The organism is Halomonas sp. M1 (assembly GCF_029581375.1).
Classification (GTDB): Bacteria; Pseudomonadota; Gammaproteobacteria; order Pseudomonadales; family Halomonadaceae; genus Vreelandella.
The window spans coordinates 1,208,063-1,669,435 of sequence record NZ_CP121119.1; the positions used below are offsets into that span (position 1 = coordinate 1,208,063).

Annotated in this window: 412 protein-coding genes, 9 tRNA genes, 4 pseudogenes and 1 riboswitch (2 of these 426 only partly in view); of the genes and pseudogenes, 180 read left to right on the forward strand and 245 right to left on the reverse strand. The window is 54.3% G+C overall.

Features of this window, described 5'->3' with window-relative positions:
- From miaB to lnt, 5 genes are all read left to right on the forward strand, one after another.
- Positions 1 to 987, forward strand: partial view of a tRNA (N6-isopentenyl adenosine(37)-C2)-methylthiotransferase MiaB gene (gene miaB, locus P8S54_RS05395; RefSeq protein WP_009096895.1) — the 3' portion only. It extends 357 nt beyond the left edge of the window; 987 of the gene's 1,344 nt are visible here — the last part of the coding sequence; its start codon lies beyond the left edge, outside the window; its stop codon occupies positions 985 to 987.
- An 85-nt stretch (positions 988 to 1,072) separates the two neighbouring features.
- Positions 1,073 to 2,149, forward strand: a complete 1,077-nt coding sequence (locus tag P8S54_RS05400) for a PhoH family protein (RefSeq protein WP_281443544.1) — start codon at positions 1,073 to 1,075, stop codon at positions 2,147 to 2,149.
- On the forward strand, positions 2,149 to 2,619 hold the full coding sequence (ybeY, locus tag P8S54_RS05405) for an rRNA maturation RNase YbeY (RefSeq protein WP_281443545.1): 471 nt from the start codon (positions 2,149 to 2,151) through the stop codon (positions 2,617 to 2,619). The genes P8S54_RS05400 and ybeY overlap by 1 nt, the downstream gene beginning before the upstream one ends.
- Before the next feature lie 60 nt (positions 2,620 to 2,679).
- Positions 2,680 to 3,564, forward strand: coding sequence for a transporter associated domain-containing protein (locus P8S54_RS05410; protein WP_281443546.1), 885 nt, complete (start codon positions 2,680 to 2,682; stop codon positions 3,562 to 3,564).
- A 36-nt stretch (positions 3,565 to 3,600) separates the two neighbouring features.
- On the forward strand, positions 3,601 to 5,058 hold the full coding sequence (gene lnt / locus P8S54_RS05415; RefSeq protein ID WP_281443547.1) for an apolipoprotein N-acyltransferase: 1,458 nt from the start codon (positions 3,601 to 3,603) through the stop codon (positions 5,056 to 5,058).
- A 104-nt stretch (positions 5,059 to 5,162) separates the two neighbouring features.
- Here lnt and phaC read toward each other — a convergent pair whose 3' ends face one another.
- From phaC to P8S54_RS05430, 3 genes are all read right to left on the reverse strand, one after another.
- Positions 5,163 to 7,013 carry a class I poly(R)-hydroxyalkanoic acid synthase gene (gene phaC, locus P8S54_RS05420; RefSeq protein ID WP_281443548.1) on the reverse strand — a complete coding sequence of 617 codons (1,851 nt, stop codon included), beginning with the start codon at positions 7,011 to 7,013 and terminating at the stop codon, positions 5,163 to 5,165.
- A gap of 99 nt (positions 7,014 to 7,112) precedes the next feature.
- A complete protein-coding gene (locus P8S54_RS05425) occupies positions 7,113 to 7,523 on the reverse strand; it encodes a phasin family protein (protein WP_281443549.1) in 411 nt (136 codons plus the stop codon).
- A 290-nt stretch (positions 7,524 to 7,813) separates the two neighbouring features.
- The gene (locus tag P8S54_RS05430; protein ID WP_281443550.1) at positions 7,814 to 8,218 is read right to left on the reverse strand and encodes a VOC family protein; all 405 of its coding nucleotides are present in this window, start codon (positions 8,216 to 8,218) and stop codon (positions 7,814 to 7,816) included.
- 87 nt (positions 8,219 to 8,305) lie between these two features.
- On the opposite strand from P8S54_RS05430, the gene P8S54_RS05435 reads away from it, so the two are divergent.
- A complete protein-coding gene (locus tag P8S54_RS05435) occupies positions 8,306 to 8,605 on the forward strand; it encodes a putative quinol monooxygenase (protein WP_281443551.1) in 300 nt (99 codons plus the stop codon).
- Between the two features lie 174 nt (positions 8,606 to 8,779).
- Here P8S54_RS05435 and P8S54_RS05440 read toward each other — a convergent pair whose 3' ends face one another.
- From P8S54_RS05440 to prmB, 3 genes are all read right to left on the reverse strand, one after another.
- A complete protein-coding gene (locus tag P8S54_RS05440; RefSeq protein WP_281443552.1) occupies positions 8,780 to 9,172 on the reverse strand; it encodes a hypothetical protein in 393 nt (130 codons plus the stop codon).
- 61 nt (positions 9,173 to 9,233) lie between these two features.
- Entirely contained in the window at positions 9,234 to 10,325 is a 1,092-nt protein-coding gene (aroC, locus tag P8S54_RS05445) for a chorismate synthase (protein ID WP_281443553.1), read from the reverse strand.
- A gap of 13 nt (positions 10,326 to 10,338) precedes the next feature.
- Positions 10,339 to 11,298 carry a 50S ribosomal protein L3 N(5)-glutamine methyltransferase gene (gene prmB / locus P8S54_RS05450; protein WP_281443554.1) on the reverse strand — a complete coding sequence of 320 codons (960 nt, stop codon included), beginning with the start codon at positions 11,296 to 11,298 and terminating at the stop codon, positions 10,339 to 10,341.
- A gap of 209 nt (positions 11,299 to 11,507) precedes the next feature.
- On the opposite strand from prmB, the gene P8S54_RS05455 reads away from it, so the two are divergent.
- Positions 11,508 to 12,071: a Smr/MutS family protein gene (locus P8S54_RS05455; protein WP_281443555.1), complete on the forward strand. Its 564-nt coding sequence runs from the start codon at positions 11,508 to 11,510 to the stop codon at positions 12,069 to 12,071.
- Position 12,072: 1 nt separating this feature from the next.
- On the opposite strand, the gene P8S54_RS05460 is transcribed toward P8S54_RS05455, so the two are convergent.
- Positions 12,073 to 13,125 (reverse strand): patatin-like phospholipase family protein, encoded by a 1,053-nt coding sequence (locus tag P8S54_RS05460; protein ID WP_281443556.1) that lies wholly within the window; start codon positions 13,123 to 13,125, stop codon positions 12,073 to 12,075.
- Between the two features lie 10 nt (positions 13,126 to 13,135).
- Positions 13,136 to 14,047: an alpha/beta hydrolase gene (locus P8S54_RS05465; protein WP_281443557.1), complete on the reverse strand. Its 912-nt coding sequence runs from the start codon at positions 14,045 to 14,047 to the stop codon at positions 13,136 to 13,138.
- A 347-nt stretch (positions 14,048 to 14,394) separates the two neighbouring features.
- On the opposite strand from P8S54_RS05465, the gene P8S54_RS05470 reads away from it, so the two are divergent.
- From P8S54_RS05470 to P8S54_RS05480, 3 genes are read left to right on the forward strand one after another with little or no spacing between them, the layout of a single operon-like run.
- Positions 14,395 to 14,838: a S24 family peptidase gene (locus P8S54_RS05470; protein WP_281443558.1), complete on the forward strand. Its 444-nt coding sequence runs from the start codon at positions 14,395 to 14,397 to the stop codon at positions 14,836 to 14,838.
- A complete protein-coding gene (locus P8S54_RS05475; RefSeq protein ID WP_281443559.1) occupies positions 14,835 to 16,133 on the forward strand; it encodes a Y-family DNA polymerase in 1,299 nt (432 codons plus the stop codon). Before P8S54_RS05470 ends, P8S54_RS05475 begins: the two co-directional genes overlap by 4 nt.
- 41 nt (positions 16,134 to 16,174) lie before the next feature.
- A complete protein-coding gene (locus tag P8S54_RS05480; RefSeq protein WP_281443560.1) occupies positions 16,175 to 17,281 on the forward strand; it encodes a hypothetical protein in 1,107 nt (368 codons plus the stop codon).
- A gap of 4 nt (positions 17,282 to 17,285) precedes the next feature.
- On the opposite strand, the gene P8S54_RS05485 is transcribed toward P8S54_RS05480, so the two are convergent.
- Both P8S54_RS05485 and P8S54_RS05490 read right to left on the reverse strand, forming a co-directional pair.
- Complete coding sequence (locus P8S54_RS05485; RefSeq protein WP_281443561.1) at positions 17,286 to 18,749, reverse strand: sodium-dependent transporter; 1,464 nt, start codon at positions 18,747 to 18,749, stop codon at positions 17,286 to 17,288.
- Between the two features lie 88 nt (positions 18,750 to 18,837).
- A complete protein-coding gene (locus P8S54_RS05490; RefSeq protein WP_281443562.1) occupies positions 18,838 to 20,061 on the reverse strand; it encodes a YbfB/YjiJ family MFS transporter in 1,224 nt (407 codons plus the stop codon).
- A gap of 184 nt (positions 20,062 to 20,245) precedes the next feature.
- On the opposite strand from P8S54_RS05490, the gene P8S54_RS05495 reads away from it, so the two are divergent.
- The 5 genes from P8S54_RS05495 to P8S54_RS05515 all read left to right on the forward strand — a co-directional run bounded on the left by P8S54_RS05495 (position 20,246) and on the right by P8S54_RS05515 (position 26,864).
- The gene (locus P8S54_RS05495; RefSeq protein ID WP_281443563.1) at positions 20,246 to 21,523 is read left to right on the forward strand and encodes a M20/M25/M40 family metallo-hydrolase; all 1,278 of its coding nucleotides are present in this window, start codon (positions 20,246 to 20,248) and stop codon (positions 21,521 to 21,523) included.
- Between the two features lie 306 nt (positions 21,524 to 21,829).
- The gene (locus tag P8S54_RS05500; protein WP_281443564.1) at positions 21,830 to 22,627 is read left to right on the forward strand and encodes a MipA/OmpV family protein; all 798 of its coding nucleotides are present in this window, start codon (positions 21,830 to 21,832) and stop codon (positions 22,625 to 22,627) included.
- Positions 22,628 to 22,720: 93 nt separating this feature from the next.
- Positions 22,721 to 24,370 (forward strand): alpha/beta-hydrolase family protein, encoded by a 1,650-nt coding sequence (locus P8S54_RS05505; protein ID WP_281443565.1) that lies wholly within the window; start codon positions 22,721 to 22,723, stop codon positions 24,368 to 24,370.
- Between the two features lie 92 nt (positions 24,371 to 24,462).
- On the forward strand, positions 24,463 to 24,627 hold the full coding sequence (locus tag P8S54_RS05510; RefSeq protein ID WP_281444067.1) for a metallothionein: 165 nt from the start codon (positions 24,463 to 24,465) through the stop codon (positions 24,625 to 24,627).
- Between the two features lie 470 nt (positions 24,628 to 25,097).
- Positions 25,098 to 26,864, forward strand: coding sequence for a GGDEF and EAL domain-containing protein (locus P8S54_RS05515; protein ID WP_281443566.1), 1,767 nt, complete (start codon positions 25,098 to 25,100; stop codon positions 26,862 to 26,864).
- A 684-nt stretch (positions 26,865 to 27,548) separates the two neighbouring features.
- Here P8S54_RS05515 and P8S54_RS05520 read toward each other — a convergent pair.
- Positions 27,549 to 28,379 carry a 3-keto-5-aminohexanoate cleavage protein gene (locus tag P8S54_RS05520; protein WP_281443567.1) on the reverse strand — a complete coding sequence of 277 codons (831 nt, stop codon included), beginning with the start codon at positions 28,377 to 28,379 and terminating at the stop codon, positions 27,549 to 27,551.
- Positions 28,380 to 28,791: 412 nt separating this feature from the next.
- Here P8S54_RS05520 and P8S54_RS05525 point away from each other — a divergent pair, with 412 nt between their 5' ends.
- Positions 28,792 to 29,595: an SDR family oxidoreductase gene (locus P8S54_RS05525; protein ID WP_009096944.1), complete on the forward strand. Its 804-nt coding sequence runs from the start codon at positions 28,792 to 28,794 to the stop codon at positions 29,593 to 29,595.
- 85 nt (positions 29,596 to 29,680) lie between these two features.
- Here the strand turns inward: P8S54_RS05525 and P8S54_RS05530 are convergent, their stop codons facing one another.
- From P8S54_RS05530 to P8S54_RS05580, 11 genes are all read right to left on the reverse strand, one after another.
- A complete protein-coding gene (locus tag P8S54_RS05530; RefSeq protein WP_281443568.1) occupies positions 29,681 to 31,444 on the reverse strand; it encodes an extracellular solute-binding protein in 1,764 nt (587 codons plus the stop codon).
- A gap of 33 nt (positions 31,445 to 31,477) precedes the next feature.
- Entirely contained in the window at positions 31,478 to 32,215 is a 738-nt protein-coding gene (locus P8S54_RS05535; protein ID WP_281443569.1) for a sulfite exporter TauE/SafE family protein, read from the reverse strand.
- Between the two features lie 115 nt (positions 32,216 to 32,330).
- On the reverse strand, positions 32,331 to 32,921 hold the full coding sequence (locus P8S54_RS05540; protein WP_281443570.1) for a malonic semialdehyde reductase: 591 nt from the start codon (positions 32,919 to 32,921) through the stop codon (positions 32,331 to 32,333).
- A gap of 59 nt (positions 32,922 to 32,980) precedes the next feature.
- Positions 32,981 to 33,844: an intradiol ring-cleavage dioxygenase gene (locus P8S54_RS05545; protein WP_281443571.1), complete on the reverse strand. Its 864-nt coding sequence runs from the start codon at positions 33,842 to 33,844 to the stop codon at positions 32,981 to 32,983.
- Complete coding sequence (locus tag P8S54_RS05550; RefSeq protein ID WP_281443572.1) at positions 33,837 to 34,784, reverse strand: NAD(P)-dependent oxidoreductase; 948 nt, start codon at positions 34,782 to 34,784, stop codon at positions 33,837 to 33,839. Before P8S54_RS05550 ends, P8S54_RS05545 begins: the two co-directional genes overlap by 8 nt.
- Positions 34,781 to 36,166, reverse strand: coding sequence for an amidohydrolase family protein (locus P8S54_RS05555; protein ID WP_281443573.1), 1,386 nt, complete (start codon positions 36,164 to 36,166; stop codon positions 34,781 to 34,783). The genes P8S54_RS05550 and P8S54_RS05555 overlap by 4 nt, the downstream gene beginning before the upstream one ends.
- Positions 36,163 to 37,242, reverse strand: a complete 1,080-nt coding sequence (locus P8S54_RS05560; RefSeq protein WP_281443574.1) for a maleylacetate reductase — start codon at positions 37,240 to 37,242, stop codon at positions 36,163 to 36,165. The genes P8S54_RS05555 and P8S54_RS05560 overlap by 4 nt, the downstream gene beginning before the upstream one ends.
- An 83-nt stretch (positions 37,243 to 37,325) precedes the next feature.
- Complete coding sequence (locus P8S54_RS05565; protein ID WP_281443575.1) at positions 37,326 to 38,870, reverse strand: sugar ABC transporter ATP-binding protein; 1,545 nt, start codon at positions 38,868 to 38,870, stop codon at positions 37,326 to 37,328.
- Entirely contained in the window at positions 38,867 to 39,826 is a 960-nt protein-coding gene (locus P8S54_RS05570) for an ABC transporter permease (RefSeq protein ID WP_281443576.1), read from the reverse strand. The genes P8S54_RS05565 and P8S54_RS05570 overlap by 4 nt, the downstream gene beginning before the upstream one ends.
- A gap of 16 nt (positions 39,827 to 39,842) precedes the next feature.
- Positions 39,843 to 40,853 (reverse strand): ABC transporter permease, encoded by a 1,011-nt coding sequence (locus P8S54_RS05575; protein WP_281443577.1) that lies wholly within the window; start codon positions 40,851 to 40,853, stop codon positions 39,843 to 39,845.
- A gap of 172 nt (positions 40,854 to 41,025) precedes the next feature.
- On the reverse strand, positions 41,026 to 41,964 hold the full coding sequence (locus tag P8S54_RS05580) for a sugar ABC transporter substrate-binding protein (RefSeq protein WP_281443578.1): 939 nt from the start codon (positions 41,962 to 41,964) through the stop codon (positions 41,026 to 41,028).
- A gap of 500 nt (positions 41,965 to 42,464) precedes the next feature.
- On the opposite strand from P8S54_RS05580, the gene P8S54_RS05585 reads away from it, so the two are divergent.
- Complete coding sequence (locus P8S54_RS05585) at positions 42,465 to 42,617, forward strand: hypothetical protein (protein WP_281443579.1); 153 nt, start codon at positions 42,465 to 42,467, stop codon at positions 42,615 to 42,617.
- Positions 42,618 to 43,339: 722 nt separating this feature from the next.
- Here P8S54_RS05585 and P8S54_RS05590 read toward each other — a convergent pair.
- The 24 genes from P8S54_RS05590 to P8S54_RS05705 form a co-directional block, all read right to left on the reverse strand.
- Positions 43,340 to 44,326 carry a hypothetical protein gene (locus P8S54_RS05590; RefSeq protein ID WP_281443580.1) on the reverse strand — a complete coding sequence of 329 codons (987 nt, stop codon included), beginning with the start codon at positions 44,324 to 44,326 and terminating at the stop codon, positions 43,340 to 43,342.
- Positions 44,327 to 44,849: 523 nt separating this feature from the next.
- Complete coding sequence (locus tag P8S54_RS05595; RefSeq protein ID WP_281443581.1) at positions 44,850 to 45,206, reverse strand: hypothetical protein; 357 nt, start codon at positions 45,204 to 45,206, stop codon at positions 44,850 to 44,852.
- Positions 45,203 to 47,050, reverse strand: coding sequence for a replication endonuclease (locus P8S54_RS05600; RefSeq protein WP_281443582.1), 1,848 nt, complete (start codon positions 47,048 to 47,050; stop codon positions 45,203 to 45,205). Before P8S54_RS05600 ends, P8S54_RS05595 begins: the two co-directional genes overlap by 4 nt.
- Entirely contained in the window at positions 47,047 to 47,241 is a 195-nt protein-coding gene (locus tag P8S54_RS05605; RefSeq protein WP_281443583.1) for a hypothetical protein, read from the reverse strand. The genes P8S54_RS05600 and P8S54_RS05605 overlap by 4 nt, the downstream gene beginning before the upstream one ends.
- Positions 47,231 to 47,485, reverse strand: a complete 255-nt coding sequence (locus P8S54_RS05610) for a hypothetical protein (RefSeq protein ID WP_281443584.1) — start codon at positions 47,483 to 47,485, stop codon at positions 47,231 to 47,233. The genes P8S54_RS05605 and P8S54_RS05610 overlap by 11 nt, the downstream gene beginning before the upstream one ends.
- Positions 47,482 to 47,913, reverse strand: a complete 432-nt coding sequence (locus tag P8S54_RS05615; protein WP_281443585.1) for a hypothetical protein — start codon at positions 47,911 to 47,913, stop codon at positions 47,482 to 47,484. The genes P8S54_RS05610 and P8S54_RS05615 overlap by 4 nt, the downstream gene beginning before the upstream one ends.
- Positions 47,910 to 48,206, reverse strand: coding sequence for a hypothetical protein (locus tag P8S54_RS05620; RefSeq protein WP_281443586.1), 297 nt, complete (start codon positions 48,204 to 48,206; stop codon positions 47,910 to 47,912). Before P8S54_RS05620 ends, P8S54_RS05615 begins: the two co-directional genes overlap by 4 nt.
- Positions 48,203 to 48,328 carry a hypothetical protein gene (locus tag P8S54_RS05625; protein ID WP_281443587.1) on the reverse strand — a complete coding sequence of 42 codons (126 nt, stop codon included), beginning with the start codon at positions 48,326 to 48,328 and terminating at the stop codon, positions 48,203 to 48,205. Before P8S54_RS05625 ends, P8S54_RS05620 begins: the two co-directional genes overlap by 4 nt.
- On the reverse strand, positions 48,325 to 48,531 hold the full coding sequence (locus tag P8S54_RS05630) for a hypothetical protein (RefSeq protein ID WP_281443588.1): 207 nt from the start codon (positions 48,529 to 48,531) through the stop codon (positions 48,325 to 48,327). The genes P8S54_RS05625 and P8S54_RS05630 overlap by 4 nt, the downstream gene beginning before the upstream one ends.
- A 275-nt stretch (positions 48,532 to 48,806) precedes the next feature.
- The gene (locus P8S54_RS05635; protein ID WP_281443589.1) at positions 48,807 to 49,028 is read right to left on the reverse strand and encodes an AlpA family phage regulatory protein; all 222 of its coding nucleotides are present in this window, start codon (positions 49,026 to 49,028) and stop codon (positions 48,807 to 48,809) included.
- 94 nt (positions 49,029 to 49,122) lie between these two features.
- Positions 49,123 to 49,830: a hypothetical protein gene (locus P8S54_RS05640; protein ID WP_281443590.1), complete on the reverse strand. Its 708-nt coding sequence runs from the start codon at positions 49,828 to 49,830 to the stop codon at positions 49,123 to 49,125.
- Entirely contained in the window at positions 49,823 to 51,106 is a 1,284-nt protein-coding gene (locus P8S54_RS05645) for a site-specific integrase (protein WP_281443591.1), read from the reverse strand. The genes P8S54_RS05640 and P8S54_RS05645 overlap by 8 nt, the downstream gene beginning before the upstream one ends.
- Positions 51,107 to 51,267: 161 nt before the next feature.
- A tRNA-Ser gene (locus tag P8S54_RS05650) sits at positions 51,268 to 51,355 on the reverse strand.
- Positions 51,356 to 51,447: 92 nt separating this feature from the next.
- On the reverse strand, positions 51,448 to 51,954 hold the full coding sequence (locus P8S54_RS05655; RefSeq protein ID WP_281443592.1) for a YiiD C-terminal domain-containing protein: 507 nt from the start codon (positions 51,952 to 51,954) through the stop codon (positions 51,448 to 51,450).
- Positions 51,955 to 51,985: 31 nt separating this feature from the next.
- Positions 51,986 to 52,546, reverse strand: a complete 561-nt coding sequence (locus P8S54_RS05660; RefSeq protein ID WP_281443593.1) for a nitroreductase family protein — start codon at positions 52,544 to 52,546, stop codon at positions 51,986 to 51,988.
- Positions 52,547 to 52,596: 50 nt separating this feature from the next.
- Positions 52,597 to 53,430, reverse strand: coding sequence for an NADPH-dependent 7-cyano-7-deazaguanine reductase QueF (gene queF, locus P8S54_RS05665; protein ID WP_281443594.1), 834 nt, complete (start codon positions 53,428 to 53,430; stop codon positions 52,597 to 52,599).
- 33 nt (positions 53,431 to 53,463) lie between these two features.
- Positions 53,464 to 54,237 carry an ABC transporter permease gene (locus tag P8S54_RS05670; RefSeq protein WP_009096974.1) on the reverse strand — a complete coding sequence of 258 codons (774 nt, stop codon included), beginning with the start codon at positions 54,235 to 54,237 and terminating at the stop codon, positions 53,464 to 53,466.
- Positions 54,234 to 55,196 (reverse strand): ABC transporter ATP-binding protein, encoded by a 963-nt coding sequence (locus P8S54_RS05675; RefSeq protein ID WP_281443595.1) that lies wholly within the window; start codon positions 55,194 to 55,196, stop codon positions 54,234 to 54,236. Before P8S54_RS05675 ends, P8S54_RS05670 begins: the two co-directional genes overlap by 4 nt.
- A 187-nt stretch (positions 55,197 to 55,383) precedes the next feature.
- Positions 55,384 to 55,458 (reverse strand) — tRNA-Gly (locus tag P8S54_RS05680).
- 42 nt (positions 55,459 to 55,500) lie between these two features.
- Positions 55,501 to 55,576: transfer RNA gene (locus tag P8S54_RS05685), tRNA-Glu, on the reverse strand.
- Between the two features lie 20 nt (positions 55,577 to 55,596).
- Positions 55,597 to 55,671: transfer RNA gene (locus P8S54_RS05690), tRNA-Gly, on the reverse strand.
- A 26-nt stretch (positions 55,672 to 55,697) separates the two neighbouring features.
- Positions 55,698 to 55,773 (reverse strand) — tRNA-Glu (locus P8S54_RS05695).
- Positions 55,774 to 55,777: 4 nt separating this feature from the next.
- Positions 55,778 to 55,852, reverse strand: a tRNA-Gly gene (locus P8S54_RS05700).
- Between the two features lie 25 nt (positions 55,853 to 55,877).
- Positions 55,878 to 55,953: transfer RNA gene (locus P8S54_RS05705), tRNA-Glu, on the reverse strand.
- 327 nt (positions 55,954 to 56,280) lie between these two features.
- On the opposite strand from P8S54_RS05705, the gene msrB reads away from it, so the two are divergent.
- The 4 genes from msrB to htpX all read left to right on the forward strand — a co-directional run bounded on the left by msrB (position 56,281) and on the right by htpX (position 60,027).
- Positions 56,281 to 56,679, forward strand: a complete 399-nt coding sequence (gene msrB / locus P8S54_RS05710) for a peptide-methionine (R)-S-oxide reductase MsrB (RefSeq protein ID WP_281443596.1) — start codon at positions 56,281 to 56,283, stop codon at positions 56,677 to 56,679.
- A gap of 95 nt (positions 56,680 to 56,774) precedes the next feature.
- Positions 56,775 to 57,728: a ribosome biogenesis GTPase YlqF gene (ylqF, locus tag P8S54_RS05715; RefSeq protein WP_281443597.1), complete on the forward strand. Its 954-nt coding sequence runs from the start codon at positions 56,775 to 56,777 to the stop codon at positions 57,726 to 57,728.
- A gap of 57 nt (positions 57,729 to 57,785) precedes the next feature.
- Positions 57,786 to 59,033, forward strand: coding sequence for a pyridoxal phosphate-dependent aminotransferase (locus P8S54_RS05720; RefSeq protein ID WP_009096982.1), 1,248 nt, complete (start codon positions 57,786 to 57,788; stop codon positions 59,031 to 59,033).
- Between the two features lie 88 nt (positions 59,034 to 59,121).
- On the forward strand, positions 59,122 to 60,027 hold the full coding sequence (gene htpX, locus P8S54_RS05725) for a protease HtpX (RefSeq protein ID WP_009096984.1): 906 nt from the start codon (positions 59,122 to 59,124) through the stop codon (positions 60,025 to 60,027).
- A 113-nt stretch (positions 60,028 to 60,140) separates the two neighbouring features.
- Here htpX and pdxB read toward each other — a convergent pair whose 3' ends face one another.
- Positions 60,141 to 61,286 carry a 4-phosphoerythronate dehydrogenase PdxB gene (gene pdxB / locus P8S54_RS05730; protein WP_281443598.1) on the reverse strand — a complete coding sequence of 382 codons (1,146 nt, stop codon included), beginning with the start codon at positions 61,284 to 61,286 and terminating at the stop codon, positions 60,141 to 60,143.
- Positions 61,287 to 61,370: 84 nt separating this feature from the next.
- Between pdxB and P8S54_RS05735 the strand changes: the two genes are divergently transcribed.
- Positions 61,371 to 61,652, forward strand: a complete 282-nt coding sequence (locus tag P8S54_RS05735) for a hypothetical protein (protein ID WP_009096987.1) — start codon at positions 61,371 to 61,373, stop codon at positions 61,650 to 61,652.
- Between the two features lie 83 nt (positions 61,653 to 61,735).
- On the opposite strand, the gene P8S54_RS05740 is transcribed toward P8S54_RS05735, so the two are convergent.
- Both P8S54_RS05740 and rlmKL read right to left on the reverse strand, forming a co-directional pair.
- The gene (locus tag P8S54_RS05740) at positions 61,736 to 62,071 is read right to left on the reverse strand and encodes a glutaredoxin family protein (protein WP_281443599.1); all 336 of its coding nucleotides are present in this window, start codon (positions 62,069 to 62,071) and stop codon (positions 61,736 to 61,738) included.
- Between the two features lie 23 nt (positions 62,072 to 62,094).
- A complete protein-coding gene (gene rlmKL, locus P8S54_RS05745; protein WP_281443600.1) occupies positions 62,095 to 64,308 on the reverse strand; it encodes a bifunctional 23S rRNA (guanine(2069)-N(7))-methyltransferase RlmK/23S rRNA (guanine(2445)-N(2))-methyltransferase RlmL in 2,214 nt (737 codons plus the stop codon).
- Positions 64,309 to 64,710: 402 nt separating this feature from the next.
- Here rlmKL and rmf point away from each other — a divergent pair, with 402 nt between their 5' ends.
- Positions 64,711 to 64,920 (forward strand): ribosome modulation factor, encoded by a 210-nt coding sequence (rmf, locus tag P8S54_RS05750; RefSeq protein ID WP_009096993.1) that lies wholly within the window; start codon positions 64,711 to 64,713, stop codon positions 64,918 to 64,920.
- Between the two features lie 100 nt (positions 64,921 to 65,020).
- Here rmf and P8S54_RS05755 read toward each other — a convergent pair whose 3' ends face one another.
- The 5 genes from P8S54_RS05755 to P8S54_RS05775 all read right to left on the reverse strand — a co-directional run bounded on the left by P8S54_RS05755 (position 65,021) and on the right by P8S54_RS05775 (position 73,827).
- On the reverse strand, positions 65,021 to 66,037 hold the full coding sequence (locus tag P8S54_RS05755) for a quinone-dependent dihydroorotate dehydrogenase (RefSeq protein WP_281443601.1): 1,017 nt from the start codon (positions 66,035 to 66,037) through the stop codon (positions 65,021 to 65,023).
- Between the two features lie 153 nt (positions 66,038 to 66,190).
- Complete coding sequence (locus P8S54_RS05760) at positions 66,191 to 71,014, reverse strand: NAD-glutamate dehydrogenase (protein ID WP_281443602.1); 4,824 nt, start codon at positions 71,012 to 71,014, stop codon at positions 66,191 to 66,193.
- A 174-nt stretch (positions 71,015 to 71,188) separates the two neighbouring features.
- On the reverse strand, positions 71,189 to 72,301 hold the full coding sequence (trmA, locus tag P8S54_RS05765) for a tRNA (uridine(54)-C5)-methyltransferase TrmA (protein ID WP_281443603.1): 1,113 nt from the start codon (positions 72,299 to 72,301) through the stop codon (positions 71,189 to 71,191).
- A 60-nt stretch (positions 72,302 to 72,361) separates the two neighbouring features.
- On the reverse strand, positions 72,362 to 73,165 hold the full coding sequence (murI, locus tag P8S54_RS05770; protein ID WP_281443604.1) for a glutamate racemase: 804 nt from the start codon (positions 73,163 to 73,165) through the stop codon (positions 72,362 to 72,364).
- Between the two features lie 116 nt (positions 73,166 to 73,281).
- Entirely contained in the window at positions 73,282 to 73,827 is a 546-nt protein-coding gene (locus tag P8S54_RS05775) for a hemerythrin domain-containing protein (RefSeq protein ID WP_281443605.1), read from the reverse strand.
- Positions 73,828 to 74,135: 308 nt separating this feature from the next.
- Between P8S54_RS05775 and P8S54_RS05780 the strand changes: the two genes are divergently transcribed.
- Positions 74,136 to 75,470, forward strand: coding sequence for a replication-associated recombination protein A (locus P8S54_RS05780; protein ID WP_281443606.1), 1,335 nt, complete (start codon positions 74,136 to 74,138; stop codon positions 75,468 to 75,470).
- Between the two features lie 41 nt (positions 75,471 to 75,511).
- On the opposite strand, the gene lolA is transcribed toward P8S54_RS05780, so the two are convergent.
- Positions 75,512 to 76,165 carry an outer membrane lipoprotein chaperone LolA gene (gene lolA / locus P8S54_RS05785; RefSeq protein ID WP_281443607.1) on the reverse strand — a complete coding sequence of 218 codons (654 nt, stop codon included), beginning with the start codon at positions 76,163 to 76,165 and terminating at the stop codon, positions 75,512 to 75,514.
- Positions 76,166 to 76,340: 175 nt separating this feature from the next.
- A complete protein-coding gene (locus P8S54_RS05790; protein WP_281443608.1) occupies positions 76,341 to 79,601 on the reverse strand; it encodes a DNA translocase FtsK in 3,261 nt (1,086 codons plus the stop codon).
- A gap of 116 nt (positions 79,602 to 79,717) precedes the next feature.
- Between P8S54_RS05790 and aat the strand changes: the two genes are divergently transcribed.
- The 3 genes from aat to infA all read left to right on the forward strand — a co-directional run bounded on the left by aat (position 79,718) and on the right by infA (position 81,601).
- Positions 79,718 to 80,464, forward strand: coding sequence for a leucyl/phenylalanyl-tRNA--protein transferase (gene aat, locus P8S54_RS05795; protein ID WP_281443609.1), 747 nt, complete (start codon positions 79,718 to 79,720; stop codon positions 80,462 to 80,464).
- Positions 80,465 to 80,498: 34 nt separating this feature from the next.
- Positions 80,499 to 81,233: an arginyltransferase gene (locus P8S54_RS05800; protein WP_281443610.1), complete on the forward strand. Its 735-nt coding sequence runs from the start codon at positions 80,499 to 80,501 to the stop codon at positions 81,231 to 81,233.
- A 149-nt stretch (positions 81,234 to 81,382) separates the two neighbouring features.
- A complete protein-coding gene (gene infA / locus P8S54_RS05805) occupies positions 81,383 to 81,601 on the forward strand; it encodes a translation initiation factor IF-1 (RefSeq protein ID WP_007111068.1) in 219 nt (72 codons plus the stop codon).
- A 216-nt stretch (positions 81,602 to 81,817) separates the two neighbouring features.
- Here infA and clpA read toward each other — a convergent pair whose 3' ends face one another.
- From clpA to P8S54_RS05820, 3 genes are all read right to left on the reverse strand, one after another.
- A complete protein-coding gene (gene clpA, locus P8S54_RS05810) occupies positions 81,818 to 84,094 on the reverse strand; it encodes an ATP-dependent Clp protease ATP-binding subunit ClpA (RefSeq protein ID WP_281443611.1) in 2,277 nt (758 codons plus the stop codon).
- 138 nt (positions 84,095 to 84,232) lie between these two features.
- Positions 84,233 to 84,541 carry an ATP-dependent Clp protease adapter ClpS gene (gene clpS / locus P8S54_RS05815; RefSeq protein WP_035540483.1) on the reverse strand — a complete coding sequence of 103 codons (309 nt, stop codon included), beginning with the start codon at positions 84,539 to 84,541 and terminating at the stop codon, positions 84,233 to 84,235.
- A 280-nt stretch (positions 84,542 to 84,821) separates the two neighbouring features.
- Positions 84,822 to 87,056: an NADP-dependent isocitrate dehydrogenase gene (locus tag P8S54_RS05820; RefSeq protein ID WP_281443612.1), complete on the reverse strand. Its 2,235-nt coding sequence runs from the start codon at positions 87,054 to 87,056 to the stop codon at positions 84,822 to 84,824.
- A 254-nt stretch (positions 87,057 to 87,310) separates the two neighbouring features.
- On the opposite strand from P8S54_RS05820, the gene P8S54_RS05825 reads away from it, so the two are divergent.
- From P8S54_RS05825 to P8S54_RS05865, 9 genes are all read left to right on the forward strand, one after another.
- Positions 87,311 to 87,910 carry a pseudouridine synthase gene (locus tag P8S54_RS05825; RefSeq protein WP_281443613.1) on the forward strand — a complete coding sequence of 200 codons (600 nt, stop codon included), beginning with the start codon at positions 87,311 to 87,313 and terminating at the stop codon, positions 87,908 to 87,910.
- Positions 87,907 to 88,347 (forward strand): NUDIX hydrolase, encoded by a 441-nt coding sequence (locus P8S54_RS05830; RefSeq protein WP_281443614.1) that lies wholly within the window; start codon positions 87,907 to 87,909, stop codon positions 88,345 to 88,347. Before P8S54_RS05825 ends, P8S54_RS05830 begins: the two co-directional genes overlap by 4 nt.
- Before the next feature lie 88 nt (positions 88,348 to 88,435).
- Positions 88,436 to 89,578 carry a tRNA 2-thiouridine(34) synthase MnmA gene (gene mnmA, locus P8S54_RS05835; RefSeq protein ID WP_281443615.1) on the forward strand — a complete coding sequence of 381 codons (1,143 nt, stop codon included), beginning with the start codon at positions 88,436 to 88,438 and terminating at the stop codon, positions 89,576 to 89,578.
- Complete coding sequence (gene hflD / locus P8S54_RS05840; RefSeq protein ID WP_281443616.1) at positions 89,575 to 90,213, forward strand: high frequency lysogenization protein HflD; 639 nt, start codon at positions 89,575 to 89,577, stop codon at positions 90,211 to 90,213. The genes mnmA and hflD overlap by 4 nt, the downstream gene beginning before the upstream one ends.
- Positions 90,214 to 90,272: 59 nt before the next feature.
- Positions 90,273 to 91,658, forward strand: a complete 1,386-nt coding sequence (gene purB / locus P8S54_RS05845; RefSeq protein WP_281443617.1) for an adenylosuccinate lyase — start codon at positions 90,273 to 90,275, stop codon at positions 91,656 to 91,658.
- Positions 91,659 to 91,739: 81 nt separating this feature from the next.
- Positions 91,740 to 92,918 (forward strand): cupin domain-containing protein, encoded by a 1,179-nt coding sequence (locus P8S54_RS05850; protein ID WP_281443618.1) that lies wholly within the window; start codon positions 91,740 to 91,742, stop codon positions 92,916 to 92,918.
- Positions 92,919 to 92,920: 2 nt separating this feature from the next.
- Entirely contained in the window at positions 92,921 to 93,343 is a 423-nt protein-coding gene (locus tag P8S54_RS05855; protein ID WP_281443619.1) for a GNAT family N-acetyltransferase, read from the forward strand.
- A 410-nt stretch (positions 93,344 to 93,753) separates the two neighbouring features.
- A complete protein-coding gene (locus tag P8S54_RS05860) occupies positions 93,754 to 95,352 on the forward strand; it encodes an isocitrate lyase (RefSeq protein WP_281443620.1) in 1,599 nt (532 codons plus the stop codon).
- 327 nt (positions 95,353 to 95,679) lie between these two features.
- Positions 95,680 to 96,147, forward strand: coding sequence for a glycine zipper 2TM domain-containing protein (locus P8S54_RS05865; protein ID WP_281443621.1), 468 nt, complete (start codon positions 95,680 to 95,682; stop codon positions 96,145 to 96,147).
- An 89-nt stretch (positions 96,148 to 96,236) separates the two neighbouring features.
- Here the strand turns inward: P8S54_RS05865 and P8S54_RS05870 are convergent, their stop codons facing one another.
- On the reverse strand, positions 96,237 to 96,518 hold the full coding sequence (locus tag P8S54_RS05870; RefSeq protein WP_009098767.1) for a hypothetical protein: 282 nt from the start codon (positions 96,516 to 96,518) through the stop codon (positions 96,237 to 96,239).
- 183 nt (positions 96,519 to 96,701) lie between these two features.
- Here P8S54_RS05870 and P8S54_RS05875 point away from each other — a divergent pair, with 183 nt between their 5' ends.
- Positions 96,702 to 97,184: a peptidylprolyl isomerase gene (locus P8S54_RS05875; protein ID WP_009098769.1), complete on the forward strand. Its 483-nt coding sequence runs from the start codon at positions 96,702 to 96,704 to the stop codon at positions 97,182 to 97,184.
- Between the two features lie 115 nt (positions 97,185 to 97,299).
- Here P8S54_RS05875 and nikR read toward each other — a convergent pair whose 3' ends face one another.
- Positions 97,300 to 97,701: a nickel-responsive transcriptional regulator NikR gene (nikR, locus tag P8S54_RS05880; protein WP_281443622.1), complete on the reverse strand. Its 402-nt coding sequence runs from the start codon at positions 97,699 to 97,701 to the stop codon at positions 97,300 to 97,302.
- A 118-nt stretch (positions 97,702 to 97,819) separates the two neighbouring features.
- Here nikR and P8S54_RS05885 point away from each other — a divergent pair, with 118 nt between their 5' ends.
- From P8S54_RS05885 to P8S54_RS05905, 5 genes are read left to right on the forward strand one after another with little or no spacing between them, the layout of a single operon-like run.
- Positions 97,820 to 99,409 carry an ABC transporter substrate-binding protein gene (locus P8S54_RS05885; protein ID WP_281443623.1) on the forward strand — a complete coding sequence of 530 codons (1,590 nt, stop codon included), beginning with the start codon at positions 97,820 to 97,822 and terminating at the stop codon, positions 99,407 to 99,409.
- The gene (locus P8S54_RS05890; RefSeq protein WP_281443624.1) at positions 99,400 to 100,380 is read left to right on the forward strand and encodes an ABC transporter permease; all 981 of its coding nucleotides are present in this window, start codon (positions 99,400 to 99,402) and stop codon (positions 100,378 to 100,380) included. Before P8S54_RS05885 ends, P8S54_RS05890 begins: the two co-directional genes overlap by 10 nt.
- The gene (locus tag P8S54_RS05895) at positions 100,377 to 101,177 is read left to right on the forward strand and encodes an ABC transporter permease (protein ID WP_009098776.1); all 801 of its coding nucleotides are present in this window, start codon (positions 100,377 to 100,379) and stop codon (positions 101,175 to 101,177) included. The genes P8S54_RS05890 and P8S54_RS05895 overlap by 4 nt, the downstream gene beginning before the upstream one ends.
- 46 nt (positions 101,178 to 101,223) lie before the next feature.
- Positions 101,224 to 102,051, forward strand: a complete 828-nt coding sequence (locus tag P8S54_RS05900) for an ATP-binding cassette domain-containing protein (protein ID WP_281443625.1) — start codon at positions 101,224 to 101,226, stop codon at positions 102,049 to 102,051.
- Positions 102,044 to 102,658 carry an ATP-binding cassette domain-containing protein gene (locus P8S54_RS05905; protein ID WP_281443626.1) on the forward strand — a complete coding sequence of 205 codons (615 nt, stop codon included), beginning with the start codon at positions 102,044 to 102,046 and terminating at the stop codon, positions 102,656 to 102,658. The genes P8S54_RS05900 and P8S54_RS05905 overlap by 8 nt, the downstream gene beginning before the upstream one ends.
- Here the strand turns inward: P8S54_RS05905 and P8S54_RS05910 are convergent.
- The 4 genes from P8S54_RS05910 to P8S54_RS05925 form a co-directional block, all read right to left on the reverse strand.
- Positions 102,655 to 103,842: an MFS transporter gene (locus P8S54_RS05910; RefSeq protein WP_281443627.1), complete on the reverse strand. Its 1,188-nt coding sequence runs from the start codon at positions 103,840 to 103,842 to the stop codon at positions 102,655 to 102,657. The genes P8S54_RS05905 and P8S54_RS05910 overlap by 4 nt on opposite strands.
- A 52-nt stretch (positions 103,843 to 103,894) precedes the next feature.
- On the reverse strand, positions 103,895 to 104,530 hold the full coding sequence (locus P8S54_RS05915) for an NlpC/P60 family protein (RefSeq protein ID WP_281443628.1): 636 nt from the start codon (positions 104,528 to 104,530) through the stop codon (positions 103,895 to 103,897).
- A gap of 107 nt (positions 104,531 to 104,637) precedes the next feature.
- The gene (locus tag P8S54_RS05920) at positions 104,638 to 107,103 is read right to left on the reverse strand and encodes a YbeU/YbeR family protein (protein ID WP_281443629.1); all 2,466 of its coding nucleotides are present in this window, start codon (positions 107,101 to 107,103) and stop codon (positions 104,638 to 104,640) included.
- A gap of 181 nt (positions 107,104 to 107,284) precedes the next feature.
- Entirely contained in the window at positions 107,285 to 107,527 is a 243-nt protein-coding gene (locus P8S54_RS05925; protein WP_009098790.1) for a GlsB/YeaQ/YmgE family stress response membrane protein, read from the reverse strand.
- 158 nt (positions 107,528 to 107,685) lie between these two features.
- On the opposite strand from P8S54_RS05925, the gene P8S54_RS05930 reads away from it, so the two are divergent.
- The 4 genes from P8S54_RS05930 (at position 107,686) to P8S54_RS05945 (ending at position 111,317) form a co-directional block, all read left to right on the forward strand.
- Entirely contained in the window at positions 107,686 to 108,555 is an 870-nt protein-coding gene (locus P8S54_RS05930) for a D-hexose-6-phosphate mutarotase (RefSeq protein WP_281443630.1), read from the forward strand.
- Positions 108,556 to 108,642: 87 nt separating this feature from the next.
- On the forward strand, positions 108,643 to 108,834 hold the full coding sequence (locus tag P8S54_RS05935; RefSeq protein WP_009098794.1) for a hypothetical protein: 192 nt from the start codon (positions 108,643 to 108,645) through the stop codon (positions 108,832 to 108,834).
- 54 nt (positions 108,835 to 108,888) lie between these two features.
- On the forward strand, positions 108,889 to 110,277 hold the full coding sequence (locus tag P8S54_RS05940; RefSeq protein WP_281443631.1) for a YcjX family protein: 1,389 nt from the start codon (positions 108,889 to 108,891) through the stop codon (positions 110,275 to 110,277).
- Positions 110,274 to 111,317 carry a TIGR01620 family protein gene (locus P8S54_RS05945; protein ID WP_281443632.1) on the forward strand — a complete coding sequence of 348 codons (1,044 nt, stop codon included), beginning with the start codon at positions 110,274 to 110,276 and terminating at the stop codon, positions 111,315 to 111,317. The genes P8S54_RS05940 and P8S54_RS05945 overlap by 4 nt, the downstream gene beginning before the upstream one ends.
- Positions 111,318 to 111,329: 12 nt before the next feature.
- On the opposite strand, the gene P8S54_RS05950 is transcribed toward P8S54_RS05945, so the two are convergent.
- Entirely contained in the window at positions 111,330 to 112,136 is an 807-nt protein-coding gene (locus tag P8S54_RS05950) for a Cof-type HAD-IIB family hydrolase (protein WP_281443633.1), read from the reverse strand.
- A 181-nt stretch (positions 112,137 to 112,317) separates the two neighbouring features.
- Between P8S54_RS05950 and P8S54_RS05955 the strand changes: the two genes are divergently transcribed.
- The gene (locus tag P8S54_RS05955; protein ID WP_281444068.1) at positions 112,318 to 114,267 is read left to right on the forward strand and encodes an exoribonuclease II; all 1,950 of its coding nucleotides are present in this window, start codon (positions 112,318 to 112,320) and stop codon (positions 114,265 to 114,267) included.
- A gap of 94 nt (positions 114,268 to 114,361) precedes the next feature.
- Here P8S54_RS05955 and rfbC read toward each other — a convergent pair whose 3' ends face one another.
- The 16 genes from rfbC to sdhC form a co-directional block, all read right to left on the reverse strand.
- Complete coding sequence (gene rfbC, locus P8S54_RS05960) at positions 114,362 to 114,910, reverse strand: dTDP-4-dehydrorhamnose 3,5-epimerase (RefSeq protein WP_281443634.1); 549 nt, start codon at positions 114,908 to 114,910, stop codon at positions 114,362 to 114,364.
- A 3-nt stretch (positions 114,911 to 114,913) separates the two neighbouring features.
- Positions 114,914 to 116,260 (reverse strand): NAD(P)-dependent oxidoreductase, encoded by a 1,347-nt coding sequence (locus tag P8S54_RS05965; RefSeq protein ID WP_281443635.1) that lies wholly within the window; start codon positions 116,258 to 116,260, stop codon positions 114,914 to 114,916.
- A 7-nt stretch (positions 116,261 to 116,267) separates the two neighbouring features.
- Complete coding sequence (rfbF, locus tag P8S54_RS05970; RefSeq protein WP_281443636.1) at positions 116,268 to 117,044, reverse strand: glucose-1-phosphate cytidylyltransferase; 777 nt, start codon at positions 117,042 to 117,044, stop codon at positions 116,268 to 116,270.
- The gene (locus tag P8S54_RS05975; RefSeq protein ID WP_281443637.1) at positions 117,041 to 118,159 is read right to left on the reverse strand and encodes an SDR family oxidoreductase; all 1,119 of its coding nucleotides are present in this window, start codon (positions 118,157 to 118,159) and stop codon (positions 117,041 to 117,043) included. Before P8S54_RS05975 ends, rfbF begins: the two co-directional genes overlap by 4 nt.
- A 54-nt stretch (positions 118,160 to 118,213) precedes the next feature.
- The gene (locus P8S54_RS05980; RefSeq protein ID WP_281443638.1) at positions 118,214 to 119,242 is read right to left on the reverse strand and encodes a glycosyltransferase; all 1,029 of its coding nucleotides are present in this window, start codon (positions 119,240 to 119,242) and stop codon (positions 118,214 to 118,216) included.
- A 460-nt stretch (positions 119,243 to 119,702) separates the two neighbouring features.
- Entirely contained in the window at positions 119,703 to 120,920 is a 1,218-nt protein-coding gene (locus P8S54_RS05985; protein WP_281443639.1) for a PHB depolymerase family esterase, read from the reverse strand.
- Between the two features lie 38 nt (positions 120,921 to 120,958).
- Positions 120,959 to 121,375 carry a CopG family transcriptional regulator gene (locus P8S54_RS05990; protein ID WP_009098818.1) on the reverse strand — a complete coding sequence of 139 codons (417 nt, stop codon included), beginning with the start codon at positions 121,373 to 121,375 and terminating at the stop codon, positions 120,959 to 120,961.
- 254 nt (positions 121,376 to 121,629) lie between these two features.
- Positions 121,630 to 122,502, reverse strand: a complete 873-nt coding sequence (gene sucD / locus P8S54_RS05995) for a succinate--CoA ligase subunit alpha (RefSeq protein WP_009098820.1) — start codon at positions 122,500 to 122,502, stop codon at positions 121,630 to 121,632.
- Positions 122,502 to 123,668, reverse strand: a complete 1,167-nt coding sequence (gene sucC, locus P8S54_RS06000) for an ADP-forming succinate--CoA ligase subunit beta (protein ID WP_009098824.1) — start codon at positions 123,666 to 123,668, stop codon at positions 122,502 to 122,504. Before sucC ends, sucD begins: the two co-directional genes overlap by 1 nt.
- A gap of 150 nt (positions 123,669 to 123,818) precedes the next feature.
- Complete coding sequence (lpdA, locus tag P8S54_RS06005) at positions 123,819 to 125,258, reverse strand: dihydrolipoyl dehydrogenase (RefSeq protein WP_009098826.1); 1,440 nt, start codon at positions 125,256 to 125,258, stop codon at positions 123,819 to 123,821.
- 110 nt (positions 125,259 to 125,368) lie between these two features.
- Complete coding sequence (odhB, locus tag P8S54_RS06010; protein ID WP_281443640.1) at positions 125,369 to 126,946, reverse strand: 2-oxoglutarate dehydrogenase complex dihydrolipoyllysine-residue succinyltransferase; 1,578 nt, start codon at positions 126,944 to 126,946, stop codon at positions 125,369 to 125,371.
- A gap of 38 nt (positions 126,947 to 126,984) precedes the next feature.
- Positions 126,985 to 129,819 carry a 2-oxoglutarate dehydrogenase E1 component gene (locus tag P8S54_RS06015; RefSeq protein WP_281443641.1) on the reverse strand — a complete coding sequence of 945 codons (2,835 nt, stop codon included), beginning with the start codon at positions 129,817 to 129,819 and terminating at the stop codon, positions 126,985 to 126,987.
- Positions 129,820 to 130,159: 340 nt separating this feature from the next.
- On the reverse strand, positions 130,160 to 130,870 hold the full coding sequence (locus P8S54_RS06020; RefSeq protein WP_009098832.1) for a succinate dehydrogenase iron-sulfur subunit: 711 nt from the start codon (positions 130,868 to 130,870) through the stop codon (positions 130,160 to 130,162).
- Between the two features lie 27 nt (positions 130,871 to 130,897).
- Positions 130,898 to 132,670 (reverse strand): succinate dehydrogenase flavoprotein subunit, encoded by a 1,773-nt coding sequence (sdhA, locus tag P8S54_RS06025; RefSeq protein ID WP_009098834.1) that lies wholly within the window; start codon positions 132,668 to 132,670, stop codon positions 130,898 to 130,900.
- A 3-nt stretch (positions 132,671 to 132,673) separates the two neighbouring features.
- Positions 132,674 to 133,021 (reverse strand): succinate dehydrogenase, hydrophobic membrane anchor protein, encoded by a 348-nt coding sequence (gene sdhD / locus P8S54_RS06030; RefSeq protein ID WP_009098836.1) that lies wholly within the window; start codon positions 133,019 to 133,021, stop codon positions 132,674 to 132,676.
- Positions 133,015 to 133,392, reverse strand: a complete 378-nt coding sequence (gene sdhC / locus P8S54_RS06035) for a succinate dehydrogenase, cytochrome b556 subunit (protein ID WP_202813486.1) — start codon at positions 133,390 to 133,392, stop codon at positions 133,015 to 133,017. The genes sdhD and sdhC overlap by 7 nt, the downstream gene beginning before the upstream one ends.
- 488 nt (positions 133,393 to 133,880) lie before the next feature.
- On the opposite strand from sdhC, the gene gltA reads away from it, so the two are divergent.
- Positions 133,881 to 135,167, forward strand: a complete 1,287-nt coding sequence (gene gltA / locus P8S54_RS06040) for a citrate synthase (RefSeq protein ID WP_281443642.1) — start codon at positions 133,881 to 133,883, stop codon at positions 135,165 to 135,167.
- A gap of 122 nt (positions 135,168 to 135,289) precedes the next feature.
- The gene (locus P8S54_RS06045; RefSeq protein WP_281443643.1) at positions 135,290 to 136,171 is read left to right on the forward strand and encodes an NAD(P)-dependent oxidoreductase; all 882 of its coding nucleotides are present in this window, start codon (positions 135,290 to 135,292) and stop codon (positions 136,169 to 136,171) included.
- Positions 136,172 to 136,540: 369 nt separating this feature from the next.
- Here P8S54_RS06045 and P8S54_RS06050 read toward each other — a convergent pair.
- The 3 genes from P8S54_RS06050 to gltX all read right to left on the reverse strand — a co-directional run bounded on the left by P8S54_RS06050 (position 136,541) and on the right by gltX (position 138,324).
- Positions 136,541 to 136,616, reverse strand: a tRNA-Glu gene (locus tag P8S54_RS06050).
- A 36-nt stretch (positions 136,617 to 136,652) separates the two neighbouring features.
- Positions 136,653 to 136,728, reverse strand: a tRNA-Ala gene (locus P8S54_RS06055).
- 117 nt (positions 136,729 to 136,845) lie between these two features.
- Positions 136,846 to 138,324, reverse strand: a complete 1,479-nt coding sequence (gene gltX / locus P8S54_RS06060; protein ID WP_281443644.1) for a glutamate--tRNA ligase — start codon at positions 138,322 to 138,324, stop codon at positions 136,846 to 136,848.
- A gap of 301 nt (positions 138,325 to 138,625) precedes the next feature.
- Between gltX and P8S54_RS06065 the strand changes: the two genes are divergently transcribed.
- Positions 138,626 to 139,150 carry a helix-turn-helix domain-containing protein gene (locus tag P8S54_RS06065; protein WP_009098845.1) on the forward strand — a complete coding sequence of 175 codons (525 nt, stop codon included), beginning with the start codon at positions 138,626 to 138,628 and terminating at the stop codon, positions 139,148 to 139,150.
- A 20-nt stretch (positions 139,151 to 139,170) separates the two neighbouring features.
- Here P8S54_RS06065 and P8S54_RS06070 read toward each other — a convergent pair whose 3' ends face one another.
- Positions 139,171 to 139,752 (reverse strand): hypothetical protein, encoded by a 582-nt coding sequence (locus P8S54_RS06070; protein ID WP_009098846.1) that lies wholly within the window; start codon positions 139,750 to 139,752, stop codon positions 139,171 to 139,173.
- A gap of 334 nt (positions 139,753 to 140,086) precedes the next feature.
- On the opposite strand from P8S54_RS06070, the gene P8S54_RS06075 reads away from it, so the two are divergent.
- From P8S54_RS06075 to P8S54_RS06085, 3 genes are all read left to right on the forward strand, one after another.
- Positions 140,087 to 140,269 (forward strand): type II toxin-antitoxin system HicA family toxin, encoded by a 183-nt coding sequence (locus tag P8S54_RS06075; protein WP_281443645.1) that lies wholly within the window; start codon positions 140,087 to 140,089, stop codon positions 140,267 to 140,269.
- Between the two features lie 39 nt (positions 140,270 to 140,308).
- Entirely contained in the window at positions 140,309 to 140,728 is a 420-nt protein-coding gene (locus tag P8S54_RS06080) for a type II toxin-antitoxin system HicB family antitoxin (protein WP_281443646.1), read from the forward strand.
- 119 nt (positions 140,729 to 140,847) lie between these two features.
- A complete protein-coding gene (locus P8S54_RS06085) occupies positions 140,848 to 140,997 on the forward strand; it encodes a hypothetical protein (protein WP_281443647.1) in 150 nt (49 codons plus the stop codon).
- A gap of 96 nt (positions 140,998 to 141,093) precedes the next feature.
- Here the strand turns inward: P8S54_RS06085 and P8S54_RS06090 are convergent, their stop codons facing one another.
- Genes P8S54_RS06090 through P8S54_RS06100 form a run of 3 tightly spaced genes read right to left on the reverse strand, consistent with a single transcriptional unit; the run spans position 141,094 to position 143,270 of the window.
- Positions 141,094 to 141,759, reverse strand: a complete 666-nt coding sequence (locus P8S54_RS06090) for a hypothetical protein (protein ID WP_281443648.1) — start codon at positions 141,757 to 141,759, stop codon at positions 141,094 to 141,096.
- A complete protein-coding gene (locus P8S54_RS06095; protein WP_281443649.1) occupies positions 141,749 to 142,153 on the reverse strand; it encodes a hypothetical protein in 405 nt (134 codons plus the stop codon). Before P8S54_RS06095 ends, P8S54_RS06090 begins: the two co-directional genes overlap by 11 nt.
- Positions 142,154 to 142,157: 4 nt before the next feature.
- Positions 142,158 to 143,270, reverse strand: coding sequence for a hypothetical protein (locus P8S54_RS06100; protein ID WP_281443650.1), 1,113 nt, complete (start codon positions 143,268 to 143,270; stop codon positions 142,158 to 142,160).
- A gap of 554 nt (positions 143,271 to 143,824) precedes the next feature.
- Here P8S54_RS06100 and dusA point away from each other — a divergent pair.
- Positions 143,825 to 144,856 (forward strand): tRNA dihydrouridine(20/20a) synthase DusA, encoded by a 1,032-nt coding sequence (gene dusA / locus P8S54_RS06105; protein WP_281443651.1) that lies wholly within the window; start codon positions 143,825 to 143,827, stop codon positions 144,854 to 144,856.
- 48 nt (positions 144,857 to 144,904) lie between these two features.
- Here dusA and P8S54_RS06110 read toward each other — a convergent pair whose 3' ends face one another.
- Positions 144,905 to 146,353 (reverse strand): catalase, encoded by a 1,449-nt coding sequence (locus P8S54_RS06110; RefSeq protein ID WP_281443652.1) that lies wholly within the window; start codon positions 146,351 to 146,353, stop codon positions 144,905 to 144,907.
- A gap of 163 nt (positions 146,354 to 146,516) precedes the next feature.
- Positions 146,517 to 147,548 carry a succinylglutamate desuccinylase/aspartoacylase family protein gene (locus P8S54_RS06115; protein WP_281443653.1) on the reverse strand — a complete coding sequence of 344 codons (1,032 nt, stop codon included), beginning with the start codon at positions 147,546 to 147,548 and terminating at the stop codon, positions 146,517 to 146,519.
- Between the two features lie 235 nt (positions 147,549 to 147,783).
- Here P8S54_RS06115 and P8S54_RS06120 point away from each other — a divergent pair, with 235 nt between their 5' ends.
- Positions 147,784 to 148,395 (forward strand): TetR family transcriptional regulator, encoded by a 612-nt coding sequence (locus tag P8S54_RS06120; RefSeq protein ID WP_281443654.1) that lies wholly within the window; start codon positions 147,784 to 147,786, stop codon positions 148,393 to 148,395.
- Between the two features lie 67 nt (positions 148,396 to 148,462).
- Positions 148,463 to 149,389 carry an alpha/beta hydrolase gene (locus P8S54_RS06125; RefSeq protein WP_281443655.1) on the forward strand — a complete coding sequence of 309 codons (927 nt, stop codon included), beginning with the start codon at positions 148,463 to 148,465 and terminating at the stop codon, positions 149,387 to 149,389.
- Between the two features lie 10 nt (positions 149,390 to 149,399).
- Here the strand turns inward: P8S54_RS06125 and P8S54_RS06130 are convergent, their stop codons facing one another.
- The 5 genes from P8S54_RS06130 to P8S54_RS06150 form a co-directional block, all read right to left on the reverse strand.
- The gene (locus P8S54_RS06130; protein ID WP_281443656.1) at positions 149,400 to 150,080 is read right to left on the reverse strand and encodes a hypothetical protein; all 681 of its coding nucleotides are present in this window, start codon (positions 150,078 to 150,080) and stop codon (positions 149,400 to 149,402) included.
- Between the two features lie 203 nt (positions 150,081 to 150,283).
- Positions 150,284 to 153,469 (reverse strand): efflux RND transporter permease subunit, encoded by a 3,186-nt coding sequence (locus P8S54_RS06135; protein ID WP_281443657.1) that lies wholly within the window; start codon positions 153,467 to 153,469, stop codon positions 150,284 to 150,286.
- The gene (locus P8S54_RS06140; protein ID WP_281443658.1) at positions 153,469 to 154,743 is read right to left on the reverse strand and encodes an efflux RND transporter periplasmic adaptor subunit; all 1,275 of its coding nucleotides are present in this window, start codon (positions 154,741 to 154,743) and stop codon (positions 153,469 to 153,471) included. The genes P8S54_RS06135 and P8S54_RS06140 overlap by 1 nt, the downstream gene beginning before the upstream one ends.
- 136 nt (positions 154,744 to 154,879) lie before the next feature.
- The gene (locus tag P8S54_RS06145) at positions 154,880 to 156,340 is read right to left on the reverse strand and encodes a TolC family outer membrane protein (RefSeq protein WP_281443659.1); all 1,461 of its coding nucleotides are present in this window, start codon (positions 156,338 to 156,340) and stop codon (positions 154,880 to 154,882) included.
- A gap of 192 nt (positions 156,341 to 156,532) precedes the next feature.
- Positions 156,533 to 158,440, reverse strand: coding sequence for a sigma 54-interacting transcriptional regulator (locus P8S54_RS06150; RefSeq protein WP_281443660.1), 1,908 nt, complete (start codon positions 158,438 to 158,440; stop codon positions 156,533 to 156,535).
- 302 nt (positions 158,441 to 158,742) lie between these two features.
- On the opposite strand from P8S54_RS06150, the gene P8S54_RS06155 reads away from it, so the two are divergent.
- From P8S54_RS06155 to P8S54_RS06175, 5 genes are all read left to right on the forward strand, one after another.
- Positions 158,743 to 160,155 (forward strand): ABC transporter substrate-binding protein, encoded by a 1,413-nt coding sequence (locus P8S54_RS06155; RefSeq protein ID WP_281443661.1) that lies wholly within the window; start codon positions 158,743 to 158,745, stop codon positions 160,153 to 160,155.
- Positions 160,156 to 160,157: 2 nt separating this feature from the next.
- Positions 160,158 to 161,015 (forward strand): nitrate ABC transporter permease, encoded by an 858-nt coding sequence (gene ntrB / locus P8S54_RS06160; protein ID WP_281443662.1) that lies wholly within the window; start codon positions 160,158 to 160,160, stop codon positions 161,013 to 161,015.
- Positions 161,016 to 161,082: 67 nt separating this feature from the next.
- Positions 161,083 to 162,018, forward strand: a complete 936-nt coding sequence (locus P8S54_RS06165; RefSeq protein WP_281443663.1) for an ABC transporter ATP-binding protein — start codon at positions 161,083 to 161,085, stop codon at positions 162,016 to 162,018.
- Positions 162,011 to 162,451 (forward strand): cyanase, encoded by a 441-nt coding sequence (cynS, locus tag P8S54_RS06170; RefSeq protein WP_281443664.1) that lies wholly within the window; start codon positions 162,011 to 162,013, stop codon positions 162,449 to 162,451. The genes P8S54_RS06165 and cynS overlap by 8 nt, the downstream gene beginning before the upstream one ends.
- Before the next feature lie 163 nt (positions 162,452 to 162,614).
- Positions 162,615 to 162,926, forward strand: coding sequence for an NGG1p interacting factor NIF3 (locus tag P8S54_RS06175; protein ID WP_281443665.1), 312 nt, complete (start codon positions 162,615 to 162,617; stop codon positions 162,924 to 162,926).
- Positions 162,927 to 162,931: 5 nt separating this feature from the next.
- On the opposite strand, the gene P8S54_RS06180 is transcribed toward P8S54_RS06175, so the two are convergent.
- Entirely contained in the window at positions 162,932 to 163,543 is a 612-nt protein-coding gene (locus P8S54_RS06180) for an NUDIX hydrolase (protein ID WP_281443666.1), read from the reverse strand.
- Positions 163,544 to 163,635: 92 nt separating this feature from the next.
- On the opposite strand from P8S54_RS06180, the gene P8S54_RS06185 reads away from it, so the two are divergent.
- The 4 genes from P8S54_RS06185 to P8S54_RS06200 are packed head-to-tail and all read left to right on the forward strand — an operon-like array spanning position 163,636 to position 167,238.
- Positions 163,636 to 164,295, forward strand: a complete 660-nt coding sequence (locus tag P8S54_RS06185) for a CoA pyrophosphatase (RefSeq protein ID WP_281444069.1) — start codon at positions 163,636 to 163,638, stop codon at positions 164,293 to 164,295.
- On the forward strand, positions 164,292 to 164,960 hold the full coding sequence (locus P8S54_RS06190; protein WP_281443667.1) for a 2OG-Fe(II) oxygenase: 669 nt from the start codon (positions 164,292 to 164,294) through the stop codon (positions 164,958 to 164,960). The genes P8S54_RS06185 and P8S54_RS06190 overlap by 4 nt, the downstream gene beginning before the upstream one ends.
- The gene (locus P8S54_RS06195; RefSeq protein WP_281443668.1) at positions 164,961 to 166,517 is read left to right on the forward strand and encodes an ATP-binding protein; all 1,557 of its coding nucleotides are present in this window, start codon (positions 164,961 to 164,963) and stop codon (positions 166,515 to 166,517) included. It abuts the gene before it with no gap.
- Positions 166,518 to 166,560: 43 nt separating this feature from the next.
- Positions 166,561 to 167,238, forward strand: a complete 678-nt coding sequence (locus P8S54_RS06200; protein WP_281443669.1) for a response regulator — start codon at positions 166,561 to 166,563, stop codon at positions 167,236 to 167,238.
- Position 167,239: 1 nt separating this feature from the next.
- On the opposite strand, the gene P8S54_RS06205 is transcribed toward P8S54_RS06200, so the two are convergent.
- Positions 167,240 to 168,208, reverse strand: a complete 969-nt coding sequence (locus P8S54_RS06205; protein WP_281444070.1) for a L,D-transpeptidase family protein — start codon at positions 168,206 to 168,208, stop codon at positions 167,240 to 167,242.
- Between the two features lie 630 nt (positions 168,209 to 168,838).
- Between P8S54_RS06205 and P8S54_RS06210 the strand changes: the two genes are divergently transcribed.
- A complete protein-coding gene (locus P8S54_RS06210; RefSeq protein WP_281443670.1) occupies positions 168,839 to 169,267 on the forward strand; it encodes a PRC-barrel domain-containing protein in 429 nt (142 codons plus the stop codon).
- 135 nt (positions 169,268 to 169,402) lie between these two features.
- On the opposite strand, the gene P8S54_RS06215 is transcribed toward P8S54_RS06210, so the two are convergent.
- The 3 genes from P8S54_RS06215 to P8S54_RS06225 form a co-directional block, all read right to left on the reverse strand.
- Positions 169,403 to 169,828: an OsmC family protein gene (locus P8S54_RS06215; RefSeq protein WP_281443671.1), complete on the reverse strand. Its 426-nt coding sequence runs from the start codon at positions 169,826 to 169,828 to the stop codon at positions 169,403 to 169,405.
- Between the two features lie 108 nt (positions 169,829 to 169,936).
- On the reverse strand, positions 169,937 to 170,782 hold the full coding sequence (locus P8S54_RS06220; protein WP_281443672.1) for a flagellar motor protein MotB: 846 nt from the start codon (positions 170,780 to 170,782) through the stop codon (positions 169,937 to 169,939).
- 3 nt (positions 170,783 to 170,785) lie between these two features.
- Positions 170,786 to 171,574, reverse strand: a complete 789-nt coding sequence (locus P8S54_RS06225; RefSeq protein WP_281443673.1) for a MotA/TolQ/ExbB proton channel family protein — start codon at positions 171,572 to 171,574, stop codon at positions 170,786 to 170,788.
- A gap of 239 nt (positions 171,575 to 171,813) precedes the next feature.
- Here P8S54_RS06225 and P8S54_RS06230 point away from each other — a divergent pair, with 239 nt between their 5' ends.
- Positions 171,814 to 172,719, forward strand: coding sequence for a DMT family transporter (locus P8S54_RS06230; RefSeq protein ID WP_281443674.1), 906 nt, complete (start codon positions 171,814 to 171,816; stop codon positions 172,717 to 172,719).
- On the opposite strand, the gene P8S54_RS06235 is transcribed toward P8S54_RS06230, so the two are convergent.
- The 6 genes from P8S54_RS06235 to P8S54_RS06260 all read right to left on the reverse strand — a co-directional run bounded on the left by P8S54_RS06235 (position 172,673) and on the right by P8S54_RS06260 (position 178,316).
- A complete protein-coding gene (locus P8S54_RS06235) occupies positions 172,673 to 173,521 on the reverse strand; it encodes an MOSC N-terminal beta barrel domain-containing protein (RefSeq protein ID WP_281443675.1) in 849 nt (282 codons plus the stop codon). The genes P8S54_RS06230 and P8S54_RS06235 overlap by 47 nt on opposite strands.
- 79 nt (positions 173,522 to 173,600) lie before the next feature.
- Positions 173,601 to 174,596, reverse strand: a complete 996-nt coding sequence (gene gntR / locus P8S54_RS06240; RefSeq protein ID WP_281443676.1) for a gluconate operon transcriptional repressor GntR — start codon at positions 174,594 to 174,596, stop codon at positions 173,601 to 173,603.
- Positions 174,597 to 174,724: 128 nt separating this feature from the next.
- The gene (locus tag P8S54_RS06245) at positions 174,725 to 175,249 is read right to left on the reverse strand and encodes a gluconokinase (protein WP_281443677.1); all 525 of its coding nucleotides are present in this window, start codon (positions 175,247 to 175,249) and stop codon (positions 174,725 to 174,727) included.
- Between the two features lie 12 nt (positions 175,250 to 175,261).
- Positions 175,262 to 176,542, reverse strand: a complete 1,281-nt coding sequence (locus tag P8S54_RS06250; RefSeq protein ID WP_281443678.1) for a TRAP transporter large permease — start codon at positions 176,540 to 176,542, stop codon at positions 175,262 to 175,264.
- 2 nt (positions 176,543 to 176,544) lie between these two features.
- Positions 176,545 to 177,171, reverse strand: coding sequence for a TRAP transporter small permease (locus P8S54_RS06255; RefSeq protein WP_281443679.1), 627 nt, complete (start codon positions 177,169 to 177,171; stop codon positions 176,545 to 176,547).
- A gap of 71 nt (positions 177,172 to 177,242) precedes the next feature.
- The gene (locus P8S54_RS06260; RefSeq protein ID WP_281443680.1) at positions 177,243 to 178,316 is read right to left on the reverse strand and encodes a TRAP transporter substrate-binding protein; all 1,074 of its coding nucleotides are present in this window, start codon (positions 178,314 to 178,316) and stop codon (positions 177,243 to 177,245) included.
- Between the two features lie 246 nt (positions 178,317 to 178,562).
- On the opposite strand from P8S54_RS06260, the gene P8S54_RS06265 reads away from it, so the two are divergent.
- Positions 178,563 to 179,012, forward strand: coding sequence for a MarR family transcriptional regulator (locus tag P8S54_RS06265; protein WP_281443681.1), 450 nt, complete (start codon positions 178,563 to 178,565; stop codon positions 179,010 to 179,012).
- A gap of 128 nt (positions 179,013 to 179,140) precedes the next feature.
- On the forward strand, positions 179,141 to 179,566 hold the full coding sequence (locus tag P8S54_RS06270) for an organic hydroperoxide resistance protein (RefSeq protein ID WP_281443682.1): 426 nt from the start codon (positions 179,141 to 179,143) through the stop codon (positions 179,564 to 179,566).
- On the opposite strand, the gene P8S54_RS06275 is transcribed toward P8S54_RS06270, so the two are convergent.
- Positions 179,563 to 180,258 (reverse strand): aspartate/glutamate racemase family protein, encoded by a 696-nt coding sequence (locus P8S54_RS06275; RefSeq protein ID WP_281443683.1) that lies wholly within the window; start codon positions 180,256 to 180,258, stop codon positions 179,563 to 179,565. The two genes, P8S54_RS06270 and P8S54_RS06275, sit on opposite strands and share 4 nt — an antisense overlap.
- A gap of 155 nt (positions 180,259 to 180,413) precedes the next feature.
- Here P8S54_RS06275 and yghU point away from each other — a divergent pair, with 155 nt between their 5' ends.
- A complete protein-coding gene (gene yghU, locus P8S54_RS06280; RefSeq protein WP_281443684.1) occupies positions 180,414 to 181,274 on the forward strand; it encodes a glutathione-dependent disulfide-bond oxidoreductase in 861 nt (286 codons plus the stop codon).
- 197 nt (positions 181,275 to 181,471) lie between these two features.
- Here yghU and P8S54_RS06285 read toward each other — a convergent pair whose 3' ends face one another.
- From P8S54_RS06285 to P8S54_RS06330, 10 genes are all read right to left on the reverse strand, one after another.
- Complete coding sequence (locus tag P8S54_RS06285) at positions 181,472 to 181,798, reverse strand: hypothetical protein (protein ID WP_281443685.1); 327 nt, start codon at positions 181,796 to 181,798, stop codon at positions 181,472 to 181,474.
- Between the two features lie 155 nt (positions 181,799 to 181,953).
- The gene (locus P8S54_RS06290) at positions 181,954 to 182,493 is read right to left on the reverse strand and encodes a YaeQ family protein (RefSeq protein ID WP_281443686.1); all 540 of its coding nucleotides are present in this window, start codon (positions 182,491 to 182,493) and stop codon (positions 181,954 to 181,956) included.
- Positions 182,494 to 182,571: 78 nt separating this feature from the next.
- On the reverse strand, positions 182,572 to 183,267 hold the full coding sequence (locus P8S54_RS06295) for a glutathione S-transferase family protein (protein ID WP_281443687.1): 696 nt from the start codon (positions 183,265 to 183,267) through the stop codon (positions 182,572 to 182,574).
- A gap of 106 nt (positions 183,268 to 183,373) precedes the next feature.
- The gene (locus P8S54_RS06300) at positions 183,374 to 184,147 is read right to left on the reverse strand and encodes an enoyl-CoA hydratase-related protein (protein ID WP_281443688.1); all 774 of its coding nucleotides are present in this window, start codon (positions 184,145 to 184,147) and stop codon (positions 183,374 to 183,376) included.
- A 110-nt stretch (positions 184,148 to 184,257) separates the two neighbouring features.
- Positions 184,258 to 185,106, reverse strand: a complete 849-nt coding sequence (locus tag P8S54_RS06305) for a 3-hydroxybutyryl-CoA dehydrogenase (protein ID WP_009101063.1) — start codon at positions 185,104 to 185,106, stop codon at positions 184,258 to 184,260.
- Between the two features lie 16 nt (positions 185,107 to 185,122).
- Positions 185,123 to 186,754, reverse strand: coding sequence for an acyl-CoA synthetase (locus tag P8S54_RS06310; RefSeq protein WP_281443689.1), 1,632 nt, complete (start codon positions 186,752 to 186,754; stop codon positions 185,123 to 185,125).
- A 49-nt stretch (positions 186,755 to 186,803) separates the two neighbouring features.
- Positions 186,804 to 188,177: a solute carrier family 23 protein gene (locus P8S54_RS06315; protein WP_281443690.1), complete on the reverse strand. Its 1,374-nt coding sequence runs from the start codon at positions 188,175 to 188,177 to the stop codon at positions 186,804 to 186,806.
- 182 nt (positions 188,178 to 188,359) lie between these two features.
- Positions 188,360 to 190,150: an acyl-CoA dehydrogenase gene (locus P8S54_RS06320; RefSeq protein WP_281443691.1), complete on the reverse strand. Its 1,791-nt coding sequence runs from the start codon at positions 190,148 to 190,150 to the stop codon at positions 188,360 to 188,362.
- Positions 190,151 to 190,275: 125 nt separating this feature from the next.
- The gene (locus P8S54_RS06325) at positions 190,276 to 191,649 is read right to left on the reverse strand and encodes an MFS transporter (RefSeq protein WP_281443692.1); all 1,374 of its coding nucleotides are present in this window, start codon (positions 191,647 to 191,649) and stop codon (positions 190,276 to 190,278) included.
- A gap of 136 nt (positions 191,650 to 191,785) precedes the next feature.
- Positions 191,786 to 192,424 carry a class I SAM-dependent methyltransferase gene (locus P8S54_RS06330; RefSeq protein ID WP_281443693.1) on the reverse strand — a complete coding sequence of 213 codons (639 nt, stop codon included), beginning with the start codon at positions 192,422 to 192,424 and terminating at the stop codon, positions 191,786 to 191,788.
- Positions 192,425 to 192,463: 39 nt separating this feature from the next.
- Here P8S54_RS06330 and P8S54_RS06335 point away from each other — a divergent pair, with 39 nt between their 5' ends.
- From P8S54_RS06335 to P8S54_RS06350, 4 genes are all read left to right on the forward strand, one after another.
- Complete coding sequence (locus tag P8S54_RS06335) at positions 192,464 to 192,868, forward strand: VOC family protein (RefSeq protein ID WP_281443694.1); 405 nt, start codon at positions 192,464 to 192,466, stop codon at positions 192,866 to 192,868.
- Positions 192,869 to 192,967: 99 nt separating this feature from the next.
- Positions 192,968 to 193,384, forward strand: coding sequence for a DUF4870 domain-containing protein (locus P8S54_RS06340; protein ID WP_281443695.1), 417 nt, complete (start codon positions 192,968 to 192,970; stop codon positions 193,382 to 193,384).
- Positions 193,385 to 193,387: 3 nt separating this feature from the next.
- Positions 193,388 to 194,323: a lysophospholipid acyltransferase family protein gene (locus P8S54_RS06345; protein ID WP_281443696.1), complete on the forward strand. Its 936-nt coding sequence runs from the start codon at positions 193,388 to 193,390 to the stop codon at positions 194,321 to 194,323.
- A gap of 12 nt (positions 194,324 to 194,335) precedes the next feature.
- Complete coding sequence (locus tag P8S54_RS06350; RefSeq protein WP_281443697.1) at positions 194,336 to 194,686, forward strand: hypothetical protein; 351 nt, start codon at positions 194,336 to 194,338, stop codon at positions 194,684 to 194,686.
- A gap of 35 nt (positions 194,687 to 194,721) precedes the next feature.
- Here P8S54_RS06350 and P8S54_RS06355 read toward each other — a convergent pair whose 3' ends face one another.
- Together P8S54_RS06355 and P8S54_RS06360 are read right to left on the reverse strand one after the other, a co-directional pair.
- Positions 194,722 to 196,131: a mannose-1-phosphate guanylyltransferase/mannose-6-phosphate isomerase gene (locus P8S54_RS06355; RefSeq protein WP_281443698.1), complete on the reverse strand. Its 1,410-nt coding sequence runs from the start codon at positions 196,129 to 196,131 to the stop codon at positions 194,722 to 194,724.
- A complete protein-coding gene (locus tag P8S54_RS06360) occupies positions 196,128 to 197,726 on the reverse strand; it encodes an alkaline phosphatase (RefSeq protein WP_281443699.1) in 1,599 nt (532 codons plus the stop codon). Before P8S54_RS06360 ends, P8S54_RS06355 begins: the two co-directional genes overlap by 4 nt.
- A gap of 252 nt (positions 197,727 to 197,978) precedes the next feature.
- Here P8S54_RS06360 and P8S54_RS06365 point away from each other — a divergent pair, with 252 nt between their 5' ends.
- The 4 genes from P8S54_RS06365 to P8S54_RS06380 are packed head-to-tail and all read left to right on the forward strand — an operon-like array spanning position 197,979 to position 203,059.
- A complete protein-coding gene (locus tag P8S54_RS06365) occupies positions 197,979 to 199,508 on the forward strand; it encodes a glucan biosynthesis protein G (RefSeq protein ID WP_281443700.1) in 1,530 nt (509 codons plus the stop codon).
- Positions 199,501 to 201,471, forward strand: a complete 1,971-nt coding sequence (mdoH, locus tag P8S54_RS06370) for a glucans biosynthesis glucosyltransferase MdoH (protein ID WP_281443701.1) — start codon at positions 199,501 to 199,503, stop codon at positions 201,469 to 201,471. Before P8S54_RS06365 ends, mdoH begins: the two co-directional genes overlap by 8 nt.
- Positions 201,471 to 202,283, forward strand: coding sequence for an FkbM family methyltransferase (locus P8S54_RS06375; RefSeq protein ID WP_281443702.1), 813 nt, complete (start codon positions 201,471 to 201,473; stop codon positions 202,281 to 202,283). The genes mdoH and P8S54_RS06375 overlap by 1 nt, the downstream gene beginning before the upstream one ends.
- Positions 202,280 to 203,059: a creatininase family protein gene (locus tag P8S54_RS06380; protein ID WP_281443703.1), complete on the forward strand. Its 780-nt coding sequence runs from the start codon at positions 202,280 to 202,282 to the stop codon at positions 203,057 to 203,059. The genes P8S54_RS06375 and P8S54_RS06380 overlap by 4 nt, the downstream gene beginning before the upstream one ends.
- A 5-nt stretch (positions 203,060 to 203,064) precedes the next feature.
- On the opposite strand, the gene ribA is transcribed toward P8S54_RS06380, so the two are convergent.
- On the reverse strand, positions 203,065 to 204,171 hold the full coding sequence (ribA, locus tag P8S54_RS06385; protein WP_281443704.1) for a GTP cyclohydrolase II RibA: 1,107 nt from the start codon (positions 204,169 to 204,171) through the stop codon (positions 203,065 to 203,067).
- A gap of 316 nt (positions 204,172 to 204,487) precedes the next feature.
- On the opposite strand from ribA, the gene P8S54_RS06390 reads away from it, so the two are divergent.
- Positions 204,488 to 205,111 (forward strand): RibD family protein, encoded by a 624-nt coding sequence (locus tag P8S54_RS06390; RefSeq protein ID WP_281444071.1) that lies wholly within the window; start codon positions 204,488 to 204,490, stop codon positions 205,109 to 205,111.
- Positions 205,112 to 205,228: 117 nt separating this feature from the next.
- Here P8S54_RS06390 and P8S54_RS06395 read toward each other — a convergent pair.
- From P8S54_RS06395 to P8S54_RS06410, 4 genes and pseudogenes are all read right to left on the reverse strand, one after another.
- Positions 205,229 to 206,098: pseudogene (locus tag P8S54_RS06395) on the reverse strand (lysylphosphatidylglycerol synthase transmembrane domain-containing protein); the annotation flags it as partial.
- Between the two features lie 3 nt (positions 206,099 to 206,101).
- A complete protein-coding gene (locus P8S54_RS06400; RefSeq protein ID WP_281443705.1) occupies positions 206,102 to 208,057 on the reverse strand; it encodes a glycosyltransferase in 1,956 nt (651 codons plus the stop codon).
- Positions 208,054 to 208,452, reverse strand: coding sequence for a 6-carboxytetrahydropterin synthase (locus P8S54_RS06405; RefSeq protein ID WP_281443706.1), 399 nt, complete (start codon positions 208,450 to 208,452; stop codon positions 208,054 to 208,056). Before P8S54_RS06405 ends, P8S54_RS06400 begins: the two co-directional genes overlap by 4 nt.
- Before the next feature lie 42 nt (positions 208,453 to 208,494).
- Positions 208,495 to 209,475 (reverse strand): zinc-binding alcohol dehydrogenase, encoded by a 981-nt coding sequence (locus P8S54_RS06410; protein ID WP_281443707.1) that lies wholly within the window; start codon positions 209,473 to 209,475, stop codon positions 208,495 to 208,497.
- Positions 209,476 to 209,750: 275 nt separating this feature from the next.
- Between P8S54_RS06410 and P8S54_RS06415 the strand changes: the two genes are divergently transcribed.
- The gene (locus P8S54_RS06415; protein WP_281444072.1) at positions 209,751 to 210,563 is read left to right on the forward strand and encodes a CDP-alcohol phosphatidyltransferase family protein; all 813 of its coding nucleotides are present in this window, start codon (positions 209,751 to 209,753) and stop codon (positions 210,561 to 210,563) included.
- Positions 210,564 to 210,601: 38 nt separating this feature from the next.
- Here the strand turns inward: P8S54_RS06415 and P8S54_RS06420 are convergent, their stop codons facing one another.
- From P8S54_RS06420 to fabV, 10 genes are all read right to left on the reverse strand, one after another.
- On the reverse strand, positions 210,602 to 211,630 hold the full coding sequence (locus P8S54_RS06420; protein WP_281443708.1) for a methionine synthase: 1,029 nt from the start codon (positions 211,628 to 211,630) through the stop codon (positions 210,602 to 210,604).
- A 27-nt stretch (positions 211,631 to 211,657) separates the two neighbouring features.
- Positions 211,658 to 212,635, reverse strand: coding sequence for a DUF1852 domain-containing protein (locus P8S54_RS06425; protein ID WP_281443709.1), 978 nt, complete (start codon positions 212,633 to 212,635; stop codon positions 211,658 to 211,660).
- Positions 212,636 to 212,847: 212 nt separating this feature from the next.
- The gene (gene astB, locus P8S54_RS06430; RefSeq protein ID WP_281443710.1) at positions 212,848 to 214,206 is read right to left on the reverse strand and encodes an N-succinylarginine dihydrolase; all 1,359 of its coding nucleotides are present in this window, start codon (positions 214,204 to 214,206) and stop codon (positions 212,848 to 212,850) included.
- Entirely contained in the window at positions 214,203 to 215,675 is a 1,473-nt protein-coding gene (gene astD / locus P8S54_RS06435) for a succinylglutamate-semialdehyde dehydrogenase (protein WP_281443711.1), read from the reverse strand. The genes astB and astD overlap by 4 nt, the downstream gene beginning before the upstream one ends.
- A 64-nt stretch (positions 215,676 to 215,739) precedes the next feature.
- Complete coding sequence (gene astA, locus P8S54_RS06440) at positions 215,740 to 216,771, reverse strand: arginine N-succinyltransferase (protein ID WP_281443712.1); 1,032 nt, start codon at positions 216,769 to 216,771, stop codon at positions 215,740 to 215,742.
- Complete coding sequence (locus P8S54_RS06445; protein WP_281443713.1) at positions 216,771 to 217,835, reverse strand: arginine N-succinyltransferase; 1,065 nt, start codon at positions 217,833 to 217,835, stop codon at positions 216,771 to 216,773. The genes astA and P8S54_RS06445 overlap by 1 nt, the downstream gene beginning before the upstream one ends.
- A gap of 35 nt (positions 217,836 to 217,870) precedes the next feature.
- Positions 217,871 to 219,085: an aspartate aminotransferase family protein gene (locus P8S54_RS06450; protein WP_281443714.1), complete on the reverse strand. Its 1,215-nt coding sequence runs from the start codon at positions 219,083 to 219,085 to the stop codon at positions 217,871 to 217,873.
- A gap of 100 nt (positions 219,086 to 219,185) precedes the next feature.
- Complete coding sequence (locus tag P8S54_RS06455) at positions 219,186 to 220,160, reverse strand: GlxA family transcriptional regulator (RefSeq protein WP_281443715.1); 975 nt, start codon at positions 220,158 to 220,160, stop codon at positions 219,186 to 219,188.
- A 290-nt stretch (positions 220,161 to 220,450) separates the two neighbouring features.
- Complete coding sequence (locus P8S54_RS06460; protein WP_281443716.1) at positions 220,451 to 220,666, reverse strand: hypothetical protein; 216 nt, start codon at positions 220,664 to 220,666, stop codon at positions 220,451 to 220,453.
- A gap of 69 nt (positions 220,667 to 220,735) precedes the next feature.
- Positions 220,736 to 221,938, reverse strand: a complete 1,203-nt coding sequence (fabV, locus tag P8S54_RS06465; protein ID WP_009101129.1) for an enoyl-ACP reductase FabV — start codon at positions 221,936 to 221,938, stop codon at positions 220,736 to 220,738.
- 159 nt (positions 221,939 to 222,097) lie between these two features.
- Here fabV and P8S54_RS06470 point away from each other — a divergent pair, with 159 nt between their 5' ends.
- Positions 222,098 to 222,481 carry a hypothetical protein gene (locus tag P8S54_RS06470; protein ID WP_281443717.1) on the forward strand — a complete coding sequence of 128 codons (384 nt, stop codon included), beginning with the start codon at positions 222,098 to 222,100 and terminating at the stop codon, positions 222,479 to 222,481.
- A gap of 19 nt (positions 222,482 to 222,500) precedes the next feature.
- On the opposite strand, the gene P8S54_RS06475 is transcribed toward P8S54_RS06470, so the two are convergent.
- Both P8S54_RS06475 and P8S54_RS06480 read right to left on the reverse strand, forming a co-directional pair.
- On the reverse strand, positions 222,501 to 222,986 hold the full coding sequence (locus P8S54_RS06475) for a glutathione peroxidase (RefSeq protein WP_281443718.1): 486 nt from the start codon (positions 222,984 to 222,986) through the stop codon (positions 222,501 to 222,503).
- 72 nt (positions 222,987 to 223,058) lie between these two features.
- Positions 223,059 to 223,676: a LysE family transporter gene (locus P8S54_RS06480; RefSeq protein ID WP_281443719.1), complete on the reverse strand. Its 618-nt coding sequence runs from the start codon at positions 223,674 to 223,676 to the stop codon at positions 223,059 to 223,061.
- A 186-nt stretch (positions 223,677 to 223,862) separates the two neighbouring features.
- On the opposite strand from P8S54_RS06480, the gene P8S54_RS06485 reads away from it, so the two are divergent.
- Positions 223,863 to 224,594 carry a YebC/PmpR family DNA-binding transcriptional regulator gene (locus tag P8S54_RS06485; protein WP_281444073.1) on the forward strand — a complete coding sequence of 244 codons (732 nt, stop codon included), beginning with the start codon at positions 223,863 to 223,865 and terminating at the stop codon, positions 224,592 to 224,594.
- 4 nt (positions 224,595 to 224,598) lie between these two features.
- Here the strand turns inward: P8S54_RS06485 and P8S54_RS06490 are convergent, their stop codons facing one another.
- From P8S54_RS06490 to P8S54_RS06500, 3 genes are read right to left on the reverse strand one after another with little or no spacing between them, the layout of a single operon-like run.
- Positions 224,599 to 225,357, reverse strand: coding sequence for a DUF429 domain-containing protein (locus tag P8S54_RS06490; protein WP_281443720.1), 759 nt, complete (start codon positions 225,355 to 225,357; stop codon positions 224,599 to 224,601).
- Positions 225,354 to 226,184: a mechanosensitive ion channel domain-containing protein gene (locus tag P8S54_RS06495; RefSeq protein WP_281443721.1), complete on the reverse strand. Its 831-nt coding sequence runs from the start codon at positions 226,182 to 226,184 to the stop codon at positions 225,354 to 225,356. The genes P8S54_RS06490 and P8S54_RS06495 overlap by 4 nt, the downstream gene beginning before the upstream one ends.
- An 8-nt stretch (positions 226,185 to 226,192) precedes the next feature.
- A complete protein-coding gene (locus P8S54_RS06500) occupies positions 226,193 to 227,386 on the reverse strand; it encodes a hypothetical protein (RefSeq protein WP_281443722.1) in 1,194 nt (397 codons plus the stop codon).
- A gap of 154 nt (positions 227,387 to 227,540) precedes the next feature.
- On the opposite strand from P8S54_RS06500, the gene P8S54_RS06505 reads away from it, so the two are divergent.
- Positions 227,541 to 227,813 (forward strand): hypothetical protein, encoded by a 273-nt coding sequence (locus P8S54_RS06505; RefSeq protein WP_281443723.1) that lies wholly within the window; start codon positions 227,541 to 227,543, stop codon positions 227,811 to 227,813.
- A gap of 64 nt (positions 227,814 to 227,877) precedes the next feature.
- Here the strand turns inward: P8S54_RS06505 and P8S54_RS06510 are convergent, their stop codons facing one another.
- The 9 genes from P8S54_RS06510 to P8S54_RS06550 all read right to left on the reverse strand — a co-directional run bounded on the left by P8S54_RS06510 (position 227,878) and on the right by P8S54_RS06550 (position 236,996).
- A complete protein-coding gene (locus tag P8S54_RS06510) occupies positions 227,878 to 228,411 on the reverse strand; it encodes an NUDIX domain-containing protein (protein WP_281443724.1) in 534 nt (177 codons plus the stop codon).
- A 93-nt stretch (positions 228,412 to 228,504) separates the two neighbouring features.
- Positions 228,505 to 229,512, reverse strand: a complete 1,008-nt coding sequence (locus P8S54_RS06515) for an NAD(P)-dependent alcohol dehydrogenase (RefSeq protein ID WP_281443725.1) — start codon at positions 229,510 to 229,512, stop codon at positions 228,505 to 228,507.
- Between the two features lie 104 nt (positions 229,513 to 229,616).
- A complete protein-coding gene (locus P8S54_RS06520) occupies positions 229,617 to 231,488 on the reverse strand; it encodes an ABC transporter ATP-binding protein (protein ID WP_281443726.1) in 1,872 nt (623 codons plus the stop codon).
- Positions 231,489 to 231,550: 62 nt separating this feature from the next.
- Positions 231,551 to 232,582, reverse strand: coding sequence for an AbrB family transcriptional regulator (locus P8S54_RS06525; RefSeq protein WP_281443727.1), 1,032 nt, complete (start codon positions 232,580 to 232,582; stop codon positions 231,551 to 231,553).
- Positions 232,583 to 232,707: 125 nt separating this feature from the next.
- Positions 232,708 to 233,565 (reverse strand): PA4780 family RIO1-like protein kinase, encoded by an 858-nt coding sequence (locus P8S54_RS06530; RefSeq protein WP_281443728.1) that lies wholly within the window; start codon positions 233,563 to 233,565, stop codon positions 232,708 to 232,710.
- A 72-nt stretch (positions 233,566 to 233,637) separates the two neighbouring features.
- Positions 233,638 to 235,035, reverse strand: coding sequence for an ATP-dependent RNA helicase DbpA (gene dbpA / locus P8S54_RS06535; RefSeq protein ID WP_281443729.1), 1,398 nt, complete (start codon positions 235,033 to 235,035; stop codon positions 233,638 to 233,640).
- Between the two features lie 122 nt (positions 235,036 to 235,157).
- Positions 235,158 to 235,625, reverse strand: coding sequence for a Cys-tRNA(Pro) deacylase (ybaK, locus tag P8S54_RS06540; RefSeq protein ID WP_281443730.1), 468 nt, complete (start codon positions 235,623 to 235,625; stop codon positions 235,158 to 235,160).
- A gap of 133 nt (positions 235,626 to 235,758) precedes the next feature.
- Positions 235,759 to 236,028 (reverse strand): hypothetical protein, encoded by a 270-nt coding sequence (locus P8S54_RS06545; protein ID WP_009101161.1) that lies wholly within the window; start codon positions 236,026 to 236,028, stop codon positions 235,759 to 235,761.
- A gap of 104 nt (positions 236,029 to 236,132) precedes the next feature.
- Complete coding sequence (locus P8S54_RS06550) at positions 236,133 to 236,996, reverse strand: cation diffusion facilitator family transporter (RefSeq protein WP_281443731.1); 864 nt, start codon at positions 236,994 to 236,996, stop codon at positions 236,133 to 236,135.
- Positions 236,997 to 237,106: 110 nt separating this feature from the next.
- Here P8S54_RS06550 and P8S54_RS06555 point away from each other — a divergent pair, with 110 nt between their 5' ends.
- Both P8S54_RS06555 and P8S54_RS06560 read left to right on the forward strand, forming a co-directional pair.
- A complete protein-coding gene (locus tag P8S54_RS06555) occupies positions 237,107 to 237,976 on the forward strand; it encodes a LysR family transcriptional regulator (RefSeq protein WP_281443732.1) in 870 nt (289 codons plus the stop codon).
- A gap of 200 nt (positions 237,977 to 238,176) precedes the next feature.
- Entirely contained in the window at positions 238,177 to 239,586 is a 1,410-nt protein-coding gene (locus P8S54_RS06560) for a PhoH family protein (RefSeq protein WP_281443733.1), read from the forward strand.
- 119 nt (positions 239,587 to 239,705) lie between these two features.
- Here the strand turns inward: P8S54_RS06560 and P8S54_RS06565 are convergent, their stop codons facing one another.
- The 10 genes from P8S54_RS06565 to P8S54_RS06610 all read right to left on the reverse strand — a co-directional run bounded on the left by P8S54_RS06565 (position 239,706) and on the right by P8S54_RS06610 (position 252,671).
- Entirely contained in the window at positions 239,706 to 240,740 is a 1,035-nt protein-coding gene (locus P8S54_RS06565; RefSeq protein WP_281443734.1) for a YihY/virulence factor BrkB family protein, read from the reverse strand.
- Positions 240,737 to 242,509: a complex I subunit 5 family protein gene (locus P8S54_RS06570; RefSeq protein WP_281443735.1), complete on the reverse strand. Its 1,773-nt coding sequence runs from the start codon at positions 242,507 to 242,509 to the stop codon at positions 240,737 to 240,739. The genes P8S54_RS06565 and P8S54_RS06570 overlap by 4 nt, the downstream gene beginning before the upstream one ends.
- On the reverse strand, positions 242,506 to 244,011 hold the full coding sequence (locus P8S54_RS06575; RefSeq protein WP_281443736.1) for a proton-conducting transporter membrane subunit: 1,506 nt from the start codon (positions 244,009 to 244,011) through the stop codon (positions 242,506 to 242,508). The genes P8S54_RS06570 and P8S54_RS06575 overlap by 4 nt, the downstream gene beginning before the upstream one ends.
- Positions 244,008 to 245,498, reverse strand: coding sequence for a proton-conducting transporter membrane subunit (locus tag P8S54_RS06580; protein ID WP_281443737.1), 1,491 nt, complete (start codon positions 245,496 to 245,498; stop codon positions 244,008 to 244,010). Before P8S54_RS06580 ends, P8S54_RS06575 begins: the two co-directional genes overlap by 4 nt.
- On the reverse strand, positions 245,495 to 246,193 hold the full coding sequence (locus tag P8S54_RS06585; protein ID WP_281443738.1) for a DUF4040 domain-containing protein: 699 nt from the start codon (positions 246,191 to 246,193) through the stop codon (positions 245,495 to 245,497). The genes P8S54_RS06580 and P8S54_RS06585 overlap by 4 nt, the downstream gene beginning before the upstream one ends.
- Before the next feature lie 76 nt (positions 246,194 to 246,269).
- Positions 246,270 to 246,935 carry a dienelactone hydrolase family protein gene (locus P8S54_RS06590; protein WP_281443739.1) on the reverse strand — a complete coding sequence of 222 codons (666 nt, stop codon included), beginning with the start codon at positions 246,933 to 246,935 and terminating at the stop codon, positions 246,270 to 246,272.
- A 73-nt stretch (positions 246,936 to 247,008) separates the two neighbouring features.
- Entirely contained in the window at positions 247,009 to 248,778 is a 1,770-nt protein-coding gene (locus P8S54_RS06595; protein ID WP_281443740.1) for an SLC13 family permease, read from the reverse strand.
- A 297-nt stretch (positions 248,779 to 249,075) separates the two neighbouring features.
- A complete protein-coding gene (locus tag P8S54_RS06600; RefSeq protein ID WP_009101184.1) occupies positions 249,076 to 249,279 on the reverse strand; it encodes a cold shock domain-containing protein in 204 nt (67 codons plus the stop codon).
- 198 nt (positions 249,280 to 249,477) lie between these two features.
- Positions 249,478 to 251,133, reverse strand: coding sequence for a GMC family oxidoreductase N-terminal domain-containing protein (locus P8S54_RS06605; RefSeq protein WP_281443741.1), 1,656 nt, complete (start codon positions 251,131 to 251,133; stop codon positions 249,478 to 249,480).
- Positions 251,134 to 251,159: 26 nt separating this feature from the next.
- Positions 251,160 to 252,671 (reverse strand): CoA-acylating methylmalonate-semialdehyde dehydrogenase, encoded by a 1,512-nt coding sequence (locus P8S54_RS06610; RefSeq protein WP_281443742.1) that lies wholly within the window; start codon positions 252,669 to 252,671, stop codon positions 251,160 to 251,162.
- A gap of 138 nt (positions 252,672 to 252,809) precedes the next feature.
- Between P8S54_RS06610 and P8S54_RS06615 the strand changes: the two genes are divergently transcribed.
- From P8S54_RS06615 to P8S54_RS06625, 3 genes are all read left to right on the forward strand, one after another.
- Positions 252,810 to 253,727: a LysR family transcriptional regulator gene (locus tag P8S54_RS06615; RefSeq protein WP_009101190.1), complete on the forward strand. Its 918-nt coding sequence runs from the start codon at positions 252,810 to 252,812 to the stop codon at positions 253,725 to 253,727.
- Positions 253,728 to 253,830: 103 nt separating this feature from the next.
- Positions 253,831 to 254,460, forward strand: a complete 630-nt coding sequence (msrA, locus tag P8S54_RS06620) for a peptide-methionine (S)-S-oxide reductase MsrA (RefSeq protein WP_281443743.1) — start codon at positions 253,831 to 253,833, stop codon at positions 254,458 to 254,460.
- Positions 254,461 to 254,586: 126 nt separating this feature from the next.
- Positions 254,587 to 255,969 carry an NAD-dependent succinate-semialdehyde dehydrogenase gene (locus P8S54_RS06625; RefSeq protein ID WP_281443744.1) on the forward strand — a complete coding sequence of 461 codons (1,383 nt, stop codon included), beginning with the start codon at positions 254,587 to 254,589 and terminating at the stop codon, positions 255,967 to 255,969.
- A gap of 99 nt (positions 255,970 to 256,068) precedes the next feature.
- Here P8S54_RS06625 and P8S54_RS06630 read toward each other — a convergent pair whose 3' ends face one another.
- The 5 genes from P8S54_RS06630 to P8S54_RS06650 form a co-directional block, all read right to left on the reverse strand.
- Entirely contained in the window at positions 256,069 to 256,548 is a 480-nt protein-coding gene (locus P8S54_RS06630; protein ID WP_281443745.1) for a phosphatidylglycerophosphatase A, read from the reverse strand.
- Positions 256,548 to 257,312 carry a tellurite resistance TerB family protein gene (locus P8S54_RS06635; RefSeq protein WP_281443746.1) on the reverse strand — a complete coding sequence of 255 codons (765 nt, stop codon included), beginning with the start codon at positions 257,310 to 257,312 and terminating at the stop codon, positions 256,548 to 256,550. Before P8S54_RS06635 ends, P8S54_RS06630 begins: the two co-directional genes overlap by 1 nt.
- Positions 257,313 to 257,338: 26 nt before the next feature.
- Positions 257,339 to 260,407: an SMC family ATPase gene (locus tag P8S54_RS06640; protein WP_281443747.1), complete on the reverse strand. Its 3,069-nt coding sequence runs from the start codon at positions 260,405 to 260,407 to the stop codon at positions 257,339 to 257,341.
- Entirely contained in the window at positions 260,404 to 261,552 is a 1,149-nt protein-coding gene (locus P8S54_RS06645; RefSeq protein ID WP_281444074.1) for an exonuclease SbcCD subunit D, read from the reverse strand. The genes P8S54_RS06640 and P8S54_RS06645 overlap by 4 nt, the downstream gene beginning before the upstream one ends.
- A 108-nt stretch (positions 261,553 to 261,660) precedes the next feature.
- The gene (locus P8S54_RS06650; RefSeq protein ID WP_281443748.1) at positions 261,661 to 263,319 is read right to left on the reverse strand and encodes a DASS family sodium-coupled anion symporter; all 1,659 of its coding nucleotides are present in this window, start codon (positions 263,317 to 263,319) and stop codon (positions 261,661 to 261,663) included.
- 293 nt (positions 263,320 to 263,612) lie between these two features.
- Here P8S54_RS06650 and P8S54_RS06655 point away from each other — a divergent pair, with 293 nt between their 5' ends.
- The 3 genes from P8S54_RS06655 (at position 263,613) to P8S54_RS06665 (ending at position 273,553) form a co-directional block, all read left to right on the forward strand.
- Positions 263,613 to 264,236, forward strand: a complete 624-nt coding sequence (locus tag P8S54_RS06655) for a CDP-alcohol phosphatidyltransferase family protein (RefSeq protein WP_281443749.1) — start codon at positions 263,613 to 263,615, stop codon at positions 264,234 to 264,236.
- A gap of 143 nt (positions 264,237 to 264,379) precedes the next feature.
- Positions 264,380 to 273,025: a glucoamylase family protein gene (locus tag P8S54_RS06660; protein ID WP_281443750.1), complete on the forward strand. Its 8,646-nt coding sequence runs from the start codon at positions 264,380 to 264,382 to the stop codon at positions 273,023 to 273,025.
- Positions 273,026 to 273,232: 207 nt separating this feature from the next.
- On the forward strand, positions 273,233 to 273,553 hold the full coding sequence (locus P8S54_RS06665) for a hypothetical protein (RefSeq protein WP_281443751.1): 321 nt from the start codon (positions 273,233 to 273,235) through the stop codon (positions 273,551 to 273,553).
- A gap of 128 nt (positions 273,554 to 273,681) precedes the next feature.
- On the opposite strand, the gene P8S54_RS06670 is transcribed toward P8S54_RS06665, so the two are convergent.
- The gene (locus tag P8S54_RS06670; protein ID WP_281443752.1) at positions 273,682 to 274,986 is read right to left on the reverse strand and encodes an MFS transporter; all 1,305 of its coding nucleotides are present in this window, start codon (positions 274,984 to 274,986) and stop codon (positions 273,682 to 273,684) included.
- A 180-nt stretch (positions 274,987 to 275,166) separates the two neighbouring features.
- Between P8S54_RS06670 and P8S54_RS06675 the strand changes: the two genes are divergently transcribed.
- From P8S54_RS06675 to P8S54_RS06685, 3 genes are read left to right on the forward strand one after another with little or no spacing between them, the layout of a single operon-like run.
- Positions 275,167 to 275,697 carry an XRE family transcriptional regulator gene (locus P8S54_RS06675; RefSeq protein WP_281444075.1) on the forward strand — a complete coding sequence of 177 codons (531 nt, stop codon included), beginning with the start codon at positions 275,167 to 275,169 and terminating at the stop codon, positions 275,695 to 275,697.
- Positions 275,694 to 276,416, forward strand: a complete 723-nt coding sequence (locus tag P8S54_RS06680; RefSeq protein ID WP_281443753.1) for an AzlC family ABC transporter permease — start codon at positions 275,694 to 275,696, stop codon at positions 276,414 to 276,416. The genes P8S54_RS06675 and P8S54_RS06680 overlap by 4 nt, the downstream gene beginning before the upstream one ends.
- Positions 276,413 to 276,745: an AzlD domain-containing protein gene (locus P8S54_RS06685; RefSeq protein WP_281443754.1), complete on the forward strand. Its 333-nt coding sequence runs from the start codon at positions 276,413 to 276,415 to the stop codon at positions 276,743 to 276,745. Before P8S54_RS06680 ends, P8S54_RS06685 begins: the two co-directional genes overlap by 4 nt.
- Positions 276,746 to 276,754: 9 nt before the next feature.
- On the opposite strand, the gene P8S54_RS06690 is transcribed toward P8S54_RS06685, so the two are convergent.
- From P8S54_RS06690 to P8S54_RS06700, 3 genes are all read right to left on the reverse strand, one after another.
- Positions 276,755 to 278,086, reverse strand: coding sequence for a serine hydrolase (locus tag P8S54_RS06690; protein ID WP_281443755.1), 1,332 nt, complete (start codon positions 278,084 to 278,086; stop codon positions 276,755 to 276,757).
- Positions 278,087 to 278,160: 74 nt separating this feature from the next.
- Complete coding sequence (gene bla / locus P8S54_RS06695; RefSeq protein ID WP_281443756.1) at positions 278,161 to 279,045, reverse strand: class A beta-lactamase; 885 nt, start codon at positions 279,043 to 279,045, stop codon at positions 278,161 to 278,163.
- Between the two features lie 156 nt (positions 279,046 to 279,201).
- Positions 279,202 to 279,834, reverse strand: a complete 633-nt coding sequence (locus P8S54_RS06700; protein ID WP_281443757.1) for a hypothetical protein — start codon at positions 279,832 to 279,834, stop codon at positions 279,202 to 279,204.
- A 258-nt stretch (positions 279,835 to 280,092) separates the two neighbouring features.
- On the opposite strand from P8S54_RS06700, the gene P8S54_RS06705 reads away from it, so the two are divergent.
- The 3 genes and pseudogenes from P8S54_RS06705 to P8S54_RS06715 all read left to right on the forward strand — a co-directional run bounded on the left by P8S54_RS06705 (position 280,093) and on the right by P8S54_RS06715 (position 281,453).
- Entirely contained in the window at positions 280,093 to 280,914 is an 822-nt protein-coding gene (locus P8S54_RS06705) for an aldo/keto reductase (RefSeq protein ID WP_281443758.1), read from the forward strand.
- Between the two features lie 37 nt (positions 280,915 to 280,951).
- Positions 280,952 to 281,203, forward strand: coding sequence for a type II toxin-antitoxin system prevent-host-death family antitoxin (locus tag P8S54_RS06710; RefSeq protein WP_281443759.1), 252 nt, complete (start codon positions 280,952 to 280,954; stop codon positions 281,201 to 281,203).
- A pseudogene (locus tag P8S54_RS06715) lies at positions 281,200 to 281,453 on the forward strand (Txe/YoeB family addiction module toxin). The gene P8S54_RS06710 and the pseudogene P8S54_RS06715 overlap by 4 nt, the downstream one beginning before the upstream one ends.
- Before the next feature lie 78 nt (positions 281,454 to 281,531).
- Here P8S54_RS06715 and P8S54_RS06720 read toward each other — a convergent pair.
- From P8S54_RS06720 to P8S54_RS06730, 3 genes are all read right to left on the reverse strand, one after another.
- Positions 281,532 to 281,795, reverse strand: coding sequence for a Txe/YoeB family addiction module toxin (locus P8S54_RS06720; RefSeq protein WP_281443760.1), 264 nt, complete (start codon positions 281,793 to 281,795; stop codon positions 281,532 to 281,534).
- Positions 281,792 to 282,034: a type II toxin-antitoxin system Phd/YefM family antitoxin gene (locus P8S54_RS06725; RefSeq protein WP_281443761.1), complete on the reverse strand. Its 243-nt coding sequence runs from the start codon at positions 282,032 to 282,034 to the stop codon at positions 281,792 to 281,794. Before P8S54_RS06725 ends, P8S54_RS06720 begins: the two co-directional genes overlap by 4 nt.
- A gap of 153 nt (positions 282,035 to 282,187) precedes the next feature.
- Positions 282,188 to 282,604, reverse strand: coding sequence for a hypothetical protein (locus P8S54_RS06730; protein WP_281443762.1), 417 nt, complete (start codon positions 282,602 to 282,604; stop codon positions 282,188 to 282,190).
- 161 nt (positions 282,605 to 282,765) lie between these two features.
- Between P8S54_RS06730 and P8S54_RS06735 the strand changes: the two genes are divergently transcribed.
- On the forward strand, positions 282,766 to 283,809 hold the full coding sequence (locus tag P8S54_RS06735; protein WP_281443235.1) for an IS110 family transposase: 1,044 nt from the start codon (positions 282,766 to 282,768) through the stop codon (positions 283,807 to 283,809).
- Between the two features lie 483 nt (positions 283,810 to 284,292).
- On the opposite strand, the gene P8S54_RS06740 is transcribed toward P8S54_RS06735, so the two are convergent.
- Together P8S54_RS06740 and P8S54_RS06745 are read right to left on the reverse strand one after the other, a co-directional pair.
- A complete protein-coding gene (locus P8S54_RS06740; RefSeq protein WP_281443763.1) occupies positions 284,293 to 286,359 on the reverse strand; it encodes a DUF87 domain-containing protein in 2,067 nt (688 codons plus the stop codon).
- A 46-nt stretch (positions 286,360 to 286,405) separates the two neighbouring features.
- Entirely contained in the window at positions 286,406 to 286,906 is a 501-nt protein-coding gene (locus P8S54_RS06745; RefSeq protein WP_281443764.1) for a GNAT family N-acetyltransferase, read from the reverse strand.
- A gap of 224 nt (positions 286,907 to 287,130) precedes the next feature.
- Between P8S54_RS06745 and P8S54_RS06750 the strand changes: the two genes are divergently transcribed.
- From P8S54_RS06750 to thiC, 3 genes are all read left to right on the forward strand, one after another.
- Complete coding sequence (locus P8S54_RS06750) at positions 287,131 to 287,295, forward strand: hypothetical protein (RefSeq protein WP_281443765.1); 165 nt, start codon at positions 287,131 to 287,133, stop codon at positions 287,293 to 287,295.
- A riboswitch (TPP riboswitch) is annotated at positions 287,294 to 287,450 on the forward strand. Its footprint overlaps the gene before it by 2 nt.
- A gap of 85 nt (positions 287,451 to 287,535) precedes the next feature.
- A complete protein-coding gene (gene tenA / locus P8S54_RS06755; RefSeq protein WP_281443766.1) occupies positions 287,536 to 288,204 on the forward strand; it encodes a thiaminase II in 669 nt (222 codons plus the stop codon).
- A 52-nt stretch (positions 288,205 to 288,256) separates the two neighbouring features.
- Positions 288,257 to 290,173 carry a phosphomethylpyrimidine synthase ThiC gene (thiC, locus tag P8S54_RS06760; RefSeq protein WP_281443767.1) on the forward strand — a complete coding sequence of 639 codons (1,917 nt, stop codon included), beginning with the start codon at positions 288,257 to 288,259 and terminating at the stop codon, positions 290,171 to 290,173.
- A gap of 16 nt (positions 290,174 to 290,189) precedes the next feature.
- Here thiC and P8S54_RS06765 read toward each other — a convergent pair whose 3' ends face one another.
- The 6 genes from P8S54_RS06765 to P8S54_RS06790 all read right to left on the reverse strand — a co-directional run bounded on the left by P8S54_RS06765 (position 290,190) and on the right by P8S54_RS06790 (position 296,142).
- Positions 290,190 to 291,269, reverse strand: coding sequence for an NAD(P)-dependent alcohol dehydrogenase (locus P8S54_RS06765; RefSeq protein ID WP_281443768.1), 1,080 nt, complete (start codon positions 291,267 to 291,269; stop codon positions 290,190 to 290,192).
- A gap of 152 nt (positions 291,270 to 291,421) precedes the next feature.
- A complete protein-coding gene (locus P8S54_RS06770; RefSeq protein ID WP_281443769.1) occupies positions 291,422 to 293,050 on the reverse strand; it encodes a BCCT family transporter in 1,629 nt (542 codons plus the stop codon).
- Positions 293,051 to 293,396: 346 nt separating this feature from the next.
- Positions 293,397 to 293,576, reverse strand: coding sequence for a CsbD family protein (locus tag P8S54_RS06775; protein ID WP_281443770.1), 180 nt, complete (start codon positions 293,574 to 293,576; stop codon positions 293,397 to 293,399).
- 287 nt (positions 293,577 to 293,863) lie between these two features.
- Positions 293,864 to 294,403: a porin family protein gene (locus P8S54_RS06780; protein ID WP_281443771.1), complete on the reverse strand. Its 540-nt coding sequence runs from the start codon at positions 294,401 to 294,403 to the stop codon at positions 293,864 to 293,866.
- Between the two features lie 190 nt (positions 294,404 to 294,593).
- On the reverse strand, positions 294,594 to 295,103 hold the full coding sequence (locus tag P8S54_RS06785) for a porin family protein (protein ID WP_009095864.1): 510 nt from the start codon (positions 295,101 to 295,103) through the stop codon (positions 294,594 to 294,596).
- A 118-nt stretch (positions 295,104 to 295,221) separates the two neighbouring features.
- Positions 295,222 to 296,142, reverse strand: coding sequence for a DMT family transporter (locus tag P8S54_RS06790; protein WP_281443772.1), 921 nt, complete (start codon positions 296,140 to 296,142; stop codon positions 295,222 to 295,224).
- 153 nt (positions 296,143 to 296,295) lie between these two features.
- Between P8S54_RS06790 and P8S54_RS06795 the strand changes: the two genes are divergently transcribed.
- The gene (locus tag P8S54_RS06795; RefSeq protein ID WP_281443773.1) at positions 296,296 to 297,480 is read left to right on the forward strand and encodes an acetate kinase; all 1,185 of its coding nucleotides are present in this window, start codon (positions 296,296 to 296,298) and stop codon (positions 297,478 to 297,480) included.
- Positions 297,477 to 299,660, forward strand: coding sequence for a phosphate acetyltransferase (gene pta / locus P8S54_RS06800; protein WP_281443774.1), 2,184 nt, complete (start codon positions 297,477 to 297,479; stop codon positions 299,658 to 299,660). Before P8S54_RS06795 ends, pta begins: the two co-directional genes overlap by 4 nt.
- Positions 299,661 to 299,765: 105 nt before the next feature.
- On the opposite strand, the gene cyoE is transcribed toward pta, so the two are convergent.
- Positions 299,766 to 300,689 (reverse strand): heme o synthase, encoded by a 924-nt coding sequence (gene cyoE, locus P8S54_RS06805; RefSeq protein WP_281443775.1) that lies wholly within the window; start codon positions 300,687 to 300,689, stop codon positions 299,766 to 299,768.
- Positions 300,690 to 300,960: 271 nt separating this feature from the next.
- Positions 300,961 to 301,713 (reverse strand): DeoR family transcriptional regulator, encoded by a 753-nt coding sequence (locus tag P8S54_RS06810; RefSeq protein ID WP_281443776.1) that lies wholly within the window; start codon positions 301,711 to 301,713, stop codon positions 300,961 to 300,963.
- 470 nt (positions 301,714 to 302,183) lie between these two features.
- Between P8S54_RS06810 and P8S54_RS06815 the strand changes: the two genes are divergently transcribed.
- The 9 genes and pseudogenes from P8S54_RS06815 to P8S54_RS06855 all read left to right on the forward strand — a co-directional run bounded on the left by P8S54_RS06815 (position 302,184) and on the right by P8S54_RS06855 (position 313,422).
- On the forward strand, positions 302,184 to 303,467 hold the full coding sequence (locus P8S54_RS06815) for a NupC/NupG family nucleoside CNT transporter (RefSeq protein WP_281443777.1): 1,284 nt from the start codon (positions 302,184 to 302,186) through the stop codon (positions 303,465 to 303,467).
- An 84-nt stretch (positions 303,468 to 303,551) separates the two neighbouring features.
- Positions 303,552 to 304,358: a deoxyribose-phosphate aldolase gene (gene deoC, locus P8S54_RS06820; RefSeq protein ID WP_281443778.1), complete on the forward strand. Its 807-nt coding sequence runs from the start codon at positions 303,552 to 303,554 to the stop codon at positions 304,356 to 304,358.
- Entirely contained in the window at positions 304,359 to 305,711 is a 1,353-nt protein-coding gene (deoA, locus tag P8S54_RS06825) for a thymidine phosphorylase (protein ID WP_281443779.1), read from the forward strand. It begins immediately after the preceding gene.
- Positions 305,711 to 306,955, forward strand: coding sequence for a phosphopentomutase (locus P8S54_RS06830; RefSeq protein WP_281443780.1), 1,245 nt, complete (start codon positions 305,711 to 305,713; stop codon positions 306,953 to 306,955). Before deoA ends, P8S54_RS06830 begins: the two co-directional genes overlap by 1 nt.
- A 55-nt stretch (positions 306,956 to 307,010) precedes the next feature.
- Positions 307,011 to 307,736, forward strand: coding sequence for a purine-nucleoside phosphorylase (gene deoD, locus P8S54_RS06835; RefSeq protein ID WP_281443781.1), 726 nt, complete (start codon positions 307,011 to 307,013; stop codon positions 307,734 to 307,736).
- Between the two features lie 26 nt (positions 307,737 to 307,762).
- On the forward strand, positions 307,763 to 308,170 hold the full coding sequence (gene cdd, locus P8S54_RS06840; protein WP_281443782.1) for a cytidine deaminase: 408 nt from the start codon (positions 307,763 to 307,765) through the stop codon (positions 308,168 to 308,170).
- Positions 308,171 to 308,430: 260 nt separating this feature from the next.
- Positions 308,431 to 310,371, forward strand: a pseudogene (gene tssI, locus P8S54_RS06845) (type VI secretion system tip protein TssI/VgrG); the annotation flags it as partial.
- Positions 310,372 to 311,579: 1,208 nt separating this feature from the next.
- The gene (locus tag P8S54_RS06850) at positions 311,580 to 312,335 is read left to right on the forward strand and encodes an ankyrin repeat domain-containing protein (RefSeq protein WP_281443783.1); all 756 of its coding nucleotides are present in this window, start codon (positions 311,580 to 311,582) and stop codon (positions 312,333 to 312,335) included.
- A 334-nt stretch (positions 312,336 to 312,669) separates the two neighbouring features.
- A complete protein-coding gene (locus P8S54_RS06855) occupies positions 312,670 to 313,422 on the forward strand; it encodes an ankyrin repeat domain-containing protein (protein WP_281443784.1) in 753 nt (250 codons plus the stop codon).
- Positions 313,423 to 313,462: 40 nt separating this feature from the next.
- On the opposite strand, the gene P8S54_RS06860 is transcribed toward P8S54_RS06855, so the two are convergent.
- Positions 313,463 to 313,735, reverse strand: coding sequence for a hypothetical protein (locus P8S54_RS06860; RefSeq protein ID WP_281443785.1), 273 nt, complete (start codon positions 313,733 to 313,735; stop codon positions 313,463 to 313,465).
- Between the two features lie 176 nt (positions 313,736 to 313,911).
- Between P8S54_RS06860 and P8S54_RS06865 the strand changes: the two are divergent.
- Positions 313,912 to 314,049 (forward strand): annotated as a pseudogene (locus tag P8S54_RS06865) (cytidine deaminase); the annotation flags it as partial.
- A gap of 82 nt (positions 314,050 to 314,131) precedes the next feature.
- Here P8S54_RS06865 and P8S54_RS06870 read toward each other — a convergent pair.
- Both P8S54_RS06870 and P8S54_RS06875 read right to left on the reverse strand, forming a co-directional pair.
- Positions 314,132 to 314,821 (reverse strand): CBS domain-containing protein, encoded by a 690-nt coding sequence (locus tag P8S54_RS06870; protein WP_009095839.1) that lies wholly within the window; start codon positions 314,819 to 314,821, stop codon positions 314,132 to 314,134.
- A 173-nt stretch (positions 314,822 to 314,994) separates the two neighbouring features.
- Complete coding sequence (locus P8S54_RS06875; RefSeq protein ID WP_281443786.1) at positions 314,995 to 316,425, reverse strand: hypothetical protein; 1,431 nt, start codon at positions 316,423 to 316,425, stop codon at positions 314,995 to 314,997.
- 113 nt (positions 316,426 to 316,538) lie between these two features.
- Here P8S54_RS06875 and P8S54_RS06880 point away from each other — a divergent pair, with 113 nt between their 5' ends.
- Entirely contained in the window at positions 316,539 to 317,552 is a 1,014-nt protein-coding gene (locus P8S54_RS06880) for a J domain-containing protein (RefSeq protein ID WP_281443787.1), read from the forward strand.
- A gap of 67 nt (positions 317,553 to 317,619) precedes the next feature.
- Positions 317,620 to 318,051 carry a hypothetical protein gene (locus P8S54_RS06885; RefSeq protein WP_009095833.1) on the forward strand — a complete coding sequence of 144 codons (432 nt, stop codon included), beginning with the start codon at positions 317,620 to 317,622 and terminating at the stop codon, positions 318,049 to 318,051.
- On the opposite strand, the gene P8S54_RS06890 is transcribed toward P8S54_RS06885, so the two are convergent.
- Positions 317,968 to 320,394: a mechanosensitive ion channel domain-containing protein gene (locus P8S54_RS06890; RefSeq protein ID WP_281443788.1), complete on the reverse strand. Its 2,427-nt coding sequence runs from the start codon at positions 320,392 to 320,394 to the stop codon at positions 317,968 to 317,970. The two genes, P8S54_RS06885 and P8S54_RS06890, sit on opposite strands and share 84 nt — an antisense overlap.
- A gap of 128 nt (positions 320,395 to 320,522) precedes the next feature.
- Here P8S54_RS06890 and P8S54_RS06895 point away from each other — a divergent pair, with 128 nt between their 5' ends.
- The gene (locus tag P8S54_RS06895; RefSeq protein WP_281443789.1) at positions 320,523 to 321,530 is read left to right on the forward strand and encodes an amidoligase family protein; all 1,008 of its coding nucleotides are present in this window, start codon (positions 320,523 to 320,525) and stop codon (positions 321,528 to 321,530) included.
- A 26-nt stretch (positions 321,531 to 321,556) separates the two neighbouring features.
- Positions 321,557 to 322,231, forward strand: coding sequence for a type 1 glutamine amidotransferase (locus tag P8S54_RS06900; protein WP_281443790.1), 675 nt, complete (start codon positions 321,557 to 321,559; stop codon positions 322,229 to 322,231).
- Positions 322,232 to 322,255: 24 nt separating this feature from the next.
- Here P8S54_RS06900 and tpx read toward each other — a convergent pair whose 3' ends face one another.
- Complete coding sequence (tpx, locus tag P8S54_RS06905; protein ID WP_281443791.1) at positions 322,256 to 322,759, reverse strand: thiol peroxidase; 504 nt, start codon at positions 322,757 to 322,759, stop codon at positions 322,256 to 322,258.
- Positions 322,760 to 322,871: 112 nt separating this feature from the next.
- On the opposite strand from tpx, the gene P8S54_RS06910 reads away from it, so the two are divergent.
- Positions 322,872 to 323,588 carry a glutamine amidotransferase gene (locus P8S54_RS06910; protein ID WP_281443792.1) on the forward strand — a complete coding sequence of 239 codons (717 nt, stop codon included), beginning with the start codon at positions 322,872 to 322,874 and terminating at the stop codon, positions 323,586 to 323,588.
- A 6-nt stretch (positions 323,589 to 323,594) separates the two neighbouring features.
- Here the strand turns inward: P8S54_RS06910 and nfi are convergent, their stop codons facing one another.
- Together nfi and P8S54_RS06920 are read right to left on the reverse strand one after the other, a co-directional pair.
- The gene (gene nfi, locus P8S54_RS06915) at positions 323,595 to 324,281 is read right to left on the reverse strand and encodes a deoxyribonuclease V (RefSeq protein ID WP_281443793.1); all 687 of its coding nucleotides are present in this window, start codon (positions 324,279 to 324,281) and stop codon (positions 323,595 to 323,597) included.
- A 207-nt stretch (positions 324,282 to 324,488) separates the two neighbouring features.
- Positions 324,489 to 326,201: a DEAD/DEAH box helicase gene (locus P8S54_RS06920; protein ID WP_281443794.1), complete on the reverse strand. Its 1,713-nt coding sequence runs from the start codon at positions 326,199 to 326,201 to the stop codon at positions 324,489 to 324,491.
- A gap of 510 nt (positions 326,202 to 326,711) precedes the next feature.
- Between P8S54_RS06920 and P8S54_RS06925 the strand changes: the two genes are divergently transcribed.
- Positions 326,712 to 326,909, forward strand: coding sequence for a CsbD family protein (locus P8S54_RS06925; RefSeq protein WP_009095819.1), 198 nt, complete (start codon positions 326,712 to 326,714; stop codon positions 326,907 to 326,909).
- Between the two features lie 100 nt (positions 326,910 to 327,009).
- On the forward strand, positions 327,010 to 327,489 hold the full coding sequence (locus P8S54_RS06930; RefSeq protein WP_281443795.1) for a PRC-barrel domain-containing protein: 480 nt from the start codon (positions 327,010 to 327,012) through the stop codon (positions 327,487 to 327,489).
- A gap of 107 nt (positions 327,490 to 327,596) precedes the next feature.
- Here P8S54_RS06930 and P8S54_RS06935 read toward each other — a convergent pair whose 3' ends face one another.
- Positions 327,597 to 328,592: a glutathione S-transferase family protein gene (locus P8S54_RS06935; RefSeq protein ID WP_281443796.1), complete on the reverse strand. Its 996-nt coding sequence runs from the start codon at positions 328,590 to 328,592 to the stop codon at positions 327,597 to 327,599.
- A gap of 82 nt (positions 328,593 to 328,674) precedes the next feature.
- On the reverse strand, positions 328,675 to 329,595 hold the full coding sequence (locus P8S54_RS06940; protein WP_281443797.1) for a LysR family transcriptional regulator: 921 nt from the start codon (positions 329,593 to 329,595) through the stop codon (positions 328,675 to 328,677).
- A 415-nt stretch (positions 329,596 to 330,010) separates the two neighbouring features.
- Here P8S54_RS06940 and P8S54_RS06945 point away from each other — a divergent pair, with 415 nt between their 5' ends.
- Positions 330,011 to 331,666: a peptidoglycan DD-metalloendopeptidase family protein gene (locus P8S54_RS06945; protein ID WP_281443798.1), complete on the forward strand. Its 1,656-nt coding sequence runs from the start codon at positions 330,011 to 330,013 to the stop codon at positions 331,664 to 331,666.
- A gap of 131 nt (positions 331,667 to 331,797) precedes the next feature.
- Here the strand turns inward: P8S54_RS06945 and P8S54_RS06950 are convergent, their stop codons facing one another.
- Positions 331,798 to 333,441, reverse strand: coding sequence for a L,D-transpeptidase family protein (locus P8S54_RS06950; protein WP_281443799.1), 1,644 nt, complete (start codon positions 333,439 to 333,441; stop codon positions 331,798 to 331,800).
- Positions 333,442 to 333,560: 119 nt separating this feature from the next.
- Between P8S54_RS06950 and P8S54_RS06955 the strand changes: the two genes are divergently transcribed.
- From P8S54_RS06955 to P8S54_RS06985, 7 genes are all read left to right on the forward strand, one after another.
- The gene (locus P8S54_RS06955; protein ID WP_281443800.1) at positions 333,561 to 334,283 is read left to right on the forward strand and encodes a murein L,D-transpeptidase catalytic domain family protein; all 723 of its coding nucleotides are present in this window, start codon (positions 333,561 to 333,563) and stop codon (positions 334,281 to 334,283) included.
- 174 nt (positions 334,284 to 334,457) lie between these two features.
- Entirely contained in the window at positions 334,458 to 335,552 is a 1,095-nt protein-coding gene (locus P8S54_RS06960; RefSeq protein WP_281443801.1) for a CZB domain-containing protein, read from the forward strand.
- Between the two features lie 92 nt (positions 335,553 to 335,644).
- Complete coding sequence (locus tag P8S54_RS06965) at positions 335,645 to 336,664, forward strand: patatin-like phospholipase family protein (RefSeq protein ID WP_035539754.1); 1,020 nt, start codon at positions 335,645 to 335,647, stop codon at positions 336,662 to 336,664.
- A gap of 324 nt (positions 336,665 to 336,988) precedes the next feature.
- A complete protein-coding gene (locus tag P8S54_RS06970) occupies positions 336,989 to 338,341 on the forward strand; it encodes an MFS transporter (protein ID WP_281443802.1) in 1,353 nt (450 codons plus the stop codon).
- Between the two features lie 64 nt (positions 338,342 to 338,405).
- Positions 338,406 to 339,677, forward strand: a complete 1,272-nt coding sequence (locus P8S54_RS06975; RefSeq protein ID WP_281443803.1) for a nitrate regulatory protein — start codon at positions 338,406 to 338,408, stop codon at positions 339,675 to 339,677.
- Between the two features lie 102 nt (positions 339,678 to 339,779).
- Positions 339,780 to 340,466: an SDR family oxidoreductase gene (locus P8S54_RS06980; protein ID WP_281443804.1), complete on the forward strand. Its 687-nt coding sequence runs from the start codon at positions 339,780 to 339,782 to the stop codon at positions 340,464 to 340,466.
- Between the two features lie 111 nt (positions 340,467 to 340,577).
- Positions 340,578 to 341,570: an LLM class flavin-dependent oxidoreductase gene (locus P8S54_RS06985; protein ID WP_281443805.1), complete on the forward strand. Its 993-nt coding sequence runs from the start codon at positions 340,578 to 340,580 to the stop codon at positions 341,568 to 341,570.
- A 26-nt stretch (positions 341,571 to 341,596) separates the two neighbouring features.
- Here P8S54_RS06985 and P8S54_RS06990 read toward each other — a convergent pair whose 3' ends face one another.
- Complete coding sequence (locus tag P8S54_RS06990; RefSeq protein WP_281443806.1) at positions 341,597 to 342,229, reverse strand: LysE family translocator; 633 nt, start codon at positions 342,227 to 342,229, stop codon at positions 341,597 to 341,599.
- 85 nt (positions 342,230 to 342,314) lie between these two features.
- Between P8S54_RS06990 and P8S54_RS06995 the strand changes: the two genes are divergently transcribed.
- Positions 342,315 to 342,827, forward strand: coding sequence for a GNAT family N-acetyltransferase (locus P8S54_RS06995; RefSeq protein ID WP_281443807.1), 513 nt, complete (start codon positions 342,315 to 342,317; stop codon positions 342,825 to 342,827).
- A gap of 122 nt (positions 342,828 to 342,949) precedes the next feature.
- Positions 342,950 to 344,596, forward strand: a complete 1,647-nt coding sequence (locus P8S54_RS07000; RefSeq protein ID WP_281443808.1) for a diguanylate cyclase — start codon at positions 342,950 to 342,952, stop codon at positions 344,594 to 344,596.
- On the opposite strand, the gene P8S54_RS07005 is transcribed toward P8S54_RS07000, so the two are convergent.
- Positions 344,574 to 345,137, reverse strand: a complete 564-nt coding sequence (locus P8S54_RS07005) for a DUF1415 domain-containing protein (protein ID WP_281443809.1) — start codon at positions 345,135 to 345,137, stop codon at positions 344,574 to 344,576. The genes P8S54_RS07000 and P8S54_RS07005 overlap by 23 nt on opposite strands.
- An 81-nt stretch (positions 345,138 to 345,218) precedes the next feature.
- Positions 345,219 to 345,887: an FCD domain-containing protein gene (locus tag P8S54_RS07010; protein WP_281443810.1), complete on the reverse strand. Its 669-nt coding sequence runs from the start codon at positions 345,885 to 345,887 to the stop codon at positions 345,219 to 345,221.
- 204 nt (positions 345,888 to 346,091) lie between these two features.
- Between P8S54_RS07010 and P8S54_RS07015 the strand changes: the two genes are divergently transcribed.
- From P8S54_RS07015 to P8S54_RS07065, 11 genes are all read left to right on the forward strand, one after another.
- Positions 346,092 to 346,649, forward strand: a complete 558-nt coding sequence (locus P8S54_RS07015; protein WP_009095782.1) for a chromate transporter — start codon at positions 346,092 to 346,094, stop codon at positions 346,647 to 346,649.
- Positions 346,646 to 347,176 (forward strand): chromate transporter, encoded by a 531-nt coding sequence (locus P8S54_RS07020; RefSeq protein WP_281443811.1) that lies wholly within the window; start codon positions 346,646 to 346,648, stop codon positions 347,174 to 347,176. The genes P8S54_RS07015 and P8S54_RS07020 overlap by 4 nt, the downstream gene beginning before the upstream one ends.
- Positions 347,177 to 347,307: 131 nt before the next feature.
- Positions 347,308 to 348,288 (forward strand): tripartite tricarboxylate transporter substrate binding protein, encoded by a 981-nt coding sequence (locus P8S54_RS07025; protein WP_281443812.1) that lies wholly within the window; start codon positions 347,308 to 347,310, stop codon positions 348,286 to 348,288.
- Positions 348,289 to 348,342: 54 nt separating this feature from the next.
- Positions 348,343 to 348,813, forward strand: a complete 471-nt coding sequence (locus P8S54_RS07030; protein ID WP_281443813.1) for a tripartite tricarboxylate transporter TctB family protein — start codon at positions 348,343 to 348,345, stop codon at positions 348,811 to 348,813.
- Positions 348,814 to 348,828: 15 nt separating this feature from the next.
- A complete protein-coding gene (locus P8S54_RS07035; protein WP_281443814.1) occupies positions 348,829 to 350,343 on the forward strand; it encodes a tripartite tricarboxylate transporter permease in 1,515 nt (504 codons plus the stop codon).
- Between the two features lie 53 nt (positions 350,344 to 350,396).
- The gene (locus P8S54_RS07040; RefSeq protein WP_281443815.1) at positions 350,397 to 352,004 is read left to right on the forward strand and encodes a gamma-glutamyltransferase family protein; all 1,608 of its coding nucleotides are present in this window, start codon (positions 350,397 to 350,399) and stop codon (positions 352,002 to 352,004) included.
- A gap of 105 nt (positions 352,005 to 352,109) precedes the next feature.
- A complete protein-coding gene (locus P8S54_RS07045; RefSeq protein ID WP_281443816.1) occupies positions 352,110 to 353,960 on the forward strand; it encodes an ABC transporter ATP-binding protein in 1,851 nt (616 codons plus the stop codon).
- 350 nt (positions 353,961 to 354,310) lie between these two features.
- On the forward strand, positions 354,311 to 355,129 hold the full coding sequence (locus P8S54_RS07050; protein WP_281443817.1) for a CsgG/HfaB family protein: 819 nt from the start codon (positions 354,311 to 354,313) through the stop codon (positions 355,127 to 355,129).
- Positions 355,130 to 355,141: 12 nt separating this feature from the next.
- Entirely contained in the window at positions 355,142 to 355,864 is a 723-nt protein-coding gene (locus P8S54_RS07055; protein ID WP_281443818.1) for a hypothetical protein, read from the forward strand.
- Positions 355,865 to 355,920: 56 nt separating this feature from the next.
- Positions 355,921 to 356,430 carry a hypothetical protein gene (locus P8S54_RS07060; protein ID WP_281443819.1) on the forward strand — a complete coding sequence of 170 codons (510 nt, stop codon included), beginning with the start codon at positions 355,921 to 355,923 and terminating at the stop codon, positions 356,428 to 356,430.
- Between the two features lie 135 nt (positions 356,431 to 356,565).
- Complete coding sequence (locus P8S54_RS07065) at positions 356,566 to 358,008, forward strand: sigma-54 dependent transcriptional regulator (protein ID WP_281443820.1); 1,443 nt, start codon at positions 356,566 to 356,568, stop codon at positions 358,006 to 358,008.
- Between the two features lie 78 nt (positions 358,009 to 358,086).
- Here the strand turns inward: P8S54_RS07065 and P8S54_RS07070 are convergent, their stop codons facing one another.
- Together P8S54_RS07070 and P8S54_RS07075 are read right to left on the reverse strand one after the other, a co-directional pair.
- A complete protein-coding gene (locus tag P8S54_RS07070) occupies positions 358,087 to 360,315 on the reverse strand; it encodes an ATP-binding protein (RefSeq protein ID WP_281443821.1) in 2,229 nt (742 codons plus the stop codon).
- A 42-nt stretch (positions 360,316 to 360,357) separates the two neighbouring features.
- Positions 360,358 to 360,861, reverse strand: coding sequence for a molybdopterin-dependent oxidoreductase (locus tag P8S54_RS07075; RefSeq protein ID WP_281443822.1), 504 nt, complete (start codon positions 360,859 to 360,861; stop codon positions 360,358 to 360,360).
- Positions 360,862 to 361,016: 155 nt separating this feature from the next.
- Here P8S54_RS07075 and P8S54_RS07080 point away from each other — a divergent pair, with 155 nt between their 5' ends.
- Entirely contained in the window at positions 361,017 to 361,721 is a 705-nt protein-coding gene (locus tag P8S54_RS07080) for a response regulator transcription factor (RefSeq protein ID WP_281443823.1), read from the forward strand.
- Positions 361,722 to 361,817: 96 nt separating this feature from the next.
- Here P8S54_RS07080 and arfA read toward each other — a convergent pair whose 3' ends face one another.
- The 7 genes from arfA to P8S54_RS07115 form a co-directional block, all read right to left on the reverse strand.
- On the reverse strand, positions 361,818 to 361,967 hold the full coding sequence (arfA, locus tag P8S54_RS07085; protein WP_009095764.1) for an alternative ribosome rescue factor ArfA: 150 nt from the start codon (positions 361,965 to 361,967) through the stop codon (positions 361,818 to 361,820).
- Between the two features lie 119 nt (positions 361,968 to 362,086).
- Positions 362,087 to 363,370: a phospholipase D-like domain-containing protein gene (locus P8S54_RS07090; RefSeq protein WP_281443824.1), complete on the reverse strand. Its 1,284-nt coding sequence runs from the start codon at positions 363,368 to 363,370 to the stop codon at positions 362,087 to 362,089.
- A gap of 86 nt (positions 363,371 to 363,456) precedes the next feature.
- Positions 363,457 to 364,353, reverse strand: a complete 897-nt coding sequence (gene cobA, locus P8S54_RS07095; protein ID WP_281443825.1) for a uroporphyrinogen-III C-methyltransferase — start codon at positions 364,351 to 364,353, stop codon at positions 363,457 to 363,459.
- Positions 364,354 to 364,404: 51 nt separating this feature from the next.
- Entirely contained in the window at positions 364,405 to 366,126 is a 1,722-nt protein-coding gene (locus tag P8S54_RS07100) for a bifunctional protein-serine/threonine kinase/phosphatase (protein WP_281443826.1), read from the reverse strand.
- 62 nt (positions 366,127 to 366,188) lie between these two features.
- Positions 366,189 to 366,998 (reverse strand): formate/nitrite transporter family protein, encoded by an 810-nt coding sequence (locus P8S54_RS07105; RefSeq protein WP_281443827.1) that lies wholly within the window; start codon positions 366,996 to 366,998, stop codon positions 366,189 to 366,191.
- Positions 366,999 to 367,061: 63 nt separating this feature from the next.
- A complete protein-coding gene (gene cobA / locus P8S54_RS07110) occupies positions 367,062 to 367,958 on the reverse strand; it encodes a uroporphyrinogen-III C-methyltransferase (protein WP_281443828.1) in 897 nt (298 codons plus the stop codon).
- Entirely contained in the window at positions 367,918 to 370,653 is a 2,736-nt protein-coding gene (locus P8S54_RS07115) for a nitrate reductase (protein WP_281443829.1), read from the reverse strand. The genes cobA (P8S54_RS07110) and P8S54_RS07115 overlap by 41 nt, the downstream gene beginning before the upstream one ends.
- 758 nt (positions 370,654 to 371,411) lie before the next feature.
- On the opposite strand from P8S54_RS07115, the gene P8S54_RS07120 reads away from it, so the two are divergent.
- From P8S54_RS07120 to nirD, 3 genes are read left to right on the forward strand one after another with little or no spacing between them, the layout of a single operon-like run.
- A complete protein-coding gene (locus P8S54_RS07120; protein ID WP_281443830.1) occupies positions 371,412 to 372,707 on the forward strand; it encodes an FAD-dependent oxidoreductase in 1,296 nt (431 codons plus the stop codon).
- Positions 372,708 to 372,739: 32 nt separating this feature from the next.
- On the forward strand, positions 372,740 to 375,262 hold the full coding sequence (gene nirB, locus P8S54_RS07125; protein ID WP_281444076.1) for a nitrite reductase large subunit NirB: 2,523 nt from the start codon (positions 372,740 to 372,742) through the stop codon (positions 375,260 to 375,262).
- Positions 375,263 to 375,297: 35 nt separating this feature from the next.
- A complete protein-coding gene (nirD, locus tag P8S54_RS07130) occupies positions 375,298 to 375,696 on the forward strand; it encodes a nitrite reductase small subunit NirD (RefSeq protein WP_281443831.1) in 399 nt (132 codons plus the stop codon).
- A gap of 95 nt (positions 375,697 to 375,791) precedes the next feature.
- Here nirD and P8S54_RS07135 read toward each other — a convergent pair whose 3' ends face one another.
- Positions 375,792 to 376,310: a GNAT family N-acetyltransferase gene (locus P8S54_RS07135; protein ID WP_281443832.1), complete on the reverse strand. Its 519-nt coding sequence runs from the start codon at positions 376,308 to 376,310 to the stop codon at positions 375,792 to 375,794.
- A gap of 145 nt (positions 376,311 to 376,455) precedes the next feature.
- Between P8S54_RS07135 and P8S54_RS07140 the strand changes: the two genes are divergently transcribed.
- Positions 376,456 to 377,388 carry a cation diffusion facilitator family transporter gene (locus P8S54_RS07140; protein WP_281443833.1) on the forward strand — a complete coding sequence of 311 codons (933 nt, stop codon included), beginning with the start codon at positions 376,456 to 376,458 and terminating at the stop codon, positions 377,386 to 377,388.
- 82 nt (positions 377,389 to 377,470) lie between these two features.
- Here P8S54_RS07140 and P8S54_RS07145 read toward each other — a convergent pair whose 3' ends face one another.
- From P8S54_RS07145 to P8S54_RS07160, 4 genes are all read right to left on the reverse strand, one after another.
- Complete coding sequence (locus P8S54_RS07145) at positions 377,471 to 378,739, reverse strand: PQQ-dependent sugar dehydrogenase (protein WP_281443834.1); 1,269 nt, start codon at positions 378,737 to 378,739, stop codon at positions 377,471 to 377,473.
- A 91-nt stretch (positions 378,740 to 378,830) separates the two neighbouring features.
- A complete protein-coding gene (locus tag P8S54_RS07150; protein ID WP_281443835.1) occupies positions 378,831 to 379,598 on the reverse strand; it encodes a metallophosphoesterase in 768 nt (255 codons plus the stop codon).
- A gap of 18 nt (positions 379,599 to 379,616) precedes the next feature.
- Positions 379,617 to 380,408 carry an alpha/beta hydrolase gene (locus tag P8S54_RS07155; RefSeq protein ID WP_281443836.1) on the reverse strand — a complete coding sequence of 264 codons (792 nt, stop codon included), beginning with the start codon at positions 380,406 to 380,408 and terminating at the stop codon, positions 379,617 to 379,619.
- Between the two features lie 76 nt (positions 380,409 to 380,484).
- A complete protein-coding gene (locus tag P8S54_RS07160; RefSeq protein ID WP_281443837.1) occupies positions 380,485 to 382,197 on the reverse strand; it encodes a thiamine pyrophosphate-dependent enzyme in 1,713 nt (570 codons plus the stop codon).
- 596 nt (positions 382,198 to 382,793) lie between these two features.
- Here P8S54_RS07160 and P8S54_RS07165 point away from each other — a divergent pair.
- Positions 382,794 to 382,916: a hypothetical protein gene (locus tag P8S54_RS07165; protein WP_257790899.1), complete on the forward strand. Its 123-nt coding sequence runs from the start codon at positions 382,794 to 382,796 to the stop codon at positions 382,914 to 382,916.
- 138 nt (positions 382,917 to 383,054) lie between these two features.
- On the opposite strand, the gene speG is transcribed toward P8S54_RS07165, so the two are convergent.
- Both speG and P8S54_RS07175 read right to left on the reverse strand, forming a co-directional pair.
- A complete protein-coding gene (gene speG / locus P8S54_RS07170; protein WP_281443838.1) occupies positions 383,055 to 383,600 on the reverse strand; it encodes a spermidine N1-acetyltransferase in 546 nt (181 codons plus the stop codon).
- Positions 383,601 to 383,664: 64 nt separating this feature from the next.
- Positions 383,665 to 384,885: an FAD-dependent oxidoreductase gene (locus tag P8S54_RS07175; RefSeq protein WP_281443839.1), complete on the reverse strand. Its 1,221-nt coding sequence runs from the start codon at positions 384,883 to 384,885 to the stop codon at positions 383,665 to 383,667.
- A 99-nt stretch (positions 384,886 to 384,984) separates the two neighbouring features.
- On the opposite strand from P8S54_RS07175, the gene ltaE reads away from it, so the two are divergent.
- The 3 genes from ltaE (at position 384,985) to P8S54_RS07190 (ending at position 389,514) form a co-directional block, all read left to right on the forward strand.
- Positions 384,985 to 385,992 carry a low-specificity L-threonine aldolase gene (ltaE, locus tag P8S54_RS07180; RefSeq protein ID WP_281443840.1) on the forward strand — a complete coding sequence of 336 codons (1,008 nt, stop codon included), beginning with the start codon at positions 384,985 to 384,987 and terminating at the stop codon, positions 385,990 to 385,992.
- A 124-nt stretch (positions 385,993 to 386,116) separates the two neighbouring features.
- A complete protein-coding gene (locus tag P8S54_RS07185; RefSeq protein ID WP_281443841.1) occupies positions 386,117 to 387,523 on the forward strand; it encodes a glycerophosphodiester phosphodiesterase family protein in 1,407 nt (468 codons plus the stop codon).
- Between the two features lie 269 nt (positions 387,524 to 387,792).
- Entirely contained in the window at positions 387,793 to 389,514 is a 1,722-nt protein-coding gene (locus P8S54_RS07190) for a diguanylate cyclase (RefSeq protein WP_281443842.1), read from the forward strand.
- 27 nt (positions 389,515 to 389,541) lie between these two features.
- Here the strand turns inward: P8S54_RS07190 and P8S54_RS07195 are convergent, their stop codons facing one another.
- From P8S54_RS07195 to P8S54_RS07205, 3 genes are all read right to left on the reverse strand, one after another.
- Positions 389,542 to 390,264, reverse strand: a complete 723-nt coding sequence (locus P8S54_RS07195) for a hypothetical protein (protein WP_281443843.1) — start codon at positions 390,262 to 390,264, stop codon at positions 389,542 to 389,544.
- Between the two features lie 48 nt (positions 390,265 to 390,312).
- Positions 390,313 to 390,870: a cytochrome b/b6 domain-containing protein gene (locus P8S54_RS07200; protein WP_281443844.1), complete on the reverse strand. Its 558-nt coding sequence runs from the start codon at positions 390,868 to 390,870 to the stop codon at positions 390,313 to 390,315.
- A gap of 114 nt (positions 390,871 to 390,984) precedes the next feature.
- Positions 390,985 to 391,872, reverse strand: coding sequence for a LysR substrate-binding domain-containing protein (locus P8S54_RS07205; RefSeq protein ID WP_009095720.1), 888 nt, complete (start codon positions 391,870 to 391,872; stop codon positions 390,985 to 390,987).
- 100 nt (positions 391,873 to 391,972) lie between these two features.
- Here P8S54_RS07205 and P8S54_RS07210 point away from each other — a divergent pair, with 100 nt between their 5' ends.
- Positions 391,973 to 392,851 carry a DMT family transporter gene (locus P8S54_RS07210; protein ID WP_281443845.1) on the forward strand — a complete coding sequence of 293 codons (879 nt, stop codon included), beginning with the start codon at positions 391,973 to 391,975 and terminating at the stop codon, positions 392,849 to 392,851.
- 92 nt (positions 392,852 to 392,943) lie between these two features.
- Here P8S54_RS07210 and P8S54_RS07215 read toward each other — a convergent pair whose 3' ends face one another.
- Positions 392,944 to 394,350 (reverse strand): hypothetical protein, encoded by a 1,407-nt coding sequence (locus P8S54_RS07215; RefSeq protein WP_281443846.1) that lies wholly within the window; start codon positions 394,348 to 394,350, stop codon positions 392,944 to 392,946.
- A gap of 313 nt (positions 394,351 to 394,663) precedes the next feature.
- On the opposite strand from P8S54_RS07215, the gene P8S54_RS07220 reads away from it, so the two are divergent.
- Together P8S54_RS07220 and P8S54_RS07225 are read left to right on the forward strand one after the other, a co-directional pair.
- Positions 394,664 to 395,044, forward strand: a complete 381-nt coding sequence (locus tag P8S54_RS07220; RefSeq protein ID WP_281443847.1) for a septal ring lytic transglycosylase RlpA family protein — start codon at positions 394,664 to 394,666, stop codon at positions 395,042 to 395,044.
- 262 nt (positions 395,045 to 395,306) lie between these two features.
- Positions 395,307 to 396,308 carry an NADP-dependent oxidoreductase gene (locus P8S54_RS07225; RefSeq protein ID WP_281443848.1) on the forward strand — a complete coding sequence of 334 codons (1,002 nt, stop codon included), beginning with the start codon at positions 395,307 to 395,309 and terminating at the stop codon, positions 396,306 to 396,308.
- 121 nt (positions 396,309 to 396,429) lie between these two features.
- Here P8S54_RS07225 and P8S54_RS07230 read toward each other — a convergent pair whose 3' ends face one another.
- Both P8S54_RS07230 and P8S54_RS07235 read right to left on the reverse strand, forming a co-directional pair.
- Positions 396,430 to 398,484 carry a TonB-dependent receptor gene (locus P8S54_RS07230; protein ID WP_281443849.1) on the reverse strand — a complete coding sequence of 685 codons (2,055 nt, stop codon included), beginning with the start codon at positions 398,482 to 398,484 and terminating at the stop codon, positions 396,430 to 396,432.
- 68 nt (positions 398,485 to 398,552) lie between these two features.
- Complete coding sequence (locus P8S54_RS07235; RefSeq protein WP_281443850.1) at positions 398,553 to 399,032, reverse strand: nucleoside deaminase; 480 nt, start codon at positions 399,030 to 399,032, stop codon at positions 398,553 to 398,555.
- A 128-nt stretch (positions 399,033 to 399,160) separates the two neighbouring features.
- Between P8S54_RS07235 and P8S54_RS07240 the strand changes: the two genes are divergently transcribed.
- Together P8S54_RS07240 and P8S54_RS07245 are read left to right on the forward strand one after the other, a co-directional pair.
- Complete coding sequence (locus tag P8S54_RS07240) at positions 399,161 to 399,376, forward strand: TIGR02450 family Trp-rich protein (protein ID WP_009095705.1); 216 nt, start codon at positions 399,161 to 399,163, stop codon at positions 399,374 to 399,376.
- 219 nt (positions 399,377 to 399,595) lie between these two features.
- Positions 399,596 to 399,802 (forward strand): cold-shock protein, encoded by a 207-nt coding sequence (locus tag P8S54_RS07245; protein WP_009095703.1) that lies wholly within the window; start codon positions 399,596 to 399,598, stop codon positions 399,800 to 399,802.
- Positions 399,803 to 399,908: 106 nt separating this feature from the next.
- Here the strand turns inward: P8S54_RS07245 and P8S54_RS07250 are convergent, their stop codons facing one another.
- Complete coding sequence (locus P8S54_RS07250; protein WP_281443851.1) at positions 399,909 to 400,775, reverse strand: putative RNA methyltransferase; 867 nt, start codon at positions 400,773 to 400,775, stop codon at positions 399,909 to 399,911.
- Positions 400,776 to 400,878: 103 nt separating this feature from the next.
- On the opposite strand from P8S54_RS07250, the gene P8S54_RS07255 reads away from it, so the two are divergent.
- Entirely contained in the window at positions 400,879 to 404,052 is a 3,174-nt protein-coding gene (locus P8S54_RS07255) for an acyl-[ACP]--phospholipid O-acyltransferase (protein ID WP_281443852.1), read from the forward strand.
- A gap of 120 nt (positions 404,053 to 404,172) precedes the next feature.
- Here the strand turns inward: P8S54_RS07255 and P8S54_RS07260 are convergent, their stop codons facing one another.
- Positions 404,173 to 405,903, reverse strand: coding sequence for a mechanosensitive ion channel family protein (locus tag P8S54_RS07260; RefSeq protein ID WP_281443853.1), 1,731 nt, complete (start codon positions 405,901 to 405,903; stop codon positions 404,173 to 404,175).
- Between the two features lie 390 nt (positions 405,904 to 406,293).
- On the opposite strand from P8S54_RS07260, the gene P8S54_RS07265 reads away from it, so the two are divergent.
- The 6 genes from P8S54_RS07265 to P8S54_RS07290 all read left to right on the forward strand — a co-directional run bounded on the left by P8S54_RS07265 (position 406,294) and on the right by P8S54_RS07290 (position 412,721).
- Complete coding sequence (locus P8S54_RS07265; RefSeq protein ID WP_281443854.1) at positions 406,294 to 406,995, forward strand: response regulator transcription factor; 702 nt, start codon at positions 406,294 to 406,296, stop codon at positions 406,993 to 406,995.
- Positions 406,996 to 406,998: 3 nt separating this feature from the next.
- Complete coding sequence (locus P8S54_RS07270) at positions 406,999 to 408,546, forward strand: ATP-binding protein (protein WP_281443855.1); 1,548 nt, start codon at positions 406,999 to 407,001, stop codon at positions 408,544 to 408,546.
- Between the two features lie 116 nt (positions 408,547 to 408,662).
- Positions 408,663 to 409,679: a protein-methionine-sulfoxide reductase catalytic subunit MsrP gene (msrP, locus tag P8S54_RS07275; protein WP_281443856.1), complete on the forward strand. Its 1,017-nt coding sequence runs from the start codon at positions 408,663 to 408,665 to the stop codon at positions 409,677 to 409,679.
- The gene (gene msrQ, locus P8S54_RS07280; RefSeq protein WP_281443857.1) at positions 409,679 to 410,299 is read left to right on the forward strand and encodes a protein-methionine-sulfoxide reductase heme-binding subunit MsrQ; all 621 of its coding nucleotides are present in this window, start codon (positions 409,679 to 409,681) and stop codon (positions 410,297 to 410,299) included. Before msrP ends, msrQ begins: the two co-directional genes overlap by 1 nt.
- Before the next feature lie 194 nt (positions 410,300 to 410,493).
- Positions 410,494 to 411,969 (forward strand): amidohydrolase family protein, encoded by a 1,476-nt coding sequence (locus tag P8S54_RS07285; RefSeq protein WP_281443858.1) that lies wholly within the window; start codon positions 410,494 to 410,496, stop codon positions 411,967 to 411,969.
- A gap of 5 nt (positions 411,970 to 411,974) precedes the next feature.
- Complete coding sequence (locus tag P8S54_RS07290) at positions 411,975 to 412,721, forward strand: hypothetical protein (RefSeq protein WP_281443859.1); 747 nt, start codon at positions 411,975 to 411,977, stop codon at positions 412,719 to 412,721.
- An 83-nt stretch (positions 412,722 to 412,804) separates the two neighbouring features.
- Here P8S54_RS07290 and P8S54_RS07295 read toward each other — a convergent pair whose 3' ends face one another.
- A complete protein-coding gene (locus P8S54_RS07295) occupies positions 412,805 to 413,557 on the reverse strand; it encodes a potassium channel family protein (protein WP_009095687.1) in 753 nt (250 codons plus the stop codon).
- A 33-nt stretch (positions 413,558 to 413,590) separates the two neighbouring features.
- Positions 413,591 to 414,628, reverse strand: a complete 1,038-nt coding sequence (locus P8S54_RS07300; RefSeq protein WP_281443860.1) for an SO_0444 family Cu/Zn efflux transporter — start codon at positions 414,626 to 414,628, stop codon at positions 413,591 to 413,593.
- 73 nt (positions 414,629 to 414,701) lie between these two features.
- Between P8S54_RS07300 and P8S54_RS07305 the strand changes: the two genes are divergently transcribed.
- The 4 genes from P8S54_RS07305 to P8S54_RS07320 all read left to right on the forward strand — a co-directional run bounded on the left by P8S54_RS07305 (position 414,702) and on the right by P8S54_RS07320 (position 416,972).
- Positions 414,702 to 415,145, forward strand: coding sequence for a helix-turn-helix domain-containing protein (locus P8S54_RS07305; RefSeq protein WP_009095683.1), 444 nt, complete (start codon positions 414,702 to 414,704; stop codon positions 415,143 to 415,145).
- Between the two features lie 99 nt (positions 415,146 to 415,244).
- On the forward strand, positions 415,245 to 415,778 hold the full coding sequence (locus P8S54_RS07310) for a hypothetical protein (protein WP_281443861.1): 534 nt from the start codon (positions 415,245 to 415,247) through the stop codon (positions 415,776 to 415,778).
- 186 nt (positions 415,779 to 415,964) lie between these two features.
- Positions 415,965 to 416,642, forward strand: coding sequence for a type 1 glutamine amidotransferase domain-containing protein (locus tag P8S54_RS07315; protein WP_281443862.1), 678 nt, complete (start codon positions 415,965 to 415,967; stop codon positions 416,640 to 416,642).
- A gap of 33 nt (positions 416,643 to 416,675) precedes the next feature.
- Entirely contained in the window at positions 416,676 to 416,972 is a 297-nt protein-coding gene (locus P8S54_RS07320) for a DUF1330 domain-containing protein (RefSeq protein WP_281443863.1), read from the forward strand.
- 150 nt (positions 416,973 to 417,122) lie between these two features.
- Here the strand turns inward: P8S54_RS07320 and P8S54_RS07325 are convergent, their stop codons facing one another.
- Positions 417,123 to 417,914 carry a PhzF family phenazine biosynthesis protein gene (locus P8S54_RS07325; protein ID WP_281443864.1) on the reverse strand — a complete coding sequence of 264 codons (792 nt, stop codon included), beginning with the start codon at positions 417,912 to 417,914 and terminating at the stop codon, positions 417,123 to 417,125.
- Positions 417,915 to 418,180: 266 nt separating this feature from the next.
- Between P8S54_RS07325 and P8S54_RS07330 the strand changes: the two genes are divergently transcribed.
- Complete coding sequence (locus tag P8S54_RS07330) at positions 418,181 to 418,345, forward strand: hypothetical protein (protein ID WP_168183926.1); 165 nt, start codon at positions 418,181 to 418,183, stop codon at positions 418,343 to 418,345.
- Positions 418,346 to 418,361: 16 nt separating this feature from the next.
- On the opposite strand, the gene P8S54_RS07335 is transcribed toward P8S54_RS07330, so the two are convergent.
- The 5 genes from P8S54_RS07335 to P8S54_RS07355 form a co-directional block, all read right to left on the reverse strand.
- A complete protein-coding gene (locus tag P8S54_RS07335; protein ID WP_281443865.1) occupies positions 418,362 to 418,973 on the reverse strand; it encodes a Fic family protein in 612 nt (203 codons plus the stop codon).
- Positions 418,974 to 419,152: 179 nt separating this feature from the next.
- Positions 419,153 to 420,730: a glutamine-hydrolyzing GMP synthase gene (guaA, locus tag P8S54_RS07340; RefSeq protein ID WP_281443866.1), complete on the reverse strand. Its 1,578-nt coding sequence runs from the start codon at positions 420,728 to 420,730 to the stop codon at positions 419,153 to 419,155.
- 145 nt (positions 420,731 to 420,875) lie between these two features.
- Positions 420,876 to 422,345, reverse strand: a complete 1,470-nt coding sequence (gene guaB, locus P8S54_RS07345) for an IMP dehydrogenase (RefSeq protein ID WP_281443867.1) — start codon at positions 422,343 to 422,345, stop codon at positions 420,876 to 420,878.
- A 154-nt stretch (positions 422,346 to 422,499) separates the two neighbouring features.
- Positions 422,500 to 423,186 (reverse strand): PhoU domain-containing protein, encoded by a 687-nt coding sequence (locus P8S54_RS07350; protein WP_281443868.1) that lies wholly within the window; start codon positions 423,184 to 423,186, stop codon positions 422,500 to 422,502.
- Between the two features lie 24 nt (positions 423,187 to 423,210).
- Entirely contained in the window at positions 423,211 to 424,410 is a 1,200-nt protein-coding gene (locus tag P8S54_RS07355) for a Na/Pi cotransporter family protein (protein ID WP_281443869.1), read from the reverse strand.
- A 248-nt stretch (positions 424,411 to 424,658) separates the two neighbouring features.
- On the opposite strand from P8S54_RS07355, the gene xseA reads away from it, so the two are divergent.
- A complete protein-coding gene (gene xseA / locus P8S54_RS07360) occupies positions 424,659 to 426,002 on the forward strand; it encodes an exodeoxyribonuclease VII large subunit (RefSeq protein ID WP_281443870.1) in 1,344 nt (447 codons plus the stop codon).
- Positions 426,003 to 426,034: 32 nt separating this feature from the next.
- Here xseA and P8S54_RS07365 read toward each other — a convergent pair whose 3' ends face one another.
- Complete coding sequence (locus P8S54_RS07365) at positions 426,035 to 426,199, reverse strand: hypothetical protein (protein WP_281443871.1); 165 nt, start codon at positions 426,197 to 426,199, stop codon at positions 426,035 to 426,037.
- 408 nt (positions 426,200 to 426,607) lie between these two features.
- On the opposite strand from P8S54_RS07365, the gene P8S54_RS07370 reads away from it, so the two are divergent.
- Complete coding sequence (locus P8S54_RS07370) at positions 426,608 to 427,462, forward strand: SDR family oxidoreductase (RefSeq protein ID WP_281443872.1); 855 nt, start codon at positions 426,608 to 426,610, stop codon at positions 427,460 to 427,462.
- Between the two features lie 26 nt (positions 427,463 to 427,488).
- On the opposite strand, the gene P8S54_RS07375 is transcribed toward P8S54_RS07370, so the two are convergent.
- Positions 427,489 to 428,373: an alpha/beta hydrolase gene (locus P8S54_RS07375; protein WP_281443873.1), complete on the reverse strand. Its 885-nt coding sequence runs from the start codon at positions 428,371 to 428,373 to the stop codon at positions 427,489 to 427,491.
- Positions 428,374 to 428,420: 47 nt separating this feature from the next.
- Positions 428,421 to 429,026, reverse strand: a complete 606-nt coding sequence (locus tag P8S54_RS07380) for a TetR/AcrR family transcriptional regulator (protein WP_009096041.1) — start codon at positions 429,024 to 429,026, stop codon at positions 428,421 to 428,423.
- 208 nt (positions 429,027 to 429,234) lie between these two features.
- Between P8S54_RS07380 and P8S54_RS07385 the strand changes: the two genes are divergently transcribed.
- Genes P8S54_RS07385 through P8S54_RS07400 form a run of 4 tightly spaced genes read left to right on the forward strand, consistent with a single transcriptional unit; the run spans position 429,235 to position 435,726 of the window.
- Entirely contained in the window at positions 429,235 to 430,470 is a 1,236-nt protein-coding gene (locus P8S54_RS07385) for an efflux RND transporter periplasmic adaptor subunit (RefSeq protein ID WP_281443874.1), read from the forward strand.
- Entirely contained in the window at positions 430,467 to 433,565 is a 3,099-nt protein-coding gene (locus P8S54_RS07390) for an efflux RND transporter permease subunit (protein ID WP_281443875.1), read from the forward strand. The genes P8S54_RS07385 and P8S54_RS07390 overlap by 4 nt, the downstream gene beginning before the upstream one ends.
- Positions 433,565 to 435,004 (forward strand): ATP-binding protein, encoded by a 1,440-nt coding sequence (locus P8S54_RS07395; protein WP_281443876.1) that lies wholly within the window; start codon positions 433,565 to 433,567, stop codon positions 435,002 to 435,004. Before P8S54_RS07390 ends, P8S54_RS07395 begins: the two co-directional genes overlap by 1 nt.
- A gap of 2 nt (positions 435,005 to 435,006) precedes the next feature.
- Positions 435,007 to 435,726, forward strand: coding sequence for a response regulator (locus P8S54_RS07400; protein ID WP_281443877.1), 720 nt, complete (start codon positions 435,007 to 435,009; stop codon positions 435,724 to 435,726).
- A 9-nt stretch (positions 435,727 to 435,735) separates the two neighbouring features.
- Here P8S54_RS07400 and P8S54_RS07405 read toward each other — a convergent pair whose 3' ends face one another.
- Positions 435,736 to 436,653, reverse strand: a complete 918-nt coding sequence (locus tag P8S54_RS07405; protein WP_281443878.1) for an alpha/beta hydrolase — start codon at positions 436,651 to 436,653, stop codon at positions 435,736 to 435,738.
- Between the two features lie 184 nt (positions 436,654 to 436,837).
- Here P8S54_RS07405 and P8S54_RS07410 point away from each other — a divergent pair, with 184 nt between their 5' ends.
- Together P8S54_RS07410 and betT are read left to right on the forward strand one after the other, a co-directional pair.
- On the forward strand, positions 436,838 to 437,242 hold the full coding sequence (locus P8S54_RS07410; protein ID WP_009096028.1) for a hypothetical protein: 405 nt from the start codon (positions 436,838 to 436,840) through the stop codon (positions 437,240 to 437,242).
- Between the two features lie 190 nt (positions 437,243 to 437,432).
- Positions 437,433 to 439,481, forward strand: a complete 2,049-nt coding sequence (betT, locus tag P8S54_RS07415) for a choline BCCT transporter BetT (RefSeq protein WP_281443879.1) — start codon at positions 437,433 to 437,435, stop codon at positions 439,479 to 439,481.
- 45 nt (positions 439,482 to 439,526) lie between these two features.
- Here the strand turns inward: betT and P8S54_RS07420 are convergent, their stop codons facing one another.
- From P8S54_RS07420 to P8S54_RS07430, 3 genes are all read right to left on the reverse strand, one after another.
- The gene (locus P8S54_RS07420) at positions 439,527 to 440,141 is read right to left on the reverse strand and encodes a methyltransferase domain-containing protein (protein ID WP_281443880.1); all 615 of its coding nucleotides are present in this window, start codon (positions 440,139 to 440,141) and stop codon (positions 439,527 to 439,529) included.
- Between the two features lie 179 nt (positions 440,142 to 440,320).
- Positions 440,321 to 441,349 carry an alcohol dehydrogenase AdhP gene (gene adhP / locus P8S54_RS07425; RefSeq protein WP_281443881.1) on the reverse strand — a complete coding sequence of 343 codons (1,029 nt, stop codon included), beginning with the start codon at positions 441,347 to 441,349 and terminating at the stop codon, positions 440,321 to 440,323.
- A 140-nt stretch (positions 441,350 to 441,489) separates the two neighbouring features.
- Positions 441,490 to 443,010 (reverse strand): aldehyde dehydrogenase family protein, encoded by a 1,521-nt coding sequence (locus tag P8S54_RS07430; RefSeq protein WP_009096022.1) that lies wholly within the window; start codon positions 443,008 to 443,010, stop codon positions 441,490 to 441,492.
- 117 nt (positions 443,011 to 443,127) lie between these two features.
- Here P8S54_RS07430 and P8S54_RS07435 point away from each other — a divergent pair, with 117 nt between their 5' ends.
- On the forward strand, positions 443,128 to 443,802 hold the full coding sequence (locus P8S54_RS07435) for a response regulator transcription factor (RefSeq protein ID WP_281443882.1): 675 nt from the start codon (positions 443,128 to 443,130) through the stop codon (positions 443,800 to 443,802).
- Positions 443,803 to 443,807: 5 nt separating this feature from the next.
- Here the strand turns inward: P8S54_RS07435 and P8S54_RS07440 are convergent, their stop codons facing one another.
- From P8S54_RS07440 to P8S54_RS07460, 5 genes are all read right to left on the reverse strand, one after another.
- Positions 443,808 to 445,208, reverse strand: coding sequence for a hybrid sensor histidine kinase/response regulator (locus tag P8S54_RS07440; RefSeq protein ID WP_281443883.1), 1,401 nt, complete (start codon positions 445,206 to 445,208; stop codon positions 443,808 to 443,810).
- Positions 445,180 to 446,343: a nitric oxide-sensing protein NosP gene (nosP, locus tag P8S54_RS07445; protein WP_281443884.1), complete on the reverse strand. Its 1,164-nt coding sequence runs from the start codon at positions 446,341 to 446,343 to the stop codon at positions 445,180 to 445,182. The genes P8S54_RS07440 and nosP overlap by 29 nt, the downstream gene beginning before the upstream one ends.
- A complete protein-coding gene (locus tag P8S54_RS07450) occupies positions 446,321 to 448,567 on the reverse strand; it encodes an ATP-binding protein (protein ID WP_281443885.1) in 2,247 nt (748 codons plus the stop codon). Before P8S54_RS07450 ends, nosP begins: the two co-directional genes overlap by 23 nt.
- Positions 448,557 to 449,096: a molybdopterin-dependent oxidoreductase gene (locus P8S54_RS07455; RefSeq protein WP_281443886.1), complete on the reverse strand. Its 540-nt coding sequence runs from the start codon at positions 449,094 to 449,096 to the stop codon at positions 448,557 to 448,559. Before P8S54_RS07455 ends, P8S54_RS07450 begins: the two co-directional genes overlap by 11 nt.
- 164 nt (positions 449,097 to 449,260) lie before the next feature.
- Entirely contained in the window at positions 449,261 to 450,097 is an 837-nt protein-coding gene (locus P8S54_RS07460; protein ID WP_281443887.1) for a DUF2189 domain-containing protein, read from the reverse strand.
- 285 nt (positions 450,098 to 450,382) lie between these two features.
- On the opposite strand from P8S54_RS07460, the gene P8S54_RS07465 reads away from it, so the two are divergent.
- From P8S54_RS07465 to soxZ, 4 genes are all read left to right on the forward strand, one after another.
- On the forward strand, positions 450,383 to 450,727 hold the full coding sequence (locus P8S54_RS07465) for a c-type cytochrome (RefSeq protein ID WP_009096009.1): 345 nt from the start codon (positions 450,383 to 450,385) through the stop codon (positions 450,725 to 450,727).
- The gene (locus P8S54_RS07470) at positions 450,724 to 452,034 is read left to right on the forward strand and encodes an NAD(P)/FAD-dependent oxidoreductase (protein ID WP_281443888.1); all 1,311 of its coding nucleotides are present in this window, start codon (positions 450,724 to 450,726) and stop codon (positions 452,032 to 452,034) included. The genes P8S54_RS07465 and P8S54_RS07470 overlap by 4 nt, the downstream gene beginning before the upstream one ends.
- Before the next feature lie 92 nt (positions 452,035 to 452,126).
- On the forward strand, positions 452,127 to 453,173 hold the full coding sequence (locus P8S54_RS07475) for a YeeE/YedE family protein (protein WP_281443889.1): 1,047 nt from the start codon (positions 452,127 to 452,129) through the stop codon (positions 453,171 to 453,173).
- A 27-nt stretch (positions 453,174 to 453,200) separates the two neighbouring features.
- Complete coding sequence (gene soxZ, locus P8S54_RS07480; RefSeq protein ID WP_281443890.1) at positions 453,201 to 454,019, forward strand: thiosulfate oxidation carrier complex protein SoxZ; 819 nt, start codon at positions 453,201 to 453,203, stop codon at positions 454,017 to 454,019.
- Between the two features lie 72 nt (positions 454,020 to 454,091).
- Here the strand turns inward: soxZ and P8S54_RS07485 are convergent, their stop codons facing one another.
- The 7 genes from P8S54_RS07485 to P8S54_RS07515 all read right to left on the reverse strand — a co-directional run.
- Positions 454,092 to 454,520, reverse strand: coding sequence for a universal stress protein (locus tag P8S54_RS07485; protein WP_281443891.1), 429 nt, complete (start codon positions 454,518 to 454,520; stop codon positions 454,092 to 454,094).
- Positions 454,521 to 454,531: 11 nt separating this feature from the next.
- Positions 454,532 to 457,135 (reverse strand): TRAP transporter permease, encoded by a 2,604-nt coding sequence (locus P8S54_RS07490; protein WP_281443892.1) that lies wholly within the window; start codon positions 457,133 to 457,135, stop codon positions 454,532 to 454,534.
- Between the two features lie 140 nt (positions 457,136 to 457,275).
- On the reverse strand, positions 457,276 to 458,256 hold the full coding sequence (locus P8S54_RS07495) for a TAXI family TRAP transporter solute-binding subunit (protein ID WP_281443893.1): 981 nt from the start codon (positions 458,254 to 458,256) through the stop codon (positions 457,276 to 457,278).
- A 348-nt stretch (positions 458,257 to 458,604) separates the two neighbouring features.
- The gene (locus tag P8S54_RS07500; RefSeq protein WP_009095993.1) at positions 458,605 to 458,838 is read right to left on the reverse strand and encodes a DUF2798 domain-containing protein; all 234 of its coding nucleotides are present in this window, start codon (positions 458,836 to 458,838) and stop codon (positions 458,605 to 458,607) included.
- Positions 458,839 to 459,015: 177 nt separating this feature from the next.
- Positions 459,016 to 460,320, reverse strand: coding sequence for a TRAP transporter large permease (locus P8S54_RS07505; protein WP_009095991.1), 1,305 nt, complete (start codon positions 460,318 to 460,320; stop codon positions 459,016 to 459,018).
- Positions 460,310 to 460,789 carry a TRAP transporter small permease gene (locus tag P8S54_RS07510; protein ID WP_281443894.1) on the reverse strand — a complete coding sequence of 160 codons (480 nt, stop codon included), beginning with the start codon at positions 460,787 to 460,789 and terminating at the stop codon, positions 460,310 to 460,312. The genes P8S54_RS07505 and P8S54_RS07510 overlap by 11 nt, the downstream gene beginning before the upstream one ends.
- Before the next feature lie 68 nt (positions 460,790 to 460,857).
- Positions 460,858 to 461,373: the 3' portion of a DctP family TRAP transporter solute-binding subunit gene (locus P8S54_RS07515; RefSeq protein WP_281443895.1), read on the reverse strand. 495 nt of this gene lie beyond the right edge of the window; the window shows 516 of its 1,011 coding nt (coding positions 496–1,011); the start codon falls outside the window, past its right edge; the stop codon is at positions 460,858 to 460,860.

Here is a 461,373-nt window from a genome sequence, read left to right on the forward strand (position 1 = left end):
AATAACCAAATTGCTGCGGTGGACGTTACCTTCCCTGAAATCGAAAAATTTGATCACCTGCCTCAGCCAACATCCGACGGCGCGACGGCATTTGTTTCAATCATGGAAGGCTGCTCGAAATACTGCACCTTCTGTGTAGTGCCCTACACCCGCGGTGAAGAGGTCTCCCGTCCCTTCGAGGCCGTGATGGACGAGGTGATTCACTTAGCCGACCAAGGCGTGCGGGAGGTCAACCTGTTGGGCCAAAACGTTAACGCCTACCGCGGCGATAACGAGGATGGCGATGAGATTGACCTTGCCGAGCTGATCGCCTGTGTCGCCGCCGTCGATGGCATCGACCGTATCCGCTTTACAACTTCGCACCCAGTGGAGTTCACCGACAGCTTGGTCGACGCCTTTGCCGATATTCCAGAGCTGGTCAGCCACCTGCACCTTCCCGTGCAGTCTGGCTCTGACCGCATCTTGAGTGCTATGAAGCGGGGCCACACCGCCGAAGAGTACATTGAGAAAATGGAGCGCATCCGCGCTAATCGCCCGGATATTAGTTTCTCCTCTGACTTTATCATTGGCTTCCCTGGCGAGACCGAAGAGGATTTCGAAGCAACAATGGATCTGATTCATCGCATTGGCTTTGACCACTCCTTCAGCTTTGTTTACTCAGCGCGCCCAGGTACGCCCGCTTCTGGCCTGCCGGATGAAACGCCAGAAAGCGTTAAAAAGCAGCGACTCGCCATTTTGCAGGAACGAATTCTGCAGCAGACTGCTCAGATCAGCCGCCGCATGGTCGGCACTACTCAGCGTGTACTGGTCTCCGGCTTTTCACCAAGAGACCCTGGCCAACTCTCGGGCCGTACCGAAAATAACCGCGTGGTTAACTTTCGCGCGGCCAACCCTACGGAGCTTATTGGCTACTTTGTGGACGTGGAAATCACCGAAGCACTGCCCAATTCACTGCGTGGTGAGCTTGCTTCTGACGAGCGTTATTAATTATTCGCTATCCTAGGTAATTGCCCCGGCACCGCCGGGGCAGTAAGCTGAAGCTCACACACATCAACTAACGGGTTTCTTACTCTTGAGCCAGCCATCACCTCAGGCCAATCGCATTATCACCCTAAGCCTTGAACCCAATGACCCGCAGCGGCTTGCCAGCCTATGCGGCCAACAGGACGAGCACCTAAAACTGATTGAGAGCCGCCTGGACGTGACACTGCGCAACCGGGGCAATATTTTTCAGTTGGCCGGTGCTGCGAACCGTATTAAAGCGGCTGCTAACGTGCTGGAACATCTCTACCGTGAAACGGCGGCTAGCGAACTTGAAGCCGACACGGTGCACTTATTTCTCCAAGAGTCTGGCCTGGAAGCGCTAGAAGAAGAAGTGGATGGCGATGGCGGTGGTGATGACGTGGTGATGCGAACGCCGCGCACCATGATCAAGCCCCGTGGGTTGAACCAGCAGCGCTACGTGCAAAGCATCCGTGAGCACGATATCAACTTTGGCATTGGGCCTGCCGGTACCGGTAAAACCTACCTAGCCGTAGCCGCTGCCGTGGAAGCACTCAACCAGCAGGAAGTTCGCCGTATTTTACTGGTGCGCCCTGCGGTAGAAGCGGGAGAAAAGCTAGGCTTTTTGCCGGGAGATCTCGCCCAGAAGATCGACCCTTACCTGCGCCCGCTTTACGATGCGCTGTACGAGATGATCGGTTTCGAACAGGTCGCCAAGCTGATTGAGCGCCAGGTGATTGAAATCGCCCCGCTGGCTTATATGCGCGGACGCACGCTGAATAACTCTTACATCATCTTGGATGAGAGCCAAAACACCACGCCGGAACAGATGAAAATGTTCCTCACGCGGATTGGCTTTGGCTCGACAGCGGTGATTACTGGTGACATCACCCAGGTAGACCTGCCACGCGGGCAGCGCTCTGGGCTGTCTCAGGTGCTGGACGTGCTTAAAGAAACGCCGGGAATCGGCGTGACCCACTTTGCGGCCAAAGATGTTGTGCGCCATCCGCTGGTTCAGCGCATCATCGAGGCCTACGATGAGTTTGAATCTCAGCAGGAAGTGGAAGAGCGCGCCCGCCGTGAGACTCGCCAACAGGAGCGCGAAGCCCGCCTACACGCGCTTGAACGCTCAGGAAACGCACCGTAATGAGCGATATTGTGATTGATCGCCAGGTAGCTATTAATGAACCGCAGCTACCCACTCTTGAACAGCTCACCCTTTGGGTGGGCTGTGTGTTTTCACGCCATCCGGATGACGAGCGCTTAGAGCTGACCATTCGCTTGGTCGGCAACGCTGAAAGCCAAGCGCTGAACCGCGACTATCGGGGTAAGGATAAGCCCACCAATGTGCTCTCCTTCCCTTTTGAGAACCCACCAGGCATGACACTACCGCTGCTGGGCGATCTAATTATTTGTCACGATATCGTCGCCCAGGAGGCAAGCGAGCAGCAAAAGTCGCTGACGCATCATTACGCCCACATGGTCATCCACGGCACCCTGCATTTAATGGGCTACGATCATATTGACGAGCAAGAGGCAGAGGAGATGGAGCAGATCGAGCGTGAGCTTCTCGCCTCGCTGGATATTCCTGACCCTTACCTGAGTAACTGTCTGTGACTGCCCACACGTCACTTGTTACACCTAACGTATCTGCCCGTAACTGAGAGATGAGACGCAATGAGCGAAGACCGATCGAGCAACCCCAATCAAAAATCCTGGCTCGAGAAACTCTTTGGCGCCCTTTCCGGTGACAATGACGAACCCAGCTCACGGGATGAGCTGATGACGTTTTTACGCCACACTGCAGGAAAGCTGAAGCTTGACCAAGACGCCATCATGATTATTGAAGGTGCACTTGAGATTAGCGACCAGCAGGTGCGGGAAATATTAATCCCACGCTCCCAGGTGTCGGCCATTACGCTTGATCAAACCAGCGATGGCTACCTGCCCCTCATTAAGGAAACCGGCCACTCTCGCTATCCGGTGATCGGTGAAAACCTTGATGATGTTAAAGGTATTCTACTGGTTAAAGATCTGCTTCCCCTGCTCTCGCAGACCCAAGAGAGCCGTGATGCTTTTAAGCTTGAAGATGTGCTACGTCCGGCCATGTTTATTCCGGAGTCCAAGCGCTTAAACAGCCTGCTTAAGGAGTTCCGCGACACCCACAACCACATGGCGATAGTGGTGGACGAGTACGGCGGCACTGCGGGCATTATCACCATTGAGGACATTCTGGAGCAGATTGTCGGGGATATCGAAGATGAACACGATACCGACGAAGAGGACGATATCCGCACGCTGGATAACGGCCACTTCGCGATTCGCGCTTTAACCCCCATTGAAGACTTCAACGAACGGTTCGGCACCGAGTTTTCCGATGACGAGTTTGACACCGTTGGCGGCTTGGTGATGCAGCAGTTTGGTCACTTGCCGGGGCGTGGCGAGCATACCTGTTTCGGCGGCTGGCGCTTTGTCATCCTGAATGCTGACAACCGGCGAATCCGCTTACTTGAAGCGTATCCCGATCAAAACACCGACAGTGACGACGCGGGCGACGACTAACCGTCTATTCAGATTACTTTTCGATAGGATATCACCATGGGGTTGACGCCCACGTTTGCGCTTCAGCTGCTGGCCGCCCTGGTGGCGGGCGGCTTTACCACGCTCACCGCCTCACCGTTTGAACTATGGTGGCTAGGGCCCGTTGCGATTGCCCTTTTATACACTGGCCTGCACACCTTAACCCCGGCCCAAGCGGCGCTAAAAGGCTGGCTATATGGCGTAGCGCTGTTTGCCAGCGGCACTTCTTGGGTGTATGTCTCTATTCATGACTATGGCTATACCGGCATGCCCTTGGCGGTGTTTCTTACCGCGCTATTTGTGGCCGTTTTAGCCCTGTTTTTTGCCGGTACCTTCTGGCTCTATCGACGTTTTTTTGGCCCCCGCTGGGCATTGTTAACCTTCGCGGGCGCCTGGGTGTTAGGGGAAGTACTGCGCACCTACCTCTTTACCGGCTTTCCTTGGCTGCTGGTTGGTTCAAGCTATGTCGATTCTCCCCTTGCCAGCTGGGCACCCATCGGCGGCGTTTACCTGCTTTCGCTATTCGTCGTGCTCACGGGGACCTTAGGGGCAGAGCTATTGCGTCGCCAGTGGTGGGCGCTAGCGCCCATCGCCGTTATTTGGCTAGCGCCGTTGGCGCTCCCCACGCTCTGGACCACACCGGTTGATGAGCCTACTCGCGTTGCGCTGCTGCAAGGCAACCTGCCACAGCTTTTAAAGTGGACGCCAGAAGGCCAGCGGGTGGCCGCCAATACCTATAGCAATCTAACCCGTGAGGTCGCCGATAACGCAGACCTCATCCTGTGGCCCGAAACCGCGCTACCCATGATGGAGCATCAGGCCCAGCCTGTACTTGAGCGGGTGCAGGCCAATTTGCCCCCCGGCGCCGCATTAATGACAGGCATTGTTCAGTTAGATGAACAGAATCGTTACTTCAACAGCGTCATCGGGGTAGGCAATGTAGAAGGCAGTTATCAAAAAGAGCACCTAGTGCCGTTTGGTGAGTATCTTCCGTTAGAAAGTGTATTGCGCGGCGCTATTAACTTTTTTGACCTCCCGATGTCGAGCTTTACTAAGGGCGCCTCTGAACAAGCTCCTATGCAGGCTGCGGGCGTAAGCATAGGCAACGCTATTTGCTATGAAATTATCTATCCGCAGCTTGTTGCACGGCGTGCAGCTGATAGCGAGGTGATTGTCACAGTGTCTAACGATACGTGGTTTGGCGCCTCCATCGGGCCTCACCAGCACCTGCAAATGGCCCGCCTGCGCGCGCTGGAAAACGGCCGCTATGTAGTGCGCGCCACCAGCAATGGTATTACCGCGATTATTGATCCAAGAGGTGAGCTGGTGGATCGAGCGCCACAGTTTGAAACCACCTACTTAACCGGCGAGTTCTACGCCATGGAGGGGCTAACGCCGTTCACTCGCATGGGTAGTTGGCCCACGTGGTTATTAGCTGGATTGCTACTGTTACCTGGGCTGCCCCGCCGTCGTTAGCTCTAGTCGCCTAGCAAGCACCCAAAAGCCCCTGCCACCCAAAGGGTGGCAGGGGCTTTTTTAGGGCTATTAACTCAGCTCATTGTGTAAAAATAACGAGAGAATCAAGCGTTAGGCGTTTCGCCCAACACCTCGGGAATCGTCATTTTTACGTAGCGGCCTGGCGCAGGTTCAATCACCTTTAGCTCGCCCTCTCCGGGCTGGCGAACGGGCACCATCTTTTTCGGGTCAGCGTCCGCATAGCCGTTCTTAGTGACCCACGCCTGCCAGTGTGGCCACCAAGAGCCTTCATTAAACGTCGCCCCCTCTTGCCATGCCTCATGGGTTTCTGGCAACGCATCGTTGGTCCAGTAGCCGTACTTATTTTTATGGGGCGGGTTCACAATGCCTGCGATATGGCCAGAGCCGCCCAAGACAAACGTTACCGGCCCTTTGGGCAACAGCGCACCGTAATAGGTACTATTCCATTTGGCGATATGATCTTCTTTAGTCGACACGAAGTAGCACGGCGCCGATACTTTACGCAGGTCAATCTTCACATCGTCTAACTCAATACCACCTGGCTCTACCAAGCGGTTTTCCAGGTACATATGGCGCAGGTACCACGCGTGTGTACCCGCTGGCAGGTTGGTACCATCGGTATTCCAATACAGTAAATCAAACGCTGCAGGAATTTCACCTTTCAGATAATTATTGATATAGAACGACCAGAACAGATCATTCTCGCGCAATAAATTAAAGGTATAGGCCATCGAGCGGCCATCTAAATACCCCTTCATTTCTAGCGTATTCTCAATCCCTTCCACCACGCGCTCGTTAAGGAATACGCCTATATCACCGGGGTCGCGGAAATCTTGCAGCGTTGCCATATAGGTAACGGACTTCACTTTGCGCGCGCGCCGCGTACTCGTTAGGTAGGCCACAGTCGAGGCGGTTAAAGTCCCACCCACACAGTAGCTCAACAGATTGACCGACTTCTCGCCACAGGCCTGCTCAATGGCTTCCATCGCGCTGATGGGGCCCATTTGCATGTAATCAGCCCAGGTGATGTCGCGCTGCTCTGGGCCAGGGTTACGCCAGGAAATCAGGAAGACGGTATGCCCCTGATCTACCATCCATTTGACTAACGAGTTATCTTCCCGCAGATCCAATATGTAATATTTATTGATCCACGGTGGCACGATTAACAGCGGTGTCTTAAAGGTTTTTTCCGTCGTAGGCGTGTATTGAATTAACTGAATCAGTTCATTCTCATACACGACAGCACCGGGCGTGACAGCAATATTGTCGCCTACGCCAAAGGCGCTGCGATCGGTCATGCGTACGTTAATGCCTTCCGCAGAGTTGGCTAAATCTTCACGTAGGCGGGTAAGACCGTCGACAAGATTTTGTCCCCGGGTTTCCAGCGTACAGCGCATCACTTCAGGGTTGGTAGAAACAAAGTTGGTGGGCGCCATGGCGTTGACCAGCTGACGCGCATAAAAAGTCAGATTACGCTTATGGATAGGGTCTAGCGTATCCAGCCCATCAATCAGCTCTTCTACCATCTGCGAAAACAGCAGGTACTGCTGCATAATCGATAAGTAGTAGGGTTCTTGTGTCCAGGCTTCATCTTTAAAGCGACGATCGCCTTTTGCCGGCGTTACCAATGGCGTCACCTGCTCGCCAGCCATCGCGCGAATACCCTGTTGCCAGAGCAACCACTGGTCTTGTACTAACCGTGACTGCGTTTGCCACAGCAAGTTAGGGTCGCTCATTAGCGACTTCGCGGCGGCTTCAAAGCTCTCGCGCATGTCACTATGAACGGAGTCTGCGGCTTCACTGGGTGCCATTCGCGTTAGTAAGTCTTCAAAGAGACCTCGGTACTGTTCGCCGATCTCACTAATCTGCGCCTTCCATGTCTCCATCTCTTCTTGAGACATTGCTTTAGACGGCAATTTCCACCCTGACTGCATACTCGCTCTCCCCTACCCTGCATGTGGCGTAGCCCACGCCCAGGCAATATCATTCAGAAACAACACGGCGCCCCTAGAGGCGCCGCTGACAGTGCTATTTTAGTTTTTGCGTGAAGACTGGCTGGAGGCTTTCGCGGGCTGATCGCCTTTCACAGCGGACGTTGCCTGCTCGCTCATTTTCTGCCCAGCCTCGCTGAACAGCTTTTCCATTTCGGATTTAAACTGCAGGCTCATTTCGCCCATCACACGAGCATCTTCCTGCATTTGTTGAGATAGCTCGTTCATCATTTCGGCTTGTTTAGTGCCAAAATCGCGCAGACTTTCTGCGTCTTTAATCTCGGTGGCACTGCGAATGCGCTCAGTTCCCATTTGGCTGTAACGCTTCATGGCTTCTAACTGGTACTGCGTCAGCTTCTCCATGTTGTTGAGCATCAGCGAATTCATCTTACGCATCGGCTCAAACATCTGGCGGGTCTGAGTGTTGAAGGCGTCCATCATTTTATCTTGCATTGTATTTGCTCCTGTCTCTCGTTCCTTGGCATGAGCCTGGAGAGGCTCATCACACGGCGCATTGCTGCACTGCAAAAAGAGTAATCGTTGGCATGATGCTTTGCAACATTCTTGCGATAAAGGGCTTATTACGAATAGCCCCTTTATCGCAACGCCCACCCAAATCAGTTAGAAATGGCGATACTTTCCTCACTGCTTTTAGCGTCGCTTATATGAGTCTAGCAGGGCTGTCTCTTATAACCAGCATCTACCGCTGCCGAGGCAACGCTAATATGGACAGTTCAATCAGTTTACGCTAAACGCTGGCCGGAGACACAAGGGTGATAGAGCGGTTGAACGCTATTGCCGTCTGGATCCAGGCAGTAAAAGCTGCGAGCACCATCAGGGTGGTCATGTGGGGGGCCGGTTACCTCAACACCCTGCGCCTTTAAATAGTCATACCAAGCGTCCACATCCTCGGGGGTATCTACCACAAAGCCAAAGTGATCCAGGCGCTGGGGAGCCTCTCCTATGGGGGATGTTGCGCGACTTAAAGAGAGATTGTCATTACCCAGGGTCAGGTAAACCAAATCGTCATGGGCGCGGCGCAGCACTTCCATGCCCAGTAGTTCTACATAAAAGCGTTCACAGGCTTCCAAGTCCTGGGTCTGCAGGGCGATATGACGCATGCCATTGAGGGGAGCTGGGCGTTTCATAGCGACTTCCTTTGGTCATTGATATGTTTATGATACTTTATGGAAAATATTTCCATTTAACCTTCTCGTCAAGCCAAGGGGCCTTGAATGTTCTGTATTATCGTCAAGACACAACTCAAACCTGATCAGCGGGAATACTTTCTGGAAGCGATGTTGCCCAATGCCGCCGCCTCAGTGCGCGACGAGCCGGGATGCCATGTTTTCGACGTGCTTGAAGACCAGCAGGATCCAAATCTCTTTTATCTTTATGAAATATACCGAGATGAATCGGCCTTGGCCGAACATAAGCAGACAGCTCATTACAAGGCCTGCCGGGAGGTTGTGAACCCCCTGATTGAGCATCAGAGTGTGATCCGCGCGGGGGTATTAGCCATCAATCAAAAATAACTGACAGGGAGCGTTAATTGACACAATCGCTGCATTAACCTCCCTGCCAGAACGTTCTCAACAGGCTTACAAATGCTCTTTCAAGTACTTTTTCAACTGCTCTTTCAAGTACGCTTTTAAGTACCATTACAACTACGCTTTTAACAGCTGATGTAACGACTGCTTGTTTAACGCTTATCCTTTTGCCCGAGAGCGAGATGAGGCCGTGGCTTTTGCCTTGGTGCTTCTCTCGCTTGAGGTGCTTTTGCTGGCGTCTTCTTGACTGCTTTCATTATGGCTTGTGTCACTACCGCCATCACTGCTGGCAGAACCGGCTTGGCGCAGCATATCCAGCATCATTTGCTGATAAGTGCCGAAGTTAGCGAGCCCCTGTGAAAGCCCCTGCTGCATCATCGGCTGCTGCAGATAGGGACGCATTAAGCTCATCGGGTCATATCCTTCTACGCCCGACTCCATTTGCCGCTGAATATTTTCCAGCATGCTTTGCTGGAACGCCTCTACATCAGGCAGCCCCAGGGATTGCCGAAACTCATCCGGCGTTAGGTCAAACTCAACGTTAATTTTCATAGGCGACTCCTTAACCGTCTCATTTGAGTGTAGCAGTGAACCCGCTTGCTCAACCGAGACGTTACCGCTGATTTAAACGCGGCGTATCAACGCTAACGTCTGCATTTTGACCACGGTGACGTAGCCAATGATCAAGCAGCGTGATCGCCATCATCGCTTCGGCAATCGGCGTTGCCCGAATACCCACGCAGGGGTCGTGGCGCCCTTTGGTAATAACGTCCACCGGCTGACCGTGTACATCAATGGAGCGCCCCGGCGTGGTGATGCTCGACGTGGGTTTGAGCGCTAAGCGAGCGACAATAGGCTGACCACTGGAAATACCGCCTAGCACGCCGCCTGCGTGGTTGGAAAGAAAGCCTTCCGGGGTCATTTCATCGCGGTGCTCGCTGCCGCGCTGGGCTACCGAGCCAAAACCTGCACCAATCTCAATGCCTTTCACCGCATTAATACTCATTAAGCCGTGGGCGAGATCAGCATCCAGCCGGTCAAACACCGGCTCACCTAGTCCGACCGGGACGCCGTCGGCAATGACAGTAATTTCTGCGCCCACGGAGTCTTGATCCCGACGCAGCTGATCCATATAGGCTTCAAGTTCGGGAACTTTATCCGGGTCGGGGCAGAAGAAGGCGTTCTCTCCTACCGCATCCCAGGTTTTAAAGTCGATTTTGATGGGGCCCAACTGGCTCATATAGCCACGAACCTGAACACCTTGCGCCGCCAACACTTTTTTAGCGATGGCACCAGCCGCTACGCGCATCGCGGTTTCCCGCGCGCTGGAACGGCCGCCACCTCGATAGTCTCGGTGGCCGTACTTATGGTGATAGGTGTAGTCGGCGTGGGCAGGCCGGAACTGATCTTTTATCTTGGAGTAGTCTTTGGAGCGTTGATCGGTGTTCTCAATTAACAGGCCAATCGACGTCCCGGTGGTTTTACCTTCAAATACGCCCGAAAGAATCCGCACTTGGTCGGGCTCTTTGCGCTGGGTAGTGTGGCGAGAACTGCCGGGGCGGCGGCGGTCTAAATCCCCCTGCAAATCTTCTTCGCTGATTGGGATGCCAGGGGGGCAGCCGTCGACAATGGCTCCCAATGCGGGGCCGTGGCTCTCGCCAAAGGTAGTGACAGTAAATAGTTTGCCAAACGTATTGCCAGACATGGGCGTTAATTCCTCACGCAAAAGACGCCGCATGGGCGTCGAGTTCAGCGGCGCTCAAGGCAAACACGCCCTGGCCGCCACGCTCGAATTCAAGCCAAATAAAGGGTACCTCAGGAAAAGCAGCCTCTACATGGCGGTCAGAGTTACCAACTTCGACAATCAGCCAGCCCTCATCGGTTAAATGCGGCCGCGCTTCACGCAGAATGCGCCGCACAATATCCAAACCATCGCTACCCGCCCCTAACGCTAGCGACGGTTCATGCCGAAACTCAGCGGGCATGGTGGCCAAGTCACGGGCATCCACATAGGGCGGGTTAGAGACAATCAGGTCAAAGCGCTGGCCTTCCAATCCGTCAAACACGTCCGATTCCACCGCGCGGACTCGGTCTCCCACGTCGTGGCGAGTAATGTTTTGCCGGGCAACGGCAAGGGCATCTTGGCTAATATCCGCCAGGGCAACTTCACAGGTGGGCAGGACTAGCGCGGTGGCTATACCAATGCAGCCAGAGCCAGTACATAAATCCAGCACGCGAGCAGGCGGCTCTTCCGGGAACCAGGCGGCAAAGCCATCCTCAATTAGTTCGCCGATGGGCGAGCGAGGAATAAGTACCCGTTCGTCAACGCTGAAGGGGTAGCCCGCGAAAAAAGCCTCCCCCAGCAGGTAGGGCAAGGGGCGGCGAGTGGACACCCGCTCTCGCGCTAGGCGAATAATGCGCTCGCGCTCAATCGGCAAAAGCCGTGCGTCCAGCACTGCGGGGTCGACATTCCAGGGTAGATGCAGCGCGCCTAAACAGAGCGCTACCGCCTCATCCCAGGGAGACTCGGTGCCATGACCATAGTGCAAGCCTGCCAAATAGAATTCGCTGGACACCCAGCGCAGATAGTCGCGCAGTGTCAAAAGGTCGCTCAGCAGCGTTGAGTCTGGCAGCAAAAGCGTTGAGTGGGAGGTCTCATCATTGAGATGCGTAGTCACAGCGGCTCCTGGCATAAAAGTTCGTAGAAGGATTGTACCTTTGACGCTACCCGGTTCACAGCTAGATGCTTCACAGTCTGTTTATAGCGAGGTAGTTCTCAACGTAGCGGTTCACAGTCACGTCAGGCTCGCTATACTGTCTCGCTTTACTGCGCGCTTCTCGCTTATGCTATTTCATTAACCGTTAATTTTTGCTATTTGAGCTGCCCATGACGCGACACCTGCCCAACGACGACGATATCAGTGCCTTTCGCCAAGCGCTGCAAGCGGCAGGCGTGCGCCGTATTGCCTCTAATCAAGCCGACCTCGGCAAGCCTAAGCGTAATAGCGATGCTCAAGAAGCTCGGCGGCGGGCGGCGGTAGAAAGCAGTACCACCCAAACCAGTGGCCGCACCTCCGATGGCCGGGTGGAAGCCGTTCGGCCTTCGGAGTATTTAGAGTTCAGCGTCCCCGACCTCCCCTGGCGCACCTTTAGCCAGCTAAAGCGTGGCCAAACCGTTTGGCAAGCAGGACTAGACCTGCACGGCTATACCCTGGAAGAGGCCCGCATTGAGCTTGAAAGTTTTCTAAGGGACTCTGCCGCCCAGGGGCTGCGCTGCGTGTTGGTGGTTCACGGCAAGGCCTGGGGTTCAACCTCGGACTTCCCAGTCCTCAAAAGCCATACCAATACGTGGCTGCGTGAATGGCCCGGCGTGCTGGCTTTTTGCTCCGCCACTGATGTCGATGGTGGCACCGGGGCCGTCTATATTCTGCTGCGTAAACGTGGCCAGTAGCTTACTGCGTTGCGTCTGAGGCAATGCCGGGCATCCTGCGCTCCAACGCTTGATTCGCCAAGTGGCGCCCCAGGCGAATCAAATCGTTGGCGCGGTGGAACTCATAGGTACTGCAAACCGTCTTGGGAATTTCGATCAGCACATCCGGCGGGTAACCCGCAATTTTATACTTTGCCAGCGCCGCTTGCGTAATATCAAACGACTCTAAAATCATATCCAGTTTGCCCCACTCACGCCTACCACGCAGATCAACCGTTTCATCAACGTCGCTCTCTTCGCCGTTGTTGATGCTTAGTCCATCCCATAGCCGCCGCGTAGTGGCACGCACATCATCCATCCACCCACCAATATTGGCATCCCGGTCGCGCTCTAAGTCAGTGCGGGTGTCGCTGTCCTCTTCGCCCGGTAACAACTCTTCTAATGAGATTGGTTGGGGGCTGTGGGCGGTGACGTTGACGGCCACCACAAAGTCCGCTTCGTGAGCAGCGAGAATCGGCATCATCGGCAGCGGGTTCAGTAAGCCGCCATCCACCAACACTTGGTCACCGATATGTACCGGCGTAATAACGCCCGGCACCGCGATAGAGGCTCGAATCGCTCTTAACAGCGGGCCATTCTGAAACCACACCTCGCGCTGGCGCACTAAATCGGTCGCTACGGTGGTGACAGGTATCGGCAGATCTTCGATCAGCGTATCGCCGACCAGGGATTCCAACTTGCTCATCACTTTATTTGCTCGCATGGCCCCCATCGGGCTCCAGGTGACATCGACGAGCTTCAGCACATCCAGGTAATCCAGGTTACACACCCACTCCCGGTACTCGGGCAGCTTCCCTGATGCGTAAACACCGCCAATAAGGGCGCCCATGGAGCATCCTGCAATAGAAATTATTTCAAAGCCGCGCGCCTCAAGCGCTTCAATAACACCGATATGGGCATAGCCCCTTGCGCCACCGCTACCCAACACCAGTGCCACTTTATTGCCGGTACGCTCAATACCGTTGGCGCTGCTAGCACTCACTTGACTACCCGCGACGCGCGTTAGTTTATTCATGTCGTTCGTCCTACGGCTGCCCCGTCGTTTCTTTATGACAGTGTTGGACCACCACACTGGCTACTTGATCAACGGCTTTAGGTTCAAGGTGTAAGTGGTGGCCACCCGCAAGTACCTGGCGGGTTAAATGAGGCACCGCTTGGCGGGCCTTTTCCGCCCAGGCACGCTCGCCTAAAATACCGCGCGCTCCTTCTATCAATAGCACCGGCGCTTGTATCTCCGCCAGTAATGCCAATACTTGCTGGGGGGTAAAGCGCACCAGCGAAGGCTTTAGCAGGCGAGAATCGGTGCGCATCTGCACATGCCCGTCTGACGTCGCCTGGGTGTTACGCTCTACCAGCGGAGTGGCGGTCATCGTGTCTAGCGGGGTTACCCCACCGGCTACTCGTGCGGCAACTGCGCTCTCAATATCAGGATAGCGGGGCGCGCGGGAAAGCGGGCGGCGATAGGCCAACAACCCTTTACGCAACTGACTGGCCGTCTCTTCGGCTTCAGTATTTAGTGCGCCTAGCCCATCCAGCAAGACCAACCGCTCAACCCGCTCGGGTAGCGCTGAGGCGAGTAAACAGGCCACCGCCGCCCCCATGGAGTGAGCAAGCAGCACAGCCTGCTCAATGTTTAGGGCATCCATAACATCTAGCACATCGTGGCTATAGTCCCACAGCGCGTAGTCACTACCTGCTGGCGAATGCGCAGAGTGGCCGTGGCCACGAAAATCGATAGCCACAATACGAATATCCAGCGCTTCCACTAAGCGCGGTGCTAGGCGCGTAAAGCTTGCCGCGTTATCTAGCCAGCCATGTAGGGCAAGCCAAGTAGGCGCATTGGCACGCCCCCAGCTCAGGGCTGCTAGCCGCCCATGGGCTAACGAAAGTGGCTGCGCGGCACTGCCTGTTGCCGTAGAAAAAGTGGGGGTAGTCATAAACAGTATCTCTAAGCGAAAGCCCTACGTGTTTGTGGGGGTAAGCAGGTGATGTGTAGTTCGTCAGATGACGCTATTCGGCGTAGACGTTACCATGCTCAGCGCAAGGCTTCTGCCGCTTTTGACGCCCCCTACTACTTTGGAGTTTGCTATGAAACCCCGCCGTGACACCCGTGCCCGCAATTTAGTGTTCTTGATTACCATCGTCAGCGCCTTAGTGGTGGGCCTTTGGCTAGCCCGCTAACCCTGGCTGGCTAAGTTAGGCGCTTGCATTTTTTTACTCATGAATAAATACTGCCTACAACAACTGTATATAAACACACTATTTATTCATGAGGATGCTGACGATGCCGTCTCAACCCACCACTGTTGCGACAGCCCAGCCGTTAACGTCTCAGCCGCTGCCCTTTCCTCCATTACATGGTCGCGCCGGTTTTAGCGGCTTTCCTTCCCCCGCCCAGGATTATGAACAGCGCACGCTGGATCTCAACGTTCGGCTAATCAAAAACCCTACCCAGACGTTTTACCTTACCGCCAGAGGCGACAGCATGGAGGGCTGGGGTATCTTCGACGGCGATCTGCTGGTAGTGGATCGCAGCGTACAGCCGCGCCTTGGCCATATACTGGTGGCCATGTTTAACGAAGAAGTACTGATTAAGCGCTACGCGCTGCATGGCGGTACACCACACCTCTGCTCGGCCCATCCCCACTACCCGCCGCTGCCCTTAAAGGGCACAGAGTGCCAACTATGGGGGGTGGTACGTGCGGTGGTTCATGAGTATTTGCCATGATCGGCCTCGTCGATGCCAACAACTTTTATGTCAGCTGTGAGCGGATATTTGCCCCATCGCTTGAAGGCAAAGCCGTGGGTGTGATGTCCAATAACGATGGCTGTGTTATTGCCCGCTCGGCTGAAATGAAGGCGATGGAGATCCCTATGGGCACTCCATCTTTCCAGTTGGAAGGGTTACGGCGCCGGGGTGAGATTTATCTATTGTCATCCAATTACGAGCTATACGGCGATATGTCAGCGCGGCTTGCCCAGCTGCTGGAGGACGCCTGCCCAGACATGGCGCCCTACTCCATTGATGAAATGTTTATCTATTTAGACGGATTGAGCGAGCCGCAGTGCCAAGCCATAGGTGAAGCGCTACGCCGACGCATTCGCCGCCATCTTGGGCTACCGGTATGCGTAGGGCTTGCCCCCACCCATACACTGGCAAAGCTCGCCAACCATGTGGCTAAAAAACAGCCACACTACCAGGGCGTCTGCTTGCTTAACGCACATAGCAACACCACCACGGCGCTACTTAAACAGCTGCCGGTCAGCGCTGTATGGGGCGTAGGCAGGCGGCTGGCCGAGCAGCTCGCCATTTACGGCATACGTACAGCGTGGGAGCTGCGGGAGAGTGATACCAAGGCGCTGCGCAAGCGCTTTTCCGTGGTGCTGGCTCGCACGGCGTTAGAGCTGCGCGGCACACCCTGCCTGGAAATGAACGCCGTGGAGCAGCCACGCCAGCGGATTATGACCTCCCGCTCCTTTGGCAAGGCAACCGGCGATCAAGCAGAGCTACACGCAGCACTGCGGCGCCACGCCCAGCGTAGCGCCGAAAAACTGCGCCAACAACATAGCTTGGCCCGCGCTGTAATGCTCTTTTTAAGTACCAACCGTCACCGCAAAGACCAGCCGCAGTACTACCCCAGGGCGATGATCTCGCTGCCTATCCCCAGCGACGATACGCGGCTTATTCTCCAGGCCGTACGTGAAGGGCTAATGCAGATATACCGCCCTGGGCATCACTTTATAAAAGCGGGTGTCATGTTGCTGGACTTAGTCGATGCCCAGGCGCATCAGCTTTCGTTACTCCAACCAACGTTACAAACGCATCCACATTTGATGGGGACGGTAGATGCTATTAATCAGCGGATGGGCCAAGGCACGATACGTTTTGGCATGACGGATGCCCAAGCGCCATGGCAGCTACGCTGCGCGCATCGCTCACGGCGTTATACAACTCGGTGGGATGAACTAATGGAGGCTGGCACGCACCCCGGCGCTATCCAGGCGTTTACTTCTCGCCCGTAACCGCTACGCTTGACGTTCAATGCGTGGAAAATCTTGCCGTTATGTCTCTTACCCGTCCTGATACAGAGTATGCCCCCGATCCCGACCTGCCTCAGCGTTGGGCGAGTCGCTATATCAGGCACTATTTTCGCCGCCACCCTGCGTTTGAGGCACCTAACCCCCAAACACTAAAGCAGGCAAGACGCTGGATCATTGCTTGGGCTGCCGTGGCGGGCATTATCTCCGGCTCACTGATCGGCGGTGCCGAGTGGTGGATGCGGGGCTTCGCCGACGACTGGGAAGCCATGAGCCTCAAAGAGCAGCTCCCCTACTGGGCTGGGTATATGGCCTTCGCAGGCTTTATTACCGTGTTAGAGATTGGCTTTTTATACTGGAATGCGCTGCGCGGCGTGTCAAAAATTAGCCGTTTGGCAGGCCTGCGCTACGGCCAAGGCGAGCCATTATCCCCTGAAATACAGTTGACAGTTCATGGCGTTTCACGGGTTGCATTGGAGTATCCAAGCCCAGGCAGCTTAATCTATGGCGTTGATCCCCACGCCTACCTACATGGCTGGAAGCTCACTTTTAAAGCCTTGCTGTATCGCTTAAAAATTAGCTTAAGCAGTTTTATTCTGCGTTTAGTGTTGCGTCGCTTGCTCGGCCGCCTCACGTTGCGCGGTTTTCTACCCGTGCTCACCGGGCCGCTATACGCAGTATGGAACGCCTGGATTGCTGCGCGCATTACGCAAGAAGCCTACTTACAGGCCCGTGGCCCTGAACTGGTTCAGCACATCATGGAAACACTGGCGAACAGCGATGCGCATACGCGCTACTTAGTCGCCCAAGGCGTGGGAGAGCTCATGATGCGTAACCAGCACCCGCATCCCAACTTAGTCCTGTTATTGGCTCGCTTGCTGGATAGCCTACCGGATAAGCCCACTGCCCTTGAGGTTGATTGGCCAACCGCACTACACGACTATGCGCAGCTGACCGACCCCAACCGCCAAACGCTACTTGATACGCTTACCCAAGCGACTCTGCTTAGCGGCAGCTATCGCGGTTCACGCAAACACTTCTTAAACGACGTCTTTGCCACCTGCCAAACGCCGCTGCAAAAGGAAAAAGTGGCCTCCCTGCAGCGGCGCTTACTATCTGGTCAAAAGCTCTAACGTCTTAGGCGGGTTTTAACGCGTGACGCAAACGCGGGCTTAACGTTTCCCCCAGGGCAGCCATTACCACCAAAATAGCCAGCAGCCACGGCCAGTGGGCAGTAAACGACACGTGGTAAATGCCCAAGGCATCCACAAAAATCACTAAAATGCCCAACGGGCTTACGTAGCGCACCATGGTAAGCCATATTGCGTAGGGCAGTGGTGCTAGGCCCAGCTCATCGCGGAAGGTCTCACTTTTCAGCACAAAGCCCGCCAGCAGTACCATGCCTAAGCCACCCAATGGCATCATCCAACGCGATGTTAAGTAATCCAGCCAATCAAAGAACGTTCTACCGGCCAGGGTCCAGTCAGCACCCACATTAAACGACAGCATGGCCAATGTGCTGATCAACCACAGCACAATGCCCGTCGCCCAGGACGCCGACTTACGGCTCATGCCTTTGTTATCACACAGCCAAGACACCGTGGCCTCAACCATGGAAATGGAGGAAGTTAGCGCAGCCATAGAGAGCATTAAGAAAAACAGAATGCCAAACAGCGTGCCCAGCGGCATCGCCTGGAAGGCTAGCGGCAGACTCATAAAAATCAGCCCAGGACCTTCACCGGGGTTCATGCCATTGGCAAAAATAACCGGGAAAATGGCTAATCCCGCCATTAGCGCCACTGCGGTATCTGCTAATGCAACGCTCACCGTGGTTCGGCCAATAGAGGCGCCTTTGGGCAAGTAACTGCCGTAGGTAAGAATGGCACCAGAAGCCAATGAAAGGGTGAAAAACGCGTGGCCCAGCGCCGCCAACATCCCCTCGCTGGAGAGGCTGCCCGTATTGAATGAGAACAGAAAGCGCACCGCATCGCCAAAACCGCCGGAAAACACCCCAAACACAATCAGTAGCACCAGCATTAACACAAGACCAGGCATCATCCAGCTAACGCTCTTTTCGATGCCTTCTTGCACGCCTTTTCCTACGATCAGCATAGTGAGGAGCGTTACTAGGGTGCTCCAGCCCCCCAGGATGAGTGGGTTAGCATTGTTGGCACCAAATACGGCAGCCATCTCATCGACACTACCGCCGCTCAAGCCGCCGGTTAGCATTTTCCACAGATATGAGAACGACCACCCTGCCACGACGACATAGAACGACAAGATCATAAAGCCGCACAACATGGCCATCCAGCCAATCAGCGACCAAGCAGAGGAGCGACCCGACTCATTCACCACGCGTCGAATCGCGTCAATAGGGCTACCACGACCACGACGCCCAAAGGAGATCTCGGTCATCATTACCGGCACGCCAACAGCCAGGATGCATGCTAAATAAACCAGCACAAAGGCGCCGCCGCCATACTCCCCGGTGATATAAGGAAACTTCCAAATATTGCCAAGTCCCACCGCCGAGCCGGTGGCTGCCAACATAAAGCCCCAGCGGCCTAGCCACTGAATGCGAGGTTGCCCAGTAGACGCCATGTCCTTCCACCCTATCGAAAAAAGGCGCCTATCCTAGAGGATTTTTTACCCAAAGCCCAAGCTTCTGTTGCCGCTGAGCACATACCGGCTAGGCCACCTTGAGCGCTTTGGCTTCCGCATCTAGCCGTTGGGCAGTTTGATCAACCTTTCTTAACCACATCAAGAGCAGCGCCCCTACGGCAACAAAGCCCCCTGCCAGCCATAATCCCAAGCGGTAATTCCCCGAGGCCTCCGCCAGCATACCGGTCAGCGCAGGGGCGAAAATTTGCGCCGCGCCGTAGGCCAGCGTCATTTGCCCCATTAACTTAGCGGGGCTAGAGGGGTAGAGCCTGCCCGCCATAGTGAGCACTAAGCTAACGCAGCCTAAGAAGGTGCCGCCATAAAGCACCGCGCTAAATAGCACCCCAGCCAGGCTTGAAGTGATAGCGGGCAGCACAATGCCCACCACTTGTATCCACATTGCCACGCTTAGCGCCCCTAGATAACCAATGCGCCGGGCCACCAAATCCCACAGCATCACCGCGGGCGCAGCCGCCAGCCCCACTAAGGCGAAGGTCCAGTTACCCGCCCCGGCCAGCAGCGGCTCGCGTTCGACAATAGTGACAATAAATGTGGCGCTAATCACATAACCGTAGCCAGCACAGAAGTAGGCAGGCAGCATCAGGCGCATAAACGTGCGAGAGGGCGGTTTAGCAGGCGCTTGAGGAGCCGTGCCTGCCCCAGACACTGGTTTCACTGGGCGAGGCAACCAGCGCCACGCGGGCACGAGCAGCGCTGCACCCAGGGCACTGAAGCCCCACCACTGCGCCTGCCAATTCAAAGACAGCCCCAGCATCAGCTCAACCGCTAACGCCGCCACAACAATACCAATGCCCACCCCAGCAAAGTGAATACCCAGCTCGCCCCGCTGCTGGTGCTGGATCAACCAGTGCAAGATCAACCCTGATGCCAACAGCATTGAGCCGCTGCTGGAAAGCCCCGCCAGAAAACGCAGCCCCGCCCATAGCCAGAAGTGCTCAGTCAGCGCCATCCCCGCCGTGGTCAGCACGGCGAGCACGAGGCCAATACGAAACAGCGTGTCTTTAAGGTAAATACTGCGAATAGAGGCCGCCAACACCGCCCCCAGCATATAGCCCGCATAGTTTAACGCCGCTAACCAGCCGCCATCGGCATCGCCGATCCAGCTCTGCTGCTGCATCACCGGGAGTAGAGGTGTGTAGGCAAAGCGGGCAACGCCGATACACAAAATTTGGCTAAAGACACCGGCCAACAGCACTTTAAAGCGCTGCGACTGAAGACTTGCGATGGTCATGGAGACATCCTCGTCAAGATACCGTTGTTTTTATCAGCATGGTTTATATTCATTTTTAATGAATCAATAATACGCGGAAACGTCGACGACACCATCGCCCAAACGTGGCATGTCGATCAGCGCATCTAAACCAAGAATCTGGCAGACTAGGCACGATGACCACTACTTAACGGAGAGTGCTTACATGAGCAATAGCGCCACCCCCTGGACACAGCCAATGCCCGACGCGCAGTTCAAACTGATGCGCGATATCCTTGCCGCTCCAAGCCCGGTAGGCCTGGAAGGCGCCATGACCTACGGCGTACTCAAGCCCCATTTTGAGAGCTTTGCGCCCAGCGACTGGCACCTGCATCAATTTAAGGGCAACGCTGGCGTGGTGCTGGATACGCACCCTGGCCGTGATGATATGTTCACATTAATGATCATCGGCCACGCGGATAAAATCCGCATGCAGGTACGTTCCATCGGCGACGATGGCAAAATCTGGATTAATACGGACTCCTTTCTGCCCACGGTGCTGATCGGCCATGAAGTTAAGCTGTTCAGCGAAGATCCCGAAGCCCCCGGCAGCTACCGCATTATCCAAGGGGGCACCGTGGAAGCGCTGGGCGCGATTCACTTCTCTGACCCGGCACAGCGCGATGGCAGCAAGGGTATTAAGAAAGAGCAAATCTACCTCGATCTGCAGATCCACGGCGAAAACAAGAAACAACAGGTGCTGAACTTGGGTGTTCGCCCAGGTGATTCAATTATTTTTGACCGCCCAATCCGCCCTGGCTTTAGCCCTAACACCTTCTACGGCGCCTATTTGGATAATGGCTTAGGCTGTTTTGTAACCGCAGAAGTGGCGCGCTTGATTGCCGAAGCAGGCGGTACCGAAAAGGTACGCGTGCTGTTTGCCATTGCCAGCTACGAAGAGATTGGCCGTTTTGGCAGCCGCGTTATGGCCGGTGAGCTAAAACCTGACGCGCTGATTGGCGTGGATGTTAATCACGACTACGTGGCCGCCCCCGGCATTGGCGACAAGCGTATGCAGCCGCTAGAGATGGGCAAAGGCTTCACGATGTCGGTGGGTTCGATTGCCAGCGAACAGCTCAACCGCATTATTGCCAGCGCCGCCAACGAGCAAGAGATCCCCATGCAGCGCGACATCGTAGGGGTGGATACCGGTACCGACGGCATGGCGGGCGTGTTAGCGTCCATCGACAGCGCAGCCACCTCGATTGGCTTCCCTATCCGCAACATGCACACAATTTCAGAAACCGGCAACACCCAGGATGTGATGGCCGCTATCCATGCGATCACCCACACTATTCAAGCATTAGATAAGCTGCCTGACCTTCAACGAGAGTTTCTCGACAATCACCCGCGGCTTGATCAGGCTAGCCCGCTTGACCATCAGGGTAGCGCCAAGCCCAAGGGCGACGAAGAGCCAAAAGACCCAGAAGCAAACCCCGCCTAAACGGCATAAAAAAACCCCGGCCATTGCTGGCCGGGGCTTCATCAGGTCCTCCCTAATCTTTCTTCACGAACATCCTGCTCATGCTTCCATGTGTTCCACAAGCGGTCCCTGCCTGCACTTCCTTGTAACGCTATCCCTGCGCTATGTGCACAGAGTGCGCCCTATAGCGGTCGAGTTATCTAACCTGGGATATGAAATGCTAAAAAAGTCCTCTGCCGCTTTGTGCCATACGATAAAGAAAGCTTGCGGCAGCTTTGTATCGAAACATACAATCAAGCACGTTTGCCAAATAAAAAGGACTTTGTCATGCCAACCACAGCCTGCTGTTCAACCTTACGCCGCGCCACCCACAAACGCGCAGCCCCCCTATTGGTAGCGGCTTTTGGCATCGCCCTAAGCGCACCCACTTGGGGTAACAGCTGGCAAGGCAGCCTCGGTGCGGGCGCCACCTATGCGCCGAACTATTTGGGTAGCGATGATTACGATACGCGTCTCCTGCCGGTACTTAACCTGGCTTACGGCGATCTGCTTTCAATCAACGTACGTGATGGCATTGAGTGGCATGCCGTTCGCCAAGGCAACTGGACGGCCTCCCCGTTCATCGGTTACACCTTCGGGCGCGATAATAAAGGCGACATCAGCCAGTTTGAAAAGGTCGATGGCGGCGCCACCCTGGGACTTCGTGTAAGTTATCAGCAGGGGCCATGGCGCTACAGTGTTGCAGGCAGTACGCCTGTTAGCGGCGACGTGGAGGGTGCTAAGTTTTCCGCAAGAGCCGCTCTACGCATGCCCGTGAATCAGCGTACGTTTTTTACCTTATCGCCCAGCGTAACCTACTCCAACGAAAAGTGGACCGACTCATTATTTGGCGTTTCGGCACAAGACAGTGCCCGTAGCGGGGTCGCATCCTACACGCCCGATAGCGGCTACTGGCGCATGGGCGTTAATGCAAGCCTTAGCTACGCATTAACACCCGAATGGACAGCCACAAGCTTCATAGGCACTACCTATCTAACCGGCAGCGCAGCAGATAGCCCAATAGTTGATGAGCTGGGCAGCGAATGGCAAGCCTTAGGCGGTATTTCGTTAAGCTATCGCTTCTAATAGGCTAGGCAAGTGTTAAACACCAGGGCTGGAGTCACCAACATTTACAAAGAGCAACAGGCACGTATGGAGAACAACGCCACACGACACTGGATGATAGAACGTTGCAGCCATTTTTCAGGGGTAGGGTTAATCGTTGCCACGCTGTTCTTTGCGTTTTCTTTAACCCCCAGCCTAATACCCCGCCCACTAGTAGCTCAAGGCATTGTTTCTGGGCTTAGCTTTACGGCAGGCTATGCGCTAGGCGTAACAAGCCGCTTCCTGTGGCACTACCTACACTTACCCGAACCCAGCTCGAAAGTAGAGCGCTACCTAAAATGGCTGGCCGCCCTGCTTTGCCTCGCCGTCTCAAGTATCTTTCTTTGGCAAGCTGCCGAGTGGCAAAACAGCATTCGGCTACTAATGGAAATGGAGCCGACTCCCGGCACGCGGCCACTATCAGTAGCACTGATCGCTGCGGCTGTGTTCATTTTTTTACTGTTAATTGCGCTGCTTTTCAAACGCACTTTTCGGCTGCTTTCCCATAAGCTGGCGCACATACTGCCGCGTCGTACGGCGCAAGTATTTGGCATCATCGCTGCCGTGGCGCTATTTTGGTCAGTAATTGAGGGGGTAATTTTTTCCTATGCGCTCAAGGTAGCTGACCGTTCTTATCAGCAGGTAGATGAGCTGATGCAGGATGAGTTATCGCCTCCCCAAGCGCCAAACAAGCCTGGTAGTGCTGAATCATTAATTAGCTGGGAGGCACTAGGCAGCCGTGGGCGGCGTTTTGTTACTCAAGGCCCAGACGGCGGGCAAATCAGTGAATTCCTAGGCGAAGCCGCCCTTGACCCCGTACGGGTTTATGTGGGTCTCAACGCCGCAGATACCGCCGCTGAACGGGCCGAGCTAGCCCTTGAAGAACTCATCCGTATAGGCGGGTTTGAGCGTTCCGTTTTGATTATCGCGACCCCCACAGGGCGAGGCTGGATAGACCCTGCTGCCCAAGATACCGTGGAGTACCTGCACCGAGGCGATATTGCCACGATAGCAGCCCAGTACTCCTACCTACCCAGCCATCTGGCGCTCATTTCCGAAGCCGAATACGGTGTTGAAAACGCCCGCGCACTGTTCACCACGGTATACGACTACTGGACGTCACTGCCTAGCGATGAACGCCCAAAACTGTATTTAACCGGCCTTAGTTTAGGCGCCCTTAACTCTGACCTCTCTTTCGACCTCTACGACATTATTGACGACCCTTTCCACGGCGCCCTATGGAGCGGCCCTCCCTTTCGAAGCGACACCTGGCGCTCAGTGACTGCTGACCGCGACCCAGGTAGCCCTGCATGGCTGCCCACCTTTCGCGGAGGTTCGGTCGTCCGCTTTATGAATCAAACCCAAGGGCTTCAAACTGCGCCGGCTGAATGGGGGGATTTCCGCATCGCCTATCTGCAATATGCCAGCGACCCCATTACATTTTTTGAGCCGGAAGCTTTCTGGCGCGAACCGGAGTGGCTGCGCGCCCCACGCGGCCCGGATGTTTCTCCCCAGTTGCGCTGGTATCCGGTGGTTACCATGCTGCAGCTGCTGGCTGATTTAACCACCGGCAGCGCCCCAACTGGCTATGGTCATGAAATAGCGGCTGAACACTACATTGATGCTTGGGCGGCACTTTCCGAACCACCCGATTGGGATGAGCAGCAACTCACTCGCCTACGTGACTATTTTATTCAAGCCCGTGAAGCGCGAGTCCATCACTAATACAAAACCTCATTTACGCAATTACATAACATTGGGGAGTCGACCTACACTGAAGGTGCAAACACAGGAGATCCACTATGTCACAGCAACATATGTCTCAACAAAAGTGCGCATGCCCCAAGTGCAAATGCTCCGTCGATAACCACTCTATCGAAAAAGATGGGCAGCGTTACTGCTGCCAATCTTGCGCGAACGGCCACGCCGATGGTTCTGGCGACTGTGGTCACGATTGCCAATGTGGTGAGTCAGCTAATTGACGTCGACGCCTGGTCGCCCAGCGGCTTATTCCACCGTCTTCCAGCGTGCGAAAAAGAGAGATGCCAGCTAGGCTAAATAGACCTCCATTCTCAAAGGAAGAGAGCATGCCCTCCACTACCGTAATCGTCGTTATCATTGTTGTGATCGCTGTCGCAGGCATTGGTTTCAGCGGCGGACTGCCGTTTTAGAACAAACACCATTAGGATACAGCGCCCCCAGCTAACCCGTTGCTGGGGGCATATAAACCTGAAGCGTCTTGATATATAAAACGTTATGCGCTCAATAGCTTTAATTAGTTAACACCCAGTAAGCTAAACAGCGCATTAACATTCATACTTATCCTTCAGCGACTCCTCTGATTAACCTAAAAATAGCCCCTTAAAGCTCACTATATTCAATAATGTGTTTTTTTAAGGAGTGGTATCTTTGTTATTCAAGAGCCAATCCCCCTTTGAGTACCGCTAGATTAATGAATACCCATGAACAGAACCGCCTGTTCGCGCTCCGCCAGCTAAACTTGCTGGATACCTCGCCAAGTGAAGGTTTTGATCGGATTACGCGAATGGCTAGCCAGCTTTTCGATTTGCCGATCGCGGCCGTATCACTCACCGACGAAAACCGCCAGTGGTTCAAGTCTCGGGTTGGGGTCGAGCATTGGGAAATACCCCGGGATACGGCTCCGTGCGCGGATGTCTGCAGTACTTCGCAACTACTTATTATTCCGGATCTGCTCTCCTCAGCCACCTACCGCAATAGTTTTTTAGCGGGCACCGGTATTCGTTTTTATGCTGGCGCGCCGCTAGTGACCCGAGAAGGACATACCCTAGGCGCTATGTGCGTACTGGGGATGCACCCCCGTGAGGTGTCTGAACAGGAGCAAACGACGCTCCGCGACTTGGCGGCCATGGTGATGTCACAGATTGAATTACAGCACGCTTTTGGCCGAGTCGATCCCTTGACGGGGTTATCCAACCGCAACCAGTTTTCCGAAGATTTACAAGACATGGAGCACGATGAGCCGAACGCCGGGCGCGTCGCCCTATATACCGAATTAGTCGATGCTAACGAATTAAGCGCGCTTCATCGCAATATGGGGCCTGCATGCCTTGATGAGCTAGCGAAAGTTGCTGCACGCTGCTTGCAACAAGCCATAGGCTCAACGGTAAAACTCTATCACCTGGGCGGTTGCCAATTTGTACATCTAATGAGTCAAACGGGTGATACGCACCTACTGGACGAGGCACTTGGCATACGACAGGCGCTGCTTGCACTTATAAGCGCCAGTGACGCCCCGCTATTAGTGCACCCCACAATGGGGATTGCGCCATTTCATTTGGGTGAGGTTAAAGCGGCAGATGTTTTGCGGAGCGCCTATGCCGCTTGTCTGGATGCGCGCCAAGCAGGAAAAGGGGCAGGCCTCTTCTCGCTGGAACTGGACGCCCATTACCAACGGCGGTTTATGCTGATAAGCGATATTGGCAGGGCACTAGAAAACGATAGCGAGCTGTATTTGGTTTTTCAGCCACGGGTCTCACTTGATAGCGGAAAGTGTACCGGGGCAGAAGCCCTATTGCGCTGGCGCCACCCCACGTTGGGCGAGGTATCGCCTGGGGAGTTTATTCCGCTGATCGAAAACACACCGATGGCTAAGCCTCTCACGCAGTGGGTGTTACGCCATGCTGTTCGTCAAGCTTCAAGTTGGTATCACCAAGGCGGTAAACTGCGAATTTCGATCAATGTGTCAGCGACCAATCTTGAAGAAGAAGATTTTGCCGTGCGGCTACTTGATGAAATGGCGGGCATGGCACTACCGAGTTCGGCCATTGAAATAGAGCTTACCGAAAGTGCGCTCATAGGCCAGGGGGAAGTAGCGGTCAATCAGCTTCAGGTAATGATAGCGGCAGGCCTGCAAATCGCCATCGATGATTTTGGTACCGGTTACAGCAGCCTCTCGTACTTACGCGAAATCCCCGCCCATACCGTAAAAATTGATCGTTGCTTTATCACCGATCTCGGACAAAATGAACGCACCGCAACGCTGGTTAATTCCATGATCACGATGGCCCATGCGCTAGGTTACCGTGTGGTGGCCGAGGGAGTAGAAACTAATGCCGCCTACCATCGGCTTGCACAGCTGGGTAGCGACGAAGTGCAGGGGTACCTTATAGCTAAGCCGCTTTTGCCCGACGTATTCGAAAAATGGTTACAGAATCAAACGCCCATCATCAAGCACTAGCCGGCACCGTTCTTAATGCAGCGCTCACCGAGAGGCTTTACCCCTCCTTTAGAAAGACAAAGCCTGCAAGAATGGTAAGCTGTAAGCCTTTTCAAAAAATAAGCATTAAAAGACCAATGACCACTAGTAGGCCAATCATGAAAATTATACCTACTGTACTCGCCAAAAATTTCAACATTTCATTTCTCCATTAGTTAGCTCATATTGAGATAACGACTAAAACATCGCCATCATGTTGCTCGACAATGCTAGGTTCCTTACAACTAAGATAGGAGCCAAGACCAGTTCATGCAAACGTGGCGCTTGGAATAATGGTTCAGCGGTGAATTAATGTGGCTTGCACCAGCTCACCAGCGCCTCAACGCCCCCTGTCAGTAAGCTTCCGTTCTAGCTTTCGCGAAGGTGCACAGTGGCTTACATGACAGCGTATAAGTATCAAAACAGATTAAGTAGCCGTTACCTGGCTCCTGGGTTGCATTCGCCAATTCAACCTTTTACAAAAGATCGGTCATCACCCATCCATACACCCATGACCAGGCCCACACGCAGATTTGAGGATGAAGTCCGATACGCTGTTGTTGAAAAATCAGGGCGTCGAGTTCTGGTGACCACACATGCTCACATGTATGCAAACCTTAGGTTCACCAGAAACACTTTCGCTTTAAAATGGGCTGACTCCTTTCTTCAGACAATTCGAAGCCCCAATATTTCTCGCGCTTGCTTCCAGGTAGCCACTGGACGCTGATACTTTTCACACAATTCAACGGCCCGTTTTACCAGTGCTGTATTCGAGGTCGCTAGCGTATCACGGTCAGTACGAACGTTATCCTCAAGTCCAGTACGGGTATGCCCACCAGCAGCAATTGACCATTCGTTGAGTAGATATTGATTGGCTCCTATGCCTGCGCCACACCATTGGGCATCTGGCGCTAGCCGTTTCAGCGTTTCAATAAAGAAGTCAAAACTGTGTTTGTCGGCGGGCATTGAGTTTTTAACACCCATGACGAACTGCACGTATAGCGGCGCTTTCAGCTTACCCTGCTTTGAGAGCGCGACCGCCTGATGAATATGCGAGAGATCAAACGCTTCAATCTCGGGCTTAATATCGTATTTGAGCATTTCAGTGGCGAGCCACTCCACCAGTTGGGGAGGGTTCTCGTAAACCCGGTTGGGAAAGTTGTTAGAACCTACCGAGAGGCTAGCCATATCCGGTTTCAGTGGCAGCATGCCACCGCGAGCTTCGCCTGCGCCGGATCGGCCGCCGGTAGAAAGCTGGATAATCATGCCCGGGCAGTGTTTCTTGAGTCCTTCCATCAGGCGACCAAATTTTTCTGGGTCAGAGGAAGGCGTTTGGTCGTCGTTACGCACATGGCAGTGCGCAATACTGGCCCCGGCTTCAAAGGCCGCCTGGGTACTCTCTATTTGCTCATTGACGGTAATCGGTACCGCAGGATTATTCTCCTTACGCGGCAGGCTACCCGTTATGGCAACACAGATAATGCATGGCTGAGACATAAGCACCTCGCTTTATTTTTATAATAAGCACTAACAATAGGAATAAGCGTAGATGTAATACGGCTAATACCTAACATTAAAAAAACGCACTAATAACGTTTTACAACACTTACATTCGTTATTAACGGCTGCACTCCCTATCACTCTGAGGCGATTAAAGCACTGCCACTTTCGCTTTTCATAATGCGAGGAATGAAAAAAAGTCCAATCTGGCCATATTAACAACAAGGCGCTCTGTCCTTAGCGACAAGACGGCCTGAGAATGCATCTCACAAGGTTGCACCTCTGTTATTCGCAACGCCGATTTAACAACGCACGTCCTTGTTAGCGCTGGCTACCGGCACCCCACCACCACGATGTGGCGAAGGTGGCAGCGCATACTGACCCACAACAAAACTTACAAGGTGACCTCATGGATAACACTCGACTGAAAGGTAAACACTGTCTCATTACTGGCGCTGCGCGTGGCATGGGGGCGGCTGTCGCTGAGCATTATGCCGCGCAAGGGGCAAAGGTCTGCGTGGCGGATCTCAACATCGAGGGGTGCGAAGAGGTCGCTCAGCGCATCAAATCAAAAGGTGGCGATGCCATTGCCATTAAGTTGAATGTGACTAACCGCGCAGAAGTGCAAGCAGCCGTTAACGCCACAGTAGAAGCGTTTGGTAGTTTAAACGTGATGGTGAACAACGCCGGTATCAATAAGCCGTTAATGTTTCTGGATATCACTGAAGAAAATTGGCATCAGATTATGGATGTTAATGCGCTGGGTTGCTTACTCGGCATGCAGGAAGCCGCTAAACAGATGATTAGCCAGGGCAAAGAAAGCGGGCCTTATAAAATCATTAACGTGGGCTCGATTCTTTCCCGCCAGGCATTTGACGATGTGGTGCCCTATTCCTGCAGCAAGCATGCCGTGCTGGCGATGATTAACGGCGGTGCAAAAGCACTGGTTGATCACAATATTACCGTTAACGGCTATGCCCCAGGCGTGGTTCGTACCGAGCTTTGGGAGCAGCTGGATAAAGACTTAGTCAGCATCGGCAAATTCGAGAAGCAGGGCCAGTCGATGGATGAGCTGGCTGAAAAAATGATTCTGATGAAGCGTTACTCTTACCCAGAAGACGTAGTTGGCACCGCGTCGTTCCTCGCCAGCCAGGAGTCCGATTACATGACCGGCCAGCTGCTGATGATCGATGGCGGCATGATCATGCAGTAAGCATCCAGCAAAGAAGCCACCGCCCCCATGCCTGCCTCTCAGGGATGGGGGCTACTCTTTTTTATCTGCTCAGTAATGGCACTGCTCAATAATGCCCCTTTTCCCGCATAACGTTATCAGCGCGCTCTTGGGCGATAGAGAGGGCTTTTTTAATCGAGCGCCGCCCGTCTAGCACCTCGAAAATCTCATTACCTGCGATGCTGATAAGCTCGGTAATGCCAGGAACCGGCGGGCGTGGCCACGCCTGTAAAACATCCTGCTTCGCCATATCATCAACAATCGTAATCACCGGCGACAGCGCGGACACTTCCGGGTCTTGGCTAACGCTAAAACGCGGGGTAACTAGGCTACCGTTCATGATGTAGAGCTTAGACATATTGGGCGATGTGAGGTGTTTTAACGCCGTCCACACGGCCTCCACCCGCTCTTTGGATAGGTTGGCAGGTATCGCCAGCGCATACCCACCAATAGGCGTAATCGCCCTACCGTGATTGCCCACCGGATGAGACAAATACCCGGTATTGCCGTATGCCGGTGATCGCTTATCGAACTCAATCAAAGGTGCCAGCAGCGTGTAGCAGTAAGCCATGCACGACTCACCCGAGGCATAGGACTGCGCTCGCTCGTACCAGGACATATTGAGAATATTCGGTGGGGAGTATTTAAGAATATCCAGCATATACTCGCAGGCTCGGTAAGCGGCATCCGATTGAAACATGGGCCGCAGCTGCTCACCGCTGGCGTTTTGAAAATCAAAGCCGCCTGCATGAAGCGGTAGATCGACAATGGGCTGGCCAAATTTAGCCATCAGAAAGCTAAACGTATGCCCCAGCGGCGTGCCACGGGCGGCGTTCCAAGCGATGCCGTATCGCCCTTTCGCGGGGTCGTGCAACTGCCGTGCGACTTTTACCAAGGCCTCGGTGGTGCTGGGGGGCGTTAACTGCGCAGCCGCCAAAATATCCTTGCGATAACAGAGCAGTTCAGGGGTGGTTTGTACCGGTATGCCATATTGGCAGCCCGCATAGCCGGCGCTTTGGATCGCCATCGGGTGGAAGTCAGAAAGATCGTAGCCATCGCGCTGGATGAGCGCGTCTAGCGGCATCAAAACGCCCTGCGAAACCAAGTCGCCAAACCAGGGCAAGTCGCAGGCCACAATGTCGTAGCGGGATTTCGCCAAGCGAGCATTGTCGAGAATATCATCCAGTAAGTTATCAATGGAGCGCGCTTTATTGCGAATTTCCAGGCCGAAAATAGACTCTAGCTGGCGTTTTAAATTATGCATGGCCATGAACGTAGGGTCCGCATGCGCCAGCACACGTAAGCCCCCTTTCAGCTCAAGCCGTGCGGAGAGCACAGCGGGTGTCGAGATCACCTGCTGAGACGCTGACGTGCCTAAAAATATCTTGCTGCCAGATTCCGAGGCGGGGTCAATCCCAAACAGCGGGCCCAGTAAGCCCTTAATGCGCTCCGCGTAGCTTTCCCACTCATCTATCATCTGTGGGGAGGGGTGCAATGAGACGGTTTTTCCGGTTTTTGTGCGTGGGCGCGAAATGAGAAGGCCGCGCTGCATAATGCTTTCAATCCCGCGCTTTGCGGTGCCGTAGGTCAGTCCTGAGGCATCCGCCAGCGAGGTGGGCGTGGTTAATCGGCCCGCCAAATGATTGCGCATCACGTGCAGTAACATGCGCATCTCACGGTACCCCAACGACATCGAGAGCGTGGATTCGGTCTCGTTTTCAAACTTCTCAATGAACTCAATGAAGCGCGCTAACTCGGTGTTCGATATTTTAGATAAGGGCGTTTGTGAAAGCGTATCGTAAGGCCCTTCAGGATGCGTATCGTCAAACATAGTCAGCCCACTCACCTCTTTTTCATGATGGCGTTAACTTACCCCATCGATGATCAACCGGATACCTAACAAAATGAGTAGGCAAAGAATCACCCGGAAAAACAGCTCGCCATCCATGCGCCGCTGAATGACCAACCCTAACCGAATACCCAGCCATGCCACCGGCATCAGCAGCAGTGCGATGGTGAGATTATCGAACGTCACCAGGCCGAGCAGCGTATAGGGCACCAGCTTTACCACGTTGGTGATCGCCAGAAACACCACCGCCGTGCCTAAAAACTGCTGCTTAGTGAGCTGGCACTGCAGCAAGTAAAAGTTCAGCGGTGGGCCGCCCGCATGGGCAATAAAGCTGGTAAACCCTGCTATTCCTCCACACAAACGCCCCACCCACGTGGGCAGCAGCCGGCCACGCAGCGGCTTAAGCAGCCCCCACAGGCCAAACAGCACGGAAAAAATCCCCAGTAGCAGTGTCAGCAGCGCCTCATCAAACCAGCCATAGGTGAAGTAGCCCACCGCAACGCCCAATATCGCAGGCGGAAACATCAGCCACAACAAGCGGTCCACCCGCTGTCGCCACCACGCTTTTAGGCTAAACACGTCCATGACAATCAGCAGCGGTAGCATCACCGCCACTGCAAAGGTGGGGCTCGCCTTTAGCGAGATCAGCGGCACCGCGACCACCCCCACCCCGCCTGCAAACCCTGATTTGGAAATCCCCGTCAGTAACACGGCCACTATCATCAGTGCCACAAACACCCAATCAAACGCCATCAGAACACCCCTTTTAGATTGCGCCTTAACGCCGGGCCACCCACGCAGAAAAAAGGGCCATGACAGGCACGGCCCTTTTTCGGTAGGTCAACCAGTATGCCTGCGTAAGGCGTGCTTACAGTACGGTGCACACTTCATCGAAGGAGAAGCGGTCGCCACGCGGGAACAGGGCGCTGGCATCGCCATAGCCTAAGTTGCACAGGAAGTTGCTCTTCACTTTCCCATCAGGGAAGAACTCTTCATCCACCGCCGCGTTGTTGAAGCCCGACATAGGGCCAGCATCCAAACCTAGCGCACGGGCCGCTAAAATCAAATAGCCGCCTTGAATAGAGCTATTGCGGAACGCCGTGGAGTGAATGAAATCCGGCTTGCCTTCAAACAGCGCTTTGGCGTCTTTGTTATGGGCAAACATGCGCGGCAGGTGCTCGTAAAACTCGGTATCAAAACCCAGCACCGCAACCACCGGTGCCTTCATGGTTTTTTCCTGATTGCCCGGCAACAGAGCAGGCTTCAGGCGCTCTTTGGCCGCATCGGTGGTCAGAAAGATAATCCGCGTTGGCTGGCAATTCATCGAGGTGGGGCCGTAATGCATCAGATTATACAGTTCGCGCAGCGTTTCCTCGCTCACCTCTCGGTCCTGCCAAACGTTATGGGTACGCGCTTCTGTGAATAGGGTGGCTATCGCTGCTTGGTTTATCGTTGTCATGGTGTTGCCTCTTTCGGTGTAACCCGCTCAGTAGGAGCCAGGCGTTCAGGGTGAGTCGTTCAGGCCGTCTTTAAGCCGAAATCGTATTGAAAATAGCGGTATGGGGTATCCATCTGCCGACCGTCGGGCGCTTTTCCCGCTGGCATGTGAATGAACTCTTTCACCAGGGAATCTTTAACGCCAAATACCGCGTCAGAGTCGAGGTAGGGGTCGTCTTCCGCGAAGATTTGAGTCACCAGGGTTTCGTAGCCCGGTGCCATCAGCATGAAGTGCACATGGGCGGGGCGATAAGGATGACGCCCGGTGATTTCAAGCATTTTGCCCACCGGCCCATCGGTCGGGATGGGATAAGGGGACGGCGTCACTGTCCAGAAAGCGTAGCGGCCCTGGCTGTCGGTATGAAAGCGTGCGCGCAGGGTCGCGCTTTCAAGCTCAGGCTTCTGGACGTCATAAAAGCCTTCGCTGTCTGATTGCCAAACGTCGATGGCGACATTCGCCAAAGGCTTGCCATGGGCGTCGTGTACGTAACCTTCGATGAACAGAGGCTCCCCTTCCACGCCCCAGTTAATGGCATCGCCCTGGTTGGCTTGGGGAGGGTCGGCGACGTAAAAAGGCCCCAACACGGTGCTTTCGGTAATCTTAGGGTCGCTGCTGGCGTGGTTAATCGCATCCACCAGCATGGTGACACCCAAGGTGTCAGACAGCAGGATAAACTCCTGGCGTTCGTCGTCGCACATTTGCCCTGCACGGGTAAGAAACTCAATTGCCTGAGTCCACTCTTTCTCGGTGGGCTTCACCTCACGTAGGTAGGCATGCAGGTGTTTAACCAAGCCATTGATCAGCGTTTTCAGCCGTTCATCTTCACAGCTTGAAAACTCATCAATTACGGCGGCGGTAATATTGTCGGTGGTGAGATTACGCATGTGCGCGCCCTCCCTGCGTGGCTGGCGAAGGTTCACCCAATCCTGACAGACGCTCGGTATGATGCACGGTGGCGATATAATCATCGTTACCATGCCCAGTGGCGATCAGGGCGGTGTAGGCTTCGCGCATTTGCGCTGCTAGAGGGGTCGATACCCCAGCGCCGTGGGCGCAGTCGAGGATCAGATCGAGATCTTTGGCCATCTGCGCGGCGGAAAACGTCGAAGTAAAATCGCGCGCTAACAGGGGCGGCACCTTGTACTTCACCATGGGGGAGCCCACCGCGCTGTCAGAGATCAGCTCCAGCATAGCGTCCCACTCAATATTGCCTTTACGCGCCAGCGTCAGCGCTTCACTCATCATCCCGGCACTGACGGCAATCATCAGGTTGATGGCCAGTTTGGCCACCCGGGCCTGCTCTTCGTCACCCAGCCAGTACTGCGCTTTGGTAAACGCTGCAAACACGGGTTTGGCTGCTTCCAGCGCTTCCCGTGGGCCGGAAACCATCGCGGAAAGCGTGCCCGCCTCTGCCGCGACGGGGTTACCAGATACAGGGCTGCGCAGATAGACCACACCGTGAGCCTTTGCCGCCTCAGCCACTCGCGCAGAGGCTTCCACACTCACCGTGCTTGTCTCAATCAAGGTGCTGCCGGGCATCATGTGGCGAATCAGCTCGCCAGACTCAAGGCACAGACTGATCAATGCGCGGTCATCGGGGATCGACACAAACACCAAGTCGCAACCGGCCACGGCCTCTGCCAGCGTTTGATGAGGCGTCACCCCAATCTCTGCAGCGAGAGCAAGGCGCTCCGCCGACAGGTCAAACCCTTGAACAGGGGTTCCGGCTTGAACAATTCGGGCGGCCATCGGCAAACCCAGTTTACCCAAGCCTACCCACGCCACTTTTGGGGTCGTTGAAGGCGTTGCAGAAGCGGTTGTCATGGGGTGACCTCCTGTGTTGATTGCGCTTCACGCGCCAGCAGTTCGGCGTGAATGCGGTGGCCGGATTTGGCCAGCTCAGCGATACCCTGCTGAGTCTCCATGAGCAGACGGCCGCCACGTTTTTTGAACTGCCCGGCCACCATCACGCTATCGACGTTGGCAAGGCTGGTTTGCATTACCACTGTAGAAACTGGATCGTTCACCGGCTGCATGTTGAGCTGGTTGCTATCGAGCAGCACCAAGTCGGCCTGCTTACCCGGCGTGAGGCTGCCAATACGGTCATCAAGACCCAGTGCTTTTGCGCCATCGAGGGTGATCCAGCCCAGCGCCTCCCGAGTGGTAATGGTGGAGGTATCGGGGATCTTGCCCTGCTCACGGCGCGAGGCATCGTTATCAAGCGCGCGCTGCATACCCAGCGCTGCCCGGGCAACGCTGAACATATCTCCGGAGAGCACCGATTCGAGATCCACGCCCAAAGACACCACGCCGCGGTTTTGACGAACGAGCCCAGTCACCGGGAAACCGTGGCCCTGGGTCATCTCGTTTTCAGGGGCAATGGAGAACGTCACGCCGCTGGCGCAGAACCGTGACATTTGGCCCTCGTCCAAACTTTGGCCATGCACAATGTTGATATCGGGGCCTAACAGGCCACGCGCTTCCACTTCGTCCCAAGCACCGGGGGCCACGGCCTCACCGCCGCCCTGGTGCATTGAGGCAACCAGGCCAAACTCTTTGGCCAAAGCAAAGTCCTGCAGCGTCACATCCAAGGTTGAGTAGTGAGGGCCAAGAATAGCCATGCCTAACGTGACAAGCCCGTCTGGATTTGCCAGCTCGCCGTTTAATAAGCGCTCTATCTCATGACGAGGATGAGGAATTTCACTAAAGTGCGGCTGACCAGGTTGTGGGTCAGGTTTTGGGGAGCCATGCATAAACAGCGCTCGAATGCCGGACTCTTTTAACCCACGCACAGCAGCGTCGGTGTGCGCGGGAGTCGGGTTGTTATGGCACCAGTCACCTAACGTGGTGGTACCGCAATTAAGCTGGTTTATCGCGCCCATCCGGGTAGCAATGTAGATATCCTCGGGCGTAAATAGCGCCGCAAGGCCTCGATGAACATGGCGAAAATACTCCAGCAGCGTCCAGTTGGCGGCAACGCCGCGCAGGCCGGTCTGCCAGGTATGCATATGGGCATTCACCAACCCGGGAATCAGGATACCGCCGCCGCAGTCGATCTCCTCGGCTGCGTGTGCCGTGGGGTGATCGGTCAGGTCATGCCCCACGGCGACGATACGATCACCCTCGATCAGTACCTGTCCATCGCTCAGTTCGCCCAACTGCGGATCCATGGTGACAATCGTGGCGTTCACAAACAGCGTGTTCATTGGCCACCTCCACTCTCCGCCTGGGGCCGTTTCCCCGACTGGGCATCACTTAGCAAACGGTGGATACCCTTGGCTTCCACATCGCGTGGGTTCCAGTAAGGGTTGCGGGTCGCAATCTCCGTGGCCCGATCTACATCGTCTACGCTAAAGCCTAGCTCGGAGAGTGCGCTTGGGGCCCCGACAGCACGCCCTAAATCGTAAAGGCCAGCCGCCGCGTCGTCACAGCCCAGCGCACGCTCAATACGCGCCATCGCTTCCGGCACCGCTGGCGCGTTATAGGCCAGCGCATACGGCAGCACAATGGTGTGCGTTTCCGCATGGGGAAGGTTAAAAGAGCCGCCGAGGGTATGGCACAGCTTGTGATGCAGCGACATGCCCACCGAGCCCAGGCAAGTGCCGCACAGCCAAGCGCCGTAGAGCGCATCAGAGCGCGCTTCAACATGGGTGGGGTCGTTGGCAATGACCGGTAGGCTTCGCGCCAGCGCCGCAATCCCCTCTTCTGCCATCAGCGCAATCACCGGATTGCAGTCGCGGGCATACAGCGCCTCTACCGCATGGGCAATCGCGTTAATCCCGCTGGTGCCTGACATCACCGCAGGCAGCGTTAGGGTCAGGTCAACGTCGTAAATGACCGTTTCCGGCAGTACGTCTAGGGTGCGCTGGGTAGTTTTGATGCCGTCGCTTGTTTCCCCCAGGATCGGCGTCATTTCCGAGCCTGCGTAGGTGGTGGGTATCGCGATCTGAGGCAAGCCAGTACGCAAGGCAATGGCTTTACCCAAGCCGATGGTAGAGCCGCCACCAATGGCCACTGTGCAGTCTACGTTGAGCTCTTTGACTACCTGTAAGGCATGTTTGGTCACCTCGACCGGCGTATGCATCACAGCATCCGCATAAACGCCCACGCCCTTATCACCTAGCAGTGCTAGTACGCGGCTTGCCTGCTCGTGCTGCTGAGGCGTGGCTAACACCAGGGCGCGGGAACAGCCGAGATGTTCAAGCTCTTCCCTTAGCTGAGCCAGGGTACCTTGGCCAAATACCACCCGGGATGGCAGGCCATCATAAACAAAAGGTTGCATAAAACATTCCTTAGTCGCTTGAAGGGAGCTGTGTGCTCGCTAGCCTTTAGCTGCTAGCCAGCACACTAATCGCAGCAGGTGAGCTAGCTCGCCTGCGCCTGCTTTCCCATACCGGTAATGGCTTGCACCAACGCGTCCTCACTGACGTTGTCACCATCAAACTCTGCGGTGACGCGGCCGTCGTACATCGCGATAATGCGGTTACTCAGACCCAGCACTTCGGGCATCTCGGAAGAGATCACCAACACGGCGTAGCCGGATTTGGCTAAGTCTTTGACGAGGGTGTGGATTTCAGATTTAGAGCCGACATCAATCCCCCGCGTTGGCTCATCGAGGATGAGCAATTTAGGCTGGGTATGCAGCCACTTGCCGATGACGATCTTCTGCTGATTACCACCGCTTAAATTGCCGACCTTTTGGCGCCAGCTGGGGGTTTTGATTTTCATGGCTTGGTGATATTTGTCGTAGACTTCGCGCTCTTTCGCACTGGTCATAAAGCCTAATGACGACACGCTAGAGAGGCTTGCCAATGTCATATTGTCACGACAGTTCATGCCCAGAATCAGGCCCTGATCTTTGCGGTCTTCTGGCACTAACGCGACACCGTTCATTACCGCATCGTGGGAGTTACGAAAATTCACCACGTCACCATCAAGTACGACCTCACCAGCAGAAGGTTTACGCAGGCCAAAAATAGTTTCGGCCACCTCTGAGCGCCCTGCGCCGACCAAACCATACATGCCAACAATCTCGCCCTTGCGAACGTTAAAGCTGACATCTTCAAAAACACGCTTCACTGACAGGTGGCGTACTTCCAGCATGTTGTCGCCAAAATCACTGGGCTTGCTGGCATGATCAAGCGTTAGGCTGCGGCCGATCATCATCCGCGTGATTTCGTCTTCGTTGGTATCCGCGGTATTGACCGTGCCGGTGTACTCGCCGTCTCGCAGCACTGAAATGCGATGGGATAGATGGAAAATCTCATCCATGCGGTGGGAGATATACACAATGCCCACCCCCTGCTCACATAACGAATTGATCACCTCATAAAGCACTGGTTTTTCGTAGTCAGTGAGCGATGCCGTGGGCTCGTCAAACACGACGACCTGTGGCGTAAAGGCGAGCGCCCTGCCAATTTCCACCATCTGCTTTTTGGCAATCGACAGCGAGCCCACTACATCGTCATGCTGAAAACCGCACTTGAGCCGCTCAAGAATCTTATTGGTATCCTCCCGCAGTTTTCGCCAATCCACGCGATTGAACGACTTTCTGGGTAGGCTGCCGAGAAAGATGTTTTCGGCGACCGTCATTTCAGCGACCAGCGACTGCTCCTGATGGATCAGTACGACCCCCGCGCGTTTGGCATGCTTGGGGTTCTCGAAGGCCATTTCTTGGCCACCCAGAATAATCTTGCCTTCGTTGGCCTGGTGCTTACCGGCCAGCACTTTCATTAGGGTCGATTTGCCAGCCCCGTTCTCACCCAGCAAGGCATGTACCTCACCGGGGCGAACGTCAAAATCAACGTTATTAAGCGCGACCACACCGGGGAATCGTTTCGTGATGCCCTTAAGTTCTAGGATGGGTGCTGCATCGATGGGCTGACGTGATTGCGTTGAAGAGGCGTTCATATCCGCACCTCCTTGGCCGAGGGTGCATTAAGCTTCTTATCAATGATCAACACAGAGATGAGAATCGCGCCGAGAATAACGAGTACGTAAAAAGCGGGTACCTGCATCAAATTCATGCCGTTGCGCAGAATACCGATGGCCAGTACGCCGCCTAGCGTGCCGACAATGCTGCCGTAGCCACCGGTTAACTTCGTGCCGCCTAGCACTACCGCCGTGATCACCCAAAGCTCGTAGTCTCGGCCTAGATTAGGCGTGGCGGCCCCCATTTGGCTGGCAAGCAGCACACCCGCGAGTGCCGCGAAAAACCCTACGATGATGAAGTTGATCATCATGTGTCGGCCTAGGCGGATACCCGCATCAATCGATGCTTCAGGGTTGCCGCCTACGGCAAAGGTGTTGCGGCCATGGCTGGTGCGCGTCAACACTAGATGCATGATCAGCGCACAAATCAGAAAGATGATGGCCAAAACGGGAACCGGCCCGATCGTACTTGTGCCGAAATCGGCGAACGCAAAGTTCATGGCGAAGAAAGACTGCTCACCGGTGTATAGAAAGATCAAGCCACGGACCCCCAGCATGGCCCCTAGCGTTACGATGAACGCGTTAACACCGGTTTTCCAAACAACCAAGCCATTGAGAGCACCCAGCAAAATACCTGAGCCTAACGCAGCGAGAATGGCCAGCGTCATGCTCATTTCCTGCAACCCCACCGCCAGAGAAGCGGAAAGCCCCAGTATCGCGCCCACCGACAAATCGATGTTGCCGTTAATCATCACAAAGGTCATGCCTAGGGCAATCAGGCCTATCGTTGAGGTCTGCACCAGAATGTTGCTGATATTCCCAAATGACAGGAAGTACTCCGACATAACGCTAAAGAAGATAAACAGAGCAATAACGAATACCCAGATCGGCTGTATTTTCGCTCTACCACGGAAGAACCCTTTTACTGATGTCATCTTGCATTCCTCCGCGTTATGAGTGGCTCGTAAACAAGCGCTTACGTTTGTTAGCGAGGTCCAGCCATACGGCCAGAATGATAATTACCCAGGTCACGATCCACTGGATGTAGTAGGGGTAGCCCATCAACAGCAGGCCGTTTTGGATAAAGCCGAGGATCAACACGCCAATCACCGTTTTCCAGATACTGCCTGCACCGCCTAGCAAGCTTGTGCCGCCCAGGATGATGCCGGCCAACACCAGTAGCTCGTACCCCTGCCCTACGTTGTTTTGCGAGCCCATGACCCGCGAGCCAAGCACCAGGGCGGCACACGCCACACAGAAAGCGGAAATTAGATAAGTGCTGAACACACACCAGTTTTTACGAATACCCGAATACACGGCCGCCATTGGATTACCGCCCACGGCAAAGATGCGTCGCCCATATCCGGTGTAGGACATCACTACTTGAATCACGATAGCCAGCAGACCAAACATCAGAACCGGTACCGCAATCCCCCCCACGAACCCACGGCCGAAGAAGGCAAACCAGGTATTCTCTTGATTGGCAATATCGACGTTCTGGCCGCCGCTATAAATCAGCACAAACCCTTGTATGGCTGACAGCATGGCCAGCGTCACAATCAACGAGTTGAGTCGTAGAAAACCAATCAAAAATCCGTTAACGGCACCGAGCATTAAGGTCAGCGCGAACATCAACAGAATGGCGTTAGTGGGGCCAATTTTGTCATGTAGATCCACCACTAGGACGGTGGAGAACGACAGCATTGAGCCAACGGAAAGGTCTAAGTTGCCGCCAATAATGACCACAGTGACACCCACCGCGATAATGCCAATAATGGATGCCTGGCGAACAACGGTCATCATGTTTGACTGAGAGAGGAACTGCTCAGAAAAAAACGAAAAAACGAACATGCCGATCAGGAAAAAAATGAGAATGCCCTGAGCCGATAAAAAACTCAGCACACCTGCTTTGCTAAGCTTTCCTGACGGCACTCCAACCTTTGTTTGTTCTGTGGAAGCCATGCTATTCACCTGTAAAAAAATCACCTAGGGAGGCACCTATAAAGATGACGATGCACGATGTTTATCGTCACACTAGCGGCACCTCCCAGCGCAGGAAGCCTGCATTCAGGTGCGCACCCCATCGGTATTGAGTTGTCTTTACATCATCAATACTGGGTAATGCGCCCTATCTTCAGAAAACCGGGCGATCAAACTCTTCAAGGTTTTCTGCGGTGATTTTCGGTGTATCAAAGAAGTTCATTTTCGGAAGATCTTCGCCAGCTAACACATCCAGTGCGGTTTGCAGCGCTGCTTCTGCATCATCCACCGGGGATTGGTAGATAGAGCCGTAATATTCACCGCGGGCAATCGCGTCGTAGCCAACCGCGAAGTTTGTGGCCCCAATAAAGATAATGTCGCCTGCACGCCCCGCGCCTTTAGCGGCATTTAAAGCGCCTACACCCATGTTGTCGTCGCCCGAATACACACCGTCGATATGGTCATATTTCGTTAGGAAATCTTCCATTACCCGCTGGGCACGCTCACGGTTCCAGTTACCGGGCTGTGTTTCCAACAGTTCGACACCTGGGCAAGCTTCAGCTAAGCGATCTTCAAACCCACCTGCACGTTCCATGGCCGTGGTGTAGCCAGGCTGGCCGGAAATCTGAACAATTTGACCCTCGCCCCCCAAGGCATCGCACATCATTTCAGCAGAGGAAATGCCCTGCTGAACGTTGTCCGGCCCAGAGAAAGCAGCAATAAACTCCATGCCTGCTTCAGCGATTTTAGAGTTGGTCACGATGACAGGAATGCCAGCACTATGCGCTTGGCGAATCGCGGGGATAACCGCTTGGCCGTTGGTTGGCCAAATAATGATGGCGTCGACACGCTGTTGAATGAGGTCTTGCATTTGGCCGATTTGGCGGGCCACATCACCACCCGCGTCTAGCACCACGATATCCACATTTTCCTCACGCGCTGCCGCCGCTTCAAATGCACGCTCATACGTCGTTTGGTAGCTATCGACACCGACGTTGTTTTGGGTAATGCCAATGCGATAGGTAGTTTCAGCTTGAGCCGTCGTAATCGACATCATCATGACAGACGCGGCAATAGCGGTTTTCTTGAACATTGCGTTTCTCCTGACTTTTTTAGTAATTGTTATTTGACCTGCGGACTATGCAGGCCTGGATTTGGAGCTTACTGCTGGGCTTTGATTTGGCACAATGCAGCCACAGCACAGAAATGGCCAAGTTGGTTATTTTAATGTATTACATTCCTAAGACAGCTCTCACTAACATCAACAGCGCATTCAACTGAGGCGTGTATCGTGGCATGCATCTCTCACTGCGCAGCGCCCAGCCATTACAAGAGCCTTTGCCCATCGTTATTTGAAAGCACTCCCACCGGTCGCCCTTCTAGTGCCGGGTTAAACACCCGCTCACAAGAGACATAGACGTTATTACAGTCGGCCAAGGCGATCATTGCAGCGTAACCCCTGCAAGCTGTGACTCACATGGGTGACAACGCACCAAACATGGGATTCGTGGCCAGCGTGGAGAATGGGGGTAAGCAGAGTTACTCGCACAGATAACACACAAAGGTATTTCACTGAGAGGACAACGAGAGGGAATGCTCAAACTCAAAAAACAAAAAAGCCCGCTGATTGCTCAGCGGGCTTTTTCTATATTCTGTGGCGGAGAGGGAGTCCGCTTCGCCACTAATAAAAACAATAATTTAAATAACAAAATAAAACCCTACCAACATCCTACCCAACATAAATAGTAGTGCTTGGCTGCTACTAGATGCAACGTTAAACGCCTATATAACATAGCAAACCGCTTATTGGGTGCCCTTACCCAACAGTAAACCGCTTTATTAACCCCTGTTTGGCAATGAAAGGCGCGGTGGTGCTTGCGGCTGGGTGGTGGACGGTTGACCAATAAGCCGCCTCGCTTATCCTGCCTTGTCGTTACCGCTTCGCTGCATGGGGCTTCGCCCCATAACCCATTGGCTAAGTGCCTACGCTTACCTAGCTGGCCCTGTGTGACCCATACCGTGACAAAATCACCTGAATGCCAAGCACCAGCCCGGAGCGCCCCAGATCATGCCGCTGGGTTACCTTGGGTTGTTGTATCGCGTGCCTACGGTGGGGAGAGTTTGACGGCTAGCATAGAGGCAAGCGGGCAACTTTTCGGCTTCACGCCAGCTCGCCTAAAGGCCCGTTAAATCAGCGTGATAGCGCTTTGAATGTGGCATTTATGAAACGGTGGCCACGGCATGCAGAGCATAGAGCCATAGGCGGCATGATGGGGTGATAAAGAAACAACAACCAACCCCTGAAAATTTGCCGTACATAGGCAAATTCCGCGACTGATTGCCCCCGTACTGGCGGGGTAGGTGGGGGAGTACCTTTTTCATTTTCCTGCATGTCGGAGCGCCGGCGGCAGCCACAAAAAAGCCGCGAAGCTTGCTACTCTTCGCGGCTTAGGTAAGCGGCCTACTGGCTAGTATTCAAGCAACTCAGGTGCATTCACCATGTAGAAGGGTGAAAGCCTTAGTTCAATGTGAGCGCTGTTGTAGCCAGTGCCCTCAGGGGCGTAGAAGTTCGCTTCATCGCGGGCTTCATTCAGCGCCGCCACACGACCTTGCAGCCCTGCCACCTCGATAGCTTCCAGTAGTTCGCGCTCTGCTTTTGCCATGGCGGCTTTACCGACCTCATAGCCTACACCACGTTGCAGGCTTTCCAGCTCGCTCAGCTCAGCTTGAAGGTCATCACGCATTTTATTCAACCCACGGCGCGCAGCGGCTTGTTTCTCTGCCTGTTCGGCTGCTTTCTCGGCTGCTTTGCGGGCTTTCGCTAGCGTGGTGGTGGCCTGCCCCTTGGCGGCTTCGTCTACCTCGCCTAGCAGAGCGCTTGCTTCAAGGCGTTCCACTTCTTCGGCAGCTCTACGGGCTTGGGCTTCCAGATCGGCGGCGATGCTATCGCTATCTTTCATGGCTGCAACCGTAGCGTTGATCTTATCGACACGCTGTTGAAGATCGACCATTGCCTGAGTAACCGCTTCCAGCGCCTTCGGTGAAGCCTCTGGCCTAGCCTTACGGGCGGTGGCAATTGCTTTCTCTACCTGAGTTTGTGCTTCACTGCATTCAGCATAAACGGCTTGGGATTCCTCAAAGCGGCTGCGAGTTTGCTTAAGGTCGTTCCAGGCGCGCTGTAACTCTTGGCGAATTGGATCATCACGATGTGTAGCGCTTCGCTCCAACTTTTTAGCTAGATGTTCCGTCACCTTCTGAACCTGCTCAGGGGTAGCTGGGTCGGCAATGATTAAGCCGTCTGGGCGTTCTTGCCGGGTCAAATACGTGAGGTGCCGTTCAGCCGTCTCCATTTGATGCCGCGCCTCTGACGCTTTGACAGTGGCGGCGCTTAACGCTTTTTGGGCTTCTTGGTGCTGTTCAAGCCATGCTATCCAGGTGGTTAAATCGTTGTTCATTGGGTTGCCTCGCTTTTGGGTTGTTTCATTTCAGATAACAGCAGCAGCCAGCCAGCGGCGTTAACGTCGCCAGCGCTGGCCATTTCGTTGAGCATTCGCGCCAGCTCGGCGCGCCGCTGTTGGGTTGGGTTGGGTAAATCTGGGAACCGCGTTTCTTCATTTTCATACCACTTTTATTTGCCGTTAATCGGGCCTTATTGGGCCTTTTCTTTAGCGTTGGGCTATCGCATGGCGTCACCTCCCGGCTGCGCTAAGCGCTGGCCTTGGCTAGTGAGTGGCGTGACGTTGAGGTGTACATTTCGCCGGGAGGCACCTGTACATGCTTTGCCTGAGTAAGCCGGGGTTGGTGTACAGGTCGCACAGGTGATAAGCCGCATCGCTATGCGGATACTGGCCACCTGCGGTGGTACACGCTGGGTAGCCGAAAATTTCCCGAAATCCGGGGCTGCTGTCCCCCGTGGCCCAGGTTGTTGGGTGTCAGAAGAACCTAGGCTTTTTCCGAGGCTTGGCTGGCTGCAACGGGTCATTGCTCAAGCGCCCTTTTCAGCCAACGGTTAGCCGCTTGACGGCCTGCGTTGTTCTTAACGTGGGTGCGCTGTTCCTGCATGGCGGCTTGTTCCCAGGCAGCGCTATACCCTTCGGCTAGCTGCATGGCATCGCTGTGTTGCTGGGTGGCCAGTCTCAGGCGAATAAAGCGCCTATCCTCAGCCAGCAGGCCACACCGTTTCTCTATCAGCGCCAGCCATGGCTCTATGCGGGTGGTCACGTTGGCACGCCGTGGGTGTTGTCGTGGTCGGTTGCTGGGCTTGCCTTGCGACCGTGAAGCGCCAGCGCTGGCTTGCAGTTGGGCAATGCGGGCAAGTAAGGCGTCACTGTTCATGCCAGTACCCCCGGTGGAATATCAGCGGGTGACAGCTCCCCATGCGCCAGCATGGCTATCAGCAGTTCGCGGCCTTCCTCAAGGGAGGCCCGCAAGCGCTCACGTTCTTCATGTTCAAGGCGTCGTTTCACTGACATAACGCGGTAGTGGTGGGCATCTATGGTGGCTTGCTGTTGGATGCGGCTTACCCGCTCCCTTGGCAGGGGTGGGAACATGCGCCTAAACGACTCGGTGATATGCCATTCCCAATCATCAAGCGTGCTTTTGGGGGTGGTTTGCGTACAGTTAATGACACAAGTCCAAGGCGCTGCGGCTTCGCCTACGCGCTGAAAATCAACCCCGGCTGCTTCACCTTTGCGCTCAAACGTCCAGCGGTAGTAACGGGTAAGGTATTCCGTTTCCCCTAGCTGGCTGCTGACCACCAAACCCCATGTGCTAGCCATGGGTTCCCCATAGCGCCCTAGCGTGTCGCTTGACCATTCCCCGCTCATGGGGTTGATGTTGGCCGGGTCAACGGTTTGGCGCACCACACGCCATGGGCGAATAGGGGCAGCGGCGCGGGGCTGCATAGGCCCACCCATTAGGTAAAGGTATTTATCCCAAGCGCCAGCAATCGCGGCTTTACGTATGGCATCCAGTATCGCGGCGGCTTCTGGCTCTGGCCGGGTGGCGGCTTCCCAATCAGTAACGCGCTGCTCATCCTTTAGGCGGCGCACTTCACGCCATACCGTGACGGACGGCAGGCCCACAAATTGAAACTGCCGAATACCCCAGCAGGCGGCCCACGCTTCAATACGCGGGGCGCTGGTTTCTAGTGGCTGGCCGTAGTGGTCGAGGTTATCGCCCGGTACACCTTTGCGGCTGTGCTGCTTACCGTTGATATTCTTCGCCACATACTTAGCCACGTAACCCGCTGCACTTCCTTTGTTCCGGTCGATCTTGACCGCTTTAAATCGGATGCTGGTGTTGTGCGTTACTTCCCCCGGTGAATCTTCTAGGGCATAGCGGCGTAAAATCCCGGTTACACGGGCTTCATCTTCTGGGCGCATCCATATCAGTAGGTGCCAATGCGGGGTGCCATCGTGGTGGGGCTCAGCTACCCGGATGCCGTAAATACCCAAGCCTTCACGCTTTAGCTTGGCGCGGGCCTTGGCCCATTGGTTTTGCAGGTAGGCTTGTGCTTCACGCGGGTCAGCGCCAGCGTATTTATGGTTGAGGCTGGCGTTCTGGCGTACCGGGTGAAAGCGGCTAGGGGTGGTGATGGTGTAGAACATGCCGCAATGCCCGGCCCGGTCGGCTTCCCGCTCAGTGTCAGCAATGCGCAGCATTAGCTCTGCCCGCCGAAACTCAGGGTTAGCCAGGCCAAGCTCTGTCAGTTCTGCCAGCGTGTACTGGTCGCCCTCTTGGTTGGTGGCGGTGATCGCTTCCAGTAGGCGTGCATTTCGGGTGGCTTGGTCGATACGGCGGCGGTAGCCTTCGTTGCTCACGTAGATACCCGCCCGCTTCTGAGTACGACCTAACAGGCGTTGCCGCTGCTCACGGCGGCGGCTGGTTAAGCGGCGAAGCTGCCGACGCCACCACAATGGGCAAGCGAGCCGCAACAGTTCCCCGGTGCAGCTATATCCCATGGGCGGGGTTAGATGATGCTGGGTGGCACGGCGGCGGGCGCGTTGCAGCGCGTAAATAGGGTCGTTGAGCCGTGCGGTTTCCAGCTCAACGGCGCGGGCTTGGGCGGTGGCGTGGTCGATCAAGGCTTGATCGTCGTTGCTACACTTCCAGGGGCCACAGCTCAGCAGCGCATCAGCAAGGGCTTGTCGATCAATAAAGGCGGCGTGGCTGGTCATACCGCCCCCTTGCCACTTACCGTGCGTGGCTTCTCAGCGCCAGCGCCAACCCCAGTGGGTTGGCATAGATCGGCAAGGCATAGGCGCGCCCCATACCGTGTGCTATTCTCAGGTTTAGCGTTTGCTTTGGTCAGCGGCGCGGAGAAGGCCCAGCCATTGCGCTGGGCTTTTTCATGGGTGCTAGTCAGCATTGCGCCCCCATTCCAGCTCATCGCCGTCACCTTCAATGATTTCTTCAATCAGGTCTTGGGCCATATCAGCCGCCCGTTTACCCATGCAGCGGAACGCGACCGACCAAGCCTCTACTTGCTGTGCCGTAGTGCCTTCCCCCATGTCGTTAATATCCCCCATGATTTCGGCTAAACGTTCATGGGCTTGGGCAATATCGCGGATCTCAGCCAGTTGCTTTTGAGCCTTTACGCTTGGGTAGGTCATGACACGGTTCTCCACTCATTGATGCTGAGTATTTCCAGGGACATATCGGTAAGGGGGATTGCGGCGGGCACAGCAAACCACTGCTTAGGGTCGCCACCTCGCTTGCGGGCGTCGGCTTCCAGCTTTCGACGCTCAACGCGGGACAGGCCCGCTTGCTGGCACACGTCGCGCCATGTCAGCAGGCGGCTATCATCGGCAGGCAAGGCAAAGCGGATGCAGCCGAACAGGTCGCGGTATTCCCAGAATTTGAGGTTTACCAGGGCGTTGTCAGTCCGACAGGGCTTGGTAGCGGTAGGCTCCCAAAATGACGCCGATGAAAAACACACCAATGGCGTTTCAAAGCGGCCATCCATGTGGGGCAGCAGTTGGCCGCTGTTCAGTATCTGGGGGAGCAACGTTAGGGTTGTGTAGTGGAAAAGGCGGTTCATGCAGCCACCGCCCCAGGAAGCAGCGCTTCCAGTTCGCGGGCAATGGCTTGAAGCTGTTCAAGCGCGTCATGCGGGGCGCGTTGGCAAGGGGGCAAGTACACGCTGTAGGTCTGAGAAACAGCGGTGGGGTTGTGCAGGTCAGCACAGCGGCTAACGCTTACATTCAGTTGAAGTAGCACGCCCGAAAAATCGACGCTAACCCAATAGCTGCCTTGGGTACTGGTCGTCAGCGCCAGCGCTTGAATACGGGCGATGGCGTCCCGGTAGGGTTGGGGTATTTGACATTGGCTCACGACAGCACCTCACTACGCACGCGGCTAAGTGCCTGCTCAATGGTGGGCTTAGTGATGGGGTCGGTGCGGAAAGGCGCTAGCAGTTCAAGCAAGCGCTTTAGCTGGGGTGTGGTTAATTTCATGCTAAGCCCCCTACGCTGCGCTTAGCAGTCTCTAGGGCGCGGGCTTCTAGCTGTTGGGCTTTTTCAATGTGGTGGTTGTAACGCTTAAGGCGGGTGCGCGTGCTGGAATCGGCAAATAGTGCGGCTTTCGCCATTTGGCGATGCGCTTCGGCACGGCTGGATAAACTGCGGGTAATCAGGTTGGACAGGCGTAATGATGCCATGGGTGAAGCTCCTTTGTGATTTGGAGCCGTCCCCAACTGTCGCCAAACAGTATTGGAGGCGGCTGTACGCAGGTTGGCGAACCGGTCACAAAGGTAAAACCGGCAGACCCGTAGGTCTCCCACGCACAGCCACCATTGACGCATTACAGGCATAAAAAAAGCGCCATGAATGCGGTGGGCGCTGTTGCGCCTTTGTGATTTCGGGTCGCCAAACCCTGCTGACGATTTTGCGCCAGCTCCCTTAGCGTAATTGCATCGCGGTGTATTGGCAAGCATTAGCAAGCCTCCCGCTGGGATTGTTCCCAAGCTTCAACGTCCGAGAGTGCCCAGCGGGTTAAGTTTTCCCCCAACTTGACCGGCTTAGGAAACCGGCCTTGCTGTGCCCAGCGGTAAATAGTTGAGGGGTGGGTATCGAAGCGGTTAGCTAGGTTTTTGACGGTTAGCCAAACTTTAACTTTTTCGCCGTAGCTGGCGGGGGCTTGGGTGGTAGCTGCCATGTTGCATAACCTCGCATGTTGAGTACGGGGCTAGGATGGCTTGATAGGTGGTGTGTGATGTAGCAGGTAAAATTCAAGTTACCTGCCATGAACCTTATTCATTGATTGAAAGGTATTTTCTAAGCGTTCTGCAATACATTAATCCTTCAAAAACTGGATCATCTAGGCGTTTACGAATGGCATCTACAATAGCTTGCCCGCTTTCAATGCCATATTTATTTGCAATCGGCTGGCATGCTTCCCTTGATAACGGATAAGCCGCTGGACCTTTTTCTCTGCGTAGCCTTATATACTCATTAATAGCATTTTCACGCTGCTCTAACGCATATCTAGCACGACGCCCCTTTCTTTTAAGAGCTTGCTCGCTACCGTACTCACCCAAGTATTGATCCTCCTGATTAAGGTAGCGGGCGGCCATTTCAGCCAGATTTTCCATGTCTTCTGGTTGAATCATTGTATTGGGGCTGTAATTAGCCAGTAACGGCCTATGCCGTACGAGTTGCTCCAATGCAAATAACAGTTTCCCCTTTACTTTTCCATGTTCGCGCATTCTACGGTTACGCTCTAATATTGCCGCCATCCTTTCAGCAGACACACGACAAATAGCATTCTCAAGGTTGTCAAAACCTGCATTAGATAAGTACAAGTAAAGGCAGTCTCTCATTTCGGCCTTTGGGTCGCCGCAATGGGGTGTCTCCGCTTCTAATACCTTATAAGTAGTATTTCGCCCCTCAATGTATTTTCCCAACCGCTCAAGCACGTTATTTAGATCATCCTGAATAGCCTTCAGCTCATCATCCATCGCTGACCACCTCTCCCCGGATCGGTGCGACATTGCCAGCGCCAGCAGGTGCAGGCGTGGTGACAAAATCAGCCCATTGCTGCATAACGCGGGCACGCTTGGCCAACATATCGCCGCGACGGTAAGCCGCTTCTGCACCGTTTTTGATGGTGTGCGCCAGCGCCATTTCTGCTATGTCGTGGGGGGTACTGGTGCGCTCTGCTATCCAATCACGGAAGGTAGAACGGAAGCCGTGAACAGTGGCCCGGTGGCTCTCCCCCATGCGTTTCAGCAAGGCAGACATTGCCGCGTCTGAAAGCGGTTTCCCCCGTGGGCTTACAAATACCCGGTTATGCCCTTTTGGCTGCGCTTTTAATAGCTTAATAACAGCGGGGGCTAACGGTACCCGATGCTCTTTACCTGCTTTCATGCGCTCAGCGGGTATGGTCCAGGTAGCGGCTTCGAGGTCGATTTCCTGCCAAGTAGCGCCACGGGCTTCACCAGATCGGCAGCCCGTTAATATGGTGAAGGCTAAACAGGTAGCCGCGTCGCCCGTTCGCTTAGAAAGCGTTTGCCAAAAGGCGGGCATATTGTCGATGGGTAAAGCGCGGTGGTGTTCTACTTTCGCCACCCGGTTGGGTGATGGCAGGATGTTATCTAGGTTGCCTTTCCAGCGTGCCGGGTTGTCGCCACTGCGATGGCCGTTCACCGTGGCCCAATTCAATACCGCTTCAATGCGCTGCCTTACACGGGTAGCGGTTTCCGTTTTTGCTTCCCAGATCGGTTGCAGCACTTGCTTAACGTGCACCAGCTCAATATCTGAAACGGCCATTTTGCCCAGCGTAGGGTAAGCATAGGCGGCTAACGTGCTTTCCCACTGTTTGCCGTGCTTGATATTACGCGCTTCGGCTTGCTTGATTTTAATAACTGCGCTGGCGGCATCTTCAAAGGTTAAGCGGGCTAGCTCAGCAGCTTGGCGGGCTTGGCTGGCGGCTTTACGCTCAGTTACCGGGTCAACGCCTGCATCTAGCTTTTCACGCACTAGGCGGGCTTTGTCTCGGGCCATTGCCAACGTAACAGAGGGATAACTGCCAAGCCCCATATCACGGCGCACCTTGTAGGGCTTTCCACTTTTGGCGTACCGTGTTTCCCCGGTGGTGTAGCGCAATATCCAAGACCGTGCGCCAGCAGGCGTAACCCGCAAGTGCAGGCCATCCACTTCACCCACTGAGTGAAGCCCAGGCGCATTTATTCGCTTCACTTCAAGTGCAGAAAGCACCTTTGATTTTTTCGGCATTGTCTCCCCCAAAACACTGACCCAACATCCTACCCAACATAGAGTATGTGATTGGGTGCGATTCGATGCAAGCGCATAAAACGCCATGCAATCGTAAGATATTGTTTTCTGGGAAGCAGACACAAAAAAGCCCGCTCATAGCGGGCTTTTTCGGGATGTTCTGGCGGAGAGGGAGGGATTCGAACCCTCGAAGCCTTTCGACTTACACACTTTCCAGGCGTGCTCCTTCGACCACTCGGACACCTCTCCACTTTTTGCTCGGTTGTTAGGGCGTTGCCTTTCCCAACAGAACGGCGCATATTTTATTGCCCAAACCCTAAAATAGCAAGCCTTTTAAAGATTTAACCAACGGGCAGTACGGCGTAGCGCCCGCTAGCTTCTAGGCAGAGCGTGTTGCCGCAGTAGAGCTTCTGGGTCAGTGCAATGCTGCCCTTGCCCCGTGTATTTAGCTTATCCGCTAGTTGCTCTGGGCCTTGAGGGTCGCTGGGGGAGCAAATAATACGGTAGTCGCTGGTGACTGGAGCAAGGAAACGCTGATGGGCTTCGGCGACCACTACATCTTGTGCCCACCCCTGGGCACGCAGCCACAGCGTTACCCAACACCAGCCCAGTAGCGTGGTTTGCGCGGTGAGCGCGCCGCCAAAGCCCGTGCCTTTATCGTTTAGGTTGGGGCTAAGCGCTAGCTGCCAGCTCAGCCCTCCTTCCTCTTGGGCCATGCTTTGAATGCCAAGCGAGCCCACCATGGGAATCGCCTCGCCTAGCCACTGCTGAAAGGCGGTAAGGTCTTCTTGGCTTTTCGGTAGCGGCAGGCGTGGGTAAGGCACTCCCGGCTGGCGTAACTGGCTCATAGAATATCCCTGTGTGTTAACTCCACAAGTGCTAACCCCAACGCTCAACAAAGTCGGCCTGGTTATGCTGCGCTAGTGGCTTGTGGCGGCCAGCTAAGCTACCCAAATAGATAAAGGCCACTACTTCATCCTCTTCGTTAAGCTCTAAGCCTTTGCGCACCACAGGGTCAAAGGCGTATTTACCACTGCGCCACATGGCGCCTAAACCCAACGCATGGGCAGCCAGCAAAATACCGTGGGCGGCACAACCAGCAGAAATCACCTGTTCAATTTTGGGCACTTTGGGAACATCAGGCGCTACCTTGGCAATCACGGCGATTATCATCGGCGCACGCAGCGGCTTTTTGCGCGCGGCATTGAGCGTATCGTCGCTGGCATGAGGGTCTTCTTGAAACTCCGCTTCTGCAAACAGCTCGCCCAGGCGTTCGCGCCCTTCACCGATAAACTCAATAAAGCGCCAGGGGCGCAGCTCTTTATGATCCGGAGCGCGCAGCGCCGCTTGGTAAATAGCGCTAAGCTGTTCAGTACTGGGTGCAGGCTCAGTCAGTTTGCCCATGGAACTGCGTTCATGAAGTAGCGTTAGTGCATCCATTATCACTCCCCTTTTCATTTATCGTTGGGCGCTACGTTAGCGCCGCTCGCTTACTGCCTAGCTAGGCGCAGGGGGCTGGGTGGTGTTAACCCTGGCGTTGCCCGCCAAGGGCTTATATCTAGCCCGCCACGCCGCACGTAGCGGGCCAGCACCAGCAGCTCATCTGGTTTAATCTTTTCCATTAAATCGGTGAAGATGTGCTCGACGCAGTGCTCGTGAAAGTCCTGGTGCTGCCGGTAGCCAATCAGATAATGCAGCAACCCTTCGCGGTCAATTTTAGGGCCTTTATAGCGAATCATCACGCTGCCCCAATCAGGCTGGCCCGTCACAGGGCAGTTAGATTTCAGCAGATGGGAATACAGCGTCTCTTCGACGATCTCTTCGCCTGCTATTAAGTGCTGCGCGCTAGGGGTGTAACCGCTTATTTCAATATCCAGGTTATCCAGACATTCCCCCGGCAATCGCTGGGGGGCAAGCTCACTGTCATCTACCGCTAACAACTCTACGCCAACAGAAGCCCCCGCCGCTGCGGCTAAGTCACTAATCAGTGTGCTTTGCACTTCTTCTTGGCTGGCAAAGCGAGTTTGATTAAGACTATTGAGATAAAGCTTCCAAGATTTGGACTCGATCAAGTTGGGTGAGTCAGCGGGTAGACGAAAGCGAGCAACGGCTACGATGGGTTTACCACGGCCGTTCAGCCAGGAAACTTCAAAGGCGTGCCACTCATCTTCCCCCACGAACGGTAGCTTGCCTTCCTCAATCCCCAGCGGGGCACGGTTAGCTGCCCGGGGAATAGGGTATAAAAGCCCAGCGTCATACTGTTCTGGATAAGCGGAATCGCGCCCAAGCGGCGCGTGTTCTAAGGTGTCTGGGCGTTCTGCCATTACGTTTACTCTTTAAGGTATACGGTAAAACGATTAACTGCGGATGCCTTTGCCACGCTCTAACATGGTAAGCGCCACCATAAACAGCGCAACGATAAAGGCAAAGATGGCGGCCAACGCCCAGCCTACCGGAATATCAGAAACGCCTAAAAATCCGTAGCGGAAGACGTTAACCATATACAAGATGGGGTTGAGCATTGAAACGCCCTGCCAAAACTCGGGCAGCATCGAAATCGAGTAAAACACGCCGCCCAGGTAGGTTAACGGGGTCAAAATAAACGTCGGCACGATAGAAATATCATCAAACTTATTCGCTAGCAGCGCGTTAATAAAACCACCGATGGAAAACAGTGCCGAGGTCAGTACGACAACTAATACCGTGAGCAACGGATGCTCCATAGTTAAGCGGGTAAAGAACAGCGAAACCACCGTTACAATCAGGCCCACTCCCAGCCCTCGAGCCATTCCGCCCAAAACAAAGCCAGATAAGATGACCCAGTTAGGCATCGGCGAGACCATCATCTCTTCTATAGAACGCTGAAACTTATTGGAAAAGAAGCTTGAGGCCACGTTGGAGTAACTATTGGTGATCACTGACATCATAATCAACCCAGGGACAATGAAGTCCATGTAGCTGAACCCGTCCATATCACCGATGCGCGAGCCAATTAAATTACCAAAAATAATGAAGTACATCGCCATGGTGATGGACGGCGGCAGCAGGGTTTGTGGCCAAATTCGCGTAAAGCGCTTGATCTCCTTAAGTACTAATGTCCACAGCGCAATGAGGGTTTGGGTTGCATTCATACCTGCGCCTCCTGCGGCTCGCGCTGGTCAATCGCCTGCTGGCTTCCTTCCACCATGGAAACAAACATCTCCTCTAAGCGGTTAGCGCGATTACGCATGGAAACCACCTTGAGTCCCTGCTCGCTTAACGCGCTAAATACATCGTTAAGCTCCTGGCCCTTATGAATGACCAACGCCAGCTGGGAAGGCTCAATCTGCAGAATCTCAAACCCTTCAATTCTGGGCGCTTGGTCAACCGGTGCCGCTAAATCGAGCAGGAAGGTTTCAGTATCCAGTTCCGCCAATAACTCGCGCACGCTGGTGTTACGCACAATTTCACCGTGGTTAATGATGGCAATATTGCGACATAGGCTTTCGGCCTCTTCGAGGTAGTGCGTGGTCAGGATAATGGTGGTGCCTTCATCGCGGTTAATACGCCGCATGTACTCCCACATACTCCGACGCAGTTCGATATCCACTCCCGCTGTTGGCTCATCAAGAATCAGCAGCTTTGGGCGGTGCATGAGCGCACGGGCAATCATCAGACGACGCTTCATACCACCGGAGAGCATACGTGCACTGCCGTTGCGCTTATCCCACAGCCCAAGATCACTAAGCAGCTGCTTGGCGCGGGGCAGCGCTTCCTTACGGGTCATACCGTAGTAACCCGCCTGGGCCAACACGATATCCAGGACTTTTTCAAACTGGTTAAAGTTGAACTCCTGGGGCACCACGCCAAGCTGATACTTAGCTTTGGCGAAATCTTTATCAACATCGATACCAAAAATTGACACCTTGCCTGTCGATTTCTGCACCAGCGAACACACCACGCCTAATGTGGTGGATTTACCCGCCCCATTGGGGCCTAGCAAGGCAAAAAAGTCGCCTTGTTGGACATCGAGATCAATACCTTTTAACGCGTGAAAGCCGTTGCCATACACTTTAGTGAGGCCACGGATAGACAATGCCGGTTCGGCCATGAACATGTCCTGTCAGCAAATGGGGAGCACAAAAAACGAGCTAGATGAAGGAATATCGGGGCATTCATATATTTTTCAAGCCGCTTGAAAAGCAGCCACGCAAAAATATCGCCACTTAGGTGCGATTCGTCGTTATAGAAATGGAGAAAATGTACTGATGACATGGGAAGAAAAGAGTACGTTTGCTTGGAGCGGGAAAAGAGATTCGAACTCTCGACCCTCGCCTTGGCAAGGCGATGCTCTACCACTGAGCTATTCCCGCGATGCAAACGATCTACAACAAGCACTACTGAGATGTGCGAGATGGCGTCCCATAGGGGGTTCGAACCCCTGTTACCGCCGTGAAAGGGCGGTGTCCTAGACCACTAGACGAATGGGACGCTGTAAGCATTTGACTGCTTGGAGCGGGAAAAGAGATTCGAACTCTCGACCCTCGCCTTGGCAAGGCGATGCTCTACCACTGAGCTATTCCCGCTTAATCTGCACTACTCGCGATCGGATTGGCGTCCCATAGGGGGTTCGAACCCCTGTTACCGCCGTGAAAGGGCGGTGTCCTAGACCACTAGACGAATGGGACGTTTTGGAGCGGGAAAAGAGATTCGAACTCTCGACCCTCGCCTTGGCAAGGCGATGCTCTACCACTGAGCTATTCCCGCAATTCCGACAACCTGACGATGTAAGTGGCGTCCCATAGGGGGTTCGAACCCCTGTTACCGCCGTGAAAGGGCGGTGTCCTAGACCACTAGACGAATGGGACGTTTCATTGCCTCGTCGAGGTGGCGCGTATATTACTCAGAGCCTCACTTTGTGTCAAGCACTCTGAAATCGAAACAGTTTTACAGCCCTAACGGCCATCCCATGATTACTCGCCCAGTGGAAGGCTAAGCCGATGGGTTGATTGAGCGTACCCACGCTCCACCCAGCAACGGCGGTGCTGTTAGCGTGTAATCCCTAACCTGGCGATTTCTCTGACCTTAGCACATGCTGAACCTAGGCAGGTTATCTACTGTCACTCTGGTAGGTGATACGCTAGCCTGCTTATCAAGCCTCTGATTAACGGTAACCAGAGGGAGAGGAGATCCCCATGGCGAAAATAGAAAAATCCATTGACGAGTGGCGCAAACAGCTCACCCCCGAGCAGTATCGGGTAGCGCGAGAAAAGGGAACCGAGCGGCCATTCACCGGCGACTATCAGGTCAGCGATGCCCAAGGCATCTACCATTGCGTGTGCTGCCATGCGCCGCTGTTTGAAAATGAACACAAGTTTGATGCGGGCTGCGGCTGGCCCAGCTTTGACAGGCCGCTTGGCAAACGATGCGTGGAAGAGCATACAGACACCAGCCACGGGATGCAGCGTACCGAGGTGGTTTGCTCCCACTGCGATGCCCATCTTGGCCACGTATTCCCCGACGGCCCCCCAGAGACGACTGGACTGCGTTACTGCATCAACTCTGTTTCGCTAGAGTTTCACCCCGACGAATAGCAAAAACCGTTATCAATCCCAGCAAGGCGGGCACCATCTGTTAGAATGGTCGCCCGCTTTTTTGTGCTTGTATTTTGTGCTTGTAGGAGAGACTCATGCTCGGCTGGTTCCCCGGACATATGAACAAGGCCCGCCGCCAGATCAAGGATGCGCTGCCAGAAATTGATGTTGTAATTGAAGTGCTTGATGCGCGCCTGCCCTACTCCAGCGCTAACCCGATGCTGGCCGAGCTGACTCGCCACAAACCGGTGCTCAAAATTCTCTCCCGGGCCGACCTTGCCGACCCCGAGCGTACCGCCGAGTGGGTGGCTTTTTTTGATGCCCAAGAGGATACCCGCGCACTGGCGATCACCACCACCAATACCCGGGAACTCAAGAAGATACCCACGCTTTGCCATGAGCTGGCAGGCGCCGTGCGCGCTGACCGCGATGTACGCGTAATGGTGATGGGCATTCCCAATGTAGGAAAGTCCACCCTGATTAACGGTTTAGCAGGGCGAAAAATCGCCAAAACCGGCAACGAACCCGCGGTCACTAAGCGTCAGCAGAAAGTTCGCATCGACGGGCGCGTGGCGCTGATCGACACGCCAGGAGTGCTCTGGCCGAAAATTGAAGACCAGGCCAGCGCCTATCGCTTAGCCGCCAGCGGGGCTATTCGCGATACAGCCATTGAATACACCGATGTGGCGATTGTGACCAGCGCCGAGCTTGCCAAACGGTACCCGCAAGAGCTAACCGCCCGCTACAAGCTAAAAGCACTGCCCACCTACGAAGCACCGGTTGCTTTCGAGGTTGATGCCGACGGCCCCAAAAAACCCGATTTTCTAGCCATTGCCGGTTTCGACGGCCACGCCATATTGAAAGAAATCGCCGGAAAACGCGGCGGCCTACGCGCAGGCGGCACGGTAGACCTGCACCGCGGTGCCGAAGTGCTGCTGCACGAACTGCGCGATGGCAAGCTCGGCCGGGTTACCTTGGAAACCCCCAGTGATATTCCACCGCCACCGCTACAAAACGACGAAGACAGCCCGCTACCATCCGACGCATAATGGGCGAATAATCAGTTACTTCTAACGGCCACTGGACACTTTTGGATAACGCACCCCATGGACACCCCGCAGCCTACAGAATTACAGCCGCTGAAAAAGTCACACAAACTGCACAAGGTTTGCTATGACATTCGCGGCCCCGTGCTCGACCACGCCAAGCGCCTGGAAGAAGAGGGCCAGCGAATTTTAAAGCTCAACATTGGCAACCCGGCCCCCTTTGGCTTTGAAGCGCCGGAAGAAATTCTGCAGGACGTGATGCGCAACCTGCCCACTGCCCAGGGTTACTGTGACTCAAAAGGCCTCTACTCCGCGCGCAAGGCGATTATGCAGGAGTGCCAGCGCAAGCAGATTCCAGGAGTTGGCATTGAAGACATCTATATCGGCAACGGCGTTTCCGAGCTGATTGTGATGGCGATGCAAGCGCTCTTAAATGACGGCGACGAAGTGCTGATTCCCGCCCCCGACTACCCACTCTGGACGGCCGCTGCCCACTTATCCGGCGGCCATGGTGTTCACTACCTGTGTGATGAGCAGGCTGATTGGGCGCCAGACATAGCCGATATACGTGCCAAAGTAACCAGTCGCACCCGGGCCATTGTAATTATTAACCCCAACAATCCCACCGGGGCGGTCTATCCGCCCGAGGTAGTTCGGGAAGTCCTGGCTATCGCCCAAGAGCACAATCTTGTGGTGTTTTCTGATGAGATCTACGACAAAATTCTGTATGACGGTGTAGAGCATACCTCTACCGGCGCCTTAGCCGATGACGACCAGCTTGTGATTACCATGAATGGCTTGTCCAAAAGCTACCGCTGTGCTGGTTTCCGATCAGGCTGGATGACGATCTCCGGCACGCTTGCCAAACAGCGCGCCCAGGACTTCATCCAGGGGCTAACCATGCTCGCCTCTATGCGCCTGTGCGCTAACGTGCCGGCCCAGCACGCCATTCAAACGGCACTGGGGGGTTACCAGTCGATTAACGATTTGATTCTACCCGGTGGCCGGCTGTTGGCGCAGCGGGATATCACCGTCGAAAAGCTCAACGCGATTCCGGGTGTCTCCTGCGTAACGCCCAAAGGGGCGCTTTACGCCTTTCCCCGCTTAGACCCGAAGGTCTTTAAGATCAAAGATGACCAGCAGCTGGTGTTAGATCTGCTGCTGCAGGAAAAAATCCTGCTGGTACAAGGCACCGCCTTCAATTGGCCAGAGCCCGATCACGTGCGCATTGTAACGCTGCCTTGGGCCGACCAGCTTGGCGATGCCCTCGACCGCTTTGCTAATTTCTTGTCTCGTTACCGTCAATAAATTCACGGGCTTGAAACTGGTGCCTGCTGCACGTATCTAAGCAACTATCCTACAACCGCTTTTAAATCCTTTAGGGAGAACCTTAACGATGATGCGAATTCTGCTTTTTCTGGCCACCAACTTAGCGGTCGTGCTGGTGGCCAGCTTTACGCTGCGACTCTTTGGCGTAGAAGGCTACCTGCGCAGCCAAGGCATCAACTTCACAAGCCTGCTACTGTTCTGCTTTATTTTCGGTATGGTCGGCTCGATGATCTCGTTGTTCATTTCCAAATGGATGGCAAAGCGCAGCACCGGTACGATCATTATCGAAGCACCCTCGAACGCCACCGAACAGTGGTTAGTAGATACCGTGGCCGAGCTCTCCCGGGAAGCAGGCATTAAAACCCCAGAAGTGGGTATTTTCCCGGCCCAGCAATCCAATGCGTTTGCCACTGGCTGGAACAAAGATGATGCCCTAGTTGCCGTTTCTGCTGGGCTATTGAACCGTATGCGCCCGGAAGAGGTACGCGCGGTACTGGCCCACGAAATTGGCCACGTGGCGAACGGCGACATGGTTACCTTGGCGCTTATTCAAGGCGTGGTGAACACCTTTGTGATGTTCTTTGCCCGTGTGGTGGCGCATTTAGTCGACAACTTCCTGAAAAGCCGCAGCGGTGGCGAGGGGGGGTTAGGCTTTATGGGCTACTTTGCCGTGGTTATTGTCGCAGAGATTGTCTTTGGGATTGTTGCCTCGGCAATCGTTGCTTGGTTCTCGCGCTACCGGGAGTACCGTGCCGATGAGGCCGGGGCACGCTTAGCAGGCACCGGCGCTATGGTGAATGCTTTGGCTCGCTTGAAAGCCGAAACGGAGCTACCTGATCAAATGCCGGATACCATGCGGGCCATGGCAATTACCAAAGGCCAGACCCGCTCACTGGTGGAGCGCCTGTTTGCTAGCCACCCACCGCTGGATGACCGTATCCGTGCGCTAAAAGAAGCCGCCTACCGTCAGTAACCGCCTTCATTTAGCCAAAGAACGTAAGGCCCGCAGATGCGGGCCTTACTGTTTTGGGTGCTCATGGTTTTTGATATACCCAGTTTTAACCACAAAGCTTTCTAAACCAAATATTAAGCACACTGCACCTGAAAGCCCGCCGCGCTTAACGGCGTTTGCAAAGACACAGCATCGCCTTTTAAAACGACCGTTAACGTGTTGAATTCCCGTCGCAGCGGGTAATTAGCACGGCAGTCATCAAAGCCTTTTTGAATCCCCTGCTCAAGCACCTTGCGCTGTAGCGCGTCATGGTCACGGCGTACATCGTACACGGCATGCACACAGAGCCGTAACGCCTCTTCCACGGGAAGTGCATGCTGCAGCGTTAGCCCGGCAAGGGCCGGCGGCGTGCAAAGTTCACTAAAGGGCATTGGGTTCGACTGCACTAAGTGGTCGGCCAGCGCCTGTTGAATCATCCAGGTGCCGCGCAGCTTGCCATCCAGGCTGTGCCCCGCAATATGTGGCGTAGCCAGCGCTACTAAGTCACGTAGTCCAGCGTCTATCTGCGGCTCGTTTTCCCATACATCCAAAATAGCCGTGATATCGCCTTTACCTGCTAAACGGCTGCGCAGCGCCAAGCCATCAATACAGTCACCCCGCCCGGCATTTAATAGCACCGTGCCAGGCGCCAGCTCGTTAATCCGCTGAGCATCGAACAGTTGATAGGTGGCGTGGGGGCCTTCTTTCACCAGCGGTGTATGTAAACAGAGCACATCGCAGCGCTCAATCAGCATATCCAGCGCGACGAAGCCGCCCTCCCCCTCCTGCTCGGCTTTTGGGGGATCACACACCAGCACCTCAATGCCTAGCGCCTGTAAGCGGCGCTGTAAGCGGCTACCCACGTTGCCCGCACCCACAATGCCTACTGTGCGCCTTAGCAGCGACCAACCTTCACGCTCACTCACCGTGAGCAAGCTGCTGAGCACATAGTCCACCACGGCCTCAGCATTACAACCAGGGGCGCTGGCAAAGCCAATCCCGCGCTCTGCCAAGTAGGTAAGATCAATATGATCGGTGCCGATGGTGCAGGTGCCTACAAAGCGCACCTGACTTTGCGCCAGTAGCGCTTGGTTAACCTGGGTGATGGAGCGCACAACCAGGGCGTCAGCACCTGTCACATCGGCGGCGCGTATCTCACGCCCCGGCACGCGGTTAAGCGTTCCAAAGGCGCCAAAACAGGTGTCGGCAGCGGGGATATTAGCGTCGATGACAAGTTTCATAGGCGTTTGGGTATCCGGGCTTTACAATACGCCCGCAACGGCTTGATAAGCAGCCGTGTTTGCGGGGCATTTAAGGAGAGTGTTGTGATCGTACGCTGGGAAACCGACCATGACTATGTGTTAGTGCATATTCACCAGGATATGTTTGGCGACTGGATTTTTAGCCGCGCCTGGGGGCAAATTGGCACTCAGTTTGGCGGGCTAAAGCACCAGTTGGCAGATACGCTGGAGCAAGCACACATGTGGCTTGAAGATGAGACCACCATCCAGACATCGCGGGGTTTCCGTAAAGTGCTGGAGGCAGCCGATCATACACCTGAAGGGCAGGAAGCGATGCGCCAGCTATCGCTACTCGACGCGCTGTAGCCACTCCCTCCCCCTTTTACAACTACGTAATTTAAGTAAGATCTATGTGATTTAAGCAAAACCTATGCCATTTAGGCAAAATATCAGCCCAAAAAACGCCGCCCGTCTCGCTGATGAGCCCCTACGGGCGGGGCTTTTTCGGGCGGTGAGGTGATCGCGTTGAGCGCCACCTCATCCAGCCAGCCGCGCGCCTGTAGCCAAGCACTTAGCCGCTCCAAATCGAAGCCTCGATCTAGCTCAACCCCCTCACCATCCACTAAGACCGGAATACGCACCCCATAGCGTTCAACGAGGGCATCGTTATCGCTAATCTCAATACGGTGCAGCGCTACTTCTTGGTTAGCCAGCGTGGTGACTAGCGCCTCAAGCTGGGCGCATAAATGGCAGCCCAGGGTAGTGTAAATTGATAGCTGAATCATTACCTACGCTCTTCTCCTGATGACTATTTGTGGCGTAACAAGAATACATGGTGCAGGTTGGTGCGCCGCTGGAAATCCGGGTCGAAGGTGCGCGAGGTGATCTCCTCCACCACGTACTGCTCGCTAAGCGCCTCGTCTAATTTGAAACGCCGCTGATTGTTTGAGAACACCAGCGTGCCACCTGGAGCAAGGCGCGCCATGGCGAGTTCAACTAACCGCGAGTGGTCACGCTGCACGTCTAAGGTGTCGCGCATCTTCTTAGAGTTTGAAAACGTGGGCGGATCCATAAAGATCAGATCAAACTCGGCGTTGGCAGTTTCTAACCAGCGGAAACAGTCATCCCGCACGACCCGGTGCAGCCTGGGGTCCAGCTTATTCAACGCAAAGTTATCCCGCGCCCACTCAAGGTAGGTATTGGACATATCCACGCTGACACTGTCGCTTGCGCCACCCAAGGCAGCCTGTACCGTTGCGGTGGCGGTATAGCAGAACAGGTTTAAAAAGCGTTTGCCGCTGGCCATATCACTGAGCATGCGACGTACCGGACGGTGATCCAAAAACAGGCCGGTATCCAAGTAGTCACGCAGGTTCACCCATAGCCGTGCCGCCCCCTCCTGAACTTCAAAACGCTCACCGCTAGCAGAGCGCTTCTGGTACTGAGCGCTGCCTGCCTGCTTCTCACGGCGTTTGATATACACCTTGCTGGCGTCAACACCCAGCGCATCTGGCAACACTTCCAGCGCATCAAATAGGCGCTTTTGAGCCTGGGCTGGGTTAATGGAGCTAGGCGCCGCATACTCCTGCACATGCACGCGATCGCCATATCGGTCGATCGCCAAAGCGTATTCCGGCATGTCTGCATCGTAGATGCGGTAGCAGGTTTCACCACTCTGTTTTAACCATTTTTTCAGACGTTTTTGGTTTTTCGCCAACCGGTTGGCAAACATCTGGGCATTTTCAGACACCGATGGTGTTGCACTAGCGTCCGACGGCTGGCTAGTGTCACCATTTTGCGGGACTTTCTCAGAGGGTGCATCCTCTCCCCCTGCATGGCTACCAATCGCCATCAGCAGCAGTTTGGCATCCAAGGCGCCATTCTTCAGCGCGTACTGCTTATGAGCGCGTAGACCCAACCGATGGCCTAAATCCGGGTTGCCGGTAAACAGCGCCAGCGTCCAGCCAGGAAACAGTGCTTTAGCTTTTTCACCCAGCTGGGCGTATAGGCGAACCAGTTCTGGTAGCTCGCCCAGGCGCTCGCCATAGGGCGGATTAGTGATTAACAACCCCTGTTCGGCGGTAAGCGTCTCTGGCCTTGTTAACTGGCTAAGGCTTTGTCCATGTAGGGTAATAAGCGCCGGAATGCCTGCACGCATGGCGTTAGCCTTCGCAGCCGTTAATGCCGCCGGGCTTTGGTCAAAGCCAATCAGCGCTGTTTTACAGCGTTTACGGCCGATAGACGCACGGGCTTCAGCTTCACGCTTAAGCTCCCGCCACAACGCCTCGTCGTGGCCTGCCCAGCCGTGAAAACCAAAGCGTTCCCGATTGACATTGGGCGCCTGGTCGGCAGCCATCATTGCCGCTTCAATTAATAGCGTACCGGCCCCGCATAGCGGGTCTAACAGCGGTTCACCGGCTTTGGCACGCTCAGGCCAGCCTGCACGAACCAACAGGGCTGCAGCTAAATTCTCTTTTAGTGGCGCATGCCCGACATCGCGGCGGTAGCCACGGCGGTGAAGGCTTTCACCAGAAAGGTCAATTCCCAGCGTTAGGTTTGCCCGGTGCAAGTGCGTATAAATGCGTAGATCAGGCGTCTTGGTGTCGATGCTAGGCCGCTCTTGGCCCGCTAACTGAAGAGAATCGACAATGCCATCTTTTACAGTTTGGGCTCCGAAGCGCGTATGGCGAATATGATCGCTGCGGCCATGGAAATCTACCGCGAGGGTTTTGCCTGGGAGTAAGTGCTGTGTCCAGGCAATTCGGGTCGATGCGTCATGTACTTGCTCAGCAGTTTCTATCATCGACTCCCGGGCCAACAGCAAAATAACGCGGTTCGCCAGACGTGACCACAGGCATACGCGGTAAGCCGTTTCTTGGCTGGCCGAGAAATAAACCCCTGCTACGGTAGTTTTACCCGGCACGGCGCCTAAAGCCGTTAATTCATCTGCAAGCAGGCCTTCAATGCCTTTAGGGCACGTCGCCAGGAGGTTTTGGGGGGCAGTTTGGTTCAGCTCGGTCATGGTGTTCGCCGCGCGTAACCGCGCGATATTCCTATATATGGCAAATGTGTTTACGTCTTATGACAATTTCATAGTCGACAAGTGACCCCATGATGGTCTAACAATAGGAGTGTAGCTACTGAAAAAAACGCATGCGTTGTTGGTCATAGTCGTTAATGGGTTCATCCACTTTATGTGAATGCGTTAATGATGTATGGCTTGTCGAGAGTACCGCTTGGCCCGTTCAGCACGTGAGTGCTAGGCATTAGCGCTTGTGCGGTACCTCGCTGTTGAGGTCAGCTCTCGGAACAGACGCTGATGCGATAAAGGTGACACATTGCTTGTTAGCAACTTTGTGAACCTACGCAACACAGCATCAGGCTCTGTTTCTTATCAAAGGCTTTCATGAAACGAGGTTAGCCAATGAAACGACAAAAACGTGATCGCTTCCAACGGGCTTATGTTCACGGATATAAAGCGGGTATTACGGGTCGCTCCCGTGATGATTGCCCCAGCCAAGATGTTAATTTACGCGAATACTGGATGAGCGGCTGGCGTGAAGGGCGCGGCGACCAGTGGGACGGTATGACTGGCGTTTCCGGCATCCATAAAAACCCCCTAGTCATGTCCTAGTTTTCACTTTTTACAAGTTACGTTAGGTATAAGTAGCCCGCGAGCACGCGGGCTTTTTAATGAGTTCTTATCTCGCCCCCATTTTCCCCTACTGACGTCTTTACCGCCCTTTCTTCAGCGCCTCGGCACACTGTTTCACAAGCCCTGGCCCCTGATAAATCAAGCCTGAGTAGAGCTGTACTAAATCAGCGCCTGCGGCAATTTTAGCGTTGGCTGCGTCGCCGCTGTCGATTCCCCCCACGCCAATAATGGGTAGCGTAGGAAGCTGTGCTCGCAGCAGGCGAATAACGGTGTTAGAGGCTTCAAAAACCGGCTTACCGGATAACCCTCCCGCCTCGTTTGCCTGTGAATCACTTTTCACCGCATCCCGGGAAACCGTGGTGTTAGTGGCAATGACACCATCTAACGCGTTACCCGCAATACTGCCTGCTACCAGCGCGACTTCCTCTTCACTCATATCCGGGGCAATTTTTACCAACAGCGGCACCCTGCGGCCTGTCTCGACATCCAGCGCATAGCTGCGGGCGCGGATAGGCCCAAGCAGCGCGTCTAGCTGCTCACCAAACTGCAGGGTGCGTAAGCCTGGGGTGTTGGGCGATGAGATATTCACCGCGATGTAATCAGCCACACCGTGGACGGCCTCTAGACAGAGCAAATAGTCATCTAGGGCATGCTCGACCGAGGTAGTAAGGTTTTTACCGATATTGATGCCCACAATGCCACCGTAATGGCGCTGCTTTACTTGCTGCACCAGGTGTTCAACCCCTTTGTTATTAAAACCAAAGCGGTTGATGATGGCCTCATGACCCGCCAAGCGAAACAAGCGCGGTTTTGGGTTGCCTGGCTGCGCTTTGGGCGTCACAGTTCCCACTTCCACAAAGCCAAAGCCCAGCGCGCCTAATGCATCCAGGTGGTCAGCATTTTTGTCTAACCCGGCGGCAAGGCCTACTCGGTTGCTAAAACGCAGCCCCATCAGTTCAACAGGGTCGCTTACCGGCTCGCCGTAGACGCGCTTAACACTACCTACCCGATGCAGGGCATCTAACCCACGCAGCGCTATACCATGCGACGTTTCCGGGTCTAAGCGAAACAGCAGCGAACGGGCAATGTTATACATCAGCAAGGCTCTCCTGGGCGATGGGTAGGCAGCATAAGCGGGGCGGCCGCAGTATAACGCACATCAACAGCAGTTCGCAGGGTAAGCAGCCCACAAAAAAGCCGTGCCCTGGCGAACCAGGGCACGGCTTATACTGACAGCTCGGCGTAAGATTTACGCTTCGCTATCGCTCTCTGCGAGATCCACCAGTTCACGAATAGCAACGGCAAATAGTGCAAAGCCACCTTCACTGCCGCCACGAACCTCATCAATCAAGCGGCACCAGCGACGATGCAGCTCAGCATGCTGCTCTAGCCATTGGGCGACACGCTCTTGGGTATCGCGACTGCCCGCCTCAAGTTTCAGCACGCTTGTGGTAAGCGCTAACTGCTGGCGGTCGATGTCGTCACGGAAGGACTCCCTTGCCTGCGCTTGCCAAGCATCGCGCACTTCTAGGTGAGTTACCTGCTGGATCATCCAGGGAAGTTCCAGGCGGCTGCCGATCTCGTAGAACACTTCGGCGACCCGCTGGGGCTTCTCATTGGTGACTCGTGCCGCTTGAATAATTCCCAGGCCAGCGTAGAGGCTTGGTGCAGCTGCTACCGTTGAGGCCAACGCTTCCGGCACGCCAGCTTCCTGCAGCTCATCACAGCGCTTGCGCCAAGCAGCCTGCTCTTCACCGCTTAGCAACTCGCCAATACCCTCTTGCAGCTGCGCCAAGCGCGGGCCAAAGAACTCGATGGCATCGTGGGTAGAAAGCCCCAGGTGGGTACGCAGGAACCAGCGAGTAGCACGACGGATCATGCGCATCAGTTCGAGCATCATCGAGTACTGCACACGACTCGGCACTTGGTTATCCAGCGCTTCAATCTGCGCCCACAGGGCAGGCAGATTAAATGCATCACGAGCAACGATGTAAGCGCGCGCGATATCAGCCCGCCCGGCTCCCGTGGAATCCATCAAACGGCGAACGAACACAATGCCCATGTGATCGACCAAATCGTTTGCCACCTGAGTAGCAACGATTTCACGCTTCAAGCGGTGCTCATACATCTCACCCTGATAGCGCTCGGTCAGCACGGCTGGGAACAGGCGCTCTAAGTGGCGATGAATATAGAGATCATCTGGTATATCTGAGTTGATCAAATCGCCTTTCAGAGTGCTCTTAGCATAGGAGATCAGCACAGCCAGCTCCGGCAAGCGCATACCCTGGTTGTTGCTGACACGCTCTTTCAGCACATCGTCAGCGGGCAAGAATTCAAGTTCACGGTCGATCTGCCCGGCAGACTCAAGCTCACTAATAAAGCGGCGGAAGGGCCCCATCCCATGCTGGGAAAGGATTTCCGAGAGGTCAAGCGCCTGGGTTTGGCGATAGTTATCCAAAATAACCAGGTCAGCAACCTCTTCTGTCATATCCGCCAGCAGCTGGTTGCGCTGCTTGTCGGTCATATCGCCACGCTTAACCACTTCATCAATCAATATCTTGATATTGACCTCGTGGTCGGAGCAGTTAACCCCACCCGCGTTATCAATAAAGTCGGTGTAAACCCGCACGCCGTTGGCGGCGGCTTCCATCCGCCCGCGCTGAGTAAAGCCGAGGTTACCGCCCTCACCTACCACGCGGCAGTGCAGCTCAGTGCCGTTAATGCGCAGTGCGTCGTTGGCTTTATCACCCACGTCAGCGTCGGTTTCATCGGAGCTTTTCACATAGGTCCCGATGCCGCCATTCCAAAGCAGGTCGATCTTGGCCTTCAACATGGCGCGAATCAGATCGTTGGGGGATAGGCGTGTTTCTTGAATGCCAAATACCTGCTGCATTTCAGGGCTGATGGCGACGGATTTAGCGCTACGGCTAAACACGCCGCCGCCTTTGGAAATCAACTCTACGCTGTAGTCTTCCCAACTGGAGCGGGGCAGGTTAAACAGGCGTGTACGTTCAGCAAAGGCGGCGTCTGCATCCGGATTAGGGTCGACAAAAATATGCAGGTGGTTAAACGCCCCCACCAACTGAATTTTATCCGACAGCAGCATACCGTTACCGAACACGTCACCGGCCATATCACCAATACCGACTACCGTGAACAGGTCTTGCTGGGTGTTGATGCCGAGGTTCTTGAAGTGGCGTTTAACAGACTCCCAGGCTCCACGGGCGGTAATCGCCATTTTCTTATGGTCATAGCCATTGGCGCCGCCAGAGGCAAACGCATCCCCCAGCCAGTGTCCATACTCAACCGAGATCTCGTTGGCGATGTCCGAGAAAGTCGCGGTGCCTTTATCAGCAGCAACGACTAGATAGGAGTCATCTTCATCGTGGCGCACTACGTTTTGTGGCGGCACTACCTCACCACCCACGAGGTTGTCGGTGACATCTAACAGCGCGCGGATAAAGATTTTGTAACAGGCGATACCTTCCTTTTGCTGCGTTTCACGGTCGGCATTTTCCGGCATGCGCTTGCACACAAAGCCGCCCTTTGCGCCTACCGGCACGATGACTGCATTTTTGACCTGCTGTGCTTTAACTAGGCCGAGCACCTCGGTACGGAAGTCTTCCAGACGGTCAGACCAGCGCAAGCCACCCCGCGCTACTTTGCCACCGCGCAGGTGTACGCCTTCTACTCTTGGCGAACAAACAAAAATTTCAAACGCCGGGCGGGGCTTGGGCATACCCGTGACTTTCGATGGTTCAAGCTTATAGGCGATATAGTCTTTAAAGCCGCCGTTATCAGCTTTCTGGTAGTAGTTGGTACGCAGCGTGGCTTGAATAAGCTCCATAAAACGGCGCAACAATTGATCATCGTTTAAGCTCGCCACGCCCTCCAGGTGCTCGTTTAAACGGGCCACACAGTCGTCGGTTGCACTCTGCTGATGCGCTGGGTCAAAGCGCAGCCGGAACAGCTCAACCAGCCCTTGGGTAATCGCCGGGTAATTCACCAGCGTTGCCGCGATGTAGTCTTGGGACATACCAAAGCGGATCTGCTTTAAGTAGCGGGCATAGCCGCGCAGCATGGCCACTTCGCGCCAATCTACCCCTGCCCCAATAATCAGCCGATTGAAGGCGTCATTGTCTGCTTCACCTGCCCAAATACGCTTAAACGCTTCGCTGAAGGTATCGCGCATTTCGCTTAAGTTCACACCTTCACGGCTGTGCTCAAGCTCAAAGTCATGGATCCAATAGCGCTGCTGAGGGGCGTTGATATCGTAGGGGCGCTCACCAATCACCCGCAGCCCTAAGTTCTCCATCATCGGCAAAACATCGGATAATGGTATCTGCGACTCACGGTGGTACAGCTTCAGGTTCATACCGCCCGCTTGCTCCTCAAGGGGGCGATAGAGCGACAGTGAAAGGTCTGCGCCACCATCTAAATCCAACAGATGCTGTACATCAAACACCGCCGTGCGGGCATTAAAATCTTCACGGTAGCTGGCCGAGAACGCCTCTTGGAACTGCTCAGTCAGTAGATTGGCACGCTCTTCGCCAAACCCTTCGATCATTGCGGCCTGCAGGTCATCGCGCCAGCTGCGCGCTAAGCGTGCCACTTTGCTTTCCAGACGCTTAAGGTCGTATTGGCTAGGCGTATCACCGTTAAAGCGCAAAATAAGCTGAATACGCGCCAACACTGACTCCGACAAATAGGTGTTGAAGTCGCCAAAGTGGGCATCTAGCTCGTCACACAGCATATTTTGAATACGCTGGCGCAGGTCAGTAGAGAACACATCCCGAGGTACAAAAACTAAGCAGGAGTAAAACTTACCGCTGACATCCGCGCGAATAAACAGACGTACCTGACGGCGCTCACGGATATTAAGAATACCTAGCGAAGTGCTGGCCAGCGATTCCGTACTAATCTGGAACAGGTCGTCACGGGGATACACTTCCAGCACTTGAAGCAGCTGTTTGCCGTTGTGTCCGTGCGGGTTGAAACCGGCAATATCCATAACGGCTTTCAACTTACGACGCAACAGCGGAATGTTGCGCGGAGATTCGTTGTACACCGTAGAAGTGAACAAGCCAAAGAAACGCCGTTCACCGATGACATTGCCATCATCGTCGTAGCGATCAACGGTGATGTAATCAGGATACGTGGGGCGGTGTACCCGAGAGTGGTGGGCACTTTTGGCAAACGACAGTAGCTGAGGCACCAGCACATAGTCGTTGTGCTCATCGATACCTTCTTCGGTACGAATACGCTCCCGATAGCGCGGCTGATCAAGGCGGAAAACACCTAGCACGCTATTGGGATCACGCTGTAACTCATTGCCTTCCAGTAAGTACTCGTCGTAACCCAGGAAGGTGAAGTTGTCCTTAAGCAGCCACTCTAAAAAAGCGATGGCTTCTTCGTGATCATCTGGGTCGATCTGTGGTGGGCAGTTTTTTTCAAGCTCTTGAATCGCAGTGGTTATCTGCCCGCACATTGCGTCAAAATCACCTACAGCGGTGCGCACATCCCGCAGTACGTCGCGCAATTTGCTTTCAATGTTAGCCAGTGCGTCAGGGTCGGTATGGCGATCCACCTCAATGACGATGAGCGATTCCCGCGCTTCCGGCGCATCTTCATCCCGTGGCGAGGCAAGCTCTTTTAGCTGATGCTGGCCATTGCGCGCAACAGCAAAGACGGCATTTTGAATAGCATGCACCGTTAGACCACGGCGGTTTAACTCAATACGCACTGAGTCGACTAAAAATGGCATATCTTCATGTAAAACAGCCACAAAAGTGTGGGTAGACTGCCAGCCATGCTCTTCGAAATCGGGGTTAAACACCCGTACTTTGGGGCTTAGGGGGTCGTGATTTTGCAGAAACTGCCAAATCGATAGCGTGGCGCCATAGAGATCGTCGAGCCGACGATCAACCAAGTCTTCAACGGGTACCGTGGCATAAAAGTGCCGAGCGAAGGCTTCAACATCTGCCGCGCGTGCAGGCTCCAATCGCGCTTTCAATCGCTCTTGTAGCTGCTTTAAAAGATCCTGCCGACTCTCTTCAATCGCAACGTAATGCATCCATCACCTCGACTGCCTGGGGCCACGACTATGGCCAAAAAACGAAGAACAATAGGCCTTTAGGCCACGCTGCTCACTAGCTTACGCTACCCATGGCCGCCACCCTAACCATCTGACAGGTTATTCATGGTGTATGCCGCTTGTGCATCATAAGCACTATTGACAATTTGACGATCACACTAATGTACGCCGCGTGAGCCATACCCCGCATTCACAATGATGGGTAAAGGGAAACTGATCAAAAAGCGCGAACCGTTCTATGCGGTGGGTCTTAGTCAGTATGGTTAAATTTTCAGCGAGCGTTGCCGGGTTGCATGAAATATAGACGATCTGTTCGTATTCGCTGATTTGCTGACAGCTCTGCTCGTCTAAGCCTGCCCGCGGTGGATCGACCAGCACCGTAGAAAAATCGTAGCTTTCCAGCCCCATCTCGGCCACCCGGCGGCCAGCTTTTTCGCCTTTCAGCGCTGAGGAAAACTCCTCTGCAGACATTCTGGCCACCTGGGCGTTGGTCACGCTATTCGCTTCCAGATTGACGTTGGCACTAGCCACCGAGGTGCGGGAAATTTCCGTCGCCAGCACGCGGCGAAAGTTATCCGCCAAAGCAATGGTAAAGTTGCCGTTGCCGCAGTAAAGCTCTACCAAGTCTTCGCTCTGACGGCCAGCGGTCACTTCACGCGCCCAGCTCAGCATGGTTTGGCAGATATGCGCGTTGGGCTGGGTAAAGCTGTTCTCTACTTGCTGGTAGTGCAGCGGACGGCCATCTACCGTTAAGCGCTCCCAAACGTGGTCCTGGGTGAGCACGATGCGCTGCTTGCGCGAGCGGCCAATAATCATAATGCCCAGCGCTTTTTCCAGCTCACGCGCCTCTGCTTCCCAAGCATCTTCCAGCGGGCGGTGGTAAATCAGCGTGACCAAGGCTTCCCCTGAAAGCGTGGTCAGAAATTCCACTTGAAACAGCCTGCGGCGTAGCTCATCGCTGGCTAGAAACGCCTCGCGCAAGCGTGGCATCAGCGCATTGATATGCTTACTGGCAACCGGAAACTGATCAAGGCGCACCACTTTTTTGTTCTTGGGGTTTTCTGGATCGACCTCGAACATGGCATAAAAAAGGTCATCCTCTTCATGCCAAATACGAAACTCGCAGCGTTGGCGGTAGTGGCTTGGCGGCGAGGGATATACTTCAAGCTCAGGGGGCGCAAAGTGGGCGAAGGTGCTCTCAATATAAGTGCGTTTTTCGGCTAGCTGCTCAGCGTAGCGTTCTGGATCGACAGTGGGGATCGCCAAGGTGGCTCCTCTTAAAGATGGGTAATCATTAACCGTTTGGGGAACTAAGAAGATGGGCTACTACACTGCCTCTGCGTCGGGCAGGGTTAAACGCTGCGGCGCTCGAAAACCATAGCGGGCGAACCCATCAATCAGTGCATCCGCTGGCGCAGTGGTAAAACAGCGGCCGTCAGCCGTGCTAAAGGCCAGCTGTTTGGCTATTTGACCAACTCGTCGAGCAATGGCATCGCCGGAATCAACCCACGCCAGTGGCGTTGGAGTGAGCGTTGCAAGCATAGGTTTTAGCAGCGGGAAGTGGGTGCAGCCAAGCACCACAGTATCTAGCGCGGGGGTCGACTGAGCGGCTTGCCATAGCGGCAGCAGCGCTTGATGAATACGGGTAGCGTTAAGCGGCGTGCCAGCTAACCACGCTTCCGCCTCCGTGACCAGTGCGTCTGCCGCTACTTTCGTCACCAGGCAGTCACTGGCAAAGCTTTCGATTAGCCTCTGCGTGTAAGGCCGATTAACCGTCGCGGTGGTAGCTAGCAGGCCAATATGGCGTGTCTTGCTTGCTAGCGCTGCCGGTTTAATGGCCGGCACCGTACCCACCACGGGAATCGTTAAGGTTTGACGAAGACCTTCCAGCGCCAGCGTACTGGCGGTATTGCAGGCAACCACTAACAGGCTGGCCTGACACGCCGCAACCGCCGCTTGGCAAACCGCTACAATGCGCTTAGCCAGCGTGTCATCGTCACGTAGCCCATAAGGCAACCAAGCATTATCACAGGCATAGCACATCGCCACCTTGGGGTAGTGCAAACGCAACGAGTTAGCGACGGAAAGACCACCTACACCTGAATCAAAAATCAGCACAGGGCCTACCATGTCAGCGTTCCCAACCTATCATACGCTCTTGCCACGCCAGCCCTCTCCAAGCCATTAATAAACAGCGGGGCGTAAGTTTAACACGCCCCGCTCTGCGCTGAAGAGTTCTTGGATTCCTAGAGCGATGGCACCTCAGCGCCACACAGCTCGGCATATAGCTCGGGATAAGCATGCTGAAGGCGCTCCAGCTCCTGCTCAGCCCCTTCTGGCAGGGCTTCGCGGAGTTCCTGCATATCTTCAGGGCTAAAGTGTTTGTCGATAAGCGGGAACAAGCCTTCGCGCTCGCGGCGCAAGTAAGCGCGATGCGCCTCCAGGTAGGCTTTTAGATCTTGTGCGAAACGATCCATCGGCAAAATATTATCCATTAAAATCATATCGATATCGTTGGATAGCCGTCGCAGACGCGGTTTAAGCTCACGATAGTCAGCCGCCATTTGCTCCATCAGCGGGAGATGTTCAGGCGCTTTGGCCTCTAGCCGCTCTACACATATCCGCTCTAGCGGGGTGGCAAAGCCGTCCATATAGGAAAGAATGTAGTCCACCACTTCGCGCATCAACTGAAAGTTAGGGCGCTCCCCCAACGCCAGAGTTTTCTGCTTAAGCTGAAGCACATGGAGCATACGTGCCATATTGGCATGATCTAGACGCAATTGGTTTAACATCGTGCCGTCTCCTCTATAAGTGTCATGCTTGCCGCCCCCAACAGGAGCCTGGCACGCGGTCATCAGCGGTATCTGCTGATTTTGACTGGTTTCAACTACACTAGCATTACTGTTTACCATGCGTTCCGCGCCGATTGCTAGACAGCCGCCGCGACTACCGCAGGTGCTTTTTCTTTAGCGTTGTTTAAAGCCTGTCCAGATAGGCTTTCTCGTCGGTTAAGCCAAAGGTAGTCTTACAGGTCGCTGTTTACCACAGACACTTGTTAATAGCGTGTTGTTCAACGTCTCGATTTACAACGGAAGTTTACATGGATCTTTTTGACCGCCAGCCTGCGTCGCCCGCCGAGGATGCACCGCTCGCTTACCGCATGCGGCCGCTGACGCTTGACGACTATGTTGGCCAGCAAGCACTGGTAGGGCCAGACAAACCACTGCGACGCATGGCGGAGTCTGGTGTGGTGCGCTCAATGATTTTATGGGGGCCGCCTGGAGTGGGTAAGACCACGCTTGCAGAACTTCTGGCGCGTGCCTCGAGTGCTCACTTGGAACACCTGAGCGCGGTGATGGCCGGAGTAAAAGAGATTCGCCTGGCGGTTGAGCGTGCCCAACAAAGTACCTCGCCGACACTGCTTTTTTTAGACGAGATTCACCGCTTAAACAAAAGCCAGCAGGATGCGCTTCTACCACACGTTGAGTCAGGCCTGCTGACCCTAATTGGCGCGACGACCGAAAATCCTTCCTTCGAAGTGAACTCAGCCCTGCTATCCCGTGCCCGGGTCTATGTCCTTAAACCCCTCAGTCAGGATGAGTTGATAACGGTTATGCGCCAGGCGCTAAGCGATCAGCAGCGGGGCTTGGGTAAACGCGCTATCGACATTGAGGAAGGCGTACTGGAAGCGCTTGCACACGCCAGCGCAGGTGATGCTCGCCGCGCACTAGGGCTGCTGGAAACCGCCTGCGACTTTATTGAACCGAGTAATGGCCGGGAAGTGCTTAATAAAGCAGTGCTGGCCGATGTGGTCGGCCATCAGTCAAGCGCCTTTGATAAGCAGGGTGATGCCTATTACGACTTGCTTTCGGCGATTCATAAATCCATCCGCTCATCGCGCCCGGATGCAGCCTTACTGTATATGGCGCGCTTTATACAAGGCGGTGGCGACCCGCTAGACATCGTGCGCCGCTTAACCGCCATTGCCTCTGAAGATGTAGGCAATGCAGACCCCCGCGCCTTACCCTTGGTAATTTCCGCCTGGGATGCGTATTTACGTTTAGGTGATTACGAAGGCCAGCGGGCCATTGCCCATGCGGCTATTCACTTAGCAGTAGCCCCCAAAAGCAACCGCATTGACCGCGCTTGGAAAGCGGCCAAACAGTTTGCCCAGCAGCAGCCACAGTTAGAAGTACCTAGCTATTTACGTAATGCGCCCACCAAACTCATGGAGCAGCTAGGGCACGGTGAAGGGTATCGCTACGCCCACAACGAACCTGACGGTTATCCAGCGGGCAGTGCCCATAGCTGCTGGCCCGACGCACTACCCACCGCCCGTTTTTACGAGCCCAGTACGCTAGGACAGGAAAAACGCTTTGGGGAGATAATGGCGTGGCGGGAGCAGCGTGACCAAGAAGCAGATCAGGCGCCCTAAGGCGCCTGATATGGTCGAAAACGTCGCTAAAACAGGGGGTCTTAGAACCCTTCGCGGATCACATCCGTGCCTTCTGGAATGTCAAAATCAAACAGGCTGCGGTCGATATTGCCATTACGAGTAATATTGCTGAACGTAATAGCGGTACGCTGGCCTGTGCTGTCCATCATCCACAGCTCGGTCAGCGTTTGATCATCAAACACCATGCTTAACTCTTCAAACAGCGTATCCGCAGAAGAGGGAATCAAAGTGAACACATCATCCCCGTTATCTTGCTCATAAAACACTTCGTAGCTGGCGGTCAAATCAGAAGCGCTACCCGACAGCAGAAGCGCAGGCGTATGAGACACTCGGTTATCCATTGCCTGCACGGTTACCTGCTCCAGGTCCGGGTCATACAGGTGAACATCGCTACCGTCTGATACCACAATTTGTGAATACGGCGCTTCCACTTCCCAACGCAGCATGCCGGGACGCGAGAGCCACATTTCACCACGTGCACTCTGCAAACGCTCGCCATCACCACCTAATATCTGCTGCTCAAACGTTGCGTGATAGCTCTCTAGCGGGTCGAGTCGTTCGGTCAAGCGCTCGGCTGCGTCATTTGCCCATAAAGCAGAGGATGCAAAGGTTAACCCCAGTGCACTGGCCGCCAAGACTAATGGTGAAGTGCGTCGTGTTTGAGTATCGCGCATTACTGTACTCCCTAGGCAATAATTGCCGAAAAGCGGTCGTGCTTAAGCCAGTTATTCTAACGAACGGCATTAAGACGTTCCATGTGGCTTCTATGACGCGAAAAGCGCCGTAGGGTTTCACCTACGGCGTGGCTTCCACGTTTGTTGCATGATTTATAACGCGTTTACTGCCGCTTTAATGACCAACAGGCGGTGGCGCTAGCACCTCGCGGGCACCATTGGTACCCATTGAAGACACAACCCCTGCGCCCTCCATGGCTTCCACTAACCGTGCTGCCCGGTTATAGCCGATTTTGAAACGGCGCTGCACCGCTGAGATCGATGCTTTGCGGGTCTGGGTAACGAACTGCACCGCCTCGTCATAAAGCGCATCCTGCTCAGCGTCATCGCCATCTACACCGTCGGCTTCTAAGCCGGTTAATGCATCTGCTGAAACGCCGCCGGAAAGAATTTCTTCAATGTACTCGGGCGAACCTCGGCGCTTCCAGTCATCTACCACACGGTGGACTTCATCATCATCTACAAAGGCACCGTGAATACGGTTAGGCGGACCAGAACCAGCAGGCAGATAAAGCATATCGCCGTGGCCTAGCAAGCTTTCCGCACCGCCTTGATCCAGAATAGTGCGTGAATCAATCCTCGATGAGACCTGAAACGCCATCCGCGACGGAATATTGGCCTTGATCAAGCCCGTGACCACATCAACAGAGGGCCGCTGGGTAGCCAGAATGAGATGGATACCCGCTGCACGCGCTTTTTGTGCCAAACGCGCGATTAACTCTTCGACCTTTTTGCCCACGATCATAAACATATCGGCAAATTCGTCGATTACCACCACAATGTAGGGCAGCTTTTCGAGTACGGGTGGTGTTTGGTGCATTTCCCAGGGTTGCGGCTCCCACAGCGGGTCAGCCACTTGGGCACCTGCACGCCCTGCCTCATCCAAACGGCCATTAAATCCGGCGATATTGCGCACGCCCATGGCAGCCATTAGCTTATAGCGGCGCTCCATTTCCGCCACACACCAGCGCAGGCTATTGGCAGCCTCTTTCATGTCGGTAACCACAGGCGCCAGCAAATGGGGGATGCCATCGTACACCGATAGCTCCAGCATTTTCGGGTCGACCATAATCAGCTTAAGCTCGTCGGGCGTGGCTTTGAGCAGCATCGAAATCAGCATGGCGTTGACGCCTACTGACTTACCGGAACCCGTGGTACCTGCCACCAGCAAGTGAGGCATTTTTCCCAGGTTAGCCACCACCGGGCCGCCGCCAATATCTTGGCCTAACGCCATGGTAAGCGGCGAGGTTTCCTGCTGGTAACGATCAGAGTCGATCACCTCACGCAAACGGATCATCGCCCGATGGGGGTTGGGAATCTCAATACCTACCGTTGGTCGCCCTGGGATCACTTCTACAACGCGAACGCTCTTAACCATCAACGAGCGCGCCAGGTCTTTAGCAAGGTTGCTGATTTTAGAAACCTTCACTCCCGCGGCGGGTTTAATCTCAAAGCGGGTAATTACCGGCCCAGGCCACGTATCGACAACTTCCGCTTTAACCCCGTACTCGCGTAGCCGCACTTCCAGCAGTTCTGCCATATCCGACAGTTGCTCATCGGTATAATTGGGCTGATGCGGCTCCGGTGGCGTTAACAGCTGCAGGCTAGGGACATCCCCTTCTGGCTCGTCCAGGGTTTCAAATGCCGGGCGTTGGCTCTGCAGGTGCTCAACAGTCCATAGCGTGGGGCCGTTATCAGCCTCCTCCTCGGCTGGCTCGGAAAAAGTTGGCTCGTGACGCGCGGACGCCACCGCCGGTGCGGATGGAGCGACGACTTCGTCTTCATCCCACACTGGCTCAGGCACAACTTCCGGCACACGCTCGCGACGGGGTTCCGCTGCGATAGGCATCACTGGATCAGTCGTATCAGCTGGGGGGCGTGGCGATACCGCAGGCAAAGGGGCCAGCGGCTCAGGCTCAGGGACAGGCTCTGGTTTGGGCTTTGGTTCAGATACAAAATTTTGTTCTGTTTCTGTTTCTGGCTCTGATTTTGGTTTTGGTTCTGGTTCTGGCTCTTTAGCAGACAGCGGCACACGCGGCTCAGTGGGCTCATCAGGCGTGTTAGTACGCATCGCAAAAGCGTCTGCCCGCGGCAGCTCATTAGGCGTTGGCTCAGGCGCTTTTGCAGGCTCAGTGGCAGCAGGCTCAACAGCAGTAGACTCAGAAAGCGCTGGCTCAACCGGCACTTCTGTCGGCTCTACCTTAGCGGCGGGCCACTCTTTAGGCGCCGCAGCCGCCTCCCACGGAATGGATGTATCCATCGTGGCTGAGGGCGCTTCATCAGCGCTTGCAAACGCTGCGGAAAAACTGGGTTCGCGCCGCTCACGGCCGCGAACACGCGTAGGTTCAGACTCATCACTACCAGCTTCTGAGCTAAAGGCTACCGTGCTACCCCATTCTGCTTGCTTGTGAGTTTTCTCAACGCTCTCCTCATCCTCTTTTTCAAAAACGTATTCAGTCTCCTTTTCGATATCCTTTTTGGCGCTGCTTGGGGTCTCCACATGGTGCTCTTGGGCAAACAGCTTAGGCTCCATGACACTCGATTTAGGCGTATCAGCAGCAACTGAGCTAGAACCAGCAGCTCTTGGCTCACCTACCCGAGAGCGTTCTTTAACCTTTTGCGAGGCTGCTTTGGCCGCTGCACGGACAGCAGCCCGCTCGGCCCGCTTCTCTTGCCCTTTCGCACGCCGCGCGCTGAACCAGCCGCCTAACTTACATAGCCGACGTCCCACCTCATCGGCGACTTGCAACCACGACATGCCGCTAAATAACGGAAAGCCGATTAAAATAAGCGCGGCCGCTATTAGTCCTACCCCACCGCTGCCCACCAACGGTTTTAGCGTGCCGACTAAGCCCTCGCCTAATATGCCGCCAGAGGCATAGGGCAAAATACTGTTGGGGTGATAAAAATGCAGCGCGCCCAGCATTGTGGTGCCAAACATCAGTAGCAATAAGCCACCGGCATGGACTGCAATAGCAACAGGGTCTACTTCAAAACGTACTTGGCGGGAGCGCATGAGCCACCATGCGGCGTAGCCCAACATCCCCGGCCACCATAGTGCACTGGCCCCCAACAATGAGTAGAGAACATCGGCAAGCCACGCACCCACAGGGCCCATCCAGTTACGCACATCGGTTTCCGGCCCTTGATACGACCAGCCAGGGTCTGCGGGGTGGTAACTAAACAGTGCTAATAATAGGAACACACATAGCGCAAGCAACACCACGACAACGCCTTCGCGTACCGAGCCCTGCAAACGCAAACCAAACCGGCGGGCTTTATCCTTTGCAGCTTTCACCCTGGCCGAAGAACTTGATGATGATGGTTGACGCGAATTTCGCTGCGTTCGCTTGTCTACCGCCTTATTTACTTTCAAGCGACTCTCCCTTTACACCTCAATGGCGTCTTTAATCCACTTGCGAGTTTGCATCATACCGAGCATCCTTGCGCCGTCACAGAGCTTCTTGAAGCGCTCAGTAACAGGAGCAAGTAATGCTACCTTGGCTTTCATCGCCACATCCGCTATTTCCTTCTACCGCACTGGCCCTCGACTCGCCAAACGGTTTACTGGCAGCAGGGGGAGAACTATCCCCCAACTGGCTAGTTGACGCTTACCGGCGGGGTATTTTTCCGTGGTACAGCGACGGTGAACCCATTTTATGGTGGAGCCCTAACCCGCGCATGGTCTTGCAACCAGCACAGTTTATACTCCGCCGCAGCCTTGCCAAACGTCTACGCAATGGTGGCTTTAGCATCACGTTAGATCAACACTTTGAGCAAGTAATTGACGCCTGTGCTGCCCCTCGACAGGGCGAGCCAGGCACATGGATCAACGCCGATATGCGCAGTGCTTATCAGCGCCTCCACGAGCTAGGCATTGCCCATAGCATTGAGGTACATCAGGCAAATCAGTTAGTGGGCGGTCTTTATGGGTTAGCCATGGGGCCCGTGTTTTTCGGTGAGTCAATGTTTTCAAATGTTCCCGATGCATCAAAAATAGCCCTTGCCCACTTAGCCCGCGCCATGCAGAGCCACGGCGGTGAGCTAATTGACTGCCAAATGCATACACCTCATTTGGCTAGTCTTGGCGCAACAACGGTCGCCCGGGAGACATTCATCAACTATCTTGAGAAGTGGTTGCCGGAAAAAGCATTTAGATTAACACCTTCAGCCCATGCAGCACCCATCGTGCCAACCTCGCCCTGGCTAACAGCCATAGCGTTGGCTGACCAACCCTAATGGCTGAACACCAGTTTAAACAAGGAGGCAAGCCGTGAGTAGTAACGCTCCTCGCCGCCCTGTGCGGGATTTGCGCTTCTTCCTGACCGTGCCACACGCTTGCAGCTACCTGCCCGACAGAGAAGCTACCACGCTATTTTTAGACCCCCAAGAGTCGCCCGTTCCAGGTGTTTACGACTCACTTTCACTGTTAGGGTTTCGTCGCAGCGGCCGCCATTTGTATCGTCCGCATTGCGAAGGCTGTAATGCCTGCCGCTCGGTACGCATTCCTATTAGCTACTTTAGTGCCAACCGCACGCAACGAAAAATTTTGCGCCGCAACCAGGATATTACAACGCGGGTAATTCCTGCGCGCTTTTTACCTGAGCACTACGCGCTTTACGCTGACTATATCCGGTTACGCCACGCCGACGGCGACATGTACCCTCCCAGCCGAGAACAGTACCGCACCTTTCTCACCCTTGATGAGCCTTATGCACAGTTGTTGGAAATGTATTTGGGTGAGGAGCTAGTGGCCGTCGCCGCCTTTGATCAGTTAGAACACGGCCTCTCTGCAATCTATACGTTTTTTGCGGTGGGCGATGAGCTAGACAAGCGCTCGCTTGGCACGCTGGCAATTCTTAAATTAATCGAACTCTGCCGTCAAAAAGCACTGCCTCACCTCTATTTAGGTTATTGGATTGAGGAGTGTCGAAAAATGCGCTACAAACGGGCCTTTTCGCCGATGGAGATGCTGGATGGACGGCACTGGCGACCATTAATTGACTAATCTTGCCAGCTTTTTTGCCTTGACGGCGGGCTTGCGGCACAATATAGCGCTGTTTCTCCGGCGCCTGAGATATAATAACGCCTTACGAAGCGACCGTTCGACTAACCGTTGTCTTAAATACTACGTTAAATAAGTGAGGATCTGCCTATATGGCACGCGAAGATCATATTGAAATGGAAGGCGTTATTGTTGATACCCTTCCCAACACCATGTTCCGTGTGGAGCTTGAAAACGGCCATGTCGTTACCGCCCACATTTCTGGCAAGATGCGCAAAAACTACATCCGCATCCTGACGGGCGATAAGGTAAAAGTGGAACTGACGCCTTACGATCTTTCTAAAGGCCGTATCGTTTACCGTTCGCGCTAAGCCTTGATGACGCTTGTTGAGCAGACTCTGCTAGTGCATGCACATCTAAGTTAAATACGGCGCCGCTCCCTGGAAACGACAACGCCCCGTCGATGACAGGGCGCTGTGCGTTACTGCTTTACTAGCTTAGGCTGACAACCACGCTGACTCTTTCAGCTATGAACTTCAAGCACAAAAGAGCCAGGCATGATGCTTAACAGCGACTTAGCGCCCTTATCAGGGCGCATCCGCCATTTCCGATTCGGTAGAAAGATGCAGTTCACCCTCTTCTAGGCTGACATGCACAATCCCCCCTTGGTCTGCCAACTCGCCAAACAAAATCATTTCAGCCAACGGCTTTTTAAGCTTCTCTTGAATGAGGCGAGCCATAGGACGCGCACCCATGTCTGGGTCGTAGCCCTTCTCTGCCAGCCAATCTCTGGCGGTATCATCCACTTCCAGTTGAACGCGTTTCTCATCCAGCTGCGCCTGAAGCTCAATCAAGAACTTATCAACCACGTTGCGCACCACAGAGGTATGCAGCGCATGGAATTGAATAATTCCGTCCAAACGATTGCGGAACTCTGGTGAGAACGTCCGACGAATCACTTCCATGGCATCGGTAGAGTGATCCTGATGCTGGAAACCAATTGAGCGACGCGATGCCTGCTCAGCCCCTGCGTTTGAGGTCATGATCAGGATAACGTGCCGGAAATCCGCTTCGCGACCGTTGTTGTCCGTCAGGCGGCCATGATCCATGACCTGCAGCAGCAGGTTAAAGACTTCAGGGTGGGCCTTTTCGATCTCATCAAGTAGCAGAACACAGTGAGGCTGCTTGGTTACCGCTTCGGTAAGCAAACCACCCTGGTCGTAACCTACGTAGCCAGGAGGCGCGCCAATCAAGCGTGATACGGTGTGGCGCTCCATATACTCCGACATATCAAAGCGCACCAGCTCGATGCCCATAATATGCGCAAGCTGTTTAGCCACTTCGGTCTTACCGACACCGGTAGGCCCTGCGAACAGGAAGCTGCCCACGGGTTTATCCGGTGACTTCAGCCCTGCACGAGATAATTTTATCGCGGCAGATAGCGAGTCAATCGCTTCATCCTGGCCAAACACAAGCATTTTCAGATCGCGGTCGAGCTTTTCAAGCAGCTTCCGATCCGAGCTTGAAACGCTTTTCGGCGGAATACGCGCAATGGAGGCAACAACGGCTTCGACCTGCTCCACATCAATGGTTGGCGTGCGCACTTCAGGCGGCAGCATGCGCTGATGCGCGCCCGCTTCGTCAATCACATCAATGGCTTTATCGGGCAAGTAACGATCGTTAATGTAGCGATCCGCTAAGCGCGCAGCGCTCTCCAAAGCACCATCGGTGTACTTGAGTTCGTGGTGCTCCTCAAAACGTGAGCGCAATCCTTTAAGAATTTTGATGGTGTCTTCCACTGAGGGCGCCAGCACATCCACTTTTTGGAAGCGACGTGCCAGTGCACGATCTTTCTCAAAAATACCGCGAAACTCTTGGAAAGTCGTTGAACCGATGCAGCGTAGCTCGCCAGAAGAGAGCAAGGGCTTTAACAGGTTAGACGCATCCATCACGCCGCCAGAAGCCGCTCCGGCACCAATGACGGTGTGAATTTCATCAATAAACAGCACTGCGTTTGGCTGCTTACGCAATTCACTAAGCAGACTTTTGAGGCGTTTTTCAAAATCGCCGCGGTACTTCGTTCCCGCCAGCAGCGCACCCATATCCAGTGAGTACACAACTGCATCAGCAATAACGTCAGGCACGTCTTCTTCAACGATGCGCTTCGCCAAGCCTTCAGCAATCGCCGTTTTACCGACCCCGGCCTCACCGACCAGTAGCGGGTTGTTCTTACGCCGACGAGCAAGAATCTGCACCACGCGCTCAAGCTCGTGGTCTCGGCCAATCAATGGGTCAATTTTACCCTGGCGCGCTTGCTCGTTTAAATTGGTGGCATAACCGGTTAACGGGTGCGCGGCACCTTCTGCGCTGCCCTCTTCGGCATCTTCGCTCTCTGGAGAAGAGGGCGACTGCGCAGGGCCATGGCCTGCTACTTTAGAAATTCCATGGGCGATGTAATTCACCGCATCAACACGGGCGACACTCTGTTGCTTCAGGAAATAAACCGCTTGGCTTTCTTGCTCGGAAAAAATAGCAACCAGCACATTCGCACCGGTGACTTCACTTTTACCGGATGACTGTACATGGAACACAGCACGCTGCAGCACACGCTGAAAACCAAGCGTAGGCTGCGTTTCACGATCGCCCTGGCCTTCAGGGATCAGGGGCGTGGTCGAGTTAATAAAATCCTGCAGATCGGACCGCAGCTTGTCGAGGTTTGCCCCACACGCCTTCAGTACATCCACCGCAGAGGCATTGTCCAGCAATGCTAGGAGCAGATGCTCAACGGTCATAAATTCGTGGCGCTTAGAGCGTGCCACGGTGAAGGCCGTGTTCAGGGTCAGTTCAAGTTCTTTGCTCAGCATGGCAGTCCCCTTTTCGCTACTACCTAGGGCATATTGCCACCTAGGGGTTGCATCGGATCAGTTTAATCGACCGGCACTTTCAACATCGGGTACAAATGGCGCGGTTGCAAGCCCCTCCGCTAATTTTTTTCAACGCTTTCAGTTAGCAGATTCGATATCACACATTAATGGGTGCTCGCATTCACGGGCGTATTCATTGACTTGATAACTTTTAGTTTCGGCAATGTCGCGAGTAAAGATACCGCAGGTAGCTTTACCCTGGGTGTGCACCGCGAGCATTACTTGCACCGCTTTTTCACTATCCATACCGAAAAAGCCTTGCAAAATTTCTACGACAAACTCCATAGGAGTGTAATCGTCGTTATGTAGCACCACTTTATAAAGCGGTGGCTGAGCTAACTCAGGCTTGGCTGTTTCTACCGCCAGGCCATCATCATGGTCAGGCATATCAGGGCGTGACATGCCTGCTTGCAGGATAGTCGCCAGGTATGAACTGTGAATATTGGGCATAAGCAGCAAGGGATATCGTCTCTCAGCTGTCGCGCGGCATCTAGTTTGAGTCGTTACTTCTATAAGACGCGCGACGCCAGCAAGGGTTCATGGAAAAAACAAATTATCACACTGGGCGAGACAAAAAACCCTCGCCCGGCTAGCGGACGAGGGGTGATAGCAACATTTTTAATGCGCTATGCCCAGCGGCAGCACGAACGGCTGCTGGGTGTGGGTATTAGCCTTTAGCAACCATTGCAAGGGCGTCATTGAGCGTTTTGCTCGGGCGCATTGCTTGGCTGGCCAGCTCACCATTAGGGTGGAAGTAGCCTTGAATGTCCATGGTTTGGCCTTGAACACTGTTTAGCTCATCAACGATAGTGGCTTCATTGGCTTTCAGGGTTTCAGCCAAGCGAGCAAAGAGAGTTTTCATCTCTGCATCCTGATCCTGCGCAGCCAGTGCATCGGCCCAGTACATCGCTAAGTAGAAGTGGCTGCCACGGTTATCAAGCTCACCTACTTTACGCGATGGAGACTTGTTGCTGTCGAGGAATTGGCCGTTAGCCTCATCCAGCGCTTTGGCCAACAGCGTCGCGCGCTCGTTACCAAATGTGCTGCCCAAGTGCTCCAGAGACGCCGCTAGTGCCAAGAATTCGCCCAGCGAATCCCAACGCAGGTGGTTCTCTTCTAAGAACTGCTGAACGTGCTTAGGTGCTGAACCGCCCGCGCCGGTTTCAAACAGGCCGCCACCATTCATCAACGGCACAATAGAGAGCATCTTAGCACTGGTGCCTAGCTCCATAATCGGGAACAAGTCGGTGAGGTAGTCACGCAGCACGTTACCCGTCACGGAGATAGTGTCTTCACCTTTACGAATACGCTCAAGGGAGAGCTGCATAGCATCTACCGGCGCCAGAATACGAATATCCAGACCAGCGGTATCGTGCGCCTTCAAGTATGTTTCTACCTTCTTGATCAGCTGAGCATCGTGGGCGCGGTTAGCGTCGAGCCAGAAAATAGCCGGCGCGCCGCTGTCACGGGCGCGGGTGACGGCAAGCTTCACCCAATCCTGAATCGGGGCATCTTTGGTCTGGCACATACGCCAGATATCGCCAGCTTCCACCGGGTGGCTGAACAGCGTCTGGCCTGACTCATCCGTCACAACCACGGCACCCTCAGCCTGAATATGGAAGGTTTTGTCGTGGGAGCCGTACTCTTCCGCCTTTTGCGCCATCAAGCCCACATTAGGCACACTGCCCATGGTGGTAGGATCAAAGGCGCCATGTTTTTTGCAATCGTCAATCACTGCTTGGTAAATGGTCGCATAACAGCGGTCTGGAATAACCGCTTTCGCGTCTTGCAGCTCGTCGTTGACATTCCACATTTTGCCAGAATCGCGAATCATAGCTGGCATAGAGGCGTCGATGATGACATCGCTAGGCACGTGTAGGTTGGTAATCCCCTTGTGGGAGTTCACCATCGCCATGGCAGGACGTTCCTGGTAAAGCGCCTCGATATCACTCTTGATCGTTTCTTGCTGAGCGCTAGGCAGCTTTCCAATCGCGCTGTACAGATCGCCGATACCGCTGTTGGGGTTGAAGCCAACCTCTTTTAACGCATCCGCATGCTTTTCGAGTACGTCTTTGTAGAACTCCTCAACCACGATGCCGAACATGATCGGGTCCGACACTTTCATCATGGTGGCTTTCAGGTGCAGCGAAAACAGCACACCAAGCTCTTTGGCATCATTGATCTGACCTTCGATAAAGCTGCGCAGGCGGCGGCTGCTCATGCTAGCAGCGTCGATCACTTCGCCTTCAAGCACGGAGAGGCTTTCTTTCAGTACAACGTTGGTGCCATCTTTTTGCTGCAGCTCAATTTTAAGCTTAGTGGCCTTCTCCATAACGGCCGACTGCTCGCTACCGTAGAAGTCACCTTCGCTCATGTGAGACACGTGGGACTTGGAGTCCGCGCTCCACTCACCCATGCGGTGCGGGTATTTACGGGCGTAATTTTTTACTGATTTTGGCGCACGGCGATCAGAGTTACCTTCACGCAGCACGGGGTTTACCGCACTGCCTTTGGCTTTGTCATAGCGCGCTTTAATGGAAGCTTCTTCATCGTTCTGCGGCTCTTCCGGATAGTCCGGCAGCGAGTAGCCTTGGCTTTGTAGCTCTTTAATGGTGGCTTTTAACTGCGGGCCGGAGGCACTGATGTTCGGCAGCTTGATAATATTGGCTTCAGGCGTGGTAGCCAGCTGGCCAAGCTCGGCCAGGTCATCGCTAACGCGCTGCTCGTCGCTGAGCACATCGGGGAACTGCGCCAATACCCGCGCGGCCAAAGAGATATCCCGCGTTTCAACTTCGACACCGGCAGAGTCGGTGAAGGCATCAATGATCGGTAACAAAGAGTAGGTTGCTAGCGCAGGGGCTTCGTCGGTGAGCGTATAAATGATCTTCGGCGTTGTGGACATTTTTGCGTTAACCTCTTTTTTTCTGTCGCTGTGATTATAAAAAATCTCAAGCTACGCGGCGCATTCAACAAAAGACCAGGCCGCGAAATAGGCGGAGCATTTCTTGGCTGCCCCGGCATCACTCGGTGGTTTACTGCGGTGGTGATTACGACGACTCAAGCACGTCTCATACGGCTACGCCGAAGTATACCAGCGCTGAACTTTAACCGCATGAACGATTGTCGACAAATTAAAAGCACGACCTACGAGGCAACATGAGTACGCTTTACTTACTGCATAAACCCTATCGAATGCTCTCCCAGTTTACCGATAACCAAGGCCGTGCCACCTTAGCCGATGTAATTAACGCGCCCGGCGTTTATGCCGCTGGAAGGCTGGACTACGACTCAGAGGGGCTGCTACTGCTCAGCGATGACGGTGGCCTCATTCATCGCATTGCCCACCCACGGCATAAGCAGCCAAAAACCTACTGGGTGCAGCTTGAGGGGCATATAAGCGATGAGGCGATCAGCTTGCTTAAACAAGGCATCACCCTGAAAGATGGTCCCACTCAGCCCGCCAAAGCACGGCGCATTGAAGCGCCTGCCATGGCGCCGCGCGACCCCGCCATTGACCCCAAGCGCCACCCCTCCACTAGCTGGCTGGAGCTAACCATCAGCGAGGGCCGTAACCGTCAGGTTCGGCGCATGACCGCCCATGTAGGTTTTCCCACCCTGCGTCTGATTCGCGCAGCGATTGGCCCATGGCAGCTGGGAGACCTAGCGCCCGGCGAGTGGCGCAAAGAGACGCTACATGCCCCACAGTCAACCAAACCTAAACGTGGCAGCTCGCCACGGCGTAGGCGCACCTCATGAGCCATATACGTAGCACAGCTGCCTGTGTGATCCAGCAAAACGGGCGCTACTTGATGGTGGAAGAAGCACGCGGTGGCAAAGCAACCGTTTTTAATCAGCCTGCAGGACATGTGGAGCCTGGCGAAGGGCCGCTTGCGGCGATAGTGCGCGAGGTAAAAGAAGAGACCGCTTGGCAGGTAACGTTAACGGGCTATTTAGGGCTTTATGTATTTCACACACCGGAGGGAGTGACGTTTCATAGCCACGGTTTTGTCGCCACCCCAGATACCCAACTGAACACCCCTATAGATAGCGATATAACGGCTACCCATTGGCTCACGCGCCAAGAAATAGAAGCACTTAATGCCGCTCAGCGGCTACGCAGCCCTTTGGTGCTTAAACGCATTATTGATGCCAGCAACGGACACTGCTACCCCCTTACCGTGATTCGGGAGTGAAGCACTCGAAGCGTTAAGCCCCCATCGTGTATAATCTCCGGCCACTTGCTTACTGCTCTTATGCACACTACTTCTACTGGGGATGCCTATGTCGGCCACCACTGGGTCGTCCACTACCGAGCCAACCGCTAACGGCAAAGTTATTGTCGGCATGTCGGGTGGCGTCGATTCGTCTGTTTCTGCCCTTCTTCTACTCCAACAGGGGTACGAGGTTGAGGGCCTGTTCATGAAGAATTGGGACGAAGACGACGGCACAGAGTACTGCACAGCGAAGGAAGACCTCGCCGATGCCGAAGCGGTGTGCGCCAAGCTGGGGATTAAGCTGCATACGGCTAATTTCGCCGCTGAATATTGGGATAACGTGTTTGAACACTTCCTTTCCGAGTATAAGGCAGGCCGAACGCCTAACCCTGACATTCTGTGTAACCGGGAGATCAAATTTAAGGTCTTTTTGGAATACGCCGAAATGCTAGGCGCAGATAAAATTGCGACCGGACACTATGTGCGTCAAGGGGTTCGTGAAGGGCGCCCGCGCCTGCTAAAAGGCTTGGATGGTAACAAAGACCAGAGCTACTTCCTGCATGCAGTGCCCGAAGCGGCCATTGCACGCACGCTATTCCCTGTCGGCGAGTTGGAGAAACCCGCCGTCCGAGCCTTGGCAGAGCACCACGACCTAGTAACCGCCAAGAAGAAAGACTCCACGGGCATTTGCTTTATTGGTGAGCGCCGTTTCCGCGATTTTCTGCAGCAATACCTACCTGCACAGCCCGGTATGATTGAAACCCCGGAAGGCGATGTCATCGGTAAGCACATGGGGCTCATGTACTACACCCTTGGCCAGCGCCAGGGCCTGGGTATCGGCGGCCTTGCCAACTACTCAGAAGACCCCTGGTACGTGGCTGCCAAAGATTTAGCACGCAACGTACTGATTGCCGTACAGGGCAAGCATCATCCGCTGCTCTATACCGATACCCTAGCCACAGAAAAAATGGATTGGGTCGCGGGCGAACCGCCCACACAGCAGGGCCGCTTTACCGCAAAAACCCGCTATCGCCAAAGCGACTGCCCCTGCGAAATGCGCGCTCTTGCGGATGGCAGCGTGGAAGTGGTCTTCGATGATCCACAATGGGCGGTAACGCCAGGGCAGTCGCTGGTACTTTACGATGGTGATATCTGTTTAGGCGGTGGCGTGATCCGCGCCACTTGGAAAGCTTCGGAGGCTGCTGCATGAGTGCCACACCTATTCATCGCGCACCGGATACGCCGGCTGCCCGCCAGGCGCTCGCACTTGCTGGCGTTTTTCAAGCCGCAAGCCTCGTCGATGAGCTAGCACGCACGGGGCAAGTCGATTCCCGCGCCTGGGAAACGCTGATTAACGCCACGGTAGACACCAACCCGGAAAGTTTTGAAGCCATTTATGGCGGCCACCCCAACAACCTTCGCCGCGGGCTGGATACACTGGAAGCTTTGGTAGGCCGCAAACAGGCCAACCCCGTGGTGCTGCGCTATGGCTTTTCACTACTGCTGTTAATGAACAAACTGCGCACCGATCGCCACATGATGGATGTACTCGGCCAAAAGCTAGCCCATGTCCAGGGGCAGGCGGAGCACTTCGGCACTACTCATGAGAACGTCATTGCCAGCCTAGGCGAGACCTATCAGGAAACAATTTCGACGTTTAAAACGCGCATTGTGGTGCAAGGCGACCCTTCACTGCTGCAAACCCGCATGATGCCGGAGCGGGTTCGCGCGTGTTTGATGGCAGGCATTCGCTTTGCACTGCTTTGGCACCAATTGGGCGGTCGCCGCTGGAAGCTTGTTTTCCAGCGTAAAGCTCTACGGCGCGCGCTGGATAGCCTTAGCTAACCCTTTTTATACAATCCTGCTCTCTTCATCCCCCTATCGACCCATTGGAAGCTTACGCCATGCAACTCTCAGCTTTAACCGCCCTTTCCCCCGTTGACGGCCGCTACGGCGCTAAAGCCGCTGTGTTACGTGAACACTTCAGCGAATTCGGCCTGATCCGTGCGCGCGTGATTGTGGAAGTACGCTGGTTGCAGCGCCTGGCAGACCACAGCCAAATTGTCGAAGTCCCTCCCCTTTCCGCTGAAGCGACTGCGTTTTTAGAGCAGCTGATTCGCGACTTCTCGGTAGAAGACGCTGAGCGTATCAAGGAAATTGAGCGCACGACTAACCATGATGTCAAAGCGGTTGAGTACTTCTTGAAAGAGAAGATTGCAGGCCAAGCCGAACTCAATGCCGTCACCGAATTTATTCACTTTGCCTGTACCAGTGAAGACATCAACAACCTCTCTTACGGCGTGATGTTGGCCGACGGCCTAAAAGCCTTGCTGCCCACTATGCATGAGGTTGCCGACGATATTGCCAAGCTGGCAATTGCCCACGCAGGTCAGCCGATGCTGTCCCGCACCCACGGCCAAACGGCCAGCCCGACCACCCTGGGCAAAGAGATGGCCAACGTGGCTTACCGCCTTAAGCGCCAGCTCAAGCAGATCGAAAGTGTTGAGATACTAGGCAAAATTAACGGTGCCGTGGGTAACTACAACGCACACCTAACCACCTACCCTGATATCGACTGGGAAGCCAATGCGCGCACTTTTGTGGAAGGTTTAGGCTTGAGCTTTAACCCCTACACCACGCAAATCGAACCCCACGATTACATTGCTGAGCTGTTCGATGCCATTTGCCGCTTCAACACCATCCTGATCGATTTTGACCGCGATGTATGGGGCTACATCTCCCTGGGCTACTTCAAACAACGCACCGTGGAAGGCGAAATTGGCTCATCCACCATGCCGCATAAAGTTAACCCAATCGACTTTGAAAACTCGGAAGGCAACCTGGGCCTTGCCAACGCGGTACTTAGCCACTTGGCGCAAAAACTGCCGATTTCCCGCTGGCAACGCGACCTGACGGACTCCACGGTGCTGCGTAACCTCGGTGTAGGCTTGGCCTATGGATTGATCGGCTACCACGCCAGCTTAAAAGGCATTAGCAAACTAGAAGCCAACCCAGAGCGGCTGGCAGAAGATTTAAACAATAGCTGGGAAGTGCTCGCCGAGCCGATCCAAACGGTCATGCGCCGCTACGGCATTGAAAAGCCTTACGAAAAACTGAAAGAGCTAACCCGTGGAAAGCGCATCGACCAAGCAGGCTTTGCCGCCTTCATTGATACGCTCGAATTACCCGCGACGGTAAAAGATGAGCTGAAAGCGCTCTCACCGGCTAGCTACATTGGTAATGCTACGGCACAAGCCGAAGCGATTACCCAGCGGCTAGATTTACTGTAATTCGTTGTTGTCATCAACAGTTGTCATTAACAGTTGTCACTAACTGTAATAGCGCCGCGTTCACCTATTTAGGATACCGCCATGAGCCAACCCAATACGCCATTAACGTTGCTGGGCGATTTGACCCCAGAAGACTTTTTGGCCAACTACTGGCAACAGAAACCGCTACTGATTCGTGGTGCTATCCCCGAGTTCATCAGCCCCATTGAGCCAGACGAGCTAGCGGGCCTGGCCTGCGAACCCGGCGTTGAGGCTCGGCTAGTCGAGGAAAATGGCCCCGATGGCCCCTGGCAGGTATCCCACGGCCCGTTTGACGACGCCACCTTTGAGCGGCTTCCAGAAGGCAACTGGAGCCTGCTGGTGCAGGCCGTCGATCATTACGTGCCCTCTATTGCGGCGTTAATGGATGAGTTTGATTTTTTACCCCGTTGGCGGCTAGACGACATCATGATCAGCTACGCCCCCCCTGGTGGCAGCGTTGGGCCGCATATTGATCAGTATGATGTCTTCCTGCTCCAGGCCAGCGGCCATCGTCGCTGGCAGTTGGGCGGCAAGCAGTCTGACGATGCGCCGATCATTCAAGGGATCGACCTGCGCATTCTTGAAACCTTTGAAGTAGAAGCAAACTCCGACTGGACGCTAGCACCCGGCGACATGCTCTACCTGCCACCCGGCTGGGCGCACCATGGGGTTAGCCAAACCGATGACTGCATGACGATATCAGTCGGCTTTCGCGCGCCCTCAGCAGATGAAGCCATCACTTCCTATGCTGATTACCTTGGTGAACAGCTATCGGCTTCCCAGCGCTACAGCGATGCAGGCATGGCACCCGCCAGCCAGCTAGGTGAGGTGGACGATGCCGCCGTAGAACGGATGCGCCAATTTATTCTTGAAACCCTGGATCAGCCGGAACAAATGGCACAATGGTTCGGCCGCGTTATGACGCAGCCAAAATATATCGATCAGGTTGTTCCCTTGGAGCAGCCCATGAGCGAAGAAGACCTTGTTACGCAACTACACGCTGGCGAGCCACTGTTCCAAATGCCGGGTTCCCGAATCGCTTGGCGTAGTGATGCCAGCGGCACCACCCTGTTTGTTGATGGCGATGGCCACCCCTGCACAGAAGCATTAGCCAAACGCCTTGCTGACCCTGCCCCCATCCACGCTGACGTGCTGGAACTCAGCGGTGCCACTGAACTCATCACGCAGCTCACCAATACGGGCAGCCTAGGCTTTATGGGCGAAGAGGACGAGGAGTAGCCGTGTCACCTGTGGACATTGTTAGTGGCGATTGGCCCACGCTAGGGGAGGCAGCCTCTGCTATTCGCTGCACTGTCTTTATTGAAGAGCAGCGCGTGCCCCAAGAGGAAGAGTGGGATGGCCGGGATGCCGAGTGCCGCCATTTTTTAGCCACTCTCAATGGCCAGCCGGTAGGCACCGCCCGCCTGCTGCCAGATGGCCATATTGGTCGCGTGGCTGTTCTTCCCAGCGCCAGAGGTACGGGAATTGGTTATCAGCTGATGGAAGCAGCCATTCAAGCTGCCCGCGAAGCTGGCCATGCAAAAGCCGAGCTTAGCGCTCAACTACATGCCCTGGCTTTTTATGAGCGCTTAGGTTTTGTTGCCTACGGCGAGGTATTTATGGATGCAGGCATTCCCCATCGCGACATGGCGTTAGCACTTTAGAGAATACCTCTTATTGCCCACTTAACCGTCTCATAACGGACGACTGCGCCACCGCTAGGTGGCGCTTTTTTTGGCCTGTTGATAGTGAACTGACGAAAAACGACTACACAAACACGGCGTTATGACTAGGCCCTGTAGTCGAGTTACAACCCCTTCTGCCCCCAAGTGACAATTGTTGAATGCGTCGTACTAGTTGATAGTTGTTGCATTGCAGTACGGCGCACTCGCTCAGTTTGCTTATAGCTTTCAAGAGAGTGCGACGTTCCTCTTAGAGACGTTTCTATTAGAGACGATTATCTAAGCGACACAGCAACTTAAATAAGTAACTCTGAAAAAACTTCGCAAGTGCAACATAAGCATTAACTAACGTACTTGCGATATCGCTATCACGACCCCGGAGGTATCAGCTCATGTCAGGACTTCTCGACGATATTAAAGCCATCGCCCAATTACGCGAAGCACAAGGTGGTAAATGGGAAGCGATCAAGCCAGAATACGCCGCCCGTATGCGTGCCCAGAACCGCTTTCACACCGGCCTAGATATTGCCCGCTACACCGCTAAAATTATGCGTGAAGACATGGCGGCCTACGACGCTGATACATCTAAGTACACCCAGTCCCTGGGCTGCTGGCACGGTTTTATCGGCCAGCAAAAGTTGATCTCGATTAAAAAGCATTTTGGCACCACCAAGCGCAGCTACCTCTACCTCTCTGGCTGGATGGTTGCCGCACTACGCTCTGAGTTTGGTCCGCTGCCTGACCAGTCCATGCACGAAAAAACCTCCGTTGCCAACCTGATTGAAGAGCTATACACCTTCTTGAAGCAGGCAGATGCGTGGGAACTTAACCACCTCTTCCGCGCGCTGGATGACGCCAAAGAAGCTGGCGATAGCGCTAAAGAGCAGGAATTGATCAGCAAAATCGATAACCACGAAACACACGTCGTGCCGATTATCGCTGACATCGACGCGGGCTTTGGTAACGCCGAAGCGACCTACCTGCTGGCTAAGAAATTTATCCAGGCAGGCGCGTGCTGCATCCAGCTGGAAAACCAGGTATCTGACGAAAAGCAGTGTGGTCACCAGGACGGTAAAGTGACCGTTCCTCATGAAGACTTCCTGGCAAAAATCAACGCCGTACGTTATGCCTTCCTAGAACTAGGCGTAGATGATGGCGTCATCGTGGCACGTACTGACTCGCTAGGTGCAGGCCTGACCCAGAAGATCGCTGTTACCAACGCACCAGGCGACCTGGGCGACCAGTACAACAGCTTCTTGGATGGCGATGTTATCGAGAATGCTGACGATATTAACAACGGCGATGTTGTCATCAAGCAGAACGGCAAACTGGTTAAACCCAAGCGTTTGGCCTCAGGCCTCTACCAGTTCAAAGCTGGCACCGGCGAAGACCGCGTTATTTTGGACTGCATCACCAGCCTTCAAAACGGTGCTGACCTGCTGTGGATTGAAACCGAAAAACCCCACGTTGGCCAAATTGCCAGCATGGTTAACCGCATTCGCGAAGTGTGCCCGGACGCCAAGCTGGTTTACAACAACTCACCGTCCTTCAACTGGACGCTGAACTTCCGCCAGCAAGTGTTTGATGCGTGGGAGAAAGAAGGTAAAGACGTTTCCGCTTACCAGCGCGATAAGCTGATGAGCGTTGAGTACGACAACACCGAACTTGGCCAATTGGCAGATGAGTGGACGCGTAACTTCCAGCGCGATGGCTCCCGTGAAGCCGGCATCTTCCACCACCTGATCACACTGCCGACTTACCACACTGCGGCACTCTCTACCGACAACTTAGCGAAAGGCTACTTTGGTGACGAGGGAATGCTGGCCTACGTTAAAGGCGTGCAGCGCGAAGAAATTCGCCAAGGCATCGCGACTGTTAAGCACCAGGATATGGCAGGCTCGAACATTGGCGACGACCATAAAGAGTTCTTCCACGGTGATGCCGCACTGAAAGCCGGTGGTAAAGACAACACAATGAACCAATTCGGTTAATTCATACCGGATAAGCAATAAAGCTTAAGCAGTCAACCAAAGGGGGCGAAAGCCCCCTTTTTTGTGTTGGATAGTTTGTTGTGTTGGATAATTTTTCGTATTGGACAGTTGGCCCGCTTCTAGTCGCTTATTGCCACCCATAGGCGCACATCACGCATGTGCAAAGTATTTGCACACTGCTTGCGCAATGCGCGCCTCCTCAGCACTTTATGACCTTTTTCATTGATGGCTGGTCAAACAAAGATGCTTCCGTTATCTTTTAACGAACGCTGTTCTATTATCATGCTATTCGTTGCAGCTTTTTGAGCTGAGACACTGGAGGTTTTAATGAAACGTCTACTACCCGTTGCTGCGTTAAGCATTCTTACATTGGCGGGTTGTGCCAATACCGCCCCTTACTCAGGCGATGTATACCGCGGCAGCCAAGCCCAAACCGGCCAAAGCGTTGCGTATGGCACCATTGTTGCCGTACGTCCGGTACAAATTCAGGCGGACAGCCGCACCGGTAACTTGCTGGGCGGCGGCGGCGGCGCAGTGATCGGCGGTATTTTAGGTAACCAAGTAGGCGGCGGTACTGGCCGACAGCTGGCAACCGTAGCAGGCGCACTCGGTGGTGCCGTTGCCGGTACGGCAGCTGAAGACCGTGCTAACCGTGTTAGCGCACTCGAAATGGAAATCCGCCGCGATGACGGCACGGACGTTATTGTGGTTCAGCGCGCCGACCGTCAATTCCAAGCTGGCCAGCGGGTTCGCTTGATTGGCAGTGGTGCCAACATGAGTGTTGCGCCCTACTAAGCGCTCGCTATACAGTTTTAAAGTTCAAGTAAATTAAAAGCGCCCGATCAGCCAAGCTGATCGGGCGCTTTTTTATGGCGCTGAGGGCGTTAGTGAGTAGTTTTGCTACTTGCCCAGCTCGCCAGTTTCATAACAATAAGCCCTATGATGGCTAGTAGCACCACCACTAACAGGATATCTACCGGACGCACCAGCGTAGTGGCGCCTAGGATCGCCAGCGCACCAATCCATAAGTGGCGATTATCACCGTGGGTCTTTAAAACATCCGGTAGCATTTTATCTAGGCCTTGGCTTACGCCGTTATCCCAACGCTTATTAGCAAAATAGGCAATCAAAACAAAGGCGATTACCCAAAGAACGAAGACCGTCATAGAAAACTCCATATAAAGCTGTCTGGAAGAGGGAGAAGAAGTTGTGGCTGTAGAGTATCCCTGCGCACAGCATGGCGCAATACCGCCAAAGGCCAGTAGCGGGAAAAACCCCGGTTTACCCCCTGACAAGCTAGCTCACACGCGTTACCATGTTGGGACATGCACTCACCGAAAGGTTAATCAATGCAAATTGCGCAAAACTCGGTTGTCGCGTTCCACTATACCCTGACCAATGATGCAGGTGAGGTGCTTGACAGTTCCGAAGGCCGCGAGCCGCTGACCTACCTCCACGGCGCTGGCAACATTATCCCAGGTCTGGAAAAAGAGCTCGAAGGCCGTGCCGCTGGTGACAAACTGAACGTTTCCGTTTCGCCTTCTGAAGGCTACGGTGAAGTTCAAGAACAGCTGATGCAAGAAGTACCCCGTGATGCCTTCCAGGGCGTTGAAAGCATTGAGCCAGGCATGCAGTTCCAGGCGCAAACTCAGGGCGGCCCACTGATGGTCACCGTCAAGAAAGTTGAAGGCGATACAGTTGTGGTTGATGGCAACCACCCGCTGGCAGGCCAGCAGCTCAACTTCGATGTTGAGATTGCTACAGTGCGTGAAGCAAGCCAGGAAGAAGTCGAGCACGGTCATGTGCACGGCGAAGGCGGCGTAGAGCACTAACTTTCTTAGTTGCTGAACGTTCGCATAAAAGGGTGGCCATGGGCCGCCCTTTTTATTGGATACCCTTCAGCCAGCTAACGTCTAACCTCGACTTTTTACCCACCTTTTTTAACCACTACTCTTCTGGAATTAACACGAGCTGACCATAGCGCACGCTGCGCGATGAGGTCACTTCGTCGGCAAACTGTTTCAAGGCGCTACCCTGCCCTTTTAGAAGCGCCACTTCCAGGCAGCTATCGTGGTTGATATGCACATGGAGGGTTGAAAGCGTCAGGTCGTGGTGGTCGTGGGAGTGGCGAGTTAAGCGTTTAGATAAATCCCGCGCGGCGTGATCATACACGTAGACCAGCGCCCCCATACAAGGTGCCTCTGGGGCCACCTCTTCCCTTGCCTGTGTCAAACCACTGCGTGTTAGATCGCGAATTGCCTCTGAACGGTTCTGATAGCCGCGTATGCGCATTAGCGCGTCCACCTCATTAAGCAACTCTTCATCCAACGTCACCGTGACACGTTGCATCCCGCCTCCTATTGTCTACGCCTAGTTAACCTACCCAGTGCGGCAAAGAGCATCTTCCTGACCGTAGAGTATGATGTTATTGTTAAATCATCATACTTTTAAGTTAAAAGGCTAAGCTATGTTTCGCTACCAGCGTTCCATCTTACTGGGCCTGACCGCTTTTTGCTTAGCGTTTAATAGCCCACTTCAAGCGAAAGAGCAGCTTGTGCTCGCCATTGGCGGTGAACCCGAACAAGGGTTCGACCCTCTGTTAGGTTGGGGCCAGTATGGCAGCCCGCTGTTTCAAGCAACGCTGTTATCCCGTGGCCATGACCTAGCCCCAATGCCGGAGCTTGCCACGGCGTGGTCACTTTCAGAAGACCGGCTCACTTGGACGCTCACCCTGCGCGACGATGCCTACTTTGCCGATGGTACGCCACTCACCGCAGCGGATGTTGCCTACACCTTTAATGCGGCGTCTAGTGCGGGGGGGCGCGCCGACCTTAGCGCGTTACAAGCAGCTCACGCTATTGACCGATATACCGTTGAACTGACCCTCAAAGCACCCCGTATCACCTTTATCGACCAGTTAATGACCCTAGGGATTGTGCCTGCCGCAGAGCGGGAAAATGGCTATGGCGATCATTATGGCAGGCAACCTCTGGGCGCTGGCCCTTACCAACTGGTGGAGTGGCAGGAAGGCGAACAGCTTATCGTTGAGCGTAACCCCTACTATTACGGCGAACCGCCTGCCTTTGAGCGGTTAGTATTTCTATTCACCGGGGAGGACACCACCTTAAGTGCCGCGCACGCCGGGCAAGTTGACCTCGCCGCGCTGCCACCGGCGCTGGCAGCCAACCTTCCTACCCATATGCAGCGCGTGGTGATGGAGAGCGTTGATAACCGCGGCATCCTGTTCCCAATGCAGCCAGCGAGCGGTGAACACGCGCCTTCAGGCGCCCCTATTGGTAATGATGTCACCGCCGATATCGCCATCCGTCGGGCGATTAACCTGGCCCTTGATCGAGAAACGCTGGTAGACGTTGCCCTACATGGCTATGGACGCCCTGCGTTTGGCCCTGCCGACGGTTTGGCATGGAGCGATACAGATGAAGCGTTTGAAGCGCCTGACCTTACACGCGCACATACCCTTTTAGATGACGCAGGCTGGGAGCTTCGCGCAGACGGGCTGCGCTACAAGGACGACCAACCGGCGCGCTTTCGTTTAACCTACCCGGCGAGCGACACCACGCGCCAATTATTAGCCCAAGTGAGTGCTGACATGGTGCGCCCCTTAGGGATTGAGATGCAGCCCACAGGGCGCCACTGGGACGAGATACAGCGCGAGGCGCTCCACCAGGATGCCATTGTCTTTGGCTTTGGCAGCCACAGCCCCCAGGAAGTGTACTACTTGTTTCATAGTCAGCACGCAGGCTTTGGGTTCTACAACAGCGGCTACTACACCAACGCGTCAGTAGACCACCACTTAGACGCTGCTCAAGCAGCCGCTAACCCCAAAACAGCTAACCAGCACTGGCAAGCCGCCCAGTGGGATGGCGAAACCGGCTATGGTGTTCGTGGTGATACCAGCTGGGCATGGATGGTTAACCTTGCTCACGTCTATGCTGCCCATCGCTGCCTAGATGTTGGCGAACTGGGTATTGCTCCCCATGGCCACGGCTGGCCCATTACCGCCAACCTCCAAACGTGGCGCTGGACGTGCGATTGACCCGCTGGCTAGCCTACCGCTGTCTGCGCTTAACACTGGTACTGTTTTGCGTCGCCGCGCTGTCGTTCGGGCTCATGATGCTGTCCCCCATCGACCCGGTAGACGCCTACCTCGGCCCGCAAATGGCCCAGGTGAGCCCTGAGCAGCGCGCCCTCATTACAGAGCGCTGGGGCTTTGAGTCCCCACCTGCCGTCCAGTTTGGCCACTGGCTACGTCAACTACTCAGCGGCGAACTCGGCTGGAGCCATATCTACAACCAGCCGGTCAGCGAGGTCATCAGCCAGCGCTTTTACCGCTCTATTATGCTACTAGGCAGCGCGTGGCTTCTCTCGGTAGTGGTGGGCTTTGCTTTAGGCGTTATTGCAGGCGCAAAAGAGGGGTCAACGCTCGATAGAGTGATTAGCGGCTATGCGTATATCACCGCCTCAACGCCCACTTTTTGGCTCGGCATAGTAGGCCTGCTGTTGTTTTCGGTGTACCTGGGCTGGACGCCTATCTGCTGTGCCGGCCCACCAGGAATGCTGAGTCAGGAGGTCAGCCTACTCACCCGGCTACATCATTTAGCGCTTCCCGTTGCGACATTGACGCTCCTGGGTATTGCCTCGATTACGCTACACACTCGTACGCGCATGATTGCGCTGATGCGCTCTGAGATTGCCACCCATGCCTTTGCCCAGGGGGCCAGTCGTATTGATATTGCCTGGCGACACGGTATACGCCACGCAAGCCTCCCCGCACTTACCTTAGCGTTTGCCTCGTTGGGCGAGCTATTTGGCGGCGCCATTTTAATCGAACAGATTTTTGCCTACCCAGGGCTTGGGCAAGCCACCGTTGAGGCAGGACTGCGTAGCGATGTCCCCCTGTTACTGGGCATTGCGCTCTTTACCGCGCTGTTCGTCAGCGTAGGTAATCTAATCGCCGACAGTCTTTATCACCTGATTGACCCACGTATCGAGCAGGGGCCGCTATGAGCGCCTCCCAGCCGCGCCTTTATGCTGTGGCGTATATCGCATTTGCAGTGGTGCTATTAAGCGCACTTATCGCCAGCCCCTTATGGCTCGGGGCAGCACCGCTACAGATGCAGTTTGATGCGCGCCTTGCGCCACCCAGTGCCAGCCACTGGCTAGGCACCGACGCACTGGGCCGTGAGTTATGGGCACGCACCCTGGCCGGGCTTCGGCTAAGCTTTTGGGTCGGTATCAGCGCGGCACTGCTGGGCACCGCCATTGCGTTAACCTTGGCCGCTATCGCTACACTGTCCAGTAAACTTGATGCGCTGGTCAGCCTACTGATCGATACACTGCTCAGCGTGCCGCATTTGATTTTACTGCTGTTAATTGCCTTTGCATTGGGCGGCGGCACCCAGGCCGTCATTATTGCCGTCGCCGTTACCCACTGGCCAAGCCTAGCGAGGGTACTGAGGGCTGAGCTACTCACTCTGCGTCATGCCCCTTACGTGCGTATTTCACGCTCGCTGGGCAAATCCCGTGGCTTTATCCTGCTGCATCATTTATTACCCCACGTACTGCCTCACTGCCTTGTTGGTGCCCTGCTACTGTTTCCCCACGCCATTTTGCATGAAGCCGCCCTCACCTTTTTAGGGGTTGGCCTAGACCCCAACCAACCGGCCATCGGGGTATTACTGGCGGACGCCATGCGCTACATCACCGCAGGCTACTGGTGGCTTGGGGTATTTCCAGGGTTAGGGCTACTGCTGCTGGTGCTGTGCATTGATCGGCTAGCGTTTACGTTACGGCGGGCGTTATAGCTCGCTGGCGTCCACCGCCTGTTGTCACTCACTCAAGGAGCCTGTTGTGCTGCATATTGATCGTCTCACGCTACAGCTGCCCTACTACCAGCCCTGGTGGAAGCGGCAATGGGCTACTTGTTTTGAGCAAATAACGTTAAGCCTTATGCCAGGAGAAGTACACGCCATTGTCGGCGCCTCCGGTGCAGGAAAGAGCCTGCTAGCCTACGCGATTATGGGCCTGCTGCCTGAAGGTGCCAAAACCAGCGGTCAGCTTGTTTTTCACTCTGAGGCGTTAACGCCTGCCCGCCAATGCCAACTTCGCGGGCGCCAGCTTGCGCTAATCCCCCAGTCACTCAGCGCGCTCGACCCGTTAGTACGTAGCCAGCGCCAGGTAAGTTGGGCAGCCCGCCGGGCGGGGCACGCGAAATCTAGTGCCTGGCAAACTGCAGGGAAAGCGCTCGCTCATTATCAGCTCGATGACGCTGCACAGCGTGCTTATCCCCATGAGCTTTCGGGAGGCATGGCACGACGAGTGCTCACGGCCATGGCCCACGTCAGCCACGCGCAGCTGATTATTGCCGATGAGCCCAGCGTTGGGCTAGACCCGCTGCAGCGTGAGCGCGTGATGGCGGCACTGAAAGCACTTGCCGATCAAGGCAAGGCCGTGATGTTAATTACCCACGATTTACGCCACGCCCTGCCCATTGCTGACCAAGTGACGATTATGCGCCAGGGGCAGTGCGTAGAAACTACCACCGCCTGCGCCTTTCAGGGCAGCGGTGACACGCTAAGCAGCGGATACGCCAAGTCGCTTTGGCAAGCACTACCCGATAACGCTTTCAGCCTCCCTGTGGCGCAGATGGCGCATAGCAAGGAGCCAAACATTGCTTGAAGCCCAGCATCTTCAGTTTGGCTTTCGCCCTGAACAACTGGTTTTAAATGATATCTCGCTCGCACTTAGTGAGGGAGAGTGGCTCGGGCTGAGTGGTGATTCAGGCGCAGGAAAATCGACCCTGGGTAAACTCTTGGCGGGCCAGCTTAGCCCTAAAGGTGGGCGTATTTATATTGATGGTGGACCGCTCCCAGCTAGCGGGCTAAGCCCGGTACAGTGGCTGCCGCAGTCGCCCGAGCTTGCTGTTAATCCCCGCTGGCGAGTCGCTAAAATTCTTCATGAGGCGTGGCAGCCGCCAGCAGCGCTTCTTCACGCCTTTGGCATTCAGCCCGCTTGGCTGTCGCGCTTCCCCCATGCACTATCCGGTGGGGAATTACAGCGGATTTGCGTGCTAAGAGCCTTAGCACCTGGGGTGCGGTACTTAATTGCCGATGAAATCTCCACCATGCTCGACCCCATTACCCAGGTTGCGCTATGGCAGGCACTCAAAACATACGCTGAAAAACATCGGCTCGGCGTGCTGGTCATCAGTCATGACACGGCCCTGTTGAAACGTCTCTGCCAGCGGCGCTACCACCTTACCCAGGGCTATTGTATAAGCTGCTAGCGGTTAGCGCGACGTTCAAAGCGCCACATACCCACTCCAATAATAAGGGCGACCCCCAGCAATAACCATGAACCAACGGCCACCCCTTGCCACTGCCCCCAGCGCCAGAAAGGCTCCAGCCAAAACCCACCCACGCTGGCCCCCAAATAGTAGAACACCAAGTAGAGTGCCGAGGCGCTGCCCCGTGCACCCTGGGCATAACGGCCTACCCAACTAGACGCTAGCGAATGGGCCAGGAAAAAGCCAAACGCGTTGATGGTTAAACCGACAATAATTAACGTTAACGAGTTGGCTAACGTGACCGCCGTACCAAGCATCAAAATAACCACTCCAACGCTGATACAGCTGGCGGGAGAGAATCGTCCTGCTAACCTACCTGAAACGGTAGAGCCAAAGGTGCCGCCTAGATAGGTTAGGAAGATTAACCCTAGGCCGCTGGCGGCTAAGTGGTAGGGCTCAACCGCTAGACGAAAAGTGATATAGCTGTATTGATTGATAAAGATAAGAAAGTTGATGCCACCTAAACAGTAGGCTGCCAACAGCACAGGGGTGCGCAGGTGGCCCAGCAAATCCCCCACTGCTTGACGCAACTTAAAACGCTTGGCGGTAAAGGCGCGGCTATTGGGCAGTAGCCGCCAGAACACTACACACCCGACGACCGTCATTACCCCAACCGCTAAAAAGGCCGCAGTAGGCCCACCTACATCAGCGGCAACGCCGCCAACAATCCGCCCGCTAATGCCACCTAGGGAGTTGGCACCGATGTAAAGCCCTACAGCGCTCAGTAACGCCGGCTTGTCGAACTCATCCCCCATCCAGGCAATGGCGACGGCGGGAAGGCCCCCCAGCACAAACCCCTGCAGTAAGCGCAGAAATAGAAGACTTTCAAAGGTCGGTGCAAACGCTAGCGCCAGCGAAAGAGCGCCCGCAAGCAGCAGCGTAATGCGCATGATGGCCTCTCGACCGATGGCATCAGAAAGCGGCCCAAAAACCAGCAGTGCTAAGGCAAGTGAGAGCGTGGATACCGACATCAGCATGCTGACACCCAGGGTGGAGACCCCGTAGGCGTCTTTCAGCCCTGGCAGCAGCGGTTGAGGCACATACAAATTGATAAACACAAGAAACGACCCTAAGCATAGGGCCGCCGTCGCGCGCCACCAGGCGCGCGTTTTGGCTTCGATCATGCCATTCCCACTATTAAACGCCGAGTATCAAAGCGGTGATGGTGGCAGGCACTTACTGGGTAAAACGACTACCCAGCTGGGCAAGGTTAGTCGGCTCTAAAGTACGGCGTGATTGCCAGTAGTAACGCTGCCAGTAGTTGTTATCCAGGCTGGAAATAATCACCCCTTGGGAGGTGGAGGCGTGAAGAAAGTGACCATCCCCCACGTAAATGCCCACATGATTATAAGCTCCTGGAGGACGGAAGAAGACCAGATCGCCCGCCTGCAGCTCTTGGCGGTCGATCGGGCGTCCCTCATGCACTTGATCCTGGGTAGAACGAGGTAGCTGTAAATTAAACGTGTCGCGGAAAACATTTCTTACCAGGGCGGAGCAGTCGATCCCTCGCTCCGTCGTTCCTCCAATCCGATAAGGCGTACCTGCCCATTGCTGGTGCTGCTCTAACAGCGCTTGGCGAATAGCTGTTGGTGGAGGCGTCTGGAGGCTACGCAGATGTGCATCGATAGGATCAACGGGTGACATTTGGGGAGTGGCTCCCTTCATCCCCGGAAGCGACATCGAGAAATAATCTTCAGGGGCTTCCATGCCTTGGCGTGTAGCTGAGCCAGCGCAGCCAGCTAAAAAAGCAACAACGACACAAGCACTTACAACACGGACAGCGGTCACAGCGGGGTGTGGCAACGCAACCATGCGATTAACCTCATAACAGTGTGGACGGTGAAAGAGAGTGAAATATGACAAAACTCATTTTTTTCAGCCTGAGGACTATAAGCTAATCATCTTAGGTTTGGCGAGCATCAATGTAACGTACGCTGATCACCGGGCAGGGTATCAATATGCAGCGGCGCGAAATGGCGCGGCTTATTGCCAGGAAAATCGAGGCTCGACCAGGGGCCTGCTAATACCGGCGCACCGCACACCCAGGCCACCATCGCCTGGCGAAATCCTGCTAAAAAACTTTCCCGCTCAGGGGTTTCTCCCATAAAAAACGAAAAACCTGCGTACATGCCCACCGCGTACTCTTGCCAACCGGCGTAATGGTCAGCGGCCAGCTTGTATGCCCGATCCAATACATCTGCAAACGCTTTACGCTCTAGCCAGCCAAGCTGGCGAGCCGCAATGGCGAGGTCTACCAGTTGAGCGATATCCCAGGCAGCCATGTCCACATCATTACAACCGTCTTCGTTGCTACGTACACGGCGCAACCGGAGTAGATGATGCCGCTCCTCTTCACCGCAATCGCCCGACTCCAAAATAGCGATTTCAGCATTTAACCGTTCGTTGTTGAGCGTATAAGGCGCATAGTTGATCTGGTACTCCTGGCGATCGCCGGACTCCAACATAAAGGTTAAAAACTCCTGCATGTCATTCGCGCTGCTCAGGTGATAATGGCTTTCCACCCACTCGCGGATATCGGCGCACTCCCGGGGGCTTTCTACCTGAGGCTCGCTCCAGACGGCGCTATTTAGCGGCCCTACCAACGACATAGCGGTGAAGTGACTTAGCGTAGGCCGCTCGCCGGGTTCGCACCAGGCATCGTGGCGCCAATCAAGCCAATGAAACAGGCTGCCAGGGTCATCAAGATGCCATGCAATCTCGTTAATCAACGAGTCATGCTCAGGCTCGGGCAGGCAACTCTCCCAGGCAAACCATGCATCTAACAAGCGCTTAGGCGTGGCATAAAAACGGCACAGGCAGCTACGCAGGGCGCTGGCGTAGGCCAGTAACGGTGCCTGCTCAAACAGCCCGCTATCCATCGCCATATGCAGATAAAATGCGAACTTCTCCGCCATGTGAATAGTGGCCGCATGGCGGCTCACGCCTTTCACAGCGTTGCGCTGCTGCAACTCATCGGGCGTAGGTTGCCCAAACAAGGTTTGTGAAGGCGGCATCACGCCGTGTACCGCATCCGCTGCCAATTGGTTAAGGTGGTGCGCCTGGGCCGGCAACCAGTAACGTGCCAACGCCTGATGGCCCTCATCTGCATGTAAGCCCAACGAGTCTTGAAGGTACACCGCCGCATCGGCGCGGCGCTGTTCAGCAACAGGTGCCGAAGGATTAAGTTGGCGTAGCATCACATCGGGTTCCCGCACGCTCGCTAACGCTAATAGCCAATGATGCGGCGAATTGCGCCACTGCTTAATACGCGCTCGAGACGCGCTTCGCGTCATATCGTCCAGCAACGTTCCCAATGGATGCTTCCAAGGGCTGTGGGACGCGTGCATCAGCAGCTTGTGGCGAACATTAGGCGTCATGCCACGGCGGTCGACCCCTTCAAACAGGCTTTGGCCACGCATGTACGCTTTTAAAACGGCATACCAGTCGTGGTAGCGACGGCCGATCAAGTCGGCGGCATGGGCAGCCAGCGCATCGGCCTCATCCTGGCTTAACCACTCACAGCAGGCTCCTGCCCAGGCTAATTCCACCACTCGTAGCCAGTCCCAGGCTGCCCACTCTAGCGGCTCACCTTCGCTGACAAACTTATTCAGCACCGGCGCATAAGGAGAATCTTCCAACACATTACGTTGCCACTCTAACCGCTGAGCATTATCCATGGTCAGTAGTTCACGAGCTTCAATATCCCAGCGTTGGCGCTCGCCCTGGGCGCTTAACCACAGGATGACCTCTAGCAGCTGTTCGCGGTCGTGAACCTGCCAAATACGCTCTAACCACTCTGGTGCATCAGGCCAGTCGATGGCATTGGCTGGGTAGCTCATCACCGGCCTGAACAGGGCACATAGCCGCCACGGCTGAGCAGCAGGCATTTGCGGCCATAGCGACTTAAGCTCAGGCAAAGTTAACAACGCTTGTTCAAGCGTCTCCCAGGTAATGCCTTCGCCTTCGCTCTCCAGGTCAGCTAACGCTTGGCAGGCATCAATAAAACGGTCGTCGGCACCGGTTTCCCAGCCCTTTGCGCCTAATGCTCGGCGTAAATCACCAAGCCAAGCCCGCAGGTCGCTGTACTCAGAGGTAATTCGCCGGGTTACGTGGTGGGCCCAGTTGGTGGCTTCTGCCTGAGTTAGCCACCCCGCTGCGCCCGCCAGCGCTGCCCACTCAAGTGTGCCTAAAAGCCGGTCGGCCTCACCTGGGGGCGCACCCAAGCCGTGGAAAAGCTGGTCGGCCAGATCGCCCCGGTGGGCAATACCTAGCTGCAGCAGGCGCTGTTCAGCCGCCACTGCATCCACCGCCAGCGGGTGTGGAGTAAACGCCCAATCACACAGCACCAGCTGTTGGGCCCACCAGGCATTCAGCGCGTCGACCAAAAGACACCTCGAAGAAGCAGAAAGCGATCAATGAAAGCCAAACAAAATGAAGCAGCCCTAATCAGGCTGCTAAAAGTTGGATAGTGTAACGGAAACTTGTGCCAAGACCGATAGCAACGCCACAAAACAACGCTGCCCGACACAAAGGCCGGGCAGCGCATATAGGACAGGCTGTGAGGCGCTAAGCGCTTTTGACTTTACTGATGACCCATAGCAAAACGACTGCACCAACGGTCGCCGTCACCAGCGAGCCGATAAAACCGCCGGCTTGAAGCCCTAAGAGGCTGAACAGGAAGCCGCCAACCAACGCACCAATAATACCGACACCGATATTACCCAGCACACCGAAACCGCCGCCGCGCATGATGTTGCCAGCAATCCAGCCAGCTAAACCACCAATAATTAACCATGCAATAAAGCCCATAGTGCCTCCTTGATATTCACTTTGCTTGGGGGTTTATCTATCTACGTTAGCTGCTTCATCTCGCCAGCTGTTTTACCTACGCATCGCGCTTGTCCTAACATAGCACACAGCGCTACCGTTCGGCGCACCGGATGCTTGCTCTCTATAAAGGAAACCCCATGATCCCCGATTCTCTCAAACAGCTCCTTAACAACGTAGACGGCCAGCAACAGGCCAGCTGGCAAGGGCGTGAGGTAGTGCTGTTCAAGATGGCCTGGGGGGAAATGGTGATCAGCCTTCAGGGTGCGCAGGTCCTGCATTTTCAACCCACAGGCGATGACAACTGGCTATGGGTCACGCCCACTCCACAAGCGCTGCCTGGTGCCATCCGTGGCGGCATCCCACTTTGTTGGCCGTGGTTTGGAGACGAGCGTTATGCCGATGAAAGCCCTGAACGTGATGGCCCCTTTCACGGCCTTGCCCGCCATGCCCAGTGGCATCTAGAAGCCGTGGATGAGCACGCCGAAGGCATCGAAGTTCACCTCTCACCCGCAAAGCGTCTGCATAGCGTATTGACGGCCCGCGTGGTTATTCAGGCCAACGCCCAGCGGCTGAATGTCGAGCTGATTAGCGAAAACGTTGGCGACACGCCGATTAAAACTAGCGGCGCGCTGCATACCTACGTAGCCGTTGCCGATACCCACCAGTGCCGTCTGGAAGGACTAGCGGGCGCGCGCTACTTAGATAAGCTGCGCGATTTTGCTGAAGATGAGCAACAAGGAACACTGGCCGTTCGTGGCGCGGTTGATAGCATTTATCATACCAATGAAGCCGTACTGCTTAACGATGGCAGGCGAAGCCTACGCATTGCCAAACAGTCCAGCGACTCTACCGTCGTATGGCACCCCGACAGCGAGCTACCTAGCGATACCCCCGCCGAGTCAGCTCGCCACTTTCTCTGTGTAGAAGCGGCGAATACCCGCCTAGATCCGGTTTGGCTGGTGCCTGGCGCACAGCACCTGCTAGGTACGACATTAAGCCGCGGCTAATTCGTGTTTTAGCAATCACTTGCACATCAATAACTTGGTAATGTAGCGATACCGATAGATGCCATACAACTCAGACAAGGAGCTTCCATGAATCCTCAAGACCTGCTTGAGGCAGCCACGCTTGTGTTTAACCTAGTGGGCATGGTGGTGTGCTTGGTTGGCCTTACGCTCGCCCAAAAGATGTCACGCAAATGGCCAGGCTATGTGATCGCAGTGATAGGCTTCCAAATTGCAACGATGCCGATGTTCTATCAGTTAGTGCTCATGCTGCGGCACTAGCCGCTATGCTGGTAGCACTCCCCCTAACTTTGTGATGCCTACGAGGCCTGTTTTATGCGCCAGCCGTTAAGCCGCGAATTGAGCAATTTATTAGAGCGGGGCCGCGATCGGCAGTTGCGGCTGGCGGTCACGGGACTATCTCAAGCAGGAAAAACTGCGTTCTTAACCTCGTTAGTGAATCAGTTACGCCACGCAGGAGTGGAAGCGCAACTTGATTTATTACCGGTCGCTCGCGAAGGCCGTTTACTGGGTGCGCAGCGGCTGAACCAACCAGACCTCGGTGTGCCACGCTTTCCCTACGACCCTGGAATGGCCGCACTTCGTGATACCCCACCCCGCTGGCCTGAGCCGACCCGCGGCATTAGCGAGCTACGCTTACAGCTACGCTACCGGCCCGCCCAGCAGGGCTGGCTTGCGCCAGACATCGCCCACTTAACCCTTGACCTATTTGACTACCCCGGCGAGTGGCTGCTGGATCTCCCCTTGCTACAGCACGACTTTTATAGTTGGTGCCACGCCCAGGCGCAGCTTGAAGGGCCACATAGGAAAGCGCTATTTAGCGAATGGTTAACCGAGATTGAACACCTTGACCCCACCGCTGAAGCCGATGAAACCCAACTCGCCACGCTTGCAGAAGCCTACGCCCAAGGCCTGCGGCGCGCCAAGCAAGCGGGGTTTTCAGACCTGCAGCCCGGGCGTTTTTTACTACCAGGAGAGCTAGATGGCGCGCCGGTGCTGCAGTTTTTCCCGCTACCCGCGCTTCGCACCCCCAAAGAGACCCTGGAAGCACTGCCTAACACCAGCGTTTACGCCACGTTAGCGGCGCGATTTCGCTACTACCAGCAGCAGGTGGTACGGCCTTTTTACCGCGACCATTTCCGTCGCTTTGACCGCCAAATTGTGCTGGTCGATGTACTTGGCGCGCTTAATGCCGGCCCAGAGCGTTTTGAAGACCTTTCTAGGGCGCTGCGCCAGCTGATGCAGAGCTTTGATTACGGCAAGCGCAGTCTGCTGACGCGTCTGTTTGCGCCCAAAATTGACCGGCTCGCCATTGCCGCCACCAAAGCTGACCACGTCACCCCCGACCAGCACGGCAATGTGGTACTACTACTAGAAGCACTGCTAGCCGAGCCCCTCAAAGACCTACGCTTTGCCGACATACCAGTGAAAGCGCTATCGCTGGCAGCTATCCGCGCCACCGATGCCAGGGAAGTGCTCCACGAAGGCAAGCACACACCTGCGTTAAAAGGCACGACGCTTGAAGGTGAAGAGGTGCTGGTCTACCCAGGCGATGTCCCAAGTCGCCTGCCGAAAGCCGACTTCTGGCAGCAGCAAGGATTTGATTTCCCTAGCTTCCGCCCCATGGCGACCGATGCAGAGGCGCTTTCGCACATTCGTATGGACGCCGCCATCGACTGGCTGATTGGAGATAAACTGAAATGAGTACCCCGCAGCCACGTCGGCACTTCACGCTAGATGAGACACCGAAGCATGCGCCCTCCTCAGAACCCTTACGCCAGCGCGAAACCTTCGCCGCCACCGAGCCTCATCAGCCACTACCCCCCCAAGCAGAGCTAAAAGCGTTGCCCGAGGCAAGCCTAGGCACGCCCCGCAAGCGACGCTGGGGGCTAATGTTTGCGCTGGTGGGCGGTGCCACATTGGGCGCCGTAGAGTTAGCCACAGGCATTCCCGCAGCGCTTTCCCAATCTCAGTGGATGAGCATGGCCTGGCAGCTCTTTGGTATTAGCCTCATTGGCCTAGGCGGTGTCTCCCTGCTTAAAGAGCTTGGTCGCCTGCGCCGCTTGAAGCGCCACGACACGCTGCGAGCTGACCTTGCCGAACTGCCCCAGCGCTCAACTAAGCAGGCTCAAGCCATGGCTGAGCAGCTCAAGCGCCAGCTAAAAGTAAGCAATGACGACCCACACTGGCTGGCCTTTCAGCGCGCGTGCCAGCCCCACCACAGCGGCGAAGAGATACAAACCCTGTTGCGCTATCACCTGCTGGCGCCCCGTGACCGCGAAGCCCAGCGCTTGATTACCCGTATGTCCGGTGAAACCGCCATTATGGTCGCCATTAGCCCGCTGACCCTGGTGGATATGGCACTGGTGGCTTGGCGAAGCTTGGCGATGGTTGATCGATTATGCCGCCTATACGGCCTGGAGCTTGGCTACGCCAGCCGCCTGAGGCTATTTCGCAACGTACTACACAACATGGCGTTTGCCGGCGCTAGCGAACTCGCCACCGATGCCAGCATGGATATGCTCTCGCTGGATTTGGCAGGCAGGCTCTCCGCACGGGCAGGCCAGGGGCTAGCCACCGGGCTACTCAGTGCCCGTTTAGGGTTACGCGCCCAGCGCTTATGCCGCCCCGTGGCCTTTACCCCTGAAGAACAACCTAAGCTCGCTGACCTGCGCCAGGATTTATGGCGGCAGATCAAACGATTGGATAAAGAGCCTGTTCCCGCAAAAAAGGCACACGATTAACGCGATAAGTTGTTAACGGCACGATAGAGCAAAGCGCTGTTTTAACCATTCTGCTACGGCGGCTTCACCGTGATGACCAATGCGCTCAGCGCCTTTTATACGGTCAAATAACGCAGGATGAGCATTAGTCATTACCTGCGCCTCACCGGCTAAGTTGAGCATTTCTGTGTCGTTAAGGTTGTCGCCAAACGCTAAGCACTCTGCGGGCGTTAGCCTTAGCGTTTCTAACAGTGCCGCTAGTGCAACACCTTTATTAACGCCCCCGGCCATAATCTCTAATGCATCGGTCGTCGAGTAAGTAATATGCAGGTCGGCACCATGACGCTCCGACGCCAAGGCCTCTAGCTGCGCTAGCGCCTTTGGGTCGCCTAAATAGAGCACTTTCCCCACACCGCTAGCCTCCATCTCTTCAGGTGGCACGACCTCATAGGTAAAGCCCGTTGAAGCGTGCAACGATAGTAAATGCGGCGCTTCGGCATCCACATGCCAGCCGTTTTCACGGTAGAGGCTAAGGCGCACTTGGGGCGGACGCGGCAGCTGAATCAGCGCTTGAGCATGGGCAGGGGCAAGATGGGTAGCATTCAGCAGGCGGCCCTCAGGGTCGTGGGTATAAGCCCCGTTGGTGCTGATTAAATGAGCGGGGATGTTCAGTTGATCACGAAATACCCGCATATCGTTGTAATGGCGGCCAGACGCCAACGCGACATGATGCCCCTGTTCCGCTAGCGCGCGCAGCACGTCAATTGTGCTCTGGTGCAGCCGGTGGTCACTGCCTAACAGCGTGCCATCAAGGTCGGAAACAATCAGCCGCGGTGTCATAAGCGCTCCTCGTTAAACAATGGATCAGCAGCCCTGGGTAGACTTCAGCTTAACCGATTCAACGAAGCACGGGTAAGTCATTGACCTGCCGTTGAGGATCCAACTTCCCCACGGAGGGTAATTGGCGCAGCCAGTGGGAATCCGTATAGTGTCAGCCTACTCTCGCCAACTGATTGAACACATGCTTCAAAACAACTCCCTGCTTGCCCAGCTCAAGCAACAGATTCGTCAAACCACCCCACGCGCCGAAGGGGTGATAAAAGCCACCGATAAAGGGTTTGGGTTTCTAGAAACCGACGACGGTGAATCCTATTTCGTACCACCGCCCGCCATGAAGCAAGTGCTTCACGGTGATCGCGTGGAAGCCGTCATCCACGAAAACGGTGACAAGAAGTCCGTTGTGCCGGAAAAGCTGATTGAAGCTGGGCTGGATCGGTTTGTTGCCCGTGTGCAGAAGCGCGAAGGACGTCTCGCCGTTGTACCCGATCACCCCTCGATTAAAAACGTTCTCAAATCGCGCATTAAGAACAGCCTTGATGAAGCCACCATTGCTGATGGCGACTGGGTTGTGGCGCGACTGGTGCGTCATCCACTGAAAACCGACGACCGTGCCTTTTTTGCCCAAATTGATGAGCTGGTCGCCAAGAGCGACGACCCCGCCGTGCCGTGGCGCGTTACCCTGGCCCGCCATGCGCTGGAGCAAGAGTGCCCCGATGCTGGCACCGACTGGCCGCTGATCGATGAAGGCCTTACCCGTGAAGACTTAACCGCAACGCCCTTCTTCACTATCGACGGTGAAAAAACCCGCGATATGGATGATGCGCTGCACATCTCCCAACGCGCCGAAGGTGGCTGGCGGTTAAGCGTAGCAATCGCCGACCCCACCGCTTACGTGGAAGAGGGCCATGCGGCGGATTTAGAAGCCCGCACCCGCGCCTTCACCGTTTACCTGCCCGGCCAAAACGTCACCATGTTGCCGGAGCAGTTAGCGGATGATCTCTGCTCACTATGGGAAGGCCAGGAGCGCCCTGCCCTCGCCTGTACGCTGGACATTAACGCCGACGGCAGCCTGGGCGATTACCGCTTCTTCGCGGCGAATGTAAAATCCCATGCCAAACTTGCCTATGACAGCGTTTCCGACTGGATCGAAGGTCAAGGCGAGTGGGCACCAGCTGATGATGTTGCCGAACAGCTTACTGCCCTACGTGAGCTAACCGAAGCGCGTACCGCTTGGCGCAACGAGCACGCACTGGTATTTAAAGACCGCCCCGACTACGTGTTTGATCTCGATCCCGCTGGCAACGTGCTGGCCGTGCGCACCGAAGAGCGCCGCATAGCCAACCGCATGATCGAAGAGTCAATGATTGTCGCCAATGCCTGCTGTGCGGACTTCCTGGCACAACATATCGGCCACGGCATCTTCAATGTGCATCGCGCATTCGAACCTGAAAAAGCCGAGGCCGCTCAGGAGTTCCTGGCAGGCCAAGAGATTGTCGTTGAGCGCGAAGCGCTAACCGAGCTTGCCCGCTACACCGAGCTTAAGCGCGCCCTGGAAAGCCGCGATGACGCTTGGCTAGATGCACGCCTACGCCGCTTCCAAGGGTTTACCAGCATGTCGGCCCAGCCTGGCCCGCATTTCGGCTTAGGGTTGACTGCCTACGCTACTTGGACATCACCCATCCGTAAGTATGGCGATATGGTCAACCACCGCTTGATCAAGCGCGTGCTAAAAGGGGAACAGGCCCCCGCCGAGGCCACCCAGCAGCTCACCGAGCAGCTCACCGAACGCCGCCGCCTGAACCGTATGGCCGAGCGCGACGTGAAAGATTGGCTCTACGTGCGTTACCTAACGCCTGCCGCACAGAACCAGGACACCTTTGAGGCCGAAATCATGGCCATCAACCGTGGCGGCATGCGCGTTCGCCTGTTGGAAAATGGCGCGACAGCGTTTGTGCCTGCGCCTTTAATGCACAGCGACCGCAGCAAAGTGGTGATTGATGATAAAGAGGGCCGTATCCAGATCGAAGGCGAAGAGCGTTACAAGCTTGGCGACCCGCTTCGCGTGGTGCTCACTGAGGCCCGTGAAGAGACCCGCTCGCTGGTAGCGAAGCCGACCGCGGCTGATTCCTAGCAAGCAACGGCCTTACCGAAAAGTAAAAGGGGCAGCGATGACGCTGCCCTTTTTTTGTGGCACGGCTTGGTGGATAGCGAGCAGCCGCTAAAGGTTAAAAAAGCGCTTCGTTTCGCTCACTTATTAAGGGCCAGCTAGCGTCTTTTTCAGACACTACCGTGGGCGGAATGGGCCACTCAATGGCGAGACGTTCATCGTTATAGCGCAAACCACGTTCCGCCTCAGGATGATAGGCCGCAGAGACCAGATAGCTGACTTCAACATCATCGGTCAGCGTCTGAAAAGAGTGCGCAAAGCCTGGCGGCACATAAAGCTGGAGGCGGTTTGTATCAGTCAATTCAAACAGTTGATGCCGTAAATACGTTGCCGAATCCTTTCGAATATCCACGATAACATCGACAATCGCGCCTTTAAGGCAGCGTACCAACTTAGCTTCGGCATGGGGCTGCCGCTGGTAGTGCAACCCCCTTAACGTTCCACGCTGGGCAGAAAAAGAGGTGTTTTGCTGCACAAAGTCACTTAGCAAACCATGGCGTTCAAACTCGACACGACACATGGTGCGAGCAAAAAAACCGCGCTCATCCCCCCGTGGTTCAAGCTCAATCAGCCTGGCATCTTTAAGATTCGTTTGATGAAAAAGCATGGCTTACTCCGTGGGGGTAGCAGCAGGCGCAGGCATCAGTGCCGGGGTAAACATGGCTTCCTGCTCGGCATACAGGCGATCAATCAAGCGCCCTGGCGGTATGCGTACATCATCAAAGGTCAGCGCCGCATCTTTTTCAATAGGACCTACCACCTGACAGCCCAGCGCCAACCCGATAGGCAGTAGCCGTTCTCTGCGTATGACCTCAATGTTTTCTGCCACCCCATAGACTTCGAAGCCGCCTAGCTCTTGAATGCTATCGCCCGCCTGCAAGGGTTTCTTGGCTATGGCGATGACGCCCACGCTTGGTCCACCTAAGGGTGTTAACACGGGATCTCGAAACAGTACGGCGCGGGCAATCGATGTAGGCACTTCGAAATGACATAAATGATAAGGCGTTGTAAAGCAGTAATAAGGCCCCTTACCCATCTTGTAGAGTTCGAGGTAATGGCGCTGGCGAGGGCTTTCTATCGTCCCTAGCACAAACACGCCCGGCCCCGGCTGCGCCCCTACCACGTAGTCAACCAACCCCGGCCCCTCTGGGTTCAGGTAGGGTTCAAATGCCGACACGGTTTGCTCGATGGGCACTAGCGTTCCATCGGGCACGCCGCCAGAAAAATCAGGGCCAAGCATACCGCGCTGCGCGACCTGCATACCGGTGCCATTGGCCACAATCGCCTGTTCGAACGATATCTTAGTGCCATCAGCAAAAGAGGCCACCATGGCGGGCTTTTGCCCCCAGCGTTTGGCAAAGCTTTCCTGGGTAGCCGGGTTGCGATAAGGGTCATGCAGACCCTTAATATTGCCGCACAGCACGGGTTTCACGCCCAAGCCTGCGACGAACCGATAAAGGTTCATCTGTACACCTGGCTGGTCACCATCGGCAAAGCTGTAAACAACGCCTGCCGCATCGGCTTTTACTTTCAAAATAGGGCCAACCGTACCATCGAGCTCCGCATTCATCTGAATGACATCTTTGCCACTCTCCAGCGCTGCCACTACCACATGCGCCGCGAACTCCAGTGAACCGGTCACCTCGATGATGGCGTCCAGCCCTTCTGCGCGAGCCAGTGCAACAGCATCCTCGATGACGGCCGGTCGCCCAGCCGCAATCGCTGCTTCAAGTGCCTGCTGGGTGTCACAGGCCACTGGCTCAATGTCGGCTTGCTGAAATACTTTAACCGCAGCATCCAAGTGACGATTAGCAATGGCACAAAGGCGTATTCCAGGTGTCGCGGTCATGATCTGAAGGCCGATACCGCTGGCTTGAAACCCTGCTCCGACGATCCCTACGCGAATGGGATTACCCTGTGCCTCTCGTTGGGCAAGCGCTGTATCAACAATAATCATCGATGGTTCAATCCTTCCAGAGCTTCCAAGGGGCACCTTTCGCCCAGGCGGTCTCAAGCACCATTCTGTCTCTCAGCGTATCCATGCTTTGCCAGTAACCGTTGTGATGAAAATAGCCCAATTTGCCAAGCTCGATCATCCGGTTCATGGGGCCGTTTTCCCAAACGGTCTGGCTATCGTCGATCATTTCAAACACTTCCGGGTTGCACACAAAGAAGCCACCATTGATCAGCCCGCCATCAATTTCTCCCTTTTCACGAAACCCTTCTACTTGGCTATTACCTTCCTTCAAGCGCAGCGCCCCGTATCGGCCTGGCTGCGTTACCGCGGTCAGCGTGCACCAATTTTTCGAAGCTAAATGTGAATCGATCAGTGCATTAATGTTCAGGTCACTCACACCATCGCCGTAGGTTAAACAAAAGGGTTCATCTGCTAGATAAGGCATGGCCTTTTTGAGCCGTCCACCGGTCATGGCATCATCACCTGTATCCAACACGGTGACTTTCCAGTCATCATTCACGCTTTCGAGCCAGTCGACGCTCCCTGTCTTCAAGTCGATGGTGTAATCGGTACGGTTACCGCGATAATTGAGAAAATAGTCGCGAATGTACTCCACCTTGTAGCCACCCAAAACAACGAACTCCTTTAAGCCATGATGGGCATACATTTTCATAATGTGCCAAAGGATCGGCTTCCCCCCCACCTCCACCATGGGCTTGGGTCGAATCGCAGTTTCCTCACTTAAGCGCGTGCCATACCCACCGGCAAAAATGGCAACTTTCATGGCCCCACCTCCGTTAAAGGTGTCGAAGTAACATTTGTGGCTGCAGCCGGAGTGGTAGGATTCCCTCTATGGCGAATTTGCCACCGCAGACTTTCAGATAGATATCCCGACGCAATATGCGCCTGAAGCACATGCAATCGCATATAGCGTGAAGCCCTGAACTGGGCATCAGAAAACGCCATGCTTTTAAGCCCATTGGCCAACCCGATGATCGAATCTTGCAGTGTCATTTTCGGTTGATGGTCGGGCGCTAGCGTAGCGAACAAACTGAAATCCACTTGGTAGGAACGGCTGTCTGCTGGCGCTTGGGTATTAATACTCAATGTGGTGCCAGGGATTGCCTGTGCAACCGCCGTCGCTAAGTCACGCACTTGATGATTGCGCTCGTTAGAGCCGGTATTGACCTTGAGTATGCGGCCACCGTTTTCAGATTTACGCTGCACTGCCCAGTCGATAGCCCTGGCCATATCCACCACATCGATCAGGGGCCGCCAAGGTGTGCCATCGCTAAGCACGGTAATATGCTGCTGGCTCAACGCACAGGCGACGAAATCATTGAGCACGAGATCCAGGCGTAACCGCTCTGACATCCCACAAGCAGTCGCAAAGCGTAAACTAGTAATCACCATATCACCGTCGATGCTCGCCAACGCATCCTCAGCGGCAATTTTCGAGCGGGCATAGGCGGTAACCGGTGCCACCGGATCTTCTTCACAGCGCGGAGCGCCCAGTGCGACGCCATAAATACTGCAGCTAGAAGCAAACACGAAGTTTTCTACGCCCGCCTTAGCAGCTGCTTGAGCTATATAAAGCGTTGCCTGATGATTCACTCTATCCGTCACTGCGGCGAAACGGTCTCCCATAGGGTCATTGGAAATCGCCGCCAGTTGAATCACCGCCGTATAGCCTTCAAAAAAACCCTCCGGAATATTCCGCACGTCTCCCAGAAATTGTTGATCCAGATATCGCTCAGGAACAAACTCAACCCCGGTTAAACAATGCGCGAAATAAGCATTGTCATAACCATGGAGAATGGCCGAGGGATGTCGTACGGCTAATTCTCGCACCACAACAGCACCAACATATCCCATATTCCCCACGATTAAGATTTTCAAAATAACACCTCATCCTTGTTATCAAATAACTAAAACTTCTTATCGACAATCTTCTTATCGGCCCATTCTGAAACTAATCTCACCTTGCTTTTCTTCATTTATGTCTGCTTTTTCTTTACGATGCTGCTCTAACAGTCGCATTGTGGTTTTCATTTTTTCGTTAGGCGTGTCTGCAGATTCTGGTTCTGGAAAAAACCAAATACTTTCAATTATGCCTCGCAATACTATTCCAGCTTTATTGAACCTTCTTTTAAATAAAAGCGTAAAAAAGAGCCGAGATGCTCGGAAGAACTCCGAAATCATGCCATAGCGCGAAAAGGTAAAGCGGTAGTACTTACGCGATATAAAAAGTTTGTTGCGAATAAAATATCGATACAGTTTCAAGCGCCCGGGATTACTTTCGGTAAGTATGCTGATGGGGCCATCCTCTTGGCGCAAATGATTTACTTTGCTCAGGCCGACTAAATAACCAGGTGTTTTCTGAGTAACCCTCAACGTAAATTCAGTGTCTTCGCCCCATATAAACATCGCCGTGATAGGCAAACCATACTCCGCTAGCGTAGCGCGCGGCAGCAGAATTGAGACGAATGTGGAGCGTTGAACAGCGACCATACCCAGCTCAAGAATGTCCGGCCAATCTTGATAGCCAATACGGTTCTTTAAGGTGCTGACAGCCGGGGTATTGGTGGCAAGCCCTGTCTCAGTTAAAGCCTTCGAAATAAGGAAAGCTGCCTTTTTTTCTTTTTTCTTAAGCTCATCATCAGCCTTCATTAAATAGTGAAGCGCGTCCTTCTCAGGTATAACATCATCATCCATAGCCCAAATAAAATCGGCGCCCTTTTGGTAAGCAAGGCGTAAACCTGCATTGTAGCCACCCGAAGCCCCTATATTATCCTTCAGCACACTCACAATGAGACCCGGATAATCACCCTCAGAGAGCATTTTTTCGGTTCCATCATTACTGGCATTATCAATAATAATGACGCAGTCACATGGCCAAGACTGGGAGTAGACTGCATCAAGACATCGCTTCAGCAGACCCTTTCGGTTATATGTAAGGATTACCGCGAAAACTTTATGCATGAGAAAATCCCCAGAATAGTCATTATTCTCGTAATAAGGGTCGATCCTTTTAAATTCACCGACAGATACCTACCAAATCAAAAAGTTAATTACTTTTTTACAACTTAAGTTAAACAATATCTTCCGCTAACAGCCAGGCTCTCCACTATCAGTCTGACTCAGTGGCAAGAAATGGACGCGCCATCAAAAATCACAATAAGAAACTTAAAAACACTATTTGTTACAATCAGAAAATAAGCGTTGCGCCTTGTACTGTCAAGATTTAAGGAGGTTTAACTATCTAATCTGTAGTACTATTTTTTCCATCTAATAAAGCCATCAAAAAGAGCAGTTTCACAATTACCCCTTTTGATTCATCGTTTTATTTAATCGTAAGGTTCTCTTGTATACCTATTTAACAACTGAAAACGGCGCCGTTAAGGCGCCGTTTTGGTTTCTGTAGAGACAGATGAGCGACGGCTCACCCGCCGCCGCCCTGCCGATGTTCAGAGAAAAAGCGTAGCATCGCCTGTGAGGCATCGGGACCTTTGGGGTCAGTGTAACTTCCCTGGGCACTGCCTCCCGCCCAAGCGTGTCCCGCCCCTTTTATCCGCCACTGCTCCAAGTGGGGTTTGCCTGCCGCATCGTGGTACGTAGTACGCGTGTAGGCATGACCATTGGCCTCCTGTCCTTGCTCCACCGTCGCCCCTGTTTGACGCGATACGCTGAACTGAGCAGCAATACGGTCGGCGTTACTGGGGTGTACGGTTGTATCCCGATCACCATGAAAAATAATCGCAGGTACGTCTGATGCCCAACGGGCCCCTTTGGCTTTATTACCGCCACCAAGTGGCCCAGTGCCACCTTGCATAGCGCCAAGAGCATCAGGAAGGCTTTGAGCAGCGCCGTGAGGAAGCCCAGAGTGTACGCCCACCGCTGCAAACAGATCCGGATACGTCATGGCCAACGTTGTCGCCATGGCTGCGCCTGCCGAGAGCCCTGCCACATACACGCGGCTTTCATCGAGTCCATGAGTATCGATGATTTGCTGGGTCATGCCCGCAAGAATCGCTGGCTCACCGCCTTCGCGCTGCTGATCTTCGGCTTTGAACCAGTTCCAGCATTTAGAGCTATTGGCACTCATCGGCTGAGCCGGATAGAGCACGCAACACAGCTGCTCTTCAGCCAGCCGGTTCATATCGGTGCCTGAAGCAAAGTCATCAGGATTCTGCGTACAGCCATGCAGCATGACCACCAGCGGCAACGCTTGGCCATGGTAGCCACTGGGTATATACAGTTTGTAATCACGCGTACCCACAGGATTAGAAAAACGCCCGGCAGTGAACGCGCCCGGCTTTGGCTCCTCGGTGGTGTGCTCGGGCTGTGCTAAGTTCCCTCGAAACGTCATCCACTTTTCCCGCCATCCTGCTGGCATCTTAATATCGCTTGCCGAGAAGACCCCAGCTATCGGCTCAGCTGGCTCTGGCTCTGGCCCTGGCTTCGATATCGTCACGTCTTCGTCAATGACCTGGCAGGTTCCGTCAAAGGTATTCCCGCCCTGGTAAGGGCTATCCGGCGTTTCTTCACCTTTCATTTCGGGCATTGCGCCCTGAAGGAGAGCCATGGCTTCGTTCAACTTACCCGCGCGGGTGAGTCGTGTTGCTTCTTCCATTCGCTTCGTCATGGTGGCGCTAATCATGATCAATGTCCCTATTCACCTAAGCGGTGGTTAATGATTCAGTGGATTCGGTCTGCCAAAGCGGCCTTCACCGCTTTACTGGCATGCAGGGCGCCTAGTACCACCACGGATTCAATAGTAGCAAGAGCAAGCTCCGGCGTTACGTCATCAGCAATGCAGGCCATACCCAAAACCTGAATCTGCAATTTCTCACCTGCTGACTGCAGCGCTTCAAGATCCGAGCGGCTGTAGTTTTCAAGTCCCAATACGAACGCCTTGCGGGTTACGGTTTCCTTCACCACCTCGGCATGAGTCGCCAATTGATTACGAATGGCCGTGCGAATTAGATCGGTACGGTTGGAGTAAAACCCCTCCTGAACCAGTAGATCGATTTGCCCTAAATCGACGACCCCCAAATTGATGGTGATCTTCTCGCTGGCGTCGCCGGTCTTACGGCGAAGTTCATGAACGCTCATGGGTGATCCTCGTTGCGCCCAGCATTGGGCTTCATAGCTAAAAAAACATCCAAATAGATTCCACATACCATCTATATGGATGGTATATTAGATCAAAGCACGTAATAGTCAAGGTGCGAGCAAATGGAAAAACGGGTCTAAGCGTGCTTGAAAGGAGAAGCTGCCCAGGAGATGGGAAAGACATTGCTGAATGAAGCGCAAAAAAAAAGAGCACCCGAAGGTGCTCTTTTTAACTTGCTTGGTAAAGCGAGTGCTTACCAGCCAGTCACTTCTTTCAGCGCGTCGCCGATTTGTGCCAAAGAACGCACGGTTTTAACACCAGCGTCTTCAAGAGCAGCAAACTTCTCGTCGGCTGTACCTTTGCCGCCCGAGATGATCGCGCCCGCGTGGCCCATACGCTTGCCAGGAGGTGCAGTTACACCGGCAATGTAGGAAACCACAGGCTTGGAAACGTTGGCTTTGATGTAGGCCGCTGCTTCTTCTTCAGCGGTACCACCGATCTCACCAATCATCACGATCGCTTCGGTTTTCGGGTCTTTCTCAAACATCTCAAGGATGTCGATGAAATTAGAACCCGGGATCGGGTCGCCGCCGATGCCCACACAGGTAGACTGACCGAAACCGTGATCAGTCGTCTGCTTAACGGCTTCGTAGGTCAGGGTACCTGAACGAGACACGATACCGACTTTGCCCGGCTGGTGAATGTGACCCGGCATAATGCCGATTTTACATTCGCCTGGGGTGATAACACCGGGGCAGTTCGGGCCGATCAGGCGTACGCCCAGCTCGTCGCATTTTACTTTTGCTTCAAGCATATCCAGCGTGGCGATACCTTCGGTGATGCACACGATTAGCTTGATGCCCGAATTAGCGGCTTCAAGAATCGAGTCTTTACAGAACGGTGCCGGAACGTAAATCACGCTAGCCTCTGCACCGGTTTTCTCAACCGCTTCTTTCACGGTGTTGAAAACAGGCAGGCCCAGGTGCGTCTGACCACCTTTGCCCGGCGTAACGCCACCGACCATCTGCGTGCCGTAGGCAATCGCCTGCTCGGAGTGGAACGTGCCCTGGCCACCGGTGAAACCTTGGCAGATGACCTTGGTGTTCTTATCGATCAGGATGCTCATTACTTGCCCTCCGCCGCTTTAACGACCTGCTGAGCCGCGTCGGTCAGACTGGTAGCAGCGATGATGTTCAGACCGCTAGACGCTAATTTTTCAGTGCCCAGCTCGGCGTTGTTACCTTCCAGACGTACCACAACCGGTACGTTAACACCGACTTGTTCAACGGCACCGATGATGCCTTCAGCAATCATGTCGCAGCGAACGATACCGCCGAAGATGTTAACCAGAACGGCTTTAACGTTGTCGTCAGACAGGATGATCTTGAACGCTTCTGCTACGCGCTCTTTGGTCGCGCCGCCGCCTACGTCCAGGAAGTTAGCGGGCTTGCCGCCACTCAAGTTGACGATGTCCATGGTACCCATGGCTAGGCCAGCACCGTTAACCATGCAGCCGATGTTGCCATCAAGTGCTACGTAGTTAAGCTCCCACTTCGCTGCATCGGCTTCACGAGAGTCTTCCTGGGAAGGATCGCGCATCGCTTGCAGGTCTGGGTGGCGGTACAGCGCATTGCTGTCGAGGCCCAGTTTGGCGTCGAGGCAGTGCAGATTGCCTTCGTCGGTAACAACCAGCGGGTTGATTTCCAGCAGGGCCAAGTCTTTTTCATGGAACAGCTTGGACAGACCCAGGAAAATCTTAGTGAACTGCTTAATCTGGTCGCCTTTTAGGCCCAGCGCAAACGCTAGCTCACGCGCCTGGTAGGGCTGTGCGCCAACCAGCGGATCAATCTCTGCTTTAAGAATCTTTTCCGGCGTCTCTTCAGCAACCGTCTCGATTTCTACACCACCTTCGGTAGAGGCCATAAAGACCACACGGCGGGTAGTACGGTCTACCACTGCGCCAAGGTAGAGCTCATCGGCGATGTCAGTGCAGGTCTCAACCAAAATCTTGGCAACTGGCTGACCTTTTTCGTCAGTTTGGAACGTTACCAGATTTTTACCCAGCCACTGCTCGGCAAACGCTTTCGCTTCAGCTGGATCTTTAATCAGCTTAACGCCGCCCGCTTTACCACGGCCACCAGCGTGAACTTGGGCTTTAACAACCCACATGTCGCCGCCGATTTTTTTACACGCTTCTTCCGCTTCTTCGGGGGTGTCCACGGCAAAGCCTTTGGACACTGGCAGACCATAATCAGCAAACAGCTGTTTGCCTTGATACTCGTGAAGGTTCATCGATTCATGCCATTGGTTGCATGTGACTCGAACGATGACTAGTTGCTTTGAAAGAACCGGTCATCCCCGTTCTTTTGATCCTTGTGTTTCATTACAAGGCCAAAAGTGTGGCGCCACCTAGTAGGTGGCGCTTCGTTATTACTTACTGGATTATTTACGCTTCTTGCGGTTAGCCATATGAATCGCATGGCCTTCTACCGCAAGCGCTGCTTCATGCACCGCTTCCGACATAGTCGGGTGCGCATAGCAGGTTAAGGCCAGGTCTTCAGCACTAGAGCCAAATTCCATGGCAATCACGCCTTGGGCAATCATTTCACCCGCGTGCTGGCCAACGATGTGCATGCCAAGGATACGGTCAGTTTCCGCATCAGCGATGATCTTGGCGCTGCCTTCGGTGGCATTGTTAGCCATTGCACGGCCGCTTGCCGCAAAGGGGAAGCTGCCCGTTTTTACTTCGATGCCTTTGGCTTTGGCATCTTGCTCAGTCATACCCACCCACGCCACTTCCGGGAAGGTGTAAATCACATTCGGGATCGTGTCGTAGTTCATCTCGGCTTTGTGGCCTGCGATGATGTCGGCGACCATAATGCCTTCTTCAGATGCCTTGTGTGCCAGCATGGGGCCACGCACACAGTCACCAATGGCGTAAACGCCGGGCACATTCGTGCGGCACTGGTCGTCAACGAAGATGAAGCCGCGCTCGTCAAGCTCGACGCTAACACCGTCAGCAATCACGCCTTTGGTGTATGGGCGGCGGCCAACGCAAACAATCAGCTTGTCGAACGTCATTTCCTGTTCGCCGTTGCCGTCGGTGTATTTGACGATAACTTCTTCGCCATTAACTTCCGAACCGGTCACACGGGCGCCCAGTTTAATATCCATGCCCTGCTTTTTAAGCAGTTTTTGGGTCTCTTTGGCGATCGCCGTATCAACCATCGGCAGGAAGGCGTCCATCGCTTCAAGAACGGTCACTTCAGAACCTAAACGGTTCCAAACGCTGCCAAGCTCCAGGCCAATAACGCCAGCACCGATAACGCCAAGACGCTTCGGCGTTTCTTGGAATTCCAGCGCGCCGGTGGAGTCAACAATTAGGCCTTCGGTTAGCGGCGTCGGCGGAATTTCAACCGGCACAGAGCCTGCTGCAATGACGATATTATCGGCGTCATAGGTAGTAGCGTTGCCATCTAAGCCTGTTACTTCGACTTGCTTACCGGAAACCACTTTACCGGTACCTTCAATAGCGGTAACGCCGTTAGCCTTAAACAAACCAGAGATGCCGCCGGTCAAGTTCTTAACGATCTTGTCCTTACGAGCCATCATCTTTTCGACGTCCATGGTGACGTCGCCTGCCTGGATACCCATATCGTCGAAGTCGTGCTTGGCTTCGACGAACTTGTGTGAGGCTTCAAGCAATGCTTTAGACGGGATACAGCCTACATTCAAGCAAGTACCGCCGTGGACGACATTGCCTTCTTTACCGATCCATTTCTCAACGCAGGCGGTTTTGAGGCCCAGTTGCGCAGCGCGAATAGCGGCAACATAACCACCAGGGCCTGCACCAATAACGATCACGTCAAACTTGTCAGCCATGTTGGCTCCTTTAGCATGGTTGCCTCTGCCCGATTGGTTTAAACCGGGCTAGAGGCAGTGTGCGATTGCATAAGAACGTTAGTTAAAACAGAGCACATTAACGCGCTTTGTTAAACGTCCAGCAACAGGCGTGCAGGATCTTCAAGTAACTCTTTGATAGTTACCAGGAAACGCACTGCGTCTTTACCATCAATCATACGGTGGTCGTACGAGAGCGCCAGGTACATCATTGGGCGAATCTCGACCTTACCGTTTACCGCCATCGGGCGATCCTGAATCTTATGCATGCCCAGAATTGCGGTTTGTGGCGGGTTGATGATCGGCGTCGACATCAGCGAGCCGAAGGTGCCACCGTTAGTGATAGTAAAGGTGCCGCCGATCATGTCGTCCATGCCCAGCTTGCCGTCACGACCACGCTTACCGAAGTCCATGATGGTCCGCTCAACATCGGCAATTTTCATGCTGTCAGTATCACGCAGTACCGGAACCACCAAACCGCGATCAGTAGATACAGCAACGCCGATATCCTGATAGCCGTGGTATACAATGTCGGTACCATCGATAGAGGCGTTGACATCCGGGAAGCGCTTGAGCGCTTCAGAAGCGGCTTTAACAAAGAAGCCCATGAAGCCCAGCTTAATATCGTGAGCTTTTAAGAACGTATCTTTGTACTGAGCACGCAGGGCCATGATTTCGGTCATGTCCACTTCATTATACGTGGTCAGCATGGCAGCGGTTTGCTGGGCCTGAACCAAGCGCTTGGCAATGGTTTGACGCAAACGGCTCATGGGCACGCGTTTTTCGACACGCTCGCCTTCCGTTACCGGGGCTGTGGCCGTAGCGGCTTTTGCCGGCGCAGCAGACTTCGCCGCCTTCTTAGCAGTGCCATCGTTAACTGCTTTTTGCACGTCTTCTTTCAAGATACGGCCACCTTTGCCGGTGCCTTCGATCTTGGCAACGTCTAAATCATGCTCGGCAACCATTTTACGTGCCGCCGGGGCAAGAATTTTATCACCAATTTTTTCGTCACTGGTGCCATCGTCAGCTGAAGCGGCAGGGGTCTTATCAGCAGCGGTAGCGCCTTCTGCACCTGCACCTGCACCTTCTGCAAAGATAGCTAGAACCGCTTCAGACTCTACCTGACTGCCTTCCTCGGCCTTAATTTCAGCCAGAGCGCCATCAGCAGGGGCAACCACTTCAAGCACAACTTTATCGGTTTCGATATCGGCTAGCACTTCATCGCGCTTAACCGCTTCGCCTACCTTCTTATGCCAAGTCGCCACGGTGCCTTCCTGAATAGATTCAGGGAAGCTCGGTGCTTTTACATCATGCTTTTTACCACCGCCGTTGCCACCGTTGGCTTTCTTTTCAGCGGTTTTTTCTTCGGACTTCTCTTCTGACGTTTTCGCACTGTCGCCAGAAGATTTGTCTTCTTTGCTGCTTGATGCACTGGCTTCGCCAATTTTGCCCAATACCTGCTCAGACTCGACGGTTTCGCCCTCTTCGGCCATTACGTCGGTCAAGGTACCCGCTTCCGGTGCGACGACTTCGAGCACCACTTTATCGGTTTCGATTTCAACAATCAGTTCGTCACGTTCGACGCTGTCACCCGGCTTTTTATGCCACGCAGCAACAGTGCCCTCGGCAACGGATTCCGGAAAGGTTGGCGCTTTTATATCAATAGCCATGTCGTTTCCCTTATATGTTCTCTAAATCTGATGGGCGCTTATAGGTTAAAAGCGTCTTCCACCAGCTGGCGCTGCTGTTCAGTGTGGACGGACATATAGCCTGCTGCCGGAGCAGCCGAGGCAGGACGTCCTGCAAATTTCAACTCACGTCCAAAGCCATCTTTAAGTATATCGGCTACGGCACGCATGTGGTGCTGACTGGAGTACCAGGCGCCTTGGTTCAACGGCTCTTCCTGACACCACACAATGTCTTCCACATTGGCATACGCCTGGAGCACATCCAGAAGCTCTTCTTTCGGGAAGGGATAGAGCTGCTCAAGACGAATAATCGCCGTATCGTTACGCTCGTTTTCAGCACGCCAGTTAGCTAAATCGTAGTACACCTTACCGGCGCACATGATCACGCGAGTGACCTGCTCAGCCGCAAGCTCTGCCTGATCCGGCAGTACCATGTTGAACTTGCCATGGGCAAGGTCTTCAAGGCTGGACACAGCGTCTTTATGGCGTAAGAGCGACTTAGGCGACATTACGATCAGCGGTTTACGCAGTGGGCGAATTACCTGGCGACGCAGCAGGTGGTAAATCTGCGCCGGTGTGGTAGGCACACATACCTGCATATTGTGCTCAGCACACATCTGCAGGAAACGCTCCAAACGCGCTGAGGAGTGCTCAGGGCCTTGGCCTTCATAGCCATGGGGTAGCAGCATGGTTAAACCACACAGACGGCCCCACTTAGTTTCACCCGAGGAGATGAACTGGTCGACCACTACCTGGGCACCGTTGAAGAAGTCACCAAACTGGGCTTCCCAAATGACTAGATGATTCGGTGCGGTAGTAGCGTAACCGTATTCAAACGCTAGCACGGCTTCTTCGGAAAGGAAGGAGTCGTGGATAGTAAAACGCGGCTGACTGTCGGCCATGTTTTGCAGCGGTACGTAGGTAGAACCATCTTTCTGGTTATGTACCACCGCATGACGATGCGAGAAGGTACCGCGACCAACGTCCTGACCCGTGATACGAATCGGGTGGCCTTGATCAAGCAACGTGGCGTAAGCAAGGGTTTCAGCGAAGCCCCAGTTAAGCCCCATGCCACCCGCCTGCATCTTACGGCGATCTTCGTAAATCTTAGCCACTTGGCGCTGTACATCGACCCCGTCAGGAATCTCGCACATTTTTGCCGCGAGCTGCTGCAGACGCTTCATATCAAAGGTAGTGTCTGCGTCGCCGCTCCACTCATGCCCCAGGTACGGTGCCCAATCCACGAATAGCGTGGTGTTAGGCTCTTGAACCAGCGCATTGGCAACGTGATTACCCGCCACTAAGTCATCGCGATAGGTCTCGACCATCGCTTTAGCGTCTTCTTCAGAAATAACGCCCTGCTCGACCAACCGCTTGGCATACACAGTACGCGAAGAGGCATGGTCTTTGATTTTGGCGTACATCATCGGCTGGGTGCCTGACGGCTCGTCGGCTTCGTTATGGCCGCGACGGCGGTAGCACACCAGGTCGATCACCACGTCTTTCTTAAACTGCTGGCGGTAATCCAGCGCCACTTGGGTCGCGTGAATGACAGCATCGGGGTCATCGCCGTTAACGTGGAAAATCGGCGCCTGAACCATTTTGGCGATATCGGTACAGTATTCAGTAGAACGTGAATCCAGCGGGTTCGAGGTTGTGAACCCCACCTGGTTGTTAATCACGATATGAACCGTGCCGCCGGTTTTGTAAGCGCGGGTTTGAGACATCTGGAATGTCTCCATAACCACGCCCTGTCCAGCAAAGGCAGCATCACCATGAACATTGATTGGCAGTACTTTGCTGCCCTCTTCGTCATTGCGGCGGTCTTGACGTGCACGCACCGAGCCTTCAACTACCGGCGCCACAATTTCCAGGTGCGACGGGTTGAAAGACATGGCCAAGTGGACTTCACCACCAGGGGACATGACGTTAGAACTAAAGCCCTGGTGGTATTTAACGTCGCCAGAACCACGCTCAATCACTTTTTTGCCATCAAACTCGTCGATCAAGTCAGTTGGGTTTTTACCCAGAATATTGACCAACAGGTTGAGGCGACCGCGGTGAGCCATACCGATAACGACTTCTTTAGTGCCATAACCACCGGCACGCTGAATGAGTTCGTCCATCATCGGAACAAATGATTCGCCGCCTTCCAAACCAAAGCGTTTGGTGCCTGGGTATTTAGACGCCAGGTAATTTTCCAAACCTTCAGCAGCGGTTAAGCGCTCAAGTATATGCTTGCGCACGTCATCGCTAAATTTGGGGGCACTGCGAACCGACTCAAAACGCCGCTGCAGCCAGCGTTTCTCTTCGGTATCAACGATGTGCATGATCTCGCAGCCGATGGAGCGGCAATACGTCTGCTCCAGCGCATCGACGATTTCACGCAGCGGCGCTTTATCGATACCTAAGAAAAACGAACCGGTCTGGAACTCGGTGTCTAGATCAGCTTTTGAGAGCTGATGGAACGACAAGTCGAGGTCGGGAATGGGGGTGGGATTACGCAGACCTAGCGGGTCGATATTAGCCTTCTGATGACCACGGAAGCGATAGGCGTTAATCAGCTGCAGGACTTTCACCTGCTTTTTGTTTTCACCACTATCAACAGTGGCAACCACCTGCCCAGGACGGCTTTCCCGGCCTAGCTGGTAGAACTGATCACGAATCGGGCTTAGTGGAACATCGTGGGAGGCACTGCCCTCAGAACGCGGCAGCTGGTCAAAATAGCTGCGCCACTCGTCAGGGACAGAATCGGGATCGGCGAGGTACTGCTCATAAAGCGCTTCCACGTAGTGGACATTGCCGCCACTAACGTGAGAAGAACGCCACATTAAATCCATTATGCCTTGTTGCATCTCTCGGTCACCCTGCACTGATGGGGTGGTATCGGCATCGCTGCACTAGCGCAACGACATCGCTATTGCCCTGCCGGCGGGGCGGGACATTTGCCGGCGGCGCCGACCGGAGGCCGGAAGCCCTGTTCATCGTACGTTTTTCATGACGCGCTATTTTATTATCAGTTCATGCTCAAAAGCCGGCACTTCCAGCACCGGCTTTTAAGCTTGACTCATCATGGGGTGCGACGCGTCGCCGCACAACATGATAGCCCCTATGATAACAAGCGAAGCGCCACGATTTAAGTAGCTTTGTAGCTGAACTTAAGTGGCACTCGCTTTTTTCTCATGCTTTAGGCATTTACGTAGCGTCTGCCAGCAACATTTCGCGAATCTTACCAATTGCGCGGGTCGGATTCAGCCCTTTTGGACAAACTGCAACGCAATTCATGATACCGCGGCAGCGGAAAACGGAGAACGGGTCTTCCAGACTGGTCAAGCGCTCGCGTGTTGCCGTATCCCGTGTATCGGCCAGGAAGCGGTAAGACTGCAACAAACCCGCTGGGCCGACAAAGCGTTCCGGGTTCCACCAGAATGATGGGCAAGACGTCGAACAGCAAGCACACAGAATACACTCGTACAGACCGTCTAGCTTATCGCGCTCTTCTGGTGACTGCAGACGCTCAATGGCCGGTGCCGGGGTATCGTTCTGCAGGTACGGCTGAATGCGCTCGTACTGCTTATAGAACAGACCCATATCGACAACCATATCGCGAATAACCGGCAGGCCAGGCAGCGGACGCAGGGTCAGCTTGTTGTTTTTCACAACGTCTGACAGCGGCGTGATACATGCCAAGCCGTTTTTGCCGTTCATGTTCATGCCATCGGAACCGCATACGCCTTCACGGCAGCTGCGACGAAACGCCAGTCCGCTATCCTGCTCTTTCATCAGGTGCAGAACATCTAGCACCATCAGATCGCGGCCCTTAGTATCGACCTGAAACTCCTGCATATAAGGCGCGGAGTCGGTTTCCGGATTGTAACGGTATACGGATACCTGAAGATTGGACATGGTGACTCCCTCTCGTCAATGCGGAGATTAGTAGGTACGAACCTTAGGCTCGAAGGTATCAACGGTTTTCGGCTTAAAGTTGACGTCGCGCTGCTTCAGCACTTTCGTTGCTGGGAAGTAGAGCGAGTGCTTCAGCCAGTTGACATCATCACGGTCAGGATAGTCGTAGCGCGAGTGAGCACCACGGCTCTCTTTACGCTCTAGGGCAGCAATCGCCGTTGCTTCCGCCACTTCCATCAAGTTATCAAGCTCCAGTGCTTCAACACGTGCGGTGTTAAAGGCATTGGACTTATCCGGGAGGTGCGCATTGGCAATACGGGCGCGCAGCTCATCCAGCTTTTTGACACCGTCTTGCATGTTTTTCTCTTCACGGAATACGCCGAAAGAGTTCTGCATGATGTCTTGTAGCTCAGCTTTGAGCTCGGGGATGCTTTCACCGCCTTCTGATTCGTTCCAGCGCGTGATGCGTTTCATGGCTGATTCGATGTCAGACTCAGAGGCATCCAGATACTCAATACCTTCGTTCAGAGCGCCTTCGATAAACATACCCGCTGCACGGCCGAACACGACCAGATCAAGCAAGGAGTTACCGCCCAAACGGTTAGCACCGTGAACCGATACACACGCCGCTTCACCACACGCAAACAGACCGTTAACGATATGGTCTTTGCCATTCTCGTCTTGGGTAATCGCCTGGCCATGAACGTTGGTTGGAATGCCGCCCATCATGTAGTGGCAAGTAGGCACGACCGGGATTGGATCTTTAGCAGGGTCAACGTGAGCAAAGGTTTTAGATAGCTCAACGATACCCGGCAAACGCTTACCTAGGACGTCTTCGCCCAAGTGATCAAGCTTCAAGAAGACGTGATCGCCTTTATCGCCACAGCCGCGGCCTTCCAAAATCTCCATCACCATGGAGCGGGCTACAACGTCACGGCCTGCCAAATCTTTGGCATTCGGCGCGTAACGCTCCATGAAGCGCTCGCCATCTTTATTGACCAAGTAACCACCTTCACCACGGCAACCTTCCGTTACCAAGGTGCCCGCACCGTAAATGCCGGTCGGGTGGAACTGCCACATTTCCATATCCTGCATCGGGAAGCCAGCGCGTAGCGCCATGCCGATACCGTCGCCTGTATTGATCAGAGCGTTAGTAGTAGAGGCATAAATACGACCCGCACCGCCGGTCGCCAGTACGGTGGCTTTCGATTTAACGTGGACAACTTCGCCAGTCTCGATGCACATGGCGATACAACCCACCACATCACCGTTAGCATTTTTCACCAGATCAACCGCGTACCACTCGTTCAAGAACGTGGTGTTGTTCTTGAGGTTGTTCTGGTAAAGCGTGTGCAGTAGCGCGTGACCGGTACGGTCAGCTGCCGCACAAGTACGTGCCGCCTGGCCGCCTTCACCAAAGTTCTTTGACTGACCACCAAACGGGCGTTGATAAATACGGCCGTTATCGAAACGAGAGAACGGCAGCCCCATGTGCTCAAGCTCAAATACTGCTTTTGGTCCTTCAGAACACATGTACTCTGCCGCGTCCTGGTCAGCGATGTAATCGCCGCCTTTAACGGTGTCGTACATGTGCCAGCGCCAATCATCATTTGGGTCGGCTGAGGCGATCGCACAGGTAATACCGCCCTGGGCAGAAACAGTGTGAGAGCGCGTCGGGAACACTTTGGACAGAACCGCTGTCTTTTTACCGGACTTAGCCAGCTCTAAAGCAGCACGCAGGCCAGAGCCACCGCCACCCACAATGATGGCGTCAAACGTCAGGCTACGAAGGTTAGACATGTATCAAGCTCCCCACAGAATTTGAATGCCCCACACCAGGTATACGAAGATGGCCAGAATAATCAGCGTCTGGACACCTACGCGCAGGCGAGTGGACTTGAGATAATCGGTGGTGACAGTCCACAAACCGATCCAGGCGTGTGCTGCAATGGAGATAAACGCCAGCAGCGAGAAGATACGCATCCACGTTTGGCTGAACAGTCCGCTCCAGGCGTAGTAATCCAGGTTCGGATTGAACAGCAGATAGGCGACTATAAAGACCGTATAAAGGGCCAGGATAACCGCAGAAACCCGCTGCATTAGCCAATCAGAAAGCCCGCTGCGGCCAAAGCTAGTGATGTTAGTTACCATACCCAGACTCCTGCCAAAATGATCAGAACGGCACTAACCACGACAGTGATCTGTGCTTTTTTCACACCACCTTCAAGGGTTACGCCAATATCAGCATCCATTAACAGGTGTTTGATACCTGCGACAAAATGGAATGCTAAAGCGGACAACAACCCCCAAGCGATGAACTTGGCAAAAAAGTTGTTGGCCAGCGCACTGCTGACGGCATCGAAGCCAGCCGGAGATGATAGGGATTTACCCAGCGCCCAAAAAGCGAAAATCAGGCCAACGAACAGGATGACACCCGTGATACGGTGTGTAATCGACGTTAGCGCCGGAAGTGGGAAATGTATCGTATTTAAATCTAAGTTTACGGGTCGTTTGCTATTCACGGCGTTGTACACACTCTCTTGGCCCGCTCTGCGACTGTTCGGGCATGGCCCGAGCGGGCAGTGATTGCTGGAAGGGGCTCGGCCGTTGCCAAGTCGAGCACGACCACCTGCCTGCCGGTCGCGCGCCGTGGATTATAAGAACCTTAGCCCCCGCTGACAAACTGAACTCAGGCTAGACTCGACCATGGTGCAAGATGATTACCACCAAACCGAGTCGATTTTGCGTTGCAGCATAGCTATAGTGACAGGAGTTTGACGGTTTGATAAGTCTCCTAACGTATCGTCAACTCACTGGCACTTCTATAGTATAAACTGCCTAAACATCATATACAGAAATTATTCACAACAACAACATTTGTACAACCATGACTGGCGAATAGGCTAATTGACAAAATGTTGCACGCTTCTATAGTGGGCAGGCCTTTTCGCCGGCGCGGTAAGCGAAACAACGACTTTACGTCCCAAACCGAATTCGAAAGGAGGCCAGCATGGCTGACAGGAAAGCGACATTGACGGTAGACGGTTTAGAAAAACCGATCGATCTACCCATGTATTCCGGCACACTTGGCCCCGACGTCATCGACGTACGCGGCTTAGGCGCTGAAGGCCTGTTTACCTACGACCCCGGCTTCATGGCCACTTCTTCCTGCCAGTCCGCAATCACCTATATTGATGGCGGCAAGGGCGTACTGCTTCACCGCGGCTACCCCATTGACCAGCTGGCTAAAGAATCTAACTTTGTCGAAGTTTGCTACACCTTACTTTTCGGTGAGCTACCCGACGACGAGCAGTACGCTGATTTCGAATCGCGCATTCGCAATCACACTATGGTTCACGACCAGATCAACAACTTCTTCAAAGGGTTCCGCCGCGACGCGCATCCCATGTCGATCTTGTGTGGCGTTGTGGGCGGCCTAGCAGCCTTCTACCACGACCATATGGACATTACCCAAGAAGAAGATCGCGTCATTAGCGCCGTTCGCCTCATTGCGAAAATGCCTACTCTGGCTGCAATGTCGCACAAATATAATGTTGGTCAGCCCTTTAACTATCCGCGCAACGACCTGAGCTATGCAGAGAACTTCCTCTACATGATGTTCAGCAACCCGTGCGAAGAGTACAAAATCAACCCGGTATACGCGAAAGCCATGGACCGCATCTTTATGCTGCATGCGGACCACGAGCAGAACGCCTCTACTTCTACCGTGCGCTTAGCAGGCTCTACCGGGGCTAACCCGTTCGCATGTATTAGTGCCGGTATTGCCGCACTATGGGGTCCGGCCCACGGCGGTGCCAACGAAGCCGTATTAAATATGTTAGATGAGATCGGCGACGACTCTGAAGAAAACATTCAGCGCTTTGTCGATAAAGCGAAAGATAAAGATGACCCGTTCAAGCTGATGGGCTTTGGTCACCGCGTTTATCGCAACTTCGACCCGCGTGCCAAGGTAATGAAAGAGACCTGCGACGAAGTACTTGCCGAGCTGGGCATGGCCGACGACCCGCAGCTCAAAATTGCCAAGCGGCTTGAGCAGATCGCCCTGGAAGATGAGTACTTCATTGAGCGCAAGCTTTACCCGAACGTTGATTTCTATTCGGGCATCATCCTCAAGGCAATGGGCATTCCTACCAATATGTTCACCGTTATTTTTGCGGTATCCCGGACGATTGGCTGGATTTCTCATTGGCACGAAATGCTCAGCGAAAGCTACAAAATTGGTCGCCCGCGCCAGCTCTATATTGGCCATGACCAGCGTGATTATCCTAAAAAATAAATCTGTAGCCGTCAGGCGGATTTATAGGATGATGAAAGGCCACCTTCGGGTGGCCTTTTGCGTATATTTCGCCACCCACTTATTGATATCGACAAAACCGACATCCACAAGAAAGGTGCTCTATGAAGACCATCAAAACCGTCGCCTTTATTGGCTTAGGCGTTATGGGCTACCCCATGGCAGGCCACCTCGCGAAACAGGGTTTAACCACCCGCACGTATAACCGCACTTATAGCAAAGCTGAAGCATGGGCCAAGGAATACAGCGGGACTGCCCATGCTACACCTAAAGAAGCCGCTGAAGGCGCAGATCTCGTGCTGGTATGCGTGGGTAACGACGACGACGTAAGACAAGTCACCACCGGCGTTGACGGCGTATTAAGCACTATGGCCAGCGGCAGCATTCTAGTTGACCACACTACCGCTTCTGCGGATTTGGCGTTAGAGCTAGATAATGCTTGCCGCGAGAAAGGCGTCGCCTTTCTAGACGCGCCTGTTTCAGGCGGCCAGCAAGGCGCTGAAAATGGCGCGCTGACGGTTATGTGCGGCGGTGAACAGCACCATTTTGATGCCGTAGCGCCTGTTCTCAACCACTATGCCAAGGCCGTCACATTGATGGGGCCTGCTAGCAGTGGCCAGCTCACCAAAATGGTTAACCAGATCTGCATTGCCGGTTTAGTACAAGGTCTTTCCGAAGGCCTGCATTTTGCTGAGCAGGCAGGTCTTGATCAGCAACAGGTCATCGACGTTATCTCAAAAGGTGCCGCGGGTTCATGGCAAATGGATAATCGCCACAAAACCATGATTGCCGATGAGTATAACCATGGCTTCGCAGTGAACTGGATGCGCAAGGATTTAGGCATTTGCCTAGAGCAAGCGCGTCGCCTGAATGCCACCCTTCCCGTCACCGCCCTGGTCGATCAATTCTATGCGGATGTGCAGCGCATGGAGGGCGGCCGGTGGGACACGTCGTCACTTTTAAAGCGGCTACGAAAGCCAGAATAACGCTTGACTTTTTAGCAGCTCGGTCTTGAAAAGGGTTTTCCACACTATCTGTGGATAACCCTGTTCACAACCACTAGAAAACGTCCCACAATCGCCATGAACAGTGACCCAGCCTTAAATTGGTCATTTTTTAACCTAATGTAAGTCATTGATTTTATAGATTTTAATTTAAATCGCTGGTTTTTTAGGCTAACAACAAGGGGTTGTGCACAACCCCTTCGCTAGAATCGCAAAAGTGGACAAGTCAAGCACAAAATCACTCAAAAAGAGGCCGATATAGGGTAGAAACACAAATGACAGGCAAGCAAAAAACGCCAACTAACAGGTAAGAACCCGTTGGCAGATTAACAGAACAAGCAATGTAGGAGGTGGCGTCCCATAGGGGGTTCGAACCCCTGTTACCGCCGTGAAAGGGCGGTGTCCTAGACCACTAGACGAATGGGACGTATCTAACCTTGAAATAACGCGCGATGCTCGTTATTGGTGGAGCCTAGCGGGATCGAACCGCTGACCTCAACACTGCCAGTGTTGCGCTCTCCCAGCTGAGCTAAGGCCCCACATGTCGTTAAGACGGAGCGTATAATACTGATTAGGCTGACCTTCGTCAACCCTATCACTCACCGAAAAGCGCCAAACTCACCCAACAGGCGGAATTTGGCGCTTCCCAAGAGGGCTTACAGTTCCCGGTACTCTTTTTCGAAGCGCTTAGCTTGCTTCTTGGATACGCCACCTAATACTTCAAGCGCATTTCGAAGCCGTGCACGGGTGACATCCGACCCCAAAATCGCCATAGCATCCATCACAGAGGTACTTGACGAGCTGCCCGTAATGGCAATAAAGACCGGCGCTAAGAAAGCCTTCATTTTTAGCTCAAAATGCTCTGCTAACGCTTTCACTTCAGCTAACAATGCCTCTTTATCCCAGCCAGGCACCGTTTCAAAACGCCATACCAAGAACTGCAGCAACTTCACCAGCGTTTCTTTATCGAGTTTAACGCTGTCAAAGTCATCTTCTGTTAAGGCGGGCAACCCTGAGAAGAAGTGACCTGCCAGCGGCACCACCTGCGAGAGCGTTTCAACCCGCGGGCGTACCTGGGGTAAAATTTGCTTCACATAGGCATCATTAAACGCCCATTCGCGCAGTGCTTGGAGCAGCGCATCGTCGTCAAGGTCTTCACGAATGTAGACGCCGTTTAACCAGGTCAACTTTTCCAAATCGAACACCGGCCCACCCAGCGATACCCGCTGAATATCAAACTCCTCCATCATATCGGATAGGCTGAACTTCTCCCGCTCATCCGGCATCGACCAGCCCATGCGCCCCAGGTAGTTGGTCACTGCTTGGGGAAGGAACCCCATGCGACGGTAATAGTTAATCGACGTTGGGTTCTTACGCTTGGAAAGTTTGGATTTATCCGGGTTACGCAACAGCGGCATATGGCAAAGCTCAGGCATTTCCCAGCCAAAGTACTCATATAAAAGCTGGTGCTTAGGCGCTGAGTTAATCCACTCTTCCCCACGTAACACATGGGTAATGCCCATCAAATGGTCATCCACCACGTTAGCAAGGTGGTAAGTAGGCATACCGTCTGATTTAAGTAGAATTTGCGCATCCACTTGCGCCCACTCAACCTCAATAGCCCCGCGAAGCATATCCTTTACAACACACACGCCGGTACTCGGCACGTTCATGCGCACCACATAGGGCCAATTCTCTTGCTCGCGGCGCGCCTGCTCGTCTGCATCTAGCGCTAGATCAACGGGCTTTAGCGCCAACTGCATCCCAGCCGCTTTACGGGCCTCTCGCAGTTCATCAAGCTCTTCACTGGTGCGATAACATTTAAATGCATGACCGGCATCTAGCAATTGCTGCGAATACTGGGCGTAAATATCCCCACGCTCGCTTTGGCGGTACGGGCCGTGGGGGCCGCCAACATCCGGGCCTTCATCCCACTCAAGGCCCAGCCAGCGCAGAGAATCCAAAATCATCTGCTCCGACTCAGGCGTAGAACGCACCCGATCCGTATCTTCAATACGCAAAATGAACTGCCCGCCGTGTTGGCGCGCAAAACAGAGATTAAACAGCGCGATGTAAGCAGTGCCTACATGGGGGTCGCCCGTAGGAGAAGGTGCGATACGCGTACGTACGGTCATCAAATTATCCTTTTGCAATTAAGCGTGGCGACATTATACGCACCCTTTAGCTAACCAACAGTATCCTTCAGGGAACGAGTTTCCCTTAAAAGCGTCAGATCGAATGCTTAAGAGTAATAGATTGCAAGATGCGCGTTAAAGCACAATCGCTTAGTATGGCGCTGTACCTATGATTCGTGTTCATGTTTGAAAATGAGACACACTATTTAGCAGTAGACCATTTTTAGCATGTCCAGAGCGCCACCGTAAGCGGTGGAAGTACATCCAACGAGCTTTTTAAGCTCATCGATAGGAAGATGAAATGGAATCGCTAGGCTCACGTATCAAGCAACTGCGGCTTAGGGCCAAGCTCAACAAAGCTGCCCTTGCACGTAAAGTTGGCGTATCAGATGTCACCATTTCCTATTGGGAGTCTGGGGCGATCAAGCAGATTGGCCATGAGCGCTTAGTGGCGCTTGCCGATGCTCTTGATTGCTCTTTGGCTACCCTTTTGGAAGGTGATAGCGCGCCGCAACTTTTAACCTTGACTCACACTGGCCCCCTCCCCTGGGAACAAGTGCAAGCAACCACGATTACGGTACCCAGCCACCTGCCGTTGAAAATTGACTGGAAAGCACCGTGTGTCATGGCAACCCCCGCTAGCAATACGGATTTTTCGCCGGTTGCAGCCGGTGACTTACTGCTGCTAGGCCCAACACACGTGTTTCATAAAGCAGGACATTACCTTATTCAGCGTGATGAACGCTTTATCATTGAGCACTTTTCAAAAGCGCCCAGTGATACGGCCATTCACGCTGTACTGTTAGCCCATTGGTGCCCTGCCTAAAGCATCTTACCCCTAGATCCTTAATTTTCTTCAACAATGATCACCTGGTCACGCGTGCGTCTTGGTTCACTCCCCACCAAGAAGCGGCGTGAGTAGGTGGCCACCTGCCCCAAGCCATGGCGGGACTGGCTCACAAGCTCTCCCGTCAGGTGCTCTCCTTGGGCGCCAATGCGCGCTTGAACTTCCCTAGGCTGCACGCTGGCTTCTGAAAGCTGAACTCGAACAATGTAGCCGCCATCGGGCAAACCGCTCCCAGAACCAAAGGGCCCAGCACCGAACTGCCCATCCATGACGCTTGTGCGAGACTGCCAACGTACACGACTTATCTCACGCTCAATGGTTACCTGAACCTGAGCGCCGTCCGGCAGATTTGTCTCGCCCTCGACCATCAAGCGGCGATCGGTGCGCAGCGAAGCTTTAGTGGAAATAGCCACCTCTAAAGGCTCGACGGCCTCAACCACCTCTTCAGGCTGCTGCGGTGCGGCCTCTTCGCTCACCGCTTCAGGCTGCACCTCTGTCTGCTCCTCTTCCTGGCCACCACAACCTGCCAGTAGCAAGGCACTCACTAGCACGATACTGATGCCACCTAGTGTTTTATGCATAGAGACTCCTCAACAGCGAAACCCAAGCTTACCACCGCCTAACATTTACCACAGCGATTTAGACCGCAAAACACGCAAAGTGCTGCAGGGGTTTCTAACGAAAGGGTTATTTCTGTGGTGGCTGGTATGCAGGCTAACTGAAAAGCGCCTCGGGGAAGCACGACAGAACCTTTAATGAGGTCATAAATAAGTTTGAACGATGGCTGCTTTGCAGGGTATTGCAATATGCGATTAATAGAACATATCCATTCCGGGGTTATCAGGGTTATAAACTTTGACGTCAGAAAAACACGGGGTTATAGTAACCCCAAGCTGAAAGTTACGGGAGCAGGAGGTGAATAGCAGAGCACTGATAAAAGAGCTAGAGCAAGATGGCTGGAAACTAGCCAGAATCAACGGCAGCCACCACCACTTCAGGCACCCTAACAAACCCGGCACAGTTACTGTGCCACACCCCAAAAAAGATTTGAAAACGGGATTGGTTAGAGGAATTAGAAAAAGCGCTGGCCTCTTATGAAACTGACTACCATTGCCCCCATCAAAAGGAGATCAACGTATGCTGTTTCCAATTGCAATTGAACGTGGCGACGAACAGCACGCCTATGGCGTGGTAGTTCCCGACCTTAACGGCTGCTTTTCAGCGGGCGATACCTTTGAAGAAGCATTAGCCAATGTGAAGGAAGCAATCGAAGGATGGCTGGAAGTGGCCGTGGAATACGGCGACCCCATTCCCGAGGCCCAAACCATTGAGCAGCATATGGAGAATCCAGATTTTGAGGGCTGGATTTGGGCAGTAGTCGATATCGATCTCACTCCGTACCTTGGTAAAAGCCACAAGATCAATGTCACTTTGCCTGATTTACTGGTTAAACAGATTGACGACTATGTAGCCAGCCATCCCGGCGACAAAACGCGCTCTGGTTTTCTTTCGCGTGTTGCCATGGCAGAGCTGGCACGAGCACGTAAGAGGGCATAATCGATGTATAACAAACGCTAGCCACTTCACATGGCTAGGTGTTTTTATTGCCGGAATTTTTATCGGAGTTAGTTCCACCGAGGGGGCTTACCGTTTAGAACCACCAGCGGATCAGCCTAATGGACACACCGCAAACGGAACGCCAGCGCAGCCAGAACCTAATGACCACCATGGAAGGCACGGTACACCTGAAGCTGCCGGAAAAGAACGCCCCCCTGGCACCTACGCTGCGCGAACCGAAGCCCGCGCTATACGTCGCATTGGGATGAATTGATGAAGGCGTATACAGATGAGGGGGTGGCTAGGAGAGCTAAACGTTTACTTTGATGAGCTTTTTCTCATCCATACTAAGAACATCTAGAACCCTAGTCACCCCTTTTACTTCTAGCTGACTTATCTAATTGATTTGTATAAAAATTAATTGGTATATGGGCTACAGTATATTTTTCGCCTGTTGAATGATGTGTATGGGCTGTAAAAAAACCTTTAAAAGTATTTAAGCTATCCAACTCTATTTTTTCAAAATCATCAAAGTCATATTCGGGAGCGTACTTGAACACATACTCATTCCATCTATTAACACATCTATCCAATCTTTCTTTAAAATTATAAATCAAAAGCCCTCCATGCTGCTCGCTATCGGAGGCATTAGAATATCTAGTAGAGAGCTGCAGAAAACCTTCAAAAATATGGTTATTACTATAACTATCGTTTAAGATTTTTGCTTCACCGACCCATTTAAGACGATTTATCGCATTAGTTATAACTATATCTGCATTACCGCCACCAGACTGTTTCATCGAAATATTTGCATTAAAGGGCCTGAGGCAATTTACTATACTATGAGTTATACTATCTTCCGCCGCCTCACTTGAGTAAACAATATTATTAGATGATTGGCATATATCTTTGACATATTCTATTAACCCATATACGCCTTCAACGAAAAGACCATACTCTTGAGAACTTCTAACTTTTGCGGCCGCTATATGAGCAGGATCTTCCTCATAAAAAGACATATCATAGCTCACTTTCAAGCACCTCTTCCGATAAAACAAACCTTCTAATCACCTTTTTCTTGAAGTCAAAATCCTCTAACCCTGTCAATGGATTTATAATATACTTTTTATTAATTGACTCAGAGACTTCTAACTCTGTCATTTCTTCAACCTCGCCATTCTCGACAAAATAATATTTTGGAGTTAAAAGACTGGGGGTGAGGTTGCACAAAGCCTCAATCAACATAGGTAATTCTCTGGAATTATCTAAGTCGAGTATTTTTGCCAAAGCATATGATGAATAATCTAAAGAGGCCCATTTAGACCTCTCATAAGTTTCTACAGCTTTTTCAAAACGAGAAAGTGCTGCTGAATAATTCTCAGCAATAAATTCATTTTCTTGCTTGAAAACGTGTAAAATCTTCATCGCTCTATATCGCATAAGGCAGTATTTTAGACATTATAAACCTATAATCGCTATTACCATAACAACCCAGTATCTTAATTTGATCAATCTTTGGTGACAGGCTGTCCAGAACCCTGGGTGATCCAGCAACCTCCACACCTGCCTGATACCCCCCTGCACCGCCAGCGATATCCCATATTTTTCTAATTGCGTAAGGCCTAAAATCGTAATTTATCGCTTGAGAACCAGACCCATGGTATTTTTCGTCACGTAGATCAGCTTTATCATATGGTTTAGTTTCTTTTTTAAGCCCATTCTCATCAGCCTCAAAGAAAAACTTTGTTACTCGATCCGTTCCTTCTTCATGTTTATCTTGATAAAGTGGCAAAATACAAGGGTAAAAGTTTTTTTCTTCAATTACCCGGCGAGTACCTATCGCATTCCTCACTTTTTTATATATAGTCGAAAAGGCCTCATCTTTCGAGAAATTAGTCATATTATTATTGCTTGCATTTGTCAACCTGACTTCGCAAGTACCATCGTTTGTATCAACAGATAATACATCTATGCTAAGCAAATCATTTAATGTATATGCAGCTATCTTTTCCAGACCGGCAAGTCTATGCCTTGTTGACTGCGTCAAATCTTTTTCATGAAGATCAACTCGCTCCCGCACTCTCCTTTTTGATCCAAAATAGAGAGTACATTTGTTATCACTTTTAAAAAACTTCGCAGAATAATAGTCATCGTATGAAACCTCAGAAGCCTGAGGCAAATTTGGAAAACTATCACTAAACGGGTTGCCTTCTGCTATATTGCTCTCAAACCATGTAACAAGTGAACTAGCTTCAGAAGGACTGAGCTTTAATATACAGACTTCTTTATCAGCATAGCTCAGGAAGTCAACATACTTCTCTAAAAGAGCATCCCTTATATTATAAATATCCACTTCATCTTTTTCGTCTAGCTGTTCTTTAATCTTCTCTGCAGTCTCAACTAAACCCTTTCCCCCAGACAAATCTACCACACTTAGCAAATGTCTATTGATAGCTCGAAAACGAAAACCATGCTTGTTAATTTCTTTGTATATATGTAAACACTCGTCAATCAAATTATCTTTATCGCACATCTCAACCATGCTAAAGCTTCCTAAAAATTTTATTAAACCACCCGCCCAATCCGAATCTCACACCGCCCTAGAATCTCCACATCGTGCATATCCTGCGGCTTAATCATCTCCGGCTGGTAGAGGACGTTGTCACTTATCAAGTACAGAGCCCCTCCCACTAACCGCAGCACCCGCTTAATCCGCCGTTACCCACTCATCAGCAGCAAAACACCCCTTCCTGCTTCGGGTCGCGGTTGCTGCGTTTTGCGCAAAGCACCAAGTATATTAAGCCAGCTTAACCGATGAATCACGGTGACACCATTCTCCTAATGCCCCTTTATCACCTGTTTCCTTGGATACCAAGGTAGCCTGCCAGTCCTCGTGCCTAGGCGCGCATTAAGGCGCAGTCACTTATTTTGTGCTGCCTACCCTTTCTTGCGTACAATTGCCCGCCAACGCGCCCACCACGTCTGATAGGCCACCATGCTAGGCCATGGTGCTGCTGTTCATTTAGTGAATAGCCGCGATCAGAGGGCAATTGATTTGTGTACTTACACCGCATACCAAGTATGCAAGTGGTTGATATGAAAAAAGAAAGCCCTGCCAACGCCGCCCGCCTGTTTTCTGTGGCCCCCATGATGGATTGGACGACCCGCGATTACAGAGCATTCGCACGCACCTTAACCAAGCGGGCGCTGTTGTATACCGAGATGGTGACGACCGGTGCGATTTTGCATGGCTCGCCCCGTGAGCGCTTTTTGGGCTTTAGTGAGGTTGAACACCCCATTGCGTTGCAGTTGGGCGGTAGCGATGCGGGGGAGCTTGCGGAGTGCGCGGCGATTGCCGAGGCGTGGGGCTATGATGAAGTTAACCTGAACGTGGGCTGCCCAAGCGACCGCGTGCAGAACAACATGATTGGCGCCTGCTTGATGGGCCACCCTGAAAAAGTAGCGGAGGCTATACGCGCCATGCAGGCAGCGGTGTCGATTCCGGTCACGGTGAAATGCCGTATTGGTATTGATGACCAGGATGAAGATGCGGATTTGGCGCGCTTTATTAATATTGTTGCGGATGCGGGCTGTGAAGTGTTTACCGTTCATGCGCGTAAGGCGTGGCTGCAGGGGTTATCGCCTAAGCAGAACCGTGATGTGCCGCCGCTTAACTACCCCCGCGTGCATCGTCTGAAGCAGCACCACCCTGAACTACATATTGGCATTAACGGCGGTATAAAAACCCTCGACGAGTGCCAGGCGCAGCTCATGCACGTGGATAGCGTGATGGTGGGCCGTGAGGCGTATCAAAACCCGTGGCTGTTAGCAGGTGTCGATGCGCAGCTGTTTGGCGAACCTGGGCCAGCACAAACACGCCTAGAGGCGGCCATGGCGTTTCGCCCCTATATTCAGCAGCGGTTGGATGAGGGGGCCAAGTTGAATCACATCACCCGCCACCTGCTGGGGCTGTTTCAGGGCTGCTCGGGCGGCAGGCGCTTTCGGCGTCATTTGTCAGAACACGCCCACAAAGAGGGTGTGGGGTTGCGTGTTTACGATGAAGCGCTCAGCTTAGTGCGTGAGCCCTCCACCGAGCCGCTAGAAGTAGAACAGCCCGCCACGTTGTAACGTAGCGGGCTGTGCTGAGCGGGGTAAAATCGTTAATCGCTTATCGGCTTAGCTACCCCGCACGCCTTTCTCAATGCGCTCACCGACCTCTTGATCAATATTGCGCCAGTATTCAAAAGCGCGCGCTAGCACGGGCTCGGTGACGCCGCCAGACAAGTGACCTACCACGTTAGAAACTAACCGGTCACGCTGCTCGTCATCCATCACTTGGCGAACAAGCGCGTGGGCTTGGCTCCAATCATCGTCATCAGGGCGCAGCGTGTAGGCAGAGCGTACCAGCTGGCCATCGGTCGACCACACGGCATCCTCTGGAAAGCGCTCAGGGTCAGCCTTGGCGCCACCTTTACTGTTGGGGGTGTATACCGGGTCGGTGGAGTGCTTAATTCGCATCGCGCCACCCTGGCTGTAGCTATGTACCGGGCATTTAGGCGCGTTTACCGGGATATGCTTGTAGTTTACCCCCAAGCGAGCACGGTGTGCGTCCGCATAGGAAATCACCCGCGCCAGCAGCATTTTATCAGGCGAGAAGCCCGTGCCCGGCACCGAGTTGTTAGGCTCAAAGGCGGCTTGCTCAATCTCGCTATGAAAGTCCGTCGGGTTACGGTTCAAGGTTAACTTGCCCACTTCCATCAGCGGGTAGTCATCGTGGGGCCATACTTTGGTTAAGTCGAAGGGGTTGATGCGGTAGGTCTTGGCATCTTCAAACGGCATGATCTGCATTTGCAGCGTCCAGGACGGGTAGTCACCCCGTTTGATCGCCTCGAACAAGTCACGACGATGGTAATCGGCATCGCTGCCTGCCATTTGGTCGGCCTGCTCCTGGGTCATGCACTTAATGCCTTGATCGGTTTTGAAGTGGTATTTCACCCAAAACCGTTCACCTTCATCATTCACCCACATATAGGTGTGGCTGGAGTAGCCATTCATATGCCGCCATGTGGCGGGTACCCCCCGGTCTCCCATTAGCCATGCCACTTGGTGGGCTGACTCTGGTGCCAGTGTCCAAAAATCCCACTGCATATCGTGATCCCGCAAACCATTGTCAGCGCGGCGTTTTTGCGAGTGAATAAAGTGCTGGAACTTCATAGGATCACGGACGAAAAACACGGGGGTATTGTTACCCACCATGTCGAAATTGCCTTCGTCGGTGTAAAACTTAATCGAGAAACCACGTGGGTCACGCCATGTATCTGGGCTTCCACTCTCCCCGGCCACTGTCGAAAAACGGATCAGTACATCCGTTTTAGTGCCCGGCTGAAGAAATTTTGCTTTGGTGTACTTACTGACATCTTGGGTAACTTCAAAATGGCCGAAGGCGCCACTACCTTTTGCGTGGGGCTGGCGGTCGGGAATCATCTCTCGGTTAAAAGCCGCCATTTGCTCCATGAGATAGTGGTCATGCATTACGATCGGGCCATCGGCACCCACAGAAAGGGAGTGTTCGTCGCTGGAAACCGGGATGCCCGCTTCGTTAGTTGTATACTTACTGCTCGTCATTACTCTTCCTCCATGTCGCGTTCGACGTGGCACGGTCTGTACCACTGGAAAGCACCGCCCATTGCAGCGTTGTTAACGTAAGCTTAAACGGTACCCACACAGGTATAGCTAACAAGCCGGTATCGCGCCATCCGTGGCGTGGGTTCGACGGCGTCTAAAAGCGTTAATACATCGCATCAGGCGGTGGTGTAAGGCTAGATTGAAAGCTTTCAATCGCGGTTTCTGCCTCCTCAATCTCATCAAAACGAGCGATGTGATAAAGCGCTTCACCTTCGTTGGCCAGCGGCAGTCGGCTCATGCCAATCACAATGCCGTCAGCCATAGAGAGCACCTCATCCTCATCATTGCCGAAAGGGTCCGCGACCTTGCCCAGCACTTCGCCTTTGGCCACCCGCGCGCCTAGGCGCACTTTAGGGCGCAATATGCCGTCGATAGGTGCCCGTGCCCAGCTGGAGCCATTAGCCAGTTCAGCAGGTGCCGAGGAGCGCTGCCGCTGAGCGCCGGCTAGCATGTCCAACCGGCGCATTACCCGTAAAACGCCCCGCACACCTGGCGCAATGGCCCACTCATCAAAGCGCAGCGCCTCACCCGCTTCGTAAGTGAGCACCGGTATCCCGCGGTTCTGCGCGTAATGCCGAAGGCTTCCTTCCCGCAGCTCCGCATTGAGAATTACCGGCGCACCAAACGCATCTGCCATGCGCTCTGTTTCGCTACCCGCACTTAGCTGGGCGCGAATTTGCGGTAAATTTGTGCGGTGAATCGCCCCGGTGTGCAGGTCGATAATATGCGTTGCTTGGTCGACTATCTGCTCACGAAATAGCGCCGCAATGCGGCCGCCGAGCGAGCCTTTTTCGCTGCCCGGAAAGCAGCGATTTAAATCGCGCCGGTCAGGCAGGTAGCGGGTTTGTTGTAAAAAGCCGAAGACATTAACGACCGGCACCGCGATCAGCGTACCCCGCAGGCTATTAATTGCTTTTGAGCGCAGTAAACGCCGCACGATCTCGACACCATTAATTTCATCGCCGTGAATGCCACCGCACACCAGCATCACCGGCCCCGCCTTGCGGCCATGTACCACTTCAAGCGGAATATGCAGCGGCGTATGGGTATATAAACGCGCAACTGGCATATCAATTTGTAAGCGCTGGCCGGGCTGAATGGTATGTCCAGCTAATTCAATGGGGGCTCGTGCCATGCTGTTCTTCCTATAACGGGCGTAGAGTGGGTACTCTACGAGTAACGACATACGTTTTAAAACGGTGCTTTAGCACTCGGCTCATACACGCATCTTATGCGCTCACTCATTATAAAGAACGATTTTGCTCACTCATGCTGCGGCGCTCACCCACCAACCATACAGTTTTGAATGTAAAATCACCCGTTTTCAGATAAAATATGCGCGTCCGCATTGATAGTGAGGTTACGTTTTCATGGCCAGAAAGACCAAAGCAGAAGCCGCAGCTACTCGCGAAGCGCTGCTGGATGCTGCTGAAGAAGTGTTTTTCGCGAAAGGCGTCGCTCGCACATCACTAGAGCAGATTGCCCGCCATGCTGGCCTTACCCGTGGAGCAGTTTACTGGCATTTCAAAGATAAGGCGGACCTCTTTAAAGCGTTAGTTGAGCGTGTCCGCATGCCTTTTCAGTCATTGATGGACGAAGTGGATATATCCGACGCTGATATTTCGCCGTTAGAATCAATTCGCCGAGCCTGCCACACCGGTATGGCTAGGCTTGAGCAGCCTTCATATCAAAGGATATTGTCTATCTTGATGCATCGCTGCGAATTCTTCAGTGACATCAATCCTTTAGAAATGCAGGATAAAATTGCTAAGGAATGTTTTGATGAGATGCTAGCGGCATTTAAGCTTGCACAACATCAGCAACTACTGCGTGATGGCCTTAGCCCAGAGGTTGCTACAAAAATGATGCAGTCTATGTTGGGTGGCCTATTCCATGACTGGCTTCGCAATCCCAGTGTTTATTCCATTGATGAGCGCAGCGGCAAAATGATTGATGCATTCATTTTCCTAGTTAAACGTTAACACAAGGCTTTTGCTGCAATGCAGCGCTACTCCTATACTGGTGAGACCCACAGCTTAGGAGTGCTTTATGGATGCACTGGAATTTATACGCGTTCGAGAACTCGATATCGCCGTACGCATTTGGAACCCCAATGCCCCGCGCACGTTAATTGCTTGGCATGGTCTTGCCCGCCACGGCGGTGACTTTTCCGCACTGGCCCGGCAACTAGGGGACGAATGGCGCATCATCGCACCGGACACGCCCGGTCGAGGACTTTCCAGTTGGTCCCTGTTCCCCGCCCATGACTATCTCTATAGCCACTATATAACCGTTGCACTTGGCGTTTTAGACCACTTTAAATTGCAGCAGGTAGACTGGCTAGGCACCTCTATGGGCGGGCTACTAGGCATGCTAATGGCTGCCGACCCACGGCACAGTAACCGCATAAAGCGGCTGATTCTAAACGACGTGGGCCCTGAGCTTAACCCGCAGGGTTTGATTGCACTCTCTAGCTATTTTGGCGTTGCCCACCGCTTCAATAATTTTGCCGACTTACACGCAGAGTTAAAGCAGCATTACGCAAGCTTTGGGCTTACCCATGAACAGGAGTGGCGCGAGTTAGCGCTCAATAGTGCACGGCGCTTACCCGACGGCAGTTGGACCTACCATTTTGACCCACGCATCGGGGAACAATTTGTCCACGACACCCCTCGGGACATGTGGAAGGAGTGGGCAAATATTCGCTGCCCGGTGATGGTCATTCGCGGCGCCGAATCTACTTTATTAGATGCCGAAACGCTGCCACGTATGGCCAAGGCACAGCCATCGCTGCAAACGTTAACCGTGGCTAATTGCGGCCACGCCCCCATGCTTAACCAGCCGGAGCAGGCCGCCCCCATCCGTCAGTTTCTCGACACCGCTATCCCCACTTACACCGCCCCCGCAGAGGTGTCCACTACCCAGCCATTGATCCTTTGGCTAAGCAAACAGTGGCGGCGGTTATTTAACCGCTAGGCAGTGATGGCTAGGCGGAATAGCCGTTCGACCGCTGCTGCTGTTTATGGTGCAGCCGCAGCTTGCTTAACCAAACGCGCGTCTCTAGATACTGCTGTTCCAGCACGCTGCGATACGCGCCCTCTTCGGCTAGGTATTTCACCAATACCCGGCGTTCACCCAATCGGGGAGTATCACCAGCTTTGCAGTGCAGCTTGATAAAACTATTCGGCTCATCATCGAGCAGTGAGGTAGCGTACCCATCGTGCTGAGGCTCTGTCACAACAACGGTAGCCCCCAATAAGCAGCGCCGTTTAAACGGTTGGTAGCGATGTAGCCCACGCTGAAGGGCATGGCATATGGCCGCCGCAATGGGCGAGGCAGCGGCTAGCGACCCCCATAGCACAAGCACACCTACAGGCACTCTTAACATACCCAGCGGTAGCCAACGCAGCACCAATAACTCAACAGCCAGTGAGATAGCCCCCGCCAGGAGCACTAGAATACTTAGCGCAAGCGTGGCGGGCACACCGGCAAAGCCCAGTGAAACAAGCGTACTGGCCGTATGGTCGTCACGCAGGCTATCTCGTTCGAATAGCTCAAGAGGCGCTATCCTGACTAGCACCAGTAGCCAATACAGCACAATCAAGGCCAGTAGGAACGTGAAAACAGCGGTCGGAAATTGCACAGCGGCAGAAATCAATGTTTGCATGGCGTGACCTCCTCCAGACCAACAGGCTAGTAATATTTTCGCTTGGATTTATCTTTATTAGTACAAGCTGAAAATGATGGTCTCTATTAGCGTAGTCCACATTACGCTTCTGCGTAGCGCATAGCCTTGACGCGTATCAGCCAGGCATAAAAAAACGGGCATCACGTTGTCCGTGATGCCCGCTTAGTAACCCCCCTGTTACGCTAGTGCTGGTGGTGCTCTAGTGCGGGGGAACTGGCCGTTTGATTAGGGTGTCGTTTGCGGTAGAGCCAGTCAGACACCGTCGCAATCATCGCGTAGAAGCTAGGAATGAACAGGCTACCCAGCACTGCCACCGAGGCCATCCCCATCGCCACGGTTGTGCCGATATGGTGGCTACTCACGTCGCTAGCACCTGAGGCTAATGCCAAGGGCAACGTACCAAAGATAAACGCCAGTGATGTCATGACAATAGGCCGGAAGCGCAATTCAGCAGCCGTAATAGCGGCTTCACGGATCGTCTTACCCTGCTCTTTACGCTGCAGTTCGGCAAACTCGACAATCAAAATAGCGTTCTTGGCCGCCAATCCCACGACCACCAGCATGCCGATCTGCACGTAGACACTGGTATCCAAGCCTCGCAGCACAATCCCCCCAATACCGCCTAAGAAAGCAAACGGGGTGGCGGTCAGTACCGCTAAAGGCAGCGACCAGCTTTCGTATTGAGCCGCTAGAATCAAGAAGACCATTAAGATACCAAACACAATCGCCAGGACTGCGGTGTTACCCAAGTTTGCTTCCTGATAGGCCGTGCCCGTCCAGCCCATACCCCAGTTAGGGCCAAGGGTGTCTAACACCACGGCTTCCATGGCCTCAATAGCCTGCGCCGAGCTATACCCTTCGGCAGGGCCACCCTGGAACTGCGCACCTGTATAAACGCCAAAGCGGGAAACCACAGAAGGGCCCACCTGGCGTTCAAGAGTAACAAACTCGGAAAGCGGAATACGCTCGCCATTACCGCCCCGTACAAACACGCTATTAATATCCTCGGGGGTCTTACGGAACTCATCTTCGTTCTGTAAATAGACCTGGAAGTTACGGTTTTGGTAGCTAAAGAAGTTAACAAAGCCGTTGCCGAAGGTATTGGAGAGCGCTGAGGAAATGTTCTCTAACGCTACGCCATAGCTCAGCGCCTTCTGCTGATCAATTTCAGCCCGGAAGGAGGGCACATTGACGTTGAACGTTGAGAATACCTGGTTCAACGCAGGATGCTGATTCGCGGCCCCCATAATTTGCAGCGAGGCTTCATACAACTCTCGCGGCGAAGCGCCGTCAAACGATTGCAAAAAGCCGGTAAAACCACCGGTGGTTGAAAGCCCCATAATCGGCGGTACGTTAAACGCCATAGCAGAGCCGCCATCGATACTGGCGCCTAACTGCATAATGCGGCCTACCAACTCATCAGCGGTTAAATCGCGCTCCGCCCAAGGATGCATATTAATAAACATAATGCCGCGGGCTGTATTCACCGCACTGGAGAGAATGTCATACCCCGCTACCGCTGAGGAGTACTCCACGCCGGGAATATCTTCAATAGCCGCGCTCAGCTTAGTCATATAGTTTTGGGTACGGTCAAGCGACGCAGCATCCGGTAGCGACACGCTTACCAACACAATCCCCTGGTCGGTTTCGGGCACCAGCGTAGAGGGCGTATTGGCATATAGCCAATAGGAACCCACGCTAGTAGCCACTGTGAGCGCCAGCGCCAGCACCCAGAAGCGCACCAACTTTTTCACACCCCACATATACACGGCTGTGATGCCTGCAAACAGGCGATCGAACAGGCGCAGCGGTGTGGTAATTGCACGCCTAAATGCCGACTGTTTGGTTTTATGCAGGTTGTGCTTAATGAAAATGGCGGAAAGCGCTGGCGTGAAGGTCAAGGCCATTAATGCCGAGAGCGCCACCGATATCGTCACGGTAATCGCAAACTGCTGGTAAATTTGCCCGGTAAAACCACCCATGAAAGCTACCGGCACAAAGACGGCAGCCATAATCAGTGAGGTGGCAATGACGGGGCCGCCCACTTCTTTCATGGCACGAATAGTGGCATCACGAACGCTAATGTCTTCCTCTTCGCTCAGCACGCGCTCGACGTTCTCTACCACTAGGATAGCGTCGTCCACCACTATCCCGATCGACAGCACTAACGCAAATAGCGTTAATAAGTTTATCGAGAAATCAAACAGGTAGAAGCCCGCAAAGGTACCAATAACCGATACCGGCACCACCGACATAGCAATAACAGTAAAGCGCCAGTTCTGTAGAAAAATAAACAGAATGACAATAACGATCAGAAAGGCTTCGATAAAGGTTTTGAGTACCGTTTCTACCGAGGCATCGATGAACAGCGTTGTATCGTAGGGTGTCACATACTCAAGCCCCGGCGGAAAGCGCACCGCCAGCTCTTCCATCGTGTCGCGTACCGCCTCAGCCGTCGACAGAGCATTAGCCCCAGGCTGCTGGTTGATAATGATGGGGGTCATCGTCGCGCCGTTTAAGCGCGCGTTAACCCCGTAGAACGAGGCGCCCAGCTCAATACGCGCAACGTCTTCCAGGCGCAGTGAAGAGCCATCGGGATTTGTGCGAAGGTAGATGTTACGAAAGTCGTCAGCATCTGATAAACGTCCGCCAGCGGTAATCGTATAAGTATAGGCGCGAGGTTCGCTTTGTGGCGTAGCCGCTAAATTACCTGCGGGAATTTCGGTGTTTTGCGCCCGTATAGCGCTTGCCACTTCGCTGGGGGTTAGGTCGTACTGAGCCAGTTTGTCTGGGTCCATCCAAATACGCATGGCGAACTCGCCGCCGCCCAACACCTCAGCGTTACCCACGCCGGGCACTTGGCGCAGTTCGTCGAGAATATTAAGGGTGGCGTAGTTCTGCATGTAAACATTGTTGTAATCACCGTTTGGCGAGGTCAGCGCCACCAGCATCAGAATCGAATCAGAGCGCAATTCAACCCTAACCCCCTGAGACTGCACAGCTTCAGGTAGCCGTGAGAGCGCGCCCTGCACCCGGTTGTTCACGTTGATGGTGTTGATATCACCGTCGGTACCAATATTGAACGCCACGCTCAAGCTCATAGTGCCATTGTCGGCGCTGTTGGAGGTCATGTAGAGCATGTCCTCAACGCCGTTAATGGCCTCAGCAAGCGGCGCTGCCACTGTTTGCGCCACAGTTTCAGCATCCGCCCCAGGAAACTGGGCTTGCACTGAGACCGTAGGCGGCACAACGCTGGGATACTGCTCAATGGGCAGTATTCGCATCGCCAGGGAGCCTACCAGCGTCAGGATAATCGCCAGCACCGTGGCGAAAATCGGACGACTGATAAAGAAGTTGGAAAAATTCATTATTGCGCGCCCTCTTCCCCTTCGTCTGCTGGCATATCCCCAGCACCTTCGGCCATCTCTTCAGCTGCTTCAGCCTGTGCTTGCTGCTCCTCAGCTTCGGCTTCTTCAACGCGCTCAACCAACTCTTCCGCGTTGTCTTCAAAACGCTTAGGTTCAATCTCCCGGCCCGGCTCCACCCCGGCGGTGTCACCAACAATGACGCGCTCACCCTCTTCAAGGCCATCTACAATTATCTGCCAAGGGCCTGCTACGTCGCCGAGCTGAACGGTACGCTCACGGGCTTTGCTCTCTTCATCCAGCACAAACACACGCGGCCCCATCAGCCCCTGGGTCACGGCAATTTCCGGCACAGCAATCACGTTAAAGCGCTTTAGACCTTCAAGGCGTACTCGCACAAACTGCCCAGGCAGCACGGCACCGTCAGGGTTAGCAAAGCTAGCCGAGGCCTGAACCGTACTGGTGCCGCCATCTACCCGTGAGCCAAGGTAGTTCAATTGCCCTTCAAGCTCAGAACCACTGCCACCGCTTAGCCCAGGCACTGTCAGGCGGGCGGTGATATCAGAAGCCTCGCTCTCCTCTCCAAGCTGTCGGCGTAGTTCAAATGCATCTCGCTGGGGCAGTTGGAAACGCACTTCAAGGGGGTCTAACGGCGTGATGGTGGCAAGCTCAGTTCCGGAGTTCACCAGGTTGCCGACGTTAATTTGGCTTAAGCTGATCATTCCCGATACCGGGGCAGTGACGTTGGCATAGCCTAAATCAAGATTGGCGCTGGTGAGTGCGGCTTCCGCTTGAGCAACCCGCGCCTGGGCAACACGTTGATCCGCTAAGGCTTGGTCATACTGCTGGCGGCTCACTGAGTTTTGGCTCAATAGCTGTTCAAAACGCTGGGCATCGCGCTGGGCGCGGGCTAGCTCAGCGCGGGCGCTCTGTAGGTCAGCATCGCGCTGATTAACCGTAGCCTGATAAAGGTCTGGCTCGATGGTATAGAGCCGATCGCCCTGCTCGACTAACTGCCCAGGCTCGAAATGGCGCTCTTCCAGAAAGCCGCTTACCCGCGCGACGAGCGTTACTTCACTATCGCTGCGCAGCAGTGACGGGTAAGACTTATTCAGCGGTATATCCTGCCGAGCTACTTCGGCGACTTCCACCGCATGAGGAGGCGCTTCCTGCTGCGCCTGCTGCTGTTGCGGCTGCTCTTGCCCGCAGGCTGCCAGCGCCAGTGCAGCTATCAGCGTCACTAGACTCGCTCTACCTGAGTGAATCATTTTCTTCATACGTCGAATTCCCATTCATCTTTTTTTGAACATTGACGGATAGCAACACAGCGCTCATTCAGTCTGGCGCTAAGTAGATACTTCTAATACTAAGTGGGTATCACAAGCGTGGTAATCATTGCGGGCATTGCTGCCGCTAGGCGTCGGGCGTGGGCGGAGCGCCAATATCCAGCGCACCCTGGTAAGCGTCCCCGCTTTCAGGAAGGGTGAAACTCACGGGATCACCGGTCAGCCACGCATTGACCTCTTCAATAGCGGCAACATCTAGCAACCCTGCCTGCTGGCGCAGAGAAAGGAGGTTCACCACGTAGTCGTAGCGGGCCTCTGCAAAGTTGGCGATGGCGTTATAGAGGTTTTGTTCGGCGTTTAACACGTCGACGATGTTACGCGTGCCGACTTCGTAGCCCGCCCGGGTGGCTTCTAATGCGCTGCGGGTAGAAACAATCGCCTGCTGGCGTGCCTCTACCGTCTCGACGTTATTGCTGACTTGGGTGTACAGCGAGCGTACCTGCTGAATCGTAGTGCGGCGCTGAGACTCAAAGTCGTACTGGCTGCGCTCAAGCTGGAAGGTGCCCTGGCGAATACTGGCGCTCGTGCTGCCGCCCGTATAAATAGGCAAGTTAGCCGAGACCCCCAATTGGCTTGATGAGTCATGACCACTGGCAAGGTCGCTATCACTTTCAGCATACCGATAGTTGGCAAACGCCTGAACGCTGGGAAGACGGCCTGCCCGAGCAATCTCTACGCCAACTCGAGAAAGCTCGATACCTGCCCGCTGGGCCAGCACTTGCGGATTGCGCTCAATAGCTTGCTCCACCCAGTAATCGCGGCTGCTTGGGGAGGGCAAGACCACGGGCATATCACCTAACGCATCGATAGTGGCATAGCGGCGTCCAGTGAGCTCTTCAAGCACTTCGAAGGCCACCTGCAGATTACTCTCAGCGGCAATACGGTCGGCCCGGGACTGGTCAAAACTTGCCCGCGCTTCTTCCACCTCAGTAATTGCAATTAGCCCTACCTCAAACTGCTCGCTGGCCTGCTCTAACTGGCGGCCAATCGCACGTTCCTGCGCCAAGCGCGCATCTAGCACTTCATGGGCACGCAGAATGTCAAAGTAGGCACCCGCCACATCAATCAACAATTGTTGCTCGGTGGCCGCCAACAAGTACACCTGCTGGTCGATTTGACGCTCAGCTTGGCTTACTTCTTGACGGGTGACCGCATTAAACAGTGCCTGTGAGGCTTCTAGCGAAAGCGATGCCGTATTGAAGTTGTCATCGCTGACGCCTGCACCTGGGGTGGTTGGATCAGTAACAGCACCGGCCCTTGCCGAGTTTTGACTTTCATACTGGCGGTTATGGACCACGTTACCTGAGGCATTTACTTGCGGCAGTAAACCACCGCGCACCACATCTCGTGACGCTTCCACACTGGAAAAATCAGCGCGTGCCGAAGCCAATGTCGCATTATTGTTGAGCGCATCACGCGTAATAGTCACTAGGTCTGCTGCGTGAGCAGGCAGCATCAAGGAAGACGTAAGCACTGCTAACAGCAGGGGACGAAAAGGGGCATTGACTGCCCAGTGTGCCAGTCGCATGGGGTTGCCTCTAGGTGTCAGCGTAGGATGGCGCAACACGTATGCCATTCAGAAGGAGTGGCATTATAGTTACATTCATGTATGTATGCCAGACTTGTACTTCGTCCAATTGTGTGGACAAACAACTTGTCAAGCCTGCACTCCCCTACCTTAGCCCAAAGCATCTTGAGCAGGCACCCTTTTAGGTTCCGGCTAACGAAATTCCCTCAGGTCGACTCCCCATTTCTGCAACCTAGAAGAGAGCGTGGTGGGCTTGAGGCCAAGCAATTCAGCGGCCCCGCCGCCGCCCGATATTTTTCCACGAGTGATAGTGAGTGCCCGCAGCGTGTTATCCATCTGACGTTGACATAACGCTTGTTCCGTCAAAAGTATTTCCGCCTGCGAAACCTTGCGCTCTTCCTCAACATTCAGCGGTGTATTATGCAAAGGCGATTCTGCTAGCAGATCATCAAAAGAGAGGCGCCGATTCTGTGTAACAATCACTTGTCGCTCGATCACATTCTCAAGCTCACGAATATTACCTGGCCAAGAGTAGCGCTGCAGCGTCTCCAGCTGCGCTGGCGGTATGCGTACGCCCGGCTTGTTAAACTTGAGGCAGGCGCGGTGTAAAAAATGCCGCGCTAGCAAGGGCACGTCTTCAATCCGTTTGCGTAGCGGCACCGAATCGATCGGGAATACATTCAGGCGGAAATAGAGATCTTCACGGAAGTGGCCTGCATCGATCATGTCTCGCAGTTCACGGTTAGTGGCGGCAATCACACGCACGTCTACTTCACGCGTGCGATTATCGCCCACGCGCTCAAACTGCTGATCCTGCAGCACTCTTAGCAACTTACTCTGCAGCTCTAAGGGGATTTCACCCACTTCATCCAAAAATAGCGTCCCGCCGTGGGCCAGCTCAAAGCGCCCGTTACGGTCTTGAACCGCGCCGGTAAACGCACCTTTTACATGGCCGAAGAACTCACTCTCAAAAAGATCCCGAGGAATAGCTGCACAGTTCACGCGGATAAGCGGCCTGTAGCTGCGCGTGCTGCCCGCATGAATCGCGCGGGCAATCAGCTCTTTGCCCGTGCCCGACTCGCCGCTAATGAGAACGTTAGCGGTCGTTGGCGCGACCATCTCAATCTGCTTGATGAGCTTTGCCACGGCTGGGCTATTACCCACAATATTGCGGTGGTTTAGCTCCGCTTTAATTTCTTCTTGAAGGTACTCGTTCTCCAGCTCTAAGCGCTGCTTGAGTGATTCCACTTCCGCCAGCGCATCACGCAACTGCTGCTCGGCACGCTTGCGCTCGCGGATATCACGAAACAACACGACGGCACCCACTAACCGGCCCATCTCAAAAATCGGCGTACTGGTGTACTCAACAGGGATCGCTTCGCCGTTTTTATGCCAGAACACTTCGTTATCGACGTGATGCACCTGGCCGTCGCTGAAGGAGGCATGAATGGGACACTGCTGCACGGGAAAGTGGCTGCCGTCGCCATGGGTGTGGTGAAACATTAAATGGGCATCGTGACCCACCATGTCGTCCGTGCTCCAGCCCAAAATACGCTCAGCGGCAGGGTTAACAAAGGTAGTTTTACCCTCAGCATCCAATCCGTAAATGCCTTCGCCCGCAGCGCTAAGAATCAGTTGGTTCTGCTTCTCAATGCGCTCAAATACCTGCTCGACACGCTGCCAACCTACTTCTCCCTGGCGGTGCTGGCGGCCTAGCTCTGCTTTTGCTCGCCGCTGCTCAGCTTTATTGCGATCAATCAGCGTTAATAACAGCAACCCTGAGCCTTCAATGCGCAGGGCATAAACCTCCACCCGGTAGGGCTGGCGCAGCATATCGAGTATCACCAAATCATCTGACCATGCCGTTTTTTGTACTAGCGCCTCATCGGTAAAACTGACCCATAGCGGCAGTGACGCGCTTAAGCGATGGCTAAACGGGGCAGCCAATGGCAGGGGTTCATCAATACAGAGCAATTCGCAGGCGGCTTGGTTAGCGGATATCAGCCTGTCTTCGTAGGGGTCTATAACGATCATTGCCAGGGGCGAGAACCTGCCCATTAGGTCGCTGGCCGAAGCGTGCGCGCGCTCTTGTTCATACATTAGCGTGTACCTCATGGCTCAGGGGTGATGAGTTTAATAAGCCATACAATTCCCACGCCACTTACGATTTATCGTCAATAAAACAACGAAATATCGTTATTTACGATTTTTCGTTACTTCTTATACGCATAAAGGCGATTACCTAAAAAAGAACTTAACTATTTAAAAACAGATAGTTAAGAAACAAACACCAAAGTTGGCACACAAATCGCAACAACAAGGGTAGCGCCGCACGCTTTTATTCTTTTTCGCACCAAGACGGCGCAGCCATTTGTTTTTTTGCTCCTGTGAGGTGAACGTCCATGAAAGACAATAACGACCACAGCAGTCTCGGCAACCCCTTCGATCACCGACAATCACTTATTCATGGACGGCACTGTGATTGCCACGACTGTCAGCCGACAACGAAGTCCATTATCACTCCGACACAGGCAGGCGCCTCTTCGGCGCCAACCGATAGCGACGCGATGATGGATCGGATGGTTGAGAGCGCCCTGGTACGCGGCATGTTTGGTCACAGCGATATGCATCGCCGCCAATTTATGAAATTGGTGGGTGGTGGCACGGTGGCCGCGGCGCTGGCCAGTTTGCTGCCCATGGATGCTATTAAAGCCGCCGCAAAAGAGGATTTAGGCCCACTGGAAAAAACCGAACTGGATATCGGCTTTATCCCCATCACCTGTGCAACGCCGATCATCATGGCCCATCCGATGGGCTTTTATGAGCGCTACGGTCTGAATGTCAATGTGATTAAAACCGCTGGCTGGGCACTCATTCGCGATAACTCGCTCAACGACCGCTTTGATGCCGCGCACATGCTGTCGCCCATGCCGCTAGCCATGAGCCTGGGGGCTGGTTCCTCTCAGCGCTCCTTTGTTACGCCTGCAATTGAAAATATCAACGGCCAGGCCATCGTTCTGCATAACGACCATCAAGACAAACGCGACCCTCAACAGTGGAAAGGCTTCACCTTTGGCGTACCGTTTGAATACTCGATGCACAACTTCCTGCTGCGCTACTACGTGGCCGAGCACGGTTTAGACCCTGATCAAGACATTCAAATTCGCGTCATTCCGCCACCCGAAATGGTCGCCAACCTGCGCGCAGGCAATATTGACGGTTTCTTGTCGCCCGACCCCTTTAACCAGCGCGCCGTGTTTGAGCGCATCGGCTTTATTCACATCCTCACCAAAGATATTTGGGACGGCCATCCCTGCTGTGCCTTTGCGACCAGCGCTACCTTCGCCCGTGAAAACCCCAACACCTACGGAGCCTTGCTGCGTTCAATTATCGACGCCACTCAGTACTCGTCTGACCCGGCCAATCGTTCTGAGATCGCAGAGGCGATTGCCCCGACTAACTACCTTAACCAGCCAGTCACCGTGATTGAGCAGGTGCTAACCGGGCGCTATGCAGATGGCTTAGGTGAGGTGCAAAACGTGCCTAACCGTATCGACTTTGACCCTTTCCCCTGGCACTCCATGGCGGTATGGATCCTGACCCAAATGAAGCGCTGGGGATATATCGAGGGCCACGTGGATTATCAACAGGTTGCACGTGATGTGTTTCTGGCGACCGAAGCCCGCGATGTGATGCGCGAGCTGGGGTATGACGCCCCAGAGGAGACCTCACGTAACTACGAGATCATGGGTAAAACCTTTGATTACACCCAGCCCGACGCCTATCTGCAAAGCTTTGATATCGGCAGGAGTTAACCATGGATCGCACAACGACCGAGTGGAAATTAAGCCTCAACTTACGCGCTGGCCTGCTGGCGGTGGTTATTTTAGCGCTGCTATTGGGCCTATGGGAGGGCCTTAACCGGGCGCCTATCTTGGGCGGCGGGGCTGAGCTTAGTGAGTATGAAATGCTGTTAGGCGGGGCCGATGAGACTGCCAGCGTACCGCCTCCTTCAGCGATTATGGTGCGCGCTTGGGAGCAGCTATCTGACCCCTTTTACGACGCGGGCCCCAACGATAAAGGCATTGGCATTCAGTTGGGTTACTCGCTGTATCGCGTCTTAGCTGGCTATTTAATGGCCGCCGCCGTGGCGATCCCGATCGGCTTTCTGATTGGCATGTCGCCGCTGATGTATAAAGCGCTGAACCCGTTTATTCAGGTGTTGCGCCCTATCTCCCCATTGGCCTGGATGCCGCTGGCGCTGTTTATCATTCGCGATGCGGAGGCGTCGGCGATCTTTGTCATCTTCATCTGCTCGATATGGCCAATGCTGCTGAATACTGCCTTTGGCGTTGCTGGGGTAAGAAGCGACTGGGTCAACGTCGCCCGCACCCATGAGCTTTCATCGCTGAAAACCGCCTTCAAAGTCATTCTGCCTGCCGCCGCGCCTACCATTTTAACCGGTATGCGAATCTCTATCGGCATTGCTTGGCTGGTGATTGTAGCCGCCGAGATGCTGGTGGGAGGTACGGGTATTGGCTACTACGTGTGGAATGAGTGGAACAACTTAGATCTCACCAGTGTGATCTTCTCCATCTTGATGATCGGCATTGTCGGCATGCTGCTTGATATGTCCCTGGCCTATGTGGCGCGCTTTGTGACCTACGCAGAATAAACGCCGTGGCACACACCCAGAGCCATCATAAAGAGCTATTACAAAGCGCTATCGTGAGGAGTTACTAATGAGTCATGCGTTTGTCGAAGTTCAACAAGCCGCCAAGCGATTTCCTGGCGCCACTAAAACGTCACCGCCACTAACGGTATTTGAGAACGTTAGCTTCCAGCTGCAAAAAGGCGAGTTCGTTTGCATCATCGGCCACTCCGGCTGTGGCAAATCAACCATCATGAATGCCCTGGCAGGGCTGGATCAGTTCTCTGACGGCTCTATGGTCATGGAAGGCAACGAGATCAATGGCCCCGGCCTTGAGCGTGGCGTGGTGTTTCAAAACTACAGCCTGCTGCCCTGGCTAACCACCCTTGAAAACGTCCGCTTTGGCGTTCGTGCTCGCTGGAAAAACTGGAGTGAGCACCAGGTCACCGAGCACAGCATGAAGTACTTAGAGCTGGTTGGGCTCAAAGATGTAGTGGATCGCAAGCCATCACAGCTTTCCGGCGGCATGCGGCAGCGGGTCAGTATCGCCCGCGCCTTTGCCACCAAGCCTAAGCTACTGCTGCTTGATGAGCCGTTTGGCGCACTTGACGCGCTTACCCGCGGCGTCATTCAGGATGAGCTGGTCAAAATCTGGACCAAAGACCAGCAAACTGTGTTCATGATCACCCACGATGTGGATGAGGCGATTCTACTCGCTGACCGCATTTTCTTAATGACCAACGGCCCCGAAGCACGTATTGCAGAAGCAGTGGAAATCGACCTGCCACGCCCACGCAATCGCGCCGAAATCATCAAGCACCCCAACTTCTACACCATCCGTAATTACTTGGTCGACTTTCTGGTCAACCGCTCAGGCGATTTACGCGTTCAGGAAGATGAATCCAAAGGATTGCGCTACCCAACACCCGTAAATCCAGCCCGTAACGATGCACAAGATGAGGGCAACTCCCCTCAACATGAAGAGAAGTTAGTGAAGTTCACACCCAAGGAGATTCGTCATGGATAAGCTCGAAATGCGTCACACCCTGCTCGCCGCCAAAGCGCGTAAAAAAATGAGCTGGGACGATATTGGTAAAGCGGTAGGTATGTCGCCAGTTTGGGTGGCTTCCGCCTGCTACGGCATGAATAGCGCCAACCAGGATATTGCCCATAAGCTCTGCGACACGCTTGGTGTCGATAACGACGTCACCGACGCCTTGGTAGCCTTCCCCACGAAAGCCTGGGATGAAGCGATCCCACAGGACCCGTTCGTCTATCGCCTGTATGAAATGGTCGGCGTTTATGGGGAGACCCTAAAAGACGTGGTGCAGGAAAAATTTGGCGACGGCATTATGAGCGCTATCGATTTCACCATGGAAGTCGACAAAATCGAGGATCCCAAAGGGGATCGCGTATTACTAACGCTTAACGGTAAGTTCTTGCCCTATAAGTCCTGGTAAAGCATAAAGCGGGCTATACGAACACCTCAGCTAATCAGCTGAGGTGTTTTCGTTTACCCTCCTAACGCGTATGGCGCTGCCACCACACGCCTTGGCCGCTAAGCGCCTATCATTGATACTGCTTGTGGGCACGTTGATTCAAACAACTAAGAGGCGTATGGGTATGTACAAGCTTGCGTTTTTTGTTCCCGTAGAAGATGCCGAAAATGTGAAAGAAGCCGTGTTTGAAACCGGCGCTGGCCGGATAGGCGATTATGAAGCCTGCTGCTTTCAAACCCGTGGCACTGGGCAGTTCCGCCCGCTGAAAGGCGCAAACCCGCATATGGGGCAGGTAGGGGCGCTTGAAACCGTGGAAGAGTATAAAATCGAGCTGGTGTGCGAGGATGAGCTGATTAAAGCAGCCATTGCTGCACTAAAGCTCGCTCATCCTTATGAAGAAGTGGCCTATGACGTTTGGCAACTTGCTGATTTTTAAAGCGCTTAGGCGCTGCCGAAATAGCGCTCGCGGTCTTCAGGCATAATCGTACTACTATGCAGCGGATAGTCGGCGCGTTGACGGGCTACACCGGCTGTATGGTCAGCCAAGCTTTTACGATCTGCCACGCTTTTGCGATCTGCATAGTAGTGCTGCAATGTACGCTCTATGGTGGGAAATGCCAGCGCGTCCCACGGGATTTCATGCTCTTCAAATAGCGCTACTTCCAAGCTCTCCGGGCCTGCACTGAACCCCCCTAGCAAGTCGGCGAGAAAAATCATATACACTTGATTGATATGCGGCAGGTCGATGAGCGTGTACAGCTCGCCTAGGTCAACCTCAGCGAAGGCTTCTTCCCAGGTTTCCCTCATCGCGGCCTGCTGGGTGGTTTCAGCGTTCTCCATGTAGCCAGCCGGTAATGTCCAGTACCCTTTGCGCGGGGCTATCGCTCGTTTACACAGCAGCACTTTTGAGCCACTAATGGGCAGCGTACCCGCCACAATGCGCGGATTTTGGTAGTGGATGGTGCCGCAAGCATCGCATAGGTAACGAGAGCGGTCGTCTCCTTCGGGAACAGCAAAACGGACTTTTTCTCCACACTGACTACAAAAGTTCATCGCGTTTTCTCTGGGCTGTGGGAATAGGCGTCAACATGCTTGACGTTGATCACCGCGGCTGGGTAAAAGGGAACAAAGTAAATGGAACCCCTATGTTAGAGACTCTACGCAAACAGCTGCAACAGCATACGCCTCAACGGTTAGACCACGTTACGCTACCAGAGGCGGCTGTATTACTGCCTATTGTTGAGCGTCCAGCCCCAACGCTACTCTTTACCCGCCGGGCAAGCCACCTAAACACCCACAGCGGCCAAGTGGCATTTCCGGGTGGCAAACGCGAAGCGGGCGATACCGACCTTTACGCCACTGCCCTACGGGAGGCCATGGAAGAGATTGCGTTAGCGCCAGGGCTGGTGCAACCCCTGGGGCGCCTATCAGACGTTATTTCGCTCCACGGCATTCGCGTGACGCCCTGGGTGGGCATTATTCCACCGGACTTGCCCTTGGTGGCTGACCCGTCCGAGTTAGACGCTATTTTTGAAGTACCGCTAAGCCACTTTCTAGATGATAAGCGTACCCATACCGACGTCATTACGGTAGATGGCATTACCCACTATGTGCCCAGCTACCATGTTGATGGTCATGTGATTTGGGGGCTTTCAGCAATGATGCTGGTGGAGCTATTGGCCGAGGGATTTGGTATGTCCATTAATCTCCACCAGCGCCCCGTCGGCGCGTTACGACACTTTCCTGAAAGAAGAAGCCGCCCGCACACGTCAGCCCGCCACCCTGGCATGAGAAACCCAAAATGATCGCATCTGACCTGCAAACCCCGCCCGTTTTTGCACCTGCGGCACACAATGCCTTAGTCGAAGCACTGGTCGAACAAGGCTGGTACGTCGGTACTAAGGTCATTGACTCAGCGCTTTGCCAAGCCTTGTATCGCGAGCTGCTGCACATGGCCGAGCACGACGCGCTTAATGAAGCAGGCATTGGTCGTGGCCAGCACCACCACCTTCGTAAGGATGTCCGGGGCGATGCCATTCATTGGCTAGATCGTGAAAGTGAAGCTCAGCGCCTCTACCTTAACGCCATGGGAGAGCTGCAGCAGTCGCTCAATCAGGCGCTGTTTCTCGGCTTATTTGAGTATGAAGCGCACTTTGCCCACTATCCGCCTGGCGCATTTTATCAGCGCCATTTGGATAGTTTTAAGGGACGCGCTAACCGTGTCATTTCTACCGTCGGCTACTTAAACCCTGACTGGCCCAGCGATGGCGGCGGCGAAATGGTCATTTACCACCCTGACGATCCCACTCAAGAGGTGGCGCGTGTGGTACCTGAGGCGGGTACCTTCGCCTGCTTTTTATCCGAATCTATACCCCATGAAGTGCTGCCCACCCAGCAACCCCGTGCCAGCATCGCGGGCTGGTTCAGGCGTAACGCCTCGCTGGGTGGCGTGCTTGACCCGGCACATTAAATGATGCACCAGACTAATAAAGACGAGGCCGCGCTGCACAGTAAAATTGCAGCACTAGAAGCACGCAATGCGGCGTTGGAAGAGGAGAAGTGCCACTACCAGTGGCTAGCAGAGAGTACCACCGACCTGATCTCTCGCCATGCCCGTGATGGCACGTTCCTATACGCTTCCCAAGCGGCGCGGGATTTATTAGGTTATGAGCCCGACGAGCTTATCGGCGTTTCTGCATACCAACTTTTCCACCCTGCCGATTTAGACGACCTGCTTAGCAAATCTCCCCAGGTGTACTACCACGACGGTTTTTATCAGCAGACGTACCGGTTTCGCGCCAAGGCGGGCCACTACGTCTGGTTTGAAACCACCAGCCGCACCCGCCGCGATAGCGTTACGGGTGAATTGATCGATATTTTATGTGTATCACGGGATGTTGGACGACGAATTCATGCTGAGGCCACGCGGGAACGCTTAGCCCAGGTGGTAGAATCCACCACCGACTACGTGCTGTTTTTAGGCCCCAACCAGCACATCTTTGGTGCCAATGAAGCCGCCCGCCGCTGTTTTACGCTACCTAAAGACGCTATGCAGGTCGCACTCCAGCAGCTTTATCAGGCGGACTCTCTTGCGTTACTTAAAGAGGTCGTTTTCCCCGCAGTGGAACGCTACGGCTCTTGGAGCGGCGAACTAGAAATGCGGGGTGCAAGCAACTCTGTTCCCGTATTAAGCGTGGTGCTTGCCCACCGTAGCCGAGGAGCAGAGCCCGGGCACTTTGCGCTTATCAACCGCGACATTAGCGTTCGCAAGGCCGCCGAAGCCCAAGCCCGGCGCCATCAGGAGCAAATTGCTCACGCTAACCGTTTAGCAGCGGCTGGAGAGCTGGCCTCCAACATTGCCCACGAAATAAACCAGCCCCTTGGCGCCATTGCTAATTACACTAGCGGAGCGCTTTTTAAGTGCCAGCAAACCCCTGAACTGCCTGCTAAAGAATTACTGCTCCCGTTGTCGCGTATTGATGAGCAGGTGCAGCGTCTCGCACAGCGGCTTCGTCACATGCGCAGTTTTGTGCGTAAGCGCAGCCATCGCGTTCGCCCCATCGTCCTTGAGGATGTGGTAATAGCTGCCTGCCAGCTATGTGATTGGCAATACCAGCAGGGGGCGATAAAGCTGTCCCCATGCCTCCCCCCTGAGCTACCGCGCATTTACGCTGACCCCATTGCCCTGGAGCAAGTCATCGTTAACTTACTACTCAATGCGCTGACGGCTAGCCGCGAACAGCATAGTGCTGAGCACGTGGTTATTCGTGCTTATATGAGCGGCAGTCGTCAGGTTACGCTTAGCGTGGAAGATCAAGGGTCAGGCATCGCACCTGAACATCGCCACGCGATCTTCGATGCTTTTTTCACCACTCGCGATGAGGGGCTAGGCATGGGGTTGGCCATTAGCCGATCATTAATGGAGAGTATGGGGGGCGCACTTGCCTTGCGTTCGGCAGAACCGCTTGGCGGCGCATGCTTTGATGTTACCTTACGCGCCGAGACCCCAGCTCATAATGAACGCTAGGCGTTAGCTGCACCTTAACTTACGTTTGCTTAAGGAAACAACCATGCACCGCCACGATACTAAATCGGCCACATCCACCCCCCCACCGCTTACCTCACCCTCTACGGTTATCGCCGTGGTTGATGATGACCAAGCACTGCGGGACTCCCTGGTATGGCTATTAGAATCCGTGGGGTTAGCGACGTATGCCTTTGCCGACGGCGAGGCGTTTTTAGCCGCTGAGTACTGCGAATTCGGCGCTGTGCTGCTGGATGTACGGATGCCAGGAATGAGCGGTCTTCAGGTTCAGCAGCAACTGGTAGACCATCACGCCGCCCTGCCGGTGATTATGATGACAGGGCACGGCGATGTACCCATGGCAGTCGCTGCACTGAAGAATGGTGCTTTTGACTTTATCGAAAAGCCCTTTAACCATCAGCAGCTGATTGATGTTGTGCAGCAGGCTCTGGGCAGCGCTTATGCGCAGCGTCGTGTTTTTCAGCAGCAGCGTTTATTACAGGCACGCTATCAGTCACTGCGCCCCAAAGAGCAGCGTATCGTTGCCCATGTAGCAGAAGGAATGACCAGCAAAGAAATTGCTGAACACATGCAGATTAGCGGCAAAACCGTTGAGGTGTATCGGCTTCGCGCCATGAAAGCAATGGGTGCCGCTAACTTGGCAGAACTAGTGCGTCAGGCGGTGGCGCTGGAACTCGTTCCAGCACTCACAGCTGACGAATAACTTAACTTAGCGGTACGATCTGGCCATTGGCATTTTCTAATATCTCTCGCACCTGTTCGTAGTTGATAACGTGCGCACCATCACCTTTATGCTCTTCAATTAAGCTGACAACGTTGAGCAACGTTTCCATACCAAACGCTTGCTCATCGGTGGCGGTAAACGCCTGCACGTAAGCTTCCCCAGCAGCGCCCCAGCCCACCTTAACGGGTGCATCGATGATATTAACCTCTGTGCCCACGGGCACACGCCAGAACACCGACTCAATGTCTTCTGAGTGCATACGGATACAGCCACGGCTGGCACGCATGCCAATACCATCTGGCTGGTTAGTGCCATGGATGAGGTAACCAGGGATATCTAACAAAATGGCGTATTGGCCAAGTGGGTTATCTGGGCCTGGCGGCACAACCGCTGGCGGCGGATCGCCCCGCTCGGCGGCCTCACGTCGAATTGAGGCCGGTGGATACCAGGCCGGGTTTTCAAGGCGCATGGTGGTTTTAGTGATTCCTAACGGCGTATTGTATGCATCGCGACCGATCCCAATAGGATAGGTCTCCACCCGCGGTGTCTCGCCATTACTTACCTCTGGGTAATAGTACAGTCGCAGCTCGGCTACGTTAATCACAATACCGGTACGCGGCTCATCCGGCAGGATAAACTGGCCAGGTATCGTGACTTCAGTACCTTCACCGGGCACCCAGATGCTTACATCCGGATTGGCCATGCGAATTTCTTCGTAGCCCACATTATGCAACCGAGCAATATCCAGCAGGGTATCCTCACTGCCAGCCGTCACCGTGTACACCTCTCCGACCATATTGCCCTCTTCAGGCAAAGCAAAATGGCCCTTCGGTGACTCCTTCTCATTAGCACCAGCGGTGCTTGCTAACAGCCAAGCACCCAGCGCAAGGCTAGTAATCGTTAACTGCTTAATGCACTGCAAGGGCTGATAGCGCGCCATCGTCGTCATGGGTTCTCCTTTTTTATAGGCCTTGGGCATTGCCAACTGGGCCATTTGGCTATGAATATGCCCATTGCCTTGAGCTAGGTCAATTCGGCACACTGTCGCAGCCATGCCCCATGGCGACTCATCACGGCTATTCATCACTCCTATCTATCACTACTGTCCTACCATTACTGTCTATCACCGCGATCCATCACCTCATGCACTCGTGAGCCACGCACCTAAGTCCTGCGCCACTTCTATATTCATTCTTCTGTTTCTCTACTCCTTGTTAACGTGAGTATTACTAACAGTGGGAATTCAAAAATGCTTATAAATCATGCGGGCTTATTAGCAATAATAAAAAATATTGATTTTATCTTTGCAAAAGTGAGTACAGCGTCTACCTTGATAAGTGTCTCAGCGCAGTGAAGCGCTGGGCAGGGTACGCTACCCCCCGTAGTTTACACCCGTTGATTTAACGAACTAGCCTACTTGGCTATTAGGAGTAATAGCGATCTAGTTTGCGTAAGTAGAAACTGCGCAATGGGTATTTTAGGAGAAATACTAATACCTACTTACTAGCACCGTTATTAATTTGTTTAGACATTGACGTCTTTTCGTTATGTCTTATTGCAAGCGCAAGGAGCAAGAGCAATGAAAATGATCAAACCCGCTTTTCTAGGCACTCTGATGGTACCGGCATTTATGTTTGCAGCAACAGCTGTAAATGCCAACGAGCACACAGAGACGGCAACCACGACGATGGAAGCCACTTACCTTACCAGCCAGCCTGAAGGCACCTTCCACGCTGATTCGCTGATGGGTAATGATGTTAAAAGCTCCGTGGAAGATGACGAAGATATCGGCACCATCTCTGACCTGATTATCAATGAAGATGGACAAATTCAAGCAGTCGTTGTGGGTGTTGGCGGCTTCCTCGGTATGGGCGAAAAAGACATCGCCATCGAATGGGATTCGCTTGAACTTACTAAAGATCATGATGATGAAGAATATGTCATCCGTGTAAATGCTTCACAAGATGCTCTTGAAGAAGCAGAAGAGTATGAGCGCGATAACGACTAACAACTAGTTAGACTCTAAAAGGCCTTGGCATTGCCAAGGCCTTTTTTATGGTTATTTATTAATTTCTATTAAAAAAAATGGCGCCACATAATTAACATGGCGCCATAACTTAAGTTATAAAAACGAAAAAAAACATTAATTTTTAAGCTTGGCTTCCATTGTAATTTCTGCATTCAGAACTTTAGAAACGGGGCAATTGTCTTTAGCCATTTCTGCCGCTTCTTTAAATGCAGCTTCATCAGCACCACTGATGGAAGCTTCTACCTCTAAGTGAATCTTAGAGATATCAAAGCCATCTGTACTTTGAGAAAGCGTCACCCTAGCGTTGGTATCAATTGTTTCTGCGGTGTAGCCTTTTTCGCCCAAAATCATAGAAAGCGCCATTGAAAAACAACTGGCATGGGCCGCGCCAATCAGCTCTTCTGGATTGGTGCCTGGCTCGTCTTCAAAGCGCTTTTTAAAAGAGTAGTTAGTGGCTTCCAAAACGCCACTTTCGGTGGATACGGTGCCTTGACCATCCTTCAAGCCACCTTCCCAATGTGCACTAGCTTTACGATCCATCCTGTTCTCCTTTCCTGTGGTGTTTCGCTAATTGCATGAGTAGGCACACACTGCGCCCACTAGCTCCTTCAGCGTAGCCGATTCTATCAACTATGCCGAATTAACCCACTAACTGCCGGACGTCTCTTCGATACTGCTTTGCAATGCACGTACAGAGTGCTCTCCCCGCTCTTCAAAAGGATCACTAAGATCTATCACCATTTCTACACGGCGATTTACCCCTCGCCCTTCAGGAGTTGAATTGGAAGCTAATGGTCTGGTATCCGCAAAACCTTGAATCACCAGTTGCTCAGGCAGTAATTCTTCTGTGGCAACAAGCACATTGGCCACCGATGCGGCACGCATAGCGGAAAGATCCCAATTGCTGCGGAAACGGGAGGTGCGGATGGGCACGTTATCCGTATGCCCGTGAACAGACACTGAGCCATCTACGGAAGCTAGCACAGACGCTAAATCAACAAGCAAATTAACAAAATCAGACGTTACATCAGCATTACCTGAGCCAAACGTGCCCTGCTCCGCCACTCGTATCACCACACGGAACTGGTCAACCTCAATTTCTGTCACGCCTTCTAGCGACGACTCTTGTAATAGCGCCTCAAGTGCGCTTGCTACTTGCAAGGTGCGCTGCTGTCGCTGTGATTCCAAAAGGCTACGCATCGTTTCGAGCTGGGGTTGCTGAAGCGTTGTGCGTTGACGAACCTCGTCAACAAAGGTGCGGTCTGGCGTAGCGGGGGAGAAATTTTGTAATACCGCACTGGTTCCCATGGGTATTTGCGTGGCTTCTACATCACGCTGTACGCCAAACGCTTTTGACAGCTCATCTGCCACTCGGCGAAATTTTTCAGCGTCAATCTCTGCAAATGACAATAAAAGTACAAAAAAGCACAGCAGCAGTGTCATTAAATCTGCATAGGTCACCATCCATGCTGGTATGTTGCTCTTCTTAGCCATCGCTTACGTTCGCTCGCCTGCAGGAGTTTTTTCGTCAGCATTTGATGCACCGCGGCGCTCGGGAGGTAAATAAAGCGTCAGCATTTGCTCAAGGACGCGTGGATTTTTGTCACCTTTTATTGCCAGGAGCGCATCAATCCACAGCTGCTGCATTTTGGCTTCTTGGTTCATACGCACCCAAAGTTTTTCAGCGATTGGGTTGGCGATCATAGTGGCAATCATTGCACCATAGAGCGTGGTCAATAGAGCAACCGCCATCGCGGGGCCAATCAAGGAGGGGTCACCCATATTAGAGAGCATCTGTACCAAGCCCACCAACGTACCAATCATGCCCATCGCAGGAGAAACTTCTCCCAACGCAGAAAAAACGCGGCCGCCCGCCTCGTTACGCTCTAAGGTCAATAAGCGCTCTTTTTCCATCATCTCTTTGATCATGTCGGCACTGAAGCCGTCGGCGAGCATTTGCAAACCTTTTGCAAGAAAGGGTGAATTTACTTCTTTGTTTTCTAAGGCAATCATGCCTTCTCGGCGAGCAACTTTAGACAACTCTACTAGCTCTTCAATGCTCTCCTGAACGTTGGGCAACTGAAATTTAAAAGCCCTCGCCGCCGCTTTAAAAGCAAATTTAAATTGCGTGATACTGAATTTTGCCAGTACGACAAATAAGCTTCCCCCGACAACTAGCAGCAGCCCGGTCGGGTTCATAAACACTTCGGGTGACGTGCCTAGTATTACAGCGGCGCCCACCAGAACAGCTGCCCCCACCAAACCAATCAGCGTTGCGAGATCCACGGCCTTTCCTCAAAATTGTAAAAAGTGCGTAAGCACCGTTTAGCGAGACAGTAGAGACTAGTTACATTACGGTCAACGCTAAAACAGTAACGATACACAGGTTGACATTATTGCACGAAGTCAATCTAAGGAAACTGTTGATAAGACGCGCGATCTGTTCGCTTTCAGATACTTTGTCTCTACACTTTTGAGTACCATAACAATCACTATAAATAATGTCATCGACGTAAGGACACGCCATGTCAACGGCTGATGCGATGCGCCTGCTGCTGCTCTCTTCTTTGTGGGGGCTTTCGTTTATTTTTATGCGGGTAGCAGTGCCAGAATTTGGGCCAGTGCCGCTTGTGTTGCTGCGTATGGGGGTTGGAGCGCTGTTGCTAGTGCCGCTGCTAATGAGCCTGAAGTACCTGCGGCTGATTTGGCAGCATAAGGGGCCGCTACTGCTGCTGGGTATTATCAACCATGTGCTGCCTTTTTCACTGCTGGCCCTAGCGACCACACGCCTTGAAGCAGGCTTTACCTCTCTTCTTAACGCCACGACTCCGATTTTTACCGCGCTGTTAGGTGCCGCTTTTTTTGCAACCCCCGTGCAGCGCCAGCAATACCTTGGGTTAGCCCTGGCCCTGCTGGGGGTGTATGTGCTTTCCGCTAACCGACTAGATTTTGCACTGGGTGGCGATGGCTGGTTTATTGTCGCGGTGTTAGGGGCGACTTTTTGTTACGGCATTGCTAGTAACTATTCAAAGACCCGCCTGGGGCATCTGCCCAGTCGCGTACTTGCAGCGGGCAGCAGCGCGATGTCTGCCTTAGTTCTGCTAATACCCGGCCTGCTGTTATGGCCAAGCGAGCCAGTGGGCCCCCTTGCGTGGGGCAATGCGCTGGCGTTAGCGGCCCTCAGTACTACGCTGGCATTCCTACTGTATTTTGGTTTACTCGCCAGCGCAGGCGCTACGGCCACATCAACCGTCACTTTTTTAGTACCGGTCAGCGCGCTAATGTGGGGCTATTTACTATTGGATGAAACGCTAAGCCTTCAGGTAGTGGTGGGTATGGTAATTACCTTACTGGGCACAGCGATTGCCACCCGGTTATTACGGTTTAAGCATCGCGGTGCGTTGGCACCACCTCATCCCCGACACAAATGACGCTACCTTGCCCAGCGGTTAAGGTAGCATTCTGACCAAAGTAGGCGCCTTTAAGATGAGGCTGAGTGTTGAGCGCAAGCAGCGTTTTCAAAGGCTCGCCCGGTGCGGGTATCGCCGCCGTTTGCTGGTCAACGGTGGTGATTTTGCAGCGTTGGCAAGGTTTGCGTAACGTTAGCTCATAACCGCCCTGCTCTGCGGACAGCGTTGCCCACTGGTCTTCAGCCCAAGCATCTGCACACTCAATAACGATATTGGGACGAAAGCGGTTCATCGGTATGGGGGCCTGCCCATCGGCAATGAGCGCTTGATTTAGCGCGTCTAAAGAAGCGGTAGTGGTTATAAGAAAGGGGTAACCATCAGCAAAATAGGTGTGGGCTTCTCCGCCTGCTAAAAAATCCGCCTCAACCGCACGCGTAAACTCAGCTGCAAATCGCACCATACTGATGCCTCGTGCCTGCTCGCCCAAAGCTGACTCAAGCCAACGGGACACCTCGTCACCTTCAGGCAGCGCTTTACAGTGATCTTCCCATACCTTAACTAAGCGAAGATTACCCTTGGGGTCTGATAGGGAAATGGCAATTGGGTCCACACTGGGATGGGAGAGCACCAGCGCTTCAGACGTGAGCGCGACCGAAATGGTGGCAAGCGCAGGTAACTGGCGCTGGGTAACAAAACGCTGCTGGGCATCCACTAGCATCCAACGCCGATCCCAAGCCAAGCCATGGGCATAAATATCACTTTGAGTAACGTCGATCCCCTTAAGCGATTTAACCGGATAGACGCTGAGTTGGGTAATTTTCATGAGAATCTCGCACTCGATATGGCAGCTCTTTAATTAAGAGCCTATCGAGTTTGCCAGCTCGCCGCTAGCGACCCTGAGACTAAAGCGTGTTACCCGCTTCAATCCGATACCCCAAATCCATCACGTGGTGCTCAAGTGATTCGCCGCGAATGCGCGACAACAGCGTTTTCGCGGCGGCTTCACCAATGGCTTGCCGAGGCGTAATGACGCTGGCAAGGCGCGGCGTCATCGCTTGGCCAACATCGTGACCATGAAACCCAGCAATCGCCATCTGTTGAGGCACCTTGACGCCATGGCGTAAACATTCGAAGTAAGCCCCTACCGCCACGTCGTCGTTTGTGCAAAAAACACCATCGGCATTGGGGTAATTTCGTTGAATTTCCTGCATCAATGCCGCCCCTACACTATAGGAAGAGCGTTGGCTGCTTTGCAGCGTTACCGGTGTTAACCCCTGCTCTTCCATCGCCTGGCGATAGCCTAGCTCCCGCTGACGTGTGCGCTCATCCAGGCGCACGGCAAGATAAATTACCTGACGCCTGCCACGGCGGATCATCTCACTCACCATATCGTAAGCAGCCTGGACGTTATCGTAGCCCACTGCCTGCTGCAGTGGCGGGCGGCGGGTGTCCATTATTTCGACAATAGGGATGCCTGCTGTCTCCAACATCTTCAGGCTACGTGGCGTGTGGTCACGATCTGACAAGATAACGCCGTCCACATTATAAGAGAGCAGCGAAGCCAAGCTGCGCTCTTCAAGCTCGGGGCTGTAACCATAGTGAGAGAGCATCAAGTGATAGCCGGCGGGCTCGGTGTACGCTTCGATGCCGACTATCACATCCGCAAATACTTGGTTGGTTAACGACGGCACCAGCACGCCGATAGAGTGGCTGGTCGCACGCGAAAGCAGGTCTGGCGCCCGATTGGGTATGTAGCCAAGCTGTTCGGCAACGCTAAAAATACGTTCGCGAAGCCCTTCCGATACCGTATCAGGATCCCGCAAGCAGCGACTGACGGTCATTTTAGTCGCGTCAACGCGGTCAGCTATATCTTGTAATGTCGGGCGTTTTTTCTTCAATGGCGTCACTGCCTGTTTTTTTGAATACTTTGGTCTTGAATGCTTTGGTCTGAAATACTTAGCTCTTGAATACGCGGGGGCCATACCATAGCGAATAATAAGGCCCGCCGCCTATCCCATCCTTTAGCCTAATGGGCACGCGATGTGGGCGTTAACGCTGCCTTAAAACATGCGACAATCTCACGAGGAGATTTTGCAATCGATATCGTCACCGCCTCCTCACTGCTTGGCGGCTCTAAATCGGCAAGCTGACTTGCCAACATGCTGTCGCCTTTAAAGAAGTGTCCTGCCCTGGTTTCCAACCGCTCACGCAGTAGCGCGTGGCTTCCCTCTAGATATAAAACACGCAGTGCAGAATCACCTTCACGTAGGCGTTCACGATAGCGTTTTTTAAGGCCGGAACAGGCGATAACAACAGATGCATTACGCGCCTTGTGGGCCGCGAACAAGTCAGCAAGCGTTGCCAGCCAGTCACGACGATCATCGTCATTGAGCGGCGTACCGCTAGCCATTTTCGCCACATTCGCCGGTGAATGATGGTCATCACCGTCAATAAACGTGGCTCCCAGCGCTGCCGCTAACTGCTGCCCAACATGGGATTTACCTGACCCAGAAACGCCCATGACAAGAATACGATGTGATGGCTTATCCACTCGATGCTCCTATCAATTGCCGCGCACGGCGGTGAGATCAGGCAGCCAGGTTACGATGCCAGGAAACGCAATCAGCACCACCAGAACAACGATCAAGGCGGCGTAATAAGGCAGCATGGCTTTTACCAGGGATTCCATTGAGACCTTGCCGACGCCACACCCCACGTACAGGCAAGTGCCAACCGGTGGGGTTAACAGCCCAATCCCTAAAATAAAGGCCATTAGAACGCCAAAGTAAGCAGCATCGACGCCGACGGATGTCACGATTGGCGCGAGCATGGGCGCCATAATCACCATGGCTGGCGTTAAGTCCATAACGAAGCCCACCAACAGTAGTAGACCCGCCACAATCAGCAGCAGCAAAAGCGGCTCTTGGGTAATGGCCTGCACTTGGCGCACTAACGTTTGTGGCACCATGTTAATGGTTAAAAACCAAGCGATAACGGTGGCAAAGGCCAGCAGCATCATCACCATGCCGGTGAGCCTTGCCGTGCGAATCAGCATACCGACCAACTCACTTAGCTTAAATTCACGGTATACCAACAGAGAAATGGCCAGCGAATAAAGCAACGCGGCAACGGCTGCTTCGGTGGCGGTAAACACGCCACCAATAATGCCACCAATGACGATCACAGGGAGCGCCAGGGCTAGCCAGGCATCTTTAAAGGCTTTCCACAAACGGTCCCAGCGGAATTGGCGAACGCCACCGCCCTGCTTGCCCGCCAGAATATAGGTGGTCACCATTAGCGCGGCACCAATTAACAGGCCCGGAACAAGTCCCGCGATAAACAGACGACTGATCGATGTTTCGGTCACAATGCCATATAAAATAAGCGGTATAGAGGGCGGGATGATAATCCCAATTACCGACGACACGGTGTTAATCGCCGTGGCGTTAGCTGCGGTATACCCTTGCTGCTTCATTGAGGGAATCATCATTGCGCCAGTGGCTGCAGTATCCGCTACCGCCGAGCCGCTGATCCCACCAAAAAACATCGAACCGGCAATGGCTACCTGACCAAGCCCTCCGCGCACAAAGCCAACCAGCGCACCGGCAAGCTCCATTAAGCGCCGAGCAATACCGCCGTTGCTCATTACTTCGCCAACGAGGATAAAAAATGGAATGGCTAGCAGCGGGAAGCTATTCACGCCACGGATCGACTGCTCAATCATAATCGATAGGGGGATATCGGAGAGCACCGCCATCACCAGGGCAGCGACCCCAAGGCCAAACGCAATCGGTAAACCAATCACAATAGATGCCAATAGTATGGCGAGAAAAATCCACAGCATGATTAACGCCCCCCAGGTAAGTCAGTCGATTGGCGATGCGGTTGACGAATAACACCCAGGCTGACCCACATACGCCAGAGCGCAACCGCCGCAATAAAAATGACGCATAGCACCAACGAAAGGCTGACCAAGCTTAACGGCACGCCCATGATGGCAGAGCGACCGCTGGAACGTGTGAGCACTTGATAACCGCCCCAAATCATCACCAGCATCAGCCCGGTAATAATCAGGTGTTGTAAGAAATAGAGCATGTGCGCGACGCGCAATGGTAAGCGCCTTACCAGCGCATCAACCGCAATATGCTCGTAGCGTGCAAAAGCGGCAGCAGCGCCCATAAAAACCAGCCAAATAAACAGCATTCGGGCCAACTCATCGGCCCAAGGCAGTGAATGATTAAACACAGAGCGGCCAACGACATTACTGGACACCGCCACAATCAGCGCCACCAAAATAGCGCCAATCAAATATTCCATAGCGAGCGTTAGCCAGCGAAACAACAGCGGCCCCTGTTGCGTCTCGGTATCAAGCTCAAGCAGCTTACGGTTAGGATCGTTCAAATAAACTGACGGATCTTCCAGCACCGGTTCTGCAGCGGTCACCGAATTGGGGGGAGTAGAGGAGGTAGTCATAAGAACTCCAGGGGCACTGACACGTCGGGCAGGCACATGGGCCTGCCCGTTGTCGCGCTATACGTGCAGGATTAGTGACTGCTTTCTTCGACGATTTGCTGAATTTCAGCGATCAGATCTTCACCGATACGCGGCGCCCACTCGTCATAAACAGGCTGTACAGCGTTTTGGAAAGCGGCTAACTGATCATCATCTAAACGGGTGATTTGCATGCCGCGCGCTTCTAACTGGTCACGCGACCAGTCGTCATACTCGGCAGAGAGCTGAATTTCATAGTCAGCCGACTGGCGAGTGGCCTCCATAACGAGCTCTTGGTACTCAGGCGCCATGCGGTTCCAGGTACGCTCGGAAAGCATCATGATAAACGGCGTATACACATGGCGCGTTTCGGTGCCGTAGTCCTGCACTTCGTTAAAGTTAGAGGTCAGGATGGTGCTCCAAGGATTCTCCTGGCCGTCCACAACACCTTGCTCAAGCGCCGAAAATAGCTCGCCAAAGGCCATGGGTGTTGGGTTGGCACCTAACGCTTCCCAAATGGCTAAGTGCACAGGATTTTCCATCGTACGAACGCTGAGTCCGCGAACGTCCAATCCAGCAACATCGTCAGGTGATTCGATGGGCCGTGCACTGTTAGATAGCTGGCGGTAGCCATTTTCTGAGAACGTTAGTGCTTTTAAGCCTGTGCCCTCAAACGCATCCAGCATTCCCTGAGCCACGTCACTCTGCATAACAGCAACCGCGGCTTCGCGGCTCGGCAGTAGGAATGGAAGGTCAAACACTGAAAGCGCTTGCACATAGCCGGTGGTCGCCGAGCTGGAAGGGTAGGTCATGTCCAACGTGCCAGTTTGCAGCATTTCCATCATTTGGACGTCATCACCCAACTGGCTGTTGGGGAAAACATTGACCGTAATACGTCCATCCGTGCGCTGCTCAAGAATTTCGCCGAAGTACTGGCTAGAAAGAAACTGCGGCGACGTTTCAGATAAGCCAATCCCCATACGTAAGGTGTGGCTTCCGTGGTCAGCCACGATCTCGCCTTCAATGGCGGGCGGATCAGAAAGTTCAGGGCTTTGAGCATGTGCCATGCCAAAAGTCAGAGTGGTCGCACCGACCAGAGTAAGCGTGCTGCGCCAAATCGTTTTCATGACGTTATCTCCAGAATAGTTGTTGTTGGTGTGCTATTTATCAAAGGTCTATCGAATCGTATCGGCCATCAGGCTTACGGCTTATGTTTCAATAAATTGTTACCGGTAACATTCGATAGATAAAGGCTAGCCACCGCGACACGGCGTGTCAAAACAAAACGTCTAACTTACGACCAACGTCTAGGGATAGCTACTCGCTGCCCCCCGCGCTACATTACGCGTTATGCATTCTGTCCCGGAGTCGACATGCCAGCGCCAGATCCTTGTACTGAACTAGAGCTAGACCACCAGCTCTGCTTTGCACTCTATTCAACATCGCTGATGATGACCAAAGTTTATAAGCCTCTACTCAAAGAGTTAGGGCTTACTTACCCTCAATACCTTGCCATGCTGGTCCTCTGGCAAGAGGATGGCATTACTGTTGGGACACTAAGCAAGCGTTTACTAACCGACCCAGGCTCATTAACGCCCCTGCTAAAACGGCTTGAAAGCGAACAGCTACTTATTCGTCAGCGTAGCCAGCAAGATGAGCGAGTTGTTGAGCTTTTCTTGACACAAAACGGCCGTTCACTACGTGAGCAGGCGCGCCATATTCCTAGCTGTATCGTCAACGCTAGCGAAAAGTCTGTGGACACATTAACCCAGCTTAAAGAGGATTTAGCCCAGCTGCGGGAAAGCCTACAAAAGCTTCAATGAGCCACTAGACACCGTATTGAGGTGCCTACTTTTTTGGCCAATTTGCTTGCGCGCAAAATAAAGCTGCACTAAATTAAAGCGGCTACATATACCACCCACTTACAACAATCACCTATAGGAAATACGCTATGTCTATCGAAACAATTGCTTACCGCGCCCATGCGAATGCTACTGGCGGCCGCGAAGGCCATGCTAAATCTTCTGATGGCGCGCTGGACGTTCAGCTCAGCACGCCCAAAGAGCTGGGTGGCGCTGGCGGTCAAGGCACCAACCCTGAGCAGCTGTTTGCGGCAGGCTACTCTGCTTGCTTTTTAGGCGCTCTCAAGCACGTGGCAGGTCAGGGAAAAGTTAAGCTCCCTGAAGATACCCAGATCGACGGCAGCGTGGGTATTGGCGCCATTCCTACCGGCTTTGGTATCGAGGTCGAGCTTAAAATCAGCCTGCCCGGTTTAGAGAAGGACGTAGCTCAAACATTGGTCGATAAAGCCCACATCGTCTGCCCTTACTCTAACGCCACGCGCGGCAATATTGATGTCACGCTGACCCTGGTTTAATTACCCAGCGCCCAGGCTACCGCTTTGCTGGCATGCAAAGCGGTAGTATCGTAAAGCGGCACCGATGTATGGCGCTGATCAACAAGCAGTGCTATTTCCGTACAGCCGAGAATAACGGCTTGAGCTCCCCGCCGGTGTAATGAGGCAATAATATCCAAATAGCGCTGCCGAGATGACTCATTAAACTGGCCATGACATAGCTCTTTGAAAATAATGTCATGTACAGCTTGGCGATCGTCATCCTTGGGTGTGAGCACATCAATGGCAAAGCGCCCTTTCAAGCGCGCCTTGTAGAATTCTTGTTCCATGGTAAATCGAGTCCCTAACAAGCCGACCCGCGTGACACCATCTTGCTGACACTTTTCCCCAGTCGCATCGGCAATATGTAGCAATGGGATATGAATAGCGGCTTCAATCTCAGGGGCTACGTTATGCATAGTGTTGGTTGCCAATAGCAGGCCCTCGGCCCCGGCAAGCTCAATTCGTTTTGCCGCCTGAGCAAGTAGCGCTCCTGCCGCCTGCCAATTGCCCTGTCGCTGTAACGCTTCTATTTCAGCGAAGTCCACGCTCACTAACACCATAGGAGCAGAGTGAAAGCCGCCTAACGCGTGATTCACGCCTTCATTGATTGCTTTGTAATAGCTCTGCGTTGACTCCCAGCTCATACCGCCCAGCACGCCGATAACACGCATCGTGTTTCTCCTTGATAGCTAACCACTCGTTAACATGCTAAAAAATATAGACCTTGTACCAGCGCTATACGGCCCCATGAAGACTGAACGACCCAACTTCTTCGGATGAGTTGCTGTACCGCCCTTTTATTCACCTGGTAAAGAGCGAGGAAAATATGAGCGATAACACGACCTATACACCACCCCGGGTATGGAAGTGGGAACCTGGGAACGGTGGTCAGTTTGCCAACATCAATCGTCCTGTGGCGGGTGCCACCCACGATAAGCCGTTGCCGGTCGGCAAGCACCCTCTGCAGCTCTACTCGCTGGCGACCCCAAACGGCGTAAAAGTTACGGTGATGCTCGAAGAGCTGCTAGAAAAAGGTTTTTCAGCGGCTGAGTATGATGCGTACCTGATACAAATTGGTGAAGGCGACCAATTTGGCAGTGGCTTTGTTGAGGTAAACCCTAACTCCAAAATACCAGCGCTTATGGATCACAGCGTTACCCCGCATCAGCGGGTATTTGAGTCAGGGGCAATTCTGCTTTACCTAGCGGAAAAATTTAATGCTTTCTTACCCACTGACCCAGCCAAGCGCACCGAGTGCCTTTCGTGGCTATTTTGGCAGATGGGCAGTGCACCGATGTTAGGCGGCGGCTTTGGTCACTTTTATGCCTACGCACCAGAAAAATACCAATACCCGATTGACCGCTACACCATGGAAGTGAAGCGTCAGCTGGATGTGCTGGATCGGCATTTAGCGGAAAACCGCTTTATGGCGGGTGATGAGTATACGATTGCCGATATGGCGATCTACCCATGGTATGGAGCGCTGGTGAAAAACCGCGTTTACGAAGCCGCTGAGTTTCTTGAGGCCCATACCTACCAGCATGTTATACGCTGGACTGAAGAAATTGACGCGCGCCCTGCCGTTCAACGAGGCCGCATGGTCAACCGTACCTGGGGCGAGCCAGGCGAGCAGCTCCCTGAGCGTCACGATGCCAGTGACTTCGATCAACTGCCGATCAATAGCTAACTGTAAGAGTGGGTATTGCCAAGGATGGCGGTGCTCAATTCTGTGCAAACATACTCTTCGCTTAAGCTAAGCGTAATTTAGCCAGCGGTTAAAACACATATCCATATAAGCCTTCTCCCCGTTCGAGGCTACTCGGTGAATAAACCTTAAACACCGAGTTCATTGAGGATAGGGCTTGGTAGTCCGATGGTGGTTATTTAATCGCTAGCGTGCTCTTCCCACCAATCCGCGTAGGAACTGTTTTGCGGCGCAAAACCGCCCTCATCAGGTGCACCATCTTGCCACCAGACAGGGCCACGCTCGCCAAGTGCCTCTTTGGCCGCCTGCACGCCCTCACGGGCTTGGCGCAGTGCAGTGTCATCGTCTTGCTGTTGAGCACTACGCACCGCTCGCCTGGCTTTCATTAGCGACTTGATATGGGTGCGTTTTTCATCTTCGCTAAGGCGAGGGTCGGTACAGCGCCATAACCGTTTTTTAGCTACAAAATAGCGGCCATCCGGCGTATGTGGGTATTTATTAGCCATACCGCCCTCTCTCGTTTAAGTTAGGCGCCAGTGTGGGTATGTCCTGGGCATCATCTCCCCAGCGATATCGCCAGCTGCGTAGGCGTATAGATTACCCAGTGCTGCGGCAGCGCTTTGCCTGTGGGAAGAAAGTTGCTTACACGCTAACGAAACACCTAGCGGTCGCGCAGTAGCCACTGAGGGGTAATCTCATGCTGGCCATGCTCATCAGTAATAAACAGCGAACCGTCACTAATCATGACGGCCCAGTTAATAGCACGGGGAAGACCTGCTGCAACAGTGGATAAGGCTTCTTGGGGCAGCCCGGCCACATGGACATTTTTCAGTGCCGCCACGGCAGGTAATACTTTGCTTTCCCAAATATCGACCCGCCCGTACGCCAGGAGTGAGACCCGCTCAGCACGGCGCGAACACCAGGTAAGACGCTCCGCATCCGGCAGCCCTACTTCTACCCAGTGCAGCACTCGGCCATCTAGGCTCTTTTCCCACAAGGCAGGCTCGTCTACATCGGAAAGCCCACGCCCAAAGGCTAATGCCTCGCTGTACCAGAGTATGTAAGCAATCAGACGCGCGCACATCCGGTCTTCGGTTTCAGACGGATGGCGGGCGACGGTAAACCGCAGCGTTTCATAAACATTGCGGTCAAGGTCGGTAAGGTTGATATCAACTTTATAGGGGGTAGCACTCAACGCCATTGGGAATATCCATCTAAAATTTGCGCCAGTGTAGCGGATTTATCGAAACGATTTATCGAAACATAGGGTGGCAGAGCGCTACACCGCTCGGTAATCCGCTAATAAGGCAGCGTTTTTTAAGGTTTCCTTTTCATGCATCGGCTCGCGCCACGTTTCGGCTAACGCTGCTTGATACCACGCTTCCATGGCAGGCAATGCGAGTAGGCGCTGGACATAGGCAAGTGATGCTTCACTCAGCGGCAGGTTAAATGTCTGTACTCGAAAGGCGACGGGGGCGTAAAACGCATCGACGGCAGTGAACTGCTCACCTGCCAAAAAGGGGCCACCAAAGCGCTCAAGCCCTTCCTGCCATAGTGTGTCTAAGCGTGCCAGATTGTTGTTTAGCTCGGCTGAAAAATTATTAAGCGTTACGCGAACGCCACAGTTCATCGAACACTCATCCCGCAGCGCTCCAAAACCACTGTGCATCTCGGCACTTGCGCAGCGTGCCCAGGCACGCGCTGCTTTTTCCTGGGGCCATACGTTAGCGTGCGCTTCAGCAAGGTATTCAACGATCGCCAACGAGTCCCATACGGCTACCTCGCTCTCAACATCCACTAGGCAAGGTACTAAGCCTGAGGGTGAAAAACGCGTGAAGGTCGCATAGCTTTCACCAAAACCACCTTCAAAGGGCATCAAATGTTCGTTAAAAGGAATCTCCAACGCCTTCATCAGCACCCAAGGGCGCAGCGACCAAGAGGAGTAGTTCTTATTGGCGATATAAAGATCAAACATAAACGCTCCTTGTAGGTAGTAACGGGCACAGTTTTTGGATTTTGAGCATAAAAGAGGGGTGACGTAGCCGCCACCCCTTCGTTAAGCAAACCTGACAAACTAAGGATTAAAAGTTGGGTTTACGCTTCTCAACAAATGCGCTCATGCCCTCTTTTTGCTCCTCGCCTGCAAAGCAAAGCGCGAACAAGCTGGTTTCCAGCGCCAACGCACTACCGAGGTCTTGATCCAAGCCATCGTGAACAGCTTGCTTAGCGCCCCGTACCGACAGCGGGCCGTTACCTTTAAGCTGCTTGGTGAGCTCTTCCACATAGTTTTCAAGCTCTGCCTGGGGCATCACGCGGTTAACTAGCCCAATACGCAGCGCTTCTTGGGCATCAATTTTGCGCCCCGTGGTAACGAGGTCAATCGCCATGGCGGGGCCAACGCGGCGCGGTAAGCGCTGGGTACCACCAAAGCCAGGAATCACACCAAGCAATACTTCAGGCTGCCCGAAAACAGCATTATCGCTTGCTACTGCCCAGTCGCAGGCCAGCGCCAGTTCGCAGCCGCCGCCAAGGCAAAACCCATTAACGAGCGCGACCACCGGCACGGGTAACGTTTCCAAGCGTTTAATGGTGCGCAGCGCCTGGCTTGCGAACGCACGGGCTTCCTCGGGTGTTTTATCGCGCATTTCCGTGATATCAGCCCCAGCAACAAACGACTTTTCACCGGCGCCGGTAATTAGCACGGCGCGTAAATGGGGATGCGCCTCTAGCTCGACAAGGTGTGACTCCAACGCGCTTAACACCTCGCTATTCAGCGCGTTAAGTGCCTTAGGACGGTTAATCGTCAGGCGCACCACACCGTCGTTATCAATTTTCTCAATGACTGCGTCGCTCATACTGGCTCCTTAATTGTTATTACGCATGAAAGTGAATACCCAACAACCCTAGCGAACGCTTGGTTGGTAGGCAATCACTTCTTTTGTCGAGCCTAGCGGCGTTGACGATGTTATTCGTATATATGGAAGCCTCGGCCACTTTTACGGCCAAGATAGCCCGCATCGACCATGCGCTTTAACAGTGGGCATGGGCGATATTTGGGGTCGCCAAAGCCTTCTTGGAGAACTTCCATAATCGCCAAACAAACGTCTAACCCAATCAAATCGGCCAGCGCCAGTGGCCCCATGGGGTGGGCGGCGCCTAGCTTCATCGCTTCATCAATCGCTTCAGGGGTGGCGGTTCCTTCTTGAACGATAAACGCAGCTTCGTTAATCATCGGCACCAGCAAGCGGTTAACCGCAAAGCCCGGCGCGTCGCCAATCGGCACGGCGGTTTTACCCAACGCTTTGGTGAGCGCCTCAATGCGCGCCACGGTGGCATCAGAGGTCTGCTCGGCACGAATCACTTCCACCAGCTTGAGCACTGGCACCGGGTTAAAAAAGTGCATGCCCACCACCCGCTCCGGGCGCTCGCAAACCGCGGCCAAGCGGGTCAGCGAAAGCGACGACGTGTTGGAAGCTAAGATGGCATCGTGGCTTAAGTGGCTAAGATCACGAAACAGCTTTTCCTTAAGCGCTGGCTGTTCTGGCGCGGCTTCAATAATAATGCTGCAGTCGCTCAGTGCTTCAAGCGCCGTGGTGGTGGAAAGCCTGGCCAGCGCATCACGCTTGTCGGCTTCACTGATTTTTTCTTTAGCGACCAGCTTGCCAAGCCCTTTATCGATGGCGGCTTGAGCACGGGTTAGCTGCTCGTCGGCCACATCGTAAAGGCGCACCGTAAATCCACTGGCCACCACTACCTGGGCAATCCCTTGCCCCATGGTACCGGCGCCTACTACGCCAATGTGTTGTTCGTTCATGGTTGTGTTCCTTTAATTAATGCTGCTTGGCTTCTTCACGCAGGACAAATTTCTGAATCTTGCCGGTAGAGGTCTTGGGCAGCTCGCTGAAGATGACGGTCTTCGGCACTTTGTAGCCCGCCAGATGCTCACGGCAGTGGGCGATGATATCGGCCTCGGTCACTTCTCCATACCCGATTTTCAGTTTGACGAAGGCGCAGGGCGTCTCGCCCCATTTTTCGTCGGGCTTGGCGACCACAGCGGCTTCTTCCACAGCGGGATGGCTGTAGATGGCATCCTCCACTTCGATGGTAGAGATATTTTCACCGCCGGAGATAATGATGTCTTTAGAGCGGTCCTTGATCTCGATGTAACCGTCGGCATGCCAAACCGCTAAATCCCCCGTGTGGTACCAGCCTCCTTCCAACGCATTGGCAGTGGCATCCGGGTTTTTCAGATAGCCCTTCATGACGTTATTACCGCGCATTAAAATTTCGCCAACGGTTTGGCCATCTTTAGGCACCGGCTCCAAACTTACCGGGTCTGCCACGCACAGCGCTTCTAACATGTGGTAGCGCACGCCTTGCCGAGCCTTCAGTTTTGAGCGGGACTCAAGCGGCAGCTCGTTCCACTCCTCGCGCCAGGCACATACCGTGACAGGGCCGTACACTTCGGTGAGGCCATACACATGGGTCACTTCAATGCCGAGCTTCTCAACCCCAGCAATCACAGAGGCAGGTGGCGCAGCACCCGCCGTGGTGACCTTCACCGGGTGGTCAAATTCGCGCTTCTGGTCAGCGGCAAGGTTCACCAAACCATTGAGGACAATCGGGGCGCCGCTAAAGTGGGTCACCTTCTCATCCACAATAAGATCGTTAATTCGCTTCGGGTCTACTTTGCGTAAACACACGCTAACCCCGGCATTGGCAGCAATGGTCCAGGGGAAGCACCAGCCGTTGCAGTGGAACATGGGCAGTGTCCAGAGGTAGACCGGGTGGTGGGGCATAGCCCACTCTAAAATATTGCTGACGGCGTTTAAGTAAGCGCCACGGTGGTGGTAAACCACCCCTTTAGGCTTGCCAGTAGTACCGGAGGTGTAGTTAAGCGAAATCGCCTGCCACTCATCGTTAGGCAACCGGTAGGCATACTCTGGGTCACCTTCAGCGAGCAGCGCTTCATACTCTATCTCGCCGATGCCTTGGGTTTCGCCTAGAAACTCCACATCCGCCACATCGATAATCAGCGGTTTTTCATCTAGCAGGGCGACGGCTTCGTTTATAACGCTAGCAAACTCAGGGTCAACCAGAATGGCTTTTGCTTCGCCGTGGGTCAGCATGTAGCTGATGGCTTCAGCATCTAGGCGAATATTCAGGGTATTAAGCACACAGCCCGCAAGCGGCACGCCGAAGTGTGCTTCAAACATCGCCGGAATGTTCGGCAACATGGCTGCTACCGTTTGGCCGGGCTGAATGCCACGTTTTTCAAGAGCGGAAGCCAGCTGGCGGCAGCGGGTCCAGGTTTCTGACCAGGTGCGCCGCGTATTGCCGTGGACCACCGCCGGGAAATCGGGATAAACAGAGGCTGAACGCTCAATAAACGTCAGCGGGGAAAGTGCCACATGGTTGGCAGCCGTGGGTGATAAGCCTTGCTCGAAAATGGAAACGTTCATAAATCACCTTCTGTATGAATAGTTAAATACGTACTACGTTTTTTATAATTTAGCGTTGATCTTGCTCGTCCGTTTCTTTATCAGGCCCAGGCTCACGCCCAAACAGGTTTTTCTTTTGCACGAGCATGTATAGCACTACGCCTGCGGCTAACCCCCAGCCTGCACCGTAAACCGCCAGCACAACCGCCATGGTGCCCGCTACGCCGCGCTCTGCGGTAGTTTTGGTCTGTTCAATTCCCACCATCAAGCAAATATAGCCTGTGAGCAGCAGGGTCAGCGAAAGGGCGATAGGCAGTACCGGCTGAAACATACTGACCAGCGGCAGCGTAAATAGCGCAATAAAGCCCGTAATCCAGAAGGTGCCACCGCCGCTATAAATAGACTCCATGGCATTGCGACCATTTTTATAACGCTCGGCCATGGTAGCGGTTACTGCGGTCCAGATAGGGCCCGCTAACCCAGGGTAAGGCGCGAAGAAGGCGTGCATGCCATTACGAATGGCCGTGACATGGTGAATACGGTCGGTGCTGTAATCGATTTTTTCATCGGTACGAATATGGTCGACGCGGGACATCAGTGTGCGCCCCACCACAATGTCACCAAACGCGATGACGTAAGCGATGACCGCAGTAGGTACGGCTAACATAAACACATCAATGCTGGGGAAGCCCACGACAAAAGGCAGATAGCCCCACATTTCGGTGAAGTTCGGCTGGGTAATTCCCCATTCGATCGTCGGGCGCGGATACTCACCAATCGCCCAGGCAATTAAGATGGCGGCAATCATCCCGGGCACCATGCCGTAGTTAGCGATTTTCCGCATGATCGCGTGGTCTTCAACCCAGCGCTTAAAGGCCACAGAAAACAGCATAAAGATCGCGATTAACATACCGGCAATGAGCGAAACGGGGGTTTCAGCCAAACGTCCGCCCTGCTGTATTTCTCCAGTAATGGCAGCAATACCAGCACCAATAATAATCCCGGCTTGAAGGGAGTTAGGCACCAAGTGCACCAGCTTACGCCCTAACCCGGTTACCCCTAGGATGAAGAAGATCAAGAAGACGAGAAATTGCAGTGCGAATAGCGCCTGGATCGCCTCGGGACCAGGTTCAAAATCCCCCAAATAGACCAGCACTACCGGCACCGCCGGGGTAATCCACCCAGGCACCATAGGCACACCCAGCAGGGCTGGCAGCATAAAGCCAACGCCACAGACCACCACAAAAGCTAACGCAACGTCGTAGGGTAAACCCAGGTACTGCTCTAACAGCGGAATCATGGCCAGGCTGACTACAAACATAATCAGCCCTTGAATCATCTCCGCCATTTCCCAGCGGTAATGAATAAACGGAAGGCGGACTTTAAAGGGCCCTGCCGGCCAATAGGGCTGCTCTTCCCCGTGCTGGCGATGCTTTAACTGCATGAAATGCTCCTTAGGTGTTAGTCATTGTTAACGTGTGTTCCCCACTGAATGCCTGCCCTTTCGGCACTCCTACCCTATCGGCACATTTTTAAACGGCCGTTTCATTGTGTATTAACGTAAGCCGCCGACCTTTTAGGGTCGGCGGATAGAGGGTGGAGAGGAGCAGTGTCTGCTCAGTAAGGCTATGCAGCTGGGTCGAAGTCGCTCAGGCACTGCATGCCAGACTCGATGATGGCGCGCTGGGCGAGGCCTACCGGCAGCCACTGGGTAATGGCGAAGTGTGCGCTGCACAGCTTGGCGGTGTAGAACGGCTCGTCACTGCCATCGCCAATCGCTTTTGTCGCTGTCAGCGCTGCTTGGCCCATTTGCCAAGCACACAGCACGTGGCCAGCAAGGTTCAGGAAGGGAGTGGCATAGGCTTGTACGGCATCAGGGCCATTCTCTGGGTCGCTACCCTGCTCAAGCACACTCACCATAGCGGCATGCAGGTCATCAGCACCGCTAGCAAGCGCGTTACCCAGCGCCGCAAGTGAAGGATCACCACGCAGTGCTTCAGCGGTTTGATTTACTTCGTTGATCAGCGCTGAAAGAGCGGCACCGCTGTCGCGTTGCAGCTTACGTCCGGCTAAATCCAGCGCCTGAATACCGTTAGTGCCTTCGTAAATAGGCGCAATTCGCGCATCGCGCAGAAGCTGAGCAGCGCCGGTTTCTTCCACATAGCCCATGCCGCCATGCACCTGTACACCCATCGAGGCGATATCCACAGCTTGGTCGGTCGAAAAACTTTTTACGATAGGGATTAGTACGTCGGCACACGCCTGAGCGGATTGGCGCTCGGCTTCGCTTTCGCTATGGCGGGCAAGGTCAAGCTGACCGGCACAGTAAAGTGCCAACGCGCGCAGGGCATCGGTGCGAGCGCGCATAGAGAGCAGCATACGACGCACATCTAAGTGGTCGCTAATTGCACACTCATTGCCGCCGCGAGACTTGGGCGAGCGGCCTTGAGTACGCTCCTGGGCATAGGCGAAGGCGTGCTGGCAAGCACGCTCCGCCACGCCAATACCTTGAATACCTACTTTGTGACGCGCTTCGTTCATCATGGTGAACATGTGATTGAGCCCGCGTCCCTCTTCGCCCACCAAATAGCCGATAGCACCGCCCTTTTCGCCGAAACTGAGGGTGCAGGTAGGCGAGCCGTGAATACCCAGCTTGTGCTCGATAGACGCGCAGGTAACGTCGTTTTGCTCACCCAGAGAGCCATCGTCATTCACTAGGAATTTAGGCACCAAAAAGAGCGAGATGCCTTTATTACCTTCCGGTGCATCAGGCTTACGCGCGAGTACTAGGTGGATAATATTTTCAGCGGCGTCGTGCTCACCCCAGGTGATATAAATTTTTTGGCCGCTGATACGGTAGTGGTCGCCTTCTGGAACGGCTTTAGTGCGGACTTTAGAGAGATCCGACCCCGCCTGGGACTCGGTCAAGTTCATGGTACCCGTCCAGGTACCTTCTACTAACTTGGGAAGGTAGGTCGTTTTTAGCGCTTCGCTGCCGTGATGGGCTAACGCTTCGATTGCGCCCGCCGTAAGCATCGGGCAAAGTCCCAGCGCCATATTGGCCCCGTGAAGCATTTCCTGGACGGCGCTTGCCACCACTTCAGGCAGGTTTTGGCCGCCTAACGCTTCAGAAACGCCAATACCGTTCCAACCGCCCTCAACATAGGCTTGATAGGCCGAAGCGAAGCCTTCTGGCGTAGAAACAGTGCCATCTACGTGACGTTTAGCACCCTGCTGGTCGCCAATGCTATTGAGCGGCCCCCATACGTCGCCTGCCAGTTTTGCCGCCTCTTCCAGCACTGCTTCCACAAGATCGGGGGAAGCTTCTTCAAAGCCCGGCAGCGCAAGCGAACGGTGCGTGAGCATCTCTTCAAGTACAAAGCGTAGATCGCGTACCGGCGCGGCATAATAATTCATGGCAAAACCTCAGGCAAAGACGGTGATAATCAGCTATTAGCAAAAACACTACACGAGATAGTAGTTTCACTACTTTTATCACGCCATTAGCCCAAGGTCTCACCTTGGCAAATAATATCCGCTATTTATTTACGCACCCCTGCCTGCTCAACGTCATCGTAGTAAGTAATATGGGACTCATCTTCAGCGGGTGGCCCAACCACCGGCTCCGCAACGTTGATTTCAGGCACTACGTCAGAAAGGTCTTCTAAATGCTCGTGCTCAAGCGCACCCAGCATTAACTCCTCAGTCACCACCAGCTCAGCCCCTGCATTGGACATAGGCGTCGTGGCGGTAAAAGGCGCCACGGGCACTGGCGCGGGGCGAACGCTGCGCCGCCAACTGAAAAACAGTAGGAAAAACAAGCTAAGCGAGCCAAATGCCCAAAACAGCCCGGCATCGCCCATGGCGGTCATTACAGGAGAAATCATCAGCGGACTGATCGTCGCGCCAATGGAGTTGATCAACAAAAGGCCCTGGCTCATACGCACCAACGCACCCGCCGGTGCACGGTCAGCCGCGTGGCTAACCGCCACCGGGTAAAGCGCAAACACACCACCGCCCAGCAAAAACAGCAGTACCGCCAACAGTGGGGTCGAAAGTGGTAGCCACAGCATGGCCGCTGAAATCACTACGCAAAAAGCGCTGATAGCCATCAGCACCATTTGGCGGTCGTGCCGGTCCGACCAGCGGCCAATCGGGTACTGCAACAGCATGGCACCTAAAATCACCACAGCCATCATTTGGCCTACCTGGTTAAGACTCATGCCATTGCGCTGTAGGTAAAGCGGCAGCAGCGTATAGGCCGCTGCGACAACCATCCCCGAGCCTAAGCTCCCCATCACGCCGGTGGGTGTCATCGTAATCAGCCGGAGCGGTGGTAACGGCTCTGCGTGCTCTATAATCGGCGATACGCGCGGTATCATCGCCATGGGCAGTACCGATAAAGAAGCCAATAGGCCAATCACCATAAACGGCGCTGTGTCACCCATAGCGCTCGTCACCCCCAGCAACAGCTGGCCCAGCACACCCGCGGCGTAGAGCGAAATCATATACAGCGCCAGCAGGCGGCCACGCACTTTTTGCTCGCCCGAGGTAAGCAACCAGCTTTCAATCACTAAGTACACGCCCACCGTGGCCCACCCGCCTATCAAGCGCAGCACGAACCAGGCCCAGGGATCAAAAAACAGTCCTTGTAGCAGTACGGTAACCGCCACAAGAGAGGCAAAGCTGCCATAAGCGCGGATATGACCAATGCGAAGCAGGAGGCGGTCATTAAACATCGCACCCAGGGCGAGGCCGATGAAATAGGCTGAGGAGACAACCCCAATGACCGTGGCGGATTCACCCGCAGCATCCAATCGCACGGTAATTAAGGTGGCAAGAAAACCGTTACCAATCCCAAGAATAAACAGCCCTAATAAGGGCGCTAGCGCCATGGCCAGCAGTTGCCGCGACATGAGTACCTCACCTTGCCAGATGGTTAATGTGTAGCCGTTTAAACGCCTATCACATCTGGCAGGCAAGAAAACAGGCGCGCAATTATTGCTTTCGTTGCACCAAAGTCAACGCTTTTTCATACCCCAGGCATGTAAATTAGTGTTTTGTAAATATTGCGGTGTCTTTGCCAGGAAATTCCACTGCCAACCCCTGCTTGTTGGCCCACCAGCGAAAGGTCACTTCACTAAAAAAGCTCACGTGGGTAGGGTCATTAATGTAGTGCCAGCGGCTAAACGCTTCCTGGCTAGTCACACGCTTGGTCATCAGTCCAAGGTAGCCGCCCGGCGTAAGGTTTGCGACTAGCTGAGAAAGCACCTCGCCGGGCGCCGCGAGATGTTCGACGACTTCAGTGGCGGTAATAAAGTCATAGCTGCGATTTAGCACGTCCTGATTAGGGGCGTAGTAAATATCGTAAACCGCCATGGTATGCCCAGCCTCTTCAAACATCACTGAAAGTGTCGGGCCAGGGCCTGAGCCAAAATCCAGTCCCGACGCACCGTCGGTAAGCTTGCCAAGCATTGGATCAAATAAACGCCCTAAGAAGCGCCGATATCCCGTATCATGCGGCGAATTCTGATGCTGGTCATACTCGGCTTTTTCTTCCGCTGCGGTTAAATGCTGCTCTTGAGGGACAAACACCAACGCACACGTGGCACACTGGTAGTATTCACGTCGGCGGTCTTGGTGATAAAGCGCGGGTTCAAGCGCATTGCATAGCGGGCAACGTCGCATCATCGTATTCTCTTGTCTTACGTTTGTATTAAGGAAGGTGGCATGCTCACAGGTTTAGATCATCTTGTGGTGACAGTGACCGATATGGGTCGCGCAGTCGATTTTTACTCACGCGTACTGGGCCTTGATGTCCGCTACCGGGATGCCCAGCGGGTAGATTTAATGCTCGGTGATACTGCCCTGCGGCTTCACCAAACGGACACGGATATTGCTCCTGTGTCAGCAACACCGACGCCTGGCAGCCTCGATTTATGCTTACGCTGCCAGCTGCCGCTGGATGAGTTTAAACATCACCTGGATGTGTTAGCGATCGATGTGGAGCTGGGCCCAGTGGCACGACAGGGCGCCAACGGCCCTATTGAGTCCATCTATCTGCGCGACCCGGATGGCAACTTGCTGGAAATTTGTCGCCCTTCATCTCGCGAACAGCAGACTAGCGCCTATTAATGCGATGCTCTACTTACCACGCTATCATAGCGCGCTTAAACGTCGCTCTAGAACGTTTGTTCATAGCAGATTATGTTGAATAGTAGATAAGGATCGGTCATGCGCGATAACGCCAATGATGCGCCAATTGAGGGCGAAGTAATTAGTAACGAAACACACTCAGAGCAGCCAGGAAAAGAGTCGTCATCGCCGCCCGATACCACCATGGCTATGGTGATCTACGCCCTCTATTTAGCCAGTTTTGTGGTGGGGTTCACCTCGATTATCGGTGTGATCATTGCCTATGTGTATCGGGGCAAAGGCCCAGCATGGCTGGATGAACACTACCGCTATCAGGTGCGTACTTTCTGGATCGGCCTACTGTACGCCAGCGTGGCCACTCTCTTGACCCTTGTACTGGTGGGCTTCCCGCTGCTGCTAGCGCTGGCGGTGTGGTTTATTGTGCGCTGTGTAAAAGGCTTTAAGGGCCTTCAGGAAAAACGCGCGCCGTCTAATGTGGACAGCTGGCTGCTTTAAGGTATGACCCAAAAAGCCCCCACCACACGCAAGCGTTTCTCCCAGGCAAGCGCTATTGCTTGGCTGTGGAAATCACTCTCTCACTGGTCGCTGGCGAAGCTGTGGCGCTTCGCCGCTCTGCTCGGCCCTCAGGTATACCGCTTCAGTAAGCGAGAGCGGCGGGTAACCGATATTAATCTGGAAGTGGTCTACCCAGACATCACGCCAAGCGAGCGCAAAGCACTCGCCAAACAGAGTTTAAAACACTCTGCCGCCACCATGCTGGAACTAGGCCATGCCTGGATGGCAGCGCCGGAAAAGGTAGAAGCGAGCATTCTCGCAGTGCATGGCCGTGAAAAACTGGACAGTGCCCGGGCGGAAGGGCGTGGTGTCATTGTGCTAGCCCCCCATTTTGGCAACTGGGAAGTGCTGAACTTCTGGCTATCCAATCACTTCCCCTTCACCGCCATGTACGAACCGCCCAAAATTGCTGATTTAGAGTCCATTACCCGCCATGGCCGTGAACGCATGGGCGCAAGCTTAGTACCTACTAACCCCCGGGGAGTCGCTGCGCTTCTCAAAGCACTTAAACGCAGCGAAGCCATTGGCATTCTTCCCGACCAAGAGCCTGCCTGGGGCAGCGGTGTTTTTGCGCCTTTTTTTGGACGCAAGGCCTACACCGCTACCCTGCTACCCAAACTAGTGGCCCGCACCCAGGCTCGCGTAGTGACTGGGGTGGCGTTACGGATACCGGGGAAGGGGTTTGAAATACACTTTCTGGATGCCGATGAACGTGTGTATAGCGACGACGACATCGCCTCTGCCACCGGCGTCAACGCCAGTGTAGAAGCATCGATTGCCCTGGAGCCGGCCCAGTACCAGTGGGAATACAAGCGCTACCGCAAGGTGGTCGAAGAGCAACAAGGGCTCCCCAACGCGAACGACTACCGGCTCTATTGAACGAGGTAAGCTATGACCCAGCGTGATATCTCTAAAGAGGATACGCGGCCACCGCAAATTATTTATGCGCTCTATTTAGCGGGTTTGGTAACCGCCAATATCACGCTGCTGATTGGCGTGATTATCGCCTATGTATACCGCCGAGAAGCCCCTCTATGGCTTCAGCCCCACTACCGCTACCTTATTCGCACCTTCTGGATCGGCAGCCTCTATTTTATTGTCACGTTCACCTTGAGCCTGACCGTAGTGGGCGCCTTGCTGTGGCCGTTACTGGTCATTTGGCTGGGCGTTCGCTGCGTACTTGGCTGGCTGAGCGTGCGCAAGGGCGAACCACCCGCACGCCCTGGCAGCTGGCTTTGGTAATACGTGAGAGAGAAAGCGCCACACGTTAGGTCACTCTATTCATCGCTGTGCCGGGCATACACGTCGTCCAAGCGCTCGATGTCATCTTCGCCTAAGTAGCTGCCCGACTGCACTTCGATAAGCTCTAAGGGGATCTTGCCCAGGTTTTCCAATCGATGCGGCACACCAATAGGAATGTACGTGGACTGGTTCTCACTGACTAAGAAGGTTCGTTCATTAACAGTGACTTGCGCAGTGCCGCTGACTACGACCCAATGCTCGGCTCGGTGATGATGACGCTGTAACGACAACCGCCCGCCAGGCTTTACCGTTATATGCTTTACCTGATAACGCTCACCACTATCCATCGCTTGAAAGCTTCCCCACGGGCGATGCACCTGTGCCGCTGTATGCACTTCACTGCGCCCAGCCTCGGTGAGCGTTGCCACCAAGTGCTTCACCTGTTGGGCATACTCACGATGCGCAACCAGCACACTGTCTGGGGTTTCAACCACCACTAAATCTTCTACGCCTAGGGTTGCCACTAAACGGTGTTCGGCAATCACCAGAGAGCGATGAGTATCGCGCAGCACACAGTCGCCCTGCACAACGTTGCCCGCCGCATCCGAAGGCTGGGCCGCCCACAGCGCATCAAAGCTGCCAATATCGCTCCACTGCGCGTCCAGCGATACCACTGCCGCCTGCTGGCTCTGTTCCATAACCGCGTAGTCAATCGAGTCCGCTGGGCAGCGGCGAAATGCCTCCTCCCCCAAGCGTAAAAAATCCAGATCCCGATGAGACTCAGCAACCGCCGCTTCACAGGCGCTTAACATGTCGGGCTGGAAGGCCTTAAGCTCGGCAAGGTAGCTTCCCGCTCGCAGTAAAAACATGCCGCTATTCCACAACGTGTTGCCTTGCGCTAACAGCGCCTTCGCGCGCTCGGCATTGGGCTTCTCAATAAACGACGCTACCCGGTGTCCCCCACCTAACGGACTGCCGCAAGCAATATAGCCATAGCCCGTTTCCGGGTAAGTAGGCACAACGCCAAACGTTACCAGATGCCCCGCCTCGGCAAGCGGCACTGCGGCGTTAACGCTGGAATGAAAAGCTGTCAGATCACCGATGACATGGTCAGCAGGGAGCACCAACAGTAATGGGTCGCTTCCCCCTTGGCGGGCGATTAGCGCAGCACACGCAATAGCAGGCGCGGTATTGCGTCCTTCAGGCTCTAGCACCAGCGAGCCAGCATAGCCGCTTTCCCGAAGTTGCTCGGCCATTAAAAATCGGTGGGCATGGTGGCCCATTAAAATAGGCGGTGCCGTTACCAAGCCCTCTAAACGCGCCAACGTTTGTTGCAGTAAACTCTGCGAGGAGGTTAAGCGCAGGAACTGTTTAGGCATCTGCTCCCGTGAGAGCGGCCACAGCCGCGTACCGCTTCCACCGCTGAGAATTACCGGCTGGATCATGGTGTCATCCTTGTCTGCGAGGCCGAGGGGCCAAAGTCTTCCTGCAGCCAGTGGCGCAAGTCGTTCATTTTGGCCACGCGCTCACTGTTATCAAGTGCTGGAAGGGTGCCTTCAATAAAGCCTCGCTCACGAAACGGCGCTAACAGCGCCGGGTCGCCGCTAATAATATGCACCGGTACCGCAGCACTGGCATTGTCTCCCGTAATCAACGGTGCAGCTTGGTGGTCGCCCAGAGCTATCAGCAGCGTATTTTCATCCACCACCCGCTCGGCCCAGCGCCCAGTCACTTTTACAGAGTAGTCTACCGACCATGCATAATGGTCACGAATGCGCTCTATGTCCCGCCAAATCACGTCGGGCGGATCACCTGCATGCTCCCAGGGGGCAAAAATCTGCCCATCCCCTATCATCGACCAGTTTTCCAACACCGGAAGAATAGGCGTCCAGGGTGCATGGCTTGAGATCAGCGCTATCTGGGCAAACACAGGGCTATCGCCCAATAGATGGCGCTGGGTGTAGTCCAGAACAAATTGGTCCGGCATGGTCACCCAATGCAGCGGAGGCCCCGCATAGGGAATATCCTTTGCCGCAGCAATCTCGTCAAAACCGTAGGCCACCCCTTCAGGCCATGCCAGCGTAATGGCGGGCATCACGGTTAGCGTGCGCTGCCCGGTCGCACGAAAATCATCAACCAACGTGGAGTGGCCGCTCTCTAGCATCAACCGATACCATAGCTGGTTATCAATCCAGCGGCCGCTGAGCGTAGTGGCGTGAGCGAGCCACGACTGCCCTCCACGGATAGGCGCATCTAGCAGCCCTGAAACAACATGAAGGTTTTGGTCTGCCAGCCGCTCCTCCATCTCCGCGAGCGTCTGCAAAATCTGTTCGCTGTAGCGGGGATTATCAATCGCCGAGACACCGTAAGACTCGATGAATGTTAAAAGGACATTTCGCCCCTCAAGACCGGGTAACGGCTGAGCCTCAATGGGTGAACTCTCTAGCTGCTCGGTAAATGCCTGCCGTGCCTGGTGGGTGGCGACGACCTGCTCCCACTGAAAGCGCGTGGTATTAACAGCGGGTAGAGCGGAATTCGGCACTAGCCGGTGGCCATTTGCTTCGAGTACAGCGAAGAACAGCGCCGCTCCCAGCAGCAGCGCAACCACCGTACCCTGCGGCTGCTTTAGCGTTAAGTAGCGCTTGGGTAGCAGTAACCAGACAAGACCCCATAGGGTACCCAGCACCAGCATACCCCCCAGTAGCATCAGGAAAACCGCCATTAGTTGGCCTACATTACCTACAAGCAGGTGATAAACAGAGCGTACCAGGGGTAAATCTAAGTAGAGGTTCAACGAGCGGCCAAAAGCGGTGTGAGTGGCGGCATCGCCAAGGTTAGCGGCGATTACCAACGCCAGCCAAGCGACAACCGCAACCACGAGCCAGCGACGAACAAGGCCTGGCGGAACGAGCTGTATGCCTGCCGCGACTACCCATGCTTCCCAGGCAATCAGTGGCGAGCCAATGTCACCAAAACGCCACCATAGTGGTACTACCAGCAGGCAGTTAAGCGTAAGAGCCGTGAATAAAAAACGAAGCATTGGCACCTCTGCCGCCTGTGAATAATCATTTCCCCGCCGACACATCATGGCGTGGCATCGAAGTTAATGTAGCGTTGAATGTTGCTAATACCGCTACGCAGCTTATTACTATTTTAACTGTCACCCTGGTAGGTGGCGCTAGAAAACCGCAAAATACATATACTCATTTATCTAATCGTATAGTTTTCGTTCAAATATTTCATATACTGATTTTGCTGGCTCTCTTTTTACATAACCGAAAGGATCTCGCTCATGGGTGGCCGTTTTACAGCAAGGTGCATACTGTCGTTAAGCTGCTTGATTGCTCTTCCTGCCACCGCCAATGATGACGAGGTGTTCAATCACGTTATCGAGCGCGCCCAAGCACTCGCCGATGCGCCCTATCAAGCACCTGAAGAATCGCTGCCCAGCGCGCTTAAGGAGTTGAGCTATGACGACTATCGGCAAATTCGCTTTAACCCTGATCGGGCGTACTGGCGGGATGAAAGCCCTTTCTCAGTTCAACTTTTCCATAGCGGGTTTTTATTTCAAACCCCTGTGAACATTAACATTGTCGATAGTGGCGATGTGTCTCCGCTGCCCTTTTCAACGGATGATTTTAACTACGACCACCAAGCTAGCCACCTGCTTGAAGAGGATCTAACCGGCAGCGGCCACGCAGGGTTTCGTTTGCACTACCCGATTAACAGCGACGACTATGCCGACGAATTCGCCGTTTTTCTGGGTGCCAGCTACTTTCGTCTGATTGGCCGTGACCAGACATACGGCCTATCTACCCGGGGGCTGGCGATTGATACCGTATCCAGCAAGGGTGAAGAGTTTCCGGCGTTCCGCGAGTTCTGGCTTTATAAACCCGACGAAGAAAGCAGTGCGTTTACGCTGCTCGCGCTAATGGATAGCCCTTCGCTCAGTGGCGCTTACCGGTTTATTATCCAACCCGGTGAAAACACCCAGGCTGAGATAGAAGCAACGCTATTCGCGCGGGAAGATGTAGAAAAGCTTGGCGTTGCGCCCTTAACCAGTATGTTTGCCTTTGGTGACATCAACCCCGAACTGCCAGATGATTTTCGCCCTCAGGTTCACGACTCCGATGGGCTGCTGATTCACACCGGCGCCGATGAGTGGATCTGGCGACCGCTGGATAACCCATCAGCCGTGCGCGTTTCTACTTTTTTAGATAACGCCCCCTCAGGGTTTGGCTTAATGCAGCGGGAAAGAGATTTCAGCCGCTATCTGGATTTAGAAGCCCACTACCACCGCCGCCCGAGCCAATGGGTGGAACCCCTGGAAAATTGGGGCGCAGGTCATGTAGAACTGGTGGAAATACCCACCCCTGATGAAACCCACGACAACATTGTCGCTTACTGGGTAGCTGAAGATGCGTTAAACGCCGGTGAGTCGCGCCGCCTGCACTACCGCACCTATACGCTGAACACTCAACCAGATGAGCACGCGCTAGGACAGGTCATGCGCACCCGCCATGGCAACGCCGCGGTACCGGGGCAAGAAGACTCCTCCTCTGCCAACCAGCGCCAGTTTATTGTCGACTTCCACGGCGGCGTTCTTGAAGAGATCAGCCCTGACCAGCCGGTTGAGCTTGATATCAGCTCGCTTTCTGGAGAAATACTGCTCCCCCAGGTAACCCCCCTACCCGAAGGTGGTTGGCGCGCCCGTTTCAGGATTCCCGCTGACAGCACGCCTCATGACATCCGGCTTCGGCTACTGCTGAACGACGAGCCTATCAGCGAAACCTGGAACTACGTATGGTACCCCGATGCCTGAAAACCGCGAGGCTATGCTCTCTCTCCCTTGGCTAAGATGCCGCCGCGCTTTTTTTGCGATCATCGTCGTCGCTACCAGTATTGCAGGCAGCGCTGCCATGGTGCAGGTGGTGACCCACCTGCCCCTGGGCTGGCAAATAGCGATGCTCACGCTATTTGTGTTGACCTTTAGCTGGGTTGCCCTTGCTTTCTGGGGTGCCGTCTGTGGCTTTGTGCTTTGCATGCTGCGCCTTGATCCCCTGAGTTTGCGCCGCGTTCCTTTCTTGCCCTCGGATGCAAAACAGCTGACAGGCCGGACAGCGCTGGTCATGCCGATCTATGCAGAGCCCCCTATTCCCACTATTGCTGGTTTAGAGGCCACCTGCCGTTCGCTGCTGCATCAGGCGAACAGCCTCGGCTCAGGAGCGGTAATAGGTGATCACGTTGAAGTATTTATTCTGAGTGATACCCAGGATAAGGCTCTAGCACGGGAAGAGGCAGGCCACGTGGCGGCCCTACAGCAGCGACTTGACGGACACCTAGAGGTTCACTATCGCCGCCGCCCTAATAACCTTGGTCGCAAAGCTGGCAATATTGCCGAGTTTTGCCGCCGCTGGGGACGTCGTTACGACTATCTAGTAGTGCTGGATGCCGACAGTCTGATGAGCGGCGCCACGCTTTTACATCTTATTGATCGCATGCAGCGCCAGCCCAAAGTGGGCCTGATTCAAACCGTACCGATACCGGTGGGGCAGCGCACCCTCTTCGGTCGCTTTAGCCAATTAGCATCGGCGCTTTATAGCCCCATGCTGGCGGCCGGGCAGAGCTTTTGGCAGGGCGATGCCGCTAATTATTGGGGCCACAACGCGATTGTTCGTACCCGTGCTTTTATGGCCCACGCAGGGCTACCCTCCCTTTCAGGTAAGCCGCCTTTGGGTGGTGAGCTGCTCAGCCATGATTTTGTAGAAGCAGCGCTGCTTAAGCGCGGCGGCTGGCAAGTGCTGCTGGATACAATGGCCACCACCGCCGTATCACGCCATGACCCTGCCGTTAGCGCCTCGCATAATAGCTTTGAGGCTATGCCCAGCAATCTACTCGACTTTGCCAAACGCGACCGCCGCTGGCTGCAAGGCAACCTACAGCATTTGCGGCTGCTTAACGGCGCAGGCTTTCATTTCATTAGCCGTTTGCACTTCTTTTTTGGCGCATTTGCCTACCTCTCTTCGCTGATATGGCTTGGCCTTCTGGTGTGCACCAGCATCCTGGTAGGGTATCAAGCCGTGGAGTCTCAGCCTCACTACCCTTTGCCTCAGGCACTCTCCCTTGGGCTACTCTCGGTCACGCTGGCCATGCTGGTAGCCCCCAAGCTATTAGGCCTTTTACTCACCTACTGGCAATGTCCTCACGGGTTTGGTGGGCGCCTGCGGCTTATTACCAGCACCTTGCTAGAGATTCTGTTTGCGGCCTTAATCGCCCCGCTAATGATGGCGTGGCATAGCCTGTTTATTATTAATGTCTTGATAGGACGGGCCATTGACTGGCAAACCCAGCATCGGGGCGAGCGTTCGTTAAGCTGGAAAGAGTGCTGGCGCCATGCAGGCTGGATGACGCTTGGTGGCGCTGCTTGGGCAGGCATGCTGGTGCTTTTTTCGCCTTCGGCGTTTGGCTGGCTAACGCCCGCTTGGCTGGGGCTCATCGCGGCAGTGCCCATCGTCAAATACACCAGCAGCGCTACCTGGGGCAGTGCGGTGAGCCATAAGGGTTTACTCCGCACCCCCAGTACCGTTATCACGCCGCCGCTCTTAGCAGATTTTGTAGCTCTCACCGCCCTCAGCCATCAATCACTTGGTCAACGCCCTGTACACACGGGCATACTGAAACCACCGCCTAGCGAGTTACCTGGCGAGATGCCATGCCAATCGTTTTACCAGCACCGTCTCCCGCCCGCTAAAGCAGCCTCCCCCTCGGCTAAGGAGCGTTACTAATGCCCTCTGCTTTTTTTCAACAGCTACGCAGTGCCAGTGGTGTGGCGCGCTCGCTTTTTATCTACTGGCGCCCAGGCAGGCAGCGCAGCTTACAGCGTCTCTACCGCCCTTTTATTCAGCCGGGAACGGTAGCGTTTGATATTGGCGCCCATTTAGGCGACCGCAGCGCAGCGTTTCACGCACTGGGAGCTCATGTTGTGGCGCTAGAGCCGCAGCCTGCACTGGCCAAATGGTTTAAGCGGTTGGTTAACCAGCCAGGGGTCACGCTGCTGCCGTTAGCCGCAGGCCCACAGCCTGGCTTTGCAGATATCGCTATTAGTGTTGGCAACCCTACCCTATCGACGCTTGCCACCGAGTGGCGCAGCCAAGTAAGCACGCGCAACCCTGGTTTTCGTCAAATCGCGTGGGAAGAGAAGCTCAAGGTAGAGGTCACCACGCTGGATCAACTGATTGCGACGTATGGCGAACCTAGCTTTATTAAGATTGACGTTGAAGGCTTTGAGGCTGAGGTGCTCATGGGGCTTACCCACCCGGTCGCCGCCCTGTCAGTGGAGTTTGTCGCCGGTGTATTAGAGGTCAGCCATGCCTGTATGGAACAGCTTGCTCGCCTGGGCGATTACCGTTTCAATGCTATCGCCGGTGAGCAGCGCAAGTTCCGCTGGGAAACATGGCAGTCGCCCGAAGCGATCACCCAGTGGCTAAACAGTGGCGCCGACGGGCTGGCTTCTGGCGACCTTTACGCCTGCCGGAGCGATCACCCTTTGCTGAACGCACCCAATAACCTCTCCTATCACGAGTCACAACACGAATGATTTATCACTGGCAAACCCTCACCGCCCCACGGCTGGCGGCTATCGCCAAAGGCAGCCCGGTAGCGATAATGACCCTCGGCGCCATTGAGCAGCACGGGACCCACCTGCCGTTAGGCACCGACCTGATCATTGGGGAAGGGTTACAGGCTGCCATGCTGGATATGATCGACCCAAGGGTCGATGTGCTCTGCCTACCGGCTGTGGCCGTAGGCGCTAGTGATGAACACGCCGGTTTTGCAGGAACACTCAGCCTTCCCGCTCCCCTCGCCATCGCCACGTTAGAGGCTTATGGCACAAGCATTGCCCGCGCGGGCATACAAAAACTGGTGCTGATCAATAGCCACGGGGGCAATAAAGCCGTGATGGATCTTGCCGCACTGACACTGAGAAAGCAGTTTGCGATGCGGGTGGTAAAAGCCACGTATACGCGACTACCCGCCCTAAAAGATGCCATTGACCCAGAAGAGCTTCGCTATGGCCTGCATGGTGGGCTACTGGAAACCGCGATGATGCACTATTTGGCCCCATCACTGGTGACGCTGGATGGCTATCAACCAACACCACCGGCCATGCCTGCGCCCGGCGCCCTTGTTAGCCCGGAAGGGAGCGCCGCTTTTGCTTGGCTTGCGGAAGATTTAAGTGCCCAGGGCGTTGCAGGTGATGCCACCGGTGCCAATGCTGAGCTGGGTGAGCGACTGGTCAAGCATTACGCGGCACAGCTGGCACAAGTGGTGGCCGAAACCGCCCACTTGCCACCACTGACTGCTCAACGTTAACACCGTTACCGACCACGACCCTCAAGCACATCATCCAGAAAGTGCCCTGCACGATTGGCTTTAGCGCTTAAATAGCGGTGGTTATGGTCGGTCACGCTGCCATAAAGCGCTTGGCGAGAGACCACCTCAATGCCGCCTTCACGTAGGGCGGCCATTTTCAATGGGTTGTTGGTTAATAGCTGCACTTTGTTGATGTCCAGCGCGTTAAGCATATCCACCGCAACCGCGTATTGGCGCTCGTCATCACCAAAGCCGAGAACCTGGTCAGCGTCTACTGTGTCCAGGCCACCATCTTGTAGCGTATAAGCGCGTAGCTTGTTTGCCAGGCCAATGCCCCGCCCCTCTTGGGCTAAGTAAAGCAGCACACCGCCGCCCATGGATTGAATATCAGCCACGGCGTTACGCAGCTGCTCGCCGCAGTCACAGCGCAAACTGCCAAACAGATCACCGGTTAAACAAGCAGAGTGCATACGCATCGGCACCGCGCCTGAGAGGCGTTCAGGCTGACCAATCACCACCGCTACATGCTCACGCAGGCCGTCAGGCTCCCGAAATAGCACAAAGCGGCTTTCCGCCGCATCTTCCAGAGGGATGCGCGCCTCACTAACACGCTTCAACATACCCGGGGCGCCCGCTAAGCACTTCTCTGCGTCCCGGGCGTTAACCTCCAACAGCTCACCGTTGGCCAACTGTTGATCAATACGCGCAGCCGCTGAAGCGCTTACCTCGGCACTCAGCGCCGCGGGGACTAATAGCGCACGGCGCATTAACGCCACCGCCCCACGCTCACCGACGCCTGCAGGCTTCAGCCCACTCAACAGCGCAGGGGTTAGCGGCGTGCTCTCCTGAGAGAGCGCTAACCGGTGCAGATCAGCTTCACTAACGTGCTTGGGTAGTGGTAAACAGGCGGCATCCGCTGTTAATGCCATTCCCATCGCCTCAAGCCGGTGGCGTGTTAGCACCAACGCTGGGCGCGAACCCGATAATGCAGCCAAGCTGTCAACCGATGCACTGCCTTCTAACGCTTGCACCAGCAGACGCTGCTCACCGGTGTTCACTACTACCGGCAGACCGCGACGAATATCAAAAATGGCGCGTTCAATGTGATACATGTAGGCCTCCAGGTTGCCTTTTATAACGGGCAAAGTTCGCTTGCGCTGGGCAATATGGCCCCGCATGATGAAGTGATACGGTTTGTAGGGAGGCGTTATGCCCAATTCCAGCAGTGGTCAACCCTCTGCCCATGCCAATGGCAGCATCAATAGTGATACCGCGTGGCAGTGGTTGTTGGCGATACGCCATAGCCTGCCCTCTAGCGCTAACATCACGCTTAATCAAAGTGGGTGGCAAAGCCAAGCGGAGGTGACCGATACCGCCCGCGACCTGTTGGACTGCCTCACGCCGCTGGCAGCCCAATCGTGCTGGGTAATGGCTCAACTGGGGCAAAGCCTTGATGGGCGAATTGCCACGGAAAGCGGCCACTCTCACTACATCAACGGCTTTGAAAGCCTGGTGCATTTGCACCGCCTGCGGGCACTGGCAGATGCCGTGGTGGTGGGCGCGGGCACTGCAGCGGCTGACAATCCTCAGCTCACCGTGCGCCATGTCACCGGCCAGCACCCCGTGCGGGTGGTCATTGACCCAAGAGGCCGAGTACCCGCTGAGCATTTGCTGTTCACTACGGATACCGCGCCCACGCTGCATATCACCGGGCCAGATGTTAGCAATGACACACACAACGCCGAACGCTGCGTGCTGCCGCTTAACGCCCACGGGCAGTTCCACCCCCAGGACGTCATCACACTGCTGGCGCAGCGCGGCCTGACACGCGTATTGATAGAAGGGGGCGGCATTACCGTCTCGCAGTTTATTGAAGCAGGCACGGTCGAGCGTCTGCACCTGCTGGTGGCGCCGCTGCTGATTGGCTCCGGCAGGCCCGGCCTGCAAATGACACCTATTGATACCTTGGAAAGCGCCCTGCGCCCGGCGATGCGTACGTTCCGGTGTGGAGATGACACGCTGTTTGACGTTCAACTGCCCAGGCGCCGCTGAAGCGTTTGAAGCCGCCGTTGGCGTAAAAGTCGCGGACGCTGGCGAAGAGGCTGGCGTTGCCTTAGCCCGTTTAGCAAGTGCTACCCAGATGCCAGGCAGGCTAGAGAGCAGTACAAGCACGCCATACGCCAGCGAAACGGCAACGCCTTGCGCTGACGGCAGGCCAACAAATACCCAAACGCCCGCCGCTGCCCCTTCACGCAGTCCCCAACCAGCAATCGAAAGCGGTACCAGCATCGCCAGCAGCAGCACTGGCGCCAGCGCTAGAATATCCACCGCTGCGAGCTCAACACCAATCGCCCGAGCGGCACAAACCATCACCACCCCATAGCTAAACACGATGGTTAACGACGAAAGAAGCTGCCACGGCCATACCTGCCGCTTGAGCAAACTGCGGCGTATTTCCTGCCCAAAAACGGCACTCCACGCTGGCAATGCAATGCGCGAGGTGCGCCGCAGCCATACCGCAATAGCGACGGCGGCTGCTACCAACAGTGCTACGCCAATCACAATGCTCAGCAGTCGCCGCGTACCCAATGCCGCGTGCCATAGGGGCGATGAAAGCAGAGCGAGTAACGTGAGTAGTGCAACCGCGACCTGACCTGACGCGCGCTCAATGACGACCGCGCGCCATGCGCTCCCTTTGGAAGCCGCTTGCCCTGCATGGCGATGGGCGCGCCCCGCATCTCCCAGCACCCCACCGGGCAGCAGCTGGTTAACCAACAGCGCCAGATAGTACTCACGCAGGGCATAACCAAAACGCAGCGGCACCCCCACCAACCCAGCCGTAAACTTCCAGCGCCAAGCGCTCAGCATGACCTGCACCACGCTCACTATCAGCGCCAGCGCCATCCAACCAAAAGAAAAGCGCTGTACTTCGGCAATCACCGCCCCAGGCTCTACCCAAAGCACAATGGCCACCAGCAGCCCCAGGCTAATTAGCCCACGTTGCACCCAGGGGGTGCGTAAAGTGCGCCTGACCCTCATGGGCTATGCCCCATCCGCTGGCAGCGCCAGCAGATCGCGGTGGCCAACCCAAGCACCCACCCTGCCCTGATTAACCGCCTGTTGGCGGCTGTCGCGCCATTGGCTGATGCGTGCTGCTGCTGCAGGTGCTTGTTCGGTGGCTGCTTCTGCCCACCCGGCAATCAGCGCGTGCATTAGCGGCCGCACGACGGGGTTGCTGGAAGTAAGCTGCCACGGCGTGTCCGCCTCACTCACCCGGTAGCCCTGCTGTTTAAAGGCATCAACCAACGCACCATGGGCATCGCCACCTAAGGCAGCGCCCAGCCCCTTATCGCGCTGCTGATGGGCATTGAACAAGCCAAGCACCCAGCGGTCTTCGTCGTTCTCTATGGGGGTTAGCTGTGGATCTGTAAAGCACCATGCGCCAGTGACGCTCATCGCCACGAGCACGCCTTGGCGATGCGTCACACACTGGCTAACCAGCGCTTCTATCCACTCCCGGGAGACAAGGTCTAGCAGCGCAGAGGCCGTCACCAAACGCGCCTTGGCAATGGCCGGATGTTCAAAACTGGTGAGCGATACGCAGTAGCTCTCTATGGATACAGGCTGCCCCTTGGCATCGCGCAGCGCTACCGCTCGCTCGCGTGCCTCCTTGAGTAAGTCAGCATCGTGGTCAAACAGCATCCAGTGCTGCTTACTGGGTAACTGGGGCGCCAGAAACTGCGTATTACTGCCCCGACCACAGCCTAAGTCTGCAATGGTGGCTGCGTGTTCTTGGTCAGGGGAGGCATTATTTACATCGTTGGCAAGCCAAGTAGCGGCTGCTTGGGTAAGCTTCTGACTGCGCGCGTTGGCATCAACACTTTCGCGCAGCGTTAGCCAGTCCGCCTGAAACTGGCTGCCCGCTGCCAACAACGACGGCGGACACTGCAGCGCATCCGCAAAGATAGCCCCGGCGGTTTGCCAATCATTTACGTTGCCTCGCGCTTTCGCAGCGCCGGCACGTAGCTCAGTGCGAAGTGCTGTACCTTGGCAAAAATTGTGTAACGCCTCTTGCAGTGCTGCAACATCCCCAGGTGCAACGCTTAAGCCCGCCCCTTCCGGCAGCGTATCTTTCAGGGCGCCTCCGGTGGTGGTAATCACGGGTAGACCATGGGCCAGGGCTTCGGTGACGACCATGCCGTAGCCCTCATACCAGGAGGGCAATACCAACGCGTGGGCACGCTGATACGCCGCTTCCAAGGTGGCCGGATCGCACTCCCCATGGATCACTACACGACCTGCAAGCCCGTTCTCATCAATAAGCTGCTGTACCCGGCGAGTAAATTCCGCATCTCGGGCGCCGCCATAGCAGTCGCATTGCCAATTAACGGCACTGACACCTGCCAGTGCTTTTACCAATATGTCCTGCCCTTTGCGTGGGGTAAGGGTGGCTACACACAGCAGTCGAATAGGCTCATCAGGCGCTGCCGCTGGGCTGATCGGCGCAGGCGCCACGCCAGGCTCTACCACGCTAATGAGCGCGCTGAGGGGCTGCCCATAGTGCTTGGCAAGTTCACCTAAGCGACGCGCAGTAAACTGGCTGGTCACAATCACTCTAGCAACGCTTGCTATACCGGCTAACTCACTAAGGTGAAAACGCTGTTGAACCTCGCGGCTAAGCCCCTGTTCGTCCCCTAAGGGGTGGTGCAGTAGTGCGGTAATCTCCAGCCGATGGGCGTGTTTACCCACCGCCTCCGGCAATGCTCCCATCGCCAAACCATCGATAATCACCTTCGCGCCGTCGGGCTGCGCCGCTAACGCGGCGCCAAGCGCTTGGGAAGCCGTGTCATCCGCATCGGGGAAACGGCCCGGCAATCCCATCACATCAATAGTAAAACCTTGGCCACGCAGCGCTGAGACTATCTGCGCGTCGTAGATGTAGCCACCTGTCCGCTGGCCCGGCTCACCGGCGACTATCAGCGCCAAACGTTGGCTCATAGCGCGCCTTCATAACTTGCCCAAGCCACATGAGACTCGTGCAGTTTAATCTCCATGTGGGTTAGCCCCTGGGCGGTAGTACCCATTTTGCCCGCTTTAATCGCAGCGGCCAGCTGGTCAAAAATCACTTTAGCCATAAATTCTGTGGTGGTGTTGCGCCCCTTAAATTCGCTCACCTCATCCAAATTTTGAAAGTTATAGTTCGCCAATACCTCTTTGACTGTTTCGCTGGCGAGACCGATATCGATCACCAGCCCGTCCTGATCAAGCTCCGGGCGCTGAAACACCACATCCACCACATACGTGGCGCCATGGGTGCGCTGGGCAGGGCCAAAAATCTCACCTTTAAAGCTGTGGGCGATCATAAAGTGATCACGAACGCATAAACGGTACATAGATGCTCCTGTTATCAATAGAAAACATGTATCAAAAGACGGCTATGGATAGCGAATACGGTGACAAAGTGCGGTACTGCCCGGGCCAAATAGCTGCGCTGCGATGGCAGGAAAGTCAGCGAAATCACTTTCACCGCTAATCAGCGCATCCAGCCGCTGATCGGTGAGTAAACTTAAGGCCAGCGTTAAGCGGCGGCGGTAATCCCAGCGGGGCTGTAAGACAGCGGGCAGCTGTCCAACCTGGCTGGCTCTTAGCGTTAGCCGCTGGGAGTGAAAAGCACCGCCCAGCGGTAACGCCACATCCCCTTTGCCGAACCAGCTCATTTCAATCACACGTCCTTCGTTGCCTACTAAGCTAAGCCCTAGACGCAGACCATCGGGATGGCCGCTGGCATGAATCACACAGTCTTGATCCGTAGGGGCATTTTCAGGCGTACAAAACGCCACGCCTAACTGAGCGGCAAGCGCCTCACGGGCTGGATTAGTATCGATTAAACGCACATCGACGCCAGGGATTTGCGCGCACAAGTACGCGACCAAAGCGCCAACGACCCCAGCGCCCACCACACAAACCCGCTCGCCGAGCATCGGATTTGCATCCCAAACGCCGTTAATCGCGGTTTCCATATTGGCCGCCAGCACCGCGCGGTAAGCAGGCACCTGCTCTGGCAATACCAACACCGCATCCGCGGGTACCACGTAGTGGTTTTGGTGGGGGTAAAGGCAAAAAACCGTTTTATGTAGCAGTTCTTGTGGGCCTTGCGCGACGCGCCCTACGCTACAGTAGCCATACTTAACAGGCGTAGGGAAATCACCGGTTTGGAAGGGAGCACGCATACGCGCGTACTCGCTTTCAGGCACACGGGCGTTAAACACCAGGGACTCCGTGCCCCGGCTAACGCCGCTGTAAAGCGCACGGACGAGGATCTCGCTCTCACCTGGAGCCATTAACGGTTCATGCTTTAGCTCGCCAAAGGCTTCGCGAGTGACCCAAAAGGCGGTAGCAGTATCAGGCACCGACATAACATTTCCTTATGACTGAAGCACTTATTCCATCCTCTACCCCAGCGCTTTGAAAACTAACGCGCCGTTGCATGACTCTTCTACAGCTTAGCGCAGAAAAAAAATGGGGCGATTAACGCTAGTTAAGCATTAGGATGGCCTAAAAAGGTAAAGCCGCTCACAACGTTGATTCTTAATATGGACAGTTCTACCACCGTATACAAGAATGGTACATAGAAAAACAGTTGCATCATTTATTTTTAACTGCGGCTAAACGCGCCGCTCTGTGGGTACCCATGCGTTTCTCCTTCAACGCCCCTTATTACTCACTGCCCAAACGGCTATATAGCGCCGCGGAATTAGTGCTCGGCGGCATTTTTCTATTGATAGTAGGCAGTGGACTACCGGCATTGATGGCTAGCCCAGCGCACTGGGCAGTGGCCTATGGCTTCTACGCCTGTATAAGCCTATTAACGCTGGTTTTTTGGCCCCACGGCCAGCTGGGTTGGGCAAACCGCGTCACGCTAGCGAGAGCCGCCTTGGTGGCGGTTGTTGCAGGTGGGTTAGTGGGCAATGCCTTTATTGCTGGGCTGTGGCAGTGGTTGGCTATTGCGGTGATCGCGCTGGCGTTAGACGGGGTAGATGGCTGGATTGCTAGGCGCACCCAAAGTCACTCTGCTTTTGGCGCCCGCTTTGATATGGAGCTAGATGCCCTGCTAATTATGCTGCTCTGCGTGGGGTTATTAACCCTTGAGCCCACACTAGGCGCATGGGTACTCATCATAGGCGGGATGCGTTACTTGTTTATCGCGGCTAGCGGGCCACTACCATGGCTTCGCCAGCCACTATTCGCCAGTTTCCGCCGCAAGGCCGTATGCGTTTGGCAAGTGGCCGCGCTGCTACTGGCCTTAACGCCACTTACTTCTTCTGTCGCCACTTTCTTACTTGCACTCAGCGCACTGATCACGCTGGCCTACTCATTTGGTGTTGACGTGTGGTGGCTGTATAAACAGCGCTTGGTTGATAAGGCGACAACAAGCCGTGCATCCCCGGAGGGCAAACCTACGAACTCGGACCACGTAACGCCGCCGACAACAGGAGGGCGGTAAACAAGCCCGAACAACTGCTGCCGGGCTCGCCGAGTGGACTACCGGGTAAGTTCCTGCCGCACAATCGCAGCGCCTTCACTCAACGCCTTCAGCTTGCCTTGTGCCACTTTACGCGGCAGGGGCGTCATGCCGCAGTTGGTGCAAGGGTAAAGCTTGTCGGCATCGACGAACTTGAGCGCCTTGCGCAGCGTGTCGGCGACTTGCTCTGGGGTTTCGACCGTGTGGGTGGCTACGTCGATGGCTCCAACCATCACCTTTTTGCCGCGAATCAGTTCGATCAGCTCCATGGGCACATGAGAGTTCTGGCACTCCAGCGAAACAATGTCGATGTTCGACGCCTGCAGTTTGGGGAAGATTTCCTCGTATTGACGCCACTCCGAGCCCAGGGTCTTCTTCCAATCGGTGTTGGCTTTGATGCCGTAGCCATAGCAGATATGCACGCCGGTCTCGCAGGCGACCCCTTCGATGGCTTTTTCTAGAGCAGCGATACCCCAGTCGTTCACCTCATCGAAGAAGACGTTGAAGGCAGGCTCATCGAACTGGATGATATCCACCCCCGCCGCCGCTAGGTCGCGAGCTTCCTGGTTGAGAATTTTGGCAAATTCCCAGGCGAGTTTTTCACGGCTCTTGTAGTGGCCATCGTAGAGCGTATCGACCATGGTCATAGGCCCCGGCAGCGCCCATTTAATGGGCTGGTCGGTTTGCTGACGCAGGAATTTAGCGTCATTAACAAACACCGGCTTCTCCCGCGACACAGGGCCGACCACCGAAGGAACGCTGGCCTCGTAGCGATCGCGTATTTTGACGGTCTTGCGCTGTTCGAAATCGACGCCGCCGAGGTGCTCGATGAAGGTCGTCACAAAGTGCTGGCGGGTCTGCTCGCCGTCGCTGACGATATCGATGCCTGCCTGCCGCTGATCGTGTAAACACACGCGCAGTGCATCCCGCTTGCCTTCGGCCAGCTCATCACCCTGCAGTTTCCAGGGAGACCAAAGCGTCGCAGGCTGGGCCAACCAGGCGGGCTTGGGTAGGCTACCGGCCGTCGATGTGGGCAATAATGTTTTCATCAATAGGTTTTCTCGATAAAAGGTTGATCAAAGGGCGTAATCTGCTGACCATCGCTCAAGTACATGGCGGAAAGGCTCGATGAAATACCGCTCGGTGAACTTACCCTGCTCGACGGCCAGTTGGCTGCGCTCTTCCCGGTCGTACTCAATGCGTGTCAGCGAGTAGTCCTGATGCTTCAAATGGGGTTGATAGACCTTGCCTGCCACCGAATTGGCGTTGTAGATCTCGGGGCGATAAATCTTCTGAAACGTCTCCATCGTGCTGATGGCGCTGATCAGTTCGAGGTCACTGTAGTCAGCCAGCAGATCACCAGAGAAATAGAACGCCAGCGGGGCCACGCTATGGGGTGGCATGAAGTACCGCACCTGCAGGCCCATTTTGGCAAAATAGAAATCCGTCAACGAGGACGCGTCGTTCACGTACTCGACGCCCAGTACGGGATGACGATTTTCCGTTTGGCGATACACCTTGTTGCTAGAAACACTGAGGCAGATCACCGGCGCCTTGCGTGAGAGAGCCCGGTAAGCGTCAGAATCTACGAAACGCTTGAACAGCTTGCCGTGAAGATCGCCAAACCCCTCGGGGATACCAAACTCCGTCCGGCCCTTGTTGTGCTCCGAAAGCCACACGCTGAAATCGTAGTCGCGAACGTAGGAGGAGAAGTTGTTCCCCATCATGCCCTCGATGCGCTTGTCGAGATGCTGGTCGATGATGGTCGTCTTCAACATCTCAATCGCAGGAAAGGCATCGCCCGCTTTTGCCATGTTCAGCTCGCCGGTGATGATATCCAGCTCGACGGCGTAACGATCCGCCTTGGGGTTATCCCAATGCGCCAGGGTATTGAAACGGTTGTTGATCATGGTCAGCGCGTTACGCAGGTTTTCTTGGCAGCGCTGCCCTCTCGCTAGGTTAGCGAAATTAGTCGTGGCACGCGTGCTCTCGGCAGGACGGTAGTTTTCGTCGAACCGGACGCTCTTAATATCGAATGTGAAGTCGTAGCTCATCGCGAACAAGCACCCTATTGATCGAGACTGGCGTAAGCGCTGCGGTGAAGCTCAGCGCCTGATGCCATGTGTGATGTTTCGATGAACAGGCGTTAACACCACGTTCATCGAAGAGGATGCGTACTTTATGCCAGACCATGCACATGAATGAAAAGCGACATTATTTCAACTCACCATGAAATTTATTCATGATGAGTTGTTTCGCGGAGGGTTCAGCCCTGTTGGAACGGGTATACCGGGCCGATTTGCAGCAGCTGAGTCAACTCATCTAGCGCGGTGAGCACTTCTGTGGCGAGTTGGGGGTCAGCGAGGTCTTCACTGGTGAGGCGTTCGCGGTAGTGACGGCTCACCCAAGCAGTGAGGTCATCATAGAGCGCGTCGTTGAGCAGTACGCGGCCAGTCAGCGCAGCGCGCTCGGCTTCCGTTAGCACCACCCGCAGGCGCAGGCAGGCGGGACCGCCGCCGTTACGCATGCTCTGCTTCACGTCTTTAACGATCACTTCGCCGATGGGGTTATTGCCCGCCAGGATGAAGTTTTGAATCGTGTGCCAAACGGCTTCGCGCTCCTGGCACTCGCTGGGTACCACCAGGGTCATGGTGCCGTCTGGGTTGGAGAGCAGTTGGGAGTTGAACAGGTACGATGCCACTGCATCTTCCATGCTCACGGCTTCCACCGGCACCCGCACGGGAATCAGTGGCGTGCTCATCTTGGCGCGCAGCTCGTTCAGCGTGCGCTCTTCATCAAGAAACGCCATTTCGTGATAGAGCAGCACCGGGCCGTTGCCCACGGCAATCACATCGTTGTGGAACACCCCAGCATCAATGGCCTCCGGGTGCTGCTGGGCGAAGACGGTTTGGGCCTCACTCAGATCGTGCTGGCGGGCTACGGCTTGGCTGGCTTCCAGGGTTTGGCGGGCGGGATAACGCTTGGGTTCGCGCTCACCGCTACGCACGTCGCCAAACGCTTGGCGGCCGTAAACGAAGAGATGAACGCCTGGCTCGCTGTATTCGCCGCACAGGCGTGTGTGGTTGGCCGCCCCTTCATCAGAAAACGCGGGCGTGGCGGGCAGCACCGGGTGATGGGCAAAGCGCTGCTCATCGCGGAAAATCGCTTGCAACACGCGGCCAGTGGTTTTCGGCTCCAGGTAGCGGTGAAAGCTGGACTGCAGGTTGGCGGGGGTGAAGTGCACCCGGCCATCCAGTGCATCGACGCTGGGGGTAATCGTGCCTGCGTTAGCCGTCCACATGCTGGAGGCTGAACATACCGCCCGCAGCAGCTGCGGCGCTTGTTTCGCGGCTTGGACGAGGATCTCGCTGTTGCTGCCGCTAAAGCCTAAGTCTCGCAGCGCGCCCAAATCCGGGCGCTGCTGAGGAGGCAGCACGCCCTGGGCGTAGCCTGCGTCCATCAGCGACTTCATTTTGGCCAACCCCTGTAGCGCCCCCTCTTTAGGGTTGGAGACCAAGCCACCGTGGCTCATGGAGGCTACGTTGCCGTGGGCAAGACCCGAGTAGTTATGGGTAAGCCCTACCAAGCCGTCGAAGTTGACTTCTCGAATGCTGTTCACGCTCATAGGTTAACTCCCGGCGGCAGGGTTTCCGGCATCTCCAGGCTCTCGGCTTCCATGGAGGCGACCGGGTAGGCGCAGTAATCCGCCGCGTAGTAGGCGCTGGGGCGGTGATTGCCGCTGTCGCCTACGCCGCCGAAGGGTGCATCGCCAGAGGCACCGGTGGTCTGGCGGTTCCAGTTCACAATGCCTGCACGAATACGCAGCAGGAAGTCGTCCCAATCCGCCTGCTCACCACCAATCAACCCAGCGGAAAGGCCGTAGCGGGTGTCGTTGGCAAGGGCTAGCGCCTCATCCCAGTCCGCGTAGCGATGGATTTTCAGCAGCGGGCCGAAGTGCTCCTCGTCGGGCACCTCAAGGCCCGTCACGTCGATCAGCGCGGGGCTGAGCAGGCTGGTGTTGTCTTTCAAGCGCTGCATGCGGTTAATTACCGTGCCGCCCATAGCTTCTAGCTCGTCTTGTGCTTTGAGCAGGCCATCGGCGGCGGCTACGCTTACTAGGCCGCCATAGAACGGCGCAGGCTCTACTTCAAACTGTCCGGCCACATGCAGCTTGGTGATAGCGTCAGAGAGCGCATCAATCAAGCGATCACCGACCTCACCTTGGGGCACTATTAAACGGCGGGCGCAGGTGCAGCGCTGGCCGCCAGATAAAAACGCCGACTGCAAAATAGCCAGCACCGCAGCGCGCTCGTCGTCGACGTCTTTCACTACCAACGGGTTATTGCCGCCCAGCTCTAAAGCCAAAATTTTATCTAGCTGCCCGGCAAACTGCTGCTGCAGCAGTCCGCCCACTTTAGCGCTGCCGGTAAACAGCAGGCCATCGATACCCGGGTGTGCTGCCAAGGCTTGGCCGACGGCAACGCCTCCCTGTACTAGGTTAATCACCCCGGCAGGAAGCCCGGCTTCTAACCAGCACTGCAGGGTTAAATCGGCGGTTAGCGGCGTTTGGTCACTAGGTTTAAACACTACGGTGTTACCGGCAAGCAGCGCAGGCACCATATGGCCGTTGGGTAGGTGACCAGGGAAGTTATAGGGGCCAAACACCGCCATTACACCATGGGGGCGATGACGCAGCACGGCATTGGCGCTGCCCACTGCTTTTTCGCGCTCGCCGGTGCGCTCATGGTAGGCCTTAATAGAGAGTGCAATCTTACCCACCATCGCTCCCGCTTCGGTGCGTGCTTCCCAAAGCGGCTTGCCGGTTTCACTGGCAATCGCCGTGGCAAGCTCTTCGCTGCGCGCTTTGACAATACTGGCAAAGCGCTCAACAAGCGCTTGGCGCTGCGCAAACGGTGTGCGCGCCCACGCAGGAAAAGCGGCCCTTGCGGCATCAATGGCAGCGCCAACCTGCTCGCTTGCTGCGGAGCCCCCCTGCCACAGCAGTTTGCCGCTGACAGAGTCATGTTTGGTGAAGGTATCGGCTTCGCCGGCTACCCAGGCGCCGTTGATCAGTTGCTGCTGTTGGGCGTGCATCGTTCTCTCCTTCCCTTATGCGTACTTGTTTTGCGTGCCTGCTATACATACGTGTTGTGAAGCACTAGGTTTCCAACAAACGAACATGGTCACCCGTTGTCACGCCCAGCCGCTTCGCTTCTTGCTGGCTCAGTACGATGATGTCGTCCTGGCTGGGCGCGCGGCCTATCCAGCTAGCGGTAAAGTTCAGCATCTGAGTCGTGGCCGCCAGCCAGCGGCTGACGCTCTCATCATGCGCGTCTGGGGATATTTCAACGTGGCAAAGCCGTGAGTTGCGAATCGCCCGCACGTCGTCGATATACGCCTCAACGGTGGGGCCGCCATCAAAAATGTCGATATAACCTTCCCAGCGCAGCCCCTCTTTTTTGAGCATCTCTAGGGCCGGTCGGGTGTGGCGGTGCACTTGACCAATACAGGCCCGCGCCTCCTCCGACATGAAGGTGGTATAAATGGGGAACTTGGGCATCAGCTCGCCTATGAAGCTTTTCTGCCCCAGGCCGGTCAGCCGATCAGCTTCATTGAAGTCCATGGGAAAGAAGTGCTTGCCCAAGCTATCCCAAAAGGGGCTTTTATTGTTGTCATCAAAGACGCCGCGCATCTCCGCCAACACCTTTTGCGGAAACCGGTCGCGGAACTGGGCCATAAACAGCCAGCGCGCTTTGGAGAGCAGCGCGCCATTGCGCAAGTGTTTGTTGACCTCGCCACGATACTCCGGGCGCAAAAACAGCGAACACACTTCCGCATCGCCGGTGTGGTCCGAGCTTAAAAACAGCGTGTCGATGGTGCGGTGTAGATCCAGCTGTACAGAGGAGTGCGCCAGGGTACCTAAGCGATAGTTGTAAAACGGCACTTCTCGGCCGACCTGACCTTCAATGGCACAGCAGCCAGCCAACTCGCCGCTCTCTTCGTCTTCCAAGACAAAAAAGTACAGCCGGTCGTCTACCGCAGTGCGCTCTTCAAAGGCGCGGGCGGCGGCTTCAATTTTACCGGCCAAAAACTCGCGGTTATCTGGCAGTGAAGTAAAGCCAACGCCTGCTTGTTGCGCGAGGGCCTGAAGCCCATCTAAATCGTCGCGGGCAATGGGTCGAATGCGCATTACATCTCTCCTTCATCGAGCGCATCTACCGCGCTTGGCAGGGTCAAAGGTGCTGCCAGCACCGCACGCCCTTCTTCAACGCCCAGGCGCTCAGCGTGCTGCGGAGAAAGCATGAGCTGGCCGGTGGGCGAGAGTGCATAGCGCGCCACGATACAGCGGAAATCACCTAAGGTTTGATTGGCAATCATCGCGGGTTCCGCATCGGGCAGAGCGTGTTCGGGCCGTATCCTCACCGGATGCCAAGCGGCACGGCGAAAGGTTTCCAGCCGCTCGCGTTCGGCTTTGACAATCGGCCCGGCGTCGAAAATATCCACATGGCGAGAGCGCACAAAGCCCTCTGCCAGCAGTTCCGTTAGGGCCTCTTCATGGGCGGGGTGCTCCCGACCAATCGAAGCACGCGCCTGGGGAGTGAGCAGCGGCAAATAGAGCGGAAACTGCGGCATCACTTCGGCAATAAAGCTTTTTGAGCGTACCCCGGCAATGTGATTCATCTCTTGATAGCTACGGGCAAAGAAATGGCGGCCCACACTCTCCCAAAAAGGGGACTCATTATTGCTATCCAGATAGCCTGGAAATGCCACCGCCAGAATGCGCGAGAAGCGCTCTGGGTACTGGGCAATAAACATCAAACGAGAGCGGCGCAGCAGGCTTTCTGCGCTGGTGCCTTTGTAACGCGGATTCAGCGACAGTGCGCAGAGCAGTGTCGTATCAGAAGCTTCGTGGGAGAGCGCCAGTGTCTGTACTTCGCGGCGCACATTCAGCTGCTGAGACGCGTGGATCAGCGTCTCCTGGCGGTAGGTATAGTAGGCTTCCGCCGCCCCCGCCTGAGCCCGAATGGTGGCTGTCCCTAGCACCTCATCGCGGCTGTGATCTGCTAATACGAACATATAGTGTTCGTGGCCGGGGAACTCTACTTGGCTGTTGAAGGCTTCCTGGGAGCGCAGGATGCGCTCCTCAAGCCGGTCACGGTTGGCAGGCAGGTTGGTTAACCGTGGCACCGCGTGCTCGGCCAACTGCTCCAGGGCTGACAGATCAGCCATTGTTACCGGTCGGATTACCAACATCCTTAACGCTCCCTCTTGTGTCGCTTGCTGCCTACTCATGCGCTGGCAACAAGCCGCTCAATGGCACGTTCAAGGCGCGCCATGCCTTCAACAATATCCGCCTCGGGAATGACTAATGATGGCGCCATCCGCAGCACGTTCGGCCCCGCAATCAGCGCCATCAAACCCTCTTCAATGGCGAGCGGAAGAATGTCTTTGGCACGGCCTTCATAGGCATCCGACATCTGGGCACCCATCAGCAGGCCCATGCCGCGAATCTCCTTAAACACGCCGTGTTTACGGTTGATGGTTTCAAGGTGCTCGCGGAACAGGTCGTGGCGGTGCTTGACGCCTTCCAACACGTCGGGCGTGTCGATAAACTCCACCGCCGCAAGCGCCACCGCAGAGGCAAGCGCGTTACCTCCGTAGGTAGAGCCGTGGGTGCCGATGGCCAGCGACTTGGCAATGGCATCGGTGGTTAAGGTGGCGCCGACAGGAAAGCCGCCGCCCAGGGATTTAGCGCTGGTGAGAATATCCGGGGTAATGCCGAAATTCTTATAGGCGTAAAGCTCACCGCTGCGGCCCACACCAGTTTGTACTTCGTCAAAAATCAGCAGCGCGTTATGCTCGTCACATAAATCGCGCAGGCCCTGAAGGAACGCTTGGGTGGCGGGCACGATGCCGCCCTCGCCCTGCATGGGTTCAACCATGATTGCGCAGGTATCATCCCCGACTAGCTTACGAACGCTTTCCAGGTCGTTAAAATTGGCGTGCAGAATCCCACCGGGAATCGGGCCAAAGCCTTGGGAGTATTTGGGCTGTCCACCCACGCTCACGGTGAAAAAAGTGCGCCCGTGGAAGGATTGATAAAACGAGATGATTTTATCTTTGTGCTCACCATGGTGGTCAACCGCCCAACGGCGGGCCAGCTTCAGTGCGGCTTCGTTAGCTTCACCACCGGATGAGCAAAGAAACACTTTATCGGCAAAGGTGCGCTCGGTGAGCGTCTTGGCAAGCTTAAGCGCAGGTTCGTTGGTAAATACGTTGGAAAGATGCCAAAGCTTTTCGCTCTGCTCTTTAAGCGCATTGACCAGCACTGGGTGGCAATGGCCTAGGGAGTTCACCGCGATACCGCCAGCGAAGTCGATGTATTCGCGCCCCTGCTGATCCCACAAGCGACTGCCCTCACCGCGCACCGGAATAATCTGCTGTGGCGAGTAGTTGGGCGCCATGTAGTGATCGAAATCCTGACGATTAGGGGTGTAACTCATGGGACGATACCTCCAGTGGGGTAAACAATAGATTTAGTATACGGTGGGCAGCAGGCGCCGTGCTTTCAGTATTGGGACGGTAAATTATGAAAAGCTGCGCTTAACCAAGCCGCTCTTCTCGTGGCGTAATGCCAAAGTGATTGCGATAGGCCGTGGAGAAGTGCGCGCCAGAGGAGAACCCGGTGATTAACGCAATATCACCTACCGGGCGATCGCTCTCTCTTAGCTGTTTGCGCGCTTCTTGTAAGCGTAAATCCAGGTAATAACGGCTGGGCACTGCCTGCAGGTATTTCTTAAACAGCCGCTCTAACTGCCGCCGAGAAATACCCAAATGCTCTGCCAGCTCTAGCGTAGAAAGCGGCTCTTCAATGTTGGCTTCCATTAGCGTTACAGCGTCTACCAAGCTTTCTGGCGCATGACCCAAGCGATTGCGCAGCGGTACATGCTGGCGCTCATCGGCGAGCCGGATACGATCGCACACAAACTGTTCAGAGACTTGCTCGGCCAAGCGCTGACCATGATGATTGCCGATGAGCGTAAGCATCATATCCATTGCCGCTGAGCCACCTGCGCAGGTGATACGGTCGCGGTCGATTTCAAATAGCTGCTGAGAAAGCGTGACCTGGGGGTATGCCTGGGCAAAGGCATCAAAGCGCTGCCAGGGCAGCGTCGCCCGGTAGCCCTCTAACAGCCCACAGCGGGCGAGCACCTCGGTACCGCCAGCAAGCCCACCGATAGCGACACCTCTTCCCTGATGACTGCGCAACCACTCGTTGAGCTTAGCGGGCAACGCATAGGGTAGTGGCGTGGGCGCACACACCAGCAACATATCCAGCGGCCCAAGCGGTGCACCTAGCGCGTGCTGCGCTACCATAGAAAGCTGCGCGCTGCTGCGCACAGGCTCATCGCTTAAACTGAGCGTGACCGTTTGATACAGCATCTGCCCGCTCAACTGGTTAGCCATTTGCAGCGGCTCAATGGCGCTTGCATGGGCCAATAGCGAGAACCCCGGCAGCAGCACAAAGGCCACCCGTTTACGTTCACTTCCAGATAGCGTCAACGTGCTTGAGAACATAGTGAGCTGCTTTGCTGCATAAAAACCGCCGTCGGCTTGAGTAGCTGTCTAATACTTGGCTAACTGTCTATTTAAAAAGTCATCTTACCCAATTGTACCAATGAAGGAAGCGCCTGTTGGCCCTATATAAAAAAAGGCGTCGCACGGCTAATAAGTGAAGAGAGTGGCTGCCTGAAACGAAGCAAGACACATTGAAATGAAGTTGGCGAGATGTAAGCAATGGCCCTGAAATGCAAATTGCCGGACACAAGGTCCGGCAATCAATTTAGAAAAGGAGAAGAGTGAAGAAATTAGCCTCCACTGTTACCTGCTCCAAGAATTAGGAACCCAGCCACCACTAACCCTAGAGCTATAATCACCAGAGGAATCAGCTTATGCATCCCTCGTGGAGACTTCTTTGCCTCAGGCTGGCGCTGAGGTTCAGCGTTCTCAAAATCTTCTGGTATGCGCTGATTCAATACGTGCTCTTTTTCTTCTTCCCGAGTCTTACTTTCCCTGGTATCCATAAACGTCTCCTGTCCTCCGGTAGAAAAAGTGAGTGCGACGACCTCTAGCTAACGCAACCGCATCACCACTTATAAACTAATGACATCGAACTCAACGTTAGGGTTCACATCCGCATCGTAATCCACATCATCACGCTCAAAGCCAAATAGCTTCAAAAACTCATGCTTATAACCAGCATAGTCGGTAATTTCGAATAAGTTTTCGGTGGTGACGTCTGACCACAGATCTTGACAGGCTTGTTGCACGTCATCGCGCAGCTCCCAATCGTCCAGGCGCAAACGGCCCTTCTCATCGGTGGCCATATCGCCCGCCTGGGAATAAAGGTACTCGCCGAACAGCCGGTTAAGCTGGTCGATAGTGCCTTCGTGCAGGCCCTGCTCTTTCATTATGCGGTATACCATGGCGATATATAGCGGCATGACCGGAATGGCCGCACTGGCCTGGGTAACCACCGACTTGAGCACGGCTACATTGGCACCACCACCGCTTGTTTGCAGCTTGGCATCAATGGCGGCGGCGGCGCGATCCAAGTCTTCCTTGGCTTTGCCCAGCGCGCCATGCCAGTAGATCGGCCAGGTAATTTCAGTGCCAATGTAACTAAACGCCACGCTGCGGGCGCCTTTTGCCAGCACACCGGCATGGTCTAGGGCTTCCATCCACAGTTCCCAATCTTCGCCGCCCATCACCGTGATGGTATCGTCGATCTCTTGCTGGGTGGCAGGCTCTACTTCAGCTTCAATGATGACGTCTTTGTTGGTATCGATAGCCGTTGCACGGTAGGTATCGCCAATCGGCTTTAGGCTTGAGCGCTTAACTTCACCGGTATCCGGCAGTTTGCGCACTGGCGAGGCAAGGGAGTAGACCACTAGATCGATTTCCCCCATGTCCTGCTTAATCAACTCAATGGCTTTTTCCCGCGCCTCATGTGAGAACGCATCGCCGTTGATTGATTTACTGTAGAGCCCTTCCTGCTTAGCAAATTTGTCGAATGCCGCACTGTTGTACCAGCCTGCGGTGCCGGTTTTTTTCTCACTGCTGGGCTTTTCAAAGAACACGCCCAGCGTGTCTGCACCATAACCAAAGGCAGCGGTAATCCTAGCTGCTAAGCCGTAGCCGCTGGAAGCGCCTATCACCAGCACTTTCTTAGGGCCAGCACTTTTATCTAAACCACGGGCGCGGGTCGCTTCGATCTGTTCCAGAACGTTCTGCTCGCAGCCTACAGGGTGAGTCGTCGTACAGATAAAACCACGCACTTTAGGTTTAATAATCACGTTGAACCTCTTTATCAAATTGATTTCATTATCAACATGGCAATGCCATCAGCTAGTGAGGCTATTCTAGCCGTCTCGGCGCGCTGTGTCCGCACTTGAGCTTCTCTGTCGATCGCGGCAGGATAGCGACCTGTTAACCACTTGCCGACGAGACTCCCCATGAATGCACAGCAGCTAGTCGATGAACGCGGCGACCTATGGCTTGCCCTGGCCCCACTTTGGCTTGACCGTGAACCCAGCGAGCGTGACTACGCCAAGATGATTGATGTGATTCAACAGCACAATATGTCACTGAAAGAACTTGAGTGGATGTTCCGCTTGGAAATGGCACCGGTCATGTCTCGACATCAGCTGTCGGTTGCCAGCGAGTGGCGCCAGTTTGATGACTATAAACTGATGAAACAGTTAGTCAGCCACAACCTGCGGCTGAAAGGCTGGCGGCGCAAGAGTTGGGCGCTATTTTCATCGTTGACTACGATGATGGTTCGCCACCGCTGGGAGGCCCTAATGAACCGTTTAATGGTAGCCCGTGGTGAGCTTTAAACGCCCCGCCGAGTGACGTTCACGCTTTATCCAGCGCGGCTTCTAGTGCTAAGCGTAGCGGCAAGCCGTGGTCTTTAGGGCCAAAACGGGCGATTACCTGGCCATCTCGCCCTACTAAAAATTTAGTGAAGTTCCATTTAATTATTTTGGTTCCCATCACACCGGGCGCCTCCCGCTTAAGAAGCACAAACAGAGGGTGGGCATTACCGCCGTTGACATTGACCTTCTCCATCAGCGGAAAACTAACGCCAAACTGCTGCTCGCCGAAGGCACAAAAAGCCTCAGCGCTCTCCGGTGACTGCCTGCCAAACTGATTACAGGGGAAGCCAAGCACCGTAAAGCCACGGTCGCGGTAGCGCGTATAAAGCGTCTCCAGCTCTTTTAGCTGCGGCGTAAAACCACATTTGCTAGCCACATTAACCACTAGCAATACCTGCCCACGCAGAGCGCGTAAATTAAACGGCTCACCCTGGTGGGTATAGCAGTCTTGATCATAAATCATCATCGCAAGGCCCCTACCTGCCTTCGCTAGCGTGTTATCACCATGCCACGGCAAATGCGGTTACGCCAGAACCGATTAACTGATTGGCCCCACCACGACACGCAGTGCCAGGGCGATCAGCAATATCCCGGTGACCCGGTTAATCCAGTGGGCGTAACGCTGCAGCCAAGGCAATACGCTTGAGTGGGAAAGCCCCACCGCCACTAGCACGTACCAGCCACCGTCAATCACCATCGCTGTTGCCACAATTATTGCTTTAGCAAGAATGCTCATTTCGGGCGTTACAAACTGGCTGAGCAACGCCACAAAAAAGATAATTAACTTAGGATTACCCAGCGCCACTAAGACCCCTTCTTTAGCGGCCTGACGCGTGGTGGTCAGCACAGCACCCGGTACTAACGCCCCCGCTTTTCCTGCCCGCAGTGCTTTAACGCCCAGCCACGCCAAATACGCAGCGCCTAACCACGTAATAATTTGAAACAGCTGGGGATGGCGCACAATCAGAGCTCCCAACCCCCACACGGTTAACAGCGCATAAAACCCCACACCGAGAGCGTGGAATACAGCGGCAGTCACCCCCGGCAGGCGGCCGCCCCCCAGCGTATGACGCAACACCAGCGCCAGACTCGGCCCCGGCGACATAGCCCCCATAGCGCAGATCGCGGCCAATGATAGCCAGAGTGACAGCGGCATTATTCTCTCCGTGGAATAGGTCATTAAGGAAGCGCTATTATACGCCAGCCTTACCTGCGTTCAGGTAATAAATGCAGGCGCTTAAATAACGCTGTTAGCATGGTACGCTGTTGGGTAAAATTTTCCCTTTTTTGATCAAGATGACGCCTGCCACGCAGGCGGTTCATGGCTAATAAGGACTTCAACATGGGTAGGGCGTTTCAAAACCGTAAGGAATCCATGGCCAAAACGGCCGCTGCGAAAACCAGGGTTTATAGCAAGTACGGGCGTGAAATCTACGTCTGCGCTAAAGCCGGCGGCACCGACCCTAACGGTAACCTAGCACTACGCGGTTTAATGGAACGTGCCAAGAAAGATCAGGTGCCTTCCCACGTAATAGATAAAGCACTGGATAAAGCCAGCGGTGCTGGCGGCGAGGACTTTTCAACAGCGCGCTATGAGGGCTTTGGCCCAGGCAACGCCATGGTGATTGTTGACTGCCTAACCGACAACCCGAACCGCACCTTTGGCGATGTGCGTGGTTGCTTCACTAAAACCAAGAGCAAGATTGGCACGCCCGGCAGCGTGAGCCATATGTTCGACCACTGCGCTATTTTCTCGTTTTCTGGCAGCGACGAAGAAGCCGTGCTTGAAGCGCTGATGGAAGCCGATGTGGACGTTACTGATATCGAGCAGGATGAGAGCCGTATTACCGTCTTTGCTCCGCATACCGACTACGCTAAAGCCAAGCAGGCCCTGCTAGACACTTTTGGCGAGATCGACTTTGAGGTGGATGAAATTCAGTTCCTGCCACAAACCACGACACCGGTTGAGGGTGAGGATGTGGCCGTGTTTGAAAAACTGCTTGATATGCTTAACGAGCTGGACGATGTGCAGAACGTGTTCCACAGCGCAGAGCTTCCCGAAGCGAGCGCGTAGCACCCTACTGAGTTAGCGCATCGCGTGGCACAAAGATCCACCCTTCGGCCGCTGGCATCGCTGCTGGCGGCCAAGAGATGCTCTCTTTGGCATGCTCCAAACTCCAGGCAAGCAGTGCACAGAGCCAAGCATCCTGAATATCCTGCTGCTTTGGCGTTGGCTGCTGCAGCATAGCGGTATGTTCAGCGGGTAGGCTTACTCGTTGACGCAGGGCAGTAAACACCGCAGAACGCTTGGCAGGCGACGGATAGCCCTCCACCGCGCTAAGCGAACCATCCGCGCTTTGCCACTGCCCACAGGTGGCAATGTGCGGTGCAAAACGCGCCAGCAAGTGCATCCCTTTCGTGGCCTGGCTGCCAATCATATCTTTAATCGGCGAAAGGGGCGTTACGCCTCTCTGAAAGAGCCAGCGTTCGGTCTCGCGGTATAAATAAGGGTTTTCCTGAGATCGGCCAAGCGCGCTGACCGCTTCACCACGTGCAAGCGCCAGCAACGCCTGTGGAAGTGCCAGCGGGGTATCAATGGCCATCACCACACGCTCGTTGCCGCTTGCTTGATGCTGACAAAGCGTTAGCAGGCGATGAATCAAGTCGCGGCTGTCGTGTGCCTCGTTAAGCGTCGTGCGCAGGTTTCCTCGCCACGGTATGCCTACTAGGTTAAGCGACCTATCCAACACTACCAATGCATCGCGACTGGCAGGGTTGTTATCGCAGTTCCAACCACCGACGTCCCAGCCCATATAAAGCGTTTTAGGTGATGTCATCGACCAGTCACGTCCTGCGATTCCAATGCCGCACCGGGCGGCAACAGCGCAGGCTTAATGCCCAAGTCGCTGAGTACCTGCTTACCTCGCACGGTCATATCGGTAATAAATAAAAACTGTTGCCGTGGGTCAACGGGGTAGGCTCGAATACGGTAGTGCGTGCCCCAAGGCGTCTCTTCTGCCACGACGACAATTGGCTGGTCAAACTTAAGATACGCGCTGGTAAGCGCCACATCTCTCAAGGCTTTACGCACCCGGCCCGCCTCATGCTCGGGATGTAGATAAAAGCTCGCCACACACTGTAAGCTGGTGCCGCCGTTATTAGCATTGTGGATCGCTGAATCCCAAAGTTTAAGATGCGGCACTGCAACCAAATCATCGTCTGGGGTTTGAATCTCTACCGTGCGCATCCCGACGTGCTTCACCTCACCGTATGTACCCTCGATATTCACCCAGTCCCCCGGCCGATAGGGCAGTTCAACCGCTGAGACCACGCCGGCTATCAGGCTACTCACGTAGTCTTTTAGGGCAAAGCCGATCGCCAAACCAAGCGCCCCCAACAGCGTCACCATATTGCGCATGGATGGCTCGATGACAACAGGCACGGCAATGACGAGTGCAGTAATTAAAATCAGCAGTCGCGTCAGCGGTACCAGGGCAAATACCCGAAACCGCAGCTGGCCATGTAACCGATTAGCCAGCCATTTCAGGCCATGCTGGCTAACAATAATCAGTAGCACCGTGCTGACCAGCGTAACGCCGAGGATAATTAGCGCCTGGCTATCGATATCGTTAAACAGCCTGGCGTACTGCTCTTTGTCGTCCATTCCTCCTCCTAAAGCGCATCAACCAGGTAGTTGCGGGATTCCAACAGCTGTCGCACGCTGGCATAACTAAGGGGTGAAACTTGCCAGCGCCCCTGGTGACAGCTAAGCAACCCCCGACGTGCCAACGATAGCCGCGCGCTTAACACTTCATGGTCAGAAAACGGGAGCACATCTCCTAGCGCCTGATCCTCCAACCCACCGTGAATTAACAGCGTATGCAGCAGCAATGTAGCCAGGTCTCCAGTCTCCGCAGGTAGCTCTGCTTCCGCCAAGGCGTCCAGCAGCCACAGCTCTTGAGACTGAGCGTCGTCTTGGGATTGTGTTGATTCGTCGCTTTCAGCAGGCTCACGCAGCCGCTCTCGCCAATAGTGCCATGCTATGCCTAAATGCCCACGGCAGTGGGCCGATAAACGCTGCAGCTCTTTATGCATCGTTTTACGCTCATTTTCAGCGTTATCGTCACTGTCGTTTGCAAGAATGGGGTTACCGGTACGGGTGCTATACACGCTGGGGCAGCTACCCCCACCGGCTAAGTTCGCGAAATAGTGAGCTAACTGTTTGCCCTCCACTGCCTGAAGAGTGAATGCTGGCGTGCCGTCCAGGCCAATCGCCTGCTGCAAATAGGCGTATGTCCAGCTGTCGCAGCCAATTACCCCACGCCCCATGCGTCCGCTTAACGCACGCTCTAGTAACTCACGCACGCCTTGTAAGCCTTGGGTATGGCGCAAAAAGTATCGCTCCAACTCTGGCAGCGCCCAATTAGGCTGGTTTTCACAACGCGCTATCCATCCACGCTTTCCTTCAGAGAGTTCCTGATAGGTAGGGGTAGCCAAGCAGCTAACGCCCTGCTGCTTTGCCCAATAGTTAACAACGGCGAAATGCCCACCATGGGGCGGGGTAACGAAAAACACCACTGGCTCTTCTTCAAGGCCCTGCTGGTGAAGGACGCGGGCAAATTCAATAGCCCCAGGCGACCAATCCACGTTAGGCACCAAGTGGGCAAGCCGCACTTCTGGCAGGGCACGCAGCTCGCTCTCTTGCTTTGCTTTATGCTCTGCGGCCTCTCTGCCCACTAGCCAACGAGTTGCCGTTTGCCAGCTCCGTCGCCACTGGCTCGCCTGGGTACGCTCTGGGGTCGTAAAATCCGTTAGCTCAACTACCTTCCATAATGATGGGGCCTCATTGCTTGAGCGCTGCGCCATAAGGCTACCTTTCCGCTAGATAAGAAAATAAAGATTAGCACGCCTAACGTTGGCATGGCCGCGCAACATGAACTTGTCGTCTACTATGAAGTGACTAGAAATATCTACTAAACTGATAGCTACTTAATGTGAATACGGTGTGCAGGAGGCATATATGAGCGTGATTAACGTGACCATGGAAGAGTTACACGAGAAGCTTTCAAAGTGCATTGCTGGAGAAAGGTTGCTCATCGATCATGATGGCAACCGCTTTAGTGCACGCATCCAGCATGTGGGCATGACAGGCGTAAAAGTCATCCCTGAAACGGATATTAAAAATAGCACCCACGAGCCTGGAGATGTCGAGGGTACTACAGTGCCCTATGAGGATATCTGGGAGCTTGAAGTAAAAGGGGTGGTATACAGCAGGCTGCCCGACAAAGCTTAATCCGCCTAAGCCCTTGATACCTAAAAGACAGATCCATACCTAGAGGACAACACAAAGCCCGGGGCTAACGGCCCTGGGCAATGGCTACACGCTCTAGCACCAGAGTTTCGCGGTGAATGGAAAAGCCCATGGTGGCTGGCTTGCGTGCAATAACGCTACGGTTATGACGCAGCGCTTCTTCAAGCGACACCCACCGCGCCGCCATGCCGTTAGCAGTTTCGTACTCTGCCATTTTTGCTTCACCCAACGTATTGCCAATTTGGCAGGTAAACCAGTGAGACGTTTGAAACATCACATCCCACTGCTTTTTCCAGGTGGGGGTATATTCTGTTACGTAGCCAAAATGTGAGGTTACTTCGATATCCTGGGCGCCAGTCTCTTCATACAGTTCACGGTGCAGGCCCACTTCAGGGCTTTCCCCAGTGCCTATACCGCCGCCTGGAAAGCTAAAGTCATCGTAACGCTCGGTGTAGAGCAACAAAATATTCTCATCACGGGTGACGATGGCACGGGAAGCTTCACGCTTTAATACCCGCATCTGCTCTAACGCAAGCGATGCGGGGAGTGCTTCGTGAACGAGATGAGCAATATGATGCATGGATCTTCCTGGCAAATAAAAGCGGCCATTCTACGCAAATGGCCGCTTTAGTTCATGCGCTCAATTAATGGCGTTAAGCGCTAATTCAAGTGCTTAAAAAGTGAGGCAGATTTTGCCAAAGTGCTTGCCAGACTCTTGATGACGGAAAGCGTCAGCAATGTCATGGAGCGCAAACTCGCGGTCAATAATCGGCCGCAGATTGGAGGCTTCAATGGCGTGAATCATCTCGATTTGGTGACGACGGCTACCGACGATAAGCCCTTGCAGCTTCGCTTGTTTAGCCATCAATTTGGCCGTTGGAATCTCACCTTCGCGGCCGGTTAACACACCAATCAGCGAAATATGCCCACCAATTTTTATCGCATCAATCGACTGCGGCAGCGTGCCGGGGCCGCCTACTTCAACCACGTGGTCTACACCTTTACCATCGGTCAACGCTTTAACCGCCTTCCCCCAGTCTGGCGTCTCTTTGTAGTTGATGGTGTGCTCAGCGCCCAGCTCCCGCAGGCGGGCCAATTTCTCACTGGAAGAGGAGGTCGCGATTACCCTTGCGCCCATCATCTTGGCAAACTGCAGCGCAAAGATGGAGACACCCCCCGTGCCTAATACCAAGACCGTATCACCCGCCTTAAGACCGCCGTCCACCACCAGCGCACGCCATGCGGTTAGTCCTGCAGTGGTGAGCGTTGCAGACTCTGCGTGGCTGTAACCCTTGGGCTGGTGGGTAAACCAGGTAGTTGGACGAATGATCTGTTCACGGGCGTAGCCGTCGATGCCATCCCCTGGTGTGGTCGTGAAATCGCCGACTCGCGCAGGGCCTTCCAGCCAGTCGGGGAAGAAGGTAGACACCACCGCATCACCAACGGCGAACTCACTCACACCTTCACCGATTGCTTCCACAACGCCTGCCCCATCCGACATAGGAATGCGGCCATCATCAGTGGGGATCATCCCCTTCACGACGGCGTAATCGTGAAAATTTAACGAACTAGCATGCAGGCGTACTTTAATTTCGCCGGGGCCAGGTTCACCTGGAGCGGCGAGATCAACCACGTCTAATTTATCTAAACCGCCGGGGTGTTGAAGCTGAATGGCTTGCATTGCTCTCCCTCCTTTAAAACGCGCTCGATTAAAACGAGCTGTAAACGACCAGTCTACTACTAAGTGAGGGTAGTGCAATCAAGTTCAAGCCCTTTCAAAACAGGCTAGTCTAGGTCGTGCCCCAAAAAACCGCCGGACTGTCGCTGCCAGAGGCTGGCGTAAATGCCGTTTTGCGCCAGCAGCTCCTGGTGGGTGCCGCTCTCCACCATGCGCCCTTCATCCACCACAATCAAACGGTCCAGCATGGCGATCGTGGAAAGCCGGTGGGCAATCGCAATCACCGTTTTACCTTCCATCAACGCATCCAGCTGTTCTTGAATGGCGGCTTCCACTTCGGAATCCAGCGCTGACGTGGCTTCATCCAGCACCAAAATGGGCGCGTTTTTAAGCAGCACCCGGGCAATTGCAATGCGTTGACGCTGCCCCCCAGAGAGCTTGACGCCGCGCTCACCGACATGGGCATCCAGGCCGCGACGGCCTTTGGGGTCGACTAAATCATTGATAAACCTATCTGCGTGGGCGCGACTTACCGCCTGCCATACATCTTCATCACTGGCATGGGGGCTGCCGTAGCGAATATTATCCCGCAGCGAGCGGTGCAGTAGCGAGGTGTCCTGGGTAACCATACCAATCTGATGGCGCAACGAGGTTTGGGTGACATCGGCAATATTCTGCCCATCGATTAAAATCCGCCCACCCTGCAGGTCGTAAAAACGCAGCAGCAGATTTGCCAGGGTGGACTTGCCTGCCCCTGAACGGCCAATCAGGCCAATTTTCTCGCCGGGTTTGATGGTTAAACTCAGCCCGTCAAAGACGTTTTTACTCTCCCCTTTCGCCTGGGCATACTGAAAGCGCAGCGCATCAAACACGATCTCGCCGTTGGGCACGACAAGTGCTTTGGCCTTAGGGGCATCTTTGATCGTCGGCTCCTGGGCGATGGTATTCATGCCATCCTGCACCGTGCCAATGTTTTCAAAAAGCCCAGCGACTTCCCATAAAATCCAGTCGGACATAAAGCGAATGCGCATCACCAGCGCAATGGCGATGGCCAATACGCCCAGGGAAATGGCGTCCATATACCAGGCGCTAATCGCCATGCCCGCGGTGCCCACTAGCAGCAGCGTATTGAGCAGCGTTAAACAGACGCTCATCACCGTGACCAAGCGCATCTGACGGTGAACGGTGACCATGAAGCCCTCCATCGCGTCTTTCGCGTAGCCTTGTTCGCGCTCGGTATCGGCGAAGAGTTTGATGGTTTGGATATTGCTGTAGCTGTCGACCACGCGCCCCGTCATCTGGGCACGGGCATCGGCTTGGGCCATAGAGACATCCCGTAGACGCGGAACGAAAAAGCGCATAATGCCTAAATAGCCCACAAGCCATAGGCCAAGGGGCAACAGCAGCCAGGGGTCGGCGCGGCCCAATAGAATCGCTGCCCCGGTAAAATAGACAACGGCGTAGACCATCAGGTCCATCACTTTGGTGACGGTTTCTCGGATCGCCAGCGCCGTTTGCATGACTTTTTGTGACACCCGCCCGGCAAACTCATCCTGATAAAACGCTAGGCTTTGGCTGAGCATGTGGCGGTGAGAAAGCCAGCGGCCAATCATGGGGTAGTTGCCGAAAATCGTCTGATGGGTCACCAGGGACTGCATTAGCACCAGCAACGGCAGGCCCACAATTACCAACAAGCCCACGCCTGCTAACCACAGGCCGTGGTGTTGCCAAAAGCTTTCTCGCTCTACGTTGCCCAGCCAGTCAACCAGCTCGCCCATATAACTGAAGAACACCACTTCTGCTGCGGAGACCAGCGCCGTCAGCAACGATACCGCCAGTAGCCACGGCCATACCGGGCGTGAGAAGTGCCAAATAAACGGCAATAACCCCTTCGGCGGCGTGGTGACCTCATCTTCCGGGTAGGGGTTTACTCGCCCCTCAAAGTAACGGAACAGCGGCGTAAGTATACGAGACAGCATGGGAGGTCCTTGCGTTACTGATAAGACAGAAGCAGCAGAGTAAAATAGAGTTAAGAAATGAGCTAGCGGCGCAGCAGCCAGCGCGCCGCAAACGGGGCCGCAATCATCAAGGTGATCATTCGCAGCAGGTGGTGAAACGCTACAAACACAGGATCAATATTCAGCGCCACAGCAAGAATGGCCATTTCACCAATACCACCAGGCGCCAGTGCTAAAAGCGCTACATCACGTCCAATCCCCAGCGCTTGATGGATTAACTCAGCAAAAATAGCCAGTACGATTAACGCAAGTAGCGTGGCGACCCCTGATTGCCACAAATAACGCCCCAGTAACCGCCGAGTCATTCCCTGAAAACGCGAACCAATGGCGCTACCCAACACCCACAGCATGAGGTTCATGCCCCAGTTAGGTAGCGTTAGACTGGCAAGGTTAAACCCCGACAGCAGTGCTGCCATGAGAAGCGGTGTCAGTAGCGCAGCGCTGGGAACGCGCAGCCAACGACCCAGCGGTAGCAGCAAAGGAATAGTCAACAACATCCAGCCATGTGCTAACACCGTGTCTGCTGGACCCAGCTGTCCTTCACCGCCTTCAAATATCCAAAAGAGTGGGGGAAGAAAGAGGATGACTAAAATGATACGCAGCGACTGAGCAATAGCGATACGTTGGGGGTCGCCGCCGCATTTGTCGCCCAACATAATCATGGCCGTCATGGCACCAGGAGCGGCCCCAAACCAGGCGCTAACCGGATCAAAACCACAGCGCCGATACCATGCTGCTGCCACCGCCGTCGAAGCGGCCACACCTAGCAGTAACAGTACGGATGAAACAGGCCAATCCATTATCCGCTGCGCAAGTTCAGGCGTAACTTGGCTGCCAAGCACTAAGCCCATTACCGCTAAAAATACGTTACGCAGTGGTTCGGGCACGCCAACGTTAACGCCTTTTGCCGACATCAGCAGGTTAGCTACCAGCGGGCCAAGCATCCAAGCCAGCGGCAATCCCATGAGGTGAAACAACGCACCACCGACGGCACCTACGCCTAGCGATGTGACCAGCGCGTTTACACTTCCTGCCCTGACACGTATGCCTTTCACACACACCCCGCTGATTAACCCTGGTCATACCGAACGGGTAATTACCCTGCTAAGCATTACCGTTAGCTTATCAGTTTTGGTTTACCGCGGGGTATTAGAAAGGCATCAAAGCCCCTCTTATGGCCTTAATCTTCATCGTCGTCGTCTCGCATGCGCGCCTGACGTTCGGCCTCTTCCTCTTTAGCGTCGTCGATAACTTCCATGAGCTCATCAACATTGGCGATGTGGGTGTCAGCATCGAAGTGGCCGGTAAGCTTACTATCCGGATGTAGCTCGCCCGACTCGTACAGCGACCACATCTCTCTGCCATATTCCGTTGTCAGCAGCTCCGGTGCGTACTGGCCAAAGTAGTTGCGCATATTATCGACATCGCGATAAAGCATGGCGGCGGCGCTGTTGTTGCCTGCGGCATCGACGGCCTGGGGCAAATCGATAATCACCGGACCGGAGGCATCTACCAGCACGTTGAATTCTGACAAGTCACCGTGGATCAAACCCGCACACAGCATACGCACTACGTCTTGAATGACTTTGGCGTAGTAGGTTTTGGCTTGCACTGGCGTGAGCGTAACTTCGTCTAAGCGCGGCGCTACGTTACCTTCGGCGTCGCTGATCATCTCCATCAGCAATACGCCATCGACAAAACCGTGAGGTTCAGGGACACGAACACCTGCGGAAGCAAGCCGATAGAGCGCGTCTACTTCGGCATTTAGCCACGCCTGCTCCTGCTCTTTTTGGCCATAGCGGGTTTTTTTTGCCATGGCCCTGGCCCGGCGGCTATTACGCTCTTTACGCCCTTCCTGGTACTGCACCGCCTGTTTAAAGCTACGCTGTTTGGCCTCTTTGAATACCTTTGCACAGCGTACTTCTTCGCCGCAGCGCACCACATAAACCTGCGCTTCTTTACCACTCATTAACTGCACCAACACCTCATCGATCATTCCATCATCGACCAGGGGCTGTAAACGTTTGGGGATTTTCATGGTTAGCTGCGTCGGCTCCTCTTTATTATCTTTACCATCTAACATTGCTATTTGAGTTCAATGTCCCGTCACTCAAAAACGGATACGGCGAACGCGGAAGGCACGCCCTTTCAGTTTGTCACGCTCAAGCTTGGCTTGGGCTTTTTGAACGACGCTATGCTCCACCGCCACATAGGCGCTGCGCGCCAAGACTTTAATTTTACCGACCTGCTCACCACTCAGCCCACCTTCGCTGGTCAACGCACCAAGAATATCCCCCGGGCGCAGCTTATCTTTTTTACCGCCTGCCAACTGTAGCGTTGCCATAGGCGGCTCAAACGGCACAGAGTGCTGGGGTTTAGGCAATGGTTCCGTGGTAATCGGCTGCTCTAGCAAGCCTTCCAGCCGCTCTAGCCGATAATGTTCTTTAGGGGTTACCAAGGTACAGGCAACACCGCTAGCGCCCGCGCGCCCGGTGCGCCCTACCCGATGCACGTGAACATCAAGCTCACGGGCAATTTGATAGTTGAACACCGCATCTAACTGGGCAATATCCAAACCGCGCGCCGCAACATCCGTGGCGACCAGAATAGACGCACTCTGGTTGGCAAACAGGATTAGTCGACGGTCACGATCTTTTTGCTCTAAGTCGCCGTTGAGCGCTACGGCGCTAAATCCAGCATCGGTAAGTTGCTCCGCCACCGCTTGGGTTTCGCGCTTGGTGTTGCAAAACACCACGCTGGTCGCCGGCCGATAGACCAGCAGCAGCTGCTGAAGGGCGGCAAACCGCGCCTCTTCGTTAGTGACTTCATAAAAGTGCTGATCAATGGTAGTGGCATCGTGAAGCTCAGCCACTTTGACAGTGACCGGATCACGCATTACGCCGCGGGTCATGGTGGCAAGGCCACCAGATGCCTGCTCATCCGGGAAGGTCGCACTGAACAGCAGCGTCTGGCGATCCGCAGGCGTGTCGGCAATGATGTCGTCAATGGTCGCCTGGAAGCCCATATCCAACATACGGTCAGCTTCATCCAGTACCAAGGTGGTCAGCGAGCCCAGCGTTAGAGAGCCTTTACGTAAATGCTCGTCAATGCGTCCGGGTGTGCCCACCACGATATGCGCGCCGTGCTCTAGCGAACCCAGCTGCGGCCCAAATGGTGCACCACCGCACAAGGTAAGCACCTTAACGTTGGGCAACCCTCTCGCCAAACGGCGCAGTTCGTCGGCTACTTGATCGGCTAGCTCCCGAGTGGGGCACAGCACCAGGCCTTGAACGACAAACGCGTCTACACGAAGCGCAGCCAGCAGCGCTAAGCCAAATGCGGCGGTCTTACCAGAGCCGGTTTTGGCTTGGGCTAGCACGTCGCGCCCCGCCAGCATCGGCGGCAGGCTTTGCGCCTGAACCGGCGTCATGTCGTGATAGCCAAGGGAGTCTAGATTCGTCAACAGCGCGGGTGAGAGCGCAAGCGATGCAAAAGAGGTGTCGGACACAAAAAATTCCTGAAGGGGCTATTCAGCCCAGCAAACCGATAATGTGAAGCACCATACCAGAAAGTGCTTTCCACTGCCTTGCTGTCTAGGTCAATGGGGAGAGCAATCGATAACGTCCACACTTACGTCGCAAGCACCGCAAAGCACCCTTGGCTCAGTGTAGCCAAATCGTTGGGGGAAAGCTCAATCTCCAACCCACGCCGTCCAGCGCTAACGTACAACGTAGAAAACCCCTGCGCCGAGGCATCAATATAGGTAGGCAGGCGCTTTTTCTGCCCCAGAGGGCTAACGCCACCCAGCACATAGCCAGTGGTACGCTCTACCTCCGGCGGTTCCGCCATGGCCGCTTTCTTCGCCCCAGCGGCTTTAGCAATCTGCTTAAGCCCTAGCTGACAACTCACCGGCACAATGCCTACCGCCAGCTGCTTGCCATCTAACTTTACCACCAGCGTTTTAAATACCTGCTCAACCGCTACGCCCAGTTTTTCAGCCGCTTCTTGACCGTATGACGGAGCAGCGGCATCGTGTTGATACTCATGGAGCTGAAACACAATGCCTGCGCGCTTTGCACTATTAATTGCCGGAGTCATGGAGTTCTCGTCAGTTAACGTCGTTCGCCATGGTGGAAAAGCCCACCTGCGAAAATAGAGGCATGATAAAACATAAACGACCGCGCCCGCTTGTTAAGCGGGCGCGGTCGTTGCGTACATAGCGGCTAACGTATTACTGGCAAGGCACCACACGACGCAACGTATCTTTCGCCCACAGCGTTTGGCCATCCGGCGTACGTCCATGCTCGTTCCAGCGCTCGGTGGTTTCGAGGCAGAAAGAACCAGCATCTTCGATACGCGGGTTAGCGCTGCTAGGGCGCTCCCCACCAATACGCATCACATCCGGATTTTCAGTCGTGTAGCGTGGGGCAACGGTAGAACTTGCGCAGCCGGCAACCAGAGCGGTTACCAGCAGCACGGGCAAACAGCGGCGCAAAGGCATGTTTTGAAACCCTCAAAATAGCGATAGTAGGCCGACACGATTTGTCGGTAGCGCTAAATATCACTGCCACTGAGTTCACGTCAACATTTATTCACACAAGCACATTATGTAACCAGGGTGATGCTAGTCACCGGACGTAAATTGCGCAGCCTGCAGTGCTTCTCAACGCTTTCGACAATCTCTTCGGCATCGTCTATTTGCTGCTTATCCAGTTGAATATCGACCATTAAGAAACTGCCTACCTGGGCCAAACGCACATCGTCATCGGCGATATCGAAGTCTGCTACTTGTTGCACCATCTCTTGGCGCACGCTGCCCACCGACTCACCAAACATTAGCTCGCGCAGCGCACCGCGCACCATACGGATAGGCATCGGTAAAAAGTAGCCTGCAATGATCAACACCATCACGGGGTCGGCAAAGCGCGCATAGCCTGCCCAAGGGGTTAATGTCAGCCCCCAGGTAAGCGCAAACCCAAGCATCACCGCAGCACTTAGCCAGGTATCCATCTGCCACTGACGCAGCTCAGCGGCTAATAACGACGAGCGGGCAATGCGTGCGTAGCGGTTTAACCACCACCAGGTAAGTAAACAACCGGTTACGTTTACCACCCCAAACATCAGCGCAAGATCCAGAGTGACCAGTCGCCCACCCTGGGCAAGGCTCCATAGGGCGGACACCAGCGAAAACACGCACACCAGCGCAATCACCACGCCTTTGAGCAGTACAGCCAGCGGCTCCACCGTTAGCCGCCCAAAGGGGTAGTTATCATCCGCGGGTTTACGCGCCTGCTGAAGCGCAAACAGTGAAAGCGAGGCCAGCACTAAACTTAATAGCGAATAGCCGCTGTCGAATAAAATAGTGATCGAGCCGCTGGCAAGGCCTAACACAAGCCCAGTAAAAGCAAACAGGCTCGCAGAAATAGCGGAAAATCTAAGCGCACGGCGCTCGGCAACAAAGGGGGACACGATTTTACTCCTAAAATCTTACTTAATTTTGCGCCATCATAATGATTACACTACGGGCTAACCAATCGCTCAGTGCTAATAAAAATGGCGCTCAACAGAAGGCATATTTCATGCGAGCAGAACAGGTACAGGCGTTTATTGATGTCACCGAGCACGGCTCCTTTGCCGCTGCGGCACGCCATACCGGCATAAAACGCAGCACTTTGAGCGCCGCGGTAAACGCACTGGAAGATAGCCTGGGGGTCGAGCTGTTTGAGCGTTCGGGCAATAGCCTACAACTCTCGGCGGTGGGCGAAAGCGTGCTGCCAGACTGTTACCGGCTGCTAACCAGCGCCAGCCGGATCAAAAAGCATTGCCAGCAGCATATGCAGGGGGTGGAAAACCAGCTGTGCATTGCCAGGGACGACGCCCTGCCCGAAGCTTTCTGGCGGCAGGTAATGCATGACTTGAAGCAGCGCTATCCGCTAACGGCCATCTCCGTCTACCTATTACCCCCACAAGAGCATCCACAGTTTGTATCGCGGCAAACGGTGGATATTGCCTTTGGCCTGTACACCGCTGAAGGCGCCTCGGTGGATGCTTCCAACCTTGCCCCTGTCAGTATGTGCTTGGTGGCCGCCCCCACTCACCCGTTAAGCCGCCTATTAAGCGTTAATCGAGACGACCTCGCCCAATATACCCAGGTGTGCCTAACCTACGACCAAGGAGACAAACTGGTCAGCGAAGCCCTGTTCTCTACTAACTACCTGGGGCTAACCATGTTTGAGGTAATACGCGATGCGGCTATTAACGGTACGGGGTGGGCGCTACTGCCCTACCCTCTGGTGAAAGAAGCGCTGGAAGAGCACCGTCTTTGCGCGCTAAACCACGACCTCGCCCTAGAGAGCCATTACTACCGCTACGTGGAGGGTGAAAACCTGGGCGTAGTGGCCACAGCGCTATTGAATAGCGTGACGCGCTTCTTAGGCACTACCCGCTAAATCGTGTTGATGGTATTTGCCAAGGGGAAACGTTGAAATTTATCAGTGGCGAAAATCGCCAATGCCTTCCACTCTGTAAAAAAGTGCTAAATAAGGAGAGCAAGGACACGCTAGAGAACCGACACAGGGGCAGTGTCATCTACGTGTAAAGTACGTCTGCCAGTGTCGATGTTGCCGTCAACTAAGGAGTAGTTTCCACGATGGTAAGACTCGATAAAAAAGCCACTAGGCTCTATGTCCTAGACACTAACGTCCTTATCCATGACCCCGCAGCGCTCTACCATTTCGATGAGCACGACGTGGTTATCCCTATGACGGTGCTTGAGGAGCTAGACAAGCACAAAAACGGTGTTCGTGAAATCGCCCGCACGGCGCGGCAAATTAGCCGTACCCTCTCCGACCTTACCAACCAAGTCACCTTTGATGAGATACAAAAAGGCATACCCATTCCGCGTATCAGCGGCGAGTCCGGGCGCCTGCATTTTTTGTGTTACAGCGACCTAAAAACCTTTGATGCGTTAGACGACAGTCCAGACAACCGAATTTTGGCGGAAACTTGCCGGCTGCGGGATGAGCGCCCCGATGCCTCCGTCATACTGATCACCAAAGATATTAACCTACGCGTTAAAGCCGCCGCGCTTAAAGTGCCGGTAGAGGATTACCTTAACGACCGCGCCTTCTCCGATAGCGATGCCATGATTGAAGGCGCCCAGATATATGCATCGGCAGGCCAGGATGGCGCGTCGCTGTGGGAAACGCTAAATGTGGACGTGACCGTCGAGCGGGTCGACCACCACACCTTCTACCTACTGAACGGCAATATGCCCCGCCATTGGCATGTGGGCATGCTGGTATCGGATAGCGAAAATGGCGCTGAGTTTGAAGCCATTGTGCGCGAACTTTCCCCCGTATCAGCCCGCCTGCAGCTGCTCACCAACTATCGTCACCATGCCGGGGTTTGGGGCGTCCACGCCCATGACAGCCGCCAGAATTTCACGCTTAACCTACTGATGGACCCGGATATAGACCTTGTCACCATTGCTGGCAATGCAGGTACCGGTAAAACCTTCATGACGCTGGCCGCGGCTTTCCAGCAAACCCTAGACGCCAAGCAGTTTGAGCGCATCGTGTTTACGCGGGCGCCCATTCCCATGGGCGAAGACATTGGCTTTTTACCGGGCACTGAAGAGGAGAAGATGACGCCCTGGATGGGCGCTTTCCACGACAACATGGATAACTTACTGCGCAATGAAGAAGGCGAATCCAGTTGGGATAACGGCGCCACACGGCAGCTGATTGGCTCGCGGGTGCAAATTCGCTCGCCCAGCTTTATGCGTGGGCGCACCCTCAACGACACCTTTTTGATTATCGACGAGGCCCAGAACTTCACTCCCAAGCAACTGAAATCGCTGGTCACACGGGCCGGCCGCAATACTAAGATTGTTTGTTTAGGTAACGTTGGCCAAATCGACACCCCTTACCTTACCGCCAACACCTGCGGCATGGCCGCTGTGGTCGAGCGTTTTAGGGATTGGCCCCACGCAGGACATATCACCCTAACCAGCGTAGAGCGTTCACGCTTAGCACTTGCCGCAGAAGAGCTGTTATAGCGCCGACCTCAGGAGCCTTCACTAACCTAACTGGTTAACAACTCGTTTCAGCCCGGCCCACTGTGCAATGTGCTTCAGAACCGCACTTCAGCACCGTGGGCTGTTTCTTGGCTGCATGTTTAGCGGTCAACGGTATCCGATGGGTTCCCTTTCCAAGGGTTTTCAACGCCTACGGTATCTGCGGCAAAGGCCTTGCGCTCACCTAACGGCCGAGGCTTACCCACCGTCGTATCGTTATAGGTCTGACGCTCCATCTCACAGTTCACTTCTGCCCCAAACAGCACAACAAAGGCTGAGAGCCAAAACCACAGCATTAACGCCACCACCGCACCAAGAGAGCCGTAGAGTTCGCTAAAGCTCGAAAAGTAGCGCACATACAGCGATAAACCACCCGAGCCCAGTAGCCACATCGTTGTGGCAAACAGCGTGCCATAGCTTAACCACTTCCACTTGGCAGCGCGGCGATAGGGGGCAAAGCGGTAGAGCAGTGCGATCAAAGCGCTCATAATGACAAGCAGTGCTGGCCAGCGCAGCCACTGCAGCACTTTATTCAGTGGCGGCTCCACTGCCAACATGTCTACCACCATGGGTACCACCGCAATAAAGCCGAGTGATACAAGGGTCATCACGATCAGCCCAAACGTCAGCGATAACAATACGCCAAGGCGCAGTAGCGCGGGGCGCTTCTCCTGCTCGCCATAAACCACGTTTAGCCCCACGACTAGAGTAGAAACGCCTTTAGAAGCGATATACATGGCCGTTAATAAACCGGCCAGTGCAGTCATCACGCTCCCCGACTGCGCACTTTCGACGAAATCCTGGGCCTGCTGATCGATCAGGTTCGCCGCGTCCGGCGGCATAAAGCGGCTAACTTCATACAGCTGGCGCCCGGCTTCAACAGGGTCGAACATCAAGCCCCATAGCGAGATAACCGCCGCAATTGTAGGAAACAGCGCCAACAGCGCATAAAACGCGATGCCAGCCGCATACATCGTGATGCGGTCGCGCCGCGCTGCACGTAGAACACGCCAAACAATATCGTACCAACCCATGCGTGTTATATCGTCAGGAGTCGTGGCCTCACGGCCTCTTGAATCTGTTTGTTCAGGCGGCTCTAACTCAAGCTCTCGATGCTTAGCATTTTGATCGCTCATCGCAGCCCCTCCCACAGTAACAAGAGCGCCAGCACCACAGCGAACGCCATCATCAAACCGCTGCCATGGTGACGCATCCATGCTTCACTGGATAAAAGCCGCGTTAGCCGCCCCATCGCGAACTGCTCGAAGGCCAGCGCTGCATTAACGCTTGCTCCTTTTACCTTTTGGCATTTGTGTGCCACGGCGCTTGCCACCTCCACAGCGTTTATGGCGACTACGCTATATAGCCACCATAAATCGCCTGCCGGCGGCCTCTTGGCACGCAGGTGCCGCAGCCAGTAAAAGCTTATTACCACCAGCAGCACACCCACCGGAAATGGCCATACAATTCCCAGCCACTCATCCATTGGCGGTAACACAACGCTGCCCTCTGGCAGCGGAAGCCATAGCGGGGTCGTCAGCGCGGCAATAACCGCGACAAGCCATGCTCCCGGCTGGAAAGCATCGCTGCCCCCTAGGTGGCGCTGCTGCCATTGGCGCCATACACATACGCTCACTAGCGCTGCCGTGCCGATAGCAGCCCAGGTTAACAGCGTAATTAAGAGCGTATGCTCCATCTCGTAAAGGGCGTGTTTGACCCCCCACTTACTGATCATCCCCGCCGCTAGCGCACCGGTTAACGACACCCCAGGCAGCGCGATGAGCGCAAACAGCAGCGGCGTCGGCCAACGGGGCATGTGCTCGCTAATACTGGTTCCCATAAATAGCGCCCCCTTCGCCAGCGCATGATGGGCAGCAAACAGCACCACACCTGGCAGCAGCAGCGGCCACACCCCGGGCGCAACAAGCCCCATCGCTACCATGGCGGTTAACATGCCCATCTGGCTAATACTGGAGTAGGCTAACACGGCCTTAGGATGGTGCTGCCAAACCCCATAAATCGCCGCGCCAAATGCCGCGGCCAAGCCTGCCACCAGCATCCAGTTACCCAGCTGAATCAACTCAGGGGAAAGTTCATCAAACCCTAACGGCAGTACGTTAAGCCAGCCTAATAGGCCCGCTTTTATCATGGCACCACTCAACACCGCACTTGCCGGGGCGGGAGCAACCGGATGGGCCAACGGCAGCCATACATGCAGGCCAATAACCCCCGCCTTGACACCAAACCCAAGCCATAGCAAAAGCGCCATAAAAGCGCCCTGGTCGGCTGCGGCAATGCCTTCCCGAACCCCCTCAAGTGACAGGGTTTCCGCAGTGCCTGCCACCCACAAAAAACCGCCGAGAATCAGCCCTTCGCCTATCACAGCCAATATTAAATACGCCTTGCCACCCAGCCGCGCCTCCTGGCTGCCGCTGTGAACCACGAGAGCGTAAGCAGCAAATGTCATTAACGCGAAGCCTAGGTAAAAGCTGGCAATATCCTGAGCAATAATCAGCAGTACGTTGCCCAAAAACGTCAGCGGCCAAAGCAGTGCCAAGCGCAGCAAGCGGCGTTCGGCAGCATGATCTCCCGCCTGGGCCTTCGCCTGTTCAGCGGCGAAATACCCTCGCCCGTGCACCGCAGCCAAACTCCATAGCAGGGTAGTAAACACAAGCCACGGGCGAGTTAGCGCATTCAACTCCCAGAAACCACCCAGCATCCATGCCTCAATGACCCACTGCGCCTCTCCGCCATAGGCCAGCAGTAACGCAGGCCAGGAAGCCGTTAGCCACGTCAATGTAAAGTAGTGGCGCGCTGCCACCGGCGTTCGATAGGCCTGCCACACCACATTACCCGCAATGCAAAGTGGCCAAAACAGAGCCGCAATTAAGAGCAGTGTCATCATGGCAGATACTCCCCGACCGCAACCCGCGTTGCCCAGTCCAGTGGGCTAAACGGCAGCCCTGCCAATAAGCCTGCCCCAATGCTTACCACAGCGGTAAATACCGCAGGCCATAGCAACCAGCCATGGGTTTCCAGACGACCCAGGCGCTGCTCCTTTGGCCACTCGCCTTCACCATGGGCAGGCCCCTCGCGGAACCACAGGCGGTGCACAATCGGCAGGAAATAGAGCGCATTTAAGGTACTACTGACCACCAGCACAGCCACCACCCAGTGCATATTGGCCTGAACCGCCCCCACACCCAGGTACCACTTAGTGATAAAACCAGCCACGGGGGGCAGTCCAATCATCCCCAACGCACCCACCGTAAACGCAATACTGGTGAGCGGCATACGTTTGCCAGCGCCGTCCATTTCATCTATGCGGTGAATACCTAGCTCCTCGGCGTAATTACCCGCGCAGAAGAACAGCGTTACTTTCATCAGCCCCTGGTGCAACAGATGGGCCAGTGCCCCGATGGTGCCAAACGGGCCGAAAAGGCTAACCCCCAGTACAACGTAGGAGACTTGGCTAATGGTTGAAAATGCTAGCCGGGGTTTAAGCTCATGCTGCGCAATTGCCCGCAGCGAGCCATAAATGATGGTGATGGAAGCAGCGATAGCCAGCGCGGTGGTAACGCCTAACTCGACGCTCAGCTCGATCCCGTAAAGATCATAGATAATCCGCATAATGCCAAACGCACCGGCTTTCACTACCGCAACGGCATGTAACAGCGCACTCACGGGGGCCGGGGCCACCATCGCTCTAGGCAGCCAGCCGTGAAAGGGCACCATCGCCGCTTTTACGGCAAGCCCGCCCACTAGCAGCGCAAATATTAGCGTTAGCTGCCCACGGTGATCGTTAAGATAAGGAGAAAGCCCTTGCTCCGACGCAAACGAATGGTCGCTTGTTAAGCTGTAAAGCATCACGACGCCCAACAGCAGCACTACCCCACCCGTTAGCGTGTAGCGCAAATAAACCCGCCCCGCTGCTAACGCTTTAGCGGTGCCCGCATGAACCACCAGCGGATACGTAGACAGCGTCAACATTTCGTAGAAAATCAAAAAAGTAAACAGGTTGCCCGCTAACGCGATCCCCAAGGTACTGGCCACACACAGGCTGAAGAAACCAAAAAAGCGTTTCCGATTAGCCGCGCCTTCCAAGTAGCCAATGGCGTAGATCGTGGTGCATAACCATAAAAGCGACGACAGGCCAGCAAACATTACCCCCAGCGCGTCGGCACGCAGCACAAAATCGATACCGCCGATAATCTGAAAGCTAAAGGTGTCCAGGTGGCCTTGGGACACCCGCCCAATCATTAACGCCACCAGGATAATTTTACCGACAGCAGCCACCAAGTTAACGCTGGTGCGTAGCCGTCGTGCCTCCTCGGGTACAAGAAAGATCACCACGGCTGCAATAATAGAGGTAGCCAAGGTGGCAAGGGGTAACCATGCCGCGTTCATAGGCCACCTCCATGTAATAGCGACAGCGGTAAATGGGCCAGCAATCCCAGGGCAAACGCTGCCAGGGCAAGCCCTAGCGCGACTAGATCCATGCTCGGCGCCAACGGCTGATAGTGGTGCCTCGGGGCGGTTTCATCAAAGGAGTAGCGAAACACACGAAACACGTAGGCCGCGGATAACAGCGTGCCCACCAAAAGCGCTGCGACAGCAACCCACTGCTGGGTCATCACCATCGCCTGTAGAAGCAGCCACTTCGCCGTAAAGCCTGAGCTAGGCGGTAAGCCCATAAGCGTTACGGAAGCGATACCAAACACCAGTAATGACAGCGGCAAACGACGGCTAGTGCCCGCGAGGCCCTTCAGCGAGCTTTCACCTGTGGCAAGAATCAAATTACCCGCAGCCATAAACATCGCAGCTTTCGCCAGCGCGTGTCCCATCAGCTGTAACCAAAACCCCTCCCATGCTAGCGCCTTCGGTAAAGGGGGAATGTCAGGCCCGATCAGTAGAGGAAAAGCCACCATCAAATAGCCCAGCTGGGCCACCGTTGAAGAGGCCACCAGGGTTTTAAGCGAATCTGATCGCCATGCCACCAGACCACCCCACACAATGGCCAGCATTCCCAGCCAAGCGACAAAGCGAGGGGCAAACACCGCATCAGGAAGCAGAATACTCCACAGCATAATTAAGATGAATAGCGATGCTTTAACCACCAGCGCCGCGTGTAGCGCGCTTACCGGAGTCCAAGCACTTTCATGCACTGGGGTTAACCATCCATGTAAAGGAAATAGCGCCGCCTTTAGCGCCAGACCTGCGCCTATTAGCGCTGCGGCTATCCAAGCAACCGGCCCTGGCTCCACGACCTCCGCTAACGCCTGAAGATCAAGCTCCCCCCAGTACCCAAGCACCAGAGCGACACCCAGCAGATAAGCCAGCGACCCTACCAGCGCCAGTAACAGATAGCGCATGCCCGCCAGTAGCGCAGCAGGTTTACCCGATAAAAGCAGCATGCCTACCGCCGCTAACCCCATCAACTCTAGGGCGGCATAAAGCGTTAGCAGATCCGCCGCCAGCCAGATCAGGGAAAGCGCACTGATCAACACACCCATCAAAGGCCACAGCCAGCGCGACTGTTTACCGGGGTTTGTTAAGCGTAAATGTCCCGGGGTATACAGCGCCGCAGCGGCACCCACCCACTGGGTAACCAGCAGCATTAAAACGCTGACGCCGGTTAAGCGAAGCGACACCGTTACCCCCGCCACCTGCCACTGCCAGCGCAAAAGCCCCGCCTGCTGGTAATCCATCATGAGCAGAACGCCTGCCAACAGAATGGGCACGCAGGCAAGCCCTACAGGTAACGCTCGCCGGGGAGAGCATAAGGCGCCTAAGAGGCCAAAGAGAATCGGCAGTGCTAGCGTCGCGCCTAATGCCCAGTGGGTAAGCCAAAGGGGGTCGAACGTCGTTTCTGTAAGACCAAACCGCCAGTTCATTGGGTGTGCTCCTTGGCCTTACCGTCGTGGCCCAGGGCATCCTCGCCTTCCAGCAGAAGAAGATGACGAATCAACAGCGCCCCTAGTAACGAACCCAGCCAGGCAATCGCCAGGCCAACGCTCACTAATGCCTGCGCGCCCTCCACGGTGCCCGCCATACCGGCAAGCAGGAGAAACACGCCGGAACCAAGAATATTGAAGGCAAGCAAGCGGCGTAGTAAATGGCGATGCAGCGCAAACGCCCCCATGGCCGTTGCCGCAATAAACACCGCCGCTAGCACAAGGGGATGTTCAGTTGGAGAGTACGCCATTTCAGGCATCACATAGCGGATCGCGCCGCCCATCATTAAGCACCATGCCAGCGCTAAAAACGCCCGCGCTAAGCCGTGATGCCAAGAGCCACGTAAATTATCGTAGTAGGTTACGCGCCTACCGCGGGTAGACGTTTCAGCGTCAGAAGGAAACATTCTTAACGCATAAAAAAAGCTCGCCCCCGTTAACAGCGCCCCCAACACAAGCTCGGCTAAAGCCAACCAGGGGGCGCCTAACCACCACCACGCCAAGGTCATGAGCAGGGCAAATACCACGAACAGGCAGCTAGCCCGTAACAGATGGCGATCAAACAGGCAGGCAAGCGCTACTACACATAAGCAGAGTGCTAGCCCCCCTTCTAATAATATAGAGGAAGCTATCATGCGCCTTCGCTAATCCCTTGCATCGGCTATAGGGGTAATTACTTTGCCTGCCTTTTAATCACTTGTCGACGCAGCCCTAGGCTAAACGCTCGCTAAGCCAGCGGCCAATATCGCCTACCTGCTGGGGGCAAAGTGCGTGAGCCATTGGGTACTGGCGATAATTCACCTCATACCCCAATGTTTTTAAACGCTCAACCCCACTGCGGCCAAGGGTTTCCGGCACGATGGGGTCAAAATTGCCGTGGTGAGCTTCAATAGGAATGTGCCGGTTGGCGTCGGCTAGCTCGATACTATCGGCGGTAGCAAAGTAGGTCGACATGGCTAACAAGCCGCCTAAAGGCTGAGGGAAAGAGAGCGCGGCCTGGTAAGCAACGGCCCCACCCTGGGAGAAGCCAGCCACAATAATGCGCTGGCTATCAATGCCTTGGTCGATCTGCTCTTGAATAAGCGCCTGAATCCGCTCGGCAGATTTCATCAGCTGGCCTTCGTCTACGCGGCGCCCCAGATCCATCGCGAGAATGTCATACCAAGCTGGCATCACCATGCCGCCATTGATGGTCACTGGCAGGCGCGGCGCATGGGGCATAATAAAGCGCACATGCGCATCGTCAGGTAGCGTAAGCGCGGGAACCAGCGGCTCAAAATCGTGCCCATCGGCACCTAAGCCATGAATGATAAACACACACGCGTCGGCGGGTTGACCATTTTTCGGTTCAATAATCAGTTCGCCTGGGGCTGTCATGAGGTTAATTCCTTGCTGAATTTAAAAGCGCCACCCTAGCGCAAAGTAACGTTAACAGCGAGACATTGTCCGCTTAAAACGGCCAAACCAGCGGAATAAGCGTCAACGAAATGGCACCGGTAAGTAAGTTTAAACCACCGCCCACACGTAAAAAATCGCTTATTCGATAACCACCAGGGCCGTGCACCATTAAGTTGGTTTGATAGCCAATCGGGGTTAGAAAGCTCGCCGAAGCAGCAAACATAACCGCTACCACATAGGGCATCGGATTAACCCCTAGGCTTTCGGCGGCGGCTATCACCACCGGGAAAATAATCACCGCGGCGGCATTATTGGTGACTAACTCAGTGAGCAGCGCTACAACGCAGTAAGTACCAATGAGCAAAAGCAATGGATTACCCGCCACCAGGGAAAGAGCGCCTCCCGCGATGACATCGGCAGCACCCGAGCTTTGTAGCGCTGCCCCCACGCCAAAAGAGGCAGCGATGGTCAGTAGTACTTGGGTATCTAAACCTCGCTTGGCGGCCCCGACTGTGCAACAACCCGTGAGCAGCGCAAGCGCAGCCCCAAGCATCGCGGCATTGAGCATACTCAACACCCCAAAGGCAGCAAGCAGCACAGCACCCAGCAAAATCGCCCAGGCCAGCGGAGCTTTTTCATGAACCGGGCGCGCTGCGCCGTTCAGCTCGCTGATTAGTAGGAAGTCTTTCGACTGACGGTGGCGCTCAATAAACGGTGGGCGCGCCTCTAATAGCAGCACATCAGCAGGCTGCAAGCGCACTTGCCCTAGGTTACCCGTTACCCGCTCACCGCTCCGGCAAACGGCCAGCACCGCAGCACCGTATAGCGTTCTAAAACGTCCATCGCGGATGCGCTGGCCAATAAACTGGCACTGATTGGAAACTACCGCCTCTACCAGCCGACGCTCCTTAAACTCTTTCTCCAAGCTGGAAGCGCCATCGTGAGAAGGAATTAAACCGCGTATCTGCTGCAGCTCAACGGCCGCATCGGAGGTGCCTACAAACACTAACCGATCCCCACCCTTTAGCTGCTCCCCGGGTCCCACGACGCTCACTACGTTACCGGCACGCTCTATTTCGACCAGAAACAACTCCTGCAAATGGCGCAGTCCAGCCTCTTCCACCGTGCGTTCAACCAAAATACCGGCAGGATCAACCTCCATCTCAATGGTGAACTCGCGGGGGTTAGCAAAGGCTTTTGCCATACCCTCTCGGGAAGGCAGAAGACGCGGCCCCAGCAGAATCAGATAAGTAAGCCCAACCACCGCCACAGGAATGCCAACCCAGGCCAAATCAAACAGCCCCATGGCAAAATCAGGGTAACGCTCGACCAGTAGCCCATGCACCACCAGATTAGTGCTGGTACCAAATAGGGTGATAGTCCCGCCCAGTATTGAAGCGAAACTCAGCGGCATTAAAAGCCGCTGCGGAGAGAGCCGTAGCCGACGACTCCAGCTCATCACGGCAGGAATATAGGTGGCGACGACGGGGGTGTTATTAAGAAAACCACTCAGCGATGCTACCGGCAGCAGCAGCCGCACAAGCGCACCTCGCTCACTGTTAGGGCGGCCTAGGACATAACGAATAATGAGGTCGATGCCGCCGGTTTCACGAATACTGGCGACCAGTACGTACATAAACGCCACGGTAAACAGGCCGCTGTTGGAAAAACCGCCCAGCGCTTGCTGCGGGTCAATTACCCCCAGCGTCATTAACACCACTACCGCACCCAACAGAATAATATCGGGGCCAAGGCGCGATAGCGCCATCAGTGGAAAGATAGTCAGCACTACCCCAACAGCGATCCAAGCATCCAGCGACATAACCCCACGTCCTTAACAGAAAGCTTTATAAAAAGGCTTAACAAAAAAGCATGGGAGCATTGTGACGCCAATCACATATTCTAAAAAGTTATTTTTAGAAACAGATCAAGATCAAAAAAGAATATATGAATGTGAGGTGTGAGGTGTGAGGTGTGAGGTGTGAGGTGTGAGGTGTGAGGTGTGAGGTGTGAGGTGTGAGACAGAGTAGATTGGAGTAGAAATAAAAAAACCCCGCTCAAGGCGGGGTTTTTCAGCAAGCTAGCATAATGAGCTAGCTGCGGACATCAAGGGTTCTAATTATAGAACTTTGATGTTGGAAGCCTGAAGGCCTTTTTTACCCTGGGTGACGTCGAAGGAAACCTTCTGGCCGTCTTGCAGAGTTTTGAAGCCGTCAGCTTGAATTTCGGAGAAGTGCGCGAACAGGTCGTCGCCATTGTCGTCCGGAGAAATGAAGCCGAAGCCTTTAGTGTCGTTAAACCACTTAACGGTACCAGTTGCCATGATCGAAATCCTCGATAAAGCGAATTATAAAGCCGGGGTAATACCCGAGTTGCAGTGGGTAGAACAAGAAACTTTCACCAGACTCACGCTTGGGCGTTCGATACTGCTGACAACGTTCGACTTGCTAACCAACTGCGTTTAGCATGCGCTTTACTTAGCCGCACGTCAACACTATGATCGAAAAAAATGACATTGCAATTACTTTTTTTCCAAAATCCAATTTGCCGCTTTTTCAGCGATCATCAGCGTCGGTGAATTAGTATTTCCGCTAGTAATTGTGGGCATTACGCCTGCGTCAGCCACGCGTAAACCCGTTATTCCACGTACTCTAAGCTGTGCATCAACCACCGCCATCGGGTCGTCTGCTCGCCCCATACGCGTTGTGCCTACCGGGTGGAAAATTGTCGTCCCAATGTCCCCCGCAAGGCGCGCTAATTCATCGTCGGTTTGGTATTCAACCCCGGGCTTTACTTCCTCCGGTGCGTATTTAGCGAACGCAGGCTGCTCAGCAATGCGCCGTGTCACGCGCAGTGAATCTGCCGCTACCTTACGGTCTTCCTCAGTGCTTAGATAGTTAGGCTCAATGGCCGGTGCCGTTTGTGGGTCGCGGTTTTTGATCCGAACCGTGCCACGGCTGGTGGGATTCAGGTTGCATACGCTGGCAGTAATTGCCGGGAAGTTATGCAGCGGCTGACCAAACGCATCCAAACTTAAGGGCTGTACGTGGTACTCAATGTTGGCGTGTTGGTACTCGTCAGAACTGCGGGTAAAAATGCACAGCTGAGACGGTGCCATGCTCATCGGGCCAGAGCGTTTCAACAAATATTCAAGCCCAATCTTGGCTTTACCCACCAAGGAGTTGGCCATGGTGTTCAAGGTTTTAGCGCCATTAACCCTATATACCGAGCGGATCTGTAGGTGATCCTGCAGGTTCTCACCCACCCCAGGAAGCGCTGCCACCACATCAATGCCATGGCGTTGCAGTAGCTCAGGCGCACCAATACCGGAAAGCTGCAGAATCTGCGGCGATCCGATAGCCCCCGCACTCAGTACCACTTCCTTATTCGCCGCGACCTCCATCACGCTGCCCTCGCGTAGAAGTTCTGCGCCTACGCAGCGTGGCTGACCATCTTGCTGCTCAAACAGCAGGCGGTTAACGTGGGTAGAGTGCCAGAGCGTCAGATTGGTGCGCTTCTTTATTGGCCGCAAAAACGCCTTGGAGGTATTCCAGCGCCAGCCTTTACGCTGGTTAACCTCAAAGTAGTTAACGCCTTCGTTATCGCCGCGATTGAAATCATCGGTGCGTGGAATACCCGCTTGCACCGCTGCTTCGGCGAAGTCATCCAGCACTTCCCAACTCAAACGTTGCTTTTCGATTCGCCATTCGCCGCCATGGCCGTGGTAACGACGGTGCTCAGCATCGCCATCACCACCGTCATCCAGCCGGTGATGGTCTTCGTGCTTCATGAAATCCGGCAGGCAGTTTTCCCAGCGCCACGCGTCGCTGCCGGTCAGTTCAGCCCAGTGGTCGTAATCCCTTGCCTGACCACGCAGGTAGAGCATGCCGTTAATACTGGAACAGCCACCCAGGGTTTTGCCGCGTGGATAGATCAGCGAACGACCGTTGAGGCCTTTATCAGGCTCAGTGCGAAACAGCCAATCCGTGCGAGGGTTGTTAATGCAGTAAAGGTAGCCCACCGGAATATGAATCCAGTGGTAGTTATCCGGCCCGCCCGCTTCAACCAGCAGCACCCGATTATTCGGGTTGGCGCTTAGCCGATTGGCCAACAGGCACCCTGCGGTGCCTGCGCCGATTACGATGTAATCAAAGTTATTAGTAGCAGCGTGTGCCATGAACTGGCTCCCGTAACGTAGCGGCGTTACTTAGCCGTAGGCATTACAAATTCAGCACCCGCGTCGATGGAGTCAGACCAACGCTGCATGATGGATTTCTGCTTGGTGTAAAAGCGCACGCCCTCTTCTCCGTAGGCATGGGTATCGCCAAATAGCGAACGCTTCCAACCACCAAATCCATGCCATGCCATCGGCACTGGAATAGGCACGTTAATCCCCACCATCCCCACTTGGATACGGCGGCCAAATTCACGGGCGACGCTGCCACTTTCAGTGAAGCAGCTCACGCCGTTGCCGAATTCATGGTCGTTGATCAGTTGAATCGCCGTGGCAACATCGGGAACGCGCACACACACCAGCACCGGGCCAAAGATCTCTTCTTTATAAATAGTCATCTCAGGCGAAACGTGGTCAAACAGCGTGCCACCCATCCAGAAGCCTTCACCGCAGCCTTCGCCGGTATGGCCGGTGTCAAAATCACGGCCATCAACCACGAGCTCAGCGCCTTCGGCCACGCCTTTTTCGATATACCCAGTAATACGCTGATGCGCCTGCTGGGTCACAATCGGGCCCATTTCCGCATCCAACTGCATACCGTCTTTAACCTTCAGTGCTTTGGCACGCTCGGTGAGCATAGGCATAACTTTATCTCCCACGTCACCCACCAGCACGGCCACGCTAATCGCCATGCAACGTTCACCAGCGGAACCATAGGCCGCCCCAATCAGCGCATCCACCGCTTTATCCAAATTCGCATCGGGCATTACCACCATGTGATTCTTTGCCCCGCCCAACGCCTGTACGCGCTTACCGTGTTTGGCACCGCGCTCATAAATCAGGTTAGCAATAGGAGTAGAGCCGACAAACGAAAGCGCTTTAACGTCAGGGTGGTCAATCAGCGCTTCCACCGAATCTTTATCACCCTGCACCACGTTAAACACGCCATCCGGTAGACCTGCCTGCTTAAGGAGGTCGGCCATCATCAGCGATGCGCTGGGATCCAAGGGGCTGGGCTTGAGAATAAAGGTGTTGCCCGCCGCAATGGCAATCGGGAACATCCACATCGGCACCATAACGGGGAAGTTAAACGGCGTAATGCCTGCGACGACACCCAGGGGCTGGCGCAGCGTCCAGTTATCAATCCCGGTACTGACCTGCTCGGTGTAATCGCCTTTTAGCAGTTGAGGAATACCGCAGGCGAATTCAACAATATCGATCCCCCTGGCCACTTCACCCTGGGCATCGGTAAATACTTTGCCATGCTCTTTGGTAATCGCTTCCGCCAGCTCATCTTTATGAGCGTTTAGCAGCTCCAAAAATTTAAACAACACCCGTGCGCGGCGAATCGGCGGGGTATCCGCCCAAGCGGGAAAAGCTGCCTGGGCAGCCTGAACAGCGGTGTCCACATCCGTTTGCGAGGCCAATGCTACCCGTCCCGTCACTTTTCCTGTGGCGGGGTTAAATACGTCTTGAGCATTAGCCGAGTCGCCTGCGCTTACTTGGCCGTTAATAAAATGCTGAATAGCGGTTGTTGTCATGGGGCTACCTTTATAACGAGTGCTTAAGTAATCAATGATAGCCCAACAGACTACCCCCCTTTTCACGGCAATCAATTGAGTAATTTTTAACCCAGATATAAGATTTACTAATAACACACCACTATGGGGAGCCTATTTATGCAGGAGTACGCAGCGCTACGCGCCTTTGTTGCCGTCGCACGCACCGGCAGCGTGTCGCGGGCTGCCGAACAGCTACACCTTACCCAGCCCGCTGTCAGCCTAAAGTTGAAGCAGTTGCAGCAACACTTAGGCCTTACGCTGTTTACCCGCCGCCCCCAAGGGTTAACGCTAACCGCCGATGGCTATGCGCTACTCCCCGCTGCTGAAAACGCTTTAGCCAGCGCCCTTGCCTTTGAGCAGAGCGCCAGCGCCTTACACAGCACGCTGCGGGGAAAATTAAAAATTGGCACCATTGTCGATCCAGAATTTATCCGCCTAGGCGATTTTCTTAGCCGATTAATGGCTCGGGCACCGCAGTTGGAAACCGAACTACATCACGGCATGAGCGGCAGCGTGTTGGCGGATGTAGAGCAGGGCGAATTAGACGTGGGCTTTTTTCTCGCTCCGCCCGGCGAAGGTACCGCCAATACAGGTATGGGCAGTGACACCCTTGCCTGGCGTGAACTCACCCACTTTCATTACCACGTGGTAGCCCCGGCAGGCTGGGAAGCCAAGCTAGCGGATACCCGCTGGGAAGTGTTGGCACGGCTGCCCTGGATTGTGACACCCCCCGTTTCAGCCCATTACCGGCTACTAAACCGTGCATTAGCCGAAAGTGGCGCTACGCCAAACCGCGTCGCCCAGGTAGACCAAGAAGCCTGCATGCTGGATTTAGTGCGCGCGGGCGTAGGGCTTAGCTTGGCCCGGGATGCGTTGGCCATGGCCGAACGCCAGGAGAGCGGCTTGGCTGTCGCCGATAACGTCCGCCTGCCTTGCGCTCTTAGTTTGATATGGCGTAATGACCGCGCGACAGAACCCACTATTAAAGCAGCGCTTGATACGCTGAATACCGTGTGGCCCCATCGCCCAGGTTAGACAGTTAATGTACATCTCTGGCGCTTTATGTATAAGTAGTTGGAACCTAGCGTCGTTCACCGACTCCTAGAGCGATGACTTATTACGTACACTGGAGCGCCCCATGTCTCGTTTTGCCCACCTTCGCCCCTTAACGCTTGGCGTACTGGTAGCCGCCAGCTTTACCAACGCCTCACTTCAGGCTCAGGAACAACCTAATGCCGTGGCCACATTTGCAGGCGGCTGCTTTTGGTGCATGGAGCCGCCTTACGACCGCCAAGCAGGGGTTATTTCCACCCTCTCTGGCTATACCGGCGGGGAGCGCGAGAACCCTACCTATCAAGAGATTGGCCGAGGCGATACGGGGCACGCCCAATCTGTTGAGGTTACCTATAACCCCGAGGAGATCAGCTACGAGCAGCTTCTGGAAATTTTTTGGTACAACGTTGACCCCTTTGCGGTTGATAAACAGTTCTGCGATGTAGGCTCACAGTACCGTTCAGCGATTTTTTATCACGACGATGAGCAGCGTGAGCTCGCCGAAGCCACCAAAGCTGAGATAGAGCAGCGCTTTGACCGTGAAGTTGCCACGCAAATTATGCCCGCTAGCGAGTTCTGGGAAGCTGAGGAGTACCACCAAGCGTACTATCAAAAAAATCCGCTGCGCTACCGCTTTTACCGCCATAACTGTGGCCGAGATAACCGCTTAGAAGAGGTGTGGGGTGAAGACGCTGGCGGCCCAACCTACAATTAGCCGCTAACAATTCATTTGGGCAAAACCACACTTTCTCAACTAGAGTGAATAGCATCATCAATAGACCAGTCGGCTATGGACTGGTCTACGTTCTAACGCACCGTTGATCTAAAGATAGGAGATCTTATGAGCAACAGCATCACAACCGTTAACCCGAGCACTGGCGAAACACTAAATACCTATACATTTATGGATTCCAGCCAGGCTAAGCAAGTGGTTGACGCAAGCTATCAAGCGTTCCTGGACTGGCGACTACACTCCCTTGCACACCGTGCCAGCATTGTTAAAGCCATTGGCAAAGCGCTGAGTGCCCATAAAGAAGCGCTTGCTGAGTTAATCGTTCAAGAGATGGGCAAGCCACCAAAGGAAGCCCGTCAGGAGATCGACCTGTGCGCTGGCATCTGTGATTACACCGCTGAACACGGCCCCACGGAACTCGCCGATGAAGAGCGCAAGCCGGGTAACGGTAAGCGCGGTATTATTACCTACTCGCCCATGGGTGTGATTTACGGCATTCAGCCATGGAATTTCCCTGCCTACCAAGTAGTGCGTTACTCCATCGCCAATATCATGGCGGGTAACAGCGTCTTGCTAAAACACGCTGAAAACGTGACGGGCAGCGGCTTGCTGCTTGAGAAAATTTACCGTGACGCTGGCCTACCTGAAAATGTCTTCCGCACGCTGGTTATTTCCCACGATGTTTCCGATGAAGTGATTGCCCATGACGCAGTACGGGGCGTTACCCTCACCGGCAGCGATGGCGCGGGGCGTCAAGTAGCGGCAAAAGCGGCCGAGAATCTGAAGAAAACCGTACTGGAACTAGGCTCTAACGATGCGTACTTGGTACTCGATGATGCGGATCTTGATGTAGCGGTAGATACCTGTGTCACAGGCCGGGTTTTCAATGGCGGGCAAACCTGCGTCGCCGCAAAACGCTTTGTGGTAACGGACGCTAACTACGATGCCTTCAAAGAGCGCTTTGTTGAAAAAATGAAAGCGGTAAAAGTGGGTGATCCCAAAGCAAGCGATACCGACGTTGGCCCGATGGCCCGGGTCGACCTACGCGATAAGCTCCACGCGCAGGTAGAAGAGAGTGTTAGCAAAGGTGCCAAGATACTTTGTGGCGGTGAAAAGCCAGCAGGTAAAGGCGCCTTCTACCCAGTCACCGTGCTGGACAACGTAACGCCCGGCCAGCCCGCTTATGACGACGAGCTATTTGGTCCGGTTGCCGCGCTAATTCGCGCCAAAGATGATGAAGATGCCATGCGCATTGCCAACAACAGCCGCTATGGCTTAGGTGGCGGCATTATCTCTAAAGACGTCAAACGCGCCACCGAGCTAGCCAGCAAGTACTTTGATACGGGCATGGTATTTATTAACGGTTTTGGTGTAGCCACGCCGGAAATGCCCTTTGGCGGGGTTAAAAACTCCGGTTACGGGCGTGAGCACGGCGGCTTTGGGATGCACGAATTCGTCAATGTTAAATCGGTAATTGTCGTTCAAGAGTGATGCTTTAAACACCCAGTAGCATGGGGCGTGAAAAAGAGAGCGCCGCTAGCCTAATAAAGGCTGGCGGCGTTGTTATTCCTCACTGCCAAACTGAGTCGCTTAAACAGGCTGAGATGCTCTCCGTTGCCATAGCTTCAGCACCAATACCACGACCACCCAAGTCGCCAATGCCGCGACAACATCATCTAAGACAATCCCTACTCCGCCCTGAACGTACTCTGCCAGATGAATAGGCGGTGGTTTTAACGCATCAAAGAAGCGGAAAATAGCAAATGCCAGCGCCATGACAAGCGGATGGCGAGCCGCCTTTAGCCCGATAACCGCAAGTGGAAAGGCTACATACTCATCGGCCACAATACTGCCAGGGTCTCCCTCTCCCAGCTGCAACGCAGCGTAATGACACACCGGCACAGCCAACGCCACTAAAACGGCCATCATGGCGCCCTGCTGACCCAACGGCCGACCTAGTAACCACCATGCCAACGGTATACCGAGTAGTGAACCAAACGTACCTGGCGCAATCGGCGCTAGCCCCAGCCCAAAACCTGTGGCTAGCCAAAGGTTAAGTGTTTCAAGCATTACCCTGCCTGCCGTGCCTGGCGCTCCAGCTCATCAACCACCTCTTTTGGCAAGTTGAGCGCGCCAGCCAACTGATCAAGCCAGGCGCGTTCCATAGGGTTTTGCTCATCGGTCACGGCCACACTCATCAGATACATTTCCCGTGCGGCCTGGGGGGAGTCTGCTTCACGGGCCAGCGCCTGGGCATCCAGCGGTGCTTTAAGCTGCTGCTCTACCCAGCTATGCATCTCCTGATCAGCCCCCAAAGCATCAATCTGCTCGGTAATCAGCGCCTGCTCCTGCTCATCAATATGACCGTCAGCTCGGGCGGCCATAATCATCGCTTGAAGCAGCTCTAAGCTGCGCCGCTCTTGGTATTCACCACTAAGGACTTCTACCCGCTCCCCTTCTGCGACGCTGTTAGCACTGCCTCCTTTAGCCTCTTGGGAGTTTTGCCATGCCTTCCATGCCAACATGCCCACACCTGCTATTGCACCATATTTAAGCGCTTTGCCTCCCATGCTTCGGCCCCGCTTAGAGCCAACCAATAGGCCCATCGCACCGCCACCTAGCAGGCTTTTCATATCAAAACTGCTCGCCTTACCCCCTTGGTTAGCCCCTTGACTACTGCCCCCACCCAACTGGCGAGAAAGGCCATCCAGCATACCTTTAACATCCATGCCGCCACCGCCCTGCTGGCTACCACTGTTATTCTGACTACCACTGCTATTCTGACTACCCGTGGCTTGCTGCATCAGCTGCTGCAAAATTTTGCTTGCGTTCATCCTTGTACTCCTTGTCAACATTTAGGCTATACCGTCAGCGACCCTTTTACTTCTACTGTGCTGCCCTGGCGGCTGGTACGCACGTCTATACGGACTGGCATTTGTTCTTTGAGTTCGCTGACATGGGAGATAACCCCAATCATACGACCGCCCATTTGCAGCTCGCTGAGCATGGCAATGGCTTGATCTAGTGCATCCTGATCCAGGCTGCCAAAGCCTTCATCAATAAATAGCGCATCCAGCTGAATACCACCCGCGTAGGCCTGCACCACGTCGGAAAGCCCCAACGCCAGCGAAAGCGCTGCCATAAACGACTCACCGCCGGAGAGCGTCGCTACCGAACGACTCTTGCCGGTGTAGGTGTCGGCTACGTCCAGCTCCAATCCTGACGCTTTATTGCCTTTAGAGGGATCTTCGCGGCGCACCAACTGATAGCGCCCTCGGCTCATACGCACCAGCCGTTCAGACGCCTGAATCAGTACGTCGTCCAACAACACGCCCAGCACAAACCGCTGCAAGCTAATGCGATGACCAGTCCGCCCGTTGGCTACCTCGCTGAGCGTTCCCCACACCCGATACTGGGCTTCAAGCTCGGCCTGGGCCGCGTGGGCGGCGGTGAGCTTTTGACGAATCCCCTGCAGGGCCTTTAACCGCCCATCCAACGCTCGCCACGCCTCTAGCTGGGTATGCTCCTCAGCTTGGGCTGCTTCCGTGAGCGTGGTAAGTGTAGCGAGCTCTGGCGGCGTTTTTTCCGCAAGCTGGGCATGGTAGTTGTGTAGCGCGCCCTCAAGCTCGGCTAGACGCCGCTGATACGCCTCTACTTGGCGTGCTAGCTCTTGCCGTTGGCTATCCTCTAACTGAGCCGCCTGAAAGGCAGCTTCGCTTTCAAACGAACTGCCCTGTAGTGCCGTTTGCCACTCAGCCTGCGCCTGTTCAAGGGCTTGCTGGCAGTGCGCTACCCGCTGATTCGCGCCACGCAGTTGCTCTTCTGCCCGCGCCTGCTGGGTTTGGTTAGCCGAAAGCGTCTGCTGAGTAGCCTCCCAGGCTTTTTCGAACTCAGCAATCTGGCTGTCCAGCTCTGTGAGCGTTTGGCGCATAGCTAACGGGTTACGGGCATTTTCAGGCAGCGATTGACTTAATTGATCGCGCTGGCTCTCTAGCCGTAACGCCTCTTCTTTGGCCTTTTCAACCATAGGCCGCTGAGCTTTGAGCTGCTTATCCAGCGTGCCCCAGTCACGGCGTAGCGCGTCACGAGCGTCGATATGCTGGTTAATCTCACCTTCGACATTTGCCCGACGCTCGACTTGGCGGCGTAATTGTTCACAGGCTTGTTGCAATTCGGCCTGTGGCTGGCTGGCCCATTCGCCAAGCTGTTGACTAAGGCGCTGCGTCTGCTCGGCGTTGTAACTCATCTGTTGTACTAACTGCTGGACCTGACGCTCGGCGGTGTCCAACGCGTGACGGGCTTGCTCCTGGGATGAGCGGGCGGTTTCCACCTGGGCTTGGGTAACGATGTCCGCATGTTTAACCGCCGGGGCCGGGTGCTCAAGACTGCCGCACACCGGGCAAGGTGCGTCCTCCTCAAGGGATAGCGCTAGCAGTGCGGCCTGCCCCTGATGCCAGCGCATCTCTTGCTCCGTCGCGTGCCGCTTGGCCTGCTCTGCGTCGCTGCGTCGGCGGTTGAGCGCCTCCGCTGCCTGCTGTTGTTGAACAGTGAGTTCACGCCCCTGCCGAATCAGTTCATCCAACGCTTGTCGCTGAGTTAGCAGGTTCTCATGACGGCTTAGCTCCGAGGGGGCGCTGGCCAACTGCTGGCCCTCCGCTTGCAGGCGCTCAAGAGTGAGACTTATCGCTTCACCTTGCTGGCGAATGCTGTCTAACCGCGCTTCATCGCACTTTAGGTGGTCATCGGCTTGCTGCCAAGCGGCCTGGGCCGTTTGGCAGCGTGCTTCAAGCTCGCTTAACTGCTGGCCTTTTTGGATAAACTCGCCCAACTGTCGATGGCGCTCACGAAGCGCGGGCAGTTCCGTTTGGTGCTGGCGCGCCGTCTCAAAGGCGTGCTTGGCTTGCTCGGTGCTGGCAAGCTGAGTGGTGAGTGCGGCATCGGCCTGCTGCTGTTCTGTTTGGGCGGTACTCAGCGCCTGTTTCGCTTGGGCTAACGCAGTGCTGTGGGGCCGCAGCGCTTGGGCGTGGTCGCTTTGGGTCAAGCGGCTTTGGCAATCTGTTATTTGCGCTTGCTGCTCAAGGTGGCGTGCTTTATCCGCGGCCAGGCTGTCGCGGGCTTCAAATTGACGCTGCAGCGTTAGGGCCTCGTCTCGCCGCTGTTCAGCGCTGCGCCGCTGCTGCTGAGCAGTTTCAAAGCACTGCCGCGCCTGCCCTACTTGCGGGGTTAGCGCCGATAACTCTTGCGCTAACGCCGCCTCGCTTTCCAGCTCGCCACCGGCCAAAATGCCGCTAATATGCTGGCGATGGTCACTCACCGCCCGCTCAATTTGGTTTGCCTGGGTACGCAGGCGCTCTTCAATGCGCTGAAAAATGTGCGTTTGAAACAGCTGCGAAAAGATTTTCTCGCGGTCTTTTGATTCTGCCAGCAACAGCTCGCGGAACTTACCCTGGGGCAGCACCATCACTTGACGAAATTGATTAGCATCCAGGCCGATTAAAGCGTGCAACTGGCTGTTGGCATCGGTGACCTTACGCGCCACCAAACATTCATTTTCTTCGCCTTCCGGAGTCAGCCGCCATAGCTGGGCTTCAGCGCTTTGCGTGGTCGTGCCTTCGCCAGTGGCCTTGGGGCGCTCTTGCTGGGGCACCCGGCGCACTCGGTAAGCCCCATCACGCAGGCGAAAATCCAAGCTGACCTCCGTCAACAACGTATCAGCAGCCTGGTCGCAACGCATCTGCCCGGCATCGCGGTCATTACCGGTGGTTTGGCCGTAAAGCGCAAAGCAGATGGCATCTAATATCGAGCTTTTCCCGGCACCCGTGGGGCCGTTAATCAAAAACAGCGGGCTTTTGCCCAGCGCCGTGAACTCAATCGTTTCGCTGCCTGCAAAGGGGCCAAACGCCTGCATGGTGAGCGTTAGCGGCGTCATGGCTTCTCCTCCTGCTCGCGGCTTAGCGTGGTGATGAGTTCACGCATGGCGCTAGCCTGCTCCTCGCTCATTTTTTCACCGCTGGTTTGGCTGAAGAAATCGCTAAACATATCCAGGGCACTAAACTGCAGCCGCTCACGGTCTAATTGCTGACGCCCTCGCGCCTCTAACATGCCGGGCTTTTCTAAATGCAGCACGTTGGGGTAGACCTCGCGCAGCTTGCCCATGGGGTCAAGAATCGCGTGGCGGTCGGTCAGCCGCACTAACAGGTAGTCATCGGCTTGGGCGTCGGTTCTCCCCTGTGCTAACAGCGCGTCCAGTTCACCTTCCAACACGCGCACTTCTCGACGCGGTGTCAACGGGCGGTGTTCAATCTGGCTTACGCCCTCGGGGCCAATATCCACCAGGGTAACGCCCTTGCGCTGATTAGCTTCAGAAAAGCTGTATTTAAGCAGCGAGCCGCTGTAGCGAATATGTTCACCGCCGCGATATTGCGGCCCGTGAAGGTGGCCTAAGGCGACATAGTCAAACGCTTGCATTGGCTCCCACGCCACGCTCTCTGCGCCGCCTAGGGTCAACGGGCGTTCGGAATCACTGGCGCTACCACCATCCACAAAGCAGTGGCTCATCAGTACGGCGGGACGGCCTGCTTGACGCTTTGCCTCAATACGCTCTATCAAGTAGCGGTGAGCGCTATCAAAGTCACGTACATCGGCTGAAAACTGGCTGCGCACATACTCTGGGTCAGCGTAGGGAATACCGAACACATCCACGTCTACCCCGTTAATCGACAGTGTCACGGGGCGATCACAGGCAGCTAAATCAGACAAAATATGTAGGCCAGCCTGGCGCAGGTGGCGCGCGCCGAAGCCCAGGCGCTCCGCGCCGTCGTGGTTGCCGGAGATCATAATTACCGGCAAACCACGCTTTTCACACAGTTCGCCAAGGATGTCATCTAATAGCGTGACGGCGGCGGCGGGTGGCACAGAGCGGTCGTAGATATCACCGGCAATCAGCACAGCATCCACCGCATCGCGGTCGATAATCTCAATGAGCTGATTCAGTACATGACGTTGGTCTTCCAGCAGCGAGAGGTTGTGAAACAGCCGCCCCAGGTGCCAATCGGCGGTATGAAGTAGTCGCATGGCAGGCTCAACGCAAAAAATATGGCCCATCATATCAATGCCGCCTTCTCTCTACCCATAAAAAACCCCGCACGGCGGCGGGGTAATTTCTACAACATATACGAACAATTAGTTTCGGAAAGCATCCGGATACGTGGTTATGTCGACTCCCCACAGTATGGGCATTAGGAAATAAACCGCGGCCACAATCAGCAGCAGCGCAATAATGTTGAGCCAGAAGCCGTTACGCACCATTTCAATAATTTTAATCTTGCCAGTGGCAAAAATAATCGCATTGGGCGGTGTACCTACCGGCAGCATAAAGGCGCAGTTGGCTGCCATGGCTGCGGGTACCATCAGTACGAAGGGGTGAATATTCAGCGCCAACGCAAGCGATGCCAAGACCGGCAAAATCATTGTAGCCGTTGCGGTGTTAGAGGTGATCTCGGTTAAGAACAGCACCATGCCCGCAGCTAGCAGTATCACTAGCAGGAAGTTAACCCCTTCTAGCACGCTCATTTGCCCGCCAATCCAGATAGCCAGCCCGGAGGAGCTAAAGCCAGCGGCAATCGCCAAGCCGCCACCGAACAACAACAAAATGCCCCAAGGTACATCCTTGGCAACATCCCACCCCAGCAAGCACCCCCCTTTATTAGGCGAAGGGATTAAGAACAGCAGGATAGCCGCAAAAATAGCAATCATGGTGTCGTTAATGCCGGGAATCGCTAGTATCTGCCCTTGCCATAGGAACGAACGGGTAATCCAGAAAAACGCCGCGAACAGGAAGACCCCCAACACTGCTTTCTCTTCGAAGGTGATCTTACCCAGCGCGGCCTTTTCCTTAGCAATGAGCGCTTTGCCACCCGGAAGGTTGCTGAATTTAATCGGATAAATGAAGCGGGTCAGCATAATCCAGCCAATAAATAGCAGCACCACCACGACAGGAAAGGCAAACATCATCCAGCTGGCAAAGGTGATCTCAACGCCAAACAGCTCATTAACGATGGCTGCCAGAATAATATTGGGGGGTGTTCCAATCAGGGTGCCCAAGCCCCCGATGGTGCCGCCGTAGCCAACACCAAAAATCAGCGCTTTACTGAATTTATCGATGTCTTCGCTGTGGTCACCCTCGCCCTTATTCAGCTCTAGCGTAACCTGATAAACAATGGCAGTGCCGATAGGCAACATCATCATCACCGCTGCCGTATTGGAGACCCACATCGACAGAAAGCCGGTGGCGGCCATAAAGCCGAACACGATGCTATTAATACTGGTGCCTAACACCGAAATAATATTCAGCGCTATACGCTTGTGCAGATCCCACTTCTCCATGGCTAGCGCAATCATAAAACCGCCAAGGAATAAGAAGATAATCGGGTTGCCGTAGGCAGCCGTGACGGCACTGCTCTCCAGCGCACCGGTGATGGGCAGCAATACAATCGGCAGTAGCGAGGTAACGGGGATTGGAATGGCTTCGGTAATCCACCAAACGGCTACCCACAGCGTGGTGGCAAGCACCATGCGGCCTTCCAAGCTCAAATCTGCCGGGTGAAAAAATAGCAGCACAAAGGCAAATAGCATCGGCCCTAACACTAAGCCCACTTTTTGGGCCGTCGTATAGGCAGGTGGGCGAGGCGGCTTGGAGCCACTACCCTGTTGCGTATTTGAAGAACCTGGCGAGGCGCTACCCGTACCCGTTGTTGGCAACGCGCACATGAGTAGATTTTTGACCTGGTCGTGGGAGTGCCAAAGCTGATCCCAGAGCGTCATCGTAGCAGTTCTGCGCATTAGAAAAGTATCGCTTGCAGTCAGGTGAAAAAAAGGGGGGTTATAAAACAGCGTAGCCCCATGACCTAGTTAAACCAGTCAGGCTGGTTTTTGTGGCGCCCTTTATTCACTGCGACAAGCCATTAGTCCAGTAAATTGGCCAAATATACAACCAAAGTCTAACAACCTTGGTCTTAAAAACTTTAGTCTTAAAGGCTTCGGTCTTAAAAGCGTTGGTCTTAAAAGCGTTGGTCTGGAAAAACTTGGCCTGGAAAACCTCAACCTGAAAATTAGCAATCGCCGGAGATATTAACGTGCTAGATCGTTTTACTATGCCGCTCACCCATCGTCCGCTGGCAATAATGGCGCGATACCTTCATCGCCTGAGCATCGCTCCCGACCACGTCACGCTCAGCGCTTTTTTAGTCGGTATCACCGCCCTGCCGCTGCTTGCCTTCGAGCAGTACGGGCTAGCACTGATCGCCATTGTGCTAAACCGCGTGGGCGATGGCCTGGATGGCGCCCTTGCTAGGCTAAGCGGCCAGCAAAGCGATGCCGGTGGATTTATTGATATTGGGTTGGATTTTGTGTTTTACGCAGCGGTTGTGCTTGGGTTTGCGCTTGCTAACCCGGCGCAAAACGCATTAGCCGCTGCGGTGTTGCTATTTGCATTTATCGGCACAGGAACGTCGTTTCTCGCCTTTGCCATTGCTGCCAAAGCGCGCAACGTTGAGCGGCCCAACTTCCCGCAAAAAGCTTTCTACTATTTAGAAGGGCTAACCGAAGGCACCGAAACCGTGGCTGCGCTGGTGCTCTTCTGCCTCTTTCCTCAGCACTTTCCATGGCTGGCGGGGCTATTTGCCGCTGCTTGCATCATCACTACGGCTACCCGCCTGTGGGGTGGTTACTGGACGCTGCGCCAGTATCGCGATAGTTAAATAATTCATCACGGCACCCTGATTTGTTTGGTGCGCACAATGTGTGCTAACGAACCGACAGGGGTTAACGTTAAGCACATCGTCCTGGAAGAGAAGAAGCGTGTTTACACGACACGCTATGCACATTAACCAGGACATAATCTGTGACGCTTTTTACCTGGACGTCTTTCCTACGTGATAAGTATCAACACCATGCCTCTACGGCACTTTGGCGTTCAACAGCGCCAGTGCGCGAAGAGCTGTTTAGTGCAGAAAGGCTGGAACAACATGCAGGTAGCTTAGCTAGGGCACAATACGTCACCCCAACCCCGCCCCAGGTGATGTCCTTAACCCGGCGCCTCAATGATAATGCCAGCAAGCTACTTGCCGCCTACCGAGCCTGTGCTGCCACCCAGGCAGATGGCCGGGATATCGTGCCCGCCGCTGCTTGGCTGCTTGATAATTATCACCTGATTGAAGCACAGATTCGCGAAGTGCGCGGCGACCTCCCTCCCGGTTATTATCGCCAGTTACCCAAGCTGTCAGAAGGCCCCTTTGCGGGTTACCCGCGCGTGTTTGGTCTCGCGTGGGCATTTGTTGCGCATACCGATAGCAACTTAGAACTCTCCAACCTGCGCACCTTTATTCGCGCCTATCAACGCGAACAGCCGCTTACGATTGGCGAGTTATGGGCGGTAGCGATCACCCTGCGTATCGTACTTATAGAAAACCTTCGCCGTCTTGCCGACCAAATCATTAATGAGCAAACAGCGCGCGACAAAGCGGACACATTAGCGGCTAAATGGATAGGCTCCGACAATGAATCAGCTAGTCACTTTTCGTTAGACGTTCGCTCAGCCGATGATGAAGCCCCACCGTTCGCCTTTCAGAACATACCGCTCTCTGAGCCCTTCACAGCCCAACTTGCCAAACGCTTACGCGGTGTTAATCCACGTACCAGCCCTCTGGCCTGCTGGCTTTTTGAGCAGCTTAACCGCCAGGGCGACTCTATTGATGACATTGTACAGAGTGCTCAGCAGCGCCAAGGGGCGGCGAATGTCACCGTACGCAACGTCATTACCAGCATGCGCTTTATCTCCAGCACCGATTGGGCTGAACTACTTGAAAGTGTCAGCTTAGTCGACGCTAAACTAAGCGAACGAAGCCATTTCGCGCAGTACGATTTTTCAACACGCAACCATTATCGCAGCGCAGTGGAAGAGCTTTCACGCGGCTCCACCCACACCGAGCTTGACGTAGTTGACCATGCCCTAGCAGCCTCCCAAGAGGCCGTCGCGCTTACGGACTCCCCTCAAGAAGCCGCACGGGTAGGCGACCCCGGCTACTTTTTGGTGGCTGCCGGACGCAACGCGCTTGAGCAGCGCCTTGGCTTTCGCACGCCGTTTCGCCGACAGTTTCGCCAAGCACTGTTAAACGGCGGTCTTCGTGGCTATACCACCCTACTGACAGCCACCTCGATAGCGTTAATCGCCGCCGCCAGCGGGTTGCTGTTAACGCTCTCGGGTAGCGCAGGAGAGTCCTCGGTTTTTTGGCTACTGTTATTGGCTAGCCTGAGCATCCTTCCAATGATTGAAGTTGCTACCATCATTGTTAATCGAGTCATTATTCATAGCATCGGCGCTCAACCGCTCCCCAGCCTGGACCTTGCTAAAGGCGTCCCTCCAGAACTTCGTACGCTCGTTGCAGTACCCACATTATTAACCAATGAAGCCGACCTGCAAGAGCAGCTTGACCGCCTTGAGGTGCATTACCTCAGCAGTGGCGAAGGCGCTCTCATCTATGCGCTGCTAACGGATGGTATTGACGCTCAACACCCGGAAATAGCAGAAGACGCAGCGTTATTAAAAGCGGCCGCAACGCGAGTAAAACGGCTCAACGATCACCACTGCCCGTCCGGTAATGAAAAACGCTTCTTTTTACTCCACCGCAAACGCGTATTTAACCCAAGCGAGCACTGCTGGATGGGCTGGGAGCGTAAGCGAGGCAAGCTCCACGAACTCAACAGGCTGTTGCGCGGCGCAACCGACACGACATTTATCGCCCCACCCGCACTCCCTAAAGATGTTCGTTATGTCATTACGTTAGATGCAGATACACGCTTACCAAGGGGGGTTGCCAGCAAGCTGGTCGGTAAACTAGCCCACCCGTTAAACCAACCGCGTTTTGACGAGCAGCACCAGCGCATTGTGGAAGGCTACGCCATTCTTCAACCACGGGTGACCCAATCGCTGCCCACAGGCGAAGGAGGCTCTGCGTACCAGCGGCTGTGCTCTGCCCCCGGGGGCATTGACCCCTATGCCGCTGCTGCTTCAGACCTGTATCAAGACCTCGTAGGTGAAGGGTCTTATGCCGGCAAAGGTATTTATAACATTGATGCTTTTGAAGCCTCGCTAGCCAACCGCGTTCCCGATAATAGCCTGCTTAGCCACGATATGTTTGAGGGTATTTTTGCCCGCGCGGGCCTCTCTTCAGACATTGAAGTCGTTGAAGACTTCCCAAGCCGTTACGATGTTGTGGCAAAGCGCCAACATCGCTGGGTGCGTGGCGATTGGCAGTTACTTCCGTGGCTCTTCAAAGCGCCACTCCCCCTAACGGGACGCCTGAAAATACTCGGCAACCTTCGCCGCTCGCTGCTTTCACCGTTACTGCTGGCTAGCTTGGCAGTCAGCTGGCAGCTGCCTCTATTAATGGCCTGGGTTGGCTCACTTATGGTTTTTTTCATCATCAGTGCGCCCACCCTGCTGTCACTGGTTAGCTCGTTTATACCGCTACAACCAGGGGTTAATTTACGTCACCATTTTCAGCAGTGGCTGGATGAGCTAGCGCTAGGGGTAAAGCAAATCTTGCTGCAGCTGCTGTTCCTGCCCGACCAAGCATGGCGAATGCTGGATGCTATTGCTCGCACGCTAACGCGGCTGTTTATCACACATCGCCGTTTGCTGGAGTGGACCTCTGCCGCTCAAACAATGAAAAGCCCCCATTTAACGGTCGGGGGATTTTATATGCATATGGCCCCTGGCACATTACTTGGCGTAGCCCTGGCGCTCAGTACGCTGTGGTTTAACAGTAGCGTTTGGATAATTGCCGCGCCTATGGCGCTGCTATGGGGGTCAGCTCCGGCCATTGCATCTTGGCTAAGCGGTACCAACTCCCACCCACCATTAACTGCTGAGCACGCACTTGAGCTGCGGCTGATCGCCCGCAAAACATGGCGTTACTTTGAAACGTTTGTTGATGCTTCCAGCAACCATCTACCGCCCGATAATTTTCAAGAAGACCCTCACCCCGTTATTGCTCAGCGCACGTCGCCAACCAACATGGGCCTCTATTTGCTGGCAGCGCTGGCTGCGCGAGATTTTGGCTGGATCAGCCAACAGGATGCGCTCAAACGCCTGGAAGCGACGCTCACCGTTATGCATGGCCTGCCACGCTACCGGGGGCATTTTTTCAACTGGTATGCAACCGAAGACCTGCGGCCGCTCGTCCCTCGCTATGTCTCCACCGTGGATAGCGGCAATCTTGCTGGCCACCTGATTACCCTCGCTAATGCCCTGGAAACATGGCAGCAGGATGCGTTGGCCCCCGTTGCTCGTCAAGGCATCGCCGATACGCTAGCGCTGGCGTTGGAGGCACTGAAACGCGTAGCACCGACAACCGCCACCCCCGAAGCCATGCACCCGCTCACTGCACAGCTTGAGAATATTAAGGCATTAATAAACCAAAATTCCGCCTTACCCCTGGACTTAGCCACCCTGATCACGCAGACAAAACAGACACGTGATGTCGCATACGACCTACTCGAAGGCCGTCATGATGCTGACAGTGAAAACGGGCTATTTTGGGTCAATGCACTGCATAAAGTGGTTGCTCAGCACCACAACGATGTATTGAAAACGCCGCTCTCATTAGCCAACCATGCGGAGCGGCTACAAAAACTGGCAGCAAAAGCCCGGCGCCTAGCCCTTAACATGAATTTTGCCTTTCTGCTTAACCAGGAACGGCAGCTGCTCTCCATTGGCTACTCACTGGATGATGCCAGCCTAGATAGCAGTTGCTATGACCTGTTAGCGTCAGAGGCACGGCTAGCCAGCCTGTTTGCTATCGCCAAAGGTGATGCCCCCACCCGTCACTGGTTCCGCCTTGGCCGCTCGGCAACGCCCTTAAAACACGGCGCTGCCCTCATTTCGTGGTCAGGCTCCATGTTTGAATACCTAATGCCCTCACTCATCATGCGCGCCCCTGCAGGAAGCCTACTGGAGCAAACCAACCGCTTAGTGGTTAAGCGCCAGCAGCTGTACGCTGCGCAGTTTTCAGCCCCCTGGGGCATTTCTGAGTCGGGATATAACGCACGGGATATAGAGCAAACGTATCAATACTCCAATTTTGGCGTGCCTGGCCTAGGGCTCAAGCGTGGCCTTTCGGCAGATTTAGTGATTGCGCCTTATGCCACCGGCTTGGCCACGATGATTGACCCAGCAGAGGCCTGCCAAAATTATCGCTGTCTTGCCGACATGGGCGCACTGGGCCGCTACGGCTACTACGAAGCGTTAGATCTAACCCGCTCGCGGCTACCTAAAGGCGAAGAGCGAGTGATTGTGCGCAGCTATATGGCGCACCACCAAGGTATGACCATCGTCGCCATTGCCAACACGCTTCATCACGGGCAAATGCGGGCACGTTTTCACCGTGAACCGATGATTCAAGCCAGCGAACTGCTGTTACAAGAGCGTATTCCACGTGACGTTGCGATTGCTTACCCACGCGTAGAAGAGGTGAAATCGACCGCCAGTCAGGTCATCAACGAAGCACAAACAATACGCCGTGTTTCAACCGTGATTAATGGCCCGCCGGTGACGCATCTCCTCTCAAACGGCAACTACTCGGTGATGCTAACCGCGACAGGCGGCGGTTATAGCCGATGGCACGATATCGCCATCACCCGCTGGCAACCCGACACCACGCGTGACCACTGGGGAAGCTTTATTTTTCTCCGCGACACACGGCGCCCCTGCATGTGGACCGCAACGGGGCAAACCACAGGACCTAAAAACAGTGCCCACGATGCGTACAACCACGTGCTGTTTGCCGAAGATTATGCGCGCTACTCCCACCATCACGAATCCATTGCCAGTCACTTAGAGATACTTGTTTCTGGCGAGGACGACAGCGAAGTGCGCCTTGTCACGCTGACCAACAGCGGTCGCCACACCTGCGACATTGACGTTACCTCCTATGCAGAATTAGTGCTCACTACCCCCAGCACCGACAATGCCCACCCCGGCTTTGCCAAGCTCTTCGTGGTAACAGAGTACCTGCCCGAGTTTGACGCCTTAGTGGCCACGCGCCGAAAACGTGCCCCTGACGATGTCAATATATGGGCCGCTCACTTTGCGGTTGTAGAAGGCGAACGGCTAGGAGACTTCCAATACGAGACCGACCGCGAGAAATTTATCGGGAGAGGCAACCATATTTACCAAGCGTCTGCTCTTGCTGAGGGCCAGCCCTTATCCAACACGGTAGGCAGCGTTATTGACCCCATTTTTGCGCTGCGCTGCTGCCTACGCATTGCGCCTGGCAGTGCTGCCCGTGTCGCCTACTGGACCGTTGTGGCGTCATCCCGAGAAGCACTGTTGGATTTAGTTGATAAACACCACGACCACAGCGCCTGTGAACGCGCCAAAATGCTGGCCTGGACCCAAGCCCAAGTGCAGCTGCGGCACTTAGCGATTGCCCCTGAAGAGGCGGCCGATTTTCAGCGGCTAGCGGCGCCGCTCCTCTACCCAGACGCCCGTTTTAGAGCCTCTCAAGCCGCCATTCAGCGTGGCGCAGGGCCGCAATCGCTGCTTTGGCAACACGGAATATCCGGTGACTTGCCTATCGTACTGCTACGCATTGAGTCCATGGATGACATCGCACAGCTGCATCAGCTACTTCGCGCCCACGAGTACTGGCATTTAAAGCGCCTTGAAGTCGACGTGGTGATTATCAACGAGCGCGCCTCCTCTTATGTTCAGGATCTACAGCAGGCCATTGAAACAACGTTACTTAAAAGCCAATCACGACCACGCCTGCACTGTAGCCAGGCACAGGGAGCCGTCTTTGCCTTGCGGGCCGATTTGATAAGCGTAGCATCCCGCCACCAGATTCAATCGATTGCCCGGATAGCATTAATCGCACACCGGGGAGCGATTACCGACCAGCTCGCTATCTCCTTACCAGCGCCACCCGCGAGCCCGCCTGCCACCTTCACCAAGCGAGCACTGCCTCAGCAGCGCCTTAATGGAAGCGTCGCCGCACCCTGCGCTGAACCACCAACGCTTGAGTTTTTTAACGGGCTTGGTGGGTTTGCAAAGCAAGGCCGCGAATATGTCACGGTTCTGGAAGAAGGCAGAACAACCCCTGCACCCTGGATTAACGTGATCGCCAACCAGCAGTTTGGGTTTCAAGTCTCTGCGGAGGGAGCCGGCTATTTATGGGCAGACAGCAGCCGAGAGAATCAATTAACAGCCTGGTCTAACGACCCTGTCACAGACCCTAGCGGGGATGCTATTTATATTCGAGACGAAGAGTCTCACGCCCTGTATACCGCGACAGCCAGCCCGATACGCGACTCAGGCTGTTACATTGCCCGCCATGGCTTTGGCTATAGCCAGTTTGAACACGCCGTCGATGGGCTCAGCATGACGTTGCTGCACTTTGTCCCCCTTGATGCGTCGCTGCGCATCTCACGGCTCAGCATAACCAATCACTCAGAGCGGCCACGCCATCTCTCTGTGACCGCCTATGCAGAGTGGGTATTGGGCACCTCGCGCAGCGCATCTGCGCCTTTTCTAATCACCTCTCAAGCAGCGGATAGCGGCGCTTTATTGGTCACCAACCCATGGAATGCCGCCTTTCCAGAGCGGGTAGCGTTTCTTGATATCGGCGTGCCGCCTACTCAATTTACGGGCAATCGCAGCGAGTTTATTGGTTACGGAAAAAGCCTAGCAGAGCCTGCCGGGCTACGGGGAAAAACGCCACTATCCGGTACGCTAGGCGCAGGACAAGACCCCTGCACGGCCCTGCAACGCCGCCTAACAGTAGCCCCCGGTGAAACCGTCGAGATGGTCGTCTTACTTGGGCAAGGGGGCACAACCGACGAAGTCGCAGAGGTAATTGCCCGTTTCCGTAGTGCCGATATTGACGCAGAACTTGCCCGTATTCACGACCACTGGCACAGGCAGCTCAATGCCATCCAGGTTTCAACACCGGACAGGGCCATGGATATCATGCTGAACGGCTGGCTGCTGTACCAAACCATCGCCTGCCGCCTAACGGCACGCTCAGCGTTCTACCAAGCCAGCGGCGCTTATGGCTTCCGCGACCAGCTGCAAGATGGCATGGCGTTAACCTTCAGCCACCCCGAAACAACGCGCCAGCATCTACTACGGGCCGCTTCACGCCAATTTCCAGAAGGCGATGTACAGCACTGGTGGTTGCCTCACTCAGGACAAGGCGTGCGCACGCGCATCTCTGACGACCGTATTTGGCTGGCCTATGCCTGTGCACGCTATATGGCCACCACCCAAGACGTTGCGATACTCGACGAGCCGGTACATTTTTTAGATGGCCCTCTCCTATCGCCTGACCAGCATGAACATTTTTTCCAACCTACGACCTCTTTAGAAACCGCGTCGCTGTTTGAACACTGCGCCCGCAGCCTAGATATTAGCCTTTCGCAACTAGGTGAACGGGGCTTGCCACTCATCGGCGGCGGCGACTGGAATGATGGCATGAACCGCGTAGGCATTGAGGGCAAAGGAGAGAGCGTTTGGCTTGGCTGGCTGTTAGTAACAACGCTTGATCTGTTGACCCCAATCGCCGAACAGCGCGAAGCTCAACTATCGCATCCAGAGCAGCATCCTCATTCAGAGCCGCAGCGTGCTGCTCGCTGGCAGCAGCACGCCTTAGCCCTTCGCCTAGCGCTGGAAAAAACGGCCTGGGATGGCCAGTGGTACCGGCGCGCCACCTACGACGATGGCGCATGGCTTGGCAGCAAAGCAAGCGATGCCTGCCAGATTGATTCTATTGCGCAGTCGTGGGCGGTACTTTCGGGTGCCAGCGACCCCCAGCGCACAGCCTTGGCAATGGCATCGCTGGAACGCACGCTCATACGGCATGATCAGCAGTTAGCGCTGCTCTTCTGGCCACCCTTTGATCAACCCCAGCGTGATCCCGGCTATATCAGCGGCTACCCACCGGGCATGCGGGAAAATGGCGGCCAATATAGCCATGCGGCGATGTGGGCGATACAGGCATTTGCACGCCTTGGCAATGGTGATAAAGCGCACCAACTTTTTGCCCTGCTCAACCCCATTAACCATACACACACCGCAGAAGAGGCTGCTCGCTATCGCGTGGAGCCTTACGTAGTGGCCGCGGATGTGTACTCCGTTGCCCCCCACACCGGGCGGGGTGGGTGGACGTGGTACACCGGTGCCGCTGGTTTGATGCACCAAGCCGGGATAGAGGGAATTTTAGGTATTCGCCGCGAAGGAGACTGGCTACTCATTTCCCCCTGCCTACCCAGCCACTGGCCCAGCGTTAGCGCTGATATTACGCTGGCTAAAACGCACTACCATATCAAGGTGAGCAATACGCACGACCCAGCAATGGCGCTCCCGACAGACGACATTTACGCCACGCTTGATGGGCATCGTATTACCAACATAGGCGCAGGCACGCCCGTCCGCGTACCGCTGGATAGCCAACATCACCAGCTCGACGTGTTTTTACCACGGCATTCATAGACCCGTTTTGAAACACAAAATCTCCAGCGTGAGGCGGAAATTTTGTGGCTACTAAATGAGTAAACGGGTCGCAATTTGCGATTGATTCTCACAAAACCATGGTTTAACCTCGAAGGGTACAGGATAAGTACCCATTAATTTTTTAGCTGTAACGGCTATCAAAAGTCGCGATAAACACGCGTCGTAGCAATCACAAGGAGTGGTGGCATGCAACATAACCAACTGGCAGATATTTCCCAAGCGGGTCTCCAACTGGCTATTCAAGAAATCAAGGAAGAGATGTTTGATACCCCCGAGTGTGATTACACCATTGCCAAGCTGCTCAGCCACTGCGGTCAGTTTGAGGCAGCCGAGCGGCGGCTAGATGACATGCTGCTGAAATGGGGTTCTTCGCCGGATGTGCTCGAACTTACTAAAAAAGGCCACGCCAACCTTACGGCGTTAAGCGCTATCGCCGATATTTCCCGCTCTCCTTCTCAGGTTGAACATGGCGTTTTAGCGTCCGCTCAGACATCCACCATTGCTTAACTAGCAGTGCACTGATTAAAAAAACGGCGTGCTACCTGGGTAGCACGCCGTTTTTATTGGGTACTCGGGCGCCGTTCGCTGCTTGATGTAGCGCGCCCCCACGCTTAAGTATTATCTCGTTGCTGGTATTAACCCTTTGCTGGCTTAAAAAGCCCCACCAGCCGCTGACGCTCCTCCTCTTCATAAAAGCTTGGGTCGTCAAAGAGGTCGCGCTGCGTATCATCAAAGATCATTTCCAATGCCTCTGCACTACTTTGTACCATTGGCTCAAAGTGGGCGGTATGCGTCACCAGGGCCGACACGTGGCGGCGACGGTAAAGCGCGTAAATACCCAATACAGTAAACACGCTGGCGATATAAATGGGTAAACCGTGACTTCCTACAACCGTCATCAGCGACCCCGCTGCAATGGGGGCCACGGCACAGCCCGCGCCGTGCATCACCAGCATATCCGCCGAACCAGAGACAATTTCATCCGGATGCAGCTGGTCAATCAGCTGGGCGACCGCCAGCGGGTAGAGCGAAAACGCCAAGCCACCCCAGATAAAATAGAGCCCCAGCAGGACTTCCTGGCTAGGCGCAAACGGCATGCCCGCGGCGATTAGCGCCGCAAGAAATACCACCCAGGTCATGACTCTGGGGCGGTCATGGGTATCTGAAAAACGCCCGATGGGGATCTGCAGCAGAGCACCCCCGATAATCGCCACGCTCATGACCAGCCCAACGCCGCCAATATCAAACCCAAGCTGTGTGGCGTACACCGGGGTCATTGACCAAAACGCGCCCATGGCTAATCCCGATAAGGCGGCAGAGGCCACCGCCAGCGGCGCAAAGCCTAATAGTGCCCGTAGGCTGCTTTTGGGGCGTTCGGGGATTTTAGGCTGAACACGGCGGGTCATGGTGATGGGTAACAATGCCCAGCTAATTAAAATGGCGATCACCACAAACAGCAAAAACCCCTGTGGCGATGCAAGCCGCAGCAGCTGCTGAGCCGCGGCGAGAGCACCCAGGTTAACCACCATATACACCGCGAAAATACGCCCCCGCTCGTGGCTAGCGGCTTGGCTATTCAGCCAACTCTCAATCACGGTAATCAAGGTGATAAACGAAAGCCCGTAAACCACTCGTAAGGGTAACCACACCCACGGGTTGATAAACACAAGGTGCAACAGTGCCACCGAAGCACAAATGGAGGCACAGAAACCAAAGGTGCGAATGTGCCCCATCCGTCGAATTAAGCGCCCGCTTACCCAGGTGCCACAAATGAAGCCGACAAAGTAGCCGGACATAATCATCCCCAGCACCGCGCTGGAAAAGCCCTCCCCTGTGCCGCGTAGTGTTAGCAGGGTATTCAGCAAGCCATTGCCCAGCAGCAACAGCGCCACGCTCCATAAAATCGATTTAACCGGTTTAAGCATTGCCAACGAACGCATTGCGCTTCCCCATCGCAAACACCTAGAGAGGAAGATGCATAAAGAGTGCCAGCCAGCGGCGCCAAAACAATCGTTGACAGGCTAACGTTCCTTATATAGAACGTTCTATACAAAGAACAATCTATGCAAAGAACAATTCACACAAAGAAAAATCCATACAAAGAACAACGAGACACCGCCATGGATGAGTACTCGCTTAACACCCTAGGCCAGCACTTACAGTCACTCCGCCAAGCGCGAGGCTGGTCGCTCTCTTACCTGGCTAACGCAGCGGGTATTGCTAAATCTAACTTAAGCCGCCTAGAGCAAGGTAATGGCAACCCCACGCTAGATACGCTGTGGCGACTCGCCGCGCAGCTCAATGTGCCTTTTGGCACGCTGGTGGCACCTATCACGATGCCCCTTGGGGAAGATGGCGTTCAGGTTCAACTGATTGACCAAGGCAAAGATTCACCCCAAGTGGATGCCTACTGGATGCGCTGCGCGCCCCATACCTTGCGCCATGCGGAAGCCCACACGCCAGGCACCCAGGAAACCTTAACGCTGATTAGCGGCTGGTTAGAAGCCGGCCCAGAAGGTGCTGCCACGGCACTCGCCCCCGGTGAAAGCGTGACCTTTCCTGCCGACGAACCACACCTTTACCGCACCCATGACGGCGAGGCCACCATGCTACTCACCGTGACCTACGGCACACAGAGGAACACGCCATGAGCGAGATTGTTAGCCATTCTCCTGGGCGAAGCGTCCTGCAAGGCGTGCGGGAAGCCATTCCGCTGCTGGGCGGCTATATTCCGGTGGCGCTGTCGTTTGGTTTAGTCGCTAGCCAAGCGGGGTTTAGCACGCTAGAGGCCGCCGCGATCTCGCTGCTGATCTACGCCGGTGCTTCGCAGTTTCTGTTTGTGGGCATGATCGCCACCGGCGCGCCGCTGTGGCTGGTGGTGGCCTTAACCCTGCTGATCAACGTGCGCCACGTGGTGTATGGCCCTAACCTTGCCCACCTGCTGCCGCGCAGCCGCCACTGGCCCTGGTTAATGCACGGCCTGACCGACCAAGTATTTGCGCTCGCGCTCACCCGGCTTCCCCAACTGCCCGAAGCCAAGCGCTTCTGCTGGTTTGTAGGGGCATCGCTTTTTGTCTGGGCGGCATGGGTAGTGTTTACGATGGTAGGCGCCACCGCCGGTGAAGCGTTTACCGCCCGCTGGCCGCTGCTAGGTGAAATTATGCCCTTCGCCCTGCCCGCGCTGTTTCTCACCATGGTAGCCCCGCGCTTTACCAATAAGCGTTGGGCCGCTGCCATGGGGGCTACCATTGCAGCCGCGCTTGGGCTAACCCTTGTAGGCGGCAGCAACGTGGCTATTCCGCTAGGCGCCGCCTGCGGCGCGCTGTGCTTTTACACCGTGAAGTTTCAAAAAGGGAGGCGCCCACAATGAGTACCGGACTCTGGCTCGCCGTACTGATATGCGCCTTCGGCACGCTGCTGATGCGCGTCGTGCCGTTCTTGTGGATGCAGCGCCGCTTGGGCAGCGATACCGATATGAGCGCCATGCCTCAGTGGCTGGGCATTCTTGGCCCGCTGATGATTGCTGGGGTACTGGGCGTTTCTATTGTGCCGATCAACCCCAGCGCCATTTCATGGTTCGCTACCGTTATCGGGCTGAGCGCCACCTTACTCACATGGTGGCGGCTACGCTCGCTAGGCTGGCCGGTAGCCGCTGGGGTAGCGGTGTTTGGGATAGTGGAGATCGCCTTTGCTCTATAAACCAGCCCGTTAAGGCGTCGCTGTGCGCTCCATCAAATACTCCGCCACTGCCTGATACGCTGGCAGCGAGGTCGGGTCGTTAGCGGCATTGGCCGCCACCGGGTGCGAGGCAAAGCGCACAATCACCATCTCGGCAGTGGGGTCGATATAAATGGTTTGCCCATGCACCCCACGCGCCGCGAAGGCGCCATGTTCGTTATGCAGCGACCACCACATGCCACGGTAGCTACCGCCGGGTAAATAGCGGTAGCCTGCCTGTGCAAACGCCTGCCTATCGCCGCCTTGGCGAATGCGTTCTACCGCTGCCGCTGGAAATAGCCGCTCGCCGTTTATCTCGCCTTCGTTTAACACTAGCTGGCCGACTCTAGCCAAATCACGCAGGCCCGCGCTAAGCCCGCCGCCTGCAAACGGCGTACCGATAGAATCGACCGTAAAGTAGCCATCCTGCTCGGCGCCCATGCGCTGCCAAATGCGCGACGACAACAGCGATGCCACCGACTCGCCAGTTGTACGTGCAATCACCCACCCCAGCGCATCGGTGTTGATGGTTTTATAGCCAAACGCTTGCCCATGCTCGCCTTCTGGCTGCACGGTAGCGAGGTACTCATAGTAGGTGCGCGGCCCGGTATAATCCTCTGGCTTAGGCAGCGGGCTTGCCGCCGCGTTATACGCCCAGATTTCCGCGTTGGGGTCGCTGTACTCCTCACTAAACGCAAGCCCCGTGGTCATTTCCAAAAGCTGCTGTACCGTGGCATTGCCAAAGGCGCTCTCCGCTAGCTCGGGGATGATTTCCCCCACCAGCGCCTGCTCATCCAGCACGCCCTCCGCCACCAGAATTTCACCCAGCAGGCCGGTCATGGATTTGGTCACCGACATGGCGCCGTGCTGTCCCGTCTCATCCAAGCAGCCTGCGTAGGTTTCGTACACCACCTGCCCCTGGTGCAAAATTAGCACGCCATCGGTGTAGTTTTCGTTCAGCGCAGCCTGCCAGGTCATTGGCTCGCTACCGCCAATGGGGGTGAACGTCACATCGTTAATCCCATCGTCCAGCGCGTAGCTAAACGGCACCGGCGCGCCTAACCCACGGCTTACCTGCTTGGTAGGCAACAGCTCGCGAAAGTGGCACACCGTCCAGCGCATTTTGGGAAAGCTGAAGTAGTTGGAATCCGGCTGACCAATGATGCGCTCTGGCGGCGGTGGAAAGCCCTGCATCCACCCTAAACGCTTAGGGTCAGACGCCTCGGCACTTAGCACCTCCGCCTGCGCCCCCTGGGCAAGCACGGCGGACGCGCACAGCACGGCAGGCAGCGCCGAGCGCATAGCAAAACAATACCTTGGCATGATTCACTCCTTGATCAACCGCCCGGTACAGCACCGAACAAGCATGCTCCTCAGTATAGCGAGAACCGCTGCGCTTATTGCTGGCCTTGTAGGGTTTGTTGAATCACCTCACCTAAAGACGCAATCGCTGCATTACGCGCTTCAAACGCCGCCTCGGTTTCGGTGATATAAAACACTACCACCGTGGGTGCTTGCTCCGGCGGCCAAATAATCGCGGTAATCGAGCGTGAGCCATAACCACCCGCGCCGGTTCTGTCCGCAATTTCCCAGTCCGGCATAGCGGCGCGAAACAGGCCATCGGCCACCGTATTGCCCTTCATCCATGTTTCAAGCTGCTGCCGAGACTCTGGCGTTAGCACATCACCCAGCACCAGTTTTTCTAACGTGGCCAGCATCGCGTTGGGTGTGGTGGTGTCACGCTTATCTCCTGGCGTAGCTTCATTTAGCTCGGTTTCAAAGCGATCTAGGCGAGTGATGCGGTCATCCATGCGACGCGCAAACGCGGTAACCGCTTCTGGCCCGCCTAATGCTTGCAGTACTAGGTTAGCGGCGGTGTTATCACTGGTGGTCATGGTGGCATCACACAGTTCAAACAGCGTCATCGGCTGCTGGCCCGCGTACTGCTCGGTGACCGGCGAATAGGTCACTAGCTCCGACTCCGCAAAACTGACCTCAGTATCCAGCGCTAGCTGCCCTTCATCCACCTGCGCCAGCAGCGCGCCGCAGGCCAAGGTCTTAAACGTACTGGACATCGCAAAGCGCTCATCCGCGTTCACTTCCCAGCGCTGGCCCGTGGCAAAGTTGTGGGCGGCAAAGCCAATACGTGCCTCAAGTTCCTGTTCGATACGCTGCAATTCCGCTCTCACAGGATCCTTGTCGGCTATCACCGTGACAGGAATAATAAGTAGGCATACCAATAATGCAAAACGTAGCCAGCGTAATGGAACAGAGTACGGCATGGTTATAATCTCTGAGGGTCACAGTAAAGAAGACAATATATTTTGAACACAAATTATAACAAAGCATTAGGGCCAGCATTTCACTGGCCCTAATTATTTCTTTAACGACTATTTTGAATGACGAACTCTCAACACTCAGTCTAAGCAACTAGCTACTTAACGGTTGGCGAGCATTTTACGAATTTCGTCATTCAGCTCTTTGAATACATTCCGTGGGCTGACTTCATCAAGCATTTCAACGATGCGCTGGGTTTGTGCCACCGTCAAATCACGGTTGTCGGTGATGCTTTCAAGTTTCACTTTCACCACGTGATCGCGGATATCATCAACTGACGCGTGGTTGGCAACCATGTCGGTGACGGTTTTGCTCGACTTGGCGAACTGAATAAAGTCCTTGTTAATCAGGTCGTAGGATAACTCGCCTTTACGGTTAGTGTAGGTCTTCACTATCGCTTCATACTCAGCGCTGTCTACCGTTGCCAGCTCTTCAGCGGTCTCTTCCTGGGCGCTGGCATCCTCTTTTTCACCGCTGAGTTTGACTTTCCCGCGCCGCGAATAGGGCATGCCGGAAGTAAGCGCCATAACCTCCTTAAAGGCCTCAAGGGGGAACAGTTTCAGATCAGTATTATGTGAAGGGTCGGGTTCTCCCGACTTGCGGTTGATGGTGGCGATGCCCGGCTGGTCAGTGTCGTAGCGCATGATAACAATGCCAGCGTGGCCGCCGCGAAGCTTCTGACGGTAAGCAGCGGCTTCGATGGTAGATAGCTCAACCATTGTGGTTCTGATCATAAAAATGTCCTTATCTGTTGAGATGAGTACCAAACATTGGCATATACAACGCTAAGCGCACCGAAACAGTTAGCATCAGATACGCATAGCGCCCTTTAACCGTAGCAGAGTTCTAGATAGAGCGCGGAATTGGTCACCATTTTCATTAATATCAATGGCCTCGGCGGCTATTAATGTGGTCGCAACAGGACGCTGGGATGCAATGAGCTTCACTAATATCAACTACCTTACCTTGAACAACGACCACAGGAGATAGACATGCAGACGATTGAGCTAGGCGGCGACAACGTACCCCGTATCGGCCAGGGCACGTGGTATATGGGCGAGGATGCCGGGCAGCGCCAAGCGGAGGTGAGAGCGCTGCGTGCAGGCCTAGACCTGGGCATGACGCTGATTGATACCGCCGAGATGTATGCCGAAGGCGGTGCTGAAGAGGTGGTTGGCCAAGCGATCCGTAGTCGGCGCGATGAGGTGTATCTGGTCAGCAAGGTTTACCCACACAACGCCAGCGCCAAGGGTGTTCAAGCCGCCTGCGAGCGCAGCCTGCGACGGTTAGGCACCGACACGATTGATCTCTACCTGCTGCACTGGCGCGGCCAGTACCTGCTGAGCGAAACCGTGGAAGCGTTTGAGCGGCTGCGCGAGCAGGGCAAGATACTGCGCTGGGGTGTGTCGAACTTTGACGTTGACGACCTAGAAGAGCTAGACGCGCCCGCGTGCGCCACCAATCAGGTGCTCTACAACCCCGAAGCACGCGGCATTGAATACGACCTGCTGCCCTGGCAAGCACAACACAACATGCCGCTAATGGCCTACTGCCCAATCGGGCAAGGCGGCGCGCTGCTACATAACGCCACCCTGCAACGCATCGCTGACAAACACAGCGCCACCCCCGCGCAAGTGGCGCTCGCCTGGGCACTGCGCCACCCCGGCGTAATCGCTATTCCTAAAGCCGTAAACCTGGATCACCTCAAACAGAACGCTGAGGCCGATAACGTCAGTCTCGACGAAGAGGATCTAGCACAGATCGACGCCGCCTACGCGCCGCCAACACGTAAGCAGGGTTTAATGATGGTGTGAGTAAGTGCCCATCAACGACCCGTTCAGGAGCAACCTTATGGATGTCATCAGCGACACCGCCGCTAGAACCCATCTAGCAAAAATCATGGAGCAGGTCTGTGAAGACCACTCCCCTATGATCATTACCCGGAATAAATCTCCATCCGTGGTCATGATTTCTCTGGAAGACTACGAGGCACTGCAAGAAACCGCGTACCTTCTGCGCGTACCAAAAAACGCACGGCGCTTGCTGGAATCCGTTGTCGAGCTGGAACAGGGCGGTGGTGGAGAAAAACCACGTCTTGAGTGAAGTTCATACTCTCCGCAAACGCCTGTGTAGATTATCTGCAAGGGCAGAAAACCGACAAAAGGCTCTTCACCGAATCAACAAGCTAATCAAAGAGACCAAGCGAGAGCCATTTGAAGGAGTCGGCAAGCCAGAACCCCTTAAACATAACCTCGCGGGTTACTGGTCTCGGCGAATCAACGAAGAACACCGCATCGTTTACAAAGTCACTGATGACACTTTGCTTATTGCCCAGCTTCGGTATCACTACTGATTTAAAGCGGAGCTTGGTGGCAATTTTGGAGGCGTGCCGGGGTGGAACAACTGTCCGGCAACAGCGGCCGGTTATGCCTTATTCGTACTTGCTCCAGAGCCTAAGAACTTTTACCACTCGCTCGTCCTCAAGCACTTGGTAGACTAAACGATGCTGAATATTGATGCGGCGTGAATAGGCCCCCGCGAGATCACCAATAAGCTTCTCAAACGGAGGCGGCTTGCGGTAGGGGTCTTCAGCTATCAGCGCTAACAATGCCTGGGCGTTTGATTTGAGGCCGCTGGAGGCCAACTTCTTTGCATCTTTCTGGGCTTGCTTGGTGTAAACCAACGTCCATGTCACCAATCCAGCTCCTTATCGCATTCATCCACGGGGGTATCCATCCCCTCACGAATAGACTCCCGCATACCGGGTACGGAGAGCAGGTAGAGAGTTTCCTGAATGGCGGACCAATCCTCCTCGGAAACCAGGACGGCTTTGTTGCGCTTCCCCATGATGACGATGGGTTGGTGGGATTCGGCGGTCTCGTCAATCAACCGATAAAGGTTGCTGCGCGCCTCTGTTGCTGTGATTCCGGTCATGACGCACCTCTTGCGTGTTCAAACTTCCATCAAGTGTACGTCTGTGGACACGTACGTCAAGACGAACGCTTTGCATAACACCCGCCATAAACGGCGCGAGGAGCGAGCGTCCGGCGACCGTAGGGAGCGTAGGGAGCGTATTTAATGGCCTTGTTATGCATTCTTGACCTCGATGAACCACTTGGGCTGCATTTCTTTGAAGTCCGTTCGAACATTAGATGGCAGGTAACTGGCTGAATCCAAAACAAACTCCTTGCCGCCTGCACGCTTGAAAACGACCCAGTGCCAGAAATTCTTGCCATCTTCCTGGTGATGCTTGATTGACAGCAATGCCAAATCGGGCAGTGCACTCCAAGATTCAAAAGGAGTTTCATTTGGAGACGTCTCGACTCCTGCACTGGACAACATCTCCCTGACATATTCGGTCTCTGACCAAAGCGATTTATCTTCGGCATAGATACCCATAGCATTGGCTACAGCCTTCATTTCCGAGTAGGTTTTACCCAGAACATTGGCCACCGACGCAATTCCGCACCCTGTGGTTTCTTCCTGTATCACGGACTTCAGCACCGTTCTCTCCTTAATGCATAACGCCGCGCTCTGCGGCAAATTTGGAGCGCAGCGGAAAATTTGTCCGCCAGCAGCGATTTGATACTCATTGAGCCTTCTCCCCCAGCTCAGCCCGTTTGGCTAAGCTGAAAAGGCGACCAAACCTAACAGGAGAAGACTCAATGAACTTTTACAATAGCACTCACCGTCACTACTGTGGAATTGATCTGCATGCCCGTAGCTTATATGTCTGCATCCTGGATCAGCAGGGCGAAACCCTTCTGCATAAAGAGATTCCAGCCAAACCAGAACCTCTGCTTCATCTGATCGAACCTTACCTGGACGATCTGGTCATCGGCACCGAATGCATGCACTGCTGGTACTGGATCGCTGATTTCTGTGAAGACCAGGGCATTACCTTCATTCTCGGCCATGCCCTTTATATGAAGGCCATTCATGGTGGTAAAACCAAGAATGACCGCGTGGATTCTTACAAAATTGCGGCGCTTATTCGAGGCGGTAATTTTCCCCTTGCATATGTCTACCCACGCAGCATGCGAGCTACCCGTGACCTGCTTCGCCGTCGAACTGGACTCGTTCGCCACGGCGCGGATCTCAAAGCTCATGTGGTCAACACCACGAGTCAGTACAACCTGCCACCCAACAAGGTCAATTTAAAAAATGTCAGTGCCAGAGAGCAACTAGGCAGAACCTTTGATGACCCGCTCGTTCAGCGCAATATCGATCTAGATATGGCCGTTTTAGAGTGCTACCACCGGGAACTAAGCCAGGTGGAATGGCTATTGGAAAAGCAGGCCAAAAAGCATCAGCCGACCTACTACCACTTATTAAAAACCATTCCCGGCGTTGGCCGTATTCTGGCCCTCACTATTCTGTATGAAGTGGGTGATATTCGACGTTTTGAATCTGTCCAGAAGTTCGCCTCCTATTCCCGACTGATCAAGTGCAAAGCCGAATCGGCCGGTAAGACCTATGGCACCCAGGGCAACAAGATTGGTAATGCCCATCTGAAGTGGGCTTTTTCTGAGGCTGCGGTGCTTTATCTGCGCAGCAATCCAGGCGCACAAAAGCTGTTGCAACGCTTCCAGAAACGCATGAGTAAAGCCAAAGCGTTATCAGCTCTGGCCCACAAGCTCGGGCGTGCGGTCTATTTCATGTTAAAGAACGAGAAGGTGTTTGATGAACAACGCTTTTTAACGAGTTAGTCACGCAGCAGGCTGATGATCAACGTCTAACTGGATCATCATGGAGTGTGCTGAAATAGGGTGTCTGTTGACTGATTTTGAGATCTGAACCCCGACTTCTACACCCAACTCGAAGCCCGTCGCTTTGATTATCCATCCTGCTGGCGTGCACCAATACCCTGAGCGAGTGGGCTTACACCGGCGCTGAACCTGAAACTAACTGGGACTGTAAAGTAACCCGCTTTTTGAATAGGACAGAGGCTGGTTAACCGATGAATGTCTAGTGCCCCAGACCCACCTGCAAGGAGCAACCCGGTCTGGCAGTGGTAAACCACCACGTTAAGAGAGCCTCAATAGGTGTTTGCTGTAAGCCACTCACAGCCAACGATGACAGATGAAGTAGGATCACTAGCTCAGGGACTTGCCATTGGCCGCTGACGCGGCCAATAAAAAACACTGCGGCCTATTGACAGAGAGAAGGCTCATAGGTGTTATGTGCGCATCTCATTCTTCTATCTCAGGGACTTCAAAAATCATTGGGACACTTGAGCGAAATGCCTTACCAGCAGCAATAGCTTGGCGAAATCTAAGTTTTGGCAAGGATTTAACAATTTCCTGACCAAAATAGTTAGCAAGAAATTCACTGCTCGTTTTATCAAACTCTTGAAATGAGACGATAGTGTTGCATTGGGTGAGAATAGTCTTCGAAACATTTGCTGTTCTTTGTGCAATAACTAACAACCCTACATTGTATTTCCTGCCCTGAAGTGCAATCTGGGCGATACTATTGAGTAAGCCCTGTGAAGCCTTGTCAGATACGCCTGCAAAGTTCCATTCGGGGACAATAGTATGTGCCTCTTCCAATACAAGGCATAACCTCTTGCCAAAATTATTTTCGGTCTTGGCGATGTGAAAAAGTATGCGGAAGAATGTCTTGGTGTACGTCAATACTCCGGAAGTATTTTCAACATGTGGCAATTCGAAGATGGCAAGCTTGTTCTCACTTTCCATGAACGCTTTAAGCTGATCATAAATTGTTCTTGATACTTCTTTCTTCTTGGCGCGTGAATTTTCAGTGTCTTTATTGTAATTATTCCCAATTTCCCGCTCGATGAAGTCGATATCTTTGAAAAGTTGCTCCGAAACATCTTGAGAAATAACAGACTGAGGATTTAGATCCTCAAATTTCCCTACGTACTCTCCAGTAAAGTCTATGCAGATAACTTTAGTGTCGTCTTCCTTGAGGTATTCTCTGATTAAGTTCCGTGAAAATACGGACTTACCTGTACCTGTAACCCCTATTACAGCCATATGGTGAGACATTGCCAATGGTTTGCTAAGTACAACAGGGTAGTTTGTATTTGGGATTCGACCAACGATAATTTCGTCATTCGCTATTGTTGGCTCATCAATATTAGAAGCTAAAAATACTGGAGTATTTATCTCAGGAACCCAGCCGAATTGCTCAAATTGAAGCCTCTCTAAATTCCACGTCCCAAGTTGGATTGCCTCTCCGACAATAAACCCTGACTCGTTCTTTTGTTCCAAACTTTCAATACTCGTGACCCCCTCAACAATTTGATAAAGAACTTCAGTTGAACCAACCTTGACTCCAAGCAACTGCCCTTCGCTGACTTCTATAGCTGAGTTGTAGGTAAATCTCAAATAGTTTATTTTGCTATGCTCGGTAACTATACCAACTAGTCGCCCAAGAAGGTCATTGGTCGGCACTTCTTCAATTTTATATACCACGTCACGTGATCCAGCTCCGACGAAGGGAGTTTTAGAAAAAACGTGATCAATAGAAGGACTTGCAAGGACTTTAACCCAGCTCTCCTGATTCAGAATATATTCTTCAATAATCAGACCTCGCCGGGGCCGCTGTTCAGGGCCATGCTTAAATTCAACGAAGTCAAAAGGTTGGCATTGACCAGAGCCACTTAATGCAGGAGCAAGTTTAACCAAAAAAGTGTTTTTAGATTTAACTCCAAAAATTTGACCTATCGCGCTTTTTGATTGATTTGATTTTTCCGGAGTTATCAAATCTTCCAAAGATCTCGCGAGAGATGGAAGATTGAGAATTGTGAAAACAATCCAGAAAACAAGCAATGCATCAAATTCATTTGAATCCGCACCAAACTGTTTATAAATACCCCACAAGAAGAACGCAGAAAAAAGGGCTTCCGGCTTTCCAATTTCTCGGTTTAGTCTAGATAAGAATCGAATAAGTTTGTTTTCATCAGCTAAAGGTAGCTGGCGAAACCAAAGCAGCCCGTAACTTGAAAACAATAGATAAATAGTGACAGAGAAAAACCCCCAGTATAAAAAATCCCTGTCAGGGGTATCCACTAACAATAACGAAATACCCGCTGTTACTGCGTTAACAAAGATGTTGGAATCTTTAGAAAAATGCGGTTGGTCTATGAGAGATAGCAATACGAGTAAAAGCAATCCTGACGTAAACCAAAACTGACCAAGTATGAAGGAAAATCCCCCAGTCAGTAGTCGTCCGACTATGAGTAGAGTAATAAGCGAGAGTGCTATCAACGTGAGTCTATATTTTTTTGTCATTTGTCATCCAAGATTGATCGATAACTCGTAGCACATAACGCTGCATTCAGCGGCTCGTCCGCTGCAATGCTTGGTTATATTGCTCTAACTCCAAACCCAAAAAGTGCGTTCCTGGAACAGGATTGTTCGTTACGGGTGGATGCTCAACAAATCCATATGATCTGTATAATTTCAAAGCAGTTTTGAACTCTGGAAGAACATCTAAACAAATTTTCTTGTAGCCACTGATAACAGCCTCTTGCAATACTCTATCAACTAGCAGTGTACCCAGATTGTGGCCACGAGCACTTGGTTGGATATAAACTCGCTTCATTTCACAGACCGACTCATCCAATCTCCGAAATGCAGCACACCCAACAGGCTTGCTGTCTTTTTTCACCAAAAAGATCTTTGACTCTTCAGAGCTATACTTTTCAGGTAAGTGGTTAAATTCCTGATCATTACCTTGAAAAGAAAGATCTACCGAGGTGCTGGCAACATACTCGCGGTACAAATCAAGAACATCATTTAGATCATCAGGAAAAACTGCTCTTACTACCTTGAACACTTTCCTCTCCTAGCGATATAACAGTGATTATATCCCCTGCTGCATAACCTCAATGAACGTGCGGGCACATTGATTGAGGTTATGCAGCCACAAAATTGACTTTACCCCATTAATTCCATTGAAAGCAAAGCGAATTTTGGCTACATAACCAAAATCCGCGTGCTTGCGTGTTTTGCCCTGTTCAATAAAACTGTGTTTATGGACAGCCACCAAGGGTGGCTCTTATGAAACTGATGGAACGCGTCAAGGCGAGCCTGCGGGTCAAGCGCTATAGCTTCCGTACTGAGAAAACCTACTGCTACTGGATTCGCTTTCACAATTTGCGGCACACTGCACTTAACTTACCCCCTTGCATCTCCCCCACCCGCAGCCTAGACTCCGCTAACTAACTGCTTGACGGGGTGCCGGTGAATCCGGCTGAGATGGCGCAGGGCGTATCTGCTGATACTGCCAAAGCGCTGGTCCCGCTGAACCTGATCCGGCTAATGCGCTGCTCCTAGATGAGCGCGCGGGTACCGGCGTAGGGATCAAGCGATGGCCTTGGCTAGCTTTCACGACTGCACGCCACCTTCCACGCCATCTTCTCGATCTTTATCGCCTACCTCCGGATCACCACTACCGGAGGCATCATGGGCTACCACTTTACTGATCTCACCACCGCCTGCCAAACCGATTGGCGCGCCTATATTGAGCACGATTTTGTGCGCCAGCTGGGCAACGCCACGCTGCCTGATGCATCGTTTCGCCACTACCTGAAGCAGGATTACCTGTTTTTGATCCACTTTGCCCGCGCCTATGCGCTGGCCGCCTACAAAAGCCCCACCCTTGCCGACCTGCGCCAAGCCCATGAAGGTTTAAAAGCCATTGTGGATGTGGAGCTGGGCCTGCACGTGGGCTTTTGCCAAGAGTGGGGCATCAGCGAAGAAGAGCTTGCCGAGCTACCAGAAGCCCGCGCAACCCTGGCCTACACCCGCTATGTGCTGGATACCGGAAACCGTGGCGACCTGCTCGATTTGCACGTAGCGCTGGCCCCTTGCTTAGTGGGCTACGGCGAAATCGCCAACTGGCTGAACGCTCAGCCAACCACGGTGCGCGGCGCGCAAAACCCCTTTGACGCCTGGATTGCCATGTACGAAGGCGAAGAGTTTCAGGCCGCTATGCAGGCGGAGCTTGAATGGCTCGATGCCCGCTTGGCCGATGTCACCCCTGCCCGCTTTGCTGAACTTGCCAAAATCTTCCGCGATGCCACGCGCCTGGAAATCGACTTCTGGCAGATGGGCCTGGAACTCAGCGAATAACCCCCCCTCACGCACGACCTAAAAACACCAAAAACAAAGGAAGACCACCGAAATGAATAAGACCGTCAAGAGTAAAACCAGCCACTTTTTAGCCGAAACCGCCCAGGTAGATGCCGCCGCCGTGGCGCCGCTGCCCGCCTCGCGCAAGGTGTACGTAGAAGGCTCGCGGCCGGATATCCGCGTGCCGTTTCGGGAAATTACCCTATCACCCACTAAGACCAGCAGCATTGATGAACAGAACCCGCCGCTGCTGGTGTACGACACCTCCGGCCCTTACACCGATCCAGACGCCCGCATTGATTTGCGCAAGGGCCTGCCAGAACTGCGCCGCACTTGGATTGAGGAGCGCAACGACACCGAGTTTTTAGACGGCCCCACCAGCCATTACGGCAAGCGCCGCGCCAACGACCCAACGCTTGCCCAGCTGCGCTTTGACCTAACCCGCACCCCGCGCCGTGCCAAAGCAGGGAAAAACGTTACTCAGCTACACTACGCCCGCCAGGGCATCATCACGCCAGAAATGGAATTTATTGCCATCCGCGAAAACCAGCGCCGCCAGGCGTTGGGCACTGCAGAAGTAGAGCGCATTCTGGGCCATCAGCATGGGGGCCAGAGCTTTGGCGCCAGCCTGCCCAAAGAGATCACCCCGGAGTTCGTGCGCGATGAAGTCGCTCGTGGCCGGGCGATTATTCCCTGTAATATCAACCACCCAGAATCCGAGCCGATGATTATTGGCCGTAACTTCCTGGTGAAGATTAACGGCAACCTGGGTAACTCGGCGGTCACCTCTTCCATTGAAGAAGAAGTCGATAAAATGACCTGGGGCATCCGCTGGGGGTCAGACACCATCATGGACCTCTCCACCGGCCAGAACATCCATGAAACCCGCGAGTGGATCATCCGCAACTCGCCGGTGCCGATTGGTACGGTGCCCATCTATCAGGCGCTGGAGAAAGTAAACGGCGTTGCCGAAGACCTCACCTGGGAGGTCTTCCGCGATACCTTGATTGAGCAGGCGGAACAGGGCGTGGATTACTTCACCATTCACGCCGGCGTGCTGCTGCGCTATGTGCCGCTCACCGCCAACCGCGTCACCGGCATTGTTAGCCGTGGCGGCTCTATTATGGCGAAGTGGTGTTTGTACCATCATCAGGAGAGCTTCCTGTATACCCACTTCGAGGAGATCTGCGAGATCTGCAAGCAGTACGACGTGGCGTTCTCCCTTGGCGACGGCCTGCGCCCCGGATCAATCGCGGATGCCAACGATGAAGCGCAGTTCGCTGAACTCGAAACCCTGGGCGAGTTGACGAAGATCGCCTGGAAGCATGACGTTCAGGTAATGATCGAAGGCCCCGGTCACGTGCCCATGCACTTGATCAAAGAGAACATGGATAAGCAGCTTGAAGCCTGCCACGAAGCGCCGTTCTACACCCTCGGCCCGCTCACTACCGATATCGCCCCCGGTTACGACCACATTACCTCGGGCATTGGGGCAGCGATGATCGGTTGGTTTGGCTGTGCGATGCTCTGCTACGTGACGCCGAAAGAGCACCTGGGCCTGCCCAATAAAGATGACGTCAAAACCGGCATCATTACCTACAAAATTGCTGCCCACGCGGCAGATTTAGCCAAGGGCCATCCGGCGTCGCAGCGTCGTGATAACGCCCTTTCTAAGGCGCGCTTCGAGTTCCGTTGGGAAGACCAGTTCAATCTGGGCCTAGACCCGGATACCGCGCGGGAATTCCACGATGAAACCCTGCCGAAGGATTCCGCCAAGGTGGCGCACTTCTGCTCGATGTGCGGGCCGAAGTTCTGCTCCATGAAGATCAGCCAGGAAGTGCGCGATACCTACCGGGATCGCACACCTGAGAACGCCGCCGAGAGCGATGCGGAAGCGGTGAAGCGCGGCATGCAGGAGCAGGCGGAGAAGTTCCGCCGGGAAGGCAGCGAGCTATACCAGGAGGTGTAGCCCGCCATCCACGGCGCTAGGCAGTGCTTAGCGCCACTTTTAATACGCCATCGCGCTGATGGGAGAAAAGATCGTAGGCTTCGACGATATCCTCCAGCGCGAAGCGGTGGGTCACCATGGGGCCAAGATCTAGGCGCCCGGCGGCGATGGTGCTCATCAGCCGGCGCATGCGCTCTTTGCCGCCAGGGCACAGTGAGGTAATGATTTTGTGATCACCCAGCCCCGCACAGAAAGCACCCAGAGGAATCGTTAAGTCTTCGGAGTAAACGCCCAGGCTGGATAGGGTTCCGCCAGGTTTTAGCACCCGCAAGGCAGACTCAAAGGTTTGCTGTAGGCCAAGTGCCTCAATAGCCACATCCACACCCCGCCCACCGGTCAGCTTGAGAATTTCTTCCACGACATCCACTTTACGGAAATCCAGCGTGATATCCGCACCCATCTGTTTGGCTATCGCTAATCGCTCATCCACACCGTCTACCGCGATAATCATCCCGGCCCCGCGTAACCGTGCCCCTGCCGTGGCACATAGCCCAATGGGGCCTTGGGCAAACACCACTACGGTGTCGCCAATGTTGATACCGCCCGCCTCTGCGCCTGCAAAACCGGTCGACATAATGTCGGGGCACATCAACACTTGTTCATCGGTTAAGCCATCCGGCACGGGCGAGAGGTTGGCCTGGGCATCGGGCACCAATAAGTATTCCGCCTGGGCGCCGTCAATGGTGTTGCCAAAGCGCCAGCCGCCCATCGGTTTATAGCCGTGGCTGTGGTGGCCGCCATCTTGCGAGGAGCAGCCATCCTGGCAGGCATAAGAGGTAAAGCTGGGGCAGATCGCACCGGCAATCACCCGCTGGCCTTCTTGGTAGCCTTTAACGTTGGCGCCGAGTTTTTCAATCACGCCCACCGGCTCGTGACCGATGGTTAGGCCACGCTCAACCGGGTATTCGCCTTTTAAGATGTGGACATCGGTACCGCAGATGGTGGTGGTAGTCACGCGCATTAGCGCATCGTTGGGGCCGATATCGGGAATGGGCTTGTCGTCAATTTCAATACGGCCTGGCTCAACAAAAATCGCCGCTTTCATCATGGTAGGCATGGCGCACACCTTAAGTAAGAGGAGTCATAACACGTCACTCTTAAGCGTAGGTGATTAAGCGGTTATTGATAGCCGCTAAACATGCGCCATGTCACGTTGTGGTGCGTTAATCGACAAGCGCTGCCCGGCTAGCTGCAGCGCCCACCAGGGCGTTAATTGCGCTTAAAGTTTTCATCCGGCGTAACGGGCGTTGCCTGGGTGCCAGCATCATCCAGGTCGGCCCACGGTTCACGCGGTGCCTCGGCACGCGAACCGGTACGTGCGGCAAAACGCTCGCCATGCAGCGCCTTAAGCAGCCCAAACACCATTAAGATCACCACAACTGAAAACGGCAGCGCCGCCATGATGACCGCAGATTGCAGCGTTTCAAGCCCGCCAGCCAGCAGCATGACAGCCGTGAGCAGCCCAAGCGCCGCCCCCCAAATAATGCGGTGCGCGGTGGGCGGGTCCGGGTCGCCCCCGGCTAAAATTGTGTTAATCACCAGCGTGCCCGCATTGGCAGAGGTGATCAGGTAGGTAGCAATCAGCACCACTAATACGGCTGATAGCCCTACGCCCAATATGCCTAAGTTCATCGCTGATACGGTCGCAAATAGCGCAGTTGCGACATTTTCATCTACCGCTTCGACAATGCCGCCCGACCCAAACAGTTCATGATAGAGCGCGGTGCCACCAAACAGGCCAATCCAGATAATGGTGATTACGGTAGGTACCAGCAGCACGCCCATCACAAACTCACGGAAGGTACGACCACGGGACACCCGTGCGATAAACATGCCGACAAACGGCGACCAGGCCAGCCACCACCCCCAGAAGAACACCGTCCACTCTGACTGCCAGCCGTCAGCAACGGTCGCGTTGGTATGAAAGGTCATGCCGAATATGTTTTGCAGGTAGTCACCGGCAGACTCGATGGTGAGTGCAATGAGGTACTGGGTAGGCCCAAACAACAGCATAAATGCCACGACCGCAATGCTCAGCCAGAAGTTCGCCTCTGAAAGTAGGCGCACACCACGCTTAACACCGGAGACCACTGAGAAGGTCGCCACGCTCATAATCACCGCGGTAATCAGCAGCTGTAGTTTGACCGAGGACTCCAGCCCAAACACGGCTTCTAACCCTGCATTCATTTGTTGAACGCCTAGCCCCAGGGTCGTCGCGATACCGAACACGGTGCCAAACACCGCGAGTAGGTCGACCATGTCACCCAATAGGCCATGGTTACGCTTGCCTAGAATGGGCTCCAACCCAGAGCGCACCGTCAACGGCAGGTTGCGCCGATAGGCAAAGTACGCCAGCACGAGGGCAACAAAGGAGAAAATCGCCCAGCCGTTCAACCCCCAGTGGAAGTAGGTAAGCCGCATGGCCACCCGCGCCGCCTCTGGGCTCATGCCTTCGGCAATAAAGGGGTTTTCTTGAAACTGCAAAATGGGCTGCGCGACCGCCCAGAACAGAATACCGACCCCGGTGCCTGCGGCAAACAGCATCGAAACCCAGGAGAAAAACGTGAACTCAGGCTGCTCAAAATCGCCCCCCAAGCGCACGTTTTTGTAACGCCCAACGCCTAGCCAGATCATAAACAGCAGCAAAAATGCCACCAGCAAGACGTAATACCACTCAAGAAAGGGGTTCAATGTGCCACGGATACGATCAAGGACTTCTGCAAGATGCTCAGTAAAAAACGCCCCATACCCCAAAGCAACCACCACCATAATAATGGCGATAAGCGTGACGCGGGCATTCATTCCCTTAAACAATCCCGACGTAGCTTGGCGATACATCACATCTCCTCATTAAGTCTTTTGGTTTTTGTTTTATTCTAAACATATAGCGACACCAACCCAATGCACCTTTATGGCTGCAAGAAAGCTTAACGCCAAATGCGTGGCCAGCGCCTAGGGAAGATGGTGCAGAGTAAGCTGGGTGATGAGCGTGGTAAATCTGCTTTTTGGGTAGTGATAAACAGCCCATGGTGGGAAACGCTGGACGCTGCGGGGCGTAGCATTACAGCGATAACTACTTTCGGTAACTATTTTTAATAACTACTTTTTAAAATCAGTTTGTGTAAACGCATACAGGGGCCGAAGGCCCCTGTATTAATAACTGCTAAGTATTTGCTAAGCGTTATTACTTTTTCAGTTTATCTTTGGCTTCACCCTTGCCTTTTTGCAGTTCGCCTTTCGCCTGCTGGGCTTTACCTTTAACTTCTGTTTCGGTGCTATTGGTCATCTTGCCAGTCGCTTCTTTTACTTTACCCGCAGCTTTATTGCCCGTACCTTTAATTTTATCAGTTTTACTATCAGTCATGACGAACACCTCTAATCCGTTAGTAGGGAGAGTGACGCATAGCACGTGTCAATCACACGGCTGTTATCAGGCGACACCTTACTAGCGTAGACCTTGTTAGAAAATTTGCTCAATTTTTAGCATTTTTAAAGCCTCAAACTACGCATTCCGCCAACGAACCATTAAGCCAATAGGCAAAAATAAAACACAGCCCGATTTATCCAGGCGTAAAAATAGTAAAACCCCACCGCTTGAAAGCGATGGGGTTTATATTCATCTTGTATGGCGTAGCGAACGCACCCGCTGGTTTAGAAGCGGTAACGTAGACCAATGCTGTAAGCGTCCAGGTCGTAGTCTGACTTGCTCAGGTAGCGTGTGATGTCGGCGCTAATTGCAAGAGTATCAGAGACATCGAACTCAGCACCGGCACCGAATGAAACGTCATCGTCACGGCCGCTTTCGCTTAAACCGTACCCACTAGCAGTGAGTTTTACTTCGGAATAGCCTAGCAGGCCAAACAGGCGGGCAGACTCACCTAACGGCACAATGCCTTTTAAGAAACCGCCGACGAGGTAATCCAGCTCAATATCTAATCCGTAGTTGCTATCAGATCCACCCGTAGCGCCATGCAGCTCAACCGCTAGATAATCATCTAGCTTCATGCCTGCCACAAGCCGAAGGCCTACAGAGTTAAAATCACTATCAACACCGTCAAAATCCAGATTCCAGGCCATAGCGTCGGCACCGATATAACCCTGGGGATATCCGGCTTGAAATGATTGCGCTTGGGCAGCGTTAGCTAATAGCAGTGAAGAGGTAATTAGAAACACTTTAGCCGACTTTTTCATCTTATTCCCTTGTTGTAATTGCACTATCAAGGTGCCTTAATCAAGCCACAAATTTTAACTAAAATTAATAATGGTTACAATTTATTGTTTTACGCGCAATCATCAGCATGATGCATAAAAAAAAACCCACCGCTTGGAAGCGATGGGGTTTACAGTCATCTTGTATGGCGTGGCAAACACGCCCGCTGGTTTAGAAGCGGTAACGTAGACCTACACTGGCCGCATCAAACGTGTAGGCAGATTTATCCAGGTAGCGCATGTAGTCGGCGCCAATGGAAAGGTTGGGGGCTACATCCATCTCGGCACCTGCACCGTAGGAGAAACCGGTTTCACGATCGCGGTCAAAGTCTACTTCCGTGAAACCCGCCAAACCGTATAAGCGTACTTCTGGGGCGATAGGAATAATCCCCTTGGCATAGGCACCCACCAAGTGGTCTAGCTCTACATTACCGTCGGAGCCGCCGGTACCAAGATGGCCTTCAAGGGCAAAGTATTCGTTAAACTGCGCGCCACCGCGTAGGCGTAGACCGACATCATCCCGGGAGGAGCCACGGTCTGGGTCTAGGCTCCAGAACATAGCATCGCCGCCCACGTAGCCTTGCGGGTATTGAAAAGATTGCTGCGCTTGAGCCGATGCCGCGAAAGCACCCGCACCAACCAGAAGCGCTGCGGAGGTGAGTGATAAAACGGTCATCTTCATAGATAAAGCCTCAATTAAAAAACAGTGTTTCCTTACGTTTTAGAAGTGTGGCTTAACCCTATAAAGAACGCAAATATTTTGCCGCGCTTGCTTTTAATTTCCTTTTTTCTTCACCTTTTCACCTACCTTTTGACAGGCTTAATACGACAATACCACCCACCACTACCGCACCACCGACTAACTGCCCTGGGCTAAGCATCTGCCCTAATACGAAATAGCCAATCACCAAGGAGGCAACCGGTTCGATATTCATCACCGGCGCGTTACGCGCCATATCCAGGCGTGGCACGAAGATAAACAGTACCGAGAATGCCGAACCGTACAGGAGCGCTAAAAGCGTTAACCCCATCCAACCCGTGCTGTTTTCCGGCAGGCCCATTCCGCCTGGCACAGCCCCCAGTAGCCCACCGATAATCATCGCGATAAATACGGTTTGCATGGTGAGCAGGCTGCGTAATGTGCTGCCAACCCCTGCCAAGCGGTGCTCGGTGACCCATAGCGCGCAGGCAAACGCAAAGGCCGCGCTTAACCCAAAACCAATGCCCGCCAGCCAGCCTGGCCCCATGGCATCGGCGTCCGCTATCCAGCTAGGAATATCGAGCACCACCAGCAGCCCAACTAAAATGGTGCCCATAATCACACAGCTGCGCAGCGAAGGCCGCTTTCCCCCCAACGCCCAACTTAATAGCGCCAGTTGAATCGGAAAGGTATTCACTAGCAGCAGCGCAATCACCACCGGCAGCCGTGCCACCGCTGAATAGAGGCTGACGCTTTGGATAGCGATTAATAACCCCACCGCTAATTGCCAGGGCCAGCTGCCCGGCGGTAGCCAAAGTCGCTTTTTTTGGGCAATGACCAATGCCAGCAAAATGAGGCAGGCCACCCCCGAGCGAGTGAGTACGGCCAGCAGGAGGCCAGTGCCGTTATCAAACGCCAAACGTGCCGACACATGGTTAGCGGCAAACATGGTGGCAACGGTCATCATCAGCAAAATAGCCAGATGCCGGGGGAGTAGCGCAGGGGGTGCAGTAGAAGACATAGCAGCAGAGCGGCTCATGGTAGGTATGATAAAAAGTAGCTAACCGACATTTTACATAGAAGGCTAACGAAATACCGCGCTAATATCCTGCAGCGCAGCATGTTAAACTAAGGTCTACCCCCTCTTTACGCTAACTACTTTACAAAGGTTGTTATGAACGCACCGGTGCTGGTTATAAATTGCGGCTCATCGTCTATTAAATACGCCTTGATTGATTCAGACCCACAGGCGCCACGCTTGGCAGGCTTAGCGGAACGTTTAGGCAGCGAAGAGGCGCGTATAAAAGGCAAAAACAGTGCCGGTGAGAGCTTTACCCAAACGCTGCCCAATGCTGATCATGCAGAAGCCCTGAACGCCATTTTGGAGCGTCTTGAAGGCCGCATACCCGGCGCCGTTGGTCACCGCATTGTGCACGGTGGAGAACACTTTACCCAAGCAGCGCTGATCGATGATAGCGTGATTGACGCCATCAATGCGACGTCAGCACTGGCGCCTCTGCACAACCCGGCTAACTTGGCCGGTATTGCTGCTACGCAAAAAGTGTTCCCTGACCTTCCCCAGGTGGCTGTCTTTGATACCGCATTCCACCAAACCTTGCCGCCCCGGGCCTACCGCTATGCGCTGCCTGAAGCGCTCTATACTGAGCATAGCATTCGTCGCTACGGCTTCCACGGCACCAGCCACGCTTTTGTCAGTCAGCGTGCCGGTGAACTCAGCAGCCGGGGTGCTGGCGGCTGGCTAGTCGCTCATTTGGGCAACGGCTGTTCTACCAGCGCTGTGTGGAATAACCAAAGCCTGGATACCAGCATGGGCCTAACCCCGCTGGAAGGCTTGGTAATGGGCACCCGAAGCGGCGATGTCGACCCAAGCCTGCATGCCCACCTGCACCGCCAGCTGGGCTGGTCGCTGGATGAGATCGACAGCGTGCTCAACAAACAGAGCGGCCTGCTGGGCCTTTCTGGCCTTACCAACGACATGCGTGAAATAGAAGACCAAGCATTGGCCGGGCACAGCGGTGCCCAACTGGCACTGGATGTATTCTGCTACCGCGTGGCCAAATCGCTGGCGGCGCTCTCCTGCGCCCTGCCCTCCCTTGATGGCGTAATTTTTACCGGTGGTATTGGCGAGAACTCACCTACCGTGCGCCGTGAGGTGCTCGCCCTGCTGCCCCACTTTGGCTTTAACCTGGACGAGTCGACCAACCAAGCGACGATTCGTGGCAAAGAGGGCAAGCTGGATAGCACTGGCCACAGCGGCCCGGAAGTGTGGGTGATACCCACCGATGAAGAGGGCCGTATTGCTATGGAAACTCGCCAACGCGTGGAGACCCCCGAATGAACAGTATGCCTGACCAACCCCAAGCTATCTTATTAGTGCCAACCAGCGTAGGCGCTGGCCTTACCTCAGCCTGCTTGGGATTAATTCAAGCGCTGGATACCATTGGCTTAAAGGCCGGTTTTTTGAAACCGTTCATGCAGAACGAATTAAACGGCCCAGGGCTAGACCGCTCGACGGCGCTGGTATCGCGCACGCTTAACCAGCGTCCGCCATCGCCTATTTCTCAGGCACGCCTGGAGCGTTTACTACGTGATGACCATACCGATGAGCTGATGGAAAACGTGGTCGAGCTTTACGAGCAGGTTACCCAGCAGGCGTACCGGGATGGCAGTGCTCTGGATCTTATTGTGGTGGAGGGGGTCGTGCCCACCCAGCACACTACCTACGCAACCCAGACCAACGCGCAGCTAGCCGATGCGCTCAACGCGCGGATCATCCTGGTCGGCACCGGCGATTTACACCAACCTCAGCGGCTAGCCGAAGAGCTAGATATGCACGCCCGCAGCTTCGGTGGCGTTAGCTCCACCCGAACCCTGGGCGGCATTTTAATGCGAATGAAGAACCTCCCCTACGGGCAGGAGGACGACCTATCTGCTGCGCCAGGCACTATTAAGCCGCAGTTAGAAGAGCCGGTGCTTAACGAACTGCGCCGCTACTCACCCGCGCTGGCCACGGATAGCTTTCACCTGATCGGTGTGGTGCCCTACAGCAAAACATTAAGCGCGCCGCGCACGTTAGATGTTGCCCGTGCGTTAAATGCCAAAATGCTGAATGAAGGGGATGCGGCCAGCCGCCGGGTTCTATCTACAAGTCTGTGTGCCCGTAGCGCGGCCAATGCGCTGCATATTTTCAAACCCGGCAGCTTGGTCGTAGCATCAGGCGACCGTGATGATGTAGTGCTGGCCTCGGCCTTGGCCACCATGAACGGCACTCAGCTAGCGGGCGTTTTGCTCACCAACGGCTTTATGCCTAACGACAACATGATTGAAATGTGTCGCCCGGCACTCAAAACCGGCCTGCCGGTACTCGCGGTTGAAACCGACAGCCTTACCACGGCACAAAACCTGAGCCAGCTCAGCGGCGAAATCCCTATGGACGATTTCGAACGCGCCGAACAGGTCGCCCGCTACGTGGCCGCTCACCTTGATTTAGAGTGGCTGAAAGCCAAGCTCAGCCGGGGCTATACCCGCCGCCTCTCGCCCTCTGCTTTCCGGCATCAGTTGGTCAAACGCGCACAGCAGGCTAAAAAGCGCATTGTGCTGCCCGAAGGTGATGAGCCACGCACCATCGAAGCGGCGATTATCTGCCAACGGCGCGGCATTGCTGACTGTGTATTGCTAGGCAAACGAGACGATATTGAAAACGTCGCCCGCCACCGAGGGTTAACGCTCCCCGAGACGCTGACAATCATCGACCCAGAGAGCAGCCGGGCTAATTACATTAGCCCGATGGTGGAACGCCGTCGTGGCAAACTCAACGAGATCACCGCAGAAGCCCAGCTGCAGGACAACGTGGTACTTGGCACCATGATGCTGCAGCTAGACGAAGTGGATGGGCTAGTGTCTGGCGCGGTACACACCACCGCCAATACGGTTCGTCCCGCGTTTCAATTGATCAAAACCGCCCCCGAATACACGCAGGTGTCGTCGATCTTCTTTATGCTGCTGCCAGAACAGGTGGTGGTGTACGGCGACTGCGCGGTGAACCCAGACCCTGATGCCGAAACCCTGGCCGAAATCGCGCTGCAGAGTGCTCGCTCGGCAGAAGCCTTTGGCATCGAACCCCGCGTTGCCATGATCAGCTACTCCACCGGCGACTCCGGCACCGGCGCCGATGTGGATAAAGTGCGCGAAGCCACCCGCATCGCCAAAGAGCGGGCGCCGCATCTTGCCATAGACGGCCCACTGCAGTACGACGCCGCGGCTATTGAGAGCGTTGGCAAGCAGAAAGCCCCGGACTCCCCGGTAGCAGGCCGTGCCACGGTGTTTGTGTTCCCCGACCTCAACACCGGCAACACCACCTACAAAGCCGTACAGCGCAGCGCCCGAGTGGTTAGCGTTGGGCCGATGCTGCAGGGCTTGAACAAACCGGTAAACGATCTTTCCCGAGGTGCTTTGGTCGACGATATCGTTTACACCATCGCCCTAACTGCCATGCAGGCCAGCCAGCGGGAAAGCTAAGCGATTAGAACGGCCAACAGAATAGAACGGCTAACATAGAGGCCCCGACATTGCTCGGGGCCTCTATGTTAATAAGCACTATATTTTATTTTGCAAAGGGGGGCGTTACGCCCACATAGGCACCATGGCTTCAAGCACCATCACCAAGCTCATCGCGGTAATGGTGAGGATGGAGACACCAAAAATCTTTTTGGCCCAACGCACATCATCCTCTAAGCGAAAGCCACATAGCGCCAAGTAAAGCCAGTAGCCGCCCATCGCCAACGCCACAAGGAGGTAGCCTGTACCCGCCTGGCTTGCCAACGCAAGGGCCAATGAGGCGGGAATAAACGCGATGATATAGCCAAGAATGTGGTGTTTTGCCCGCTTAATACCGTGAACCACCGGCAAAACGGGAATAGACGCCCGCTGATAATCCGCATAGCGGAAAATCGCAATGGCATAGGAGTGGGGCATTTGCCACAGGCAGAAAATAATCAACAGCATTAGTGCGCCGCTGTCGAACTGCCCGGTGACCGCGCAGTAGCCAACAACTGGCGGCATCGCGCCGGAAAGGCTGCCCACTAAGGTGCCGTACTCAGAGTGGCGCTTCATATAGAGGCTATACACTCCTACGTAAACGCCCCAGCCAATCACCGCCAGCGCCACGGCCAAACCGTTGGTCCCTAGCGCTAAACACACCACCCCCACCACCCCAAGCAGCGCCGAAATCCCCAGCGCCTGAGTGATCGAGATGCGCCCTTTCGCCAAAGGGCGGTGACGCGTGCGCGCCATCAACGCATCAATATCACGGTCGATAACGTTATTACACGCACAGCCCGAAGCAATAATCAGGGATATGCCCACGATCACCGAGATAAACGTGACCCACTCAAAGGCTCCTTGCGCCGCTAAAAAATACCCCCCAACGGTCGCAATCAAATTGCCACCGATAATTCCCGGCTTGGTAAGCGCCAGCAAGTCGCGCCAGCGGCTTGGGTTACTCTTTAGCCGACCATCATGTTGAGTTACCGATGCTGCATGTTCCATAAGCGAGCCCTTACCACCAGGACGACAATCGTCAGTATTAAAACGAAGACATCAAGCCTCAGCCTGCGCCTGCTTTGTTGTTCTTATACGTATGCTCTTACGTGCGTAGCTGCTGCCTACATCACATACAGCATTGCACGCTGGCAATGACAACCACCCATAGGTGCCGACACTGCCCTGTCGTTTATTAAGGCCGCAAATGAAATCACGGTTAGCACTAAACATAGCAGAAGAGTGGCAATATAGAATTTAACGCTATCGAAAAATATCGCTAAATAACGGTACTTACGGCAATTCCCTCACGGGTAGCGGCTCGTTCATCGTCGGTCACCACACTATCGAAATCAGATAAAGAGGCAAAATAAGCAGGCCGCACCACCCCAAACTTACTGGCATCCACCACTAAAATTCTTTGCATTGCAGTGGCAATGGCGGCTTGTTTCGGTGCTACTTCGTGAAAATGAAAGCAGCTAACACCCCGCTCGCAGTCTACCCCCGCTGCGGAAATAAGCGCCTTATTAATCCCTAGGCGTTCAATAGCGGCCCCCATGTCATCGCTACCAAACGACTGCGACGAGGCATAAAACAGCCCGCCCAGCAGCACTAACCGCACATTGGCAAGGCCTGCTACCGCATTGGCGACATTCAACGCATAAGTAACAACGGTTAACTCGCGAAAGTGGCTTAGCTGGCCAAGCAGGGGTATGAGCGTTGAACCACAGTCGATAAACAGCGTGTCCCCTTCTTCAATAACGCGAGCAACGTGCTGACATAAGCGATGCTTAACCTGGTAGTGGTTCGCTTCCTGCTCGGTGAGGTCATAGACCGGCGTAACCCCTGGGTAGCCTGCCATCACCAACCTGCCCCCTAATAGGCTGATGGGCGAAGGATGGGTCGTCAGGTCGCGACGAATGGTCATTTCAGACACGCCGCAAAGCTCAGCCGCCTCCCGCAAATGTAGCGTGCCGCCACTGGTAAGCGCTTCCTGCAAGCTGGCCAGGCGTCGTGTACTACGGTCACTCATGGCTGAACTCTCCTTTTTACATGCACTGTTAGCCGCGTAGAGCACATCGTTGAGCGTCTATGCTGGGCCAGCGGCTCATGTTTTACCACCGTCTTAACGCTCGATTGCCGCTGGTAACGGCACCTCATCAAAGGCGGCGTTCTGAAAACTGATATTTGCAAAACAGTGTTAAAAAAATAACACTGAATGTTATAATTTTAACATCAATACCAGCCTACACGACGACAACTCCTTATAGCCGACTTCTTACGGCTTCATGACAACCTGCTGAGGCTCTCATGACGACTCAAAATGTTTCCCGCTTTTTCTCTCCCGCCTCGCTCAGCGCGGGCGTTTTACTGGCACCGGCTGGGGTTGTACATCCCGCATTAGCGAGCAGCACTCCACCGCCACCACTAAAGCGTTAATGGCTTATTCAGTTAAGCTGATTTGCGTTAATCGCCCCCACTTCCCCGCTCCGAGGTACTCACATGACCCTCTTCATGAGCTTGGTAGGCATGGTCACTCTAGTTTCCATCGCCCTGATCTTCTCCTACGACCGCAAATCAATACGGCTACGCACCGTACTGGGCGCTTTTGCTATCCAAGCAAGCATTGGCGCTTTTGTACTTTACGTGCCCTTTGGCCAAGCGGTGCTACAAGCTATCTCGTCCGGCGTTAGCCAAGTATTGGTTTACGCAAATGACGGCATCAGCTTCCTGTTTGGCGGCTTAGCCGATGTCGATAACGTCGGTTTTGTGTTCGCGATTAAAGTACTGCCCGTGATTATCTTTTTCTCGTCTCTTATCGCGGTTCTTTATTACATCGGCATTATGCAGTGGGTTATTCGGATTTTAGGCGGCGCGCTGCAAAAAGCCCTTGGCACCTCGCGCACAGAGTCGCTTTCAGCAACGGCGAACATCTTCGTCGGCCAAACCGAAGCGCCGCTGGTGGTTCGACCGTTTATCGCCCGCATGACCCCGTCTCAGCTATTTGCGGTGATGTGTGGTGGCCTCGCATCGGTGGCAGGTTCCATACTGGCTGGCTACGCTGCCCTGGGTATTCCTATGGAGTACTTGATTGCCGCCTCATTTATGGCAGCCCCCGGTGGCCTGCTATTTGCAAAGCTGATAATGCCAGAGACCCAAGACGCGGAAGGAGGCGACAGCGTCTCTCAGGTAGAAGAGGAGCTTAAGGCGCAAGACGACAAACCCGCCAACGTCCTGGATGCTGCCGCAGCGGGTGCGACGTCGGGTATGAAACTTGCCGCTAATGTGGGCGCCATGCTGCTCGCCTTTATTGCCCTTATCGCTCTTGTGAACGGTATTTTAGGCGGCGTTGGTGGCTGGTTTGGCTTTGAATCACTCAGCCTTGAGCTGATTCTAGGCTGGCTATTTGCACCGCTTGCCTTCCTGCTCGGCGTACCTTGGGAAGAGGCTGCATTCGCCGGTTCGTTTATCGGCCAAAAACTGGTGGTTAACGAGTTTGTCGCCTACCTCAATCTTGCGCCCTATATTAGTGGGGAACAGGTTGTCGCCTCCACGGGTCAGATGATGACGCCCCATACCATGGCGATACTCTCCTTTGCGCTGTGTGGTTTCGCCAATCTCTCATCTATCGCTATTTTGCTGGGTGGCCTGGGTAGCATTGCGCCGACCCGGCGCAAAGAGATTGCCCGTTTTGGCCTTAAAGCCGTACTGGCCGGTACACTCTCTAACCTTATGTCGGCGTCTATTGCCGGCTTCTTTATTGCGCTGAGTAGCGCGACGGCCTAACCCAGCAAGCACGCTTTTACGTTACGGGTGCTGCAATGTATGCGCAGTGCCCATTTTATTTTTTTACTGTTTTGCGAGAATTCCATGACCGCGACTGCCTCTTCCCAGCTCACTCACGCTCAAATGATCCGCGCCGCCCGCCAAGCCCTCGCGCTAATGGACTTAACCAGCCTGAACGATGACGACACCGACGGCACGATTGAAGCGCTTTGCCAGCAGGTGAAAACGCCCTTTGGCAACCCGGCAGCAGTGTGCGTTTATCCGCAGTTTATTGTTACCGCAAACCGGGCACTCACCGCCCATAAGTTAAACGGGCAGGTCAAAATCGCCACGGTGACAAACTTTCCCCACGGTGGCGATGACATCATGGGCGCAGCGCGCGCAACCCGCGAAGCGGTCGCCTCCGGCGCCGATGAAGTAGACGTAGTTTTCCCTTACCGCACGCTAATGGCAGGCGATGAAGAAACCGGCCTAGAGCTGGTTGAAATGTGTAAAGCCGCCTGCGGTGGCCAAGCGCTGTTAAAAGTCATCATTGAATCTGGCGAGCTTAAAGATCCCGCGCTTATCAAGCGCGCCAGTGAGCTTGCCATTGAAGGTGGCGCCGACTTTATTAAAACCTCCACCGGCAAGGTGGCCACCAACGCTACCCTGGAAGCTGCCGACATCATGCTCAAGGCGATTAAAGCCAGCGGCAAAGACGTAGGCTTTAAAGCTGCAGGCGGTGTACGCACTGTTGAAGAAGCCGCTGACTACTTAGCTCTAGCCGCCGATATTATGGGCCCACAGTGGGTCACGCCCGAGCACTTCCGGTTCGGCGCATCCAGCCTGCTGGCTAACCTGTTGAACACGCTAAACGGCAATGCTGATGCCGTGACGAATGGAGGCTACTAAATGCCGTCTAACGCTTCTCACCACGCCCTGCTCCCCCAAGAACTGATTCGCCTGAAGCGCGACGGCCAGCCGCTGCCCGCTGAAGAGATCAAAGCCTTCGTCCAAGGCATTGCCGACGACCGCATCAGCGACGCACAGATTGGCGCCTTCACCATGTCGGTATTTTTAAACGGCATGAGCCGCGAAGAAGTCGTGGCGCTGACCACGGCCACCCGCGACTCCGGCCACGTGATGCAGTGGGATTCGCTCAATTTGCCCGGCCCGATTGTGGATAAGCACTCCACCGGCGGCGTGGGCGACTTGGTATCGCTGGTGCTTGGCCCGTGGGTCGCCGCCTGCGGCGCGTTCGTGCCGATGATTTCCGGCCGTGGCCTGGGCCACACCGGCGGCACCCTGGACAAGCTGGAATCGATCCCCGGCTACAACCCCTACCCCGCACCGGAACGCTTCAGCGAGGTAGTGAAATCCACCGGCGTGGCGATTATCGGCCAAACCGGCAACCTCGCCCCAGCAGATAAGCGCATCTACGGCGTGCGTGATGTCACCGCCACCGTGGAATCCATTCCGCTGATTACGGCGTCTATCTTGGGCAAGAAGCTGGCTTCTGGCCTGGACGCCCTGGTGATGGACGTTAAAGTGGGCAGCGGCGCGTTTATGCCCACCCCGGAAAAATCCCGCGAGCTGGCGAAAAGTATCGCCAACGTCGCCACCCAAGCGGGCACACCCACCACGGCGCTGCTCACCGACATGAGCCAGCCGCTGGCCCCTTGTGCCGGTAACGCGGTAGAGATCGTTGAGACGTTGGCACTGCTGCGCGGCGATCGCGCCAACAGCCGCGTGATGCAGGTCACCCGCGAACTCGCCGTTGAAATGCTGATGGCGGGCAAACTGGCCGCTAACCGCGGAGAAGCCCTCGCCAAGCTAGAGAAAGCGCTAACGTCTGGCGCGGCGGCTGAGGTGTTTGCCCGCATGGTGCGCGAGCTGGGCGGCCCCGCCGACTTTATGGAGCGACCAGACAGCTACTTAGCGACCGCCCCGGTTATTCAAGCGGTATACCCCGAGCAGAGCGGTATCGTGCAGCGCTTTGATACCCGCGCCGTGGGCATGAGCGTGGTTGAGCTGGGCGGCGGTCGCCTGCGTAACGATGCCAGCGTCGATCACAGCGTGGGCTTTAGCGATATTGTTGAAATCGGCGACCGTGTGGATAGCCAGCGCCCGCTAGCCATCGTTCACGCCCGCACAGAAGACGCCGCCGCACGCGCGGCTGCGCAACTTCGTGCGGCAGTCACGATTGGGGATGCCGACGCCAGCGCCGATACCCTGCTGCAAGAGACCTTTCGAGGAGAAGCCTAATGCCCCGCGCCGTTGTCTTAGTGCTTGATTCTTTTGGAATTGGCAGCGCCCCAGATGCTGATAAATTTGGCGACCAGGGTTCGGACACCCTGGGCCACATCGCCGCGGCCTGCGCCCGTGGCGAGGCAGATACGGCTGGGCGTTCTGGCCCGCTGATGCTGCCCAACATGGCTGCGCTCGGCCTGTTTCACGCCCACCGTGATGCCACCGGCAGCGTGGCGGAAGGCGTGAATTTGCCCGAACAGCTAACGGGCGCTTACGCCCACGCCAAAGAGATCTCCAGCGGTAAAGACACCCCTTCCGGCCACTGGGAAATTGCCGGTGTGCCGGTGCGCTTTGACTGGGGCTATTTTCTCGATAAAACCGACAGCTTTCCCCTGGAGCTGCTGGATACCATCATCCGTGAGGCAGAGCTGACGGGCGTAATCGGCAACTGTCACGCCTCAGGCACCGAAATTATTGCTCGCCTGGGCGAAGAGCATATCGCCACAGGCAAACCAATTGTGTATACCTCCGCAGACTCCGTGTTCCAGATTGCGGCCCACGAAGAGCACTTTGGCCTAGAGCGCCTCTACGCCTTATGTGAAACCGTGCGCGAGCTGCTGGAGCCCTACAACATTGGCCGTGTAATCGCCCGCCCGTTTATTGGCGATGACCGCGAAAGCTTTGCGCGCACCGGCAACCGCCGCGACTACAGCGTCGAGCCGCCCAGCCCCACCGTGCTGCAAAAGCTCGCCGATGCCGGTGGTGAAGTAGTATCGATTGGCAAGATCGCCGATATCTACGCCCACTGCGGCATTACCCACAAGGTCAAAGCCAGCGGCCATGACGCGCTCATGGACGCCACCTTGGCCGAAGTGGCGCGCACCGCTAATGACGCCCGCGACCGCTCGACCATGATCATGACCAACTTCGTGGATTTCGATTCGGTCTATGGCCACCGCCGCGACGTACCGGGCTACGCTGCCGCCCTGGAGCACTTTGACGCCCGCCTGCCGAAGCTGCTCGCCGCCCTTAACGACGACGATTTACTGCTGCTCACCGCCGACCACGGCTGCGACCCTAGCTGGGAAGGCACCGAGCACACCCGCGAGTACGTGCCGGTAATGGTGCGCGGCGCAGGCTTCGCCCCTGGTCCCCTGGGCGAGCGCGGCACCTTTGCCGACATCGGCCAAACGCTGGCGGCCTTCTTCGCGGTTGAAGCGATGGAAGATGGCGAGAGCTTCTTACCCAACGCGGCCTAATCAGCCGTGTTTAGTCAAAAAATGCGTTACAGATAACGGTTGATAGGAGTGTTTCATGGCAACACCACACATAAATGCCGAGATGGGCGATTTCGCAGATACCGTGCTAATGCCCGGCGACCCACTCCGCGCCAAGTACATCGCCGACACCTACCTTGAGAACGTGCGCCAGGTGAACGACGTGCGCAGCATGTTCGGCTATACCGGCACCTACAAAGGCCGCAAGATTTCCGTCATGGGCCACGGCATGGGCATTCCTTCGGTGTCTATTTATGCCAAAGAGCTAATTACCGACTTTGGCGTAAAATCGATTATTCGTGTAGGTTCCTGCGGCGCGGTGCGCGACGATGTCAACGTGCGCGATGTGGTGATTGGTATGGGGGCCTGCACCGATTCCAAAGTGAACCGCATGCGCTTTAACGACCACGACTTCGCGGCCATTGCCGATTTTGAGCTGACGAGTCACGCCGTTGCTGCCGCCAAGGCGCAGAACGTGCCGGTAAAAGTCGGCAATATCTTCTCGGCGGATCTGTTCTACAACCCGCAAACCGACATGGCTGAACTGCTTAAGCGCTACGGCATCGTGGGTGTAGAAATGGAAGCGGCAGGCCTTTACGGCGTTGCGGCGGAGTTTGGTGCCCGCGCGTTAACCATCTGCACCGTGTCGGACCATATTTTAAAAGGCGACTCGCTCTCCAGTGCCGACCGCCAGACCACCTTCAACGATATGATGGTGATCGCGCTAGATACCGTACTGCGCGACGATGCAGCCAGCGCCTGAACGTCCCATAAAATGAGGATAACGCCATGAGCCAAGCGGATCAGGCATTGGTAGACACACTGTTAACCACCCTGGGCAACGCCTACGCGCCCTACTCCAACCACCCGGTAGCAGCGGTAATGGAGTGCCCGGATGGCCAGCAGTTTGCGGGTAGCAACGTGGAAGTGGCTCACTACAAAGGGCTATGCGCCGAAGCCTCGGCTATTTCCGCCATGATTACCGCAGGCCAGCGTGAGCTTGCCAAGGTATACGTGATGGGCCCTGGCGAGCATCTCTGCACGCCCTGCGGCGACTGCCGCCAGCGCATTCGCGAATTCGCCATCCCCAGCACGCTCATCATGGTGCTCTCCAAGCAGGGCGAGGTGTTAAAAACCTACACCATGGAACAGCTACTCCCCGATGCCTTCGGCCCGGAACAGCTGCCGGGGCGTTGATAAACGTCCCTAAGCATACAAACGGGCAAGCAATTGCCCGTTTTATTCCATCAAATAAACCTTAAGCAATGCAATTGACGATAACCTTTTACACCAACCTGGCCTCTCCCCATTTGTAAGCAATCGCTTAAAGCTCTGTAAGCTATCTCTTACGCATGTAAGAGATCCTTGCGACTTGCTCTCCAAGTCTTGCCCCCGGGCCATGTATCGCTATCCTAATCCGTTCTTATTTAGCAGATAACGATCCAAGGAGCGGCGCGATGGTAGATAAAACGGGCCTGCAGTTTACCCTGACCCTACCCGGGGTGGATGATACCGCCGTGGTGCGTTTTACCCATCGTGAAGCGCTGTCTGAACCGTTTACGCTCTCCGTGGACTTTGCCAGCCGTACCCATGACCTGTCACCCACTGACTGTTTGGATCAAGAAGCGACGCTGTCGATTTGGCAAGACGGTGAGCCGCTGCGCCGCGTGCATGGGATTATCGCTGAGCTGCACCGCAGCGATCGCGGACACCGCCGCAGCTTCTATCGGGTGGAGATTCGTCCGGCACTGTGGCGGCTATCGCTACGCCATAACTCGCGTATCTTCCAGGACACCTCGCTTTATGACGCCATCACCACCCTAGCCAGCGAACGCAGACTCACCGATATCGGCTTCGCCACCACCCGCACGCCCCTGGATCGCGAGTTTCTGGTTCAGTACCGTGAAACCGACCTGGCCTTTATCGAGCGCGTCGCCGCCGAAGAGGGCTGCTTCTATTTTCATGAGTTTGAAAATGCCGAAGGCGGTAAACACTCGCTGGTGTTTGCCGACTCGACAGTGGTGTTGCCTAGCGTCGGCGAGCGCGTCTACCACGGCCGCGCCGGGGGCACCCCGCCCCGACGCCATGTGCGCAAGTTGCGTCAGGTCAGCCGGGTACGTCCCGCCTCGGCGATGCTCAAGGACTACACGTTTAAGAATCCTGCCTACGCCCAGATCCACGAGCACCAGGCACCGGGGCTGGGCGAACACGCCCAGCGGGAAGATTACGAACACTTTGACTACCCTGGCCGTTATAAGAAGGACGCCTCCGGCAAGCCCTTTACCCGCCACCTGTTAGAATCCCTGCGCGCCGACGCCACCACCGCCGAGGCCGAGAGTGACCTTCCCGAGCTCGCCCCCGGTATCTGCTTTACCCTCACCGACCACGATATTGATAGCCTTAACCAAGCGTGGCAGGTGGTCTCGGTGGTGCACCACGGCGAGCAACCCCAAGCCCTGGAAGAGGACGGTATGGCGCGGGGAAACAATGGCAGCAGCCTGCCATCAGGCGAGCTGATGACCCGCTACCACAACGACGTGGTGATCATGCCGAAGGACCAAACCTTCCGCCCGATCCCCAATCCAAAGCCTAGAGTAGACGGCCCCCAGGTGGCCTTTGTGGTCGGCCCCGAAGGCGAAGAGATCTACTGCGACGAACACGGCCGGGTCAAGGTGCAATTCCCCTGGGACCGCTACGCCGAACCCAATGAAACCGCCAGTTGCTGGGTGCGGGTGGCCCAAGACTGGGCAGGCGGCGGCTACGGCAGCCTGGCGATTCCCCGTATCGGCCACGAGGTCATTGTTTCGTTCCTAGAGGGCGACCCCGATCAACCGCTGGTTACTGGGCGCACCTACCACGCGGTTAACACGCCCCCGTACCCGCTGCCGAAACACAAAACCCGCACGGTGATCCGAACTCAAAGCCACAAGGCCGAAGGCTTTAACGAACTGCGCTTTGAAGATGAAGCGGGCGAAGAGCACATTTGGCTCCACGCCCAAAAAGACCTGGAGCTATTAACCCTTAACGACCGCACCGAAGAGATTCGCCGCGACAGCCACCTCAAGCTGCATCGCAACCGCCTGAGCGAAATCCATAACGACGATCACCTCACCGTCCACGGTAAGCGATTTGAGCACATCGAAGGCGCCCAGCATTTAAGCGTGGAAGGCACTATGCATATGCGCGCAGGGCAAGCCTGGCTAAGCGAAAGTGGTCAGGAACTGCATATCAAGTCGGGCCAAAAAGCCGTCCTCGAAGCCGATGGCGAAATCACCCTTAAAGCCGGTGGCAGCTTTATCAAACTCGACGCCAGCGGTATCACCATCGTTGGCCCCAAAGTGCTGGTCAATGCAGGTGGGAGTCCAGGCAATGGTAGTGGTCAAGCCACTGAGCTCCCCCGACGAGCAGGCGAGGCAGCGCTAGAGGTAAGCGATGACGTCACCCTAGAACCACACCAAGATCCGCTGTTTGAAAGTGCGGCCATTGCAGCAGCCACCTGGGTAGCAAGTCAAGACGAAGTAGGGCAGGAAGAAGACGACTACAACGCCAATATTGAAAGCAAAGAGAAAGCACCGATAGAGAGTGAGTCAGTAGCTGTGCTCCGTGAAAAAGCCCAGCGGTGGCAGTGCCGCCAGGGGCAAATAGCCGCCGCGCGCCAGAAAGCCAACCGTTTACCTGAACATAGTGACCAGCGCGCGAGCTTGCTAGCGACAACAGAACGCTTTGAGCGCGATAACCTCGCCGTTGAACATGCAAGGCTGGCACAACATATTTATGAGCCAAGCCAGCCTGTACCTGTAGGCTGGGAAAATGTAAGTACGGATGAGGATTTTTTAGCCGATATAGAATTGACCAAAGAACAGCTTAATCCTGATGACGGCGACTTTCGAGCGGGTATGTATACATCGAACCCAGACGTATTCGGTAATGCTTTTGAACCTGCGCTAGTGTTCAAAGGCACCACCTCACGAGAAGATTGGCTTAATAATTTTGCACAAGGCGCTGATCGACATTCCGATTATTATGAGCGAGCTGTCGAGCTAGGAGACCTTATCCAACGCTCTGGCGCTAAAATTCATATAACGGGTCACTCTCTCGGCGGCGGTATGGCCTCAGCTGCCTCCCGTGCTAGTGGCATGGCAGCAACCACTTTCAATGCTGCAGGCTTGCACCCTAATACCGTTGAGCGTTACGGGGGTACCCTGCATATTCTTGAGCAAGAAAATATTGCTGCCTATCGGGTAAGAGGAGAAGTTCTAACCAACTTGCAGGAACAAAATTCGGGGTTGGCTATACCTAGCCTTGCCGGGTGGGGCCAACAACAACTCGCCAAAAAGCTACCCAATGCGACAGGCATCCCCCATGAATTGCCAGGGCACGGTATTAGCCGTATTGATCGCCATAGCATGACACAAGTGATTGACGGCCTGGAGGCGGAAAAAGCCTTTGATCAGCGACATCTTGCAGAAGCAACGGGGCACCACTGCCAGTAGCCAAAGGATACTTTATGCTGTTCACACAAAGGCAATTGTCTCGCATGCCTATCTTAATCGTATTACTGGTAGGCCTATTGATCACTGGCTGCCAACCATCTGAAGGAGTTTCTATGTCCCGCTCATACACTGCCAGTGAGTTTTTTACCGGCCCTCAGCTTGAAATGGCCGAAGCTATAGAGCGCAATGATATGGTCGCCCTTCGCCAGGGGTATGAACAAGGCATTGACCTACATGCCCGCGGCGACAGGCAGATCACCCTAATGTGGTTTGCGCTGCTGCAAGAGAATATTGATGCCGTTCGAACACTGGTTGAGTTAGGAGTGCATCCCAATGAAAGCCCTGTAGAGGGTGGAGGAACCCCACTTGGCCAAGCCTTTCGGCATAACGATGCTCGCTACCTAGAAGCTATGCTGGACGGCGGACTCTCACCCAATGATGCCACGGATAATGAGGGCAATGATAAAGACTACCCGCTTATCTTTAGTGCGATTACCAGTGGTACCTTAGAGCACGTGAAATTGCTGGTTGAGCGTGGTGCAGATATACATTACAGAATTCGAGAGGGTAAAGGCCAAAGCGTATTTGATCACAGCACATTAGGCACCAGGCCTGAAGTAGCTATTTTCCTCCTTGAGCAAGGAGTGGAGCCGAATATCCGTATGGAAAATGGCGTCACAACCGCCTGGGGGGTTCATTTAAAGATTCAAAACCTTCAACCTGGGCTTATGCGCGACCAGTTTATTCGGTTGCGCGATATGATGATTGAACATGGCGTTGAGTTCCCCCCCCCTACGCCAGTCGAAGTGCGCAAACAGATGCGAGCTGAAGGCTTAACACCACGAGTGCCGCCAGGGCATGATTATTAATTATTTTTTTCGCTAGGTCTGTGAAAACGGTGCACATTGAATAAGCGTATAGAGCCACGCGAACACTACCGCCAGGGCACTCATTCGGGCAACCACTGCCAACTCATTAGCCTCACAAACGGTCATTGCGAGGTATTCTTTAGCTATTACGCAGGCTAGAAGCGGAGAAAGCCTTTGATTAGCGCTATCTTGCCGAAGCAACGGGGCACTATTGCTAGCTGCCAGAGGGTACTTTATGTGGATCACGCACACCCTAGTATTTCGCATGCGAATCGTGATCATACTATTGGCAGGCCTATTGATCACTGGCTGCCAACCATCTGAAGGAGTTTCTATGTCCCGCTCATACACTGCCAGTGAGTTTTTTACCGGCCCTCAGCTTGAAATGGCCGAAGCTATAGAGCGCAATGATATGGTCGCCCTTCGCCAGGGGTATGAACAAGGCATTGACCTACATGCCCGCGGCGACAGGCAGATCACCCTAATGTGGTTTGCGCTGCTGCAAGAGAATATTGATGCCGTTCGAACACTGGTTGAGTTAGGAGTGCATCCCAATGAAAGCCCTGTAGAGGGTGGAGGAACCCCACTTGGCCAAGCCTTTCGGCATAACGATGCTCGCTACCTAGAAGCTATGCTGGACGGCGGACTCTCACCCAATGATGCCACGGATAATGAGGGCAATGATAAAGACTACCCGCTTATCTTTAGTGCGATTACCAGTGGTACCTTAGAGCACGTTCAATTGCTGGTTGAGCGTGGTGCAGATATACATTACCGACTCCGAGATGGTGTGGGCTCCAGCCCGCTCGATAGCAGTACAACAGGCACTAAACCTGAAATTGCTATCTACTTACTTGAGCAAGGTGCTGAGCCGAATATCCGCATGGAAAATGGTGTTACCACCGCCTGGCGCATTCATAATCGCCTATTGAATAGAAGTGGTGCTGTGCGGGAAGGCTTTGTACAGCTTCGCGAGATGATGGTCGAACGTGGCATTGAATTTCCTCCACCCTCTCCAGTTGAAGTGCGTGAGCAGATGCGGACTGAAGGTTTAACACCACGAGTGCCGCCAGGGCATGATTATTAATCATTTCTTTCGCTGAGTCTGTGAAAATGGTGCACATTGATTAAGCGTATAGAGTCCCGCCAACACTACCGCAGGGGCAATACTCATTTGAGCAACACGGGCCAGCTAGTAAGCCAACAAACACGGCGAGGTCACGTTCTGCTATGCCCATGCCCAGCGGATAATCGGCGAACAGCAGCGACACAGTGAAAGCGCTGAAGGGAGCAGATGGGCACGGCAGCACAGCCTGACGGCTACCAACGCGCTCCAGGCCAGCCAGTTCGGCGACCTGCCCGCGCTTAACTGGCACACCTACGGCAGCGGCCACCTGCACGGCATGCCCCCGGCCTTGATCTAAAAATTGCCCTGGAACCTGATGCCCTGCACCGAGAGACCCCGCGCCGCCTCAGCACTAGCGCCAATGCGCGCAATCAGCCGCTGGTGATGGAGCGTGGGTACACCAATCTCGGTCAGTTGAATCACCTCTCCCTGCGCAACCCCGAGACCACCCGCCAGCGCATTCGCGAGTTCGCCACCCCCAACACGCACATCATGGTGCTCTCCAAGCAGGGCGAGGTGTTAAAAACCTACACCATGGACAGCCTGCTACCCGATGCCTTTGGGCCGGAGCAGTTGCCGGGGCGCTAGCCGCGAAACCACCATTAAAAAGCCCGCTGTAGGTCATACAGCGGGCTTTTTATTTCACTTAACAGATAGGCTAATACGTCGTTTAAAAGTAGCCTGCGCCTCTAGGCATCATCCCAAGGTTATTCTCGACCTTGGTAACCCCCGGTATATTCTCAGCCGCCACGGTGACCGCCTGCTTTTGCTCGACGGATTCCACCAGCCCCCAAATTTCCACAGCGCCACCATCCACAATCAAACTGATGCTTTCGGTATGCACACCCGTATTTTGATCAACCTCTTTTAAAATAGCATCGCGAATCTTGCGGTCATCCGTTGGCGACTCCGTGGGCGCAACCGCCGCATTGGCAATGCCCTGTAGCAAATTCGCACGGCTGACAATACCGACCAGTTTGCCTTCACGAACCACCGGCACACGCTTGATATGGTGCTTTTCCAGCAGCCGAGCAATAGTATGCAGCGGCGTATTCTCTTCAACGCAGAGCGGGTCTGGCGTCATCACTTCCTGTGCTTTCCGCCCATGGGATTTCACATACTCACCAGGATCTTTGCCGCCTGTAAAGAGTGATAGCCACCAGGAACGCCCTTGGCGCTCATCGCCTTTTACCCGGCGCATGAGATCACCCTCACTGACGATACCCAGTACGCGGCGCTCGTCATCGACCACCGGCACTGCGCTAATGCGATGCTCAAGCAGCAGCTGTGCTATTTCCCGCACTTCTGCATCAGGGCCTACGCTGATGACTTTGGGCGTCATAATATCGATAGCTTGCATGGTTCATCCCCCTTAAAGCTGATTCTGGTAGCCGACCCGTCAAGGCCAAGTACTTACCCGTTAAGCATGGGCTACAGGTTCAGATTGAGCTGTTGTTCTTTGAGCCTAGCTCGCTGCCAGTAATTTATCTATGTCAGCGCGTTATCGCTGAGACTCTTGTGATCTAGCTCAGTTTATTGGCTACTCTCATCGGTGCTGCTCTCGGCGACTTTCTCTACATCCACAATACCCGAGCGACTAACCACCACCTTCCAGCGGGCAAGATAGGGCACATCTTCACTACCAGTTTCACGTATCACCAAGTTGAATAAATGGCGGCGCTCAACGCTTTCCCTAACCGATTGGCCATCTTTTAAGCGGTAAATATGGTGTTTCTCTTTGCTCATTAAGCGAATCAGCATGGAAAGATCGACATGCAAGGTTTCACGCGTGTGCTCGTAGCCGCTTAAAAAGCGCGTCGGCGACATACGTGAACTCGACCGATAGTGCATCACTACTTCTTCACGCTGAGCCACCGTGCGGCGGCGCATTTTTTGAATATCGTCATCCAATGCCGCGTATCGCTTATAGTCAAACCACTCTAACTGCCGTCCTACCAGTGCATTGCGGGTGGGGTCGATGTATTGTCGCCGCCACTTTGGCCGCCCACGACGTAGCCAGCGCCATAGTGTGTTACGCAGGTCGTCCTTAAACACTTCCCGCATGGCATAAAGCAGCGCCATGGCCAACACAAACAGCGCGGTTATGTCACCGACTACATCCCGTAAGTGAAGGATGCCCAGCGATACAAAGGCCATCACCACCGCCGTTGCTAAGGCTTTGACCGCCTTTTGCTCACCGCCGCCTAGCTCCATCGCGCTCTGCTTTAAGGTAATGGGGTATTCAATCAATCGCCGCAGTAAGCGCATTTTGTTCGACATACGCGTGGGGTCATCCATTACCCGCTGAGCGTTGTACTCTTGCTCGCGGCGGTACTCCCCTTCCCGGTGGCATATCGTGATAAAGCGCCGCTTTATATCGCTAAACCCACCACCTCGGGGCATGTGTGCCACCAGTGCCAGCAGCTGCTGCTCCGTAAACCAGGAGAGGTAGTTATCGATGTTGGCAAAGTATTTATAAAGCCGTTCATCGCTTGGGGGGTTACGCCTTAAACGCTTTAGAATGCCATCGCTTAAATCACTCATCTCAGCAAGCTGCTGGCGCAGCGACTCTTCAGCCTCATTGCTCTCGCTCTTCTGTTCACGCTCATCGCTACGGGCATGACGAAGTTTACGTGCGCTCGCTAGCATCGCCTGGGTGGTCCGTTCTAATGCAACCACGTACTGGTAGGCATAAAGGCTCAGACTTAAGCGATATGAGTCGCTACCTAACTGATTACGGCTTGCCAATCGGCTATGCACCAGGGGTAGGTGGTACTTGTCGCTGTAGTAGGTGCGTGAGACATGAAGGGCGCCATGATAAAACGCCTCCTCAGAGATCACATGGGTGCTCAGGCCTAACTCGCCCGGCACAAACAGGTAGACATCAAGCGTATGCGAGGTCTCTTCCTTAAGCTGACGCGAGAGACGCAGCTGAAAGCTGTTTTTACGCTCAACATTGATCACCTAACCAATCTCCTACTTCATTGCGTAACGCGATGATATACCATGGCTAAAAACAACCATGGTGGCACGCTTTAATGCAGCTACGGTTCACTTCTTCGCTTTGGAGCTAGGCAATGTCCATTGCCCGTTTCTCACCCTTTGAGCTGCTACTGCTAAAAAGCCGCAGCCAAGTGGATACGGCAACCCTGCTACTATTAGCCTGGGTGCTGGTGCATCGCCAGCACGTTTCTGAGGGGCAGCGTCGGCGCCGTTTGGCTCAGGTGACGGCGCAATTTCGCCACGGCCATGAGCTGGGGCCCGTTATGGGTATTGCCCACAGCCAAGACCTGCAGGCAATTCAGCTCGCCGCCGAGGTAGTTCGCAAAGAGTGCTCTAAGGAGCGCAGTCTGAGTATCATTCATCAAGCCATTACCGTGGCGACCGACGACGGGGAAATATCCCTAGCGAACCACTACATCCTGCGCTTCCTGGCCGACCTGTTAAACGTAACACCCGCCACACTAAGTACGCTGTTTCAGGAGCTCACCGGTAAACCACTGCTCCCGCCGGAAGACCCTAGCCGAGATACCTACTGGCAGCAGCATGACCCAGAGTACCATGCCCGCCAAGCCCAGGAAGCCCAAGCGGCCGAGCGTCAAGCGAAAGAAGCCCAAGCCAAAGCGGAGCAGCGCCAGCAGGCGAAAACAGACAAGCAGCAGCAAAAACAGCAGGAGAAACAGCGTCAACAGGAGCAGGCGCGTAACGCTAAAGCGCGTGCTCAGCGAGAGAAGGAACAGCGTCATCGGGAAAAGGCCCAGCAGGAGAAGGCACGGCGAGAACAGGCTCAGCAGGAGCGAGCTAGCCGGGAACGCTGGCAACAAGAGCAGGCACGCCAGGAAGAGTCTCGCCGCCAGCAGCGCCAGCGCTCAAGCAGCCCACCGCCGCCTGACCGCAAAACCCGCGCCTTGGCGGTGTTAGGCTTAACGCCCGGCGCCAGCCGAACCGATGTGCGCCAAGCCTATCGTCGCATGGCACAGCTGCATCACCCGGATCGGTTCTACTCAGAAAGCGACCACCAAGTTGCCCTGGCGTCGGCACGCTTTCAACGCATAAAAAGTGCCTATGATTATTTAATGCAAACCTACTAAGCCGCCTTTATGTCGTTAAACGGCGGCTTCCTTAATGCCGTCATAGCTTGCGAGTATTCACCACGTTATGCGCGATTTGTATCAACGATTAGCCCTTTCGCCCAGCGCGAATGAAGCTGACATTAACAGTGCGGTGGCCCGCTGCCCTAACAGCGCACTTCGCCAGGACGCCAAGGCCGTGCTGGCAATCGCCGAGCGCCGCGAAGCCTACGATACGCTCCACGATACGGTAAGTGATATTGGCCGTTTACGGGCTCGCTTAGGCTTAACCCATGGCGCGCATTGGCAGGGGGACGTAGCGAACGATTTCTCACTGCCGCCGGACAACGCCATCTCCCGCCATGATGAGCTGGTCGACCGGGTAAGCCTCGCGGTTTCGCTCTATAACCGTTGGCGTCGTTGGCGAGGCCCCTGGCTACTCATCGGCACTTTCGCCGCTGGAGCTGGCATAGGCCTCGCCCTTGGGTTCGCCCTGAGCCTGGGGCTTAGCTTGGGGTAATTCGCCCTCACGCTCACGGGCATCCCTGCGCTTTTCAGTTTTGGTCGGGCGTGGCGCTGGCGTTGGGGGCGCCGGTTTTTTTCGCGCGCCCTCCTGCTCATGGTCGCCACTATCGTTAATGGAGAAGTCGCTCCCTTCGCCTGCCGGGTCTCGGGCATCCGAGCGCGCTTCCATGCTAACGCTAAGCCGCGGTATGCCAAGATCCATTTCCTGAGCTTCCATACGCTGCTTAAGCAGCAAATTAAACGCCCTGGAGACATCCCACTGCATTTCAGGGGCGGTACGAAAACGCATGCGTAGAATGGGGCAGCCATCTTCAAACCCTTGCACCCCCTGCATTTCCAGCGGCGACCAGATGTAATGGCGCATCATCGGATCTTTGCGCAGCTCCTGAGCCGTCTCTTGCATTAAGGTAATCGCGTCGTCAATTTTCATGTCGTAAGGGATACGAATCCGCATTAACGCGATACCAAACTGGCGCGACATGTTATGGATTGACTCAATACGGCTAAAGGTAATGATGTGAACGATACCATCTAAATCCCGCAGCTTAACGGTGCGCAACGTTAAGCCTTCTACCGTTCCCATATGGCCGTTGATTTGCACAAAATCATCTACCGCGAGTGAGTCTTCAATCAGGATAAAAATACCGGTGATTAAGTCCTGCACGAGCGTTTGGGCACCAAAGCCAATCGCCAAGCCGATCACACCCGCACCCGCCAGCAGCGGCGTCACATTCACGCCCAGGTTGGCCAACCCCGCAATGACCGCAATAATTAAAATGGTGACAAAAATCACATTGCGAATCATGGGGGTAATGGTTTGCGCCCTGGCCTGATTAACCCGCCGCCCCCGAGAGCGAGCAGAGGAAGTCAGCGCACGCTGAATGGCCGTATCAGCAAATATCCACACCAGCCACGCCAGTAGCACGGTTGACCCCAGGCTGATCAACGCTTGTCCAATACGGGCGCTTGCCACGGCCTGCTGGCCCAAGCCAAAGAACGAGCCACCCCACACTTGCATGGAAAGCTCAGCAAACACCATCCAGGTACAGATATGCGCCAGCACAAACCCAAACCGCTCCAAACGCTTACGGTACTGGCTATAACGGTGACGATGGCGACGCTTGCCCATGCGCTCTGCCTGGCGCCGCAGTAGCCCCGTCGCCACCAAGGTAAGTACCAGCAAGCTGGCCGTTATGATCGAGCGGGCCAAGGCGGTGCCCACATCACCAACGGTAATAAAGATCGCTAAAAGTGAGCCGCCTACCATTAACAGCGCCGGAATATGCCACAGGCCGCCAAGGGTGCGGATCATTTCAACCGCGGCACTGGCATCGCGGCGCTGCTTGTAGGGGCGGTTACAAATCAAATGACGAATAGGACGTTTGAACCGGAAAATAAAGCGCGCTGAAAGCAGCGCTGCCAGCATATTAGCAAGCACAGAGACCAAGCTTGAAAGCTCAGAACCCAGCATCTCCACCAAGCGTGACGAATTTACCGCGTCGCCTAGTGCAATCAGTGCACCAATAGCAAATAGCCCACGCAGCGCTTTATGCTGGAGCAACTGCACTGCGGTGAACCGATGACCACGGCTGAAAAAGGCGATTACGGTTTCAAACACCACCGAAAGCGCACGCCCGCACAGGCAAACATAAGCCACTACCAACACGATCGTGCGACCCGAGCTTGAAGGTAGCAGCTGGCCAATGCCCAAAGTAATCGCAAACGACAGTGCCCAAGGCAGCATGCGGCGTAAAAAGTGAACGACCAATAGCCACGCTTTCGGGTCGCGGGGCAAATCAAGCGGCCACTCACGCCGCGTTGCGAGTAGGCGGCCCAACGCAATCATCAAGATGAGTAGCACGCTCCAGACAACACCCAGCACGGCGGCATCCACGACCGCACGAATTGCCTCGCCCTGGCCAGCTCCCTCATTTAAAGCACGTAAATCATCAGCCCCCTGCACGAGTTGTCGCGACCACTCATCAATCGGCGAATTACCCGCTTGGGCTTGTTCGCCAAGATCAGACAGCGTATCCGCCAGCGCGCCTAGCAACCCTTGGCGCACCACACCATCCTCTTCAGCAGCCTGCGCGGTCACTTGCAACTCACGCAGTGAGTCAAGTAGCTCCCTGCGCCGCTCCTCGTTCTCGAGCATCGAGATAACGTCGTTAAGCGAGCTTTGAAAGTCATCACTACTGACGCTTGGCTCTTCACTGGGGACGCTTCCACCCACTAGGCTAGGCAGCGAAACACTCTGTGCTTGGGCCTGCGCCATAACACCTAGCAGGACGGCGATGATAACGCCCATCATCAGCTTGATTATCCAGAGCTGTCGCACACTTTACTCCTGTCGTGGGCCGGCTTTAACACACCGGTTTCTCAACGTTTTCCTGACTGCACACACTCAGCCTCAACGCGTGACTATGATAGGCTGGGTGCCTAAACGTTCACCTCAAGGATGGCGAGATGACGCTACAAGCTCCACCTCACCGGTTAAATAGTAACGGGCAACCGAGGCGTGTTGGCGTAGAAGTTGAATTTGCCGGCCTACCGCCTCGCGATACTGCTGCGCTGGTGCGTGACTTATTTGGTGGTGAGCTTAACGTGGTAAGCCCCCACCGGCTACTGGTAGAAGGCACCCAGTGGGGCGAGTTTGGCATAGAGCTAGATACTCAATACGCACACCCTGACAAAACGCTGCTGGAAGAGCTCCACGAAAACGACAGCGAGTGGGCGCGCCAACAACACCAGCGGCGGGTAGAGTTCCATCAAAAGACCCGGGAATTGATTGGCGATATGGTGACCGGCCTAGTGCCCACCGAAATTGTTTGCCCCCCTATTCCCTGGGATGAGCTTGAGACACTAGACACGCTATTCCAGACACTGCGCGATAGAGGCGCCAAAGGCACCGATGCGAGCCTGCTGTATGGGTTTGGGCTACACCTCAACCCGGAGATAGAGCGGCTTGATGTTGAGTATCTGCTCGCCATGCTGCGCGCTTACTTACTTTTGGCAAGCTGGCTGCGCGATGAAATCAAAGTAGATATCACTCGGGAAGTTTTGCCCCACGCCAACCCTTTCCCCAAAGAGTACGCACTGAAAGTTCTCGACTTTAATTATCAACCTGACCTAGATAGTTTTATTGATGACTATCTGCACTACAACCCTACACGTAACCGTGAGCTAGACCTGCTGCCTCTCTTCGCGTTCCTGCGCCCTGATCACCCCCATGAGTTACTGCATAGCCAGCTCATTAAACCACGCCCTACTTTTCACTACCGGCTACCCAATGCGCAGCTTTCGCAGCCCGGCTGGGGCTCGGTAATGGAGTGGAACCGCTGGATAGAGGTCGAAAAGCTAGCCGCTAACGCCAGTGTGCTGCAGGCGCGCTGCGATGAATATATTGCCTACCATAACCGCCCCTTGCTGGTGCGGTTTAAAGAGAAGCTGCTACGTCTATTCGGTCGTCGCTAACCCACTGACATGTGAGCTTTGCCAGAATGTCTCGACCGCTAATTGGAATTACCTCATCAGATCACAAAAGCCATCTTGCGTTTTGTTTTGACTGGTTTGCCGTATGGCGACACGGCGGCAAACCCCTGCGCTTATCGCCCTCTCGCCCACTGCCCGACCACCTGGACGGTTTAATTATCGGCGGTGGCGACGATATTCAGGCCCATTTGTATGGTGGTGAAGTGCAGTTGGACGTGCGCCTAGACCCCGCGCGGGACGCGCTAGAGCTTAACCTGCTGGATCGGTTTATCCCTAAAGGCACGCCAGTGCTGGGTATTTGCCGAGGAGCGCAGTTAATCAACGTCCATTTAGGTGGCACTCTCGACCCCGATATCTACACCACCCACGAAGGCTTAAAACGGCGTCGAACCGTGCTGCCTCGCAAGACGGTTGATATTGTCGGGGCAAGCCAACTTCATCAGCTGCTGGGAGTTACCTGGTGCAGGGTTAATAGCTTGCACCATCAAGCCGTCAATAAAGCGGGCAAAGGGATTAATATTGTCGCCCGTGACCGAGATGGGCTGGTACAGGGTATCGAGTCAACGGAGCATACGTTTTTGATTGGCGTGCAGTGGCATCCAGAGTGGCTGGTATTTAACCGCCCCCAACAGCGCTTAATTAATGCGCTGGTGGAGGCAGCCAAAAAAACAGGCGTTAACTAGCAAGATACGCCTGCCGGTGAGCCACTAGCTTTTTAATGCTGCCAGCGCTGCCTCGTAGTCTGGCTCGTTTTTCAGCTCGCTGACCAACTCACTGTGAAGCACGCGGTTATCAGCATCCAGCACGACCACCGCACGGGCGCACAACCCTTCCATAGCACTATTACATAGTGCTACGCCCCATGCTTCTTGAAACTCACGATGGCGGAATGTTGAGAGCGTTTTAACATTATCCAGCCCTTCTGCTCCGCAAAACCGCTTCGCTGCAAACGGCAGGTCAGCAGACACGACCAGCACCACGGTATTCTCTAAGCTTGAGGCCAGCTCATTAAAACGCCGGGTAGATGTTGCGCAGGTGGGGGTGTCAACGCTGGGGATAATATTCAACACCTTACGCTGGCCTTGGTAAGTCTCCAGTGTGACATCCTGTAGGTCAGCATCTGTTAATGCCATGGTGGGGGCTACTTGCCCAGCAGCAGGCAGCTTGCCTGCTACGTCCATTGGCTCACCCGCTCGTGTTATCTGTTGCATATCAGGCTCCTAGTGTATGGTAAAACGATAATATGGTGCGAAGTTTCAGCTTACAGGGGATGCCCCTGCTTCGGCTATCTTTCCTCAGGCGCGATACGACCACGAGACCTACATGACCTCTTTAGTCATTATTAAAACCGGCGACGCCTTCCCAGAAGTAATTGAGCAGCATGGTGATTTTGAGCAGCTCTTTATACAGCAGCTCACTGCGGCGCTGCCTAGCCATCTAACGTTAACCGTATGGGATGCGCGTGAGCCAACCACGCCTGCGCCACCGTCGTCCTTTGCCGGCGTGATGATTACCGGCTCTCACAGCATGGTGAGCAACCAAGAGCCATGGAGCGAAGCGCTAAAGCCCTGGTTACAACAGGCGTTAGCAGAAGATATCCCCATGCTGGGCGTTTGCTATGGGCATCAGTTAATGGCCGCCGCCTTAGGGGGGGTTAGCGACTATCATCCAGCGGGACGGGAGTCTGGAACGCACCAGGTGCGGCTTACCCAGGCGGGCCTTCAGGACCCACTGTTTGGCCAACTGCCTGAACGTTTCCCAGCACAGCTTACCCATGCCCAGTCGGTCATGCAGCTGCCACCCGGCGCAACGGTACTGGCCCACAACAGCCACGACGCTCACCAAGCGCTGCGCTATGGCTCACGACAATGGAGCGTACAGTTTCATCCCGAGTTCACCCCACCTGTCATGCGCGCTTATATTGAACGCCAGCAAACAGCTCTGCGCGAGCAGGGGGAAGACCCACAGGCGCTGCTTGCCGCCATCACAGCAACACCCGACGCCACCAGCTTACTGCGTCGTTTTCTCGCCTTTCTGTAACTGTGGCTAGCGTTGCTGCCCCCGCCGTGAGGCCAGCCGATCCGCTAGGCGGGTTGGCTCGGGCAGCTTCGTGCGACCTAAACAGCACATCACCCAGGAAAGAGATGTCTCAAGGGAAAGCCGGTGCCCAGGCGACACAAAGACGGGCTTAACTTTCGTCCGTGACCTCAATACCGCGCCAATAACATGACTACCTGCGGTTAAAGGCACCCAGTCGCCCCGCGCTTCGCCCACCTCTGCATGCTTGCCATACAGCCGAGACTTAGCGATACCGATGGTCGGTATATCCAGCCATAGCCCCAGATGTGCCGCAACGCCTAGCCGACGTGGGTGGGCAATACCCTGGCCATCCACCATTACCAGCTCTGGCCTCACACTGAGTTTTTCAAACGCGCCTAGGGCGGCGGGAATCTCGCGAAAAGAGAGCAGGCCAGGAATGTAGGGCATCCGTGTTGGCTCGCGATGCACGACTTGCTCAACAACCGTGAGATAGGGTGCGGCGGCTTGCTCCCACTTAAGCACCACCACCGCGGCATGGGTAATAGCCCCCTCCTCCTCAAAGCCAATATCCACCCCCGCGATATGCTTCACCGGCTCGATGCGATCATCACTCTCCAATTGTGATGCTAACTCTTTCTGAAGAGCAATCGCCTGCGTAGGAGAGAGATTCCATTCGTGTAGCACTGCGTCCATGCTTGCTCCCTCAATGCGTATTAGTGGAAGAGTATTAATGGAAAGAGAGTTAATAGAGAAAGTGTTAATAGAGAAAGTGTAAATAGAAAAAAGTTAACCGTTGCGCATAAAGGTAGCCAAAAAAAATCCCCCCATGCCAATAAGCATGGGGGGATTTTGCACGTTCAGTGCGAATAGCTAGCGCTCATCGAGCGCCTGAATACTCGCTTAAGCGCGTTCGCGGCGACGAACCGGCGCGTCACCATCGTCACGACGACGGCGTGGTGCACGCTCAGGGGCGCTATCTTCGCTAATTTCTAGCGGACGACCGGCCACACGGGCACGGGCCATTTTCGCAAGAATAGTGGAAGGCAGGCCACTGGGTAGTTCAACTACCGAGAAAGCGTTGCGGATATCGATACGACCGATACGCGCACCTTCAATACCGCCTTCGTTTGCCAGTGCGCCAACCAGTTGACCTGGCTTCACGCCATCTTTATGGCCAACGGAAACGCGGTAGCGGGTCATGCCTTCGCTAGGCGCGCTTGAACGCTCACGACGAGCACCCGGCTTACCGGCCGGTGCGCCATCACGCATCGGCTTCTCTTTGCGCGGCGCCTGTAAGCGACCAATCGGTGCTTCATCAGCACGCGCCATGGCGGCAAACGCACAGGCTAGCTCGATGGCATCGTGGCCTTCTTCGACCAAGCGCTCAACCAGCGCACGCTGCTCTTCAGCGCCTTTGGTCAGCGCTGCAACAACGCGGTGATGGAACACTTCATCGCGATGGGCACGAATAGCGGCTTCGTCAGGCAGCGGCATTTCGGTCATTTTCTGACCCGTTGCCTGCTCCATCCAGCCCACTTTGCGGCCTTCACGGAAGCCAGCGAAGGTAATCGCGATGCCGCTACGACCCGCACGGCCAGTACGACCGATACGGTGGGTGTAGGCTTCCGCATCCTGAGGCAGGTCGTAGTTAATAACGTGAGTAATACGCGACACGTCAAGACCGCGCGCAGCGACGTCTGTCGCAATCAGCACATCAACTTTGCCGCGCTTCAAACGTGTAATAGTGCGCTCACGAAGGCTCTGATCGAGATCACCCGATAGGCCTGCCGCGTTAACACCACGGGCCGTTAGCTGTTCAACCAGCGTGGTACAGGCCGCACGGGTACGCACAAACACGATAGCCCCATCAACTGGCTCAACTTCCAGAATACGTGCCAGGGCTTCAAGCTTTGCGCCACCATCAACGCGGACAATGCGCTGTTCGATGTTTTCACCGGTGGTCGTACGCGACTCAATCGCCACCTTAACCGGGTCAACAAGATACCGGTTAACAATGCGCTCGATTTCTGCCGGCAACGTCGCCGAGAAGAACACGCGCTGTGCATTTTTAGGGGTATCGGCAACCACGCGTTTTACGTCGTCGATAAAGCCCATGCGCAGCATTTCATCGGCTTCATCCAGCACGAGCGCTGAAAGGCCGTCAAGTTTCAAGCTGCCACGATCAAGGTGATCGATGATGCGGCCAGGGGTGCCAACGATAATTTGGGCACCACGTTTTAGTGCACCTAACTGCTCACGGTACTCTTGACCACCACACAGGATCGCAACTTCAAGACCCTTAAGGTTTTGGCCATACTTACTGAACGAAGCCGCAACCTGCTGAGCAAGCTCACGGGTCGGAGCCATAACCAATACTTGAGGCTCGCGACGGGTAAGTTCTAAACGCGATAACAATGGCAGTGCAAACGCAGCGGTTTTGCCGGTACCGGTTTGTGCTTGGCCCAGCATATCGCGGCCTTCCAACAACGCAGGAATAGTCTGCGCCTGGATGGGCGAAGGAATTTCGTAGCCTTGTGCTTCAACAGCAGAGAGAACGGCAGGCAACAGAGCAAGATCGCCGAAGCTCGGCGAAGCGACAGAAGTCGAGGTCATTAATCACACCTTGGTAGGCCGGCTTTACCGGCAAAAAACATCGTAAGCGTCTCTGACTCTGGAATCGATGCGCGTTAAAAAACGCAACAAAAAAACAGGCTCCGCGTAAGCGGATATCGTCATAAGTGGAGTCGGAGACGCCGGTCGCACCTAGCATCCGGTCAGCAAACACCGCTAATTGCGGGCCAACCGTTGTGGCGACCTTCTGCGCCGATTTCACCCGTTTGGTGAAATACTGGAGGCGCGCCATCTTCACAGCAATGAACATCTGCAGTTAGCAAGATGTTCCCGCAAGCGCAGTTACGTACAAATTAAAAACTACGTAAATGAACGCTTATCGTCATGATGGAGGGGTCAACACATGCGAGGAGCGCGCATGCTAACACTGCAAGCAGCTCCTGACTAGTGTTTTTACATTAACTGTTATTAAAATCGAGACTTGCACATATTCGCTGTTCGTCTAACCTGAAAGTTGCTTAGGCATGTTCAACAACTTCAAGGAGCGATGAGATGAACTGGGATCAAATCGAAGGCAAATGGAAAGAAGTAAAAGGAAAGGCACGTACAAGCTGGGGTGACCTCACCGATGATGAGCTTGACCAAATTGGTGGTCGCAAAGATCAGCTAGTAGGTAAACTCCAACAAAAGTACGGCCTTCAGAAAGAAGAGGCTGAAAAGCGTGCCGACGATTGGGCCGACAGCCTGTAAGCGCTGAAGCTGAAACAGCTCTAATTAACAGCTCTGATGGAAGCCATGCTTTAACCAGCATCGCCATAAGTAATACCCCGTAGCCACATGGAGAGAAGCTATGCGTAAATCTATTTTAACCACCGCCATAAGCACCGTTCTACTGGGCAGCCTTGCCTTTGGCGCACAGGCTTCAAACCAGCCCCAAGGCATGTACTCCGCAGATGACATATTAGATGCTGAGGTTTATTTTGCTGATGGCTCTGGCGAAGAAATTGGCGAGGTTGACGACATCCTTTTTGATGATGATATGCGCATCACCGCGCTGGTCATTGAGAGCGGTACCGTCCTTGGTCTTGGAGGCCGAGAGATTGTAGTAGGTACTGATTATTTCACTCTTGAAACACACACCGAAGGCGATGGTGACACTGAGCATCGCGTTATGCTCAACGCCACGTCAGAAGAAGTGGAGTCCTTCCCTACTTATGATCGCGACTGGTGGGAGCAGACCAGAGCCAACGCACGTGACGCATGGGAAACAACCCGCGATGGCGCCCAGAGCGCTTGGCAGTCCACCCGTGATGCGGTAAATCAGGATTAAGAAGCTTCCTCCTCCTTATAAAGGTTAGTAAGACCTTTAAGCACCAGCAAAAGGGCCACCCGTTTTAGGTGGCCCTTTTGCTATTTAACAACGCCTATCGGCATAGATTACCTGTGGCGGCGGATGCCCTGCCCTGAAAGCCGCTCCCGATCATGGGGGCGCTCAAAATCGAGCAGCGGGCCAGCGGGCACAATGCGAGTTGGGTTGATGGTGTCGTGGCTGTAATAGTAGTGGCGCTTGATATGATCCATGTTGACCGTTTCCGCCACGCCTGGCCATTGATAAAGCTCGCGCACATAGTTAGCCAAATTGGGATAGTCTTCAATACGGTTGAAGTTGCACTTGAAGTGGCCGTAATAGACAGCATCAAAGCGGATTAACGTGGTAAAGAGCCGAACATCAGCTTCGGTCAGCCACTCACCGGCGAGATAGCGATGCTCGCTCAGCCGCTTTTCGATGCGCTCCAAGGATTCAAACAGCGCGTGCACGTGCTTTTCATACACGCCCTGCTCTGTGGCAAAACCTGACTTGTACACACCGTTATTAATATGCTCGTAGACATCATCATTGACCTCATCAATAACGCTGCGAAGATCTTCCGGGTAAAAATCTAAATCGTTGCCGGTTAGCGCATCAAATCCACGATTAAGCATACGTAACAGGTCAGCCGACTCGTTATTGACGATCGCGCTGCGCTTTTTATCCCATAGGACAGGCACCGTCACTCGCCCGGTATAGTTTGGGTCGGTCAGCGTATAAAGCTGATGATGGTATTCTGCGTTATTAATCGGGTCGCCACTGGCGCCCTCATCTTGATGATACGTCCAGCCTTTATCGAGCATTAATGGGCTAACATGAGAAACACCAATCAGCCCTTCAAGGCCTTTCAGCTTACGCATAATCAGCGTGCGGTGTGCCCATGGACAAGCTAACGACACATAAAGATGATAGCGGTCTGGCTCCGCCGGGTAGCTCTGCCCAGCACCTTCCGGGGAGCTTCCTACCCAGTCGCGCAGCTGGGCAGATTCGCGCACAAATTCGCCGCCGTGCTTTTTGGTGTCATACCACTGATCAACCCATTCGCCGTTAACAAGTAATCCCATCGAGGCTCTCCAGAAGTGAACGTATATTAAATGCAGCTTGCATTTAGCATACGCTCGCCCTCTGTATGCTCAAGCGGATGTTTTACGGCGTTTCATTCGAGGGAATCGAATCGTCAGGGCACTCCTCGTTGACCGCCTGCTTCAGCGCTTGCGCCATCGCGTGGGCGGCAGGGCCAGCCCGGTCCCGGTCTCGAAAAATCATCTGCACCGGCACTTCACGAATACTACCTGCCGCAAGCGGCAGCCTTTTTAACTCCCCACTCCTAAGATCATCCACAATGCGGGTTTCAGGCATCCAAGCAAAACCCAGCCCTCGCTTAAGCATATCCAGAGAGGTATTAAGATGGCTCACCGTCCAGCGCTGCTCGGCTTTTAACCATCCTGCGTTCGTTGATTGACGCAACGCGGAGTCACGCACGACCAATTGCCGGTGCTGTGATAAATCGCGTAAATCCAGCGGGCGCCCTAGCTGATGAAGCGGATGCTTTGGGTGAGCCACGGCCACAAATCGCACGAATGCCAAGGGCTCTCCTAAAAAACCCTGCGCTTCTATGCCCGATACGACCAAGTCAGCCCGGCCATCGTAGAGCATCTCGATCCCCCCATTGAGGACGCTTTCATGTAGCTGAACACGAACCTGGGGATAGGTTTCTGAAAAGCGCTCGAGCGCTTTGGCTTGAGCAGCCGCTGGAAAAACCTGATCAATAGCCACGACGACTTCGGCTTCCAAGCCAGCCGCTAACCGCGATGCCACATCTTCAAGTGTGTCAGCGCTTTCGATTAACTGACGCGCGCGGCGCAGCAGTAATTCACCCGCCTCTGTGAGGCGTACCTGCCTACCCACAGGCTCTAATACCTGTACACCTAGCTGCTCTTCTAATTTATGTACTGCATGGTTAAGCGTTGAGGGGCTTTTATGAACGGCTTCTGCCGCACGCGCAAACCCACCATGGTCAACCACAGCGGCCAGCATCTGCCATTGTGCAAGTGTTACCCGAGACATTTCGATTTCCTCGACGCTAGACAGCGAAATAATCCGCTTAATCTTCGAAAAAACCTTACTAGAATGCCAGTAAATTAAAAAAAGTACCTGCTTGAAAAAAATTATCGCCAATCGGTCAGGTAACAGAAGAGACAACAATCCTGGGCGTTAATAAATACACCTTTAACGTCCAGCGTCGCCCAGATCTGGAAAATAATGTAAAACTGACTATTTAGTGCGCCTGCTAATTGGTTACTTTTGTTAGCAAACAGTGTTCAAAAATCGTAATATCTGCTTAATACTTCCGCATTTTAACGGAAGTATATTTTGTGGATAGATATACAGTCTATTCACTCCATCCTCGTTGGGGTATGGTTCCTGGGCTTATTCACTTTTATGTTACTTTTTTTACACGAATCTGGCGGTCCATTTACCCATGTTGCGAATCCTTCATTCGCTGCCCCGCACGCATAAATTATTACTGTTACCTGTGGCCACTATGGTCACTGTGCTGGGCACACAAAAGCTAGTAACGACGTACAATGACTTGAACCAGCCTAATACCCCACTGGAGAGCGTATTAGTTCCGCTTCCCAGTGATTCTGCGCCGGGCGTGCCATCGCTACGCCAAGAGCGAACACCCGTTGCAGAAGCGATCGGCCGCGCCTCCCGCGCAATCGACGCGACCCGAGACCACATCCCACTGAGCGACTTAGCCGCTACAGAAATTATCGACCTGGATATAGATCTGGACGTAATTGCTAGCGCTGAGGCATCGACGACCAGTGAAAGCCCCATGGCTAAATTGGATGACGGCGCTCTGCATATGGCCGTTGTACTAGGCACGCTGTCTAGTGGCATGCTCAATATCGACGCCTCTTCAGTCGAAATCGCTGATGCTACTTCCTACGAAGACTACGACTTATTTGATGATATCTCTTTCCTCGAGTTTGAATTAGCAGCAGAAGAGCCCTTCGTTCCTGAGTGGAAAACGCACATTGTTGAGTCTGGTGAAACCTTCGCAGTACTCGCGCAAAATAAGCTAGGTCTTGGATATAGCGAAGTGCTAGCGCTGCTTGAGGATCTACCAGAGCCTCGCATGTTGACCCATTGGCGAGCAGGTAATAGCTTCGATTATCAGCTGGACGAAAATCAGCGCCTGCTTTCGCTACGCATGATGAAAAACGCCCGCGACGGCGTTTTATTAGAGCGTGAAGAAGAGCAGTACGCCGTTACCACAATCGAGCGCCAGGGCGAGCCTGTGCAGCGCCTCTACGCGGGCAGTGTAAGCGGTAGTTTTGCGCGCTCCGCTCAGGCAACCGGCCTAACCAGCAGTTCCGTTACCGAGCTTACTCGGTTGCTTGAAAAGAAACTCGATTTTCGTCGTGACAGCCGCCGGGGCGACCGTTTCCAGGTGCTCGTTGAGTCTGACATGATCGGCGGAGAAACTCTCGACTCCCGCGTACTGGCCGTTAAATACGACGGCGAGCGTATGGATTTAACGGTCGTGCGTAACGCCACCGACAATAATTTTTATACGCCGGAAGGCAACAGCCTGGATCCAGCTTTTGCCCGTTACCCGTTTGAAGGCAACTATCGCCTTAGCTCCAACTTTAACCCTCGCCGTTTGCACCCGGTGACTGGTCGCGTTAGCCCTCATAATGGAACCGACTTTGCGATGCCCATTGGCACGCCAATCATTGCACCTGCAAACGGTCGAGTTGAGCGCGTAGGCAACCACCACGCCGCAGGCCGCTATATTGTGGTTCGCCATGACAACGGTTACCGAACACGTTATTTACACCTGTCTCGTCCTCTCGTCAGCCAGGGTGAGCGTATTGAAATGGGTGAGCGTATCGCCCTTTCCGGCAACACTGGGCGTAGCACCGGCCCTCACCTTCACTACGAAGTCATCGTCAATAATACGCCGGTTAACGCCATGACCGTGGACCTGCCTGAGAACACTAGCCTAAGCGGTGATACGCTGATTGCGTTCCAGCGCCACGCTGAGCCGGTACTTGCAGCACTTGAAAGTGGCGAGACAGGCCCCGTTAACGTAGCCGGTTACCAACGTGAAGAGAGTAGCCAATAAGCAACTGGTGTATAAATAGCTAGCATAAACGCCGCCCCTAGTGGGCGGCGTTTATGGTTTATAGCGGGTAAAACTACTGGCTCTCGTCACGTCATAACCTGAGACACGAAGTAACGCGATATTAAGAAGCACTAGCTAGTTTTCGCCAAAGCACTGAGTAACAGCGCATCCCGGCGGTAAATATCATCACGAAACTCCACCTCCCCCTGGGCATTTGGCCAAGCCGTGAGATAGTGCAACGCGACCGGGATACGCTGTGGCAGATTAACATTACGGTCACTGGCGCTACTGTTCATCAGCGAAGAGAGCTGGTGATGACTGCCGCTGTCCTGCAGCAACATTTGCGCAAACTCTAACACGCCCTCCACCCGCACACAGCCAGAGCTGAGCGCCCGCTGCTGCCGCTGAAACAAGCCTGTCGCCGGTGTATCGTGCAGGTAAATCATATCGTTATTTGGGAAGCGGACCACCACGCGGCCAAGGGGGTTAGATCGACCTGCCACTTGGCGCAGCATAACGCCGCCTGGGCGCTGCCAATCAATGGTATCTGCATCTAGGCGCTCGCCACTATGGCTTAATACCTGAATATTCTGCTGCGCTAAATAGCTGGGATCCTGCCGCACCCGGGGCAAGACATCTTCACGCATGATGGTCGGGGGAATTGTCCAGCTAGGGTTAACCGTTAAATGGCTTATAGAGGAGTGAATAATGGGCGTTTCACGCCGCGGGGTACCTACCACTACCCGGGCATCCCAGCGCTCGCCGTTAGGCCGGAGGTAGTGCAGACGGTAGCCAGCAATGTCTACCCACACCTGCGGCTCGGACGTGAGGTTTGTCCCAATCCAACGCGCCCGCTCTAAATTCACCCGCAATTGATCAATCCGCGAGCCCACCGGTGTGTTCAGGGCTAAGCGTGTTTGCTCGCCCACAATGCCATCGTCTTGCAGCTGGTGACGTCGCTGGAAGCGTTTAACGGCGCTTTCAAGCTCAGTATCAAAGTGGCGGGGGTCACGAACGGACGACTGAACCCCAATCATGGGATACGCACTGCTATCAGCAGCCAATAAGCCAGCATCTCCCCATAGCGCCAGCCGCTGGCGCAGTACGGCCACATCGTCTCCTGTATCGCCTCGGCGCAACGACGTTTCTCTACCGGCTAAATGGGGGGCACTGCCTTGGGATTCGAGATGGCGATACTGGCTTAGCATCTCGCGGAGCTGAGCATATGCGGGGGTGGTGGGACGGGCTAAAGTGAGGGCACGCTCTATGTCACTGTCCTCAACCGCGTGTACAACACGCAGCATGGAGTAACGGTTTTCCGGACGCGGCAGTTCCCAGTTGGTTTCCATATCACGCGGGTCTACCTTGCCACGACCAAGGTGATCTAACGCTAGAAGAAGTGACTGGGTCGCCTTGAGTTCAAACCTCGCTTGGGCCGACTCTCCCGCTTGCTGGCTAAAGTGAAAATCGTCGAGCAACGTATGCGCAGCGTAATCTCTGGGGGTTAAGCCATCACTTTCAAGGCTATTTAGCGCACTGACTAATGCCTCAACGGCCGCTTTTGTTTGCCACGCAGGCTCGCCCTCTTTGTGTTGATAGAACGCCGCCACAGGTAGGCGGTGACTGGTTTCAGCTAAATGCTGCGCCAATGCTTGCTGCAGCGGTGCATTACCTGATGCTGCATAAGCAGTGGTGAGCGCGTAAGGCGATTGGGTTAGCGCCAAACATAGCGCTGCGCCCATCGCCCATCGTCTTAGTAGCTGCTTCTCGTTCATCACCCCTCCTTGCGTTACTATGCTGAATCGCTATACCTGTAGATCCCGGTCGGTACGCTTAACTTTATAATAGCTGCTTACTTACATTCATCCCGTTATCTATTCCAGGATTACGCTCTATGTTACCTCGCTCATGTCTTTCTACTACGCTGTTTTCCTTGCCCGTTTTGCTATTTAGCCTGCCCCTTCAAGCAGCCAGCTTTTTGGCTCAGGTAGCGTCTGCGCCACCACACGGGGTGTCCACCTTGCATCATCAGTTACTGCAGCTAGCCCCCACCGCCACCCCTGAAGCGCTGCGGCTTGCAGCACAAGCGCTTAGCTGCGCAGAGCCGTCTGCTGAACGCTTAGCAGTGATTGATTACTCGCTGCCCTCCACCGAACCACGCATGTGGGTCTTCGACCTCCACCAGCATGCGCTGCTGTTTGAAGAGCTGGTTTCTCATGGGCAAGGCTCTGGGGATGCGGTAGCAGAGGTCTTTTCCAACACGCCAGAGAGCCATCAGTCCAGCATTGGCCTCTTTCGCACCATGAACAGCTACTATGGACGCAATGGCTACTCGCTGCGTCTTGACGGTTTGGAAGCCAACGTCAATAACCTCGCCTTTGAGCGAGCTATTGTGATCCATGGTGCCAATTACGTCAGCGAGGACTTTATTGAGCAAACAGGTCGGCTAGGTCGTAGCCAAGGCTGCCCCGCCGTACGCGAAGAGATTACCTACCCGCTTATCGACAGCCTGAAAGAGAATCAGTATGTGTTCGCTTATTATCCCGATGAAGAGTGGCTCGCTACCTCAGCTTACCTTCGCTGCACCACCGAGCTCCCGCAGCTGGCGCAGCGTTAATCACAAATAAGACGGTGCTAACAGCTGAGATACCTATACAGCGCTTCCCACTATACAACTAAACAGCGGCTGAATTTGCTCATTAACCCAAGTTAAACCAAGCAAGCAAGAAAACACTCTGCAATAATTTGTGACAAAACAGCACAAACATATTTCTACTTTGCAGGTGTGGTCATGTTTGCTTTTATGCGTCCCTATCAAACCATTCGCCGTTTAGAGCAGGAAGTCACTGACCTCCAAGGGCAGTTGGATGCCGAAAGAGTATCCCACAGCTGCCGTGCCCTTAGTTTAATGACCCCGGTTGAGTCATTGAGCATGCTTCAAACTAAAGGAGCGGATATGCTGGCGTCCATCAGCCAGGGCATGGAGGCTCACGCGGGTCAACTGGCGGCTGAGCGGGCCACTCTGGCCGATATGTTTACGCGCCTGCATCACGCCGAACACACCGCACAAATGCTGAAGCTCCAGTGTCATCGCCAGCCCTCAGCCCCACCTTCAACAGGCTCGGTTACCACTAAACCGGCGCTGCACGATATTCGTCAACTCAGCGTTACACTAGCGCGCAGTGCAGGCCACACAAGAGCATTGGCGATGAGCGCGGCTCTTGAGGTTGCCCACTCCGCCTCCCCATCACCTGGCATGGCTGCCGTTGTTCAAGATATGGAGCGGTTGGCCGAATATACCCAGCGGTTATCCCGACAACTAGACCAGTGCGCTGAACAGATCGCCACCCAACTACAACAAGATACCGAAGCGGCAGCCCACCAGTGCCAGGTCACCCAAACGTTAACCCAAGCAGCGCAAGAGGCCGAGCAGGTTATAGAGCAGTTAACCGACCAAGCACGTCATATGTATAAGGTTATTCACCACAGCACCACAACAGCGTGCTTGCACGCTGCAAAACTTGAGCACGCTGCCTGGAAAAGCCGCTTGTATAAGCAGCTGCTTTCGGCACAGTTCGATGAAACAATCGAAGATCACCAACACTGCACTCTTGGCCAGTGGTACTACCTGGGCGATGGAAAGCGCTACCAAAAGACCGCCGCTTACCGTGCCTTAGCCGGCCCCCATCGCCGCTTCCATGAAAGTGGCTTAGAAGCACTACGCTTTGCTCGACAAGGCGACCATACCGGACAGTTGGCATCGCTTGCCCTGATGGAAGAAGCGAGCCTTCAATTAGTACAGCAGCTAGACCAGCTAATTGAGTATGCAGTGTATGAAGTGCCGCTTGCCACGGGCTATCGCTCCCCCCTCGCCGATGCTCCTTGAAACCTCATTACCTGCTGAGTGCACATAGCATTGGCATTTGTGCCATGCTGAAGACGTAATAATCTTCCCAAACGCATTCAGTAAGAGGCTATATAGTGCAGATCAAAAAGCTAGATCTTGCCTTGCAAGGTGGCGGCTCCCACGGTGCTTACACCTGGGGCGTTATTGACCGCCTGTTAGAGGATGACCGCATTGAAATCGAGGGTATTAGTGGCACCAGCGCAGGCGCCATGAATGGTGTCGTAATGGCCGACGCCCTCACCCGTGGTGATAAAGAGACAGCGCGTAAAGCGCTCCGCGATTTTTGGCAGGCTGTTAGTCGTGCTGGCATGTCAAGCCCCATCCGCCGCTCCCCATTAGATGTACTCACTGGCAACTGGAGCCTAGATCACTCGCCTGGCTACATTGCAATGGATCTCATGAGCCGTCTGGTTTCGCCTTACCAATTTAACCCACTCAATATCAATCCACTGCGGGACATTGTGGCTGAGCACATCGATTTTGAGCGTGTCCGACGCTGCGAAAAGCTCAAATTATTTGTTGCCGCAACCAATGTACGCACGGGTAAACAGCGCGTGTTCCGGCGTGAAGAGATGAGCGTCGACGCCGTGATGGCGTCTGCCTGCCTCCCCTTTGTTTTTCAAGCAGTGGAAATAGACGGTGAAGCCTACTGGGATGGCGGCTACATGGGTAATCCAGCGCTTTTTCCATTAATGGAAGAGTGCAGTGCTCGGGATATCATGCTGGTGCAGATTAACCCCATAAGCCGAGACGATGTTCCCACATCTGCTTCAGCTATTATGAACCGGCTCAATGAAATCACCTTTAATGCGTCGCTAATAAAAGAGATCCGCATGATTGCGCTACTGAAAAGCGCTTTGGAAGAGCAAGGTATCCAGAATAGCTATCAGCAGGCACTGTTTCATCGTATTAGCGGCGAACACGCATTAGAAGCCCTTTCCGTATCCAGCAAAATGAACTCTGAGTGGGCTTTCCTTTGCCATCTGTTTGAACAGGGTCGTGACGCCGCCGATCGCTGGCTTGCTGAACACTTTGAAGCACTGGGTAATTACTCATCGCTGGATATCGACGCTGTGTACCTGAACGAATAAATGGCACTAGCGTGTTGCAAACGTCGCTGACTCCGCCCCACCGTGGGGCAGAAACCGTTTTTTTATGCTTACAAAAATAACGTTATTTTCAACCCAACTTAAAAAACAACTACAACCAATTGTTTTGAGTAATAAAAGTAACATTTGGCGGATTAATTGCTTTTCCTACCACTAATGGTGGTAGGCGTGGACCAGGCCCAGTGGGTACGAGTGCGTCGAACCTGACCTTCAGAGAAGAAGGCATGTTCTCGTCAATTACGTAGCGTCTTTTAGAGAAGCGCTTCACGTGTTGGCAAACTCGCTCTAACCCCAGAGAGGCCTTCCATGGATATTCGCAATAAAGCCAACCGAATTCGGCTGCTAAATTTCTCTACGCCGCAAATGCGCGCATTTCACTTTTCATGGTTCGCCTTCCATATCTGCTTTTTCGGCTGGTTTGGTATCACCCCCCTCATGGCGGTCGTTCGAGAAGACCTATCGCTCACTCAAACCCAAATCGGCAATACCATTATTGCATCGGTCGCCATTACCGTGATTGTGCGCCTACTGATTGGCGTACTTTGCGACAAGATAGGGCCACGTAAAACCTACACCGGGCTACTCCTGCTAGGCTCGCTCCCCGTGATGGGCATTGGTTTTGCCAACAGTTTTGAAACGTTCCTGTTAGCCCGCTTGGCCATTGGCGCTATCGGTGCCTCGTTTGTTATTACCCAGTACCACACCACCATGATGTTTGCGCCTAATGTAGTGGGTACCGCCAATGCCACTAGCGCGGGATGGGGCAACCTAGGGGGTGGCACGACCCAGATTCTGATGCCGCTGATATTCGCCGGCCTTTTAATGCTTGGCGTGAGCGAAACACTGGGCTGGCGGCTTGCCATGGTGGTACCCGGCGTTGTGATGTTTTGCACCGGCATCGGCTACTGGCTTTTCACGCAAGATGCGCCGAACGGCAACTTTGACGCGCTACGCGCCCGGGGCGAGCTACCCGAAGCCACGGGGGAAAACGGCGCAACTCAGAGCTTTTTAGCCGCGGCGAAAGATATTCGAGTATGGGCGTTATTTGTTGTCTACGGACTCTGTTTTGGGGTTGAGCTGACCATCAATAATATCGCGGCCATCTACTTCTTTGACCACTTCGATTTAACCCTTGCCACGGCGGGCATGATTGCTGGGCTGTTTGGCCTGATGAATATCTTCGCTCGCACCTTGGGTGGCATCTTTTCCGACTTATTTGCTAAACACGCAGGGTTGAAAGGCCGGGTACGCTGGTTATTCATTGCCTTAATTTGCGAAGGTATCGCGCTAATTGCCTTTTCACAAATGCACGTATTAAGCCTAGCCATAGGCATCATGCTGGTGTTCAGCCTGTTTGTGCAGATGGCCGAAGGGGCCACCTACGGGGTAGTACCGTTTATCAATAAGAAAGCGCTAGGCGCTGTGGCGGGTATTGTGGGCGCAGGCGGTAATGTGGGCGCTGTTTGCGCTGCTTTTCTCTTTCGCAACGAAAATATCAGCTACCAACAAGGGCTTTTTTACCTAGGCCTTACCGTGTTAGTACTCGCCTCCTGCGTACTGCTGGTACGCTTTAGCGATGCTACGGAAGCTAAAGAGGCGCAGGCCTACCGTGACGCGGTAGGTGAAGAAACCGGCGCAGGCGCCCTTTCACTGCGTTAACGTTCCCCCCGCAGCTTAGCTGCGGGGCAATTTATGTCAGGCGGCGAGCAACAAGGAAACCGTTATGTCTTCAGCCCAACAGTTACTCTTAACCGCCCTGCGTTGCGATATCGACAACCTGCGCCACTTGGCGACCACCTCAGACATCGTCGGTGATATTAGCCGTTTTATTCACGTCCTTCAGCGCGAACGAGGCGCCTCAACCATCTACCTCGTCTCAAAGGGAAAGCGCTTCAAAACCCGGCGCATGGCGTATTTGCAAGAGAGTCAAGAAGCTGAGACCTTAATGCGCCAGCGGCTTGAGGCCCTCAGTCACGAGGCCAAACCGCAAGCGGCCGCTCGTCTGCTTAGACGAATTGCAACGGTGTGGCTTGCACTCGACGAGCTTGATACCTTGCGCTGCGCCATTGATACGTTTGCCATCTCCCCCGACTCCGCTACTCAGGCCTTTAACCACTTAATTAGCGGCTTGCTCGCGATTGTGTTTGAAGCTGCAGACACCGCAGCAGACGCAGATGTTACCAAAGCGCTGGTGGCCATATTTCACTTGATGCAGGGGAAGGAGCTGGCAGGCCAAGAGCGAGCATGCGGCGCCTACGGTTTTACCCATGGACATTTTGATAAGGCCCATCGCGAGCTACTGAATCAGCTGGTGCATGATCAACAGCGCTGCTTCGATACTTTTGTAGAATTTGCCAATGCCGAGGCCCAGCTTCTCTGGCAAGAAGCGATGTCGACACGCGCGCTTTGTGGCATTAATCAGCTTCGCGATATTGCCTGCCAACGCATTCGTCGTTCAAATAATGAAACGGCACCGCTGGGTGAAACCTGGTACGCATTGACAACGCTACGTATCGACACGATTAAGGAAATTGAGGATAGCCTCAACCAACAGTTAACCATTCTATGCCACCGCAAAATCGAACAGGCACAGGCTACCCTTGAACAGCTTAAAGCACAGCCTTGCCAGCACACTCCCGCTCCTTGTGAGCAGCTGCTAGCGTTAAACGACACCTACCCTTTAGGAGAGCTTACCGCCAGTGCATTAACCTCACCGCTTGGACGTTCGTTAATTGAGCTAACCCATGCCCATTCACGCCGCTTACAAGGCCTTAGCGATGAGCTGGAAAACACCCGTAAAGCCCTACGTGAACGCAAACTGATTGAGCGAGCCAAAGGGCTCATTATGGCTCATCAGGAAATGACTGAAGAGGAGGCATATCGTTTTCTGCGTAAAACATCAATGGATCAAAGCAAAAGTATGGCCGACATGGCGCAATCAATTCTCGACCTTTCTATCGTGCTGAAGCGAAAATCGGAAACCCCCACGCGCTGATGGCAAGGGCCCGCACTATTTGCAAGATTAGCGCTCATTGACCATTCTAATTATTCCGGTATGAAGCAGCCCATTATTTGAATGAACAAGGAGCGTCCCCCAATGCGTCACCGCGTACTTTTGATCACCGGTGCCTCAAGCGGCATCGGTGCTGCTACCGCACGCGCAGCCGCACGTGAAGGTTACAAACTCGTACTTGCCGCCCGTTCAACCACTAAGTTAACAGCACTCGCTGAAGAGCTAGGCCCAGAAAAAGTCCTTACCTGCGAAGTGGATGTCACCGACATGGCCCAGCAGCAGGCGATGGTAGAGCAAGCCCTTGAGACCTTTGGTCGACTGGATGCCGTTTTTGCCAATGCCGGACGCGGCGGTTCTCCCGGCGGCTTTAGCGGTGCTGATCACACTGCATGGCAACAGATGATCATGACTAACATCTACGGCGTAGGGCTAACCCTGCAAGCCTGCCTACCCGAGCTAAAACGCTGCAAGGGACACGTGCTTTTAACCGGTTCAGCAGCGGGACGCACCACCATTCCTGGCTCTATGTATAGCGCGACCAAATGGGCTGTTACAGGCATTGGTTACAACTTACGTGAGGAGCTGCGCGGCACTGGCATGCGCGTCACGTTAATAGAGCCAGGAATGGTGAATACGCCATTTTTCGATGAGCCACCTGAATATTCCCTTGAAGACCGTGATATTGCCAATGCCGTGGTTTATGCCCTCTCCCAGCCCGCCCATGTGGATGTTAACGAGATACTTATTCGCCCCACGCCGCCAATGGAATAAATCGCTCGAACGCTTATGACTTGTAATTGCCTGCAAATGCCCACATAACGTTCTATTACCAAGCGTGCTAATTAGTTTAGCGCGCCACACGTTCCGTCTTGCAGGTGACCCATGAGCCAACTCGCTACCACTGCACTTTCTGTGCTGGATTTAGCGCCCATCCGTCAAGGCGGCAACGCCGCTGAAACGTTCGATAACAGCGTTGCCTTGGCGCAGCGAGCAGAGCAACTAGGCTATACCCGCTACTGGCTGGCTGAACACCACAATATCGCGGGCATCGCCAGCGCTGCCACCGCCGTCCTGATTGGTCACGTTGCTGGGCAGACCTCAGCCATTCGCGTTGGTAGCGGCGGTATCATGCTGCCTAACCACCCACCACTGGTGATTGCGGAGCAGTTTGGCACGCTTGAAACGCTCTACCCCGGCCGTATTGATTTAGGCTTAGGCCGTGCCCCTGGCTCTGATGGCGCAACCATGCAGGCCATGCGCAGGAATGCTCACGCGGGGGTCGATGACTTCCCACAATTGCTTAATGAGCTACGCAGCTATTTAGGCGATGCCGACCCTCATCAACGCGTAAAAGCCGTTCCAGGCCAAGGCACTCACGTACCCATCTGGCTACTCGGCTCTAGTGGCTATAGCGCACAGTTGGCCGCTAAACTAGGGCTACCCTTTGCCTTTGCGGCCCAATTTGCGCCGGGCTACTTATTTGAAGCACTGCGGCTCTATCGAGACAACTTCCGCCCTTCTGAACACCTAAGTAAACCGCATGCCATGGTGGGCCTACCTGTTATGGCGGCTGAAAGCGATGCGATGGCGCATTACCTAGCCACCACCGCGCAGCAGAAGTTTCTTAACCTTATCCGCGGCAAGCCTACGCAGTCGCTGCCACCGGTTGAGCAGCTAGACTGGTCACCGGTTGAGCAGGCTCAGGTCAGCCAGTTTTTAGGCGCAGCCATTATTGGTGGGCCAGCGACGGTTAAAGCAGAGCTTGAAGAATTCCAAGCACGCACTGGCGCGGATGAACTCATGATTAATAGCGACTTTTACGATCATAAAGATCGCTTGCGCAGCTATGAAATCGTTGCGGACGTAGCCCGCTAAGCGGCTATTCTTAACGCGCCCGCGCCCTACCCTTTGGCAATCAGAAAGGCACCTGCCGCCACCATAAGCGAGCCTGCGGTCCGGTTGGTGCCTCTTTGAGCACGCTCTGACTGAAAGAACCGTCGCGCAGAGGAGGCAAACGAGGCCACCAGCATTAAGCCCATCATTAACCCTACTAACGTTAAGCCCACTACGAGGAACATATCACTTCGGTTAAGCACGGTGAGATCAATAAAGGTGGGTAAGAACGCAATATAAAATAGAATTACTTTTGGGTTAGACGCCGAAATTAAGAAGCCTTGCGTAAAGCTCTTGAGAATATCGCGGGTAGACACGCTATTGTCATAGTGGGCCGACGCTAACGCATTGTTCGTCACCTCGGCTGTCCACATCTGCCAGCCAAGATAAAACAGATAAGCAGCCCCCACATAACGCAACAGGGTGAACGCCTCACCCCAGTTTTCGGCCAACGCTGCCAAGCCATAAAACGCCAGTAGCAGATAAATAATGTCGTTTGCCGTCATGCCCAGCGCCAGCGGTATGCATGGTCGAGTGCCCGCAGCCATTCCCTTCGCCAACAGCGCAAAAATGCCGGGGCCTGGCGTGACCGCAAAAATAAAAATCGCTAAAAAATAGGTCAGTGCACTTTCTATTGTCATGATGGGACCCTATAAGCACATCAGAGTATACTAACGTACGCCATGCTTTTGTTATCTAGATAACCGTTTTACGGAAACACTGCCCATGCAATCTCACGCATTTACGCCAATGACCTCGGAAGACTTCAGTGAGTTTTGGCCAACATTTCAGGCCATTGTAGCGGCACAAGAAACCTACGCGATAGACCCTAACATCACGTATGAAAATGCTTTTACGTTATGGTGCCAAACACCGCTTTACAGCATCGCGGTTAAAGATGAGGAAAACCAACTGCTGGGCGCTTATTATTTAAAAGCCAATGCCGCAGGCCCCGGTAAACACATATGCAACTGTGGCTATATGGTGACGCCACAAGCACGCGGCAAAGGGGTTGCCAAAGCCATGTGCGAACACTCCCAAGCGTTGGCTGCAGAAGCGGGCTTCGAAGCCATGCAGTTTAATGCAGTAGTAGCCAGTAATCAGGTGGCAGTGAAGCTATGGCAGCGGTTAGGTTTTCATATTGTGGGCACGGTGCCCAACGCTTACCGCCACGCCACGCTGGGCTTGGTCGATACGCATGTGATGTATAAAATGCTGTCAGCCTCGGCTTACGCTTAACTGCCTTCCACGCCATCCAATGTGCGCGCTTGCACTGCCATAGCCTTTCCTTCCTCATTCGTACAAATACCAAAACTACGATAGGGTAAAACACATATACCGACTACTTCTTTTAGTGCCCTATGCCCATAAACCTTTCAGGCCTACAGCGCCTCTCCTTGCGCACCCGCATCATTGCGCTGGTCACAACGCTGGTATTTACCATCACGATGCTGATTAGCTGGGTGGCCTCCCGTGAGGCAGCCGCTCAGTTGGAAGCAAATATCGGCGAAACCAGCGCCAATACGGCCTACCACATGGTAGACAAGCTTAATCGCAGCATGGACGCGCGTATTAAAGAGGTTAAGCTGTTACTGGGCCTAAAGGATACGGGGGATGATGAGCTCGCTCGCGCCCAGCTTGAGTATTTACAGGGTAATTACGACGTGGTGTCGTGGCTTGGCATCACCGACACCCAGGGCACCGTGGTAGCTGCCACTGGCGGTATTTTAGAAGGGCAGTCCATAGCCCAGCGCCCTGTCTTTATTGAAGGGCAACATGAGCTCTGGATTGGTGATGTGCATGATGCGGTGTTGCTGTCCCAACTACTGCCCAACCCCACTGGAGAGCCTATTCAGTTTGTGGATATCGCAGCCCCGCTTGAAGATGCTAGCGGCGCATTTAGCGGCGTACTAGCCGTTCATTTAAGCTGGGAATGGGCAGCGCGCGTTAAAGACTCTATGTTTTCACCAGCGCTGCAAGAGCAGCAAACCGACCTTCTATTACTTTCAAAAGACGGCACCGTCCTCTTAGGCCCACCTTATTTGCGCGGCCAAGCATTGCCGTTTACGCACGATACAAGCAGCCCTTCGATGCCGCAGTGGTCCGTTGAAACATGGTCCGATGGGCGGCGCTATGTGACGGGCATCGCGCATAGTCAAGGGTTTGGCGATTTTCCTGGGCTTGGCTGGGTAGCCGTTAGCAGGCAGCCAGTTGAGGCCGCCTTTGCGCCCGTCGCACGCCTTAACGAGCTGATATTAGGTACGGGGTTACTCGTTGCCCTGCTCTTTTCAATTATTGGCTGGGTATTGGCATCCCGCCTTGTTGCACCGTTAACTCGACTCGCCCGTGCAGCTGATAACATCCAAACTGCACAAACACACGCTGCTATTACTCTTGAAACCGGCTCCCCCGAATTTGAACGCCTTTCTACGTCTATGCGCGATATGGTCGAGCGCCTATTAGACCAGCGCCAAACCATCAGCCGCCTAGAAGATTTAGCCAATACCGACCCGCTGACTGGCCTTCCTAACCGCTCTTTTCTTGATCAATATTTGCAGCACACACTGGCAGAAATGGAGCGTCAACAACATAGTTTGGTCGTACTGATGTTTGATTTGGATGGCTTTAAACGGGTTAACGACACGCTTGGGCACCATGCCGGAGACCTCCTGCTGATAGAAGTCACCCAGCGCTTGAAAGCAACGCTGCGCAGCGGTGATGTCGTGGCACGCTTAGGCGGCGACGAGTTTGTTATGATCATCAAAAGCCCTAGTGTATCCAGCGCCTCTCTTGCTAAAGACATTAGTCAGCGTTTACTTACCCATATTGCTAAGCCGGTGCCCCTACCTGATGGGCAAACCGCACAGGTAGGATGCAGCTTAGGAGCCGCCATTTGGCCCCAACATGGTCATGCCATTAGCCAAGTATTTCAGCGGGCAGACGCCGCGCTTTATCAAGCCAAACACCAGGGAAAACATCGCCTTATCATTTATGAAGAGGCGCATTGAAGCAACGCTGTAACGTCGCTTCGGCAGCAGTGCTGCCCATGGCGGTTAAGAGGGCAATATTACGCTCAGGGATCAGTGCCGTATCGCCATAAAAAGCGATCGCTTTTTCAACGCTTGCTTCGCGCAACAGGTGTACCATCGCATAGGGCGAGCGATTGGTGTAATTCGAAGCGTCTTCCGGTTCGGCATCAGCAAAGCAGTAATCTGGGTGAAACGTGGCTAACTGATAGATACCGTCATAGCCCTGCTCTTCTAGCAGGCTTTCCGCGAACTCAACGTAATCTAAGTAGTGGTCGAAATTTTTAAACAACGTGGGAAATACCAAGAGCGTGGTATCGGTTTCAGGGTGCTCATTTAGCCACTCAATCTCAGCCACTAGCTCCTCCAGGGCGACTTCCATTTTTTTTGAGCGCACGACTTCCACGCGAATACTGCCATTCTCTAACTCGCGCTTAGCAAAGGGACAAATATTGTGCTCCACAATAAAGCTGCGTACCCATGCCAACGTCTGTTCGATAATGGTGCTGTCTGTTACTTGCATGACGACTCATACCTTCGGTACTGAATTAAGGGCGAAATCTCTCAGATAACGCGAGTTTACCTGGCAACCGCTGTCTTGGCTTTAGGCATGCTCTTGGTAACGAGCCAGTGCCACTTCATAAGACTTGTGAATATGGTCGTCCATTAGCGCTCGTGCGGCGGCTGCATCGCGTTGAAGCGCCAGCTCCACTAATTCATGGTGCTGATCATCCAATGCTTGGCGAATGGTCGGCATTTTTGGCCCTAACCGCCGATAACGATCAAACTGGTCGTGTAACTGCTCAATAAAGCGCAGTAGCCACACCGAGCCACAGGGCGCCACTAGCGTTCGATGAAACTGAGTATGCAGGCGCTCCCACTCTTCCCCTTTATCCAGCGTAATATCCGCACGCTTTAGCCGATGGGCGGCAGCTAATAAATCTGCCTCCCATAGGGCATCCCCTTGTGCAATGGCACGCTCAAGCGCCATACCTTCAAGCTCGGTGCGCATCTGGGCAATATCATCCAGCTCATCACGGGAGAGCTTGGGCACTCTAAAGCCACGTTGATTCTCTTGCTCTAGCAAGCCATACGCCGCCAGTTTGTTGAGCGCTTCACGCAGCGGGCTAAGCCCTACTTGGTACTGCTCTTTTAGCGCATTAATCGCCAATTTTTCCCCTGCTTTAAAGCGCCCCCCCACCAAATCTCTGCGCAATAGATCGTAAATGGGGCTAGATGCCTTACCGGTAGGGAGCTGGATATGCTTGTTCATGCCGGAGTCCTTTTGCGTACCTTACGCAATGCATCGGTTAACGGAGATTCTTCACGTAGATGTTGACGCCTCTTGCAAGGCTCACCTATATTCTATTTTAGACAAGATAATCGATTTTTTAACTTACAAACGATAAACAGGCATTTCGATGATTTCTGATGCAGCGTTTTTTCTCACACAGCTTCCTCTACAGGCACCTGGAAAATGAAGCAAACCGCACTTTTGTGGGCCTTTTTCCGCGTCGGCATTTTTGGCTTTGGCGGCGGCCCTTCCATGATACCGCTGGTACGTGCAGAAGTTGTAACACGCCATCAATGGCTCACCGATGAAGAATTTGCCGATGTACTGGCGATTGCGAACACCTTGCCTGGCCCTATTGCGACAAAAATGCCTGGATATATTGGTTATCGCGTAGCAGGAACTAGCGGCTGCGTCATTGCGGTACTCGCGACTATTTTCCCCATGGTGGTGGCCATGATTGTGATGTTAGGCATTTTTAGCCGCTACCGCGACGTAGGCTGGATACGGGGCATGGGGCAGGCCGTGATTCCGGTCGTCATGGTTATGATGGGACAACTGACCTGGGATTTTTTCGACAAATCACAGGCAGCGCTAGGCTGGCTGGCAAGTGCTGTCATGGCAGTCGCTGCCGGTGCCATTATTTATTGGCTGGGCGTACACCCAGGCTGGGTGATTGGCGCCATTCTGCTAACAGCCCTGCTTCGGCCCACGCATAAAAAACCGGCGGAGGGCTCAGCATGATCTATTGGGAGCTGTTCTTAGCTTTTTTTATTCCCAACATTATTGGTTATGGCGGCGGCCCGGCGATTATTCCGCTTATTGAAGCGGAGGTGGTGGGTCGCTATGGCTGGATGACAGCACAAGGCTTTGCCGAAACGCTGGCTCTCGGCAACGCGCTTCCCAGCCCAATTGCCACCAAAATGGCAGGCTATATCGGTTATGAAGTAGCGGGCATAGGCGGTGCGTTGATTGCCGTTGCGGCGACTGTCATTCCCTCACTATTACTGATGCTAGGGGCGCTTGGGTTGCTCTATCGCCATCGAGACTCCCCCCGGGTCAAACGGATGAGCCAATGGGTTCGCCCAGTCATCGCGATGATGATGGCGTGGTTAACGTTGGGCTTTTTACTCGAAAGCGTGACTACCAGTGGAGCCATACACACGCTGATTATCGGCATCGTAGCAGCAATTGCATTGATTCGCTTTAAAACGCATCCCGCCTTTGTGGTTATGGGTGCATTGATTTACGGAGGTTTTTTCCTCGGCTAATGCTGATTAACCATTAACGCTTATTGACGATTACCACAATAAAAACCCGATAACGGGACCACGCGCTCACCACACCGCTGCAGTAAGGGCGGAATCCCATAGCACCACCCTATCCATAAAGGTGTAGAAAAATGACGCGCTTAAAATTGACTCTAAGCACTACCCTCGTTGCCATCGGCCTTGCGTCTAGTATGGCGATCACCACCGCGGCTCAAGCAGACTATCCGGAGCAGGATATCCGCTTAGTCATCCCTTACGGCCCAGGCGGGGCAACCGATATTCTGTTTCGCTTGATTTCTCAGGAAGCTGAAAAGCACCTGGGTGAATCCGTTGTTCCCGTCAATATGGCAGGCGCGGGCGCTACCCTTGGCTCCCGCAATGTTAAAGAGGCGTCCCCGGATGGTTACACGCTGCTGGGTAGCCACGACACCATTGCGCTTTCCAAGTTAGCCGGTACCGTCGATTATTCGTTTGACGCATTCGAGCCGGTCGCGCTGCTCACCCAAACCATCAACATCCCAGCGGCTCACGCCGATCATGACGTACAAAGCGCCGACGAGATCGCCGACTATGTTCGTGAAAACCCCGGTCAAGTGCGCTTTAGCATCATCCCGAGCTCAACGGATCACTTCTTCTGGTCACAGTTTTTTCAGGAAGCAGGCATTGATATGGCGGACGTTCGCCTAGTCGGTTACCCAGATACCGGTGAACAGGTGTCGGCCTTAATGGCGAAAGAAATCGACTTTGCGATGTTTAATCTGCCGTCTGGCGGCGCGTTCTTTGAAGATGGCACTTTCCGTGCCCTCGGCATCGCCCACCCTGAGCGCCTGGATGGCATGCCTGATGTGCCAACGCTGCGCGAGCTTGGCATCGCGATGGATCACTCTACCAGCCGCGGTATCTTTGCCCCCAAAGGCACCCCCCAGGACATTTTAGACACTATCGCCGAGGCTTATGGCCAAGCGCTTGAGAACGAGCGCGTGCAAAGCCGCATCGAAAACGAATTTGGCTCTGTCGTGCGATTCCTCGCCGGGGATGATTATCAAGCGTTCTTGGATGAGAACGAAGCCGCATTAACTGCTGCCGCCGAAAACATCGACTTCCAGAACTAAGAGCGCTTCCTCTAGCCCACGTAACGTGGGCTAGAGATGCCGGAGGCATCACAAATGCTGACGCTAACGAAAGACCGCGCCCTGGCGCTGGCGCTGCTCCTGATTGTGGCTGTCATGTGGATTGAGTCGGGCGATATCCGCCCACCTACCAGTTGGCAACCGTATGGATCAGCGCTTTTCCCTCGTATTTTGCTAGTACTCATTGGGCTGCTGTCCCTCACTATCCTAGTGCGATCACTGCTGGTGAAAGTGCCCGAGCGGGCAGGTACAAAGCAGCTGCTCCAAGAGTGGTTTCAGAAGCGACGCATCATCGTTGCTATCTTTTTCCTGTTTGGGCTTTATGCAGCTTTACTCCCTTTGGTGGGCTACATCGTGGCGACGATAGGCTTCTTAGTCGCTTCGCTTGCACTTCTCATGGGCATAAATACACGACGTAAGTGGGTCATCAACCTCACGCTCAGTTTTACGCTGACGTTGGTTATTTTTGTCATTTTCCGCCATGGCCTGAACGTCTGGCTGCCTTAACCTATGGAGTAAATAATGACTAATTTTTTCCTCCAAGCCCTCGCTGAGGTCGGCACGCCATCGGTTTTGGGTTTGATCGTGATCGGGGTGTTGTTCGGAATCATCGGCGGTAGCATTCCTGGCTTTACCGTCACCATGGCCATTCTGGTGGTCTTTCCATTCACTTTTGCGATGGACCCGGTAAGCGGCGTTTCATTGATGGTCGGCGTGTTCGTGGGTGGCTATTCAGGTGGCATTGTGTCGGGCGTAATGCTTGGGATACCCGGCACACCCTCTTCCATTACCACCGTGTATGACGGCTACCCCATGGCACAAAAGGGCGAACCTGGGCGCGCACTCGGTATTGGTGTTGTCGCCTCGTTTTTAGGCACCCTGATTAGCGTCGCAGTGCTGGTCTTTTTCGGCCCGTTAATTGCCAGTTTCAGTATGAATTTTCGCCCTTGGGAAATCACTGCGCTCATCGTATTTGCGTTAACCCTTGTGGCCGGGCTTTCAAACGGCGCATTACTAAAAGGCTTACTCGCAGCGGCGTTGGGCTTGTTGATTACCACCGTGGGCTACGACCGAAATAGCAACTTACGGTTTGATTTTGGCATTCCGGCCCTGGGGTCAGGCTTTGAAATTCTGCCTGTCATGATCGGCATCTTTGCCTTCTCCCAACTGCTTGGCAATATTGAAAAGCTCAAGGATGGCGGTAGCGACGCTAAAAATATCGATACCAACGTAATGATTCCCTATGGCCGTATTATGAAAGATATGGCAGGGCAAAAGCTTAATACGTTGCGCTCTGCCTTAATCGGCAGCTTAGTCGGCGCGTTACCTGGCACGGGCGGTACGGTGGCTAACTTTTTAAGCTACGACCAAGCCAAAAAATTCTCTAAGCATCCGGAAGAGTTTGGCAAAGGCACTCCAAGCGGTCTCGTGGCTTCGGAAGCATCTAATAGTGCCGTTGCCGGTGGCGCCTTTGTTCCCACCCTGGCGTTAGGGATACCGGGGGATTTGCCGATGGCCATCATGATGGGGGTACTCATCCTGCACGGCATTACGCCAGGGCCAATGATGTTTGAACAAAACCCCGTACTGGTAGGTGCTATCTACGCCAGCCTGCTGATCGGCGCAGTGGTCATGGTGCTCTGCAACCTGTTGCTAGTGCGTTGGTTTGCCAAAATATCGCTCATTCCACAGCAGATTCTCGTTCCCGTCGTGCTCATGCTATGCGCGATTGGCGCCTATGCGCTGAATAACAATCTGTTCGATATTTGGGTGCTATTTATCTTCGGGATTATTGGTTACCTGCTGTGGAAAGCGGAAGTACCGCTAACGCCGCTGATACTGGGTGTGGTGCTTGGCAACAATCTTGAGCGCCAGTTATTTCGCGCCCTGGAGCTTAACGATAGTTGGCTCACCTTCTTAACACGGCCACTATCAGCGCTTTTCTTAGCGTTAGCCGTCGCCTCGGTCATCTTCTCTCTCTATCAAGACCGAAAGATACAACATGCAAAAACAGCGGCTCAACAAGAGAACGCTTGAGATGCCCATGCCCATAACGCTGAACTGAACTAACGACTTAAAAGGAATCTGGTATGCAACACGATGCACTTTACTACCCTAGCGCCTCCCGCCGTATGGCAACATTTGGCAAGCGCGGCATGGTGGCCACATCGCAGCCATTAGCCGCCCAAGTGGGCATAGGTATTCTGCAGGAAGGCGGCAATGCGATTGATGCCGCCATCGCCACGGCAGCTGCGCTGACGGTCGTCGAGCCAACGTCCAATGGCATTGGCAGCGACGCCTTCGCTATTGTTTGGGTAGACGGTAAACTGCATGGCCTTAACGCCAGCGGCCCTGCCCCGCAAGCGGCGTCGATTGAAGCACTTAAAGCCCTCGGGCATGATGCTATACCTAACCATGGCATGCTGCCGGTCACCGTGCCCGGTGCTCCCGCGGCCTGGGCGGCACTCTCTGAACGCTTTGGCAAGCTGCCGTTTGCCGAATTGCTCGCCCCGGCTATCGCCCTAGCAGAAGAAGGCTTTGCCGTAACGCCCGTGATTCACCAAATGTGGGAAGAAGCCTGCCATACCTACTCCGCTTACCCAGATGCCGCATTTAAGCCCTGGTTTGATACCTTCGCTCCCAACGGCCATGCCCCGCGACCCGGCGAGCTATGGTCCTCTCCCGGCCATGCCAACAGCTTAAAAGCCATTGCAGAAACCAAAGCAGAGGCCTTTTATAAGGGCGAGCTGGCGGAGGCGATCGATGCGTTCTCCCGCGAGCATGGCGGTTTAATTCGTAAAGAGGATTTAGCCGCTTACCAGCCCGAGTGGGTTGAGCCCATCAGCGTGCGCTATAAAGGTCACGATATTTGGGAAATACCACCCAACGGCAGCGGCATGATCGTGCTGCAGGCACTCGGCATGCTGGAACGGTTAGACCCGTGCCCAGACGATGCCGTTGAAACCCTGCACCGACGTATTGAAGCCACTAAGTTGGCCTACATGGATGGCTTCAAACATATTACCGAGCGCAGCGAGATGGCGCCCACCACCGAGCAAATGCTGGATGATCGCTACCTGAAAGCACGCGCCGCGCTGATTGGCGAACAGGCCGTTGACCCAGCACACGGCAATCCCCTGCAAGGCGGCACGGTCTATCTCGCCACCGCCGACGACGAAGGCAATATGGTGTCGTTTATCCAAAGTAATTTTAAAGGCTTTGGTTCCGGCATGGTGGTGGCCGGCACCGGGATTAGCCTGCAAAACCGAGGCTGGTCGTTCTCGCTTGACCCGGAACACACCAACGCATTGGCACCTGGCAAACGTACCTATCACACCATTATCCCGGGCTTTATCACTAAAGATAACCAAGCTGTTGGGCCCTTTGGTGTGATGGGCGGCTACATGCAGCCCCAGGGCCAAGTGCAGGTGGTCACTGCGATGATTGAGGATCAGCTCAACCCACAGGCTGCACTGGATATGCCGCGTTGGAAATGGACGACTGGCAAAACCGTTGAGGTTGAAGCCGACTTCCCTAACCACCTCGCCTTGGCCCTCGCACGCCGCGGCCACAAGATTGTTAAGGTGGCGGATTCGATCAGCTTCGGCCGAGGCCAAATCATTCTGCGCGACCCTAAAACGGGCGTACTGCAAGGCGGTACCGAGCCACGCACCGACGGCGCTGCACTGCCGCTTTAACGCTTCACGCCTACTGCTACGCAGCGTAAATGCGGCGGGCAGTAGGCTGGCTATCAACGCCAAAGCACCGCATCATAGCAGCCTCTTTTTTAATGTTGCTGATCAATGACACCGCCACCATCACCTTCTCCGCCCCACTCCCCCTTCAGCGGCTTCTTTAGCGTTTTCCGCTATAGCCGCAGCGCGCTTACCCTTGTTTGGGAAACTTCCCGCTGGATGATGCTGGGCTTAGCACTCTGCACCTTAGTGGCGGGTGTGCTGCCTGCGGTGGCAGCGTGGGTCGGCCAGCTGATTGTGGATGGCGTGGTGGCAGCAATGGAGAGCTACCAAGCCGCGAGTTCACCCAGCCTCCTGGAGACATTGACACCGGTGCTGGGCTTAGTGGCCCTTGAGGGGCTGATTATTGCGCTGATCGCCCTGGCCCAGCGTGGGCTATCGGCCCAGCAGTCGCTGCTGCGGGCCATGCTAGGCAACAAAGTCAACGTAATGATTTTAGAAAAAGCAGGCACGCTCTCGCTTGGACAGTTTGAAGACTCAGAGCTTTACGACAAACTGACCCGCGCCCGCCGGGAAGCCTCTACCCGCCCGCTTGCCTTAGTCAATAAAACCTTTGGGCTGCTACAGAACGCCATTTCGCTGGCAAGCTTTGGTTTTTTACTGGTGCAGTTTTCCCCCTGGGCGCTGCTTATTTTAGTTGCTGGCGCGCTGCCGGTGTTTCTTTCAGAAGCGAAATTTTCCGGCGATGCGTTTCGGCTATTTCGCTGGCGTTCGCCCCAAGCTCGCATGCAGATGTATTTAGAAACAGTGCTGGCTCGGGAAGACAGTATCAAAGAGGTAAAGCTCTTCGGCTTAGAACCCTTGTTTTTGCAACGTTACCGAGACATCTTCAACCGACTGTTTGTTGAAGAGCGCCTGCTAACACTGCGTCGAGAAAGCTGGGGGTTTATCCTTGGCCTGCTTGGCACACTCACCTTTTATGCCGCATACGGCTGGGTGGTGGTAGAAACCATTGTAGGGGCCCTCACCCTTGGTCAAATGACCATGTATCTGATGGTTTTCAAACAGGGGCAAGGCGCTTTATCAGCCAGCCTGACCGCCATCAGCGGCATGTATGAAGATAACCTGTACCTATCCAATCTTTATGAATACCTTGAGCATCCCACCGACGTTGAAGAAGGCCATCTCACCCAGGGCGTTGCCCCGGGTGACGGGCTGCGCTTTGAGCACGTCAGCTTCTCGTATCCTGGTGGTGGTGAAGTGCTACACGATATTTCGCTTCATTTGATGCCGGGAAGCAGCCTGGCGTTAGTGGGAGAAAACGGCTCGGGCAAAACAACGTTGATTAAGCTGTTAACGCGGCTTTACCACCCAACTAAGGGGCGGATTCTGTTAGATGGTAGCGACTTAAAATCCTGGGATACTCAGGCATTGCGGGAACGGGTCGGGGTCATTTTCCAGGATTTTGTGCGCTACCAACTAACCGTGGGCGAAAACCTCGGCGTGGGCGATACCCAAGCGTTTGAGGACGAACAGCGCTGGCAACAGGCGGCGCACAATGGCATGGCGGATGAATTTATCACCCGTATGCCCAGTGGCTATCAAACCCAGCTAGGGCGCTGGTTTAAAAATGGTCAAGAGCTGTCAGGCGGCCAGTGGCAAAAGGTAGCGCTTTCACGCGCTTATATGCGTAAAAATGCCGATATTTTAGTGTTAGATGAACCCACTGCCGCCATGGATGCCGCCGCAGAAGCGGAAGTATTCGCCCGTTTTCGGGAACACAGTCGTGACAAAATGACGATTCTGATTTCCCACCGTTTTTCCACCGTACGTAGTGCTGAGCATATCGTGGTGATTGACCAAGGACACATTATAGAACAAGGCACCCATGAATCGCTGTTAGAAGACAACGGGCGCTATGCATCCCTCTTTCACTTACAGGCTGAAGGGTATAGATAAAACCTATTCACTAGACCAGCGGCGACTCTTAAGCATCAAAAAAACAGTCTAGCTTCGCCTCTTATATTTATAAAATAATAACAGCGAACATTTCGCTGTTATTTTTAACTATGTTATCAGTTTTATAAAAAATTAATTTCTACCATAGGTTTTGACAACCCCTCCTTTTAAAATTCTCAAAAAGCCAAAAACTTGCAATATGCAAGAAAAGTAATGGCAAAAAGCAACAGTCGTATCTCATCACTTTCTCAATAATCTAAAGTAAAAAGACAACCCTCTGTTTTATTTAAAAAAATAACAATATGGCACTCCTCCTGCTATCTAATAGTTAATAACAGGAGGAGTGGACAATGAACTTCCCATCAATTCAAAAACTTACCGCCGCCATCGCGCTTAGTGCTTCAATCAGCGGCTGTGCCTCTATCGGCACTGATCCGGTAAGGCCTAGGGAAGGTTCTCCAGTAATGACCAATCACACTCCCTATAGCCGGTGCCTCAATGAGCTAAGCCAACAGCCAGGTACCAACATGCCGGTTGTTAGTGTAGGCCAAATTTTAGATCGGACTGGTCAAGTAAGCTACTCGACTATTACTGATAGCCCGATATTAACGCAAGGCGTATCAGAAATGCTGATAAGTGCTCTTTATAAAACACGCAAAGTGAGACTGGCGGAGCGCCTAGACATTCGCATTCCTCTGGCTGAGCGTCAGCTTCAAGATGCCGGAGCAATGCAAATATCTACGGCACCGCTCAATGTCCAGCCCGTTAATTTTGTCATCTTAGGTGCACTTACAGAGCTTAATTATAACATTCTTACTCAAGGTGCCCGGCTGTTCGTCGGTTTAGCAGGCGGAGGCACTCGCGAAGCGGTGATTAACGTTGGTTTAGATTTACGCGTTATTGACGCCAATACCTTCCAAACAGTGTATGTCACAAGTTTACAAAAGCAGATTGTCGGTAACCAAGTAGAAGCCGGTGTTTATCGCTTCTTTGACAATCAGCTTGTTGAATTCGACGCCGGGTCGGTGAGGAATGAGCCTCTTCAACTTGGTGTTCGATCCGTCGTGGAAATGGCTGCCTACCAGATCCTGACGGACGGTCTCGGACTGCCAATCGCTGACACCGATGAGTGTCAAGTGGCAGACGGGCATTATCCAGCGGCTTATTAAAAGGATGCCGTCATGAAAACCTTAAACAAAACTGCACTTTCTGTTGCTATCGCGTTTGCAGGTATTACCTCTGTATCGACAGCACTGGCTTTCGATTCAGTCACCTGGGTGTGGGATGCAACTGTCAACAGCACGGTGGACACTTCCGCACTCTCGGATATAAATGTCACACCCGCCGGCTTAACGCAGACTGAGAATGATCAAGTGGGGTTCGGAACAATGACCTCCACCAGTTTAGTCACAGCCGTCGACAATTTAATCGTTCCCATCATCAGTGGTAATACGATTGACGATTTAGGATCGATTGAAAGCGTGGCCACCGCGGTAGGTAACAACGCTGCCATCGAGTCTGATGTGTCGATGCAAACAGATAGTAGCCAGCTGTATGCGGGAGTCGGACTGAGCGTGGATCCCCTCATCACCTCAGCCCTTGTACCGGGCGCTATTTTAGCGACCTCCTCGGTAATAGGTGCCACCAACCTAACGGTCGATAGTGCGGCCACGGGCGTAGGAAATAACTTAACTCTCGACCTTACCACCACCTCAGATCAAGATGCTTTTGCAATTGCTAACAACGAACAACTGTCGGTGGCTCTTGTCACCAGCACGTCGACTGTGGATGCGGTGCTCTTTAGCGGCATCAATGGTATGGCAGGTAGCTCCGTGCCCTCTGTCTCTTCTTCCGCTACCTCTGTGGGTAATAACCTATCCGTCAAAGTGGACGGCAACTTCTGAAAGTAAACGCTATCGAAGGCGCCCATACAGCGTATGGGCGCCAAGGAGATAACATCATGCACGTCTGTCAATTAATCCCTGTGCAAAAAAAGGCGCGTACCACAGCAATACTTGGCACAGGCCTGCTGATAGTAATGGCATGTAGCACTCCATTAGACGCTAGGGAACGAGACCCCTTAATGGGGCCATTCCCCTATGATTATCCAGACCGCGCTAATGTGCAGAGTTCGCTATTACTTCAAGAAGCACGCTGGAGGCAGGCACGTGAGCGTAATAGCGCCATGCCCACGTCAAATCAAGATAGCCCTGCCGCTGGGCGCTTAGACCCAACTACTGGTGACTTATCAGGTGGCGTCGTTATTATTAATTCATCAACCTCAATTGCTGTTGGCAACTGGCAGCAAATTGAAATGACGTTAGGCGATGGGGCCGAAGGATTGATCATGACGGAAAACCACCAAACTAATCAGGCAGAAGCTAAGTCTCTATCTAAAATAAGCAATTTTTTAGACATGGAAAGCGGGAGCAGTGGCCTGGTACTGTTAGAAGAGAGCACCGCAGAATAATATAAAAAATTATCTCTCCGGCTCCCCATGTATAGCTTTTGTTAAAAAATGTCACAAAAATTCTGAGCCTAAAATAGCTGGTATGCTTTGAGTAAGGTAAACATTTACCGGTTGGCACGGCTGAGGATTATCGCTATGGGCGCTCTTACAACTTCGCAAAAAAACCGAGAAACGGTCGAAAAAGCAGTCAGCTCTCAGGCATTTAAAAAAGAGAAAAACCTAGAAAAATCATGTCTTGTACTCATTGTCGAAGACGACGAAGACACCGCAGCTCTCTACCAAGCGATACTGGCTCCGCACTTTCGGAACGTCAAAGTTGCTAGAACCGGTTGCGATGCGGTGTCGGTTTTACTAGCACACCAGGGGCCAGCAGCGGTTATTTTAGATTATCAATTACCAGACATGACCGGCATAGACGTTATGCTCACCTGCCGTGACCTTGACCACCCCATCGTGTGTATGATCATTTCTGCAAATGAACTGACTGCCCAGAATACGTCATGCGGTGAAGTTGTTCGGCTTGTAAAACCGATGGGGTGTAAAGCGCTGGTCGATTGGACGGCAAGGCTTATTACAAAACTTGAACAGCAGCAACTAGATGCCGAGATTGAAGATGCCTCTCCCGAAGCATTATTGCTCGGCGATAGCAGCGTAATGCACCACTTACGCCAAAAAATCCCTTTATTGGCATTATCCAATGCGCCTCTCTGGCTGCATGGTGAGAGCGGTACTGGAAAAGAGCTTGCAGCGCGCAGTATTCATTATTGCAGCGCCCGGTCAAAAGGACCGTTCGTTGCGGTTAACTGTGCCACTTTTCCAGAATCTCTGATTGAATCGATGATATTTGGACACATTAAAGGCGCTTTTAGTGGCGCGACAAGGGATCAGAAAGGTTTTTTCGAAGCAGCTAATGGGGGCACACTTTTTCTTGACGAAATAGGCGATATGCCGCTTGCTTTTCAAGCTAAGCTATTAAGAACATTACAGACAGGCACTATTTTACCTGTTGGAAGCACGCAGCCCATTCACGTTGACTGCCGTATTGTTAGCGCCTGCCATCGTAACCTCGCTGAGGCAGTTGCCCAGGGCGAATTCCGGGAAGACCTCTACTACCGGCTGAACGTACTGAGTATTGAGCTCCCTCCGTTACGCGATCGCGATAACGATGTGGTAGCGCTTGCACAAAGACTATTATCCAAAATCGCCCTGGAAGAGCATACACTTGCTTGCAAGCTTAGCATTAATGCCGTTAACTCTTTGAAAGCATATAGCTGGCCAGGCAATGTTAGAGAGCTTGAGAACATACTTAGGCGTGCTGCTATTCTTTACCAAGGGATGGAGTTACACGACACGCATCTAGCCCTAGGACCAATATCCAAAAATACTCAAAAAAATATAGAATCAGACATTACTCCTATCGGCATTATTAAAACATCTGGAAAAACATTAAAAGAGTTAGAAAACCACATTTTTGAATCAACGATAGCTGAACACAAAGGCTGTATTGATGCTGCAGCAAAGTCATTAGGCATTGCTCCATCAACACTCTACAGAAGAATCAAGAAGACAGTACTATAAAAATAGTAAAATTTAACAATACTACTATCAAACGCTATCAATCAAAAACCATATACTCTAATTAGCACATACTAACAACTAACACATACCATTGTTTATAAAAGCCTGTCTTGTTTCATTTGACAATAACTCCAGCTGATCAATCAGCGTCATTAACTGATCATTTTTTTCTAGAGGAGAGCTATTTTCCAAAGCCTCTGCACGCAATGCAATAGCAGTACAGCCTAACGATGCTGCCGCTCCCTTTAGCGAATGTGCTTCTATACATAAAGCATCGTGATCTTTTGATAGACAAGCGCCACGCAAGCGTAATAAGCGCTCTTCTAGACGGTTCAAAAAAGCACTAATCAACGTACGCAATGCCGCCGGATCAAAAGTTTCTTGTAGCTCGTCACATACGTTCACATCCAGCACACACGCTGTCTCCTCTGTTTGCGCTGACACATCTTGTAGCAAACAGTTGTTTGGCCCTTCCATCTCCTTGCTAATGGAAACCGTTGTAAAACGATTTAATAAATGGTTCAGCTCTTCTCGCGTAAATGGTTTAGTAATCATACCGTCCATACCGACTTCAAGGCACCTCGCTCGATGCTCTGGCATAACGTTTGCTGTCATCGCAACAATCGGCATCCTTGGTAGTGCATTCTCAGCTTCAAATTCTCGCCAACGTTGCGTGGTCTCGGGGCCATCCAAGATTGGCATTTGCATATCCATTAAAACGATATCAATCGATGAATAAAACGCTTGAAGATAGTTTAAGGCCGACTGACCATTGTCCGTAATCGTGACGTGTTGCCCCAACTGCTCTAGCATTACTCTCGCCACCGTTTGATTAATAGCGTTATCTTCAACAACCAAAACATGATGGGCAGATGCAGGCTGAACTAACGGCTCACGATGCGGAAAAACGTCATTTTCTGACACATTTGCCATAGGTATTACACACCAGAAGCAGCTGCCGACACCTACCTCGCTTGTCACACCGATCTTTCCATGCATGGCCTCTATTAAACGTTTGCAGATCACAAGGCCCAGTCCTGTGCCTTCGTGCCGCCGCGAGATTGAAGCATCTACCTGGGAAAACGCCGAAAAAAGCCTTTCTTGGTCAGCGTCCGAGATACCGCAGCCAGTGTCATGCACTTCTATTAACAGCTTATTTTCGTCCAGAGGGGCCACATGGCATGTCACAGAGCCACTATCGGTAAACTTTAAAGCATTGTTAATCAGGTTCATTAAGACCTGGCGAAGACGCGCTGCGTCACCAATAAAAAAGCGTGGCAGTGTAGGGTCAATAACGTAAGTAAACTCAATACAGCTATTTTCCTCCTGCAGCACATAACCTGTGCATAACGTTTCTATACATTCTCTGATATCAAATGGTCGGTTTTCTAAGTCCAAGCACCCACTTTCAATTTTAGTATAATCCAACACATCGTTAATAACGCTACGCAAACTATCTGCGCTTCGCTTTAGCGCGGAAAGATACGCATGAGCTTTAGGCGTTTTCACCTCTTCACTTAATAGATCCGCCATACCAACCACACCATTAAGCGGCGTGCGAATTTCGTGACTCATGACTGCCATAAATTCAGATTTAGCTTGGCTGGCAATTTCAGCACGCTTGGCCGTCTCTTTCAGCTCTTGGCTCTTTTCTTCTAGGGCTAGTGCTTTTCGGTGGCTTATTTTACCTTCACGAATTAAGGCTCGCACCAAAAGGATTCCAGACAGGGTTAATGCCAGCAAAATAATTAACGCAAGCCCATACAACTGGGTCATCTTATTACGTTCTAATGTACGTAGCCTCGCAACATTTGCATTTGTATCAATTAAAATATTACCCGTATAACGCTGCAAATCGGCTATTTCACCTAATGCTTTAACAATCATTTCATTACTGATGGCCTCTGGATCATCCCACAAGGGGTGTAAAATGGCATCGACACTATCGATAATAGCCGAAGTTTTATCGACTAGCTCGTTAACTCCTTTTATCTTAGAGACAGCCAAGTAAATATCACCTCGCTGAAAGAGCACTTTTCGACTATATAAAATCTCAAACCGCAGCAACAAATCATCCACTGTGGCGCTACCCACCTGCATATTAACCAGTGTAAGGTGAAACTCTCTTACTTCTCTGTCAAACTGATACCCTGACCAAACCAAGTTTTCTAGCAGCCTATTCTCAATAGCATGTTGGCGTTGAAAAATAGTCGCTCCGGTAATAATGGCCGACAGAAAAAACAAGATTGCTGAAAAGGTAGCAACCCGGGCCCTACGAGAAAAATAGTGCTGCAAGATAGGAAACATCGCGCACACCCGGCTAGCGATTTATAATGAACAACTTAATGACTACTGGACTTGGATACGCTTAACCTGCCAAACCGAGCGCGTCATTATCTCTTCGTTTAGCAGCGAAGGGGTTTCATCAAAGGGGTAAATAATAAACAGCGGCCCATGATCTCGGATTCTGAGTGGCTGACCGTCTGCACTCATCGCCAGAATAACCTCATGGTCATAAAAATCACTGACCGGCACCGTTGAGGCGTAATCATTTAGAGCAATAACTCTCAGCTGTGCACCTTTCGCACCCACCGCTTCTAAAATAGCTCGGCCTAGCGGTCCTTCAAAACTGACAACGCCATCATGCCACGGCGTATTAGTGTGCGTAGTGCGCTGTGTCAGCGCCTCTAACATGGCTTTATCGAAATGCGCTTCATCTCCCACATTCGTGTGAGTAATGTTTCCCGTTACCTCAAGCATAACCCTGCCAGCGGGTGCCTCTATGGCCTGAGCGCCGTTGATAAACAAAACGAAAAAAAATAAAAAAAACTTCTTAAATAAGCACTTAGTCATCTCAACACCTCCTGGGTTATAGACGCAGTATAGCGCTACGGCTAAAGCGTTAACTGTAAACCTTTGTGTCAAAAACAAACTAAACTAGAATAATAATATTAGAAATTTCTCAGTGGTGTGGGATTAATCACACGATGAATGGTGGGTAACGCGCTATGCATATCGGTGTGCTTGAGGACGACCTCGACCAGCAGGCTTTTATTGAACAGTGCCTTGTTTCCGCCGACCATCAAGTCTCGCTGTTTAGCCGCGCAAGCGAACTGCGCCGAGCGACTCAAGAAGAGCGTTTTGATTTTCTTATCATCGACTGGCGCCTGCCCGACGGCTGCGGGATGGATGTCGTGGGTCATCTCCGTCAAAACGACGGCTGGCGCGGCCCTATCCTATTTGTTACCGCAAGCCAAAATGAAGATGACGTCGTTCACGCACTTGAACAAGGAGCCGATGACTTTTTAGCGAAGCCGTTACGTCCCAAAGAGTTAATTGCCCGTGTTAGCGCACTGGGTCGTCGTGCAGGTTACGATACACCAAGGCCCGCGATTTCTTGCCCAAGTGTATTTTCTATTAACACCGAAGAACACAGTATCAGCATCGCTGATACTAGCGTGGCGCTAACCGAACGAGAGTACCAATTGGCAACGCTGTTCTTTTCTAAAGTTGGAGAGCTTTTAACTCGGGCACATCTTTTAGAACTGATATGGGGCATTAAGGGCAGCGTCTCTACCCGCACAGTGGATACTCATGTCAGTCGACTACGTCGAAAGCTGGAGCTAGATGGTCGCCATGGGCTTCGGCTGCGCAGCATTTACCAGTCAGGCTATCGAATGGAAATTTCTTCCCCCGCCATAAGCGACCAATAAAAAAGCCGACCTATTAGGTCGGCCAAGCTGATGAGAGCTGCTCGGTAAAAAGTCGAGCAGTGAGATGCCTGGGAAAGGCATCGCCAAAGCGCCTAATTAAGCGGCTTGGCGATACCCTCGCCCAGAGGATTTCCCTTTACGTGAGTAGCTTCCTTTACCTTTTTTGGGTGTTTGCTGCTGCATTTTGAACATGGGCGTTCGCAGCTGTGCTTTTAGTGCATTATCGCGAACTTTGCCTTTTTGCATAAAATAGATCCTTTTTAAAAAAGCTTATATGGCTCTTTACGGCAGTTATCTGAGTACGTTTTGTCTATTAGGTTCCTGTAAAATTCAACACGACGTTCACTAACGTAACTGATATATCGTCAAAAGTGGGCGCCAGCCACCATGCTCACCCAGCCGGCCAGCCGCTTGCGCCAAGGGCGGTTATGCCAGCGGTCAAGATCGTAATGCTCTGCATGGCGAATATCCTCCTCGACCAACTCACGAACGTAACGGGCAAACTCTTCATCGTAAACGTTGAGATTGCCCTCTTTGTTGATCCGGAAGGAGCGATTATCGAGATTGGTAGACCCAATGCTGGCCCAGCGGTCGTCGATACTAATCAGCTTGGCATGATACATCGACGGCTGATACTCATGAATCTTCACGCCAGCTTCAAGCATGGGTCGCCAACGGTTAACCGAGGCATGGCGAACAAAGCCTTTGTCGATACTATCGCCAGGCACCAAAATATTGACCTCAACATTGCGTTCGCGAGCCTCAACTAGCGCCTTAAGAAACTCGTCATCTGGGTAGAAGTAAGCTGAGCCGAGCGTGATGCGCTGCTCAGCGGTGGCAATCGCCACCATTAGCATCATGCGCATACGGTGGCGGCCTTCACTCGGGGTACTGGTCACCATTTGAGCATCCAATGCCCCTTGGATTTCAAGTTCGGGGAAATAGGCATCTCCTAGCAATAATCGTCCGCTGGCGTCCAGCCACGTATCAACAAAGGCCGCCTGCATATTGGCGACTACCGGCCCCTCCACACGAAAGTGATGGTCACGATAAGCCAGACCATCATCGTCAGGTAGCCAATTGTCGGTAATGCTAGCGCCGCCAATAAAGCCGGTGCGGCCATCTACCATCAGCAGCTTGCGGTGAGTACGGTGATTAAAGTGGGCCAGCTCATACCATGACGGCTTACGCCAGCGGATCACGTCGACACCAGCCTCCTCCATGCGCTCAAACTTATTAACCGCCGCAGAGGATGAGCCTACATAGTCGATCAGAGCATGTACCGCCACACCACGCTCTGCCGCCGCTATCAGAGCATCGACAAACGGCTCTGTGGCCTTTTCGCCCCAGAACTCAAACGTCTCAAAGGTAATCGATGTTTCAGCAGAGTCGATGGCTTCCAGCATCGCCGCATAGATGGCCTCGCCATCCTGAAGGGGGTCGATACGGTTGCCCGCGACGATGGGCTGCTCAAAGATAAGCCCCATACTTCGGCGGAAGTCTGCATCGCGGGTGTCAAAATTCACCGAGACGGGCTCAAGCAGCCGTTTAGGGGAAGGCATAGCGTTATAAAACAGTACGCTGCCTAGGGCGAAGAGCAACGTAATAACAGTGGTGGTTAAGGCAATGAGCCGAGTTCGACGTTTCACAGATGGCTCCCTGCCTTATGAGTTTGGCCCATGATTGCAGTTGCTTGGACGTAAAGCCAGCGATTCAGTCAACCTCACTCAGCGCGCTACGCCATATGCTCGGCGATCGCTTCAGTGGTACATTTTTCAGCGGCTGATGGCACCATGCTGACCACGCTTCCCACCACAATCACGCACGGTGAAGGCAGCGGCTGAGCGGCTAGCTGCTCAGGCATATCCGCTAACGTGCCCACCAGCGATTGCTGCTCAGGCTGGCTGGCATTGGCAATCAACATAATCGGCCACTGATCGGGGAGCCCTGCTTGGCGTAGGCCATGGCAAATGGCGTCGACTTTGGAAAGCCCCATATAAAACACCAGGGTTTCATCTTTACGCGCCAGCGTCGTCCAATCGGGAGCACCACCTTCACGGCACAGTTGTGCGGTAATAAAGCGCAACTGCTGGGCGTGGCCACGGTCGGTGAGAGGAATACCCATGCCAGCGGCGGCAGCCGATGCAGCGGTAATGCCAGGGACAATGTGCGCCGGTAATGAGGCATTGGCTAACGCTGCTAACTCCTCCCCCATTCGCCCAAATACGCCAGGGTCGCCGCCTTTTAATCGCACTACCGATTTTCCCGCGTGGGCAAGTTTAACCATTAACGCACCGATTTCAGCTTGGGGCACGCTGTGGTGGCCGCTAGCTTTACCCACATAATAGCGCTCGGTGCCCGCAGGTATCAGTGCCAGCACATCATCCCCCACCAAGCGGTCGTAGACCACGGCATCGGCCTGCATCAATAGCCGTGCCGCTTTAAGCGTTAGTAGCTCCACATCGCCGCTGCCCGCACCGACTAAATACACCGTTCCAGCACGACACTCGCCAGTTAACGGCAGGTGTACACGAACGGCTGCCTCGCGACCAAAGGGCGCTAGCACCCGCTGGCTTAGGCGCATAAAAGCCCCTAGCCATTTTTGGGTTAGCTGTTTGCTTAGCGCGCGCATTGGGCCGCTCCTTTCCGTAATACTAATTAACGATGTGCGCTCCCAGCCTCTTTAACGCGCTAGCAGTGCAATCACCACAACAGCCAGCGCCACTGAGACCCCCTTCCAAAACAGCACGGGATCGCGCTCCAATAGCGGTAGTTTAGCGCGATTAAGTATCTCGGTGCTTGGCGAACGCAGCTCAAAGATGAATTCCGAAAGCGCCGGATAACGGTAGTGAGGGTTGGGGTGCAAAGCTTTTTTGAGCACCTCATCCACCCAGGCGGGCAGTGCGCGATTTTCGCTCAGCGCCGATTGGTAGGCAAGTTTGTGCTGTGCCGCCCGGGTGCGGGTTTTGGCCACCTCGGTGCCATAGGGCAGCGTGCCGGTTAACAGTTGGTAAGTGATCACCGCCAATGAATACAGGTCAGCGCGGGGCGACCCTCCTTCACCGAGAAAATACTCGGGAGCAGTGTACTGAGCGGTACCTAAAATATCGTCGCCCGTTCGGGGTTCGCTTTCAGCCTCGACGATGCCCGCCACCTTGGCCGCACCAAAATCGATTAGCGTCACGGTGCCATGGGTATCAATCATGACGTTATCAGGGCGCACGTCCTGATGGAGCATTTCCAAACGGTGAAAGGCGCGTAACCCTTTAGCGATCTGCTCGACAATGGGGCGAACGGTGGCTAATTCAGCGTTGGGGTGGTCGCGCATCCACTGGGTCAACGTTTGCCCTTCAATATATGCCAACACGGTGTAAAGATAGCGGCGTTGGCGCTCTTGGGTGGGTGCCTTAAGCACATGTTCATTATTAATGCGCCGTGCGATCCACTCCTCGCGCACAAACCGCTCAATACTCGCGGGGTCTTGGCTGAGCTCGGTTGAAAGCGTCTTCAGCGCCACTTTATCGCCACTGTCTACGTCTTCAGCTAGGTAGACATGGCTGCGGCTACTGGCATGCAGTTGGCGCACAATGCGATAGCCATCCACTTCACTCCCAGCGCGTAATTCAGGCGGTGGGGGTAGCGCCCCTAGCGCCGCATAGAGCTCATTTGAGTGGCGCTCTGGTAGGGAATCAATACGCACAATCTGCACGGTGAGGTTATCGTTGCTGCCATTCTCGATAGCGGCTGCGATTAGCGCCTCGGCCGCCACGTCGAGATCGCCCCAATGGCCGTGAATCAGCGCGACCATTTCAGCGCCGGTTAACCACTCATATACACCATCGGTGGTGAGTACAAACACATCGCCTTCACTTAGCGATACGGCCCGATAATCAAGCTCCAGATGCTGGCTGGCCCCCATAGCACGGCTTAAATGGCTGACTTCCCGGGATGCCCAGAAGCGGTGATCCTCGGTCAGTGGCTCCAGCGCCTTGCCTGAAAGTTGATAGATACGGCTATCGCCGACGTGAAACAGGTGTGCGGTGGTGGATTTAATCACCATCGCGCTTAACGTACACACATAGCCGCGATCTAGATTGTATCGGTACTGGCTTTGTCGGGTTTGGGCGTAAAGCCACGCATTGGTGGCCTGGAGCACTCGCTGGGCTGAGGTTTGAACCCTCCAGGTGGCTGGGGTAGCGTAATAGTCCGTTAAAAAACTGCCCACCGCGGCCTCGCTTGCCTCGCGGCTGACATCGCTGCTGCTAATCCCATCGGCGAGAGCAATCGCGATGCCTTTGGCCACCCGCTGTGGTTCGCTAGGTAAATAAGCGCCATAAAAATCTTGATTGCGCGGTTTGCGCCCTTTATCAGAGTGCTGGCCGAGTGAAATGGTCAGCGCTGCCATACTGGCTTCCCCTAAAAAAAGCCTTCGCCGTAGCGAAGGCTGTGTTGAGCCTGCCTATCAGATTACAGGGCTTTTTGTGGCCCGGTGCGCACATGGGTGGCGTACAGTGTTAAACCGGTCAGCGAAATACCGCCAATCAGGTTGCCGATCACTACCGGGATCTCGTTCCAGATCATGTAGTCCATGACCGAGAAGTCGCCGCCCAACATCAGCGCGGAGGGGAACAGGAACATGTTAACGATGGAGTGCTCGAAGCCCATGTAGAAAAACAGCATGATCGGCATCCACATGGCGATCACCTTGCCTCCCACCGTCGTCGAGATCATTGCCCCCACCACGCCAAGCGAGACCATCCAGTTGCACAGCACGCCACGGACGAACACCGTCAACATACCGGCAGCGCCAAACTCTTTGTAGCCCAGGGTACGGTCTTTGCCCACTTCCGAGATCGCCACGCCCACCGCATCCGGCGGTGTAGAAAAGCCGTAGGTGAAGACAATCGCCATTAGGAACGCTACCGTTAGCGCACCGAGCAGATTACCGGTAAAGACCACCCCCCAGTGCTTAAGGATGCGCTTGATGGTAACCCCCGGCCGTTTGTCTAGCCAGGCCAGCGGTGTAAGTACGAAGACCCCAGTCAGCAGGTCGAAACCCATCAGGTAGAGCATGCAGAACCCCACCGGGAACATCAAAGCCCCCAGAAAAGCCGAGCCAGTCTGTACGGTGATGGTGACAGCAAACACGGCGGCCAAGGCCAGGATGGCACCCGCCATGAAAGAGCGCAGCAGTGCGTCCCGATTGGCCATGTGGAGCTTGGCTTCGCCCGCATCGACCATTTTGCTGGCAAATTCGGCCGGTAATAAATAGGACATAACAGAGCGTTCCTTATTTTTAGTTGAGAATGAAAAAAACATAGGCCTTACCACCACAACGCGTTAGCGCATGAATACTTGGGCAGCGTGAAGATCAGCGGGAGCCGCGGGGCTGGTAGTAACTCTTTGCACCACGCTGCCCACCACAATCAAGCACGGTGAAGGCAGCGGGTTAGCGGCTAACTGTTCAGGCATACCGGCAAGCGAACCCACTAGCGACTGCTGCACGTGCTGGCTGGCGTTGGCCACTAACATGATCGGCCAATCATCCGGCAAGCCCGCCTGGCGTAGGCCTTGGCAAATGGCGCCTACTTTGGAAAGGCCCATATAAAACACCAAGGTTTCATCTTTGCGGGCAAGCGTCCCCCAGTCTGGCGTGCCGTCTTCACGGCATAGCTGGGCAGTGACAAAGCGCAGCTGTTGCGCATGGCCACGGTCGGTGAGCGGAATGCCCATACAGGCAGCGGCTGCAGAAGCTGCGGTAATCCCCGGCACAATGGCCGCTGGCACCTGGGCGGCGGCCAGAGCATCCAGCTCTTCGCCCATCCGTCCGAACACCGCCGGGTCGCCACCCTTCAAGCGCACTACCGATTTACCTTCCTGGGCGAGCTTTACCATCAGCTCGCCGATCTCAACTTGCGGAACGCTATGGTGGCCGCGCGCTTTGCCTACGTAGTAACGTTCGCAACCGGCAGGAAGTAACGCGAGGACGTCGTCACCCACCAAACGGTCATACACCACAGCGTCGGCCTGCATCAGCAAGCGTGCAGCCTTGAGGGTCAACAGCTCCGCATCGCCGCTGCCTGCGCCGACTAAATAGACCTGCCCTGCGCGGCACTCGCCCCGCAGTTGTAAAGGTAAGTCCGTTGCATGCTGAGCCGGCGTCCATAGCGCGCGGGGCGAAAAACGCATAAAGGCGTTAAGCCACTTCAGAATTAGGGGATTGCTTAGCGCGCGCATTCGGCCGTTCCTCTTCAATAAGTGATTTCAATTCGGGAATACAGCTGCCGCACTGGGTACCGCAAGCAAGCCTTGCGCCCAGCGCTTCCACGCTGACATCGCCCTCGCGAATAGCCTTTACGATGGTGGTTTGGCCCACTTGATGGCAGCTACAAATGACCGGGCCGGTTTCCGCAGCGCCGTCATCACAACCTGCCAATAAACGGCGGCGATGGGTGTCGCTTAAGGACGTGTCATTAAACCGGGCTTCCAACCATGCCAATCCAGGTAGCTCTTTAGGGGGGCCTACCATTAGCCACCAGCAAAGCTGACCCTTTTCTACGCCAACGGCGCGCAATCGTCCGTTAGCAGGATCTTGACTCATCACGGAGAGCGGCCCCGGCATCCACGCGTTTATCTGTGCTAGCCAGTCATTAATCGGTTGGGTGTTGGCAAGCTGCCAACGCTGGCAACCGCGCATCGGCGTACGGGCCCAGTAGGCACTTTCACACCAGGGCGACGCATCGCTCAGGCCATCGGCGACGATCAGCGTGGCTTGCCAATCGGTGGGTAGCGCTGCCAATGCTACAGCGCCATGCTTCGCTTCCGGCTGGCCGGAAAGTGGGTCGGTGATGCTATCAATCAACGCACTACTTCTGGCCTGTTTGGTGAAGCAGTCAGTCCAGTGGATAGGCACAAACACGTCGCCGCGGCGCTGGGCGTTCGATACCCGAACACGACCAATGAACTCACCCTTCGCCGCAGTTAACACCGCAAGCTCTTGGTCAACCACACCAGCGCTGCGCGCATCGTCGGGATGCACTTCTATAAAGGGCTCCGTACGGTGATTCATCAGGCGTGGCGAACGGGCTGTGCGTGTCATGGTGTGCCACTGATCGCGAATTCGCCCGGTGTTCACGCGCAGCGGGTAGGCAGCACTGAGCGCTTGCTCAGGTCCCTGTGGCCGTATGGCGAGTAACTTGGCACGGCCACTCGCCGTAGCAAACTCGCCGTCCGCAAACAGGCGTGCCGTCCCATGGGGAGCCGCCTTTGTGACCGGCCATTGAATGGGTGCTAAAGCGTCGTAGCCTTCCCTACCCAGGCCAATCAAACCCGATATATCAAACAGCCGCTTTGAACCTTTTGAAGAGGCTTCATTTTCGAACCCTGACAGACGAGCGTGCTCGTCGAAAATTTCCCAGGGATGCATGTAGTTAAACGCCTCAGCAAACCCTAAGCGTTTCGCCACCTCACACATTATCCACCAGTCGTGCTGCGCCTCACCGGGGGGTGGCAGCATGCCCCGCTGGCGAGAAATACGCCGTTCGGAATTGGTCACGGTGCCGTCTTTCTCTGACCAGCCCGAGGCGGGTAGCACAATATCCGCATAAGGCAGTAAGTCGGTGTGGGCGGCGCATTCGGAAACGATCACTAGCGGGCACTTTTTTAGTGCGGCCCGAACTCGCGCTGCATCAGGCAGGCTGATGGCGGGATTGGTGGCCATCACCCAGAGCGCTTTTATCTCACCTCGCTCAATAGCTTCAAAAAGCTCTACTGCTTTATAGCCTGGGCTATCCGGCAAGCAAGGTGTCAGGCTATCAGTCGTCCAGAAGCGGCTAACAAGGTCGAGCGCACCGGGAGTGTGGTAATCCATGTGTGCCGCTAGTTGGTTAGCCAGCCCACCCACTTCGCGGCCACCCATGGCATTAGGCTGGCCCGTCATCGAGAACGGCCCTGCCCCCGGCAAGCCAATCTTCCCCCCGGCCAGGTGGCAGTTAATAATCGCATTGCACTTATCGGTACCGCTGGCGGATTGATTAATCCCCTGCGAGTAGAGCGTGACCACATGCAGCTGGCTGGCAAACCAGTAGTAGAAGGTTTCCAGACGCTCGGGGTCGACATCACAGGCAACCGCTACCTCCGCTACCGATCCCGCTGTTTGCTGCGCGGCATTCAGCGCCTCTTCCAAGCCTTCGGTGTGGCGCTCCAAATAGAGCGTATCGAGCTTTTGATGTTGGGCCATCCACGCCAGCAGGCCATTAAAAAGATAAGCATCACTACCCGGCTTAATCCCTAGATAGAGGTCGGCAATCTCGCAGCTATCGGTGACGCGGGGGTCAATTACCACCACGCGCATCAACGGGTTGCGCTCTTTGGCTACCTTCAAACGCTGATAAAGCACAGGGTGATTCCAGGCCAAGTTAGAACCCACCAACACCACCAGCTCGGCCTCTTCAAGGTCTTCGTAGTTACACGGCACCGCGTCCGCACCAAAGGCACGCTTGTAGCCAACTACCGCCGAGGCCATGCAGAGCCGAGAATTGGTATCCAAATGAGGCGTACCCAAAAAGCCTTTAAACAGCTTATTGGCCACGTAGTAATCTTCTGTCAGCAGTTGGCCCGATAGATAAGCGGCAACCGTTTGGGCTCCATGCTCATCCCGCAGGGTATTTAAGCGGTTAGCGGTGGCGCTCAACGCGGCGTCCCATGAGACCTCCACACCATCGACACTAGGGCGAGTCAGCCGCCCATGGTGTCCTAAGGTTTCGTGTAGCGCAGAACCTTTGACGCATAGACGCCCAAAGTTTGCCGGGTGCTCGCGGTCGCCTTCTACAGCGCTCAGCGTGCCCGCTTCAACCGTCGCCTTCACGCCACAACCGACGCCGCAGTATGGGCAGGTGGTTTTGGACTGCTGCCCTGCTTTTGCCCCTCGCATAACACCTCCTCGGGTCGTACCTGAACGCTGTCTTAAACAGGTGTTTAAATGCCGGACATAAAAAAACGCCCAGTCCCTTTCCCTAAAGCGCGATACAAACGCATTAGAGAAGAGGGCTGGACGTCGTTGCCACAGCGCACCTTCAGTGGTGCAGACTATTTTTTTACAACTGAAAATTTCTAACAGCTACACATTTTCTAACGGCTACTTATTTTTCTTGCGGCTTTGGAGTTGCTCGCTGCCATCGCCAAATAATGAGTACCTATTACTTATTAACTGTCTTGTGGGTTAGGTAACTGCAAAATAAAGACCCAAAGCTATAATTTTAAAAATTATCAAATAAATACAAATACTTATAAAAATACAAATAACATCAAAAGCCACTACTTGGCTCTCAGAGCAAGACAAAGTGGTGCCCAAGAGTGCATGCACCGCCCTTTTTCGCACCATCGCTGTGCACCCTGTCCAAATATCCGCGCTACCACTGACCCGTACCAACAACTTAACTAACTGACAATGTTGAACAAATAAACATTAATGGCCAGTTGGCTAGTTCCTTGCTTGAAACAGCGTAAGATTTTTAAGTACTTGGCGGCCAATGGCGGCTGCCCTGTGTTTGAAAACGGATTTAAAACGACGCTATCGGGCAACGACGCCCCTGACGCGCACTCTTTTTGCAGTTCTATGCAAAGAGGTGCACGACAGGGGCGTTTTTTTGTTTGGTGCTCAAGCAGCCGCAAAGACACAGAGGAGCCCCCATGGAAACTACTTCACGGTGCTCACCCAGCGACCATCTAGTAATAATTGGCAACGGCATGGCAAGCCATCGCTTGATTGAGGCCTTGGTCAAACAGCCCAAGCGTCCCCAGCGCATCACAGTGATTGGCGCCGAGTCAGCGCCTGCTTATAACCGCATCCTGCTCTCTCCACTACTGGCCGGTGAAGTGCAGCAGGATGCGCTGACGCTGCGCGATGCCACATGGTATGCCGAACAGGGTGTCACGCTAATACTCGGTGAAAAGGTCGAGACACTTGATCGCTCACGCCAGACATTGATCACCGATAACGGGCGGTCGCTTGATTATGACCGCCTGGTAATTGCCACCGGCTCGCGCCCGACACTGCCCGACGTTCCGGGTATTGAGCTTGCGGGGGTGCACGGCTTTCGCGATTTGCAAGATGCTGACGCGCTGACCGATATTGCCCAGCGCGGCGGTGACACCCTTGTGATTGGCGGCGGCTTGCTGGGCCTGGAGGCCGCTGAAGGGCTGCGTAAACGCGGCAATGATATCAAAGTGAGCGTGCTCCAACGCAGCGAGCGGCTGATGAACCGGCAGCTGGATGCTACCGCAGCGCACCTACTTAAAGACGAACTGACTCAGCGCGGTTTAACGATCATTACCGGTGCTCAGTTAGCACGGCTAGAAGGCGACGCACAGGGCCGGGTTGCTAAGGTACACCTTGCCGATGGCCGACAGTTACACGCCACCAGCGTGATTATTGCCGCTGGCATTACCCCCAATATCGAGCTAGGCCACCAGGCAGGCCTGACCACCCAGCGGGCTATTGTGGTGGATGAGTGGCTAACCACCAGCGACCCCGCAATTTATGCGCTAGGCGAGTGCTGCCAGTTTGATGGCACTACTTACGGCTTGGTAGAACCGATTTGGCAACAGGTAGAAGTGCTTGCCACCACGCTATGTGGCACCGCTGTCCAAGGCTACGCAGACGCCCCCAGCGCTACCAAACTCAAAGTCAGCGGTGTGGCGCTCTACGCCTTTGGCCCTACCGAGGCTAGCGACGAGCATGACGTATTGAGTTACCACGACATTGAGCGTGGCGACTACCGTCGCCTGCTGCTGCGCGACGGACGGATTGAAGGCGCTGTGCTCTACGGCGATACCCGCCAAGGCCCTTGGTATTTCGAGCAGGCGCTCGCGAGCAATAACCTTAACGACTGCCGCCAAGCACTGTTGTTTGGTGCGGCTGATGTAAAGGCGCTCAAAGATCATCAAAACGATACACCTCATTTATCGACGTCAGAGGCGGCATAACTATGTCTATGAAGAGCATGTCTATGAAGAGCATGTCTACCAAAAACACGACAACTCCCGAACAGCTCATCATTATCGGTAACGGCATGGTCGGCCACCATCTGGTCGAGCAGCTAGTCGATAACGGTGGTCTTGAGCGCTACCAAGTGACGGTGTTTGGTGAAGAGCGGCATCGCGCCTACGACCGCGTACATCTATCTGAGTATTTCAGCGGGCGCGACGCCGAATCGCTAGCGCTATGCGAGGCGGATTACTACGCTACCAGCGGCGTGGAGCTACGCAGTGGCGAAGCCGTGATCGAGATTGACCGTAACGCTCAGGAAGTCGTTACCGATCAAGGCCGCTACGCCTATGACCGCTTAGTCCTGGCGACCGGCTCCTTCCCTTTTGTGCCACCGATTCCCGGCAACGACCGTGAGGGATGCTTGGTATATCGCACCCTAGATGACTTAGATGCCATTCAAGTCGCCGCCGAAAATGCCACTAATGGCGTAGTGGTGGGTGGCGGCCTACTGGGCTTGGAAGCAGCAAACGCCCTGCGCGGCTTAAATCTAGATACCGCCGTCGTCGAGTTTGCCTCCCGCTTAATGCCGATGCAGGTAGACAGCGAAGGTGGCGAGCTACTGCGCGAAAAAATCGAGTCACTCGGCGTGCAGGTCCTTACCGAGCGCGCGACTCAACGCATCGAAGACGGCGATAACAGTCTCCACCGCATGGTCTTCCAAGACGAAAAAGTACTGGAGACCGACCTGATTGTATTCTCTGCCGGCATTCGCCCCCGCGACCAGCTCGCCCGAGCGTGTGGCCTGGAACTTGGTGAGCGTGGCGGCATCGTGGTGGATGATCATTGCCTTACCAGTGATCCAGCCATCCTTGCCATTGGCGAAGTCGCGCTATGGAACCAAAGCATTTTTGGCCTGGTGGCGCCCGGCTACCAAATGGCTAAAACAGCGCTCTCCACATTAACCGGCGGTGACGCCCGCTTTAGTGGTGCGGATATGAGCACCAAGCTTAAGCTGCTGGGCGTAGATGTGGGTTCGATTGGTGATGCCCACGGCAACCAGACCCCTGGCGCACGCATGTTTCGTTATTTAGACCCCATCAAGCAGGAGTACCGCAAGCTCGTGGTTTCTAGCGACGGTAAAAAACTGCTCGGTGCGATGATGGTAGGCAACAACAGCGTTTATGACACCCTGCTACAGTACTACTCTAACGGCATCGAACTGCCCGACGAACCCGCCTCACTGATTCTGCCGCAAAGCAGCGGCGCCGCACCCACGCTTGGCCCCGGTGCATTGCCAGAAACAGCGATGATTTGCTCCTGCCACAATGTCTCTAAAGGCGATATTTGCGCCACCATTGATGACGGTGCGGTGGACCTAGCCGATGTAAAAGGCGCCACCAAAGCCAGCACCGGCTGCGGTGGCTGTACCGCGCTACTCAAAAGCGTGGTGGATCACGAGCTTGAATCCCGCGGTGTTGAGGTCGACAAATCGATTTGTGAGCACTTCTCTTACACCCGTCAGGAGCTTTACGACATTGTGCGTGTTGAAGGCATTAAAACCTTTAGCGAGCTGATCGAAAAACACGGCAACGCCGATACTCACCACCTGGGCTGCGATATCTGCAAACCCGCCGTGGCCTCTATCCTAGCCTCCTGCTTTAACGAGCCGATCACCGATGCGGCACATATCCCCTTGCAGGATACCAACGACACCTTCATGGCCAACATGCAGAAGAACGGCACCTACTCGGTAGTGCCCCGCATCGCTGGCGGCGAGATCACCCCAGATAAGCTGATTGTGCTAGGCGAAGTGGCTAAAAAATACAGCCTCTACTCCAAAGTCACTGGCGGTCAACGTATCGACCTATTCGGCGCTCGCTTGGAAGACTTGCCAGATATCTGGGGCGAGCTGATTGCCGCAGGTTTCGAAACGGGACACGCCTATGGCAAATCACTGCGTACCGTAAAATCCTGTGTGGGTAGCACCTGGTGCCGCTATGGCGTGCAGGACAGTGTTGGTATGGCGATTCAACTGGAGAACCGCTACAAGGGCCTGCGCTCACCCCACAAAATAAAGTTCGGCGTATCCGGTTGCACCCGCGAGTGCGCCGAGGCTCAGAGCAAAGATATCGGGATTATCGCCACCGAAAATGGCTGGAACCTCTACGTGTGTGGTAACGGTGGCATGCGCCCCCGCCACGCCGAACTGTTCGCCACCGATCTTGACGACGAGCAGCTCTACCGCACCATTGACCGTTTCTTAATGTTCTATGTGCGTACCGCCGACCGCTTGCAGCGCACCTCAGTGTGGCGCGAAAACCTCGACGGCGGCCTGGACTACCTCAAAGAGGTAATACTGGACGACAGCCTAGGCATCAACGACGAGCTAGAGCGCCAGATGCAAACCGTGGTGGATACCTACCAGTGCGAATGGGCCGATGCCATCAGCGACCCGGAGAAGCTCAAGCGCTTCCGCAGCTTCGTCAATGACGATCGCCCGGATCCATCAATCATCATGACCTCCGAGCGTGGCCAACTGCGCCCCGCTTAAGCGGCTCTTTTCACTGAATAAAAATGAGGCAACCCATGACCGCAACGGCACTGAAAAAAGAGAGGGATAGGGTGGATATTCAAAACAGCCAGGCGTGGCAAAAGGTCTGTACTAAAGCTGACTTGGTGGAGTTCTCAGGCGTTGCCGCCTGGCTTGAAACCGCCGAAGGCGCAGCCCAAGTAGCAATCTTCTACTTGCCAGGACAAGGGGCAGCCGATGAGCTTTTTGCACTTGACCACTTTGACCCTTTCTCTAACGCCAACGTCATCGCCCGAGGCATTGTAGGTGACATTAAAGGCGCGGCGGTAGTCGCCTCGCCCATCTACAAGCAGCACTTTCGCCTTGAAAACGGCCAGTGTTTAGAAGATGAAGAGGTCAAACTGCGTACTTGGAAGATCGAGTTTAAAGGTGATGAGGTGTGGGTTGAGGGCTGATTCTCGATTCAGTGATTAATGGCTGATCAAGCGTAAACGCCGCCCCATCGGGTGGCGTTTTAAGTCTACTGATTACTTGGGAAGAGGCCGATTAGTCAACTTATGTCCTTTTTATAAAGCACGCTATCAAGCCTTAGCCCCGCCACTAATGAATAATCAGGCAGCTTTTCTCCCGCCTCAAATCCGACTTTTTCCAGTACCCGCCTGGAAGCACCGTTATCCACTGAAACAATCGCCGAGAGCGTATTCAGCCGGTAAACACTGCGTGCTTCATTGATCAAGAAGTGTAATGCGCGTTGGGCAATTCCGTGGCCGCACGCTTGCTCGCCAATGCGATAGCCCACTTTGCCTTGGCCGTTTTGCATATCGCGTAAATTGGCGCGCCCTACAATAGTGCCTCTTTTACGAATCAGCAGCGGGCTCATTCGACGTTGGGCGTTTAGCGCCAGGCACTCAATGATGTGCTGAGTAGTGCCTTGCGGAGTATAAAAACTCTGAGGGCGCGCTTCGATGTACTGCTCGAACCACTCACGCTCTTGGGTTTCAAATACCAACAGTTCGGCAGCATCTTCTGGGGTGATGAGTTTGAAGGTCAAATCGTTAGCATGGCGCATAAGCACGTCTCTCCCTGGGGTGCAAAGCAGGTGGCTAAAGGCTATTTCTGTGAACAAAAGATCAACAAAACGCTGACATTGCGCGCAGTGATATTGCTATGCTTGCCAGCCTCTTAGTCAAGCAGGCACTGGAGCCATAACGTTCATGAAGACTGAATCGAACACTTTAGCCTTCTCCGCATTTATGGCGCTATTGATTGGTAGCGCTGGCATTGCGGGAACGCTACTTTCCAACTCCCAAGCGATCCTGCTGGATGGGCTGTTTAACCTTATCTATTTCAGCGTCGCACTAGTGACCATCAAGGTAAGCAAGTTAGCTAACCTTCCGGACAGTGACGCTTACCCGTTTGGTTACAGCTACTTTGAGTCATTAGTTAACCTTTGCAAAGGGCTGTTAATTTTAGGCGTATCTATTTTTGCGTTGGTCGATGCAGTAGCTGCTCTGCTGACTGGTGGGCGGGCAATTTCACCGGGGGTCGCCGTCGTCTACGCGCTATTCGCTACCACGGCTTGCTCGCTTACCGCATGGGTAATGCACCGCAGTCAGCGCCATGTTCGAAGCCCGCTGGTCAGCGCTGACAAACTCAACTGGATAGTTAACAGTATTATCTCTGCCGCTGTGCTTGCAGCATTCTGCCTCGTCATGCTGTTTGAGCGCATAGGGTGGCAGGTTATTCTGCCCTATGTGGACTCAGTGCTTGTGATTGCGGTGGTGGTACTCTGCCTAGGTGTGCCGGTACGCATGGCATCCCAAGCGCTGCGGGAGTTGCTTAACAAGGCACCTGAAGAGGCGATTGCGGTACCCATACGCCAAGCAGTCGCCCGTGCGCTAGCCGACATAGACACCCATGAAGTACGAGTACGCATGGTTCGCCCAGGCCGGCTTCTCTATGTGATTGTGCATGTAGTCTTATCCAAAGACCTCTCAGAAGCATCACTGGCTAACCAAGACAGGCTGCGTCAGCGCATTGATGAAGAGGTGCGCCGCGAACATTCGCCGGTAGTATGTGACGTGGTGTTTACCGCCGATACCCGATGGGCAGCGCCCTCCTGTGGGCTGCTGGTTAAGAAAGCATAAACGTTCTTAACGCTACTCCATACGCAAATAGGCACCCGAAGGTGCCTATCTTCAAACATTTTATCCTGACGGCAAATAAGCCTTAAGACTCTGGTTCCAAACGATAGACGCCGCCATCTTCGTCATCGGTCACCACATAAAGCATGCCATCTGGCCCTTGTCGCACATCACGAATACGTCCCAAGGTATCTGCTAAGAGTACCTCTTCATGGGTGACGTCACCGTTATCATCCAGCACTAAACGATGCAGCTGTTCACGACGCAGCGAACCCACAAACAGGTTGTTGCGCCATTCGCTAACATCGCCGGTGGTGTAAAAGGCCATACCTGAAGGTGCCATGGACTCTTCCCACACATAGTTGGGTGGCCTAACCCCCGGGGCTTCAGTTCCAAGACCAATGTGCGCATCAGTGGTGTACTCGGTACCATGGGCAACCATCGGCCAGCCGTAGTTGGCGCCTTGCTCCACTTTATAGAGCAGGTCACCACCGTTCGGCCCGTGATCAACGGCCCACACATCACCGGTTTCAGGGTGAATCGTTAAGCCCTGATTATTGCGATGTCCAAACGAGTAAATTTCCGGACGCAGATTGCCAGGCGCCATCTCAACAAAGGGGTTATCCGGATGCGCGCCGCCATCTTCAAGTAGACGAATCATCTTACCACCCGGGTTGGTTAAATCCTGGGGCAAGTTCTGCACGTTACGATCGCCAATAGAGAAAATAATCTCGCCATTACCGGGAAATACAATACGCGACCCGTAATGGGCGCCAGGGTAGGTACGGGGCACCTGGGTATAGAGTGTTTCTACGTCCGTCAGCTCTGCATTATCTGCATCAATACGGGCACGGCCAACGGCTAAGCCGGTGCCGTAATCAGGCTCATAGGTACTGAAAGCACGTGGGTCACCGGGGCTTGAAAAGGTAAAGTAAATCCAGCCGTTATCGTCATAATCAGGGTGTACGACTACGTCTAGCAAGCCGCCTTGATTACCACCTTCGGTCGCCGACTCATCATCTTCGTCAATATCCGTTTTGGGTAAATTACCAAGTTCAATCACCTCACCGTCATCGATCAGCTGCAATCGCCCAGGGCGCTCTGTCACGAGCATACGTCCGTCAGGCAGCCAAGCGACGGCCCAGGGATGCTCTAGCCCACCGACGACTTGAGTAACACTGAAGTTAACTTCTTCGCTCTCTATGCTACTCGCAACACTTTCATCTTTAATACTCACATCGGCACTGGCAGCACTTGCACCCACTAGCAGTGCGCTTACTAACACCGAAGAGACAACTGCTACCGACGAAGCAGAACGTGTTTTACGGAATAGATATCGTCCTTGAGAGGTCATACGGTGCTCCTTGTGAAGATCGATTAACGTCTGTGCATTTCTTTTTTCAGCCTAGAAAAGTTGCTTACACCCCGCAATCAATGATAGCAGGCTAACATTCTATCTCGACAACCCAGTCATCTCGAAACAGCGCCGGGGTGAACTCATAGGGATAGCCGCCTGGATTAGCAATCACACGGGTACCGTTATGCAGACGGTCGACCGGCTCATGGACATGACCATGTACCCATAGATCCATTTTCCCCATCAATTGCGGCAAGTGCGAAGCAAAGGCGGGAGAAAGCGCATCGCCAAGATACTGGTCAGGAATGCAGCTATGTAACGGTGCGTGGTGGCTAATGACTACTTTGGGGCCATCAAAAGGTTTCGCGAGTTCATGGCTTAACCAGTTGAGCGCCTCCAGGTGTAGTTCCCGACTGGCCTGGGGCGTAAAGGGCTGCCCAGGAGCCGTGGTGACAATGCGAAAGTCGGGCATGTAACGCAGTGCTTTTGCTTCGGTATCTTGCGGGTTACGCGTTGGGTCGTCCGCATATAGCGCAAAATCGGTCCAAAGCGTGGTGCCATAAAAACGTACCCCGCCCAGGGTGACGGCTCGGTTATCCAGTAATTCAATCTGATAGCGCGCAGCTTCAAGGGCTAACTCTTCACGCAGCTGGGGCATGCAGGTGCCGTAAAACTCATGATTTCCCGGCACGTATAAAATAGGTAGCGTCGGAAACTGCTGCCTTGCCCAGGCCAGCCCTTCCGTTTTCCGGTGAATATCTCCGGCCAGAATGATGATGTCCGCCTCTATCTCGGGCAGCTCACGATGGCCATCAAAAAACTCCAAATGAAGATCAGACAAAATTCGTAAGCGCATATAAATTCTCACTTATCTTTATGACTTCACGCGGCTGATAAACTGGCTGGCAAGATGAACGACGAGGGCCTCCGCTTCACGGTGAGGCACATGATGAATACCAGGCAGAATCTCGCAGTGTGCGGGGCCATGCACATAGCGCGCTATTTGCTCGGGCTGCCGGTGGGAGCCGTACTCATCTTTTTCACCATGGAGAACCAGCGTGGGGCAGTCGACCTGTTCCAATGCAGGCCTCAGTGACCAGCTTTCAAATGCTGGGTGCAGCCAAATATCCGTCCAGGCATGCAGCACCCAGCGGGCTTTATCGCCATGGTATTTTTCGAGCTTGGCAAACTGCTCTGGCGCTTCAAATGCGACCTGGGCGTCTTGTATACCCTGCCGGGTGCGGCGCTCGTTGATGGACTGGGCCGCAATGGTAATGAGCCCCGTACACTGCTCAGCGTAATGCCCGGCACAGTGCACCGCCATGCCGCCGCCAACGCTATGACCAAGGGCGATAAATTGCTCAAGCTGAAACGCAGCGTAAAGTGCCGCAAAGCTTGTCGTCGGTTCATCCTCAATAAACGTGTGTAAAGGGTGAGCCGTACATGGCTCAGAGCGGCCATAGCCTAGCCGGTCGTAGGCAATCACGCGCTGCTGGGTAGCAGCGCAAAGCGCTGCGGGAAAGCTACGCCACAGCTCAACGCAACCCAGCGAGTCATGAAAAAGTACAATGGGGGTGTCGCAACACGCCTGCTGCGGCTCCCAAGTGCGAGTAAATAAGCGACCGCCGGGGGAGGCTATCCAGCGGTCGTGGAAGGTTATCGTCATGGCATGGCTCTTAAGCTAGTCAGTTGTTATTAGTGATCAGCAGTCAACATACCATGCTAGGTACGGTGCTGATTCTCTAGCGTTTTAAGAAGTTACTCTTTACTAAATGCACCACTTCATCCATCCGCCCGCTGAGCACCGCTTTCGCGGAGTAAAGCGCTGTGGAGGCGACTTGTCCAGCTTCCACCTTTGGCGGCATGACGAGTTCCATGGGGTTAACGACCACATCTAATAATGCAGGGCCTGGATGTGCCAACCACTGGCGAATGGCCGCATCTAGTTCACTCTCCTGCTCTACCCGTTGCCCCCATAGACCCATTGCACGCGCTACTTCACCGAAATCAGGGTTTTCTAGCTCCGTGTAAACATCCAGCAACCCTTCGACCTTCTGCTCTAGCTCTACAAAGCTCAGCGAGCTGTTGTTATAGACCACGATTTTAAGCGGGATTTGCTGCTGTACTAAGGTAAGCAGATCCCCCATTAGCATCGATAAACCTCCATCCCCACACATAGCAATTACCTGGCGTCCGGGGTGCGCTAACTGAACCCCTAGCGCTTGCGGGTAGGCGTTGGCCATGGTGCCGTGTTGCAAACTAGATAACGTCCGCCGCTGTTCGGCCGACCGAATGTGGCGCAACATCCACACATTGACGCTGCCAGTATCAGCGGTGAAAAAAGCGTTGTCAGCGGCATGGCGATCAATTGCCAAGGTGAGTTCCTGGGGATGAATCACATCGGCGTCCTGGCTCTTATTCGCCGACTTCTCCAGTGACTTGGCATAACGCTTTTGGCATTTCTCTAGCCAGCGCGTCCGGTCATTGGCTTCCACTACCTGGGAAAGTGCTTCACAGGTATCACGGATGCTGCCGACGATGCCCACATCAACGGGGTAGCGCTTGCCAATTTGAGTGGGGTCATGGTCTATCTGAATAATAGAGGCGCGTTCGGGGTAGAACTGGGTAAACGCAAAGTTGCAGCCCAGCATAAGCAACGTGTCGCACTCTGCCACCGCGTGATAACCACCCTCCAGGCCATAAACTCCCGTCATACCGACTTGGTAAGGGTTATCGTATTCCATGAAGTCTTTTGCTCGGGATGTCCAGGCGATGGGGGCCTGTAGCTTTTCTGCAAGCGCGATTACCTGCTCTCGGGCATCTTCACAGCCTGATCCCGCAAAAATCGTAATATTACCGCCTTTATTAAGCTGGGTGACCGCTGGCACCAAAGCCTCTGCACTTGGTCGCAACGAGTAGCTAAATTGATGGGTGCGGTAATCAAGCTGGTTTTCAGGGGTTTGCGTCATCACATCGCCTGGCACTATGAGCACCGCCACGCCGCGCTTGGCAAGCGCAGCTTGAGCTGCATGCGCCGTCATTCGACGCGCCTGCTCTGGCGAAACGATGGTTTCGCAAAACACGCTGTACTGCTTAAAAATAGGCGCTTGGTCAACTTCCTGGGGAAACTGGCTACCCACTTCCCCTAGCGATATTTGGCTAGCAATCAGCACGACTGGCGAGCCGTTTCGATGCGCATCAAATAACCCATTAACGAAGTGCAGACTACCCGGGCCACAAGAACCAGCGCACAGCGCAAGCTCTTGTGTCATATAGGCTTCGCCGCCGGCGGCAAAGCCGCCGACTTCTTCATGGCGAACCCCTACCCAAGCTATATCACTTTTTTGTAACGCATCAGTGAAGTGGTTAAGCGTATCGCCCACGATGCCGTAACAGCGTTTAGCCCCTGCCTTTTGCAGTGTATCGACCATGATTTCAGCAACATTTGCGCTCATTGACGACTCCTTTCGCAACGGATATTTGCAGTAGTAATGTCAAAAACAATATTAATAACAGCACTACAGCCTAGCTGCTGATCGACTTCTTTGCTGCCCTGTGATAGCAACAAAGAAATCAAATGCTGCAATGCAGCAAAAAGGGGCTATACTGCAGGGGTGTCCCTACAGGAGGACCACCAATGATGATTACATTAGCAACCTATGCGCGAGACGATGAAGTGCTCTCTTTTTGGGGCTTACAAGCCAGATGGCAGCAAGCCGCTAATGAGGCGTTAGCCACCTATTTTGGCTAAAACTAGTCGTATTCACCGCTTTTACACCCCTTTAGACGAAAAGATAACTACCCAAGCCGACGTTACTCGTCGGCTTCTTTATGTTATGAAAATCTTTTCCATTCAATGACGTATGAGATTTTTACGCCTATTTGTAAGCTAAAGCTTACGCTTCATAGCAAATTGCTTACATCTTTTGGACTACCCATGGGGCTGAAAAGCGCCTAATATCTGACATTACAGCTAACTTGCTGCATAGCACAACGTAAGCCGTGTATAACTAAAAAAATCCCCTTAACCTCTGCACTAGGAGTGCTCGCCATGCAACACTCAGTTACCCAAAGTCAGGCGTTGGAAGTAGATGTCATGGAAGTTTGGGCGCAAAGCGCTCAGCAACAACGCGCCGCCTTTGATGCTGTTGCTGCTTATATGCGTAAGCAATAAGCTCACACATCAGTAAGTGTTCAAACTGCATCAGCTCACTAGCGAGCCGATGCAGTAGCCCTCTCAGAGTTACCTACTTATTACCTGGTTATTATCCAGTTATTACCTAGTTAGGTTTGAAAGTTTGCCGTATTTTTCCTAGCGTCCACGACTCTCCTCCCCTGGATTAAGCTCAGCCAAGTAAGTATCTTGCAAGATATACATTCGCTTTACATCGCGATACTTGCCGTTGATGAAAAACTCCTTAACTAAGTGCCCTTCTTCAATAAACCCACTCTCTTCGTAGAGGTGGATGGCTTTGATGTTATCCACCGCAACAATGAGATACACCTTATGTAAGTTCAAGATGGTAAAGGAGTAGTGCAGCGCTTGGCGGATAAGCGAGCGGGCAAACCCTTTACCCTGGTGATCCGGGGTAATGATGATCTGAAACTCGGCGCCACGATGGATATAGTCAATTTCAATCAGCTCTACCAAGCCAATCGCATGGCCGCTGCTGTCTTCTGCTACAAAACGGCGCTCCGCGTTGTCGTGGATATGCTTGTTGTAAAGTTCTTCCAGCTCATCAAATGATTCGTAAGGCTCTTCAAACCAGTACGACATAATACTTTGGTTATTATTCAGCTCATGCACGAAACGCAGGTCGTTACGCTCCAGAGCACGTAAATAAAGTTTATGACTCATTGCTGACTACTCGTATTAACGATGTTGAAACCTCGGCTATTGGGCGCTTAATGGCGCGATAGGTTCACTGCTGACGCTTTAGCCGTTGAAAAGAATAAAGTTCTGCCAGTGGGTGATCGTTACCTTCAATCAACGCGCGCAACAGCTTGGCCCCCACTACGCTATAGGTAATGCCATTGCCGCCATACGCGAGTGCAAAATGCACCCTTGGCCCAAGCGATGCATGGGGGCCAAAGTAAGGCAGGCCATCACTCGTTTCCGCAAACGTACCTGCCCAACAAAAGGTAGGGTTGATATCCAGCGCTGGCCATAGCGTTTCGATCTTTGCGGCTAAGCCTTGGGCTTTTTCTATCACCCGCGCATCACGGCGTTCAGGAATATCTTCTTCGTCGTCATCGCCCCCTACCAGCAGGCGTCCATCCTGGGTAGAACGCATATATAAATAAGGTCTTGCCGACTCCCATACCAGCGTATGGCGAAGTATGCCAAGCGCCTCATAGGGTAATGGATCCGTAACGAATGCGTAGCTGCTGCGATTAGCCGCCACCGATTCTGGCAACCAGTTTTGCGACTCGTACCCAGCGGCGATGACGACCTGCTGGCAGCGTAGCGAGGCACCGTTAGTGAGGATTATTTCAACTCCCTGCGCACTGGGTTCTATTCGCTCAACTTGGGTACGGTCATACACCTCGCCACCCCGAGCCACCACCTTTTCAAACAGCTGATAGGCCATTCGATAAGGGTCTATGCTCGCACCAAGTTCGGACAAAATGGCGCCGGGAGCTTCGAAGCCATATGTCGACAGCACCTCATGACGTTCAAGCCACGTAACATCAAACCCATGCTGTTGGCGTAACACCAGCTCCGCTTTCAGGGCGGCTACGTCCTCCTCATTGCTCGCATAATAGAGGCTTTGATGGCGCTCAAAGGCCACATTACCCAACTCTGCCGCTAAGCCTTCCAGCGTCAGAATAGCGTCGGCGCAGGCATGGTAGGCCATTACTGCGTTCGCCTCCCCATACTGCTCAGCCAAATCCACCATGTGGGTGTCGATTTCGTACTGCAGCAACGCAGTGCTGGCCGCAGAACTGCCCCACCCTACTTCACGCCGCTCTACCACCACCACGTGATGGCCATGGCGGCTTAGCTCATTAGCGATTAACGCCCCGGTTATCCCCCCTCCTATGATGACCACTTCGCATTCATGGTCTCTGATTAATTGTGGAAACGCCGTCAATAACCCATTTTTTACCGCCCAAAACGGGTAGCCACTTTTAAGATCCATCTCATCACCTGTGCGGAGTTGTCCTACAGTATGCTGTTAACAATAGTTGGTTACGGCCACATTGCTCTGTTAACGAAGCGTTCAGGCGAGGAAATGTAGATGATCGATTTGCGTAGCGATACGGTGACCCGCCCTACGGCCGCCATGCTGGATGCCATGATGACCGCCCCGTTGGGAGATGATGTATGGGGTGACGACCCGACCGTCAATGCCTTTCAAGCGGCACTTGCCCAGCAGGCAGGTAAAGAGGCGGCACTGCTGTTTCCCAGCGGCACCCAAAGCAATTTGGTCGCGCTGATGGCTCACTGCGAACGGGGCGATGAGTATATTGTTGGGCAATCTGCCCACACCTACCGGTATGAAGGCGGTGGAGCAGCGGTGTTAGGCAGCATTCAGCCACAGCCGATTGAGAACGACGAAGATGGCAGCCTTCCCCTGGAAAAAATTTCCGCTGCAGTAAAGGCAGATGACTTCCACTTTGCACGCACTCGGTTATTGGCATTGGAAAACACCATCGGCGGCAAGGTGTTGCCCGCTGCCTATATACAGCAGGCAACTGATTTAGCTCGCCAACATGGTTTATCAACGCACCTAGATGGCGCCCGGCTATTTAATGCCGTCGTGGCAACTGAGCGCTCGTTGAAGCAGCTCTGCCAACCGTTTGATAGCGTGTCGCTGTGCTTCTCTAAAGGGCTTGGCACGCCGATGGGGTCTGCACTGGTCGGCTCCCAAAGGCTGATTGATAAGGCACGCCGATTACGTAAGATGGTCGGCGGTGGCATGCGCCAATCCGGCATTATTGCTGCGGCTTGCCAGCATGCGCTGGACCACCACGTAAGCGATCTTGCTCACGACCATCGCCGAGCGGCCCGCTTGGCAGAAGGGCTCTCGGCACTTCCCGGGGTTGAAGTAACCTCTCAGGCCACTAACATGGTGTTTGTCCGCTTTCCCGATAAGCATGTGCAGCCACTGGCAACGTGGCTAAAAGAGCACGGCATTCTCATTGAGCTACTTTACGCGACGCGCCTTGTTGTCCACCGTGATATAAACGATGCGGATATTGATGTGGTCATCGCCGTAATGCAGCGCTACTTCGCATACCAATAGCTTCGTTTAAACGCGCCAGTCAAAAGTTTGAACTGCCTCACGCTTTCGCCTCATTAGCGTGGGGCTATGCGAAAAAGACGTCTACACTCTAAGTGCGTATTTTGCGTACAAGGGAACTTAGTTAATGACGTCATCCTACTGTCCTACCGCTCTACTTATAACGAGCGGTTTGCTCTTTGCCACGGTTGCCTTTGGGCAACCGTCGGACACTACTTACCCGTGGGATGACGCGCTGATTAACGCGGCTCAGCAAGTGACCTTGGGGCCCAGGCCCCTCTTTCTAGTTAATGATATGAGCACCGGGAATGCCCATGAGCGCCGGTTAAAATCCGAGCTGCTGGCCTGTGCAGCCGAGCAAACCCAGTGGCAACGCTCGCCCCTAACCATTGGGCACCGGGGGGCCCCGCTTCAGTTTCCAGAACATACCCTTGAGTCTTATCTGGCAGGCGCCCAAGGCGGCGCCGGCATTCTAGAGTGTGATGTCACCTTTACTGCCGATGAGGAGCTGGTCTGCCGCCACTCCCAGTGTGATTTGCACTACACCACCAATATTGTGGAAACAGCCCTCGCCCAGCAGTGCAGCACTCCCCCCACGTTTGATGAGGCCACGGGTGAACTTACCAATGCTGCCGACATTCGCTGCTGTACCAGCGATATTACGCTGGCTGAGTTCCGCACGTTACAAGGCACCATGGAAGGGGTAAATACCGAGGCCACTACTCTAGAAGCCTATCTGGCCGGCACACCCCCCTGGCGCACCGACTTATACGCCACCCGGGGCACCTTAATGAGCCACGCAGACAGCATTGCCCTCTTCCAGCAACTGGGCGTAAAAATGATGCCCGAGCTAAAAGCGCCCATGGTGGACATGCCTTATACCGGCCACTCCGAAGAGGGGGGTACTCAGCAAAACTTTACCCAGAAAGACTATGCGCAAAAACTAATTGATGAGTATTTAGCCGCAGGTATCAACCCACAAGACGTCTACCCCCAGTCATTTAACTTGGACGACGTGCGCTACTGGATTGAAAACGCGCCTACCTTTGGCGCCCAGGCGGTGTATTTAGAGGGCCGCTACAGCGACGAACATTTTGATCACAACGACCCCGCTAGCTGGCAGCCCAGCATGGATGAACTCGTTGAACTAGGGGTCGCTATTCTCGCGCCACCCACGTGGATGCTGCTTGAACCCAACCCTAACTTTACGCCCACAGAAAACGGCTCTCGGGCAGAAGAAGGGGCGGCTCCCAGCAGTGAAGACCATGCCCGTCGGCTACAGCCCTCACGCTATGCGCAAGAAGCGCGCGATGCCGGATTACTACTGATTGCATGGACAATGGAGCGTTCAGGGCCGCTAGCGGAAGGTAGCGAGTGGTACCACCACACCACTCAAGATGTTATCAGCCAAGAAGGCGATATACTGATTACGATTGATGCGCTGATTAATGACGTTGGTGTACGCGGTATTTTTACCGACTGGCCTGCCACGGTGGCATTTTTTGATAACTGTTCGCAGCGGGGCGCCCCTTAACACAGCGGATCGCCCTCTTACCCAGACAGACACTCACTCTTAACAATTAATTACCGTTGAGAGACAAACTGTATTTTTATAATCGCTCACTAGACACTGGTACGACATCAAGATAATGGAAAACAGCACCCCGGCGTAGGCAAGGGAACCTAATCAGCACTGTTCGGGGAAATAAAAAAACCAAATAGCGGAACACTATGCATGCTTTCGGTTGGATGACACGCCTTCAGGCGGGTCTCTTCATACTATTGGTATGGTGTTATCCCGTTGTGGCTAACGCAGACACGCTACGTCTGTCGCCTCCCCTACAAGAGCACTGCGACTTGGGCGCAGCTACTAGCTATTGGCACGATACCCAAGGGCTTAACTTGCCAGCGCTATTGGCGCTTGGCCCGGCGTTTGAGGAAGTCCAAACTAAACGCGATTTAAATTTCGGCTATACTCAAAGCGATATTTGGCTACGGACTCACCTACATAACGACTCCGACGAGGCGGCCTCGTGGCTGGTACGGTTTGAATACCCCTTTCTGGATCACGTGACGCTGTACACGCTGCGGGGTCAGCTTAGCGAAGCGCAACACAGCGGCAGCGCACTGCCAGTATCCACGCGAGCCTTGGCGCACCGCCAAGCGGTCTTTCCGCTAACGTTAGAGGCAGGCGAACAAGTCACGCTCTACACCCATGTCAGCGCATCGGGTAGTAAGTTTTTAAGCTATGCCTTAATGACGCCCGAAGCTTTTTATGCACAAAATGACCGACATAATTTCTGGCTGGCGACCTATTTTGGCATGCTGTTAGCGCTCAGCACTTACAACCTGCTGCTGTTTTTTGGTTTAAAAGAACGAGTGTTTCTTTACTACGCGCTCTTTGCATTTGGCTTCACGCTGGCAATATTGACGTTTAACGGCCTTGGCACGCTGATATTCTGGAGTTTTTTAGGCGATAACACAGCACGCTTAGTAGCGTTCGGATTCACCTTTGCCTCTACCATGGGCACGCTATTTGCCCAAAGCTTTCTCAACACTGCCCTCTACTGCCCTCGTTGGCACCGCGCCATTACATTTTTCCGGGGTTATTGTTGGCTAGCGCTGATAGCCGTGATGCTATTGCCCACACAACCCGCTCTCCGCTTAATGGACATCACCGGGTTTACGGCATCGCTACTTATACTTGCGTGTGGTATTTATTGCAGTTGGTGTCGGGTGCCCAGTGCCCGCTTATTTGTACTCGCTTGGTCGCTATTTTTACTCGGCGCGGCGGTTTTTGCCCTGCGCAACCTTGGTCTACTGCCCGCTAACTTTATCACGCTACACGGCATACAAATCGGCTCAGCGCTGGAGATGCTGCTGCTCTCCTTTGCCCTCGCCGCGCGTTTTAACAAGCTTAAAAAGCAAAAAGAGCAAGCCCAAGCAGAAACCGTTGCCATGCTGAAACATCAAGAAACACTTTTAGAAGCCAAAGTAGCCGAGCGTACCTATGCACTAGAACGCTTAGCCAATCACGACATGCTTACCGGTTTGCTCAACCGCAATGGCTTAGCCCGCTGCGCCAGTCAAGCCCTAGAGCGCAGCCGCCAACAACATACCCCGCTTTCCCTGTTTATGTGTGACCTGGACCGCTTCAAGCCTATTAATGATGCGCATGGCCACGAAGCAGGCGACTTTGTACTGCAACAAGTAGCCAAACGGTTAACACACTTAGCCCGAAATGATGACCACTGCGCGCGGTTTGGGGGAGATGAGTTTGTGGTTCTTTTTGAAGGGCTGTGCGACCCAAAAGCCATTGATGAACTGCGTTGCCGTATCGAACAGGCCATTCAACAACCTATCAAACTTCCTGATGGTAGATTGGTCTGCATTGGGGTCAGTATCGGCACGAGTACCAGTTATGATGCGAATGCAACGCTGGAAAGTTTAATGCGTGAAGCCGACCACAACATGTACGCGGTAAAGTCGTGCCAACCATACTACCGCTACGGCTCTGCGGGGTAACGGTCACTGGCTTTTTACGAAAACAGCCTAGGAGAAAACCAGCAAGGCCGCACACCCCGCAGCCCCCACGGCGAAAGGTAAAAACTGGCTATTACGATCTTCTGGCAACTCCTCTTTTAGTACGTTGAGTACCAACCCCCCCGCTACAAAGGCATACACCAGGCTGATAACCGCGTCTGTTACTTGGAACGCCTGTCCTACTAACCAGCCCATAAACACAGCAGCCGCCAGCACCCACCGACCTTTGGCCATATAAATATGACGATGATGCTGCACCAAACCGTGATCGTTAACTAGAAAATGAAACCCCATGGCTAAAAAGAAGAACAACACTTCTGGTAGCTGGTTATCGCGATATACCAATAGATAGCCAATAAGGGCGTTATAGAGTGAAAAAGAACCAATGTGGATCCAGAAAACACCCTGTAATTTCCCCAGGGTGGCAGGCTTTTGTTTGCCATCACGGCGGGAGTACTGCTTGGTTACCTGCTCCAAGCCGTAAAATACCGCTAAGCCCGTTAAAGCAACGATGTAGGCGTTATGCTCAAGCACAAAGAGCGGCCCATGGGCTGCAATAGTTTCATGGGCCTCACTAAGCGCTGGAAAAATGTGGACGAACACATAGCCCACTGAAACGCCCCCCGCAAAGGAGAGCCAAGCGCTCCGAGGGAGCGCATTCAAACGTTGAAGCTTGCCTGCAAATAGATGAATGGCCGCCAACCCTAGGGCAAATGCCAGCTGCAGCCACATAAAACAACACTCCTTGTTGTTTAGAGAACCGAACGTTAAAGGGTCGGGTTAATCAAACAAGCTCATGCGTTTCATCACGTTGTCGCGCTTAATTTGCCAATGGTATAGCGCCCCCGTTACGTGCAGCGCCAGCAAGGCAACAATGGCCCATCCCAAACGCTCGTGCCAAATAAACAGCTCTTCTGAAAGCGCCTTATGCTCGCCAATTAGCCCTGGCAAGTGCCAGTGGAAAAACTCCACAGGGAATCCCCCGCTAGCAGTAGCGGCCCAGCCTAACAGCGGCATGACAATTAACGCCAAGTAAAGCAAGTGATGCACGCTGGTGCTGGCAATCCGCTCAAACCTATTAAGGGGTGGGTCATGATCTGGAATAAGAAATGCTAAGCGGGTAATGATGCGTAGCGTCATCAACAGCAAGAGGGCGACACCCAGCGTTTTATGGCTCGTGTAGAGAAAATTAGTCAACGTATTGCCTACTAAATTGACGGTTCCCTCATAACCTAAAAACCCCAGCGTTAACCCGGTCAACAAGGAGAGCAGTACGACACCTGCCACCAGCCAGTGCAGCACCCTGTGTGGGTAGATATAGTGATCCAACTCGTGCATTGAGTGCTCCTACGGCTAATCACGTGAGCTAATCGTGTACTACCAGAATTAAGCGTAGTTCAGTCATATAGAGTAGCAGAATTTATAACACCCCCTTTCGACCAATTTCTGTTTCTACCGCTCGGAAAAACAGTGGCGCGCTGTGGGTGTCGCCAACTGTTCACGAATTAACTCACCAAGCCTGCGGGCTGGCTCTGAAGGCCGATGAGGCGCACGGTGCAGGGCTAACTCAATCAAAGGTAACGCTGGCATACCGCTGCTTTCATCTAAAGGCCGTAGCGAAGGGGTCAGCATGCTGCGGGTAACCACTACCACGGCGAGCCCTGCGGTGACGATAGGCGCAAGGCCCGCCATAGACTGGCTGGTATAGGCTACGCGCCACGTTCGGCCAGCGGCTTGCAGCGCTTGTTCTGCCACGTCACGAAACAGATCCGCGCCTGGGGAGTAGAGGGCAAGCGGGATAGGGTCACTTAGCAGGGGGTGCTGGTTAATACCCACCGCCCAAACAAGCGGCTCACGGCGAATCACCTCTCCACCCGGCGAATTACGTTGGCGCGTTACCAGTGCCAGGTCAATCTCAGCGGCCTTTACCTGCTCAACCAGGTGCGCGCTGGTGCCACAAATTACCGTTAGGCCTACCGATGGGTAGAGTTGATGAAAGTAAGCAAATACCGACGGCAGTAGAGAAGCGTAATCTTCAGGAATACCAAGCGTTAAATCGCCCGTCACTTGCCGCGCCTGCATGTCGCTCCACGCTTCATCGTTAAGGGCTAGTAAGCGGCGAGCGTGGGTCAGTAAGCGCTCACCTTCAGAGGTGAAGCGTAAGCGCCGCCCTTCTCGCTCATGCAAACGAAGCGCTAACTGCGTTTCTAAACGCTGCAGCTGCATACTCACGGTGGACTGGGTATACGCTAACCGTTTGGCTGCGGCGGTCACACTACCCGTATCAGATATTGCCACCAGCGTTCGCAAAAGCGTCAGATCTAATGTGGGCGCTCGCATACATCACCATTATTGATAAAAACAATCATAAAAGATTGATATTGTGATACATCACTTCTGAGTATGCTGCGGGGAGTTTCAAAAAGACAAGGAGAACTCCATGTATCCCGCTCACTCAACCGTTGTGGCGTCACCTTGGTACAGCATTGTCGCGGCGTTAGTGGCCGTGATGCTCTGGAGCGTAGCTCCGCTATTGGCAGAGCTTGCCCACACGTCTTCCCCACTGCAATTAACCGCACTCACACTCTTAGCAGGTGCCCTCGCCACACTTCCGCTTAGCCGCAGGGTACCTGTGACAATGTTGAGTAAAGGGTGGCAGCTCAGCGTATGGCTGGGCGTTCCGCTGCTTATATTTGGCGCTGTCAGCAGTTACTTTATTGGCATGCGCCTGGCACCTGCCGCAGAAGCCGCCCTCATTACTTACACGTGGCCCGTATTGTTTGTGCTGTTAAGTCAGTGGAGTCGCTTTGGCAAACTACGCATGGCAGGGGTTATAGGGGCACTTATCGCGTTTTCTGGCGCTGCCCTACTATTGTTACCCCAAGCGCTAAGTGGTGGGTTTGGCGGGGCAACCACTGGCTATGTATTAGCACTACTCGCTGCCTGCTGTTGGGCTCTTTACTCTTGGTTAGGCCAAACGGCTCCGCTGGCCTTAACGCCGCTGCTGCCGCGCTTGTTGCTGGTTGCTTGCGCGATTGCAACCAGTGCGAGCCTGCTCATGGAAGGAAGTATTGAGGTGCCGAGTGGCGACGCCCTGCTAGCAGGCATCGCCCTGGGGCTAGGTCCTTATGGCATAGCCATGGTCGCCTGGGACAAAGCGCTGCGCCTAGGACATGCAAGCATCGTTGGCAGCCTTGCTTATGGAGTACCAATTCTGGCGGCCGCGTTGTTAGTAGCAGCCGGGGTGAGCGTGCTGGATTGGCGGCTACCCTGTGCCGCCATGTTAGTAGTGGTAGGCTGTTTAAAAGCGGGTCGTTAACAGGCCATCTCGCCCTATGGCAAGGGTAAGATGGCCTAAAAAGTCGGTACGCTTAACGCATAAAAAAGAGCGTTTGAACGTTGAGTTTACGCTTAGGTCGTCGGCTGAATATTTGCGGGTTCCGCACTTACCTGAAGCTCGAACATTCCGCTACCACGGGTGCTAAAGCCACGAGCAATGACGGTGTAGGTGCCCGGCAGCAGCGCTTGTTCCAGCAGTGCGTCGGTGCCGCTGCCACCATCATCATCACTGTAAGAGACGCCTTCACCGTATAGCTCAAGGTAGGCATCAAAGTCGCTGGAGCGCATGGCCAGCGTTACCTGAGAACTCTCTTCCAGGGTGAGTTCATAGGTCAGCGGCTCACCGCTGTACCAGCCATTTAACGTTTCGCCCAGCGTTAACACGCCTTCATTACGCAGCTCGACGCCGTTAGGTAAATCACGCGGCAATACTGAAAGGGAAAATAAACCGCTGTCATTGCCAAAAGCGGTGCGCGCAGTGAGCCGGTACACGCCTGGCGCTAAGAAATCCGCAATTCGTGCGTCTAGGTTGCCCGCGCTGTCATCATCTTCGCGAAAATAGCCGTTAGGGCCTTCTAACTCAAGATAGGCATCTACGTCGCTTGAGCTCATCTCAATTTGGTACATGCCCGCGTCTTCAATGTCTAGTTCATAGTGAAGCGCCTGACCGCTGTACCAACCATTCAAAGTCTCGTTAGAAGTAATTGTGCCATCGTTACGCAGCTCGCCATCTCCTGGTAACGTTTTTGGCTCAGCGGTTAACGTAAATAATCCAGTGCCTTCACCGTAGGCCGAACGCGCGGTTACCTGGTAGTCACCAGGCGCGAGAAAATCGACAATTCGCGCATTGAGATTCCCTGCGCTATCGTCGTCTTCACGGTAATAGCCGCCGGGGCCTTCCAGCTCTAAGTAGGCATCAAAGTCATCGGCCAGCATCTCAATTTGATACATGCCAGCTTCTTCTATCGTGAGCGTTAACTCGCGAGAAGCCCCCTCAAGCCAACTATCAATAGGTGTCTCGATGGTGAGGGTGTCTGAATCACTCAGCTCAATGGCGCGGCTATTAATGCTAAAGGGGCCATAGCTGTGCTCATCGACGCCGCTAACCACCACTATGTACTCTCCACCCTCTTTGATAGGCTGGCGCAGCGTAGGGCCACTTCCCAGTAACGCTAGCTGGTCGTCATACAGTGCAAACACACCTTGTAATGCGCCCCGTAGGGAAAACTCAACCAGCGCCCCCTCTTCCAAATTGATGGCATAGCGTAAAAAGCGGCTACCATCTTTGCCATTTAGCTCGCTGGTTGACGTAATCTCCCCATTTACCCGCTCACCTAGCGTTAAGCTTTCAAGCGCACTTTGTGGCTGAGGCTCTTCAGCATCAGGCTCCGAACTAGACAGTGTTTGCGCCGCTAAAAAACCAACAGCAGCACCGCCAACGGCAACAATAATTAGCGAAAGAGGAGAAGACTTGGCCATGGGGCATCCTTATGGGTGACAGTCATACGCGAGCTATAGCTAGGCTAAATTATATGATGCTTACATGAACAACGTGAGCATTTAAAATACTGCAGCGCACAAAAAACATTGTTCGATTATAAATTAGCCTGGGGGCAGTAACTGACTGAATCCCAAGGCCAACTACAAAAAATTAAAAAAATCGTAATTATGGAGCTATTTGCATCGATCTTCTTAAAGCTTGCTGACTCCAAACGGGCACGCTACTATCAGAGAGCCTAATCGGCACCTCATCGATGCATTACCCTCGATATGAAAAAACTGAGGTACTCCCATGGGAGCCCATAAGCGACTTATCCGAACGAGCTGTTTAGCAGCGTTACTTATTGCGTGTACTGCTACAACCGCTGTTGCCAATGAATTAGAAACACAGCAAGGCGTTGCCTCTTTTTACAGTGACCGTTTTCAAGGCGCGACCACTGCCAGTGGTGAACGCTTTGATCAGCAGGCGCTAACGGCTGCTCACCCGAGCTTACCGTTCGGCACCAAAGTATTGGTCACCCGCCCCGATACAGGTCAGAAAGTAGAGGTTCTAATCAATGACCGCGGCCCCTTTGTTCAAGGGCGTGTCATTGATCTCTCTAAACGAGCAGCTACTAAGCTTGGCATGATTCGCCGAGGCACGGCGCCTGTTCTACTGACCCTGATGGACTAAACCTGCTGTTATAGCCTGCAGTACAGGCGACGTAGCGAGTTAACGGATAGCACACCCGCAAGTGTGTGATACCCCTTAAACGAACAACTCAATACATCTGTTTCAGTTGCACCCATCTAGAGCGGCTTCTTAGCCGCTCTTTTTATGGTCGCTGCTTTTTACCTGTATCAGCCCTCCTATTTCTTCATGGCGAACTTGCGAGCATGCTAACAGTCTCTATCCTGCAAGAAGGAGATTCACTTCGCATCAGCAGGAGGCATACATGCAATCACGGTTTTTCACCTTAACTGGCTACCCCACCGGCTTGCCCGAGCGCGAACTATTTTCGCTGGAACACCAGGAACTTCCCGCCCTCGGCGAAGGCGAAGTACGCATTCGCAACCACTGGCTGTCGGTTGACCCCTATATGCGTGGCCGAATGACCGGCATGCATACCTATATCGCACCTTTTGAGCTTGGCAAACCCATGGAAGGTGGCGCTATAGGAGAAGTCATCGAGTCCAACGACTCTCGCCTCAAGATAGGAGATACCGTCAGCCACATGGGGGGCTGGCGAGATATTGCCCAGGTTTCTGCAGAGGGTGTCACCCCACTACCCGATATCGATGTGCCAGAGCAGGCATATTTAGGCGTCTTAGGTATGCCTGGCATGACCGCCTGGACAGGCTTAAATATCATCGCCGAGTGCAAACCAGGAGATAACGTGCTGGTCAGCGCCGCCAGCGGTGCTGTTGGGTCGTTGGCGGTTCAGCTTGCTAAAGCGAAAGGCTGTCACGTGGTCGGCATTGCAGGACCAGCTCATAAGCTTGCTTGGCTGGAGTCATTGGGTATCGAGCCGGTAAGTTATCGTGACCGCACTGCTCAAGAACTTAGCGATGCTATTAAGCTGGCGAGCCCCAACGGTATTGATGTCTATTTCGAGAACGTTGGCGGCATCTGCTTAGAGGCTGCACTAAGCCAGCTTAATGAAGGCGCGCGGATTGCTGTCTGCGGCATGATCGATAGCTACAATGCAGAAACGCCGCCCCCTGGCCCTCGTAACCTAGCGCAACTGGTGGTGCGTAAAGCCAAAATGCAGGGCTTTATTGTGGCGGATCACTGGGCCAGCTACCGCTACTTTCTCAACGAAGTGGCGCCGCAAGTAGCAAAAGGCAGCATCAGCTATAAAGAAACGGTTCAGGAAGGGCTTGAAAGCACACCTGATGCATTTTTAGCGCTTTTTGAAGGCGGCAACACCGGTAAAATGTTAGTCAAGCTAACGTAGCACCCAACAGCATAGACTCAAACAGGGCAACCCTAGGGCTGCCCTGTTTCTTAAACGCTATATGTAATAGCCATCCCTTTAAAAAACGTCCTTTAAAAAACCGTATTTTAAAAACCGTTCTTTAAAAGCTAAGCTCCACCCCGCCATATACGCTGCGCCCTGGGGCGGGTTCATAGTAGCGGCCAAAAGTGCCATTTAAGCGCACATTGTCATAATACGTTTCATCAAACAGATTCCGAACTCCTAGATAGGCGTTTAAGCGCGTATCGCCTCCTAACTGCCAACCATCTCCCACCCGTAGGTTCACCAGCCAATAGCTATCAATTTTTGTCTCATTGGCGTTATCCGCTACCAGGTCACCAACATACTGGGTTTCCAGCGTGGCAAAGCGTTCATCCAACCCCTGCCAAGTAAGCTGGTTCATCCAGGTTTGCTCGGGTAGGCCTGGAATACGTTTACCATCAAAGCGCTCGTTTGGGGTGGCAAAACTATCAAACTCATACCGCGCCAGTGTTAAAGCGCTATCTAAGCGCCACTGGTCGGCAAGTTGCCAACCAACCGCCAACTCCAGGCCATCGCGGCTGGTATCACCAGCGTTTTGGTAGAAGGTGCGGCCCCCTTCATCAAAAGGCACCAGTTCATCACGAACCCGTACTGAAAATAGCGCCAAATCATAATCCATCGCCAATGGCGCCATATAGCCGCGTAGACCTACTTCTCGGTTCCAGGCTTTTTGTGGCTCCACAGCAGGGTTAAAACCACCGCCTGCCGGGTTAGCAAACTCGGCAAAGGTTGGCGTTTCAAAGGCGGTACCCGTATTGATATAGGCTTGATGCTGTGGACGGTAACGGTAACTAAGCCCCGCCGAACCGCTCCACTCGTTAAAGGTGCGCTCGCCACTTTGGTCGCCATCTTCAAAATAGCGGTCATCCACCTTCAGCTCCACGCGGTCAAAGCGGGCGCCAAGAGAGAACGTCACCTGCTCGGTCAGTGCCAAATCACCCTGGGCAAATACCCCGGTAGAGATCGCGGTTTGAGTCTCTGCCGCCGACTGTTCACCAACGCTACCTTGAGCGTTAACGTTGTTACGAAAGCGCTCATCCTCTTGGCGCGCCACGTCTGCGCCCACAATATAGTTTAGCGGTAGGCCGCCCAAGGTGATGTCGTGGTGATATTCGCTGCTGACGCCAACATAGTCCCGCTGAAAGCCCAAGCGGCTATCGCCTACAAAGGGCAACTGTTGCTCAAAGTCGCGCCGGGCGATAAACCCCTTAAGATAAAATTCGCCAGGGCCCGCGGTTAAGTCTTCGTACTGTAGGCCAATCAGCTGTTGATCAACCCGCTGCCGGGCGTCCAGTGCTAAGGCATTGGGGGCCGCCTGGTGTCGCCCACTCGAAACTTCACTGGCGTTCAACGCCCCCGGATCCTCTGAACGTGGGTTTTCAAGCAAATTGATAATGGCTGTTAACGCCCGCTCACTGCCTAACTCACGGCGCAGCTTGGCATTCAGCAAGTACTTTTCAGTTGAGCTTTGCTCACGGTAGCCGTCTACCTTGAGTGCCGAAAGACTCACATGGTGCGACCAGTCTCCTTGGGCTCCCCCCTGCTGCAGCGCCACTTTTTGGTAACCGTCGCTGCCCGCACCTACGCTAAGCCGTGTGCCTGGGTTATCGCGACCATCGGCGGTGGTGACATCAATTACCCCACCCGCCGCATTGCCATAAAGCACCGAGGAGGGCCCGCGAATCACCTCAATACGCTCAGCGCTGTTTAAATCAATCGCATCTAGCTGGGCCTGCCCATCTGGCAGGGTATAAGGAATGCCATCTACCATTACCGTGATGCCACGCACACCAAACGGGGCACGGGCTCCGAACCCGCGAATGGCAATACGCTGCCCCTGGGCAAAGTTATCGCGGTTTTGCAAAAACACGCCGGGCACCCGCGTAAGCGACTCATCCAGCCTGACACCCTGCTGCCCTTGGGCTATATCCTCTCGCTCCAGAGTGGAAACTGCCGCTGGGGTAGCGTAAAGCTCACGTGCCAAACGCGGGGCGCTCACCTCCACTGTGGACAGTGTTGTTGTGTCACTCACATTAGCAGAGGGTTGTGCCATTACCGGCACGCTAGCCACAGCACCAGCAAACAGTAGCGAAGAGGGCAGCATTTTTTTCATGGCATTCCCAATAAATATTGAAACAGATGATGGCTTGGTGGTTCACGCTTGACTGAGTTGAAACGGCTCTATTGCCCGCCGTGGCGCTGGCGGTGCAGTGCATGAACTTGAGCGTCCAACCCGGGCACGGGGCCATCTACAGCGAGCCCCGGCACAACGTCATTGATAGAAAGCGTTGCCACAGGGGGAGGCGCAACACCCAGTTCAGCCAGCCATACTCCCAGCTGCTGGGAGGAGCTAACATAGACAATTCGCCCAAGCCCCACCCACCCATGGGCAGCGGCACACATTGCACAGTGCTCACCCGAGGTGTACACCGTTGCCGTAGCCCGCTCTGCTGGCGACAGATGATTAGCCGCCCAGCGAGCCAAAGCGAACTCTGGGTGCTGCGTAGCGTCTCCCCCAGCAATACGGTTACGCTCTTCCGCGAGGATCTCGCCTTGGGCACTAACCAGTACACTGCCAAAAGGCTCGTCACCCTTGTGTAACGCCTCTTTTGCAAGCTCAACCGTGCGCTCAAGAAACCTCATCTCATGCGCTGCCACCATTACTCTTTCTCCTTATCACCGAACGTAACGTGCGCTTGACTATTTTTTACCTGAACCGACTATCACCATGTTTCACTATAGTGGCAAAAGTTCTACCACTTTAACTAACAATGCCATCGGTAACAGTAATGAACACTATTAACCCTAACAAACTGCACCACAGCAAATGGACCGCCGTCATACCTCAAAATAGAGAAAAACACTTTATCGTGACGCAACTGCTGCGGAATGAAGAAGAAACGGTGGAGCATGTTGTGCTGGAGGCAGTTCACTCCCACCGTGAGATCACGCTGGCATGGCAAGCGCTTAAAGACGACACCACCTGGAAGATGGGATGGAAGTAGCCGTCGACATAGCCGCGCCTAGAAAATAAACATAAAAGGCTTTGACGTCGCGTCTAAATCGTGGCACTGTAGCGTCAGTTGGTTAGCAAGCGGCATGGTTTCAGAAGTGTACGATCTTTTTCGGCAGCCTGATATTGTATTCCTTGTTTCACCCGCTACTTAAATCTGGGTAATACCAGGAACTTTATTACGGCGCATTAGCGCGAAAGGATCTAGACAATGGCAACTGGCACAGTTAAATGGTTTAACGACACTAAAGGTTTTGGTTTCATCGCTCCTTCTGACGGTGGCGACGACCTTTTTGCTCATTTTTCTGAAATTCAGTCTGACGGTTTCAAAACCCTTCAAGAAGGCGCTAACGTTTCTTTTGACGTTACCCAGGGTAAGAAAGGCCTTCAGGCTTCTAACATCAAGCAAATCTCCTAAGCCTAAGCTTTAGAGTTTGCTCAGACCCTCAAAAGTCTGAATAACAAGGCCCGCTTATGCGGGCCTTGTTGCGTTTGGGCACCCGCCTTTTGGGTGCCCGCTTTAGCTACGCGACTGACACACGCGAGTAAGCAACTAAGCGTACATCTACCGTTAGCGTTAGTGTATCCAGCGCTGCTGCCCGTGCACGCCCTTCTGCGCTCGCCCGATACAAATGCGGTGTCATGGCCAGCAAATCAGCTATCCTTTCTGCCCCCTCAAGCGATAACTCATAACAAAGCGATAGGGTTTGCTGATGTGCAAAGCCTTTAGGCACGCTTGCCTCCATAGAGCGCTCTGGCTTTAACGTGGGATAGATCACTTCCCGCAGTTCGCGCAAATGGTTTGGCCCTGCCTCCACTTGCAACAGCAGTCCGCCTGGCTTGAGCACACGGGCAAACTCACCTGCTACGGGAAAGCCAAACATACTCAGAACACAATCCAGCGTGGCCGACTGCACCGGCAAATGGGCATTACTGCCTACCACCCAACTTGCTTGAAGCGTATCCTGCTTGGCGGCGGCTAACACTGCCCACTTAGAAATATCCAGCCCCATTAATGATAAAGGCACGGAACCGGGTACCGCTTTTGCCAAGTGACGCAGGTAGTATCCTTCACCACATCCCGCATCCAGGCAGCTATAAGGTGCATTAGGCAAACCGGAGCCCGCGCGGTGCTCCTCCACCGCACTATTTACTGCTTTTGCAATAGCTTCATAGTAGCCACCATTAAGAAACCGCTGGCGAGCCGCCACCATGGCTTTACTGTCGCCGGGATCATGGGAGCGCTTGTGCTGTACGGGCAACAGGTTAACGTAACCCTGCTTGGCAATGTCGAAACTATGCCCTGCCGTGCAACGCCACGTACCGCCCAACATCTCTAACGGCTCGCCATCCAAGGGGCAAGCCAGTGCTTGAAAAGGGGTTATGCTCATAGGCGTTTCATCATTGAAGTAGAAAGAGTAAATAAACATGCGGCTTGGAAAGTACAACGCAGAAAATGCGATGACGCTTAAACACGGTAAAGGCTAACACACCATGCATCGACTACTGCGTATTGCGGGCGCTTGGCCCTATTTGATTGCCATTTTTCTAAATGCCTTTGTGGATTTAGGGCATAAAATCGTTATTCAAAATACAATTTTCAAAAGCTATGACGGCACCGCCCAGGTCGTGCTCACTACGCTAGTGAATGGATTAATCTTACTGCCGTTTATTTTGCTCTTTAGCCCGGCAGGCCACGTGGCGGATAGCTACCCAAAGGTGCGCATTTTACGCGTTTCCGCTTGGGCGGCCGTAGCAGTTTCACTGGGCATCACCACTGCTTACTACCAGGGGTGGTTTTGGCTAGCGTTTGCCATGACGCTACTGCTGGCGATTCAGTCGGCCTTCTACTCCCCGGCTAAATACGGCTTAGTGAAAGGGTTGTTCGGCAAACCTCGCTTAGCGGAAGCCAATGGGTTGATCCAAGCTGTCACCATTGGCGCTATTCTGGCAGGCACCGTGGCGTTTACTGCCCTGTTTGAAAGCTGGGTGTCGCCTGATGCCGAAACACCAAATCAGTTGTTACGCCAAATAGCCCCCCTGGGCTGGTTGCTAGTGCTTAATAGCATCCTCCAAGTCGCGACGCTTTACCGCCTCCCGCTGGATAACACCCAACGCTCTGATAAACCGCTAACTTGGCAGCGCTACCTCAAAGGCACTGCCTTGAAAGACAACCTGTGGATCATCGCGCGCCAGCCCGTCATTAGGCTTTCCATTATTGGCCTTGCTACTTTCTGGTCGGTGGGGCAGGTGCTGCTAGTCGCTTTCCCCGCCTACGCTAAAGATGCCCTTAGCATTGATAACACCTTAGTACTGCAAGGCATTCTTGCAGCCAGCGGTATGGGTATTGCGCTGGGCTCTTTGCTTGCCAGCAAGCTTTCTCACAACCGGATTGAAACCGGCTTAATTCCCGTAGGGGCACTCGGGGTAGCGTTAGGGCTATGGTGCCTGCCGCTATTCGCTACGCCCACTGGCCAAGCCGTTAATTTCATCTTTATTGGCATTATGGGCGGGCTATTTATTGTGCCGCTTAATGCGCTGATACAGTTTCACGCCGCTGATAACGAGCTAGGCACTGTACTAGCCGCCAATAACTGGATTCAGAACATCGCCATGCTGGGCTTTTTAGTGCTCACCGCACTGTTCGCATTAGTGGGTGTAGAAAGCCTTTACCTGCTACTGCTGATTGCCAGCGTCGCTTTGGTGGGCGGCGGTTACACCGTCATAAAGTTGCCGCAAAGCCTGGTACGTTTTCTGCTGAGTTTTTTGCTGACGCGCCGTTACCGTGTCGAGGTTCACGGGCTGGAAAACCTGCCCGCTCAAGGCGGCGTACTGCTACTAGGCAATCATATTAGCTGGGTGGATTGGGCCATGGTACAGATCGCCAGCCCCCGCCCCGTGCGTTTTGTGATGCTGAAATCGGTTTATCAGCGCTGGTACCTTCGCGGTTTTCTAAAAGCGCTCGGCTGTATCCCCATTGAACGCGGCAGCGCAGCTGAAAATGCGCTGGCAGATGTGGCTAAACAACTCAACGCCGGCGAAGTGGTGTGCCTGTTTCCTGAGGGGGCCATTAGCCGCACTGGCCAGCTGGGCGAATTCCGCCGCGGCTATGAGCGTGCCTGCAAAACGGCTAACGCGGATGTCAACATCGTCCCCTTTTACCTACGTGGACTATGGGGTAGCCAGTTTTCACGCTCTTCTAGCAAACATAAAGAGTTACGCAACGCCCCTCTGCACCGTTCGGTCGTGGTCGCCTTTGGCAAGCCGCTAGCGAAAGATACCTCTGCCGATGTGCTCAAACGGCGTATTTTTGAGCAGGCCACCCACTCCTGGCAGCATGCCGTCGATGAGCTACCCACGCTATCCGAGGCCTGGATACGCAGCGTGAAACGTAACCCAAGCGCCCCGGCACTCACGGACCCCAGCCGCTCGCTCAATGCAAGCCAAGCGCTTACCACCAGCCTGCTATTAGCAAAACGTATTCGTAAACTTGCCCCTGGGAAAAACGTGGGGTTATTGTTGCCCACCAGTAGCACTGGCGTACTTGCCAATATGGCAACACTCCTCGCTGGCAAAACGCTGGTAAACCTTAACTACACCGATAGCCAAACAGCACTTGCATCAGCACTCGCCCAAGCCGAGGTCAGCACCGTGCTTACCTCGCGCCACTTTGTTGAACAACTTAAGCAACAAGGGCTAAACGTCAGCCAATTGCTAACCAATATTCAGGCGGTCTACATGGAAGACCTGCAGTCGGCTTTTGGCAGCGCTGAACGCCTCAGCACCTGGCTTACCGTTCGTCTACTGCCGGCGGGAGTACTTAAGCGCCTGTTCTGTAGCAACCAAGACGCCGACCGTACCGCCGCCATTGTGTTTCTAAGCGGCGAAGGAGACCAACCAAAGGGCGTAATGCTGAGCCACCGCAACCTGATGGCCAACATCAAGCAGACCTCTGATGTACTCAACACCCAGAGTAACGATGTGGTAATGGGGTCGGCTCCACTATTCCATGCCTTTGGGCTAACGGTCACCCAACTACTGCCGCTAATAGAGGGCCTGCCGCTGGTGTGTCACGCCGACCCTAACGACCCAACCGGCATTGCAAGGGCGATTGCCAAGCATAAAGCCACTATTATGTTCGGCACATCGCATTTTCTAGCACTACTGAACAGCCGCCAAGAAGTGCATCCGCTAATGCTGGAAAGCCTGCGTGCCGTGGTTATCGGTGCAGAATTACGGGATGAGCGTATATGCCACGACTTCACGCTCAAGTTCCACAAGCCCATTTACAGAGGCTACGGGGCGACAGAAACCGCGCCCGTTGCATCGGTCAACCTGCCTGATGCCATGGATATTAACCACCAGCATATTCAACGCGGCAAAAAATCAGGCACCGTAGGCATGCCACTGCCCGGCACCAGTTTTAAAATCGTCGACCCTGAAAACTTTCAAGAGCTGCCCACCGGTGAGACAGGCATGATATTGATCAGCGGACCTCAAGTGATGCAGGGGTATTTAAACGACCCGAAGCGCACTGCCGCTGCCATTAAAGTGATCGATAGCCACCGCTGGTTCGTTACGGGCGATAAGGGATTTATCGATGAAGATGGCTTTTTAACCCTTCTCGATAGCGCTTCCCGCGTTGCCAACATAGAAGCTGAACCATAGCCTCAGCGTGATTTAGGGCGGTGAAAGCCGCCCTAAATCACCTCAACACAACGCTTATAGCTATTAGCAATGCCGATCGCCGAACCATGAAGCGCATGGGTTGCTGCTTGTATTGATGCCCTACTCAGGCGGTTTTTCAGCAGCGTGCCCCGTTCCCTGGGAGGGATTACTTTGGCCTTCTCCACGCGCAATATCCTCATGGCTAATCACCACAACATCACGCGGCCACCACTCGGGATGGTTATCACGAATAAACGTCATGAGTTTTTCACGCACGTTCATCTCTGCCGTCCAGCCTGCTAACGGGTCGGAGGTCATCAAATAGCAGGAGATCGTTTGCGCAGTGCCATTTTGCGCAGTCACATAACACAGTAGCTTGTGGTGTTCGATAATCGACTCTTCCGCTTCAGCAAACTCAATAAACTTCTCCCGAAGCAGTGAGATGTCCGCACTCAGGTGAAGCGTTAGCTCCAAACAGCGGTAAAGCTTGGCACTTTTGACCGACAAATTCTCAAAAGGCTTAGAAACAAAATAAGTAACCGGCACAATCAGCCGCCGCTCGTCCCACACTCTTAGGCGAATAAAGGTGTAGAAGATCCCTTCCACATAGCACCACCGGCCTTCAAACATCACCAGATCGCCAATGCGAATAGGTTTCGCGAACGATAATTGAAAGGAGGACAAAATGTTGCCAAGCATTGCTTGGCCAGCAATCCCCACCAGCACTGCCAGCACACTGGCCGAGGCAAGAATAGAGAGCCCCATCGTCTCAAAGAGCTGGATTTGCCCCAGCACATAGACCGTCACACCAATAACCGTGATGAGAATAATGATCCGACGCAGTGCATAAAGCGATGTCAGCAGCCTGCGCTGGTCTCTGGGTTTGGTGTCATCGATTTCCCCCACCAGCCGACGCGTTAAGCGCAGCATAATGGTATCCACAAGGCGAAGCGCTATGGTGCCCATTCCCCATGCCAATACAGCGATTAACAGCACGCGGAATGTCGTAGTGGCCACCGCAGAAAAAGACACCACATAGCTCAATAACGTCTGCGTAATCAGCGAGATAACGATCAGTGCCATGGGAATTTTAATGCGGGCAACAAAGATACTCTGGGCACCGGAGGGCAACAACTTGGCCGCTAACCCAACAATGCCATAAACCAACCATCCTACTAAACCGATAAACAGCAGGAACAAAGGAAGAGCAAGCCACTCCCACACCATCAACATGCCGAACGACGATTTGAAGCGGTCGGGAATATACTCTTCCAAAATTGAGGGGCCATATTCATCATAAAGCACGGGAATCGATGAAACGCTCTCCGGCATAATCAGCCAAACGGGGTCTTCATCGTGCAATTGATAGCGGCCAAGCCGAATATCGTAGGCCTCGCCTCCGGCCTGAAGCGAGGTAATTTCAATATCTCGACGCGGCATCCCAGCCTGCGGGTTCTGGCCAGTGGCGTCCTCAATGGCCGCATCCTGGCGCCCGGAAAGGCGTGAAACATTCAACCATTCACCGCGCTTAAACACCTCTGCCAGCTGCTCAGCCAGCTCACTACCTTGTTCGGCCTGCTCATCCGCCGATAGGTCAGAAAGATTAAGCAGGTGGGCCGCCGCGGCATAATTCTTCTCATTGGTAAGCTCGACAAAACTGCGTACTGTTTCCCGTGGCGTTCTACGCTTCACGTCTTCCGGGACATCCCCCAACCCCACGTTCAATTCATCAACACTGAACCACAGCCTATCCTCGCGCTCTTCTCCTTGAGTTTGCGCCGCGCAGAGGCTAGAAAAAGCGAGCGTGATTACCAGTACGAACCATACGGGCCATGAGTAATTTGCTTTCATACATGCCTTATTGTTTAAGGTAAGCCAAGTGTCAGTTTGACCATTTACGACCACCCATAAGCCTGTATTTAATGCTGGCCTTCCATGGCGTCGGTTAGACAAAGTACAGACTACCATCGTTGATCAGGCAAGGGCCGTCAGCGCACGGCTGCTCGGCTGGCCGTGACACATTTGTGAACTTTGCGCGATACAATCCATTTCCAACACGTTATTCCCGACACTCTATTTCCAACACTTTATTTACAACACTTTATTTACAACACTGTATTTACAACACTGTATTTACAACACTCTATTCCCCAGTGGACCTCGCAAGATATTGCGCAGCAAAGATGGTTGTTGAATCCATCCGCCCGGCAGCACTTCCTTACAGGCCAGAGTCAGGAACCTATGACACGAAACGTACTGATTATTGAGGACAACCCAGGTATCGGAGAGCTTGTCCGTATGCACGTGGCCGAACTGGGTATGACCCCTATTCTTTGTAAACGAGGCGATACTGGGCTTGCGCGTTTTCGTGAAGGCGGGATCGGCTTAGTGATTCTCGACCTGATGCTACCCGGCATGGACGGGCTTTCAGTATGTCGCGAGATCCGTGCCGGCCCAGGCTATGTGCCGGTATTGATGCTGACGGCAAAAAGCACCGAGCTTAACCGGGTACTGGGCCTGGAAATGGGGGCGGATGATTACCTCACCAAACCTTTCAGCGTTGCAGAACTCGCTGCGCGGGTAAAAGCCTTATTTCGACGGGTGGATGCCATGGCATCGGCAGCGGTCGTGGAAACCCGCAGTGATGAACTGATCGCCGACGGGCTGCGTATCGACCCCGCTCGCCGACGCGTATTTATAAGAGAGCAGCCGGTCGAACTCACCGCGCGGGAGTTTGACCTGCTGTGGCACTTTGCCAGCCATCCGGGGCGGGTATTCAGCCGTGTTCAACTGTTAGATACCGTGTGGGGCTACAGCCACGAAGGCTATGAACATACCGTCAACACCCACATTAACCGCCTGCGGGGCAAGATTGAAACAGATCCCGCTCAGCCGGAATTTATTCAAACCGTCTGGGGGGTGGGCTATCGCTTCCGCGAGTAAATTATGCTGAAAACACTCTATACCCGGCTCTCTATCGGGCTGTTTCTCCTGCTGCTGGTAGTCGGGTTGCTGTATACCTTTATCAGCCTCTATTCGCTGCGCGGGTACAGCGCCTCCGTCAGCCAGGCACTGCACCAGGATTTGGCACAGACCTTAGTATCCGACAGAAACTTGGTCAGCGACGGCGGGCTTGACCCGGGCGCATTGGAAGAACTGTTCTCCCTGTATATGGCCATCAACCCCAGTATTGAAATCTACCTGCTGGGACTGGATGGCACCATTCTCTCCTACTCGGCTAACCCCGCGCAGATAAAGCGCAACCAAGTCTCGCTGACCCCGATACACAGGCTGATGAATGACAAAAGCCTCTACCCAATGCTCGGCGACGACCCCCGTAGCCACGACCGGCAAAAAGTCTTTTCCGTTACCCCGGTGCCTTCGGCTGACACCCCTGAAGGGTATCTCTACGTGGTATTACGTGGAGAGCAGTACGATGCGGCGGAAACCATGGCCCGGGGCGGCAAAGTGCTTGAGATGAGCGCCTGGGCACTGTTAGTGAGCCTCGTCGTGGCCATGATCGCAGGGCTAACCATTTTCCACCTGCTGACCCGCCGCCTGAGATCGCTCGCCCGGCTAGTAGCGGAATTCGAAAACAGCGACATGCGCCAGCACCCGTTCAGCGCACGGCCGAACAGGGCTGGGCACAAACTTGCTGATTTTAACAGCGCAAAATGGCGCGACAAACGGCCAGTGGTACGTGACGAGATTGATTACCTGGGTGCCTCCTTCGACGATATGGCCCAACGGATTGTCTCCCAGATCGAACAACTCAAAGAGAAAGATGCCCAGCGCCGCCAGCTGATCGCCCAGGTATCCCATGACCTGCGTACGCCACTGGCCTCCATGCAAGGGTATATCGAAAGCCTGAAGTTAAGGCGTGACCGCCTTAGTCCTGAGGAGCAAGATCGCTTTCTTGATATCGCCCTTAAAGAGGGCCGCCGTTTAAGCCGCTTAGTGGATGAGCTTTTTGAGCTTGCCGCCCTAGAGGCAAGAGAGAAACAGCCGGCACCAGAACCCTTTCCGCTGGCAGAGCTTGTCCACGACGTGGTTCAGAAGCACAGCCAAGCCGCGGAAGAGAGTCAGTTAACGCTAAGCCTGAGTGGCAACCCGGCGCTGCCCATCGCCTATGCAGATTTAGCCATGACCGAACGGGTGCTGGATAACCTGATCAGTAATGCCATTGCCTATAGCCCTGCGGGTAGCCGTATTAACGTTGTAGTGGGCCAAACAGGCGGTGAACCCGAAGTATGCGTACAGGACAGCGGCGCCGGCATTGCAGAGCAAGATCTACCCCATATTTTTGAGCCTTTTTATCGCGGCGAAGCCGCTAGCGGAACGGGCCATGCCGGGCTAGGGCTGGCGATTGCCCGCAGAATTATGACGCTTCAGGGTGGCGATATCTGGGTGCACAATCTTGCCACTGGCGGAGCCTGCTTCTGCATACGTTTACCGGTAAACGCCACTCACGTACCCAGCGTTATAAATACGTAATAACTGCGTGATCACTACGTCATAACAGTGAGAGATAGCTGTGATAACTCTCATGCAAACTGTTTAGCGTATTCACCCCACACGTTACCCAATCGTTTACCTCGTGGAGGCATCCCGTGCTTATCAAGATTGCCAAACCCAGTGACCTGCGCGAATCCGATGTAACGCCGGAGTCTATCTACCTCTCTAGGCGGCGCTTTATGGGGGGTATGGTCGGCCTAGGCGCGGGCCTGGCCCTTTCCGGCAACGCACATGCCAATGCTGATTACTCAGATGTGCCTGAAGGCGATGCGCCAGCGTGGCTAAAAGAGAAAATCAGCGACACCCAGTGGCGCGCTATTACGCCCAGCAACCCCGACAAAGACAAGATAGCCCCTTTTGATGATGCCAGCGGCTACAACAATTTTTACGAATTTGGCACCGGCAAAACCGACCCCGCCCGCCATGCAGGTAGCCTGAAAACCCAGCCCTGGAGCGTGGTGGTGGATGGCGAAGTGAATAATGGCGGGCGCTTTACCCTAGAAGACTTCGCCAAGCCTTCCCAGTTTGAAGAGCGCATTTACCGCCTACGCTGTGTCGAGGCGTGGTCGATGGTGATTCCCTGGTTGGGCATCCCCCTGGCAGAAGTAATCAAACGCGCCGACCCCACCCGTAAAGCCAAGTACGTCCGCTTTGAAACCCTGGTCGACCCCGAGCAGATGCCCGGGCAACGCTCTTCATTTTCACTCATCGACTGGCCCTACGTGGAAGGCCTACGTTTAGATGAAGCCATGAACCCGCTAACGCTACTGGCCATGGGCATGTACGGTCGCGAACTGCCCAACCAAAACGGTGCGCCTTTGCGCCTAGTGGTGCCCTGGAAATACGGCTTTAAAAGCATTAAATCCATTGTGCGCATCTCGCTGGTGGAAGAGCAGCCGATCAACACCTGGCAACTCATCGCCCCGAATGAGTATGGCTTCTATGCCAACGTTAACCCACAGGTTGACCACCCCCGCTGGAGCCAGTCGCGCGAGCGTCGGCTACCCAATAGCCTGTTCAGCCCCAACACCATCGACACCCTGATGTTTAACGGCTATGCCGACGAGGTCGCTGAGATGTATGCGGGGCTGGATTTGAGAGCAAACTACTAATGGCCGCGCTGAACTTATGGCTGTTGTGGCGCCTAGGGATATTTTTCGCGGCGCTGGCGCCGCTGCTATTCTGGAGTTGGCAGGTGGCTAATAACGCCGCAGGCCCAGAGCCAGGTAATTATCTCCTGCTGAATATCGGCCTTGGCGGGCTATGGATGCTGCTACTGACACTCAGCCTTACCCCGCTCACCAAACTCACCCGGTGGAAAGGCTTTGCCCTCATCCGCCGCCAGCTTGGCCTCTGGGCGCTCGCCTATGCCACCCTGCACATGCTCTGCTATGTACTGTTTATTTTGGGCCTCAACTGGGCGCTGCTGGGTAGCGAGCTGGTAAAGCGGCCCTACATTATTGTGGGCATGCTGGCGCTGATTGGCCTTGCCGTACTGGGCGCTACCTCCAATCGCTGGTCGATGAAGCGGCTCGGCAAACGCTGGAAGCCGCTGCACAAGTACGCTTACCCCATCTTAGGCTTAGTGCTGCTGCACTTCTTCTGGGTAGTGCGTGCCGACCTGCAAGAGTGGGCGATGTACGCCGCTATTGCTGCGCTTATCATGGCAACACGCCTGCCCCCCATCGCCCGCACACTGCCTAAAGTACGCTATCGCCTCAGCCGCCGTTAGAAACGGCACACGCAGGTTAGCCGCCTATACTGAACAGGAGAGGACACACATACGTTGAAAGGGGAAAGCTCATAGCGCCGCAGATTTCAGCTTGTGTAACGCATTGCCTCACTATAATTTACTGACATGGAAGGCCCTGCTATGCAGCGTTATTGCCCAGTAACGCCTGAACAGAACTGACAAAGGTGACGTCTATGCCCCCCGCTGTCTCTCCACTGCAAATTTCATTGCTACATCACCCGGGCCATGGCGCTTGCTGCTGTGGCTCGCCGCTGCTTCAACGCTTCCATGAACGCATGATGGCCGATATCTCCCGTCGTCAATTAATCGGTGGTGCCGCGGCGGTGATGGCGCTTTTTGCTGGTTTACATGCCCCAGCGTCAATCGGCAGCCAACCCAAGCGTCAAGGTGGCCCTCTACTGCTAACCAACCTTGCCCTGTTTGATGGCAACGGCACAGCGCTGCGCGAAGGTGTAACCGTGCGCATTGAAGAGGGCCGCATTCAGGCAATTTTGCCTCAGGATGCCCCTGCGGAAGGTGCCGAATTGATCGATTGCGGCGGCCGCGTTTTAATGCCGGGATTGATCGACGCCCACTGGCACACCACTTTGGCGGCGATTAGCCAAGTCGCCGCCATGACCTCAGACGTAGGCTATGTGCATTTAGTGGCTGCTCAGGAAGCAGAGCGCACACTGATGCGGGGCATTACGTCGGTGCGGGATGTAGGCGGGCCGTCTTTCGCGCTAAAACGCGCTATTGATGAAGGCATTGTGGCGGGGCCGCGTATTTTTCCTGCTGGCGCCATGATCTCCCAAACCTCTGGCCACGGCGACTTCCGCATGCGCCATGACGTGCCTCGGGGTAGCACGACCCCCTTGAGCGAACAGGAGCGCCAAGGGGTAGCCGCCATCGCCGACGGTGAAGCCGAAGTGCTACGGCGCACCCGTGAGCAGCTGATGCTAGGGGCAACGCAAATTAAGTTAATGGCGGGTGGCGGGGTCGCTTCCACCTACGACCCACTGGATAGCACCCAATTTACCGAGCGCGAACTACGCGCAGCGGTTGAAGCGGCGGAAGACTGGGGCACCTACGTTATGGTGCATGTGTATACCCCCCGAGGCATTCAGCGGGCGCTAAGAGCTGGCGTTAAATCGATAGAACACGGCCAGCTGGCCGATGAAGAAACCGCCCGAATGATGGCGGGCGAAGGCGCGTGGTGGAGCCTTCAACCCTTCCTTCAGGATGAAGATGCCAACGTTTACCCCGATGCGGCTCGTCGCGAAGCCCAGCGCCAAGTGGCAGAAGGCACGGTGCGGGCCTATGAGCTCGCCCAGCGCTTCGATATTAAAACCGCCTGGGGCACCGATATTCTGTTTAGCCCGCAAAATACGCCCAATCAACTGCGCCAGCTGGCCAAGCTCACCCGCTTTTACGACCCCTTAACGGTGCTGGCTATGGCCACAGGACGCAACGGCGAACTGTTAGCGCTTTCTGGCCCGCGTAACCCCTACCCCGGCACGCTAGGTAAAATTGAACCCGGCGCGCTTGCCGACCTGCTCTTGGTCGATGGTGACCCTAGCCAAAATCTTGATTTTCTTCATGATCCAGAGCGTAACCTACGCCTGATTATCAAAGGTGGACGCATCTACAAAGACACCTTACAAGGATAATAGTGATGCTTAAATCCTCCTCTCTGGTTGCCGCCATTGGCCTGATAGCCGCAGGTTTCGCGACTCATACCCATGCGCAAGAAAGCGCGTGGCGTTACCAGCTCACCCCCTATGTATGGATGACAGGGTTATCCGGTGACCTGCGCCCACTGGCTAATTCCCCCACTGTCAGTACGTCACACTCGTTTAGCAACGTAATGGATGACCTGGAAGGCGCGTTTTTTATGGCCGGTAGCGCCCGCAAAGACCGCTGGGTCCTGTTTGGAGATATTACCTGGGCGTCCCTTAGCAATGAGAGCATGCTATTGCCGGGCGTTGCAGTGGAAGGCAACCTGCGCCAGCGCTCATTAACCGCTGCCGCCGGTTATCAAGTGGTCAGCACGCCGACCCAATACCTTGATCTACTAGCAGGCGCACGCGCTTGGCGGATCGAAGCCGACGTAAAGGTGCCCGCCTTAGGGGTTAGCGCCAGTGACACCGAACGCTGGGTCGACCCACTCCTGGCCGCCCGGCTGCGCTCCACCTGGGCGACTAACTGGTCAACATTGGTGCATGTTGATGCCGGCGGCTTCGGCTTCGGCATCGGCTCTGATAGCACCTGGCAAGCCGTTGCTACCGCCAACTACCAGCTAAATAACGCTGTTCACCTCTCAGCAGGCTTTCGGCACTTATCAGTAGACCGCGACGAAAACGGCACTCGCATCGATGTAGCGATGAACGGCCCACTACTCGGGGCTACTTGGATGTTTTAGTAACTCGTCCTTCCACGACGTGACGCCCCGCTCGTCCTAGGAGTAACACCCAAAAGCCTGAGCGGTTGGCCTCCTACCTGAGTCTAGTGATTTTTCTGAAACGCATCACTTAATGCCGCCGCTAAAATCCCCGTGGGCATCGCAATAATCCCGATGCCCGCCACCGCCGTTAATCCCGCAAAAAACTTACCTAGCCCAGTGATAGGAACCATATCGCCATACCCCACCGTCGTCAGCGTAGTAACACTCCACCACAGCACACGGGGCACGCTGCCAAACGCGTCAGGTTGGGCTGAGGCTTCTGCTAAATAAAGGCAGAAAGAGGAAAGTAACAGCAACAGGATCGCTAAACCCGCACTCAACCACAGCTCATGAGAACGAGACTTCAGCGCCTCTGCCAGTGCTGCCCAAGCCTGGCTGAACCTACCTAAACGGGTTAGCCGCAGCATTAACCCCAAACGCAACATACGTAGTAAGAAGCCGTTGTTTTGAACCATAAACCCCAGGAAGTAAGGCAAAATCGCCAGTAAATCCACCATGGCCCAAAACGAAAATACATAGCGCAACCGGCCTTTTATCCCGCGGTAACGCGGATCTTCACCGACAACATACAGACGCAGTAAATACTCACCGATAAAGATCACCACCAACACGGTTTCTAAGGTAGGAAAAAGGCGTGGCAAAAGCGCCCGCAGCGTTGGCTCCGTTTCCAAAATAGCCACCAGCGATGCCAGCAGAATCAGCACACAGATGACTCTATTAATGGTCGACAACCCCTGCCGCAGGTGCGTTTCTAACGCTAACTGCCGGTAAAGCTCAGCTCTATTTATAATCATTTCTTCAAAAGACTTATTAGTGAATGCAGCGATCTAAAACCCCAACAACCGCTTACGAACAGGCCGAATAGCGACCAGCAACAGGATAGCTAAGGCCAACCATTCAACAGAGGCCGGTAGCAGCTCCTGCACTTGGCTGGCCTGTTGAACCGGGTCCCATCCCGTCATCGCCAGCCCCTTATCAAACACCCAGCCGATCAGCACCGTCACCAGCAGAATGCTACCCAGATAAACCGCCAAGGCCTGGCTGCCAAATTCACGCCGCAAAATGGCCAGGGTGGCTAGGCTCGTTACCGGGCCAGCCAGCAGAAAGACTAACGCCATTCCCGGTGAAATGCCCGCCAACAGCAAACCCGCAGCCACCGGCGTGGCTGCCGTCGCACAGATATACAAGGGAATGCCGATCACCGCCATAAGAAGCAGCGCCAGCAGCCCACCCGAAAAACCTACCAGGGTTTCTGGCGGCACAAAGGTCACCAACATCCCCGCCAGCAATAAACCGGCAAACATCCAACGGCTGATGTCATCCAGTAAATCACTAAAGGCATACATTAACCCTGCCCTTACCCCCGTCGCTTCAGCGGCAGCGCCTGTTTCATCGCTCACCCCTTTAGATTCACAGCCTTTTGATGCACAGCAGCTGCTAACAGGGGTATTGTTCGGCACTGTTGATTGTCCGGTAAAGCCCACTAAAATGCCCGTTACTATCGCGGTTACCAAGGCCCCCAGCACCCGCGCCAGCGCCATTAATGGGCCTAACAGCACACTGGTGATAAGCATTGAGTCCACGCCAACGCCGGGGGTACTAATCAGAAAAGACGTGGTGGGCCCACGGCCCGCGCCACCCCGGTGCAACGCCAGCGCAGTGGGAATCGCTCCACAGGAACACAGCGGCAACGGCATGCCAATCACCGCTCCCCGGGTAATACTGCCCAGCCCGCGTCCGCCCATCCAACGCTGTAATAAGTGTTCCGGCATCCATGCCTTAATCAGCCCTGCGATAACCAACCCCAACAGCAGCCAAGGCGCAGCGGTTAAGGCAATACTCAACAGCTCATTGATCAGCGTCATCGTAGGTTACCTGCTTGTTAACTCACAAAGTAACGACTAGCCTAAACCCTGTAATCGTTACAGGGTCAAGCTGATGAAAAGCGCTTATCGTATTGGTGAAGTGGCCGCCCGCACAGGCTGCTCTCCTGAAAGCATTCGCCACTATGAAAAACTGGGCTTACTGGCACCACCACAGCGTGGAGAGCAAGGCTACCGCCGCTACAACCAAGCAGCACTAGAGCGTATTGGCTTTATTCGCCATGGCCGAAGCTTGGGGCTAGACCTGCATAGTATTCAGGAACTACTGGCGCTCTCAGATAACCCCGACAACGACTGCACCGCCGCCGACGATATCGCCAGCCGCCACCTGCAACATCTTGAAGAACGCATTACCGCCTTACAGGCACTGGCCAATGAGCTGCGCCAACTGGTTCATCAATGCCGAGGTGGCAAGGCTGCCAACTGCCGCATTATTAAAACGCTGTATGACCACCAGCCCACGTGCAGCGAGCGGGGATGCGGGGAAAGAAACGAGTAGCGCAGTGTCGCCGTACGCCAGCTAACGTTAACAACATCGAACTTCATCCGGCCGTCGACTACGGTTATGACACACCCGCGTAATAAAGAGGATCATTGAATGATCGAGTCACGAGAAGAGCTTGAAGCCGTTAAAAAGGCGTGCCATGCCATGGTGACAAGAAGTTCGGGGCTTTCCGCTGGCTCCGCGATGATCCCCATACCCGGGCTGGATATTGGTTCAGACGTTGCCATATTGATGCGATTAATTCCCAAAATTAATGAAAAATTCGGCTTGTCGCCTGAACAAATCGACGGCATGGATACCGAAAGCAAGCTGTTTGTAATGACCGCCATTTCCAATACGGGCAGCAAAATGGCGGGTAAATACATCACAAAAAAGCTCATTGTGATGCTTCTAAGTAAGATGGGGGTCAAGGTTGCATCAAAAGGTGTTGCCAAGTTCGTCCCCTTGGTAGGCAGCGCCGTTGCCGGCGGCATCAGCTTTACGGCCATGAAGTACATGGGCAATAGCCATATTGAGGATTGTTATGAAATTGCCCTGGCGACACTGGAAAAGGAGTGGCAGGGTCAAGAAATTATCATTGAGCCAGAGCCACAACCCAAGACAGACCCGAAAGCTACCCTAAGATAAGCCACGATTTTTCTTGCTGCCCCCACCGTTATAAAAAATGACGCAAGCAAGCCTGATAAGAGTAAGATGCCCAACACTAGACGACTGGTCTAATCAAACGTAAGCTACCCCCATCGCGCTGCTGCAACTTTCAACATTGACCAGGCAGCCACTACACTTCTTTTACTCACCAGAAAGGATGCCAACATGAAAATTCTGCTCGTTGTTACCTCACACGATAAGCTTGGCGACACCGGCAATAAAACCGGCTTCTGGCTTGAAGAGCTGGCCGCACCTTACTACGCCTTTAAGGATGCGGGCGCCGAGCTAACTCTGGCCTCTCCTGCCGGTGGCCAGCCGCCGCTTGACCCCACCAGCAGCGCCCCGGATGCCCAAACCGAGGCCACCAAGCGCTTCGAGGCTGATACCGAAGCCATGCAAGTGCTAGCAAATACCCACAAGCTGGCCGATATCAATCTGGCAGACTTTGACGGCATCTTTTACCCAGGCGGCCACGGCCCGCTGTGGGACCTCGCCGAAGACCCCACCTCAATCCACCTGATTGAAGATGCCATTGCCGCCAACAAGCCAGTCGCCACGGTGTGTCACGCTCCCGGCGTGCTGCGCCACGTGAAAGGCAGCGACGGCAAACCGCTGGTAGCTGGCCGCAACGTTACCGGCTTCAGCAACAGCGAAGAAGAGGCCGTTGGTCTAACCGATGTAGTGCCGTTTTTAGTAGAAGACATGCTGCAAGACCTTGGTGGCCGCTACACCAAAGGTGACGACTGGAGCTCCCACGTGGAAGTGGACGGACTGCTGATCACCGGGCAAAATCCCGGCTCATCAGAAGCCACCGCCCAAGCGCTGCTCAAAAAGCTTTCTTAATAGCGCTCTTCATCGATAAGCAAGGAGAAGTTGATGCCCGCGTATGTCGTACTTACCCGAGAACACACGCACGATGCTCAGGAAATGCAGCGCTACAGCGAGAAAGCAAAAGCCGCCCGAGAAGGCCACGACCCACAGCCGCTAGCCTTCTATGGTGATTTTGAAGTGCTGGAAGGCAGCGCCATGGAAGGGGCAGTGATTCTACGCTTCCCCGACATGGCCGCCGCCCGCGCCTGGTACGAAAGCCCCGCCTACCAGGAAGCCCGCAAGCACCGCTTCCTGGGGGCAGATTACCGGGTGTTTATGGTGGAGGGTCTCGAAGAGGCTTAATGCATTTTTAGGTGACCAGTTCGTCACACCCAGTTAGCGCTGGTGAATGGGAACACCGCCAAAACGTTTGAAAACTGCAGAGGCCTATTCGGCTCACCTACTGAGCCGAATAACCGCTGTATTCGGCTCAACCACGTGGTTAATCTCACCTCAGGCGTTGGGCAGCATAATGTGCCCGGTTAAATAAGGCGCCACACGCCCTTTAATCACCACCCGTTCGCCCTCTACAACACAGCTAAGCGCGCCTTGGCGCGCCCCACCTTGGCGAGCAGTAAGCGCTTGCTTACCCAAACGCGCCGCCCAATACGGGGCAAGCGAGGTATGCGCCGAGCCAGTCACCGGGTCTTCTTCCACGCCCACCTTGGGGCCAAACCAACGGGACACAAAATCCACATCATTGCCTTTGGCTGTGACGGCCACTCCCCGCCCCGGCAGCTGTTTAAGCCGCAGCATATCCGGTGCAAGGCGTTCAATCACACTGGCTTCCTCAACCACCACCACAATGTCATCTGAGATCAGCAGGTCCTCAATTTCGATACCGCCAAGGGCTGCGGCTACCTCCGCGCGCATTTCCAGAGGCGCTAACATTTTCGCGGGGAAATCCATCGCCAGTTCATCGCCCTCACGCTGCACTAATAGCGGCCCGCTACGCGTTTCAAACTTCAGCGTTTCTGCGCTATCGCTCAGCACATTAAAGATCACCCACGCCGCCGCCAGCGTGGCATGGCCGCAAAGATCCACCTCCACTGAAGGCGTAAACCAGCGCAGGTGGTAGCCTGCTTCCGTGGGTACAAAAAAAGCGGTTTCGGAAAGGTTGTTCTCTGCGGCAATGGCCTGCAGCAGCGCATCCTCCAACCACGCACCCAGCGGGCAAACAGCCGCTGGGTTACCTTCAAAGGGCTTTGAGGCAAAAGCATCTACTTGGTATAGATCGATTTTCATGGGGCTTTAACTTCGCGAAAAAGGGGCAGTAATTAAAAACTTCAACAAAAAACTATATAGCGCATTAGGAGATGAAGTCGATGGTTTCAACAGCGCGGAGCGCAATGATCTATTCGTAGCGGCGGCAATCGCCGACTAAGCCCACTTATCTAAATTAAGTTCGACGAGCTTTGATTGCACCACTTGGCCACCTTTTAGGCCAAGTAACAGGCACGACAAGCGGGGTTACTGCTATAATAATTACTGGTCTGTCTAGGAGCGTTGAGATGGTTCGTAAAGCCCCAACTGATAAAGTCATGGTTTCCCGCGAGCATATTTTGCGCGCAGTGGCCAGTTCAAGCGCGATTGAAACAGGCGAGCGCACGGCAGTGATTGAGAAGCGTCTGAAGTCTCATACGCGTCGGTTTACCAAGTTAACCCTAGCTCTCTGATACTATCAGCTCGTTCTCACTGTATTTCCAAAACGTCTCGTACTAAGCGTTCAACAAACTGATAATCACCGTCACGTCCGGCTTGAATCGCTTTGAAGTAATAGTCTTTATGCTCGTTCCACAGGCTGTAATCGAGTGGTTGAGCACCCGCCTTGACGGCCATCACATCTAGCAGCAAGCGCGATATCCGCCCATTACCCTCTCGGAATGGGTGAATCAGTATAAACTCGACATGCATTTCGGCAAGCAATGTAATTAGCTGTTCGTCCCCTACCTCAGGTAACTCAGCAAAACGTGAGAGATACTGACCCTCAAACTCTTTTGCCAGCCTTTGGATCTGTATAGGCGATGCAAACCGAATATTTGGTTTGGACATATCAACGGTTCGAAATTGGCCCGCCCAACGATACACATTGCCCAGCCAAGCTCTGTGCCATCGGCAAATTGTCTGGAAAGTAAGCGTTTTAGGGAAGTCGTCAAAAACCTGCATATAAAGAGCTGCAAGCAGCTCTGTTTCTGCAATATTTATCTCTACGGGGTCAGTGATCCCAATGAGATTTCCCAGCACCCTATTTTCCGAGCCAGGTTGGTACTCACCTTCGCTACCAGAAACAACATAGCGACTCATAAGAGCGACTTACCTCGCCGCTTGTTTGTATCTTCCATACTCCAGCCCCACAAGCTTCTGTTTGATCTTTTTGCGTGCCATGCTGCACCCAATTAGCATACCCAAAAAATACAAAAGGCCGCTCGATATTTCGAGCGGCCTGAAAGAGTCTAGCTAATCGTCATCCTAATTGGACGCGATCACTCCCACTCAATCGTAGCAGGCGGCTTGCTGCTCACATCATAGGTCACCCGCGAAACGCCTTCCAACTCATTGATAATGCGGTTGGAGACCTTTTCCAGCAGCTCGTAGGGCAAGTGCGCCCAGCGGGCGGTCATGAAGTCGATGGTTTCTACCGCGCGTAGCGCGATGACCCATTCGTAGCGGCGACCGTCACCCACTACGCCTACGGATTTCACCGGCAGGAATACGGCGAAGGCTTGGCTGGTCTTATCGTACCAGCCGGAGGCGCGCAGCTCTTCGATGAAGATAGCGTCGGCATCACGCAGGATGTCGGCGTACTCTTTCTTCACTTCACCCAGAATGCGCACGCCTAGGCCGGGGCCAGGGAACGGGTGGCGGTAAACCATATCGTAGGGCAAGCCGAGCTCTAGGCCGAGTTTGCGCACTTCGTCTTTAAACAGTTCGCGCAGCGGCTCGACTAGCTTGAGCTTCATGGTTTCCGGCAGGCCACCTACGTTGTGGTGGGATTTGATCACGTGCGCTTTGCCAGTCTTTGAGGCAGCGGATTCGATCACGTCCGGGTAGATGGTGCCCTGGGCAAGGAAATCGACGCCTTCAATTTTGCTGGCTTCTTCATCGAATACGTCAATGAACGTGTTACCGATGATTTTACGCTTGGCTTCCGGGTCGTTTTCGCCCTTCAGCTTGCCGAGGAACAGCTCTTCGGCGTCTACGCGGATCACCTTAACGCCCATGTGCTTGGCGAAGGTTTCCATGACCTGGTCGCCCTCTTGCTTACGCAGCAGGCCGTTGTCGACGAAGACGCAGGTCAGCTGGTCGCCAATCGCTTTGTGCAGCAGCGCAGCTACTACGGATGAATCCACCCCCCCGGAAAGGCCGAGCAGTACGTGGCGGTCGCCCACTTGCTCGCGCACACGGCTTACTTGGTCTTCGATGATTTGTGCCGGTGTCCACAGCTTCTCGGCGCCGCAAATATCCAGCACGAAGTGCTCAAGAATGCGCTGGCCTTGCAGAGTGTGGGTCACTTCCGGGTGGAACTGTACGCCGTAAAACTGCTTCTCTTCCCAGGCCATGGCGGCAATCGGGCAGCTCGGCGTGGAAGCGGTCACGGTGAAGGTATCGGGGGCTTTGGCTACCTTATCGCCGTGGCTCATCCATACGTCTAGCAGGCCTTTGCCGCTGTCGGCATCCACGTGGTCTTTAATGTCTTTGAACAGCGCGGTTTCAGCGTCGATTTGAATTTGGGCATAGCCAAACTCACGCTGGTTAGAGCCTTCTACCTTACCGCCAAGCTGCTCAGCCATGGTCTGCATGCCGTAGCAGATACCAAATACCGGCAGGCCCATTTCAAACACACACTGAGGCGCGCGGGGGGAATCCAGCTCAGTGACGGATTCCGGGCCACCGGCCAGGATGATGCCGTTGGGGTTGTATTCGCGAATCTCTTCTTCAGTGATGTCGAAGGCGCGGATTTCGGAGAATACGCCGATTTCGCGAACCCGACGGGCGATCAGCTGGGTGTACTGGGAGCCGAAGTCGAGAATCAGAATCTTATGGGCGTGAATGTCACTCATGGCGGGGTCTCGGTTGAGCGGTGGAGGTGCCGCTGGTAAAGCCAAAAAGCAAGCGGCGGGGCTTAGTGCCCGCCGCCATTTAATGTGGAAACCTCCGATTAACGATGACATCCGGTTAATCAGAGGTTCCATGGTCGTTGCGCTGTTAGCTCACCCGGTAGTTGGGCGCTTCTTTAGTGATCTGCACGTTGTGAACGTGGGATTCGTTAAAGCCAGCACTGGTAATTTGTACGAACTCCGGCTTGGTACGCATTTCTTGAATATCACGGCAGCCGGTATAACCCATGGAGGCGCGCAGCCCGCCCATCAGCTGGTGAACGATGGCGCCCATCATACCTTTATAGGGCACGCGGCCTTCAATGCCTTCCGGCACCAGCTTCTCGGCACCTTCGGCTTTATCTTGGAAGTAGCGGTCGGCGCTGCCCTGGTTCTGGGACATGGCGCCCATGGAACCCATGCCACGGTAGGCTTTGTAGGTACGGCCTTGGTAAAGTTCGACTTCACCCGGCGCTTCTTCGGTACCGGCCAGCAGGCCACCCACCATCACCGCACTTGCGCCAGCGGCGATGGCTTTGGCTAAATCACCCGAGAAACGAATACCGCCATCGGCGATCAGCGGAATATCAAACTCTTTCAGCGCTTCGGCAACGTTAGACACCGCGGTGATTTGCGGTACACCAACGCCTGCCACAATACGCGTGGTGCAGATAGAACCGGGGCCAATACCCACTTTAACCGCGTCTGCGCCCGCTTCGGCCAGCGCTTTGGCGGCAGCACCGGTAGCAATGTTGCCACCAATCACCTGAATTTGCGGGAAGTTCTCTTTAATCCAGCGAACGCGATCAATGACGCCTTTGGAGTGGCCGTGGGCGGTATCCACAATAATCACATCCACGCCGGCTTCGACCAGGGCCGCCACGCGATCCGGGGTTTCCGGGCCGGTGCCTACGGCTGCACCCACTAACAAGCGGCCGTCGCTGTCTTTAGCGGCCATGGGATAAGTGCGGGCTTTTTCGATGTCTTGGAAAGTCACTAGGCCACGCAGGTGAAACTCGTCATCGACGATCAGCATTTTCTCGATGCGGTGTTCGCGCATTTTGGCTTTGCTGGTTTCAAGGTCGGTGCCTTCTTTGACGGTAATCAGCCGCTCGCGGGGGGTCATGATGTCCGCCACGCTGTCACCCACATTAGGCTGGAAGCGCATGTCGCGCTCGGTCACGATGCCTACCAGGGTTTCGCCTTCTACCACCGGGAAGCCAGAGAAGCCGTTCTCGCGCGCCATGGCAAGCAGGTCATCTAGCTTCGCCTTGGGGCTAACGGTGACCGGGTCTTTCACAATCACGCTTTCGTACTTTTTAACCTTGCGCACTTCAGCGGCTTGCTGGCTCATGGCCATGCTCTTGTGGATGATGCCGATGCCGCCTTCTTGTGCCATTGCAATCGCTAGACGCGCTTCGGTAACGGTGTCCATTGCAGCGGAAAGTAGCGGGATGTTAAGAGAAATATTGCGGGTCAGGCGGGTTTTGAGGCTGACATCCTTGGGCAGAATATCGGAGAAGCCGGGAACGAGGAGTACGTCATCGAACGTAAGTGCTTCTTGGGCCATACGTAGCATAGCGGCAACACCCTGATGGAAGAGGAAGTGGGGCGTGGAAAGTTAATCCCCCATTATAACGTTTGGAAGGCCATACCAGCAATGCGATGGCGGCATATACAAAACAAGCAGCACCGCTGAGGGTTGCTGCTTGTTTGTTTAACCTAGGAAAATCTTAGTCTAGCGCGCGGTCGTCGGCTTCACTGGGAAAGTCCAGATCTTCCAAACGCCCGGTCACCGCCGTGGCAATGTTCGCCAAATGCGAGGAGACCCGCTTGTAGTGGCGAGCCAGCAGCGAGTACGCCACGGCTTCATGAAACTCGACCGTTTCTTCTTCACGCAATAGCGCTTCGATAAGGTCGTCGCAAATCCCGCCTATTTCGCGGGCAGCCGTAATAATACGGTGCGCCTGGGCTTCGTTTGAGTCCCGCGTGGCGGTAATCAACTCTTTAAACAACCCTGATAAACGCTCAGAAACCTTATCTAGCGGCTTCTGGTAGCGGTCTACATGAAAGCCTTCGCTGTAGAAAGCGCCAACTTCAAAGACGTTTTTACAGTAATCACCAATGCGCTCGGCGTCTTTTGCAACGCTCATCAGCGCCAGGCAGATAGCCACATCATGGCCGGGGTTTACGGTTAGATGGCGTAATACCTTGCGGCGGATGGAGCGCTCAAGCTCGTTGACCGCCACATCGCGCTGGTAAAGCGGTTGGCGCACGTCTTCGGCAGGCACTGTGCTGTAAAGCACCTCATTAGCACGTGCGAACATCCAAGCACCATGCTCCAGCATCTTGGTCAGGTCCGCGTAGGCCTGGTCAATGCTGGTTTCCGAGGTAAGCGCACTATAAAGCTGTTTAAACATGGGAAACCCCTCGGTTGGCCGCGCTTAGCGCAGGCGCATGAACAATTCGGTCAGTGTAATGCCGACCAATGGCACCACCAGGAATACGCCGATCAAGAACAGGAACGCATAGCGGATGCGTTTCCCGGCCAAGCGGCCATACCAGGTCGCAATACGCAGCGGAATCACCCGCAGCGGCCACCAGATGGCGGTACCGGTTAAGTTGAAGATAACGTGAAACAGCGCCACCGTCATCGCTGCGGCAATAGGATTGGCGGTGGCCGCCAGCACACTGGTAACGGTAGTGCCCAGGTTGGCGCCCATCATAAAGGGTAGCACCCGACGTAAGCGCACGACGCCTGCCCCCGCCAGGGGCACCATCAGGCTGCTGGTAATCGAGCTAGATTGCACCAGCACCGTAGACACCACCCCGACACCGTAGGCACGCGCATCGGTACGGAAGAAATAGGTACGGAAGAGGCCATCCATGTGCCGCAGCAGAGCACCACGCAAGTTCTGCACCATAAAGACCAGCGCCGTGAACATCAGCAGTAACCCTAGCCCCGCCACAAAGAGCCCGGCGGCCGCTACGCTGGGCATTAAGGTAGCTCCCAGCCAGTTGGCAGCATCGACGATGGGGGCGGTGATGACTTTAATGGGGCTGCTGGGGCGCGCGACTTCTTCCAAACCAATCAGGTCAGCTAGCCAAGCCGCTAGGCGAGTAAAAATGCCGTAGCCACGCTCATGGAACATCCCCGTCAGCCACTCCACCGGGAACACCAGCAGAACCGTGAGAATATTAAATAAATCGTGCATTAACGCCGCGGTAAAAGAGCGGCGGAAGTTGCGCTTAATGCGCACGTTGGCCAGGGCCACGATCACACCGGTAACGGCGGTACCAATATTGGCACCCATGATGGCGAAAACAGCCGTGCCCAGGGTCATCTCGCCGCTGGCCACCAGGGTGACGATCAGTGCCGAGGTGAACGACGAGCTCTGCACGATCATGGTGACCAACACCCCTGCCATCAAGGCAATAAAGGGGTTCGCGCCAAAGGCGAAGGCGCGGGTCAGAAGGTCGCTGTCGCTGCCAAAGGTACCCAGGCCGGCGCCCAGCACGTTAAGTGCGGCCAAGAACACATAGAGACACAGGCCGGCATAAATACCGCGCAACCAGGCTGGCACCTCACGAGGCACCTCGCGAGCAAGAGCAGGACGATCGGTGGAAGGTCCGAGATTCGACATAAGTGGTCTGCCGTGTTGGTGGACAATCTATGTATGACGTTTTGATGACAGTTTTGTGTCGGCGAGCAACGTACCACGGTTATGTGACACTTTGATGACGAACACAAAACAAAGCAGTGAAAATTCGCATCACGGCTGCAAACCTAAGCACCCTGGCGAATACGTTTGCTGAGACAGGTTAGCGTATTGTCTAATGGTTGCACCCTAACTGATTATCGCACCGCAAGCGTTGGACGACACCTGCCTCCATGACCGCCTCAAACAGCGCCATCTTCTCAGTCAGCGAACTCAATCTCAAGGCGCGCAAGGCGCTAGAGCGAGACATGGGTGAGGTATGGGTCGAAGGCGAGCTTTCTAACGTATCCCGGCCCGCCTCAGGGCATATCTACTTCACGTTAAAAGACGATCGTGCGCAGATTCGTTGCGCGCTGTTTCGCCAGCGGGCGCGCTTTGTGGCCGCCCCCATGCGCGATGGCGACCAGGTAAAGCTGCGTGGGCGGGTGTCGTTATTTGAGCCACGGGGCGACTATCAATTAATTGCCGAAGCGGTGCAGGCGGCGGGGCTAGGCGAGCTGCTGGCAGCCTATGAGCGCTTAAAAGCGCAGCTGGAAGGGGAAGGTGTGTTCGCAAATACCCGCCCCCTACCCTTTCCGCCCCGCAAAATTTTGATTTTAAGCTCCGCCAGCGGCGCGGCCATTCGCGATGTATTGGCCGTGCTTGAAGCACGCTGGCCGCTGGTGGATGTCACGCTGATTCCCGTGCCTGTTCAGGGGGCTGAAGCGGCGCCTGCGATGATTTCTGCCTTGGGGCTATTAAACCGCCAACCACGCTTAGACCCCGAGCAAGATGTGGTGCTGATCACCCGTGGCGGCGGCAGCCTTGAAGACCTGTGGGCGTTTAATAATGAGCACTTGGCGCGGGCGATTTTTCACTCCCGCTTGCCGGTGATGTCGGCGGTGGGCCACGAAGTGGATGTCACCCTAGCGGATTTTGCGGCGGATATGCGCGCTCCAACCCCTTCCGCCGCCGCCGAGCGCTTGGTACCGGATAAAAACACCCTGAAGCGCCAGCTGGAACAGGCAGAAAGCCGCCTGCACCGCGCTATGCAGGCACGCCTAGAGCGGGAGAGCCAGCGCCTGGACTCCCTGCGTGCTCGCCTACGCCACCCCGGCGAGCAGCTCAACCATCAGCGGCAGCACTTAACTACCCTCACCCAGCGTTTGCAGCGCGCCATGCAGCAAACGCTCACCCAGCAAAAAGCCAAGGTAACCCAACTGGAAAAGCGTTTAGCCGGCCAGGACATGGCACGGCTATACCACGCTGAGCAGGAACGCCTCAATAACCTACAACGCCGTTTGGCCAGTGCGATGCAGCGTGCCTTAGAAGCACGGCAAGTGAGGCTCAATAGCACCGCCCGCGAGCTAAACGCTGTTAGCCCCCTCGCCGTACTGGGGCGCGGCTACGCCATCGCCCAAGACGAAAAAGGCCACATTATTCGCCGTGCAGACGACACCGCCCCCGGCCAGAAGCTCTCGCTACGGCTAGGTGAAGGAAAACTCAGCGTGGAAGTAAAACGGCGCTACAAAAAGTAGCGCCGCGAATGCAGGGGCTAGCCAACACACATCTATTTGCGATCTTTCTTATCAGATGAGTCGTCGTCTTTAGAACCTGGATTCACGTGATGTGTATCGGGCATGGGGTTAGCATCATCGTGATGGTCATCACGCTGGTCTTTCTTCGGGTCGTCTTTGTCTGGGTGGGCACTTGCGGCAGAAAATTCGGTGTTCATATTACCTCCTACTCCATGGTGGTAGTCATAGGTAGCGGTGTAGATGACATGTTAAAAGCGTCCAACTACAAACCACAGCCTAAGCGCTAACAGTCATTCCCCATTAGCTCTGCTCACTATAGTCGCTCTTCTCTTTCTTGCCATTTGCCATCCCGGCAACGCAGGCAGTCGCCACCCAACCCAACTAATTAAAAAACAATAAAAATCATTGGCTTTTATTAAAAGCGCTGCAGAAAACGACAATTATCAGCGTTTTAAATAAAGCTTATAACGTGTGGCTATGCCTTGATCTAGGCGGTGGATGAGTTCCTATTTGCCCTTCAGCAAACGCCTAGACTACGTTGAAGTTGGTCACCTAAACGTACAGGTGCCCGCTTAACCAATGTGCCAACAAAGGAGTGACCGCACATGAGCAAACAGCAGCAGCCGCCCCAGCACCAAACTAAACAGCCAGGGGATGAGCACGCAATGTACCCCGAGCCGGAGTACATTCGCGATAGCTACCGAGGTGTTGAAAAGTTGCAGGACAAAGTTGCGATTATTACCGGTGGAGACAGCGGTATTGGCCGGGCAGTAGCCGTGCACTATGCAAGGGAAGGTGCCGACAGCGTGATTGTGCACTTAAAAGAGGATAAAGATGCCGCAGAAACCAAACAGCTTGTGGAGGCGGAAGGCCGCCGCTGCCTAGTACTAAAAGGTGATGTGGCAGAGCCGAGTTTCTGCCGTGAGATAGTAGAGCGAACGCTTCAAGCGTTTGGCAAGCTGAATATTGTCGTTAATAACGCCGCTGAGCAGTACGATTGGGACAGCATTACCGACATCCCCGACGACCAGCTACTGCGCACCTTTCAAACCAACCTGTTCAGCCATTTTTACTTAATCAAAGCGGCGCTACCCCATTTAAACGAGGGCGATACCATTATCGCCACCTCTTCCATCAACGCTTTTAAAGGCAACGATACCTTGATTGATTACACCGCGACCAAAGGGGCCATTCAAGGGCTGGTGCGTTCGCTGGCGATGTCGCTGATGGATCGTGGTATTCGGGTGAACGCCGTGGCGCCCGGCCCCGTATGGACACCGCTAATTCCCGCAAGCTTTGATAAAGAGAAAGTCGCCGCGTTTGGTAATCAAGTGCCCATGAAGCGCCCAGGCCAGCCCAGCGAAATGGGCCCCGCTTATGTGTATCTCGCTTGCGAGGAGTCCTCCTACATGAGTGGCCAAACGCTGCACTTAAACGGTGGCGTTATTCTAAACACCTAAAACACTACCGGTTGATGAGGCGCTGTTTAACACTGCTTCAGTAGAAACGGCAGCGCCTCATCCAGCAAGGTATCGGGTATTTCTTCGGCGATGTAGTGGCCACAGGGAAGTGCTTTGCCTTCAACCTGCGTAGCCACTTTGCGCCATTCAGCAAGCGCATCGAAACACGCCTCTATCGCGCCATCTCTGCCCCACATGACTTTTAAAGGGCAGGTAAGCTTAATGCCTGCGTCGATGTCCGCTTGGTCGTGGGTCAAATCAATACTGGCGCTGGCGCGGTAATCGCCGCAAATACCCGTGGCGGCGCCGGGAAGCGAGAGGCAGCGCTCGTACTCCGCGAGCGCTTCTAAGGCGAAAGGCGCCATGCCCGCACTGCGAGCGCCCATCACGCTTTTAAGGTAGCAGGCGGGGTCGCTGTTAATCAGCATTTCTGGCAGTGGCTGGGGGCGGATTAGAAAAAACCAGTGCCAGTAGGCGCGGGCAAAGGCCTCGTTAGTGCCGCGATACATGGCAAGGGTTGGGGCAATATCCAACAGCACCATGCGCTCAACGCGCTCCGCGTGATCTACCCCCAGGCGGTGGGCCACCCTCGCCCCGCGGTCATGGGCCAGTACGTTAAAACGCTCAACCCCCAACGCACTCATTAACGCGGCCATGTCGTTGGCCATAGTGCGCTTGGCGTAGTTGAGGTGTTCAGGGTCGTCGTCGGGTTTAGCACTATCGCCGTAACCGCGTAGGTCTGCCGCAATAACGGTAAAGTGCTGGGCCAAGGTAGCCGCCACTTTATGCCAAATAACGTGGGTTTGCGGATGGCCATGAAGCAGCAGTAGCCCAGGGCCGCTACCGCCTATGCGAAAGGCGATTTCAGTGCCGTTAACGTGGCGCGTGCGCTTCTCAAACCCTTTAAACATACCTTCACCCCCCACTGCATGCGCTGGCGTGGTTGCGCCAGAGATGTTTAAGCGCTGACGGGCGAATCCGCCTTTAATACCTGCTCGAACAAAATCGCTTCGAAATGCTCCATAGGCGCGACAGATTTGAGCGTTTTAGCGCGAAGAATCGCGCCCTCCCAGCCAGAAAGCACAAAACTCGCCAGGGCTTCTGGGGGGATAGTGGTATTCACCACGCCCTCGGCTTGGGCATCGCGTAAGCAGGTGACAAGGCGTTTCTCCCAGCGCTGGAACACAAGATTCAGCGCATCGCGGAAGGTATCGCTCTGGCCGGAAAGCTCTTGACCCAGGTTGCCAATCAAACAGCCGGTTGTATGGTCGCATTCACGCATGTGCGCGCGGCCAGTGGCAAAGTAGCGGCGCAAGCGCTCTAGGGGCGGCAGGGTCGAATCTTCAAGCAGCGCGGCCAAGTTTTCATCGTACTCATTAGCAAAGCGCTCTATGACCGCCAAGCCAAAATCTTCTTTGCTGGAGAAGTAGTGATAAAACGAGCCCTTGGGCACACCGCAGGTTTTTAGAACGGCATTGATACCTGTCGCGTTATACCCTTGTTGGGCAATGAGTGCAGCGCCAGTCTCTATTAACTTATCGCGGGTAGCGGTGTTTTTTATCATGTTACGTAGACCAGTAGTCTAATAATTTTCAAATGCAGTGAGCAGTCGTTCTCTTTAACGACGCTATTAGGTAACGTCGCACTCGGCAAGCGTGTTGCACGCAATTTGCACATTACTTACCTAATCGCTGCTTAGGAATCGTAGATGCTAGCATGATACGCCTAATGACCTGGAATTTTCGCCCCTAGCCAACGGATAACGCGCGTTAATGACCCCTTCTCGCTATTACGCACCACATCAACAAGGCCGCATTCGTTTCGGCGCCCTGGCAGCGCTGCTGGTTTTCGCCGGTGGGTTAGCGCTGGCGTGGTGGATTCTTAGCCAGCCTCCCCGCGTTGAGCGGCGCCCGCCGCCGCCCACGCCAGCGCCGGTTGTCGATGTCATTACTGTAGAAAAGCGTCTTCAAGCGCCGAGATTAACCGGATTTGGCCGAGTAGAGGCAGAAAAATCCACCCTATTGGCCAGCCGCGTTGCTGGCCAGCTTGAGCGCTTTGGGCAAGGCGTACTGCCAGGCCAAGTGGTAGAGCAGGATGCCCCGCTGGTGTATATCGACCAAGCCGACTTACAGCTAGCGCTTGAAGATGCACAAGCGCAGCTGGCCAACGCCCAAGCCCTACTCGCCTTAGAGCAGGCCGAGCAGCAGCGCGCCCGCAGCGAATATGAGTCCTTTGGTCGCCAGCTTTCCGCAGAACGGCGTGCGCTGGTACTGCGTGAGCCCCAGCTGCGCCAAGCCCAAGCGCAGCTTACCCAGGCACGCGTAGCACGCGATCAGGCGGCATTAAATCTAGAGCGCGCTACGTTAAAAGCGCCCTGGCGGGCCATGGTTCAAGACCGCTTAGTAGGCGCGGGCAGCCTGTTAAGCCAAGGCACGGAAGTGCTTAGCTTAGTGGGCGTTGAGCAGTTTTGGGTGCGCGCCTCGCTACCCGGGGACACTTTAGCGTGGCTTAAGCCTGGCGACGTTGTCACATTAACAAGCCAAGGCTGGCCAGAGGGGGCCTCGCGGGAAGGCCGTTTGCTATCGATACTGCCCAATTTGGAGGAGAACGGCTTACAAGCGCAGCTGCTGATCGCGGTGGATGATCCCCTCGCCCTTGAAAACGATACCCTTGAAAACAGTGCACTTGAAAACAGCGCCCCCGCCCTGCGCCTGGGGGATGTAATGCGTATTACTTACCACACTACGGCCAATGAAGCGTTGATTGCCGTACCCTCTGCTGCGCTGCGCCCCGGCGAGCAGGTGTGGTGGGTAGATGACGACGAGCGCTTGCGCACTACCACCGTTACCCTGGCCTACCGTGGCCAGGAAGAGGCGCTGGTGCGCAGCGGCCTGGAAGCAGGCCAACGGGTGGTGGTGGCGGGCCTTGCCCAACCCCGTATAGGCCAGCAGGTACGGCTACGCCAGCGAGGCGACACCCCTGCACGTGATGAGGGAGCCACCCAATGACCCGCCGTGGCCCGCTGGCTTGGATGGTCGACCACGGTGTGGCGCCTAACCTTTTGATGGTGCTGTTTATCGTCGGCGGCCTTTTCGCGTCGCTTGCGATCAAAAAAGAGGTATTCCCTGAGTTTGAGACTGAAATTGTTCAAGTCACTATTAGCTACCCCGGCGCCACCCCGGAAGACGTGGAGCAGAGCCTTCTACTGCCCGTAGAAGCCGCCATTGCCAATGTTGAAGGCATTGATGAACTCACCGCCAGCGCCAGCGAAGGAAGCGCTGTGCTGAGAGCAACGCTGACTGATGGCGTTGAAGTAATGCGCGCTTATCAGGATATTCAGCAGGCGGTGAATGCGATTACTACCCTGCCCAGCGCCGCCGACCCACCCCGTTTTACCTTAGCAGGCCGCTCGCGCAGCGTGGTTAGCCTTCAGGTCTACGGCTCGGTGGGCCTGGCAGCGCTCCACGACGCCGCCGAAGACGTGCGCGCCGAACTACAGGCCACCAGCGGTATTTCCCGGGTTGAGCTTTCCGGCAACCGTGATCGCGAAATCCAGGTTCACCTAAACGACGAAGCCATTGAGCGCTACGGGCTGGACCACCAGCAGCTTGCCAGCCGCATCGCCGAAGAGGCGCTGGACTTAGCCAGCGGCCAGCTCACCACCGCCGAAGGTGAGTGGCTAATCCGTTACCAAGGGCGGCGTAACAGCGCCACTGAATTCGCCCAGCTGCCTATTCTAACCACTGCCCAAGGCGCCCAGGTTGTGCTGGGTGATATCGCCAGGGTAAGCGAGGGCTTTGCAGAAACCGACCGCGAGGAGTTCTACAACGGCCTGCCGGGGCTTTCAGTGGATGTCTATCAAATTGGCAATCAAACCCCCACCAGCATTTCCAACGCGATTTACGGCGAACTTGAGCAACTGCGCGCCAACCTGCCTGAGGGTGTCAGCCTGGATGTTTCCCGGGATAGCTCGGTCATTTACGAAGACCGCCTTAGTCTGCTGCTGAAAAACGCCTGGATGGGCCTTGCGCTAGTCATGATTCTGATGGCGCTGTTTTTGGAAGCACGACTGGCGTTCTGGGTAACCCTGGGCATTCCCACCGCGTTTTTAGGCGCCATGCTGTTCCTGCCGTGGATCGGTGTGTCGCTGAATATGATGTCGATGTTCGCCTTTATCATCGCACTTGGCATTGTGGTAGATGACGCCATTATGGTGGGCGAGAACATCTACAGCTACCGCGAGGAGGGCTACTCGCTGCGCGATGCGGCGGTGAAGGGCGCGGGGGAAATTGCCGTCCCGCTCACCTTTGCCATTCTTTCTAATATTGTGGCATTTTTGCCGCTGCTGTTTTTACCCGGCTTTTTAGGGCTCATTTTCGCCACGGTACCGGTGGTGGTGATTACCGTGTTCTTAATCTCCTGGGTGGAAGCGCTGTTTATTCTTCCCGCCCACCTTGCCCACAGCCGCAAACCGCGCCAAACGCCCGCCTGGCAACGCCCCATTGAAGCCGTTCGCCAACGCATGCAGGGGGGCTTGCATCACTTTACTTACCAACAGTTCGAGCCATTTTTGCAGCGTGCGCTCAATCAACGCCTGCTTACTGTCGCCATTGGCGTGGCGGTGCTCTCCATCGCGCTGGCCTGGGCAATGAGTGGGCGACTGGGCTTTTCGCTAATGCCGCGGGCAGAGTCTGATCAGGTGCAAGCCAGCGTTACCCTACCTATTGGCAGCCATATCAGCGTTAGCCGGGAGCTTAGCCAGCAACTGCTGCAAGCCGCCGAGCAACTAAGCGAGCAAGAAGAGACGCTCAGCTTTAGCAGCTCCCGCAGCCGTCTGGACGGTGAAAGCCTCTCCGTTCGTTTGGATATTGCCAGAGACAGCCTGGAAGCGTGGCCGCCTTCCCGTATTGCCCGAGAGTGGCGTGAGCTAACCGGCGATTTAGTCGGCGCGCAGTCAGTGCGCTTTGAATCAGACTTTGGCGGCCCAGGCAGCGGCGCGGCGCTGAGCCTGCGCCTCTCTCACCCGGATACCCTGGTGCTGGAAGCCGCCGCCGCCCGGCTGGCAGAGTTGCTGGGCGAGTACGGGTTAACCGACATCGACAGCGGTTTAGGCGATGGCAAGCCGCAGCTTGAAATGCGCCTTTCCGCTGAAGGGCGTGCGCTGGGCTTAACCGGTAGCGATCTTGCCCAGGCGCTACGCGCGCCCCTTCAAGGGGCCACCGCCGTCGAGCAGTTTATTGGTCGGCGGGAGGTGAGCGTTGAAGTGCGCCTGCCCGAACAGGACCGTGACAGCTTAAACGAACTCTACCGCCTGCCGATACGCACCCCTGATGGGCTGAGCGTGCCGTTATCACGGGTTGCCGATATTACCCTCAGCCAAGCTTCAAGCAGCCTTCAGCGTGTGGATGGTCGGCGGATTATCACCGTGACCGCCGACACTGAAGGCGATGAGTCGATTAACCAGGTACTCGCTACCCTGCAGGAAGATGTTTTTCCCACCCTTAGCAATACCTGGCCGGGGCTTGAGGTCAGTATGGGCGGGCGCCAGCAGGATACCGCCGATAATCTCGCTACCCTGCGCACCGCCATGTGGTTAATGCTTGCTGCCCTCTATGCGCTACTGGCTATTCCGTTTAAAAGCTACCTGCAGCCGCTGCTGGTACTGGCCGCGATTCCGTTTGGTATTGTGGGGGCTGTGGCAGGGCATATGATTATGGGCTTTGGACTTTCGATTATCAGCCTACTGGGCATGCTGGCCCTTTCGGGCGTAGTGATTAACGATGCCCTGGTGTTAATCGACTACGCTAACCGCAAGCGCCGCGAAGGCATGGCCCCACGGCAGGCCATTGTCGCTGCCGCCACCAGACGCTTACGGCCGATTATGATGACCACATTGACGACCTTTTTAGGCCTTGCCCCCATGATATTGGAAACTTCCCGTCAGGCGCGCTTTATGATTCCCATGGCGATTTCGTTAGGGTTTGGAATGATTTTCGCGACGGTCATCCTGCTGGTATTGGTACCCTGCCTTTACCTCGGCCTTGAGAATCTTCGGGAACGGCTGAGTAAGCCGCACCCACCCAGCCCAGAAGGAGCTCGCTAATGGCAAGGCTCGACTCGCTCCGCCAATGGCGACCCTCTCGGCTCGGGTTAAAGCTGTTTGTGGCGATTTTGAGCGTTAATGTCGCCATTGCAGCAAGTATGTTTCTGGCGGTCTCCTACAGTATTGACCGTGGTTTTATTGATTACCTGAACCAATCCCAAGAGCGGCGGGCAACGCTGCTCGCCGACGGGCTGATTACCCGCTGGGAAACCCAGGGCAGCTGGGAGTGGCTAGAACAATCCCCAGAGCGCTGGCCGTTTATTGTGCGCTTTGAGCTAGGTCAGGAGCATCGCGACCGCCCCTCCCCGCTGGGCGAGGCGCGGGATTTTGCCCTGCGCGATACCGACGGCAACTATGTCATCGCGCCCAGCGAGCGTCGCTTAGGCTCCAGCGACTGGCGATGGCTAACGCTCTACAGTGACATGACGGAAAGCGGCGACAACCAGGCTATTGGTGCCCTTGGGTTTCGGCCGCCACAACATATGATGGAGCGCATGGAGAGCCGGTTCCTGGAGCGCCAACAGCGCAACCTAGTGGTGATTGTGGTCTCGCTGGTATTGGCATCTTTATTGTTGGCGGGCGGGCTTTCCTGGTGGTTAGGCAGGCGCACCCGCGCCTTAGCGGGCGCCACCCTGCGCCTCACCGAAGGTGATTACCATACCCGCCTGGCGGTACGGGGCCGTGACGAACTTTCTCGCCTAGCACGGGACTTCAACGTGTTAGCGGCCACCCTAGAGGCCAGCCGCGACGCCCGGGCGCGCTGGGTTTCCGATACGGCTCACGAACTGCGCACCCCGCTTGCAGTGTTACGTGGTGAAATAGAGGCTATGCAAGACGGCATTCGCCCCCTCAACCAGGAAAACCTCGCCTCGTTAGCCCAGGAGGTCGCCCAGCTTGAACGGCTGGTGACTGACCTGCGCCTGCTCTCCCAAAGCGATGCCGGAGCGCTGGATATTCAGCTCGCGCCCATGAACCTGAGCGAGTGCCTGAGCGGCCGTTTATCCGATGCCGACCGCTGGCTTGAAGAGAGCGGCTTAACGCTGATAACCCAAATAAGCCCCGAGGTGATGATTCGCGGTGATGCCCAGCGCCTGCGCCAGCTGTGGAGCAACCTACTCGATAACAGCTGCGCCTATACCCAGCCACCCGGCGAGTTGCAGGTAACGCTCAGCATTGAGCACAAACACGCGGTGGTCGTATGGCAAGACAGCGCCCCTGGCGTGCCCGAGAGTGAGCTTACAAGATTAACCGAGCGCCTTTACCGCGTTGAGGGCTCGCGGAACCGTGCCAGCGGCGGCAGTGGTTTGGGGCTTTCCATTGCCAGTGCGCTGGTGAGTGCCCATGGCGGCACCCTAGAGGCCAGCGCTTCGACCCTTGGCGGCCTTAAATGGACGCTGCGCTTCCCTCTTCTCACGTCTACCCATTACCTAGCGAGCTGACTATGTCTTTACAAGACGCGTCTCACGACGCCTCACTGTTGATCGTTGAAGATGAACCCAAAATTGCCCGGCTAATGGCCGACTACTTAACAAGCCACAACTTCGACACCACAATCATTAGTCACGGCGACGAGGTCATGCCGTGGTTACGCCAGCAGGTACCGGCCCTAGTGCTGCTGGACGTTATGCTGCCGGGTAAAGATGGGTTAACGCTCTGCCGGGAGGTGCGCCAACAGTGGCCTACGCTGCCGATCATCATGGTCACCGCAAAAGTAGAGGAAGTAGACCGCCTGCTAGGGTTAGAGCTGGGTGCGGATGACTATATTTGCAAACCGTTCAGCCCCCGCGAGGTGGTCGCCCGGGTTAAAGCTGTGCTACGCCGTAGCCAGGCGGCCACTGACGTAACTGAGCCCGCTGAGGCAGCACGCCAAGCCCCGGTTACGCTGAATGAAGATGGCTGGCAGGCGTTAGCCAACGGCCAGGACCTAGGTCTGACGGCGGTAGAGTTCCAATTGCTGCGGGTAATGATGCAGTCACCGGGGCGGATTTTCAGCCGTGAACAGCTGATGGATCACATGTACCGCGACAACCGCATCGTTTCTGAGCGCACCGTGGACAGCCATATTAAAAAGCTACGCAAGAAAATCCACGAAGCGCTCCCTGAGATGGAAATCATCCGCTCGGTCTATGGCGTCGGCTATAAGTATCAACCGGAAGGGTAAACGCCTTGCTTAGTGCATCACCTGCCGGTTAAGAAACGCGATGCCCGCATCGATAGCGCTGCCGCGCAGCAAGAAGCTGGCAAAGTGGCCTCGAAAGCGCTGCAGATACAGCTCGCTCTCGATGTTGTTATCCTGCAGCGCTTGATAGAAATCGGTGGCGTGGTCAACGGGGACAAGCCGATCCCAACTCCCGTGGAACAGGAAAAACGGCGGTGCCGCTGGGGTTATCTGCCGGGCGGGAGACGCTAGCCGATAGGCTGCGTTTTTTTCCGCACGGGTCCCCCCGATGAAATCGACCACTAGCCGGCCATCATTAAACTTGAGCAAATCGCTCGGCAAACCGCCTGCTAGCACCGCCGCTAGGCGAGTATGTTCACCGCCATAAGGCTCGGCCAATGGCCCCTCTTCGCCCGCCAAGGCCAGCAGGCTCACTAAGTGCGCCCCGGATGAGAAGCCAACGCCGACGATGCGATGGGTATCGATGTTCCACTCGTCTGAATTGGCGTGAATCCATGCCATTGCCAGCTGTAAATCATGCAGTTGGGCGGGAAAGCGGTACTCGGGGGCAAAACGGTGCTCAACATTGACCGTCACGTAGCCCTGCTGGGCCAGCTGCTCGGCAATGCTCTCCATATCGTCGGGGCCGCGATTACGCCAACCGCCACCATGCACCACCAGCGCAGCGGGGCGCCGTTCAGCCCCGGAAGTTGTAGGAAGCAGTACGCGGGCCTCTAATGCTTGGGGCCACTCCGCTGGGGTGTAACGCTGAGACGGTAAGCGGGTAAAGGGAACGGTCTTCTGCTGGAGAGAGGCGTGCTCAATGGCCGGGTTCCCCGTGGTACCTTGGTGGGTTGCCCCACAGCCGCTAATGAAAAGTGCGAGGGCGCTTAGGCTAAGGTAGTGACGTACAGTGCGTAGAGCTGGCATTCATGCCTCCTTATTAAACTCACGTGATTGACCGGGCCCTCACCCTAACGCTATGACCCCCTAGCGCCTTAAATGATCATGATTGTTGCACACTTAATGCAAACGGTTTGCACGTGCCTCTACCATACTGTGATTGTCTGATTAGCAATTTAAAACGCTAACCCGTTACCAAGAGGTACTTTATATGACACTTCGCCAGCTATTTGCCCCCGCCCTACTCGCCGTCGCTTTAACGCCGTTAGCGTTCACTGCACAGGCAGGCCACCATGAAGGGCATGAAGGCCGTGGCTATGACCGCGAGCAGATGGTAGAACGCATGGAAGAGCGCCGCCAGGAAGTGTTTCAGCGCGCGGAGCTAAGTGAAGAGCAGCAAGAAGCGTTAAACGAAGCCCATGCCGAACACCGTGAAGCGTTAAAAGCACTCCACGAGGAGCACCACGCGCGGGTCGCGGAGATTCTTAGCGAAGAAGAGCAGCAGGCAGTGCGCGAAGCAATGCGTGAAGTTCACGAAGAGTACCGCAGCGAGCGTGGGCACGGTAAGCGTGGCTACCACCATGATAAACCTGAAGCGGAAAACGCCGCTGAGTAAGCATTTACTTACTTTTTAACTGCGATTAAATGCCCGGCTTTGCCGGGCATTTCTGTTTCTAGACGCCTAAAAATGCCAAGTGTTGAGAGGACGTTGACTTGAACTGGACAACTAAACCGCGTATTTTATTTGAACGTTCATTCAAAATAAATATCACCCCCACTTTGTCTAACAAGAGGAGTCCGCCTGCATGGCGAAAGACAATCCCATCACCCCCTCCCGGGACCGCCTCAACCCCGTGGTTTTCCACGGCAGCATGGCCGGTATCCTTATTTTCTTAGTGCTCACCATGGTGTTCACTGAACAGGCTGGCGCCTTTTTTGATGCTGGGCTGGCCTGGGTGAGTAAAACCTTTGGCTGGTATTACATGCTCGCTATTGTGGCGTACTTGGTGTTTGTGGTTGCCATTGGCATGTCGCGGTTTGGCAGCATTCGTCTCGGGCCTGATCACTCGCGACCTGAGTTTTCGCTGCTATCTTGGTCAGCCATGCTGTTTGCCGCAGGTATCGGTATCGATTTGCTGTTTTTCAGCGTTGCTGAGCCGGTTGCCCACTACTTGGCTCCGCCAGATTTAACCCCAGAAAGCCAAGCTGCAATGCGTAATGCCGTCGTTCAAACCTATCTGCACTGGGGGCTCTCCGGTTGGGGGCTGTACGTGTTGATGGGTATGGCGCTGGCCTACTTCAGCTATCGTCACCGCTTGCCGCTGGCTATTCGCAGCGCCCTTTACCCAATACTCGGCAAGCGTATCCACGGCCCCATTGGTAATGCTGTCGATATCACTGCCGTCATTTCTACCGTGTTTGGTATTGCCACTAGCCTTGGCATTGGCGTTATGCAGCTCAATTATGGCCTCACCTATATGTTTGGCGTGCCCGAAACGCTGAGCGTGCAGGTAATCTTGATTGTGCTGGTGGTCATATTGGCGACGATTTCCGTAGTGACCGGCGTTGAGAAAGGTATTCGTCGTTTATCTGAGTTCAACATGTTGCTGGCCCTCGCGCTGATGCTGTTCGTACTCTTTTCCGGCGACACGCTGGTACTACTGGATAAAGTCGTCAATAACGCCGGTGATTACCTATCAGGCTTTGTAGGTGCTAGCTTTGATACCTACGCCTTTGCTGATGAAGGCGCCCAAGAGTGGAAAATGTGGTGGACGATCTTCTTCTGGGGCTGGTGGATTGCCTGGACACCGTTTGTAGGCCTGTTCCTGGCGCGTATCTCCCGCGGCCGTACTATTCGTGAGTTTGTCGCAGGCGCCTTGTTTATTCCGCTAGCCTTTATGATGGTGTGGATGTCTGTATTCGGTAACAGCGGTATTGAGCTGGTCGCTAACCAGGGCGTTGCCGAGCTGGGTGAGCAAGCACTTAATACCCCGCAAACCACGCTCTATACCCTGCTTGAGTACTACCCCTACGTCAGCATTACTGCCGCTGTTGTTACGGTTTTGGGTATCGTGTTCTTTATTACCTCTGCGGATTCCGGTGCCCTGGTACTGGCCAACTTCACCTCCATTTTGAGTGATGTAAACCACGATGCACCGGTAAAGCTGCGCATTTTCTGGTCGGCAGTGATTGGCTTAATCACCATTGCTCTGCTGATGGCAGGCGGGCTTGCCGCGCTGCAAAGTGCGGTAGTCATTACTGCGCTGCCTTTCTCGCTGGTCATTTTCGCTGTCATGGTAGGTATGTACAAAGCGCTGAAACTTGAGGGCAAAAAAGCCGACGCCCGTCGCATGATTGCTGGTGGCGCCCCAGGCGGCGACTGGCGCGAGCGTTTGGATCGCGCGCTGGACACCTCGAATCGCGCAGGTGCCGCCGCGACAATTGAGCACTCTATTCGTCCGGCGATGACACAGTTTGCCCAGGAGCTTGAAAGCCGTGGCCAAACCGCCAACGTGACCGAAGAGCACGTTGAAGGTGAGTCGCTGCCCAACTTGACGTTACAGGTTGATTTCGGTGACTCCACCAGCTTTGTTTATCAAGTGTGCCCGCACCGCATGCGCACCCCAAGCTTCATCCCCGCGGATGATGATTTCTACGTGCGCTTGGATGTATACCTAGCGGAAGGCGGCCAGGAAAAAGACCTTAATGGCTACACCCGTGGCCAGGTGATTGGAGACTTAGTGGCAGAGTATGAGCGCCACCTGCACTTCCTCACCCTGGCAGGCCAGCAGATGGGGCACGTGCAAGCGATGCCCGGCACCATCGGCGAACCGCCGGAAGATGCACAGATGTAAGCAGCAGACGTAAGCGAAAAATCCCGGCCAAGCGGCCGGGATTTTTTATGAGTGACGCTCAAAAGCGGCAAGCTGGGTGGGCTGCCCTAAGTGGGAATGCCACTCGCCAATCCCACCAAAACGCACACGATAGCCGTTACGACGCGCCACGCCCTGCGCCCAGTCACGAAAGCGATCCCGTGACCATTCGAACTTGTGGTCAGGGTCACGAAATTCGCCATCGGCTAAATCAAACAGCGGGTTGTATTCACTGTTAGGCGTCGTCATTACCAAGTATTCGGGACGTAATCCGCCAAACACGCCCTGCTCTACCGTGGATAACCGCTCAGGCGGAATATGCTCAATGGTTTCCACCATGGCCGCGCCTGTGAACCCCATGAGGCCTGGATGATGTTCCGTGTAGGAGCCGCATATCAGCTCTAAGCGCCCGTGACCTGCCTGCGGCAGCTGCTCCAGACGAAACTTGGCTTGGGCCAGTAGCTCGCCGCTTAACTCAAGGCCAACCAGTTTCTCAAACTGGGGCTGGTGGAGTAGATACTGCAATAGGCCACCTGAACCGCACCCTAGATCCAGTACTTTCCGAGCACCGCTGGCGCGCAGCCGCTCCACTACGTGAAGAAGCCGCTGCTGGTGTAAATCCGGTGCTTCGATATCGCTCATGATCCGCCTTGCCGTAGATAAAAGCGTCATGATGCAGCAAACCATCACGGCCTTGTAGCGATAATGCGCAATAAGGGAGTGGTGTAGCAAACAGCCATCAAATAGAGGAAACGCTAACCCCGCTCAGGCATGGGGCCTGAGCGGGGTTAGCGTGTAGCGTTTAGAACAACAAGCAAGTTTTAGCCAGCCATATCCAGCACGATACGGCCTTCTATCTTGCCCTCAATCATACGTTGGAAGACGTCATTAATATTGTCCAGCGTATCGGTTGCCACCGTTGCCTTGACCTTACCCTCTGCGGCGAAATCGAGCGCTTCCTGCAGATCACTTCGAGTGCCTACGATAGAGCCGCGAATGGTAATACCGTTGAGCACCGTGCTGAAGATTGGCAGCGGGAAATCGCCCGGCGGCAAGCCATTGAGCACCAAGGTGCCGCCTCGACGTAGCATATTCTGTGCTTGGTCGAATGCCTTTGGCGACACCGCAGTGACCAGCGCCCCATGAGCGCCACCAATGGTTTTCTTCAGGTAGGCCACAGGGTCGGTTTTCATGGCGTTGACGGTTACCGTGGCACCTAAACGTTCGGCCAGGGCCAGTTTGCCGTCGTCGATATCGACAGCAGCAACATTAAGCCCCATGGCTTTGGCGTACTGCACCGCCATGTGGCCAAGGCCACCGATTCCGGAAATCACCACCCACTGGCCGGGCCGGGTATCGGTCATTTTAAGCCCTTTGTAGACAGTAACGCCTGCGCAGAGCACTGGCGCTAGTTCCACAAACCCCACAGCATCAGGCAGCCGGCCGACGTAACCGGCATCCGCAAGCGTGTAGTCTGCGAAACCGCCATTAACGCTGTAGCCGGTATTTTGCTGAGATTCACATAGGGTTTCCCAGCCGCCTAAACAGTGTTCGCAGAAGCCACAGGCCGAATAAAGCCAGGGCACACCGATACGATCACCTTCTTTAACGTGACTAACGCCGCTACCTACGGCCACCACGTGTCCTACTCCCTCATGGCCGGGAATAAATGGCGGTGAGGGTTTCACCGGCCAATCTCCATGGGCGGCGTGTAAATCCGTATGGCAAACCCCAGAGGCCGCTACCTTCATCAACACTTCGCCCTGTTTGGGACGAGGTACGTCTACTTCTTCTATTACCAATGGTTGGCCAAACTCTCGAACGACCGCTGCGCGCATTGTGCTATCCATGATGCCACTCCTTATGGTTTTCGATACGGCAGTTTGGTGACTGCTCTTATCGGAAGAGTCAGCGTCAGGGGAACTGACACTACCGCCCGACTAGTGTCAGGCGGCGTGGTTAGCTAAACAGAATCGAAAAAAACGACGGGTTAGAAGAAACCCAATGGGTTGATGTCGTAACTTACCAGCAGGTTTTTAGTTTGCTGGTAGTGCTCAAGTGCCATTTTGTGGGTTTCACGGCCAACGCCGGATTTCTTGTAGCCGCCGAAGGCGGCGTGGGCAGGGTACTGGTGGTAGCAGTTGGTCCACACGCGGCCCGCTTGAATACCCCGGCCCATGCGGAAGGCGACGTTGATATCACGGCTCCAAACGCCTGCGCCCAAGCCAAACTCGGTGTCATTCGCGATGGCCAGCGCTTCCTCTTCGTCTTTGAAGGTAGTGACCGCGACGACCGGGCCAAAGATCTCCTCTTGGAAAACACGCATCTGATTGTTGCCCTTCAGCAGCGTAGGCTGAATGTAGTAGCCACCGTTGATGCTGTCATCCAGGGTCTCTTTATCGCCACCGGAGAGGAACTCCGCACCCTCATCACGGGCGATATCCATGTAGGACATGATTTTGTCGAACTGCTCTTGGGAGGCCTGAGCGCCCACCTGCACATCGGTATCTAGCGGGTTGCCGCGTTTAATGGTTTTGGTGCGCTCAATGACCTTGGCCATAAACTCGTCGTACATGCTCTCCTGAATAAGCGCGCGTGAGGGGCACGTACACACCTCCCCCTGATTGAAGAACGCTAACACCAGTCCTTCTACCGCTTTATCAATAAACGTCGGCTCGGCGTTCATAATGTCAGCGAAGTAGATATTGGGTGATTTGCCGCCTAGTTCGACGGTAGAGGGAATAATATTTTCTGCGGCGCATTTAAGAATATGCGAACCAACGGGGGTTGACCCCGTAAAGGCAATTTTGGCAATCCGCTTACTGGTAGCCAGCGCTTGCCCTGCCTCAGCGCCAAAGCCGTTAACAATGTTCAACACCCCTGGCGGCAGCAGGTCGCCGATGACTTCCATCACTTTCAAAATGGACGCGGGTGTTTGCTCAGCTGGCTTCAGTATGACGCAGTTACCGGCAGCAAGCGCGGGGCCAAGCTTCCAGGCGGCCATTAAAATCGGGAAGTTCCAGGGGATAATTTGTCCCACGACACCCAGCGGTTCATGGAAGTGGTAAGCCACGGTGTTAGCATCAATATCTGCGGCGGTACCTTCCTGGGAGCGTAGGCAGCCCGCAAAATAGCGGAAGTGGTCAATGGCGAGGGGAATATCGGCATTCAGCGTTTCTCGCACTGCTTTACCGTTGTCCCAGGTTTCCGCCACGGCGAGCATTTCCAGGTTTTGCTCTAGCCGGTCGGCAATTTTGAGTAGCGTATTACTGCGCTCTTGAACGGAGGTTTTACCCCAGGCAGGCGCTGCTTTGTGGGCTGCATCCAGCGCTTTTTCAATATCTTCAGCGCTAGAGCGGGGAATTTCGCAAAACACTTGGCCATTAACGGGGCTAATATTATCGAAGTATTGGCCGTTGACGGGAGGAACAAACTCACCGCCAATATAGTTTCCGTATCGTTTTTCAAACGACACAACGGAACCGGCATCACCTGGGTTGGCGTAGATCATCGTAAAGCTCCTGAGTATTATGATTATTAAAAGGTGCCTACCCAGTGTTGAACACACAGGCCATTCTCGATATAGCCCGATGGCAGGACGCACCCTCATCCCTTGGTAGGAGACGCCATGTACTCGCTATTAGTGGCAGATGACCACCCGCTGTTCCGCGATGCGCTACAGGCGGTAGTGGGCGCTGGATTAACCGATACCCAACTGCTAGAAGCCGACAGCCTGGCAGCGGCGATGGAGTGCATTGAGGCTCATGAGGGGCTGGATTTGCTGCTGCTGGATTTGAGCCTGCCCGATACCGAAGGCTTGGCGGGATTAAAAACCCTGCGAGCCACCTGCCCATGGCTACCCGTTGCGATTGTTTCTGCGCACCAGGAGCGCCAGCTGGTACTGGACGCCATTGCGCTGGGTGCAGTGGGCTATATTCCGAAGTCCACACCCAGAGAGCAGTTGCTGGCGGCGTTAACCCAAATACTCCAGGGCCAGCTCTACCTGCCCGCTGATGTTATGCGCCGCCCGCCGCCGCCAAACGTGCCGCGCTCGCCCGGCTTAGAAGCCAAGTCAGAAGAGAGGCAAACGCGGCTAGCGCGCTTAACCGGCAAACAGCGGGACGTGCTGCGCTGCATGGCCCAGGGGATGTCTAACAAACAGATCGCTCGGGAGCTATCGATTGCCGAAACCACGGTCAAAACCCATGTGTCGGCGATTTTACGCAAACTTGGTGCGACAAGCCGAGTTCACGCCATCGTGATTGCCAGCGATGAGGGTGCTGGCGCCTTCGCCCAGCGATAAGCCTGTTAATGGCTATCGAGTAGCGTGCCCAGCAACATCTTTAAGCGCAGCGGCTTAAGCGGTTTCAGCAGGCAGTGCATACCCGCTTCCCGGGTGGCACGCTTTACTGCGGCTTCGTGGTTGGCGGTTATCACAACCGCCGCAAGGCCTGGATAACGCCGCCGCAAACGAGAGGCTAGATCGATCCCGTTTTCACGGTGCTCCCCCAAGTGGTAATCCACTAGCAGTACCGCTGGGCATTCACCGTCGCTCGCCGCTTCTAGGGCGCTTACCGTTGCAGCTGCCCGCACCCGACATCCCCAACTACCTAACAATGCCTGCATGCCTTCAATAATGGCTGGGTCATCGTCAATGACCCACACGACACAGCCCTGCAGCGGGTCATGCTCCCAGGCGCTGCGTAACGGCTCCCAGGCTTTTCGTTCAGCGCTATTTCCAGAAGTACTGTTTCCAGCATCATTAGGCGCGTAAGGCACTAGAATGGAAAACAGCGACCCGCACGAAAGCTTTGAGGTAAGTGTCACCGGGTGTTCCAGCATCGTGCTGATACGGTCCACAATCGCTAGGCCCAACCCAAGCCCACGACTATGCTGCCCATTGGGTTGGGTAGCGCGGCGAAATTCAAGAAAAATCGCCTGGCGCTGAGGCTCGGGAATGCCCGGGCCCGTATCACCTACGACAATTTCCAGACCATCCTTGCGCCGGCGACAGCCTAGCAGCAGGTGGCCATGTTCGGTGTAGCGCACAGCATTGCTCAGAAAGTTACGCACTACGCGTGCTAATAGCGCTAAGTCAGACGTTACCAACGCGCTGGAGGGCACATAGTGCAGGGTAAGCCCACGTACCGCCGCCACCTGCTTATACTCCTCTGCAAGCGCATCCAGCAGCGTGCTAACCGCAAAGGGCGCTTTATCAGCATGCAATACTCCCGCATCCAGGCGGGAAATATCCACCAGCGTGCCAAGTAGCCCCTCCACATCCTTAAGCGAGCGACCGATATTCCCCACTAGGGCTTGGGAGGCGTCCGGCAACGCATGGGTTTCCAAAGCGCTGGCAAATAATCGAGCGGCATTTAAGGGCTGTAATAAATCATGGCTTACGGCGGCTAAAAATTTGGTTTTTGAAAGGTTGGCAGCTTCCGCTTCGGCATTCGCGGCCAACAGCCGGACATTCACTTGGCTAAGCTCATCCAACGTGCGATGCAGCGCATCGGTGCGCTCACGCACTTGCTCAGCCAACAGTACCGAGCGCTCAAACGCCGCATACGGCGCGCCGTTAGGGCTACCGCCCGACTCTACCCGCTCCATCAGCGCTTGGCAGACCTTGCGCAGGCGCCTGTTTTCTTCGCGTAGTGCAGCGTTATCAGCTGTTTTGTCGTTATCCGCCGCTAGTTGGAAAAGCGCCAAACGCCACCCCCGTAAAGGTTTGATTAACGTGCATACCGTGATGCTGCTCACCGTAGGTATTAAACCCTACGACCCGTGCCTGTCGCAGCAGCGCCGATGCTGGGTCAATTTGCTGCAGTGACTCCAGCGCCATGCGGCGCAAAAAACAGTCGCAGCCGATAATGGTGGCGTTATCGCCTAGGCGCTTACGCACGCCTAGTAGCATCGCATTTAGGTCTTCTAGCAGAGGGGCTGGCCGCATTGCAGTGAGCACAATGCCGTTCTCAACCGCGCAGTAAAAGCTCAGGCTGCTGTCATCGTTAACCCGCTGAATAGAGCGGATATAGTGCTGACCGCCAAGGTGAACGGCAAGGGGATGCTGGGCAAATATGTGGGGGGTTAGGGCATCAACACGGCAGCCCACCAAGGCTGCATATACCTCAGCGGCGGGCAGCCCATTAAGCTCTAATACGCGACGCTGCTCGCGGTCAGCATTCGTAACCACTAGCTTATGAGCAAGGGGTACGAGGTGATGGCTCGAAAACACCTCAAACGGTAGTCGGGTATTGAGCATGACCACCACCGCAGCACGGGTGTGAAATCGCCCATCAGCATACACATGGGTGTGCGTTAGGTGGTTGTCATCCCCTGCCGAGCCACCAAAACTGGGAATACGCCCCAACGCTGCATCCAGCGTTGCCAGCACCTGCTCTTCACGGCTGGACAATCCATCGAGCAGGGTAAGCGCAAAGCTGTGTTCATTGATCGGCGCCAAGGCCTGCTGACGGCAACGCTCTAATAAAGCATCCACCAGCGGCTGTGCACGGGGAAGATCAAAATGCTCAAGGTCATCAATCAGCGCTGTTTCCACCGCGAAGACCCGCCGATCAAACCCTATCGCCACAATGGAGCCGCGATCATACCCCTGAGGGGTAATCTCACCGGCAGTGGTACAGCCGCTCATTGGCACATTACCAAACGCCTCCCCTAGCGCGTCCGCTAAGGCATCTAGCGGGTACTCTGCGCTGCAAAAAAACAGTACAAAGCCAAGCTGTTCGTGGCATAGCGCTTGGGCCAGCTCCCTGGCTGCCTGGTCTGGCTTGGGATGATTGCTGGCGGCGGTTAATAGTCCGTTATGCTTTAGAGAAGCTGTCACGGCGCCATTTCTCCAAGGCTGTATGGGTACGCGCCACGCTGTGGCGTAATGCGCTAAAGGCTTCGTCTACTTGGCAGGGAGAACGCGTCTCAAGGGCCATTAATGCCTCCAGCCGCTTCGCTTGGGCCGCCAATTGCTCTGCGCCAACGCTTAGCGATTCGCCCTTGAGCTGATGGGCTAAGCGCTCCACTTGATGAGCCTGAGCGATAGAGAGTGCGCCGGGGCTAGAAAGGTACGCACCAAGCTGAGCAGCGTAGTCGTCTACTTGTTGATGGTAGAGCATTATTAGCTGGGCAAGGCTCTCCTGCCCTAAAGAGCCCAGCAGCATACTTAGCGTTGCGCTATTAAGCACTGTTTGCCCCTCACTGGGCGTAGCGAAGGCGGCAAGCGGGGGCAGCCGCTGCGACGAGGGGAATAGCTGCAGAGATAAAACGTTGCTCAACGATAACAGTGAAAGCGGCTTGGTGATGTAGTCATTCATGCCTGCTGACAGGCAACGGGATCGATCATCTTCAACGCCACCTGCGGTCATTGCCACAATGGGCACCTGGGCAAGCCAACCGCCCACCGCTCGCAGTTTACGGGTAACGGTAAGGCCATCCATATCCGGCAACTGAATATCCATAAAAATAAGATGCACTTGCTGGCTCTTAATCATTTCCAGCGCATCCTGGCCATTTTCCGCGCACACCACATCGCAGCCCAAACGCGATAACAACCCAGTAGCGACTTTGCGGTTCACGGCGTTATCTTCGACCAGCAGTAACGACGTGCCGGTAAAGTCCCGCGTGGGCTCAGAAGGTAGCGGAGAGCTGACCGGGCTGGCCTCCACTAAAGGGAGGTCGCAGTAGAAAGTACTCCCCTGGCCCGGCGCACTGGTCACGCTTAAGCGCCCCTGCATGGCTTCACTTAAGCGCTTGCAAATGGCAAGCCCCAGTCCGGTGCCACCAAAGCGGCGAGCCACGGTTTCATCTGCCTGCTGAAAAGGTTCAAACAGCAGCGCCTGTTGCTCTTGACTCAAACCACAGCCGGTATCGCTGACCTCAAACGAGAGATAGTTAACGGTGGCATAAAGCCGCAGCGTCACCTTACCGTGGTCAGTAAACTTGATCGCATTGGCAATCAGGTTCAGCAAAATTTGTCTTAACCTGCCTGCATCGATCATGACCCAGGCGGGTACCAAGGGGTCAATGTCGAGCACAAGTTGAAGCCCCTTGGCTTGGGCGCGAGGTCCAAATAGCGCCATCACGCTATCCACCAGCGGTTTTACCGCCGTGGGAGAGGTTTCAAGGGTTAGGTGACCCGCTTCTATCTTAGAGAAATCGAGTATTTCATTAATCATCGCCAACAGTTGGTTGGCGCTGTCGTGAATAGTGCTAGCGTAGTCTTCAACCTGGGCAGCGCTTGCCGGTTCGCGCAGTAGCTCGCTCATGCCGATGACGCCGTTGAGCGGGGTGCGAATCTCATGGCTGACCATCGCTAGAAAATCAGACTTTGCATGGTTGGCTGCTTGGGCCTGTTTGGCGGTAACTTCCAACTGGCGGCTTAACTGCTCCTGTTCACGCCGTGCGGCGGCGCTCTCACGCATTTCACGCACTAGAAACCCAATCACCAGCAGCACGGCTAAGCTCATTCCAATGAGCAGTGTCATCAAGGCTTTATATAGCGTGCTGAGCAGCGCACGCTCTTCCGTTGCGGATTCTGCCAGGTAGCCATTGATGGCGATCACAAAGCGTTCAGTCAGCCGAGTGAGCGCCTGTAGCTCTGTCTCCAGGTTGGTAATCGGTAGCTGGGCAAGCGTGTCGTGAGGTTCAAGCATCGGGTCCAGCGTATCTAACTGCTGCTGGATTTGGTCAAGCAGCTCGTTTGCCATCCTGACATTTTGCAATAACGAGTTAACCTCACCCTCATTTAACAGGGTGATGCGGCTATAAAGCAGTTCAAAGCGTAAGTTGAGCGCATCCTGCTCAGCTGGCGATATGGGCCCACGGGTGGCAGCTAGCAGGTGATTAAGCAGCTGAACTGCATCGCGGTCCAGCTTATACACGACCCAGGCTGTATCTTCCCTTAGGCTTTGGGTCAGGTGATCTTGCCGCCAGGCAGCCAGTGCTGCAACCACCAGTGCTCCCGCAAACAGCAGCACGGTAATCATCGCGACGACCTTAAAGCGACGTGGATAGCGCAGTAGGCGGGGCGTATTGGCAATAGGGCCGCTAATGGACATTAATCTGCATTACCTGCCAGACGGCTCTAAAACGTATTTTCTCGCTCAGCAGCTCCTCATCCTGATCAAAGGGATACAACACCCACAGCGGGCCATATTCACGGATAGGAATGGCTTTTTGATCGCGTTCGAGGGTCAGGATAACGTCGTAGTCGTAGAAATCGCGGAGCGGAATGTCTGCTTCGTAACCGTTAAGCGCCAATACATGCACGCTTTCACCCTCGGCACCCAAGTGCTCCAGCAACGTACGCATTAATGGCCCGCTATAGTGGCTAGTACCTTCAGTCCAGGGAGTGCCCGTTTCAAACGCATGCTGTGGCAATGACTGCAGCATTTCCCTATCAAAATGCGCCTCTTCACCGTTATCACCTGTACCCGCGCTTATATTCGTGCGCGCAATGTCGCCCTTTACTTTCAGCATCACCGGCCCATCAGGCAGCGCTAATGCGGACTGCGTTTCAGCTTGCCCCATTTGAGGAATGCTGAACGCCAGCATAATCGACCCCAACAACAACGCTTTCACAGCCATTACCTCGTATCGAAGCGCTTAGGGCATAGCCTGATATACCCAGGCTACCCATCGCGAGCAATAAAAAAAGAGACAGCATAGAGGTTACGCCATCTCTTTTCGTAGGTCAGGCTATTTACGCGTTTTTCGTCGTTAAGCCGCCAGACTATTGGATACCAAAGTGGTTAGGTTTCAATTTTTTCGACTGTTTCAAAGCGCACTAGCTCCTCATAGGCGTGCCAGCTGGCATGGCCTAGCACCGGAAGTATGAGCGCCAAGCCGATATAAAACGTCATTACCCCCACCAGCACACAGCCAGTCAGAATAGCGGCCCATAGCAGCATAGGGCGGAAATTACGCGCAACGCAGCGCACACTCGCCTCGATACCTTCCATAAAGGTCAGGTCTTGATCCATGAGAGTGGGAATCGCAACTACGCTAATGGCAAAGGCACCAAAGGCTAGAATACCGCCTGCTGCCGTTCCAACCGCCAACATACCAATCCCTTCAGGGGTGGTTAGCAGCGCTGTGTAAAGTGTTTCAGGGCTAGGCACTTCAAAACCAAAAAACAGTGCGAATAGCAGCGTAGCCAAACGAATCCAGGCGAGAAAGAAGATCATCATCATGACGCCCATCATCGCTAGCTGCCCAGCATGAGGTTTCCAACTGCCAAACGCATCACCCAAGTTAGGCACTCTGCCCTGCTCTAGCGCTCGACTGATACCATATGAGCCCACTGCGACCAAAGGACCCACAAACATAAAACCTGCAATCATTGGCAGTAGCCAATACCAGTATCCCAGTGTGAATGCTCCAAACGTGATGGCTATACTCAAGCCCACCCAAAACATGCCATAGGACAAACTAACGGCGGTGGCACGCCGGAAGTCTTCAAGGCCTGAGGTTAACCAGGCGCGGGGGCGATCCATCCCTACTTTATTGATGGTAATTTTAACCAGGGGTATCTCGTTAGTCTTTGGCATATCTGCGTGGTCTTGTGTTTTTGTAGTTGTCGCATTCATGGCATAACTCCTGTGATGTACCAGAGCTGCATTCTTGCCTGTCCCATTAATCCCAACTTAATGGCTTAACGTCTTTTTAATGTAGTTGAACACAGCAATACTGAGAGCCTAGGTCATCAGCAAGTACAAAAAATCCACCACAGGGCAGTTTCCGCCAATTTAATCGATGCGTTAGCGCTTCCTAAACATCTAAAAAAGAATAAAAAAATCATTAAATATTCTTTTTTATTTTAATAGCGCTGATTTAAGGTATACCGCTATTACAAACAGTTAAGGAGTACTTCCATGGGCATGCGCCTACGTGCTGGTTTTGCTCTTGCGGTAGCGATAGGAGCGTTAAATTCCGCCGTTGCGGAAACGGGGCTAGATAGCGAGGCATTGCAGCGAGAGGTGCTTGCGGGTAGCTGCGCGAATTGCCATGGGACTGAGGGGCGCATGGAGGGGGTAGTGCCTTCACTGGCAGGCCGCTCTGCAGATCAGTTAGAAGCACGCCTTCTGGCGTTCAAGCATGAGGAAGATTCCGGCGCCACTATTATGAACCGCATTGCTAAGGGTTATACCGATGAGGAATTGGCTACCTTGGCCGACTACTTCTCTCACTTACCTGCAAAAGAGGAGCTGACACCATGAGCCAGCCTTGGAACCGTCTTAGCCGTCGCCAGTTATTAAAAGGGTTAGGTGGCGCTTCAGCGCTTCCCTTGATGGGTGCTCTTCCAACGTTTGCAATTGGGGGGCAGCATGCAGGGCACGTTGTTGTAGTGGGAGGTGGTTTTGGCGGGGCAACGGCCGCTAAATACCTCAAGCGGGCCAACCCAGCTATCAAAGTCACGCTTGTTGAGCCAGCAGACGTATTTTACACCTGCCCCTTTAGTAACCTTTTCCTAGGCGGTTTGAGGGATATGCGCTCTATTGCTCACAACTATGATGAGCTGCGCCAACGTTACGGCGTAGACGTTGTGCATGCATTAGCCGAAGACATTAATGCCGAAGCACATGAGGTTCGCTTATCCACCGGTGATACCTTGCACTACGACCGATTAGTGCTGTCACCAGGTGTTGATATGCGCTGGGACGCATTAGAGGGCTACGATGAAGCTGCCGCAGAGAAGGCGCCCCACGCTTGGAAAGCAGGCCATCAAACGACCTTACTAAAGCAGCAGCTTGAAGCCATGGAAGATGGCGGCACCTTTATTATGGTGGCACCAGGCAATCCTTACCGCTGCCCACCCGGGCCTTACGAGCGCGCGGGGATGGTGGCACACTATTTCAAAGAGCATAAACCTAACTCTAAGGTATTAATTTTAGACGCCAAGGATAATTTCTCTAAGCAAGGCTTGTTCACTGCAGGGTGGGAGCGTCTTTATGGCGACCGTATAGAGTGGGTGGGCCTTTCCAACGATGGCCGCGTTACCCGGGTCGATGCGGATAATTTAGAAGTTGAAACCGAGTTTGGTACGCGCCACCGCGCCGATGTACTCAACGTCATACCTCCCCAGAAAGCCGGTTGGATCGCAGACCGTGCTGGCGTAACCGATAGCTCTGGGTGGGTGCCCGTCAAACCCGAGACGTTTGAATCACAGCAGGTGGACGACATTTACGTGGTGGGCGACGCCACGGTCGCCGCGCCGATGCCAAAATCAGGCTTCTGCGCCAACGCCCAAGCGAAAGTAGTAGCCGCCGCCATTGCTTCCTCACTCGAACATCAGCCAGCGCCAACCGCTTACTGGGCTAACACTTGCTATAGCTTGGTCGGCCCTAGTTACGGGATCTCTGTTGCGGGTGTCTATAAAGTCACCGACGGGGTCATTGCTGAAGTCGATGGCGCGGGAGGCATTAGCCCTGCCGATGCGTCGGACACTGTTCGGGCGTTAGAAGCTGATTATGCGGTGGGCTGGTACAATGCCATCTGCCAAGATACCTGGGGCACGCAGGTATAGGCACTAACACGTTAAACACATTGTACTCACGGGCTGCCTGAACGGCGGCCCGTTTTATAACTAGCCCCCCCTTGCCATAAAAGGAGACTCACATGAGTCATATTGCGCTGACCCTGTGGGCAGGCGTGGTAATAGGCCTGCTGTTTGGCGCCGTGGGGCAGGCCAGCGGCTTCTGTTTACTGCGTGGAGTCGCCAATAGTGCAAAGGGCGACTCTCGCAAACTCCGCGCCTTTGTGCTTGCTATGGCCACAGCACTACTGGGAACCCAATGGCTTGCCGCTCTGGGTTACTTTTCACTGTCGAACTCGCTTTACATTACGCCATCATTTTCCTGGCTTGCCCTTCCGCTAGGCGGCTTGCTGTTTGGCTACGGTATGGCGTTAGCTAACGGGTGCGGCGCCCGCTCGCTGGTTTTACTGGGTAGCGGCAACCTGCGCAGTGTGGTCGTGGTGATGTGCCTTGGCATTGGGGCCTATATGGCCCTTTCCGGCGTGCTGGCGCCTGGACGCATCTATCTTGAACAAGCCACCTCAATTCCACTGACCACCCAGGACATTGCCGGACTGGTTGCGCTGCCTGGGTGGGCCGTTGCCTCTCTGCTGGGTTTACCTATCGCTGCCTGGGCATTTTCTAACGTACACTTTCGCGCCTCGCCCCGGGACTGGGTCAGTGGCCTTATCGTTGGGTCTTTAGTGCCAGCAGGTTGGTACGCAACGGGCGTGCTCGGCTTTGATGACTTTGAGCCGGTACGCTTAGCAAGCCTGACGTTTGTGGCGCCTATCGGTGCCTCATTGCAGTATGTAATGCTTTCAACAGGTACTCGACTCAGTTTTGGCGTCGCGGTGGTAGGGGGTATTATTCTCGGTGCACTTATCACGGCACTGATCCGACGCGACTTTCACTGGCAGGGTTTCCAAGGGCCAGGCCAAATGGCGCGCAGTATGGTGGGAGCAATGATGATGGGGGTTGGCGGAGTCCTGGCACTGGGCTGCTCAATAGGCCAAGGGATTACCGGTATGTCGACGCTCGCCCTACCCAGCCTTATCGCACTGCTGTGCATTTTGCTTGGGGCCTACCTGGGGGTTAAAGGCCCGTTGGCACTCTCCCACATGGCTAACAACCACCGTTCGCTACATTGACTACATCCCGTTATCTAGGAGAGGCGTATGTCTCGTTCATGGTGCATAAAATCAGCGCTATCTCGTCGAAAAGTTCTGCAACACGGCATGGCGGGCGTAGGGTTAGTCTTGCTGTCGCCCTTCTCTTGGGCCAATGAGGCTTGGCAACAGCTGGATGCTGTCCAGCACCTTCTAAATGGCGAAACGCCAATCACCCAAGGCCTGACGCTTGATTTGCCTCATGTCTCAGAGGATGGTTCAGCCGTCCCCTTAGGTATCAAGTTCGACGGTGAATTAGCGGATAACGACTATTTAACCGATATTCACCTGTTTGCCACCGGCAACCCTCAGCCCGAAATCGCCACGTTTCGGCTTGGCGAGTTAAGCCGTTACCCTGAGATTTCCACTCGCGTGCGCCTTAATGAAACCCAGTACGTGGTGGCTGTTGCCAACACCTACCAAGGGCAAACCTTCGCGGTTTCTCAGGAAGTACGCATCACCGTTAGCGGCTGCCTAATGCGCGGCGAAGATAGCCAGCCTGAACCGCTGTCGAATCCTCGCGTCAGCGTTAACCAACAAGTCGCTGCAGGCGACGCCCTGGAAGTCCGCACGCTAATTAACCACCCAATGGAAACCGGGTTAAGGGAAGGCAGTGACGGTGAGCCTTTACCACGTCACATAATTGAGCACTTTACCGTGCGCCTGGGAGATGAGGTCGCGTTCGAGGCTCAGCTTCATCAATCAATTTCGGCTAACCCCTATTTGCGTTTTCATTTGACGCCGCAACAGAGTGGAGAACTGGTATTTGAGTGGCAAGATGACCAAGGTGAAAAGGCCCAGCACACCAGTGAGTTATCGGTCAGCTAACACAAAAGCACGCTGCATAAACCAACAGCGCCAGGCTTAAAGCCTGGCGCTGTTGGTGTTGCTAGTGACCGCTTAGCGTACGATCATTACCGATATCTTAGAGTGGTGTACTACGTGCTCGGCATTAGGGCCAAGTACATAATCGACAAACTTCCGCTTGTTATGCGAAGCCATCACAATGAGGTCGGCATCAATTTTCCTGCCCACTTTAATAATGGCCTCCCAGGGCGAACCATCTACAATCACGCTTTGCACTTTAACGTCTTCAGGTACGTTCTCTTTGATAAACGTGTGCTGGGCTTCTTTAATAGCCTCGTGGGCTTTTTGAGAGAAGTTTTTAGGAAAATAAGCGCCCACCATGGGCATCTTAATTTCTGGCAGCACGGTTACTAAGTGCAACGAAGCACCGAAGGTCTGGCAAAGTGTGATCGCGGTAGGCAGTGCTTTCTGCCATGACGCTGGCTCATTCAGATCAACCGGCAATAATATCTTTTGATACATGGTGACCTCCTTTAGGCTGCTGCAGCCGACTTTTCTGAACGCTCATTCTTACGGCGACGGCGTTGAAGAAGAACGACCAAGGCAAAAACGGCAAAGCCTGGTATCCACATCCACTCCTTCGCCCAACGGTCTACCGGTGCGAGCACTTCGATGATCTCCTGGTCGAAGTCAAAACCGATATCCTGTGCCAAGCTGCCAAACTGAACAAAATCAATGGTCGCTTGCTCACCCTCTATCCATAGCTCTATGCCTAGCTGCTCCATGCGCTCCTCGCCCGTATCACCACGAGGTACAGGTACAAGCAGGTAGGTGGTCATGGGGTCACCGAAGTCGTCTTCACCCGCAATTTGTACGCGCAGGTTACTGCCATCTTCCACCTGGCCTAGCGCCTCAACAAACTGAGAAGGCGGAACCGACTCATAGGGGTCGTGAATCTTGTCCATCCAGAAACCTGGGCGGAACAGAGTAAAGGCAACCAACAGCAGCAACAGAGACTCATACCAGCGGCTACGCACCACCATATAGCCTTGAGTTCCCGCTGCAAAAATCAGCATGGCAATGGTCGCAATAATAAATATGACTATCCCCTGGAGGAACGACACATCTATCAGTAGCAGGTCGGTATTGAAAATAAACAGGAAGGGCAAAGCGGCTGTTCGCAGGCTGTAGTAGAACGCTTGGAAGCCGGTACGCAGTGGGTCGCCCCCAGATACGGCAGCAGCCGCAAACGAGGCCAGTCCCACCGGCGGCGTTACATCCGCCATGATGCCAAAATAGAAAACGAACAAGTGAACCGCAATAAGCGGCACAATCAAGCCGTTTTGCTGGCCTAGCATAACGATGACGGGCGCCATCAATGCCGACACAACAATGTAGTTGGCCGTGGTAGGCAGACCCATACCTAGAATCAGACTCAGCAGCGCGGTTAGCAGCAGAATCAGCATCAGGTTACCGCCGGAGAGGATTTCCACCACATCGGCCAATACCAACCCAACGCCGGTTTGCGATACAGCACCCACTACGATGCCCGCCGTTGCGGTCGCAATACCGATGCCAATCATATTGCGCGCGCCAGCCACCAAGCCATCCCAAAGGTCAATGAAACCCTCTTTCACATCGGCCGCTAGCTTACTGTGACCACGAAACAGAGCGATGATGGGGCGCTGGGTGACCATGATAAAGATCATGAACACCGTTGCCCAAAACGCAGAGAGCCCAGGTGAAAGGCGCTCTACCATCAAGCACCATACTAATACGACAACCGGCAAAATGTAGTGCAGCCCGACCATGACGGTGGGTCGCGTTTGAGGCAGCGTGACCACCTGTGAGTTCGGGTCGTCTAGTTCCAGCTCAGGATAAGAAGAACCTACCTTCAACAAACCAATGTAAGCAGCCGCAAGACCCACAGAGACCACCCAGAAAGTCGCATCTCCCAACAGGGGTTTTAGCCAACCAAGCCCATAATAGACACCAAACGAGAGCGCCATCAGCAGAATCAGGCCGGTTAAAAAGCCAATCACTTTATTTAGCAGCGGACGAACGGGGTTGCTAGACGGCAGACCCGACATGTTCGCTTTGAGCGCTTCAAGGTGAACAATGTAAATCAAGGCAATATAGGAAATAATCGCAGGCAAAAAAGCGTGCTTAATCACTTCCACATAGGAAATGCCGACATACTCGACCATTAAAAATGCAGCGGCCCCCATAACCGGCGGCATAATCTGACCATTCACTGACGAGGAGACCTCAACAGCCCCCGCCTTTTCAGCACTAAAGCCGACTCGCTTCATCATCGGAATCGTAAAGGTACCCGTTGTCACCGTATTGGCGATCGACGACCCCGAGATCAAACCGGTCATACCTGATGCCACCACGGCGGCTTTCGCCGGGCCACCCTTAAAGTGCCCAAGCATAGAGAAGGCCACTTTAATGAAATAGTTACCCGCCCCCGCTTTATCTAGCAGCGCACCGAAGAGAACAAACAGGAAAACAAAACTGGTGGAAACACCAACAGCAATACCAAAAACACCTTGAGTGCCTAACCACTGGTGGTTAATTAACCCATGAAGGCTGACGCCACGGTGGGCCAATATGCCCGGCATGTAGGGACCAAACAACGAGTAAGCAATAAAAATACCGGCAACCACCATCAACGGTGGCCCAAGCGCTCGTCGCGCCGCCTCCAGCAACAGCACAATACCAATAACCCCCACCACTACATCTTGAGTAATGGGACGCCCCGGCCGCTGGGCAAGGTCAGAATAAAATAAGAAAAGATAAGCGCCACAGAAAGTGGCCACCGCTGCGAATACCCAGTCTTGCAGCGGGATACGGTCCCTAGGTGACCGTTTTAGCGCAGGGTAGGCCATGAAGGCCAAAAAAAGCGCAAACGCCAAATGGATTGAGCGAGCTTCCGTGGAATTAAAGACGCCAAAACCAACCATATAAGGAAGTGGCGATGCAATCCATAGCTGAAACAGCGACCACGACGCTGCAATACAGACGAGCAGCTTGCCGGGTGCTCCCAGGGGTTTCCTTGCCCCTGTGTCGCTGGATGCGACCATATCCTCAAGGTCATTATCAGCGGCTGCCGAAGGGTGTTTGTCATCACGCATACGCTTGCCCTACCTAATGGTCAGCGCTGACAGTCAGCGCTTTCAACAAGAAACGCGGACACCCAGGGTGCCCGCGCTTTATTACTCAAAAAGTGAGTGTTACTCATCTACTGCTATGGGTATCACGTCACGCTACCGTTTTACTCGATCCAGCCACGCTCACGGTAGTAACGCTCTGCGCCGTCGTGTAGCGGAGCAGTTAAGCCGTCAGCAATCATGTCTTCTTCGTTCAGGTTTTCAAACGCTGGATGCAGGCGCTTGAAACGGTCGAAGTTTTCAAAAACCGCTTTAACGGTTTCGTAAATAACGTCTTCATCAACGTCTGTCGAAGAGACAAAGGTTGCTGCTACGCCGAAGGTCTCGACATCTTCATCGTTACCACGGTACACACCGCCCGGGATAACAGAACGGGTGTAGTAGGGATACTCTTCGATCAGGGAATCGATTTCGTCACCGGTCACCGACACGATGCGCGCATCAATAGTAGTGGTCGCTTCCTGAATGGAACCGTTGGGGTGACCTACCACGTACACCATGGCATCGATATTGTTGTCTGAAAGCGCGGCAGCCTGTTCAGCGGCATCTAACTGAGATGCCAGTGCGAAGGTGCTTTCATCCCAACCGAACGCATCCATGACCACATCCATGGTGTTGCGCTGGCCAGAACCAGGGTTGCCGATGTTGACGCGCTTACCTGGGAAATCGCTGATATTTTCAATACCGGAGTTAGCACGAGCAACAACGGTTAACGGTTCACCATGCATGGTGAACACAGAGCGCATCTCTTCCCAGGCGCCATCTTCTTCGAAGTTGGCTTCGCCGTGATAAGCGCGGTACTGAACGTCAGACTGAACGACGCCCATATCCAGCTCGCCAGTTTTCATACCGTTAACGTTGGCAACCGAGCCACCGGTAGACGGTGCGTTACAACGAATGTTGTGCTCGTCACTTCCGCGGTTAACCATACGACAGACCGACTGGCCAACCACATAGTAAACGCCGGTTTGACCACCGGTACCGATGGTAATGTAACGATCTTGAGCTACTGCCGGTGAAGCAAAGCTTGCCGCTGCAATCAGCGCGCCTGAAAAGGCAGCGGTAGAAAATACATGGCGTTTCATGGAGATACCTCTTTATCTTGATGTTGTGAGCGTTATGCGCTTTGAAACCACCTGCAGAACGGTTCCCCTCAGGTATTTCGATATCAAAACGTTTTCAAGACAATCTGTTAACTGCATCGACAGTTAGTGCCGACTATTACTACTTTAGCGAAAAAACACGCGTTTGGCGAAACCCCATTCTGTCACAGGGACTTGAGTTTCAAGCGCCGCTAACGCTGCAGATTTTGTAAGTCTAGCGGGCTTGAACGTTTAGTGGGCGTTAATTGGGGAGAATGGCGGGAATATATGCGTGTCGTGCATGACCTATGAATATTTTAAACACACGCCTATGTTGCTACAGGCTTAAGACTAACGTGGTCTTTTTATAAGCACTGCAGCCAACCGTTGGAGCCGTGGCGCGCCAAGCAGAATCAAACAAAATGCAACTGGCCAAGCAATATAGAAGGCGCGCCACCAACGCCCGAAAAAGCCATCCATCAGGCCTGTATTTGCCCAGGTAATTACAAACGTCATTAGCGTGACCATGTAGATCGACATTAAAAACGCGAACACTATCGGGGCGAAGCGAGGGGGAAACAGCATATTATCTCCAAGGTAACTACGACAAATGTAACTACGGCCACTGTATCTATGGCCACTGTAACTACGGCAGGTGCGAGCAGCACACTATAAAACCAAAAGGAATATACTAATAACCACCATTAACTTTTAAGTCAATAGTGGCTACGTTTTGTACAAATATATCGGTATATACCGGCATCAGACGTTGTAACCCAGTACCGTCGGCAACCACAGCGCGATGCTAGGAAAAATAGCGACCAACGCCAACGCACACCCCATGGCCACCACAAACAGCAGCGCCCAGCCCACAGTATGTTCTAAGCGTATTTTTGCCACCTCAGTGGTAACCATAAGGTTGACGGCGACGGGTGGCGTAAACTGACCGATAGCAATGTTCATCGCTAATAAAATCCCGAACCAGACCGGATTCCATTCAAAGTGCTGCATAACAGGAATTAGGATCGGCATCATAATCAGATAGATGGAAATAGCATCCAGCAGCATACCGGCCACCAGTACCGCTAGCATCACCAGTATCAATAGCAGAACACCATTATCGGTTAGGCTGATAATCCACTCGGCTAAATGACGGAAGGTGCCCAGCATTGTCCCCGCCCAGGCAAAAATACCCGCTAGGGAGATAATCAGCATCACCACACCTGAGATAATCGCCGCTTCCCCAAGTAACTCCCACAAATCGCGCAGCGAAAGTTCTTTGGTGAGAAAAAGCCCCACCAGCGTGCCATAGGCAACTGCCACCACTGCGGCTTCAGTAGGCGTGAATAGGCCAGAGCGGAGACCACCCAAAATCAGCACCGGAGCAAAGAGTGCAGGCAACGCTTGCTTAAACGTCGTGCGTACGCTGAGTAACTCAGCCCCCTCCACCGGCGTGCCGCCCTCCCAACCGTAGCGTTTGGAAACGATCATTGCTGGCACCAATAGCGCCATCCCCGCCAAAATACCGGGGAAGAGGCCCGCTGCGAACAGTGCGCGAAGATCCACCCCAGGCACCACAATAGAGTAAAGAATCAGCGCCACCGACGGGGGAATTAAAATAGCCGTGGATGCTGAGGCAGCGATAAGCGTTGCCGAAAATGGCTTCGGGTAGCCCGCTTTGGTCATGCTTGGCAACATAACCATGGCCACTGCCGCCGCGTCCGCAGGGCCAGAGCCACTCATGCCGCCCATAATCATACACACCAGCACCGCCACCAGTGCCAAGCCACCATGGCGCGGGCCAATCAACGCCTGGGCAAAGCGCACTAGCCGCAACGCAACGCCCGAGCGTTCAAAAATCAGCCCGGTCAGGATAAACAGGGGTATGGCAATCAGCGGATATTTCGCAATGCTGTTATACGTGTTGGTACCCAGCGTTGCCAGCATGTCGGGGGAAAGCCCCGCCAAGATGCCCACCGCACCAGAAAGCGCTAACGAAAAGGCCACCGGCACACCGGCAATGAGCAGCCCTGCGAAGGCAAGTATCATCCAGATATCAGGCGTCACTGTTCAGCCTCCCTTCTAGCCTGTCGCGGGTTTGCTGAACCAAGCGCCATAGCATGGCGGCTGACAATACCGGCAGCCAAAGTAGATACCACCACTGGGGCAGCCCTAACCCCGGTGAAAGCGACTCCCACTGGTACTCTTGCCATGTTAGCTTGCCGCCATACCAGGTAATCAACCCCAACACGATCAGCCCACACACGGCTTGAAACAGAATCAAGGCACTACGCCACCGCCCAGGCAGCGCCCGTTCTAGAAAGCCAATACGGATATGCCGGTTGCGCCTTAGCGCCACCGATGCGCCTGCAAACGTCAGCACGACAAGTAGGAAAACGGAAAACTCTTCGGTAAACGAAAACGAGCCGCCTGTTAGGTACCGAGTCACCACATTACCCAGGCTAATCAATGAGATAATAATAAGAGAAAGCGCACCAAGCCAGCGCTCGGGCCGCGCATCGGGAAAGCCTTTCATGGGGTAACCTCACAGCAAAAACTACCGACCCTTAAGCGTAAGGGCCGGTAGTTGAAACACCAAAACGCTTAACGTGCGTCGATGGCCGATTGAGCGGCCTCTACCAGCTCTTCGCCGATGCGCGGCGCCCATTTTTCATAAACGGACTGGGTCGCATCCACAAAGGCTTGATACTGCTCGTCGGTTAGCTCCGTTACCGTGACGCCGCGCTCCTGAATAGCCGCCAAGCGCTCACTCTCCTCCTCACGGGTCATGGCGATTTCCCACGCCCCCGCCTCTTCTGCCGTTTCACGCAGTAACGTCTGATGCTCTTCGCTCAGTGAACGCCATACCTGCTGGTTGACGGCAAAAATCAGCGGGTCGTTCATGTAGTTCCAGAGCGTTAAGTGCTCCTGACCTACTTGGTCAATACGCGCCACATCAAAGACGGAAAGCGGGTTTTCCTGGCCATCAACCGCGCCCGTGGTCAGGGCAGGTTGGGCGTCAGTCCAACTCATTTGCGTAGGGTCAGCGCCGAGGGCCGAGAAAGTATCCTGGAACAGCGGCGAGCCGACAACGCGAATCTTCAAGCCGTTTAGATCTTC

Coding starts and splice junctions, on each gene's coding strand:
- ybeY (WP_281443545.1), top strand. CDS start 2,149: ATGAGCGATATTGTGATTGATCGCCAGGTAGCTATTAATGAACCGCAG.
- P8S54_RS05410 (WP_281443546.1), top strand. CDS start 2,680: ATGAGCGAAGACCGATCGAGCAACCCCAATCAAAAATCCTGGCTCGAG.
- lnt (WP_281443547.1), top strand. CDS start 3,601: ATGGGGTTGACGCCCACGTTTGCGCTTCAGCTGCTGGCCGCCCTGGTG.
- phaC (WP_281443548.1), bottom strand. CDS start 7,013: ATGCAGTCAGGGTGGAAATTGCCGTCTAAAGCAATGTCTCAAGAAGAG.
- P8S54_RS05425 (WP_281443549.1), bottom strand. CDS start 7,523: ATGCAAGATAAAATGATGGACGCCTTCAACACTCAGACCCGCCAGATG.
- P8S54_RS05430 (WP_281443550.1), bottom strand. CDS start 8,218: ATGAAACGCCCAGCTCCCCTCAATGGCATGCGTCATATCGCCCTGCAG.
- P8S54_RS05435 (WP_281443551.1), top strand. CDS start 8,306: ATGTTCTGTATTATCGTCAAGACACAACTCAAACCTGATCAGCGGGAA.
- P8S54_RS05440 (WP_281443552.1), bottom strand. CDS start 9,172: ATGAAAATTAACGTTGAGTTTGACCTAACGCCGGATGAGTTTCGGCAA.
- aroC (WP_281443553.1), bottom strand. CDS start 10,325: ATGTCTGGCAATACGTTTGGCAAACTATTTACTGTCACTACCTTTGGC.
- P8S54_RS05455 (WP_281443555.1), top strand. CDS start 11,508: ATGACGCGACACCTGCCCAACGACGACGATATCAGTGCCTTTCGCCAA.
- P8S54_RS05460 (WP_281443556.1), bottom strand. CDS start 13,125: ATGAATAAACTAACGCGCGTCGCGGGTAGTCAAGTGAGTGCTAGCAGC.
- P8S54_RS05465 (WP_281443557.1), bottom strand. CDS start 14,047: ATGACTACCCCCACTTTTTCTACGGCAACAGGCAGTGCCGCGCAGCCA.
- P8S54_RS05470 (WP_281443558.1), top strand. CDS start 14,395: ATGCCGTCTCAACCCACCACTGTTGCGACAGCCCAGCCGTTAACGTCT.
- P8S54_RS05475 (WP_281443559.1), top strand. CDS start 14,835: ATGATCGGCCTCGTCGATGCCAACAACTTTTATGTCAGCTGTGAGCGG.
- P8S54_RS05480 (WP_281443560.1), top strand. CDS start 16,175: ATGTCTCTTACCCGTCCTGATACAGAGTATGCCCCCGATCCCGACCTG.
- P8S54_RS05485 (WP_281443561.1), bottom strand. CDS start 18,749: ATGGCGTCTACTGGGCAACCTCGCATTCAGTGGCTAGGCCGCTGGGGC.
- P8S54_RS05490 (WP_281443562.1), bottom strand. CDS start 20,061: ATGACCATCGCAAGTCTTCAGTCGCAGCGCTTTAAAGTGCTGTTGGCC.
- P8S54_RS05495 (WP_281443563.1), top strand. CDS start 20,246: ATGAGCAATAGCGCCACCCCCTGGACACAGCCAATGCCCGACGCGCAG.
- P8S54_RS05500 (WP_281443564.1), top strand. CDS start 21,830: ATGCCAACCACAGCCTGCTGTTCAACCTTACGCCGCGCCACCCACAAA.
- P8S54_RS05505 (WP_281443565.1), top strand. CDS start 22,721: ATGATAGAACGTTGCAGCCATTTTTCAGGGGTAGGGTTAATCGTTGCC.
- P8S54_RS05510 (WP_281444067.1), top strand. CDS start 24,463: ATGTCTCAACAAAAGTGCGCATGCCCCAAGTGCAAATGCTCCGTCGAT.
- P8S54_RS05515 (WP_281443566.1), top strand. CDS start 25,098: ATGAATACCCATGAACAGAACCGCCTGTTCGCGCTCCGCCAGCTAAAC.
- P8S54_RS05520 (WP_281443567.1), bottom strand. CDS start 28,379: ATGTCTCAGCCATGCATTATCTGTGTTGCCATAACGGGTAGCCTGCCG.
- P8S54_RS05525 (WP_009096944.1), top strand. CDS start 28,792: ATGGATAACACTCGACTGAAAGGTAAACACTGTCTCATTACTGGCGCT.
- P8S54_RS05530 (WP_281443568.1), bottom strand. CDS start 31,444: ATGTTTGACGATACGCATCCTGAAGGGCCTTACGATACGCTTTCACAA.
- P8S54_RS05535 (WP_281443569.1), bottom strand. CDS start 32,215: ATGGCGTTTGATTGGGTGTTTGTGGCACTGATGATAGTGGCCGTGTTA.
- P8S54_RS05540 (WP_281443570.1), bottom strand. CDS start 32,921: ATGACAACGATAAACCAAGCAGCGATAGCCACCCTATTCACAGAAGCG.
- P8S54_RS05545 (WP_281443571.1), bottom strand. CDS start 33,844: ATGCGTAATCTCACCACCGACAATATTACCGCCGCCGTAATTGATGAG.
- P8S54_RS05550 (WP_281443572.1), bottom strand. CDS start 34,784: ATGACAACCGCTTCTGCAACGCCTTCAACGACCCCAAAAGTGGCGTGG.
- P8S54_RS05555 (WP_281443573.1), bottom strand. CDS start 36,166: ATGAACACGCTGTTTGTGAACGCCACGATTGTCACCATGGATCCGCAG.
- P8S54_RS05560 (WP_281443574.1), bottom strand. CDS start 37,242: ATGCAACCTTTTGTTTATGATGGCCTGCCATCCCGGGTGGTATTTGGC.
- P8S54_RS05565 (WP_281443575.1), bottom strand. CDS start 38,870: ATGAACGCCTCTTCAACGCAATCACGTCAGCCCATCGATGCAGCACCC.
- P8S54_RS05570 (WP_281443576.1), bottom strand. CDS start 39,826: ATGACATCAGTAAAAGGGTTCTTCCGTGGTAGAGCGAAAATACAGCCG.
- P8S54_RS05575 (WP_281443577.1), bottom strand. CDS start 40,853: ATGGCTTCCACAGAACAAACAAAGGTTGGAGTGCCGTCAGGAAAGCTT.
- P8S54_RS05580 (WP_281443578.1), bottom strand. CDS start 41,964: ATGTTCAAGAAAACCGCTATTGCCGCGTCTGTCATGATGATGTCGATT.
- P8S54_RS05585 (WP_281443579.1), top strand. CDS start 42,465: ATGCTCAAACTCAAAAAACAAAAAAGCCCGCTGATTGCTCAGCGGGCT.
- P8S54_RS05590 (WP_281443580.1), bottom strand. CDS start 44,326: ATGAACAACGATTTAACCACCTGGATAGCATGGCTTGAACAGCACCAA.
- P8S54_RS05595 (WP_281443581.1), bottom strand. CDS start 45,206: ATGAACAGTGACGCCTTACTTGCCCGCATTGCCCAACTGCAAGCCAGC.
- P8S54_RS05600 (WP_281443582.1), bottom strand. CDS start 47,050: ATGACCAGCCACGCCGCCTTTATTGATCGACAAGCCCTTGCTGATGCG.
- P8S54_RS05605 (WP_281443583.1), bottom strand. CDS start 47,241: ATGCTGACTAGCACCCATGAAAAAGCCCAGCGCAATGGCTGGGCCTTC.
- P8S54_RS05610 (WP_281443584.1), bottom strand. CDS start 47,485: ATGACCTACCCAAGCGTAAAGGCTCAAAAGCAACTGGCTGAGATCCGC.
- P8S54_RS05615 (WP_281443585.1), bottom strand. CDS start 47,913: ATGAACCGCCTTTTCCACTACACAACCCTAACGTTGCTCCCCCAGATA.
- P8S54_RS05625 (WP_281443587.1), bottom strand. CDS start 48,328: ATGAAATTAACCACACCCCAGCTAAAGCGCTTGCTTGAACTGCTAGCG.
- P8S54_RS05630 (WP_281443588.1), bottom strand. CDS start 48,531: ATGGCATCATTACGCCTGTCCAACCTGATTACCCGCAGTTTATCCAGC.
- P8S54_RS05635 (WP_281443589.1), bottom strand. CDS start 49,028: ATGGCAGCTACCACCCAAGCCCCCGCCAGCTACGGCGAAAAAGTTAAA.
- P8S54_RS05640 (WP_281443590.1), bottom strand. CDS start 49,830: ATGGATGATGAGCTGAAGGCTATTCAGGATGATCTAAATAACGTGCTT.
- P8S54_RS05645 (WP_281443591.1), bottom strand. CDS start 51,106: ATGCCGAAAAAATCAAAGGTGCTTTCTGCACTTGAAGTGAAGCGAATA.
- P8S54_RS05655 (WP_281443592.1), bottom strand. CDS start 51,954: ATGAGCCAGTTACGCCAGCCGGGAGTGCCTTACCCACGCCTGCCGCTA.
- P8S54_RS05660 (WP_281443593.1), bottom strand. CDS start 52,546: ATGGATGCACTAACGCTACTTCATGAACGCAGTTCCATGGGCAAACTG.
- queF (WP_281443594.1), bottom strand. CDS start 53,430: ATGGCAGAACGCCCAGACACCTTAGAACACGCGCCGCTTGGGCGCGAT.
- P8S54_RS05670 (WP_009096974.1), bottom strand. CDS start 54,237: ATGAATGCAACCCAAACCCTCATTGCGCTGTGGACATTAGTACTTAAG.
- P8S54_RS05675 (WP_281443595.1), bottom strand. CDS start 55,196: ATGGCCGAACCGGCATTGTCTATCCGTGGCCTCACTAAAGTGTATGGC.
- msrB (WP_281443596.1), top strand. CDS start 56,281: ATGGCGAAAATAGAAAAATCCATTGACGAGTGGCGCAAACAGCTCACC.
- ylqF (WP_281443597.1), top strand. CDS start 56,775: ATGCTCGGCTGGTTCCCCGGACATATGAACAAGGCCCGCCGCCAGATC.
- P8S54_RS05720 (WP_009096982.1), top strand. CDS start 57,786: ATGGACACCCCGCAGCCTACAGAATTACAGCCGCTGAAAAAGTCACAC.
- htpX (WP_009096984.1), top strand. CDS start 59,122: ATGATGCGAATTCTGCTTTTTCTGGCCACCAACTTAGCGGTCGTGCTG.
- pdxB (WP_281443598.1), bottom strand. CDS start 61,286: ATGAAACTTGTCATCGACGCTAATATCCCCGCTGCCGACACCTGTTTT.
- P8S54_RS05740 (WP_281443599.1), bottom strand. CDS start 62,071: ATGATTCAGCTATCAATTTACACTACCCTGGGCTGCCATTTATGCGCC.
- rlmKL (WP_281443600.1), bottom strand. CDS start 64,308: ATGACCGAGCTGAACCAAACTGCCCCCCAAAACCTCCTGGCGACGTGC.
- rmf (WP_009096993.1), top strand. CDS start 64,711: ATGAAACGACAAAAACGTGATCGCTTCCAACGGGCTTATGTTCACGGA.
- P8S54_RS05755 (WP_281443601.1), bottom strand. CDS start 66,037: ATGTATAACATTGCCCGTTCGCTGCTGTTTCGCTTAGACCCGGAAACG.
- P8S54_RS05760 (WP_281443602.1), bottom strand. CDS start 71,014: ATGCATTACGTTGCGATTGAAGAGAGTCGGCAGGATCTTTTAAAGCAG.
- murI (WP_281443604.1), bottom strand. CDS start 73,165: ATGGTAGGCCCTGTGCTGATTTTTGATTCAGGTGTAGGTGGTCTTTCC.
- P8S54_RS05775 (WP_281443605.1), bottom strand. CDS start 73,827: ATGTTAAACCAATTGCGTCTAGATCATGCCAATATGGCACGTATGCTC.
- P8S54_RS05780 (WP_281443606.1), top strand. CDS start 74,136: ATGGATCTTTTTGACCGCCAGCCTGCGTCGCCCGCCGAGGATGCACCG.
- lolA (WP_281443607.1), bottom strand. CDS start 76,165: ATGCGCGATACTCAAACACGACGCACTTCACCATTAGTCTTGGCGGCC.
- aat (WP_281443609.1), top strand. CDS start 79,718: ATGCTACCTTGGCTTTCATCGCCACATCCGCTATTTCCTTCTACCGCA.
- infA (WP_007111068.1), top strand. CDS start 81,383: ATGGCACGCGAAGATCATATTGAAATGGAAGGCGTTATTGTTGATACC.
- clpA (WP_281443611.1), bottom strand. CDS start 84,094: ATGCTGAGCAAAGAACTTGAACTGACCCTGAACACGGCCTTCACCGTG.
- clpS (WP_035540483.1), bottom strand. CDS start 84,541: ATGCCTGACCATGATGATGGCCTGGCGGTAGAAACAGCCAAGCCTGAG.
- P8S54_RS05820 (WP_281443612.1), bottom strand. CDS start 87,056: ATGTCCACAACGCCGAAGATCATTTATACGCTCACCGACGAAGCCCCT.
- P8S54_RS05825 (WP_281443613.1), top strand. CDS start 87,311: ATGAGTACGCTTTACTTACTGCATAAACCCTATCGAATGCTCTCCCAG.
- P8S54_RS05830 (WP_281443614.1), top strand. CDS start 87,907: ATGAGCCATATACGTAGCACAGCTGCCTGTGTGATCCAGCAAAACGGG.
- mnmA (WP_281443615.1), top strand. CDS start 88,436: ATGTCGGCCACCACTGGGTCGTCCACTACCGAGCCAACCGCTAACGGC.
- hflD (WP_281443616.1), top strand. CDS start 89,575: ATGAGTGCCACACCTATTCATCGCGCACCGGATACGCCGGCTGCCCGC.
- purB (WP_281443617.1), top strand. CDS start 90,273: ATGCAACTCTCAGCTTTAACCGCCCTTTCCCCCGTTGACGGCCGCTAC.
- P8S54_RS05850 (WP_281443618.1), top strand. CDS start 91,740: ATGAGCCAACCCAATACGCCATTAACGTTGCTGGGCGATTTGACCCCA.
- P8S54_RS05860 (WP_281443620.1), top strand. CDS start 93,754: ATGTCAGGACTTCTCGACGATATTAAAGCCATCGCCCAATTACGCGAA.
- P8S54_RS05865 (WP_281443621.1), top strand. CDS start 95,680: ATGAAACGTCTACTACCCGTTGCTGCGTTAAGCATTCTTACATTGGCG.
- P8S54_RS05870 (WP_009098767.1), bottom strand. CDS start 96,518: ATGACGGTCTTCGTTCTTTGGGTAATCGCCTTTGTTTTGATTGCCTAT.
- P8S54_RS05875 (WP_009098769.1), top strand. CDS start 96,702: ATGCAAATTGCGCAAAACTCGGTTGTCGCGTTCCACTATACCCTGACC.
- nikR (WP_281443622.1), bottom strand. CDS start 97,701: ATGCAACGTGTCACGGTGACGTTGGATGAAGAGTTGCTTAATGAGGTG.
- P8S54_RS05885 (WP_281443623.1), top strand. CDS start 97,820: ATGTTTCGCTACCAGCGTTCCATCTTACTGGGCCTGACCGCTTTTTGC.
- P8S54_RS05895 (WP_009098776.1), top strand. CDS start 100,377: ATGAGCGCCTCCCAGCCGCGCCTTTATGCTGTGGCGTATATCGCATTT.
- P8S54_RS05910 (WP_281443627.1), bottom strand. CDS start 103,842: ATGATCGAAGCCAAAACGCGCGCCTGGTGGCGCGCGACGGCGGCCCTA.
- P8S54_RS05915 (WP_281443628.1), bottom strand. CDS start 104,530: ATGGTTGCGTTGCCACACCCCGCTGTGACCGCTGTCCGTGTTGTAAGT.
- P8S54_RS05925 (WP_009098790.1), bottom strand. CDS start 107,527: ATGGGCTTTATTGCATGGTTAATTATTGGTGGTTTAGCTGGCTGGATT.
- P8S54_RS05930 (WP_281443630.1), top strand. CDS start 107,686: ATGATCCCCGATTCTCTCAAACAGCTCCTTAACAACGTAGACGGCCAG.
- P8S54_RS05935 (WP_009098794.1), top strand. CDS start 108,643: ATGAATCCTCAAGACCTGCTTGAGGCAGCCACGCTTGTGTTTAACCTA.
- P8S54_RS05940 (WP_281443631.1), top strand. CDS start 108,889: ATGCGCCAGCCGTTAAGCCGCGAATTGAGCAATTTATTAGAGCGGGGC.
- P8S54_RS05945 (WP_281443632.1), top strand. CDS start 110,274: ATGAGTACCCCGCAGCCACGTCGGCACTTCACGCTAGATGAGACACCG.
- P8S54_RS05950 (WP_281443633.1), bottom strand. CDS start 112,136: ATGACACCGCGGCTGATTGTTTCCGACCTTGATGGCACGCTGTTAGGC.
- P8S54_RS05955 (WP_281444068.1), top strand. CDS start 112,318: ATGCTTCAAAACAACTCCCTGCTTGCCCAGCTCAAGCAACAGATTCGT.
- rfbC (WP_281443634.1), bottom strand. CDS start 114,910: ATGCTTTTTCATCAAACGAATCTTAAAGATGCCAGGCTGATTGAGCTT.
- P8S54_RS05965 (WP_281443635.1), bottom strand. CDS start 116,260: ATGATTATTGTTGATACAGCGCTTGCCCAACGAGAGGCACAGGGTAAT.
- rfbF (WP_281443636.1), bottom strand. CDS start 117,044: ATGAAAGTTGCCATTTTTGCCGGTGGGTATGGCACGCGCTTAAGTGAG.
- P8S54_RS05980 (WP_281443638.1), bottom strand. CDS start 119,242: ATGCATAAAGTTTTCGCGGTAATCCTTACATATAACCGAAAGGGTCTG.
- P8S54_RS05985 (WP_281443639.1), bottom strand. CDS start 120,920: ATGATTAGCGCCACCATGACGAAGCGAATGGAAGAAGCAACACGACTC.
- P8S54_RS05990 (WP_009098818.1), bottom strand. CDS start 121,375: ATGAGCGTTCATGAACTTCGCCGTAAGACCGGCGACGCCAGCGAGAAG.
- sucD (WP_009098820.1), bottom strand. CDS start 122,502: ATGAGCATCCTGATCGATAAGAACACCAAGGTCATCTGCCAAGGTTTC.
- sucC (WP_009098824.1), bottom strand. CDS start 123,668: ATGAACCTTCACGAGTATCAAGGCAAACAGCTGTTTGCTGATTATGGT.
- lpdA (WP_009098826.1), bottom strand. CDS start 125,258: ATGGCTGACAAGTTTGACGTGATCGTTATTGGTGCAGGCCCTGGTGGT.
- odhB (WP_281443640.1), bottom strand. CDS start 126,946: ATGGCTATTGATATAAAAGCGCCAACCTTTCCGGAATCCGTTGCCGAG.
- P8S54_RS06015 (WP_281443641.1), bottom strand. CDS start 129,819: ATGCAACAAGGCATAATGGATTTAATGTGGCGTTCTTCTCACGTTAGT.
- P8S54_RS06020 (WP_009098832.1), bottom strand. CDS start 130,870: ATGTCCAATCTTCAGGTATCCGTATACCGTTACAATCCGGAAACCGAC.
- sdhA (WP_009098834.1), bottom strand. CDS start 132,670: ATGTCTAACCTTCGTAGCCTGACGTTTGACGCCATCATTGTGGGTGGC.
- sdhD (WP_009098836.1), bottom strand. CDS start 133,021: ATGGTAACTAACATCACTAGCTTTGGCCGCAGCGGGCTTTCTGATTGG.
- gltA (WP_281443642.1), top strand. CDS start 133,881: ATGGCTGACAGGAAAGCGACATTGACGGTAGACGGTTTAGAAAAACCG.
- P8S54_RS06045 (WP_281443643.1), top strand. CDS start 135,290: ATGAAGACCATCAAAACCGTCGCCTTTATTGGCTTAGGCGTTATGGGC.
- gltX (WP_281443644.1), bottom strand. CDS start 138,324: ATGACCGTACGTACGCGTATCGCACCTTCTCCTACGGGCGACCCCCAT.
- P8S54_RS06065 (WP_009098845.1), top strand. CDS start 138,626: ATGGAATCGCTAGGCTCACGTATCAAGCAACTGCGGCTTAGGGCCAAG.
- P8S54_RS06070 (WP_009098846.1), bottom strand. CDS start 139,752: ATGCATAAAACACTAGGTGGCATCAGTATCGTGCTAGTGAGTGCCTTG.
- P8S54_RS06080 (WP_281443646.1), top strand. CDS start 140,309: ATGCTGTTTCCAATTGCAATTGAACGTGGCGACGAACAGCACGCCTAT.
- P8S54_RS06085 (WP_281443647.1), top strand. CDS start 140,848: ATGGACACACCGCAAACGGAACGCCAGCGCAGCCAGAACCTAATGACC.
- P8S54_RS06095 (WP_281443649.1), bottom strand. CDS start 142,153: ATGAAGATTTTACACGTTTTCAAGCAAGAAAATGAATTTATTGCTGAG.
- P8S54_RS06100 (WP_281443650.1), bottom strand. CDS start 143,270: ATGGTTGAGATGTGCGATAAAGATAATTTGATTGACGAGTGTTTACAT.
- dusA (WP_281443651.1), top strand. CDS start 143,825: ATGAAAAAAGAAAGCCCTGCCAACGCCGCCCGCCTGTTTTCTGTGGCC.
- P8S54_RS06110 (WP_281443652.1), bottom strand. CDS start 146,353: ATGACGAGCAGTAAGTATACAACTAACGAAGCGGGCATCCCGGTTTCC.
- P8S54_RS06115 (WP_281443653.1), bottom strand. CDS start 147,548: ATGGCACGAGCCCCCATTGAATTAGCTGGACATACCATTCAGCCCGGC.
- P8S54_RS06120 (WP_281443654.1), top strand. CDS start 147,784: ATGGCCAGAAAGACCAAAGCAGAAGCCGCAGCTACTCGCGAAGCGCTG.
- P8S54_RS06125 (WP_281443655.1), top strand. CDS start 148,463: ATGGATGCACTGGAATTTATACGCGTTCGAGAACTCGATATCGCCGTA.
- P8S54_RS06130 (WP_281443656.1), bottom strand. CDS start 150,080: ATGCAAACATTGATTTCTGCCGCTGTGCAATTTCCGACCGCTGTTTTC.
- P8S54_RS06135 (WP_281443657.1), bottom strand. CDS start 153,469: ATGAATTTTTCCAACTTCTTTATCAGTCGTCCGATTTTCGCCACGGTG.
- P8S54_RS06140 (WP_281443658.1), bottom strand. CDS start 154,743: ATGAAGAAAATGATTCACTCAGGTAGAGCGAGTCTAGTGACGCTGATA.
- P8S54_RS06145 (WP_281443659.1), bottom strand. CDS start 156,340: ATGCGACTGGCACACTGGGCAGTCAATGCCCCTTTTCGTCCCCTGCTG.
- P8S54_RS06150 (WP_281443660.1), bottom strand. CDS start 158,440: ATGTATGAACAAGAGCGCGCGCACGCTTCGGCCAGCGACCTAATGGGC.
- P8S54_RS06155 (WP_281443661.1), top strand. CDS start 158,743: ATGAAAGACAATAACGACCACAGCAGTCTCGGCAACCCCTTCGATCAC.
- ntrB (WP_281443662.1), top strand. CDS start 160,158: ATGGATCGCACAACGACCGAGTGGAAATTAAGCCTCAACTTACGCGCT.
- P8S54_RS06165 (WP_281443663.1), top strand. CDS start 161,083: ATGAGTCATGCGTTTGTCGAAGTTCAACAAGCCGCCAAGCGATTTCCT.
- cynS (WP_281443664.1), top strand. CDS start 162,011: ATGGATAAGCTCGAAATGCGTCACACCCTGCTCGCCGCCAAAGCGCGT.
- P8S54_RS06175 (WP_281443665.1), top strand. CDS start 162,615: ATGTACAAGCTTGCGTTTTTTGTTCCCGTAGAAGATGCCGAAAATGTG.
- P8S54_RS06180 (WP_281443666.1), bottom strand. CDS start 163,543: ATGAACTTTTGTAGTCAGTGTGGAGAAAAAGTCCGTTTTGCTGTTCCC.
- P8S54_RS06185 (WP_281444069.1), top strand. CDS start 163,636: ATGTTAGAGACTCTACGCAAACAGCTGCAACAGCATACGCCTCAACGG.
- P8S54_RS06190 (WP_281443667.1), top strand. CDS start 164,292: ATGATCGCATCTGACCTGCAAACCCCGCCCGTTTTTGCACCTGCGGCA.
- P8S54_RS06195 (WP_281443668.1), top strand. CDS start 164,961: ATGATGCACCAGACTAATAAAGACGAGGCCGCGCTGCACAGTAAAATT.
- P8S54_RS06200 (WP_281443669.1), top strand. CDS start 166,561: ATGCACCGCCACGATACTAAATCGGCCACATCCACCCCCCCACCGCTT.
- P8S54_RS06205 (WP_281444070.1), bottom strand. CDS start 168,208: ATGACGACGATGGCGCGCTATCAGCCCTTGCAGTGCATTAAGCAGTTA.
- P8S54_RS06210 (WP_281443670.1), top strand. CDS start 168,839: ATGAAAATGATCAAACCCGCTTTTCTAGGCACTCTGATGGTACCGGCA.
- P8S54_RS06215 (WP_281443671.1), bottom strand. CDS start 169,828: ATGGATCGTAAAGCTAGTGCACATTGGGAAGGTGGCTTGAAGGATGGT.
- P8S54_RS06220 (WP_281443672.1), bottom strand. CDS start 170,782: ATGGCTAAGAAGAGCAACATACCAGCATGGATGGTGACCTATGCAGAT.
- P8S54_RS06230 (WP_281443674.1), top strand. CDS start 171,814: ATGTCAACGGCTGATGCGATGCGCCTGCTGCTGCTCTCTTCTTTGTGG.
- P8S54_RS06235 (WP_281443675.1), bottom strand. CDS start 173,521: ATGAAAATTACCCAACTCAGCGTCTATCCGGTTAAATCGCTTAAGGGG.
- P8S54_RS06250 (WP_281443678.1), bottom strand. CDS start 176,542: ATGCTGTGGATTTTTCTCGCCATACTATTGGCATCTATTGTGATTGGT.
- P8S54_RS06255 (WP_281443679.1), bottom strand. CDS start 177,171: ATGACTACCTCCTCTACTCCCCCCAATTCGGTGACCGCTGCAGAACCG.
- P8S54_RS06260 (WP_281443680.1), bottom strand. CDS start 178,316: ATGAAAACGATTTGGCGCAGCACGCTTACTCTGGTCGGTGCGACCACT.
- P8S54_RS06265 (WP_281443681.1), top strand. CDS start 178,563: ATGCCAGCGCCAGATCCTTGTACTGAACTAGAGCTAGACCACCAGCTC.
- P8S54_RS06270 (WP_281443682.1), top strand. CDS start 179,141: ATGTCTATCGAAACAATTGCTTACCGCGCCCATGCGAATGCTACTGGC.
- P8S54_RS06275 (WP_281443683.1), bottom strand. CDS start 180,258: ATGCGTGTTATCGGCGTGCTGGGCGGTATGAGCTGGGAGTCAACGCAG.
- yghU (WP_281443684.1), top strand. CDS start 180,414: ATGAGCGATAACACGACCTATACACCACCCCGGGTATGGAAGTGGGAA.
- P8S54_RS06285 (WP_281443685.1), bottom strand. CDS start 181,798: ATGGCTAATAAATACCCACATACGCCGGATGGCCGCTATTTTGTAGCT.
- P8S54_RS06290 (WP_281443686.1), bottom strand. CDS start 182,493: ATGGCGTTGAGTGCTACCCCCTATAAAGTTGATATCAACCTTACCGAC.
- P8S54_RS06295 (WP_281443687.1), bottom strand. CDS start 183,267: ATGTTTGATCTTTATATCGCCAATAAGAACTACTCCTCTTGGTCGCTG.
- P8S54_RS06300 (WP_281443688.1), bottom strand. CDS start 184,147: ATGAGCGACGCAGTCATTGAGAAAATTGATAACGACGGTGTGGTGCGC.
- P8S54_RS06305 (WP_009101063.1), bottom strand. CDS start 185,106: ATGAACGAACAACACATTGGCGTAGTAGGCGCCGGTACCATGGGGCAA.
- P8S54_RS06310 (WP_281443689.1), bottom strand. CDS start 186,754: ATGAACGTTTCCATTTTCGAGCAAGGCTTATCACCCACGGCTGCCAAC.
- P8S54_RS06315 (WP_281443690.1), bottom strand. CDS start 188,177: ATGCAGTTAAAGCATCGCCAGCACGGGGAAGAGCAGCCCTATTGGCCG.
- P8S54_RS06320 (WP_281443691.1), bottom strand. CDS start 190,150: ATGAATTATTATGCCGCGCCGGTACGCGATCTACGCTTTGTACTTGAA.
- P8S54_RS06325 (WP_281443692.1), bottom strand. CDS start 191,649: ATGTCGCGGCAACTGCTGGCCATGGCGCTAGCGCCCTTATTAGGGCTG.
- P8S54_RS06330 (WP_281443693.1), bottom strand. CDS start 192,424: ATGATGCGACGTTGCCCGCTATGCAATGCGCTTGAACCCGCGCTTTAT.
- P8S54_RS06335 (WP_281443694.1), top strand. CDS start 192,464: ATGCTCACAGGTTTAGATCATCTTGTGGTGACAGTGACCGATATGGGT.
- P8S54_RS06340 (WP_281443695.1), top strand. CDS start 192,968: ATGCGCGATAACGCCAATGATGCGCCAATTGAGGGCGAAGTAATTAGT.
- P8S54_RS06345 (WP_281443696.1), top strand. CDS start 193,388: ATGACCCAAAAAGCCCCCACCACACGCAAGCGTTTCTCCCAGGCAAGC.
- P8S54_RS06350 (WP_281443697.1), top strand. CDS start 194,336: ATGACCCAGCGTGATATCTCTAAAGAGGATACGCGGCCACCGCAAATT.
- P8S54_RS06355 (WP_281443698.1), bottom strand. CDS start 196,131: ATGATCCAGCCGGTAATTCTCAGCGGTGGAAGCGGTACGCGGCTGTGG.
- P8S54_RS06360 (WP_281443699.1), bottom strand. CDS start 197,726: ATGCTTCGTTTTTTATTCACGGCTCTTACGCTTAACTGCCTGCTGGTA.
- P8S54_RS06365 (WP_281443700.1), top strand. CDS start 197,979: ATGGGTGGCCGTTTTACAGCAAGGTGCATACTGTCGTTAAGCTGCTTG.
- mdoH (WP_281443701.1), top strand. CDS start 199,501: ATGCCTGAAAACCGCGAGGCTATGCTCTCTCTCCCTTGGCTAAGATGC.
- P8S54_RS06375 (WP_281443702.1), top strand. CDS start 201,471: ATGCCCTCTGCTTTTTTTCAACAGCTACGCAGTGCCAGTGGTGTGGCG.
- P8S54_RS06380 (WP_281443703.1), top strand. CDS start 202,280: ATGATTTATCACTGGCAAACCCTCACCGCCCCACGGCTGGCGGCTATC.
- ribA (WP_281443704.1), bottom strand. CDS start 204,171: ATGTATCACATTGAACGCGCCATTTTTGATATTCGTCGCGGTCTGCCG.
- P8S54_RS06390 (WP_281444071.1), top strand. CDS start 204,488: ATGGCTCAACTGGGGCAAAGCCTTGATGGGCGAATTGCCACGGAAAGC.
- P8S54_RS06400 (WP_281443705.1), bottom strand. CDS start 208,057: ATGAGCCAACGTTTGGCGCTGATAGTCGCCGGTGAGCCGGGCCAGCGG.
- P8S54_RS06405 (WP_281443706.1), bottom strand. CDS start 208,452: ATGTACCGTTTATGCGTTCGTGATCACTTTATGATCGCCCACAGCTTT.
- P8S54_RS06410 (WP_281443707.1), bottom strand. CDS start 209,475: ATGTCGGTGCCTGATACTGCTACCGCCTTTTGGGTCACTCGCGAAGCC.
- P8S54_RS06415 (WP_281444072.1), top strand. CDS start 209,751: ATGCGTTTCTCCTTCAACGCCCCTTATTACTCACTGCCCAAACGGCTA.
- P8S54_RS06420 (WP_281443708.1), bottom strand. CDS start 211,630: ATGAAAACATTATTGCCCACATCGACGGCCGGTAGCCTACCCAAGCCC.
- P8S54_RS06425 (WP_281443709.1), bottom strand. CDS start 212,635: ATGAGCTACGACTTCACATTCGATATTAAGAGCGTCCGGTTCGACGAA.
- astB (WP_281443710.1), bottom strand. CDS start 214,206: ATGAGCGTGAACAGCATTCGAGAAGTCAACTTCGACGGCTTGGTAGGG.
- astD (WP_281443711.1), bottom strand. CDS start 215,675: ATGCACGCCCAACAGCAGCAACTGATCAACGGCGCCTGGGTAGCCGGC.
- astA (WP_281443712.1), bottom strand. CDS start 216,771: ATGCGCATTCGACCCATTGCCCGCGACGATTTAGATGGGCTTCAGGCC.
- P8S54_RS06445 (WP_281443713.1), bottom strand. CDS start 217,835: ATGTTGGTAATCCGACCGGTAACAATGGCTGATCTGTCAGCCCTGGAG.
- P8S54_RS06450 (WP_281443714.1), bottom strand. CDS start 219,085: ATGAGTTACACCCCTAATCGTCAGGATTTCGATCACTACATGGCGCCC.
- P8S54_RS06455 (WP_281443715.1), bottom strand. CDS start 220,160: ATGTTCTCAAGCACGTTGACGCTATCTGGAAGTGAACGTAAACGGGTG.
- P8S54_RS06460 (WP_281443716.1), bottom strand. CDS start 220,666: ATGGATACCAGGGAAAGTAAGACTCGGGAAGAAGAAAAAGAGCACGTA.
- P8S54_RS06470 (WP_281443717.1), top strand. CDS start 222,098: ATGAATGCACAGCAGCTAGTCGATGAACGCGGCGACCTATGGCTTGCC.
- P8S54_RS06475 (WP_281443718.1), bottom strand. CDS start 222,986: ATGATGATTTATGATCAAGACTGCTATACCCACCAGGGTGAGCCGTTT.
- P8S54_RS06480 (WP_281443719.1), bottom strand. CDS start 223,676: ATGCCGCTGTCACTCTGGCTATCATTGGCCGCGATCTGCGCTATGGGG.
- P8S54_RS06485 (WP_281444073.1), top strand. CDS start 223,863: ATGGGTAGGGCGTTTCAAAACCGTAAGGAATCCATGGCCAAAACGGCC.
- P8S54_RS06490 (WP_281443720.1), bottom strand. CDS start 225,357: ATGACATCACCTAAAACGCTTTATATGGGCTGGGACGTCGGTGGTTGG.
- P8S54_RS06495 (WP_281443721.1), bottom strand. CDS start 226,184: ATGGACGACAAAGAGCAGTACGCCAGGCTGTTTAACGATATCGATAGC.
- P8S54_RS06500 (WP_281443722.1), bottom strand. CDS start 227,386: ATGGCGCAGCGCTCAAGCAATGAGGCCCCATCATTATGGAAGGTAGTT.
- P8S54_RS06505 (WP_281443723.1), top strand. CDS start 227,541: ATGAGCGTGATTAACGTGACCATGGAAGAGTTACACGAGAAGCTTTCA.
- P8S54_RS06510 (WP_281443724.1), bottom strand. CDS start 228,411: ATGCATCATATTGCTCATCTCGTTCACGAAGCACTCCCCGCATCGCTT.
- P8S54_RS06515 (WP_281443725.1), bottom strand. CDS start 229,512: ATGCAAGCCATTCAGCTTCAACACCCCGGCGGTTTAGATAAATTAGAC.
- P8S54_RS06520 (WP_281443726.1), bottom strand. CDS start 231,488: ATGCTGTCTCGTATACTTACGCCGCTGTTCCGTTACTTTGAGGGGCGA.
- P8S54_RS06530 (WP_281443728.1), bottom strand. CDS start 233,565: ATGAAAATCCCCAAACGTTTACAGCCCCTGGTCGATGATGGAATGATC.
- ybaK (WP_281443730.1), bottom strand. CDS start 235,625: ATGACTCCGGCAATTAATAGTGCAAAGCGCGCAGGCATTGTGTTTCAG.
- P8S54_RS06545 (WP_009101161.1), bottom strand. CDS start 236,028: ATGCCTTTGCGCCGCTGTTTGCCCGTGCTGCTGGTAACCGCTCTGGTT.
- P8S54_RS06555 (WP_281443732.1), top strand. CDS start 237,107: ATGCGAGCAGAACAGGTACAGGCGTTTATTGATGTCACCGAGCACGGC.
- P8S54_RS06560 (WP_281443733.1), top strand. CDS start 238,177: ATGGTAAGACTCGATAAAAAAGCCACTAGGCTCTATGTCCTAGACACT.
- P8S54_RS06565 (WP_281443734.1), bottom strand. CDS start 240,740: ATGAGCGATCAAAATGCTAAGCATCGAGAGCTTGAGTTAGAGCCGCCT.
- P8S54_RS06570 (WP_281443735.1), bottom strand. CDS start 242,509: ATGATGACACTGCTCTTAATTGCGGCTCTGTTTTGGCCACTTTGCATT.
- P8S54_RS06575 (WP_281443736.1), bottom strand. CDS start 244,011: ATGAACGCGGCATGGTTACCCCTTGCCACCTTGGCTACCTCTATTATT.
- P8S54_RS06580 (WP_281443737.1), bottom strand. CDS start 245,498: ATGAACTGGCGGTTTGGTCTTACAGAAACGACGTTCGACCCCCTTTGG.
- P8S54_RS06585 (WP_281443738.1), bottom strand. CDS start 246,193: ATGATAGCTTCCTCTATATTATTAGAAGGGGGGCTAGCACTCTGCTTA.
- P8S54_RS06590 (WP_281443739.1), bottom strand. CDS start 246,935: ATGACAGCCCCAGGCGAACTGATTATTGAACCGAAAAATGGTCAACCC.
- P8S54_RS06595 (WP_281443740.1), bottom strand. CDS start 248,778: ATGTCGCTGGATGCTTGGATCGCTGTTGGGGTAGTGCTGACTATCTTT.
- P8S54_RS06600 (WP_009101184.1), bottom strand. CDS start 249,279: ATGGCAACTGGTACCGTTAAGTGGTTTAACGACACTAAAGGCTTCGGC.
- P8S54_RS06605 (WP_281443741.1), bottom strand. CDS start 251,133: ATGGCACACGCTGCTACTAATAACTTTGATTACATCGTAATCGGCGCA.
- P8S54_RS06610 (WP_281443742.1), bottom strand. CDS start 252,671: ATGACAACAACCGCTATTCAGCATTTTATTAACGGCCAAGTAAGCGCA.
- P8S54_RS06615 (WP_009101190.1), top strand. CDS start 252,810: ATGCAGGAGTACGCAGCGCTACGCGCCTTTGTTGCCGTCGCACGCACC.
- msrA (WP_281443743.1), top strand. CDS start 253,831: ATGTCTCGTTTTGCCCACCTTCGCCCCTTAACGCTTGGCGTACTGGTA.
- P8S54_RS06625 (WP_281443744.1), top strand. CDS start 254,587: ATGAGCAACAGCATCACAACCGTTAACCCGAGCACTGGCGAAACACTA.
- P8S54_RS06630 (WP_281443745.1), bottom strand. CDS start 256,548: ATGCTTGAAACACTTAACCTTTGGCTAGCCACAGGTTTTGGGCTGGGG.
- P8S54_RS06635 (WP_281443746.1), bottom strand. CDS start 257,312: ATGAACGCAAGCAAAATTTTGCAGCAGCTGATGCAGCAAGCCACGGGT.
- P8S54_RS06640 (WP_281443747.1), bottom strand. CDS start 260,407: ATGACGCCGCTAACGCTCACCATGCAGGCGTTTGGCCCCTTTGCAGGC.
- P8S54_RS06645 (WP_281444074.1), bottom strand. CDS start 261,552: ATGCGACTACTTCATACCGCCGATTGGCACCTGGGGCGGCTGTTTCAC.
- P8S54_RS06650 (WP_281443748.1), bottom strand. CDS start 263,319: ATGCGCAGAACTGCTACGATGACGCTCTGGGATCAGCTTTGGCACTCC.
- P8S54_RS06665 (WP_281443751.1), top strand. CDS start 273,233: ATGCAACATAACCAACTGGCAGATATTTCCCAAGCGGGTCTCCAACTG.
- P8S54_RS06670 (WP_281443752.1), bottom strand. CDS start 274,986: ATGCGTTCGTTGGCAATGCTTAAACCGGTTAAATCGATTTTATGGAGC.
- P8S54_RS06675 (WP_281444075.1), top strand. CDS start 275,167: ATGGATGAGTACTCGCTTAACACCCTAGGCCAGCACTTACAGTCACTC.
- P8S54_RS06680 (WP_281443753.1), top strand. CDS start 275,694: ATGAGCGAGATTGTTAGCCATTCTCCTGGGCGAAGCGTCCTGCAAGGC.
- P8S54_RS06685 (WP_281443754.1), top strand. CDS start 276,413: ATGAGTACCGGACTCTGGCTCGCCGTACTGATATGCGCCTTCGGCACG.
- P8S54_RS06690 (WP_281443755.1), bottom strand. CDS start 278,086: ATGCCAAGGTATTGTTTTGCTATGCGCTCGGCGCTGCCTGCCGTGCTG.
- bla (WP_281443756.1), bottom strand. CDS start 279,045: ATGCCGTACTCTGTTCCATTACGCTGGCTACGTTTTGCATTATTGGTA.
- P8S54_RS06700 (WP_281443757.1), bottom strand. CDS start 279,834: ATGATCAGAACCACAATGGTTGAGCTATCTACCATCGAAGCCGCTGCT.
- P8S54_RS06705 (WP_281443758.1), top strand. CDS start 280,093: ATGCAGACGATTGAGCTAGGCGGCGACAACGTACCCCGTATCGGCCAG.
- P8S54_RS06710 (WP_281443759.1), top strand. CDS start 280,952: ATGGATGTCATCAGCGACACCGCCGCTAGAACCCATCTAGCAAAAATC.
- P8S54_RS06725 (WP_281443761.1), bottom strand. CDS start 282,034: ATGACCGGAATCACAGCAACAGAGGCGCGCAGCAACCTTTATCGGTTG.
- P8S54_RS06735 (WP_281443235.1), top strand. CDS start 282,766: ATGAACTTTTACAATAGCACTCACCGTCACTACTGTGGAATTGATCTG.
- P8S54_RS06740 (WP_281443763.1), bottom strand. CDS start 286,359: ATGACAAAAAAATATAGACTCACGTTGATAGCACTCTCGCTTATTACT.
- P8S54_RS06750 (WP_281443765.1), top strand. CDS start 287,131: ATGAAACTGATGGAACGCGTCAAGGCGAGCCTGCGGGTCAAGCGCTAT.
- tenA (WP_281443766.1), top strand. CDS start 287,536: ATGGGCTACCACTTTACTGATCTCACCACCGCCTGCCAAACCGATTGG.
- thiC (WP_281443767.1), top strand. CDS start 288,257: ATGAATAAGACCGTCAAGAGTAAAACCAGCCACTTTTTAGCCGAAACC.
- P8S54_RS06765 (WP_281443768.1), bottom strand. CDS start 291,269: ATGCCTACCATGATGAAAGCGGCGATTTTTGTTGAGCCAGGCCGTATT.
- P8S54_RS06770 (WP_281443769.1), bottom strand. CDS start 293,050: ATGTATCGCCAAGCTACGTCGGGATTGTTTAAGGGAATGAATGCCCGC.
- P8S54_RS06775 (WP_281443770.1), bottom strand. CDS start 293,576: ATGACTGATAGTAAAACTGATAAAATTAAAGGTACGGGCAATAAAGCT.
- P8S54_RS06780 (WP_281443771.1), bottom strand. CDS start 294,403: ATGAAAAAGTCGGCTAAAGTGTTTCTAATTACCTCTTCACTGCTATTA.
- P8S54_RS06785 (WP_009095864.1), bottom strand. CDS start 295,103: ATGAAGATGACCGTTTTATCACTCACCTCCGCAGCGCTTCTGGTTGGT.
- P8S54_RS06790 (WP_281443772.1), bottom strand. CDS start 296,142: ATGTCTTCTACTGCACCCCCTGCGCTACTCCCCCGGCATCTGGCTATT.
- P8S54_RS06795 (WP_281443773.1), top strand. CDS start 296,296: ATGAACGCACCGGTGCTGGTTATAAATTGCGGCTCATCGTCTATTAAA.
- pta (WP_281443774.1), top strand. CDS start 297,477: ATGAACAGTATGCCTGACCAACCCCAAGCTATCTTATTAGTGCCAACC.
- cyoE (WP_281443775.1), bottom strand. CDS start 300,689: ATGGAACATGCAGCATCGGTAACTCAACATGATGGTCGGCTAAAGAGT.
- P8S54_RS06810 (WP_281443776.1), bottom strand. CDS start 301,713: ATGAGTGACCGTAGTACACGACGCCTGGCCAGCTTGCAGGAAGCGCTT.
- P8S54_RS06815 (WP_281443777.1), top strand. CDS start 302,184: ATGACCCTCTTCATGAGCTTGGTAGGCATGGTCACTCTAGTTTCCATC.
- deoC (WP_281443778.1), top strand. CDS start 303,552: ATGACCGCGACTGCCTCTTCCCAGCTCACTCACGCTCAAATGATCCGC.
- deoA (WP_281443779.1), top strand. CDS start 304,359: ATGCCGTCTAACGCTTCTCACCACGCCCTGCTCCCCCAAGAACTGATT.
- P8S54_RS06830 (WP_281443780.1), top strand. CDS start 305,711: ATGCCCCGCGCCGTTGTCTTAGTGCTTGATTCTTTTGGAATTGGCAGC.
- deoD (WP_281443781.1), top strand. CDS start 307,011: ATGGCAACACCACACATAAATGCCGAGATGGGCGATTTCGCAGATACC.
- cdd (WP_281443782.1), top strand. CDS start 307,763: ATGAGCCAAGCGGATCAGGCATTGGTAGACACACTGTTAACCACCCTG.
- P8S54_RS06850 (WP_281443783.1), top strand. CDS start 311,580: ATGTCCCGCTCATACACTGCCAGTGAGTTTTTTACCGGCCCTCAGCTT.
- P8S54_RS06855 (WP_281443784.1), top strand. CDS start 312,670: ATGTCCCGCTCATACACTGCCAGTGAGTTTTTTACCGGCCCTCAGCTT.
- P8S54_RS06870 (WP_009095839.1), bottom strand. CDS start 314,821: ATGCAAGCTATCGATATTATGACGCCCAAAGTCATCAGCGTAGGCCCT.
- P8S54_RS06880 (WP_281443787.1), top strand. CDS start 316,539: ATGTCCATTGCCCGTTTCTCACCCTTTGAGCTGCTACTGCTAAAAAGC.
- P8S54_RS06885 (WP_009095833.1), top strand. CDS start 317,620: ATGCGCGATTTGTATCAACGATTAGCCCTTTCGCCCAGCGCGAATGAA.
- P8S54_RS06895 (WP_281443789.1), top strand. CDS start 320,523: ATGACGCTACAAGCTCCACCTCACCGGTTAAATAGTAACGGGCAACCG.
- P8S54_RS06900 (WP_281443790.1), top strand. CDS start 321,557: ATGTCTCGACCGCTAATTGGAATTACCTCATCAGATCACAAAAGCCAT.
- tpx (WP_281443791.1), bottom strand. CDS start 322,759: ATGCAACAGATAACACGAGCGGGTGAGCCAATGGACGTAGCAGGCAAG.
- P8S54_RS06910 (WP_281443792.1), top strand. CDS start 322,872: ATGACCTCTTTAGTCATTATTAAAACCGGCGACGCCTTCCCAGAAGTA.
- nfi (WP_281443793.1), bottom strand. CDS start 324,281: ATGGACGCAGTGCTACACGAATGGAATCTCTCTCCTACGCAGGCGATT.
- P8S54_RS06920 (WP_281443794.1), bottom strand. CDS start 326,201: ATGACCTCGACTTCTGTCGCTTCGCCGAGCTTCGGCGATCTTGCTCTG.
- P8S54_RS06925 (WP_009095819.1), top strand. CDS start 326,712: ATGAACTGGGATCAAATCGAAGGCAAATGGAAAGAAGTAAAAGGAAAG.
- P8S54_RS06930 (WP_281443795.1), top strand. CDS start 327,010: ATGCGTAAATCTATTTTAACCACCGCCATAAGCACCGTTCTACTGGGC.
- P8S54_RS06935 (WP_281443796.1), bottom strand. CDS start 328,592: ATGGGATTACTTGTTAACGGCGAATGGGTTGATCAGTGGTATGACACC.
- P8S54_RS06940 (WP_281443797.1), bottom strand. CDS start 329,595: ATGTCTCGGGTAACACTTGCACAATGGCAGATGCTGGCCGCTGTGGTT.
- P8S54_RS06945 (WP_281443798.1), top strand. CDS start 330,011: ATGTTGCGAATCCTTCATTCGCTGCCCCGCACGCATAAATTATTACTG.
- P8S54_RS06950 (WP_281443799.1), bottom strand. CDS start 333,441: ATGAACGAGAAGCAGCTACTAAGACGATGGGCGATGGGCGCAGCGCTA.
- P8S54_RS06955 (WP_281443800.1), top strand. CDS start 333,561: ATGTTACCTCGCTCATGTCTTTCTACTACGCTGTTTTCCTTGCCCGTT.
- P8S54_RS06960 (WP_281443801.1), top strand. CDS start 334,458: ATGTTTGCTTTTATGCGTCCCTATCAAACCATTCGCCGTTTAGAGCAG.
- P8S54_RS06970 (WP_281443802.1), top strand. CDS start 336,989: ATGGATATTCGCAATAAAGCCAACCGAATTCGGCTGCTAAATTTCTCT.
- P8S54_RS06975 (WP_281443803.1), top strand. CDS start 338,406: ATGTCTTCAGCCCAACAGTTACTCTTAACCGCCCTGCGTTGCGATATC.
- P8S54_RS06980 (WP_281443804.1), top strand. CDS start 339,780: ATGCGTCACCGCGTACTTTTGATCACCGGTGCCTCAAGCGGCATCGGT.
- P8S54_RS06985 (WP_281443805.1), top strand. CDS start 340,578: ATGAGCCAACTCGCTACCACTGCACTTTCTGTGCTGGATTTAGCGCCC.
- P8S54_RS06990 (WP_281443806.1), bottom strand. CDS start 342,229: ATGACAATAGAAAGTGCACTGACCTATTTTTTAGCGATTTTTATTTTT.
- P8S54_RS06995 (WP_281443807.1), top strand. CDS start 342,315: ATGCAATCTCACGCATTTACGCCAATGACCTCGGAAGACTTCAGTGAG.
- P8S54_RS07000 (WP_281443808.1), top strand. CDS start 342,950: ATGCCCATAAACCTTTCAGGCCTACAGCGCCTCTCCTTGCGCACCCGC.
- P8S54_RS07005 (WP_281443809.1), bottom strand. CDS start 345,137: ATGCAAGTAACAGACAGCACCATTATCGAACAGACGTTGGCATGGGTA.
- P8S54_RS07010 (WP_281443810.1), bottom strand. CDS start 345,887: ATGAACAAGCATATCCAGCTCCCTACCGGTAAGGCATCTAGCCCCATT.
- P8S54_RS07015 (WP_009095782.1), top strand. CDS start 346,092: ATGAAGCAAACCGCACTTTTGTGGGCCTTTTTCCGCGTCGGCATTTTT.
- P8S54_RS07020 (WP_281443811.1), top strand. CDS start 346,646: ATGATCTATTGGGAGCTGTTCTTAGCTTTTTTTATTCCCAACATTATT.
- P8S54_RS07025 (WP_281443812.1), top strand. CDS start 347,308: ATGACGCGCTTAAAATTGACTCTAAGCACTACCCTCGTTGCCATCGGC.
- P8S54_RS07030 (WP_281443813.1), top strand. CDS start 348,343: ATGCTGACGCTAACGAAAGACCGCGCCCTGGCGCTGGCGCTGCTCCTG.
- P8S54_RS07035 (WP_281443814.1), top strand. CDS start 348,829: ATGACTAATTTTTTCCTCCAAGCCCTCGCTGAGGTCGGCACGCCATCG.
- P8S54_RS07040 (WP_281443815.1), top strand. CDS start 350,397: ATGCAACACGATGCACTTTACTACCCTAGCGCCTCCCGCCGTATGGCA.
- P8S54_RS07045 (WP_281443816.1), top strand. CDS start 352,110: ATGACACCGCCACCATCACCTTCTCCGCCCCACTCCCCCTTCAGCGGC.
- P8S54_RS07050 (WP_281443817.1), top strand. CDS start 354,311: ATGAACTTCCCATCAATTCAAAAACTTACCGCCGCCATCGCGCTTAGT.
- P8S54_RS07055 (WP_281443818.1), top strand. CDS start 355,142: ATGAAAACCTTAAACAAAACTGCACTTTCTGTTGCTATCGCGTTTGCA.
- P8S54_RS07060 (WP_281443819.1), top strand. CDS start 355,921: ATGCACGTCTGTCAATTAATCCCTGTGCAAAAAAAGGCGCGTACCACA.
- P8S54_RS07065 (WP_281443820.1), top strand. CDS start 356,566: ATGGGCGCTCTTACAACTTCGCAAAAAAACCGAGAAACGGTCGAAAAA.
- P8S54_RS07070 (WP_281443821.1), bottom strand. CDS start 360,315: ATGTTTCCTATCTTGCAGCACTATTTTTCTCGTAGGGCCCGGGTTGCT.
- P8S54_RS07075 (WP_281443822.1), bottom strand. CDS start 360,861: ATGACTAAGTGCTTATTTAAGAAGTTTTTTTTATTTTTTTTCGTTTTG.
- P8S54_RS07080 (WP_281443823.1), top strand. CDS start 361,017: ATGCATATCGGTGTGCTTGAGGACGACCTCGACCAGCAGGCTTTTATT.
- arfA (WP_009095764.1), bottom strand. CDS start 361,967: ATGCAAAAAGGCAAAGTTCGCGATAATGCACTAAAAGCACAGCTGCGA.
- cobA (WP_281443825.1), bottom strand. CDS start 364,353: ATGCGCGCGCTAAGCAAACAGCTAACCCAAAAATGGCTAGGGGCTTTT.
- P8S54_RS07100 (WP_281443826.1), bottom strand. CDS start 366,126: ATGGCAGCGCTGACCATTTCACTCGGCCAGCACTCTGATAAAGGGCGC.
- P8S54_RS07105 (WP_281443827.1), bottom strand. CDS start 366,998: ATGTCCTATTTATTACCGGCCGAATTTGCCAGCAAAATGGTCGATGCG.
- cobA (WP_281443828.1), bottom strand. CDS start 367,958: ATGCGCGCGCTAAGCAATCCCCTAATTCTGAAGTGGCTTAACGCCTTT.
- P8S54_RS07115 (WP_281443829.1), bottom strand. CDS start 370,653: ATGCGAGGGGCAAAAGCAGGGCAGCAGTCCAAAACCACCTGCCCATAC.
- P8S54_RS07120 (WP_281443830.1), top strand. CDS start 371,412: ATGGAAACTACTTCACGGTGCTCACCCAGCGACCATCTAGTAATAATT.
- nirB (WP_281444076.1), top strand. CDS start 372,740: ATGTCTACCAAAAACACGACAACTCCCGAACAGCTCATCATTATCGGT.
- nirD (WP_281443831.1), top strand. CDS start 375,298: ATGACCGCAACGGCACTGAAAAAAGAGAGGGATAGGGTGGATATTCAA.
- P8S54_RS07135 (WP_281443832.1), bottom strand. CDS start 376,310: ATGCGCCATGCTAACGATTTGACCTTCAAACTCATCACCCCAGAAGAT.
- P8S54_RS07140 (WP_281443833.1), top strand. CDS start 376,456: ATGAAGACTGAATCGAACACTTTAGCCTTCTCCGCATTTATGGCGCTA.
- P8S54_RS07145 (WP_281443834.1), bottom strand. CDS start 378,739: ATGACCTCTCAAGGACGATATCTATTCCGTAAAACACGTTCTGCTTCG.
- P8S54_RS07150 (WP_281443835.1), bottom strand. CDS start 379,598: ATGCGCTTACGAATTTTGTCTGATCTTCATTTGGAGTTTTTTGATGGC.
- P8S54_RS07155 (WP_281443836.1), bottom strand. CDS start 380,408: ATGACGATAACCTTCCACGACCGCTGGATAGCCTCCCCCGGCGGTCGC.
- P8S54_RS07160 (WP_281443837.1), bottom strand. CDS start 382,197: ATGAGCGCAAATGTTGCTGAAATCATGGTCGATACACTGCAAAAGGCA.
- P8S54_RS07165 (WP_257790899.1), top strand. CDS start 382,794: ATGCAACACTCAGTTACCCAAAGTCAGGCGTTGGAAGTAGATGTCATG.
- speG (WP_281443838.1), bottom strand. CDS start 383,600: ATGAGTCATAAACTTTATTTACGTGCTCTGGAGCGTAACGACCTGCGT.
- P8S54_RS07175 (WP_281443839.1), bottom strand. CDS start 384,885: ATGGATCTTAAAAGTGGCTACCCGTTTTGGGCGGTAAAAAATGGGTTA.
- ltaE (WP_281443840.1), top strand. CDS start 384,985: ATGATCGATTTGCGTAGCGATACGGTGACCCGCCCTACGGCCGCCATG.
- P8S54_RS07185 (WP_281443841.1), top strand. CDS start 386,117: ATGACGTCATCCTACTGTCCTACCGCTCTACTTATAACGAGCGGTTTG.
- P8S54_RS07195 (WP_281443843.1), bottom strand. CDS start 390,264: ATGTGGCTGCAGCTGGCATTTGCCCTAGGGTTGGCGGCCATTCATCTA.
- P8S54_RS07200 (WP_281443844.1), bottom strand. CDS start 390,870: ATGCACGAGTTGGATCACTATATCTACCCACACAGGGTGCTGCACTGG.
- P8S54_RS07205 (WP_009095720.1), bottom strand. CDS start 391,872: ATGCGAGCGCCCACATTAGATCTGACGCTTTTGCGAACGCTGGTGGCA.
- P8S54_RS07210 (WP_281443845.1), top strand. CDS start 391,973: ATGTATCCCGCTCACTCAACCGTTGTGGCGTCACCTTGGTACAGCATT.
- P8S54_RS07215 (WP_281443846.1), bottom strand. CDS start 394,350: ATGGCCAAGTCTTCTCCTCTTTCGCTAATTATTGTTGCCGTTGGCGGT.
- P8S54_RS07220 (WP_281443847.1), top strand. CDS start 394,664: ATGGGAGCCCATAAGCGACTTATCCGAACGAGCTGTTTAGCAGCGTTA.
- P8S54_RS07225 (WP_281443848.1), top strand. CDS start 395,307: ATGCAATCACGGTTTTTCACCTTAACTGGCTACCCCACCGGCTTGCCC.
- P8S54_RS07230 (WP_281443849.1), bottom strand. CDS start 398,484: ATGAAAAAAATGCTGCCCTCTTCGCTACTGTTTGCTGGTGCTGTGGCT.
- P8S54_RS07235 (WP_281443850.1), bottom strand. CDS start 399,032: ATGGTGGCAGCGCATGAGATGAGGTTTCTTGAGCGCACGGTTGAGCTT.
- P8S54_RS07240 (WP_009095705.1), top strand. CDS start 399,161: ATGAACACTATTAACCCTAACAAACTGCACCACAGCAAATGGACCGCC.
- P8S54_RS07245 (WP_009095703.1), top strand. CDS start 399,596: ATGGCAACTGGCACAGTTAAATGGTTTAACGACACTAAAGGTTTTGGT.
- P8S54_RS07250 (WP_281443851.1), bottom strand. CDS start 400,775: ATGAGCATAACCCCTTTTCAAGCACTGGCTTGCCCCTTGGATGGCGAG.
- P8S54_RS07255 (WP_281443852.1), top strand. CDS start 400,879: ATGCATCGACTACTGCGTATTGCGGGCGCTTGGCCCTATTTGATTGCC.
- P8S54_RS07260 (WP_281443853.1), bottom strand. CDS start 405,903: ATGAAAGCAAATTACTCATGGCCCGTATGGTTCGTACTGGTAATCACG.
- P8S54_RS07265 (WP_281443854.1), top strand. CDS start 406,294: ATGACACGAAACGTACTGATTATTGAGGACAACCCAGGTATCGGAGAG.
- P8S54_RS07270 (WP_281443855.1), top strand. CDS start 406,999: ATGCTGAAAACACTCTATACCCGGCTCTCTATCGGGCTGTTTCTCCTG.
- msrQ (WP_281443857.1), top strand. CDS start 409,679: ATGGCCGCGCTGAACTTATGGCTGTTGTGGCGCCTAGGGATATTTTTC.
- P8S54_RS07285 (WP_281443858.1), top strand. CDS start 410,494: ATGCCCCCCGCTGTCTCTCCACTGCAAATTTCATTGCTACATCACCCG.
- P8S54_RS07290 (WP_281443859.1), top strand. CDS start 411,975: ATGCTTAAATCCTCCTCTCTGGTTGCCGCCATTGGCCTGATAGCCGCA.
- P8S54_RS07295 (WP_009095687.1), bottom strand. CDS start 413,557: ATGATTATAAATAGAGCTGAGCTTTACCGGCAGTTAGCGTTAGAAACG.
- P8S54_RS07300 (WP_281443860.1), bottom strand. CDS start 414,628: ATGACGCTGATCAATGAGCTGTTGAGTATTGCCTTAACCGCTGCGCCT.
- P8S54_RS07305 (WP_009095683.1), top strand. CDS start 414,702: ATGAAAAGCGCTTATCGTATTGGTGAAGTGGCCGCCCGCACAGGCTGC.
- P8S54_RS07310 (WP_281443861.1), top strand. CDS start 415,245: ATGATCGAGTCACGAGAAGAGCTTGAAGCCGTTAAAAAGGCGTGCCAT.
- P8S54_RS07315 (WP_281443862.1), top strand. CDS start 415,965: ATGAAAATTCTGCTCGTTGTTACCTCACACGATAAGCTTGGCGACACC.
- P8S54_RS07320 (WP_281443863.1), top strand. CDS start 416,676: ATGCCCGCGTATGTCGTACTTACCCGAGAACACACGCACGATGCTCAG.
- P8S54_RS07325 (WP_281443864.1), bottom strand. CDS start 417,914: ATGAAAATCGATCTATACCAAGTAGATGCTTTTGCCTCAAAGCCCTTT.
- P8S54_RS07330 (WP_168183926.1), top strand. CDS start 418,181: ATGGTTCGTAAAGCCCCAACTGATAAAGTCATGGTTTCCCGCGAGCAT.
- P8S54_RS07335 (WP_281443865.1), bottom strand. CDS start 418,973: ATGAGTCGCTATGTTGTTTCTGGTAGCGAAGGTGAGTACCAACCTGGC.
- guaA (WP_281443866.1), bottom strand. CDS start 420,730: ATGAGTGACATTCACGCCCATAAGATTCTGATTCTCGACTTCGGCTCC.
- guaB (WP_281443867.1), bottom strand. CDS start 422,345: ATGCTACGTATGGCCCAAGAAGCACTTACGTTCGATGACGTACTCCTC.
- P8S54_RS07350 (WP_281443868.1), bottom strand. CDS start 423,186: ATGTTTAAACAGCTTTATAGTGCGCTTACCTCGGAAACCAGCATTGAC.
- P8S54_RS07355 (WP_281443869.1), bottom strand. CDS start 424,410: ATGTCGAATCTCGGACCTTCCACCGATCGTCCTGCTCTTGCTCGCGAG.
- xseA (WP_281443870.1), top strand. CDS start 424,659: ATGACCGCCTCAAACAGCGCCATCTTCTCAGTCAGCGAACTCAATCTC.
- P8S54_RS07365 (WP_281443871.1), bottom strand. CDS start 426,199: ATGAACACCGAATTTTCTGCCGCAAGTGCCCACCCAGACAAAGACGAC.
- P8S54_RS07370 (WP_281443872.1), top strand. CDS start 426,608: ATGAGCAAACAGCAGCAGCCGCCCCAGCACCAAACTAAACAGCCAGGG.
- P8S54_RS07375 (WP_281443873.1), bottom strand. CDS start 428,373: ATGTTTAAAGGGTTTGAGAAGCGCACGCGCCACGTTAACGGCACTGAA.
- P8S54_RS07380 (WP_009096041.1), bottom strand. CDS start 429,026: ATGATAAAAAACACCGCTACCCGCGATAAGTTAATAGAGACTGGCGCT.
- P8S54_RS07385 (WP_281443874.1), top strand. CDS start 429,235: ATGACCCCTTCTCGCTATTACGCACCACATCAACAAGGCCGCATTCGT.
- P8S54_RS07390 (WP_281443875.1), top strand. CDS start 430,467: ATGACCCGCCGTGGCCCGCTGGCTTGGATGGTCGACCACGGTGTGGCG.
- P8S54_RS07395 (WP_281443876.1), top strand. CDS start 433,565: ATGGCAAGGCTCGACTCGCTCCGCCAATGGCGACCCTCTCGGCTCGGG.
- P8S54_RS07400 (WP_281443877.1), top strand. CDS start 435,007: ATGTCTTTACAAGACGCGTCTCACGACGCCTCACTGTTGATCGTTGAA.
- P8S54_RS07405 (WP_281443878.1), bottom strand. CDS start 436,653: ATGCCAGCTCTACGCACTGTACGTCACTACCTTAGCCTAAGCGCCCTC.
- P8S54_RS07410 (WP_009096028.1), top strand. CDS start 436,838: ATGACACTTCGCCAGCTATTTGCCCCCGCCCTACTCGCCGTCGCTTTA.
- betT (WP_281443879.1), top strand. CDS start 437,433: ATGGCGAAAGACAATCCCATCACCCCCTCCCGGGACCGCCTCAACCCC.
- P8S54_RS07420 (WP_281443880.1), bottom strand. CDS start 440,141: ATGAGCGATATCGAAGCACCGGATTTACACCAGCAGCGGCTTCTTCAC.
- adhP (WP_281443881.1), bottom strand. CDS start 441,349: ATGGATAGCACAATGCGCGCAGCGGTCGTTCGAGAGTTTGGCCAACCA.
- P8S54_RS07430 (WP_009096022.1), bottom strand. CDS start 443,010: ATGATCTACGCCAACCCAGGTGATGCCGGTTCCGTTGTGTCGTTTGAA.
- P8S54_RS07435 (WP_281443882.1), top strand. CDS start 443,128: ATGTACTCGCTATTAGTGGCAGATGACCACCCGCTGTTCCGCGATGCG.
- P8S54_RS07450 (WP_281443885.1), bottom strand. CDS start 448,567: ATGTCCATTAGCGGCCCTATTGCCAATACGCCCCGCCTACTGCGCTAT.
- P8S54_RS07455 (WP_281443886.1), bottom strand. CDS start 449,096: ATGGCTGTGAAAGCGTTGTTGTTGGGGTCGATTATGCTGGCGTTCAGC.
- P8S54_RS07460 (WP_281443887.1), bottom strand. CDS start 450,097: ATGAATGCGACAACTACAAAAACACAAGACCACGCAGATATGCCAAAG.
- P8S54_RS07465 (WP_009096009.1), top strand. CDS start 450,383: ATGGGCATGCGCCTACGTGCTGGTTTTGCTCTTGCGGTAGCGATAGGA.
- P8S54_RS07470 (WP_281443888.1), top strand. CDS start 450,724: ATGAGCCAGCCTTGGAACCGTCTTAGCCGTCGCCAGTTATTAAAAGGG.
- P8S54_RS07475 (WP_281443889.1), top strand. CDS start 452,127: ATGAGTCATATTGCGCTGACCCTGTGGGCAGGCGTGGTAATAGGCCTG.
- soxZ (WP_281443890.1), top strand. CDS start 453,201: ATGTCTCGTTCATGGTGCATAAAATCAGCGCTATCTCGTCGAAAAGTT.
- P8S54_RS07485 (WP_281443891.1), bottom strand. CDS start 454,520: ATGTATCAAAAGATATTATTGCCGGTTGATCTGAATGAGCCAGCGTCA.
- P8S54_RS07490 (WP_281443892.1), bottom strand. CDS start 457,135: ATGCGTGATGACAAACACCCTTCGGCAGCCGCTGATAATGACCTTGAG.
- P8S54_RS07495 (WP_281443893.1), bottom strand. CDS start 458,256: ATGAAACGCCATGTATTTTCTACCGCTGCCTTTTCAGGCGCGCTGATT.
- P8S54_RS07500 (WP_009095993.1), bottom strand. CDS start 458,838: ATGCTGTTTCCCCCTCGCTTCGCCCCGATAGTGTTCGCGTTTTTAATG.
- P8S54_RS07510 (WP_281443894.1), bottom strand. CDS start 460,789: ATGAAAGGCTTTCCCGATGCGCGGCCCGAGCGCTGGCTTGGTGCGCTT.